We start from the raw sequence: 461373 nt of genomic DNA on the forward strand, positions 1-461373 counted from the left end.
AAATAACTAATATTTTGTACGCCGCTGATTTTATAAGTTAGCGTACTTTTAGTATTTAGAAAAGCACTCCTTTGTTTAAAAAAGGAGTGCTTTTTTTTATGCTACGCTTCTGCTCTACACACAAAACATCCCAAATCTGACTGCATTTTCCATAAATAGCAGCAGTCTTCAAAAACACCAACCCTATAAAACGACAGTAAACCAAGGGGTTAAATTTTATTATTTAGATTTATTATAAATAATTTGGCAGATTAAACATGCATAGATACATTTGTCGCAAATTAACTATTCATATCAAGTCTAAATAAATATAATGAAATATTTTGTAGCAACCTTAGCGTTAGTATTCCTGTCTCACGTTGGTTTTTCCCAAGAAGCGACCGTAACAGGAAAAGTAACGGATAACACCAAAATGCCCCTTTTTGGTGTAAACGTCCTCCTAAAAAATACGAGTACCGGAACCCAAACTAACGAAGCGGGTTCTTTTGAACTTAACCATCTTAGCAACGGCAACTATGTGTTGTCTCTCTCCTACCTCGGGTTCAAAACCAAGGAAATTCCATTCTCGGTTGCTAACAACCAAAATGTAACCTTACCCGAGATTGTACTTTACGAAGGAAATGAAATCCTGAACGAAGTAATCGTTGAAGCAGAACGACGGAACAAATTTTCTAGAAAGCAAACGGCCTATGTTTCTAAAATGCCCCTAAAGAACATAGAAAACCCCCAAGTTTACAACACCATTACGAATCAATTACTTATCTCCCAGTCCGTTAACACCTTCCAGGATGCATTAGTAAATGCTGCGGGTATTACGCAATTATGGTCCTCTACAGGTAGAAGTGGCGATGGTGCCGGGTATTATTCTAGCCGTGGTTTTGCAGTGCAACCACAATTGGTAAATGGCGTTGCCGGAATTACAAATGGGTTTATCAACCCTTCTAATGTAGAACGTGTGGAAGTTATAAAAGGTCCTTCTGGAACTTTATTTGGTAGCTCAGTTACCTCTTACGGCGGCTTGATTAATATTGTTACCAAAAAACCCTATAACAGCACTGGAGGAGAGGTAACGGTATCTGGCGGTTCTAATGATTTTGCAAAACTAAATGTAGATGTAAATATCTCTGATGGCGAAAAATTATCCTTCCGCTTAAATGGTGGTTTCCAAAAGGACAACAGCTTTCAAGATGCAGGTTTTAAGAAGTCGGTTTTTATAGCGCCATCGCTTTCGTATAAGGTTAACAACAACCTATCCTTGAACTTCTCCTATGAAGCATCAGGGAATGAGCAGACCAATGAAACGTTCCTATTCTTAAACAGATCTAGTCCCATAGCGTTTAATTCTATTGCCGATTTAAATTACGACACCAATTTATCCTTTACCAACAATGATGTTACCATAGATAATATCACCCAGAATTACAGGGGAGAAATTGCTTGGAAAATAACGGATAACTGGTCTTCTCAAACCTTAATAGCAGGCGGATTGGCTAAATCTTTAGGTTACTATACCTATTTATGGAACACGGCAGATTATACAGACCCGGCAGCTCCCATAGGTACAGAAAACTTTAGCTTGTATGCACAAGACACGGATTCTAGAACAAAGACCTTAAACCTGCAGCAAAACTTTAATGGAACCTTTCATTTAGGAGATTTGGAAAATAAGTTATTAGTTGGTTTAGATTACTTGGATTCTAAAACAATAGACAATAGCTCTAATTGGGGATACCTGCATTCTATAAATCTACAGGGCGATTTAATATATGGTGAGCCAGCAATTAATGCCCAGAATTTAAGTACTGCATTAACAGGCTTAGGGAATCTAGATTCTGATGTGCGCCAAAATGTATTTGGAGCCTATATCTCAGATGTTATCCACATTATACCTTCTTTATCCGTAATGGCGAGTGTACGTTATGACCGGTTTGATTATGAAGGTGATGTAAATACCGTAGCTGATGATGATTCCGAATATACTGAATCTACTTTCTCTCCAAAATTTGGTATCGTTTTTCAGCCTATTATAGATCAATTGTCCGTTTTTGCGAATTATCAGAATGGATTTTCATATGTAAATCCGCAATACATCACCGACTTTTCTTCAGGTGAAACCGTATTACAATCCTATGATGTTGAAGAAGCAAATCAATTTGAAGTGGGGATGAAATCTAATCTATTCCACAATAAATTAGAAGCTACATTAAGCTATTACAACATAAACGTAGACAACAAATATTACTGGGCGACAAAAACACAGGATTTAGAAATAAACAGCCAGGGTATTGAGCTTGAAGTAAACGCCAACCCAATTGAAGGGTTACACATACATACCGGTTTTAGTTACAACGATTCTGAAATTACGGATTCTCCTTCTGCCATGGAATTAGTAGGTAATAGGTATGGCGAATCTGGTCCAGATATAACCTATAACTTTTGGACCGATTATAAGTTTCTAAAAAACTTTGGAGTTGGAGCCGGTTTTAACGGTGCTTCGGAATATGATACCATGGTTGACTATAAAGCAACCACCGGAAGTTTTTACATTCCTTCTTATACCGTTTTTAACGCTTCTGTCTATTATGAAACAGACAAGTACAGGTTTAGTATTAAAGGGAATAACCTAGCGGATAAATCCTATTATTCTGGATGGAGTACGGTAACTCCACAGCAAAGAAGAGCACTTCTGGGCACCTTCAGTTTTAAATTTTAAAATATAATCCATAAAGGCAACTCATACAGGTTGCCTTATTCTTTGTATCCTATGGCACTAAAAAAACATATTCTTACCCTACACAAAATCTTAGGTCTAGCTACCGGAATTGTAGTTTTTATTGTATCCGTTACCGGTTGTTGTTGGGCATTTAGAGAAGAGATTGAAAGTACCTATGATCAATACAAAAAAGTGGTTCCCCAGGACCAACCTATTTTAACGCCAACACAAGCAAAGGAACTTGCTAAAGAAATTTTTCCTGATAACCATGTTCACGGTACGCTATTTAAGAAAGCCGATGATGCCATAGAGGTTATTTTTTATGATGCGGAACCTGAGTTTTATCAAAGTGTATTTTTAAATCCCTATTCCGGAGAGGTTATTCAAGTTGATAACCACCTTACCGGTTTTTTTGCTTTTATCCTTAAAGGTCATATGCGGTTATGGTTGCCCAAAGACATTGGCGAACAGGTGGTAGGTGTTTCCATTCTCCTTTTTATTTTTATTATTATTTCCGGCTTTATTCTGTGGTTACCTAAAAAACGGAAGAATCTAAAACAACGCCTAAAATTTGACTGGAAGAAAACTACCCGCTGGAAACGTAAAAACTTTGACTTGCATTCCATTGTTGGCTTCTACGTCTGTTCCCTTGCTTTAATATTAGCTTTCACAGGTTCTATGATGTCTTATAAATGGCTAATGTATGGCGTTTACGTAGCAACTGGCGGTAAAAAGGAAGCTGCATTTAATATCCCAAAAAATAATAGTGAAACCCCAGAGGATACTACTGCAAAACCATGGGATAATCTAATTGTAAAATTAATGAAGGAATCCCCAGAAGCAGAAGCCTACGAACTACACTACCCTACTACAGCAGATGAAAGCGTTTATGTAGAAGTTTCCAATAGTAAGGGTCTTTTTTATGATTCCGATTTTCGGTTTTTTGACCAAAACACACTTGAAGAAATAGAAACAGAAAGTGTTTACGGCAAATATAAAAATGCCCAAATACCGGATAAGATTGTTCGGATGACCTATGACATTCACATTGGGTCTATAGGAGGTCTTCCCGGAAAAATCATTGCTTTTCTGGTAAGCCTACTTACCGCTAGTTTACCAGTTACAGGTATTTTATTGTGGTATGGACGTAAGTATAAAAAGAAAGAAACCCCGTCTGTTCGTACTCGGGAGTTGGTTGATTAAGAGTGCTATTTTCAATTACTTTTTATTCTTTCGTAGGTATCATTTTCAAAACTGATTTTATAATCCGATTTAAAAAATGTACTGGGGAGATAGTAATCTGTCGTGATTACCTGCGCACCAGATGCCTTGGCTTTTTCAAACCTACTATAATCATTTGTTCTTGCTTCTTTGGTATCTGCATCTGCACGTGTACGGACCATGTATCCTAAAGCTACGAGATTTTTAATTTTCTCAAAATCCACTACTGGGTCGTTTATAACCCTAAAAGCTGAATTTGGATTTCCTTCTTCTTTATTTACGAATAATGCCGCTCCTTTTGAATTTGAAAAATTGGATAAGTAGGCATCTGTTTTTTCTTCTCCCTCATCCAAAACAAATAAAAACTTGTTTTTCACCTTAGTCAATTCTGGCCAACCTTTATCTAAAATCGCTTTCTCTAAAGTATCATAATCGCCCTTTACAAAATCAGGTGTAATTAAGTTTTCTTCAGAAAATATGTCTCGTATTTCTGTATTCAAATTTTGTAACGCCTGAGCATCAAAAGGTAACGGTTTTCTTGTCTCTGGTACTTCGTTATCCTTGGTATTGATGGTGATGATAATTGGAGTGTGTCCCAAATTAGCATTGGACCACGCTTTTAATTCCATCAAAGCCTCTTTAAATAGTAATTGATGGCTTCTAAAATCTACTTCCTGAACATGAAATATTTTAAGACCTGGTGTTTTCAACTTTTGTTCCACATCAAAAGGTCTTGGCTCCAGCCCCATAGATTTAATGATTTCCAAACCTTTAGGGTTTGAAAAATGACCTCCTTCTGGATCATGAAAAACATCGAGCTCCAAATTACGAAGTCCTAAATCTAATTGCGCAGATAACGGAATATGGTCATATTCCAAACTACTTAATTTAGGTTCCTTTTTCAGCAAATACTCAAATAGCGGTTTCTCAATTGCCACCTTATAGCTATTATGGCTACCAATAATTTGAATATCATTTAACCTTGCCTCTTTTGGGCTTTTATTGTCTACAGAATTATTAAAGAACAAGACAGATGTAATCAGTACTACTAAGGTGTAAGCTATTTTCATAAAGCAGAGATTAGCGCGTAATTTAACTCTTTTAATTTATGGTTTATTAGTATCCATTTTATCCATCCAAGAATCTTCGTCTTCGTTAAAACTATGCCTTACCGTTCAAAGCCTTCCATTCTTCAAAACTAGTTTTGTATGCTTCATTTGTTAGTGGATAAAGTCCTACTATGGATGTTCCACTTTCAACTTCGCCCATCACATACTCTTCAAAAAGTGTCATTGTAGTACATTCATCAGCAACCTCATCTGCAATGCCAGCTGGTATGACCATAATACCATCATCATCACCTACAATAAAATCCCCTGGAAATACAGCTACATCACCACAACCAATAGGCTCATTAATAGCAATAGCCTGGTGCAGGGTTAGATTGGTAGGAGCTGTAGGTCTGTTGTGATAAGATGCAAAATTAAGATTGGCAATTTCAGCCGAATCACGGAACCCGCCATCCGTAACTATACCTTCTACCCCACGCACCATTAATCGTGTAGCCAAGATAGAACCTGCAGAAGCGGCACGGGCATCTTTTCTACTATCTATAACCATTACATACCCTTTTGGGCATTCTTCTACGGCAACACGCTGTAAATGCTTAGGGTCTCTAAACACCTCTATAGGATTCAAATCTTCCCGAGCAGGAATATAACGCAACGTATAGGCCTTACCTACCATGGTGGGCTTGCCATTTTTTAACGGCTTAACATCCTGTATAAATTGATTTTTTAAGCCTTTTTTAAATAGACAAGTGGCAATAGTTGCCGTACTGACCTTTCTTAGTTTTTCTGTTGTGGTTGCTACTTTTGCTGTCATACTGTGCTTCAGTTATTTTTTATTATTCCGCTTTGTTCCAAGTATCTTTTAGGAAAGTCAAATCTTTTTTCATTTTGGCAAAAACCTCATCTTTATCTATGGTAATTTCCGTAGCGCCATGCTCGGCACCGCCAAGGTCATATTCTAAATGTAGAGATATAGGTACGTTAATTTTGTATTTTTTCAGCAATGAAAAGTAACGTCCAAAATCTATCATTCCCTCTCCTAGAGGGGTGTTGATTGGTTTCCACTTACCTTCTTCCATTCCCCATTTAAAATCCTTTATAACAATACTTCTTATGTAGGGTGCGATATAGCGTAAGTCTAATTCCCAACTCATACCGCCTTCCACTACAGCATGCCGTATATCATACTGGCTACCCAAATGTTTGCTATCCGGAGATGGTAATATAGGAGGTAAATCCCAAATAGGTGCGCCAACATGATTACCAGCATGATTTTGGTAACAGCCTATTAATCCCAATTCTTTATTGGCTGTTTCCAGTTCTTTAAAAAGTTCACGATACTTTTCCTGACTTTCCTGAATACTTAGCTCTTCTGGATAGGTAAGCCATCCGGTTCTATAATGTGTAATTCCTAATTTACTAGCCGTTTCCAAAACCTGCCTGTCCAAATCTTCATTTGCATTCAGCACATTGGTTGTCATCATTTTTGACTTTAAACCATATTTCTTCATGGCTTCCATAGCCTTTGGTAAATCGCGTTCAACATTTTCTGGCAAGACATGTCCTTTTGGTCTTACCGTTAAATCCAATCCATCAAAACCGATTTCGGCGGCAGCCTTAGCCATATCATCAAATCCCAAAAATTGTAAGTGTTTTGAAAAAAGATGTACCTGAAGCCCTTCATTAAAAAAGTTAGTAGCTAAAGAAAATGGGTCTGAAAGTGGAAATAATGGAACTGCCAGCGCTGCAGAACTAGATTTCTTAATAAAATTTCTACGACTGACTTGAGGTTTGTAAATGGCCATAATTGGATGGTTTTAAAAATGGTTTTAACACTTGAAATTTTGATAACAGTCAAATATAACTATATTTGGTAAACCAATTTGGTAAACCAATTATTTAACAGATGAGTAAAAAAGATAATTTTATAGTTGTTTTAGTGGGCGTTTGCGGAACCGGTAAAAGTGTTGTTGGTGAGAAGGTAGCTAAAAAATTAGACATCCCATTTTTTGATGCAGATGCACTATTCAATGAACAGCTAATTGCCGATAAGGAAAATACCAATACGGAATCTAACACATGGTTACCAGCTATTACAAGCTTAATTAGTGAGCAATTCAATAAAGATGGTTGTGTAGTTTCTTGTTCTATTTTAAAAAAAGAGCAACGTTTAGAGCTGGCTAAAAATCTAGATTTAAATATTGACTGGGTTTTTATGAACGGTACTTATGACGAGGTTAACCAACGTCTAGACAAAGGGCACTCAAACAACCAAACTGAGTCTTCCCTAGAATCGGACTTTGAGCTACTAGAAATTCCTAAAAGGGCACTAACTGTAGATATTACCCATCCGGAACAAGAAATAGTGGACACCATTTTAAAGTACTTAGCTAGAAAATATGGTTGATACGTGTTTTTTTTGACACGTTTACACCTTAAATTCAGCATATAGGCTCCCTATAATTTGTTCGGTTAAAAAATATTTCTATTTTTGGTAAACCAAATTGGTTAACCAATTGAATTGTTCAACGTTCAAATCATAGTCTGCCATTTTACTTTATGGTTTACATTATATAGATACAACAGACAATATATTTAAAGATAGCAGAGCCATTAACATGCAGTTGGTCGTCGGTGAGCCAATTTTGAAAAACAGGAATAAACCCCTGAGTACTTCAGAAAAACAGAGATGATCGGCGACCAAAATTATCGTGTTAAAAACCAAATAGAACGGCCCTATTTTACTGGTGATTCAGATTACAACTTAAATGCCTATTCTACTTTCAACGTAATAAGCACTAACTAATACAATTTAGGCATACTACATAACTCAATTCAAATATGACCAAACATATAAGAGTATTACAAATTTTTATCTGCGTATTGTTAATCTCCTTTAGTGGACATTCACAAGACCATCCCAGCTTAATTTTAACCAAAGAAGGCGTTCAAAAGATAAGAGCAGAATTAGGTAACGTTCCTCTTTTTGATGCTACTTTAGAAAAAGTAAAAGCCGAGGTAGATGCCGAAATAGCATTGGGAATTGAAACCCCAATACCTAAAGATTTTTCTGGTGGATATACACACTCTCGTCACAAACTTAATTTTCAGACGCTTCAAAAAGCCGGTGTATTGTATCAGATTTTAGACGATGAAAAATATGCCATATATATTAAAGACATGTTATTTCAATATGAAAGCATGTATAAAGATTTACCGGTACACCCGCAAACGCGTTCATACGCTAGAGGAAAGTTATTCTGGCAGTGCCTTAATGATTCCAATTGGTTGGTTTATGTAAGTCAGGCTTATGACTGTGTTTATGACTACCTATCTAAAAAAGAACGCAAGCAACTTGAAAAAAATCTTTTCAGACCTTTTGCAGATTTCATATCTATAGAAAACCCTCAATTCTACAACCGTGTTCACAACCATAGTACATGGGGTAATGCTGCCGTTGGTATGATCGGGTTGGTAATGAATGATGATGAATTAATCCAAAGAGCATTATACGGGATAGAAGACGACGGATTACCTGTTGGAGCTAAAGACAATGATGGTGGGTTTATAAAAATAGAAGGCCAAGAGGTTGGCTTTCTTGCCAATGTAGATGAGCCATTTTCTCCTGATGGTTATTATACCGAAGGACCTTACTACCAAAGATATGCTATGTATCCTTTCTTAATTTTTGCCGAGGCATTGCACAATGTGAAGCCCGAGCAAAAGATTTTTGAACATAAGGATAGCGTGTTGCTAAAGTCAGTAAACATACTCGTAAATCTTTCTGATGCGGACGGGGATTTTTTCCCTCTGAACGATGCTCAGAAAGGAATGTCGTACAAATCACCTGACGTAGTCACTGCTCTTGATATTGCATATCATTATGGAGGACACAATCCACAATTATTGAGTATTGCAGAAGAGCAAGGTAAAGTTTTATTGGATGATTCAGGTCTTGCCGTTGCTATAGGCATTAGAGATGGGAAGGCTGAACCTTTTCAAAAAAAATCAATAAACCTAACTGATGGCACCAAGGGCGACGAAGGCGGTGTTGGTATACTTAGGTATGGTAATGAAGATATGACCTTGGTTTTTAAATATGCCGCGCAAGGTTTAAGCCACGGACATTATGATAAGCTGTCATTTTCGCTTTACGAAAAAGGCACGGAGATATTACAAGACTACGGACTAGCTCGCTTTGTAAATATTGAGCAAAAAGGTGGTGGTAATTATTTAAAAGAAAATAAGACCTGGGCCAAACAAACAATAGCTCACAATACACTTGTACAAAATGAAACTTCTCATTTTGGCGGTAAATATGAAGTAGGTAGCAAATTCCATTCAGAGCTTTACTTTTTTGACACTTCCAATCCAGAAGTACAAGTAGTAAGTGCTAAAGAAAAGAACGCATATCCCGGTACGGAAATGCAAAGAACCATGGCACTAATAAAAGCTGATGGTTTTGAAAAACCTTTTTTACTGGATATTTTAAAAGTGGTTTCTACTACTAAAAATAAATATGACCTTCCCTTCTACTTTAAAGGCCAGGTTATGAAAACTAATTTTGATTTCTCCACACCTAAAAGTTTAGAGACATTGGGTTCTGAACATGGATACCAACATCTTTGGGCAGAAGGCACGGGGCAACCTAAAGAAGATAACTCAAAGTTAAGCTGGTTAGAAAACGGGCATTTTTATACATTAACCACTGCTAGCTTAAAAGATGACCAATTACAATTTGTGCGCATTGGCGCTAACGATCCGGAATTTAACTTAAGAAGAGATGCCGGTCTTGTCATCCGTAGAAAAAATACACAGAACACAACATTCGTTTCGGTCGTGGAATCACACGGGCAGTACAGTCCGGTTTCTGAGTTTTCAGTAAACTCTAACAGTGCAATTTCCAAAATAGAACTTATGGAAGATAACAAAGAGTATACAGCGGTAGTCGTTGAAACAAAGGCTAATGGTAGTCAACTAATGTTGCTGTTGGCCAACGAAGACAAACAAAAAAATAAAGAACACACCTTAACAATAAAAAATAAGGAGTATAGCTGGACGGGTCCTTATGAATTCGTTAAGATTAACTAAAAGTAAGCGTATAAAAAGTCTTGGCGTGCTATCAATAATTTTTATAGAAAACGATATTTGGTTTACCTATGATTAATGGTAGGCGCAAGAAGACTAATTTCTAGAGTAAAACCAAACCTATATACCTATAACTTTGTTGGCTTCTAGAACTTTTGAAACTCTAATTTATTCCTTTCAATTCATTCTATAATTTGATTTTCAAATATTTTCCAATTCAGGACATGAAAACCAAATTATAGAATTTTATTAGTTACTTCTCTAAGTATTATATACCAAAGCAATATAATTGAGAAAACTATTTTTAACCTCCCGTTATAAGCTAAGAGAAGTTTTTTTATACTTACTTTTTATCACCAAAATAAGATGGGCCTTCGCCAGTTAAGAAATCTTCTCTTACTGGGCTAAATGTATCAATTAGCTCTCCTTCTTCTAAGCAAACTGCACTATGCAATAAGTTAGGCTCAATATACACACCGTCTCCTGCTTCAACAATTTGTTTTACTCCATCAATTTCAAATTCAAATTTACCTGAAACACAGTAGGTAGCTTGTGTGTGAAAATGTTGATGTGGAGCACCTAAAGCACCACTGTCAAATTTCACTCTTACCATCATGATTTGATTATCGTAGCCTAAGAATTTTCTTGACACTCCTCCACCAAGCACTTCCCATTCCATGTCTTTTGTGGTGATGTACTTTTCACTAAATCGTTTCATTTTTTGTTTTTAGTTTATAAAAATAATTACCTAAGCAATATAATTTATTTCAAATAATTAGAGAGCTAAAAATTAGAAAATTTACGATTTTAATGCATATGTTTTGTTATTTTTTTAGGTTGACAGCCAACGGTTTATCTATTTATCTGTGATTAGTAAAGGAGAGTGTATTATATCCATAAAAAGCGTACATAAAACTATCATAATTCTACTCTTTTTTGTCATTAAACTACGTCTGAAAAACCTTAGATAAGAATCTACCAATTTAAAATACGGGGAATTTAAAATGACAATTTCCGACGCAATAAAAATGCTAAAAAGAGGTAATTAATTTTGTATACCACCATACGAAACTCATGGAATTTCTCAGAAAAAATGAAAACCTTTCTAATGGTGTTTTTAGTGTTTTCAGATAAGATTTTATCGCTAAGAAATTAATTAAATTCTAATTATAATAGCCATGCCAATAGCTCCATTTCTTTCTGAGCTAACAACAAAAAAATTTCTTTTTTGCTAATAAAATACGATGTAACCACAATTACTTTAACAATTCATTCACAACCCACTAAGCGTATAAAAAGTAGCTAATGTATGCTCACTCTGCAGAGAAGAAAACAAAAGAAATCATCAAGACAATAATATGACCAACTTCTAAAAACCCCAATATAATACAGGGACAGCGTAGTTATTAAAACCAAAATAGCTATCTCTTAAACTTCGGTACTCTACAATTATCATTTTAGCAAATTGAGTCTCTTCAAAATATTATATGCGCAATAATCAATACCAATTTTCTTAATATTATTTTTTTTTAACAAAGTATTAAGTTATATTTGGTAAACCAATTTGGTAAACCAGTATGGGTAACCAATTGAAAAAGAGAATTACTAGCTAATATTAATTTAAGAAATATTTGATGAAAATATAAAGTACTTAAATAAAAAAAGGACGGGCGCACACCCATCCTTTTTAACTAAAATTACTTCATTCTGAAGGGAAGTAACACAACGAACACGTACACTTTACTATACACGCTCATTACAAAAATACAAAATTCAAAAACGTTAATGAGTTACGTGCTATAGTAAGTTGATGATTAAATGGAATTCTCGCACAGTTTCATTTAGGCGTCGGGCCTTAAACCGATGAACATTACTAACTTAACTTTAACACAAATGAATTTTAAAAACAAATTAGCACTAATACTTGCGCTGTTTATAAACGCCGCAATATTTGCTCAAGACGCGTCTACTATATCGGGTACGATTGTAGATGACGCTAACGTACCAATTCCTGGCGTAAATGTCGTTATTTCCGGTACCACAACAGGTACTGCAACAGATTTTGACGGACTTTATACTATAGACGCTAATAGTGGCGACGTTCTTCAATTTTCCTATATCGGTTATGTAACTCAAAGTATAACTGTAGGAGACCAAGAGACTATTAATGTTGTAATGACCGAAGATGCTGCATTACTTGATGAAGTTGTCGTAGTAGGTTATGGAACACAAAAAAAATCACACCTAACAGGTTCTATTTCAAAAGTTGTCAATGATGATTTAGGTCAGATAGCTGTATCTAGGGTTGATGAGGCTTTAGTAGGTCAGGTATCGGGGGTAAATATTCAAGCTACTGATGGTGAAGCCGGTGCTGCACCAACAATTAACATTAGAGGTGTTGGCTCTATGGCAGGTGACTCCACTCCATTGGTTGTAGTAGATGGTGTGATTGTAAATGCTGATTTCTTAGGGTCCTTAAATATGAATGATGTAGAATCTTTTGAAATTTTAAAAGATGCTGCTTCATCTGCAATATATGGTTCTAAAGGTGCTAACGGCATCATTATGATCTCAATGAAAGCTGGAGTTGAAGGAAAGACTAAATTCAACTATAGCACTTTTACTGGTTTTAAAGAGGCAAGACATAGTGATTCATATACTTTTTCAATTGAAGACACTGCTGCTGCAGAATTAGCAGCTACTGGTTCTATTTCTGACCGAACTGCTTACAAGCAATTAATAGGTATAGATCGTTCTTGGCAAGATGAAATTTTTGATGGAGGTACAATAACCAGTCATTCATTAAGCGCAAGAGGTGGTAATTCAAACACTAAATTTAGTACTGCAATTAACTTCTCAAATGATGAAGGTGTACTGTTAACTGATAATTTTAAGAAGTATGGCTTAAGATTAAAAGTAGATACTAAGGTTAATGAAAAATTCTCTTTTGGTGCTAGTTTAACTCCTTCATATACTAACAGAAGACGTTTTGATGGTTCTACACATGATATTTTAAGACAAACGAACTGGTTACCTGTGTATCATGATACAAATACTATCCAGTATGTGGATAGAGGGGTTTATCCAGATGTTGTTGTGGGAGATTATGCTCTTCAAAGACATTTTGATAACTATGACTTATATGGTGATGGCAGTGCTTTAGTAGATATTAGTAATACATCAAACACAAATCCTGCTGCTAAAATTCTAGAAAGAGAGCGTAGTGACAAAAAATTTAAACTTTTTGGAAGTGTTTATGGTAATTATAATATTACTAAAAACTTAAGTTTTAGAACTACTTTATCTGGATCATATCAAGATACGAAAAGAACAAGATGGCAAGGAGTTCTGTCTAACAGAAATGGTGCTTCCGCAGCCTCCATGAATGAAATTACGCAAAGAGAAACATATCTTTTAACAGATAACTTCTTTTCTTACAACAACGAGTTTGGAAAGCATGAGATTGGAGTTATTCTAGGGGTAACAGGAGAAAGTAAGAAATCTTTTTATTCTAGTATTTCAGGTACTGGCTACACATCAGATGCTGTTAAACAAATTACAAATGCCACTGTAATTTCTGGCGCTGATGCGTTTGAATGGGAGAAAAATGGATTGTCTTATGTTACTAGGCTAAACTATGCGTATGACAATAAATACCTAGCTTCTTTTAGCTATAGAAGAGATGGTAGTTCTATTTTCGGTAATGAATTTAAGTACGGTAACTTTATGGCAGCTTCTGTTGGTTGGAATGTTGCCGAAGAAGCTTTTTTAAGAGATAGCGATATTGTAAATAAACTTAAGTTTAGAGCTAGTTACGGTGTTACTGGTAACGATTTATTAAATGTAGGTAGTGTTAATCCTGATACCAGTAGTAGTACTAGTTCTTTAAGTACTGGTAACTTACTTGTAGATAACTATCCTTATCTAGCATTATTAGGCTCTACTACAGCAGTTGTTGATGGAGGTTTAGAAGCTGGTTTTAATCCATTAAATATTGCTAACCCTGATTTGAAATGGGAGCGTTTGGTAGAATTTAACCCTGGTATTGATTTTGGATTCTTTAATAATATACTGTCTGGTTCTGTAGATTATTATCAAAGAACTAGTGACCAATTACTTTTGAATAACCCTATTTCGGTTACAACTGGTTTTAATAGTGCTTTAGTAAACTTAGGTGAAGTTAAAAATGAAGGTTTCGAAGTTGAGTTAAGAACTAAAAATATTAATAAAGAAAATCTTAGATGGAGTTCTTCATTTATTTTTAGTACCAATAAAAACACTTTAGTAGATTTTGCTGATTCTGATGGGCAAATTCAAAATGTTGATAGTAAAAGAGCTGCAGAATGGGTTAACTTAGAAGGGCAACCTATATCAACTTTTTATGGTTGGGTTGTAGATGAAGATATTCCTTTGGAATACATAAACAATCCATATCACCCAATTGGAGGAGAAGCACAAGATGTTTATGTGAAAGATTTAAATGGTGATGGCATTATTGATGACGAAGACAAAGCTGCATTAGGAGATCCTTATCCAGATTTTGTATGGAGTTTCACAAATGATTTTAAGTTTGGCAATATCGATTTCAGTTTTATGTTCCAAGGTTCTCACGGTGCGGAAGTTCGTAATATGGGTGACCAATATATCTTTAATCAGTTTAATGGAGGTCAAGATTTCAACCCAGATACTACACCTAATCAAGGTTTTATTAAGGAAAAAATATTTACTAATGATATTATTCAAGATGCTTCTTATATAGCACTTCGTAATGTAAATATTGGTTATAATTTTGATAAAGACCTTTTATCTAAATACGGTGTTTCTGGATTAAGACTTTATGCTGCAGGACAGAACTTAATGTATAAAACAGCAGATGATTACACTGGTTTCAACCCAGAATCTATTGACCGTACCAGTCCTACTACTTATGGATACCAACGTGCGGGTTCTCCAATTTTCAGAACAATATCTGTAGGTTTAAATCTTGATTTCTAATTAGAAAATAACATAAAACAATATAAATCATGAAACAATATAAATATATAACCTTGCTTTTAATAGTAGCTGTATTAGCTTCTTGTCAAAGTGACTTTTTAGAACCAGCACCTTCATCTGGAGTAACTTCTGCAAATTATTACACAAATGCAGCAGAAGTTGAGACTGCAGTAGTTAATATGTACGATGGTATACAGGGTGTTAATAGCACCAGTTCAGGTGTTAATCATGGTGTTATGTACGAATTTTACTTAACTGAAATGCGTAGTGACAACACTAGAACAAAAAGCCAAGAAGGTGAAGCTGCTCAATTTGAATCTTACACAATTCAAGCTACTAACGGTATTGTAGCAGATTATTATTCAAGTTTTTACAATGTAATATTTAGAGCTAATGTAGTTTTGGACAATTTAAGCGTAGTGGAAGATGCTTCCAAAGCTGTTTCTTTTGAAGCTGAAGCCAAATTTGTAAGAGCTTATGCGTATTTTAACTTAGTACGTTTGTTTGGAGATATACCATTAATTGATGGTGTAATTACTCCATTGGAAACTGAAGTTCAATTTAAGAGAGTTTCAAGCGCGCAAATTTATGATTTAATAGAAAGCGATTTAACTACTGCTATAGCAGGTTTGGATAATAGCTTTAAAACAAGAGGTTCTAAGGCAGCAGCACAAGCGTTGTTAGCCAAAGCATATCTTACGCAAGGTGAAAATTATGCTGATGCTCAGGGTTTGTGTGAAGATATAATGGCATCTGGTTTTGCATTAGAGCCTGATTTTAGTGATGTTTTTTACCAAGAGTTAAATGACGAGATTATTTTTGCTGTTGGTTATGCTTCTGCATTATCTAGTGACAGCCAACTATTTTCAGCAGAATGGATGAATGGTGTTGGTAGAAGTAGTGGTGTAAATTATGTTACCGCAGATGCGGTTGCTGCTTTAGATGTTTCTGGAGGAGATAGAACACAATTTTCGTATAGAATAGACCCTAGTCAAACTACACAAAATCAAGTTACTAAGTATTTACCAAATGGCGAAGACGGTGGAGCTGATGGTAAAACATTTTTATCAGATGCTACTTTAGCTGGAAACGATTGGATTGTACTGCGTTACGCAGATGTTTTATTAATGCATGTTGAGGCTATTATGGCTGGTGGTGCAGAGACTTCTAGTTCTCCTGCAGTTGCTTCATTTCAAGCAATTAGAGATAGAGCTGGTTTAACAACTCCTGTTACTACTCCTATTACTAAAGCTGATTTACTTTTAGAAAGAAGAATGGAACTTGCATTTGAAAACCATAGATTTTTTGATTTAGTACGTTTAGGGGCTGCAGAATCTACTTTGTCTGCATTTTCAGCAACTAACGGTTTAGGGTATTCAACTTCAGATTTGCTATTACCATTTCCTCAAAGTGAAATAAATTTAAGTAATGGGATATTAACTCAAAATCCAGGGTACTAAATCATTCCCAAATTAATAAATAAAAAAGTTAAAAATGGAAAATATAAAATCAATAAATAAACTTATAGCATCGCTATCTCTGTTGGCAATTGTGTCTTCATGCGACCCGACAATTGACAGTTTAAGTTACGATTTACCAGAAGCTAATTCAAAGGCTGATGAAACACCTCCAAGTGCTAGTTTTTCCGCAACGGAAACAGAAGATTATTTAACATATACTTTTGGTAACACTTCTTCTAGTGCTACAGCTTATACATGGAGTTATGGAGATGGTAACGCCTCAGGTGGTGTTGATGGAATGAATACATATTCAACCGTAGGAACTTATATTGTTACGTTAACCGCTTCGGATAATTTAGGAGTAACGAGTACTTCTACTTTGGAAATTGAAGTTGTTGAGCCAGAAGAACCTGCAGCGATTATACCAGAAATTTTGAATGGAGATTTTGCAAATGGACAGGATGATTGGAAGATTGCAGATTTTACTGGAGGAACAAGAGATCCTTTTAATGGTAGTAGTGATGGTTCTTTCTTTAATTATGACGGTTCGGATAATGGTTCTAAAACTGCTGGTGCAAAATGGACACAAGGAACTTCAGCTGGCGAATGGGTAAGTGCTAGTACTAGATATGCATACCAAGCATTAACTGTTACTCCTAATACAGAATATATTTTAGAATATGAATATGCCATAAAAGATGACACGGCTACTGATCCAACAGGAGGAAGAAGAATAGTTGGTGAAATATTGGATGGTCATTTTGCTGATGGTGTTGATGCTGTTGCTAGTTCTGAGGCAGGTGCACGTGCAAGTCATGTTGGAACCAATGCTGGTGGAAAAACATCTTTTACTTTAGTAAAAGAACAATTCACATCTAATGCTTCTGGTGAAATTTCAATTTGGATATATGGGGTTACACCTGTTGATGCTTATGTAGATAATGTTAAAGTTTACCCAGTAGATTAATTTTAGAAATGACTAGTTTTCTAAAATATAAATTATCTGTCATAGTAATTATACTTGTATCTGTGAACGTGTCTTGTCAAACGACAAGGCACGGAACAGATACAAAAATTAAAAAAGAAAAGTCTAAAAAAAAGAAGGTTAAACTTTCTAAAATAGATCTTAGTTATTGGAAAGTTACCATACCAGAGGGTACAGGAAAAGGAGGAGCAATTAGTGTTGAGCCACCAGAGATTTTAAATTATGCTACAAATAAGACTTTAAAACCTTATATGTATAATGACTCTACAAAAGGAGCGCTAACATTTTATGCCTACCCTACCTCAGCTACTACAGCCAATACAAAATATTCCAGATCAGAACTTAGAGAACAAATGGTTCCAGGTGACGATAATACAAATTGGACTTTTAAACAAGGAGGATCATTAAAAGCAAAACTTGCTGTTGATGAAGTTTCTCGTGATGAAAATGGTAAATATCATAAAATTATCATTTTGCAAATACATGGACGTCTAACAAATGAACAACGAGATTTAATTGGCCAGAAAGACAATAACGCCCCTCCAGTATTAAAGATTTACTGGCAGAATGGTAAGGTTAGAGTTAAGACCAAAAAACTAAAATACGCAGGTGCAAATTCAATAGGAATATTACATGAAGAGGCTTGGACAGATGATGAAGGATTCAATTTTGAAGAAGAAGTAGGTTTTAGAAAATTTCAGATTGAAGTGAAAGTTTCCGATGGAAAAATGGTGGTTTCATTAAACAAAACTGAATTCGCCGTTTATGATGATTTCAATATGAAACGTTGGGGCATTTTCGAAAATTACTTCAAAGCAGGTAATTATTTTCAAAGCAGGGATGAAGGTTCTTTTGCTAAAGTTAGTTTTTATGAACTTGAAGTAAACCATTAATAACAATACTTATGAATTTCAACAGTGTTCAATATTTTTTTAAACAAGCAATTATTAAAAATTGCTTGTTTCTTATTGTACTGTTCAGTTTATGGAGTTGCGACAATTCTTCTGATGCTATTGAAAAAGAGGTTGAAGAGGAAATGGTTGAACAAGAAGAGATTCAAGAAGAAGTTGAAATTATAGAAGAGACACCTGAAGAGGTTGTTGAAGAAACATTTTTATTACCAAATATTGATTTAAGTAATTGGAAAGTTACCCTCCCAACTGGTAGTCCAGATGAAGTAGAGCCACCAGAAATATCTGACTACGCTACTGATGATCGCTTACTACCATATATGTATAATGACTCAACAGATGGAGCACTGGTTTTTTATACATCGCCAGGTTCATCAACCAACAATTCTTCTTACTCGCGAACAGAGCTGAGAGAGCAACTCGTTCCAGGAAGTAATAGCACAAACTGGACTTTTACCGAAGGTGGAACTATGAAAGGAACTTTGGCCGTTGATGAAATTTCAAAAGATGCTGAAGGTAAATATCACCGTACCATAATTATGCAAATACACGGTAGACTTACTAATGCCCAGCGAGATTTAATAGAAGAAGATGATAATAATGCGCCACCAATTTTAAAAATTTATTGGCAGAATGGAAAAATCAGGGTATTAACCAAAGTGCTTAATGACCTCACTGCATCTGATGAAGAAATACTACATACGGATGCCTGGAGTGATAATGACGGCTATACTTTTTCAGAAGAAATTGGAACTAACAAATTCATTTTAGAAATAATTGCTTCAGAAGGTAGACTGGAAATCATTTTGAATGAAACAGAGTCCATTATTTACGAAGATATTCATATGGAAAAATGGGGCGTTTTCGAAAATTACTTTAAAGCAGGAAACTATCTACAAACTAAAGATGAAGGTAGTTTCGCAAGAGTTAAGTTTTACAACTTAGAAGTTACACATTAGATAGTTTTATAATACAATACAGGTTAAAGCATAGAAATTGAGTTGTTTTGAGTTAGTTGAGAGTAATTTTGCTGGCCCGCTCACCACGGGTCGGTAAAATTTCAAAAACATCAAAACGCTATAAAAACTACACTTACATAGTTTATTCTTTATTATTCTATTAGACCTAATAATTTTTTGAACTGCACACGCGATATGAAGTTAGAAATACTAACAAAACAAGAAAATAGGGAAATCCAAAATGGGATTATCTCAAAAATTCGTGACCTCATTAATTACAAAAATCTTGAGCCAGGTGATAAATTACCTGCTGAAAGAGTACTATCCGAAAAATTTGATGTCAGTAGAACTAGCGTACGTGAAGCCATTCAGAAACTTGAATTTTATGGGATTTTAAATTCCAAACCGCAAAGCGGAACTTTCATTTCTAACATTGGTCAGATTGCCATGAACGGCATGATCGATGATATTACAAGTTTAGAAGAACAAGACTTTGTTTCTTTAGTAGAGACCCGAATTCTACTTGAACTTAAAACAGTAAAATTAGCGGCCATCAGAAGAACTGATGAAGATTTAGAACGCATTAAGTTTGCTTTGGATGCGTACAATAAGAAGATGCTATCTGGTGAGGATTGCCTAGAAGAAGATTTGCTATTTCACTTAGCCGTAGCTTCTGCGAGTAAGAATAGCACCATAAACACACTCATGTTACTTATCACTCCAGAGATTATCGTTGCTTATGACAAGGACCGTGTCTGTGAAGGAGACGTTGCCTTATCTGAAATTAAAAAGCATGAAGACATTTATTCGGCCATCTTAAACCAAGACCCAAAATTAGCTAAAGAAAAGATGAAAGCACACTTTAGTAAACTATACGATTACATCTATGGAAAGGACCGAGATATTAAGTTAAAAAGAAAATAAGGTTCCATAAATACTTCAAATTATTTGCCTAATATAACGGAAGATACCTAGAGACACTCACTATCTTACTCATGGTCTAGAGCGAATGAAAATTAAATAATGAAAGTCAAATTATTAATACTAGGTATTACTCTTCTACTCTTTTCTTGTGGAGAAAATTCAAACCTTCAAAACGTCTATGTAAGAGACATCCCGGAATTGCAAGGAGCACTCAACAAAGCTATGCCAGGAGATAATATTGTAATGGCCAATGGAGTTTGGAAAGATGTTCCAATCATATTTTTTGGGAAAGGCACAAAAGAACAACCCATCAACTTACGAGCAGAAACTCCGGGTAAAGTTTTTATTGAGGGAGAGTCCTATCTTCATCTGGGAGGCGAACATTTAATAATTGACGGACTATACTTCAGAAACGGGTATTCACCCAAAAATTCTATTATTCGCTATATGATAAGCGAGGATAGTATTGCCTTTAACTGTAGGGTTACCAATACTGTTATTGAAGATTTTACAAAACCAAATAGGTTAACAAATGATCGCTGGGTTGAATTTTACGGCAAACACAACCAGCTAGATCATTCTTATCTCTCAGGAAAATCTAACGACGGCGAAACGGTAAGAGTATTTTTTACCGGTAATGAGCATATTAATAATCACCACCAAATCGTAAATAACTACTTTGGTCCACGTCCTAGAAAAGGAGGTCCTAGAGCCGAAACTATACGGATTGGAGATAGTAAAACAAGAGTCTCCCCTAGTTTTACGAACGTGTCTGATAATTATTTCGAAGCTTGTAATGGCGAGGTTGAGATTATCTCCGACAAGACAAATTTTAATACATTCAAGAATAATATTTTCTATAAGTGCGAAGGTTCCCTAGTATTAAGACATGGGAGCTACGCCACTGTAGATGCAAACATTTTTATTGGCGGCGATGAATCTGACTTTTATGGAGGAATCCGAATAGTGAACACCGGGCACTGGATTACCAATAATTATTTCTACAAAATTAAAGGAAAGCAATTCAGAAGTCCACTTGCTATTATGAATGGTATTCCAATGACACCTTTAAACCGGTACTTACAAGTTAGTGATGTTGTTGTGGCCTATAATACTTGGATAGATTGTAAATCTCCATGGCAAATTGGGGTTGGTCAGAATCTTGAAAGTGCCGATGTACTCCCTCCAAGTGAAATTCGTTCGGCGCCACCTATACGAACTATTGTAGCCAATAATATCATTTATAATACGAAAATAGATGAAACTCCAGTAATAAACCATAGTACCATGGAAGGAGTTCTATTTAAGAATAACATCATAGATAATGCTAGTGAAGATTATTCTGAATATGATGTTCTACAAGATGGAGCTATAAAAATGAATAAGATTAACGAGTGGCTATATGCTCCGGCTGATTCCGAAAACAAAATTATGGAGGATGTTTATACTGGCTACGATTTTGCTAAAATTAACCACGATATTTTTGGAGCATCAAGAACGGAAAAGAATAGCATTGGTGCAATTAACCAAACCGCAACAGCTGAAAAATTTAAAATTGACAAGAAGAAATATGGACCAAAGTGGTTTTCAACCGAAAAAATAAATATTGAGCCAAAAATATTGACCGCTTCATCTGCGGTTGGCCAGCTTGCCGAAAAAATTAGCGAAGCGGCTTCAGGAGATATTATTGAGTTAAGTGATGCATTATATACCCTCCCCTCTTCACTTAAAATAGATAAGGAAATTACGCTTCGTTCTAAAGATTCTAAAAATAGAGCAGAACTGGTATTCACAGGAATGAAAGATTCTGTAGCTTTTGAAATGAAGCCTAAAGGAACCATCAGGTTAGAAAGTCTCATACTAAAAGGTGAACAAAGCAAGTATGCCTTTGCTCCTTTAAAGATAAATATGGCTTCGGCTTATAACTTGTATGTTGAGAATTGTGTGATCGAGGATTTTGGTTACGTTCTAAGAGCTTATAAAGGGTCTTTTGCTGACACTATCAATTTTAAGAAAACGATAATCAAAAATTGCCAAAACGGGATTGAATTAGCCGCTGAGGACAAAGGCGATTATAATGCCGAAATGGTATCTGTTGACCACTGTATATTTGAAAATGTGCAAAGCAATATCATTAATTTCTATCGGGGAGGTTATGATGAATCAACCATAGGTGGATTTTTATCTGTCACAAATAGCACCTTCACAGATAGTGGTAAAAATGAAAAAAACGACATCTTAATAAAAACCAGAGGTATTATCAATGTGACCATTAAAAACAATACCTTCAAAAATAACCCTGTTGAACTTGTTGCGCTACTATGGGGAGAAAAGAACAATCATCACTTGAACAATACTTTAACAAATTCTGGAAAAATCAAGGTTGAAGAGCAGCAAAAACTTAAGATACTATATTAATAAATTGATTACAAAATAAAGACAACTACGGAGTGGAGTTGCCAAATCATACGCCAATCATCTTATCAAAAAATTAAACAATGGAAAACCAAATCGCTAAAACATCATTCATTAAAAAAATTCTTGCTTTAGTCCTAGCTTTTGGCCCAGGAATTTTCGCTATTGGTTACACCATTGGCACTGGTAGTGTAACTTCTATGATTGTTGCCGGTAGTACGTATGGCATGCAATTATTATGGGTTTTGGTTTTGAGTTGTATATTTTCGGGCATGCTCATGTATGCCTATGGCAATTATGCTTTGGTGACCGGCGAAACTGCACTATACGCTTTTAAAAAACACATTAAATGGGGCAAGCCAATTGCTATTCTCATAATTTTGGGTGTATCATTTGGCCAATGGAACTCACTAATGGGTATTCTAGGAATTTCGGCTAATATCATTTTTGAGATATTCGTTATATATTTTCCTTCTTTAGTTGATCACAAATATGAATTGGTTCTTACAATTGCCATTGTGGTAATTGCTATTATGTATCGTTTTCTACTGATAGGGAAGTATGTTTTCTTTGAAAAAATACTAGTGATTTTCGTAACCATTATGGGACTTTCTTTCTTCATATCTCTCTTTATGGTTTTCCCTTTGCCTATAGAAATTGCCCAAGGTCTTATACCTTCTGTGCCCAAAGTACAAGGTGGTAGTATGATGGTAGCGGCCTTTGTTGGAACTACCATGGCAGCAGCCACATTTCTTTCTCGCCCTCTATTTGTAAAAGGGAAGGGATGGACTATGAAAAATCTTAAACAACAAAAGAAAGATGCTATTATAGCGGCCTCTTTGGTTTTTATAATTAGTGCTTCTGTGATGGCTGTGGCTTGTGGAGCATTGTTCCATGAAGGACAACCTGTCACCCAAGTATTGGATATGGTAAATACACTTGAGCCGGTAGCTGGTAAATTTGCCCTTACACTTTTCTTTTTCGGAACGCTAAGTGCTGGACTTTCTTCTATTTTCCCATGCTTATTAATTGCCCCTATTTTACTCTCGGATTATCAATCTGGTGAGTTGGATACTACTTCAAAGCAGTTTAAAATCATAACAGGAATAGCTTGTTTGTTCGCTTTAATAGTTCCTGCTTTTGGAGCTAACCCAATAGAAATGCAAATTCTTTCTCAGGTTTTTAATGTCTTTGTACTTCCATTGGTGATACTTGGTATTATTCTACTCATCAATAATGCAAAGCTTATGAAAGAACATAAAGCCAAGCTTCCATTGAACATAGGATTATTCGCTGCTTTATTTTTCTCTTGTGTTATTTCATACAATGGTGTTATAGCACTAGTAGAATATTTCTAAAAGAAATAACACCTTTCCGTATATGCACTTCTAAAAAGTGCAGAATCGAATCTAAAGTGAGTCATTCTTAAATCTGCTAGCTGAAAATAAATGCTATCAAACGTTAACTACAGCTAGCTCAGAAAATAACCTGCAGGAAACCGTTAGTAATGGCGCCCGCATCCTACAATTCCACTTACAAAAAAAATTGAGCTTATTATATAAGTAAAAATTCGAACCATAACATCTATTCTGGTCCAAGAACAACTATAATCCTTATATTTTGTCTCAGGATGTCAGCTGATATAAATGGGGTTCTTTTCTTAATGGAACTTGTAAAAGATTCTAAAACTACCAAAGAAATAGTCTGGGCAAAATTCAAAAGCAATCCGTTTATGTAAATTTTAGTAAATTAATATAAACTTTAATTAGTCCTAATCCCGTACAACCAACTCCGTTTGTCATACACACGCTCCGTACTAACAGGAGCTAGGTATAGAAAAATAGTAACTTCCCACATTAAGGATAGAAGTGAGGGCAAAAAATTACCCATACCCTACCCTAACTAGCATCTATAGATATCACTTTCCACTAGCACCAATTCAAATAAAAGCTAAAGAATTTCTTTTGTTATACCTCAGCAACAGATAATTGCCAATTTAGCATATAGCAGTTCTTTATAATGTCAACTAGATAATGTACACTACCAAATTTCTTGATATTAATTTTTGTTTAACAAAGTATTAAGTTATATTTGGTAAACCAATTTGGTAAACCAGTATGGAAAACCAATTGAATTTAACAATTTTTGACTAATATTTATCAAAAAGACACTTTATGAAACTGTAACGAACTGAAATGAAAAAAGGATGGGTCTAACCCATAATTTTTACTAAAATCACTTCTTTATGAAGGAAAGTAACACTTAGAACATGTACTTTTTACTACGCACGCTCATTGTAAGATTATAAATAATTCAGAGACATTAATGAGTACTGCACTTAGTGAATTGAAGATTAAACAAGACTCTCATTTAGGCGCTTGGCCTAAAACTAATTAACATTACTAACTTAACATTAAACAAATGAATTTTAAATCTCAACTAACACTTATAGCGTTATTGTGTTTCAATATCTCGCTATTTGCACAAGACGGTTACACTTTGACCGGTACCGTATCTGATGATACGAATGTACCTGTTCCTGGGGCTAGTGTAATTATTCAAAACACAACAACAGGAACATCTACCGATTTTGACGGTAATTATTCTATTGAAGTTACCAATGGCGATGTATTGGAAATTTCATCCTTAGGCTTTTCCACTAAAACAGTAACTGTGGATGGTCAAGAAACTCTTAATGTTATTCTTGCTACAGACGCAAGCCTTCTTGAAGAGGTTGTCGTAGTAGGTTATGGTGCTCGAAAAAAGAGCGACATAACAGGTTCTGTATCTTCAGTTAAGTCTGAAGAATTAAATGCATTTCCTGTATTGGATGCTGCCCAAGCACTTCAAGGTCGTGCCGCTGGTGTGGTTGTGCAATCAAATAACGGTGGTGAGCCAGGGGCTCCTATCAGTATAAAGATTAGAGGTAACACTTCAATTAGTGCAAATAGTTCTCCGCTTATCGTTGTAGATGGTTTCGTAGGAGCAACAATGCCTCAACCAAGTGACATTCAATCCTTAGAAGTTTTAAAAGATGCTTCTGCAACTGCTATATATGGTTCTAGAGGTTCAAACGGTGTTGTTTTAGTAACTACTAAAAAAGGTAGAAGTGGCAAACTAACTGTTGAACTAAATTCTACTTACGCTATTCAAAATACGGCTAATAGATTGGATTTATTAAATGCAGGTGAATTTGCAACATATCAACAACAAGTAAATAATAACCGTGCCCTAACAGAAGGAGAAGCTCCTGCCATATACACGCAGCAATCAGCAAATACAGATTGGCAAGACTTAATTTATACAACTGGTAGTACTTCTAATCACCAACTTTCTTTTTCTGGTGGTACAGAAAAAATGAACTTCTATGCTTCTGGCAACTATTTTAAACAGGATGGTATTCTTGTTAATTCAGGTTTTGAAAGAGCCACATTTTTAACAAACTTAGATGCTCAAGTAACTGATAAATTAAAATTAGGCCTTAATCTTTTTGGAAGTAGAGGTACTAAAAATGGAGTTGCTACACAATCAAATGGTTCTGTTACCGTAGGTGGAGATGATGTAATTTCTTTAGCAATGCGTTTTGCACCAGATAAAGGAATCTATAATGAAGACGGTACTTTTACAACAAATGATAAGGTAGGTGATGAAGTAGATAATCCATATGCTGTTGCTACAGTAAGGGACGACGAAACTGTTACAGATAACTTTAGAGCAAATTTCTACGCCAATTATGATATCTTAAAAAACCTAGCGTTTAAAACAACCTTTGGCCTAAGTACTCAAAACCAAACTAGAGGTATATACCAACCATCTACGTTAACAATCACCGCAGGTGGTGTAGGCGGAAGAGCTAGCTTTACAAATGGTACAGAAACAAATCTTTTAAGTGAAAATTATTTGACTTACAAAAATGAAATTGGAAAAGGAAGTTTAACCTTGTTAGCTGGTTATTCTTATCAAAAAACAAAAACAAATGAGTCTTTTGTTGCTGGTACAGGTATCATTTCAGATGCTTTTTCTTACTACGGTTTAGGTACTGTTTTAAACACATTACAGCCTGATGCATATTTGGAAGAAACAGAAATTCAATCTCAGTTTGGTAGAGTGAATTATGATTATGACGACAAATATTTATTAACTGCAACAGTAAGAAGAGATGGTGCTTCTAACTTTTCTGAAAATGAAAAATATGCTATTTTCCCATCTGCAGCCTTAGGTTGGAAAATTTCTAACGAGAACTTCTTAAAGGATAGTGAAACTGTTTCTAACTTAAAGTTAAGAGCAAGTTACGGTGTTACAGGTAACCCGTCAATTAGCCCTTACCAATCATTAGCAAAGATTCAAAGTATTTATGCTTCTAGTAATGGGCAAACGGTACATGCTATTACACCAGAGCAACCTGCTAACTCAGATTTAAAATGGGAATCATCTTACCAAACTAATTTTGGTTTAGACGTTGGTTTATTCAGTAATAAAGTTTCGTTATCATTAGATTACTATAACATAGATACTAAAGATTTAATTTTGGGAAATAACAGTATCCCTGAATATTTTGGCTTCTCAAATAATGAGATTTTAACAAACTTAGGAGAAATTAATAATAAAGGATTTGAAATTTCTATAAGCACAAGAAACGTTTCTAACGATAATTTTAGCTGGACTACAGATTTTAACTTGTCCGCTAATAAGAATGAAGTATCCGCTTTAATAAACGATGCTGATTTATTCTTTGATGCCGCTCCAAGTTACTTTAGTAATGACAGGAGTTATGTCTTAAGAGTAGGAGAAGAAGTTGGTCTTTTTTGGGGCTATGAGTATGCAGGTGTATACCAAGGAGGTGCTTTACCAGCAGGAACATCTACTTTATCTGGTGGTATAGCAGGTGACCCATTGTTTGCAGATTTAGATAATAGTGGAGATATTTCAGAAGATGATAGAACAACAATAGGTAATCCTAACCCTGACTACACTTTTGGTTTCACCAATAACTTCAGTTACAAAAATCTTGATTTAAGTATCTTCTTCCAAGGTTCACAGGGTGGTGATATTTTCAACATGACCAATGTACAGTTGAACAATGGGGATGCTAATACTACTAGAGATTATTTTAATAATGCTTGGACAAGTTCAAATACTAACACGAACCAACCTCGCGTAGGAAATAACAGTAACAGAGAAATTTCTTCTCGTTTTGTAGAAGATGGTAGCTATATAAGATTAAAGAACATTGCATTAGGATATAATATACCTTCTGATGTTATAGAAAAATTTGGTCTTGAGAATCTTAGAATAGCTGTTAGCGCTCAGAACTTACTGACATTTACAAATTACTCTGGCTTAGACCCTGAAGTAAACTATTCTGGATCTAATGGTGACAATAACGTATCTAGCAATACAGCTCAAGGATTCGATTTTGGAAACTATCCAACTGTAAGAACAGTTAACATAAGCCTTAACTTAAAATTTTAAAAAATACATTTATGAAAGCATATAAATATTTATTCTTATTGATAGGATTATCAATAGTAGGATGTTCAGATTTAGAAGAAGAGCCTGTAGGTGTATTGTCTCCAGATGGTTTCTTTCAATCTACTAAAGAGATACAAACTTCCGCAAATGGTGCTTTTACAGCAGCTATCAATGAAAAGTTCTGGGGAAGGAAGCTTTCCGTAGCCCTAATGTTACGTTCAGATATGGTTGGTCTTGCCTCTAATGAAACAAGACGTGTAGAACAAGATGAACTAACTACGTTAGCAAGTAACGGAATGATTAGTGAGTTTTGGCCTAAAACTTATGAGGGAATCGCTGCCGCTAACTTAACAATTGCGGGGGCTGAAGAGGTAGATTTACCTGATGAATCTAAAAACCCGGTAACTGCCCAAGCTTATTTTGCAAGAGCATTCTATTATTTTCATTTGGTAAGACAATTTGGAGATGTTCCTTATATCGACGAGCCAATAACACCTGAAAATACCGTAGAAATTTCTACTCTAGCTAAAACTCCGGCATCAGAGGTTTATGAAAATATTATTTCAGATTTAGAATTTGCTAAAGCTTGGTTGCCAGACACACAGGTTTCAAGAGCTATACCAGCAAAATCAGCAGCAAGTTCTTATTTAGCTTTAGTGTATTTAACTATGGGCGAATGGCAAAATGCTTTTGATGAAGCTAAAGAAGTTATTGATAATGCAGGAGCTTATGGATTAGCTTTAGATCCTGATTTTCAAAATCTGTTTAACGCAGAGAAAATAGATGCATCTTTAGAACCAATATTTGCTTTAGACTACAACAATGTTGAAGCTCCTAATAATGCTTATGATCAAATAGCACCAATGACAGGTATCAGAGGAGACGACAGAAATTCCGGTGGTGGATGGTCAGTTGCCGTTCCTGCTTTAGCCGTTTATGAAACTTGGGACCCAGCAGATTACAGAAGAGCGGTAAGCATGGATGATGGAGCCTTTATTGATGGCAACTTAGAACCTTATACCAATTTTATTGTTAGCGGTCACCAATTCGCTAAAAACCAGCCTTACGTTGCTAAATACACTCGTTTTCCTGGACCTTTTGCTAGAGGAAATGCAAGAGCAACAAGTCATAACTATTCTATGATACGTTATGCGGAAGTATTGTTAATTGCTTCAGAAGCAGCCGTAGAATTAGGAGATAACGCATCTGCTCTTATGTACATTAATGAAGTAAGAGCTAGAGCTAGAATGGGTGGTGATACTCAAAGTGGCGGCGTTGCAGTTTCTATAGCTCCAAGTGCTGAACCTGCAGACCTTACTGGAACGGTAACTGTAGAAGATGTATTAGAAGAACGTAGATTAGAGTTTGCCTTTGAAGGTATTAGATGGTATGACATTGCAAGAAGAAAAATTGGTGCACAAGCATTTGGTCCTTCAGGATTAGAAGGCGAAAAGCCATTCTTTACCGCAGATGATTACTTAATGCCATTACCTGAAGATGAGTTAGAAAGAAATCCAAACTTAACACAAAATCCAGGATACTAATACCCTTGATTAATAATATAAATATAAAGACTAATTATAATAGATACCCGTAAAGGGAAATAAAGAATACGAAGAATGTTGTTTTGAGTTAGATTGAGAGTAATTTTGCCGACTCGCTCACCACGAGTCGGTAAAATTTTTAAAATCTCCAGACCCTGTAGAAACCGAACTCTTTAAAGCAAAAAATACTTTTTTAGTACATTTGTTTTAATTATTTTTAACAAACCAATCTGGTTAACCAATTTTCAACATACTGTCCCCTATGAAATTAGAAATCCTGACTAAGCACGAAAACAGAGAAATACAAAATAATATCATTTCAAAAATTCGTGATCTCATTAACTATAAAAATCTTGAACCAGGTGATAAGTTACCTGCTGAGAGAGTACTATCTGAGAAATTTGAAGTCAGCAGAAGTAGTGTTCGTGAAGCAATCCAAAAACTGGAGTTTTATGGAATATTAAATTCCAAACCGCAAAGCGGAACTTTTATTTCAAATATCGGTCAAATTGCCATGAATGGTATGATCGATGATATTCTAAGTTTAGAAGAACAAGATTTTAAATCACTGGTAGAGACCCGTATTTTACTTGAACTAAAAACGGTAAAATTAGCGGCCATTAGAAGAACAGATGAGGATTTAGAAAGAATTAAGTCTGCTTTGAATGCCTATAAAATAAAGATGATTGCTGGTGAGGATTGTCTAGAAGAAGATTTGCTTTTTCATTTAGCAGTAGCAGCTGCAAGTAAGAACAGTACCATGAACACACTCATGCTACTTATAACGCCAGAGATTATAGTTGCTTATGCTAAAGACCCTGTCTGTAAAGGTGATGTAGCCTTATCAGAAGTCAAAAAGCACGAAGACATATACATGGCTATCTTAAATCAAGATCCAAAATTAGCCAAAGAGACGATGAAAGTACACTTTAGTAAATTGTACGATTACATCTACGGTGAAGACCGAAAAATAAAATTAAAGAAAGGATAAAAGTGCACAATTTGTCCTTTTAATACATACTGAAGGAAAACTAATACTTAAAAACTACTTATTTAATGAAGGTAAACGGTTAAAGCCGTACACATCTTATCCTAATTATTTACAAAGTATTTAAGTTATTTAAATACAGTCATTTAGAATCGCTCACCTCCTATTTTCAAAAATCAGGCTAGCTATTCCTATGCCTGAATACTAAGAACAATTTAAAAGAACGAAGATGAAAATCAAAAGTTTAAGATGGTGGGTTATAGCTTTAATTGCTTTGGCTACCGTTATCAATTACATTGATAGACAAGCATTACCCGTTCTATGGCCAGACATTGCTGAGGATTTATATCCAGATAAAACGCCTGACGAACGAAAAGAAATTTATGCATTTATCTCCACACTGTTCATCTTTTCTTACGCATTTGGTCAATCCATTTTCGGAAAGATATTTGACAAATATGGAACAAGAATAGGGTTTACGCTGTCAATTGGATTTTGGTCCATTGCAACAGCATTACATGCTTTTGCAAGAGGAATTTTCACGCTTAGTATTTTCCGCTCTTTATTAGGAGTTTCAGAAGCTGGAAACTGGCCAGGGGCAGCTAAAGCAAATGCAGAATGGTTTCCAACAAAGGAAAGAGCATTTGCACAAGGTCTCTTTAATTCAGGTGCTGCTATTGGAGGAATCATAGCCTTCCCCACAATTGGATTACTATCTGTCTATTTTAGCTGGAATTGGATTTTTATATTGGTTGGTATAACAGGTTTGCTATGGCTTATTCCGTGGTGGATTTTAGTAAAATCTCCGCCTAAAAATCACCCATGGATAACAGATGAAGAACGCACGTACATCTTAACGGGACAGAAGAACCAAGATGAGGATGAGGATGGAGAATTTGACGACGGTTACAACCCTGATACCGGTCAAATCCTAAAGCACAAGGAAAGCTGGGGAGTAATTCTAGCATCTGCTGCCCTTGACCCAATTTGGTGGTTATTTATTTTTTGGATACCCATTTACCTGCACGAAGTATATGGCATGGATGTAAAATCAATCGGATTTTATGCTTGGGTCCCTTATGTGGGCGCTATGCTTGGAGCATGGTTTGGCGGGCTATTAGCTCAAAATCGTATTAAAGTAGGTTGGACAGTAAATAAAACACGAAAGTTTGTAATTACCCTTGGATGTGTAATTATGCTACCTTTCTTACTGTTAATGGCTAATCCTGGTGGACCAGAAACAGCCGTGATATATATGGCACTTATTTTATTTGGTTTTCAAACAGCTATTGGAAATGTTCAAACCTTACCTAGTGATTTATTTGGCGGAAAAACAGTAGGTACACTTTCTGGTTTTGCTGGTACGGCTGCTAAATTAGGAGCATTTGGATTGACAGCATTAGTACCTTGGCTTACGTCAGGAGGTAACTATACGCCAGCGTTTGTAATTGGTGCTGCGTTAGCTATAATTACAATGGCAAGTGTTTGGTTTTTAATTCCAAATATTGCGCCACTTAAAAGTAAAAATTAAAACAAATTAACTAACACTAATTAATAGTAATTTACACAAAGATGAAAGGAAAAGTAGCAGTAATAACAGGAGCAACAGGAGGAATTGGATTTGCAGTTGCAAAAAGATTAGGACAAGATGGTTTCACCGTTATTTTGAACGGTATAGAGGATGAAGCTGGTGCTCAAAGAGTTAAAGAGCTTACCGCTGAAGGTATCACTGCCGAGTATTATGGTTTTGATGTTACAAAAGAAGAAGAAGTAACAGCTAACATAAAAGCAATTGGTGAGAAGTACGGAAAAATCGATACACTTGTAAACAATGCCGGTGGTTTAGGTGGAAGATCAAGATTTGAAGAAATGACTACAGAATTCTACAGATCTGTAATGGCTTTAAACCTTGACTCAACATTCTTTGCATCTAGAGCAGCAATTCCTTACCTTAAAAAAGGAGAAGATGCCTCTATCATTAACTATACTTCTAACGCAGCTTGGACAGCTGGTGGACCAGGTGCAGGAATCTACGGAACATCTAAAGCTGGTGTTAATGCTATCACTAAAGCATTAGCAAAAGATTTAGCAGAATATGGTATTAGAGTAAATGCGGTGTCTCCAGGTACTATAGACACTCCGTTTCATGCACAGATCAAAGCAACAAAACCAGAAGTTTTTGCTTCTTGGGCAAACAGCATTATGTTAGGTAGATTGGGTCAGCCAGAAGATGTAGCTGGTGTTGTATCTTTCTTAGCTAGCAAAGATGCTAAATTCATTACAGCTGAAACTATCCAAATTGGTGGTGGGCAAGCTTTAGGAATCTAGATAATTCATTTTATAATACTAAAAGCCTTTCTTTTAATTAAGAAAGGCTTTTTTATTTGAAGAATCCCTGACAATCAACTCGGCATCTAGAATTTTTTTATTCAAAGACTGCTTTATATCAGGTGAGCTAACATGTTCTAAAAATGTTTGTGCGGCCAACCTTCCTATTTCAGCACTGTGCTGTTCAATACTTGTAATTGGCGGAGAAACCATTGCAGTAAAAGGTTCGTTGCCAAAGCCTACCAATGCTATTTCGTTAGGAACGTCAATAGCATTCTCTTTTAAAACCTGTAGCGCTCCTAAAGCAGCATAATCGCCAGCAATATATACCGCATCCGGTCTCGTCTTTAACGCAAGCAACTGCTCCATTTTTATACGACCATCCTCCTGTGTAAGACTACTTTCCAGTAAAAGTTCGCTATCTAATGGTAAACCATGTTTTTCAATAGCGTCCTTATACCCTCTAATTCTATTATTGAATATTCTGGTACGCTGGTAGCCCCCAATATGTGCTATTCTTTTGCAACCCTGTTCAACTAGATGTTCAACAATCATATGGCTGCTGGCATAATCATCAATACCAATATAATCTACGTTCAAATCATTCTCTCCACGATCAAACAATATTAATGGTATACCTCTGGATTTGATTTTTTCATAATAATCTAGGTCCGTAGTTTCATTGGCCATAGAGGCAATAATACCATCCACTTGCGTAAACAGTAATGTATCTATGCTATCACATTCCTTTTTATATGATTCGTTAGATTGTGTGATGATAATATTATAGCCCGCCTTATTTAAAACCTCCTCCATATTTTGCACTACGGAAGAAAAGAAATTACTATTTGTTCTAGGCACAATAACACCTACTAGGTTACTCTTTCCTTTACGCAATGCGCTTGCCAAATGATTTGGCTGATAATTCAAGTCTTTGGCTACTTTCTTAACAGCCTCTTTGGTTTTTGAGCTAATTCTAGAGTCGTCCTGCAAGGCCTTTGAAACGGCAGCGGTAGATATTTCCAAGATATTTGCGATATCTTTTAATGTGGTCTTTTTTTTATTCGACAAGTTTTTCTATATTTGTTTAATCGATTAAGCAAAGATATATTTTTAAAATCGCCAATCAAAACTCACACGTTTTGATTTATTTTTAAAAATCAGGTTAATCGATTAAGCAAATAAGTAGATTCAATTTAAAATAACACCATTACAAATGAAAAAAGTAGTAACCTTTGGAGAAATAATGTTGCGTTTAGCACCTCCTGGATTTTTGAGATTTTCACAGACTAATACTTTTGATGTTGTTTACGGCGGCGGTGAGTCCAACGTAGCAGTATCTTTAGCAAATTACGGCGTTCCCGTAGATTTCGTAACTCGTTTACCAAAGAATGATATTGGTGACTGTGCGTTAATGGAAATGCGTAAAAGAGGCGTAGGAACAGACAAAATAGTTTATGGTGGTGACCGTCTAGGTATTTATTTTCTAGAAACTGGTGCTGTCTCTCGTGGATCTAAAGTTGTTTATGACCGTGCACATTCTGCTATTGCAGAAATTGAATCGGGAATGATCGATTGGGATGCTGTTTTTGAAGGTGTAGAATGGTTTCATTGGACGGGTATTACTCCTGCCATCTCTCAAGGTGCTGCAGATGTTTGTTTGGAAGCTGTTAAAGCTGCCAGCGCAAAAGGTATTACTATTTCAACAGATTTAAATTACAGAGCTAAGCTTTGGAATTACGGTGGAGATAGAGAAACTATTATGACTGAGCTTACTTCTTATTGTGATATCATCTTAGGGAACGAAGAAGATGCTGAAAAGCACTTTGGTATTCACCCAGAAGGTTTAGATGTTCATAAAGATGGGCATGATGTTAAGGCAGAAGCTTTCTTATCTGTATGTAAGCAGATGATGAAGAAATTCCCTAAAGCTAAAAAAGTAATTACAACCTTAAGAGGTTCTATTTCTGCTTCGCACAACACTTGGGCTGGAGTATTATGGGATGGTTCTAAAATGTTCGAAACACGTCAATATCAAATTACAGATATCGTGGATCGTGTTGGTGGTGGTGATTCTTTCATGGGTGGATTAATCTACGGATTATTGAAATACCCAGAAGATGATCAAAACGCATTGGATTTTGCTGTAGCTGCATCTTGTTTGAAACACACTATAAAAGGTGATGCCAACTTGGCAACGGTTAGCGAGGTAGAAAAACTAATGGGCGGTGACGCTTCTGGAAGAGTAGCTCGTTAATTTTTAAAACCAAAAAAAAGATGGCTCCTAAAAAATCGATATTACTTTTTTGTGGTGGTGGTCCCGCACCGGGTATCAACGCTGTTATTAGTACGGTAGCAAAAATCTTTCTTAAAGATGGCTATCGTGTACTTGGCCTTCATGAAGGGTTCAAAGGTATTTTCTCTGAAGAACCACAAATAAAGGAATTCGATTTTGCACATGCCGATCGTATTTTTAGTCGTGGTGGATCTACTCTAATTATGAGTAGGTTTAAACCAAAGGATGAAAAAATAAATACGAAACTTTTTTCCGATAATAATGTAAAACTATTAGTCAGTATAGGCGGTGATGACACCGCCTCTACGGCTAACAGGATTACTGGGTATTTAACCAAGGAGAATATTTTTATTTCAAATATTCACGTTCCAAAAACTATAGATAACGATTTGCCCCTACCCGACCGAAACCCAACTTTTGGATTTCATTCGGCAAAGGACGAAGGCGTGCGTATTGGTAATACCACATACGAAGACGCCCGCACCAGCCAAAACTGGTTCGTCATGTCTACTATGGGACGCTCTGCGGGTCATTTGGCATTTGGTATTGCTACCAGTTGTCATTTCCCTATGGTGGTCATTCCCGAAATGTTCAACAACACCGCTATCACTTTTGATAAGGTAGTGCGGTTGATTATTTCATCCATCGTAAAAAGAAAAATAGAAAATATAAATTATGGTGTGGCGCTCGTAAGCGAAGGTGTTTTTCATATTATGCCAGATAGCGAGCTTGACCATTGTGGTATTAATTTTACCTATGATGACCATGGCCACCCAGAATTGGGTAATGTGAGTAAATCTCATATTTTTAATATGTTGGTCCAGTCCAAACTAAAAGAATTGGGCATTAATATAAAAAGTAGACCGGTAGAGCTGGGTTATGAACTCAGATGTTGCAGGCCTATTGGTTTTGACTTGACCCTTTGTACCCTTTTAGGACTTGGTGTTAAAAAACTATTTGACCAAGGTATTAGTGGTTGTATCGTTACGGCAAATTCCCGTGGTGAAGTAACTCCATTGTTTTTAGAGGATATACAAGGAGAGGATGGCAAGATAGCCCCTCGCCTAGTAAATATAGACTCTGAATTCGCTAAACTTTTCTTTCAGAATATGCACTATATTCAGGAAAGCGATTACGAAGCAGCAAAAGCATATCTTCCGGATCCGGAAAGATATGATTTCAATAAAATTTTATCAGAACAATAAAAACATTATGGCACAGTATTCAAGAATAGAAGTAGCAAACGTAATGAAGGAAAACGGTATGGTTCCTTTGTTTTATCACCCAGACGTTGAATTGGGTAAAAAAATCTTACAAGCCTGTTATGATGGTGGTTCCAGATTAATGGAGTTTACAGCTCGTGGCGATTTCGCTTTCGAAGTTTTTTCTGAATTGAATAAATACGCAATCAAAAACCTTCCAGGTATGATTATGGGTGTAGGTTCTATTACAGATGCTGCAGCTGCTTCATTTTACATGCAGATGGGTGCCAATTTTATCGTGACTCCTTCTTTAAGAGAAGATATCGCAGTGGTTTGTAACCGTAGAAAAGTATTATGGTCACCTGGGTGTGGATCTTTAACCGAAATCAACAATGCTGAAGAGCTAGGATGTGAAATCGTGAAGTTGTTTCCTGGAGATCTTTACGGACCTGGTTTCGTAAAAGGAATTAAAGGACCTCAACCTTGGACAAGTATTATGCCTACAGGTGGTGTTAGTACAGATGAGGCTAACCTAAAAGGTTGGTTTGATGCTGGTGTAACATGTGTTGGAATGGGTTCTAAACTTATTAGCAAAGAAATTTTAGCCAACAAAGATTACGCTGGATTAGAAACTAAAGTTCGTGAGACTTTAGCTTTAATCAAGAGATTAAGAAGCTAAGACATCTTTGTCACCAACCAGTGGCGTATATATAATATTTACTAGCCGCCTACTTAGGTCTATCCCAAGTAGGCGGCTTTTTTATTTCCTGACGTTACAGATTACAAGAGCACAAAAGCTGTAATTAGCTCTTTTCCTTCGAGATAAAACACCCCTTTTTTACTATTCTTTCTTCTATCCTAAATTGGTGTATTACTTACTAAAACACTTCTCCCCCTTGCTATAACGGCATTTTTAAATTTAATGGAGTTAAGCTTATCAACTGATTTTCCAGACCTTTATATTAAATGATACAAATAGAGTATTGTATCAAGAACAATCTAATATTAATTATAAAAACCATAGAAATATGTTACGCTGGACAGTTATATTTATCGTATTAGCCATCATCGCAGGAATCTTCGGATTTGGAGGAATTGCTGCTGGGGCCGCTAGTATTGCAAAAATCTTATTCTTTATTTTCATTGTACTTTTCATAATCAGTTTGATTATGGGACGCAAGAAAATTTAAGGCCGATTATCATATAAATTTTACAGTTACAAAGGATGGCAGAAACGCCATCCCTTTTTTTTCACACTAAAAATATACACTTATGAACGATGCATATGCCAAGCATGAAAAAGATGCTATAGATGAATTTGAAAAAAAAGGATACATAGCCAGATATCGATACGAAAATGACCTATTAATTAATCTGGAAACACATAAAAACTATAAACCTGCAGATATTACAATTGTAAAAGAATTCAGGTACGAAGGTATGAGCAATCCCGATGACCTTTCTATTCTATACATAATTGAAACTAATGACGGCTCAAAAGGCACCTTTCTAATGGCCTATGGACCGTCTGCTGATACAGACACTGCTTTGTTCTTTAAGAACGTACCGGATGAAAATTATCATAGAAAATAACAACAAAAAAGCCCGAACATTACTGCTCGGGCTTTTTGTTTAGATTGGTATTGATTTTATTCTACCAGCTTGCAATTTCTTCTTGCAATTCTTCTTTTCCCTTACCGACTTTTTCTTGTACTCTACCCATCATCTCATCAAACTTTCCTTCCGTGTAGGTTACATCATCATCTGTTAAATTTCCGTATTTCTGTTTAAGTTTACCTTTTACTTGGTTCCACTTACCTTCTAATTGTTCCTGATTCATTTTATTTATTTTTGTGATTAAACATCTTTTTATCAATACTTAAAATTAAGAATGAATTACCCCACTCTTTAATCTTAAAAAATAGATTTTTGCTCTTAAAAATTAATTGTATGGTTTCTCGATTCCAGCACTATCGTCATCCATGAATTTTACAAAATCAGACGGATTTTGAATAGGAATAAATCGGTCTCCTTTTATAACAACAGGGAAAGCTAAGGTTGAAGGCGATTTCTCTAAAACTCGCAACCAATCATGTTCGTCTAAGTCTACTTTCTTATTTCCGTATATCTCCTTAAAAACGGGATGGTCTTGATTTACCAGACTTCCTATAGACCCGTTCATGCCTTGAGCTATCTCCGCCCATTGTGTGCCCGTTACTTTTGTTTTTGATATATCTATTGCCAGAACAGCTTCATCGGCAGCCTCAACGTAAGCATACGTTTGCTTACCTATTGAATTCTCCGAATTGTAGTATAATGTTATTTTCTTTTTATCTTTTGATATAACTCCCATATTCTTAAATTTTAGTTCATGTATTACTATAATGAAACTAAGCGTTATACCGGAGATTCATTACCTCTAAAAAATTAATTTTTACTCTTTACTTCTTTCCGTTTCCTATAATGGTAGAAGTTAAACCATCGCCTACATTTAGCCAGAGGTAATTAAAAAATGATTTTGTTGGGTCTCTTTCAGCTTTAATACCTCCATAGCGGTATCCATTTTCATCGGTATTAGAACCATCGTTTACAAACAAACTTCCAATGGCGGTCAAAAGCTTATTAATGCGTAAACGGTCTTTCTTTAAAACTGAAAATTTAAAATCTTCATATTTCATTTTCATATCTCCGGAAGAGGATATGGAATTACCGCTTATCGTAAAATAGAGCTCCTGTATTTCGCCTTTTGCCCGCACCCTTAAATTGGATTCAAGAAAAGAGTTTATGTTTTTAGAATGAAAGTTCTTAACAGTTCCCGAAGCGGTAAACGCATCTGATTCCTTTTTAGCATTAAAAGACCAGTTCAACGTTATGGGAGCTTCCCCCATTAATAGCGCCTTTGCTGTAACCGATGTTTTTTCATTCTTTTCTGGTACATTCTGAATCTCAAGAATTTCAGCATGAACATCATCAAAAATAATTTTACCAGGTGATGTTTCTCTATTTACCCGTTCACTATAAGCAATATAACTATCGCTAATCTCTACTTTGGGTATATCTAATTGTATGGGCAGTTTACGAAGTGCTTCACTATATAATTTCTTCCTTTCCGTATCATCCGGTAATAGTTTATCTCGGTACATTTCAAGTGTAGCACCTTTGATCTTTCCTGTTCCCGTACTTACCCATAGTTTTTTTTGAATGATACCGAAGTCTATATGTTCAAAACTGACTTCCGGGATTTGTAAATCTATATAATCACGCTCTTTGTGTAGATGCCAAGATAATTTGGTCTTACTGTATTTTGATTTTATTTTTAAGTCTGAAATAGTAATATCGCCTTCATCAACTTTCACTTTACCAGCTTTCAGGGATTCATACGGACCTAAATCTGCATAAAGAGAAGTTCCCTCAAACTTGAAGGAACCATAAGCAACCGGAATTTTTGAATTGATGAGTGAATCATTAGTGGTAACATTATCTATTTTAATATTCACGGAATCTAACTTCATGGCCAGACTATCATTATCACCTTTTAAAAGGGTTACATCACCGTTTGCCACATTTATCTCATCAATATAAATTTGCTTTAAAAGGCCAATCTTATTACTATCTGTTTGAGAAGTATCAGTCTGTTTTTCTTTCAAATAAGACTTTAATATTGGCTTTTCTATATTTAAACTTTTTAATGCTATTTTCTTATTGAAAAGAAACTGCCAATACCCCAAACCAATCACTTCCAAAGAGCCTATTTGCAATCTTGTTACTTGCTTTAAGGAGTCTACTGCTCGCACTCTGAAATCTATAGTTTTGAACTTCGCAGTTCCGGTCAAGACGTTCACGTCAATAAGTTTATACTCCAGTTGCATATGAGACGGTAATTTGGTTTCCACAAAATTGGCTATGGACTTTTTAGCCATTAACTGGACACTAAGCATTAATAGTGCTGCAACGATTAGCAGCCCCAAAAAAACTCTGAAAATAATTTTTCCTATTCTCTGTAAATGCATTGTTTGTATTTATCTTTAAGGAACGGTAACTACATGCTACCCTTAATATTTAAAATTGGCCCTTTAAACCCTAAAATAGGTGTGTTTTCCAATTTATATTTGACCGGTTAAGAAAAACGGTTTTCAGGAACCAAAGTGTTTTATAACTTATCCTCGCAATACTATTGCCAATGCCCATTACTTCAATTTTAAATCGTCTTAAACTATTCATATTCTTTATGGCACTAGCACAACTAAATGCCCAACATACAGTTCCAGAAACTATTTTAGAAGAAGCTAAAACGGCACTATCTCACTATCCGGAATTAAAGGATACACCTATAACTTTTAAAATCATAAAGAATATAAAACAATCTACGATGAGGGCCCAGCCTGTAATAGGCACCCTTTTTAAATCGAAGAAAAAGCGGGCATATGTAATTTTAATAAGTGAAAAAATAAAGATTTCAGATGAAGTGTTTTTGACCAAAGACGTACCAAAAGGTATTATGATCGGTTGGCTTGGTCATGAGCTAGGCCACGTAATAGATTATAGCCACAGGAGCTCATTAAACCTCATTTGGTTTGGAATGAAATACTATTTTTCTGGATCATATATTAAAGAAGCGGAGCGTGCAGCAGATACCTACGCCGTAACCCATGGCATGCACGATTACATTTTGCAGACCAAGCGCTTTATTTTGGACCATGCCAAAATAGATGAGAAATACAAAGAACGTATCCGTCGTTATTACCTTTCTCCGGAAGAGATTATGGATGTTGTTAAGCAGCATGAAACAACTAACAAAAAATAGATAGGTTTAATTAAAAATGAGAATCAGGCCTTTACTCATTTACAAAGGCTTCCCATTCCTTAAACTTCTCTTCTCCCATTACACGTTCCATTTTTACCTGTCCGCCTTTTTTCTTATTCTTACCGTTCCAGTCATGAAATACAGAAGGTAATACAGAAACGACTTTCACTCCCTTTAACGCTTTTGAACGGGCTACTTTATAGTTTTTATTAGCATTCTTAAGAGATTCATCTAACGCTTTGGCTAGTTCCTCATCATCTATTTTGTCTTCCGTACCTAAATACCAACAGTGATAAAACTCTCCGTCAATTCTCTTGGCACACAAGGTATATTCAGGAATACGGATACCAAATTTCTCTTCTAGTTCCTGTACGCCATCATCCAATTTATTTACCGAAAGCTGAGAACCTACGGTATTCAAAAAGAATTTGGTTCTTCCTGTAATTTTTATTTCGGCGCGTTTTACATCGGTAAATTCAATGGTATCACCAATAAGGTAACGCCAAGCTCCTGAGACCGTACTTATGATAAGCACATAATCTTGCCCTTCTTTTACTTCAGACAGTTTTAGAGCGGGTGCATCATCACTTAGTGAACCATCTTGCTGTATATACTCTGGTTCAAAAGGAACAAATTCAAAATAGATACCTGAATCTGTTGAAAGCTGCATAGCATCTGTTTCTGGTCTGGCTTGAAATGCTACAAACCCCTCAGATGCCAAATAGGTATCTATAACCGTAATTGGTTTACCTAATAAGGCATTAAAACTCTTTTTATAAGGGCCAAAAGCCACTCCTCCAGAAGTGTACACCTGTAAATTGGGCCAAATCTCATGAATGTTTTTAAGACCGTGATACTCAATTACCTTTTGCAACATTAGCTCAATCCAAGAAGGTATTCCGCTCAAAGCACCTATATCCCAATTGGCCGCTTCCTCGGCTATTTTCTGTACACGTTCATCCCAATCATCAATTTCTGCTATTTCTTCTCCGGGTTTATAATATCCCCTAAACCAGTTGGGAATATTACTAGCGCTTATACCACTAATCTCACCTTCCTCATGACCTTCCACTTTATTTAAATCCGTAGAACTGCCCAGCATTAAAATACCAAGCTCAAAGAAATCTGGCGGTAAATCAAAATTGCTTAATGCAAACACCTGCTCAACTCCTGTTTTCCGGATGGCATCTATCATATCATCCGTTACAGGAATACGCTTACTAGTTTTGCCCGTAGTACCAGAACTTAACGCAAAATAATCTGGGGTGCCCGGCCATGTAACATCCTCTTCACCTTCATGCAATTTCTGCCACCACTCCTCATTAATCCGGTTATAGTCAAAATAAGGAATAGCCTTTGCAAAGGCATCCGCAGGACTTTCAGAATCTAGAATGTTCTTAAATTTATAATGTTTCCCAAAAGCGGTATTCTTTGCCTTTTTCAACAATTTCTCAAGTACCTCTTCCTGTTCCTTAACTGGGTTTTTATCTCCGGTTAACTTATCCCTGACATCTATAAATCCCTTTATGATATGTCCTATAATCGGCGTGTGTTTCATAGTAACAAATATAATCCTTAAGTCAATAATTTCTGCACTTTATGGAAGGATTGGTTAACCCAAAACAGATTTTTTTAGACTCATAAAAAGGAGGGTTAAAGCGCAAGTCTTGTCATAACGTTAAACTTTTTAATGTCCATCTTAGTTTGCTTAATTTTGCAGTTCAATCCCTCCACATTCGCATTTGTATAGCATAGTAGACATAGAAACTACCGGCAACGGTATTAAGGGTAATAAAATTACCGAAATTTCCATATTCATATATGACGGTTATGAGATTGTGGACGAGTTCACTTCTCTTGTAAATCCTGAGTGTGAAATTCCTTATTTCATTACGGGCCTAACCGGCATTGATAATGATATGGTCCGTGACGCTCCAAAACTGGAGGAAATTGTAGATGATATTCTTAAAATTACGGAGAACACTATTTTTGTAGCCCACAGTGTAAACTTTGATTACAATGTAATTAAAAACGAGCTACAGCTTTTGGGTCTTGATTTTATTCGAAAAAAGCTTTGTACGGTCCGCTTATCGCGTAAGTTGTTACCCGGCTACCATTCCTATAGTTTAGGGAAATTATGCTCTTCATTAGGCATACCGTTAACGGACAGGCACCGCGCTAGAGGCGATGCGCATGCTACCACCCTACTTTTTAAAAAATTATTACGTGCAGATGGTGCCGACGAGGTTTTTAAGTCCTTCTTAAACTCCCGTTCCCAAGAAGCTACCTTACCTTCTTCTTTGCCTAGGGAGGCTTTTGAAAAGTTGCCCACAGCTCCTGGCGTTTATTATTTTAAGGATGGAAAAGGAAAAATCATCTATGTAGGGAAGGCCATTAATATTAAGAAGCGGGTACTAAGTCATTTTTACGATAAGAAAACCAAAGAAATTCAGCTTTGCCAAGTAACGGCAGATATAGACTTTGAACTTTCCGGAAGCGAACTTTTGGCTTTGTTAATGGAATCTAATGCGATAAAACATCATTACCCAGAATTTAACCGTGCGCAGAAAAGAAAGATTCAGCCGTACGGAATATTCAGTTATGAAGACCGTAACGGTATTATGCACTTAGCTTTTAATAAGTTAAAAATGGCACCAAATTCTGTACTGACTTTGTATAGCCCAACGGATTGTAGATTATTTATTGAAGAGGTCTGCAAAAGCTTTAGGCTGTGCCCTAAGTACTGCCATTTACAAGAGAATGTAAAAACCTGTTCTCATTACCGCATAGAAACTTGTGATGGTATCTGCAGGGAAGAAGAGGACCTTGCCTTATATAACGAAAAGGTACAACTGGCTTTAAAGCATATTAGGGCTCAGAAAGAAGACTTTGTAATTAGAGAAAAAGGTAGAAATGCAGAAGAGCAGTCTTTTGTATTGGTGAAAAATAGCGCTTATGTTGGTTATGGCTTTATAAACCAAGAAAATACTTTTACTGCAGACCATGAATTAGAAACTTTTCTGGTGCCACAAAATAACACTTTGGAGACCGAAAGTATCATTAAGTCCTACATGAGTAAAAATCCTGGAAAAGCGTTACTTCTAGAAAGTAAATGTGAAGATTAATAACGGTACAGTTACTTATTCAATTTCTTGTACATAAGGATTACGAACAATAACCATACGCTAAATATTAAGGCAACAACAGCGGTATATATCCATATAGCATCCATAAGTTTGGTTTCAGGTTGTACAAAGATTTGGTGGTTTTAGTCGAACTATAAATACTGACAAACAAAGCTATTTGTCAATTTGTAATCCGATTCTTATTAAAGATAACCAAAAATTAGAGAAAACAGCCCGTACGAATTAAGATTGTTTTAACATTTACAAAAATGTTAAAAAAAACGCCTAAACGATGTCTTATTCGCAATAAAAATTAACTTAAATGCAGAAAATCAAGTAGATACAACTATTTTTTCTTTCCGCTATTCATCAAAAGTAGCACGGTTACTACTAATGCTACGCAAACACATGCGAATACAGCAATCATAATAATGCCATTGCCGTAGTTAACGAGAGGTAAATTCTGAGAGATCATAGGTTGGTGATTTATATTTAGACAAATTTATGCCAAAGCCACAATTCAAAATATGATAATTATCAGTATTACAGAATTTTAGCGAACGTAATATCATGGTATATTAAAGTTGTCAGAAACTCAATTCCCTTATGCCTACCCTACCGTTTAGAAATACAAGCATTTGTTTTCATCGTTACAAACTGGATTAAAGAATCCAAATCCTTATAAGAAGGAAAACAATACTTTCAAAAACCCTTTCTAAATACCAAAATGCATCTTAGTCTAACATTTATGGTCATGTTGCCCAAAAATTACTGAGCTTATTACGAAACCTATGAACATAAAACCAAGTACCATAATAATTACGCTGGTAATGTTTACATCAAACGAGGAAAAAACTTGAGAGATCATAACTTTGATTTTTAAATTAATACTTAAAGTTAAGATGAAATGGTATCAGAAAATATGATAATTATCAGCATCGCATTTTTTTTATACTATAAATTCTACAGGTTTTTAAGGTGATATAAATTTCTAAAAACTTTCGTGTTGGAACTCAAACTGGGTAGATATTACTATATTCATCCAACCTTAATCAACCACAAAAATCGAAACACTAAAACACATTTTAAACCAGATTCTTCCTATTGAAGAACAGGATTGGGAGGTTATAAAACCACATCTCACCGTTACCAAATTCCAAGAAGAAGAACAGTTACTCTCCCCTCCTAACATCTGCAATTTTATTGCCTTTATAAAATCTGGCTCCATACGGTCATACCACACAGACGACAATCTGGTTGAAACCAACCTTCTCTTACGGTCCGAAAATGAATTCATTACAGATTACGAAAGTTTTATAAGCCAAGAACCGTCCACATTGTGGATTAAGGCTATTGATAAGGGCGAAGTCATTTATTTAGACAGAACGGGCCTGCATACCCTTTACGACACTTCTTTCTATTGGAATAAGTTTGGCAGAATTATTAGTGAACAGATTTTTCTGAACAGTAAACGTAGAACAGCACAAATGTTATTTTTGACCCCCACAGAGCGGTATGTACTGCTATTGGAAACCCAACCCTATTTTTTTCAGAAATATTCCTTAAAACATATTGCCAGTTATTTAGGAATAACTCCACAATCATTAAGTAGAATTAGAAACCAACTTTCTAAGCATTAGTTACCCAAAGTTAAGTGATGACTCCACTGCATTTCTAGAGATTTGTTTAAACAAAAAAACGAATCATGAAAAGTATCACATTTGAAAAAATTGGAGGCATAACTATGCTAATTACAGGTTTAGGACATACTACAACCCATTTTATTTTAGAAAACTCCACACATCCACATCCGGAATTAAAGCATGCCATGAAAAATACTCTTATAAAAATTGGGTCTGAAGTTTCCGTATTGGATTTCCATAACGGATTTAGTTTAGCCATGGGCCTACTATTAATAAGTTTTGGGGTTTCCATTCTAAGAAACAAAGACAAAACAGGACTGTTTATTAACCTAGTTGTAGCCGGTTTAATGGTTCTAATATCTGCACTTTACTTTCCTGTTTTTGTACTGGTATTAACCTCCATCTCTTTTACCTCTCTCCTTATAAGAACATTAAAATATGAAGATTGATAGTAACAACATTCATCCATCTGGCATAGTAATTTAGTAAAGGCGTAAAACATAAAAACCTCACAATTCCCAAATCTTTCCAATATCTTAAACTAAATTTATGGCGTGAAAATTTTAGCCATAGAAGACGAGCCCCAGTTACTCAGTAACATTAAAGAATCACTTGAAAAAGAGAATTTTCTTGTTGAAACGGCCTCCGATTACCATAGCGCCATAGACAAGATTTTTATTTATGAGTACGATTGTATTCTCTTAGATATTATGCTGCCTAATGGGAATGGATTGGAGATTCTAGCCGAACTTAAAAAAGCGGGTAAAAACGAAAACGTAATTATCATCTCTGCCAAAGATTCTTTGGACGACAAACTTAAAGGGCTGGAACTTGGAGCGGATGATTATCTTACCAAGCCCTTTCACCTGGCTGAACTTAACGCGAGAGTTAAAGCTGTTCTGCGAAGACAAAAATTAGACGGAAAAAACACTATTGAAATTGCCAACAGTGTTCTAGACCTAAAAGAAAGGACGTTTATGGTTGACCATAAGAATATTCCACTTAATAGAAAGGAGTTTGACATTCTAAATTACTTCTTGCTCAACAAAAACCGATTGGTTACAAAATCTGCGTTGGCGGAACACGTCTGGGGCGATAATTCTGATGAAGCCGATAATTTTGACTTTGTCTATTATCAAATTAAAAACCTGAGAAAAAAATTACAATCTGCCTGTGCGGATATAGAAATAGAATCCGTTTACGGAATTGGATACAAACTGGTTGAAAAATGAAACTACTCAACCAATCCATAAAATACCTATCGCTTTCAATTCTGGCGATTGTTACGGTTTGGTCCGTGATTTTTTACTTCAACCTACTCAATGAAATTAAGAGTAGTATAGACGAAGGATTGGAAAATTACAAGCGCCTCATCATCCTAAATGCGCAACAAGATTCTACGCTTTTAACCAAAGATTATTTTGATGAAAGTTTCTTCGCCATTCGGCAAATAGACAAACAACAGGCCCTTTCGGTTAAGGACAATTATCTTGATACTACGCTGTATATGCAAGATGCCGATGATGAAGAAATGGAACCCGAACCCGTGCGAATGCTCGTTACCGCTTTTGAGCTTAATGGTCAATACTATGAGCTAAAAGTGGCCAATTCCATGGTAGAAGAAGATGATTTAGTAAAGGAACTTCTTTCTGATGTAATTTGGTTGTACCTAACGTTAATCATCAGCATTGTGGTCATCAACAACTTTGCGCTCAAAAAACTCTGGAAACCATTTTATGAGTTCTTGAACCAGTTAAAGGAATTCCGCTTGGAAAAAAACCAAGTACTTCCCCAAGTAAAAACTGAGACCAAGGAATTTACAGATTTACAAAATGCAGTAAACTCCCTATTACAGCACGCTACCCAAACCTACGAACACCAAAAAGAATTTATAGGCAACGCCTCGCACGAGCTGCAAACGCCTTTGGCCATAGCCACCAATAAACTAGAACTGCTAATTGAAAACGGAAACCTACAAAACGAGCAGGCCGAAAATATTGCGGAGGTCATGCAGATTATTGAACGCCTGGTTCGCCTAAACAAATCATTATTGCTTTTGACCAAAATAGAGAACAAGCAGTTTTTAGATAATCAGACCGTTTCCCTCAACCAAGTTGTGGGCAATTGTGTAAACGATTTAGAGGAAATAGCATCCTTTAAAACGGTGAACATATCCATAAACGAAAGTGCAGAATTAGATTCGAAAATGGATGCTTCCCTCGCTAATGTTATGATTTCTAATTTACTCAGGAATGCTATTTTCCATAACATTCCCAACGGAAATGTCTCTATAGAAATAACTAAAAAAGCTGTCAACATAAGTAATACCGGTCATCCCCAGAAACTAGATGAAAATCTAATTTTTACGCGTTTCTACAAACCCAATTCTAATTCTAAGGGAACAGGACTGGGGCTCGCCATTGTAAAAGCTATTTCTGTGCTATACGATTTTCAGGTTTCCTATGCTTTCCGCGATGGTTTGCATAATTTTAAAATAGATTTTCCTTCGGCATAAATTCCTTTCCCAAGTCTTTCCAAATTCGGGTGTTTCTTTTGTCTTATAATCTAAAAAATCATATAAGATGAACAAACAAATTTTAAGTATCGGGGTAGCATTACTAATAGGCTCAATTGCACAAGCTCAAGACATTCCACAGAGTCAAGTTCCATCCATCATTGTAAACAAATTCAACAAAGAATTTCCAAAAGCATCGGATATAGAATGGGAAATGGACGGAAACCTGTACAATGTTGATTTTGAAATGGGCTGGAACAAAGACCATGATGTATGGTACAATGCCGAAGGTGATGTCGTAAAACACAAAGAGGAAATTGCCAAAAGTGAATTACCAAAAGCTGTTAAGGATAGAATAAAAACAGATTTTAAAGGCTACTCCGTAGACGATTTGGAACGCATTACAGATAACGATAAAGTGGTCTATAAATTAGAACTAGATGCCCTTACGCAACAAGATTGGGATGCTATTATTGATGCTGATGGTAACCTGATTAGTAAAATAGAAGACTAAAGTCATTCAGAAATGGTAAAAACTTGGTCAGCTATCCTATTAGGAACGATTATAAATGTAAACTGCCTTGCCCAATTTTCCCCTCCGGGATTGGGCGAGGCCAATACCGCCTCTTGGTTTGCCATTGGTATGAAGCAACACCTCAATGAAACAAAAACCGTTACCTCCGCTACCCATTTGGGTCTAGGGCGCATTAGCAATCCTGATGCCTACAACCCGTTTGAGAAATCCTCTATTTATGTTGTAAATGAAGAAGTAACGCACCAGTTTAGAAAAAACTGGAAGTACTCCGCTGCCCTAAGCTATCGTTGGCAAAACAAATACAAAGACACCCCACCTTATGATCTGGACACACCAAATGCACGTCAAGAATTAAGGATTTACAGTAGGTTTTCATACTTAAATTCCCTGAATAAGATGGACTATTCATTTAGCTATCGTCCGGAACTCCGGTTTTTCTACGACCCAGATTTTAGCGCCGCTACAAAAAACACCCAGTTTCGTTCTCGCTTTCGGGCAAAAGCCGCTTTTAACCTTAATGCATTAGAAACGCACAAAATTTCAACAACGGCAGAAGCTATGTTTTCCACCACCCGAACCAATAGCTGGAGTACATTTGAATATCAGGAAATCCGGTTTTGTCTGTATTACTCCATAACATTTCCAAAACAAAAACTCACGTTTAACTTGGGCTATATGAACGACCTTATTGGAAAAGACTCCATCACAGATGTACATTATTTTGCGTTTGATATTATGATTAACCACCCGTTCAGCATTTAAAACCAATATTATTGGTATTTAATTCAACCTGTTTTTCTTGTATTTCTGTATAAGCTTCCTTGCTCCGTTTAACATAATCATATGTGAACTGGGATTAATTGAAGGTACACTTTTATCATCTGGGAAAATGGACTCTTGGTTGGGGAGTGTTTTTCCGTATACTTGAGATGAGGAGATAAGTTCTCCCGTATTCAAATCATAGATTGCTACGGATACCGAAGCTCTGTTGCTTGAAGTCTCACCTTCAAAGCCTATTGAGCCGGCACCATCACTAATTACATTGCCTCCTATGTTAATAATGTAATCGCAATCTGTAGCTTTCTTTAATTCCTTTAGCTCTAAGTCCGATAAGTTGAACTTAATTTCAGGAGCTATCAATTTTGATGCTCTTAGCGTATGTATCTCAACTAATGAATCACCTAGTATTTTTTTAAAATCTTCTAATGAATTGTAATACAATTTGGTATCAAACTTTTTAGAGTTAGATACGGTTCTATTCATAATCCATTTTCCCGTACTGAAATCCAACTCCTTTCCTGTATCAAAAAAATAATCGTATTTGGCGCTGCCACAAGAAAAAAAAGTACAAATAATGAATATTAAAGCTAGTTTCTTCATGTAAGATTTTACGTTAAAAACAAAGTAAATGTAATTATTAATTCCATTCAAAATCATAAATAAAAACAGTAAAAAATACAGGTTGACTGTAACCCTAAAACCTTAAAATAGTCTCAATCCAGTGAAGAAAACGGAATAAGAAATACACCTTAGCTATTCAATCACCTTGGTCAGGTTTTATCTGTTCCTAGAATAATTCCTTGCCTTGGTGAAGTTGTCAGAAATTTCTAGTACTTTTCGTTTAGGAAACTAAAACATCTCTAAACATTAAATATGTTTTAAATCCTTACGATGGAGTTCTGCAACAAACGAAATGAATAAAGAAATTAAATTAGGAACAAAGGAGTATTTGGATGTTGCACAGCAAACGTTGGACAAGTCAATTAGATTAATCGCTAAATCAATCGACAAAGGATTAGCAGACACAAACGATGATATTGCAATGTCTTTTTCACTAATGACTGGACCAATTCTTGATACTAGTCATTCATTACTTGTGTTATCTTCTATGGGAAAAATGCGAGACTGCTATTCTTTATCTCGAATTGTTTTTGACCATGTTTTAAACTTGGGATATTTCGGAGCAAAAGGAGAAGAGACCGTAAAAAAAGCATTACAACATTATCACCAAAAAGCATTTCGTGATTTAGACAGAAAAATTGAGATAAAAGATTTAGCTTTTGGTATTGGGCTAAAAGACATAGACAAAGCACCAATTTCCGATAAGCTAAAAGAAGCTTTGAATTACTTCACTTCTAAAAAAGGATTTGAAATTAGGTCTTGGACGGGAGATAACGTATTCAAAAAGGTTGAAATCATTCGTGATTATTATGGAAAAGAAATCGGAATGATGTTAGTGATAAATTTATTTTTCATTTACCGACATTCATCTGAAATTATGCACGGAACTTTATTCGGAAGTCTATTTGCTCGTGGCATGACAAAACCGGAAAGCGAGCAACCTAATGATGAAAAGGAATTAAAAAAATTCCATAGAACAAGAATAAGTTTTATTTTAATATGTTCAATTCTCTTAAACTATGTCACTTTATATATTATCAATAGACATTACCCAAGACAAAAGGAAATGGAAGAATTAGCTGAGTTGATTAAAGACTTTAGAATTACAATGTATGAATAAGAGATTGCATAAATAAAGTAATCGTTCTAAAAGTCATTAATTCAACACAAAATCAACTCATATAAGCCTCGATCTAGTCGAGTTAGTAATAAAATCTAACATTAAAATGAAACACCTCATCCTAATCGCCTTTCTAATTCTGACCAGCTGCAAAGGCGAAACCAAAACGGAACAAGAGGTTGCTATAGACCCATCCGTTCAGGAAATGTGGGAGAGCTTTACCCAATCTAATGTAGAGTTCAAAGAAGAGGAACAACCAGAGTCTTGGTTTTTTCATGATAATGAGGAAGATGCCAACCGTTTAGCGGAATTGGTCTTAAAAGGAAAAAAGCAAGCGGGTTCCGGATTATATTCTTGGTATGCAGAAGCTAATGCAGATTTACCATCCGTAGGCACAAAACACATTATCACAGATTTTGATGGAACCGCACGAGCTATCATTCAAATCAAAAAAGTAGACACCATTCCTTTTAATGAAATATCAGAAGCTTACGCTGCTCTGGATATGGGAACAACCGTTGAACCCTTACAGAAATGGAAAAAAGCCCATTGGGATTTCTTTGCAAGTACCATGAAAGAAAGCGAGCAAGAGCCTACTGAGGATATGCTTGTGGTTTGTGAATATTTTGAAACCGTATGGCCTAAGAACTAAATCGCCAAACAATTGCTAAATGGAAGAACAAGCCGAAATCACAAAATTCTTAACCGATGAGCGATTTCAATACGGTCGATTAACAGTAAAAGAAAAACTGATTCAACAAAAAGAGAAAGGATCTATTGACGAGGAACAATTTGACAAAATACAAGACGAGGATATTCTTTTGAAAGTGAAGTACACGACTTATAAAAAGTGCGTAAAACAAATTATCATTGCATTGGGTCTCACACTAATTGGGTTCATCCTAATTAACGGTTCTCCTTTAGGCAGTTTATTTATAATTATTGGATTTATTCTTGCGATAAGTTCCTTCTTCAGTATTACATCAAATAGATTGACAAAAATCCAAAAGGTTTATTTAAAAAACTAAAACCTGTAGTAGCACTAAGCAAGACTTCGCTATTGCGTGTTTTATAAAACAAAACCCCCATTGCTCCTCTAAACAATGGGGGTTTTTAAACGTCTGTACGTACTTATAAAGTAGTAGGGCAAACATAGTCGGAGGAAGGAACTTCGGCCTTTTTAAGGGCTCCAAAACCGCCTCCTATATCTATAAAGTTGTGTATGCCTCTGCTCTTCAAAATAGATTCTGCTATAACCGAACGATAGCCACCTGCACAATGTACCAAGAAGGTTTTGTCTTTTGGAAATTCGCTCAGATAATCATTCAAACCATCTAATGGCGTATTAACAGCGCCAAGAACATGCTCAGAAAGAAATTCGCTCTCTTTACGCACATCAAAAACCTCAGCTTCTTTATTTTCAATTTTCGATTTTGCCTCTTCTGCAGAAATCGAAGTAATCGTATCATAATCTTTACCGGCTTTCTTCCAAGCTTCAAATCCACCTTTTAGAACCCCAATAGTGGCATCAAAACCAACACGGGACAAACGGGTTACCGCCTCTTCTTCCATGCCTTCTGGTGTCACCAATAAAAGGGGCTGCTTTGTATCTGCAATAAGCGCACCTACCCACGGAGCAAAATCGCCATTAAGACCAATAAAAATAGATCTTGGAATATGACCTGTTATAAAATCTTTCTGAGGTCTAACATCTAGTACTACTGCACCTGTTTCGTTTGCTATTAATTCAAAAGCATCCGGATTCAATTCTGTTGTACCGCGATCTAAGACATCGGCAATATCTTCATACCCTTCTTTGTTCATCTTAACATTCAAAGGGAAGTATTTTGGTGGAGGAAGCAAACCATCGGTAACTTCTTCAACAAACTCTTCTTTGGTCATATCTGCACGTAACGCGTAGTTCATTTTCTTTTGGTTGCCCAACGTATCTACCGTTTCTTTCATCATATTTTTACCACAAGCGGAACCTGCACCATGCGCCGGGTAAACAATGATATCATCTGACAACGGCATGATTTTGTTTCTTAAACTATCGAACAAAATACCCGCCAAATCTTCTTGGGTCATAGTTGCAGCTTTTTGAGCCAAATCCGGTCTCCCTACATCACCTAAAAACAACGTATCCCCAGAGAAAATAGCATGGTCTTTTCCATTTTCGTCTTTCAACAAATACGTAGTACTTTCCATGGTATGCCCAGGTGTATGCAACGCTTTTATGGTAATATCCCCAATTTTAAATTCTTGTCCATCTTTGGCTATAATGGCTTCAAACGTAGGGTCTGCATTGGGCCCGTAAACAATAGGTGCTCCGGTTTCTTTTGAAAGAGTAACATGGCCGCTCACAAAATCTGCATGAAAGTGAGTCTCAAAAATATACTTGATTTTAGCCTTGTCCTTTTCGGCTCTTTCTATATAAGGGTGTACTTCACGTAGTGGGTCAATAATGGCCACTTCACCTTTACTTTCTATATAATATGCGCCCTGTGCCAGGCATCCGGTATATATCTGTTCTATCTTCATAATCTTTTGTCTTTTTATTTCCCGTTAGGGAAAATTATACGCTTTACCTACTACTGTATCTAAAGCCTTACTTCACTGCTCTTTACAAAAATACCTCTATTCATTAAATTAGAAAGTAACATTAGTTACGGTCCCGACGGCTCTGGTGAGCTACTTGTGAACTCAATACGGATAAAGGTGTCATATTATCAAAATAATCTACCGCCTCTTTGGTCTGGACAAATAGGTATTGTTTATGCAGCACCTCTATAATACCACTACTAAAAATGGTATCCCGCGTTGGACCTGTAGCTCCTGAAATATAAAACTGAAGTCCTCTTTCATGCAGTTCTTCAATAACTCGTATAAGCATTTGCGCTGCGCTGGAATCTATATAACTTATGGCCTCTGCATTTAGAATAACTCCTTTGAGTTTACCTCCTTTGGCCGCTACATTTTTCAAAAGCTGCTTCTTAAAAAAGTTCTTATTCCCAAAATACAATTGGGAATCAAACCTTACGATAAGCAAATCATCACGAACCAAAACGTTCTCTCCAAACCTATCTACATTCTTATAATAATCCGAGCCTTCTATCTTTCCTAAAACTGCAAAATGAGGCTTTGAACTCTTGTACACCATTAACAACAAGGACAACAATACGCCCGCTAAAATACCTTCTGATATCCCTGCAAAAAGTGTTATCAAAAATGTGGTAATCAGCACAAAAAGTTCATCTTTCCGGTATTCCCAAAGACTCTTTGGATACGCAACATCAATAAGACCAAATACGGACACCATTATAATACTTGCTAAAACGGCATTGGGTAAATAATAGAATAAAGGCGTTAAAAACAACAGTGTTATAGCCACGGCAATAGCACTAAAAATTAAGGCCATAGGTGTTTTTGCTCCTGCCTGACCATTGATTGCCGAGCGCGAAAAGCTACCTGTTACTACATAAGATTGAAATAAAGAGCCTAGCATATTGGAGCTTCCCAAAGCAATAAGTTCCTTGTTGGCATCTATAGTATCTTCACCTGTTTGTTCCTCCATGGATTTACCGATGGATATAGCTTCTAAATACCCAATAAGTGCAAGTGTTACAGCTATTGGCGCCAATTCTATAATGGTATCCATTTTGAATTTCGGTAACTGAAAAGAGGGTAACCCCGTAGGAATCTCACCCACAATATTGACTCCAAAAACAGCTAGATTTAAAAAGTAAACTACCAAAATTCCTAGAATAACTACAAATAGAATTCCAGGTATTCTCTTATCAAATTTCTTTAAAGCTACAATGATAATTATACCGACTAAACCTATAGCAAAATCATATAAGTTGGTATCCGGTATCCTTTCAAAAGCATTCATTATTAAAACATCAAACCGATTACTACGGGTGATGTCAACCCCTAAAAGGTGCTTTAATTGACTGAACATTATAATTAACGCTGCCGCGGATGTAAAACCACTTATGACGGGTTTGGATAGAAAATTCACCAAAAAGCCCATCCGTAGAACACCCAACGTTAATTGTACGGCTCCAACACAAAAGGCCAAAAGCAAGGCCATGGCAATATAATCGTCCGTAGAAGTGATAGCTAAAGTACCCAGACCTGCTGCCAGCAAAAGAGAATCCATTGCTACAGGGCCTACGGCAAGCTGTCTAGATGTACCAAAAAATGCATACACAATCATGGGCACTAACGAAGCGTAGAGTCCGTATACAGGAGGTAAACCGGCAATCATAGCATATGCCATTCCCTGTGGGATCAATATGATACCCACGGTTAGACCCGCTATTAAATCTTTGGAAAACCAGCCTTTGTTATAGTCCGTAATCCACTCCAAAAAAGGGAGAATTCTTCGCATAAGACAAATGTACCACTTAATCTAAAATCCCTGTGTTACCTGTGTTACATCAACACAAAGAAACTAAGACTAAAACTGTTATAATTATTGAATATTGCCACCCACGGCCAGACCGCTTGGTACGCGTTCTGGTATGGTTTTATCAAAATCAGTATCATTAAGGGTATTCAAAAACGAAATAATCTGGGACATTTCCTTAACCGACAGATCTAGTTCCCTAACAAAAGGATCATACTTCTGAACGGATACATGTTCGTTACGCTCTTTTCCGTTGGCAATGTCTTCATAGAATTCCAACACTTTTTTAAGGCTGGACAAACTACCGTTGTGCATATAAGGTGGTGTAAAACGTAAATTCCTAAGTGTGGGCGTACGAAAGGCGAAAGTATCTTTAAAACCAGCATCTGGTTGCTCTAATTTGTCATTGATAGGTGTGCCCAGAACGTGCATCTTATAATCCGAAAACATAGGGCCGTTATGACAGTTGACACATCCTACCGATTTGAAAAGCTCAAAACCCTCTTTCTCTGAAATTAAGATAGCCTCTTGGTCTCCTCTCATATATTGGTCAAATCGAGAATTATTGGTTACCAATGAGCGTTCAAAAGCAGCAATGGCCTTTGCTAAATTAATTACCGAAACGGCATCTGGCTCATTAAATGCCGAAGCAAACAACTTTTGATACTCCGGTATGTCTTTTACCCGATCTACCACAATTTGCAAAATGCTATCCTCAGCAAAACCGTGACCACGCATTTCCTCAAAAGCCTTTATAGGTTCCAGTGCTTGTTTTTCGAGACTTTTTACGCGATCATCCCAGAACATAGTTGCTTCAGAAGGTTCATAATTCCCAAAGGCATCCATGCCATTATACGCTGAATTGATAATAGTTTGCGCGTTTCTTTTTACAAAGGGAATATCATTGAACGCATTGAATTTTCTTCGCGTACCTAGACCAGTGGCATTAGGACCAATGCTAATATCTAAAAACTCCGCATAACCATTGTCTGGATGATGACAAGTGGCGCAGGCTACATCTTTGTTTCCAGAAAGAATGGGGTCGTAAAAAAGTAACTTTCCAAGCGCTTCCTTTTCAGGTGTAGCGGGATTATCTGCTGGAGATTTTACCGTTCTTGGCAATGCCGTATACGTGGTTACGACCCTAATTTTATTTTGGGTCTTTTCCTGCTTTTTTCCATCACCTCCGCAACCAATGAGAAACATCAGTAGCATGCTCGGTAACAGAATTTTTCCTATTCTAGACATAAATTAACTACACGACAGAACAGTAAAAATAAACAATAAAAGACAAATATAATATGACATTTGTCAGCTAGGCAACTGAAAATCAGCCTAGCTGACAATCAACAATTTTTATAAAAACTTAGCTTTTACTTGGTTCACCAATTTAGTGCCATCAGGATCCGCTTTTGTTTTTAATTCACATAACTCTTCTCCCCATTCAGAGGTACGAGTACGCATAGGCGGATGCTCATTTTCTGCAACCTCAAGAACAACCTCAGCTACTTCGGTTCCTGTTTGGAAAACGATTTCAGCACTTTCACTTGATCTACTTACACTTTTATCCATGTACTGTTGAAAAATTGGCAGATACTCACCTGATGCCATTTGTCCTTCAACTACTGTTTTTCCAACTGCAGAAGTCATGAATTCCGTAGAAATTCCTCCTGGCTCAACACAACTGAAATTAATATTGAAAGCATCGGTTACATAACTTGCCAAACCTTCCATATATCCTTCTACAGCAAATTTAGCGCCACAGTATAGTTCATTAAAAGGTTGTCCAACCAAACCTCCAACAGAAGTAACAGAAATAATCTGACCTGATCTTTGCTTACGCATATAGGGCAAAACCGCTTGCGTACAGAAAACAACACCATGATAATTTACATCCGTAACCCATCTAATTTCCTCTTCGCTAGATTGCTCCGTAGTTTTGGCAAAACCTGCTCCAGCATTGTTTACCAAAACGTCTATTTTACCGTCCTTCTCAACAATAGTTTCTACGGCCTTTTTAATAGAATCTATTTTGGTAACATCTAGTTCTACTATTTCAATATCTAAGTTGCCTTCTTTTATTTTCTCTTTAAGTGCGGTTGCTTTTGCTAGGTTTCTCATGCTTGCATAAACCTTGTATCCTTTTGATGCAAAAAGTAATGAAGCCTCTAACCCTACTCCCGATGATGTTCCTGTAATTAAAACGTTTCTTTTCATTTCTATTGATTTACAATGTCACTATTTTGGAATGAACGTTCACTCCATTATATACTTAAATTTTTTTTACTCTTTTATAGCATCCCAAGTCATATTCACTTGATTTTGAATAGAACTTGAATTTGAGTTTGTATGCTCTTGCGTATGGTACCATCTTAAATATGAAACCACTGCCCCACCCATAAACTGAATGAGCTCATCTGTCTCTATGTCCTTTATAATACGCTCATCCTTGCCTTTATTGATCAAATCATAAACCGGCAGTACCGTTGCAATCCCCACTTTCTTGCTTTCTTCCGTAATAATTGGTGAAGCTCTAACTTGCTCCATAAACATGAAATACTGGGCATTATCAATAAAAAACAGGATAATATCTCTTAAATACGCTTCAAATTGAGTTTTAATTGGACGTGTTGCATCAAAGTCAGGAAACGCAGTGTCTTCTTGTTTTTTAATGTTAACATACAACTCATTTATCAAGACATCTTTAGTGGGAAAGTAATTATATATCGTTCCCATACCAGTTCCTGCATTTTTGGCAATAGCAGACATAGGTGTATTGTGCACTCCCTTTTCAACTAAAAGTTCTAAAGCAGACTGTAAGATGCTATCTTTCTTATTCACGAGGCAAATGTATATAATTTGGAACAATCATTCCAATTATTTAACTTAATTTTAAATCTTCTGTAGAAACGTTTCTTTTAAAAAGTGGATAACTATTATAAATCGATTACTTTAATTCTATTGCGCTGCATCTCTATTTTCCCTTCTTTCTCCAGTTTTTTAAGTAACCTTGAAATAACTACTCGTGAGGTGTTTAAATCGTAAGCAATATCTTGATGCGTGGTCTGAACGTATTCATCATGGTTAACCATAGCTTTATCTTGCAGATGTTTCAGCAACCTCTCATCCATCCGCAAAAAAGCTATTGTATCTACCGTTTCAAGTAACTCCGTCATCCGGGTGTGGTAACTATCTAAAATAAACTGGCGCCATGTTGTATACTTTGCCATCCATGCTTCCATCTTTTCTACGGGAATCATGATTAGTTCCGTATCACTTTCGGCTACCGCACGTATCTCACTTTTATGCGTACCTACACAACATGAAAATGTCATGGCGCAGGTATCTCCCCTTTCTAAGAAATAGAGAATAAGTTCATCTCCACTTTCATCTTCACGTAAAATCTTTATAGCGCCGTTCAGCAATAGCGGCATATGAGATATGGTCTCTCCTATGTCCATAATAACAGTACCCTGCGAAAACTTTTTGACCACACCTACTTCTTGCATTTCTGCTAAGAGTGCTTCTTCAAAAAGATATCCGTAATTCTGCAAAAGACCTTCTTCCATGTTTATTTTTTAATTTATTGCACTAATGAAGACTCTATACTGCGCATCTTCATCCTTTAAATAATCAAAACCTTCATGAAGCTTGGTTTGCGCTACAGCATAGGGGTAAAAAGTAATAGGTTCTATGCAAACCATATTGGGTACCTCTGTCCATAACATAAAATTACCAAAGCCTTCCGTCCGAATACGTAGTTCTTTCTGGTCCTTAAGCACAACCTCCGTACAACCCGGAACTTGAAAGGCTCGATTACCTACAGCCATGATTTCTGCTAACGTGATTTCCTTTTCGCCTGCCACCACAACTGGTCTTTCCGCATATAGTTTGAATGCAGGATGATATCCTAACATAAAAGGCATATCTCGTTCACCAGAAATCGTAAAGTTTACCTCAAGTCCATCTTGCGACAAACGGAATGTTTTCTTAAAGTTGAAATCGTATGTCCAGAACAACCATTCCTTATTAGACTTATTAGGGAATTTTGAGTTTTTTATTCGAGTACCTGTTGTATATTTTTTTTTCAATACTGCTTCAGCGTCTGTTGTAGAGACAACCTCATACGCCATTTCACGAAGAAGACCGTGCTGATCTTGAATAGCAATATCTCTTGGAGTCTGTACTTGAAACTTGGCATCGGCCGTAGGGCCAATAATCGGAAACATCTCTGTATCCGAACTACGCCAACCCGGACTACCCTTTTGATGAATATACTCGTAACCATCTACGGTATAACTCACCAATTCGCCAGCATCTATATGTACTTTTTGATTTTCAAATTTAAGTTCTATCATGGCACTATATTTTATAGCTATTTACAAGAAGTCGTTTTTCTTATGTGGTCTTACAAAGCTAATCTAAAAACCCTTTTTCGCGCATCCAATCATCATTAAACATCTTGCCAACATAGCGGCTTCCATGATCATGAAAAAGGACTACTACTATGTCGTCTTTTGTAAAATGTTCTTTCAGCTGTAGCACTCCTTTTATAGCGGCACCGGCAGAATTACCCAAAAACATAGCCTCTTCTTTTGCCAAACGCTGCGTGTAAATTGCTGCATCTTTATCGGTCACTTTGGTAAAGCCATCAATAACATCAAAATCTACATTTTTCGGCAGAATATCTTCCCCTATACCTTCTGTGATATACGGATAGATTTCCTTTTCATCAAAAATACCGGTCTCATGATATTTCTTAAAAACCGAGCCATAGGTGTCCACACCCCAAATTTTAATATCCGGATTCTTCTCTTTCAAAAATTTCCCGACTCCGGAAATGGTTCCTCCTGTTCCTACACCAACAACAAAATGTGTAATTTTACCATTTGTCTGTTCCCAGATTTCGGGTCCCGTACTTTCATAATGTGCTTTTGCATTGCTTGGGTTATCGTATTGGTTTACATACCAGGCGTTAGGGATTTCCGTAGCCAAACGTTTAGCTGTAGAATAATAACTTCTTGGATCGCTAGGCTCAACATCCGTAGGGCAAACATGTACTTCACTGCCCATTGCCCTTAAAATATCTACTTTTTCTTTTGATTGCTTATCGCTAATGACGCAAATTAACTTATAGCCCTTTATGGTAGCTGCTAATGCCAAACCCATACCTGTATTACCAGAAGTACCCTCTACGATAGTACCGCCGGGCTTTAATACACCAGAAGCTTCGGCATCTTCTATCATTTGTAAAGCCATGCGGTCTTTTACCGAGTTACCAGGATTAAAGGTTTCATACTTAGCCAAAACCAAACAAGGTAAATCAGCAGTAAGCTTGTTAACTTTTACTAATGGCGTGTTGCCAATAGTTCCCAGTATATTTTCTGCGTATTTCATAAATGAACTGTTGCTTATTTTATATGAAGGGTAAAATACAAAGAACGTAACACATAAAAAAAGTGACGTTCTTCTTCCTTTCTATTCGAACTTGATTGCCTTTACGGGAGTAATTTTTGTAATGATGTAAGAGGGCACCAAAAGCATAACGATGCAGAGAACCAATACACCAATATTTAGGATTAGTACGGTAACAAAATCTATATGAACCGGCACATAATCTATGTAGTATTCTTTTGGATTTGGAAATTTTAGTATTTGGAATTTATCTTGAAGGTAGATGGCACCGAGTCCTATAATATTCCCCCAGAAAAGGCCCACACCAATAAGGTAGCTAGCGTTGTACAAAAAGACTTTACGAATGCTCCAATTGGCAGATCCTAAAGCTTTAAGAATGCCTATCATTTGCGTTCGTTCTAGAATAAGAACCAACAAAGCGGTAATCATATTAAACCCACTTACAATGATAACAATGCCTATAATTAGAATGATGTTAAAATCGAAAAGGCTGATCCATTCAAAAATCTTGTAATACTTATTTATTATGGTCTGCGTATCTAAAGTAGATAGGGTTTTACCATAGATTTCTTTACTTTTTTCGTCTATGTCATCAAAATTATTTAGGAAGACCTCAAAATTACCAACTTGGTCATCTTCCCATTTGTTCATGTGTTGAATGTGACGTATATCCGTAAACAGATAAAGCCCATCAAACTCTTCAAAACCACTATCGTAAAGTCCGGTAATCTTAAATTTTCGCTGGTTGGGTAATTTTGAAACATCACCATCTTTAAGAAAAAATGAATAAAAGGTGTCACCAGTTTTTAAAGCGAGACGATTTGCCATAAGCTCTGACATTAATACCTCTTCATTTAAATCGCCAGAATAATCGGGAAGCTTCCCATCTACCAGATACTCCTCAAAAACAGACCAGTTGTAGTCACTACCAACACCTTTTGCTATGACACCTTCAAAAGTAGTCTCAGTCCTAATAATCCCAGCTTTACTGGCAACGGCCTGCACATGGTCAATACCATCAACATCTTTAAATTCTGGATAAAAATCTTGATTTAACGAAACCGGCATCACCGAAACATCAGATGCATTATTGTCGTAACTAGATATCTGAATGTGACCATTAAAGGCTGCTACTTTCTCCCGAATCTTATATTTAAGACCTATTCCTGTAGAGATAGTTATCAGCATCATAACGACCCCCAATGCAATAGCTGCAATTGCTATTTTTATTATTGGAGCGGAAATGCTAATTTTATGCGCTTCGCCCTTAATAAGCCGCTTGGCCAAAAAATATTCAAAATTCAATATATGGCATTTTTAAACTGTCTCAAAAGTACATTTTTCATTTGGTTTTTGCTTGTTGTGGCATGCGGAAACCCGACTAAAACAGAGAAATCTACTTATGAACCCACTTTGGTCCTCACAGATACTATTGTTGAGAAGCCTATTATTGTTGCCGCCAACAGAACTAACGCCTATTTACCTTTACTAAAAGGCAAACGAGTAGGTATTGTTGGTAATCAGACTACCATTATTTTCAAACCCTCTAAGGATAGTATAAATACACCTACTCCATATATTCATTTGGTAGACTCCTTACTCTCCTTACAGGTAGATGTTAAGAAAGTATTTGCTCCTGAACATGGATTTAGAGGTGTTGTAGACGCCGGAGAAAAAGTAAAAGATGGTGTTGATAGCAAAACGGGGCTCCCTCTTATTTCTTTATATGGAAAAAACAGAAAACCTTCTGCGGAACAATTGAAAGATATTGATGTTGTCCTTTTTGACATTCAAGATGTGGGTGTTCGTTTCTACACCTATATTGCCACCCTGCAATTGGTTATGGAAGCTTGTGCAGCACATGACATTCCTTTAATTGTATTAGATCGCCCAAATCCTAATGCGCACTATATAGATGGCCCAACAATGGAAAAAGCACATACCGGTTTTCTAGGTATGACGGAAATACCTTTAGTTTATGGGATGACTATTGGCGAATATGCTCAAATGATCAATGGAGAAAAATGGATTGAAGGCGAGAAGAAAGCAGACCTTACCGTAATACACTTAGAGAACTGGACTCACGAAACAGAGTATAGTTTACCTGTTCGTCCTTCTCCAAATTTACCGAACGATATTGCCATTAACCTCTACCCTAGTTTAGGTCTTTTTGAAGGGACGAACGTAAATGCCGGAAGAGGAACGGAATTACAGTTTCAATGTTATGGGGCTTCTTTTTTAGACAGTACGCAATACAGTTTTAGGTATACCCCTATGCCTAATTTTGGTTCAAAATCACCAAAAGAAAATGGAAAGATTTGCTTTGGCAAGGATTTATCAGAATTTCCAAGAATGAGTGAAGTATCCGTTCAATGGCTTATAGATGCGAATATAAATTCAGAAGACAAAACCAAGGTCTTCAACAAAAGTGGTTTTACCAAACATGCGGGCACAGAGAAACTACAAGAACAAATAGAAAAAGGAGAACTTGAAGAAACCATCAAAGAAAGCTGGCAAGCAGATTTGACTAAATTCAAGAAAATCAGAAATAAATACTTGTTGTATCTATAACCAAAATGAGGCTATAAAACTTCGCTGGTTTCTGACGTTGTTGGTTTTCTAGATTTATGAAAAGGTTGTTTTAGCAATCCTTTTATGCTTGCATTTTCTACCTCATCAGGAAAAGTATCTACGCCGTAAACAATATTGTCCCTATCAAACTTCATGAAAGTTCCAAACAGACGGTCCCATATAGAAAATATATTTCCGTAATTACTATCTGTATAAGGAAGCTTATAATGATGATGCACTTTATGCATGTCTGGAGAAATAATCACCCAACTAAGAACCTCATCTAGCTTTCTAGGCATCTTTATATTGGCATGGTTAAACTGTGTGGCTATCAATGAAAGCGACTGGTACAACATAACAATTCCTATTGGTGTTCCCACTATCAAAACTCCGAACAAAGTAAAGACAAAACGAATCATACTTTCCAAAGGATGGTGACGGTTTGCCGTAGTAGTATCTACATTATGATCGGTATGGTGCACTAAATGAACCCTCCATAGAAGTTTTACCTTGTGCTCTACCAAATGTGCTAGATAGGCACCTATTAAATCTAAAAGAAGCAACCCTACAATTACGTAAAGCCATAACGGCATTTCAGGTAGCCAATTAATAATACCGAACTTTTCTACGACCGTAAAATCGGCAGTTTTCAATAATAGAAAGGCTAATGCAAAGTTTACGATTATAGTGGTAAACGTAAAAAATAGATTGGGTAAAGCATGCTTCCATTTCTTATAGGTAAAACCAAAAAGCGGTACGATGCCCTCTAAAATCCAAAAGAAAGTAATACCGCCCACAAGAATAAGTGAACGGTGCAAAGAAGGTATTGTTTCAAAATAGTTAATTACGAATTCCATATTCTAAAGATAGAAAAATTAACCAATTCTGAAATAATAAGCAGATTTTTGCTAATTATTTTAATTGTATGGGAATCCAAACTTCTTCTTCAGAATCAGGATGATTGTTTTTGTACTTCTCTCCTAAAACTTCAAATTGTGGTCTATGATCTAATTGATAATCTGAAGCTGGCATCCATTCCAAAAAGATATAATCCATAGTTTTCTTGAAATCACTGGACAGCCCCTTATGAATGAAAACGGCATACATTCCTCCTTTTAAATCCAGTGTCTTAAAATCGGCAGCATACTCAGTATACTCACTCACTTCAACGGTTGCCCACTTCTCAAACTCCGTATTCGGGTTGAAACTTTCAGCATCAGGAAACTTCTCATACACTTGAACAGAATACAATTCTGACCCCACTGCATTTGTAATGTGCCTCTTAAGGGGCATAAACCAACTCCACAAATCGAATGTGCGATTATTGGCCAATGACATTTTTAAAGAATGCCCTACCAACTTTTTCTCAGATAACTCTACTATTCTAGGCTCCATTAGTCTAAAGGTTGAACAATTTAATTACCAATAGCTTTCTTCATTTTCTTAACAATATTAAAAGCAGCAGGACAAATGGCTACGTTCTTTAAAGTTAAGTTAGAAATCTGTTGAAATTTTTTACGGTCTGTATGTGGAAATTCTCGGCATGCTTTTGGCCGCACATCATAAATAGAACAATAATTATCAGCTCCTAAAAAAGTGCACGGCACTTCTTGAAGTACATAATCATTCTCATCATCTATTCGTAAATATTGCTCTATGAACTTTTGAGGCTTAAGCCGGAAATGTTTGGAAATACGTTCAACATCGGCCTTTGTAAACAATGGCCCCGTAGTTTTACAACAATTAGCACACTCTAAACAATCTGTACGCTGAAACTCTTCATCATGTAATTCTTGCATTACATAATCCAAATTTTTAGGCGGTCGCTTTTTAAGTTTAGCAAAAAACTTGCGATTCTCATTGTGCTTTTCCTGTGCTTTTTTAGGAAGTTCTTTTAAAATTTGCTCCATTCATCTAAAAATCTGCCCAAAACTAAACAAGAAATACTTAAAATGTCCAATTTTGCCAAACAAACCACTTGCTATATGAAAGACGTTTTTGGAAAGGCCATATTAGATTTTCAAGAAGGCAACTATACGGAAGATATAATTACGTTTTCATCTCTAGACGAAGAAGATACAATTCCCGTACCCTACCTCTTTAGGGTTTTTAAAGAAATGCCCAAATTAGAACAGGAAGCATTAAAACTCTGTAAGGGTACTATTCTGGATATTGGCTGTGGAGCTGGTAGCCATAGTTTGTATCTACAAGAAAAAGGACATTCGGTAACTGCTTTGGATTATTCAAAAAGAGCCATAGAAACTTGCAGCTTAAGAGGTATTAAGAATGTAGTTTATACTGATATATATAGTTTTAAAAATCAAAAATTTGATACTCTATTGCTATTGATGAACGGCATTGGCATTGTTGGAAAATTGAATAACATGTCCAAATTCTTTGATCATATAAAAACATTGATGAACCCTGGCGCACAAATTCTATTGGACTCCAGTGACATCATTTACATGTTTGAAGAAGATGAAGATGGTGGGGTTTGGGTACCGGATACAGGTTCATATTATGGCGAGATTGAATTCCAAATGGAGTACAAAAAAGAAAAAAGTGATTCCTTTTTCTGGTTATACCTAGATTACAAGACCTTAGAAATGGCCGCAGAATCAAACGGATTTAACTGCGAAATTGTAAGAAACGGCGAACATTACGACTATTTGGCTAAATTATGGCTTAAATAACATCATTTTTCGCCATTTTTGTATTCTTGCTTCCTAGCAATAAACTTCCCTATGAAAAACATACACACACTTTTATTGGTTTTGCTTTTTGGCCTTTTTACAGGATGTTCAAAAGATGAAGACGACCAAGTAGCAAACGAAAGCAAAACATTGGACAAGACTGCCAACTTGCAAGGCACTGGAGATTCTGCCAATGATATATTATCTAATGATAAATTTACCAAGCTTCTTATTGAAATTGCATATGTAGATGGTTTTAAACCTACCGAAGAAGCCATGGAGGGTTTTGTTAATTATCTAAAGGAAAGAACGTTTAAAGAAGACATCGAACTTAAGTATACAAAACTTGAGTCTCCTGACGAAGAAAGTTTGACACTTGAAGAAATTGCTGATTTAGAATCAGAAAACAGAACAGTTTATAATGATGGTGAAACCTTGGCGGTGTACATCTATTTTTCAGATGCTCCAGCAGATGGCGATGATGAAGAAGAAGGTCTAGTAACTTTAGGCGCCGTATTCCGTAACACTTCTATGATTATTCATGAAGCCACAGTTCGTAAATTGGCTGCCCAAAGACTCTTTGTTACGGATGCTGATGTAGAGAGCTCTACCTTAAATCACGAATTCGGGCATTTGTTCGGGCTCGTTAATTTAGGAACTACACCTGTAAATGACCATGAAGACATACAAGTAGACGAAGATGGCAAACCTGTTTTAGACTCAGCAGGCAATACTATTGGCAACAGTCATTGTGATGTTGAAGGTTGTCTTATGCTTGCAGAATTGCAATTTGACGGTGGGTTTACAGGCAAAAGCGCTTCGCTTACCGCAAAAGATAATAACACCATTACCTCTGCATGTTCTTTAAGCGGTAAAAGTGTTCTTAAACTATTAGATAGCAAAACTGCAAAAAACGGAATACCAGAACCTCCTAGCTTAGACAGCGAATGTCTTTTAGACCTTAAAAACAATGGAGGCCGTTAAGTATATCTTTCCTTATGGTATATTTAAATACTTATGCGTCTGTAGTGAGACTTTCCATTTAGGGTTTTTCATAACATAATCCACGATCATAGGAACTACTTTGTCCCGTACACTCCATTCTGGTTGTAAATAGAGAATACAGTCTTTGTTGGTTTTTGCAGCCTCTTGTTCAGCAAAAATTAAATCATGCTTATTAAATACTATGACCTTTAACTCATGGGCCTCATCATAAATTCTGCCTTCAGGTAATTTGTTCTTCTTTGGAGACAGGCAAATCCAATCCCAAGTACCCGTTAGAGGATATGCTCCAGAAGTTTCAATATGAATTTTAAGATTTTTCGCTTTTAAGGCATCGGTTAAAGGTTGCATGTTCCAAGTAAGCGGCTCTCCCCCAGTAATTACAATGGTATCGGAATATTTAGCTGCATTCTCGGTAATCTTTTCTATAGCCGTTGGCGGATGAGTTTCCGCATTCCAGCTTTCTTTAACATCACACCAGTGACATCCAACATCACATCCTCCAACTCTAATAAAATAAGCTGCTGTACCTTTATGGAAACCTTCGCCTTGTATGGTGTAGAATTCTTCCATTAAGGGCAACATGTTCCCCTTATCAACTTCCTTTAAAACTTCATCTTTTACCATCGCGCAAAGATACGTCTTGCAAATTCCAAAACCCAAATTCTAATTCTTAAATTAAAGTGCTCATCTTTAATCCATCAGACTAGTAATTTTAACTACTTCATTCCAGCCTACTTAGTGCAGTTGATTTTGCCCAAAGCTAAACTTCTCTAAAAGTGAATGTAAAACATCAAAAATTCCCTTATTTTTACTCAAAACACAACCAATGGCTATTAAAGACGAATTCTTAAAACATATTGAGAGCGGTTACGCTACCAAAGGCGATTATATTGTAATGGGAGCAGCAATGCTAGATGAAGAAGCCATTACCAACGCACATGTAAAGATTCCTTTAAAGACCTTGAACCGTCACGGACTTATTGCCGGAGCAACGGGAACGGGTAAAACCAAAACACTTCAGGTACTAGCTGAAAATCTATCCGACAAAGGAATTCCTGTATTATTGATGGATTTAAAAGGAGATTTAAGTGGTTTAGCACAACCTAGTCCCGGTCATCCAAAAATAGATGAACGCCATGCTAAGATTGGCCTTCCTTTTGAAGCTAAAGCTTTTCCGGTAGAAATCCTTTCGCTTTCTGAACAAGACGGCGTTAAGCTTAGAGCTACGGTATCCGAATTTGGCCCAGTACTTTTATCTCGTATTCTAGACCTTACCGAAACTCAAGAAGGTATTGTTTCCGTTGTCTTTAAATATTGCGATGACAATAAACTTCCGCTTTTAGATTTAAAAGATTTCAAAAAAGTACTACAATACGCTACCGGTACCGGCAAAGCAGAATTCACAAAACACTATGGTAGAATTTCTACCAGTTCTACGGGAACCATTCTAAGAAAAATAATAGAACTTGAACAACAAGGAGCCGATTTATTTTTTGGTGAAAAATCGTTTGATGTAGAGGATTTAACCAGAATTGATGAGAATGGAAAAGGATATATCAATATTTTAAGATTGACCGATATCCAAGACCGTCCAAAACTCTTTTCTACATTTATGTTAAGCCTATTGGCGGAGATATACAGTACTTTTCCTGAGCAAGGCGATAGTGATAGACCTGAATTAATTCTATTTATAGACGAAGCTCACCTTATTTTTAACGAAGCTTCAAAAGCATTGTTAGACCAAATTGAAAGTATTGTAAAGTTGATACGTTCAAAAGGTATTGGTATTTATTTTGTTACTCAAAACCCTGCCGATGTGCCTAACGCCGTACTTTCTCAATTAGGTCTTAAAGTACAACACGCGCTTCGTGCTTTTACCGCAAGAGATCGAAAAGCAATAAAACTTACAGCTGAAAATTATCCTATTTCTGAATACTATGATACCAAAGAAGTATTAACTTCCTTAGGTATTGGCGAAGCTCTTATTTCTGCTTTAGATGAAAAAGGACGCCCCACGCCGTTAGCTGCTACTTTGTTACGTGCACCTATGAGCCGAATGGATGTTTTGACAGATAGCGAGTTAAAGTCCGTGATAAAAAACTCTAGTTTAGTTAAGAAGTACGGTGAGGTTATAGACCGCGAAAGTGCCTATGAAATTCTAAACGAGAAAATAGAAAAGGCTGAAACCGCAGCTGCAAAAGAAAAGGACAAACCTAAAACTACATCCAGAAGGAGAAGCACCAGTACTAGACAAAACCCCATTATAAAAGTATTGACCAGTGCCACTTTTATTCGTGGTGTTTTAGGAGTTCTAAAAAAAGTAATGCGATAAATTAAAAAACGTAGTTTTCAGATTAAAACAAATAATTTACAAAAGTACATGAAAAGTATACTAGTTAGTATTTGCCTAATCGTTTGCCTCGCAAGTTGTAATGAAGAAAAAGACACCTCTTTTTCTATTATCAAAGATCGTGTAGGTAAATTGGACCGCATTAGTTTGGTGCGTGACCTAAAGATTATTTACGAAAACGATTCTATTGTAAAGGACAGCACCAGCACCAACAGTGCTAACAATAGTAAAAAAGTAAAAGTTTTTGAAAAAGGAGGGAAAGCGCTATTGACCCTTACCCCAAATTCAGATAGTATACCAACTATTGAGAATATTCGTATTGAAGACACTCGCTTTACTACAGAAAAAGGAGTTGGTTTGGGTAGCACATTTAAAGATATAAAAGACAATTACACCATTAGGAAAGTAATTACTTCAATGAACAATGTGGTAATTCTTTTAAAAGATAGTGATGTTTATTTTACCATCAGCAAAGAACAGCTTCCCTCTAGTTTACGTTACGCAACAAGTGTAAATATTGAAGCGGTTCAGATTCCCGATGATGCTAAAATTAAATATATGATGGTAGCTTGGGATTAAACTCCTTTGTAATTACTGATAGCCAAATTTGAAACCGTACCATGAATACACTTCTGCAATACATCTTGGTACAACGGGCTAAAGCCAAGCTTAAAGGCAAAAAAGCAATTGCCAAAAGGCAGCTGGTTAAAGAAGTTAGATACGGACAAGTAGAATTTGTCCATGCTATCAAAGAGATACTTTTTATAGCCATTGGTGTTGGTGCGGCAGGATTTGGCCTCAAAGGCTTTTTATTACCCAATCATTTTATTGACGGCGGAGCAACAGGTGTATCGTTATTGATTCAGGTAAAATCGAATATACCCTTGGGTGTTTTACTCTTATTGGTAAATATTCCTTTTGTACTTCTCGGGGCCAAAACCATCAGTAAGAAATTTGCTTTAAAGAGCATTTTTGCCATTGTAGCACTAGCCATTGTAGTCCATTTTGTCCCCTACCCTATTATCACAAGTGACAAGCTTTTGATAGCCGTTTTTGGCGGATTCTTTTTAGGTCTCGGTATTGGTATGGCCATGCGTGGTGGTAGTGTTATAGATGGCACAGAAGTCTTAGCTATTTACCTCAGCAGAAAATGGCACTTGACCATTGGAGATGTACTTCTTCTCATTAATATTGTGATTTTTTCAGCTGGTGCTTATCTATTAAGTATAGAAACTGCCCTATATGCCATCCTCACATATCTAGTGGCTGCTAAAACGGTGAACTACGTGGTTGATGGCGTGGAAGAATATATTGGTGTGACCGTAATTTCACCCAAAAATGAAGAAATACGCATCATGCTTACCGAAAAAATGGGCCGAGCTTGTACGGTTTACAATGGTAAAGGAGGATATGCTAAAGATGGAATTGCCCGTATTACAACAGACATTATTTACACTGTAATGACTCGTTTGGAATTGGCCAGATTAAGCACCGAAATTGATAAGATAGATAAAAACGCCTTTATTGTTATGGGCGTTGTTAAAGATATTAAAGGAGGGATGATCAAAAAGAAGCCCTTAAAATAGTTCAGTAAAACTTATGCGTAAATCAATTAACAAATTACTTCCTAAAGTCTTTGGACGATATTTTAATATGTTGGCTAGGGTATCTAAAAAAAAGGCGGCAAAAAAAGCTTTTTATGTTTTCTGTACGGTGAGAAAAGGAAAAGTTCTTCCCAACCAAAAAGAATACCTGGACAAAGCTAAAAACGGAACTATTGAAGTTAAAGAGCATACTTTACAAACCTACCATTGGCCGGGCAGTAAAGAGACTGTACTCCTAGTTCACGGGTGGGAAAGCAATACTTTCAGGTGGCGCAACCTAATTACCAAACTTCAGGAGGCGGATTATAATATTATAGCTTTTGATGCTCCTGCCCATGGGTATTCTTCTGGTAAATACTTAAACGTTCCCTTATATTCAGATGGTGTACAAGCAATGATTGATAAGAATGCCCCAAAGTATTTGATTGGGCATTCCGTGGGGGGTATGACATTAATGTACAACGAGTTTTATCATAAAAATGAAGGCGTTGAAAAAATGGTAACTATTGGTTCTCCTTCAGAATTTTATGAAATAATGGACCACTACCAGAGACTGCTTGATTTTAATGATACGGTTCGTGAGGCACTCGAAGCCTTTGTCCTAAATCGTTTTGGCTTTACAGTCAAAGAATTTTCATCCTCTCGCTTTGCGAAAACAAATACAAAGAAAGGATTACTGTTTCATGATGAGTTAGATAAGTTAGCTCCTTTTCATGCCTCGGAAGCTGTTCATTCTTATTGGAATGACAGCACATTTATTCGCACTAAAGGTCTTGGACACTCTATGCATCAAGAACATATAAATGATCAAATTGTAGATTTTTTGAACAACTAAAATAGAAATTATGCAAGCCGTTACCCCCTTTCATATCGCCATACCCGTTCATAACTTAGACGAATGCCGCACATTCTATAGAGAAATATTAAACTGTGAAGAAGGCCGAAGTAGTGACCATTGGGTAGACTTTAATTTATTCGGACACCAATTGGTTATTCACTACAAACCTAAAACACAAACTGAAGACCTCCATAGCAATCCGGTAGACGGAAAAAATGTTCCCGTACCGCATTATGGTGTTGTTTTACCTTGGGATGTATTTGATTCTTTTTTCAAAGAGCTTAAAAATAAAGGTGTAGCGTTCGTAATAGAGCCCTACGTAAGGTTTGCAGGTCAAACCGGTGAACAAGCAACTATGTTCTTTTTGGACCCAGCAGGTAACGCCTTAGAGTTTAAGGCATTTAAAGACATGGGGCAATTGTTTGCCAAGTAGCAATCAATTCTATCGATTTAAAAAACTAGTCGCTCTTCGACTGCGCTCAGAGCGACTAGTTTTTTATTATTTCTTATTGTGACCACTCCGTAGGCTTTCTTACCCAACGGTGCTTTTGTAATTCCTCAACTAACTCTTTTGGCAATATTTTTCCATCGCTTGTAGAGGTATTGGCTAAAACATTACGCTCCTTTCGCATGCCAGGAATAGTCGTACCAACGGTCTTGTTCTCTAAAATAAAACGCAATGCCATCTCTGCCATAGTCATACCTTCTGGAATTAAGGGTCGCAAGGCATCAGCATGATCCACACTAGAGTTTAGGTTTTCAGGTACAAAATATGTACCACGCCAATCTCCTTCAGGAAATGTTGTTTCTTTAGTTAAATTGCCCGTCAATGTTCCTTCATCAAAAGGTACCCGCGCAATTACGGCAATATCCAACTCCTCACATAAAGGAAAAAGTACGTCTGTAGGGTTCTGGTCAAAAACATTATAAATAACCTGTACCGCATCTATCAAGCCTGTTTTGAGAGCTTCAATACCATTTTCAGGTTCCCAGCGATTAACACTGATACCCATGGCGCCAATTTTTCCTGCTTTCTTTAAATCCTCAATAGCACGTTGCCATTCTTCACGTCTGGACCAACCGTCATCCCATGTATGAAACTGCATCAAATCGATACGTTCCATACCCAAATTGGTCAACGTTTTTTCAGTGTATTCTATGATATGATTTGTTGGGTAGGAATCCTCAAATTTGTATTCCGGCTTTGCTGGCCAGTTAAAATTTTTAGGTGGAATCTTACTTGCTGAGTAGAGTTTTGTTTTAGGGTGCCTACGGATGAGTTCTCCTAATAATTCTTCACTATGCCCTTCTCCATAACCCCAAGCGGTATCAAAAAAATTGACTCCGTTTTCAACGGCCAGGTCAAGCGACTTTGCAGACTGCTTATCGTCAGACTCTGTCCAACCGGCCATTCCCCACATTCCATAGCCTACCTCACTTACTTGCCAACCCGTTCTTCCGAATTTTCTATATATCATTTTACTATAATTTTTGTGGAAATCTAATGTGGTTTACAAAACACATCTTCGTTTTAAAGCAAAAGGACTGTATAGTGAATTTCGTTTCTAGATAATTTATCCAGTTTCAAAAAATACGATACAGACCTAGCTTTTGTACTTATAACTTTCTAGAAATCGCGATAATCACCACCTAAGAACTGATTAGCTTCCTCTTCGGTAAACTTGGCAGTTTCGGCATTGTAATGCAATGTTTTATTTGGAAAACGACCAGCAATGACACCCAATAGAATAGTTTCGGTCAAGCGTCCCGCATAGGAGAAAGGAGCTGTAGTCTGTCCCTTTCCTAAACAAGCATCCACAAATTGATGGTAATGTTTTGGACCTTCCGAGTCATAATTACGAATAGGTTCTCCCAAGTTATTAGCCTTGGAAACCTCAGCTATTTCTTTGGAAATATCTACATACTTACCTTTTACAATTTTCTGCGGTAATTGCATGAAATGCGGCAAAAGCAAACGACCTTTCTTACCAATAAACATAGCTCCTTGACTAGGTAATTCCCCAGCTCCCGCCATTCCGGCATCAAGAGATATTTTATCTTTTACACTACCGTCTTTATCCTGCTTTCCACCCGAAGTCTTTCCTCCAGGTAAGATTAAGTCTTCATGTTTTGGTGGCATTCCCGGACCATCGTACCAAACCCACTTAAGGTTTTTAGTGGTGAATTCCGTTCCTGGAAACTCATAGGTTACGGTATTATTTTCAGGAAATCCAAATCCGTTAGACTTGCGACAGTCATTTTTAATAGTCAATGGAACGTCTAAGTTTAGTGCATTATAAGGAGTGTCAAAAATATGCACGCCCATGTCCCCTAAAGTACCACAACCGTAATCCATAACTTTTCTCCAATTTCCGGGATGGTAATATCCCTCTTTATAAGGGCGCTCCTTAGATGTACCCAACCAAAGATTCCAATCTAATTGATCAGGCACTGGGTCTTCTCCTTGAGGCTCTTCTCCATTATATCCCCAAGATTTTGGTGACCAAGCATGTACTGTATGTACTTTACCAATAATACCAGATTGAATTAAAAGTGTAGCTAAACGATAATCATAGAACGAATGAACTTGAATACCCATTTGAGTCACCAAATTCTTTTCTTTGGCAACCTTCATCATTTTTCGAGATTCATCAACGTAATGCGTCAATGGTTTTTGGCAATAAACCGGTTTGTTCATCTCCATAGCCATTAAAGACGCTGGTGCGTGTGTATGATCAGGCGTCGAAACTATTACTGCATCTATTTCATCTCCCATTTCATTAAGCATGGTGCGATAATCAAAGAACACTCTTGCTCCCGGGTGTAATTTATGTGCTTTTGATAAGTTGACGGAATCAACATCGCATAACGCAACAACATCTACGGCGTTGTGAGAAGAAATAGCACTAAGATCTTCCGCTCCCATATTACCTACACCTATATGCGCCGTACGAAGCTTTTTTCCTTTTTGAAAAGCCCATGCCGCATTAGGCAATAAGGCAAATGACGATACAGCCGCAGCACTTTTTAGAAATTCTCTTTTATTCATTTTTCAAGTAGTTTGGATTATTGCTGTTGTTCTAAATTTTTATAATTGTTTGATTTTCACATTCTTTAGCCAAATTGGACTATCATGATCTTGAAAACCGATATATCCCTTTTTAAAAAAGCCGTACTTAGGAGAATCTTTCCACTTTCCTTTGCTTTTTCGTTCTTCCCAATCTTCTGACCATGGAACGAAAGACAATAGTTTTTTTCCGTTGAGCCAGTGCTCTACATTTTCTGGAGTAAAGATGATGCGAGACGTATTCCACTCTCCTGCTGGCTTCACTATCTTTTGGCTTATATCTGGCAAATGCATGGCGTAATCTGCACCTGTTTTCTGCCATTCCTTTAATTTGGCATTATTTATTTCTTCCCATTTCAGGTCGTCTAACATCTGGTATTCAGGTGAAATTTCAGGAATTCCCCAGTCACCTTCCTGAATATGATACAACAGACCACTATTACCTCCTTCTGGAATTTTCCATTCCCAAGCCAATTCAAAATTGTCAAATTCTTGTGCAGCGTAAATAATATCTTTTCCGCCTTTACGGTTTTCCTCAGTTCTTTTCTCGGTATCAAATGTCAAAACTCCATCCTCAATTACCCATTGCGGCGGTAAGTCATCTCCATTATAAGCTCTCCAGCCTTCAGTAGTTGTCCCATCAAAAAGATAAATCCATTCTTCATTGGCTTCATCATTACTAGTAGCCTCAGCATTTACTTTAGCTATTTCTTTTTGTTTGGTTTCATTTTTACATGAAATTAAGGCTACCGAGATGGATAGGATTAAGGCTAGTTTTTTCATTAAAAGCTGTTAATTTAAGTTCTAGTATTACTGCACTATCTAAGCCTAACATGATTTTAATTAGGGAACGAAACATGCCCTTTCCTTACTTCGCCGTAAGGCATAAGCGCTATTTTTTCAACTCCTCAAAAAAAATACTAGCAGACAAATTGTAAACGAATGGAGAAGGTAGCCAATTTACATGAGTTGACCAAGCGTATTTATTGCGGGTTATTCGCTCGAATAGAAGCAATAGACAGGAACAACAAAAATACCAACCCTAAATAACCGAGCAGTCTATACGACCCAAAAGTGCTAAAGCAAAGACTAAAAATAGGCGGTGCGAGTGCACTGGCCAATATTAAAAATGACATAACCTTACCTGTAATGGCTCCTAGGTGGGTACGTCCAAAAAAACGAGGCCAAACAATAGCGTTAAGAACTGCAAAAAAGCCTCCTAGAACACCAAAACCTCCAATTAATAAAGGAATACCGAAAGAAGATGATAAAAATAAAAATCCGACTGAAGCCATAATTCCACCTAAAATCATCAAATATAAATAGAGCTTCAAATGTAAGTAATCACTCAAAAAATTGAAAATTAATGAAATTGTTACTGCAACAACCGATGCTGGCAAAAAAATTGAAATAGCATCATCTTTAGAAAAGCCTTCACTAGCAAAAACGGAAACCACGTGAAAAGTAAGACCGGTAATAAAAAAGCTATTAAAAGCTAGTATGAGTCCGTACATCCAAAAAGCTCTAGTTTCTCTTGCTTCTTTGGCCGTGTATTGCTTTGCTACGGGATTTTTAATGGATTCTTCTTCATCCTCTAAAACTTCGCCATCCGGCAACAGACCATGTTCTTCTGGCTTATTCTTATAGAATTGCAAGATAAATAAAGAGAAAATCACTAATGCAACCGCCAAAATTTGCCAGGTAACTTGCCAACTATATCCTTCTATTAAAGCATTAACCCAAAGTGGTGAAGACGAAAAACCAAATGAAATAGCTACACTACTAATGGCATTTACTTTCCCTCGGTTTTTATCGAACCAAATCATAATAACATTTCTGGACGCCATAGTAAGCACCCCTTGACCCGAAAACCTAAGTACAAAAAAAAGAGCCGCCATTATCACAAAAGGAATAAGCCATGTATCCAAGTTCAGCATGGTTTTTACAAACTCACTCATTTGCACGGACCAAGAACACAACATAAGCGCTACCGACAGTGTAATTGCCGCAAAAAATGCCACGTACCGTGCTCCATATTTATCAAACCAAACTCCTGCGCGACCAATAACCAATGAACTGCAGATCGTACCGATCATATAGGCATTGCTGAACTGGTTTCGGCTTAAGCCAAGTGCATCTTTTACCGGGTCGGTGAATACGGACACTCCTATAGTTTGTCCCGGAATACTGAAATAAATACCAATGGTACCAACTACAAGAATTACATAGCCATAAAAAACTGGACTTTTGGCAGGATCTACGAAGGAAAATCGGTTATTGCTTGACATCTATGAAAGGAAAGCTGCAAAAATACCAGTTTTGCCAGAGCCACTGTATTTTTAAAGGTAAAGATTATAAGAAATCTATACGGAAGTGCAGTTTTGAACGTTATTGGTAAACTAAATCTTTTAGAAATTTACATATGAGAAAATTCGCAGCCGTACTGTTCGTCCTCACTGTAATCATAATTTTGAGCAGCTGTAGTATTGATGATAGCAATGATATAGAAGTTATAAAACCTGGAGATACCGTAATTACAGGACAAGTTTTACAAAAGCAATTCCTGAAGTAAAATACGGTTTTCGTCTGCTGTAACTAATCACCAAATATAATGGTGAAAGTACTTCCTTCATTAACTTTACTGGTTACGTTTATAGTACCACCAAGGCTTGTAACGTGACTATGCACTAAATACAATCCAACTCCTTTACTGTCTTTGGTACCATGGAATCTTTGATTTAAATTGAAGATAAGATGCCCTACCTTTTCCATATCAAAGCCTAATCCGTTGTCCGTAAACGTAAACGTTTTTTTACCGTTTGTTTCACCCGAGGTAATTTGTATCTCAGGAAAAACATCTGGTCTAGCGTATTTGATTGAGTTGGTTATGAGGTTAAGAAAAATACTCTCCATGTAGGTGGAATTAAACCGAACACTTTCCATAGCTGAAAAGTCCAAAGAAAATTTAACTTGGGAATCTTTAATCAAGGAGCTTATAGAACCATTTATTTTTTCAAAAACTTCCTTAAAGAATACCTCTTCTACCCCAACACTATCGCCCTCATTTTCTTTTAAAGCATCTACATAAGAATTTAAAGAAGTTTTAAGTCCTTCCGCAGACAGTTTTATATACTCTAGTATTTTTTCATTCTCTTCTTCACCGTTGTCTTTATTACCCAAAATATCTGCTAGATATAGTAAATTATTCACAGGAGACCTTAAATCATGAGAGGTGGTATAATTCAGCTGTTTAAGCTGTTCATTTATTTTAGAAAGCTGAGCTACATGTGAAACACGTTCGGACTCCAGGTTCTTTTTATGAGTAATATTCTTTGCAATAGCATATATCAATTGTTTATCCGGCATAGGAATAGACGTCCAATGCAGCCACACCAACTCTCCGGATTTACAGACATACCTATTTTCAAAGTCCAACAAAGGCTTACTATTAATTAGACTTTTTCTGTGAGAAGCTGTCAGACAACGGTCTTCTTCATAAATAAAATCACAGATAAGTGTGGAAAAAAGCTCCTCCTTTGAGTACCCTAATAGTTTTACAAATGCTGGATTAATTTTACGGAAGTAGCCATCATACCCTGCGACACATAAATAATCCATTGAAAGATCGAAGAATGGATCTAATTGAATATTCGTCGGAACGAGTGCTTCCTGCTGCATATGGTGTAGGTTGGTTACAAAATCTAACGCAGAATAACGTGATATTGTTGTGCTCCAAATGAAGTAAATGATTACAAATCAAAAGTCTATAAAAAATAGCCTTAGAAAGAATCAATTATCAAACACAAAAGCCTACTATAAGCTAATAAAATTACTTGGAATTACTATTTCTCTCCCTAGCTAAAAGTGTATTTTTCAACAACATAGCAATAGTCATTGGACCAACACCACCGGGAACTGGAGTAATAAATGAAGCTTTCTTGCTAACAGACTCAAAATCAACATCACCAGTAATATAATAACCTTTTGCTTTAGTTTCATCAGAAACCCTGGTAATACCTACATCAATAATAACAGCACCTTCTTTGACCATATCGGCCTTTAAAAATTCAGGCACTCCTAATGCAGATACAATAATATCTGCCTGTAAGGTAAGCTCTTTAATATTTTTTGTCCTACTGTGCGCAAGAGTAACGGTACAGTTTGCCGCTTCTCCCTTCTGGCTCAATAAAATACTTATTGGTCTACCTACAATATGGCTACGACCTATAACCACGGCATGTTTACCTTGCGTATCTACTTTATAACGCTTTAAAAGCTCCATAATACCAAATGGCGTAGCAGAGATGAATGTCTCCATATCCAACGCCATTTTCCCAAAGTTAGCTGGATGGAATCCGTCTACATCTTTATCTGGGTCAACGGCCATTAAGACCTTTTCCTCATCAATATGTTTTGGCAATGGAAGTTGCACGATATAACCGTCAATATCTGCATCTGCATTAAGTTCGTGAACTTTTTTCAGCAGTTCTTCTTCAGTAGTTTCACTAGGTAAGTGAATCAAAGTAGATTCAAAACCTATTTTCTTACAAGAACGTACTTTACTGCCAACATAAGTTAAACTAGCACCGTCATTACCAACGAGAACAGCTGCAAGGTGAGGAACTTTCTCCCCTCGTTCTTTCATGTTAGCTACCTCAATAGTAATTTCGTCCTTTATCTCGTTGGAAACTTTTTTTCCGTCTAGTAGTATCATAGTATTCGGTTACGGTCTAATCTGGTCTTGTAATTCTCTTTGTAATTCCGGCTTTATTTCATGCCTTTCATGTTCCCCATCATCTGCATCATCTTTTTACCGCCGCCGCCTTGCATCATCTTCATCATCTTGCTCATTTGGTCAAACTGCTTCATAAGCTGATTCACTTCCTGCACTTCTCTACCACTTCCTTTAGCTATTCGCTTTTTACGGCTCACATTCAATTTAGAAGGGTTTGAGCGCTCATCTGGCGTCATACTATGAATTATAGCTTCAATATGTTTGAAAGCATCATCATCAATATCCAAACCTTTTAGCGCTTTTCCGGCGCCAGGTATCATCCCCATCAAATCTTTGATGTTACCCATCTTTTTGATTTGTTGTATCTGAGAAAGAAAATCATCAAAACCGAATTTATTCTTGGCTATTTTCTTTTGGATCTTACGAGCTTCCTCTTCATCAAACTGCTCTTGGGCTCTTTCCACTAAAGAGATAACATCACCCATGCCCAAAATACGTTCAGCCATACGTGAAGGATGGAAAACGTCTATAGCTTCCATCTTTTCACCTGTACCGATGAACTTGATAGGCTTATCTACTACCGATTTAATTGAAATGGCAGCTCCACCACGGGTATCACCGTCTAATTTGGTAAGTACAACCCCGTCAAAATTTAAAATATCATTAAAGGCTTTAGCTGTATTAACAGCATCTTGACCCGTCATTGAATCTACTACGAAAAGTGTTTCTTGAGGTTGGATGACTTTATGAATCTCAGAGATTTCATTCATCATCTCCGTATCAACAGCCAAACGACCCGCGGTATCTATAATAACCACGTTGTACCCTTCTGCTTTTGCTTTGGCAACACCAGCTTGAGCAATCTTTACAGGATTCTTCTCGTCCCGGTCAGAATATACCTCAACACCAATCTGCTCACCAACTACGTGCAACTGATCTATTGCCGCAGGACGATACACATCACAAGCTACTAGTAAAGGTTTCTTTGATTTTTTTGTCTTAAGAAAGTTGGCCAATTTACCTGAAAAGGTAGTTTTACCCGAACCTTGAAGACCTGACATTAAAATTATAGAAGGAGTTCCAGAGAGGTTAATACCTTCTGTCTCGCCACCCATAAGCTCCGTAAGCTCATCTTTGACAATCTTTACCATCAACTGGCCCGGTTGCAATGCAGTCAATACATCCTGACCCAAAGCTTTTTCCTTAACCCTGTTGGTAAACTCTTTTGCTATTCTGAAGTTAACATCGGCATCCAATAAAGCCCTACGAACTTCTTTGGTAGTCTCAGCAACGTTAATTTCCGTTATCTGCCCTTGTCCCCGTAGGGTATGGAGGGCTTTATCTAGCTTTTCACTTAAATTATCAAACATCGTCTTAATTGCTTTTGAAGAAAGGCAAATTTAATAATAACTGAGGGAAAGAACGGGGCGTAAAGAAAAAAATATAATATCACAAAAAAAGCACCCATCTTTCGATGGGTGCTCTTAAAAAATCTGTGGGGCAAAATAGGTATCTGGTTACACTAAACTTCAGTTTTCAAAAGCTAATTGCAAACCTTAGTTAAAACAACAACTTCTTCATTTCTTTTTATTTTCATGTCTTCTTCTCCACATTCAAGGACCTGCCATTCGCCAATATAATTAGCTAGACTTCTATTAAGGCCGCTGAATGTTAACATATTTTCTTCTATTGTCCAACTTCCCTCATCAACCACTTTTCCTTTGGAATCATAAACGAGCAGACGTTTTTCTGCAAATTCTACTAATAAGTCTTCAAAGAATTCTCCTTTTTCATCGGACATTCTCCAACTGCAAACACTTAATCTATTTTCAATAATTTCTGCATCGCATACGATTGGTTGGTAATCACAATCTTTTTCCAACACCATAGAATTATCCTCTACGAACATTTTAATCTTACCTTCTTTTATTTCATAGACCTTCCAGGTGTCATTAAACTCAACAGCAACTTCAAAATCTAATTTTAACACAACTCTATAATCTTCAATAGCCGTACTCCACTTACCTTCTGTGTTATACCCGTTTCTACCGTAAGAAGTAACTTTTCCACCTTCCTCAAAAGAAAGTGCGTACGTATCATAATACTCAGATTGATCTGTGCTTTGCATTTGTACTTTCACAAGATCCCATGGGCATTGTACTAAAACGCTATCTAATTCTTCTTGTGTAAAATCGTCATCATTATAGTCGTTATCATCATCCTCATCACAGGCATCCTTCGCTTGACTCAAAATATCGGAAAGCTCAGTATTCGTGTTCGCAATAACCTCTGTACTATCTTTATATTTTAGGGTAATAGGAAAATCAAAACTTACAAGATCACTCTCTTCAAGACCTGCAAAGAATCTTCTCAACTCTACATCATGCTCTACTAATACAGATGCCGTTTGCTGAAAGTTAGGATTATAGGTAAACACGGTTGCAGGATATACGACATCAATACATTCTATATCTGCATCAATACCACCTTCAACACATTCTAAAGCTGTTTTTTGTAAATCTTCTTTAGTACTAATAGTAACCTCAGTATAATCTGCCATGGTCACTGTAACAGGAAAAACAATATCCATAGTACTCTCAAAATCTTCTACATCATCTAAAATCTCTTCTAAAACCTGCAGGCCATCCATAGAATCTATAGTTAACTCTACGCCATTTGCCACAACTTTATATGGAAACTGAATATCAAAACAACTTGCGCCATCTACAATATTATCATAAGAACCATCATTGGATACCGTTTCTTTCATTAGTTCCAAAGCAGTAGAATCAAAAGATAAAGTTTGCTCCTCATCTATTGTTTCTACAAACGGCTCTTCGTCCTGACACGAGGTCAATGCCATTAGCAAGGCCAGTAGGAAAGCCACCAATGAAAATTTAAAACACTTCTTCATACCGATTTGGAATTTATGGATACTTCAAACCTGAAACAACCAATAATTAAAATACCCTACTTGCCCAGATTCGATTTTTTCAAATACCTTTGAAAAAAATCACCTAATTGGAAACCAAAAATACAGGCAATGTTTGCGAAGAGCAAGTCTTTGATACTATTTTCAAAGCTAATTCTAAAACGGTTTTCAACTATATATATTATAAGTTCGGGAATGAGGAGAAAGCCCATGACGCTGTTCAAGAGGCTTTTGTTAAACTTTGGGAGAATTGTGCCAAGGTTTCACCTCCAAAAGCCAAATCATACGTATACACGGTTGCCAATAATTTGTACTTAAATGTGATAAAAGCAGAAAAAGTACGTTTAAAGTATGCAGATAAGACCCTGAAGGTCACCCATGAGTCCCCAGATTTCATAATGGAAGAGGAAGAGTTCAAACAAAAATTGAACCGAGCCCTAGATAGTTTACCTGAAAACCAACGGACCACTTTTCTATTGAATCGTATTGATGGAAAAAAATATGCCGAGATAGCCGAAATGGAAGAGGTTAGTGTAAAAGCTATTGAAAAAAGAATGCACTTAGCCTTGAAATCGCTCAGGGAAAAGATTGAAGGAATTTAATAAGTATTAGCCGGGTTAATCAGTTTTAACTGATCCACTTTAATATCTATTGTACAAAAAGTAGGGTATTTACGTAATGAATTGTTACTAAGGCATAAAGGTAGAATTGATGCAAGAAAATCACTTAGCAAAATGGCTAAATAATAACCTCACCGAGGCTGAGCTCGCAGAATTTAAAAAATCTGATGAGTATGCTTCCTATGAGCGTATTATTGCCGCTTCAGACCAGCTTAAAGCACCTGACTTTAATGCGGATGAAGCTCTTACAGCTATAAAGAACCAACGCACCCTGCAAGATACCAAGGTTGTGCAATTGCATCCTTTCAAGAAATTTATCCGAATTGCAGCGGCAGCAGCCGTAATTATATTCGGCTCTTATTTTTACCTGAATAATTTAGACGAAAATATAGTTACTGAATACGCCGAAAGTAAAGAAGTAATTCTTCCTGATAATTCAAAAGTACGCTTGAATGCTGATTCTAAACTTTCTTATAGCGAACGAAAGTGGAGTAAGGAACGTAACGTAGAACTAAAAGGTGAAGCCTTTTTTAAAGTAGCCAAAGGCAAGCGTTTTACTGTTGCTACAGATGCTGGCAAGGTTGCCGTTCTGGGTACACAATTTAATGTAGAAAACAGAAAAGGATTTTTTGAAGTCACCTGTTTTGAAGGTTTGGTAAGCGTTACTTTTAACGGTAAAGAAACTAAACTACCAGCTGGCACTTCTTTTATAGTTATAGACGGTAAAATTACAGAAGCACCGGCACCTCAAACTCAGCAACCATCTTGGTTAAATAACGAAAGTACATTTAAAAGTGTGCCTCTAAAATATGTTCTTGCTGAACTAGAAAGACAACACAATATTACTGTAGAAACGCAAGACATAGACACAGAACAATTATTTACAGGAACTTTTAGTAATACGGATAGGGATATTGCGTTAAAGAGCATAAGTGCCCCTTCGCAAATAAAGTTTAAATTTGAGGGCAGCAAAGTGCTCTTCTATGGCGATAAAAATCCGTAAACTTCTTTTTTTTATTGCTGGCTTTACGTGTTTTCTAACTTCACATGATGCCATGGCGCAAACTGGCGAAAAGATAGCTCTGTCTACTTTTTTACAACAGCTTGAACAGGAATTTGACATCAAATTCTCATATGCAGATGATGAAATACAAGGCCTGGAAATTTACAGCCCACAGGAGACTTCATTATCAAATATCTTAGATGATATTGAGAACCAAACCCAAGTTGAGTTAGAAAAACTCAATGAGCGGTACTATACCCTTACCAAAAGTAATTTCGTATCTATTTGCGCAACGGTTCTAGATAACTTTAAGATGAACACGTTATATGGTGCTAGTGTAAAAATCTTGGGAACCAACTTAGCTACAATTATTGATGAAAATGGCACATTTTCACTAAGCAATGTCCCTAGAAATGCCTCCATACAAATTAAACATTTAGGTTATAAAACCTTATTCATAAGTGCAGACGAGCTTATTAAAAAAGAGCCGTGTACAACCCTTTTACTTGCTCAGTTTTACCAGCAATTAGAAGAGGTAGTTGTTTACGAATTCTTGACCAAAGGATTAATAAAACAATTAGACGGTAGTATTGAAATGAACAGTGAAGAATTTGGTATTTTACCCGGCTTAATAGAGCCCGATGTACTACAGACCGTTCAGGCGTTACCCGGTATAGAAAGTACGGACGAAACCGTTTCCAATATAAATATTCGTGGAGGAAGCAATGACCAGAACCTCATCTTATGGGATGGCATAAAAATGTATCAATCTGGACACTTTTTTGGTTTAATTTCTGCTTTTAACCCTTACTTGACGGACAAGGTAACTTTGATAAAAAATGGCACAGGAAGTCAATATGGCGATGGCGTTAGTGGCGTAATAGATATGCATACCAAGGATGATATTGCAGATACTTTTTTTGCCGGCGCAGGCTTCAACCTTATTGGTGGTGACGTTTATGGACATCTACCGGTTACTGATAAAATCGGTGTTCAATTTTCGGCTAGGCGCTCTCTTACCGACTTAATTGACACTCCTACTTACGACAAGTTCTTTACCCGTGTTTTTGACGATAGCCAAGTAGCACAAGAAGGAAATTTCTATTTCTACGATTTTACAGGAAAGCTGTTATATGATATCAATGAAAAACAAAAATTTCGCTTCAGTTTTATCAACATCAATAACCTATTGGATTACACAGAGCGGGATATGGATGACAATAGCGAAATACAAAGTGCTTTAAACCAAACGAACCTATCTTTTGGCACCAGTCTAAAAAGCAACTGGACTAAAAAATTCACTACTTTTCTAAATCTGTACCACACCCAGTATAAATTAGATGCCCAGAATACTTCTGGTAATGCAGAACAAATTCTATTTCAGAATAATGAAGTTCAAGAAACAGCTCTAAAACTGAATACCAATTACATACCAAACGACAATTTTAACTGGCTTAACGGGTATCAATTTACGGATACGGGTATTGCCAATGAAACATCTGTAACACAACCTCCTTTTGAGAGCAATGCAAGGAACGTTATTAAAAGTCACGCTCTTTTCTCTGAGCTTACTTTTACGTCAACTAATAAAAAAGTTTATGCCAGAGGCGGTCTACGTTTAAATTATTTAGAAAACCCGGGTACGTTTAGAGAGTATATTTTAGAGCCTAGATTGAGTTTCAACTACGCCTTTACAAGACATTTAAAAATTCAGGCATTGGGTGAATTTAAAAGTCAAGCTACCAATCAAGTAATTGATTTGGAACAGAATTTTTTGGGTATTGAAAAACGACGTTGGATAGTATCGGACGGTGAGAACTTGCCTATTACCAAGAGCAAACAAGGCTCAATAGGCATCAACTATGACCACCAAAACTTTTATATAGGCCTAGAAGCTTTTTATAAAGAAGTAGATGGCATTAGCACTTCTACCCAAGGCTTTCAGAATCAGAATCAGTTTAATGGTGAAATTGGAAAGTACGATGTAAAAGGTGTTGAATTTTTAATCAATAAAAAGACAGAGGATTATAGTATTTGGGCCAGCTACACTTACAACTTAAACAATTACAATTTCTCTGAAGTTGTGCCACCTAATTTCCCGAACAACTTAGATATAAGGCATGCCGCTACGTTTGCAGGAACCTATACTTTGGAAAATATTAAATTTGGAATTGGCCTCAACTATCGCGCAGGAAAACCTTATACGGAGCCTCAAACAGACGAGCCATTAAACACAACCTTTTTTCCAAATAGAATAAACTACCAAGAGCCTAATAGTAGTCGATTACCGGAATATTTAAGAGCCGATGCTTCCGCAATCTACAATTTCAACATTAACGAAAAATTGAAGGCGTCTGCAGGTATTTCTGTTTTGAATTTTACAAGTCGAAAAAATATTCTAAACAGTTATTATCGACTGAATGAAAGTAATGAGATAGAAAAAGTAGAAACTATTTCTTTAGGCCTCACTCCTAACTTAAGTTTCAGAGTTCGATTTTAAAGAGAATATGTTAGAACAGCCCCAGAAATTATAATTAATTTTATGCGGATTCATTATTCTTTTTAATCTGACAAGCCCTTCGACCATGCCTACAATAGAAGATATTAAAAAAGCCCGAAAACGTATTGACTCTTTCGTTCACGAAACTCCGATTCTTACATCCTCACTTTTAAATGAATGGCTAGGACATGAAATTTATTTTAAAGCTGAATGCCTACAAAAAATAGGGGCATTTAAGGCTAGAGGCGCTTGTAATACGTTGGCTTGGCTCATAGAAAATAATGAAAAACCTAAACATGTAATAGCCAACAGCTCCGGTAATCACTCGCAAGCGGTGGCATGGGCAGCAAGGCAATTTAATATTCCGGCTACCATTTATATGCCAGTCTATGCCTCTAAGATAAAAATACAGGCTACCAAATCGTACGGAGCCCACGTTGAACTCTGCGAGAACCGAAATATTGCCGACGAGCTTGTTCTTGAAGCTTTCAAAGAAGAAGGAACCTACTGGATACCACCATTTAACCATCACCAAGTAATTGCAGGCCAAGGAACAGCTATCTGCGAGGCACTTGAGCAAGTAACGGACATAGATGCCGTTTTTGCACCCTGTGGTGGCGGTGGGCTTTTATCCGGTACAGTTATCGCTACCAACGCTTTGTCACCCAAAACCAAGGTTTTTGGTGTTGAACCTTTAAATGCTAACGATGCCGCCGAATCATTACGCACAAATCAAATCCAGAGGTTAGCTTCAACCCCTGATACTCTTGCAGATGGCGCTATGACCATGTCCGTAGGTGACATTACTTTTGAGTACTTGAAAACGTTGGATGCCATGTATGAGGCCGAAGAATCAAAATTGATATACTGGACACAATGGCTAACCCATTTACTAAAATTACACGTTGAGCCTACCAGCGCCATGGCCATGGAAGGTGTTGTGCAATGGCTTAAAAATAGTACTAGTAAAAAACGTGTTATGGTAATTTTGTCTGGAGGAAACATAGACCATACAAACCAATTAAAGATTTGGAATACGAACCATTTAGATTCTAGGCCCGGCTTAAATCTTTAAAGGGCTACATTAAGATTCCACGGCTACTTCTCCCAGAAACTCTTCAGGAAGCACCTGAAAATCAAAACTCAACATTTTTTGAATAATAGCATATAGTTCTGGAAAATCTGCTAGAAATACTTCTGGAGTTTCGGCATAATTCTCTACCGCTACGGAAAAAAACTCCTGTAGGTTGGTCATCCCGTATTCTCTAAAATAATTTGAATCCGATAGCTTTTGAGCATAACCTTCCCTTAGAAAAAGTTCTTTAATTTTCTTAAGCCCTACTCTAAATTTACGTGCTTCCCATGAGCCTTTTCTAATCATTTCAAAACTGAGGGCGTGGGCAAATTCGTGAAAAGCAAGATTTACGTTATCATCAGAAATCCGGAATCCTTCCCAAATAGTATCCGCAGAAAAAATAACGGTTTTAAAACGGGGGTTATACTCCCCTAAATGATGTCTTCGGCTAATTCGGGAATAATATTTTGAGGGATAAATAACGATTCGCAATAAGGAACGAGTCATTGTATAATTCTTTAAGCCCAATGTCATTAGTATAACAGAAGTACTCAAAAGCAATTTCAATTCTTCTTTCTGGTTTACTTCGCCATAAAAAATAAACTTCTTTTTACTTCTAAACCATACGATACGTTTATCGCATTTTTCTTTTAAAGACGCAGGTAACTTTGAGTAAACAGGGAAATTATCTGTAATTAGTTTTTTATCTCCAGCAGAAAGAGCCTTTAATTTTACAAAAGGATTCAAAGAGTACAACCCAAACGTATAATACACGATGTACAACACCTGAAAGCCAAGGAATGCCAGTGCTAAAATCTTGAAGTTGTACTCTGTAAGCATACTGCTTACAACTCCAAAAATAAATTTAAATTGTATAAGCAAGTCTGCGTTTACATACGTTCTGGAACGTCAATACCTAAAAGTTTAAAAGCCGATGCTACTACCTCGCTTACTTTCTGAGAAAGCTGCACACGTAGTATTTTTTTCTGGTCATCGGTTTCACCTAAAATTGATACTTGTTGATAGAACGAATTAAATTCCTTTACCAAATCATAAGTATAGTTAGCAATCAGAGCTGGACTATAGTTATCTGCCGCTAGTTGAATTAGTTCAGGATATAACTGTAGCTGCTTTATAAGTTCTTTTTCTTTGATATGTAATTCTCCAATAGCGCTAATCTCTACATCTGCGCTAGTGTCAAAATCAGCCTTTCTTAGGATAGACTGGATACGTGCATAGGTATATTGTATAAACGGACCAGTATTTCCTTGGAAATCCACAGATTCTTCAGGGTCAAAAAGAATACGTTTTTTAGGGTCTACTTTTAGAATGTAATATTTAAGCGCTCCAAGACCAATCAACTTATAAAGTACATTTTTCTCGTCATCAGAGTAACCTTCCAACTTACCTAAATCTTCGGATATTTGAGCTGCAGTGCTCGTCATATCGTTCATTAAGTCATCTGCATCTACAACGGTCCCTTCCCTACTCTTCATTTTACCACTTGGTAAATCCACCATTCCATAACTTAAATGGTGTAAGTTTTCTGACCAAGAGAAACCTAATTTTTTCAAAATCAAGAACAACACTTTAAAGTGATAATCTTGCTCATTACCCACGGTATATACCATACCACCAACATCTGGATAATCTTTTACCCTTTGTATTGCCGTACCAATATCTTGGGTCATGTAAACCGCTGTACCATCTGACCGGAGTACTATTTTCTCGTCAAGACCTTCTTCAGTAAGATCAATCCAAACGCTACCATCTTCTTTTTTATAGAAAATACCTTTTTCAAGTCCGCCAGCAACTACATCCTTACCTAACAAATAAGTATCGCTTTCATAGTAAAGTGTATCGAAATCTACTCCAAGGTTCTTATAGGTAACATCAAAACCTTTGTAAACCCAACCATTCATTTCTTTCCAAAGCGAAACTACTTCCTCATCACCAGCTTCCCATTTCAGAAGCATTTCTTGAGCTTCCACAAGAATAGGAGCTTCTTTTTCGGCTACCTTTTTATCGGTTCCGTTAGCTACCATCTCTGCTATTTCTACTTTGTAAGCCTTGTCAAAAGCAACGTAATAGTTACCAACAAGCTTATCTCCTTTTAAACCTGTACTTTCTGGAGTTTCACCATTACCAAAACGCTGCCACGCCAACATACTTTTACAAATATGAATACCACGGTCGTTAATGATTTGGGTCTTATAAACTTTCTTTCCAGAGGCTTTCAAAATCTCGGCAACAGAATATCCTAAGAGGTTATTTCTTATATGCCCTAAATGCAAAGGTTTATTGGTATTTGGCGAAGAATATTCAACCATTACGGCATTGTTGTCCTCTTGAGGCACAAAACCATAAGTATCATTATTTTTTATATCATTAAAGAAATCAAGATAAAAAGTATCTCCAATAACTATGTTTAAAAAACCTTTAACCACATTGAAACCGGTAACCTCAGCTACTTCTTTTTCTAAATAAGCGCCTATTTGTTCACCTATCTGAACCGGATTTCCTTTCACAAAACGAAGCATAGGAAATACCACAACAGTGATATCACCTTCAAAATCCTTCCTGGTCGGTTGAAATTCTACCGATGGTAATTCTATTTTAAAAATAGCTTCAACAGCTTCTTTAACCTTGGCTTCTAAAATTGCTTGGATACCCATAAAATCTTTCGTTTCAGGCTGCAAAACTAATCATTTTTTACGCTTTTACCGTAAGACGGGCTGTAATGGCTTCGCTTTTCTTTAACTTTATGAAAATGTAGCCCTACGGGCAATTAGTTTTGAAAAAAGACCCCACATGCTTTTAAACGTATCATACACAGACAAACAGGTTACTAAAAAGATAGACGAAGCTGTAGGTAAGCCCTTTAAGCTGAGAGAACGTTGGGATATGGGAGGCATTGGTTCGCCTAGATTGTTCATTACTGAAACCAGTGTTGAAATTAGAAATTTGCTAATTTTAGATAATAACCGTGACCAGTGCAATATAGAGCTCAGGCCTAAAGGAATTATTGTTCGCTTTAGGTCATTATTGGAAACCTTTGCTTTGGTTATTCCATTTTACAAACTCACTTTGTACAAAGGCGATATTGGTATTTATTCCATATATCGCGATCATTATTTTATTAAAGTAAAGGCCGATACTAAAGCGATTCAGAAATTTTTTATCAAAATTCAAAATTACAAGGCAGATAATGCGCCTACCTCAATCGAAGATTTATAACACGTAACAGAACATGAAAATACTCTTAACAGGTGCCAACGGTTATATTGGTATGCGATTACTACCACAGTTGTTAGAAATGGGCCATGAAGTTGTTTGTACTGTGCGTGACGAAGCGCGGTTCTCTATTGATAAAGAAACACGGGCACAGATTGAAGTCCTTGAAGTAGATTTTTTAAAAGAGGTAGAACCTTTTAAAATTCCTAAAGACATTGATGTTGCCTATTTCTTGATTCACTCTATGAGCTCCTCAATACAGGATTTTGACACCCTAGAAGCAAAGACGGCAGAAAATTTCAATGCCTATCTAAGTGAAACAGAAGTAAAGCAAGTTATTTATTTGAGTGGTATTGTTAATGAAGAAAATCTCTCCAAACATCTTTGGTCTAGAAAAAATGTGGAGCGCATACTTTATGAGGGCTCTTTTCAACTTACGGTTTTAAGAGCTGGTATTATTGTGGGTTCTGGTAGTTCATCTTTTGAAATCATACGTGACCTCTGCGAGAAACTACCTTTTATGATAACGCCTAAATGGGTTTTAACCAAAACTCAACCTATTGCTATACGTGACATTCTTGCCTTTTTGACCGGTGTTCTTGGCAACGAAAAAACCTATAACGATTCTTTTGATATTGCTGGGCCAGATGTTCTAACCTATAAACAAATGTTAGAACAGTATGCAGAGGTGCGTGGTTTCAAGAACTATATTTTAACGGTTCCCGTAATGACGCCCAAATTATCTAGTTATTGGTTATATTTTGTTACCTCAACTTCCTATAAGCTGGCATTGAATCTTGTAGACAGCATGAAAATTGAGGTCATTGCCAAAGACCAGAGGTTACAGAAACTGCTAGATATTAAACCTCACACTTACAAAGAGGCTATTGACTTGGCCTTTAAAAAAATAGAACAAAACTTGGTAGTCAGCAGCTGGAAAGACAGTATGGTAAGCGGCCGCTTTAAAAAGAATTTGGAGAAATATATTCAGGTTCCCAAATATGGAGTTCTTAAAGACGTGAAGAAAATAAAGGTTGATAATCCAGAACAGGTCCTGAAGAATATTTGGAAAATTGGCGGAAATACAGGTTGGTACTACGGCAACTGGCTATGGAAAATTAGAGGGATTATCGATAAATTTTCTGGCGGCGTTGGGCTACGTCGTGGTAGAACGCACCCAGATAAAATTTATGCCGGTGATTCATTAGATTTTTGGCGTGTACTCTTAGCTGATAAAAAAGCGAAACGTTTATTACTTTTTGCTGAAATGAAACTACCGGGAGAAGCTTGGCTAGAGTTTAAAATTGATGAAAACAATGTGCTTCACCAAACTGCAACTTTTAGACCTAGAGGTTTAAAAGGGCGATTGTACTGGTATAGTATTGTACCTTTTCATTACTTTATTTTTGGTGGAATGATCCGTAATATCGCTAAAGCAAAATGAAGATAAAACTAGCACTTTTTTTCCTAATCAGTCTGGCAACCCTAACATTTACGTATGGGCAGACCTCCGGATTAAGTAAATTGGAAATTCCAAAAACGGCTCCTTCTGGCTTTGAATCCGTTATTACAACAAAACTCAACAAGCCTCTACAACCTGGAGCAGCTTATGAAATTGGTTTTTGGATTTTTGGTAGGCAACTGCCGAATCAAAGTTACTCGTATCCCATAGCCGTATTCCCATCTAGTAAAACAATTGTTAACGACGGTATTTCAAGTATTGTAGAATCTGTTCAGCCTTCACCTAAACTAGAAGTAAATCCTCCGCCTAGCTTTGCTACCCGTGGTCATTTTACATTTATTGTTAGGCCCGATCAAGTTTATGACCATTTAACCGTAGCTCTTGAAAATGAAAATGGCAAACCGTCACCTATCGACTTTAAAAAAGATATTACGGTTATAGGTGTTTTTGCAAAACCTCTTCCTACCGGACCAAAAAACAAATCTGTTCAATTTAAAAAAGCTGGTATCAATAAAACAGCAATACCAGCCAAAATAGCCGAACGTACATTAATAGACAGTAAAAAGAGTTACACCGTCTCAGAGAATAAAATCCAGTTGGGTCTTTATGATCATCGCAGAATAGATAATGACATTGTTACCATTTATCTAAACGGAGAAATTGCTGTTGAGCATGTTCAACTGAAAAGCAAAAAGCAATTTTTTGACCTCACATTACAACCGGGGCAAAACATAATAACCCTGCATGCCGAAAATTTAGGAGAGGTTGCCCCTAACACAGCTGCCATTCTAATTAAAACAGAAACGGAAGAATTCATGGCGGTATTGGAATCTGATTTAGGGCAAAGTTCTTATATTAAACTCCTCTATGAGAAGTAATGGATAGGTTAGATACTAAATGCGACTAATGCGCAAAACTACCTCCAAAACCGAATGGACATTTCATGAAACACCTAAAGAATCCCTTACTTTCTGTCTCTATTGGCATTATCTTATTTTTCACTTTGGTAGTGTTCTTTGCCACAGAAGCAAGCTATGAAGCTATTGAAATGGCATCAATGTGGGTTCGTAACTATTTTGGTTTCTTCTACCTTTATTTAGGTCTGGGCTGTGTATTGTTCTTATTGGCGATAGCATTTTCGCCCTTTGGAAAAATTAAACTTGGCAAGAAAGATTCAAAACCCGAATATTCTCTTTGGGCGTGGACGGCCATGCTTTACAGCGCAGGAATGGGGTCCGGTATTTTATTGCGTGCTGTTCAAGAGCCTGTTTTCATGCAACAACATCCGCCTTATCAATCAAGTTTGCAACCAGAAATATTAGCACTGGAATTCACTTTTTATCAATGGGGGTTTACAGCTTGGGCCTTTTACGGGCTTTTTGCCATGGTTGTAGGCTACGCACTTTTCGTTAGAAAAAAGAAAGTACGGGTAAGCTCTACTATAGAAGACAGTATTTCTAATCCCATTGCAAAAAGTGGAATTGACATTATGACCATTGTCACTACGGTTTTTGGTCTTATCGCTGCCATTGGTTTAGGCACCACACAAATAAACGGAGGCCTTAACCATGTTTTTACAACTAATTTTGGAGTAACGACTACCCTACTTCTAGCCTCTCTAATTTCTGCAATTGCATTTTATTCTGCATGGCAAGGTGTAAATAAGGGAATCCAAATTATTTCAAAAGTTAATATTATTATTACAACGCTTCTATTGCTTTTCGTTTTTCTGATGAGTGATATTACCGAAATACTAATTGCCTTTGGTACAGCCACCCTGAACTACCTTATTGACTTTGTTCCTATGAGTTTAGCTTACGGAAGTTATCACCCAGGAATGACTTTCTTAACTGATTGGACTTTCTATTACTGGGCTTTTTGGCTTGCATGGGCTCCGTTTACAGGTATCTTCATTGCCAGAATTTCTAAAGGGCGTACTTTGAGACAGCTCCTGTTGGGTGTATTAATCATTCCTTCTTTAGGAACATTTTTTTGGTTCTCGGTTTTTGGAACCTCAGCTTTTGAACTTATTGAATCATGGGGTTCTTATAATAATGAGTTTGGAAATGTCTTCTCATCCATTTTTGTATTTTTTGGAAACTACCCTATAGCCACCCTTTTGAATTTTACAACCATCTTTCTACTTATCAGTTTTTTGGTAACCTCAGTAGATTCTGCCGTATTTGTGTTGAGTATGTTTACGGACCATGGTAAAAAAGACCCTAGCAAAAAACATAGGCTTATTTGGGCCGTTTTTATTTTGATGGCTACCATGTCTTTACTTCTTCTAGGGAATGCAAAACCTGATATAGATGTACTCACCGCCGTACAAAAGCTTTTAATTGTAACCTCTTTACCATTTGCACTCTTTATGGTGTACATGGCAGGAGCTTTTGTGTGGGAACTTATGAATAGAAAAGAAAAGCTGGCTTAAAACTAAGGTTTTTATTGCCAAACCTTATTATTCTACAAATTTATTGGCCTTTACCCTAAATTTTGCGATGCTCAGAAATCCCTTTGAAAACAAGGTTCTCGATGAAGTGTTTCAAATCTCCGATAAGCCAAAATGCTATTCAACAAAAAATTAAACTTTGACATCGGAAAAATGTCATTTGGCAACAAACGCGTTTTTTGAGTTAATAGTCGCCGTAAATTAGCTTCAGAAATAAAAACCCCCACCGTCATGAACAAGAAATTAAAAAGCCTACTTTACTTAGCCAGCTTTGTTACAGCAGTAATTATTTATAATAATGAGAACAAGAGTCAACAAACAGAGCATGCGGTGGCAGACGTTACTATAGAACAAGTTTCAACCCAACACGGATTGAACTAAAAAATATTATGAAGACTATTTAGGTTTCCCAAAAGCCTAAATGTTTTCACCTCGAACATTCCTACTTAAAATGCGAAAAGGACCTAGATACATCTAGGTCCTTTTTTTATTATTATTTCTGTACTGGTTGCACTTCAGATACAAGGATTTAGAACAATTCCTGTTTTACTGCATCAAAATATTGAGCGCTAACGGGTATTTCCTTATCGCCTATATAAATATCTCGCCCTTTTAAAGCAGTTACCTTGTTTCGGTTTATAATATATGAACGATGAACGCGCATAAACTGGTCTTCTGGTAATATATCCAATAGCTTTTTTAGCGACTGCAAACTCATCAACTTTTTATCGCCTAAATAAAAATTTACATATTCACTATCACTTTCTATATACAGAATGTCTTCATACTTAATTTTATGAAGATCATAGCCAGATTTTACGGTAATACTATCTTTGCCCGATGAAGCCTTCTCAGGACTAACATCTTCGTATTTAGGTTTTGCCTTATTTACAGCTGCCAAAAAGCGTTCAAAAGTGATGGGCTTTAAAAGATAATCAAGTGCGTTAAGTTCAAAACCTTCCAATGCATATTCAGAATATGCCGTGGTGAATATAACTTGGGTATGCTCAGGAACTAATTTTGCAAAATCAGTACCTTTTATTTCAGGCATCTGAATATCAAGAAAAAGTACATCTATCCTTTCCTCTTTCATAATTTGCAGTGCATCCAGAGGATTTGCGACCTCAGCTATTAGCGTTAAAAAATCTAACCTATTGATATAAGCTTTTAAAAGGCCTCGTGCCAATTCTTCATCATCTACAACAATACATTTAATTGGCTCCATTTAAACTTATGCTAAGGTTTACGGTATAACTTTCTGGGGTTTGTACAATACTTAATTCATGTTTATTTGGGTACAATATTTCCAAACGCTTCTTCACATTTTCTAATCCAATACCACCTACAGCATCTTTCTGAGCAGGCCTCTCAGAAACACTATTGGCCACATAAAAATTAATTTTCTTATCATCAGAATGTACTTTTATCTCTAGGTAACCATCTGCCACGTGATCTATATTACCATGTTTGAGGGCATTCTCTACATAGGGAATAAATATCATGGGAGCTATCATAGCGCCAGAATTAGAAACTTGAAAATCTGTCTTAATAGGAAACGGTTTACTACTTTTTAAACGAAATAAATTTAAGTAATTACTAATATACGCAATCTCCTTTTTAATAGGAACCGTAGGCTGTTCACATTCATACAACACATACCTTAACATATCTGACAAAGTTCCAATACTCTCCTGTGTTTTATTGGAATCAATTACGGATAATGCATAAATATTGTTTAGAGAATTGAACAGAAAATGTGGATTAATCTGCGATTTTAAGAACTTCAATTCCATCTGAAGATTTTCATTCTTATTCCTGATAGTCTCCTCCTCTTTCTTTTGAGCGAATAAAAAAGTCTCTACAAAAGTAGCTAGTACATAGGCAATGGATAGTATTAAAAACTGAATCAATATTTGAGGCGGCCCCATTGGTGGACCTCCTCTATGTTCGCCCCTCATTGGCGGTGGAATACCGCGTTCTGGCAACCCCATACTTTCTGATATTAAAAAGGAGCAAAGAATAATAAGGGCTACCGAGACAACCCCGAACAAGAGATACTTTTTCTTGAACAATAGTGTTGGTGCCGTTATATAAATTAGAACAGCAATAACAACAATCTGCATTAAGAACGAAGGGGCATTTTTATCTAAAAAAATACTGTTTTCATTAAGCAACAGCCAAGCCATTAGCCATACTGCTAGCCATAAGAAAACATGAAAAAGAAAGCGATACGTTTGTTTCATACTACAAATTAAAGTAATTATTTCTCAGCAAAACCCAAAAAAGATCACTCAAAACCCTTTAAATAATGGGCTTTACTGAGCAGAACATGGCATTCACTTAAAAGCTCTCGTCACTTACCAATTGGCGTCATACTGTATATAACCTTTGCCCACCTTTGTAATCACAAATAGAAACAATTAAAAATAAATATTATGAAAAAGAAGTCATTTTACACAGCAATTGCAACAGTAGCTCTTACCATTATTTCTATCCAAACTACGTCTGCACAAGAAAAGCGAGGACAGGAACCACCATCTGCTACAGAATTAATTAAACAGATGGATGCTGATGAAGACGGAAAACTATCTGAGAAAGAAGTAAAGGGGCCAATAAAAAACGATTTTTCAAAAATAGATACAGATGAAGATGGGTATCTAACACTTGAGGAATTGAAAAATGCTCCAAAGCCTAAGAGAGGTAAAAAGTAATACGAGAAAAAATCTCAAACAATCAATGACCTGTTACGCTATGGAAGGGTTTCCTTAGTTTAAATTATTGAGCGAAAATGAAAAGGAGAAACCAGGTTACCCTTACCATGTTGCCGCTACTGGAAAACAACTTTATAGGTTGTTTTCCTTAAGCACAGAGATTTTTGAAATTAAATAAAACATGATAGCATTAAAATAAAATTAGACATCATGAAAAAAATAATCATTGGCATTTTAATAGGGTTCTACTCGTTATGCGTTAGTGCCCATAGTTCACAAATTTCTACTATGACTTTGGCGCAGGACCAACAAAATAATTGGACGCTACACGTAAGCTCCTCTTTTGACGGTTTTAGAGAACAATTGATTCAGAATTTTCCTGAAATTAAAATTGATGAATTATCTGCCGATGAATTTCAAAAACTGGTAATAGGCTACACAAAGGATAATATTCTATTGAATGCCAACACTAATTTCATAGGAGAACTTAGAGAAGGCTCCATAAAAATGGAAGATCAAACAGACCTGGAATTTAGAGTTACCGGTCTACCCAATGAGATAAACAACTTACGTGTTCAGTTAAAAGGATTTAATGAAACATCGGACCAAATCACTGTTTTTAAAATTATTGATGCATCGGAATCCTCAAAAAATTTCGAGATTAAAAAAGATAATCAGTTTATGGTTTCCATTGACAAGGTAAATGGAAGATATCAACTAAATGGCGATGAATCCAATTTAATAGCACCCTTTATTGCTCTAACATTACTAGTTCTCTTTTCTGTGTTTATCATTTCTAAAATATTTACAAGAGAAGAAGTCGTACTTAAAGCAGTTTGATGATTTGCTTTACTGAATCATTCCGCATGTTTGCTGAAAGTTAAGGCTCACTTACTGATTGCTCCATTTTGGTATCTAATTATTTACGTAATTCGAGCGATATAAAATACTAATAATCAGTTATCTAAAATAAATAAAATGAACAAAAAAAACCTAAACAAAGCTTTTCCATTTGGGATTGCCTTAGCTATTATTTCCTTTAATCTTATAGCCTGTAGTACGGATAGCACGGACGATAGTGTTATTGATGAAGACAGCGAAGAAGAAACTGTAACCGAACTGCACGCTGCCTATGCTGCTTTTAACAGTGACGCTACCACAATTTATTTAGATGGTTCTGAAGTTGTTATTGAAACCACAGGACTACCTAATCATGAAACTGTTTATTGGGGCGAAAACAGTGATTTATATAGAGAAGAGCCAGATGTAGCGGTGACACCTAGTATAATGACCAGCAACAATAATGCTACTACAATTAGAGTAGATGCCACCCCAGACCTTACCGGAAATACTGTAGATACAGATTTTAACACTATTGGTATTGCAGTAAGTGGCTCATCACTATTTAATGATCAAGAAGGAGCCGGTGCATTAGACCAAGCAGCTGCCAGCTTAGATTGGACCGGTGCCCATATTGGTCCTGGTGTATACCATTACCATTTAGAGCCAATAGCATTTACTAACGATGATGATAAACTTGTAGGTATCTTGCTAGACGGAGTTTTTCTTTATGGAAGAAAATGTAACTCAACAGAGGCGTACCCAACAGACCTTGATTCATCAGGAGGTCATGTTTCAACTACACAATACACAGATGGTGCAGAAGAATACCACTATCATATTATAAACGAAATATATTCTACTACAGGATCATACCTTGCTTTTGCCGGTCCTTACCAAGGTTATTAAAAAACATTATGAAATTATTCTACTTTATGTTATTTCTTATGCTCTCTCTTGCCAGTTGCAAAGAGAGCAAGGAAGTAGAACCAAAGGTTGAAGAAACCATTGTCATCAATAACCTTGAGGTTCTAAAAAAGGATTTGACACTAAATCAAATTGAAGGTAGATGGTACTATAAAAATGAGCCGTTTAATGGGTACTCGGTAAAATTTCATGCCAATGGAGCATTGGGTGAACGCTTAGGTTATGTAGACGGAAAAAGGGAAGGAATTTTCAAACAATGGTCTAATAACAATGTACAGCGCATTCAATCATATTACAAACACAATCGTTTAGACGGCTTATATAAAACCTGGTGGGAGAACGGTTCGCTTTCAGAAGAATCTCATTATGTTGATGGTGTTCTACATGGAGTGCAAAAACACTGGTATGATACAGGTGAGATTGCAAAAGAGAGAAATTTAGTAGAGGGCAAAGAGCAGGGAATGCAAAAAGCCTGGCTCAAAAACGGTAAACTGTATGTAAACTACGAAGCCAAAAACGGTCGTATTTTTGGAATGAGAAGAGCTAATTCATGTTATAAATTAAAAGATGAAGTTGTCATCAGGGATAAAAAAATATAGTTTTTTACTTTTGCTTTCGGTTTTAATCGGATGTAATCAAACAGTAAAAAAGGAGAATCAAGAGAAAGAGGTTTCCAGCAGAGTTGAACACCTGCCTTACTTTGGCGACGAATCTTTTACACCACATTGGTTAGAACCAGGTTCTCAAGAAGAAAAGGCGTTTCATAAGATTCCGGATTACGAGCTTTTAAATCAATTGGGAGATACCATAACTCCTGAAACTTTTGATGATAAAATCTACGTAACTGATTTCTTTTTTACCAGCTGCCCTGGCATTTGTCTTAAGATGATGGGTAACATGCAAAAAGTACAAGAGGCTTTTAAGGAAGACCCTAGTGTTTTAATACTTTCACATTCTGTGACACCTACAATAGATTCTATTCCCGTACTAAAAACCTATGCCGATAAAAATGGAATTATCGCTAACAAATGGCACTTGGTAACAGGTGATAAGCAGGAAATATATAATCTAGGACGAAACCAATATTTTGTTGAAAACGATTTAGGTGTTCCAAAAGACATAAACGATTTCTTGCACACAGAGAACTTCTTACTGATTGATAAAAATAAACACATAAGAGGTATATACAACGGTTTAAACCGTTCTTCAGTTGCCCAATTGATTACTGACATTAAGGCCTTAAAAAAGGAATAACTACTCATGACAGTATTTAGAAAAATCCGTAAAAAATTACTGGATTCAGGAAAATTAAAAAGTTATTTGGCTTATGCCTTTGGCGAAATTCTTCTCATTGCCATAGGTATATTAATTGCCTGGAAAATAAATGACTTGAACGAGATTCGTAAAAACAGAATCGTAGAGCTTAAAATATACGAGAGCTTATATGATGAACTTAATACAAATCTAAAAATTCTAAACACCTCAATAGACCGCTACTCAGAATCTTCAAAAAGGTTGGAAGGTACCATGAACTATATTGGGCTTCCTCCCGAAGAAATTACAGAAGGAGCAAAAGATACTATTGTACATATTAACTACTCTGAAATTAACCTTTTGGAAGGCGCTCTAAACTCTGTAATCAGTACCACCAAGTTTGAACTTATTGAAAGTGACTCCCTAAAGAGCTTAATCACCAATTACCCTGCAGAAATACAGAAACTAAAATCTATAGACTCCAAAATTAAAGAGATTGTTTTAGACAGATTGCAACCCTCATTGGAGAAGCACTTAGCGTTGAAGGATATACTATCCAAAGACAATCCTAAATACATGAGGATACAAGAATTTGGAGAACAATCTAATTATAATGATTTATTACATAGTAAAGACTATCAAAACAGTTTGGTGGACCGTTTTCTACAAACAGAAAATTTACTTACCAGCGCTAAAAAGTTAAGAAATAGAACGCAAGTAATGTCTTTAAAATTAAGAAAGGAATTAGGCTATTCACTTTAGCCCCTAGAGTTTCAATTCTTTAGAATTGATAACAACACAGCTCTTTTAAGTTTAAGCTAAAAAGACCTTTTACTAAAGTCCCAACATAGAGAAAAACTGTGTCTTATGGCTTTCGCCTATAGGTATACGAATATCATCAATTACAATTCTGTTCCGCTGTATAGTTTTTATAAAATCTACGTTTACAACAAAAGATTTATGAACTCTAACAAATTGATTTTGAGGAAGTTTTTCTAATATATCCTTAAAACTAAGAAGCGTTAAAATTGCTTTATTACTCCCTACCACATGAATCTTTAAATAATCCTTTAGCCCTTGTACGTACTGTATATCGTCTAAATTAATTTTCACACTTTCATGTTCTGATTTCACAAAAATAAATTTCTGACTTTCATTGGCATCGCCATTTGACGGAAACACATTGGCAGCTGTTGCTGGCAAATCTTTACGCGTCAAAATCTCTTTTGCCCTTAAAACAGCTTTAATAAAACGTTGGTACGGAATTGGTTTCACCAAGTAGTCTACCGCATTAAGTTCAAAACCTTCCACAGCATATTGAGAATAGGCAGTAGTAAAAATAAAAAGTGGTCTATTATTTAACGCGCTAATAAAATCCAATCCGTTAATTTGGGGCATTTCAATATCACAAAAAATAAGATCTACCTTCTTTTCGTTTATCGTTGCAATAGCCTCTAAGGGATTTGTAAAGGTACCTATGACCTCAATAAAACCTATTTTCTTACAGTAGTCTACCAATATCTCAATAGCCAACGGTTCATCATCAATGAGTATGCAGTTCATATTTTATAGGTTTAAAATTAAATTAACTTCATAAGTATCTCCATCATCCTTTATATCCAATTCATGGGAATTGGGATATAAAAAGTTCAACCTATTCTTTACGTTCTGAAGACCAACCCCACTACTCTCTGATTTTGCCTGGTGCTTTCCTATTTTATTAACAACGTATAGATGTATAGACTTCTCTTTGATCAAAAGGTTTATTTTAACACTGGTCTTTCCATCATAGTCCGTGCCGTATTTAAAAGCGTTTTCTATGAATGAAATAAATAGCAGTGCCGGTATTATCTTTCCTGTATCATCACCAGAAATTTTCAAATACACATTTTCACTATTTGCCAATCGTAACCTTTGCAAGGCTACATAACTTTTAATATACTCTATTTCTTTGTTTAACGGTACAAGGTCTTTATCTGCCTCATATATCATATAACGCATTAATTCCGATAAGTTTATAATTGCCTCAGATGTATCCGGAGACTTTTTGACCGATAAAGAGTAAATGGTATTAAGCGAGTTAAAAAGAAAATGAGGGTTTAACTGCGTTTTTAGGAATTGTAATTCCGATTGCACCTTTTCTTTTTCTACAGATCTCCGAAGGTCCTCGTTCTTTTGTAACTCATTATAAACGCGGAGCATTATGGCAAAAATATAAGGTATCCCAAAAGTTACAAATGGCATTAACGAAAACCGAATAGGCATCCTAGACCCCCTTCGTTCTTTCATATATTCTGTAATGGGGCCAAAGTCTTTTGGTCCTTCAAAAGGAAATAGATTATGAGCTCCGTAACCCACAGCTAATATTAAGACTATTGAAATACCAATGTAGGTTTTCATTTTATCCTTCAGCAGGAAGTTCGGAACCAGGTAGTAATAATTGAAGTAAAATAATACCGCTGCCATTACCAATTTAATACCAATATGAGGTGGTATGGATCTTGACTCAAGCAAAAACGGATAAATTAAAACGCCAAAAAGTGCACACCACAAGAAGGCATGTACAAACCATTGTGGCAAGTATTTTTTTTTGGAGGCGTTCATTTTATTAATCTAAAATAGATATTTGTAAATCCTTAAGTTCAGAAATAGAGATGTAGGGGTCTTCTCCTTTTTCTATCTTTCTCAGGACCATATTTCCAACCAGCATAGCCTCTTTTTCTGATTCAAAAGATTTCTTTCCTTGAATTGCAGGTATAAAATCTTGTTTTACCAATACCTTGTCATCATATAAAATTTTATACCCATATCCTTCATTCACCTGTAAAACCTCTGTATGAAGTCCTGTGGTATCTTGTTTTACTTCATTATATCTAAATGCAATATAAACAAGAGCAACGAGCAAAGCCGATAAGAAAAAATATGTTTTTTTTGTTTTCATATGTACCCAATTAAAAAATGGGGCAGCCCTCAAAGTACTGCCCCATAACTCACTCAAATAATCAACTAGTCTTCATCATCATACTCATCAAAAGGTAAAAATTCGTATAGGTCATCTAAATAAAGACTTCCCGTTTTCCCCAAGCCCACAACAGCTTTAGTTCCGTTAGAGAAGGCCACCCCGTCTTGTCTTGTAGTACCTTCAAAACTTGTTTTTAATTCCCAATCATCTGTGCTTGGATCGTACTGCCAAACAGTACCTAACGTGCCACTAGATACTCCGGTAGCTATATAACCATACCCATTTAGAGTAAAGCCAACCGCATTACTTCTTGTAATGGAATAATCATCTTCTTCATCTAGGTCTAGTTTTTTGGTCCAAGTTTCGGTAGCTGCATCAAATGCCCAGAAATCATCAATATAAATTCCGTTAGATACTCCCGTTCCTAAATAAACTTTATCTCCAATCGTGAAAGTTGTAGCTGCTCTTCTTTTATCACCGCCAAAACCAACTAGTTCGGACCATGAGTCCGTAGCTGGGTTGTACTTCCAAAAATCTTTACGATCATTCTCGCCATCATAACCCGTTCCAAAATAACCAAGTCCGTTCATACCAAATGCAACAGCACTACGTCTTCCCGTTGTTGGTAAAGCAGCAATTTCTTGCCATGAGTTGGAACCTGCATTATAAGCATAAAAATCGGCCAGCTCATCTAATCCATCATATCCTGAACCGATGTAACCCGTTCCGTCAATTTCGAAACCCACGGCTGCATTTCTAGCGCTTCCTATAAAGTCAGCTTTTTGAGACCAAAAATCTCCATCCATGTCATAAGACCAAAAAGAAGTAAGGTAATCATCACCGTCATAACCCACTCCCGTATACCCTGTATTACCAATAGTAAAGCTTGCTGTTCCACTACGCGGACTACCATCAAAAACGGACCTATCTACCCAGTTCCCTAGGTAATCATCGTCATCATCATCGTTTGAACAACTTACCAGGGAACAGATTACTGTGCTGAAAATTGTTATCGTTCCTATATAGTACTTGAATCCTTTCATGTGCTTTTCTATTTTGTTAGCCGGTTAATTTTTACCAAAACTAGGACACAGTTTTCACCCTTGAAACCTAAATAGATGAAGCCCTGTATTTAACACATGAACAGGTCTATTTAATCTACCAAAACGATTTCTTGTTTAATAGCCAAAACTCAGGGTTTGGTCTTATAACTATGAGCATTGGTCTATTCCTGTTTTTAGGCACTACGGCGTACAATACATTTACGCTCAAATAAGATGTATATGAAAAACGCCCTAGTCATTTTTACCTGCTTACTAATCCTAATTTCATGCAGTACCGATGCCATAAACAGTTCCGATTTTGAGGCGGGCGACACCTTTACCGACAGTGATATACGCGTTGTGCAGTTAGATACGATGACCGTAGATTTTTCTACTATGAAGTTTGATAGCATAGATACCTCACAATCTGCCCGCATGCTTGTTGGAAAATATAGTGATCCGGTTTTTGGAGCAGTAAAAACGGCTAGTTATATGGAATTGATTCCAAGCTCTTATTACATAGATGCAGATGCCGAATATGATAGTATAACCTTCCTACTTAGACCAGATAATTACTACTACAATGACACACTACAGTTAAATACAATACACATAAGACAATTGACCGAAAGCCTAAAGCCTGCCGATGGTATTAATTTCTATAATACCAGCACTATAGGTTTTGAGAATGAAGATTTGGGCACTCTAGATTATTACCCTAGACCCTTAGGTACAGATTCTCTAGAAATTAAACTGACGGACACTCTAGGGCAAGAACTTTTTGATGATTTACAGCAGAAGAAAATAACAACTTATGATGAGTTCAAAAATTACTTTTATGGCATTTCTGTTCAATCTGGTGAGGATGATAATGGTTCCGTAATTGGTTTTTCCTTGACCTCTAATATGCGTCTATATTATAGTATAGCCGGCGAAAATGAGCATGTTCAATACTCAACGGATTTCACCATAAATACCAGTAGTTCTCCCCTGCCGTTTTTTAACCAAATCTCTGCAGACGAACCCAATGAATATTTAAAGACATTAACTGATCAGGAAATTAACCTCTCTAGCTCTGAAACGGATAACCTAAGTTTTATTCAGTCTGGAATTGGTATAGCAACCAGACTTGAATTTCCTAATATAAAAACGGTGTTTGATATTCAAGGACAGGGAACGCTATTAGATGCTTCCCTTAAAATTGCACCTGCCATAAGCTCATATAATGATGCATTGGCCTTAAGAGATACCTTATCCATCTTTATCGTTGATCAAAACAATGAACTAACCAGTCAATTGATTTCAACAGATGGTTCTGCAGCACAGGCTATTTTAAACCGAGACAATCAAGAGTTTAATGATGTTTATTACGAATTACCCTTAAGTGGATATTTGGAAGGGTTACTGTCCGTAGACCAAGAATCTTCTGATGCCCTAATTCTTTTGCCCAGCAATTACAACTCGACAGTGGACCGTTTTGTACTCAATACAGATATAAATACTCAAGGCACCACTCTTGAACTTACTTATGCTATTTATGATGAAGATGAATAAAGTCGCACTCTTTTCCACTTTTGTATTATTCTTAAACTTCTGTTCAGTACGGGCGCAATCAGAAGGTTTAACTAGTTCCCCCTATTCATTATATGGTCTAGGTACCATAAATCAATCTAGCATTGGGCGAACCAACGGAATGGGTTATACAGGAATAGGCCTCAAGACCTCAAATCAAATTAATAATTTAAACCCTGCTAACTATGCATTAATTCCAGAAGGTTCATTTTTTTATGATATTGGAATAAAGGGGGAATACAACCAGTATAGCAACAAAGCTGATAGTGAAACAAAAACCACCATAAACTTCTCGAATATAGCACTTGCCTTTAGAGTAGCAGAAGGGCTTGGTGCAGGTATATCTCTTGTTCCTTACAGCGAAGTGGGTTATTCTTTAATTGGAATTAATACGAACATTGAGGGAACTGATGAAACGTTTGAAAGTAATGTAAACGGAATTGGTGGTTTAAGTGAACTCAAATTCAATTTAGGATATAGTGTTTTACCTAATTTAAGGCTTGGCGCTAACGCATCTATCTTATTCGGAAACATTGAAGAAAATGAAGCTTTTGTAATTAACCAGAGTGCCTTTAGCTCAGAAGAAACCACCAACTATTCCGGTATTCGTTTGGGGCTTGGTATGCACTTTGATGTTTCCGAGAATTTTACAATTGGTAGTACTGTTCAACTACCTACTAGCTTAAAAGGAAATATAAAACGTTCCATAACTAAAAGCTTAGATGGCACGGAAATTACCGTAGAAGATGGAGAAAGTGATACTTCTGCAGACTTTAATATGCCACTTGAAGTGGGTATAGGAATGAGCGCAAATATTCTTGAGTCGTTCACTGTAAGTGCTGATTATAAAAAGAACTATTGGGATGCTACAGGGCAGACAGAAAGCCTTGGCAGCTATGCCGATCAAGACATTTTTGGAATTGGCCTTGAGTATGTAAAAGACCCTACAAGTTATAAATACACAGACCGTATTCGCTACAGAACCGGTTTTAATTATGACAACGGATATCTTTCTATAAACGGAAAAAAAGTAGATGGATATAATATTACTGCAGGTATTGGTATACCCGTAGGTCAAGGACAAAAATCTATGATGAACCTTTCCTATAGCTATGGTTCAAAAGGGCAAATTCAAAACATACTGATAAAAGAAAACTTTCATCTGTTAACCTTGAATTTAAGCCTAGAAGATCTTTGGTTTCAGAAACGAAAAATTAACTAGGCCTATAAATTATATTATTTAGAATGTGGTAGAAAAACCTCAGCCATCATGCAGCGAGCGCTACCGCCTCCACAAGTTTCAATGGTTTCTAAAGAGCTATGAATAATTTCACAGTACTTTTCAATAGCTTCAATTTGCTTTGAAGTTAAGCTGTTGTACGCAGATGAGCTCATCACCAAGTACCTCTTATCATCGCCTCCTAAAACTTGAAGCATATTACCGGCAAAGTGATGCATTTGCTGTTCGGTAATTTTAATGATTTCCTTACCATCTTGCTTCAGATGATCAATTACATTTTTGCGTTCTTTTTTATCGTCTATAGTATCAAGACAGATAACCGAAAAGTTTTCGGCCAAGCACATCATAACATTCGTGTGATAAATAGCCATTCTCTTACCGTCTACAGATTGGTTTGCGGTAAAAATCACTGGAGAATATTCAAAATCTTCGCAGAACTCTATGAATAACTCTTCATCTGCCCTTCCAGAAAGTGCACAGTATGCTTTTTTGTTTACCCTGTCCAAAGCTATACTACCTGTAGCTTCAAGAAAAACACCTTCCGCTTCTGCAGAAGTGTAATCAATTATGTTTTCAATTTGCAAACCCTTTTCTTCAAGGATTTCCAAAATATCTTCACGTCTTTCATTACGTCTATTTTCTGCGAACATAGGATACAGACCTACCGTACCATTAGCATGAAACGAAATCCAATTATTAGGGAATAGAGAATCGGGAGTATCTGGTTCCTTAGTGTCTTCCACCACAATTACGTTCACGCCTTTTGAGCGTAAAACATCTACAAAAGCATCAAATTCTTGTTGTGCTTTTGCATTGATTGTCGAATTCTGAACATCTAAATCTTCTTGAAAATAATTATTGACCGCAGTCTGCTCGTTCATCCTAAAATTGACCGGACGAATCATTAGTATATTGTTGGTAATCTGCATAAAAATTCAATTAATTTTGCGCGAAATTAGCGCTTATAAACCTGTATAAACTAGTATAGATAGAAAAATCAAGCTTGGAGAAACGATATAAAAAAATGAAGTTTCTCTAACTTAATAATATTGTTTCTTGTAGCTAAAACGAATATTATTCCCGTACCAAAGGCAACGTACTGCAACGTAAAAGACCTTCTTGCTTGGCAATTTCTGAATAAGGAATCTCTTCTACTGTAAAACCTTGCTCGCGTAACCAATTATTAAGACGCGTAAAGCTCTTTTCCGAGACCACTACTTCTGGTGAAATAGAAAATACATTACTAAACATTTGATACATTTCATCAGAGGAAATTTCAAATACATTTCCTTTTCCGAAAAAGTCTACCAACCATTGGTATTCTTCTTCTACCAAGAATCCGTTTTTATGCAAAATGGCCTTTCCTTTTCCCAAAGGCTGAAAACAACAATCTAAATGCAAGGCGTTCTGTTTTGCATCAGTATTAGATTTTCGTAACTGAAATGACTTTATTTTTTTAGAAGGAAACTGCTCCGTTATATAATCTATTGCAGCTTGGTTTGTTCTTGCCGTAATGTAACTTGGGTAATCATCTGCGGTATACGTACCAATGAAAATATACTCTCCCCATGGCATAACATCGCCTCCTTCTACATGAGCTTCTGCAGGTGGGTGAAGAATATTAGCATCATCAATCTTATCTAAAACGTGAAGAATAGCCTCTACTTCCTTCTCTCTTTCCGGTAGAATATTGGCTATAATAAGTTTGTCTTCTATTACGAAAGCAATATCCCTAGAAAAAATCTGATTACAATCTGTTAAGACTTCCGGCCTGTAAACCTGAACATCATACTTCTGCAATACATTAGCAAAAGCTTCCATCTCAGGAACCATGTCTTCTTCTTTAGGATATGTACCTGCTAAAATATTCTCTAGTGATTTAGGGTCATACGCCTCTTCTGGCTTAGGGGTAGGACCACTACTGTTAGCCGTACCTAAAACCAAAACTTTTAATTTCGAAATCTCATCGGTAACGTTAAGCTTAAGCATATACTTTTTGCTGGTAAAGATAAGAGAACCTAATGGTGAACAATAATAATTTGAAGAATAAAAAAATGTCCCTTTTTGAGATTCTCAAAAAGGGACATTTATATAAATTAGTACTGATGCTTATCTCTTATTCACCTCTACAAAAGGACGAAGATTAGCTCCAATATAAACTTGTCTTGGTCTTCCTATTGGTTCACCTCTTAAACGCATCTCTCTCCATTGCGCTATCCAACCAGGTAAACGACCCAATGCGAACATAACAGTAAACATTTCCGTAGGTATTCCCAATGCACGATATATAATACCGGAGTAGAAATCTACATTAGGATACAATTTTCTATCTACAAAGTATTGATCTTCTAAGGCTTCTTTTTCTAAACCTTTGGCAATTGCCAAAATAGGATCATCTATTCCTAAGTTTGCTAAAACATCATCTGCTGCTTTCTTGATGATTTTTGCTCTTGGATCAAAGTTTTTATAAACTCTGTGACCAAAGCCCATTAATCTAAAAGGATCAGATTTATCTTTAGCTTTTGCCATATATTTTTTAGTGTCACCACCATCTTTCTCAATAGCTTCAAGCATTTCTAATACTGCTTGATTTGCACCACCGTGTAATGGCCCCCACAAAGCAGATATACCCGCAGATAGAGAAGCGAAAAGACCAGCATGTGATGAACCTACTATTCTTACCGTAGAGGTAGAACAGTTCTGCTCATGATCCGCATGTAGAATCAACAACTTATCTAATGCATCAATAACCAAATCATCTTTACAATACATTTGGTTCGGCTTTTTGAACATCATCTTGTGTATGTTCTCTACATAGCCTAAACTATCATCACCATAATCTAACGGTAGACCTTTTTTCTTTCTAAGCGTCCAAGCAACAAGCACTGGAAATTTAGCCAAAATACGAACTATAGCGTGGTACATGTCCTTTTCTGAAGAAACATCTACCGTAGTTGGGTTAAAGGCAATTAATGCACTTGTAAGCGAAGATAACACACCCATTGGATGCGCTGACTTTGGAAATCCGTCCAAAATCTTTTTCATCTCCTCATCAACTTGAGATTCTTCCTTTATATCCGTGTGAAATTTTTCTAACTCAACTTCATTAGGTAATTCACCAAATATCAAAAGATAGGCAACCTCTAAAAAGTCTGCTTTTTCTGCTAATTCTTCTATAGAATAACCACGATATCTCAAAATTCCTTTTTCACCATCTAAAAAAGTTATGGCACTTTCACAAGAACCCGTGTTTTTATAGCCGGGATCTATGGTTATCATACCGTTTGTGGCGGAGCGCAAAGTTTTGATATCTATTGCGAGTTCATCCTCCGTACCCTTTATTACCGGGAAATCGTATTTCTTACCGTTGTACTCTAAAGTAGCTTTATCTGACATTTTTGAATTTTACTTAAAATTGAAGTGGACGTAAATTTACGGAAAATGTAACATCTTAACAAGAGATGTTTTTTCGTTTAATTAATAATTAACAATGATTTGATTTCTTGTTGTAGAACAATTAATAAATACTACAAAACATATAATTTCTCATAGTATTCATCCAATGATTTCTCCCAAGTGAACCGAACCTTCTCAGCATTGCTTTTTATTTTATTCCATTTAGGCTTATCATTCTCCCAAACGTCAATGGCCTCATCAAAATTCTTGACCATATTCTTAATTTGTTCGTCATAGGTTTTTCCCTCAAAAGCAAAACCTGTTACATTATGCTCAACAGTGTCTTTTAGACCACCGGTATGATGAACAAAGCATGGATTGCCGTTACGCATAGCCAACATTTGACTAATACCACAAGGTTCAAAAAGACTAGGCATACAATAGAGATCAGATTCTAAATAAATTGAATCTATTAAATCCTCCGATTGACCGTTCGTAAATATGAAATTTTCATGCTTATAACTCATACTACGGAAAAACTCTTCGTAATCCGGATCTCCCGTTCCTAAAAGCATAAAAATACCATCTACTTTCCGTAGCCTTTCTAGCATTTTTTCAAATGCCTCAGGCGACCTTTTAAAGAAGTAAAATTTTTGCTCGGTTAACCTAGCTACACTAGAAGCAATAAACTTGGGCTTATCTCCTGCATGTTGCATTATTTTTTCACCAGTATGGGCCAAGAAATCTGATTTATACTTTTTTGACTCATCTTGTAACCATCCAAAAAGTGCTTTTACGGTATTCCTATAAAGCAACCCTTTTTTGGCCTCTCTAATGTTATTGTAATTGGAGGCGTTTAGAATTCCTACTAATCGACCTTCATTATTGGCTTGTTGCAAATCTTTCTCCAAACCTTCTCCACCTACAAATTCTGGACGTGCACTAGGCAGCATAACATCTTCTTTGTAAGATGGTGATACCGTGTGAACTGAATCTGCTAAACGAATACCAACGGCCATAAGATTGATACAATCTTGATAGCGCGGGTCTTTTAAGGTATCATGATCTAACTGTAATTCAGGAAACCAATTATGTACTGACGCATAATTATCATAAAATGGACGTATACCTTGTATAGCCAAATTATGAATACTATATACATAGCGCATCTTCTTTAACTCTTTATAGCTTGGATGATATGTTTTTAAGAACAATAGAGCACTGGCATGCCAATCGTGCATATGAACCACATCTAATTGCCCAAAAGCACCCATTTTTATAGCCTCTGCAACAGCGGTACAAAAAATCATGTACTTTATAAAATCAGTAAAAAACGGCTCCGTTGGATCATCATGATATATATGTGCTATTCCACCCTCCTGAATTTCAGGGTGATGAATAACGTAATGCACTATATTCGGGAATTCTTTTTTCCCAGCTACCTCATAAAGTTCGGCCCTATAATTAGTTCCTCTTAAATGAAAATCTAGATTGGTCTTAAAAGTGCCATTAAGATGAAGTCTGGAATAGGCAGGCACCACCACATGGGCTTTATCACCCCGTTTAGAGATGTGCCTTGGTACATCCCGAACAACGTCACCCATGCCCCCTGCTTTACAGTTGGGTATCCCATCGTTTTCTGCGGCGACAAAAAGAAAATTGTTCATGTGAGGCGTTGGTTAGAAGTTTGTTAAAAAGGTAGGCAAACTTTGTCATTAGTGCAAAAAAAAAGCCCTTCTGATTCGAAAAATATCGAAAGAAAGGCTTCTTTTTAAATTGCTCATTTAAGCGCTAAATGATTATTTAATGTTAAATGCTTTATTTTGAGGATAGTACGCCATTTCACCCAATTCTTCTTCAATACGAAGTAATTGATTGTACTTAGCCATACGGTCTGATCTTGAAGCAGAACCAGTTTTAATTTGACCAGTATTTAACGCTACTGCTAAATCTGCAATGGTATTATCTTCTGTTTCACCTGATCTATGGCTCATTACAGAAGTGTATCCTGCATTTTTAGCCATATTAACTGCTGCTATAGTTTCGGTAAGTGTTCCAATCTGGTTTACCTTAATTAAAATAGAGTTTGCAATACCATTCTCTATTCCTTTTGATAAACGCTCTACGTTAGTAACAAAAAGATCATCACCAACTAACTGTACTTTATCACCTATTTTTTCGGTCAAAGATTTCCAACCGTCCCAGTCATTTTCGTCCATACCATCTTCAATTGATATGATAGGATATTTAGCACTTAAGTCTGCCAAGTATTGAGCTTGCTCTTCAGAAGTTCTTATTACTCCTTTATCACCTTCAAATTTAGTATAGTCATATTTTCCATCTACGAAAAATTCAGCTGCAGCACAATCTAAGGCAATCATTATCTCATCACCTAATTTATAACCTGCATTCTCTACTGCTTTGGCGATAGTCTCAAGAGCATCTTCAGTACCACCTGCCAAGTTTGGAGCAAATCCACCTTCGTCACCTACTGCTGTACTCAAACCTCTGTCATGTAAAACCTTTTTCAAGTGATGAAAGATTTCAGTTCCCATTTGCATGGCATGTGAAAAAGTTTTTGCCTTAACCGGCATTACCATAAATTCTTGAAAAGCGATAGGAGCATCTGAATGCGAACCACCGTTAATGATATTCATCATAGGTACAGGCAAAGTATTTGCGCTAACACCACCTACATAACGGAACAAAGACAAACCTAACTCATTAGCTGCCGCTTTAGCTGCTGCTAATGAAACACCCAAAATAGCGTTAGCCCCTAATTTTGATTTATTTGGCGTACCATCTAAGTCGATCATTACTTGGTCAAGAAGATTTTGCTCAAAAACGGACATTCCCAAAACCTCTTCGGCAATTATCGTATTAACGTTTTCTACTGCTTTAAGAACTCCTTTTCCCATAAAGGCTTTACCTCCATCACGAAGTTCTACTGCTTCATGCTCACCTGTTGATGCTCCAGAAGGAACTGCTGCGCGGCCTAAAACTCCGTTTTCAGTAATTACGTCTACCTCTACTGTTGGGTTTCCTCTTGAATCTAAAATCTGACGTGCGTGTACACTTAGTATGATACTCATAAATATTATTTTAAGTTTGGAATTCTCTTAAATTTAACCAGCTGCAAATATACAAAACCGTGTAGGTAAAGCATTGCACAGCATAACTATATTACTGTATTTATAACAATTACTTAACGTTAAGCCATAGCTATTGAATTTTTCTCAATCAATTCATAAAACTGATCAAACAAATATTCTGCATCATGTGGACCTGCACTTGCTTCCGGATGGTACTGTACTGAAAAAACATCTTTACCTTTCATACGTATACCTGCCACAGTTTTATCATTTAGATGCACATGCGTGATTTCTAAATTCTCATTTGCCTCAGTCTCTTCTCTATTTACAGCAAAACCATGATTTTGAGATGTAATCTCTCCTTTTCCTGTAAGCAGATTTAAAATAGGATGATTTAGACCTCTATGCCCATTATGCATCTTGTAAGTAGATACACCGTTGGCCAACGCAATAACTTGATGCCCCAAACAAATACCAAATACTGGTTTTCCACTTGCAATCATCCCTTTTGCAGTTTTTATTGCATCTGATAAAGGTTCTGGGTCTCCAGGTCCGTTAGAAATGAAATATCCATCCGCACCCCAAGCTTCCATTTCTTCGAATGAAGAGTTGTATGGAAATACTTTTATGTATCCACCTCGTTTTGCTAGGTTTCTTAAAATATTTTTTTTGATTCCTATATCTAGAGCAGCAATTTTCAAAGGTGCATTTTCATCACCATAAAAATAAGGCTCAGAAGTAGAAACGCTAGACGCAAGCTCTAGTCCTTCCATAGAAGGAACATCTGCTAACTTGGCTTTCAATTCCTCTAGATTATCTACATCTGTAGATATTACCGCATTCATAGCTCCATTATCACGAATATAACCAACCAATGCACGTGTATCTACATCTGATATTGCGAAAAGTTCGTTCTCATTCAAAAAAGTCTCAAGACTTTTGTCTGCTCTTGGTCTAGAATAGTTGTAACTGAAATTTCTACAAACCAGGCCAGATATCTTAACTGAATCTGATTCTACTTCTTCGTCTACAGTACCGTAATTACCTATATGGGCATTTGTAGTAACCATAATTTGACCAAAATAAGAAGGGTCAGTAAAGATTTCCTGGTATCCAGTCATTCCTGTATTAAAACAAACCTCTCCAAATGCAGTTCCATCTTTATCTCCAACGGACTTGCCATAAAATATGGTGCCATCGGCTAACAATAACAATGCTTTTTTTCGGGATTGATACTTCATACGTTTGTTCTTTTTTTAATTTCACAAATAAACATAAAAAAAAGGATAAACTATTAAGTTTATCCTTTCCCAAATATTATTAAATCTCAACATCTTATTCTTCTGAATCGTCCGCTTTCGTTTCAACATCTTTTTTAGACTCTTTTGCAGAATCCTCAGCTACTGGTGGAGTTTTAGTTTCCTTTCCTTCTACCTTAGCAGCTTCTTCATCGCTTTTACCACCTCTTCTACTTCTTCTAGTAGTTTTGGTTTTGGCTTTACCAGCGTTGTATAGTTCGTTAAAATCAACCAACTCTATCATTGCCATATCAGCGTTATCACCCAAACGATTACCAAGCTTAATAATTCTTGTATAACCCCCTGGTCTATCAGCAACCTTTTCTGCTACAGTACTGAACAATTCAGTAACTGCATACTTGTCTCTAAGGTTTTTGAAAACGATACGTCTGTTGTGCGTCCCTTTTTCAGCACTAACATTGTTTTCTGCTTTTGATTTTGTAATCAAAGGCTCAACAAATTGTTTTAACGCTTTAGCTTTTGCTACAGTCGTGTTAATTCTTTTGTGCTCGATCAAGGAACATGCCATGTTGGCCAACATCGCTTTTCTGTGCGCTGTCTTACGTCCTAAATGATTGACTTTTTTACCGTGTCTCATTTTTTTGTTCTAATGTATTTCTCCAATCCCAGGGAATTTCCCTTCGTGTAAGAAATATCGATTAATCTTTATCTAATTTATATTTCGAAAGGTCCATTCCGAAGCTAAGCCCCTTATTGATAACCAATTCTTCTAATTCTGTTAATGACTTCTTACCGAAATTTCTAAATTTCATCAAGTCATTTTTATTGAAAGAAACTAAATCTCCCAAAGTATCTACTTCCGCAGCTTTCAAACAATTCAAGGCACGTACAGAAAGATCCATATCTACCAATTTCGTTTTCAACAACTGACGCATGTGAAGTGACTCTTCATCGTAAGTTTCAGTTTGAGCTATTTCATCAGCCTCTAAAGTAATACGCTCATCAGAGAATAACATAAAGTGATGTATCAAAACCTTTGCACCTTCAGTCAAAGCATCTTTTGGATGAATTGAACCGTCAGTAACGATTTCAAAAACCAATTTTTCGTAATCCGTCTTTTGCTCTACACGAAAGTTTTCAATACTATATTTTACATTCTTAATAGGTGTAAAAATAGAATCGATAGCTATCGTACCTAGAGCCGCATTAGATTTTTTGTTTTCATCTGCAGGAACATAGCCACGACCTTTGTCAATCACTATCTCCATGTTGATGCTCACTTTAGAATCCATATTACAGATTACTAAATCTGGATTCAACACTTGGTAACCAGAAATAAATTTCTGAAAATCACCAGCAGTCAATTGTTCTTTTCCGCTTACCGAAATTGAAACTACTTCTGCTTCAGAATCTTCTATTTGCTTCTTAAAACGTACTTGCTTAAGATTCAATATAATTTCTGTAACATCTTCTACGATGCCAGATACAACAGAAAACTCATGTTCTACACCATCCATTCTCAAAGATGTAATCGCATGGCCTTCCAAAGACGCAAGCAACACTCTTCTTAGTGCGTTCCCAACAGTCAATCCATAACCGGGCTCTAAAGGACGAAATTCGAACTTCCCTTCGAAATCCGAAGAATCGATCATTATTACTTTATCGGGTTTCTGAAAATTAAATAATGCCATATGACTTAGTGTTCTTTATTATTTAGAGTAAAGCTCAACTATTAATTGTTCTTTGATATTCTCTGGAATTTGAAGTCTTTCAGGAACGGTAACAAAAGCACCTTCACTCTTAGCTGTATTCCAAGTTATCCATTCGTACACTTTGCTATTACTAGAAAGTGAATCTTGGATAGACTGTAAAGATTTAGATTTTTCACGCACACCTACAACATCACCAGCTTTTAAAGAATAAGATGGTATGTTAACCAACTCTCCGTTAACTGTAATGTGTCTATGAGATACTAATTGTCTTGCACCTCTTCTTGAAGGGGAGATACCCATACGGAATACAACGTTATCTAAACGAGATTCACATAATTGAAGTAATACTTCACCAGTAACACCTTGTTTTTTCTTAGCAGTAGCAAAAGTGTTTCTAAATTGCTTTTCTAAAATACCGTAAGTATATTTAGCTTTTTGCTTCTCCATCAACTGTACCGCGTATTCAGACTTCTTACCTCTACGTCTTGCGTTACCATGTTGTCCTGGAGGATAATTCTTTTTTTCGAATGATTTATCATCTCCGAAAATCGCTTCGCCAAACTTACGGGCGATTTTACTTTTTGGTCCTGTATATCTTGCCATTTTCTTAAGTTTAGAAGTGTGATTATGAATTAAGGCTTATCCTTCGATAATCGTTAACAACACTTCTGTGAAATAATAGTAATTAATTAAACTCTTCTTCTCTTTGGTGGACGACAACCGTTGTGCGGCATCGGCGTAACATCAATAATTTCGGTAACTTCTATACCAGAATTATGTACAGCACGAATTGCAGATTCTCTTCCGTTACCAGGTCCCTTTACGTAAACCTTTACTTTTCTCAAACCAGCTTCATGCGCAGTTTTAGAGCACTCTTCAGCAGCAACTTGTGCAGCATATGGAGTGTTTTTCTTAGAACCTCTAAAACCCATTTTTCCAGCAGATGACCAAGAAATGACATCTCCTTTTTTATTGGTAAGAGAAATTATAATATTATTAAAAGATGCAGTTACGTGCGCTTCTCCAACCGAATCAACGATTACTTTACGCTTCTTTGCCGCTTTTGCACCTGTTTTGGTAGTTGCCTTTGCCATAATAACCTACTTATTATTTAGTTGCCTTCTTCTTGTTGGCGACCGTTTTTCTTTTTCCTTTTCTCGTCCTAGAGTTATTCTTGGTACGTTGTCCTCGAAGAGGAAGACCTGATCTGTGACGAATACCACGGTAACAACCTATATCCATCAAACGTTTGATGTTAAGTTGTGTTTCCGAACGTAACTCACCTTCTATAGTAAAGGAAGAAACAGCATCCCTGATACGACCTATCTCATCATCGTTCCATTCAGACACTTTTGTATCTTCACTCACTTGGGCTTTCTCTAAAATCTCTTTAGCCCTACTTCTACCGACACCAAAAATATAGGTCAATGCAATTATGCCCCTTTTCTGTTTTGGTATGTCTATACCTGCAATTCTTGCCATAACTATCCTTGTCTTTGTTTAAATCTAGGATTCTTTTTGTTGATTACGTACAACCTGCCTTTTCTGCGCACTATCTTGCAGTCGGCACTTCTCTTTTTAACTGATGCTCTAACTTTCATCGTTCTTATTCTTCTATCGTATTACTAATATCTATATGTAATTCTAGCTTTGGATAAGTCATAAGGACTCATTTCCAATTTCACCTTATCTCCAGGAAGTAATTTAATGTAATGCATACGCATCTTTCCTGAAATGTGAGCCGTAACTACATGACCATTTTCTAATTCCACCCTGAACATTGCATTTGACAATGCTTCTATTATAGACCCGTCTTGTTCTATTGCTGCCTGTTTAGCCATAATTATGCGACTTTTCTATTTTTACCAGATTTCATCAACCCGTCGTAATGTCTATTTAATAAATATGCATTTACCTGTTGCACAGTATCTATTGCCACACCAACCATAATAAGTAGTGATGTACCACCGTAGAACATTGCCCAACCTGCTTGAATATCCATTAATTTCACAACTATTGCAGGAAGTACTGCTAAAAGCGCCAAAAATACGGATCCTGGCAATGTAATCAAAGACATAATTTTATCTAAGAAATCTCCAGTCTCTTTTCCTGGTCTAATACCCGGTATAAAACCTCCACTTCTCTTCAAATCATCTGCCATTTTGTTCGTAGGAACAGTAATAGCCGTATAGAAATATGTGAAAATAATTATCAATAAACCAAACAATACATTGTAAGCCAGACCAAATATATCTTGAAACTGAACTTCCATCCACTGACCAGCAGCGCTATTATTGAATGTTTTTCCTATTAAACTAGGAGCAAACATAATTGCCTGAGCAAAAATAATAGGCATAACTCCAGAAGCATTAAGCTTTAAAGGAATGTATTGCCTAGAACCCATTATGTTCTTTTCATACCCGCCAGATGCTGTTCTTCTTGCATATTGTACCGGTATTTGACGCGTAGCCATAACCAAAAGTATACTGGCCAAGATTACCAAGAACCAAAGTATAATTTCAACAAGAATAAACATCAAACCACCATTGTTATCAACCGTTCTGGAAATAAATTCCTGGACAAATGATTGAGGTAACGTAGCAATAATACCAATCATGATCAATAATGAAATACCATTACCAATTCCTTTATCGGTAATTTTCTCACCTAACCACATGGCAAATACACAACCTGTAACCAGAATGATAACTGCAGGAACCATAAAATCCAATCCTTTACCTAAAACAAAGGCACTATCTTGAACTCCAAAAGCTTCCAAACCATATAAGTATGCTGGAGCTTGAACCACACAGATACCTATAGTTAACCAACGTGTAATCTGATTCTTCGTTTTTCTACCACTCTCACCTTCTTTATCTAACTTCTGTAAATAAGGAATGGCAATGCTCATAAGCTGAACAACAATAGATGCCGATATATAGGGCATAATACCCAAGGCAAAAATTGATGCATTAGCAAAAGCACCACCGGTAAAAGCGTTCAACAATCCAAAAATACCAGAATCAGTACTTGATGCTAGCTGTGATAATTGTGTAGAATCAATTCCCGGAAGAACTATTTGACAACCAAAACGGTATACCAACAACAAACCAAGGGTTAGTAAAATTCTATTCCTTAGTTCGTCAATCTTCCAAATATTGGATATGGTCTCGAAAAATTTCTTCATGGTCAGTTTTTGCTTATAAATTTATTGCTTCTCCACCAGCAGCTTCTATGGCCGCTTTGGCACTTGCCGTAAATTTATGCGCTGAAATTTTTAGTGAGGCTTTTAATTCACCACCTCCTAATATTTTCACAAGGTCTTTACTTTTGGCTAAACCATTTTCAACTAAAGTTTCAAAAGTAATAGTGTCTTTAACTTTTTTGCTATCGACTAACTCTTGTAACCTTTCAACGTTGATACCTTGATATTCAACTCGGTTTATGTTTGTAAAACCAAATTTAGGTACACGTCTCTGTAATGGCATCTGACCACCTTCGAAACCAAGCTTCTTGGAGTAACCAGATCTTGATTTAGCACCATTGTGACCTCTTGCAGCAGTACCGCCTTTTCCAGACCCTTGACCTCTACCTATTCTTTTGCCAGCTCTATTGGTAGAACCATCAGCAGGCTTTAGATTACTTAAATTCATTATAATATGCTATTTAAGCTTCCTCAGTGGAAACCAAATGTTCAACTTTAGCTATCATACCGAGTATATTCGGCGTGGCATCGTGCTCTACTACTTGACCAATTTTCTTAAGACCCAAAGCAACTAACGTACGCTTTTGGTTCTGTGGTCTTTTAATGCCGCTCTTCAACTGTTTTACCAGAATTTTCTTTGCCATAATATTTCTACTTATCCTTTAAAAACTTTTTCAAGAGAAACTCCTCTTTGACCTGCAACCGTTCTAGCATCTCTCAATTGCAAAAGCGCATCAAAAGTAGCCTTTACAACATTGTGAGGGTTAGAAGAACCTTGAGACTTAGAAAGTACATCTTGTACTCCTACTGCCTCCAATACTGCTCTTACAGCACCACCAGCGATAACTCCGGTACCATGCGATGCAGGCTGGATATAAACTCTAGCTCCACCGTATTTACCTTTTTGTTCGTGAGGTAATGTTCCTTTATTTAAAGGAATACGAATTAAGTTCTTTTTAGCGTCTTCAATAGACTTAGCGATAGCAGTTGCCACCTCTTTAGATTTTCCTAAACCGTGACCAACAACTCCACTTTCATCACCTACAACAACTATAGCTGAAAAACCGAATGCTCTACCACCTTTAGTTACTTTGGTAACACGTTGTATGCCTACCAATCTATCTTTAAGATCCAATCCACCGGGTTTTACGGTCTCTGCGTTTTTATATTTCTGGTACATACTCTTATTTAAAAATTAAGTCCTGCTTCCCTTGCGCCATCAGCCAAAGATTTCACTCTTCCGTGGTAAAGGTTACCACCTCTATCAAAAGCAACTTTTTCAATACCTGCTTCTTTGCACTTAGCAGCGATAGCTTTACCTACAAGGTTTGCAATCTCTATCTTAGTACCCTTTTCCTTTGCCAAGTCTTTATCTTTAGAAGATACAGAAGCCAATGTAGCCCCTTGTTTATCATCTATAACTTGAGCATAAATTTCTTTATTACTTCTAAAAACGGACAATCTAGGTCTTTCCGCTGTTCCAGTGGAAACCTTTCTGATTCTTCTCCGTATTCTCTGTTTTCTTTCGCTTGTTGATAATCCCATGATATACTATTAAGCTGATTTACCTGCTTTTCTTCTTAACTGCTCGCCAACAAACTTAACACCTTTACCTTTGTAAGGCTCAGGCTTACGCCATCCTCGTATTTTGGCGGCAATCTGACCTACTAATTGTTTGTCGAACGATGTCAATTTAATGATTGGGTTTTTCCCTTTTTCAGATATAGTCTCTACTTTACACTCTGGAGCTAAATCTAAAACTATATTGTGTGAAAATCCTAAAGCAACATCTAACTTCTGACCTTGGTTGCTAGCACGATAACCAACACCTACAAGTTCTAATTCTTTTGTCCAACCTTTAGAAACACCTTCAATCATGTTCTTTACTAAAGCACGATATAAACCATGCTTAGCTTTGTGATCTTTTGAATCTGACGGTCTGGTTACCCAAACTTGACTATCTTCAATTTTTATTTCGACGGCAGAAAACTCTTGAGTAAGTTCACCCAACTTGCCTTTAACGACAACCTCGTTACCTTTTACCTCAACAGTAACCCCTTCAGGAATAGCTACCGGATTATTACCAATTCTTGACATTTCTTCCTTTTTATCCTATTAATATACGTAGCAAAGCACTTCGCCACCTACATTCTCATTTTTTGCCTGCTTGCTCGTCATTACCCCGTGAGAGGTAGATACTATCGCTATCCCTAAGCCATTTAAGACTCTAGGTAGATTTTCAGCACCTGTATACTTACGTAAACCTGGCTTACTGATTCTCTGAATTTTTTTGATAACAGGCTCTTTTGTTGCCTTGTCGTATTTCAAGGCGATCTTAATAGAACCTTGAACTTTATCTTCTTCGAATTTATAACTCAAAATATAGCCCTGATCGAACAATATTTTAGTCATTTCTTTCTTCACTTTAGAAGAAGGTATCTCTACCACTCTGTGACCAGCGCTGCTGGCATTTCTAACTCTCGTTAGATAATCTGCTATAGTATCTGTAACCATATATATATAATTCGGTAACGGTTTTCGTCTTTATTAACGAACCTGAAACCAGTTATTCACTAATTTTTACCAGCTTGCTTTCTTAACACCCGGTATAAGACCTTGGTTAGCCATTTCTCTGAACATAACCCTAGAAACACCAAAAGTTCTCATGTAACCTTTTGGTCTACCTGTTAACTTGCAACGATTGTGCATACGTACAGGTGATGCATTTCTTGGCAACTTTTGCAATGCTTCGTAATCTCCAGCTTCTTTCAAAGCTTTTCTTTTCTCAGCATATTTAGCAACAGTTCTTTCCCTTTTGCGCTCACGGGCTTTCATTGATTCTTTAGCCATACTAGTTCTTTTTAAAAGGTAAACCTAATTCTGTTAATAATGATTTTGCTTCTTTATCCGTTTCAGCAGAAGTTACAAAGGTAATATCCATTCCGTCAATTCTATTGATTTTATCAATATTGATTTCAGGAAAAATTATTTGCTCTGTTACACCAAGACTATAATTTCCACGACCATCAAAGCCAGTAGCCTTAATCCCTTGAAAATCACGAACTCGCGGTAACGCACTTGTAACCAAACGGTCTAAAAATTCGTACATACGTTCACCTCGCAAAGTCACTTTAGCGCCAATTGGCATGCCTTTTCGCAACTTAAACGCAGCAACATCCTTCTTAGATAGTGTTGCAACAGCTCTTTGACCAGTAATATTAGTCAATTCGTCTACCGCATGATCGATAAGTTTTTTATCTGCAACAGCGGCACCAACACCTCTACTAACAACTATCTTTTGAAGCTTGGGTACTTGCATTACATTCTTGTAACCAAACTCTTCTTTAAGCGCACCTACTATACGCTCACCATATTCTTTCTTTAACCTTGAAACGTAAGCCATAACTTATATTACTTCATTGGATTTCTTAGAAAACCGGACTTTCTTTCCGTCTCTTACCTCGTACCCTACTCTTGTTGTCTTACCAGATTTAGCATCTATTAATGACAAATTAGAAATATTGATAGGAGATTCTTTTTTAACGATTCCGCCTTGAGGATTCTGCGCACTAGGTTTCTGATGTTTAGAAACCATGTTAGCACCTTCTACGATCGCTTTGTTCTTCTCACGGTTTACAGTCATAACCTTGCCTTCAGTACCTTTATGGTCTCCTGCAATGATACGAACTGTATCTCCCGTTTTAATTTTCAACTTTTTCATGCTTGTTCTATATTAAAGTACCTCAGGGGCCAATGAAACAATTTTCATGAATTGCTTATCGCGTAATTCGCGGGCAACCGGACCGAAAACACGGGTTCCTCTCATTTCTCCTGTTGGATTTAACAATACACAAGCATTGTCATCGAAACGAATATATGAACCATCAGGTCTCCTGACTTCTTTCTTAGTTCTTACAACTACAGCCGTAGATACAGCACCTTTTTTGATACCTCCGTTAGGTGTAGCCTCTTTTACAGTAACAACTATCTTATCTCCAATAGATGCGTATCTCCTCTTGGTTCCTCCAAGTACACGAATGGTCAAAACTTCTTTTGCCCCTGTGTTGTCCGCTACCTTTAATCTTGATTCTTGCTGTAACATATTATTTAGCTCTTTCTAAGATTTCTACTAAACGCCAAGTTTTAGTCTTGCTTAACGGGCGTGTCTCCATTATCTTAACGGTATCACCTTCCTTGCAATCGTTTTTCTCGTCGTGTGCAACGTACTTTTTCGTTTTCAAAACGAACTTACCGTACATAGGGTGCTTTACTTTTCTAACCTCTGCTACAACAATAGATTTCTCCATTTTGTTACTGGTTACAACCCCTATTCTCTCTTTTCTTAAGTTTCTTTTTTCTTCCATAAAGCAGAACCAGTTATTGGTTTTCCCTATTAGTTAATTCCGTTGCTAATCTAGCTACCGTTCTTCTTGCCTTTCTAATCTGAAGCGGATTCTCAAGTGGCGTTACAAAATGCGCTATTTTGAGGTTAGCTTGCTGCGTTTTAAATTCAGCTAGCTTCTGCTTAAGCTCTTCTACAGACAATTCTTTAATTTCTTTGTTTTTCATGGTACAACTTAGATTAAATCTTGATCAACGTAGTCACGAGCAACAACAAATTTTGTCTTTACCGGTAACTTTTGAGCTGCCAACCTTAATGCTTCCTTAGCAACATCCATAGGTACACCAGCAACTTCAAATAAAACTCTTCCAGGCTTAACGACCGCTACAAAATATTCTGGAGCACCCTTACCTTTACCCATACGAACCTCAAGAGGTTTTTTGGTAATAGGCTTGTCCGGAAATATCTTAATCCATAACTGGCCTTGCCTTTTCATATATCTAGTAGCCGCGATACGAGCTGCCTCGATTTGGCGCGACGTAATAAATTTTGTATCCAAAGTTTTGATGCCGAACATTCCATTTGATAACTGGAACCCTCTACCCGCATTGCCTTTCATGCGGCCTTTTTGCATCTTACGAAACTTGGTTCTTTTAGGTTGTAACATTGTTTACTTCTTTAAAAAATTACTTTCTACGACGTTGCTTTCTTCCGCCATCACGTTTATCACCACCTTTTGAAGATTGACCTTTAGTCATACCTACCAACGGAGATAATTCACGCTTGCCGTACACTTCACCTTTCATGATCCAAACCTTAATACCCAACTTACCGTATGTCGTCTGAGCTTCATGTAAAGCATAATCGATATCTGCACGAAAAGTAGACAATGGAATACGACCATCTTTATAAGATTCTGAACGTGCCATTTCCGCACCATTCAAACGACCTGAAATTTGAATCTTAATTCCTTCAGCATTCATTCTCATTGCCGCAGCAATAGCCATCTTAATAGCTCTTCTAAATGAAATTCTGCTTTCAATTTGACGAGCAACACTAGCTGCTACCAAATTTGCATCAAGTTCCGGTCTTTTGATCTCATAAATATTGATCTGAACCTCTTTATTAGTGATTTTCTTAAGCTCCTCTTTAAGCTTATCCACCTCTTGACCACCTTTACCTATAATAATACCAGGTCTTGCAGTAGTCACAGTAATTGTAATCAACTTTAAGGTACGCTCTATAATTACTCTAGACACGCTAGCTTTCGCTAAACGAGCATGAATATACTTACGTATCTTATTGTCTTCAGCTAGTTTATCTCCATAATCGTTACCACCATACCAGTTAGATTCCCATCCTCTGATAATTCCTAGACGATTTCCTATCGGATTTGTTTTCTGTCCCATTCTAGCTTTCTATATTATTATTAGACCCCAAAACCAATGTAACATGGTTGGAACGTTTTCTAATTCTATGCGCTCTACCCTGTGGAGCTGGACGCAATCTTTTCAACATACTACCACCGTCAACACGAATTTCTTTTACAAAAAGATCCGCATCTTCAACGCTAGCATCCTCATTTTTTGCCTGCCAGTTTGCCAAAGCAGAAAGCAACAATTTCTCCAATTTACGAGAAGCCTCTTTTGGGTTAAAACGAAGAATAGCTAATGCTTTTTCTACTTTTACTCCTCTAACAAGGTCTGCTACTAAACGCATTTTTCTAGGCGATGTAGGACAGTTGTTCAACTTAGCGAACGCTATCTGTTTTTTCTCGGCCTTGATTCTTTCGGCCATCTGTTTTTTTCGAACTCCCATAGCTTACTTTTTACCTTTGTTCTTGGCTCCTGCATGACCTCTAAAAGATCTTGTTGGAGAAAATTCGCCTAATTTGTGACCTACCATATTCTCCGTAACGAATACAGGAACAAACTGTCTTCCGTTATGAACAGCTATAGTCTGACCTACAAAATCAGGTGTTATCATCGATGCTCTTGACCACGTTTTTATAACGCTCTTCTTTCCAGAAGAAGCGCTTTGCTGGATTTTTTTCTCCAAGCTATAGTGAACGTAAGGTCCTTTTTTTAACGATCGTGCCATTGTTTCTTACTTTATTATTTCTTTCTACGTTCTAGAATATACTTATTCGTCTTCTTGGTCCTAGTACGCGTTCTATAACCTTTAGCCGGGATTCCGTTTCTTGATCTTGGATGACCACCTGAAGCTCTACCTTCACCACCACCCATTGGGTGATCGACAGGATTCATTGCTACTGGTCTAGTCCTTGGTCTTCTACCTAACCATCTACTTCTACCTGCTTTACCAGATACTAATAACTGGTGATCAGAGTTAGATATAGCTCCAATTGTAGCCATACATGTAGATAATATTAGTCTAGTTTCACCTGAAGGCATCTTAACCGTAACGAACTTACCATCTTTTGCCATTAACTGAGCAAAAGTACCTGCGCTTCTAGCCATAACAGCTCCTTGACCAGGACGTAATTCTATACAAGAAATAATAGTACCTAATGGTATTTCACTTATTGGCAATGCATTTCCTATTTCAGGAGCCACATTACTACCAGAATTAAGCTCTTGCCCTACCTCTAATCCGTTTTGCGCAATGATGTATCTCTTCTCACCATCTGCATACTTCAATAAAGCAATAAAACCCGTTCTGTTAGGATCGTACTGAATTGACTCCACAACAGCAGAAACTCCCTGCTTGTCTCTTTTGAAATCAATAACACGATACCTTCTCTTATGCCCACCACCTCTTTGGCGAATGGTCATTTTTCCTTGACTGTTTCTTCCTCCCGATTTTTTTAACGGAGCGAGTAAACTCTTCTCCGGCTTATCAGTAGTAATGGCGTCAAAACCATTTACTACTCTAAAACGCTGCCCGGGGGTTACTGGTTTTAATTTTCTAACTGACATTTCTTGTCTTTATAGATTACTGTAAAAATCAATGATATCACCTTCTACCACATCAACTATTGCCTTCTTAATTGCATTAGTTTTACCATGCTGTACTCCAGTTTTGGTGAAACGTGTTTTTCTAGATGGACCATAATTCATGGTTCTAACTTTCTTTACTGAAACACCGTAAGTAGCTTCTACCGCATCTTTAATTTGGATCTTGTTGGCCCTTGGGTCAACAACGAAACCATAACGATTATACAACTCGCTATCAGCGGTCATTTTTTCCGTTATTATTGGTTTTATCAACACACTCATGGTTTTCTATTTTGTTAAGTTTGACTCCAATCCTTCTAAAGCACTCTCCAATAACACAATACTACTTGCGTTAAGAATTTTATAAGTACTTATTTCTGAGGAAGTTACAACTTCGGAACCTTTCAAATTTCGCGAAGACAAATATACGCTATTATTTGAATCACCCAAGACAAACAATGATTTTTTGTTTTCAAGCCCTAATGACTTCAAAACTCCTTTAAAATCTTTTGTCTTTGGCGCATCAAAATTAAAGTCTTCAACAACCAAAATTGCTTGTTCTTTAGATTTGATACTAAGTGCAGATTTACGAGCCAAACGCTTAACGTTCTTATTCAACTTCTGAGTATAATCTTTAGGTCTAGGACCAAAAACTCTACCACCACCTCTAAAAATAGGAGATTTAATACTACCGGCACGTGCTGTACCAGTTCCTTTTTGCTTCTTGATCTTACGAGTACTTCCCGAAATTTCCGCACGCTCTTTAGCTTTGTGCGTTCCTTGTCTTTGGTGTGCTAAATATTGCTTAACATCCAAGTACACGGCGTGATCATTTGGCTCTATTCCAAAAACAGCATCAGAAAGGTCTGCCTTTCTACCTGTTTCTTTTCCTTTAATATCTAAAACTGCTACCTTCATTACTTCTCGATAGTTACGTAAGCGTTCTTATGACCTGGAACAGCACCTTTTACAACTAAAAGATTCTTTTCTGGAACAACCTTTAAAACTTTAAGATTCTGAACGGTAACTCTATCACCACCCATTCTACCGGCCATTTTCATTCCTTTAAAAACTCTTGCAGGATAAGATGCAGCACCAATGGAACCAGGAGCTCTCAAACGGTTATGCTGACCGTGGGTCGCTTGACCTACACCGGCAAATCCATGACGTTTTACAACACCTTGAAATCCTTTTCCCTTAGACGTACCAATAACATCTACAAATTCTCCTTCTACAAACACATCAACACCTACGGTGTCTCCTAATTTGTAATCCTCACCAAAACCTTTAAATTCAACGACTTTCTTCTTGGGAGATGAACCTGCTTTTTTGAAATGACCTGCTTCGGCCTTATTAGCACGCTTATCTGCCTTGTCATCGAAACCAAGCTGAAGAGCTTTATACCCATCAACTTCTTCGGTTCTGACTTGGGTAACCACACATGGCCCCGCTTCAATAACTGTACAAGGAATATTCTTCCCGTTCTCGTCAAAGATGCTGGTCATGCCTACTTTTTTTCCAATTAACCCAGACATACTGATTTTAGATTATAGAATTCAGATTTAAAATAAACCCGTTTTCCGTTTATATATACTTATTTAATATTCACTAACTATCGGACAAAAAAACAGGGTCAAAACAATTCAACCCTGATTGTTTTTATCCGTTTTTCCCTCGCACGCAGCTCGGGACATGTCACCTATCCAATAAAGGACAGGTAGTAAACTATACTTTTATCTCCACTTCAACACCACTTGGAAGCTCAAGCTTCATAAGCGCGTCAATAGTTTTAGATGAAGAGCTATAAATATCCAACAACCTCTTGTAAGAACTAAGTTGAAACTGCTCTCTAGACTTCTTATTTACGTGCGGCGAACGCAAAACTGTAAATATTTTTTTGTGCGTAGGTAACGGAATTGGTCCTGTTACCACAGCTCCGGTAGTCTTTACCGTTTTAACGATTTTTTCAGCAGACTTGTCTACCAAGTTATAATCGTAAGATTTTAATTTAATCCGTATTTTTTGGCTCATGTCTTAAATTTATGCTGTTATACCTTTAGACTTCTTAATTACCTCTTCAGAGATATTAGAAGGTGTTTGGGCATAATGTGAAAACTCCATTGTTGATGTTGCTCTACCGGATGAAAGTGTTCTAAGAGATGTTACATATCCGAACATTTCAGACAATGGAACAGTACCTTTTACAACCTTAGCACCAGCACGGTCACTCATATTCGTAATTGTTCCCCTTCTACGGTTCAAATCACCTACGATATCACCCATGTTTTCTTCAGGAGTAATAACCTCTATTTTCATAATTGGCTCCATAACTACGGCACCTGCAGCTTTACCCGCTGCTTTGTACCCCATTTTCGCAGCTAATTCGAAAGAAAGCGCATCAGAATCCACAGGGTGGAAAGATCCATCTTTCAATACTACTTTCATAGAATCCATCTCAAATCCAGCCAAAGGTCCGTTTTGCATTGCTGCTGTAAAACCTTTTTCTACAGATGGTATAAATTCCTTAGGAATACGACCACCTTTGATTTGATCAACGAATTGAAGTCCTTCTCCTTCGAAATCCTCATCAGCAGGACTCATTTCAAAAGATATATCACCAAATTTACCACGACCACCAGATTGCTTCTTATAAGTTTCTCTGTGTGAAGCCGTTTTAGTAAGTGCTTCTTTATATTCAACTTGTGGCTCACCTTGGTTCACCTCAACTTTAAATTCTCGTCTTAAACGATCTACAATAATATCTAAGTGAAGCTCGCCCATACCAGAAATAATGGTCTGACCTGACGCTTCATCTGTTTTAACCTGAAAAGTAGGATCTTCTTCAGCTAATTTAGCCAAAGCCATACCTAACTTATCCACATCAACCTTTGTTTTTGGCTCAACAGCGATACCAATTACTGGATCAGGAAAATCCATACTCTCTAATACAATAGGGTGTTTTTCATCAGACATGGTATCACCAGTCTTAATATCTTTAAACCCAACTGCAGCACCAATATCTCCTGCTTCGATATAATCGATAGCATTTTGCTTATTAGAGTGCATTTGATAGATACGAGAGATACGTTCTTTTTTACCTGAACGGTTGTTCAATATATATGAACCAGCATCCAAACGACCAGAATATGTTCTAAAGAAAGCTAACCTTCCCACAAAAGGATCGGTAGCAATTTTAAAAGCTAAAGCTGCAAACGGCTCCTTAACACTAGGCTTACGCTTTTCAACTTCTCCTGTATCAGGATTAGTTCCTTCAATATCTTCCTTATCCATTGGAGATGGAAGGTATCTACATACGGCATCCAATAAAAACTGAACACCCTTATTTTTGAAAGACGAACCACAAATCATAGGAATGATTGCTCTATCCATAACCGCAGCCCTTAAAGCAGCATGTACTTCTTCTTCCGTAATAGAATCTTCATCTTCGAAGAATTTCTCCATTAAGTTCTCATCATACTCCGCAACAGCTTCAATTAAGGCAGCTCTATACTCCTTAACTTCCGCTTTCATATCTTCCGGAATATCAACAACATCAAAAGTAGCTCCAAAGCCCTCTTCATGCCAAACTATTGCTCTGTTTTTAGCTAAATCAACGATTCCTCTAAAATCCCCTTCTTCACCAATTGGCAAAACAATTGGAACTGCCTTAGAACCTAACATTTCAATAACCTGCTTACAGACCATTAAGAAGTTAGAACCTTGACGGTCCATTTTGTTCACAAAACCAATTCTTGGAACCTTGTAGTTATCAGCTAATCTCCAGTTAGTCTCAGATTGAGGCTCAACACCATCAACTGCACTAAAAAGAAAAACCAAACCATCTAAAACACGAAGTGAACGGTTAACTTCAACCGTAAAATCTACGTGTCCCGGTGTATCTATTATATTAAAGTGATAATCTTTAGTATTATCAAGCTCCTTTGCATTCTCTAAAGGAAACTTCCATGTACAAGTAGTAGCAGCAGAAGTAATGGTAATACCACGCTCTTGCTCCTGCTCCATCCAGTCCATAGTAGCAGCACCATCGTGCACCTCACCTATTTTATGACTAACACCAGTATAAAAAAGTATACGCTCTGTTGTTGTTGTTTTACCAGCATCAATATGAGCAGCAATACCTATATTTCTTGTATATTTTAAATCTCTTGCCATTTCCGATTAGAATCTAAAGTGTGAAAAAGCTTTGTTAGCCTCCGCCATTTTATGCGTATCTACTCTTTTCTTAACAGCTGCACCTTCTTCTTTCGAAGCGGCAAGAACCTCAGCTGCTAATTTTTGTGCCATTCCTTTTTCATTACGCTTTCTTGCGAAACTAATTAGCCACTTCATCGCAGTAGAAATCTTACGATCCGGTCTAATTTGCATAGGAATTTGAAATGTAGCACCACCTACTCTTCTACTTCTAACCTCAACGTGAGGCATAACATTCGAAAGGGCATCCTTCCAAAGCTCTAAAGCAGTCTTCTCCTCATCGGTCTTTTTTTCTTCTACGATATCCATTGCATCGTAGAAAACACTAAAAGCGATAGACTTCTTACCGTCCCACATCATCATGTTAACGAAACGTGTCACCAACTGATCGTTAAATCTTGGATCTGGTAAAAGTGGTCTTTTCTTTGCCTGTTTTTTTCTCATTACTTAATAGTTTAGAATTTTAAACTACAATTGAAACTTTGACATCTCAACCTTTACTTAATATTCTTTGTTCATTTACTTCTTAGGGCGTTTTGCACCGTACTTAGACCTACGTTGAGTTCTTCCTGCAACACCTGCAGTATCCAAAGCCCCTCTAACGATGTGATATCTAACTCCTGGCAAATCCTTTACCCTTCCGCCCCTTACTAATACTATCGAGTGCTCTTGGAGGTTATGTCCTTCTCCGGGTATGTAAGCGTTTACTTCCTTACCGTTTGTCAACCTTACTCTCGCTACTTTTCTCATAGCTGAGTTTGGTTTCTTCGGTGTAGTCGTATAAACACGAGTACAAACACCTCTTCTTTGAGGACACGAATCCAAAGCCGCCGATTTACTCTTCTTAGTAATCGTGGACCTTCCTTTTCGTACTAATTGTGAAATTGTTGGCATACTAACTTATATATGAATAAATAACCCCTTGTTTAAGGGTCGGCAAATGTAAGACTATTTCGCAGAAATTCAAATGGTTTCGAGTTTATTTTCAAAGAAATTTATTTTGAAGCATATTAGGCTATGCACTCACCCAAGTAATCATAAGACAGAAAACACTTCAAATCAAACAGCAGAAGCAATTAATACATACCCTAGATTACCTCGAAAAAACAAATCTTACTAACCTCATATATATAAAAGCCAAATCACTCTATTTTCTTCTCCAACGAACTGCTACTATTAAATGTCCAGAATAGGATATTATAGACAAACTGACATAAAAAGTGTCTCAAAAATAAATTTAACAAGATTTATCCTATTAATTACAGTAACTAAACCTGTTAAATAGCTAATATGTCTAATATTTGCAGATAATTGAATAATTCAGAATTTTTTAACATAAACCGACCTCCTTTTTCATAATACAAATTGAAAAATCGCTTTTTCTATAACTTTAAGCCAATTTAATGTGTGATTTTCTTAAAAATCTATTCAAGAACACCATTTTATCACACCCAAAACCTATGCACGCATAATTTAAAGTTAAAAATAATTGGATTATTAACGTGAATTTATGACTTTTGGCGCTAGCTAATTCAAATAATTATAAAATGAGAGCAAAACAAAAAGGATTGTTAACGCTGTTTTTGGCGTTAATCGTGCAGATTTCATTTGCGCAAGACAAATCGATTACCGGAGCGGTATCAGACCAAGATGGTCTACCATTACCGGGAGTTAATATTGTTGTGCAAGGTACCACAAACGGTACACAAACAGATTTTGACGGAAACTATGCTATTCAAGCAAGCGAAGGTCAATCATTAGTATTCTCTTACATCGGGTATAAAAACGAGACCCGTCCTGTTGGAGCATCAAACACAGTAAACCTTCAAATGACTGAGGATGCTCAGGCTTTAGATGAGGTTGTAGTAACTGCTTTAGGTATCAAAAGAGAGAAGCAAGCTCTTGGTTATGCTACTACAGAGGTCAAAGGTGACCAAGTAAACACTGCTAAAGAAACTAACTTTATGAACTCCTTATCCGGTAAAGTAGCGGGTCTGGACATTAAGAAAAGTAGTTCTTTGGGTGGTTCATCAAACGTTGTTTTAAGGGGTTACAGTTCTATTACTGGTAATAACCAACCTCTTTTTGTTATTGATGGTACACCTATTGGTAATAATAGTAACTCAAGTTCTGGTTCGTCTGATACCGCGACAAATCAAACAACAGGACAAGGTGGTTATGACTATGGTAATGCCGCAATGGACATTAACCCAGAAGACATAGAATCTGTAAATGTTTTAAAAGGTGCAGCAGCATCTAACCTATACGGATCCAGAGCTGCTAACGGTGTTATAATCATAACTACCAAGAAAGGTAAAAAAGGTCAAGGACTTGGCGTAACAGTGAATTCCGGCGTATCTTTTGCTCAATATGACAAAGATACTTTTCCTAAATTCCAAGACGGATACGGAGCTGGTTATGGAGCATATTATGATGGTCCTGGAGGATACTTCTTTGAACAAGATATTGACGGAGACGGTGTTGATGATTTAACTACTCCATTTACTGAAGATGCTTCTTTTGGTGCAGCATTCAACCCTAACACATTAGTTTACCAATGGGATGCATTCTATCCAGAATCTCCTAACTACCTTCAAGCTACTCCTTACGTTGCTGGTGCAAATGGTCCAGAGGCAATTTTCAATACAGGGGTTACACTTAATAATAGTATTTCTATTTCTGCAGGAAGTGACACTGGATCTTTTAGATTGGGTTATACAAACCTTGATCAAACGGGTATAGTTCCAAACAGTAGTATTAAAAGAAATACAGTTGATTTTAATGGTACGCAGGAACTTTCTGAGAAACTTAAAGCGGGTGTTAAAGTTACTTTTACCAAAACTGACGGAAATGGTCGTTACGGTACGGGTTACGACGCGAACAATGTAATGCAAAGCTTTAGACAATGGCATCAAACCAATGTTGACTATAAGGCTCAAGAAGAAGCCTATTTAACAACAGGTAGAAACATTACTTGGAACTACGCAGGGGATCCTCTAACCCTAGACGGGGTTAAACCAATATTTTTTGACAACCCATTTTGGACTCGTTATGAAAACTACCAAAGTGATACAAGAAATAGAATTTTCGGTAATTTTAACCTTACTTATGATGCAGCAGATTGGTTAAGTATAACTGGTAGAACTTCTCTTGACACATATTCTGAATTTAGAGAAGAAAGAACTGCTGTAGGTAGTGTAAATTCTCCTAGTAAATATAATAGATTTAACCAATCGTTTACAGAGATAAACTATGACCTGTTACTTAACTACAACTTTGACCTGTCAGAAAAATTATCACTTGACGGTGTTGTAGGTGCTACTGCTAGACAGTCTAGAACTGAATGGGTTGACGCATCAACTAGTGGTGGTCTTGTTGTTCCTAAGTTATATTCTTTAAGCAACTCAACGAACTTGCTAGAACCATCAACTGAATACTTGGGTAAATTAAAGCAGTATGGCTTTTTCGCTAATGCTTCGTTTAACTATGATCGCCTAGTGTATTTAGATTTATCTGGACGATATGATTTTTCATCTACATTGCCTGATGATAACAATGGTTTCTTTTACCCAGCGATATCTACATCTTTTGTATTCTCTAAATTAGTTGATGCAGACTGGTTAAGTTTCGGTAAATTCCGTGCAAACTATGCCGAAGTAGGTAATAGTACAGTACCTCAAAGGGTTTATAATTCTTACTTTAGCCCAACGAATTTCTCAGTGCCCCTATTTAGTGTAGATGGACAAAGAAACAACAGCGATTTGGTAAACGAATTAACCAAGTCTTATGAGGTTGGTTTAGAAATGAGTTTTGCAAACAAAAGAGCTGGTTTGGATTTATCTCTTTACAAAACAAACACAACAGATCAAATTTTCCCTGTTGAAGTTAGTAGAGCAACTGGTTACAGTTCAAAAGTTGTTAATTCAGGAGACATTGAAAACAAAGGTATTGAAGTTGCGTTATTTGTAACACCAGTTAAAACTGATAATTTTGATTGGACTATTAATGGTACTTGGGCTAAAAACGAAAGTGAAGTAATTAGCTTATTTGACGGTGTGGATAACCTTGAAATGGACAGCTACCAAGGTGGTGTAACCATAAACGCAACGGTTGGACAACCCTACGGAAGTTTATGGGGTGGTAATTTCACTTTTTTAAATGGTGAAAGAGTTATTGACGCAGATACTGGCCGTTATGTTGTTGATGCAACCCCACAACCAATAGGAGATATGAATCCAGACTGGAAAGGTGGTATAACAAACTCTTTAAGATATAAGAATCTTTCTATGAGCTTCTTAATAGATATCCAAAAAGGTGGAGATTTCTTTTCATTAGATACTTGGTACGGTTTTGCTACTGGTGTTTATGATGTTACTGCTGGTGATAACGAATTGGGTAACCCAAAACGTGATCCTATCGCAGATGGCGGTGGTATCTTATTAGAAGGAGTTAATCCTGATGGAAGTGCTAACACTACTCGTACTTCAATGGGAGATTACGCAAATGCGTTAGGTTATGTTAGAGCTCCTCAGGCCTTACATATTTACGATGCAAGTTATGTTAAACTTAGAGAGGTTACTTTGTCATACAAAATACCTAGCAAGATGTTGCAGAACATGCCACTTAACAACATAACTTTCTCACTTGTAGGAAGAAACCTTTGGATTATTGACAAGAATGCTCCATATACTGACCCTGAGGCAGGTTTAAGTGCAGGTAATTCTCAAGGATATCAGTCAAGCCCGTATCCTACATCTAAAGAATATGGCTTTAACGTTAGATTTGACTTTTAAACAAAATTTACTATGAAAAAATATTTAATAATATTTGCAACAATGGCATTTGTCTCCTGCTCAGATTTTGGAGATATTAATGTCGATACTAAATCTGCAACCGCTGTTCCTGCTGAAACAGTTTTTGCCAATGCAACCAGAAATTTGGTTGATCAGATGACTGAAAGTAGCGTTAATGCTAATATTTTCAGACACTTTAGTCAAGCTTGGGCTCAAACCACATATCAAGATGAGACCAACTATAACTTAATAAATAGAGATCAACCAGGAGCACATTGGGCATTTCTTTATAGAGATGTACTGAAAGATCTTGATGAAGCTAAAGTTATCATTAACGATACGGACAACTCAACAGTTTCTGCTGAATTGGTTACGAACCAACTTGCTACTATTAGCATTTTGGAAGTCTATACTTATCATGTATTAGTTGATTCTTTTGGAGATGTTCCATTCACCGAAGCATTAGATATTGACAATGTGTTGCCAGCTTATGATGATGACGCAGCAATATATGCGGCAATAATTACGCAACTTGATGTGGCCATCGCTTCAATTACTGTATCGGAAGGATCATTTGGCGGCTCTGATTTAATTTATGCTGGTGATATGGCTAAGTGGAAAAAATTCGCTAATTCACTTAAATTAAGAATGGCTGTTAGAATTGAGTCTGTTGATGCAGGTAAAGCTGCTACTATGGCATCAGAAGCTGTTGCTAGTGGTGTATTTACATCAAATGATGATAATGCAACTTTTGCATATTTAGATGGTTCTCCAAATACCAATCCGGTTTGGACTGATTTAGTTGAGAGCGGAAGACAGGATTTTATTGGCTCAAATACTATAATTGACATCATGAATGACTTGGAGGATCCAAGAAGAGCTGTGTATTTTGCAGACAACTTACAAGAGGACGGATCATCTGACACTTATGTTGGCGGACCTTATGGAGTAAACGCACCTTACGGAGACTATAGCCACATAGGTGATCTTTTTCACCAACCAGATACTCCTGGTGACATTCTTGATTATGCAGAGGTTGAGTTTCTACTTGCCGAAGCAGCAGAATTAGGCTTAGTAGGTTCTCCTGCTGACGCTCCAGCTCATTACGAGGCTGCAATTACAGCATCCTTTGATTTTTGGTCTGTTGACGATGTTGCCACTTATTTAGCCAACCCAGCCGTAGCCTATGCTACAGCAGCAAGTACTTGGCAAGAGAAAATTGCCGTACAAAAATGGTTACACTTATTCAACAGAGGTTTTGAAGCCTGGAGCACTTATAGAAAGTATGATTTCCCAATGATGAACATACCTCCTACTTCAGGAGAAGATGTTCCTCGTAGGTATACTTATCCTGTAAATGAACCAACTAGAAATGGCGCCAGTTACTCAGCAGCTTCAGCAGCTATGGGCGGTGACACAAAAGCATCTACTGTTTTTTGGGACGTTAACTAAGTTCTATCAAATACGATAAAATGATTAAAGAGCCACTGGGAAACCAGTGGCTCTTTTTTATTGTAAGGACTTCTGTTTTTCGGGGACTAATTAAGTATATTCAACTATAAACCATGTTACAAACATTAAAAAATAGCCTTGTAATTTTATTAGGCATTGTTATCTGGTCATGTGAATCGTCCGAAACGGTTCAAAACAGAGAGACCATTTCTAATGAACAGATTACCCATGAGCCTGCTTGGTCTATATCTGAATCAAAAGTATTAGGGCCATATAACCCTTTTCCTTTAGTTACTACCGCTTCATTTACTCCTATTAATACGGTTTCCTATCAAGACAATCACCCAACAACTTTAATAAGTTTGGGGCCTACTGAATTAAGAGCATATCCAAATTCTTTCATCGGACTTTATGAAATAATCAATAACGAGTACGAGAATAAAAAATACGCCATAACACATTGCCCTCAAACATCCAGTACTATAGCTTGGGACAGAACTATAAATAACAATGTAGTTACCCTAAAAGCATCTGGTTATTTATTCAATGATAACCTTATGCCAATAGATATAGAAACTAACTCCATATGGTCTCAAATGTTAATTAGAGGGGTACGAGGCCAATATGATTATGTAAGTCCAAATACTTTTAACGTTGTTGAAACAGATTGGAAAACTGTAAAAGAAAAGTTCCCAACTGCTAAAGTTTATAATGAACAAGTGAATAATGAAGTAGTAGAGAATATCTCAAGCCCAGGAACCACAAATCGTGATTATTTTAGATATGGAATAATTTCAGGAATAGCCAATGTTAAAATCCATATTTTCAAGTACGATTTATTTCAAGAGCCGGGTCTAACATTACTCAACACCACAATAACTGGAAAAAAAGTACTCGTCCTAGGAAATGAGGAGAGGAACTTCGTAAGCTCTTATTATGTTGATAGTAAAAGAATATACAGTGTATCTGATGAAGACTCTTTTCTTTTCAAAGATAATTTAGGAAACGTTTACAATGCTATGGGTTTAGTAGTTGATGGTCCTGAAAAAAATATGCAATTAGACTCTCCAAAAGCTTATACTGCAGCTTGGCAATCTTGGCAAGATTTTTATGATGATTTTGTTTTCTTTGAATAGCAGAACCCATATTTTTTTTACTTCAAAAATATAATTAATACCATTTCCTAACTTAAGTATCAAGATTAATGATGAAGAGTACATATCTTGGACGAACTACATAATGTACCGATGGATTAAGTATGATAATAACTAATTTTTAGTTATTTTTAATAATTAATTCAATCACAATGTTTCCAAGGAAATTCTTAAAATACTTTTTACTATTTTTCTTTGTTATTATGCAGCACGCATATTCCCAAAGGGAAGCTAGTAGGTGGTATTTTGGAAACAATGCAGGTCTTGATTTCAACAGTGGTACTCCTACACCATTACTTAATGGAAAACTAGAAACTCATGAAGGTTGTTCAACCATATCAGATCAGAATGGAAATTTATTGTTTTATTCAGACGGATTAAATGTATGGGACAAATTACATAGATTAATGCCAAACGGAACGGGATTGTTCGGGCATGAATCTAGTACTCAGTCCTCTATAATTATACCCAAAAACATAGAAAGAACTCAGTACTACATTTTTACAGTTGGCGAACCAGACCCCGACGGAAATGAGAATAAAGGTTTGAATTATACTTTAATTGATTTGACTTTAAATAATGGGTTTGGAGATGTAGTTACATCAGAAAAAAACATACATCTTATTACTTACAACCAAAACAATTCAGACGAACTACGTTTAAAATGTTCTGAAAAAGTATCTGCTGTACAGCATGAAGACGGAACATCTACTTGGGTAATCACCCATTTCACAGATTCCTTTTACGCGTTTAAAGTTGATAAAAACGGAGTAAATACCACCCCTGTAATTAGCCCCAGTAATACAGATGTACCTACAGGTGGTTATAAACAAAATGCTATAGGTTATCTAAAAGTTTCACCAGACGGTAAAAAGTTGGCCATTGCCCATAGCCAGGTTAGCAATAGCAATGTGTCAGGCCCAAAAACGCAAAGCAGACAGTCAGGTAAAGTTTTGCTGTATAATTTTGATGCCAACACGGGAAGTGTTTCCAATGAACAGGTACTTCTAAGTAGCAAAATACCGTACGGGATTGAATTTTCTCCAAAGTCAACTAAATTATATACTACCGTCAATAATTATAAAGACGATGGAAGTCCTTTGGGAAGTTCACTATATCAATTTGATTTGACATCGAGTAATATAAAGGAATCCATACAGGATATAAACTCTTCTACAAACGTTGCTGGAGCACTCCAGTTAGCTATTGATGGAAAAATTTATCGTGCAGGTTATTCCATAAATAATTCCGGCACCAATATATCAGTCATCAATAATCCTGAAACTTTAGGTATTGGATGCAATTACGTAGCAAACACTATTTCTTTGGGCGGAAGATTCTCAGAATTAGGCCTCCCACCCTACGTTCAATCCTTATTTCTTTTAAAATTTGAATTTCAAAATGTTTGTCTAGGAGATGAAACCGAATTTGAAATACAGGGTGACGCTCCTTTTGATTCAGTAACATGGGATTTTGATGATGGCGCTACTTCCAATGAAATATCTCCAAAACATATATACTCTGCTCCTGGAGAATATACAGTTTCTCTAACTAAAACTATTGGTAGCACAGTAAGTGACCCTATTACAAAAACTGTTATTATTTTTGACACTCCAAAGACACCTTCGGATATAGTTGAATATTATCAATGTACCAATACACCCAATAGTAATGGACTAGAGAAATTCAACCTCGCTAATATAAATTCTTCAGTCAGTTTAGATACTAATCAAATTATAAACGTATTTTATTATAATGATTTGCCTAGTGCAGAGTTGGATACAACCAACGTAAATGCACTACCAATGGAGTATAAAAACGTCGTACCAGATGAAATACTTGTAGCCAAAGTATTAAACCCAATTAGTTTATGCTATAGCTATGCAGAGGTAAAATTAAAAGTAAAACAAACCTTGACCTTAAACATCCCTAATCTTAAAGGATGCGCATTAGATGATGGTACGGGTGAGTTTCGTCTTGATTTAAAAAGACAGGCTATTCGTAATGACTTGAATTTAACTGAAAACAGCACCATTCAATTTTATCTATCAGAGAACAAAGCACTTTTAGGATCCGGAGATTATTTACCTGACACCTTCACATCAAGCACTAATACAATATTTGTTAGAGTAGAAAATGAAAATATCTGTTATGGTTCGGGTACATTCGATATCGAAATTGAACAATTCGAAATAGAACCTAACCAAGACGTATTGCTCTGTGGTACTGATCAAGAAGGCACGACCTTAACATCTGGTATTAAAAATGAATCTAATACCAGCTACACCTACCTCTGGTCAACCGGTGAGATGACATCCACAATAAACACGACTCAGGAAGGAATCTATTTTGTAACTGTTACCAATGACACCGGGTGTTCCGCTACTAGCACTATTTCAGTCGAAAAAACCGAGCTACCCAGTATTAAAAACATCAAGGTCTCAAATGATATTGTTGAAGTCATAATGAATAGTAATAGATTGTTTGAATACAGTTTAGAATATGATGGTAACTATCAGCAAAGCAATATCTTCAAGAATGTTGCTACGGGCACCCATATCTTTTATGTTCGAAATATAGATAGATGTGGAATTACTTCGCAAGAAGTTTCTGTTTTAGCATATCCAAAATTCTTTACACCCAATGGCGACCAAAGTAATGACTATTGGCAAATAGAGGGATTCAGCTCTGAGAATCAAATAAGAGCTCGTATTTCTATTTTTGATAGATTCGGAAGCCTTCTAGCGCAAATAGACCCCACTTCAAGAGGTTGGGACGGCAATTTCAACGGTCAACCTCTGCAATCTTCAGATTACTGGTTCAGCGTATCATTAGCCAATGGAAGCCTGCTACGAGGCCATTTTACGTTAAAACGATAATATACATTATGAAAACAATTAAGCTATTTATAATTTCAATTATTTCAGTATCTACCATTCTCATTTCTTCATGCACTTCTGACTCTGCAGATGAGGAAGTAAAAGTAGTAGATATTACATTTGAAGACGTAGACAAAAATTTTTCTGAACTGGTTGTTAACGAAGGTAATAACGATTACACCTTGGAAGTTCCAGACGGACTTTCTTGGAATTTTAGAGTAACTGCCCCCGAAACTTCAAGTGAAAAGAAACCTCTTTTTATTAATCTTCATGGCGCTGCCGGGGGGAGTCCAGATGCGCATAAAAATACATCTTGTTATTTAGAAACAGCTACAGCTTCAATTAATGCCTATATAATAAGTCCGAACGGTGGAACAGATCTATGGTTTGAACCTATAAACCAATCCCAAGTTATGGGACTAACTACACTTGCCCTAAAATACTGGAATATTGACCCGGAGAAAGTAGTGGTAACAGGTTATAGCAATGGAGGCATTGGAAGCTGGTTCTTTGCAGAAACGCAACCTGATGTTTTTAGCGCAGGTATACCAATGGCTAGTTCTTACAATACTACAAACACAAATGGAGACGCTAGAAAAATTTCTACTCCATTATATGTGATTCATGGAGAGAATGACGAACTCTTTCCCTTATCCGAAACCCAAGCATGGGTAGACCAATCGATTGAAGCGGGAAGTACAATTGAATTTGTAGTAGCAGACGGTTTAACGCACACGGAACTTTGTGAATACGCATCCTATTTTGAAGATGCTGTTGATTGGCTAACTACCTCCATCTGGGAATAGCCAAAGTATTGTCGGTGTTTTTCTGAATAAAGCCACTTATTCTTATAACAGAATCCAATAATTTAATTCTGTAATAACCTATATTTGCGCCATGGACAAAACAACTCAGATTTACGGTATACGTGCGGTCATAGAAGCTATAAATGCTAATGAACCTATAGACAAGGTCTTTGTCCAAAAAGGTCTTAAAGGCGATCTATCGCGTGAACTTGAAGGGATAATCCGTAAAAACGGAATTAACACCTCTTATGTACCTATTGAAAAACTGAATAGGTTAACGCAAAACAACCACCAAGGTGTTGTTGCCAATATTTCTCCTATTACTTTTTACGAACTTGAAGAACTTGTTGAATCTGTCATAGCAGATAAGAAAGCCCCTTTATTTCTACTATTAGACCAACTTTCTGATGTTCGTAATTTTGGGGCTATTATAAGAACAGCGGAATGTACCGGAGTTGATGGTATTATTATTCAGAAAAAAGGTGCTGCTCCCGTAACTGCAGATACCATTAAGACTTCTGCCGGTGCCGCTTTTAAAGTGCCTATTGCAAAAGTAGACCACATTAAAGATGCCGTTTATTACTTACAGGCAAGTGGTATAAGCGTGGTTGGTGCTACCGAGAAAACGGAAACCTCCGTTTATGATGTTAACTTTACAGGACCATCGGCTATTATAATGGGTTCTGAAGATAGAGGCATCTCCCCCTCTACTCTAAAGGCTGCGGACCATCTTGCTAAGTTGCCTTTATTGGGTGAAATTGAGTCTTTGAATGTTTCTGTTGCTTGTGCCGTATTTTTATATGAAGCGGTTAGACAAAGAACTGTAGCTAAGTCTTAATCTTAAGCAACTTTATAAAATATAGTTTACTCCTATTCTAGAGAATCGTTCTCTTTATTCTCTTTATAGTGGTATGTAATTTGGATTCCCTCGTTTGGAATGACTTCTTTGGGTGGTAATTCTATAAAATTCCCATTTTCATCAAACTGTCTCAGAAACGCATCTGCTTCTTCATCGTAATCCTCTTTTTCCCAATCGTATTTTTTTACGGGCGGTACTTCGGTTTTCAACGTAAATGCTAATAGAAGTCCTCCAAGAAACCCTCCTAAATGACCTTCCCAAGAAATTCCATCTTCAACCGGAAAAATATACCACAGCATACTTCCGTAAATAAAAACTACAATTAAGGACAATGCTACTAACCGATAGTGCTTAGTGAAAATTCCCTTAAAAAATATAAAACTTGCTAAAAGGTAAATAACACCACTGGCACCAATATGATATGAAGGTCTGCCCATTGCCCAAGTAAACAAACCGGAAATTAAAATACCGATTAAAAGTACTCTCAGCGCGATACTTCTATAGAAATAAAACAACGATGCAGTCAAAATGGCCAACGGAATAGTATTATTATAGAGATGTTCTAGCGAACCATGAATAAACGGACTAAAAATAATGCCTTTTAAGCCCGAAACTCGCTGTGGGTATATGCCATAGTCATTTAGGTTAATTTTGAAGCGTAATTCAACCCAAAACACAGCCCATATAGCAATCACTGCCAACAAAGGGGCAATAATGACACTATTGGTAAATTTAAAATAGGTGTTTTCAGACATAGATTCTAAAATTAGCAATAAGTTGGCCAACTCTTACCGGACTGCTAAATAGTCACGTATTGAAGACAAGCGCCCAACTTGTAAAAAAGCACGTTTGCCTTTCTATATGAAACAATCTTCTGCCAACTTTATTATACTTTTGCACTATGAACGAACCTTTAGCTGAACGCATTCGCCCTAAAACCTTAGAGGACTATATTAGCCAGAACCATTTGGTGGGTAAAGAAGGCTCTTTAACAAACCAAATCAAAAGAGGCATTATCCCTTCCCTGATTCTCTGGGGACCTCCTGGGACGGGTAAAACCACTTTGGCCAATATTATCGCAACAGAAAGTCAGCGCCCTTTCTACGTGCTGAGCGCAATTAATAGCGGAGTTAAAGATATTCGTGAAGTAATAGAGAAGGCAAAGAAAAGTGGAGGGTTATTCACAGCAAAAAACCCAATTTTATTTATTGATGAGATACATCGTTTTAGTAAATCACAACAAGATTCGCTTTTAGCAGCTGTAGAAAAAGGTTGGGTAACATTGATTGGTGCCACTACTGAGAACCCCAGTTTTGAAGTCATTCCGGCACTCCTATCGCGTTGTCAAGTTTATATTTTGAATGCCTTTGGAAAAGATGACTTAGAAAATCTTATTAAAAGGGCCATTAAAGAGGATAAATACCTTCAGTCAAAAAAAATAAATTTAAAAGAGACCGAGGCTCTTATGAGACTCTCTGGTGGTGATGGACGAAAATTACTGAATATTTTTGAGCTCGTGGTAAATTCCGAACCCGGAGATACTATAGTAATTACTGACAAGCTCGTTATGAGCAAGGTTCAAAAGAATACGGTACTCTATGATAAAACGGGGGAACAACACTACGATATTGTTTCAGCTTTTATAAAATCTATTCGTGGAAGTGATCCTAATGGTGCCGTTTATTGGCTGGCTAGAATGATTGAAGGTGGGGAAGACATAAAATTCATTGCCAGAAGGCTTCTTATTTCAGCTTCTGAAGATATTGGCCTTGCCAACCCTACTGCTTTGGTTATTGCCAATAATGCTTTTCAAGCGGTTACTACAATAGGATATCCCGAGGCTAGTATTATTTTAAGTCAGTGTGCAGTATACCTAGCGACGTCTCCAAAAAGTAATGCCAGTTATATGGCAATTAAAAAGGCACAGCAAAAAGTTAGAGAAACCGGAGACCTTTCTGTACCTCTACCCTTGCGAAATGCGCCTACCAAATTAATGAAAGATTTAGGCTATGGTGCCGAATATCAATACGCCCATGATTACGAAAACAACTTCGTAAATGCAGAGTTTCTTCCTGAGGAAATATCGGGAACACCATTTTATCAGCCCGGAAATAACTCCCGCGAAAATGCGATTAAAGAATTTTTAAAGAATAGATGGAAAGGTAAGTATGACCATTAAAACTTAACGGTCAATTCTTCTGTTTTTAGTTTTCCATCAACATATTGCTCAAAAAACCATTTTCCGCCTTGCTCATAAACTACTCCATTTTCACTATCGCCCTCGGCTATAAAGTGATTTGGCAAAGAAGTCTTGAATATTTTTAATTGAATTTTTGGCGTACTATCTACCAACTGAAATCCGTTTGGGATTTCTTGTGCGTAAAGTGCACCCTTCGCAGATTTTTCTGCGTTAATCACAACACTAGATGCAGTTGGAACCGCAGATGGCGCTTGAACAGAACTATTTAAGTTAGAAGGCTTCGGTCTGTTATCTTTATAGCTTTGATTTTCTCTTGTAGCTTCTTGCTGAACCATAGGCTGTTTATTTTTTGGCTCGTAAGATTCTGGCTTTTCTTCTATCTGCTTTACATCGTTTTGCATGCTTACGCTTACGGGCTCAGTTTTATCGGCCTTACCATTATAACTATAGCTAACAGTATTTAATGACTTAAAGGCATTTCTTAAAGCCTCTCCGTATGCGGACTTATAGTCCTTTTCCTTACTCTTGCCTATAGCAGTTGCGTAAACTTCCTCTCCTTTACAATTCTCTAGGACAACACTTGTTTTAGTAGAAAACATTGACGAATCATCTATGAGATTTGCCGTTAACCCTAAACACCTATTATTGTTTAATTCGCTTGGTAATTCATCCTCATAAACCGTCTGAAACCCTTCTTCGGTAAATAGATATTTCACCAAAGTACTGGTCTGGTATTGATTAACCTTTTTGAAGCCGTCAAACTTCTTAGGAACAATAATATACTTGTAATCATTAAGTTGCTCTTGGGCCATACCAATTAGGCTTACCATGAAAAAACAGGTTAGGAATATATGCTTCACAATCTTTGTATTTAATATTTGTAATTAGGAAGATGAAAAAAGCGTGCCAAACCTTGAAGTTGTTCGTTAATTGGCACTACAATATCATTTCTTGCCCCAAGATATGATATTTAATCCTAACTGAAAAGAAGCATAATTACTATCTGCTAAATTGCCGTACGATAGTAAATTATCGGCCATAGCATAAATATTTACAGGTCCTGCTTGTAGAGAAAGCCCTAAGCCTACATTAGAATAGGAGAACTTGTCTATAGTGTAAGTAGTTTTAATACTCATAAAGTTACCAAAGCGTCTTTGATAAAAACCGGTTAAAGCCACTTGTGGTCCTCTTGGTCTATTAATAACATACAACTGTCCACCAACACTATTCACATATTTGGCTCGCGCTCGGTTGCTTGAAGCATTTACACCACAAGCACAATTTGCTCTGTTATCTACATGCTCTCCAAAATTATAACGCAAAGAGCTATATAATTTTGTGGGCCTAAAAGCTATATAACTATCGGCATTGTCCTCAAATGGCACAAAACCTTCAACATCATCAACAAGATCCTGCCAAAAATCTGCATTGGGATCCGCTGCGGCATCTGGCAAAATAATTTCTATTCCCTCTATTGTAGCCTTTCCGTTTAAAGTGTAGTTTTTTATATCCTTTGAATGATAAATAAAGCCTAAGTCTAAAAGACTACCTGTAAAGACAAGCTGATCACTTAGTTGATATGTAAACCCTAAATCAACCCCTACACCTAGGTTTCCTCCAAAAAATGCTCTTTTTGTAATCGTGCTTCCAAGCGTTCCATCATCTGAAGCATCTTTTAATCCGTTAAGTCCTGAAGTACGTAATTGCATGTCCGCTTCAATAGTACTGGAGTAGATATTGTTTACGCCTTCTTTAGTAATAAAAGTACCTTGGTTCTTTGTTGAGTTGAAATCAAAAATGCTAGAGTAGATTTTACCTCTTACTCCTATAGTGAGTTCATTATCTATTTTTTTATTTAGACCAATATGAAATACATTCATCATCTCGCCTCTTGTTTTAAGGTGACCTAAATCAAAAGGTTGATTAAGCTTATCCGCATTACCATCAAAAGCCAAAATGGCATAATCTTGAAACCAATAACCAATGGCATCGCCTTCAATATACATTCCTCCAGTATAGAAGTTATCAGGATTTTTACCTCGAAAGCCAAAATTCAGAAGTTCAATTTGAAATGTACCACTTAGTTCATCGCGCGCATTCATACCATAAATAGCGCGATCTCTTATTTTATCGTTAATATCCAGGCCATCATTGGCAAAAATATCATTAACAGAAAGTCCACTTGAACCCGCTTGAAGTGACATCCCTGATAATAATGGAACTCCGGCATACCACTGAAAATCTGTATCAACACCCGGATTAATCATTGCCGATTGAGGAATCTCAACAAAATCATACAGCAACTGCTTGTTCTGTCCGAACATAGCAAAGCATGTCCAGAAAAGGACTATAGAAAGTATTTTAGAGGCTCTCATTGAATAATTTCCAATCTAAATTTTCCGCTGGACTTTAAGATAACCTTAGGTTCGGCCAAAGTTGAAGTACTTTGAGTCCCACTTACGTTAGTAGCCTCTACGCGTATACTTGAAGTATTTTTAATAATGTCTATACTACGGCCTGAATTACCGTAAGCAATATCTATTTGCTGCATTTCCATTGGAGCAGGCGCTACAGGAATGATTACTGTATCAAGAACATTGCCGTCTAAATCCAATAATTCTATGGAAACACTTAATTCTGATTCGGTAGTATTCTCTACTATATAGGTGATTGTTCCATCAAGAACACGTTTTGAGAAAACATCTGAACTAAAAGCATCAAAATTAAACTCCTGGTTAATTACATTAGTTTGTGTTGAAGCGTTTACCAAAGATTCCGGGGCTTCTACATAAAGAATGCTCGCTTCAATTGTTGGTGTTACTCCTATCTCATCAAATTGATTAAAATCCTGATCCTCAATACACGAAAAAAGTGTGAGGCAGGATAACATGCAAAGCAAAATGGATTTTATAAATCTTATCATGGCAAAACCATACACTGGCCTTAGTTGGCGCAAATGTGGTGTTACTTATAATAACTCTATAAAAACGATTTTATTTCGTCTAAATCATCAATGATTTGACAAAAATCGTGTTTTGGGCCCTGATGTGCATTAAAGTGCAGGGCGTGGTAACCTGCGGCTTGTGCTCCTAAAATATCGGCCTCAAGATTATCACCTATCATTAGAGATGTTTCCGGCCTTGCATTTGCCCTATTCAGAGCCAAATTAAAAATAATAGGATCAGGTTTTTTAACACCTGCCATTTCGGAATCTATGACCTGGTCAAAATAGCCATGAATATTAGAATTTTTCAGCTTTTTCCCTTGAACTTCTTGAAATCCGTTGGTAATAATATGAAGTTTATAGTTTGGTTTTAAGTAGTCTAAAATAGAAATAGCATTTGGAAACAAATGATTGAAAGAGGACAAATGGGTAATATAATCTTCCGATAAAGTATGAATAGTTTCATCGGAAACCTGATATTTTAAGTCATCAAAAACCGACTTCAAACGCTCATACCTTAGTGCTTCCTTGGTTATCTTTCCCTCCCTAAACAGCTTCCAAAAGGCAAAATTTGCAGGAATATAAACTTCTAGAAAATCCGGAAGAGCGATCCCTATATTATTATCCTGAAAAATTTTATCAAAAGTAAGGGCAGAGTTCTTTTCAAAATCCCAAAGGGTGTGGTCCAAATCAAAAAAAACATCGGTAATTATATCCCTAAACATGGCATTGCTTTAAAACGGTTTCGTAAAACTTCTTCCAATCTATCTTTTCTTCCCCACCCAAAAGTTCATTAGAAAAAACTGATACGAACTCTCCATTTACAGCTTTTACTTCATCACAAATATTACGAACCTGACTCATTATGGCCACATCGTTTTCGCTATTTAAAAAACCATAATCATGAAAGGCAAACGAATGGATTCTAATGGGTTGTTGTACTTCTAAATTAATGTCATAAAAATAAAAGGGAGTACAAGTACTGGCCCTAAAACCAATTTCATGGGTGTAGCCCATAGTATAGTCATCTGCAAATTCCGCTTCTACTAGATTCCTATAAGTGTGTGGTAAATCTACCCTGTTGTACCGTAAACGAGAACAATTTATGGGCTTATTGATAACACCTGTCAACTTTTTCTTTTCTTTCTTTAACAGGTCAATATCATTAAAAGAACTATAAGATGCCGCTAGAGCCACCTTACCATAATCCGCTATGGATTTTATAAGAAAGCGGAATTTATTATTATCCGGCGAAACATTCTTATCAAAAGTAGAATAGTCTGCAAACTGAAAAAAGAATATGCCTTTTACCCCATATTTTTTATGCAAATCAACCAACATTGTAAAGTTGTCGTAAGGATCTTCTTGTGAGTTGAACCACACTTTAGAGCGCTGCGCAACCCTTTTGAATTTTAATGAACCTAAGTCATAAAAGAAACCAGCAACGCTCCTAATAATTCCCCTATGTGCAAAGCAATGAGACGTAGTAACATCTATAGCAGAAACATAACGGTATTTCTTTGGCTTATACTCCAGTTCTGGAAACTTAAGCTTTAGTTCTTCTAAAAGTCTGTATGCCCATATATCTACTACTGGAGACCTTAAGAACTTATTTTTATAGGCTATACTGTCCTTAACAGGAAACCTTTCATGAATATCTTTTACATGGGGCAAGTATTCTTCATATCGACTCAACAAATAAAAACTTGCCGAAAATATATCAAAAGGGAGGTTACTGCGTTCGCCAGCACTAAAAAAGCACGGAACGCCTTCCCAATCGCGAACGGTTATCTGCAAGTCGTTTATACCTTGTTCAAAAAGAAGATCATTGCTGCGAATAAAAAATTCGTTCTGCAAAGGTTGTTTGGTATAGGTAATCTTTGCACCTGAATGTTTTATAAAATCCTCAACCTTAGTAGTAAACGAAATTTCAATACCCAATATACGCGTAAAGACTTGCTTCATGGTATACCTGAAACGCGGTGTAATCTTATGGGTATAAATGAGTAACATAGTCTGCTAAAAATTCAAGTTTCAACTAGTAATTGGTAACCTACCTTTCGTGAGGTCCGGAATACTCCAGACAACAAAGTTAAAGAATACCTTCATCAGCAAAACTATAATAATCATTTTGGGTAATTATCAAATGATCCAAAACTTTTATATCAAGTGCCGCAGCGGCCCTTTTTAATTTTTGTGTCACCTTGCGATCTTCCTCACTAGGCCTTAGTGTTCCAGATGGGTGATTATGCGATAAGATTAGGCCGACAGCCCCTTGTTCCAGGGCTTGGCGCATAACAATCCGGACATCTACCAAAGTACCGGTAAGGCCGCCTTTACTTAACTGTGCACTGTACAGAACTTTATTTGCATTACTGAGATACAAAATCCAGAATTCTTCATGTTGCAACTCTCCAATACGAGGTTGCAATAAATCAAAAGCATCTTTACTACTACTGATTTTACTTATTTTCTGAGCTTCCTCTCCTCTCCTTCTTCTGCCCATTTCCAAAGCAGCAGCAATGGTTACTGCTTTTGCCTCTCCAATACCTTTGAATGTCATGAGCTGTTTAATGGAAAGTTTACCCAATTCATTAAGGTTGTTATTGGCCGAAGCTAAAATACGCTTGCCCAGTTCAACAGCGCTTTCATCTCTGCTACCTGATCCAATTAGAATTGCAATCAATTCGGCATCCGATAAAACAGACCGTCCTTTATGGACTAATTTTTCTCTGGGCTTATCATCATCCGACCAATTTTTAATTGAGAATGAATTTGATTTTTCATGCATGTTTTAAATATAATAAACTCTAATTCCTTGTGAGCCCTACCACCGATGAAATGGACAAACCACTCGCCAAGAGCCATTTATCTAAAACCTAACCTCAGCCAAATATTATATTATTTAGAAAACTTCTCTTTCAGTTTAACTAAATCCAAACCGCCATAATTACCGGAACTCATTAAAAGCAACACGGAGTTGTCATAATTTTGACTAAAGACAAAATCTTTAAAACTCTGCGCATTAGTGTAAATATTAAGGTCCTTACGTTCAAAAGCTTCCGAAATTTGTTCGGGTGTAACTTCCTTTAATTTTTTAATGGCAACAGACTCTGGCAAATAGAAAATTACCGCTTCGTCCGCAGCATCCAATGCTCCTTTATATTCCTTTAAAAATTCAGGATTAAAACTACTGTACGTATGCAATTCCAAACAGGCAATTAGTTTCCTGTTCACATATTGTTCCTTCACTGCTTTTGTAGTTGCAGCTACTTTACTTGGTGAGTGTGCAAAATCTTTATACGCTACGGAAGTTTTTCCTTCTGCAATTTTCTCTAGGCGCTTTGAGGCTCCTGAAAATGTGGCGATAGCCTCGTAGAAATCGTCTTCATCTACACCCATGTTCTGGCATATCCATTTAGCACCTGCCAAATTGCTCAAATTATGTTTTCCAAAAACTTCAATAGGCATAGGACCTTCTGGAGTTTCTAAAAGTGTCGTACCGTCTTCAATTGTATATTCTGGCGTTGTATAAGGAAGTTTACGAATGGCATTTTCCGAAGCTTCAACCACTTTTTTGACTTCCGGATCTTCTTCGTTATAAGTTATGCTTCCGCCTTTAACAATGCTATCCACAAAGATCTGGAACTGCTCAACATAAAACTCAAATGTTGGAAATACATTAATATGATCCCAAGCTATTCCGCTTAAAAGAGCAATATTAGGCTTATACAGGTGGAATTTTGGTCTTCGGTCTATTGGAGACGAGAGGTACTCATCTCCTTCTAAAATCATAAAATCATTATCCTCGGTAAGATGCACCATGCGCTCAAAACCTTCTAACTGGGCACCCACCATAAAATCTACTTCCTTTTCATGATAGTTCAACACATGAAGAATCATAGAGGTAATCGTAGTTTTTCCATGACTACCACCTATAACCACACGGGTCTTATCTTTTGCGTGCTCATATAGAAACTCTGGGTAGGAATATATTTTTATACCTAGCTCTTGGGCCTTTAGCAATTCAGGATTATCCGCCTTTGCGTGCATACCAAGAATTACAGCATCTAAACTTTCATTTATCTTTTCTGGATACCAGCCAAAACTTTCTGGTAGAAGTCCTTTTTTCTCTAACCTAGATTTAGAAGGCTCAAAAATAACATCGTCACTTCCTGTTACGACATCACCTTTATGTGCTAAGGCTAAAGCTAAGTTGTGCATGGCACTACCACCAATTGCAATAAAATGAATCTGCATAAACGCTTTATTTATGGCAAATATAGGCATTGATTTCACGAAAAAAAATATCAAAACAGCTTCCGACCAACTACACAAATTGCCGTCAAAAGTTTAAAAACATCGACAAAATGCACTATTTCTATCCACTCATGCTACGTTTTTAATAGGATTCACCCTTCAAACCCTCACTTTGACAACATTTATTCACTCACACCTAATACCCAAGTTACATTTGCTTTGGGACAAGATGCATCCTGTCTCCTAACATTACAAAATGACCAACCAAAATTACATGAGAACCATTCTTAAATGGGCTCTACCTTTTTGCTTGCTTCTCTTTTCCGCAAATGCAGTGGCGCAATGTGCAGGTACAGATAATACGGTAACCATATGTACTAAAGATGCCGATGAGGCCAATAAGACTTTTGACCTTTTTACGCAATTGGGTGATAATCCTACTCTTGGTGGTTCTTGGTCTACCAACGACCCCGCAAATTTTTACGCACTTGATCGTGATACGGGTATCGTTAACCTTTGGGACGTAAAAAATTCAGGATTTCATGAATTTACCTATACCAATGACTGTGGCGCCTCTACCGAAACCGCAACAATAACCATAATCCTAGGCGGATATCCGGGAGAAGATAATATAGACGGTTCTGCAGATGCCTGCGGCGACAACAATAGCGTAAACCTCCATGGTTATATCGGAGACGAAACGGACGGCAAGTTCCAAGATTTTAATGGCGTTTGGGAAGCTATTACCCCAGAGGCAGCACCATTTCTTTTACTAAACTATTTTGATGCCGAATCTGCTGGAACGGGAACGTATGAATTTACACACACAGTACCTGCAGTTGGCTCTTGCCCCAGTAGACTGGTAACATTATTACTGGAAGTCCAAAGACCAGCGAATCCTGGAATAGGCTCTAATTTAACTTTATGCACCACAGATGACCTATCTGGCTATACCAATTACGATTTAAATAGCCTCCTAGAAGACGAAGATATAAATGGCACTTGGTCAGAGGGCCTTGATACTGACCAACTATCTGATCTTACGGACCATCTTATAGATATTGAAGCTATTAGAGACCGTCATACCTATGGCACCTTCTCCTTTACTTATACCGTATACCCATCTCATGCGGTTTGTGACATTAATAGAACAAAAGTAGAAATAACTATTCTTCCCACATTTAGGGGAACAATTACAGCTCCTAACTTTTGTGTAGACCCTGATAAATACTTAGTAGAGATAAGCGATTACGACGATACATTGATCCCGCCCGACACCTATTCCGTAACATACCTATTGACCTCTTCGAACGGGAACTCAGGAGAAACTACCTCACTACTGCTTAATCCAGACCGTACTGGTTCATTTGAAATTGATGCCAATTTGGTTCAAAAGAACGTAACCACAACCTTATCCATAACTTCATTAGGAGACAAAGTTTGTCCCGATATTCAGGTATCTCCAATTCAGTTTATTGCAACAGACCCTATAGCCAAAGTAACGGACACCTGTGAAGGCGAAGAAGTTTCGGTAAGCTTAAGTGATATTTTTGACCCTTCTTTCACCCGTGCAAACGGAATTTATGATGTTAATTATACCATTACCGCTCCAAGTAATACAGAAACAACACACACCGCCAGTGCTATTAATTTTACCGCTGGCAGCGCAACTTTTACCATACCAACCGAGCAAATTACCGAAACAGGTGAATACACCTTTGATTTTGAAGTAGATAATGGATTCCCAATGGAATGCGATATTTCAGATACTGCAATAATCACGGCTATACCGGAAGCTATTCAACTTGACATATCGGTAAACAATTCATGTAACGCTACTGAAATTGATGTAAATGTAAACGCCCCTGCACTATCCGATGGAGAATATATAGTGACTTATGAAGTAGTTTCTCAAGAAACCAATGCCGTATTAATTGATAATACAATTATCTTTATTGGTGGTACGGCAAACTATCAAATTGATGTGGCTACGCTTGAACAGGGTAATTATACGATTACCGTAAAAAGTACGCAGGATGATACTACACCATGCCGACTACTATTCAACTTTGAGGTAAATGAGAACTTTGCCGTTGAAGGGGTTCCCGCTTTACCGGAAGCCGAAGCTGTCCAAACTATTTGCCTTGCCGCTTTTCCCTCATCAGTACCAACCTTGCAAGATATTGAGGTAAGCGCCACTGGCGAGATGATGTTTTATGACACGGCAACAGATATGGACATTCTTCCTATAGACACAGAACTTATTGACGGTGAGGATTATTTTATATCTAACATAGACCCGTTAAACAATTGTGAAGGTTCAGATAGAATTCAGGTTACGGTAATCCTTTCGGATCCGGAAATGCCAATGTTATTCAACGGAAACCCCACATTTTGTGGTTCAGAAGACCCATCCATAAATAACCTAAGTTCTAGTGTAGCAAGTAGCAACACCATTCTTTGGTTTGAAACGGCAACCGGTGGAACTGTACTAGATAATACTACCGCATTAACTAACGGAAAGAGTTATTATGCCGGAACAGAGGTTGATGGAAAATGCCAAAGTTCTCAACGAATTGAAATTATCCCCATAGTATATCAACTTGAGCCAGCTACTTTAGAATTTTCCACACTGGCACTTTGCGGATTGGATAATCCTACGGTACAAAATCTAAGGGATGCAGAAAACAATTCCTCTTACGATGTGCTTTGGTACGACACTCCCGCAAACGGTATTCCTCTAGAAGAAGATGTTTTATTAATTGCCGGGACTACCTACTATGCAGAAAGTTTCAACCCAGATACCGGTTGTATGAATCCTGAACGAATGGCTATCACTATTGATCTTACAAATTGCGAACCAGAAGAATATGGTTTCTTTATTCCTGATGGATTTTCACCTAACGGAGATGGTAAAAATGACACCTTCTTTATACCTAACATAGAAATTATCTTTCCTGAATTTACCTTGGAAATTTTAAATAGATACGGAACAAGCCTATTTAAAGGCGACCAAAATAACCCCGCTTGGAACGGAAATAATGGAAATAGCACTGCCCCCAATGGCGTCTACTTCTACATTATAGAATATAACAAGGAAGGTCACAACCCAGTACAGGGCAGATTGTACCTCAACCGCTAAACCATGAAAGAAATAAAACGATATTTTATTTTTCTGATGTTGGTGTGTGCTGCGGCCCATGGGCAACAAGACCCTCAATACACCCAGTATACGTACAACATGAGCGTTGTAAACCCAGCCTATACTACAAATGAGCTAGGTATGCTCAATTTTGGTGCGCTATATCGCTCTCAATGGAAAAATGCAGTAGGCAGCCCTAAGACACTAACTTTCTTTGCTCATGCTCCCATGAGCGATAAAATTGAAGTGGGGCTTTCTTTCATTACAGATAATATTGGTGATGGCGCGTTAAAAGAAAACAACATCTATGCTGACTTTGCCTATATCCTGAAGTTAGACGATAAGAGCAATCTCTCATTAGGACTTAAAGGTGGCTTCACCACTTTTGAAACCAACTTTAATGGCTTTATGCTTCCTGAATTTCAAGATGACCCTGCTTTTAACGAAAACCTGAACAGTACGTTCCCCAATGTTGGTGTTGGTGCTTTTTATCACCGTCAGAATTTTTATGCAGGAGTTTCTGCCCCGAACCTACTGACAACAAAACATCTTGAAAACAAAGATGGAATTAATAGAGTTGGTTCTGAGAACATACATCTTTTTCTAACCTCAGGATATGTTTATGAACTAAACTCGGACCTAAAACTAAAACCTTCCGTTCTAGCTAAAATGGTGCAAGGTGCTCCTTTTACGATGGATGTATCACTGAACGCTCTTTTTCTAAATAGATTTGAAGGCGGATTGTCCTATCGTTTGGAAGATTCGGTAAGTGCTATGTTTAATATCGCGGCCACACCAGCTTTACGAATAGGCTACGCTTACGATTACACCTTATCAAACCTAAGCACCTACAGTTCTGGTTCCCACGAAATATTTGTTCTTTTTAATCTCGATTTACTGGGCCTCGGCAAAGGGTACGACAAATCACCTAGATTCTACTAAACATGAAAAAATTACTCTTCATATGGTTTATTCTGGGTATTGCGGTATCAACCTTTGCCCAACAAGAACTGAAACGAGCTGATACCTATTTTGAGCGTGCGTATTACAGTGATGCTATTCCGCTGTACGAGCAAATGTTACCACGTAACAAGAGTTCAAAACTTATAAAAAACCTTGCCGATTCTTATTACCACACTTTTGATATGAAGGCAGCCGCACGTTGGTACGGCTATTTGATTTCTAATAATGGCGAAAATACAGATGAAAGCTATTATTTTAAATTAAATCAATCCTTAAAAGCTATTGGTGAATACGAAAAAGCACAAAAAATACTTATTGATTTTTATGTTGAAAAAGACCAGAACGATAAAGTGATTCAGACTGAAAAGGATTTCAAGTATATTAAAAATGTAAGTGCCATTGGTGAACGTTTTAAAATTGAAAACCTGAACATAAATACCACTACGTCCGAATTTGGCGCGGCCAGAATAGACTCTAACCTGGTGTATAGCGCTTCCCGAAAAAAAACCAAAACTTTACCCAAGCTTTATAGATGGAACAATGAGAATTACCTTGACCTATATTCTCACCCTATTGACAAAATAACACAGGGCGATAGCCTTAGCATGCCATTAAGCAGTGCTATTAATTCAAAAATGCACGAGGGTACTTTTACCATTACCAAAGACCGGAAGACAATCTATTTCACGAGAAATAGTAAAAAGAAAACCGAGAAAGATAAAATCAGTAATCTAAAAATCTATCGTGCCGAATATGTAGATGGTGCTTGGAAAAACATAATTCCCCTACCCTTTAACAGTGATGATTTTTCTACGGAACACCCAGCTTTAAGTCCTGACGAAACAAAACTTTATTTTGCATCAGATCGCGAAGGTGGCTTTGGTTCTTTTGACCTCTATGTTGTAAATATTCAAAAAGACGGTTTCTTTGGAAACCCTGTAAACTTAGGAAAGGAAATAAATACGGATAAGAAAGAGCAATTCCCGTTTCTTGACGAAGATGGCAACTTATACTTTGCCTCCAACGGTCACGCTGGTTTTGGGTTATTAGACCTATTTCTTTCAAAAACAGAAAATGGAAAATTTAAATCCCCAGACAACCTTGGGTTACCTGTAAATGGCGGCTATGACGATTTTTCTTTGTCACTAGACTCTAATACCAATTCAGGTTATTTTTCATCAAATCGCCCTGGTGGAAAGGGTAGTGATGACATTTATTCGCTCTTGGAAACCAAACCACTTCTTATTGAAGACTGCAAGCAGTTAATTGCGGGAATTCTAACGGATAAAACTACCAAACTTCCTTTAGCCAATGCTACAATAGAAATTCTGGATGCCAGTGGAAAAATGATTGAAAAAATCACCACTTCTGCCAATGCTTCTTATAAATTTCAAATCGCTTGTTCAAACCAATATAAAATCCAAGCTCACAAAGAAGGTTACGAGGATAATTCAAAAATTATTATTTCAGACACCGAAAGAAATGCGACAATAGACGGTTCCTTAACTCTGTACTCCGCACAAGAAAGAGAAGCTTTAAAAGCCAAAGAAGCTCTAGCTAAGAAAGAAGAGAAAGAAAAATTAGCTCATGCCGAAGCCGAAAAGCGAAAAGAGTTAGAGAAAGCAAACGAAATAGAACGTTTACAAAACGAAAAACAGGTTGCTATAAAGCAAAAAGCCGACCTAGAGAAAAAAGAGCGTGAACATATTGAAAAAATTGAGGAAGTCATTGCCAATGAAGAGGCCATCGTTAAAGAAAACGAACGCATCATTATAAAAACCGAAGAAATACATTTTGATTACAGTCTTTGGTACGTTAGACGTGAAGCTAGAGAACGCTTAGGAAAAGTTGTTGCTATCATGAAGCAGAACCCAGGTATGATTATTGAAATTGGTACGCATACAGATATCCGAGGTAATGAAGAATATAATCGTGACCTCTCTCAAAAACGTGCGAATTCCGCTAAAGAATTCATGGTCAAAAATGGTATTACGGAAGACCGCATTATTGCTAAAGGATACGGAGAATCCCAACCCATAGTAAAATGTGAAACCGAAGAAAGTTGTTCAGAGGAAGACCATGAATGGAATAGAAGATGTGAAATGGTAGTTGTAAAGTGGCAGTAAGTCTTCTTAAATAACAAAAGCACATAGATTCTAATAAACATTAACAACCCAAACCAAGCTTGGCCCCAAATCATAAATTATGGTTTGGGGCTTTTTCATTTCTCTCGCTATTCTTTCTATCTTCGTTATATAAAATCTACATAATGAACCTATCCAACATTACATCCAAAGAAATCATGCCAGGCTACCACGGAAAACTGGTACATTCCGAAAAAATGTCGCTTGCTTTTTGGACAGTAGAAGAAGGTGCCATTGTACCCGAACATTCCCACATGAACGAGCAAATAATGCAAGTGTTGGAAGGGCGTTTTGAATTTACACTTAATGGGGATACAAAGGTTTACGAAGTAAATGATATTGTTATCATTCCACCACATAGTCCGCATGGCGGCAAAGCACTTACTCCATGTAAACTAATGGATGCTTTTAGTCCGGCTCGTGAAGAGTACAAATAGAAAACAGAGTTAAACATTCCCCATAAATCTTATATTATGAACATATCATTAAAAGGCAAAAAAGTACTAGTTGGCGGTAGCTCAGGAGGAATAGGAAAAGCCATAGCACAACAATTAGCTGAAAGCGGAGCCAGTGTAACGCTCATGTCCCGTAGTGAGGAGAAACTTAAGAAGATAGTAGCAGAACTATCTACTGACCAAGGTCAGAAACATGATTACCTAGTAGTTGATTTTGCAGATTTTCATGACTACCGCGAGAAAATTTACAACTATTTCGTTACTAACACGGTAGACATCCTTGTCAATAACACTCAAGGTCCTGCTGCAGGAAGTGCTCTAGAAAAGCAGACTGTAGATTACCAAGAAGCTTTTAATTTACTTTTCAAGACTGTATCCTACACCACGGAACTCGCCCTAAAACATATGAAAGCCAATAAATGGGGCAGAATCATAAATATAGCTTCTGTATCCGTTAAAGAGCCTCTTTCTTATTTGGCGCTTTCAAATACCATAAGGGCAGCCGTAGTTACTTGGGGTAAATCATTGGCCAATGATGTTGGACAATATCAAATAACGGTGAACAGTATCCTAACTGGTTATTTTGATACTGATCGCATCGCGCAACTAAACTCCAAAAAAGCAGAGCAGTTGGGAATCTCAGAAGATGAGGTTCTTGCAGACATGGAGTCTAGAGTTCCTGTTAAACGCATAGGAGACCCAAAAGAATATGGCTATCTAGTTACCTTTTTAGCTTCAGAAAATGCAGCCTATATTACAGGTACTCAAATACCAATTGACGGCGGACTTTTAAAAAGCTTATAGTTACTTATTTACGGTAATTCAGAAATCCTGTTTCCTAACCGAGTAGGACCGCTCACTCATTTATAGTTTTTATTGGCATCCATTTTGCTCAGTTTTGTTCTATAATTTTATACTATGAAAAGATTATCCCTCATATTCACTGTAATCCTTTTTTCGCAAATGTTACCCGCACAGGATAGCGGAGACTCCTATAAAGCACTTTGGAAAAAGGTACAAAAATTAGAGAGCGAAGAATTGACTAAATCAGCTTTAGAACTGGTGGAGACCATTTCAGCAAAAGCGGAAAAAGAGAACAATTCTGAACAGGTTGTAAAAGCGTTACTATTTGTTTCAAAATATGCGATAATCTTGGAGGAAGATGCGCAATTGAACATTATTAATCGGTTTAAATCAGAAATAGAAAAAGCAGGATTTCCAACAAAAAATATTTTAGAAAGTTATTTAGCCAATCTCCACTGGCAATATTTTCAGCAAAATAGATATCAGTTTTATAACCGGTCTACCACAGAATCTAAAGTAGACAGTGTTGATTTTAGAACTTGGGACCTTACTACATTATTTCATGAAATAGACACCCATTTTCAGGCATCCTTAGAAAACAAAAAAGAGCTTCAGCAAACTAATTTACAAGGGTTAGAAGAATTATTAAACCAACAAAAAGGCTCAGAGACCTTCCGCCCTACTCTTTATGACATACTCGCCCACACGGCACTTCAGTTTTATAAAACCAACGAAACCGCTATTACGCGCCCAGCCGATAAATATGAAATAAGCGATCCTGAGACCATCTGCGAAGCCTATCAATTTGCGCATCATGACTTAAGTACCAATGATGATACTTCTCTACAAGCCAAAGCACTTAATGTATACCAAGGGCTAATTCAATTTCATTTTGATGAACCTAAGTTAGAACCTTTGGTAATGGCCGATATTGAACGATTAAACTTCGTTTACCAAAATGCCACTTTTGAAAACAAAGAAACGTATTACGAGGAAACCTTAAAGAATTCTGCCGAACATCTAAAGCACAACCAGATTTCTGCTTTGTATAGTTATGAATTGGCACAACTATACCATGCACAAGGGCAAACGTACCAACCTGACACGAAAGAAGAGACACGTTGGAAAAGTAAAGAAGCCCTAGCATTATGTGATGAGGTAATTGCCAGATTCCCTGACAGTATGGGAGCGGAAAAATGTAAATCACTCCGTCTACAAATCCTTACGCCTAGTCTTTCCATAATTACGGAACAACACATTGCCGTGAATCAGCCGTCAAAACTGTTGGTAAACTACAAAAATCAATCCTCATTACAACTGACTGCATATGCTGTCAATAGCAATGAAATTAAAGAATTAGAACGTCTCTACCCTCCAGAAAAGCAATTAACTTTTATAGAAAAACTGAAACAAGTTAAAAGTTGGTCGGCTTCGCTTAAAAACGAAAAAGATTATCAACAACATGGTATTGAGGTACTTCTTCCGGCTTTAGAAAATGGACAATATATTATCTTGGCTTCCCCTGAAAAGGGTAATAAAGAAAGCTTTGCCTTTAGTCAGATTCAAGTAACTGACATGGCCTTGGTAGAAACCAATGGCAACTCAGAACAACGATACCAAATCATTAACAGAACCACAGGAAAACCTATTTCCGGGGCCGATTTGACCTTTACTTATCTAAAAAACTATAACAAACCCTATCTGACTAAAAAAGAGCGTACAGACAAAATGGGGTTTGTAACCATACCGCTAACAACTGAGAATTGGAACGATGTAAAAATTGAGGTTAATCATAATGGCGAGAAAGCTTTCTTTGGAGAGTATTATGTAAACGGAAGACGAGAGACAAACAGGCTTAATACCATTTCAAACCAACTTTTCCTGTTTACTGACCGAAGTATTTACAGACCTGGTCAACCGGTATACTTTAAAGGAATCCTCATGGAAACTTTTGAAGAAAAGTCTAAGGTAGTGGCCGATGAATCTGTATCCGCTGCTCTTTATGATGTGAATGGCCAAGAAATAACTGAACTTGAATTTACCACAAATGAATTTGGTTCTTTTAACGGGGAGTTTATATTACCAAGTTCTGGACTTACTGGAGAATTTTTTATTGAAGTAGATGCATTATCAGGGACTGCCAATAAAACGCAGTATATCTCTGTTGAGGAATACAAACGCCCTAAATTCGAAACCTCTTTTGAACCTGTAAACGAAACGTATAAAGTAAATGATAGCATTACCGTAACAGGCATTGCTTCGGCTTATGCCGGAAGTAAAATTACCGATGCCAAAGTGAGCTACCGTGTAAAAAGAGCCGTCTACTTCCCCCGTTGGTACTACTGGCGCATGCCCTATTATAATCAGACTCCTCAAGAAATAGCCCATGGAGAAACCACCACGGACGCTTCGGGTAATTATAACATCTCTTTTAAGGCTTTACCAGATACTAGTCTATCTAAAGAAAACCTACCAACTTTCAACTATGAAGTTACGGCAGATGTAACCGACATCAACGGAGAAACCCATAGTACCACTACTTTTGTATCCGTAGGTTATCATTCCGTCATTGCCAATATATCAGTTTCTGAGCAATGGAACAAAGACAAGAATGAGGATAAAATACAAATTTCCACTACCAATCTTAATGGACAGTCTGTGCCTTCTAAAGGGACATTGAAAATGTACAAATTACAGGCTCCAAAACAAGTTCTGCGACAAAGAGCATGGCCCGCGCCAGATTACAAAAATTGGAACCAAGAAGAATACAGTAACCTATTTCCCCATGAAGCATATAACAAAGAAGATAATGCTGTTAATTGGGAGAAAGGCAAATTGGTCTGGCAGACGAATTTTGATACGGAAAAGTCTAAAAAATTCAACCCAAAAAACCTTAAAAACTGGGTGTCAGGAAAATATATAATAGAACTCGAGACCAAAGATAAGTTTGGACAAGCGGTCACAGAAAAAGCTATAACCACGCTTATTAGTGACAACGATAAGAAATTGCCGGACAACCGCTTGTTTGAAGTCAAAACAAACAAAACCGAGTATAGTGTTGGAGACAAAGTAGAAGTTACTTTTTACTCAAACTCAGAAGACCTTACCGTGACAGTCTTTATTGAAAAGGAGCAAGAAATTATAGACATACATAAAATACATCTAAATCAAAATTCAAAATCTTTTACGGTTCCGGTAACCGAAAATGATTTGGGTGGTTTTGCCATTAACTACACCTATTCTGCCTATAATTCATTTGATTCAGGAACGATTTCTATTTCCGTTCCCTATCCTGAAACCCAGCTCGAAATTGAAACCACCACTTTTAGAGACAAATTACAACCAGGAACCGATGAGACTTGGTCGTTTAAAATAAAAGGACCACAAGGTGAAAAGGCTTCGGCAGAGTTATTGGCCAGCATGTACGATGCCTCTCTGGACTCTTTTAAACCACACTATTGGAATTTTTATCCGCTTGCACGAAGTTCCTATTACTCCTCCATTTACGCTAGTGCACGCACTAGTTTTGGAACAAATTCATTTAGAACGCATCTTAGCAAAGAGAACTATAATTATACACCACAAGGGTATGACTCGTTCAACTGGTTTGGACTGCATTTTGGTTACATCAATAATTACAGAAATAGCCTAAAAAGAATGGCCAAAAACGGAGCAGCTCCTATGAGCATGATGGAAAATGATGGCGCTAGTCTGGATGAAGTCGTAATTACATCTTCTAATGTTTCTGAAGAAAGGGAGATGGCCCCTATAAATCCTGCTGAAGACAAATCTAACAGTGAGAATGACCCCGAAACTGTACAAATTCGTAAAAACCTTCAAGAAACCGCATTTTTCTTTCCTGAATTAAGAACAGATAAAGAGGGTAACGTTTCTTTTAACTTCACTACTCCAGAAGCGCTTACAAAATGGAAATTGCAATTACTAGCTCATACAAAATCTTCGCAAAGTTCCGTAAGACCCCTTGGAACCGTAACACAAAAAGAATTAATGGTGATGCCCAACGCACCTCGTTTTCTTCGTGAAGGAGATGAAATAACCATTAGCACTAAAATTGCCAACCTCACGGATAAACAATTATCCGGACAAGCTAAACTTATTCTTGTTGATGTTATTTCTGGGAAGGATATTTCAGAACAATTAATTGATTCAAAAAAGCAAAATTCGTTTACAGTAGATTCTTTAAGAAATACCCAAGTTTCGTGGCAATTGAAGATACCTGAAAATTTACAAGCCGTTCAATATACGGTAACAGCAAAAGCAGGGGATTTCAGTGATGGCGAACAAAACGTGCTACCTGTCTTGACTAACCGCATGTTGGTGACAGAAACCCTACCCATGTGGGTGCGGAGTAACCAGACCAAAACATTTGTTCTGGATAAATTAAAAGATAACACCTCAACTACGCTAAAAAATCATAAGCTAACTTTAGAGATTACTTCAAATCCTGCATGGTATGCTGTACAGGCACTCCCCTATCTTATGGAGTATCCTTATGATTGTAATGAGCAAACGTTTTCCCGATACTACGCCAACAGCTTGGCAAGTCATATTGCAAATTCAAATGAAAGAATAAAAGCTGTATTTGACCAATGGGCTAACTCGGATGCTTTGCTTAGTAATCTTGAAAAGAACGAAGAACTAAAGTCGCTATTAATTCAGGAAACTCCTTGGCTCAGAGATGCACAATCTGAAACCGAACAGAAAAAACGAATTGCCCTGTTGTTTGACTTAAATAAAATGAAAAACGAGGAAACTCGCGCACTTAATAAGCTAAAGAACAACCAGAAAAACTCAGGTGCATGGGCTTGGTTCAACGGAGGACCTGACAACAGATTCATCACCCAACATATTACAACTGGCATAGGGCACCTAAAACAATTGAACGTGTCCTCTGTAACTATAGAAAGTAAATCCTCTATCAAAATAATAACCGAAAAAGCTATTGCGTATTTAGACGCGGAGTTTGTTGAGGAATACAAGCAAATGAAGAAGCACGCTTCAAACCTTAATAATGACCATTTGAGCCAAATGCAAATTCATTATTTATATATGCGGAGTTTCTTCAAGGATATAAAAACCTCAAAGGAAGTCGATAAAATTACGGATTACTATCTTGGTCAAGCTAAAAAATACTGGACTAAGAAAGGACTCTATACCAAAGGTATGTTGGCTTTAACCTTAAACAGAACGGGAGATACTTCAACTTCTAAGAAAATTTTAAAGTCTTTAAAAGAGAATAGTATCGTTTCTGAAGAACTGGGCATGTACTGGAAAGAAAATACAGCTTCATGGTATTGGTATCAGGCACCTATTGAAACACAAGCGCTTTTAATAGAAGCTTTTGGGGAAATAGAAAACGACACTAAAACCGTTGATAATCTTAAAATTTGGCTCTTAAAGCATAAGCAGACCAACCAATGGTCTACCACAAAATCTACATCTGAAGCAGTATACGCTTTGTTATTGCAAGGTAGCGATTGGCTTTCAGTGACCGATGCCGTAAACGTCACTTTAGGAGGTGCTGAAATAAACCCTGAGAAGCTAGAAAATGTAAAAACTGAAGCAGGAACAGGTTATTTCAAAACTTCATGGAATACCTATGAAATAAAGCCGAATATGGCAGAGGTTCAACTGAGCAAAAAAGGTAATGGTATTGCCTGGGGAGCTCTTTACTGGCAATATTTTGAGGATTTAGATAAAATAACATCGGCAAAGACACCTCTTCAACTCAAGAAAAGTTTGTTCTTAAAAAAGAATACGGATACCGGTGAGAAAATTTCTGAAGTCACTAACGCAACACCATTAAAAGTAGGCGACTTAATTCGGGTCCGCATAGAACTCCGTTCCGACCGTGATATGGAATTTGTTCATATGAAAGATATGCGAGCAGCTGGTTTTGAACCCGTAAATGTAATTTCCAATTACAAATGGCAAGATGGTTTGGGTTACTATGAAAGTACAAAGGATGCCAGCACCAACTTCTTTTTTGACTATCTACCTAAAGGAGTCTATGTCTTTGAATATGCCTTAAGGGTAAACAACGCTGGTGAATTCAGTAATGGTATTACCACAATACAGAGCATGTATGCACCAGAGTTTTCAAGTCATTCTGAAGGTGTTCGGGTGAAGGTTGGTGATTAGGATGTATTTTGTAGAAAGGAGCGTCTACAAACTAACTGTGGGCCAAATTAATTTGTAGATAATAACACCCAAAATAAAACCGGTGCCTAGACCACAAAGAATAACGATTAAAATCATCTGATTAGAAGATTTCTGTGATAAAATATTAACCAAAGAGATAGGCGAACCATTTTTACGGATTTCAAACCTGTTAAGCTTCTCGCCTTTAGAAACCTCACGTTGCGCGATCCAATATCTATTTTCACCAATAGTGAAGGTGTGTTCTGAACCAACTTCAGTTAATTTTTTAGAAACAGTTCTACCATCCAATAGAATTTTTTCTTTTCCAAAGAATGTGTGAACCACTTCAATTTTATGGTTATCAATATAATAAAGCGCTAGCTTTAGCATTGGGGACATTTGCGTTAAAGTTCAAGATCGGGGGTAGAAAAATATCCTTTATAACATGGGCTCTAACCAGTCTATATGAAGAATAGATAAGGCCTAATGGTTTTTAAAGAATGTTCGAAAATATGGAATAATATAGTATCTACACAGGAAAGTTTCAAATACTACTAAGCCATACCTTCTAAAACAAAGAGATAAACTATCTGCTGTACTATTTTTTAGGAGGATATTTAGAGAAAACCTTTGCAGCTAGTGCATGTAATTTTTCCTCGCGTGCTTCAGGGGAAACATTTTCTTTGAAATTGCTTTGCCCTTGACCTTGCCAAAAGAGTTCATCCTTTTTGGCATCAACAAAATCAAACCGGATTTCGCGTTCCAGTTTTGGTTGCCCTACTGGTATACCTACGGAAACTCCTCCCCCTACACTACGTCCAGTTCCACCAAGGCCAAGGCCAACGGTATTATTGCTAGCGACTTCAAAAGACTCACTATCTATATTGATAAAAAAATCAGGATCTTCAGAAAAACGAATACCTTTTGCTTGCATTTCAGCATTAACGGCATGCAACAAACGTTTGGTATCAAGCTCACTAAGGCCTGTATTCATATCAGGGTAATAATTGTAAGTACTGTAATTGGTGAAATCGGTTCCCTTATCATAATCATAGTTCACCCTAATCGTATTGCACGAGGCCAAACACAAAACCAACACCAAAGTAAATACATTCTTCATAGTCTCGTTTTAAAGTAAATTTAAGGAATTATAATCGGGCCGAATTTAACAACCAACCAGTCCCTCCTAACTATTCAACATAGCCCAGAGCTTATCTTTCAATTCCATGATACCTTGTTGCGCTACAGAAGAAATAAATATATACGGCGTGCTATCCAAATCTTTGTCTAGTTCTATGCGCATTTCATCCATAAGCTCCTGATCTAACATATCGCTTTTAGAAATGGCTATTAAACGTTCCTTGTCCAACAATTCAGGGTTGTACCTTCTTAGCTCACCAAGTAAAATTTGGTACTCTTTACCAATGTCCTTACTATCCGCAGGTATTAAAAATAAGAGAGTAGAATTACGCTCTATATGTCTTAAAAAGTAATGACCTAACCCTTTTCCTTCTGCAGCACCTTCTATAATTCCAGGAATATCTGCCATTACGAAACTCTGAAAGTTCCGATGTTCTACAATTCCCAAGTTAGGTTTCAGGGTTGTAAATTCGTAAGCCGCAATTTTTGGTTTTGCTGATGTAATAACTGATAATAAAGTAGATTTACCAGCATTAGGAAAGCCTACAAGACCAACATCTGCCAATAATTTTAATTCAAGAACCACTTCTACTTCCGCTCCAGGCATACCAGGTTGCGCGTATCTTGGAGTTTGATTGGTACTGGTCTTAAAATGCCAGTTACCTCTACCACCCATTCCGCCTTCTGCCAAAACCCGCTCTTCTCCATGTTCCGTAATTTCGAACAACACTTCTGCTGTTTCAGAATCTTTTACCACAGTACCTAATGGAACATCTAAATATACATCTTCGCCATCTGCACCAGAACTACGGGATTTACTACCGTGTCCGCCGTGACCTGACTTAAAATGCTTTTTGAACTTAAAGGTTACAAGCGTCCATAAATTATTATTTCCACGTAAGATAATATGACCTCCACGACCGCCATCTCCACCATCGGGACCACCTTTGGTAATGAACTTTTCCCTATGCAAATGCACAGAGCCTTTTCCTCCTTTACCAGATTCCGCATTAATCCTAACGTAGTCTACAAAATTACCCTCAGTCATAAAATATTCTCAATTATACATTGACGACAGTCAACATTTGCGCAAAAATACGCATTTCGCATGAAGCTTAAACAAGCTATGCATTTAGAAGTTAGCCTTATAAAGCCAAAAAGAGAGTTGAAACATGCCTAATCATCTGTTTAGACCTGTTCAACTCTCCTTAATATACTATTAGAAACCGAAAGAGAACTAAAGCTCCTCGATAACCTTAGCCAAACGATGTGTTATTTCATCTATGGCGCCAATACCATTTACACTATGGAATTTATTCTGAGCCTCATAAAAATCTTTTAAAGGCGCTGTTTTCTCATTATACTCATCAAAACGATTACGTATCTTAGATTCGTCTTGATCATCGCTACGGCCACTTACCTTGCCTCTTTCTAACAAACGCTGAATAAGAACTTCGTCATTTGCTTCTAAAGCGATAGTTGCATCTATTTTCATCTCTTTTGTGGTCAAGAAAGCATCTAAAGCTTTTGCTTGAGCAGTTGTACGAGGAAAACCGTCAAAAATGAATCCGCTTGCATCTGGGTTTTTCTCAACCGCATCTTGCAACATCTTTATAGTTACTTCATCAGGAACCAAATCGCCACGATCAATGTATGATTTAGCCAATTGTCCCAGTTCAGTATCGTTTTTCATGTTATAACGAAAAAGATCTCCGGTAGAAATGTGTTTCAGGTTGTACTTATCCTTTAAAAAATCAGCTTGGGTTCCTTTTCCGGCACCCGGTTTCCCGAAAAGCACGAGATTAATCATATGTTTTTGGTTTAATTGGTAAACTTCCTTAAGGTTTCGGCCTAACTCATTATAATCCAGACCGTATCCCACAATAAATTTATCAGGTATATCAATACCTACGTAATCAATGGTATACTCACCATTGTATATTTCAGACTTATAAAAAAGACTTGCAACCTTAAATTCCTTAACGTTAGCCTTTGAAAAAAGATGTATTAATTTTTTGAGCGTACGGCCCGTATCTATGATATCTTCAAGAATAATAACACTACGGCCTTCTATATCCTCAGAAACATCTAAGAGAGTTTCTACTATACCTGTAGAAGTCAAACCTTGATAGGAACTTAATTTCACAAAAGAAACTTCGCAAGGGTGTTGATATTCCTTCAGAAAATCTGATACGAACATAAACGACCCATTAAGAACCCCCACAAAAATTGGTGTTTCATCCTTATAATCAGCGGCAACTTGATCGGCAACTTTTTTTACGGCTGCTTTTATTTGCGCTTCGCTCAAGAACGGCTTAAAATGTTTATCGTGTAGCTTTATCACATCGCATTTTTAAAGAACGGCTAATATACCACTTTGATTTTGCTTTTTTAAGCACACGCCTTGCGTTTTAAGAATTCGATGTATTTTTGCATCAGTTCAAAATCAATTGCATGTCTACAGATAATTCATCGGAGTACTTTTCTTCACAGTTTAAATTGGGAATTTTAGGCGGTGGCCAGCTTGGTAAAATGCTCCTTTACGAAACTCGTAAATTTGATATTCACACCGTAGTTATGGACTCTTCGCCAGAAGCTCCTTCAAAAATAGCCTGCAATGAATTTATATTGGGAGACCTGATGGATTTTGATGCCGTATACAATTTTGGGAAGCAAGTAGATGTGCTTACCATTGAAATTGAAAACGTAAATGTGGATGCCTTAGAAAAACTGGAAGATGAAGGTCTAATGGTTTTTCCACAAACCAAAGCTCTTAGAATCATCCAGAACAAAGCAAAACAGAAGCTTTTTTATGTGGATAACAACATACCAACGGCAGATTTTCAGCGATTTGCCTATAAAAGTGAAATAAAAGATAGTATCTCTAACGGAGCTTTAGATTTCCCTTTTATTTGGAAAGCAGCACAATTTGGTTATGACGGACAAGGAGTTAAAGTTGTTCGTAAGATTGAAGATTTAAACGAACTTCCTGCAGGTGAATGTATTGCAGAAAAGATGATCGACTTTAAAAATGAACTTGCCGTTATCGTTACCCGCAGTGTAAGTGGTGAAGTGAAAACTTATCCCGTGGTAGAAATGGAATTTCACCCGGAAGCCAATCAAGTAGAATATGTTATCTGTCCTGCTAGAATTAGTGATGCCGTTGCCCAAAAAGCACAAGAAATAGCTTTGAAGGTTTCAGAGAAAATACAGCATGTTGGCCTTTTGGCCGTAGAACTTTTCCAGACTAAAGATGATCAAATCATAGTTAACGAAGTTGCTCCAAGACCCCACAACAGTGGCCATTATAGTATTGAAGCAAGTTACACCAACCAGTTTGAGCAACATCTTCGTGCCATTTTAGACCTTCCATTAGGTGATACTAAAAGTAAGGTTGCCGGTATTATGGTAAATTTAGTGGGTGCCGAAGGTTATACAGGAGAGGTTATCTATGAAAATATGTCCGAAATTTTAGGAATGGAAGGAGTAACTCCTCATATTTACGGCAAAAAACAAACCCGTCCTTTTAGAAAAATGGGTCATGTAACTATAGTAAACGAATCTATTTCCGAAGCTCGCAAAATTGCGCAGCAAGTAAAGGAAACTATTAAAGTGATAAGCAAATAATCATATGAGTAAAGTAGCAGTAGTAATGGGCAGCACTAGTGATATGCCCGTAATGCAAGACGCCATAGACATTTTAAAGGGATTTGATATTGAAGTTGATGTAGATATCGTATCAGCTCACAGAACTCCTGAAAAACTTTTTGATTTTAGTAAAAATGCACATACCAATGGTTATACCGTTATTATTGCCGGTGCCGGTGGCGCAGCTCACCTTCCTGGAATGGTAGCATCTATGTCTCCTTTACCAGTAATTGGTGTTCCCGTAAAAAGTAGCAATTCTATAGATGGTTGGGATTCTATCTTATCCATTCTTCAAATGCCCGGTGGCGTTCCCGTAGCTACGGTAGCCCTGAACGGAGCAAAAAATGCCGGTATATTGGCGGCACAGATTATAGGAAGCTCGGACAAATGTGTTCTTGATAAAATTATTCTATATAAAGAAGGCCTAAAACAAAAAGTAATAGAGGGTGCAAAATCCGTCAGTGGCAAGAAGTAATATATAGGTCATCAAAAATTACAATTCATGAATTACCCTTCACTTATAGGTTTTATAATTGGTGTATTGGCTATTATTGTTTTAGCTTTTATTGAGCGAAGAATCAATAATCCTTATTTAAAAAGTCTCTGGAGAAGCGCTTTATTCTTCTTCTCTATGTATGTGTTGATACTTGTTCTGGTTTTCTTTCGTTGGAAATACTATGAAATGCAACTAAGCACTTTTGACCTTAATGCAGATGGCAGCATAGGCCTTAAGGAATATACAGACCAATACAGATTTGTTAGAGATAAAGTAATGAGCGGAGCCGATCGGAACTTTGCTTTTGTAACCGGAGCTGCATTATCTTTTCTTTTAGCTGGCCTTGCACTCATACTAGACCTTATTAATACTTGGATAAAGTCTAAGAACAACCCCATACAATCTTAAACCTAAAAAAACTTACGTCATATGAATCCATTATTGACACCTTTTGATACTGCTCCATTTTCTAAAATAGAAAATGCACATTTTAAGCCTGCTTTTTTACAAGCTATGAAAGATGCAAGAGCAGAAATAGACCAAATAACGGCTAACAAGGCAGAGCCTTCTTTTGAGAACACCATTGAAGCATTGGAATTTACAGGTCAGCAGTTGGACCGAATTTCCAGTGTTTTCTTTAATCTAAATTCTGCCGAAACCAATGAAGAAATTCAAAAGATAGCTCAGGAAATTTCCCCTTTGCTTTCTGAATTCAGTAATGATATTACGCTAAACGAAGCTTTATTCAAACGCATAAAAACCGTTTATGACCAAAAAGATTCTTTAGACCTTACCATAGAGCAACACACTTTGCTTGACAAGAAATACAAGAGTTTCAGTAGAAACGGTGCTAATCTAAACGATGACAAGAAGAAACGTCTTCGTGAAATTGATTCAGAGCTTTCAAAATTAAAATTGAACTTTGGCGAAAATACACTAGCTGAAACCAACAAGTACGAAAAGCACTTGACCAATGAAAGTGATTTAGATGGTCTACCTGAAGGAGAGAAAGAGGCAGCTGCTCAAATGGCAAAATCAAAAGAGAAAGAGGGCTGGGTTATAACTTTAGACTACCCGAGTTACATACCCTTTATGAAATATGCCAAAAACCGCGAACTGCGTAAGGAGTTGTCTTTAGCTTTTGGCAGCAAGGCTTTTCATAATGATGAGCTTGACAACCAAGAAAACGTACTTAAAATTGCCAATTTACGCTTTGAACGTGCTAATTTATTGGGCTATAAGACCCATGCACACTTTGTTCTAGAAGAGCGCATGGCAGAAACTCCAGAAAAGGTACACAAGTTTCTAAATGAGTTATTAGAAAAAGCAAAGCCTGCTGCAGGAAAAGAATTTGCCCAACTTGAAGATTTTGCAAAAGAATTAGACCATATAGACCGATTAGAAAAATGGGACGGTAGTTATTATTCTGAAAAACTGAAACAAAAACTGTTCAATTTAGATGACGAGAAACTAAAACCTTATTTTAAACTAGAGAATGTAATTTCAGGTGTTTTCAAAATAGCTGAGAAATTATTCGACCTTCGTTTTGAAGAAGTTACGGATATAGATAAATATAATGAAGAAGTAAAAACGTATAAGGTTTACGATACTTCCAACAACTTCATCTCTGTTTTCTATGCAGATTTTCACCCTAGAAAAGGAAAACGTGGTGGTGCTTGGATGACTTCCTACAAATCTCAATACCAACGTAACGGAGAAAATGTACGTCCGCACATATCCAATGTTTGTAATTTTACCCGTTCTACACCTAGTAAGCCTTCTCTTTTAACTTTTAACGAGGTAACTACCCTATTTCATGAATTTGGACATGGATTGCATGGTATGCTGGCTAACACCACCTACCCTAGCCTTTCAGGAACTTCTGTTTTTTGGGATTTTGTAGAGCTACCGAGCCAAGTAATGGAAAACTGGTGTTATGAAAAAGAAGCACTAGAACTTTTTGCTACTCATTACGAGACTGGAAAAGTGATTCCGATGGAATTAGTTCAGAAAATTAAAGAATCTGCTACTTTTCAAGAAGGCATGCAGACGCTACGCCAACTGAGTTTTGGTCTTTTAGATATGTCTTGGCACGGAATTGACCCAACAAGCATTAAGAACGTAAAACAGCACGAAACCGAAGCTTTCAAAGGCACGACTCTATATCCTGATACACCAGAAACTTGTATGAGTACCGCTTTTGCCCATATTTTTCAAGGTGGGTATTCTTCTGGATACTACAGCTACAAATGGGCTGAAGTTTTAGATGCGGATGCTTTCGCATATTTTAAAGAAAAGGGTATTTTTAATAAAGAAGTTGCTACTAAGTTCAAAGATAATGTGCTTTCAAAAGGTGGTACAGAAAATCCAATGGTTCTTTACAAGCGTTTTAGAGGTGCTGAACCTAAGGTAGAAGCCTTATTAGAAAGGGCCGGCTTATTGAATTAAAACCTTCAAAATATAATTCATAGAAAAAAATTAAAAAAATATACCAAGATTATGTTTTTGTAAGTTATTTCTTATATATTTACGTAACATAAGTAGGTTGAAAAGGTTATATCAATAATTTTTTTAACGGTTTAAAAGAGGGTGTGGGGACGCCCTCTTTTTTTATTCCCTAAAGCCAAAAGACTACTTATAGGTTAAATTGTTACTATTTTTTCCGTTTGCATTAATCATCTCACTTGGTTTTCTGAACTTTGCAAAAAAAAAATAAATCATGGTTATATTTGTAGATATGGACGAGGTGATTGCAGACACCTACGGAGAACATATAGAAATTTATAATAAGGACTACAACGAACAACTTACACTAGATTTTTTTCATGGTAGTGAAGTTTGGCATAAAGTTCCTGTGGACAGACAACAGAGTGTTCGTGATCATGCACGAAATAAAGGTTTCTTTCGTAACCTCAAACCCATTGCAGATGGCCAAGCCGTACTTAAGAAATTAAGCGAGAAACACGAAGTATATATTGCAAGTGCCGCAATGCAGTTTCCAAACTCACTTGAAGAAAAATCTGAGTGGCTAGATGAACATTTTTCATTTATACCATGGCAAAACCGCATACTATGCGGAAACAAGCACATCTTACGTGGAGATATTTTAATTGACGATCGTAGTTATAATCTTGAAACTTTTGAAGGTAGGTCACTATTATTTACATCACCCCATAACGTAAACACAACCGGTTTTGAACGGGTAAACAATTGGTTAGAAATAGCAGAAAAATTACTCTAATTCTTTTTATTTGCCACAAAGGCATCGTAGCCACCTTCCAAATTAACCACCTTACTAAAACCAAGAGAATCTAACACATGCGCCGCTTTGGCACTACGCCCGCCCATTTTACAATACACATAGACAGGTCTTGCCCTGTCTATAGTATCAACACTTTTAATAAAATCCGTATCGAACCAATTAATATTCAATGCATTATCTAAATGACCGGCACTGAACTCTTCTGGAGTACGCACATCGACTAAAATCCCTGAATCTATATCATTCTGTGAAAATTCTGTGATATGTTTTCCTTTACTTTGAACACAACCTAAGTTTACAACAAACAAGGTAACAAGCAAATAGTAAAATTTCATAGGTCTTAAGTTTAATCAAAAATACTAATTATGGCTGCGTTAAATTATATTACGGGGAATGAAAAAAAATTAAAGGTCATTAAATCTAATTCCATTACTTTTGATAACGACAAAAAACGTATGCCAGAACACCAACTAATGCCCGATAAATGGGTAGACTTATACGCAGATTACCTTTTTAACTACGCAATAGGCCGTATTAGCGATGCTGAAGTAGCAAAAGACCTTGTTCAAGAAACTTTTATGGCGGGTTTAAAATCTGCCAAAAATTACAAGGGAGATGCTGCCGAACGTACGTGGTTAATCGCTATTTTAAAGCGAAAAGTAATTGACCATTACAGAAAAACCAACTCTAAAAAAGGAAAAGCAGAAGTGCGAATGAACTATAGTTCGCAAACTGATGCCGAAGGTGATTGGTTAGAAGAACAGGTTGCCGACCCTTTTAGTTCCTTCGAAAACAGCGATATAGAAAACGAAGAACTGGGACTTGCTATTCAATCTTGTATTGCCAAACTACCTAAAAAACAAGCTTTGGTCTTTACTATGAAAACTATTCAAGGAGTTAGTACGGAAGATATTTGTAATGAGCTCGATATTAATCCGTCTAACCTGTGGGTAATGATACATAGAGCTAGAACAGCTTTAATGGATTGCCTTAATCAAAATTGGTTTTAAACTATGATTTCTTGCGACAAAGCCGCCATAATTTGCAACAAAGCCCAATACAGGGAAGCAACTTTTACGGAAAAACTAAAATTGCGTTTTCACTTATTCATGTGTAAAACTTGTTCTAAAGCAACTAAAGAGAACACTCAATTAACGACCCTATGCCAAAAGGCAGATCTTCACAGCTTAACCGAACAGGAAAAGTTGAAAATGAAGCAAATTTTAGATAAAATGAATTAAAAGAATTTTCCAAAGACAAATAATAATGTCCACCAGAAAATAGAAATTCCTTCCACCCAAAAAGAGGCAAAATATCTATTTTGCTGACGTTTTGTAACGAACATCAAAGCTCCCAAGGTCAAAAACATAATACCTCCAGCAATAGCTTCATACATAGAAATAGTGTCTTTCATAAAAATTAGAAAGAAAAATGGGAGTGTACAAAACGATCCGAATATTTTAGTATTAGCAATCCCATAACGTTGCGGCAAAGTCTTTAATTCCGGACTGTCATAAGCCAAGTCACGAATCTCAAAGGGAATCAGTAAAATCAGCACGAACAAAAAGCGCTGTACGCATTCTATCCAAACATCTTTCTCCATAGGTCCTACTTCCGATAATACAGGAAGAATGACGGTAGCCCCTGCCCATACCAATGCAACAATGAAAATTTTCAATCCTCCCCAACTCCTAAGGTTTTTTGCGTGAGGTAATAACGGCACAGCATACAGCCCTGTAAGACCTACAAGCCCACCAACACCCATCCATACTTCTAGCTTAAGAAAACAACCATGATATAAAGCAATGGCCAAGGCTATAAAGCTTACAAATTGAATGTTCTTTTGATATTTATTGGCTACTAGAATATACTTCTTTGCCTCTACCCCATATTTTACAAAATTGTAACAGGCAATAGATCCAAAAAAAAGAAACCAAGCTAGATGTTGGTCTACACCGTATCCCAATGTAATATCAGTTACATGTACAAGTGCATAAACGGCAAAAGCAACATGTATAGAGGCATCAAGGTAAAAATCAAAAACACGGTTAATAGCCTTCATCCTACAAAACTAACGAAACTGTTCATAAACACCGTTTTTAGTTAAAAACTTTCATCCTACGGAACAATTATGTGATAATTTTAAGGGATAAAATGTCTAATTTTACGGCACTTATTTTTAAGCTATGAAGACAGACGTATTTGCTTTGCGCCATATAGGCGTCAGGGAAGAAAATCAAGAGCATATGCTCAAAACTGTAGGAACAGACTCCTTGGAGCAGCTCATTTATGAGACCATTCCAAACGATATTCGCCTAAAACAACCATTGCAGCTTAATGCCGCTATGAGCGAACATAAATTTCTGGCCCACATTCAAGAACTTTCAGAAGAAAATGAAGTTTTTCACACATATATTGGTCTTGGATATCATGAAAGCTTGACACCTTCTGTGATCAAAAGAAATATACTAGAGAACCCAGGTTGGTACACCGCATATACTCCTTATCAAGCTGAAATTGCCCAAGGAAGACTAGAAGCCCTTTTGAATTTTCAAACTGTTATAGCTGACCTAACGGGAATGGAATTGGCAAATGCTTCGCTTTTAGATGAAAGTACAGCTGCCGCAGAAGCCATGACCATGTTGTTTGATGTTCGTAGCCGCGAACAAAAGAAAAACGGTATTCTAAAGTTCTTCGTTTCCGAAGAAGTACTACCACAAACACTGTCTCTTTTAAAGACACGTTCAACGCCACTAGGTATTGAGTTAGTTATAGGAAACCATGAAGAATTCTCTTTCACCCAAGATTTTTACGGAGCTTTATTGCAATACCCAGGAAAATATGGTCAAGTAAACGACTATGCAGATTTTGTTTCCAAAGCCAAAGAAAATGATATTAAAGTAGCTGTTGCAGCAGACATACTAAGTTTAGTACTTCTTACTCCTCCGGGAGAATTTGGTGTTGATGTTGTTGTAGGTACTACACAGCGCTTTGGTATTCCTCTAGGTTATGGAGGTCCTCATGCTGCATTTTTCGCAACAAAAGAAGCGTACAAAAGAAATATTCCCGGTCGGATTATTGGCGTCACTAAAGATACTGATGGCAAAACTGCCCTTAGAATGGCACTCCAGACTAGAGAACAACATATTAAAAGAGATAAGGCTACCTCAAACATCTGTACAGCCCAAGTGCTATTGGCCGTCATGGCGGGTATGTATGCCGTATATCATGGGCCAGAAGGCTTAAAGTATATAGCAAATAAGGTACACCGTACCGCAGTAACCTTAGCTGATGCGCTAGAAAAATTGGGCTTATATCAAACCAATTCTTCTTATTTTGACACAATTACCGTGAAAGCGGATGCTGGTAGCGTTCGGAAAGTAGCAGAGAAAAACAGAGTTAACTTCCTTTATATTGACAATGAAACTATTTCCATTGCTGTAAATGAAGCTACATCGCTACAAGACCTTAACCAAATTGTCTCTATTTTCACAGAGGCCCTTGGAAAAGAAACTAAAGAAACAGAAAGTCTCTTATCTAAATCTGCAATAACTCCAAGCATACAGCGACACTCTTCTTTTTTACAGAATGAAGTATTTAACATGTACCATTCAGAAACAGAACTGATGCGTTACATTAAGAAACTAGAGCGCAAAGACCTTTCATTGAACCATTCTATGATTTCATTAGGTTCATGTACAATGAAATTGAATGCCGCTTCAGAGATGCTACCATTGAGTATGGCGCGTTGGGCTAACATTCATCCGTTTGTACCTATTGAACAAGCTAAAGGATATCAGTTTGTGTTGAAAGAATTGGCCAAAGATTTATCAACAATAACAGGTTTTGCTGCAACATCATTGCAACCCAATTCGGGCGCACAAGGTGAGTACGCAGGCCTTATGGTAATTAGAGCATACCACGAATCCCGAAATGAAGGACACAGAGATGTGTGCATCATTCCAGCTTCGGCACACGGTACCAATCCTGCCTCTGCTGTAATGGCCGGCATGAAAGTAGTCGTAACCAAGACCGATGAAAAAGGAAATATAGACGTATCCGATTTAGAAGAAAAAGTTTTAAAGCATTCAGAAAATCTTGCTGCTTTAATGGTTACTTACCCTTCTACGCACGGTGTTTTTGAGTCTTCAATTAAACACATAACAAAACTGATTCATGATAACGGCGGCCAAGTATATATGGACGGCGCTAACATGAACGCACAAGTAGGTCTTACAAATCCTGCAATTATTGGTGCCGACGTTTGCCACTTAAACCTTCATAAAACGTTTGCCATACCACACGGTGGTGGCGGCCCTGGTGTAGGTCCAATTTGTGTTGCAGAGCAATTAGTTCCATTTCTTCCAGGTAACCCTGTCATTGAAACAGGTGGTGATGAAGCCATTACTGCAATTTCTGCGGCACCATGGGGAAGTTCCTTGGTTTGCTTAATCTCTTATGGCTATATAAAAATGCTTGGAGAACAAGGTTTGAGACACTCCACCGAAATAGCGATATTGAATGCGAATTATATCAAACACAAATTAAGCGGAGCCTACGATGTTCTTTATACAGGTGAAAAAGGACGTGCAGCACACGAGATGATTATTGATTGTAGACCTTTTAAAAAGAATGGTATTGAAGTTACTGATATAGCAAAAAGGTTAATGGACTATGGTTTTCACGCACCAACGGTTTCTTTTCCAGTAGCAGGAACCTTAATGATCGAACCTACGGAAAGTGAAAGTTTGACCGAATTAGACCGTTTTTGTGATGCTATGTTATCCATCAGAGCAGAAATTAACGATGCATCTACAGAAGACAATAATAATGTGCTTAAAAATTCACCACATACCCTAGAAATGTTAACTGCAGATGAATGGAATTTCCCATATAGCAGACAAAAAGCAGCATTTCCGCTTTCGTACATTCAAGAAAACAAATTTTGGCCTTCAGTTAGACGAGTTGATGACGCCTATGGAGACCGTAATTTAATATGTACCTGCGCACCAATTGAAGCCTACGCAGAGGCAGAATAATTACCGACAACACCAATGAATACGGGCCTTTTCATTCAAATGTAAAGGCCCGTATTCTTTTCACTTAATTTTGATAAAGGTCTTGAACATCGTAAAAGTTGTTATGCATGCATAACATTCAATTAGTTATGCATTACCTTGCAAAGTGATAAAATAAATTACAATATGTCAATTGCAATTACAGGAACAGGAAGTTACATACCATCGCTAGTCGTTCCTAACGACGAATTTGAAGGTCATAATTTTTTAAATGCAGACGGATCACCATTTGCCCATGACAACGCCGTTATCATCCAGAAATTCAAAGGAATTACGGGAATTGAAGAACGACGTTATGTTGAAAAAAATCTGAATACCTCTGACATTGGCTTTCTTGCTGCAGAAAAAGCAATTACCGATGCAGGAATAGATAAAGAGACCATAGATTACATCATTTTTGCTCATAATTTTGGAGACGTTTCTCCTAATAATATTCAAGGAGACAGCCTACCTAGCTTAGCTACAAGGGTAAAGCAACATTTACGCATAAAAAATCCCACTTGTGTCGCCTATGATTTAATTTTCGGATGTCCGGGATGGATTCAAGGAGCTATACAGGCAAATGCTTTCATTAAAAGCGGTATTGCAAAAAGGTGTCTTGTTATTGGCGCAGAAACTTTATCTCGTATTGTAGACCCACATGACAGGGATTCTATGATTTACTCAGATGGTGCTGGTGCAGCTATAATTGAAGAAACTGACGGTGCTGGTGAAATACTTTCACATGCAAGTGCAACACACGCTTACGAAGAAGCTTATTTTTTATTCTTCGGTAAATCTTACAATAAAGAAAAAGACGATACCAAGTACATAAAAATGTACGGTCGTAAAATTTACGAGTTTGCCGTTACCCACGTACCACAAGCTATGAAAGATTGTCTGGACGAAAGTGGAGTTGCGATAAAGGACCTCAAAAAAATCTTCATTCACCAAGCGAATGAGAAGATGGACGAAGCCATTGTAAAACGTTTCTACGGTCTTTACAACCATGAAATTCCGGAGAATATCATGCCTATGAGCATTGGTAAATTAGGTAACAGCTCAGTAGCTACAGTACCTACTCTTTTCGATTTGGTACTTAACGGAAAAATAGAAAATCAAGACGTTCAAAAGGGAGATGTTGTTATCTTTGCAAGTGTTGGTGCGGGTATGAACATTAATGCCATGGTATACAGGGTATAATTCAATCCGTAACAGCGCAGACAATCAAACTTGCAACCTGTTCAAATGTACGAGAAGACCTATCCGAGTAAACGTTTTCAGCATACCCTAGATTTTCTAAAGAAACATATTACTCCCGAAGAAACTATTTTAGACCTCGGTGTAGAGAATCCGTTTTCTAAAATCATGAAAGAACAGGGGTATTCCGTAGAGAATACTAAAGGTGAAGATTTGGATATTGACTACTCTTCCTTAACCAGCTCAAACGCAAAAGTAGTTACTGCATTTGAAATTTTTGAACACTTACTAGCTCCTTTTAACCCCCTTAGGGAAATAAAAGCAGACAAGATAGTTGCAAGCATTCCTCTAAAATTATGGTTTGCCCCTGCCTACCGCAGTAAAACCGACCCATGGGACCGTCATTATCATGAATTTGAAGATTGGCAGTTTGACTGGCTTTTAGAAAAAGCTGGTTGGGAAATAAAGGATAGAGCAAAATGGACCAACCCTGTTAAAAAGCTAGGCATACGCCCCCTATTGCGCAGTTTTACCCCACGGTACTATATTATCTATGCGGTAAGGAAACAAGAACAATAAACACACAATATTATTTCAATTTCATAGCTTTTGCCCTATTAACGTTTTATGGCCATGCACTATTATGTAATCGTTCCCGCTCATAACGAAGAAGGCTTTTTGGCCGACACCTTAAACTCTATCTTAAGGCAGTCCCTACAACCCAAAAGAGTCGTTGTAGTGAACGATAATTCTACTGACAACACAGAAGTCATCATAGACCAGTTTGCAGCACTCAGTCCCATTTTTGAAAAGCTAAACACAACATCTTCTACCGAACATATGCCCGGTAGTAAAGTGATTAACGCATTTAACAAAGGATTACAGCTTCTTGATGAGAATTACGATTTTATTGTAAAGCTAGACGCAGATGTAATTCTTCCCGATAATTACTTTGAGAAAATTGTTTATATTTTTAGAGGACAACCCAAAGTAGGTATTGCCGGAGGTTTCATTTACGAACAGGTTGAAGATGGGCAGTGGAAATTAAACCACCCTATGGATAAAAACCATGTTCGTGGTGCTTTCAAAGCATACACCAAAAAATGTTTCAAAGCTATTGGAGGATTACGGAACGCTATGGGATGGGATACTGTAGACGAATTGCTTGCCCAATACCATGGTCATGAGATCTATACTGACGATGCTTTAAAAGTAAAACACCTTAGACCTACGGGAAACGCCTATAACAAAAAAGCTAAACTTCTTCAAGGAAAAGCGATGTACACCATGCGATATGGATTATTAATAACTATAATCGCTTCGTTGAAAATGGCTGTGAAGCAACAAAAACCGCAAGCTTTTTCAGATAATATGCACGGCTATCTAGAAGCTAAAAAAGAGAAAGAGCCTTTCTTGGTCACAAAAGCCGAGGGTGACTTTATCAGAAAACTACGCTGGAGAAATATTAAAAGAAAGCTTTTATAATCAAACCAAAATCTTGTAAACAAAAAATGCCCGCTTTAATAGCGGGCATTTTTTATATATGTTAATCAGGTGTATTATATACCTAACTCTTTTTTTACATCTACTAATAGATTCTTACCATTGGCTACAATAAGTCCACCACCGGCTTGAGCATCTATTACATAATCGTATCCTTGTGCTGCAGCTACTTTTTCAATAGCAGCTTTAGCTTTATCAGATATAGGAGCAAAAAGCTCTCCTTGCTTCTTCTGAAGCTCTCTTTGTGCGGCTTGTTGTGCTTCACCTATGTTCTTTTGAACACCTTGAAGCTCTATTGCTCTTTTTTCGTTCTCTTCTTTTGATTTTGAAGGAGCCTCATTTTGGTACAAAGTAGCTTTGTTCTGAAATTCGGTCATTGAACTTTCAATATCAGCATTGTAAGTTTCAGATAATTTTTTAAGTTCTGCTTCTGCAGTTTTCATCTCTGGCATTGCACTTAATAATTGGGTAACATCTATGTGTGCTACTTTACTCTGTGCGTTAACAAAACCTGTAGCGGCTACAAACAATACTAAGGCTACTGCTATTTTCTTTAAGTGTTTCATGATAATTCTAGTTAAAATAATTGAGTGTTAATTTCTGGTTAATGTATTTTTCTCGTTTCACATTTGCTAAGCAAATCGCCGCAATGTATTAAAATTATGTCTATTTAGCAGATGATTGCGAGACTTTGTTCAGTAAACCGTCTTACTCTTCAGTTTCTCCTTCATCCTGCTCGTCATCTTGACGTTCTTCTAGCTTCTCTTTTCTCTTTGCTTCACGCTCTTCTAACAGCTTTTTTCTTCGGGCTTCATACGCTTTCTTACGCTCTTCCCTCAATTTCAACTGTTCAGCACGCTTCTCTTCTACTGTTTTCTCTCTTGCTTCTTGTGCTTTCTCCGCGTTCTCTTTTCTTTCTTTTAGAGCATCGCTCATCTCATCTTCTGCCTCTTCATCATCAAACTTATCTCTGCTGTCTTTCTTAGGTTTGCTTATTTTACGAGTCCTAGAAATTCCTCTGAGTACTAAATCACTAATGTCATGCCTATTTTCGGCGTACAACATAACAACATCAGCAGATTTATCAAAAATAAAATCGTACTTCTTATTTGTTCCTATTTTCTGTACCTCATTAAATACTTGATCCTGTATTGGTTGAATCAGACGTCGCTTTTGCAAAACTAAATCGCCCTGCGGTCCAAAACGGTCTTGTTGATATTCTACCATTTCTTTTTCAAGAATCTGGATATCTTCTTCCCGCTCGGCAATCAACTCATCGGTCAAAAGCACACGCTCGGCCATTAAGTCTTTCTTTACTTGCTCAAGCTGACTTTGCTTTTGCTCAATATCTATCTTCCATTTCTGGACCTTATCAGCAAGCTGCTTGTTAGCATCTCTATATTCGTCTACATTCTCTAAGATATATTCCATATCTACGTAAGCAATACGAACACCGCGCTGAGCAAAGGTGTAGGCAGAACACAAGGTTAACACCAGTACAAAAAGAACGTTTGATTTTGTTTTCATTTCATTATCGTTTTATCCAATAGAAAATATCGTGCCAAAATTACTAAAGCTTTAAAAATAAGCGATTTAGCATAAAGGACGATTCCTTAAATTAAAACTGTTGGCCGATAATGAAGTGTGTTTGAAGTCCGCTAGGTCCGTTTCCGATAGATTGAGGCCTAAGATCTTCATCAAACCCATAACCGAAATCAATACCTAACAACCCGAATGCCGGCATGAAAATGCGCAGCCCCACTCCGGCCGATCGTTTTATCTCAAACGGATTAAATTCCTGAAAATTGTTGAAAGCATTACCACCTTCCATAAATGCAAGCATATAAATGGAAGCAGAAGGTTTTAAAGTTAAAGGATAGCGTAATTCCAATGAGAATTTATTGTAAACCAAACCACCTTCTTGTTGACCTGTTATTTCATCAATTGGCGTTAAAGATTGGTTTTCATACCCTCTTAACTGAACTACATCACGACCATCTAAAGTAAAGTTTCCTAAACCATCCCCACCTACGAAGAAACGTTCAAAAGGCACATCACCAACATCATTATTATAATTTCCCAAGAAACCAAACTCTGCGTTAGTACGCATTACCAAATCACCAACTAAGGTTGTATACCAGTCTCCTTTGAACTTCACTTTATAATACTCTAACCATCTAAAGCGTTGTTGATCGATGTCTTCTAGCTCTGCAGTTTCTGCAGCAGTAAGACCACCTTGTTGCACCTCTAAAAGCGACAACTCAGTACTACGATCCCGCAATGTTTCAAAATCTTTATTACTAAAGAGTGAATAAGGTGGCGTTAGTTTTGCCGTAACTTCAAAATTAGAACCTCCCCTCGGGAAAATACGACCACCAGAAGTAGCGTTTCTTGAAATACCTAAAGTATAAGCAAAAGAGTTAGACCTACCATTACCAAAATTAAACAACCCAATATCATAGTTATTGAACTCATAAACCTGATAACTTAAAGAATGAGATATTGTAAAGAAATCATCTGGCCATTGTACACGTTTTGCCAAACCTGCGGTTAAACCTGTAATTGAAAACCCACGATCTTTATCTACCTTTATAGTACTACTATTAGAGTTATTATAATCAACTCCAAACTGTTGTGTTCTGGATAGGTTTAAACTAAACTGAACTGGTTTTCTACCTCCTAACCAAGGCTCTGCAAAGTTAAGGCTGTATACCCTAAATGTTCTACTTGCCTGTATTCTCATGGCAAAAGTCTGACCATCACCCATAGGCACTGGCTTATACTCTTCGCCATTTAAAATATTCTTAATTGAGAAGTTATTGAAAGAAAGCCCCAAGGTTCCTATAAAACCACCACCTCCGTAACCACCTTGTAATTCTATCTGACTTGAGCCTGATTCTACCAAGTTGTACTTAATATCTACAGTACCTTCGTTAGGGTTAGGATTAAGAATATCCGGTTTAATCTGCTCTGCATCAAAATAACCTAACTGTTGGAGTTCACGGATTGTTCTGATGATATCACTCTTATTGTATTTTTGACCTGGACGTGTTCTTAGTTCACGATAAATTACGTGATCGTTTGTACGGTCATTACCAACGATATCTATATGATTAAGAAAAGTCTCTTTACCTTCTATTACACGAATCTCAAAATTAATAGTATCATTCTCTGCTGAAACCTCTACTGGGTTAATACTTGAAAATAAATACCCATTGTTTTGGTACAAACTAGTAACATCGTTAGGTTCAGGTTTAGAATCGTCTGCAATACGCTCTCTTAACAAAACACCATTATAGGTATCCCCTTTCTTTATACCCAACACCGAGGCCAATTGACGATCTGTATAGACACTGTTACCAACAAAATCTACATCACCAAAATAGTACTTATTACCTTCTTCTATTTGGTATTTTAAGATGATATTATTTTCATCTACCTTAATTACAGAATCAGAAATGATACGTGCATCACGGTAACCGTTCTCGGCATATTTATCGGACAACAGCTCTAAATCATTCTCGTAGTCTTCTTCAATAAATTTAGATTTCTTCCAAAAACGCCAAAAACGTTTTTCTTTGGTTTTCTTAAAGGCACCTTTTAGTTTTTTGTCGGATAACTGCTCGTTACCCTCAAAAACCATTTCCTTTATTTTTACCTTATCTCCTTTATTAATGTTAACCGCCATTTTCTGAGCATTGGTCTCAGAAGTATCTTTAGCTACAATAATAGATGTTTTGGCATTTAAGAAACCTTGTTTTTTATACTTATTATCAAGGTAGTTCTTTGTGTTAGCTATTAAACTCTCGGTAATTTTCTTTCCTTTCTTAAGGTCCGTATCCTTTAATATATCATCTACTTTCCTAGGTTTAACACCAGTTACAGTAACACTGGACAACGTTGGTCTTTCTATAATATTCAATTCAAGAAAGACTCTATCCCCTTCTATATTAGTAACATAGAAATCAATGTTCTTGAAAAGCTCAAGACCCCAAAGTTTGTTGATAATTCCGCTAATCTCGTCTCCAGGGAGAGTAATAGGTTGCCCTACACGTAATCCGGTATACGTTTTTACGGTCTGCTCGTTATAACTTTGCAGTCCGGTGACCTCTAGCCCACCTAAAATGTACTTTTTGCCGTCCTCAAAAGAAAGTTCTTGTGCGGAGCAAAATGTAGTTGCAAAAATTAATAGGAGTGTAATAAAAGGTTCGAAGGATATGAACCTTTTCATATCGCTAATTGAGTTGTTCGCTGGTTTTTCCAAATCTTCGTTCTCTGTTCTGATAACTTTTTATGGCTTCTGCCAAATGTTGACTACTAAAATCGGGCCAAAATACTTCAACGAAATACAATTCCGCATAGGCAATTTGCCATAGTAAAAAATTGCTGATACGATGCTCTCCACTAGTGCGGATAAGCAAATCTACATCAGGCAAATCGTGCGTGTAAAGATGGCTATTAATAATGGTTTCGTCAATGTTTTCAATTGAAATTATATTATTTTTAACTTTGGCACTTATTTGTTTTACTGCGTTTTTAATCTCTTCTCGCGCACCATAACTTAAAGCCAAAGTAAGGGTCATTCCTGTGTTTTCCCTTGTTTTCTCCATTACCTCCTTAAGTTCCTTATTGGCTTTTTTGGGCAATGACTCCAAATCTCCAATAGCATTTAACCTAATGTTGTTTTCTGAAAAAGTCTTCAGCTCTTTCTTTAATGAAGACACTAAAAGCCTCATTAAAGTATCGATTTCAATTTTAGGTCTTTTCCAATTTTCTGTGGAAAATGTATATAAGGTGAGGTACTCTAGTTTTATTTTAACGCAGTTTTCAACCGTCTCTCGTACAGTTTTAACTCCATTCTCATGTCCAAAAACGCGAAGTTTGCCTTTTTGCTTTGCCCAACGCCCGTTTCCATCCATAATTATGGCTACATGGCGCGGCATTTTCTTTTTATCTAATTCTTCTAGGTCAACCATAAGGAACTGATCATACTGCTCTAATAAATATTCTCTTGATTGGATGAATTTTACGTCACCAACCTATAAGCCTACGCGTTTTGAGCGTATGACAAAAATAGCCTATAAAAATGAATTATGCATAGTTAAGGCCTGTTCAAGAAAAGAAAAGAAGATTTTTTTAGGAATGCTAGTTACTCAAAACATTCATTACAAGGCTTTCTACCAAAGGTATAAGTTAGTGTTAATCCGGAGAATACATACCAGTCATTATTAAACACATTACCAAACCGAAGATCATCTAATTGACGACTAACATTAAGCTTTTCAGGGTAGCTACCATCTAAATTATCAGTAAAAGTGTACCGAGCGCCTACCTCAGCCCCTAAAATTAAGAATTGGTTTAAACGGATTTTTGCACCAACAGTCATAGGTATAGCTAAAGCTCCGTCTCTTTGAGAAACCCCTAAGAATTGTCCCGCATCAAAATAATTATAATCGTATCTAACATAAGTAATACCCGTATATAAATAAGGTGTAAAAGCAGGGCCCATCTTATGTAGATTATATTCTACGAAATTAAATTCTAGTCCCGCAGAAGCTTCCAGTAAAGAATTATCCATCTGGTAACCTCGTTGTTGACGAGAAGGGTCGTTAGATTTGGTATCATCTGCCTGAAATTTAGCATAAATAACACTGGCACGCCAGGCATAGCGCTTAGCTATGTTCCATTTAAAAATACCGCCAATTGCAACATCAGATGGTGAAATATATGTGGTACGCCCTACATCTCCAATAAGATTGGCTCCTCCGGCAAATATACCGGCCTCATAGGTTTGTGCTCCTATACTGCCAAAAGTGCATAGTAGAACTATGACAATGAAATGCTTCATAAATCGTATTAGTTTGCGAATATAACAATTGCACCCAACTATTATATTAGTGTTCTCAAATGATAAACAGGATTTGCGGATTTTTATTGTCCGCTAAAGATTCAATTACGGCTATCTTCTCCCCATAACAGTTTATTCCGAAGGGTTTTCAAAAAACTCTCTGATGCATATTCTATCATTTTAATAACGAAGTCCGCCTTTTTGATGCGAATTTCCTTTCCGTTCTCTACCGATGCTATTCTAGAATCTAATGAAATAAGATGGTTATCTTCCCTACCGGAAACCTTTAACCGTATCTCTGTGTCATCTGAAATAACTAAAGGCCTTGCATTTAAATTATGAGGTGCTATCGGCGTTAATACCAACGATTTTGCTGTTGGCTCTATTACCGGACCACCACAACTTAAGGAATATCCTGTTGAACCTGTAGGAGTAGAAATAATCAGACCATCTGCCCAGTAAGATGTAAGGTACTCATTGTTTAAATACGTTTCTACCGTAATCATAGAGGTCGTATCCTTTCTACTTACCGTAATCTCGTTCAAAGCAAAATGCAATCCGTTTAACTCCGGAATATCTGCCCCTTTATCAACCTCAACCAAACTTCGTTCTACAATAGTATATGAACCCTTTTTAAATTCTTGCACTACTTTACGAACCTCTTCCTTACTAAATGTAGAAAGAAACCCTAGTCGACCAGTGTTTACACCAACAATAGGTATACCGGAATCCTTAACAAAAGTGGTTGCCCTTAGAATAGTACCGTCACCACCAAAACTAACGAACATATCAAAAGAGCTATCTAACCCTTTTGCATCTGTGAATGTGGAATAATTTGCGGAACTATGTGTTTCAGAAAGAAAATCGTGGAATTCCTTTTCAATAGCTATTACGGCATGCTCTTTTTCAAGCTCATCAAGCAACTCCATTACATACTGCAATGTGTCTTCTTGATACATTTGACTGTAAACGGCAACTTTCATTCCTTAGTCTTTATCGTGATTACTAAAACCATTTGGCCTTATGCGACAAAAATAAGGATTGTACCCTTGACTGATTCCCCTTTTTGAAGAATATCGCAAGAAATTCTAAACGTTAAGATATTTGTCTAGATAATCTGATCGCTCCTTTAAATCTTCCAAGAACTGATCATCTGTGTTACCGAACAATACATTATAATTATATCGCCGGAACGTCTGAAGAATATCGTTTATATTAGAAGAAGCTACTTTTATAGTTATTTGAACGACATCATTTTTAGAATCGGTGATAAAGCCACCAATTAGCTTGGTATTGTTACTTTCAACAATTTGGGCAATCTCACTAAACGAATAATCCTTAATGCCTTTTGCTACAACAATAATACCACCTGGTTCTGTAAAGAACGGGGTATCTATAAAGACACTTACAATATCAGTAAGATCATAATAACCATCTATTCTTCCCTTTTCATCCAGAATAGGCACAAGATTGGCCTCATTTCTAGCAAAAACTTCAAGAACATCTAACCAACTGGTCTCTTTTCTCACGAAAAAGGTTTCCAAATCATAACGATATTGCTCTATCTTTTCCTTGATGTCAAAATTCTCCAGGTCATTTTCGCTAAGCAAACCTAAGTATGCCCCGTTCTCTGTCACAGCTACGTGAGAGTACGTGGTATCCTTAAAAAAGGTTATTACCTTAGCTAATGAACTTCCTATTTTAAAGGACGGAATGTCTGTTACTATTTGGTCTTGAATGTGCATAACTCTTTCTACTAAACGCAAAATACTAATTAAAAATATCAAAAGGTATGCCTAATTTGTATTTTTGTACCAAATGGTTAATTCTATCGGTAAATGACAAAATTAAGTGTAAACATCAACAAAATTGCAACCTTAAGAAACGCCAGAGGTGGCAATATGCCCGATTTATTGAAAACTGCAGCAGATATTGAGTCTTTTGGAGCACAAGGTATTACTATACACCCTAGACCTGACGAGAGACATGTTCGATATCAAGATGCGAGGGATTTAAAAAATCTAGTCACTACAGAATATAACATTGAAGGAAACCCTGTTGAAAAATTCATAGAACTTGTCCTTGAAGTAAAGCCTACACAAGTAACTTTGGTACCAGATGCTGTGGATGCGATTACATCTAATGCAGGCTGGGACACCGTAAAACATAAGGACTTTTTAAAAGACGTTATCCAAACTTTTAAAAATGCAGGTATACGCACTTCTATTTTTGTTGATGCCGAAGCTAAAATGATAGAGGGTGCTGCGGAAACGGGAACGGACCGTATTGAACTTTACACAGAGAGTTATGCTGAACAATACACCAAAGGCAACCACAGCCAAGCTGTCAAACCTTTTACAGAAGCTGCCAAAATTGCATACAAATGTGGTTTAGGCATTAATGCCGGACATGATTTAAGTTTAGACAACATTAAATATTTTAAAGAGAACGTTCCTCATTTATTAGAAGTTTCTATTGGTCACGCCCTAATTTGCGAATCACTATACCTAGGCTTGGATAACGTTGTAAATATGTATCTGAATAAATTAAAATGACAGAAACCTTACACTCTAAAATACTTGGAACCGGCACTCCCCTATTAGTCTTACATGGTTTTTTAGGAATGTCCGATAATTGGAAAACTTTAGGCAACCAGTACGCAGAAGAAGGCTTTGAAGTACACCTCATAGATCAGCGTAACCATGGTAAAAGTTTTTGGTCCGATGATTTTGATTATGATTTACTGAGCGAAGACCTCAAAAATTATATGGAAGCCCATCACTTAGAAAACGCCATGATTATTGGGCATTCTATGGGCGGAAAAACAGCTATGCAATTTGCTTGCAGTTATCCAGATTTGGTAACAAAAATGATTATTGCAGATATTGGCCCAAAATTCTATCCACCGCATCACCAACCAATTATTAATGGTTTGAACGCCCTGAATTTAGATATCATTACATCTAGAAACCAAGCAGATTCTGAACTAGGTAAGCAAATTACTGATTTTGGCACAAGACAGTTTTTGCTCAAGAATCTGTACTGGGTAGAAAAAGGTCAATTAGGTTTTCGTTTTAATCTCAAAGTTTTAAGTGAAAAAATGAATGAGATAGGAGAAAATATTGGAGCCACGGACGTTTATAACGGCCCCGTTCTTTTCCTTCGCGGTGACCGATCGGAATACATAATGCCTAACGAAATTTCTGAATTCAGAAAACACTTTCCGGCAGCGGAAATGGACACTATAGACAATGCCGGGCATTGGTTACATGCAGAAAACCCGAAACAGTTTTTTGAAAAATCGATGGTATTCCTAAAATCATAACAAATCTTTATCTTTAAGGGTGGCGAAATTGTTCACCACACAACAAACATCTTTAACTTATGAAACTTATTTTACGTGTTCTATTAAGCGCCCTGGCCGTAGTTATACTTTCAAAAATATTACCACATGTTTTTGTAGACAGCTATATGACCGCTATTATAGTAGCTATAGTACTTAGTCTCTTGAACTTCATAGTGAAACCTATTCTTGTTATACTCACTTTACCTGTAACCATTTTAACCTTAGGTCTTTTCCTATTAATTATCAATGCTATTATCATTTTATTGGCAGATAACCTTATTGATGGATTTAGGGTAGACGGTGTTTTATGGGCCATACTTTTTAGTCTCTTATTATCCTTTCTCCAATCTATATTGTTTTCCCTTTTGAAAGATGATGAAAAATCGTAACGATTGTTTGAACCACAACGACTTAAAAACTTGCTAGCGTACATTAATTACACTACTTTTGCATCCCATTTTATGGAAACAAAAAAGAAGATTTAGATGAATATTACAAAAGAGCAGATCGACGATCTAAATGCCATCGTTAAAGTGGCTATCACTAAAGAAGATTATCAAGATAAGGTAGACCATATCCTAAGTGACTATAGAAAGTCTGCCAATGTACCTGGCTTTAGAAAAGGCCATGTACCAATGGGCTTGATAAAAAAGCAATACGGAAAGGCTGTTTTAGTAGATGAGGTAAACAAACTTCTTCAAGACAATCTTAACAAATACCTTACCGAGGAGAAATTAGATGTTCTTGGAAATCCACTTCCTAAACAACAAGATAATTTTGATTGGGACAATGAAGAACTTGCTTTTGAATTTGAATTGGGTCTTGCTCCTGATTTTGAAGTTCCGTTAAAAACAAAAAAACCGATTACACATTATAAAATCGTTGCCGACGACAAAATGGTTAACGAACAAGTTGACCGTATTCTTAAACAACACGGGAAACTTATCAACAAGGATGCTGTAGAAAAAGACAACGAAGTAAGCGGTACTTTCAAGAACGAAGAAGAAGAAATAGACAATAAAGCCACTTTAGAACTTGATAAGATCAAGAGTAAAAAAGCTTTGGACGCCCTAAAAGGTAAAAAAGTAGGTGATGTTGTTACATTGAAATCTAAAGGTCTTTTTAAAGAAGAATATTTACTTTCAAGCGTTTTTGGTGTTTCTCAAGAAAAAGCAGCAGACCTAGATGTTGAAGCTACTTTTACTATTGAGGAAATCAATGAAAGAGAGCCTGCTAAATTAGACCAAGAGCTTTTTGACAAGCTTTTTGGTAAGGACGAAGTTAAATCTGAAAAAGACTTGAAGCAACGTATCAAGGATGATTCAGAAAAACAATTCGAGCAGCAGTCAGATCAAAAATTATTGAATGACATTACCGAATATTTCATTGAAAACACAAAATTCGAACTTCCTTCAGAGTTTTTAACCAAGTGGATTCAAACTACTGGCGAAAACCCATTAACTGAAGAAGAAGCCAATGAAGAGTACGAAAAATCCGAAAAAGGACTTCGCTACCAACTTATAGAAGGTAAGGTTATTAAGGAAAATGACATTCAACTTCAGTTTGAAGAACTTAAAGAATTTGCAAAAGGCTTTATTAAGCAGCAAATGGCACAGTTTGGTCAATTAAATCCTCAAGAAGAAGAGTTAGACAATATTGCGGCACGTGTATTGGGCAATCAAGACGAAGTAAAGCGTTTGTCCGAACAGTTAATGAGCCAAAAACTACTTACCCTTTACAAAGAGAAAGTAAACCTTAAGACAAAAGAGGTTACTTACGAAAACTTTGTCAAGGAGGTTTACGGGTAACATTTCCAAAAAATTATAAGTATCTTTACGGTGCCGAAAATAATATTTTCGGCACCTTTTTTATTTCATACCCCCAGGTAATTTAAACATCGAACAAAAAAATATGGATTACGGAAAAGAATTCAAGAACTACGCTATAAATCACCAAGGTATTAGCAGTACCTATTATGATTCGATCTTAACGAGCATGTACCCAGTTGGTCTTACACCCAACATTATTGAAGAACGTCAGATGAACGCTGTTGCCATGGACGTATTTTCTAGATTAATGATGGACCGTATTATCTTCTTAGGAACAGGCATTAATGATCAAGTAGCGAATATCGTACAGGCACAATTATTATTTTTAGCCAGTACAGATGCAAAAAAAGATATTCAGATATACATTAATTCTCCAGGAGGAAGCGTTTATGCCGGTTTAGGCATCTATGATACTATGCAGTTCATTTCTCCGGACGTTGCTACTATTTGTACTGGAATGGCGGCCTCTATGGGCGCTGTACTTCTTTGTGCAGGTGAAAAAGGAAAACGTAGCGGATTAACGCACTCTAGAGTAATGATTCACCAACCTATGGGTGGAGCGCAAGGACAAGCTAGCGATATTGAAATTACCGCTCGTGAAATTTTGAAATTGAAATCAGAATTGTATGAAATCATTGCCAAGCACTCTGGCCAAACAATGGATAAAGTTACTGATGACAGTGATCGTGACTATTGGATGAAAGCCGAAGAAGCCCAGACTTATGGCATGATTGATGAAATTTTGGTAAGGGGTAAAGAATAATTTCGACCAAATGCGTACTATTAATTGGTTTTTCGACTAACTCGATGAACCAAAACGCATTTATTTGCGTTTATTTTTTCAAAGAAAGTATACTTTAATATGGCTAAAGAAAATTTAGAATGTTCGTTTTGTGGCAGAAAGAAGCCTGAGACCAATCTTTTGATTGCAGGTCTTGATGCACACATATGCGATCGATGTATAGAGCAAGCCCACGGTATAGTTACCGAAGAATCTAAACAAACTAAGACCAATGACCTTTCTTCAGAACTTACCCTGAAGAAACCTCTTGATATTAAAACGTTTTTAGATACTTACGTTATCGGACAAGAACGCACCAAGAAAGTAATGTCTGTTGCGGTTTACAATCACTATAAAAGGCTTTTACAGCCCAAGTCCAAAGAAGACGATATAGAGATTCAAAAAAGTAATATCATAATGGTAGGCCAAACGGGTACAGGTAAGACCCTTATTGCCAAAACCATTGCCAAGATGCTTAATGTACCTTTGGCTATTGTTGATGCTACAGTTTTGACCGAAGCTGGTTATGTGGGTGAAGATGTAGAAAGTATTCTTACTCGTTTACTACAAGCTGCAGATTACAATCTTGAAAAAGCAGAACGTGGTATTGTTTTTATAGATGAGATTGATAAAATAGCACGTAAAAGCGATAACCCTTCTATTACTAGAGATGTATCAGGTGAAGGTGTTCAGCAAGGACTTCTTAAGTTACTTGAAGGTACGGTTGTAAATGTTCCACCAAAAGGAGGAAGAAAACATCCAGACCAAAAGTTCATTGAGGTAAATACGGAAAACATCCTATTTATTGCAGGAGGTGCTTTTGACGGAATTGAACGTGCCATAACCAAAAGGCTGAATATGCAGGCTATTGGATATAGTGCCGCAAAAACTGATGACGTTTTAGACTTAGACAACATTCTTCAATATATAATCCCTAAGGATTTAAAAGAATTTGGTCTAATTCCTGAAATCATTGGAAGGCTTCCGGTACTAACACACATGAACCCATTAGACGAGAAAACGCTAAGGGCTATTCTTACGGAACCTAAAAATGCGATTATAAAGCAGTATGAAAAGCTGTTCGCGATGGATGATATTACTTTCACCATTACCGATCAGGCTTTGGATTATATCGTTAAAAAGGCAATTGAGTACAAATTAGGAGCTAGAGGCTTAAGGTCTTTATGTGAAGCAATTTTTACCGATGCCATGTTCGAGATGCCGAGTAATGACGAAACAGAATTTAAGGTTACCAAAGCTTACGCCGAAGGTAAACTGTCTTATGAGACCGTTAAAAAACTGAAAGCAGTTTCTTAAATCCTCAGACATAAATAAATAAAAAAGCGGAATCACTAAAAGTGATTCCGCTTTTTTATTTCCTTGAGTGTTAGTTTAAAACCCTTGGATTATCAAATAGCTTTTTGCTTGTCTGTTTTCACAGATTTTTGGGTAACCGTATTCAACAAGTCAAGACAAACTTTTTTAATTATTTTCTCATCGGTATACATGTCATGGCTAAAACCATTGACCAGCTCACCTTCTACACCTATTTCTTTATACCAAGATGCTTTTGGTCTATATACATCACTATCTCCAAATAAAAGTCGGATTGGACAATCTGGTTTTTTAACTTCCGAGCGAACTCTTGTAGAAGAGACTGCGTATAAGGATTTCATGGGCAAACCTGAAAGTGCTGCTTTCCATGCTATGGCTCCACCTACGCTAAAACATAGATAATGTGCTGGTTCTTCTTCTTTTTTAAGGAGATGCGCTACAGCAGTTTCAATTCCGCCATCAACAAAAGCCTGATGAACATTTTCTTCTGAATTTACTTTTACATCTATATTCCCCAATTGCTGGCAATCATAAAAAGTAATATTAAAATGCTGTTGAAGGTACCCGAGGTACGATGTTATCCAGAGCCCTTTTTTAGCTCCCCACATATCGGATAAGATTACTAGTCTTTCTGCCATAATATTAAATTTAATTTGCCTTTAGGTTAGGTTTGGGAATCAATTTCAATATTAAACGGGCAAATCTCCCTTTTATTTGTTCATGTGAAGCAATTCTTCGACATAGTCCCTTTTGTTGGATAATCTAGGTATTTTATGCTGCCCACCTAACTTATCTTTTGACTTCAACCAATCATAAAAAAGATTCTCTCTAGCAATATGAACTATGGGCATATTTAAAGTAATGTTGTTATAACGTTTGGCTTCATAATCAGAATTCAATGATTTTAGCGCATTATCCAAATACTCCGTAAACACATCTATATCTTCGGGCTGGTTTCTAAACTCAATAAGCCACTCATGCGCTCCCTTTTCCTTACCCTCCATAAAAACAGGTCCGGCCGTATAATCTTTGATTTCCGCTCCGGTTTTAGCGCAAATGGTCTTTAGGGCTTCTTCCGCATTTTCTATAATCAGCTCTTCTCCAAAAACGTTTATATGGTGTTTAGTACGCCCTGTTACTTTAATACGGTACGGACTGGTAGATGTAAATTTAATAGTATCTCCAATCTTATAACGCCAGAGCCCAGAATTGGTAGTAATTATAATTGCATAATTCGTGTTCTTTTTGACTTCCCAAAGCGGAATGGCCATTTGACCTTCCGTGCCATATTCGCTCATAGGAACAAACTCATAGAATATGCCGTAATCTAACATTAACAATAAATCATCTGCATTATTACGATCCTGAATTGCAAAAAATCCTTCCGAAGCATTATAAATCTCATAATACTTAAAGCTTTTGCGCGGCAACAAGTTTTTGTACTGCTCTTCATAAGGGTTAAAACTTACCCCTCCATGAAAATACACCTCAAGGTTATCCCATATTTGAAAAAGGTTGTCCTTACCGGTTTCCTGCACTACGTTATTCAGAAGCACCAACATCCAAGAAGGCACACCCGCTAAACTCGTTACATTTTCTTGTGTACTTTCTTTTATAATAGCCTTGAGCTTACTCTCCCACTCGCTCATTAACGAGACCTTACTACTTGGTGTACTACTATATTCTGCCCACAAAGGCATGTTATCTATAAGAATGGCAGACAGGTCTCCAAAATACGAGCCATTATCCTCGTACAGCTCTTTACTCCCACCAAGACGTAGACTTTTACCCGTAAACAATTGGGAATTCTCATTATTGTTCAAGTACAGGCAAAGCAAATCTTTACCAGATTTATAATGGCAATCTTCCAAGGCCTCTTCACTTACTGGAATAAATTTACTCTTGGCATTGGTTGTACCGCTACTCTTGGCGAACAACTTTATAGAGGTTGGCCAAAATATATTCTGTTCTCCACGACGCGTACGTTCTATTATAGGTTCAATTTCTTCATATGAAGAAATAGGAACACGTTCTCTAAAAGTTTCATAATTGTTGATGGACTCAAATCCATATTTCCTGCCGATTTCTGTGTCTTCGGCTATTTCTATAAGTTGATGAAGTACTTCTTCTTGAACCTCTTCTGGGTATTTCAAAAAAAGTTCAATCTGGTGATATCGCTTTTTTAGCAACCACGAGGCAATAGAATTGAATAAGGTAATCGGCATTTTTGGGTATCTTTGAATTCGCTAAATTTAAGTTTAATACTTATCATTTTCAAATTCATTTTAAATCACACTTTTTTATGCAGTACGAAGGCGTTCTAAGAAAAATGCAGACCGAAATAGGAAACCCCATTCAATACTATATGGTCTTTGAAAATGATTTTTTGAACGTGAATCAAATTCTGGATAAAGAGCTAGAAATCAGTTTTATAAAATTTCAGTGTTTGAATTGTGGTAGAGATCGTCCTATCTTTCGTCAAGGTTTTTGCAAGACCTGTTTCTACGAAATTCCTTCTGCAGGGGATTGGATTATGCGACCAGAATTAAGTACTGCCCATTTAGGAAAAGAAGATCGTGACCTAGAATATGAGAAAAAAGCACAACTACAGCCCCATATTGTTTATTTAGCGAACTCTAGCAACATAAAAGTTGGTGTAACCCGAAAATCACAAATTCCAACACGGTGGATAGATCAAGGTGCACATGAGGCTATAGAAATAGTTGAAACCCCAAACAGATATTTGGCTGGCATAACAGAAGTAGCGCTAAAAGACCATATTGGAGACAAGACCAACTGGCGTAAAATGCTCACCAATAATGTCGATGATGAAAACTTAGAGGAATGGCGCAATAAATTGAAACAATACATTCCCGATGAAGCCCAGCAATACTACATTACCGATAATTCAGAAACCATCCTTGAGTTTCCAGTGCTACAGTATCCAGAAAAAGTAAAAAGTCTCAACCTGGTCAAAACTCCGAACTATAAAGGAGTTTTAAAAGGCGTAAAAGGACAGTATTTAATTTTTGAGGACCAGACAGTATTTAATATTCGTAGTAACGAAGGGTACTATGTATCACTTCAAATCAGCTAGTAATCTCATAGACTGCAAAATTAAATTTCCATAAGCACACCGTTTTATTTTAGAACCAAAAATAGAACGTTTCGGATTACTCTTCTTTAACAAACTCAGCTACCTTTTTGCCGAATAAAAAAGTAGAGCGGATGTCCAAAGGAGAATCAACTAAAAATAGAAATAAGAGCAAATGGCCAGCATTCCTATCTGTTATGATAGCTGTATTACTTGCTATAGGTTATTTCACTATTCCATCAATTGAGTCGTTTTTTAATGAAGCTTGGCAAGTATTGACAAGTGGTAATCAAAAAGAAGTAGAAAACTGGGTGGCGCAGTTTGGAGCATGGGGCCCGATTATTTTAATTATCGCCATGATTGCACAGATGTTTTTGATTATCGTACCCTCCGTTATGTTAATGGTTGCTTCAATTTTGGCTTATGGCCCTATATGGGGGAGTATCATTATTTTAATTGCTGTATTTTTAGCTTCTTCAGTAGGTTATGCCATTGGCAAGCTTTTAGGTCGAGACCAGGTACAGCGTATTATTGGAAAAAAGACAGAGAAAAAAGTAAGCGGCTTCCTAGAAGATTATGGTTTTTGGGCAGTTATAATTACCCGCCTTAATCCCTTTTTATCTAATGATGCCATTAGCTTTGTGGGTGGTATATTAAGAATGGGGTACTGGAAATTTATTGGGGCAACGCTAATTGGCATCACCCCTCTTATTCTTTTTATTGCTATACTTGGTAAAAGCACCAATAGTATGAAAACAGGTCTACTTTGGGGCTCATTAATAAGCCTAGCTATTTTCTTGCTATATGTTTGGTATGACAAAAAGCATCATAAGCAAATAGGATAATCCTATTTGCTAATTACTTTTTTTACCTAAAAGTCCACCTAAAATATTCTTAGCTTTCTCTTTTACGACATCCTCTTTTTTCTCAGGTGCAGCAGTATCTGTTTTTACTGTAGTCGTATCTTTCTTACTTCCTCCTAACAAGCCACCCAAAACTTCTTTTACATCGTCTTTAGTAGATTTGGTTTCACCTTCTGTTTCAGATTTACTTCCACCTAAAACATCACCTAATAAATCTTTAGCTTTATCCTTTCCTTTGTTAATTAGCTTTTGCTTTTGAATTTCTACTAATTGACTCGTTAAGGTTTTAACACCAGACCCAAGGTCTGTGCTCACTTTAGGATTATCATAACTACCTCCTATATTAGCCACCACAGGAATCTTTAAATCTTCTAGGTCATTCTCTCCTATTTGCGCAATTAACTTACTCACATCACTCCCTAGGTACTTAGCAGGAACCTCCATTGTAGCCGTATACTTCATTTCTTTATTAAAAGTATGCGTACCGCCAACGTCAATGGCTATGTCTTTATATTTTACTGTAAATGGTTTTACGTTCACTACCCCATTTTCAAAAGTAAGCTTGGTTTTTAAATCATCAAGATTTAATTGCTTCATGTCTATGAAATTCAGCTTACTGTTAAGGGACGTTAACATTGGAGCACTTTCTGCATCAACTTCCTTTGTCATGATATCGGCAAAAATATCTCCGGTCAAAGTCAGTAAATCTGGCACTAAATCATCCGTAAGACTACCTGAAAGCTTAATATCGGTATCCATAGTCCCCTTTAGAATTTGTGCAATTGGAGCAACAGCCTTAAGAAGGTCTAGCGATTTAAAAGTTTCGCTTATACCCAATTGCTTCATATCTAAATTCATGGCAAAAGTTGGTGTTTCTTCCTTGGTAGAAACCTCTCCATTAAATGCCATTTTACCATTAAAAATAGAAGATGTCATATTAGTAAGTGTCGCCTTCTCATCTTTAATTTTCAGATTACCTTTTACATCTTTCAATGTAAGGTTATCATAAAGCACGGTATTGGCAGATGCATTAATATTCGCATCTAAAAATGATGGTATCTTAATTTTTTCTTCTGCAACACCTTCTGTCTTTTCTCCTTCAGTTTTACCTTCACTTGGTCCTGCGGGTGTTTCTTCCACCATAAAGTCACTTAAAGCAAAAGTATTGGAAGAAAGGTCAAAATCACCTTCTACCTTTTCATCGTTAAACATAAAGCCCAATAGGTTCTTAATAGTTCCTTTGGCATTAAAGTCCGTTTTACCAGTAGTACCGCTAAGCTCATTCAACGTTACCGTAGAAGGATTGAAAGTTAATTTAGTGCTCTTAAGTTTTACAGGGTTTGGTATCTCATCTGAGTTGTATTCAAAATCACTTAAACTAACCTTACCATCTGTGGTTGTTTTCTCATATTGCTCCTTTTCTATGGAAGCCATATCAAATGCGGTCTTTACATCAACATCTAAAAGTCCCTTTAAATCTAGGTCTGCAGGAACCGGATATGCTTTTTTAAGATTAGCCAAATTCATTTTACCATCTATATGGGCATCCACTTTGGTATTACCCATTAGTTCTTTGATGTGTGCAGTCATATCAAACTTATCCTCATCAATCATAAAGGACAGTTTATCTATATCTACATACGTATCTTCTGCAATACCCGTGGTGTTATTGATTTTAGTGTCAATAAAAACGTTACGAACTCCCTTAGGCAAGTCCGGATATTTAAAAGAAGCATTATCAGAATAAATTTTGATATTGAATTTAGGAATATGCTCCTCGTCTACAACACCATTAAATTTACCTTCAAGCATAAAATTCCCAGTGGTCTTTACATCTTCTATATTCTTAGAATATTCCTCAGGTATTACTGCCAAGAAGTTTTTAAAATCAGAAGAAGGTGTTTTAAAAGTGATGTCTATTTCTTGACTATTCTCATTAATTTTAATAAAGCCGTCAAAAACCAAAGCCAGCTGATTAATTAGCGCTTCGTTCTTTAAAAAAGTGTATTTATTTTCTTTTAAATCAATGCCAATAACAGCGTCTAACTCAATTTTATTCTTATTCAAGTAATTTGTACTGTCCATTTCAAAAGAAACCAACGCTTCAGTAAACGTATCCAGTTCTGATTTTTCTGCAGAAAGATCACCTTTTCCACTGTGTTGCATATCTGAAATCACCAAACGCATTCCAGTAGACTGATCGTCATAAACAATATTGGTATTGGTTATGGAATATGATTGTAGATCAAGATTAAAACCATCACCAGAAGCATCGGCAGGAGCACTTGGCTCGTCAGATGGCACTGCAATATCAAAACTGGCATTCTCTTCCTTATCTATTGTTACATTTACCGATGCTCCATCTACCGTAAGACTTTTTATTCCTATTGGCTCATCTTGTCCTTTAAACAACTCACCTATGCCCATGGCAAGAGCTACTTTTTTGGAAGCAAAAAGTGTATCGCCTTCAAATGGTGCTTTATTTAATAGCACTACATCTTCCAAACTAACCTCAGCATTCGGGAAATTACTGAATAGACTCAAATCAGCTTTAGAAAAATCAAGCGTTGCGTTCACATTATTGTTCACGTTATTCTTTATAATATCGCCAATTTTAGACTCAAGGAAAAAGGGCGCAGCTACTAGCACAGCTACAATAAGTAGCACTATGACTCCTAAACCCCAAAATATTTTCTTTTTCATATTTCTAATTCAAATACTGATTTATACAACTTAATGGAATAAAAAGAAAAGCATTTGCTCAAACATTGATGTCCATTTTAAAATTGGGCACAAACTAATGAAAGAAGCTCGGTCTTCTTAACTCCTATATTAAGATTCTTAACCCTAACGGTACAACTCCAAAAAGTACTGAATATTATACCTCTAGCACTATTTCTTCTCCCACGGCTAATTTGAACCGCTTTCTCATTATATATACGAACAAATACAAGAAAGGAGTGTCTAAGAGTGCTATTAAAATTTTAAAAACAAATCCACTCACGACCAACCCAAAGAAAAGGTCCCACGGAAGAATACCAAATACACAGAGAAGCCCTACTACGGTGAAGGTATCTACAAACTGAGAAAGAAAGGTGGAGAAGTTATTACGTATCCATAAATACTTGCCTTTGGTCAGTTTTTTCCAGAAATGATAAATGGCAATATCAATATACTGCGCAAAGAGATAGGCTATCATAGAAGCCAAAACAGCTATTGGAGAAAGAGCAAATACTTGTGTAAACGTTGCATCATCTATTGGAGAAGAAGGAATAGCAGGTGCCCCTTCTGCCAAAAGAATTATAGCCATAGAAAATAGACTGGCAAAAATACCTGCTGTAACAATCTGATTAGCCTTCTTTCTACCATAAATTTCAGAGATTAAATCTGTAATTAAAAAGGTGATAGGGTAAGGCAAAATTCCTACCGATATTTCAAAAAGTGACACTCCAAAAATAGTGAAATCACCAAAAGGGTTCCAATAAAAGAACTTCTGAAAAATAAGATTGGAAACCACCAAAGAGGTGATGAAAAGCGCTCCCAAATAAAGATATATCTGATATGCCAAACGGCTATCTTTTAAATTCATAAGTATTTTCTTATTAAAGTGATCGATGAACAGTACAATTTCAACGATGCTTGTTCGTTAAAACAAGACTCTCAAAACAAAATCAAAAATAGCTTAAAAAACACCAAGCATGAAAAAAACCATAGTTACATCATTACTAGTATTGGGCACACTTAGTGCTAAAGCCCAATCCTATGTCGGATTTCTGACGGATAATTACAGTGGGGTCAACAGCTTAATTGCCAACCCTGCAAACATCACAGATTCTAGATTTAAAACAGATATTAATATTGTAGGTGCAAGCACATTCTTTAGTAATGATTATTACGGATTAAAGCTAGGCGATGTCATTACATCAGATTTTGATTTTGATACCGATGGCAAAAAGTATCCTAAAGACAGTAATAATTTCTTTGGCAATGCAGATGTTTTGGGACCCGCTTTTATGTTCAATCTTACACCCACAAGCTCACTAGCCATATTTACAAGAGGTAGAGTCGGTTATAATGTAAACAAGATTAATGGAAACACTTTTGAAAGCCTTTCCAATGGTTTTGATGAGAACGATGACCTTATGATAGATGAAGAAGATGTCTATCTTACCGCTAATGCATGGGCTGAAATTGGTGTTACCTATGCACAAGTTTTGATGAACAAAGACCAACACTTCCTTAAAGGTGGTATCTCTCTAAAATATCTACAAGGAATGGGGAATGCATACGCTAGTGGAAAAAATATCACCATAGATTATGATGCTGACGGTACTCCTTTACCAGGCGGGCAAACTACAGGAAGTATTGCTTCTGTTGGTGAAGTTAACTATGGCCACAGTGACAATATAGACGATAATTTTGAAGACTTTGAAGTTGAAATTGTAGATGGCGCAACGGGCTTTGGTGTAGATTTAGGGGCTGTTTACGAATGGAGACCAGATTACGCATCCTATGCTTCAACCGATGGTTCAAACTCATTTCAACATTTAAATAAGTACAAATTAAAATTTGCTCTTTCTATAAGTGACATCGGGTCCATTAATTATAAAAATGGTACTCAGAACACCTATGACATAACAGCAACGGTAAATGAAGATGATTTTGATAATGAAGACAATTTAGAAGATATCTTAAATAATCTATATACGCAGACATCAGTTGATGCTATAGAAAAGTTTGCCTTACCAACAGCTCTTCATTTTAATGTAGACTACAGCCTAAACAATCGATTTTACTTAAATCTAAACACAGATTTTTCTTTACGTTCTAATTCCAAAGTGAATACAAATAGAGTGCCTACAATGGTTTCTTTTACACCTCGCTTTGAAAGCAAATGGTTTAGCTTCTATATGCCGGTGAGTCTTACACAAGGTTCTGGAGCGCAATGGGGAGCTGGTTTTAGAGCGGGACCCCTATATATTGGCTCTGGTTCTGTTATGACCTTACTATTGAGCGACAACTCAAAAGCTGCCGACGTTTATGCGGGATTGAAAATACCGGTTTACCAAGGAAAACCTAAAGACAGAGATGGTGATGGAATAGTAAATAGAAAAGATGATTGTCCTGATGAATTTGGTCCAATTGAAAACAATGGTTGCCCATGGCCTGATACTGATGGTGACAAGGTTACTGATAAAGATGATAAGTGTCCAGAAGAAGCAGGCGAAGTATTGAACGATGGTTGCCCATTAGTTGATTCTGATGGTGATGATGTACTTGATGAAGATGATAAATGCCCTAACGAACCTGGAGCTGCAGAAAACCAAGGATGCCCTTGGCCAGATACAGATGGTGATGGTGTTTTGGATAAAAACGACCAATGTCCTAATGAAATGGGAACTGTTGCAAACAATGGTTGTCCAGAAGCTGCTGAGGTTACCGAAGAAGTTCAAAAACAACTGAACGATTACGCTAAAACTATTCTTTTTAACTCTGGAAAAGCTAGCATAAAAGCAGAATCTACAAGTGTTTTGGTAGACATTATGAGTATCCTAAAAGAATATCCCGAAGCTAAATTTACAGTAGAGGGTCATACGGACAGCGTAGGTAGTAAAACTACAAATCAAAAGCTATCTGAATCTAGAGCTATTTCGGTAAAGGATTTTTTAATAGAAAAAGGAATTGACAGCTCTCGCTTAACAGCTGTTGGTCATGGAGAAGACAAACCTATTGCCTCCAACATGTACAAAGATGGTCGTGCTCAAAACCGAAGGGTAGAAATTAACCTAGTAAAGTAGAATAACAAATCTATATACCAAAAGAGCCAGCTTATAGCTGGCTCTTTTTATTTTTGATAAGGTTGTATACTGAATTATTTAATATCAAGTACAAAAGGCATGCGTGCTTGCACTCCTTCCTGCTCCATGGCAGATTTTACTTGTTTTAATATAGAATACGCTTCAGAACCTATTTCTTCTTCTATAAACTCTTGCTTCACTTTGGCACTGGCTCCGCCTAAATCTTCCATTAAACGTTCTATACCAGTTTTATATTTTGGAAATTTCTTGATACCGTAATCATTCAATTCAGCCATTTTCGCAGCTTCTGCAATGGCATCTTCTAAATTACCCAATTCGTCTATAAGACCAACACGTTTTGCATCTACCCCACTCCATACGCGACCTTGCGCTAGACTGTCTGCTTCCGCCATACTAATATTACGCCCTTGAGAAACCCGCTGTAAAAAAGTATCATAAGTACTTTCAATACCTTCCTGAACGTAACCTCTGAATTCGCTAGACATGGGTTCAAAAACGGAATATTCTACTGAGTTTTTATTCGTACCCACTTGTTCTGCATTAATACCTATATCTGCAGCAAGCTCGGTCATGTTAGGCACTGTTCCAAAAACACCTATAGAACCGGTAACGGTAGTAGGTTCCGCAAATATCTTATCTGCACCAACAGCTATATAATATCCTCCAGAAGCTGCCACGTTACCCATGGAAACTACTACAGGTTTTTTCTCTTTTGCCAATACAATCTCTCTCCAAATTATATCAGAAGTTAAAGCACTACCTCCAGGCGAGTTTACGCGAAGTACAATTGCTTTTACATCATTATCCTCTTTTGCTTTAATAATGGCTTCATTGATTATACCTTGACCAATAACGTCTGGACCACCTTCGCCATATAATATTTCGCCTTGGGCAAAAACAACAGCTATCTTATCTTTTCCGCTTTTAATTACTTTTTTGTTCGAACGGATTACATAATCCTGTAACTCTATGAGATTTAAATCATCGTCCTTTCCAAGACTTAAAGCATTTCTAAGTTTCTGTTCGTATTGATCAAAGAAAATAACACCATCTAAAAGTCCCGTTTCTTTGGCAAATTCAGGAGTTCTACCTCCTAAGGTATCTGCAATAATATTTAAATCGGCAGAAGAAATACCTCTTCCCTTAGAAATATCATCAACCATAGAATTCCACAACGAACCAATTAATTCCTTTATTTGGGTACGGTTAGCCTCGCTCATCTCGTTAGCTATAAAAGGCTCAACAGCACTCTTATACTTTCCGTGGCGTATGACTTCCATCTTTATACCTGTTTTCTCCTGTAAATCTTTAAAGAATAATACTTCTGAAGACAACCCTCTAAAATCCAATCCTCCCACTGGGTTTATAAATACAGAATCGGCAACACTGGCCAAGTAGTAATCTTTCTGCATATAAAAATCTCCATACGTGTAGATGAACTTGCCATTTTCTTTAAAACTTTCTAATGCTTTTCTAATTGCTTGCGTTTGGGCAAGACCGGCCATCATAAAGTTATTGTTGATGCTTATGCCTTTGATGTCATCATCATCTTTTGCAACAGAAATAGCTTGTAGAATCTCATCTAGACCTTGCGATTGCTCCATGAAGGCTCCGGTAAACGGATCCATACCATTATCGCCTACATAATCACTAATAGGTAATTTTAGTTGTAGCTCTAAAATGGAGTTTTTCTTTATGGAAACCGACTCTTCAGAACTGCCTACAATACCGGCAAAAATAACGATCATTATTAAAATAACTCCAAAAGCAATAAGGCAGCCGATGATGGCCGCCAAAAGATTTCTTAAAAAATTCATGAAAATTGAGTTAGTATTTTCACCCAAAGATAATGAACTCACCTCTACTTTTTGTTTCTTTGTTATATATTATGAGCAACCCCAAAACAGTATACCTATCACTTGGAAGTAATCTAGGTGACACTTTGAACAACTTACAGGACGCATTGTTTGCCATAAACAATGCTGCCGGAGAAGTGCAAAAGATATCCCATGTGTATCAAACAAGCGCCTGGGGTTTTGAGTCTAACGACTTCATGAACATTTGCATATCGCTCAAAACAATTATGCCTCCGCAAGAACTTTTGCGAACCCTTTTGGATATTGAAACTAAGCTGGGCAGGATAAGATCAGGAGAGGATGGGTACCACCCTAGATTGATTGATATAGATATTTTGTATTATGAAAGGGAAGTTTTCATTTCTGAAAACTTAATTATTCCACACCCTGAGCTCACTTACCGCAAATTTGTATTAAAGCCATTAGGCGATATTGCACCACAGTTCTATCATCCTATATTGAATAAAGATACTCGGAACCTCGTGCAAGAATGTCGCGATAAAGGGAAGTTGGAACGCACGCCTTTTAAATTACATAGAAATAGAGCTGACCTGTTTGCCCATATAAATTTTGTTGCTATTGAAGGGAACATTGGTGCTGGTAAAACCACTTTGGCAAATAAGATATCGGAAGATTTTAATGGCAAACTGGTATTGGAGCGTTTTGCAGACAATGCATTTCTTCCAAAATTTTACGAAGACCAACACCGTTACGCTTTTCCTTTGGAGATGTCTTTCTTAGCAGATAGATATCAGCAGTTTACAGATGACACTTCTCAATATGACCTATTTAAGAAGTTCATGGTGAGTGATTATGATATTTATAAATCCCTCATATTTGCCCGTATTACATTACAGGCAGAGGAATTTGAACTCTACCGGAAACTATTTTACCTTATGTACAAAGAGGTGAAAAAGCCCAAAGTATACGTATACCTTTACCAAACAACTGAGCGTTTGTTAGAAAACATCAAGGAAAGAGGTAGAGACTATGAAAAAAAGATTGCTCCTGATTACCTTCAAAAGATTAACCAAGGGTATTTTGATTTCATCAAAGGATATCCTGAACAGAACAACCTAATTATTGAAATGGGCGACCTTGATTTTGTTGGAAACAAAGACGATTACGATACCATTATTGATAAGATAACCAAATTTGCCATTCATTTACCCAACTAGGCTTTTAATGTATTCATTTTAGACCATACATCCCAAATGACCACACCTGCGCTTACAGAAATATTCAATGAGTGTTTGGTACCATATTGCGGAATCTCTATGACACTGTGACTGGCATCTACTACTTCTTGTGACACCCCTTTTACCTCATTACCAAAAACCAAAGCGTACTTTTTAGTAGCATCTATTTCAAGATTATTGAGCATTATGGCATTTTCTGCTTGCTCAATGGCCAATATGGTATACCCATCTACAGTCAACGATTTTACCAAATCAACCGTACTTTCATTATATTCCCACGCTACGCTTTCCGTAGCGCCCAAAGCTGTTTTTCTAATGTCTTTATGCGGTGGTTGCGCTGTAATGCCACAGAGGTATATTTTTTCGATTAAAAAAGCATCGGAAGTTCTAAAAACTGAACCTATATTATTCAAGCTTCTAATATTATCCAACACGATAACAATGGGTGATTTATCAGCCTCTTTAAAAGCTTCAACATCTATTCGGTTTAGTTCTTCGTTCTTAAGTTTACGCATGCTATAATTTCCCCTAGAGGAGTTCTTTTTAATGTTACTAATGAGGTAAAACGCTGAAGATAAACTTATCCTCAAATATCAACAATGGTTTATCTTCCCTTGAAAAAATAGTACTTTCGTTTTACAGACTTTCGTCGTAAAATTAAACTATTCTTATCGCTTTGGGAAAACCAGAAAAAACAAAAAAGGTAACGCCTTTAATGAAACAGTACAATACCATCAAGACCAAGTATCCTGATGCTTTATTATTGTTTCGTGTAGGCGATTTTTATGAAACTTTTGGGGAAGATGCCGTAAGAGCTTCAAAAATTTTAGGGATTATACTCACCCACCGTAATAATGGCGGCGAGCGCACTGAATTGGCGGGTTTTCCTCACCATTCAGTCAATACCTATCTACCCAAATTGGTAAAAGCTGGGGAGCGGGTTGCTATTTGCGACCAGTTGGAGGACCCAAAAATGACGAAAACCATCGTAAAACGTGGTGTTACGGAACTGGTTACTCCTGGCGTTGCTATGAACGACGATATTCTAAATGCCAAAACCAATAACTTTCTTTGTGCCGTTCATTTTGGAAGAAAATTGCTTGGTGTTTCGTTCGTAGATATCTCTACAGGTGAGTTTCTCACTTCTGAAGGTACCGAAGAACAAATTGATAAACTCCTTCAAAACTTTGCTCCCAACGAAGTTTTGGTTTCAAAAAAACATAAAAAAGAATTTCTAGATGTTTTCGGAAAGCAGTTCCATACCTTTTATATGGAGGATTGGGTTTTTCAAAACGATTATGCCCTAGAAACCCTTACCAACCATTTTAAGACCAGCACCCTAAAAGGTTTTGGCGTTGACCATCTAAGTCATGGCGTTATTGCATCTGGTGTGGTTTTGCATTACCTATCGGAAACACAGCACAGACAGCTGCAACACATTAACAGCCTAAAACGTATTGCCGAAGAGGAACACATCTGGATGGACCGTTTTACCATCAGAAACTTAGAACTTTACCATTCTAATAACCAAAATGCCGTAACACTTTTAAGCATCATAGATAAGACCTTATCTCCTATGGGCGGGCGTATGCTTAAGCGATGGTTGGCACTTCCATTAAAAAACACCGAAAAAATAAGCCGGCGTCATCAGGTAGTTTCCTATTTGCGCGAACATGATGATACTTTGTTAAAAATTCAGCAACGTATTAAACAAATGGGCGATTTGGAACGTCTTATATCCAAAGTGGCAACTGGAAAAGTGAATCCAAAAGAGATTGTACAGCTCAAAAATTCACTGGAAGCCATTATTCCTATAAAACAACTCACTGCACAAAGTAAAGATGAGTCTTTACAACTGATATCTGATCAATTGCATGCTTGTGACATGTTACGCAGTAAGATCAAGGAAATGATTAATGAGGAGGCTCCAGTTCATATTCCAAAAGGCAAAACTATTGCAGATGGCTACTCCGATGAACTAGACGAACTTCGCGGATTGGCTTTTTCAGGTAAAGACTATTTAGACAAAATGCTGACTCGCGAAACTGAGCGTACAGGCATTACTTCTCTTAAAATAGCTTCTAACAATGTTTTTGGTTATTACATTGAAGTCCGCAATACGCATAAAGACAAAGTGCCCGAAGAATGGATTCGTAAGCAAACCTTAGTTAACGCAGAACGCTACATTACAGAGGAACTTAAAGAATATGAAGCCAAAATTTTAGGGGCAGAAGAACGTATTCTTAATCTTGAGCAACAACTGTTTTCTCAATTGGTAGTTTGGGCGCAAGAGTATATTGCTCCAGTCCAAAACAATGCTCAGCAGATAGCTCAGCTAGATTGTCTTTGTGGTTTTGCTCAACTTGCAAAAGAGAACAACTATTCAAAACCAACAATAAACGACTCTACCGAAATTAATATCAAAAACGGTAGACATCCTGTTATAGAAAAGCAGTTACCATTGGGCGAGGCCTACATTGCCAATGATGTAATTCTAAACCGAGACGAGCAACAAATTATAATGATTACCGGACCTAACATGAGTGGTAAATCTGCCATACTTAGGCAAACAGCTCTAATTGTACTTCTGGCTCAAATGGGTTCTTTTGTACCTGCAGAAGCTGCTGAAATAGGCTATGTAGACAAAATTTTTACCCGTGTTGGCGCAAGTGATAATATTTCTATGGGCGAATCTACCTTTATGGTAGAAATGAACGAGACGGCATCTATTTTGAACAACCTCTCTGAACGCAGTTTGGTACTGCTAGATGAGATTGGAAGAGGAACCAGTACTTATGATGGTATTTCTATTGCATGGGCTATTAGCGAGTATCTTCATGAGCATCTAGCTCGTGCAAAGACGCTTTTTGCTACGCATTACCATGAGCTTAATGAGATGTGCAATACCTTTGACCGTATTAAAAACTATAATGTTTCGGTAAAGGAATTGAAAGACAATGTACTTTTTCTTCGAAAATTAACCGAAGGTGGAAGCGAACATAGTTTTGGTATTCATGTGGCAAAAATGGCGGGAATGCCCTCCCAAGTAATCCACAAAGCGAATAAAATTCTCAAAAAACTTGAAAAGTCTCACTCAAGTGAAGAGCTTACAGACAAATTACAAAGCGCCCAAGATGAGATGCAACTGAGCTTCTTTAATCTAGACGACCCGTTGCTCTTGCAGATAAAAGAAGAAATCACCTATCTAGATATCAACACCTTAACACCCGTTGAAGCGCTTATGAAATTGAATGAAATAAAGCGATTATTGACTAAAAACAAGAAGGCAACCTCATAATTTTTGAGCAACAAAAAGCGCTGTTTTTTTATTTTCAAGATTTCATATAAATATTCTTTGAGTTTTAGAGAATTGTATTAAATTTGCATCCGCATCTGTGAAAGATGTCACGTTCATTACCTTATTACAATATGCGAAAATAGCTCAGCTGGTAGAGCGCCACCTTGCCAAGGTGGAGGTCGCGGGTTCGAATCCCGTTTTTCGCTCAAAGAGCACTTTTACGCTCAACATTATAAACGCTACTTAAAGGCGTTTTTTTGTTAAAGACTTTACCAATAGCGGCTCGAGTGGTGGAATTGGTAGACACGTTGGACTTAAAATCCAATGGACATTAGTCCGTACGGGTTCAAGTCCCGTCTCGAGTACTTAAACCCTTGTTAATCTTCTGATTTTCAAGGGTTTTTTGTTTTTAAATAATTTTATCCAATTAACTTCTATCTAAGCATTTCCTCTTACCATCTTAACAAGATACATCTCACCAATTGTTTCATGAAATATAAATTTGAGGACAGCTTATTCAGCAACAATCTTAAATTTTGTAAGATTTTATCTTACAAGAAACTACCACTCTAGAATTTTATATTTTTCACGAAATTCCCGTATTCATTATACTACCTATTATTTTTTTTAATAGTATTCCTCTATAAAACAACTACATACATGTTAAAATGACCTACACATTAAGTAAGATAGTATCCCTAAAAGACTACAATAACAAAACCTTAACATCATATTCTTGTGATAGCTATGTTTTAGAGTATGTTACCCTCTAAATAAATTTTATGAGGTTATTATATATCAAAAGAAATACAACAACAGAAAAGCACTATAGCTCTAAAATGGGACCGCTAACCACAAGGGTAACCTCCATTAGGCGCTACTTTTTAGGGTTACCTGTCAATACCCTACAGAAATACCGTAAGACCTATTACGGAAAAATAAAGAACTATGATGATTGTCAACTCTTTGTCTAAAACAAACCACAAGACTTTACTTTAGAAATTCATAAGTAACCCTTTAAAAATAAATTCATGAAAGTATTAGTAATCGGAGCCGGAAATATGGGATTAACCTATGCAGAAGGCATGTCTAAATCAAAATTGCTCAAGAAAAAGAACATTATGGTATTAGACAGTTCCGAAGAGAAACTGAAAGAACTGAATGAAATAGCACATTTTGATACATTTGACAAACTGGAAGAATGTGTTCCACAAGCTGATATTATTTTTATTGCAGTAAAACCCTACCATTCTGCTAAGGTGTTTGAGACTATTAAATCTTTAGTAAATCCTGAGCAAATCTTAATTTCAATCATGGCGGGTATTACCATAGAGACTATGAAAGAACAGTCTGGCCTGAGTAAAATTGTTCGTGCCATGCCTAACTTGCCTGCAAAAATCGGTAAGGGACTTACTTCTTACACAGCATCTAGTGAGGTTTCAAGAATTGAATTATTGACTGTAGAAAGTTTATTGGACACCACTGGAAAATCTATTAGAGTACGAGACGAAAACTTTATAGATGCCTCTACTGGTATTTCGGGTAGTGGTCCTGCTTATGTGTTTTATTTTATGCAAAGCATGATGGAGGCTGCCCTGCAAATGGGCTTCTCTAAAAAGGTATCTAGCGTTCTGGTAAGCGAAACTTTTACAGGTGCTATTGAACTTTTCAATCAAAATAACCTGAGCCCCAACTCTTGGATGGACCGCGTAGCTAGTAAAGGCGGTACTACACAAGCTGCTCTAGATTCTATGGATGACAATAATGTAAGCGAACTGATTAAAGAAGCAGCTTTTGCTGCCTTTGACCGTGCAGTTGAACTTGGTAAAGAAGAGCAGAATGCATAAAGAACTAATTGTAATAAAGGTTGGCACTAACGTGATGACCAATAAAGACAACCGAATTGTACGTCCGGTATTGCGCAGACTGGTAGAACAGATTGCAGAACTTTACGAGCGCGGCATTCAAACTATTTTAGTATCCTCTGGTTCAGTAATTGCCGGTAAAGAGGTTTTGGGTAACTCTACTATTGAAAATGACACGCAAAGAAGGCAGGTGTATTCTGCTATTGGACAACCGCGAATGATGCGTTTGTATTATAATATTTTTCATGATTACGGCTTAAAATGTGCTCAGGTACTACCCACTAAACGTGATTTTAGTCCTGGTGTGCATCGTGAAAACATGATCAAATGTTGTGAAGGATTACTTGCCGAAGGTGTCGTTCCAATTGCTAATGAAGATGATGCCGTTTCGGTCACCATGTCCATGTTTTCGGACAATGATGAGTTGGCTAGCCTAATCGCGCAGTTAATGAATGCGGACAAGCTTATAATTCTAACGGATATTGATGGCCTTTATACAGGAAATCCGAATTCTAAGACCAGTGATCTTGTGGAACACGTAAACCCTGAAGAAAACCTTGATAAGTACATTCAAGATAACAATAAACAAGCCGGCGAAGGTAGAGGAGGCATGGGCTCTAAACTAGATTATGCTCAACAAGCAGCGGCCAACAGCATACTAACTTATATTGCTAATGGCAAAAAAGACCGTACGATAATAGATATTATAGACGGAAAAAATGTGGGTACCCGAGTAGCCCTAGAAAAACAAGAAGTATAAATGAAGTTAATTACAACTGACATAAAGAACAAGGTACTAGAATCTATGGCCCGTATTCTGGACGACAACCGCACAGAACTACTGGAAGCCAATAAAAAGGATTTAGACCTTTTCAACAAAGATGATCATGCCCTCTATGAACGATTAATCGTAGACGACAAGAAAATTGAAGAAATGATTGGGGCTGTGAAAAAAGTACACTCCCAAGAAGATCCAGTGGGTAAAGAAATTTCTAACGAAGATTTACCGAACGGCTTAAAAGTATTAAACAAAACAGCTCCTTTCGGGACTATTATGATTATTTATGAGTCCCGCCCTGATGTTACCGTTGAGGCTGCCGTACTAGCCTTTAAGGCTAATAATAAAATCCTTTTAAAAGGAGGAAAAGAAGCACTGCATAGCAACACGGCCCTTGTCGATTTTTGGCACCGTGCCCTTAAAGAAAATGGACTTTCAACAGATTACATTCAATTGTTGAATATGAACCGTCAAGAAACCCAAGCGTTCTTAAAAAATCCTGGTCAGAAATTAGATTTAATAGTCCCCAGAGGTGGCGAACGACTAATAGCTTTCGTAAAAGAGCATGCCAAATGCGCTGTACTAGTTAGTGGCAGAGGAAATAATTTTTTATACGTCGATAAACAGTCAAATTGGGAAATGAGCCTAAAAGTCATTCTAAATGCAAAGACTACAAAAATATCCGCATGCAACGCTTTAGACAAAATCCTTATTCATATAGACCTTGATGATTATCATCAAAAAATGGTAGATCTCGCAAATATGCTGAAAGCTAATGGAGTAAGCCTTTTGGTTGATGAAGAAGCGAAAAGAGTTCTTCAGGACGAGCCTCTAATTCCAGCAGCCTCGGTTTGGAAAGAAGAATTTCTCGCTTTGAAGTGCTGCATTGGTACCGTAAGCAAAACCGAAGAGGCCATTGAAACCATCAATGAACATTCAGGGGGACATTCTGCCACCATCATGACCAAAAACAAAGAGACGGCAAAATTGTTTATGGAGCAAGTAGACTGCGCAGCCGTATATCAAAATGCATCCACCCGCTTTACTGATGGCGGTCAAATGGGTGTTGGAGCAGAATTGGCAATCAGCACAGATAAATTGCACCACCGAGGTCCGTTGGGCCTCAATGAACTGGTCACCAATAAGTATTATATTTTTGGCGAAGGCCAAATAAGGGAATAAGCGATATTCTTATTATTTTTCAGTTTGAAAAATATTGAAAAAACACTTTAATTCCAACAAACCTAGTTTTCTAAATGCCCTCTTTGGCGCAAACGCTAAAGGGGGCTCTTTTTTTACTTTATTAACCATATTGCATACTTAACAAAAGACAGGGTGACCAGAAATTTCTTACATTTTATCGAAAAAATCAGTGTATTTTATATTTTAAACCGTTCTTGTTTGTATACCAAAGCAAAAAATTAACCACGAGAAGCTCCCAAAAATGGGACCTCGCCCTTAATTAAAGCAATATGGCTTCAAATTCTACAGAAACACCAAATCAAGTTAAAAAATCAAAACCCACTAATTCTACAGATAAATTAGTGGAGAAACTTTACTTATTAAAACAAAAGTTTCAATCCTCTTATTATGGTAACTCAGACGGGAGAAAATATGAGAAAGCTCGCAATTTCAATATTAGATTAAGCAATATCTTATTTGAAGCCAATCAAATGGCCACAAAACTGGAGCTAATTCCAAGCAACAGCCATCTTACCATCAATTCAGAAATTCAAAAGCTAGAAAAAGAGTTGAACGAGCTTATCTAATAGAAGATACTCATAGACTTTCTTTTACCTATATTTATAGCTTACTTAAAAATTATATGAGAAAAAGGTACTATAAGATTGGTGGAGTCCTTGTGCTTGCCCTTTTTCTTTTTATTCTATTGTGTGATTTCATCATAAGCTCATCTGCAAAAGGCAAAACCTTTTCAGATCCAAATGAAATCCCTAAAAATAGAGTGGGCTTGGTACTTGGAACTTCAAAAAAATTAATTGGAGGACTTCCAAACCCTTACTATACTTATCGTATTAATGCTACCATAGAACTTTACAAATCTAAGAAAATAGACTTTGTATTGGTTAGTGGTGACAATGGCACACGTTATTATAACGAACCCAATACTTTTAAAAAGGACTTAATATCCAAAGGCATTCCATCTGAAAAAATCTTTTTAGATTTTGCTGGTTTTAGAACCTTAGACTCCATGGTGCGGGCCAAAGAAGTTTTTGGACTAAATAATGTTACTGTAATTTCTCAAGAATTCCATAATCAGAGGGCTATCTATCTAGCTGAAAAAAAGGGCTTAAACGCTATTGGTTATAATGCTAAGAGCATAATAGGCACCCAAGGTCTTAAAGTACATTTACGCGAATATTTAGCAAGAGTAAAAGTTTTCATTGACTTGGTACTCAACATTCAACCCAAGTTTTTTGGTGAGCGGGTTGAAATAAAATAGCATCTCTTTTCCATTTAAAAGACTTATTTTGGCTTCCTTAATTTGTCTTACGTGTCAAAACTAAAAATCCTTTTAAAAAATCTTGGACCAGGTCTATTGTTCGCCAGTATGGCAATAGGTACATCTCACTTGGTGCTTTCTACAAAAGCAGGGGCACAATATGGTTGGTTAATGGCTATACCTATTATTTTAGCTAACATTTTTAAGTATCCATTTTTTGAGTTTGGCGTGAGATATACCAACGTAACTGGAAAGACCCTCATAGAAGGCTATCTTAATCGCGGTAAAGGTTATCTGTGGTTCTACGGACTAATTACCCTTGTAACTATTTTTACCATCTTAGCGGCCTTGTACACTGTAACGGCTGGGCTATTCATTAATCTTTTTCAGATACCGGAAGTTTACATCAACTATATTTCTCTGGCTCTTTTCGCTTTTATAAGTCTCTTATTGATTATTGGTAAATACAAATTTATGGAAGTCTCTTTAAAATTTGTTGTTACCGTATTATTCTTAGCCCTTCTTATTACAACTGTGGTAGTTATATTTAAAGGACCAGTAGATAAAGTTCCCAATTTTACGCCACCCCAAATTTTTAACAACATGGGAATTCTTTTTCTCATTAGTTTAATGGGATGGATGCCTACAACTGTTGAAGCTTCTAGCTGGGTGAGCTTATGGAGCGTTGAAAAATGGAAGACACAACCCAAGCCTTCTCTCCGTGAATCTTTACAAGAATTTAAAGTTGGTTATTTTACGACTTCCCTATTAGCGTTATTCTTTCTAACCATTGGCTGCATGACACTATATGGTACGAACACTGCATTAAGCGGAAATGCCGTAACCTTTGCTGATCAGATTGTGCAATTGTTTACAACCCATATAGGTCCATGGGCCTACATTCTTATAGCTATTGCTGCTTTTGCCACGATGTTCAGTACTTGTATGACCGCACATGATGCGCTGGCTAGAGTTAGTATAGATATTACGGGCCTTTTGTTTTCGGACTTAAAACTATCGGGAAACAAACAAATTTTCGCTGTAGGTGTACTTCTTTTAGCCTGTATAAACTTTACAGTGGTAAGCGTTTTTAAATCTAATATGGGGCAATTAGTAGCACTAGCTACTTTTGTTTCTTTTGTAGTTGCACCTATCGTAGGGTATATGAACCTAAAAAATGTAATGAGCGAAGAAATACCTATTGCAGACAGACCAAAAAAACCGCTACAAATACTGACGTATTTAGGTATACTATTCCTATCGTTATTTTCTATCTACTATTTTTGGATAGTCATCTTTGAATAAAAAAACCTCAAAAAACCAATACTTAGGTTATTGACTAATAGCATCATAATTATCAATTACAAAAAGTGTTCTAAGATTTTGCTTGTGAAGAAAATCTAAGCAATACACCCCATTAGTACAGTTATTGATAATTTTTTCCTCTCCGTAACCAACTGCCTTAGTTATGTTCTCACTTGACACACCATTTGACAATAGATAAGCTTTAATAGCCTGAGATCGTTTTTCGGATATTCGTTTGTTAGAACTACTTCCACCTTTACTATCTGTGTGGGTCTCTATTGAAATTCTAAGTTCAGGGAATTTTTTAATAGCATCTACAACCTTATCCAACTCTGCGGTCATTGCTATATTAACGTTACTCTTACCTGTTTCAAAAAAGAAATTGTTAACATTATTCAATACCTTTTTCCCTTCTTTCTCTTTTACAATATCACTTAGGGAAGCCAATTGCACCTGTAATGGTGCTTTCTGCAACTCCTCTAATTCTTTAGGATTGTATGTTTCTCTAAAAGTCGAATACCCATCTTTGATCATCTCCATAGAAACTATATCCGTATAAGGTATTTCCACTTGATATGTACCGTCTTCCTTGGTAAACATTTGACTAAGAAGACCTCCATTATTATCAAGAACTTTTACTTCAACTCCGGCAATAGGTTCATCATATTGAGGCTTCACAACTTTACCTTTGAAGATAAGAGTACGTGGACCTGGTTTGGCAGCAACTTTAAAACCATAGATATCATCATTACCTTTACCACCTGGTCTATTAGACGAAAAATAACCCATTAGCTCATGACCCTCTCCTGGGCGTATGACAAAACCAAATTCGTCGTATTTTGAGTTTATCCCTTCGCCTAAGTTTACAGGAATACTAAAAGTATTATCTGGCTGTATATTACTACGATATACATCCATACCTCCAACACCATAGAAAACATCAGATGAAAAGAAGAGACTATTATCGTAAACAAAAGGCGCTATCTCATTCCCTGGTGTATTGATTCTTGGCCCCATATTAATAGGTTCTGACATTACCTGACCATTGTTGGTCACTACATAATACAGGTCAGTTCCGCCATAACTATCTTCAAAATTAGCTGCGAAATATAATCTTTCATTTTCATCATCGTAGAACGGATAATAAAAAGAAGTGCTCAAATCTTTCAATAAAAATCTAAAAAGACCTCCTTCATACGCCATACCAATAGCCAATGCATTCTTTCCTTTTTCATCAAAAGCTAGGTTCTTACCCTTGGCATTAGACAACACATAATAGGTACCTCCCGTTGTACTGGAATAGAAAGGTGTAGATTTATGAAAAGGAGAATCAGGTACCCCTTTATAAACACTTACGTTTCCTATGTTACCACCTTTTTCAATATCTGCTTCGTAAATATCTAAATACGATTCCCCGGAAGGACCATAAATACGTTTTGACTTGTTTTTTCGCCCACTACTAAACAATAGTTTATCATCATGAAATGCAGGAGAGAAATCAGAAAACTCGCTATTACCAGTTAAGGTGAAAATAAAAAATCCAGCGGATTCCGTTTCTTTTTTATCAAACAATAGGTAGTTAAATTCCGCATTTTGTACCAATTCACTCTCAAGTGAATTGCTCTTAGATTTTAAAAATGCCTTAACTCTTTCTTGCTCGGAAATTTTAGCCAAACTCTGTAACATCTTATTAAAGCGATGTGCAGACATTATAGTATCATTCTTGTTAATGTCAAGATATAATTTCGAGGCCTTATTGTACTCTCCCGTTTGAAAATAGGAATCGGCTAAGTTCAAAAGCTGATTGTTAGTAATGAACTTACCTTGTTGCATTTGTTTGTTATACTCAATAATAGCATCATCATAGGCATAACTATAAAAATAATTATCGGCCTTAGATGTCACTTCTTGTCCATAAGAAAACCCTACGGCCAATGCAAAAAATAATATGAAGATTCTGAATTTCATAGTCTAATATTAGAAAAATCTAGGCGTATCAATTTGTTTTGGCTTCCCTTTCAAGCTCTTGCTACTTCCGCCAGAACCATCTCCTCTACCTAAATAAAACTTAAGAATTATTTCATGTGAACCACTACTGAACTCACCTAATGGGCTCGTGTTGTAATCGTACGAATACCCAATATAACTACCGTTGGTTATCTGAAACCCTACAAGGCCACTAACTGCACTTCCCACCCGGTAAGATGCTCCCATGGTAAACTTATCATTATACATAAAGTTAGCACTAAGATTGGTATTTAAAGGTGCTCCGTTAATATAGTTTAATAAAAACGCAGGTTTGAATTTCAACATTTCGGAAACATCAAAGACGTAACCCCCTATAAAGTTGAACTGCATTTTATCTTCTATAATCGTGGCTACATCATCATTATATATACCATCCGTTAAGAAGTTAGGTATAGAAGCTCCTAGATACCATATATCATCTTCATACAAAAAGAAACCTGCTCCTATTGTAGGGTAGAATTTTGAAATAGTTTCACGCCCTAAAATTGGTTCTCCCGGGTTTTCGAACGTACCTTTTGAAAAGTCTACATTCAAGAAAGAACCTCCTGCATCCATACCAAAAGAAAGTTTTGCTTTATCCGAAACGTTAAACTGGTACGAATAAGCTACTTCTACATAAGTCTGAGTAGATGGCCCCAATTGATCGCTTATGATGTTAAGACCAAGTCCCGTTTTTTCATTAGCGAAAGGTACATTAGTCCCCAAACGAATGGTTCTGGGTGTACCTTCAATATCGACCCATTGTGCTCTATAACTCGCGGCTATTTCAGGGTTCTGAACCGAACCCACATAGCCAGGGTTAAAGCTACCTATGTTATACATATACTGCGTATACTGAGGTTCCTTTTGAGCAAAACTGTTTGCCGAAATGAACAATACACCTATAGCAAAGCAGATGTAACCGTAAAAGGATTTTAGTGTTCTATACTGCATTATCCTATTTATCTTATGAGCTGAATCCAGCCTTTTTTAGTGGTATTGGTATCGAAACCTTCTACTTCTTCTTGTAGCATTACATTCAGGATATAAAAATAAGTGCCGTCAGGTGATTCTTTACCCTCCCACATTCCATCCCAAATAACTTCATCGGTCATCTGATCACCTTCAACAATTAGTTTTCCGTATCTATTGAAAATTTTGATATCATAAACCAAATCTACCGTAGTGGCCCCAAATTGCTTATTTATTTTGAGCACATCATTAGTCCCATCATTATTTGGAGAGAACTGATTGTAAATAATTCCTAATTCAGCTTCGGTCCTTGCTGAAACATTTACGATAGCCGTGTCTGTATTATTAGCATATTTGTCTTCACTATCAACCGGAGAGGACCGTATAATTTCAGCACTATTCTCAAAAGTACCCTCTATTGGAAGTCCTACTCTTATTTCAAGAATAGCAACTTCATTTCTAATCAATTCCGGTATGACCCAGATTCCGGTCTCAGATGAGTACTCCCCTTTATCTGCTGTGCTGCTTATATAAACAAAGCCACTATCTCCTCTTGTAGAAATAGTATCTCGTACTTGGACATTAGAAATAGCATCTTCATTAGAATTATTCGTTACCCTAATTGTAAAAATTACTTCTTGACCTACTAACGGGTTAACTCTATCTGAGTTTTCATATGGTTGTCGGATACTTAATGTATCTCCTTCTTTAACAATGCGCGCAAATTTCTCTAAAACTAAATCAATACCTTCTGGAAGATCAATGTTTAAAGTTATTTCAGAACTATCATTTGCGGGATTACTATCTACTGGGAACGATTGTAAAAGTTCAGCTACGTTGGTGTACGGACCACCATCCAACACATCAACAGTGATAGTTAAAGTAGTTGTACCGTTTGCCGGAATCTCAGCAATTGTCCATTCGCCGGCAGCTAAATCATAGCTACCATCTGCAGCGCTGTGTGATTTATATTCAAAACCTGTTTCCAGCATCTCTCCTACCGTAACGTTTCGAGCAACACGATCAGATAAATTATTCACTGTTAGTGTAAAAACCACCTCATCTCCCGCAACAGCTTCTTCCTTGTCAACCGTCTTTACAACTTCTAGGTCTATAGGTGTCGGGTCACAATTTGCATTATTGACGTCAGGGTCGCAAGCATCTAATGGATTAGTACCATCTGCTTCTTCTTGCCCGTCAGTAATACCATCTTCATCGGTATCACAAAGTCCATTTGAGTTATCCGGTATACATGCATTTCTGTTACCAGGATCCAATTGATCCATAACGCCATCACTATCCGTATCCAAAACATTGGACTCTAAAGCGTCAATTATTCCGTCTCCGTCAGTATCCAAAGGATTGGCAGTATCATCACCAACTTCAACACCATCATCTACTCCATCACCATCAGAATCCGCATTATTAGGATCAGTACCAAGGCTAGATTCTAATCCGCCAAACAATCCATCACCATCATCATCGGTATCACAACTACTAACAGAAATACTAACCTCAGCTACATCGTTTTCACAAGGAGCTACAGCACCTGTGGTTGTATAAGCAAAAACATATGTACCGTTTGCCAAGCCTTGAAAATCTACCACATTTTCACCATTAGGAGTAACATTGGCAGGTCCTGAAGACCAAGCCCATGTACCTGCACTTGCTGTTGTAGCAAAAGTGGTATCTAAATCTAGTGTCGTAGTTCCAAATGCAGCATCATTACATGACGACGCATTTTCCGGAGCACCTGTATTTACCGGTGGTAAAATAACCGCATCTACTTTGATACGTGGAGACTTACAGGTATTAGCTTCTGCCTCTACATAATAAGATGTTGTGCTTATTAAATTATTCACCGTAAAACTTAGCCCTGTTCCCACTGGAGCTCCGCCTGTTTCCCGATCATACCAATTAATTGTTGCTTCAAGACTTGCGGAAGCAGTAAGAACTACAACACCTGGTCCACATCTACTATCTCCAGATGGAGTCCCAAGAATTTCAGGTGTTGAATTTTGAACCAATGTTAATGTTAATGTAGGCCCCTCACATTTCTCCACTGTATCATAGTAAAATGCATAATAAGTCCCTGGTAAAGGATCATTAATCCGATTGTTAGTAACAGGGCTTCCTATAAGATTATCTAAGTTCAACGCCCATCTTAACACGGTACCGGCTGGGGCATCACCCACAATATAATCATTTAATGAAGTTGTAATGTCATCACAAAAATTACGCGTTACTGTTGTATCTAAAGTAGGAGGTACTTTGGCTGCACAATTATCACAGTCTTCAACTTTAATAGTGACCGACTTGGAATCATCAATACAGGGATTAACCGCCCCTGTGGTAGTATAGGTAAAAACATAATCCCCAACCGCTTGACCTTCAAAAGTGACAACATTACCCGCACCTATGGTTGGTGTAGTTCCACCAGGAACTGTTCCAACCGTCCAAGCACCTGCCGTTTGACCTGAAATTATTGTATCAAGGTCTAAACTATTTGCGCCTAAATTGGGATCTGCATTATTACACAACGGGTTAGCGGGTGCAGTTATAGCGCCAGCAGATGGCGAAATACTTTGTGTTATAGTTAAAGTTGCAAAGTTTTCACTAGCACAATTGTTAGGTTCATCCCAGAAAAAAGCATAGTAAGTTCCTGGTTCACTTACAGGGCTATCATCTATTCTAGAAGTCCAATCTGACTGAAGTAGTAAATCTGTATTGTTGGTAGTCCATATTAAGAATGCACCTGTAGGTCTAGCCCCATCGTAATAGCTATCTAATCCTATAGTAAATTCATCACAAAAAGCTGCTGTAGTAGCATTTAATACTGGAGCAGCATCGCCAGCAGCACAATCATTATCTATAATCGTTACCGTTCGTTGGGGGACAGCCCTTTGTGTATAAGAAAACTTGGCATTATCGCTTGGGTTGCCCAATGTTAGGATAATCGTTTCATCGGACTCTGGGGTCGTGTCAGGGGTAGGATTTACAACTATTGTCTGGGTCGCATTCCCTCCATTAGGAAAAACAAATGAACCACTTGCAGGACCAGGGGCTGTATAATCGGTGCCATAAGTTGCTGTACCCAGATTTGCACCTATAGCGTTAAAATTATATGGAACGGTTACAGCCGCTCCAGTAGCATTTACCTTATCAAGAGTAAGCGTATACCTTGCATTTGGAGCACCATCTTCTGCAAGGGTTGCAGGTGTTCTACTTAATGTAAATATACCTATGTCATTATCGGCTATAGTATAATCAACTTCTCCCGCCCCAGCCACTACTGTTCCTCCATTTGTAATATTAGTAATGCTAATATTAAAAGCTTCATCAACCTCAACCAACTCATCATCAGTAACATCAATAACGACCGTAATTACCCTATTTACACTGTTTAATGTGTAGGAAGTTTCAATAGCATTACCAGTTGCAGCGTCAGTAAAATCAACACCATTAACTGCCGATCCAGAGAATGCTATTGTAACCACATTACCGACACTTAACAGCGGAGCGGTTCTCGTAAGTGTAAACGAGGTGCCAGCTCCCCCCTCAGGAGAAGCTCCAGGCGCACGAGTAATAGAGATTGTTTGTGCATTAGCAGCAAAGCCAACACACAAAAACAAAAATAATATTAGAATACCTTTTCCCTGTGTTCTTAAACTATGGGCTAAGCAAGCTTTTTTCTTTTTCAATTTCATAACTGTCCTTTGAACAAAGATTCAATTCACAGCAAATAAAGTAGGTCGTGGCTAAATGGGCGTCAATATTACTAAAAAAAATGTCCACTACCGTAATTTTGGGGTTAAATCAAGGTTTTATGGACGAACTACATCATATACGGATGAAACATCAACTTGGGATATCTGCCGACTGACTTTTTGCATCAGGAGCTATTTTTCTAACTAGGCCTTGCAACACTTTCCCAGGACCAACCTCTATAAACAGGGAAGCTCCGTCTTTTACCATATTTTCCACACTTTGCGTCCATTTTACAGGCGCAGTCAATTGAGAAATTAGATTTTTCTGAATTTCAACAGCATCACTAACCGCAACAGTCGTCACATTTTGGTAAACTGGACACTTAGGTGTTGCAAAAGTTGTATTCTCTATTGCTGCCGCCAACTCTTCACGAGCAGGCTCCATTAAAGGCGAATGAAATGCACCACCTACAGGAAGTACCAAAGCTCTTCTAGCGCCTGCTTCTTTCATTTTAACACAAGCTGCATCTATAGCTTCTACCTCTCCTGAAATTACTAATTGTCCAGGACAGTTATAATTTGCTGCTACCACAATACCTGGGGTTTCCTCACATATCTTCTCTACTATAGCATCTTCTAGTCCTAAAACCGCTGCCATTGTACTTGGCTGAAGCTCACATGCTTTCTGCATAGCCAAAGCGCGTTGAGAAACCAATTTTAATCCATCTTCAAAACCTAAGGAGCCATTAGCTACTAAGGCAGAAAACTCACCTAATGAATGGCCTGCAACCATATCTGGCTTAAAACTATCGCCCATTACCTTACTCAAAATAACCGAATGTAAAAAAATGGCCGGCTGGGTAACCTTAGTTTGCTTTAAGTCTTCGGGCGTACCTTCAAACATAATATCTGTAATAGCAAAACCAAGAATCTCATTTGCCTGCTCAAAAAGCTGTTGTGCCAATGGGTATTTTTCATAGAGGTCTAGACCCATACCAACAAATTGCGCCCCTTGTCCGGGAAATATATATGCATTCATTATTTTTCGTTTTTTGGTGCGTGCAAAAATAGCAAATTAAGTTCAAGTCTCAAGTACCGTTTCCTACTCTTTAAACCAACTGGAGTACATTACGTAATTGTTGGCTATACGATCAATTTCTCCTGAACTGAGTTCCGGACTAATATCTTTTATTTTCTTAGCTGGTGTCCCCGCAAATATACTTCCTGCCGGCACATGGGTTCCTTTTGTTACTACAGCACCAGCTGCAATGATACTATTACTTTCCACAATACAATCATCCATAATTATACTCCCCATACCTACGAGCACATTATCTTTTAAAGTACACCCATGAACAATAGCATTGTGTCCTATGGAAACATTATTGCCAATGGTAGTTGGCGATTTCTGGTACGTACAATGTACTATGGCACCGTCTTGCACATTTACTTTATTGCCCATTTTAATGAAATGCACATCTCCTCTAAGTACGGCATTATACCAGATACTACATTGGTCGCCCATCGTTACCTCTCCTACAATCGTAGCATTTTCTGCAATGAAACAATCGTCACCAAATTGTGGTGATTTTCCGTTAATCGTTTTTATCATTTTAATTCTTTTTATCTTAATTCAGAGCTTTTAAAAATACGCTAAAAAGTCTTTCTTCTTTGAAGCCGAGACCAGTAACTCTTTTCCGTTAGAGACTACCACACTCCCTCCCTTTCCTTTTCTGTATTTTACTACTTCGTTCACATTTACCAAGTATGATTTATGAATACGGGCAAACGAAAAACCGGCAAGCGCGTCTTCAAAATACTTTAAAGTTTTACTCACTAGAATCTTTTTATTTTCTAGATAAATCTCGGTGTAATTATCATCGGCCTTGCAATAGAGTATATCCGCAACATTAAGCACCTGAAAACCATCTTGCTGTGGCAAAGTTATTTTCCCTTCTACCGATTTTAGTTTTGGCTGCAATACCGTATCTGCCAATTCATTTTCTTTTTGCTTTATCTCCTGCACATAACTAACGGCCTTAATCAATTCATCAATATTTATAGGCTTCATAAGGTAATACGCAGCATGGCTGTTTAAAGCATCCATAGCATATTGATTATAAGCCGTTACAAAAACCGTCTCAAAGGTACGGTCAGGTAACTGGTCCAATAAATCAAAGGCATTCCCAAAAGGCATCTCTACATCTAAAAACACTAAGTCCAAATCGTGCTTTTGAATAAGCTCAAGCCCTTCTTGAATTGATGCCGCCTCTCCTACCAAATTTACATCCGCACAGTATTTACCTAAATAGTTTCGTAATATTTCACGGCTATTAGCTTCGTCTTCTACAATTATGGCATTCAATTTCATGGCAAGTTTTTAAATAGAATAGAATCTTATTAGTCTTTATGAAGAACGAACAGCACTTTTGTTCCAGAACCATCTACAGTAAGGTCAGAAATAGTAACATCTACCTTATTCTTATACATATCATTTAGAATGGCAATTCGTTTTTTGATATTCCCCATACCCTTTGATTTCTGTTTCTTTTGGTTCTGAGTTTTTAGTTCTGCGGATTTTTTTCTCCCGATACCGTCATCGGTAATGGTTATTTCTAAGGATGTTGTTCCTTTTGGTTTTACATCGATTTTCAAGAGGCCTTTTTCTTCTTTATATCTTAGCCCATGCCAAATAGCATTTTCTATATAAGGCTGAAGTAGCATAGGCGGGATTTCAAAAGTTGAAACATCTATGCTTTTATCTACATTCAATTCATAATCAAACTTATCAGGAAAACGCGAATGCTCTAACTTCACATACAACTCCAACAAATCTAATTCTTTAGCAAGCGGAATAAAATCTTCCTCAGAATTCTCCAACACCGATCGCATTAAGGTTGAAAACTCACTCAAAAACCGATTAGCACTGCGCTCATCACTCTTGGCGATGTAATTATTTACCGAATTAAGAGCATTAAAAATAAAATGCGGATTCATTTGCGAACGCAAAGATTTTAAAGCCAAAAGATTGTTCGCCAATTTTTGCTGCTGATTGCTACGGTAAAAGAAAAATGCCGCCAGCCCCAGCAATATCATACCAAAAATAAGGGAGTAGATAATCCATTTTTGGCGTTTGTTATTCTCTTGTATCAATTCCTGTTCCGTCAATGCCAAGTCATACTTGCTTTGGGACAACTCTCTTTCTTGCTCAAGACCAGAAATTCGGTTCTGTTTAGAAGAAATCTCTCGGTTAAATCTGGCTGCCCTAGATATTTCTTGTTCTTTTCGCACATACAAAGTATCTACCAAAGACACGTAATTTCTATAACTCTCAAAAGCCTTTGGGTAGTCTCCTTTATATTCAAAAACCTCCGAAAGTTTACGCGTTGCATCTTTTTGCACCACCAAATCGTTTTCAGAACCTGCTTCTTCTATACTCTCTTTCAAATACGGAATAGCCTCGTCATACTTGTCCTGAGCTATATAGGCATTGGCAATTTTGTAGTTGATACGCTGAGAAGTAATGGAGTCAAAATCTCCTCGCGCTTCTCGTTTGGTCGTTCTTCCTTTTGGAAGAGTTTTTAGCTCATTAAGACTTTTTTTACGCAGTTCAATTTCAGCTCCGTATTGGCTTTTCTGATTATAGAAATCGGCAACTTTCTCTTTTTCTTGTACGGCACGCTTAGGCTCTAAACCTTCTGTTAGCTGAAGAGAACTATTATAATAGGCACCTGCCTCAACTAATTTATCGTCTTGGGCATAGGTATCGGCAATCTTGGAATTTAAATCGGCAAGCTTAGGAGTTATTTGATTCTTTCTTGCAACTACAAGTCCTTCTTCATAAAATGCCACCGCTTTTTCAACTAGTCCCAATCCTCTATATGCATCTCCCAAGTTCTCATTTAAACTTACTTTCTGAGAAGGCTTAAGACCTTCAATTTTTAATAAAGGCTGAAGTTCTTTTTCGGCTTCTGAAAACTGTTTATTTAGAATATAAGCTTCAGCTAGCAGCAAAGTTGTCCGGGTGGCCTTATATGCTTCTAATGCATCTTTATAGTTGGTGATTGCTAAATCATATTGATTGTGGTATCGATATACCTCACCCAAGGCCACCAAAGATTCCGCAAGCGACTTTTTATCCGCCCGTTTCCCAAGAACTGCTATTGAATTGGTGATATAATCAATACTCTTTTCAATATCACTTTGTTTATAGGTATTGGCCGAATCTAAATATACTTGATGCAGGTTATTTTGAGGCATGGCCATTTTACTACGCCCCGCCTCTCTTTGCGCCCAAGAGTTCATTGTGGAGCATCCTATAAAAAGGAAAAACAATATGTAGCGAATTGATTGCATCTAATTATTTGTACAACGTAAACTTAGTTGAATTATGCGGCACTAAAAAACGCCCTTTACACCTAATCCCTTAAAAAATTCCCCTTTCTAAAGGCTTCACGCATTCAAAAGGAACGTTCCCTCTTTTAAAACACCACTTCCCTCAAAATAGGTTTTACAGCAAATAAGTTGCCTCTACTTTTACCTCATCAATAGCGATAAACACAAACAAATTAATCACCTCTAAATAGAGCATCAAAAAAAATAATTATGAAAAACACACGACAAATTCTTGGATTAGCTTTTATGTCATTCGCCTTAACTGGTATGTACGGCTGTGAGCTAAAACCTAAAAAAGCAACTACAGAACCAGTACTGGCCCAATCATTTACAACAGCAAATGACGAAAAACCAAAAACCAACACAGTAAAGATTGCCTTGCTACTAGATACCAGTAATAGTATGGATGGCCTTATCAACCAGGCCAAATCGCAGCTTTGGGATATCGTAAACAAGTTTACCTATGCTAAATGCGGCAATGAGCAACGGCCGGAACTACAAATTGCACTTTACCAATATGGTAACGACAATTTATCTTCAAGAGAAGGATATATTCAACAGGTTTTAAACTTTAGCGGAGACTTAGACGAAATATCTGAGAAACTGTTCTCATTAACCACGAATGGTGGAGAGGAGTATTGCGGCGAGGTTATCCATACCTCATTAAAACAATTGAATTGGGGAGAAAACCCAGATAACCTTAAAATGATTTTTATTGCAGGCAATGAACCTTTTACACAAGGCAAGTTAAATTACAAGGATGCAGTTACCAATGCCAAAGAAAAAGACATTGTAGTTAACACTATTTACTGCGGAAACTATGAGCAAGGAATTAGTTCTGATTGGAAAAATGGTGCTACACTAACCGGAGGCGAGTACATTGCTATTGACCATAATAGAAAGGTAGTTCATATTGATACGCCTTATGATGATGTCATCATACAACTAAACTCAAAATTGAACAAAACGTACATTTCATACGGAGCAATGGGAAGTGCCAAAATGGAAAAACAATCCACCCAAGACAGCAATGCCTATGAATTAGAAGAAGCAGTTGCGGTAAAACGGGCGGTGAGCAAAAGCTCTAGACTTTATAAAAATAAAAATTGGGATTTGGTTGATGCCTCTGATGATGAATCTTTTGACATTACCAAGGTAAAACAAGACGAACTACCCAAAGAATTAAAAGGAAAATCGAAGGCTGAAATAGAGTCTTACGTTCAAGAAAAAAAATCTGACCGAATCAAAATACAGAAAGAGATTCAAACACTAAATGCCAAACGTGAAAAATTCATTGCCGAACAACAGAAAGAAGGAGGAAAAGGAGAACTAGAAAATGCTATGTTGGAAGCAATTAAAAAACAAGCTGCAAAAAAAGATTATAAGTGGGAAGAATAGTCACCACTTTACTTCAAACAAAAAAGCATCCCGAAATTTCGGGATGCTTTTTTGTTTGTTTGTATTTTCAAATACCTATTGCGCCGAAGGACAATAGCAATCATATCTACGTTCTTTTTGACCAAAATCGTAACCCAATGTTATTTGGTGAAATCCACCGCTATCAAAACGAATATCGCCTGACTGATAAGAATAATTATACGAAACCATGAAGTTTCCAACATTGGCTCCTACTATAGGAGTAATCAATTGCAAGCGTTGTTCTCCAAAGCTATCTGCTGTTGCAAATTGCCCACCTTCAAAACTTCTTCTATATGACAATCCTCCCCAAATGCGTCCAAAATCTACGTCTTTGTAGACTTTTGCATTTAAATCGATTGTTTTTTCTTTTGTAAACTCACTCATCTGAAACAAAACAGAAGGCTCTAATTGCCATTCCTGTTTACCAAAAACATAACCTACCGAAAACAAATATCTCCTTAGGTTATCAATTACAGGGATTTGGTCATTTCCTTTCCCATAGCGATACAGACTACGCTCACTACCTAATAGATTGGTTACCGCCACATGAGCATAAAATTCCATTAAATTATATGAAAAACCTAAGTCTACATTAAAATAACCCTCGCTCAATTTTATACCAGAAATAGCATCATCAAGCACATCTGAACGAAATTCAGACTCATCTAAACTACTCTGTAAATATGTAGGACTTAAACCAAATGAAAGTTGATTTAAGTTTCGACCGTCGCCACCCAATTTTAAATGATGGGCATATGTAACCTTTACTCCAGTTTGTGAATGGTAACCGTTAGCATCATTAAAAATGATGACTCCTACTCCACTATTACTTTCTCCGATTCTAAAATTGGCGTTTATGGTTTGTAAATTTGGAGCATCATCTACATCAAACCATTGCATTCTTGCAGTAGCCCTTATTTTTCCTCCTTCACTAATACCGGCCATTGATGGATAAACCAAATAGTAATTATCCGATAAGTAATCAAAATATACAGGTATCCCTTCTTGTGCGGTAGATTGAAATGCAAAAGAAAGAGATGCAAGCAATAGCAGTAAACGGTATTTCATCTGTTGGATATAGAGGATGATTATTTTATCGACTAAATATAAGGTATAACGGTTGAAACGCAACATTATTATATAGACAAATCAATACGGACTGTTCAAAAATAGGTTGTATTTTTACAAAAATTTTGACACCATGAAGGAGTATACAATTACGGTTGTTAAAACCAACAACCCTGCGATTCTAAAATTTGAGACGAATCACTTTTTAACGAAAAACAAGAACTACGAGTTCAAAAATATAGACGAAGCCAAAAAATCACCTTTGGCCCAGCAACTTTTTTACCTTCCGTTTATCAAGACGGTATATATCTCTGGTAACTTTATTGGACTTGAGCGTTTTGATATTGTTGAATGGGATGATGTAAAAGACGAAGTTGCCCAACAGTTGGTTGAGTACTTAAATGCTGATGAACCTATTGTAAACGAAGAAGATGAAACTTCCAAAAAAGTTGCCATTACAGTTTACGCAGAGGTTACCCCTAACCCGTCAGTAATGAAATTTGTAGCGAACAAACCTATTGTTCCTGGCGCTTTTGAGTTTAAGAATATAGATGAGGCCAAAAATTCTGAATTAGCTAAACAGTTATTTAGTTTTCCGTTTGTTAAAGAAGTTTTCTTTGATCTTAATTATGTTTCTGTTAGCAAGTATGACGTTGCTGAGTGGGAAGACGTTACCATGCCGTTACGCGAACACATACGTGAATACCTTGCCGATGGTAATGAAGCTGTTTCGGAAAGTGCAATAGCTAAAACAAAGGAAGAAGCTCAAGATAGTTCTGTTCCAAGTCAACCAGTTGCAGAATTAGACGATACTTCTCAACAAATTGTAGATATTCTTGAGGAATACGTAAAGCCTGCAGTTGCAAGTGACGGTGGGAATATTCTCTTTCAATCGTACGAAGAAGAAAGTAAGACTGTAAACGTTATTTTACAAGGCGCATGTAGCGGCTGCCCTTCTTCTACCTTCACTTTAAAGAATGGTATTGAGACCATGTTAAAGAATATGATGGGAGACAAAGTAAACGAAGTAGTTGCCGTAAATGGCTAGTAGTCTAATTTTTATAGGCTTATAAGTAACAAACCTGTCCAATATTTTTGTAATTTCAAGGAAACTATAAAAATAAATTATTATGGCAGTTTTAAAAGTAATAGAAGTTTTAGCAAATTCTGACAAAGGCTGGGAAGATGCAGCTAAACAAGCAGTAGCTCAAGCTTCTAAATCAGTAAAGAATATAAAGTCGGTTTACATCAACGAGCAAAGTGCTACCGTAAAAGATGGGAAAATGGACAATTATCGTGTGAACGTCAAAATTACTTTTGAAATCAAGTAAACACGAAAAACAGTTTAGTAGAGAGCGCCGCAATATATTGCGGCGCTTTTTTTTACCTCTAAAATGATTAAAAAAAGCATCTAGTACCTACAACAATTATTGGGTGCACATTGCGTTTTGAACACATATAAACAAAGTGTTGACTCATTCGATTTATACAGGCTCCATTAACAATAGTTTAATGATTTGAGCTTGATTGAGGCCCCTGTATTTAGTATGTTGCCCACATAAATAAAAAATAAATGGAAGAATTCGCAAATTATCAAGAACATATAGACAAGGCAATAGAATGGGCATGGAAGGTTTTGCCCGATTTAATTATGGCAATTATCATTTTAGTCGTTGGCCTTTGGATAGTTGGCTTTCTAAATAAAATGGTCCGTAAATTCTTTGAAAAGAAAGATTACGATTTAGCCTTAGAAAGCTTTTTACAAAGTTTTATAAATATAGCTCTTAAGGTTTTACTTTTTGTTTTGGTGATTACCCAGTTGGGCGTTAAATCATCATCACTTATCGCTATAATAGGTGCTGCCGGTTTGGCTATTGGTTTAGCACTACAGGGATCACTTTCCAATTTTGCCGGAGGTGTTCTTATACTATTATTCAAACCGTTTAAAATAGGTGACTTTATATCAGCACAAAGTGTAGATGGAACTGTAAAGGAAATTACTATTTTCTATACTAAACTCTCTACATTCGGTAATCAATTGGCAATTATACCCAACGGACAATTATCAAACAATAATGTCGTGAACTATAGTGCTATGCCTACAAGAAGAGATAATATTAAAGTTGGTATAGGATATAGCTCTAATATTAAGGCTGCCAAAGATATCATGCTTGATATCTGTCAGAAAAACGAGAATGTACTTAAAGATCCCAAACCAGAGGTTTATGTTGATGCATTAGGCGATAGTTCAGTAAACCTGAGCCTACGGTTTTGGGCAGAGAATTCCGTTTTCTGGGCTGCTCACTTTTTTATACTAGAGGAAATTAAAAGAAGATTTGATGAAGAAGGTATTGAAATACCATTCCCACAACGCGATGTACATGTAAAGGGTCAGCCTCTAAAGGCATAGACTAGGACATAAACAGAATTACTTTTTTTTCTTCTGTTGTAGCATAAAGTCTTTTAAATAATAAGGTTCAAAGTAGGCGACATCTTCAAATTCGCCTGCTTTGAATTTTTTATAGGATAGTTGAACCATTTCATTCGCCGAAGGCACAATGGTTGTGTTATAACTAAGATTAGCATGAGATAGCATTGTTTTACACTTTTCTGCACCACTACCTACCAAAATCACTTTTCCCTTTTCTAAATATTCAGAGAAAGAATTCTCTTCTATTATTTCTGCTTCTGTAGCTCTTACCTCATTTTTATCTTTATCAAATACAACTGAATACACTTCCATACGGCGTGCATCTAAAACAGGAATGATATAATCAATATCTATTGATACCACTTGGGCAGCCATACTACTCAGCGTTGCAATTGAAATTAAAGGTATATCTAAAGCAAAACATAATCCTTTAGCTGCGGAAACGCCAATACGGAGACCTGTATACGAGCCTGGACCTTTACTAACTGCAATAGCATCCAACTCAGAAGCATCTATATTTACTTCCTTAAGCACTTCTTGAATGAAGATATGCAATTGCTCGGAATGGGAATAATTAGGCGTATCATGCTCTTTAATTGCCAAAATCCTTCCTTCTTTGGCAATACTTACCGAACAATTGGTAGTTGCCGTTTCTAAGTTTAATATTATGCTCATACGATTGCAAAGATACACGAGAAGGTTTAAATTACATATAAAAAAAGACCTGCTCGGCATTACACCAAACAGGTCGTATATTATATACTGCAATCTTCTTATTTCATCTCTAAAGGCAAGCCAAAATAGAATTCTAGCACCTTAAGTCTAAAAATATAATCGTATTTAGTTCTAATCAAATCTGCCTCTGCATTGTCTACTCTAGATTGCGCCTGGCTAAAATCAAAAGCATTCATAAGACCTACGTCATAACGTTCTTTAGAGTAATCATATGCCAAACGTCTTGCATCCAAAGTTTTTTGGGCGGCATCGTATGCTTTTGAAAAGCTTGTTACATCTACATATGCTTGATTGATATTGGTTTCCAAATTCAATTTTTCTTGCTCTAACTGTAGTTTTGCTTTCTCAACATTAATTTTAGACCTTTTAATGTTGTTCTTCACTGCAAAGCCATTGAAAATTGGAATATCTAACCGTGCACCATAAGAAATACCGTCATTGATCCATAACTGATTTGAAAAACTTTCAGCAGGTACTAAACTACCCGTAGAACTATCAAAACCGCCTTGATCAGAATACCTAGTATTGTAATTAAAGAAAGCTCCCAAAGAAGGATAAACAGCACCTTTGGCGATATCCAAATCTTTATTAGCCAAATCTATTCCTGATTGAGAAAACTTAATATCGTTCCTAAAAGTTAAGGCTTCAGCAAAAATTTCCTTTGGAGCCTTCGTAAGAACCTCAGAAGGAGGTACCTGAAAATCGCCTTCCAAAACATCAAAATTTTCGTAATCCGTAATTTGAAGCAACTGCGCCAAGTTGATACGGGAAATTAGCACTTGGTTCTGAGTGTTTACAATCTGTTGTTCCAGATTTGCCAATGTAGCTTCTATTTCCAGTAAATCGCCATTAGGCAGTACCCCTGCATCTACCAATTCCTTTGACCGTTTTAAATCCTGTTCCGATACGGCAAATTGAGCCTCAAATACTTTTAAAGTTTCCTTATTAGATAGTATTTGCAAATAAGAATTAGCTACGTTTAAACGAATATCATCTTTAAGGTCATCTAAGCGATATTGATTGGATATCGCATTCAGCTTGGCACGATTCAAACGATGAAGGTTTCGCAACCCATCAAAAAGTGTCAACGAAGAAGTTATCCCACCACTAGCCGATAAAATTGTTGTAGTAACCGGCTGATTGGTTGTCGGGTCAAATGAAAGACCCGTACTACCCGTAACACTTGAAGAAGCGTTTACCGCAGGTAACATTGCACCCACTGCATCAGATTTATCAATTTGTGCATTCTGCAAATCTAATTCATACTGTTCTACGGAGAGATTGTGTTCTACCGCATACTCTACGCATTCCTGCAGCGTCCAATTTTTCTGCTGTGCGCTAACCGCTCCAATAGAAAATAAGAGCAGTAATGCTGTTAGTTTAAAATTCATGTTTTGATTTTTTGATTATGATTGATGATTGTTACTCTTCACTTTCTGCCTCTTCCTTTTCCTCTTCGTCCTCTCCTTTTTTAATAGGCTCTGTCTTACTCCAAACTTTAACTTTATCAGATTCCGTTAGGCCGGAAACGATTTCAACGTTTACGCCATCTGAAATCCCTATTTCAACATCCTTTCTTTCGAACTCCTGATCACCAGTTTCAATTTCAACATAAGGCTCGTCTGTTTTTTTATCAAACTGCAATAAAGCTTCAGGTATAACTAAAACATCATCTTTTTTCTCTAGAACCAATGAAGCATTGGCGCTATATCCTGCTCTAAGAAAAATATCTTCCTTAACCTCTACATCACCTTCAATCTTAAATTGTACGGCTCCCGTTTCTTCTATTCCTTTAGGTGCAATGAATCGCAATTTCGCATCCAGTTCAGCACCTTCTACCGCACCTAGACTAATTTTTAAGGGTGTACCTATTTCAAGTTTGGCCACTTCGCCTTCATCTACCTTACCTTCAAAAATCATCTTGCTTAAATCTGCAATTGAAGCAATAGTAGTACCGTCATTAAAATTATTACTCTCAATAACCTGATCACCCTCTTCTACCGGTATTTCTAAAATAGTACCGTCTACGGTAGCACGTATGTTAGTATTGGCACTTGTAGAACCTCCTGCAGAACCTTGGCGAATGATTTGATAATCTGCTCTCGCATTTTCAAGTTCTTGCTGGCCTTGATCGTATTGTAACTGTAAAGTATTAAAGTCTTGACTTGAGATGACCCCTTTATCAAATAACGATTTGTTTCTGTTGTACTCTATCTTCACGTTGTTCAGAGCCAATTCGGCATTTCTTACTCTACCTCTAGACTGATTCAAAGCTTGCTCGTTTGGCACAACCTTAATAGTTGCAATCAAATCACCAGACTTGACTTTTTGACCTTCTTCCATGAAAATCTTTTGAATAATACCCGAAATCTGAGGCTTAATTTCTACTTCATCCTCAGGAACTACCTTACCTGTGGCCACCGTTTTCTTTTCTATATTAGTGATAAATGGTGTTTCTGTTTCGTAAGTAACTGCATCTTTACTATTCGATTTTATAAAAAAAGCCGCGGCCCATAAAGCGCCTAGCACCAAAATACCAATTAAGATATATTTTACGATCTTGTTCATTTTTTCAGGTGTATTTGTTGTCTATTGGTTTTGTTGTTTTCCGTTTTGTTACAAAATTTCTTATTATTCCTCCCTAAGGGCATCAATTGGTTTTATACTCACGGCTCTTTGAGCAGGTATAAGGCCTATTAAAGTTCCTAGCACTACCATTATGACCAATGCGCCAATTACGTAAGGTATAGGCACTGTTGGGTTGGTGTATGGAAAGTCTATGTCTTGAGTAGCACTATTAATTCCAGCCAATGCAAGTGCTCCAAGAATAATACCCATGATTCCCGCAATAACGGTCAAGAATACCGATTCTAAGATAATCTGATTGCGCACCTCAGCAGGTGTAGCTCCTAAGGCTCTACGCACACCAAGTTCTTTGGTTCGTTCTTTTACCGAAATCAATAGAATATTCCCGATACCGATTACGCCCGCAAATATTGTGGCAATACCCACTATCAATGACAAAAAGGTAATACCATCTGCAAAGCCTACAATTTTATTGAACTGCTCTCCTAGGTTGAAAGAACCAAAAGCACGATCATCATCTGGATGCACGTGATGAATATTCTTCAATAAATTTTTAATGTTTTCTTCAACTTTGACTACATCAACATTGTCATAAGCTGCAATAGAAAACCACCCCACGTCATCACCTGTATTATATAATTTTTTAAAGGTCGAAAAAGGGATAAAAATGTCACCATCTCCTCCAAAGCCACCACTTTGTTCAAACTTATGAACTCCTACTACCTGAAAAAAGACATCATCTATTTTAAAATAACCTCCAATTGGGTTTTCATCCTTATCAAAAAGTTCCTTTTGAGTACGCTCTCCTATTACGGCCACCTTTCTAGACATCTCAATATCTTTATCGTTGATAAAACGACCACCATCATAAATTTTCTTAGGTGCAATTTTTGTGAACTCAGGAAAATCACCAAAAAGCGAATAACTGCCTGTTTTGTTGTTACGACCAATATTTGCGGGAGCAGAACCAAAAAAGCCCCGTACGTTACGTGGTGCTATATACTCTACTTCGGGAATGCGATTTTGTATCATTACCGCATCATCTAGTTTCAACTGCATCTGCCGCCCTGTTTTGTATCCTTCGTTAGGCATACTTGTGTTTTGCGCCCAAACGAACATACTATTTCTGGCAATAGTCTCGAACATACTCTCAAAACCATTGTCCATACCCTTGGCCGCACCGGAGAGTGCTATATAAATAAAGATTCCCCAGAGAACACCCACCACGGTAATCACGGTTCGCATCTTGTTCTTACTGATGGAACCAAAAATTTCTTGCCAAGTATTTCTATCGAATATAAATCGCATATTATTCGTCTCTTAAGGCTACAATAGGTTTAATACGGGCTGCACGTCTTGCCGGAACATAACCAGCAATAGCTCCAAAAATTATAAGAACAAATGTGGCCGAAATTGCAACGCTCGTATCTATATATGGGTTGGTAATGAAAAAATCTTTTAGCTTGTCGCCCAAGGAACTTAAAATCACAATTCCAATGAGCATACCTATAAAACCGGAAACCGTTGTAATAAACACGGACTCTAATAAAATGGTTCCTATAACTGCTTTGGGGGTTGCCCCAAGTGCTTTTCGAATACCAAGTTCCTTTGTTCGTTCCTTCACTACAAAAACCATAATATTACTGATACCAATAATACCAGCTATGATGGTTCCGAAGGCTACAAAACCTACAATTATCTGTAAAACGCGAGCAAACTGTTGGTTCTGCTTCAACTGGTCTGCTACATTCCTTATGAAAACTCCGTTTTGATCTTTAGGATTAATAAATTTTTTGGACCGTATAAACTGATCAAGACTCTTATCAAAAGCCATTGCACCTGCATATCCTATTTGCGGTTTAAAACCAACAACGATTTGGCCAATTTTATCCGTGTTTTTTTCAATCAGTTGTTGTGTAGTATAAGGAATATAGACAATGCGTTCTTCATTATCACCACCATCATCTTGAAACACCCCTACAACCTTGAAGGAACTTCCGCCCACATCAATATACTTTCCAAGAGAATTTTTGGCGCCAAACAAATCTTCTTCTACCAACCTACCAATAACAGCATACTTAGTCTTGTTCTTGATATCTTGATTATTCAAATAACGACCTTTCATTATAATGGTCATTTCACTGAATTGATGAGCTGGCCCTACCCCAAGTGTTCTATAACTATTTGACTCATTCAAGTAACTTACGGTATCTTGCCTTGTTATCCTTGGACTAATATATTCTAGAAATAAAGGGAAATTTTTTTCAATATCGGCTAAATCACTGTTATCAAACTCTATAACTCTGTTTGACTTATAGCCCTTATAAGGCATTGTTGTTCTACCAGGAAAGACATAAAATACATTAGTAGCATCGTTCCCAAAAAAATCATCGAAAGTATTGATCAAACCATTACCAAAACCGAAGAGTACAACAAAAATTAGAATCCCCAAAGCAACAGTAAACCCCGACAAAAATGTACGAAGTTTGTTCTTCTGAATAGTCTCGAATATTTCTTTCCAGTTGTCTCTATTTAACATACTGAGCGGCCCTAACCTGTTCTACTTTTTTATCTTCGACAATGACACCATCTTTTAAATGTACAATACGTTTGCACATATGGGCTATGTCTTCTTCATGCGTTACTACAAGAATGGTATTACCTTTATCATTAATATTCTGAATAAGGTCCATTACCTCATAAGAAGTTTTACTATCTAACGCACCTGTTGGCTCATCTGCCAGCAATACCTTTGGCTCTGCCGCCATTGCACGGGCAATAGCCACACGTTGCTTTTGACCACCAGAAAGTTCGTTTGGCAAATGCGTAGCCCATTCCTTAAGACCAACCTGCGCTAAATATTTTAAAGCTTTCTCTTCCCTTTCTTTTCTTGGTACTTTTTGATAATATAAAGGCAAGGCTACATTTTCCATGGCGCTTTTATAGTTGATAAGATTAAAAGATTGGAATACAAAACCCAAGAATTTGTTACGGTACTTGGCCGCTTTGGTTTCATTTAAATCTTTTATAGGAACCCCGTCTAAAGTATATGATCCAGAATCGGCTTCATCTAGCATTCCCAAGATATTCAAAAGGGTTGATTTACCAGATCCAGATGAACCCATGATAGCCACAAGTTCTCCCTCGTCAATACTAAAATTTAATCCTTTTAAGACATGTAATGAGTTGCTACCCATTTTGTAGGACTTGTGAAGATCTTTAATTTCAATCATGGTAGTTTTGTTAATTATGTTGGAATTTTCAAAACAATATGGCAATATGACATGTAAGTTGCCGAATTGTTACAAGATGGACTCCAAATTTTCTGTTAAATATTAAATTATCCTTCTTCTTCCTCTTTTTCGATGGCATTCCAGACCTTAATCTTGTCTGTTTCAGTTATTCCGGATTTTATTTCCACATCAATTCCATCACTAATACCCAATTCTATATCTCTTCGTTCAAACTTCTGATCCCCGTTTTCTATTTCAACAAAAGGTTCTTTTGTTATATCATCAAACTGTATCAAAGCTTCTTTTATAGATAATACGCTATCTGCCCTACCTAAAATTACCGATGCATTTGCACTTAGTCCAGCGCGAATAAATACGGAATCCTGTTTTTTCATGGTGCCTTTTATTTCAAATTGAATAGCTCCATTTTCTTCTTTTCCCTTTGGGGCAATGTAATCTAAAACCGCATCAAACGTTTTTCCTTCTAAAGCCCCAATTGTAATTTCCAACGGTAGATTTTCTTTGATTTTCCCTACTTCGCTTTCATCTACCTTTCCTTCAAAGATCATTTTATCTACATCGGCAATAGCAGCAATGGTTGTTCCTTCATTAAAATTATTGCTTTCAATAACCTGATTACCCACTTCCACAGGAACCTCTAGAACCATACCGCTAACGGTAGCTCTAATCTGTGTATTGGCAGCATTACCAAAGCCTTTGGTTGTACCGGTCTTAACAATGTCATAGCGTTTATTGGCTGCAGCATAGGATTGCTTAGCCTGATTGTACGTTACCTCCGCACGTTCTAAATCTACTTTAGAGATTACGCCCTTGCCAAAAAGACCCTTTTGACGCTCCAAATTGCGAAGCTGATCGTCCAAATTTATTTTTGACTCATCAATAATATTTCTGGCGTCGTTAAGAGCGTTGAGATTTGGCACTACTTTTATTCTACAAAGTAAATCACCGGACTTTACAAAATCTCCACCTTCAACAAATACCTCTTCTATTACTCCAGAAATATTAGGTTTAATAAGTACTTCTTCCAACGGAAGTATACTTCCGGTAGCTACTGTTTTCTTTACAATGGTCTTTTTGGAAGCTTGCTCCGTTTCGTAAACGACTGGGTCTTCAGCATTCTTTTGATATAGATAATACATTGATCCGCCAAAGGCGACGACTATGAACAAAAGAACGATTCTGGTTACTGATTTTTTCATTTTTATGATTGATTGATGTTATTCTATACGTTTTTATTTCTATTCAATACTAGGGCTATAATCATTCAGTTCTAAGAGCATCTATAGGTCTCACCTTAATAGCACTTTGCGCAGGAATGAAACCTGCCAAAAGACCAGAAAAAATGAGGATTAGCAAAGCACCAACTACCACTCCTAAACTTACACTAGGGTTCATAAACATATCTACAGGACCGTTCATATCCAACAGCGCATTAACACCATAAATAAAAAGTGCACCTAAAGTAATACCCGCCATACCCGAGATAATAGTTAAGAAAATAGACTCCATTAGAATTTGCAGTTTAATAGACCAAGGGTCCTCTCCCAAGGCCCTACGTATGCCAATTTCTTTAGTTCGTTCTTTTACCACAATGAGCATAATATTACTTACCCCAATTATACCCGATAGTAAAACCAAAATCCCAACGAAATAAGCTATAAAACGTAATGCTCCAAACAAACTCTGAACCCTCTGGAATTGTTCGTAGAGGTCAAAATGGCCTACGGCACGCTGATCATCTGGGTGTACTTTATGTTTTTCTTTGACAACGCCCATTATCTTATCCTTTAGACTTGTAATGGAAGTACCGTCATTTGCAGTAATGGCCATCCAACCCACGTCATTACCACGGTTGAAAGCTTGGGAAAATGTAGTAAATGGCACAAAAATCTGTTTCTGACCTTCCTCTCCATCGCCATCATTACTTTTCTTTTTATACGTACCGACTACCATAAAATTGACACCCTGTATTTTTATAAACGTACCAAGCACATCTTCGTCCTTGTCATAGAGTCCGTTTCGCACGCCTTCTCCTATAATTGCTATTTTTCGTTTTTCCTTGATATCATTATAATTCAAGAACCGACCAGAAGTCATAGTCATAGGGTCTTGTTTGCTGATTTCAGGATAATCTCCATACACATCGTACCCACCGGTCTTGATTCCGCGGACGACATTATTGGCGCCGTTAAAACCACCTAGCTCATTTCTTGGAGAAATAAACTTTAATTCAGGCACATTATCTCTTATCGCTTGGACATCTTCAACCTTAAAGAGAAAACTTCTTCCCTTAGGGAGGCCCTTATAAGACTTGGTTGTACTTCTAGACCACATGAACATTGTATTGGTAGAAATATCACCAAAGTCTTGCATGATACCGTTCTCCAATCCCTTTCCAGCAGAAAGCAATAATATTAAAATGAATATACCCCAGAACACACCAAAGGCGGTCAAGACGGTTCTGAACCAATTACTGGTCAGTACTTCCAAAATTTCTTTCCAACGATCTCTATTGAACATGATTTATAAAGTCAAGTTAGTTCAGTTATATTTTTATTCGTCCCGTAATGCATCAATAGTATGAATATTAGCTGCACGCCATGCCGGAAAAAATCCCGCTACGGCACCGGCCAATACCAATACAAAAACTGTTGAAATGGCAACAGTAAAGTTCACGGATGGGTTCATGATATAATCTACTTCTATATGAGGCCCTACAAACTCCAGCAAACCCATGCTAAAAATGAGTCCTGCAAAGCCAGAAATAGAGGTAATAAATATAGACTCGTGTAAAATCATACCTACAATAGACCACGGCTTGGCACCAAGTGCTTTTCGTATACCTATCTCCTTGGTGCGCTCACGCACAACAATTAGCATAATATTGCTAACACCTACCACACCTGCTATTATAGTACAAATACCAACAAACCAGAAGAACAGTGCAATGTTATCCGTAAGACTATAATACCGCTTAGCTTCTTCCATGGCACTCCATACAAAGATGGCATTGGTATCATCCGGAGCAACAGTATGAGCTTGTTGTAAATACGACTGAAGACTGTTCTTAAATTTAATGGATTTAGCGACTACCTCTTCAAAATTATCTGAAGGAGGAAGCGTGAACCCTAAATTATTTACCTTATCACCACCATTGAAAGTACTTTGTGCAGTTGTTACCGGTATATAGATACGTTCTTCTTCGCGATCTTCAGTCTCATTGAAAACTCCGATTATTTTAAAGGGAAGTCCAGATATTTTAATGAATTCGCCTACTGGGTTGTCGATGTCAGTGAAAACATCATCAGCAATTTTTTTTCCAATTACGGCAACTTTGGCTCTGTTTGTTTCATCTTGGTGATTCAAGAACCGTCCTTTGGACATTCTTGCATTCTCTATAAACTGGAACTGAGAGGAAATACCTTGAACTTGATAAACGAGTGCCTCATTGCCATAGGTAACTGAAACATCGCGGACAAAAATTCTAGGTGATTTAAATTGAATATCATCCTCAAGCAGTTTAGAAGCGAACTCATAGTTTACGTTCGTTAACTGAATATTTCTGCCCGGATTAAGACCTTTGTATTTTTTGGTAGTCGCACCTGGCCATACCCAAACACTGGTTGCGGCATCTTGCTCAAATTCATGAGCGATACCATTGCGAAAGCCTTCGCCAAAACCTAATAAAATAACAAGGATAAATATTCCTGAAGCTACGGATAACCCGGTAAGAAACGTCCGCAACTTATTTTTGCGAATAGTATCGAAAATTTCCTGCCACCTTTCGATGTCGAACATGTAGTTGATTTTGATTGATTGATGAGCGCGATTGGGGATATCGCACAACTACAAGACTAATGTAAAAAGGTTTTGTTACACTAGAACAGAAAAAAAAGTGTTAAACTTCTTCTGGAGACCTGTTTTTCATCTTCTTATAGACAAAATAAAAGAGCCCTCCAACAAGTATATACGGTAACGCCATTAAGTACACAATGCCATTGTTTATGCCCTCTGCGGCCTTTACATCACCACTACTTTCAAGAGAAGCGCGGCACATGGCACATTGTGCTTCCATATTTTGAGGCAAAAATAAAATAACTAAAATAAGTATTGCAAATAAGGTCTTTTTCATTCTACTTCATTCAAAAACTAAACTTCTTATCACCTTCTTTTACCTAACGTAATAAGGTGAAATCATAAGGTACACCACAACGCCGGTAACCGCTACATAAAACCAAATAGGGAATGTGATTTTCGCCCACTTCCTATGACTTTCAAATTTCTTAAGATACGCAAAGGCATATGTTTTGAGCACCAAAGGTATAATAGCAATAGAAAGAATTATATGGGTAATTAAAATAAAGAAATAGACATAACGTACTGCTCCTTCACCACCGTAGGTAGTAGATTCACAAGTCATATGATAGCCAATATACATCAGCAAAAATAAAAGAGACAGGCCAATACAGCTTGTCATTATATTCTGATGTAATTCTTTTTTTCCATTTTTTATGGCCCATACGGCAACAAGTAACAAAATAGCGGTTAGCCCATTTATAGAAGCATAGATTGGAGGTAAAAAACCAAGTCTTTCTACATTTGGTATTTTCACTCCAAACAATATGGCCACTACTACTGGTACCACAATAGATACTACTGTGATTAACTTATTAAACTTCTTTTCTTTAGCTAACGTGTCCTCCATCTATTCTGCCAATAATCGCTTAATATCTTCTTTTAGGATTGAAATCTGTTCTGTTTCACCATGGTCATTTTCACCTTGTTTCTCAGTAATGGCACCACGATAATAAATTATTGGGTTTCCGAACTCATCAACTCTTGACCTTAAATACCCTTTCTTATCAACCAATGCAAACAATCCTGAATGTTCAAAACCTCCCGGTGAATCAGGCATTTCTGCGGCAAAAATATTAAAACCGTTATTAGCTAAATCATAGACTTGCTCCTTATCACCAGTCATTAGGTGCCAATCTAAATCTGATATACCATGCTTTTCAGCATATGCTTTTAAAACCGTTGGTGTATCAAAATCTGGTGTTATTGAGAAAGAAGCTATTCCAAAGTCTTCATTATCTTTAAATTCATCTTGAATAGTCACAAGATTTTCGGTCATTACCGGACAAATGGAAGGGCAGCTAGTGAAGAAAAATTCTACGACAAACACCTTGCCGTTATAGTCTTCATTAGATATCGTTAAGCTATCTTGATTAATTAGGTTAAATGAAGGAACACGTTTTTGCTCGCCATTTAAAGTTATATAGGACAATGTACTTTTTGCATGCTCAATATTCAACCGATCGTTCTCTACCACTGTTCCGCTAGATATACGATCCACGATTTTCGGGACAAAAATAATTCCGAAGACTAGTATCACCAAAGACACCCAAACGTATGTATACTTTTTCATTTCAGTTTACAAATCAAAAACCGTTATTACTTTTGCCTGTCGGCACTGTTCTTTTTTAGCGCTAATCTATATTCTGCTAATATGATCTTTACATCATCTACCATCTTATTGTTAAGCTCGGATACAGATGTAGCGTTAAAACCATAAAGAGTAGCCTCTTCTTCATCTTCTGACCTACCTCTAAGACTTAAGTCTTTATCTATAATAAATGCATAGGGAGTGCTTAAATCATCTTCTAACTGAATGTCAGTTTTTAAAGAGTTGAAAAAACCATTGATTTGGTTTTCATCGCCAAAAACAAAATTCCACTTGCTCATATCTACCAATAAACCCAACTCCTTTTTCAGCTCTGCAGCGTCCTCTTCCATTCCCTTTGGCATAACCATTACGAACTGAAAATCTTTAAAAGCATAAAATCGTTTGTAGATTTTCTGATTAAGGTTGAAAGCGTTACCATTTGTGTTATTAGGATTATCTCCTAAAAAACCAAGAATGGTAATATTGTCCTTAAAAGTAACATCGCCATCCATGTTAGTAACATCATCAACACCACTGGTCAATATAGCAAGCTTCCCAAAGTTGGTTATACCAGAAGCAAAAAATAGATATGCCACTATGGGCAAAATGAACAATGTAACTAAGACTAAATATTTTTTCACCTTCATAAGAAAGAAGTGCTAAACACCAAATTTACGACAACTACAAAAATAAAAAAGACGGTTGTGAAACCGTCTTAGTATGCTGTTAATTTATTAAGATAATATTACTTAGAAATTCCACTGTATGAAACCATCTTTGTAAACATTATATATATAGTCTGCTTCAAAAAGAAGGATGAACAATAAATAGGCTACAAGAAAAATTGGAGTCCATACTATTGCTCTTCTTAAAGAGCTTTTTTCATCACGTAAGTGCATGAAATCCCAAGCAATGTAATAAGCCTTAACCAAGGTAAGGATAATAAACACCCAGTTTATCAACTTCATTCCCACAAAATGAGAATGTGTTAATGCTCTAGGTTTTGCGATACCCAATACTACCTCTACAGCTGTAATAACAGACAAAAATATAAGTACTCCCCAGATTTTTTGGGTATTGGACTTAAATTTCAATAGTCCTCTAAAAATCTCTAGTTTGTGTGCGTGTGCCATATTATAATAATCTCAAATGCGTTATATATCGTTTTTCCCGAAAAATAAGAGTTATACAAGATAGAAGAAGGTGAATACAAATACCCACACTAAATCTACAAAGTGCCAATACAGCCCTACTTTTTCAACCATTTCATAATGGCCTCTTTTTTCGTAGGTGCCCAAAATCACATTAAAAAATATGATTACGTTGATGACAACTCCAGAGAAAACGTGAAAACCGTGAAAACCTGTTATAAAGAAGAAGAAATCTGCGAACAAACGACTTCCGTATTCGTTACGAATTAAGTTAGCTCCTTCAACCACTAATCTACCATCCTTGATTTTCTTCAAAGACTCTTCTCTATTAAGTAATGTTTTTTCTCCCTCTTTTTCTCCTTCTTGAACAATTTGTTCGGTTCGGATAAGAATACTAGGATTAGCTTTAAAACCTTCTACAACCTCGTTAAAAGAATAAGTAGGCAAGTAAGCTTCATCATAAAACCAAACACCCTTACTATTCTCGTGAGCAACACGGTCACCAGGTATAGTCTTAGCAAAATCACGAATTGCAGCGCGCTCGCCAGTTTCAGCATTTACAAATTGTAAAATTCTTCCACCTTTAGTTTCTACGGCACCGTAATCTCCTTTTATAAAAGTTCCCCATTCCCAAGCCTGAGAGCCAACGAAAATTGCACCACCAATGATGGTAAAGAACATATACCAGATAACGGAATTTTTCTTCATTTTATGTCCTGCATCTACAGCTAACACCATAGTTACCGAAGACATAATAAGAATGAATGTCATGAAGGCCACATATATCATGGGATAATTACCATGAAAGAAAGGAACGTGGGTAAAAACCTCATCCGCAATCGGCCATATTTCTATAAACTTGAATCTTGAAAAGCCGTAAGCCGCTAAAAAGCCTGAAAAGGTTAATGCATCGGAAACGATAAAGAACCACATCATCATTTTACCATATGATGCTCCTAGGGGGCTATTTCCGCCTCCCCAAACGTTTTCTTCCGCCGTACCAGTTGTTACCGTTGAATCCATATATTTTGTAGTATGGTTAGATTTTGCACAAATTTATAGTTTTCATGTGTATTGTGAAAGCACTATACACATGAAAAACCAACTTTCTTTAATTTTATTACCCTACGAAGTACATAAATGCCAGTAAATAAACCCATAAGAGGTCTAAAAAATGCCAAAATGTAGCTCCTAGTTCTACTCCTAAATATTCCTGAGCAGAGTATTTACCCTTAATTTGCTTATACAAAACCACCAGTAAGGATATAATACCAGCGCAAACGTGCACAATATGCACCATTGCGATCAAGAAAACGTAAGATAGTTTAATATTACTTGTTGGCCCTGTAAAATAGTAGCCTGTAGCTATCATTTGAGAGAAACCATTAAATTGAAATGCTATAAAAGCAATACCTAGACCCAAAGTAGCCAACAGCCAGTTGGTACCCATGGTAGAATTACCATTTTTAATAGCCGTTTTAGCCATTATATAAGTAATACTACTAATAATTATCAAGGCAGTACTTATGAAGAAAGAACTAGGCAAAAGTAATTCACTAATCCAATCTTCACGTGAGCTACTTACAATATAGGCACTTGTCCATCCTGCAAAACCCATAATAAGGCTTACAATAGCGAACCAGAGCATCATTTTTTTAGCTCTATCGTTCTTTTCTTTCCCCGTTCCTCTTGTTAAATCCATGATTATATTTAAATAAACTTATCTACTACATAAACCACTTGCATTAGCGTTATATAGCTAACACTTGCCAACATTAATTTTCGAGCAGTAACATTATCGCGCTTTTCATATAACAGAAAAGCGAAAATCAACATAACCATACCCATCAAAAATATAATAACCGCTGCAGGAATCGAAAGTTGCAACCTACCTGTGATACCAAAAGCTGGAATTACAGAGATAACCAACATCCAAATAGTATACATTATAATCTGTAGTGCAGTACCCTTGTCTTTTTTCCCTGTAGGCAACATCTTAAAACCACCTCTTTTATAGTCATCATCCAACATCCAACCTAAAGCCCAGAAATGCGGAAACTGCCAAAAGAACTGTATCATAAACAATGTACCCGGTTCAATACCAAATTCATTTGTAGCAGCCACCCACCCCAACATAAAAGGAATGGCACCAGGAATAGCCCCAACAAAAACAGCTAAAGGTGTTTTTGTCTTCAAAGGGGTGTAACAACTTGTATAAAGAAATATAGAAATTGCCCCGAACATGGCGGTCTTAGGGTTCAAGATATATAAAGACACGATACCCAACACGGTAAGCAAAATAGCTATGATCAGTGCTTTATTAACAGACATTCTACCAGAAGGTATAGGTCTGTTTTCTGTACGTTTCATTAACGCATCTAAATCTTTCTCGATAATTTGATTGTAGACATTAGAAGCCCCAACCATGCAATAACCACCAAAAGCCAACAATAATAAAGAAACAACCTCAATCTGAGGTGCGCCCAATAAATAACCAGCCAAAGAAGAAAAAACCACACTAATAGCTAGTCTAGCTTTTGTAATCTCTTTAAAATCGGCCATTGCCAGCGCCAAAGTTGGAGCTGTTGCCGTATTCACCGCAGTCTTCATGCATCTTTTTTCGAACCGCAAAGATAGCTTTCAACCTCTATTTCTGCAACCAATTGGACATCTTTATATTATACACGCTAAACACCTCAAAATCATTACAAATCACACCAAACTATACGGCACAAAAAAACCCGTCTACTAAGTAGACGGGTTTTATATATTGTAATAGCTACAGCTTACTGCAACTTAAATGTAATAGGAATACTAAATGGAACTCTTACCGCTCTACCACGTTGCTTACCTGGTGTCATTTTAGGAAGCTTAGCTATAATACGAGCAGCTTCTTTCTCTAGGTTTTTGTCTGGTCCACGCATTCTAACGTTACCAATGCTACCATCTTTTTGGATAGTAAACATTACACTAACCCTACCTTGAACACCCATTTCCTGAGCAATTTCTGGGTATCTAAAGTTTTTACCAATGTGTTTCTGCATCATTTTCTGAAAACAAGCTCTTTTATCAGACTCGCTTTCACAACCTGGAAAAATTGGTACATCTTCAATAACTGCAAATGGCACATCTACATCTTCTACTTCTTCCTCAACAAGTACATCTTCTACTTCGATGATTTCTTCTTCTTGACTGGTCTCTGTAGATTCGATTACGGTTTCTTCAACTTCTTCTTCATCTTCAACAACCTCAATAATTTCAGGAGCCGCTGGTGGCGGTGGTGGCGGTGGCGTCTTAATCTGCTCCGTCATAGGAACCTCTTCGTCCAAATCATCATCAACATTCATTGAAATATCGTAATCATTGGTCTTATCATACGTTTTCCACTCCAATGCAGTATACACTAATCCCATTGTAACTGCTAGGCCAATAACAAAATAAAGTCCACTACTGCGGCCTACATCTGCTTTCGGGTTCTTTTTCGGTTCCATAATTTTGTATTTTAATGTGTGCTAATTTAATTAAATAATTCTTTAACAAGCAACTAATTCCTCCATTTTAACCACCTTTCCTTAGAAAAAAAGGATTTTACGACTAATGAACCTATGATTGCACCCACACTATTTGCTAATGCATCAAAGATATCGCCATGGCGATCTGTTGTTAAACTATACTGTAATACCTCAATAACTATACCATAACAAACAGCTCCAATCAAGGCAAATAAAACCGCCTTACGCAGTGCCATACTTCCATTCGTCACTTCTCTAATAAAAAACACAGCTAAGAAGGCCGCACCGAAGTAAAAGGAAAAGTGAACTACCTTATCTAGGTTTGGAATATCTATGTTTGCTGCATCAGTACCCGAGAAAGAAACTAAGCTAGAAAATGTTACAAACACCATCCAGCCAATAAATGCAATCGTGTACTTATGGTTTTTAAGCACCAATAAGTGATTTATAAGCATCAGCAGATAAAAGACCGTCTACTTCAGAAGCGTCGCTAATCTTAATCTTAACCATCCAACCATCTCCGTAAGGGTCAGAATTTACACTTTCAGGAGCGTCTTCCAATTTTGAATTGAACTCAATGATTTCTCCACTTAGAGGCTGAAATAAATCTGAAACCGTTTTCACTGCTTCAACTGTTCCAAAAACTTCTTCTTTATCCAAAGTTTCATCTACAGTCTCCACTTCAACATAAACGATATCACCCAACTCACTTTGAGCAAAATCGGTAATGCCTACTGTAGCTATATCACCGTCTATTTTAATCCACTCGTGGTCCTTAGTATATTTTAATTCTGCAGGTATATTCATGGTCTTATTTTTATAAAAACAAATGTATTGTTTTCTGAAGGAGTATTCAAAAAAACAAGACCAAGTTGACGAGTAAATGAAAAAAAAATATCCTACCTCTATATGCAGAACCTGCCGTAAAGCAATCCTACTAATGATTCTTCTAAATTTTGAGAAGTAAATTAATTACCAAAATTGTATCTGATAGTAAAGCCTGTATTGATTGTAGTCTGCGGAAAGGCAGTAGATACTGCAAATTGAGAGAACGAATGATCATAGAAGAACAAGGCGTTCAAGTTTTTACTTAGCGCATAATCTGCAGTAAACTTAATAGACAGTAAATTTTGACCAGAAGTAATCTGATTGTTATCTATATCTAGGTTTCTAATAATGGTAATATTATCCCTTAACGTTACATCTGCTTTTAAGTTCAAGTCTCCTTTTAAACGGGTCTTGTTTCCACCAATATTGGTAACAAACTTCACGTCTTTAAAACGGTAACCCAAACCAACGGTATATTCCTTACCGTTCATTTCGGTCATAAGATTGTTGTCAAAACTAAGCGCCAAGGTTCTGCTGGTTCTCATCTCTGCTAAAATGCTTACCGAGTTTTTCATTTCAAAATCAAGACGAACCAAAGGATTAAACTCATCGTTTAAAACAACGTTATTTAAGATAAGATCGGACATTTGATCACCTGTATCCGCATCTAAGGTAGATTCCCCCTCATTTTCTAACTGTACTTTCTCAAGATTAGTCTGAAAAGAGTTAATACTGTAAGCCGCACGGTATCCATGGCTCAGAGAAAAACGCTGAAACCTTTTCTTAAACCACTTGTTACGCATTAGACCTGTAAACTTTAAATTCCAGTTCGGAATAGGTATCTGACGGAAAGCATCTAAATTTACGCGCTCTGCATCTTGCCCAGTATACGCCGCAAAGAAGGCAGGAAGCAACACGTCTTGTTGTGTTTTACCGTATTTTTCAGGAAAACCAGTATCAAGATCTAAATTTAAAGTCTCGCCCCTATCAGCAACTAAGCGCTTAGCTATAATAAGACGGTTCTGTTTGAACTGCTCAAAAGTCTCCGAATCAAACTCACTACTCTTATTAAAAACTGTACCTATCATAACCGTAGATATACTAAAATTACCATAGTTGTTCCCTAAAAGGTTGTTATACTCTAATGAGCCGTCTACATTACGTATTACACTAAAATTCTCTTGATAGCTATTAGAGTATTGTCTGTCCGCAGATAAATCTATGGTCAAATCCTTGGTTGGTTGTGCCGTTGCTGTAATATTTAGCTGTCTGTTTACATTCTGAATATACTGCTCATTGAATTCTTCAAAACCAGTCAACCATCCTTTTCTTGCCGCATTAAAACGTACATCTGCCTGACTACCGAATACAAAACCTACCGATGGCTTTAACGAACCTACAAAACCAACGGATTGTGTATATCCTGGCAATACTTTACCTCTACTCTCATTATAGTTTACGTTCACACGCTTTACCATCGTAAGCACGTCTACTGCTGTATTGAAAAGACCACCACTTTTCTTTTTAGTCTTCTCTTCTCCTGATGCCGGGTTTCCTGCTTTATCTTTCCTTATTGGTCCTTTAGGTGCAGCTGATTTACCACTGCGTTTTTTAAGTCCTATCAAGTCATAGAACTTCTGCATGGTTAGATTGGCCGTAATATTATGTGTACTGGCATTCTGAACCGTATTGATATCTTCTAATGCCACTTCCCTAAGGGCATCACCACCACGTTGCCAGTCAAAATTACTAGTATAGCTATATTGTGAATTTATAAAATCGAGAAACGGAATCTTGCTAAACGGAAGTTCATAGTTTAACTCTAACTGTTGCGCATGCCTGTTTGGCTCTCCCAAATCCCAGAAACCGTCCCATAAACCCAACGTCTGATCAATTGCGGAATCGGGGTCTGAAGGGTCTTCAAAATAATTACGAACAATATGATTATTACTTGCCGTCATATTTAAACGCAGTGACTTGGTAAGACTATAGTTTACCGCATACTGCCAATTAAACTGATAATTTCTCTGGCGTAATGTGGGTAAATCTAATTTATCCACACCTTCTTCTACAACATCTCTAAAACGTTGTTGACTAAATTGTCTTTCTATATTAGAGTTAACAGATACACTTGTAGGCAATAAACTAAGATTCAATTCTTTTAACCATCTCCAATAGCTACTGGTAAACAAAGAATCGTTTTTAGCAAAAGGAGCTACCTCAACAGGTTTAAAATTGTGATTGTATACAAAACCTGTTGCAACGTTCTGGTCTTCTAAAGAAGCAATTTCAAAATCTCTATGATTGGTTTCGTTATACGAATAATTAAAAGTGAAATTTTCTACATCATAAAAATTAGCATCAGCCTCTTCTCCTCTATCCTTACGGACACCAATAAAGTTAATACTCGTTCGCTTAGTGTAATCCTCAGCTTGTTCCTCAATAGCTTTTGCGTCGTCAGGATTATCTGCTGCATCAATTCTATCTTGTAGTTTTAAATCATCATAAACGGGGTCAAACTCTGGGGTTATCATTTGTTCAGATATACCATAGTTAAACGGAAGCTGAATTCCCCATTTATTAGGAAGCAATTGTCCTAGGTTCACATTTGTGACGACATCGTACGAAAGCGCATCTTCACGAGCACGTTCATTAGGCATTTGATCAATAGCACCAAAACCAGAGGTACTAGTACTACCCGTTGCCGAAACATTTGCAAAATCTGCAAAATTAGCATCTACAGCAGCTAAAGCTGCCCATCCGCCTTCATTATCCAAACCGGCCAAACGTAATTCATTAAACCAGACTTCACCTCTTGCGGGAGTCCTACTAACATTTTTTACACCCACCATCATACTGCGGATGCTTCCCAAAGACGGGTTACCTTTTATACCTATACGCAATCTACCCGGAGTTCTTGCCGCAAGTGGGTCTTCCACCAATTCTGCCTCACCATCTATAACTTCAAAATATCTAATCTCACTTAAGTCCGTTCCTGAAATCCAAACCGATTTCACTTTATTAAGATCCGCCAGTACAATCTCCATTTGATTATTATCCGGCCAAACTGCTTCTTCTGAACTTGAGCCAAAAGGTGTGAACTCCAAAGGAATCTCTAATTGATAAAAGTTTTCCGTAAAATCCGTACCTATTCTAAGGAAACCAATTAACGGTTGATCTACATCATAATTATCAGTCTCTAAAATTTTCTCGGCATGTATGAACATTTTCAATTTCTCATACTGACGCACATCTATCTCAAGATTTTTAAAAACACCTCTTGAATCTTGCGACTCTAAATTTTCCACTACCAATGATAGTGATTGCTCATTCTGTTGAATTATTGTATTGTTATTATTCAATTGTTCTCTAAGAACACCTGGTGGCAGAACGTAAGGAATTGGTGTTCTACTTTCATTTTCTTGAATGTTTACAGCGTTTACATCTAAAGTAGTAGCGTCACCTACTGGATCACCATTATCTATGTCAAGTGTCTTAGTATAAGTTCTCCAATCACCTCGTACTAAATCAAGGGTGGCAAAACGTAAAAGCACATCGCTAGAAAAGCCCGTCATGTACATACGCAAAGAGCTTACCGAACGGAAATCTGTGATACCTCCTACTGCATCAGTAAAATCACTTAATGGAATTTTATACTGGATCCATCGCGTACGCACCGTACTTTCATTTGGAATTCTCGTTCCTGAAAGCACCAGTGAATCACGTATATCTGTTACATATTTATCGTTAATAGTAGTGTTAGGCTTAATAGGAATTCTATATTCATAATAACTATTTACCGTATTCATGGTAAGGTCACGATCAATATCCTCAACATCTGGTAATGTTGTAGACCCTCTATTATCATTAGTTACTTCTACCGGAGAGTTCCCTTGTGGGTTGTTAAAATTCAAGTAACGCTCTAAAATACCGCCTTCTCTTTGCAAGAAATACTCATAGTTATCCAAAGCTGGATCTTCAGGATTGTCATTACCATAAATAGCCGCTTCAGCTGCATCATCTAAACCATCAAAACCAATATCTTGTTGGGCACGACTGTTTTCATCTACATCAAAAGCATATACTAATGCTTGTGTTGCTGGAACAGGTCCCCAGATTGGATCTTCCGGCTTAATACTCCCTTGACCATCAATAGGCAATCCGTTTTCATATTGTTTAAGACCATCAGATAAAATATCTTCGGAAATATTACCTAGGTTAAAAACTAATTCACCTTGGCTTGTAGCGGTTCCTTCCAAATAAGGATCCATCACCCAAAATTGTACAAACTCTACATTGGCTTGCTCAAAGTTAGTACTGCTCAACGAACGCATAATACCACCCCATTTCTGATTTGGCACTTCTGTATTAAAATTAGCATTTGCATTATACGGCCCTTTCATTTGAGGATAGTACGCCAAATCTAATGTAGTCTGCTGACGAGTCTGTCCTTGTGCCACTTCAACTTGCGGAAAAACCTCATCTATGAATATTCTCCTTGTTGCGTTTGTTGAAATATCGTTATCACTTATACTAGAAGGTCTTTGGTTGGTATAAAAAACGGGATCTATACTATACCAGGCCGTTTTAGCTCTACCAAAACCAGTTTCCAATCCCTTTTGCGTGGGTGCATCTAAAAATTCCACAGGAGTACTTGCTAATGCCCAGCCCAAAGAAGAACGAATATCTATTAACGCTTGTGCTCCTTCAAAATCATCTAAATAGGTCGTTGTTTCTCCTTGGAAATCTGCATTTTTAGGTGAATTAGGTTTTAACCACGCTACTTCACCACGAACCGAAAGCATAGACGGCACGTCCGTATCTATATTAGGAAGCTTATTTACCAATCTTGTGAAAAATGGAACTTCTGTTGAAAAATTTCCATTGAAACCAAATACGGTGTTGTTTACCGGCTCCACTCCAAAATTGGACTTTTGCGTTAGCGGTCTTTCATTCAAATTCAACAAAGTAGCTCCCAAAACAAAATTCTTATTGAACTGATGTTCTACGTTCACGCCAGTAAAACGACGTGTTTGCTGACCAAATACGGCATTATTTTCTACTGAAATATTAATTGGAGTGTTCGAAGCTTCTAAGCTTGGATCAAGAATCTGAACTGTACCCGCCTGATAATTTACCGTGTAATCAATACCCTCTTGTAATTGTCTTCCTCCAGCGGTAACACGAACCGACCCTCTTGGCACGTTAAAAGCACCTATAGGAATACCATTACTTCCTTCTGACTTATAAGTTCCTTTAAGTAAAAACTTATCTTTTTCAGGATCTTGTAAAGCAGCTGATTTTGTCTGCACATACATATCTCTAAATACGTACTTCTTTTGGTTAGCGTTATAAGTACTTTCCGTTTGATAATCTTCAATATCACCTAAACGGTTAAATAAATACTCGCCAAAAGGCTCAACTTTGGTAAAAATAATCTGTCCATTTTGCGTATCTACGGTAATACCAGGTACAAAATCAAAAAATCCATCACCACCAGATTGCACATCATTATAGGCATTCAATCTATCAAAATTAAAGACATTAAGCAGTATACGCTCCTGAAGAGGCTTACCGCCATCTGTTTGGGTTGGAAAATCTTCTACGGGCGTAATATAGTTTCTTGGTGTTGGGTTAGAATAAAGAATATTCATCTTAAAATCATCTTCACTCAACCTAAAAGCACCTGTAGCATAAATATTCTTCATCATCAAATCCCAGATAGGATCAGATACGTTGGTTATATTACTTTTCAGCAATTTAAGAATCAGCGTGTTGTTTTCAATTATAGGATTATCAATAGCTCCTGAAACCGTAGTGGCATCTAGCCCTCCATTGGCAAATTCACCTACTTGATAAACTTTACCGTTGTAGGTATATTGAAATGCAACAGCCAAAACCTCATCATTACTTAAACGCTGGTTCAATGAGATATAACCTAATTGCGAGTTAAATTGAAAATCTCTACTCTGTTCTAATTTTCTAGCATTCTCTAAATAGGCATAATCAAAACCCTGATTAGGTAGATAACCTCCTACGCTAAAACCCTGTTCTATAGTGGCTACATCACGAATACTGGTCGTTAGCGCTCCACCTTTACCAATTAAAGCTGGATCATAGTTGTTTGCGTTATTTCGTGGCAATTGATTTGGTTGCCCTGTATTAGCTTTAAAAAATGATGCAGGAGCATTTTGGCCAATTCTAGTGGTTTCATCTCCCGCAACCAAGGGATCATACTCACCTAAATCCTGTATACCTACAATATTACGAACGTTTAAAGTTTGTTGACTACGGTTAGTAACCCAAACTTCTATACGGGTAATTTGAACTTGACTTCTTATATAAGGGTAGTTGACTAAAGCCGCATCGTAATTATCCCTAAAGTATTGTGATAAGAAGAAATGCTTGTCTTCATCATACTGAAGCGCTGAAACAGAAAAATCGTTAACCGTACCACCACCTTGCGCAACAACCGTGTTGTTTTGCGAACGTTGCTCAGAAAACACTGCTGTAACTGTAGTTTTACCAAATTGAAGCTGGGTTTTAACTCCAAAAAGACTTTGCGCCCCAGTTATTAAAGAACTGTTAAGCGGCATATTTACGTTACCTACTTCAATAGACTGAATGATATCATCCTCTGTAGGCGTATAATCTAATTTTACAATATTCTGAAAATCAAAAGTGGCTTCTGTATCATAGTTTGCGGTTACCTGCAAACGTTCACCAATTTTACCTAGCATACTTAAACTAATGCGCTGATCAAAATCAAAAGAAAGATTGGTACGGTTTCTTGGAGATAAAGAAGGGTTGTCATTTTTCTGCCAAATAACACCTAAATCCATTGCAACAGAACCTTGCGGTATAACTTCTATAGTATTACCTCCAAAAATGGATTGAAAGAAGCTGTTATTTACATAAAAGTTAGGGAGTAAATTTTTTCGAGCTTCTTCGCTACCTTCTTTCTTACCCGAGTAAGCATCTGATTTTTCTTTAAAGTAACCCTTTATTCCTTCTTCTTGTACCAGTTTGTAATATTGCTCTGGCGTTAGAATTACAGGATACCCAATATCAAAATCACCTACCTTCTCAGAATAGATGTACATGTTAAGATTTGTGTCGTAGTCGTATTTAGAAACAATACTTTCCGGATTTTCCATTTTGAGTTTACCCAAAGAAAAACCAGTCTTTACGGAATCCACTTCTTGCTCTTCACTACCTTCATTTTCGGTTTCTTGAGCATACGATATACTCGACGAAACAATCAAAAATAAAAATAGGAGTGTAAGCTTAAATGGTGATTTAAGAAATAGTTTGGCCCCTGTTTTCAAACTTGTTATAAATTTTTAAGCGCAAGTTTAATTATGTTCTCTACGCTGAGCGAGGGATCTTGGGTGAGTACTTTATCAACTACCTTTTCAGCTTGTCTTCTTACAAAGCCAAGAACCTCTAAAGCAGATAACGCTTCTTCTTTATTAGTATTGTTCGCAAGTGCGGAAACTTCGCCTATATCGTAAACTTTTAAAATCTTGTCACGAAGGTCTAGGATTACTCTTTGGGCTGTTTTGGCTCCTATGCCTTTGATAGATTGAATTGTAGGCACGTCCCCATTTGCAATAGCATCTCTAATTTGAGCAGGTTCCAATGAAGAAAGCATGGTTCTTGCCGTACTTGAACCTATACCGGAAACCGATAATAAAAGACGAAAAATTTCACGTTCCGACCTTTCAGCAAAACCAAATAACGTGTGTGAATCTTCCTTCACCTGAAGATGGGTGAACAAACTAATACTTTCTGAATCTCCTATTTTAGAAAAAGTATTCAAAGAAATATTTACAAAATACCCCACTCCACCACATTCTATTACTACATATGTTGGATTCTTTTCTACAAGTTTGCCTTTAAGATGGGTTATCATGTCCGGTGTGGTTTTGGGGGTTATTTTGTCCGGCCATTACAGCCGGACAATTACTTTTATTTAGCCTGTGTTGATTTGGCTTTTTTTCTTTTTTCTCTTTCTTGGGCATCTATAACCGCAACTGCCGTCATATTTACCATTTCATCTACACTTGCTCCTAACTGAAGAATATGAACTGATCTTCTTAGACCAACCATGATTGGACCAATACTATCTGCTTGGTTTAATTCTTTTAATAGTTTGTAAGTGATGTTCGCTGCCTCTAGGTTAGGGAAAATCAAGGTATTGACTTTTTTACCTGCAAGTTTAGAAAAAGGAAACTGACTCTGTAGTAACTCCTTATTCAATGCAAAATCCGTTTGGATCTCTCCATCAACGACTAAATCAGGATTTCTTTCATGTAAAATCCGAACCGCCTCTCTTACCTTTTTAGCATGAGGATGGCTAGATGAACCAAAGTTTGCATAAGACAACAAAGCCAATACAGGTTCAAAACCAAAAGTAGACGCAACATTAGCTGCATTCTGTGCTATTTCGGCAATCTCTTCTGCGCTTGGATCAATGTTTATAGAAGTATCGGATAAGAATAAAGGTCCTTTATCGGTAATCATGATGTTTACCGTAGATACCTTCTTAACGTTAGAAGCTCTACCAATAACCTCAAGAATAGGTTTCACTACTGTTGGATAAGCTCTTGAGTAACCAGAAATCATTCCATCTGCATCTCCTTCAAGCACCATCATAGCACCAAAGTAGTTACGTTGTCTCATTCTTATTTTAGCGCTATAAAGCGTAGTGCCACTTCTTTTTCTACTTTCCCAAAACTTGGTCGCGTAACGTATGTGTTTTTCATCAAACTCCTTAGAAGTCGGATCTAAAATCTCTATATCAGCATCAAAATCTATCTCCTTTTTTAGCTCTAGAATAACTTCTTTTCGCCCTAAAAGAATAGGTTCTGCAATACCTTCTTCATAAACAATCTGTGCTGTCTTAAGTACATCCAAATGATCGGCCTCAGCAAAAACAATACGCTTTTTATTCATTTTGGCTCGGTTATGCAATAAACGCACCACCTTATTGTCGTTACCAGAACGTTGCAATAACTCTTCCTTGTACCGACCCCAATCTTCAATAGGATTCTTAGCCACACCACTATCCATTGCAGCTTTAGCTACGGCTGGTGGAATTTCAGCTATCAAACGTTGATCAAAAGGTTTTGGAATTATATATTCTTTACCAAAAGTCAACCTTGTCTCTCCATAAGCAATATTTACTTGCTCTGGAACAGGCTGCTTGGTAAGATCGGCCAATGCTTTAACAGCGGCCATTTTCATCTCTTCGTTAATAGTTGTAGCACGAACATCTAAAGCTCCTCTAAAAATAAAAGGAAAACCTAGTACGTTGTTCACCTGGTTAGGATGATCTGAGCGTCCCGTAGCCATAATAATGTCTTTACGAGTCTTTACAGCCAAATCATAACTTACCTCTGGATCAGGATTGGCCATTGCAAACACAATGGGATTTTTAGCCATTGACATTAACATGTCTGCAGTTACAATATTAGCAATAGATAATCCTACAAATACATCTGCATCTACCATTGCTTCAGAAAGCGTATCTATTTTTCTATCTGTAGCAAATTCTTTTTTAGAGGCAGATAAATTTTCTGCATCTTTTCTAATAACCCCCTTACTGTCTAACATGACAATATTTTCGGCTTTAGCACCAAAAGCTTTATACAATTTTGTACAAGATACAGCTGCAGCACCAGCGCCACTTATTACAATCCGTGCCTCACTCATTTTCTTTTCAGATAATTCAAGGGCATTTAGTAATGCTGCGGCAGAAATAATTGCAGTTCCATGCTGATCATCATGCATCACCGGAATATCAAGCTCTTCTTTTAGCCTTCTTTCTATTTCAAAAGCTTCCGGGGCTTTTATATCTTCTAAATTGATTCCTCCAAAAGTAGGAGCGATCATTTTTACAGTCTCAACAAATTTATCTACATCTTCAGTATCAACCTCTATATCTATTCCATCTATATCAGCAAAAATCTTGAACAACAAACCTTTACCTTCCATAACAGGTTTAGAGGCTTCTGGACCAATATTCCCCAGACCCAAAACAGCGGTTCCGTTAGATATAATCGCAACAAGATTACCTTTAGAGGTATACTTATATACATTTTCTTTATCCTTCGCAATTTCAAGACAAGGTTCTGCCACACCTGGCGAATAGGCCAAAGCCAAATCGCGTTGTGTAGAATACGGTTTTGTAGGAACGATTTTTATTTTCCCAGGCTGCGGTTTAGCATGATATATCAATGCTTCCCTTCTCAGTTTTTCATTGCCCATAAGTCCATTAGATTTTAGAAAACAAATTTAAGGGTATTCAACGGATAAGTGTAGTAAGTGAACCGTATAAATTTCCAAGATACCGATCCGCTGCACTACAAAATCAGGTTTTAAACAATTTACGCCTCCTTATCAGCTTTTACGTTTAACCGTAAGGAAAATACGCTGGCGAGAATAAAAAATGTACCTGCAAATAGAATAGCGTTCACTGCATTACCTCCAAGAAGGTTTTTAAAGATAGGCCCAAAAGTCACAGTTTCTATACCCATAGGAATAACAATCATCATATTTAAAATACCCATATATACTCCTCTCCTGTCTTGTGGAACAATCTTGGCCACCATAGTATAAGGTATACCCATCATGGCCGCCCAACCTATACCAAAGAGCACCATTGGAAAAAGTACATAGATTGAATCAGAAATATACGGAATAGCAAAAAGTGCAAGACCGGTTCCCAACAAGCTTGTCGCATAGATTTTTTTACTTCCATATTTAAGAGCCAATGGAACCAAAGCCAGCGCCACAATCATAGTTGTAATATTGTAGGTAGTACTCATTTTTGCAGATTGAGCAGCCGCTTCCGAAAGGTTAAAACCCATTGTACTCATAAACAAAGGTGTTATGAACTGCCAATACACAAAAAGGGCGTACCATTGAAAAAGATAAACTACCGAAAGTTTCCACATAAAAGAAGGCATTTCTTTAATTGCTCTTGTTATCTCTACAAACGGCATATTGAATCGTTGACCAGATGACATGGCCTTATGCGCCTTTATCTCTTCAAATTCTTCTTCTGATGGTGGAATTTCAGGTGTTTTCAATACCGACCAAAGAATGGTAGCTACTGATAAGAAGGCACCAATGAAAAAGGAATAGTACAGCCATTTTGGAATGGAACCTGCCACATCAACAACATCTTCTACACTGAACCAATCTTGAAATAAGAAAATTGAGGCGTTAGCCAAAACGATACCCGCACCCACAAATAAACTTTGCATTTGATACCCAAGACTCAATTGCTTTTCAGGCAATTTATCTCCCACAAACGCACGATAAGGCTCCATGGCCATATTGTTCCCCACATCTAAAATCCACAGTAGACCTACGGCGAACCATAAAGCTGGACTTAATGGAAATGCGAATAAACAAAGACTTCCTATAATGGCCCCAATTAAGAAAAACGGCTTACGCCTACCAAAGCGAGGTGACCAGGTCTTATCTGATATAGCTCCTATTATAGGTTGAATTATTAATCCCGTTACCGGTCCAGCTATATTTAAAATAGGCAGCATATCTTCTGAAGCACCTAAAAACAAGAAAACAGGATTGATTGCGGTTTGCTGAAGTCCAAAACTAAACTGAATGCCAAGAAAGCCTACATTCATATTGAAAATCTGCCAAAAACTTAAGCTAGGTTTTTTAATAAAGTTCATTCTAAGTTGGTTTTGGTCTAAAAACTACCTAACAAGATAGGATAATAAATCCTCCACTGGAAAGAACTTAACAGTAAAATCTAAAAGTTGACGAACTCTAACGTTTTCGTTGGATGAACAGTTATTTTAAAAACTTGATGTTTCGCTGCAAACCAGAGAATTTTGTTCGTTTTACGGCAGATTTTTGAAAAACCTTTCTAAACACATCCTCGGTAATTTCTTCCCAATCTTTTTTAGACATTGACAATAGTTCGGGGTGAGGATTGAACAATGGTTCTTTATGAGGTTTAGAAAAACGATTCCACGGACACACATCTTGACATACATCGCAACCAAATGCCCAATCATCAAACTTGCCTTCAAATTCCGTAGGAATCTCGTTTTTAAGCTCTATCGTAAAGTATGAAATACATTTACTACCATCAACCACATACGGCTCAACAATGGCCTCCGTTGGGCAAGAATCTATACAGGCGGTGCATGTACCACAATGGTCCGTAACGCGAGTATCATATTCTAAATCCAAATCAACAATAAGTTCGGCAATAAAATAAAAGGAGCCTACCTGCTGAGTGAGTAGATTACTGTGTTTACCTATCCAACCCAATCCACTTTTTGCAGCCCATGCTTTATCCAGTACGGGAGCGGAATCTACAAAAGCCCTACCTTCTACCTCGCCTATATTTTCAGAGATGAAATTTTGAAGTTCACGCAATTTTGATTTAATAACGTGGTGGTAATCGTGGCCATAAGCATACTTAGATATTTTATACGTGTCGTCTTCTTGTGTTTCTTCAGGATAATAATTGAGTAACAAAGAAATAACGGACTTAGCGCCATCCACCAATAAACGCGGGTCTAGTCGTTTATCAAAATGATTGGCCATGTACGACATTTCGCCATGCATGTTATTATTTAGCCATTTTTCAAGTCGAGGAGCTTCCTCTTCTAAAAAATCGGCTTTGGAAATACCACAGGACAAAAAACCGAGGCGTTTGGCTTCGGTTTTAATAAGTTCTGAGTATTTCTCTTTGGAGTTCATATTAAAACAACCCAGGTTGCACTCCACCCTTGAGCCTTCCTAAGTGTTTATAGGCCAAATCAGTTACTTCACGTCCACGTGGCGTTCGCATGATAAAACCTTGTTGAATCAAAAAGGGTTCATACACCTCTTCTATAGTTTCGGCACTTTCAGAAACTGCCGTTGCCAACGTAGTTATACCCACTGGTCCTCCTTTAAATTTATCTATTATTGTTGTTAGAATCTTATTATCCATCTCATCCAAACCATGTGCATCAACATTCAATGCTTTCAGGCTGTACTTTGAGATTTCCATATCTATATTTCCGTTACCCTTAATTTGAGCAAAATCACGCACTCTTCTTAATAAGGCATTACAGATTCTTGGTGTTCCCCTACTTCTACCTGCAATCTCAATAGCCGCATCTTGAGTAATCTCTACTTTCAATATTTCTGCACTACGTTCAACAATTGTTGAAAGCAACTCAGTAGAATAATATTGTAAACGGCTTTGGATACCAAATCGTGCACGCATGGGCGCCGTTAGCAATCCTGATCGTGTAGTAGCTCCTATAAGCGTAAATGGATTAAGGTTTATCTGTACTGACCGGGCATTAGGACCCGACTCAATCATAATATCAATTTTATAATCTTCCATGGCCGAATACAGATACTCTTCTACAATTGGGCTCAACCGATGGATCTCATCAATAAAAAGGACATCGCGTTCATCTAGATTCGTAAGAAGACCTGCTAGGTCTCCTGGTTTGTCCAAAACGGGACCAGAAGTAATTTTGATTCCCACTCCTAATTCACTCGCCAGAATATGTGCCAAAGTGGTCTTACCTAAGCCAGGAGGCCCATGAAACAAGGTATGATCTAGCGCTTCGCCCCTTTGGTTGGCCGCTTCCACAAAAACCTTTAAATTCTCCAACACTTGCTCTTGACCCGTAAAGTCATCAAAACTTATGGGGCGTAAAGCTCTTTCTATATCAAATTCCTCAGGTGTGAAATTCTCCCCTTCGGCGTCTAAGTACTCGTTCATATCAAAACAAAGATAGCAGAAAAAGAAACAAGCCCACTATACTTCATGACCCTAATCTATCGTTTCCTATATGGGTAGAAACCTACTTTTTGTGAAAATAATTTTCGTAATTTCATTCCATGCAAGACTCCACTTACGCTTCAGAAATACTTCAGTACATTCCTTTTTACTATGTCATCTGGTCTGACGACCTGCTTACGGCATCAGAAATCAATGTCGTACAAAATGCTATAGATGCAGACAAAACCCTATCTGAGAAAAGTAGGGCACAATTGCTTTCATGGCTTAATACGAATAATCCACCTGCAAATTCAGAATTAAAAAAATGGAAACAAACGATTTCTAACTCGGCTGTAAAATTGGTTGAAAGTGAAACGTATCCTTTAGCTACGTTCAGTCAAAAAGTAGTTTCCCACTATGAAGGCGACTGTCCATTTAACGAACAATTGAAACATATTGAAATACAGTTAGGCATTCAACCTAATCACTACAACCATCTTTTTGATGTGGAAGTAGCCCATGAAGCTACCTCCGACTTTTATAATGCAAATGAAATTGATACTATTTTAAAAGGAAAGCATGCAAAAGTGATTGATGATTTTAGAGAGGTACTTGCAGACCCTATTTTTAAATGGGACGTTCATAGAAACAAAGAAGACTTCAGAGAGGTTGTTCTGAACCAAGTAAAGTTTTTAGCCAATAAAGGTTATGGTGCCATGGCGTACCCAGAAGCATACGGCGGAGCCAATGATATGGAAGGCTATGCCTATATGTTCGAAAATATGATGTTTGCCGATGGTAGCCTGTCTATAAAATTCGGCGTTCAATTTGGACTCTTTGGCGGAAGCATACAAAAGTTAGGAACCAAAAAACACCACGACCAGCATTTATCAAAAACAGGCAAGACAGAAATTTTAGGTTGCTTTGCCATGACCGAAACAGGCCACGGTTCCAATGTGCGTGGCATTAAAACAACTGCAACTTACGACAACAAGACAAACAAAATCGTTATTCATACCCCAGGAAAAAACGACAACAAAGAATATATTGGTAATGCATTACATTCTAAGATGGCCTCCGTATTCGCCCAACTTATTGTTAACGGAAAAAACGAAGGCGTACACGCTATTCTCGTTCCACTTAGAAATGAGACACATGAGCTTTTGCCTGGTGTAATCGTAGAAGACAATGGCTACAAATTGGGTCTTAACGGAGTTGATAATGGTAAAATATGGTTTAACCAAGTAGCTGTACCTAGAGAAAATCTATTGAATAAATATGGGGACATCAAAGAAGATGGCACCTACTATTCGGACATTAAAAACCCTAACAAGCGTTTCTTTACCATGCTGGGAACTTTGGTCGGCGGAAGAATTTGTGTTGCAAGAGCAGGCCTAGGAGGCGCTAAATTCGCTTTAGCCGTTGCTATTAAACATGCACTCAAGCGAAGACAGTTTAATGACAGCATAAAAGTGCAAGAAGACCTTCTAATGGACTACCCTACGCATCAATTACGCCTCACACCTTTAGTAGCTAGCGCCTATGTGTACCATGTTACTCTGGATAAGATGATGCAACAGTATTGCGATCCGTCTCAACCAGATAAGCGAAAAGTAGAAACTCAAGTAGCTGGATTAAAGTCGATAATTACCTGGTACGCGAATGATACTATTCAAGAATGTCGTGAAGCTTGTGGCGGAAAAGGATACCTTTTAGAAAACCGAATAGCAGACCTAAAGGGAGATGTAGACATCTTCACCACTTTTGAAGGTGATAATACCGTATTACTATTATTGGCTGCTAAAGGAGTCCTATCTGACTTTAAATCGGAGTTTAATAGCGCTGGGTTCTCTGCCGTATTGAAGATACTAGGTATACAAATAAATGATAAGTTAACGACTATTAACCCTATCTACACAAACAAGATCGATAAGGACCATTTGTACAATCCTAAATTTCATAAACATGCTTTTGATTATCATACGAGACGCCTCACCTATTCATTAGCAATGCGCATTAGAGATTATATCAAAAAAGGAGTGCCCTCATACCAAGCCTTTTTAAAAGTACAAAGCCATTTAGTTGCCTTGGGAAAAGCCTACAGTAACGAATTGGCCTATTCTACCTACTGTGACTTTGTAAAAACTATAGAGGACGATAAGAACCGTGCTTTGTTCCAGAAGTTGGGTACACTTCATGCATTACGTACTATACGACAAGATGCAGAGTGGTATCTAGAACAAGGTTATATTGGCGGAACCAAATCAAAGGCTATACGCCAACGCGTAGAACGCTTATGTACCGAACTAAGACCTCATATAGAAGTCTTAGTAGATGGTTTTGGTATTCCAGAGCACTGCATGAGTGCGCCTATTGCAAAGTAGAGTAAAAGCTGTTCTACTATTTTTCTTTAAGCAATGCAGAAGTATCAAGAAAATCTATTATCTCTATCTTACCTTCACCAAATAAATGGGTTTTAGCACTACCGCTAGAAGTAAGTTGTATGGTTTTGGTTGGACGAACATCCGCACTTGCAGATTCTTCTATAGTAAGGTAAATTGCTTCTGCTTCTAGCTTTTCACCTTTCATCTTTGAATTCTCTAGAAGGTTGGCATATAACTCGTAGGTAGTTCCTTCTAGTATGGCCGTTGCGTTTTTGTACATCTTAACATTACTCAAATCGCTATTCGAAAATATTTTAACGTCTATTCTATCTTTAAGTACCAAGTTGACTTCTTGCCCTTTTAAGTTAAATTCACCTGAACTGTTGCCTTCCATATTAATATTGAAAACTTCGGCATCTGCATTCAAGTTCAACTTAGATGATTCATGCATATCCACATAAAGATCTTTTGAAGTAATAGCCCCATCCATATCTATCTCACCATCATACATGGTAATAGATTCTAAGTAGATGTAATTGACAGTGATTTCTAACTTCTTCTTTCGAGTGATATTATAAAACGAGCTTATTTGCAAAACACTATCCTCAACTTTAAATCTAAGTACATCAATAAGATTATCATCTGCAGTAATAGCTATACCTTCTTCTGTTGAATCGTGTAATCTTATTTCAAGGTCATCCCTTAATTCAATTGCATGAAAAGGAGGTAATTCCTGGTATACATCTACTACTTCTTTATTCCCTTTTATTTTTGGTTTACGTTGAGAAAAGGCTTGAAACGAAATTAATAAAGCAAATAGAAAAACTGATATTCTCATGGTATAGTGTCTTTGTTACAAGTTGGTTAGGTTAATATCTAATAATCTGCGAATGTATCTTTTATTGTTCTTATCTGGAAAGGATCTTAAATAAATGTATCAAAAAAAATGCCTAACTATAATAGTTAGGCATTTTTATTTGAGTTAATCTATATTTTAATGTTGAAGCTCTTCTTCATCTTTCTGTAAAGGCACTGTCTGAGGGACAAAATCTTGTCCTGGGATAATGTATTCATCATTCTCATCTACCTTACTATAATCATAAGCCCAACGGTGAACTTCAGGAATAGCACCAGGCCAGTTACCATGTATATGCTCTTGTGGAGTAGTCCATTCCAAAGTATTCGCTTTCCATGGGTTTCTAGGACCTACCTTACCATAGAAAATACTTCTTACAAAGTTGAATACAAATATAAGTTGAGCACCAGCTGTAATGATTGCAAACACAGTCATCAATACCTGAATGTCTGTCAATTCATCAAACATTGGGAACGCTGTATTCTCATAGTAACGTCTTGGTACACCTGCCATACCCACAAAGTGCATTGGAAAGAAAATACCATATGAACCAACAGCTGTTATCCAAAAATGAATATACCCTAAGTTCTTGTTCATCATTTTACCTTCGAACATAGTAGGGAACCAGTGGTAAATACCAGCAAACATCCCATATAGTGCAGATATACCCATTACCAAGTGGAAGTGAGCAATCACAAAATACGTATCATGAACGTTAATATCTAGTGTACTATCACCTAAAACAATACCCGTAAGACCACCGGTAATGAAAGTAGAAACCATACCTATTGAAAACAGCATGGCCGGATTCAATTGTAGGTTACCTTTCCAAAGTGTAGTAATCCAGTTAAAGGCTTTTACCGCTGATGGTATAGCAATCAACAGAGTTGTAAATGTAAATACGGATCCCAAAAATGGGTTCATACCAGAGATAAACATATGGTGACCCCAAACGATAGTCGATAAGAATGCTATTGCTAAAATAGAAGCAATCATTGCACGGTATCCAAAAATAGGTTTTCTAGCATTTACTGCCATTACCTCAGATACAATACCCATTGCTGGTAAGATTACAATATAAACCTCAGGGTGACCCAAGAACCAGAAAAGGTGTTCGTATAATACAGGAGAACCACCTTGATAATGTAACACTTCACCTTGTATGAATATATCAGACAAAAAGAAAGATGTTCCGAAACTTCTATCCATTATCAACAATAATGCTGCTGACAACAATACAGGAAACGATATAATACCAATAATAGCAGTTACAAAAAATGCCCAAATAGTTAAAGGTAATCTTGTCATAGACATCCCCTTCGTACGAAGGTTAATTACCGTTACTACATAATTTAATGATCCAATAAGTGAAGAAGCGACAAATATTGCCATTGCAACTAACCAAAGCGTCATACCCATACCAGAACCTGGTTGAGCCATAGGCAAAGCGCTTAAAGGAGGATAAATTGTCCATCCTGCTGCTGCTGGTCCTGCTTCCAAAAACAAGGAAGATAACATTATGATACATGAAACGAAAAACATCCAAAAGGATAGCATATTCATGAAACCAGATGCCATATCTCTTGCACCAATCTGCAATGGAATAAGCAGGTTACTAAACGTACCACTTAAGCCCTGAGTTAATACAAAAAACACCATGATAGTACCATGTATAGTAACTAAAGCTAGATATACATCTGCATCCATAACACCTTCAGGTGCCCATTTTCCTAATAAAGCTTCAAAGACAGAAAAAGATTCTCCTGGCCAAGCCAATTGCATTCGAAACAAAAGAGACATTGCAATACCAATTGCCCCCATAACGAATACACCAAGAATCAAATATTGTTTAGAGATCATTTTATGATCTTGACTAAATATATATTTGGTTACAAAGGTTTGTTTGTGGTGATGCTCATGATCGTCATGTGCATGATCATCAACCTGTGCATTTGCAGTAACAGACATATTTGTTATTCTTTAATTTTAAAATTTTCTTTCAAAGCTCTTCCCGACAACCTATTACTAATACGTTAGTGCGTATTAATTAACAGCAGTAGCGGACTCAATATTATTGAATTCATCTGTTGATGCTTGCCCCATTACACTCTGCCCGAAGGTTTTCTGTTCGGCTATCCAAGCATCATACTCCTCTTGTGTCTCTACAATAATCTTCATTTGCATGTTGTAGTGAGACTTTCCACATATTTTATTACAAAGCAAAATATAATCAAATTCCCAAGGATCAGAATTATCCTCTCCATTAGCGGCTCTTTCAGCTCTGATTACATTTGTACGCTTTACCTTATCTACTACATCCGGATTCTGTCTCATCTCTTCCGTAGTGTATATAGGTGTAAAAGAAAACTGCGTAATCATACCTGGAACACAATTCATCTGAGCTCTAAAGTGAGGCATATATGCAGAGTGCAATACGTCTTGAGAACGCATTTTAAAGTTTACTTTTCTACCAACTGGTAAGTGAAGTTCTTTAACAATAATATCATCAGCAGCATACGTATCAGATTCATCTAAACCAAGAACATTGGCTTTGTCTATATCAATCATTCTAACGTTAGCCATACCAAGAACGTTATCTTCCCCGCCATATCTAGCAGTCCAGTTAAACTGTTGGGCGTAAAGTTCAACAATTAAAGGATCATCGTCATCGTTGATGTCCATTATGGTTGTCCAAGTATATAATCCCCAAAGGATAAGACCTGATAAAACTATAACTGGAATAATAGTCCATATAAATTCTAGACGATCACTATCCGCAAAGAAAAGAGCTCTATTACCCTTAACGCCACGATACTTGTAACCAAAGTAATGCAATAGTCCCTGCGTAAGTGTTTGAACCATAAAGATGATTACAAAGGACACCAACATTAAGGAATCATACTCGGCTCCATGTGCAGAACCTGCTTCAGGAAGCAAAAATTTAGAATATTTCCAGAAACTGAAAATTGTAATTCCGTAGATGAAGATAAGAAAGGCGAACAGAAGGTATCCGTTCGTTTTGTTATCCGAATCGTTGGCTATTTGAGAATTTTCGGCCTTGAGCTGCGACAATTCGAAAATCTTCGTCATCTGCCAAATCGCTATCGCCACAAGGGCCAAAACCACTAAAGTCAATAATGTAGTCATCGTATGTTCTACTATTATACGTTAAAAATACTAATAATGAAAATGTCTGCTTTCCTCAATAAACGGATTACGTTTAGGCTGTAAAGGCGCGGTTGTCAAAGCACGGAACACCCAGAAAATAAATAAACCTGCAAAGAAAAGCACAGCACCTATTTCAGGAATACCTATAAACCATTGATCACCTACAGTTGATGGCATAATCATATTGAAAATATCCATGTAATGTCCTCCAAGAATAACAACACCAGCCATAATAACAAACCAGTTAAGACGCTTGTAATCGCTATTCATTAAAAGTAATACAGGGAACAAAAAGTTCATTGCAACCATTCCAAAGAATGGTAATCTATAATCTTCAATTCTTGTTATGAAATATGTAATCTCTTCAGGAATGTTAGAATACCAAATCAACATGAATTGCGAAAACCAAAGGTACGTCCAAAAAATACTGATACCGAACATGAATTTAGCTAAATCGTGTATATGACTATCATTTACATCTGGCAAATAACCTCTAGACTTTAAGTATATCGTTACCATAGCAATTACAGTAATTCCAGATACAAACATACTAGCAAACACATACCATCCGAATAGTGTACTGAACCAGTGAGGATCAACACTCATAATCCAGTCCCAAGACATAATTGATTCTGAAATCAAATAAAACACTAGGAAACCAGCAGATATTCTAAAGTTTAATTTAAAGTTGGAGTTGTCATCAGACTCATCTTGTTTTAATGATAATTTTCTAGAGTATTCTCTATAAAATATCCATCCTCCTAAAAATATAGCTGCCCGAATCAAAAAGAATGTAGGATTTAAGTAACCAGCCTTCCCTTGCAATAGGTGGTCATTTGCAACAACATCAGCATCTGCCCAAACAAACAGGTGATTCATGTGAAACATAGATAAAGCTAATATCACGAATACAATAATACCACCAGGTACCAAATAAGAGGTTATACCTTCCATTACCCTAAAAAGTAATGGAGACCAACCCGCTTGGGCCGCTCTCTGTATTGCGTAAAAAGCCAATACACCTAAAGCAATCATAAAGAAAAAGAATGCTGCTACATATAATGCTGCCCATGGCTTGTTCTGTAATTGATGTAAAAGGTGTTCATCATGAGAAGAGTCGTGAGACTCTCCATGTGCTTCGGCAGCTTCACCGTGAGTTTCAGCAGAAACTTCGTGACCGGTTACCTCATGAGCATCAACTGCACCATGAGCATCTCCGTGACCATCACCATGACTGGCAACTATAGCTTTTGCCTCCTCGATTGTACTAGGTGCCGATATGAATCCGATAGCAATACCTAGTATCCCAAGAGCCATTAAAATAAAGGAACCGATCTTTAATTTGTTTGAAAACGTATACATATCCCTTTTCTAAGTATTATTTAGTTAAGTCTTGTTTCAATTTCATCACGTACTCCGAAACTTGCCACATCTCTTTTGTATTCATCTGAGATGCATAAGAACCCATAGAGTTCAATCCGTAATGAATAGTATGGTAAGTAGTACCAATTGTAATATTTCTAGCTGGGTCCGAGTATTTTGGTACTCCCAAAATCTTCTCTCTTTTAACTAGTGTACCTTGCCCATCTCCTTTATCACCGTGACAAATAGCACAATATATGGTATACAACTGACCACCAACGGCCAAATCTTCCTCCATACTCAAAGAATCTAACGGACTTTTTTGAATTCTTGCCAACTCTTTACCTTCAGGTGTATTCTCATACCCATAAGGTATCCATCCACGTGAAATTGTATTTGCCGGTGGAGCCATAGCTTCCTGACGGTTCGGAAGGAAATCTACCTCTCCGTAAGCCTCGTAACCTACCGGTTCGTACATGTTAGGCATATATTGATAGTTGGGACTGTTCTTATCGGCGCAAGCCGTAACACACAGTAGCAACCCAAAAACGATTCCTATTTTGCTAAAACTGTTCATATTTAATGACTGGTTTTTTCAACTATGTTTATCTCTACTGCCCCTGTATCCAACAACAGATCCTTCAATTCTTTCTCGTTATCGTGAATATCGATTTCCATTAAAAAATGGTCATCAGTAGTACGAACATCTGGATTCTCAGCTTCTTTAAAAGGCCACAAACGACTTCTCATATAAAAGGTTATCACCATTAAGTGAGCCGCAAAGAAAACCGTAAGTTCGAACATAATTGGAACGAAAGAAGGCATATTCTCTATGTAGCTAAAACTTGGCTTACCACCAATATCCTGAGGCCAATCCTCTATCATAATGTAATTCATCATAACAGTAGCTACAGTAAGACCAATACAGCCGTAAATGAAGGATGTAATGGCAATACGCGTAGGAGCCAGACCCATGGCTTTGTCCAAACCGTGAACAGGAAATGGACAATATACTTCTTCGATGTGATGCTTGGCTGCCTTTACCCTTTTAACGGCAAGCATTAGCACGTCATCATCATCATAATATGCATGTATCGCTTTAGATGCCATAGCTATTGTTTCTTATTGTTTAATAATCTTGCTTGACCTGCCCAATCATCTCTTTGTGCCCTACCTGGGAACGATTCGGTAATTGAATCTAACAAATCATACTCTTTATTGGTCATTCTACCTACTTGGGCAAAAGTGAAAATTCCAATTCCATTAAGAGTTGCTTCCATCTGCGGTCCAACACCTTTAATTTCTTTAAGGTTATCTGCCGTTTCTTTAGTAGCATCAAATTTACCGATAGTACTCAAAAGCTCCGATACACTCTCGCTAGTATCTTGCTGAGGAACTACTTCTCCCATCAAAACATCATCAGTAATAATTTCTTCTTTCACAGCCGTATCAGTCAATTTAGTGATTTGATATAGTGGCTGACCCGCATCTCTCAATTTCTTATACTTGCTTCCTGATGCTTTTAAGATAGATTTAACCTCTGCTTGAGCAATTACGGGGAACGTTCTAGCATATAGTAAGAACAACACAAAGAAGAACCCAATAGTACCTATAAAGATTCCTATATCTACAAACGTTGGAGAGAACATAGTCCATGAAGACGGAAGGTAATCACGGTGAAGCGAAGTAACAATAATTACAAAACGCTCAAACCACATACCAATGTTCACTACAATAGATATTGCAAATGAGAACATGATACTTGTACGCAACTTTTTAAACCACATAAACTGTGGAGAGAAAACATTACAAGTCATCATTGACCAATAAGCCCACCAGTAAGGTCCGGTTGCCCTGTTCAAGAATGCATATTGTTCGTATTCAACACCAGAATACCAAGCCATAAACAGCTCTGTTATGTAAGCACAACCTACAATAGAACCCGTTAACATGATAACAATGTTCATTAACTCAATATGTTGAACAGTAATGTAATCTTCTAAGTGACATACTTTACGCATGATAATCAAAAGCGTATTAACCATTGCAAATCCAGAGAAAATTGCACCTGCAACAAAGTAAGGAGGGAATATAGTTGTATGCCATCCTGGAATTACCGCCGTTGCAAAGTCAAATGATACAATGGTATGCACAGAAAGTACAAGTGGTGTAGCCAAACCGGCCAAAACCAATGATACTTCTTCAAAACGCTGCCAATCTTTAGCTCTACCACTCCACCCAAAACTTAAAAGACCATATATCTTCTTTTGGAAAGGAAGTACCGCTCTATCACGAATCATCGCAAAATCCGGAAGTAAACCTGTCCACCAGAAAACCAATGATACAGATAGATACGTTGAAATTGCAAATACATCCCAAAGCAACGGTGAGTTAAAGTTTACCCAAAGCGAACCAAATTGGTTAGGAATAGGTAATACCCAGTAAGCCAACCAAGGACGACCCATGTGAATAATTGGGAACAAACCCGCCTGGATAACAGAGAAAATAGTCATAGCCTCTGCTGAACGGTTAATAGCCATTCTCCATTTTTGACGGAACAATAATAGTACCGCGGATATTAAGGTACCCGCGTGACCGATACCTACCCACCAAACAAAGTTAGTAATATCCCAAGCCCAGTTAACGGTCTTGTTCAAACCCCATGTTCCAATACCGGTAGAGACTGTATAAATAATACAACCAACACCCCAAAGAAATGCCACTAAGGCAATGGAAAACACAATCCACCAATGCTTATTGGCCCTACCCTCAACCGGAGCGGCAATATCCACACTAACATCGTGGTAGCCTTTATCCCCGACAACTAAGGGCTTTCGTATAGGTGCTTCGTAATGCGACGCCATATAATTCTATTATAGTTGTTTACTTAAATACGGTTTTATGCTTCGATCGTGTTCCTAACCTTAACATGATAGAACACATTTGGCTTGGTTCCCACATGCTCCAATAAATGGTACATACGGTTACTCTCTACCAATTCGGAAACTTCACTTTCCTTATCATTAACATCTCCAAAGACTATAGCTCCTGTACCACATGCAGACGAACACGCTGTCTGAAACTCTTCATCTTTAACAAGACGTCCATCTCTTTTAGCATCTAAGATAGACTTTTGAGTCTTCTGAATACACATAGAACATTTTTCTATAACCCCTCTTGAACGAACGTTTACATCAGGATTCAATACCATCTTGCCCAAGTCATTGTTCATGTGGTAATCAAACTCGTCATTGTTGTTATACAAGAACCAGTTAAACCTACGAACTTTGTACGGACAGTTGTTAGCACAGTATCTTGTACCTACACAACGGTTATAAGCCATATGGTTCTGACCTTGACGGCTATGTGATGTTGCCGCAACAGGACAAACCGTTTCACATGGTGCGTGATTACAGTGCTGACACATTACAGGCTGAAAAGCTACTTGAGGATTAGCTGCTGGATGCTCCAACTCACCAAAACCACTTAAAGAACCTTTATCACCAGTTAAACCATCAAATTCATCCTTCTTGATATTATCACCTTCAAATGTATCTTCTGAAGAATAATATCTATCAATACGCAACCAGTGCATATCTCTACTCTTTCTAACTTCTTCCTTACCTACTACCGGAACGTTGTTCTCAGCATGACAAGCAATAACACAAGCACCACAACCGGTACAAGCATTTAAGTCTATTGACATGTTGAAGTGATGACCGATAGTACGATCAAAACTATCCCATAAATCTACAGAAGTAGCAGGTACTTCTTGATGATCCAATGAAACCATCGGCACTTCATTCCACTCAGAATGATCTTTTGTATTGAAAATCTCTAAGGTAGTCTCCTTAATGATATCTCCTCTACCCATTAAAGTCTTATGCAACTGAATACATGCAAATTCATGCATTCCAGAAGCCTTCTCTATAGTAGCAGCTTGCACACTATTAAAGTCTTGATATAAAGGATAAGCATTTACACCAGTCTGCATCTCAGTTTTCATACCTACTTTTCTTCCGTAACCGAAAGAAAGACCGATAGAACCAATAGCTTGACCTGGCTGGATGATTACAGGAATATTATTTACTACAACACCATTTACAGTAACGTTAGCATAACTACCATCTAAACCGCCGTTAGCTACATGCTCATTTACAAAACCTAAACGTTCTGCATCAGCTTTAGAAACGGTAACATAGTTATCCCAAGACACTCTAGTAATAGGATCAGGGAATTCTTGTAACCAAGGGTTATTTGCTTGTTGTCCAGCACCCATACCCGTTTTAGAGTACAAAGTAAGCTCAACACCACCACCGCTTGTAGCGTTAACCAAGCTATTAATTGCCGTTGCAATAGGAATTCCTGATTGCGCAACAACTTCCTCTACAACATCAACAGCTTCTTTATCTACTTCAGCAGAAACCGTATTCTCAGGATCAGCATCAGCACTAGAAGCTAAAGTCATACCTGCAGCAGAATAAACACCATCATGAAGTGCTTTGTTCCAATCGTTACCAACCAAAATTGACTGAGTCCAAGTTTCCTTTACGTATTCGTAGTATGATTTATCGCTACCTAACCAAGTTAATAAAGCTGTTTGAAACTGTCTTGTATCAAAAAGCTCCTTAATAGTTGGCTGAACCAAACTGTATTGCCCTTTCTTGATTTGAGTATCACCCCATGATTCTAAGAAGTGGTTAGCAGATGCGGTATACTGAGCAACTTCTGTAGTTTCATTCCAGTTATTAGAAAACACAACCGAAAGACCTACTTTCTCAACACCCTCTTTAAAATCTGCCGCATTTGGCAAAGTGTACATAGGGTTAACACCATCTACTAGTAACGCACCAACTTTGCCCGCTTTCATATCAGAGATCAACTTCTGTACCGCCTTAACATTACCTTGTCTAACATAACGAGGAGAAGCAGCATCAAATGCTTTACTTCCCAACATTTCGTTTATTGCAAGCACAACCGTTTGGGCGTTTATATCATCTAGACCTGTAACAATTACAGCTCCACTTTTATTCTTTCGTATTTCAGCAGCAACGTCGTCAATAGTCTTTTGAACATTCTCAGAAAGTTCACCACCAACACTTGTTCCGTTTAACTTAGCATACAACTGAGCCAAAGCTATTTTCTGTTGCATTGGAGTTAAAGGCACACGCTTATCAGCATTAGCACCACTCAAACTCATATTCGCCTCAAACTGTACGTGACGAGACATTTTACCGTTCTTAGGCACTCTACCTTTTGCATAACCACCATCATAGCCACCACCTTGCCAATCCCCTAAGAAATCCGCTCCGAAAGAAACTATAAGTTCAGCTTTTTCAAAATCGTAATCTGCCAATGCACGCTCACCGTATTTTGCTTCATAAGCACTAGCGGCTGCATCTTCTGAAATAGCATCATAAACCACATGGTTTACATTACTATATTCAGCCTTTAAATCACCAATTAGTCTATCTGTAGAAGGACTAGCATAAGTTTGAGTCAACAATGCAATTTGCTGACCTGAGCCTTTAAGACTTCCCAACTTTGCCTTAACCGCTGCATCTAAAACAGACCATTCAGTAGGCTCACCATTTGCCATGGGACCCTGTAAGCGCGTACTATCATATAATGAAAGTACAGATGCCTGAACTCTAGCATTTGCAGAACCCGCTACTTTAGCATCTTTATTGTTTTCAACCTTAATTGGACGACCTTCTCTTGTCTTTATAAGAATACTTGCAAAGTCAAAACCGTTTGCTATAGTAGTCGCATAAAAATTTGCAACACCAGGAATAATATTTTCTGGCTGAACAACATAAGGAATAGATTTATGCACAGGTCCTTCACAGGCAGCCAATGAAGCGGCTGCTGTACTAAAACCTACGTACTTGAGGAAATCTCTTCTGTTAGTAGATGTAGCGGATAGACTTTCTTTATCACCCAAAAAATCATCTACAGGAATCGGTTCAACAAATTCGTTCTGCTTTAGCGTCTCAACAATGGAATCGTTCGGATTTAATTCCGCCTCGTTCTTCCAATATTTTTTGTTTGATGCCATACGTTTTTATGTAATTAGCTACTTTCTAGTTCGATTAATAATGACACTTTCCACATTCCAGACCACCCATTTGTGCGGCCGTCAACTTTTCAACACCATATTTCTTGGAAAGCTCGGTATGAATTTTATCGTAGTATGCGTTACCCTCAACTTTAATTTCAGTCTCTCGGTGACAGTTAATACACCAACCCATAGTTAAAGGAGCAAATTGATACATAATCTCCATTTCCTCTACAGGACCATGACACTGCTGACATTCAATTCCAGCAACACTTACGTGCTGAGAGTGATTGAAATATGCAAAATCTGGCAAGTTATGAATACGCACCCATTCTACTGGCTGACTTTCACCTGTGTATTTTTGATTTTCCTCATCCCAACCTACAGCGGCGTATAACTTCTTAATCTCTTTGTTATAATCAACACCATACTCACGCTTACCTTCTTCTAAGGTCTCATCAGCAACTTGGTAAATTGACTTATGACAGTTCATACACACATTAAGCGCAGGAATACCAGAAGTTTTAGACACACGTGCAGAAGAATGACAATACTTACATTCTATTTTATTATCTCCAGCATGGATACGGTGAGAATAATGAATTGGCTGAATTGGCTGATAACCTTGATCAACACCAACCTGCATCATCCAACCATATGCAAAATAAGCACTACCTAACAACAAGAAAACAACAGTTACCAAAACCAAGAACTGGTTTTTAGCAAAAGCTTTCCATAAAGGCAATCGTTTTGGAGACGCATCATCTTCCAAAACAACTCCGTTTGCCTCAGCAATTCTTCTAAGAGTCTTATTCACCAAGAACAACATCCCAACTAAAAGAGCAAAGACAAGCGCAAGAGCACCCAATATAATTTCATTAGATATACCTCCCGCAGCAGAAGCCCCTGAAGTACCAGCAGCAGCATCTGCACCTGCAGCAGCCGGAGCAGCTGTTTTTGGCGGAGCAGCCGTATAGGCTAAAATATTATCTATATCCTCATTCGAAAATGTTGGAAAAGGAGTCATTGCCGCCTGATTATACTCAGCATACACCTTTTTGGCGTAAGAGTCTCCAGAAGCAATTAAACCTGGACTATTTTTAATCCACTTATACAACCACTCACGATCTAACCCTTCGTCCTCAGACAATCTAGTCTCTACGTTAGCTAGAGCTGGACCAGTCATCTTACGATTTAAAGCGTGACAAGCAGCACAGTTTTGATTAAATAGTGCTTTCCCTTTTGCAGGATCTCCCGCCGTATCACCAGCACCAGCAGCCTCAGTAGCAGCTTCGTCTGCAGCACCGTCTTCTTGAGCAGATATAGAAACGGAAAATAACAGGAAAACAAATAGAGTTACACCTAAAACCTTAGAAATCGAATGGCGGTACGGAACCTTTTTCATATGAATCTTATTTCTATCGACATCTTGGCACGATAATTTCATTTTGAGAAATACTTAGATTGTTATTATCAGTGCTAAAATCGAAGGCAAAAATAAGCATTAGACTTTATTTTGAAAATGTTAACGGATCTATAATGCGCAATTTATAATTATTCTAAATAAAACGCGACCCTATTGAATACTTACGAATAAACTACTTTTACATAAAATATTAAAACCCAATTATTTCACTACAATGAAGACAATTTTTGTACTTAGTTTCACCATGGCGTCTTTAACATTTAGTTATGCCCAACAAGGCCAAATTAACATTGAACAAGACGAAAAGATCACAGATTTAATCGAAATATACAAGACTTCAAACGAAAGTTCGGATTATTATCGCATTCAAGTCGGCTTTGGTTCTTATAGCAAAGCACAGAATCTCCAGAATAATGTGGAACAGGATTTTCCTGACCTTCCTTCTAAAATTGATTTTGACTCCCCCACATACCGAGTTAGAGTTGGCAGATTTCAGAACAAGTTAGATGCCGAGAGAAAATTTAAAGAAGTCCGGAAAAAATATCCAGATGCCATGTTATTAAAACCAAAAAAATCGACCCGTTAAGGTCGATTTTTTTTTGCATTTTATTATTTAATAAGCTTTCAATCTTACTCTAAACCTAGGTTTATTTAGACTTCAACTTCTTCTTAACTTCTACCTCTCTGAAGGTCTCTACAATATCTCCCTCCATTATCTCATTGAAGTTCTTCACCTGAAGACCACAATCATAACCTTTAGCTACTTCCTTAACATCATCCTTGAAACGTTTCAAAGAAGATAGCTCACCAGTATGAACAACAACGCCATCTCTTATAAGACGCATCCCTGCAGTTCTGTATATCTTACCTGTTGTAACCATACAACCAGCAATTGTACCAACTTTTGATATCTTAAAGGTCTCTCTAATCTCTGCGGTACCAGTAATCTCCTCTTTGATTTCCGGAGAAAGCATTCCCTCCATAGCATCTTTAAGATCATTAATAGCATCATAGATAATAGAGTACATTCTGATATCAATTTCCTCTTTCTCTGCTACATCTCTAGCATTACCCATTGGCCTTACATTAAACCCAATAATAATTGCGTCAGACGCAGAAGCTAGCAACACATCAGATTCGGTAATCGCACCAACACCTTTATGTATAATATTAACTTGAATTTCTTCAGTAGACAATTTCTGGAACGAATCAGTCAATGCTTCAACAGACCCATCAACATCACCTTTTAAGATAATGTTCAGTTCTTTAAAGTCACCTAAAGCAATTCTTCTTCCAATTTCGTCTAGAGTAATATGACGTTGAGTTCTAACTGACTGCTCACGCTGCAATTGCGAACGCTTGGTAGCAATCTGCTTAGCCTCTCTTTCATCCTCTAGTACGTGAAACTTATCACCTGCTTGTGGCGCACCATCAAGACCTAAAATAGATATTGGTGTAGCCGGACCAGCTTCCTTAACGATGTTTCCACGTTCATCCTGCATGGCCTTAACCTTCCCACTATTGGTACCCGCCAAAACGTAATCACCAATTTTAAGGGTTCCCCCTTGAACTAATATAGTAGAAACGTAACCACGTCCTTTATCTAAAAATGCTTCAACAACAGTACCGTTAGCTCTCTTATCTGGATTAGATTTAAGCTCTAACAATTCTGCTTCTAGCAATACTTTTTCAAGTAATTCTTTTACACCTTCACCTGTTTTTGCTGAAATATCCTGTGATTGTATTTTACCACCCCAGTCTTCTACCAACAAATTCATTTGAGCCAAGCTATCCTTAATTTTCTCAGGATTTGCTGCTGGTCTATCTATTTTGTTTATTGCAAATACAATTGGCACACCCGCTGCTTGCGCATGGCTTATTGCTTCTTTGGTCTGTGGCATGATTGAATCATCCGCAGCAATTACAATAACTGCAATATCTGTAACCTGAGCACCCCTTGCCCGCATCGCGGTAAAGGCTTCGTGACCCGGTGTATCCAAAAATGTGATTTTCTGACCACCTTCTAGTGTAACACCATAAGCACCAATGTGCTGTGTAATTCCACCACTTTCACCTGCAATTACATTAGCTTGTCTAACATAATCCAATAACGATGTTTTACCGTGATCCACATGCCCCATTACTGTAACGATAGGTGCACGTGATTTTAAATCTTCCGGAGCATCTGCTTCAACTTCTATAGACTCTTCAAGGTCTGCTGTAACAAATTCAACTTCAAAACCAAACTCTTCCGCAACTATAGATAGAGTTTCAGCATCTAGACGTTGGTTCATCGTAACCATAATACCAAGAGACATACATGCCGAAATAATTTCGGTAGTAGAAACTTCCATCATGGTAGCAACTTCACCAACAGTTACAAACTCTGTAACCTTCAATACTTTGCTCTCTAATTCTTGCTGTTCAAGATCTTTTTCCGTTTGTTGACGGTGTTGATCTCTTTTATCTCTTCTGTATTTGGCTCCTTTACCTTTTTTAGATTTACCCTGTAATTTCTCAAGAGTCTCTCTAATCTGTTTTTGTACATCTACTTCAGTAGGCTCCACCTTAGGAGCTCCAAAACGTGAATTTCCTCCACCTGGACTTTTCCTAGCTGCTGGACCAGTACCACGAGGTCTTGGTGCATTAGGCTTGGTATTACTTCCTGGGCTACTTACTATACGTCTTCTTCTCTTCTTACGATCAGCATTAGAATCAGAACCTGCTTTAGCATCTTCTTTCTTCTTCTTAGGCTTATTAAACTGAGAAAGGTCAATTTTAGCCGTAATTTTAGGACCGGTAAGTTTCTTGTATTTGGTAGTTAAGACGCCATCATCCTTCTTCTCTTCAGAAGCTTCTTCCGTTGACCCTTCTGCTACTGGAGCAGGAGCTTCAGCTTTAACCTCCTCTACTTTCTTTTCTTCAGGAGCTTTAGCTTTTTCCACAACAGGAGCTGGCTTAGCTTTTGGCTTCTTAACAGCATCAAGATCAATTTTTGCAATGACCTTAGGCTTTTCAACTATATTTTTTGCAGGCTTCTCTTCAACAACAGGTTGTTTCTCTTCTACCTTCTTTGGCTGCTCTACCTCTTTTGGTTTTTCAACCTCGGCGACAACCTCTTTTTCTATCTTCTCTACTTTTTCTACTTTTTCCTCAACAGGAGCGGGAGTAGGTGCCGGAGCAGCTTTAGGCTTCTTATCAGCATCCAGATCAATCTTACCGACTGTCTTAGGGCCTTGAAGTTCAACTTTGCCTACCAGAGTTTTCTCTGCCTCAGCAGCACGTTTTTCTCTAGCCGTACGTCTGTCTTCTTGCTCTTGCTCTAACTGCAATCGCAAAGCCTCTTTTTCCTTACGCTTTTCTTCACCTACTTCTTTGGAGGCGACTTTCTTGCTCTTATCGGTCTGAAATTCTCCTTGAAGTACTTCGTAAACCTTATCGGAAATCTTTGTAGTAGGTCGCGCATCGATATCATGCCCCTTTGAGGCAAGAAAATCAACCGCCCTATCCAAAGAAATATTAAACTCTTTGAGGACCTTATTAAGCCTAATTTTTGCAATGTCTGCCATAAATACTTTCTCCTAATTCTCTTTAATCCTTGCTAATATACAGAACTCCAATGCGGTTTCACAATCCAACACATTAGCAGAATTTTCCGCTAAAGTATTAAAACCCATGACGAGTTCATAGCTAATCTTCTAATTCTTCTTTCAGAATACGCACAACTTCTGAAATAGTTTCCTCTTCCAAGTCGGTACGTTTTACTAAATCAGCTACATCTTGCTCTAAAATACTACGAGCTGTATCTAATCCTATTTTCTTGAATTCTTCAATAATCCAAGCATCAATTTCATCTCTAAACTCTGTCAACTCTACATCTTCTTCAACACCTTCTCTAAACACATCTATCTCATAACCAGTTAACTGACCAGCTAATCGAATGTTGTGCCCACCACGACCAATAGCTTTAGAAACTTCTTCCGGTCTTAGGTAAACTTGCGCCGTCATCTTCTCGTCATTCAACTTCACTGAAGATACTCTTGCAGGACTCAACGCCCTTGTTACCATTAACTGCGGGTTGGCCGTCCAATTGATAACATCAATATTTTCGTTACCCAATTCACGAACAATACCGTGAATTCTAGAGCCTTTCATACCTACACAGGCTCCTACCGGATCAATACGGTCATCATATGAATCAACAGCAACTTTTGCTTTTTCTCCTGGTATACGTACAACCTTTTTAACTGTAATAAGACCGTCGTAAACTTCTGGAATTTCTTGAAAAAATAATTGTTCCAAAAATTTAGGGGAGCTCCTAGACATAATAATCGTTGGTTTGCTACCCTTTAACTCTACACTCTCTATTACACCACGAACATTATCTCCTTTTCTAAAGAAGTCAGATGGTATCTGTCTATCTTTTGGTAAAATAATCTCATTGCCTTCGTCATCTAGCAAAATAATTGCTTTATGACGAATATGATGCACCTCTGCAGTATAAATCTCACCTTCAAGCTCCTTAAAGTGCTTGTAAATGGTTGTATTGTCGTGCTCGTGAATTTTAGAAATCAAGTTTTGACGAAGTGCCAAAATAGCTCTTCTTCCCAAATCTATAAGCTTCACTTCTTCAGAAACATCTTCACCAACTTCAAAATCCGGCTCAATTTTACGTGCTTCCGTAAGCGATATCTCTTCGTTTGGTTCTTCTACCTCACCATCTTCTACAACTATACGGTTTCTCCAAATTTCTAAATCACCTTTATCAGGGTTGATAATGATGTCAAAATTATCATCAGAACCAAATTTCTTCTTAAGAGCACTTCGGAAAACATCTTCCAAAATGGCCATTAAGGTTACTCTATCTATGTATTTGTCGTCTTTAAATTCCGAAAAAGACTCAATCAGTGCAATATTTTCCATTATGCTACTATTACCTTTAAAATTTTAAAATGACTTTTGCTTCTTTAATATCAGAAAAATTGATTTGCTCTTTTTTCTGAACTGTAACTTTACCTTTTCCAATAGGTTTGGGTTCCCGTGCCTTCCATTCCAGCACAATACCCTCCTCGTTAGTTCCGATTAAATTCCCTTCAAACTCACCCCCTGGCGTTCTCACCGCAAGCTTTCGACCAATATTCTTTACATACTGCCTAGGCATTACTAGCGGGGATGCCGCTCCTGAAGAAGTAACCTCTAACGAAAAATCATACTCCTCACTATCTAATTCATTCTCGATTGCGCGACTAATTCTCACACAGTCTTGTACTGTAACCCCTTCATCACCATCCAAAACCACTCTTATGGTGTTGTCTGCTAATATCGAAAAATCGATTAAAAACAATGAGCCATCTTCTTCTAGGGCATCATTTAAAAGGGCTTCAACCTTACTCTTCAACATAACATTTAGAAATAAAAAAGAGGACTAAATTGTCCCCTCATGAATACTTTTATATCCTTTCAGTCCTGCAAATATACAATTTTTTTGTTTCCCGCAATATCCGATTCACCTAAAGAGTTCTATATCATATCAATTCATATTAAATTAACTATTTAATATTACTTTTAAACACCTCAATCAAACCAACAACCATGGAAATACTCTCATCTTACAATATGATTATTGGCGCTTCTGCCATAGTTATTATCTCGTTTTGGTTCAACGGCATCTCAAAAAAGACCAATATCCCATCTGTACTTATGCTTATCGTTCTGGGCGTTGCTCTACAATTTGGTCTTAAATATGTACTGGGTACCGAAATAGATTTCGAAAAAAATCTTCGTGGCACTTTAGAGATAATAGGAACAGTTGGATTAATAATGATTGTACTTGAAGCTGCTCTAGAACTTGAGCTAAAACGCGAAAAACTAGTACCCATTCTTAAATCTATGGCTATTGCACTCATTGGGCTTGTTGCCTCTGCATGGGTAGCCGCCCTTGTACTTTATCAGTTTATTGACGGCATGACCATGCAGTCTGCATGGCTATACGCCACTCCCCTTTCCATACTATCGAGCGCTATAATCATACCAAGCGTAAGCAGCCTAAAAGAAGAAAAGAAAGAATTCCATATTTACGAAAGTACCTTTTCGGACATCATGGGTATTATGATGTTCTACTTCCTTACTGGAGGGCTAGACCCAGAAACTGACTCTGGACCCGTTGCTTTTGCAGGAAACATTGTCTTAACCATAGTCATTGCCATAATTGCCAGTTACGCGCTAGTTCTAATTTTTCAGAAAATTAAAAGTCAGGCCAAACAATTTTTATTGATAGCCGTACTACTTCTATTATACGCTATTGGAAAAAAAATGCACCTTTCCTCACTTATCATAATTTTAATATTCGGCTTGGTGATTGCGAACGTAAAACTGTTCTTTCCCGGTAAGACTGCCATTTTTCTTGAAAAGGAAAAGATGCAACAAGTTTTTCACGAACTACACATCATCACCCTAGAAACAGCTTTTGTTGTCCGTACTTTTTTCTTCGTAATTTTTGGAGTTACCATTGTACTTGCCTCACTTATGAGCCTTAATGTTGCTATGGTCAGTATTCTAATCATTGCATCTATTTACGTTATTCGCTTCCTTATTTTACGGGTCTTCATTGGAAAAGATATTTTACCACAAGCCTTTATAGCCCCAAGAGGACTGATTACCATACTATTGTTTTACGCTATTCCGGTAGAAGCTGAAGTTGCAGGCTTTGAATCTGGAATCTTGTTGTTTGTTATTATTGCCACTAGTTTGATTATGACCTGGGCCATGATACGGGACAAAAAGAAAATGGGCACGATGTTAGACGAGATTGATGAAGAAATTTTAGCCCGTAACGAAGCTGAAGACCAACTTAACGAACATAACTCCGAAATACTAAAAACAGAAACAAACAAAGAAGTCACAAAAAACGAAGAAGATACTTCCGGAGAGACAGAAGACACAGGCCTGGACCACACTACTATCTAGGATAAAAATAAAAAAACCCGATACTTTGCAGTATCGGGTTTTTAAATTTCTGTTGGCCTACTAGGACTCGAACCTAGAACGACTGTACCAAAAACAGCTGTGTTGCCAATTACACCATAGGCCATTACCGTAAATATCGCTGAAACAAGTTCAGCATTTGAGCGTGCAAATTTAAAACAAAGTTTCGTTTACACAAACATTTTTTACAACAAAAATTTAAAATCTCCACAACTCACAGATTTTCAGCATTATAAAATTAATAAAAAATTACATTTCTATCGCACAAGACCCACTCACAAGGCGGTAAGTGCAGGTAAAGCTAAATTCGTCTTACAAAGAGCTTGTTAAAGGTTTATCAAAAATGACCATCCATATCTATATAAATTAGTAAATTCGCCGCATTGGTAAAACCTCATAGTACATGTTTTCAAAGAACTTCGAAAAATGGGACAATCTTCTTGGATGGTCCGTCTTTTTTATAGCCCTAATTACTTATGCAATTACCGTTGAACCCACGAACAGCTTTTGGGATGCCGGTGAATACATTGCCACATCTGCAAAACTTCAAGTAGGTCATCCACCCGGAGCACCACTGCTCCAGATGATTGGTGCCTTTTTTGCAATGTTCGCTATTGAGCAGGATCAAGTGGCGAGAATGGTGAATTACGTATCAGGTGTATCAAGTGCATTCACTATTCTTTTCATGTTTTGGACGATTACTAATCTTACCCAAAAACTTATAAAGCGTAAAGATGATATTATTACCAACAGTAAGGCCATTGCCATTTTTGGTAGCGGTATTGTTGGCTCTCTTGCTTTCACATTTTCTGATAGCTTTTGGTTTAATGCAGTTGAGACCGAAGTGTATTCTACGGCCAGTTTCTTAATGGCGCTGTTACTTTGGCTAGGTCTAAAATGGACAGATGATCTTGATAATCCAAGAGGAAATAAATGGATCGTTCTTATTTCTTATGTAGTCGGGCTTACTTTTGGTGTTCAGTTTATGGGCTTTTTAGCCATACCATCAATTGGATTACTTTTCTATTTCAAAAAGTATGAAACAACAACCGTAAAGAACTTTCTTCTTGCAAACATTGCCGTAATTGCGGTATTGATGTTGGTTTACAAATTCTCCCTAACCTATGTCTTAAACCTTTTTGGCTGGGCAGAAGTCTTCTTTATCAACAATATTGGTCTTCCTTTTAACTCAGGAACCATCATTATGGGGCTCATATTTATTGCCACATTCTATTTTGGATTAAACTACACCCGTAAGAATAATTTTAAAATAGCAAACACCATTGTTCTTTGTTTGATGTTTCTATTCTTAGGCTTCTCTTCTTGGATGATGCTTCCTATTCGTGCAAACGCAAGAGTGGTAATCAACGAAAACAACCCAGAAGACGCACGTGCTTTGCTAGCCTATTACAATCGTGAACAATACCCAGGTGTTGATAGTCCTGTTTACGGAACCTACTACTCCAATACTTTTGGAGCAGGTGGCGAAGACAAGGATGAGGCCCCTAAATATGAAAAAGACGAAAAAACAGGTAAATACGTAATCGTAAATTACTACAAAGGTGCTGTCCCGGGAGACGACCCTAAACATATTGGCTTTCTACCACGTATGTGGAGTGGTCAAAATGCTGAAAATTACATGCGTTATTTTGGCCCATTAGATTTTAAGATGACCCAATCTAATGAAGAGTTAAGAAAAGCGGTATCACAAGTAAAGGATGGTTTTGCCAATGGCGAAATAGATGCTGAACAATATATTAGCTTTCTAAGAAGGTTTAGCGATTATATTGAAGTACAGCCGCCATCAGTTTGGCAGAACGTGAAGTATATGGTACAATTTCAGTTTGGATACATGTACTGGCGTTATTTTATGTGGAATTTTACCGGGAAAAATAATGACGTTCAAGGCCGATACAACGGAAACGGAGAATGGCTTAGTGGTATTGACTTAGTTGACAGTCCACGTTTAGGAAGTCAAGACAACCTACCCGATGAAGTCAAGAACAACAAAGCCAGAAATACGTATTTCTTTTTACCCCTAATACTTGGTATTGTGGGGATTTTGTTCCAAATAAGCAAAAACCCAAAACAGTTTTGGGTACTTTTAATATTCTTTTTATTCACCGGTCTGGCTATACAGTTCTATACCAATCCATACATCTTTCAACCACGTGAGCGAGATTACTCACTTGTAGGTTCTTTTTATGTCTTTGGAATATGGATAGGTCTTGGGGTTTACGGTCTTTTTGACGAACTTAAAAAGTACCTCACTCCAAAAATACTGGCACCAGCTGTAACTATAGTATGTCTTTTGGCCGTTCCTACGGTAATGGCAATACAGAATTGGGACGACCATGATAGATCTAATCGTTTTACCGCTAATTCATCGGCTAAAGCCTACTTAGATTCTTGTCAAGAAGATACTGGCGCCATACTCTTTACTATTGGAGATAACGACACCTTCCCACTCTGGTACGCTCAAGAAATTGAAGGTTACCGAACAGATGTGCGTATTATCTGTACCAGTCTTTTTGAAACCGATTGGTATATTGACCAGATGAAGAGAAAGGCCTACGAAAGTGAAGCTATACCTTCACAAATTGCACATGATAAGTACCGTTGGGGATCTCGTGACGTATTATACTTCCAAACGGTAGATCCACTTTTCAACAAAAAAATATCTGAAAGCCGTTGGTCTATTCAAGACTTCATAAAGTGGGTAGATAGCGATAATCCGCAAACTAAATTGAAGTACATTTTAGAAAGGCAAGAAAATATTGATTTAGATGCGTATTCTGAAAGTAGTCAAAACATTGTTTATTACCCTACGAATCTGCTTCGTATACCAGTAAACAAAAAGAATGTTCTAGAAAGTGGACTGGTAAAAGAAAAGGATTCAGCGTTAATAGTTGACTATATAGATATTGATTTACCTAAAAGTGCCATTACCAAAAAGAGTATGATGATGTTAGACATCATTGCTAATAACGATTGGAAACGCCCTATTTACTTCTCTGGAGGTAGTTTTGATGATGCCGAATTTATTTGGATGAAAGACTATTTACAACTGGATGGAATGGCCTACAAATTAGTACCCATTAAGACAGAACGAAGAAATTCTTTTGAAATGGGACGTATAGATTCTGACCTTATGTACGATGTAGTTACCAATTGGGATTGGGGCAACTCCGGCGAAGACATCTACCATGATCCGCAAACTCGTATTCAAGGGCTGTCTTACCGTAGTAACTTAGCTAGACTACTTGAGCAACTACTGAAAGAAGATGACATAGAGAGAGCTAAGAACATCATAGACATCTCTATTAAAAACCTTCCAGTAGAAGATTTTGGATACTATACATTTGTTGAACCTTTTGTTGACGGTTATTATAAAGTTGGTGAAACCACCAAAGCAAGAGAGCTTTTTGGTAAATTGAAATATATCTACCAAGATCGTCTGGATTACTACTCAGGTATACCTTTGGAAGAGCAGTATGAGAAAATAGACGAAATCATAGCCGACATGGAAGGATATAGAAGAAACATAGATATTCTAATAGGCAATAATGATCGTGACATGGCCGAAAAAGAAACCTTGATATTCAATGAATATATAGACAAGTTTCAGCATTTCTATAAAGATAATATCCTAAAAGAAGACGATATGGAGCCTAGTCAGAATCCAGATTTAGAAGATGGTGTTTCTATTTCAGATACCACTGCGATAGATGCAGCAACTACAGAGGAAAAGACATTGGACACGGCTCTAGTGCCCAGTGCCAATTAAGTTCATCGCATTTAAGCGAACTAAAAAACGCCGCTACATTCAATATGTAGCGGCGTTTTTTTTTATTTTAATATGAAGAGGATAAAATCACCCTGAGACTTCATGAGAAAAAATATTTGTAAAGACTATAGGTATTCGTTTAGAATTCCAATAAGCGTATTAGCATCTTGTTCTCCACTCTGGCGCCATACCATTTCACCTTTCTTGTAAATCATTAAAGTAGGCAACCCTTTAACACGAAGTGCCTGAGCAAGCTCTTTATTCTTATCTACATCAATCTTTATTACCTTGCCTTTATCACCTAAGGCAGCAGCTACATCGCGCAAAACGGCATGCATTGCATTAGATTGCTCGTTCCAATCTGCATAAAAATCCAAAAGAACAGGAATTTTTAAATCTATTAGTTCACCAAACTTTGACATAAGTAGTTATTGGGTTAAGAGCCAAAAGTAAGAAAAATTGTTAAATTGCCACCTATAGCCCCAATTTTATAGACTTTTGGAGGCGTTAAAATCGTGTTAAGCTTTCTTTTTAAGCGTAATTACAGTTATCTCAGGCCAAATACCAACTCTACCCGGATACCCTAAAAAACCAAAACCTCTGTTTACATTTATATACTGACCAAGCTCTTTATAAATACCCGCCCAATACCTGTAACGCCATTTTACAGGACTCCATTTTATCCAACCGGGTATTTCTATACCAAACTGCATACCATGTGTATGACCGCTTAATGTAAGGTGATAATGATAATCATCATGCAACACCACATCTTCCCAATGAGATGGGTCATGACTCATAAGTATTTTAAAATCGTCTTTATCAATATTGGCAACTGCCTTTTTGAGATCACCTGCTTTTTTGAAGCCGCCTCTACCCCAGTTTTCAACACCTACCAAAGCAATCTTATCATTGCCTCTCTGTAAATATCTGTTTTCATTCAATAAAAGATCAAAACCTATATTATGCTGAAGAGTTTTCAAATCCTCTAAATTCTGATGCTTAGCTTCTTCTGTATCCCAATCTACATAGTCTCCATAATCATGGTTCCCTAAAATGGAAAACTTACCATCTTTAGCGTCAAGAGTTGCAAAAAGGTCAGCCCAAGGCTCCATTTCGGTAGCCATATTGTTTACTAAATCACCAGTAAAAAGAATAACATCACTTTTTTGTTTATTAATAAGATCAATGGCGTATTCAATCTTTTTTCTATTATCAAAACTACCACTATGCACATCGGATATTTGGGTGATTTGATAACCATCAAAACCATCGGGCAAATCATCAAACTCCAAATTATATTTAAGAACTTTAAAATTATATTTCCCTTTATACATTCCATAAAGCAATGCACCAAAAGGAATTGAAGCTAAACCAAGACCAATTATACTCAAAAATTTGCGACGTTCCGGCAAAGTAAATTGCTTTGATTCTCCCGAAAATTTAAAGTAAACACTAGACAAAAACCGAAAGATATCTTCAGAAAACAGGAACAATATAGTCACCAACTCAAAAGACAGAACGGTTAGCAAAAACCCGAAAGCATAACTTTTTGGCCTACTAAGCACCCTTCCTTCTTCCTCCCCAAATGTAAATTGATAGATAAAATTCCCTAACACCATAACAGCTACCGTAATAAAAAGGTAGTATACCCAAGGGTACCTGGTTACAGTTTTTAAAGCCTGCAAAGTATAGAGGCCCATTACAACATAAGCGATAATAAATATAATCCAACGTAGCATAACCACAAAGGTATTTTAATCTAGCTTTAGGATCGCCCCAATTAGATTTTATTTAACCCTATTTACTATATCTATGATTGTTTCTGAGTCAGTTACAGCAATTTCTGTATCTCGTAAAAAGGAAGGGGAATTCATGGAAACCTTATCAGTATCGGGCAAGGTTCTTAAAAATTTTGCTCCCGATAGATGAACAGCGTTAAAACCTCCGTTTTTAAAATCCATAACATTTGCTGACCGCACCCCTCCCCCAGGCATTATAGAACAAGTTGAAGCTTTCTCATGAAGACTTTTCAAAAGACCCAATCCTTCAGGAGCGGATTTCTGCTGGCCTGATGTTAATATATAATCAACATTTAATGCTTCTAATTGTGACAAAGCTTCAAAAGGATCTTCCACCCAATCAAATGCTCGGTGAAAAGTAAACTTCAAACTTCCTGAAGCTTCAATCAGTTCCCTGGTTCGATTAGTATCTACCGAAAAATCCGCTTTTAAAACACCTGAAACAATACCTTCAAAACCAAGTTTGGCACAAAGGGCTATGTTTTCCTTCATAATTTCAAATTCATCCATAGTATATGAAAAATCACCACTCCTGGGACGAATCAATACATGAACCGGAATAGAAATTCGCTCACGAACGCTTTTTAATAAACCATAGGATGGCGTAATCCCACCCACGGCAAGTTCAGAACAAAGCTCTATACGGTGGGCACCAGCCTTTTGGGCATTTAATGCAGATTGCAAGGAATTGGCACAGACTTCTACTAGCATTTTACTTATATTTAATGCCCAAGTGGCATTTTAAAACTACGCCTAAAATAGAAATCTCAAGACCATGCAAAGAAGAAAGTTCTTAAAAAATTCGACTGCCGCAACGGCCGGTTTAATTTCAGCTCCTTTATTGGCGGCCCAAACCAAAATATCTCCTGATCAAATCACGAACAATATAGCTGCGGCAAAACCCATTGTAATATGTACTTGGGATTTTTTTAATGCCTCTTCAAAAGCATGGGACGTATTAAAAGAAGGCGGCTCTTCATTAGATGCCGTAACTGAAGGTGTCATGGTAGAAGAGAATGATGTAGATAACCAAACCGTTGGTGTTGGCGGCAGACCTGATCGCGATGGCAATGTTACTTTGGATTCCTGTATTATGGATAAAGATGGCAATTGTGGTGCCGTACTGGCCATGCAAAATATAGCCAATCCTATTTTAGTTGCCCGGAAGGTCATGGAAGAAACCCCGCATGTTATGCTTGCCGGAAAAGGGGCTGAACAATTTGCTTATGAAATGGGGTTCAAGAAAACCAACCTCCTTACCGAGAAATCAAAACAAGAATGGATTGAATGGAAAAAGACCTCAAAATACAAGCCCATTATAAACATTGAAAATCATGACACTATAGGCATGCTTGCCATAGATGCCAATGGCGATATTTCTGGTGCTTGCACTACTAGCGGCATGGGATATAAAATGGCTGGCCGTGTAGGCGACTCTCCAATTATAGGAGCTGGACTTTTTGTTGATAATGAGATTGGTGGCGCTACGGCAACAGGTGTGGGCGAAGAAGTGGTCCGCACCGTTGGTAGTTTTCTTATTGTAGAATTAATGCGACAAGGAAAATCACCTCAAGAAGCCTGTAAAGAAGGTGTAGAACGAATTATGGCAAAAAATAAAGGTCGAAATGATTTCCAAATCGGGTTTATAGCCATCAACAAAAAAGGAGAAACAGGGAGCTATTGCATCCACCCTGGTTTCACTTTTCGGTCGTATTCTGAAGAGGGACACGTAAATAATCCTTCTAAAAGTTATATCAAATCTTAAAACACTAAAAAGAATTCAAAAACTTAACTAGCTTTGGAACCTTTTGAAAAACTATAAAATGCCAGAACAGAAAAGACTCTTTTTACTAGACGCCTACGCACTTATTTTTCGTGGTTATTATGCCCTTATAAAAAACCCAAGAATAAATTCTAAGGGTATGGATACTTCAGCCATTATGGGTTTTATGAATTCACTTTTTGATGTCATTAAACGTGAAAAACCAGATCATTTGGCCGTATGTTTCGATAAAGGAGGAAGCGCCGAGCGTACCGAATTATTTCCAGAATACAAGGCAAACCGAAATGAGACTCCTGATGCTATAAAAATTGCGATACCTTATATACAAGATATACTTAAGGCAATGCATATTCCATCAGTCGTTCTGGAAGGATGGGAAGCAGATGACATTATTGGTACTTTGGCAAAACAGGCCGAAAAAGAAGATTATAAAGTTTTTATGGTTACTCCTGACAAAGATTTTGGTCAGTTGGTTTCGGAGAACATATTTATGTATCGCCCTGCTAGAATGGGTAATGGCATAGAAATATGGGGTATTCCAGAAATACAGAAACGTTTTGGCGTAGAGCGCCCCGAACAAGTAATTGATTACTTGGGCATGATGGGTGATGCTAGTGACAATATACCTGGATTACCAGGAGTTGGTGACAAAACCGCTAAGAAATTTATTGAGCAATTTGGCTCTATGGAAGGTCTTTTAGCTAATACCGATAAGCTGAAAGGCAAAATGAAAGAAAAAGTAGAAGACAATAAAGAACTTGGTCTTCTTTCTAAGAAGCTAGCTACTATTTGTCTTGAATGCGATGTTACCTTCAATGCAGAAGATTACGAAATGTCTGTTCCCGACAGCGAAAAAGTACAAGTCATTTTTGAAGAACTTGAATTTAGACGGTTAAAAGATCAGTTCATTAAAATATTTTCAGGAGAAGTAGAACCTCAAACACAAGTCGCAAGTACTGATACGGCAAAAAAAGAAGCATCAACATCATCATCTGCCGGCAGCGGACAATTCTCTCTTTTTGGAGGCGATGGCGCAAGTGCTGCTACAATAACAGACAGCTCTAGTAGAAAAACGATTAAAGACATATCTCACGTTTACCAAAGTGTGGCTCCTGGTATGGCCATGAAACTATTTGTTCAAAATCTAATGAAACAGACTTCTGTTTGTTTTGATACGGAAACCACTTCGTTAAATCCATTAGAGGCTCAACTTGTAGGTATTGCTTTTTCTTGGGAGGCCACAAAAGGATATTATATTCCATTTCCAGAAGACAAGGAAGAGGCCCAAGAACTTATAGAGATTTTACGTCCTTTCTTTGAGGCAGAAAACATTGAGAAAATAGGCCAGAACCTTAAATATGACATCAAGGTTTTAGATAAGTATGCTATTAAGGTAAAAGGCATGTTCTTTGATACTATGTTGGCGCACTACCTTATCAACCCTGATATGCGCCATAATATGGATGTACTTTCAGAAACATATTTAAACTACACCCCTATTTCAATAACCGAACTTATTGGAAAAAAAGGAAAGAACCAATTGAACATGCGTGATGTTCCTTTGGAAAAGCAAACGGAATATGCAGTAGAAGATGCCGACATCACTTTTCAATTAGCGGAACATTTTAGACCAGAACTTGCAGAGGCAAAGACTGACATTCTTTTTAAAGATATTGAAATTCCATTGCTACATGTTCTAGCGGATATGGAACTAGAAGGCATCAATCTAGATGAGAAATTCTTGAATTCCCTTTCCGAAGACCTTAACAATGATATTAAAAATCTGGAAGAAAAAATCTATGAAGCAGCTGGTGAAGAGTTTAATATAGCATCACCAAAGCAACTAGGCGAAATTCTCTTCAGCAAAATGAAATTGGTAGACAAACCCAAAAAGACCAAAACAGGTCAGTTTTCTACAGCCGAGGATGTGCTTTCTTATTTAGCCAAAGACCATGAAATCATTAAAAATGTACTGGATTACCGTGGGCTAGCTAAGCTAAAAAGCACCTACGTAGATGCATTACCAGAACAAGTAGAACCAACAACTGGAAGAGTACATACAGATTATATGCAAACCGTTGCCGCTACCGGCCGTTTGAGTAGTAACAACCCAAACCTACAAAATATTCCTATCCGTACCGAAAGAGGTCGCCAAGTTCGTAAAGCCTTTGTCCCTCGCGATGAAAACTACATTTTATTAGCTGCGGATTATTCTCAAATTGAATTACGTATTATTGCTGCATTGAGTGAAGAGACTACCATGATTGAAGCTTTCAAGAATGGAGAAGATATTCATTCTTCTACTGCTTCAAAAGTATTTAATGTACCTATTGAAGAGGTAACTCGCGAACAAAGAAGTAATGCCAAAACGGTAAACTTCGGAATCATTTATGGAGTTTCAGCATTCGGATTGAGCAATCAAACTGACTTATCTCGTGCGGAAGCCAAAGAATTAATTGAGACGTATTACAAAACCTATCCAAAGCTTCGGAGCTATATGAGCGATCAAATAAATTTTGCTCGTGATAATGGATATGTCCAAACTGTTCTAGGCAGAAGACGTTATTTAAAAGATATTAACGGAAGTAATGCCATAGTTCGTGGTGCTGCGGAACGTAATGCCGTAAACGCCCCTATTCAAGGTAGTGCTGCTGACATTATTAAGATAGCAATGATTAACATCCATAAAAAACTTGACGAAGGCAACTACAAATCCAAAATGCTTTTACAAGTACATGATGAATTGGTTTTCGACATCTTCAAACCCGAGCTGGAAGAATTAAAAATTCTCATCAAATCGGAAATGGAAAATGCTTACACATTATCGGTTCCATTAGATGTTGAAGTTGGTATTGGGCAAGATTGGCTAGAGGCGCATTGAGCCTAATTTTGAGGAAGATACGATAATTACAAAGGGTGTTTCGTCGAAAAAATTGTGGTTACCAGAATATTAGGGTTTATCTTACGTTAGTTTTTCTTTAACATATCTCAACCCCATGATCAAAAGTTCCCTCGCGCTTCTAATAGTATTTTTTTGGTCAGTTTTTTCTTTTTCACAAACTAATCTATTTGAAAATGGCAGTTTAGAAAATTGGTCTGGTTCTCCAGAGAAACCATCTAATTGGGATATATTAACTGCTCCAAGCTTTTCCAAAACTACTGATGCAAATGATGGCGGTTTTGCTATTAAAATTCCTTTAACAGAACGTTCCGGACCTTATAAGGCTAGTTTTGAGACTATAGGCACTAACAACATTGACCTTTTAGCAAATACTACCTATACATTTTCCGTAGATTATAAGGTAACGAGCACAGCAACGGTACAAGGCATTACCGCTTACATTTTACGGGATGGAGGTATTCAAGTAAAAACAGAGTCACAAAACCCACCAGAGGATGGTGCTTGGCATACGCTCACTTTTGACTTCACAACTTCTTTTGCAACAGAACATTCTGTAGATATAGAGCTTACAGCAAATGGTGTTGGAGCAGAGATAATATTAGATAATCTCAAATTACTGGGCGAAGCAACTAATCCTGACAGGGAAGCTTTAATCGCAATATATAATTCTACAGATGGAGCCAATTGGGATACCACCTGGGATTTAAACGATGAAAACATTGACAATTGGCATGGTGTTACACTTAGTTCTGGCAGAGTTCTTTGGCTTAACCTTAGGGCCAATAATCTTCAAGGTCCAATTCCAAATGAAATCGGTGATTTAACAGAGGCTACAAGAATAACTTTTGATAATAATAAGATTACGGGAAATATTCCAGAAAGCCTGGAAAACCTCAGTAAACTGGAATCTTTTAGAGCCGGTGGAGAAAGGTCTTTTGAAGGTTTTACCGGAAGTATTCCCGAAGGACTAGTAAATTTACCCTCCCTAACAACTTTAGACTTAAGTACTAATAGTTTATCTGGTGAAGTTCCTGTGTTTAATTCTACAACCCTAACAACAATTTCTATCCGCAATAATGCTTTTATATTTGAAGATTTGCAAAATACTCTTCAAAATAGTGCCAATCCAAGTATTATCAATTATGACAACCAGCGTAAAATTGACACAGAACTTGATATCCCTGTGAATGTCGATGCTGGAGAAAGTGTTACGTTATCAGTGACAGAAACTTCCAGCGCTAACAATTCTTATCAATGGCAAAGAAACAATATAGATATAGCTGGCGCAAATAGCTCCACTTATACCATAAATAACATCGCTACATCTGATGCGGATGGTCAAATTTACGACTGTGAAATAACAAATTCAATAGCAACAGATTTAACATTATCAAGAAATGGAATTCGACTTATTAAGAATGATGACACAGACAATGATGGTGTAACAAACATAAATGATGATTGTCCAAATACACCAACAGGTCAAACTGTTAGTTCTAGAGGGTGTTCGCAAAGTCAATTAGATGATGACAATGACGGAGTAACCAATAACAATGACAACTGTGCAAACACACCGATCGGAGAAACAGTAGATACAAACGGGTGTTCCTCTTCTCAATCCGATGATGACAATGACGGAATAACCGACAACTCTGATAATTGCCCAAACACACCAACAGGAGAAACAGTAAATGCAAATGGGTGCTCAGAAAGTCAGCTGGATGATGATAATGATGGAGTAACTAACAATCTAGACAATTGCGCCAACACACCTGCAAATACCACGGTAGATGCGAACGGTTGTCCGATAGTGGTTAATAATGATGCAGATGATGACGGTGTTACAGATGATAATGACCAATGCCCTAACACCCCAACAGGAGAAACAGTAAACGCAAATGGGTGCTCTCAAAGCCAATTAGATGACGACAATGATGGAGTAACTAACGACCTGGACAATTGCGCAAATACACCTGCGAATACTGCAGTAGATGCTAATGGTTGTCCCATAGTGGTTAATAATGACGCAGATGATGACGGTGTTACAGATGATAATGACCAATGCCCTAACACCCCAACAGATGAAACAGTAAATGCAAATGGATGTTCCGAAAGTCAGCTGGATGATGATAATGATGGAGTAACTAACAACCTTGACAATTGCGCCAACACACCTGCAAATACCACGGTAGATACGAACGGTTGTCCCGTAGTAACAAACAATGATGCAGATAACGATGGCGTAGAAGATGCAAATGATAACTGCCCTAACACTCCAACAGGTGAAACGGTAGACACAAATGGATGTACCATTGTAAATAATACAGGTCAGGTCAATTATTTACAAAATTTTAGTTTTGAAAATTGGTCAGGCTCACCTATAACTCCAGATAAATGGACAATAACCAATTTTAATAGTATTATTAGAAATACCGAAGCTACAGATGGCGACTATTCTTTGGAACTTGATCTAGACAATTCTTTACAATTTAAAACAGAACTACAAAATACCACTCCTATACAATTGGCAACAACCACGTCATATGCATATAGTTTTGATTATAAAATAAAAAGAGGAGACAATGTTAGTGCAGAGCTTCAGGTTACAAAAGATGGAAACTCTTTTGGAATTCGGATAGCCCAAGAGTATTTTAGTTTTGTAAGTGATAATACTTGGCATACAGTATCGTTCCAGTTTGACACCAACGATGTTGACGAAGAGCATATTTTTAAACTTCTTTTTAGGTCAAACACTACAATTACAGGAATTATTCAGGTTGACAATATGCGAGTACTTGGAGAGGCATTGGCAGACACCGATAATGATGGTGTCTTAGATGCTAATGATTTATGCCCGAACACACCAACAGGAGAAACAGTAAATGCAAATGGATGTTCCGAAAGTCAATTAGATGATGATAATGACGGAGTGACCAACGACCTTGACAATTGTCCCGACACGCCTGCGAATATTACAGCAGATGCGAACGGTTGTCCGGTAGTGGTTAATAATGATGCAGATAATGATGATGTTACAGATGCAAATGATAATTGTCCTAACACACCAACAGGAGAAACAGTAAATGCAAATGGATGTTCTGAAAGTCAATTAGATGATGATAATGACGGAGTGACCAACGACCTTGACAATTGTCCCGACACGCCTACAAATATTACAGTAGATGCGAACGGTTGTCCGGTAGACGTAAACAATGATGCGGATGACGACGGTGTCACAGACGATAATGACCAATGCCCTAACACGACAACAGGAGAAATTGTAGATACAAATGGTTGTACCTTGACATCACCTTCTGAACCTAATATACCTAATGAAAGTATTCAGGTAAAAGTTTCCAGTATAACTTGTCAAAATTCTGAAAATGGTGAAATTTCAGTAAGTTTTGACGAAGATTATTTATATACAGTTCAGATAACTGCCAGTCTACTGGATAACACCTTTGACAATATCAGTAGATCAACTGGGCTGGTTCGTTCTGACTTACCTGCTGACTCCTACAATGTTTGTGTTACCATACCCGAATTTCCAACTTTCGAAAGATGTTACACGGTCCAAGTTGAAACCCCAGAAGATTTTAAATCTGGCAAAATCAATATAGATAATGGCAAAAAAACAGGTAAACTAGTAGTCTCAGGAAGCAAAAACTATTCCCTTAAGGTTAATCAAAAAGAGTTTAATTATACCTTCGGAAATACGGGAAACCAAGAATTATCGTTTAAACTAGAAGATGGCTTAAATACTATAGTAGCAATAACCGACAAAGAATGTCAAGGGAAATATGTTGAAAACGTTCTCCTAAATACAGTTCGGACTTTTCCAAATCCAACTACTGACAGTGCAACAATTACAGGTGTTGAAAATACTGAAAAAGCTACTATTACAATCTATACCTTTAACGGAAAAATGCTCAAAAAAATTGAACAAAAAATCAATAACTCTTCCGTTACTGTATCACTAGCTAACTTGCCCATTGGCACTTATATAGTACGCATTCTTTCAGATAGCCAAGACGTTCAAACTAAAATTGTAAGAAAATGAAAAACCTACTAAAGTTTACGTGTTGCCTATTTTTGCTTGCTGCATGCAAAGGGAATAAAGAAGATTTAATTGATCAAATTTTACCTGCAATTCCTGAAACAGAACTTGGCGCCTTTAATCTGGTGTTTCCCGACAACAACCTAATTTGTACAGAAGGAGAAGACCAGATAAACGATGAATTAGCCATAGAGTTTCTATGGTCAAAATCAACCAGTGCCTCTTCTTATAAATTAGATATAACAAATCAAAATACAGGAAAAGTGATTTCTACAACCTCAAATACGGAGTCAAAATCTGTTACACTACCCAAAGACACACAATTCTCTTGGAGTGTTACTGCGGTGTTAGAGGATCAAGAAGAAAAAAGCACGGCCTGGAGCTTCTATTCGGAAGGAATCGCGGAAGACAATTTTGCGCCATTTCCTGCCGAAATAAGTATAACCGACAATACTGACGGCACAGTTAAAATAGATTGGCCCAGTACAGATTTAGATAATGATATAGTTAGTTATGATTTTTACTGGGGCAAAACAGCAGCACCAGAAATATTGCTCTCTCAAACGAACCTTGTTAGTATTTCTGCCCAATCAATAGAATACGGCACTACCTATTACATAAGGGTTGTAACAGTAGATAGCCGTGGTAATTCATCTACAAGTAATACCGAATTCAATTTTTAAGTATAAAAGTGAATTGAATTATAACCCTCGTAAAATTGCAATCCTTCCTTCTCGCTTTATAAAAACGGAAATCTTTTTACGTTAACAAACTCTAACACTTTTTACATACAAAAGCCGCCGTTTCACAACAATTATTCGTTGAACGGGCTTTTCATTTTTACTTTTACACCCCTATTCGAAACAGAATTGGGGTATAGTAAAGTTGAAATGAAAACATTAGCATCACTTTTTATCATTCTTTTTTTCGTCTGTAACAGCCAAGCACAGGATGGTACGGAACGTAGTATTGGTCACAATACAACTGTGTCTTCAGAAAAAAAAGTAAAGGTATTCCCTAACCCTGCTAGTAATGTGGTAAATCTTCTAGGCCTAAAAAACACAGCCAAAGCAGATATATCTATAATGGATATTTACGGTAATACGGTACTTTCGCATTCTTGGGAGATTCGTAGAAACGCAATAAGCATACCTGTGTCTTCTCTTGATTCTGGAGTATATATCATTACCATACATTCTAATGAACAAAAAGTTCATACCAAGTTCTACAAACAATAAAGCTTTATTTTCCTTTTAATTTTTTGAGGCACCTTATATATTAAGGTCTATTCCTAATTGGATTTAAAATACCACTACTCACTCCTAGTCTCTCAAATAATTTTCATTTACCAAGAAACATTCGTTCTAAGTCTTGGTTTTTGTCTAAATTCGCCCAAGAAATTGAACAAGAGCGTTTTTAACTAAAAATAATAGTGAAACACCACTTGTTTTTCAATAGAATTAGTGTACATTTGCAGCCCGTTTAACGGGATTGAAGTGTTTAATTAAAAAGTAACCGTAGTGGATACATTAAGTTATAAGACCGTTTCTGCCAATAAAGCAACCGTTGATAAGCAATGGCTATTAGTTGATGCAGAAGGAGAGACTTTAGGCCGCATGGCTTCTAAAGTCGCCAAAATGCTTAGAGGAAAACATAAGCCAAATTTCACCCCTCATGTTGATTGTGGTGATAATGTGATTGTTATCAATGCTGAGAAAATCAATTTGACCGGAAACAAGTGGGATGATAAAACCTATTTGCGTTACACAGGTTACCCTGGTGGCCAACGTGCTACTTCTGTGAAAGAGCTTTTGGCTAAGAAACCTGAGCAAATCGTAGAAAAAGCGGTTAAAGGTATGCTTCCAAAAAACAGATTAGGTGCTGAACTTTTCAGAAACCTTAAAGTTTTTGTTGGAACTGCTCATGATCATGAAGCACAAAAACCACAGGTTATCAATTTAAAAGAATTTAAGTAATGGAGATCATTCATAAAATCGGCAGAAGAAAAACAGCGGTTGCTCGTGTGTATGTTTCAGAAGGTAAAGGAAACATTACCGTAAACCAGAGAGATCTTAACGATTATTTCCCAACGGCTACTCTTCAGTACAAGGTTAAACAACCTTTTGCTCTTACCGAAAACGAAGAAACTTACGACGTAAGTGTAAACGTATACGGTGGTGGTATTACTGGTCAAGCAGAAGCTATACGCTTAGCTCTTTCTAGAGTTATGTGTGAGATTGACGAGGAGCACAGATTAGTTCTTAAACCAGAAGGTTTATTAACTCGTGATCCTAGAATGGTAGAACGTAAGAAATTCGGACAGAAGAAAGCTCGTAAGAAATTCCAGTTCTCTAAACGTTAATATTACAATACGATTATATCGATACCCGCCCTTTGGTGGGTATCATTTTTTATATTTTTTAATCAAAGTTCATTGAAAGTTCGCTCTAAGCGGATAAATTAAATACTATTTTCTTTTAGAGAATAGTTATTCGGGAGACCTGAGAACATCTCATGTTTAAAGGCACCGATAGTTTAGCATCTAAATGCTTGAGGCTTTCCTTTTTTAAAGGAATACCACTTAGGCATTGCCAATTCATAAGAACGTAAACTAAATTCAAATGGCGAAAGTCGAAGTAAAACAGTTATTAGAAGCAGGTGTACATTTTGGTCACCTTACACGAAAGTGGAACCCTAACATGGCGCCCTACATCTACATGGAGCGTAACGGTATTCACGTTATCAATCTTTACAAAACAGTTGCAAAATTAGACGAGGCTAATGAGGCTCTTCAAAAAATTGCTGCATCTGGAAGAAAAATTCTTTTCGTAGCTACGAAAAAACAAGCAAAAGATATCGTTGCTGAGAAAGTAGCAAACGTAAACATGCCTTACATCACAGAAAGATGGCCTGGTGGTATGTTGACCAATTTCGTTACCATTCGTAAAGCGGTAAAGAAAATGGCAACTATTGACCGTATGAAAAAAGACGGTACGTTCATGACTTTGTCTAAAAAAGAACGTCTACAAGTTGATCGTCTTCGTGCTAAATTAGAAAAAAACTTAGGTTCTATTTCTGAAATGACACGTCTACCTGGCGCTTTGTTCATTGTTGATACTATGCGTGAGCACATTGCTGTTAAGGAAGCTCAAAAATTGAACATTCCTATTTTTGCAATGGTAGATACTAACTCTGACCCAAGAGATGTTGATTATTTGATTCCATCTAACGATGATGCTTCAAAATCAATCGATATTATCATGACAGAAGTAACCAATGCAATTGCAGAAGGTCTTGCTGAGCGTAAATCTGAAAAACAATCAGGTAAAGAAGGTTCTGATGAGCCTAAAGCTGACAAAAAAGAAAAATCTGCTGCTAAACCTACTCCTGAAGCAGTAGATACTAAAGCTGCGCCAGTTGTTGCTAAAACACCTGAACCTACAGTAAACGTTGAAGCTACTAAAGAAGCAGTTGCTAAAGATAGCGCACCTGTTGATCTTACTAAAGTAGAAGGTATTGGTCCAAAAGCCGCTGAAGCATTAGTTAATGCCGGTTTTGATTCTTACGCTAAATTAGCTGAAGGTAATCCAGAAAAAATTAAAGAAATCCTTACTGAGGCAAGTTCTAGAATGGCACACCTTGATCCAACTTCATGGCCAAAGCAAGCTAAAATGGCTGCCGATGGTAAATGGGACGAGCTTAAAGTATGGCAAGACAATACTAAAGGAGGCGTAGAATAATTTCTATTTTACCTTATAGTAAATAAAATAATAACATAACATTTGTTTTAAGATAGAGCTGAGAATTCACTCTATCTTAGAGCAAATTGAAAAATAGGACACAAGATGGCAAAAATTACAGCCGCAGAAGTAAACAAATTAAGACAAGCTACTGGCGCAGGAATGATGGACTGCAAAAATGCTTTAGTTGAAGCTGAAGGAGATTTTGACAAAGCGATTGAAGTTCTTCGTAAAAAAGGACAGAAAGTAGCTGCAAAAAGAGCCGACAGAGATTCATCTGAAGGTGCTGCAGTTTCAAAATTGAATGCTGACCAAACAGTTGGTGTTGCAATCGTATTAGGTTGTGAAACTGATTTTGTTGGAAAAAACGAAAACTTCTTAGCATTAGCAAATCAAATTGCTGATATAGCTTTGAACTGTGATTCTAAAGAAGCTCTTTTAGATGCTGATTTTGGAGGAATGACTGTTGCTGAAAAATTAATTGAGCAAACAGGAGTTATTGGTGAGAAATTAGAAATCACTGCTTTCGAAAAACTAGAAGCTCCATATGTTGGAACTTATGTTCATATTAATAAGATTGCTGCTTTAGTTGGCTTATCATCTAAGGTAGATTCTGCTGAAGTTTTAGGAAAAGATGTTTCTATGCAAGTAGCTTCAATGGGTGCAACAACTTTGTCTTACAAAGATTTTGACCCTGCGTTCGTTGCTGCTGAAACAGAAGCTAGAATTGCTGTTATTGAAAAAGACAACGAAGAACTTGGTCGTTTAGGAAAAACGCTTAAAAACGTTCCTAAATATATTTCAATGGCTCAATTAACTGACGAAGTTATGGCTCAAGCTCAAGAAGACGCGAAAGCACAATTGAAAGCTGAAGGCAAGCCAGAGCAAATCTGGGATAAAATTGTTCCTGGTAAAATAGAAAGATTCGTTTCTGATAACACTACTTTGGATCAAGAACAATGTTTATTGGACCAAAATTTCATCAAAGACGAGAAAATCAATGTTGCAAAATACGTTGCATCTTACGGAGATGTTTCTGTTACAGGCTTTAAGCGTGCGACAGTAGGATAATCCTATAGCAAACTAATTCAAGAAAAACCGCACTAGCTTAATGTTAGTGCGGTTTTCTTTTTTATTATATACTCTTTTTGAGTATTTCAAATAAAAAACCGCCATACTTTTAGTATCACGGTTTTGTTTTCAATCTTTTATATTTTCTTTTCTCCACTACCCTTTCATCCAGACTTCTCTCAATTTTATTATTTCAGCGCTAGCATTTTTATCTGCAGTTATAGTCTCTACTTTTAGAGTTGGACTACCTACTTTTCCTTCTAGCTCAATCTCTTCATCACCACGCTTAACCGTCATCTTAATATCAGTATCAGGAGACCAACCAAAACTCTTACCAATAATAGGTCGTATAGATTCTAATGTTACAGGCTCATCATTAATACTTTTTATAACATCACCACCTACAGCCCCCAAATCTTTAAAGAAGCTATTCAGCTCAATTCCTTCTCGAATAAAGACAATGCTTTCATCACCTTGCTCAACATCTATAAAAGGATCTTCTCCATTTAAGAAATAACCAGTCTCCTGTTCTACCAAATCAGCTTTCAAACCTACTTTAGACAAATAGTCATTATAATTAATAGGTGTATTACCAATAACATAGATATCAAAAAAACCACGAATCTCAGGGTAAGTCATAGACACAATTTCATCAATCAACTTATCATCTTCAAAAGGAGTATTATTACCATACTTTTTGGTTAGCTCCTTCATTAACCAAAGCACTCCTTTTTCGCCATTACTCAATTCACGCAACTGAATATCCAACACCATATTAATAAGAGCTCCTTTTTCATAGACATTGGCATAGTTCTTTTTATAAGGCTCTACTAAGATATTTTTACTCATCTCAGTGAAAGACATTGCATCATCATATAACTTTGCATTATTGACCTTATCCATCATCCGTTGATAAAACTCAGCTTCATCAATAAGACCTTGTTGAATTTGAAAAAGATTAGCAAAGTATTCTGTTGTTCCTTCATACATCCATAAATGTTGAGACATTTTAGGATCATTAAAATCAAAATATTGAACTTCTTTAGAGTGTACACTCAACGGAGTAACAATATGAAAGAACTCATGAGAAACCACATCTACCATAGCTTGCTCCAACCTTTCCTTTGGCATTGCCTCGGGCAATACAACTACAGTAGAAGTATGATGTTCTAAAGCACCAAAACCAGAAGCATCATCTGCCTCCATAGTAGATAAGTACAATAAAATATTATATATTTTGGTGCCATTTATATCACCTAGAAAAGTCTTCTGAGCACCCATCATCTTTTCCATTCGATCTTTTAAACTTAAAGCCGAATAAATTCCAGTTGGCGAATACACGCTTAATGTTACGGTAATTCCATTTATCTCAAAGGTCTCCGTGTTTGGTTTCGCATAAAGAATTGGATTATCGATTACATCAAAATACCTGTTCGCCGTAAAAATATCAACATTAGCTACTGATGTTTCTAACTTTTTAGGAGCCAACGATGTTGAAGCTAGCAAATCTGCCGGTCTGGTAATAGACAATTCATAAGGCACTTCCTTTAACGTATTAAAATACCCTACAAAACCATGTAGATTAAGCATAAAAGTCTTTCCGGCATTTATATTGGTTCCTGATGGAGAAAAAACCTTGCTCTTTACTTCGCCTTCCGTATCATACGTATCATTCACAAAATAAGTAACCTTATCCAGATTTTTTCCATTGGAGATTTTCCAAGTATTGTCATCTGTTTTAGAAAAAGCTAGTTCTTTTCCGTCATAATCAAAAGCTTTGAACCCTTCTATATACTGCCCATAATTATCTGTACTGTACGTACCAGGTACAGTTTTAGGTATATAAAATAAAACTTCATCTGTTGTAAAAGTACCAGGATCAACCGTTACAGAAACCTTATCATCAACTACATTTTTCAAATCCAAAGTAGCCAAGACTGGTGTTTTATCAGCTGTTAAAGCAGTTTTTGTTGCTCCACAACTGGCTAATAGCACAGCAAAGGCAAGTAAGCTTAATTTTCTCATTGTATATATTTTAATATTTTATTGTAAGTAATTCCCTAGTTTTTGAAGGGGTTGCAAGATTATAAAATTTAACAGAATACCACATCATTATTAGGAAATAATTAAGGTTAACTTTATCTGCGGTTTCAAAAACAAACCCTAAGATTTTTTGATTATTTTTGCCACAACGAAATACTAGCCATGCAATATAAAAGAATTCTCTTAAAACTAAGCGGTGAAGCCTTAATGGGTGAAAAGCAATACGGAATAGACTCCAAACGCCTTGCGGAATATGCCGAAGAAATTAAAGATGTAGCAGCAAAAGGTGTTGAAGTAGCCATAGTTATAGGCGGCGGAAATATTTTTAGAGGCCTTACAGGGGCCGCTACTGGTATGGACCGCGTACAAGGAGACCATATGGGTATGCTTGCTACGGTTATAAACGGTCTTGCCCTACAAAGTGCTCTTGAAATGCAAGGTGTACAAACAAGATTGCAATCTGCAATTCAAATCAATGAGGTAGCCGAACCTTTTATTAGAAGACGTGCCATGCGTCATTTAGAAAAAGGCCGAGTAGTCATTTTTGGAGGAGGAACAGGAAACCCTTACTTCACAACTGATTCTGCAGCCGTTTTACGCGCCATAGAAATTGAAGCAGATGTAATTCTTAAAGGAACTCGTGTAGATGGCATCTATACTTCAGACCCTGAAAAGGATAAGAATGCTACCAAATTTGATACTATCTCTTTTGCAGATGTACTTTTAAAAGGTTTAAAAGTAATGGACACCACTGCTTTTACCTTGAGCCAAGAGAATGAACTACCTATTGTAGTTTTTGACATGAACAAAACAGGTAACTTAATGAAGTTAGTAGAAGGTGAAAATATTGGCACAGTCGTAAATATTTAACCTTAATTTAGTTTTATTTGCATATTATATTTGAATTATGAACGAAGATATACAGTTTATACTTGATTCCTCTAAGGAAAGCATGGATGCTGCAATGAGGCATTTAGAAAAAGAATTTGTTAAAATACGTGCTGGAAAAGCAAGCCCTGCGATGCTTTCTTCCGTTATGGTGGAATACTACGGATCACAGACGCCCTTATCTCAGGTAGCGAATATTAACACCCCTGACGGTCGTACTATTTCCGTGCAACCTTGGGAGAAGAACATGTTGCATGAAATTGAAAAGGCAATCATGAATTCTAACTTAGGTTTCAACCCTATGAACAATGGTGATTTTGTAATCATTAATGTACCACCGTTGACAGAGGAAAGAAGGATTCAGCTTACAAAACAAGCTAAAGCTGAAGCTGAAGATGCCAAAGTAGGTATCCGTAGCGCTCGTCAAGATGCCAACAAAGAAATTCGTGACCTTGAAGACGTTTCAGAAGATTTACAAAAAAATGCAGAATTTGATATTCAAGCACTTACAGATAAATATATCAAGAAAATAGACGCCTTCTTGGTTGTCAAAGAAGCAGAGATAATGAAAATCTAGTTTTGGACTTTCTCTAAAAATAAAAAAGCAGCCTACATGGCTGCTTTTTTATTTAGGATCCATAAGTTAATTAAATATCACATTTTAGGAACACACCTAATCATTATATACCTTTGCCCTCGGAAAAATTGAAGGATGGCAGCCAAACTTAAACAAGGTTTTTGGGAGAAAACAGCAAGCATAATTCTCCGTAACCGCATATTGATACTTATTTTAATTCTTGCATTCACAGTTTTCCTGGGTATGCAATGGAAAAATATGCGTTTCAGCAATACTCAGGCAAACCTATTGCCGGATGACCACCCTGTAAACCTAGAATATCGTAATTTCTTAGAGCAGTTTGGCGAAGAAGGTAATGCTATTGTATTTGCAATTCATGATTCTACACTCTTCACGCCTACCAATATTAACAGATGGAACAAATTCAGTAAGCAACTCGCTGCTTTTCCGGAAGTAGATTTTGTTCTCTCTTTAGATAATCTTCAAGAACTTAAAAAGGACAACGTAAATCAAAAGTTCATTCTTGAACCTCTCATTAGTTCCGAAATAAAGACCAAGAAAGAAATAGATAGTATAAAAAACCATCTATTTAACGACCTACCCTTTTACGACAACCTCCTTTTTAATAAGGAAACCGGGACGGTTAGGACCATAGCAAATATGGATGGAGACATTATCAACACCAGTGTCCGTAAAGATTTTATCCTAGAAGACCTTAACCATCTTATTGATAATTTTGAAGCGGAAACGGGTTTAGACGTGCGAGTATCCGGTATGCCTTACATACGAACAATGAACTCCCAAAACATCATAGATGAAATAGGAAAGTTCATTTTGGCAGCTCTTGGAGTTACCTCTCTAATTTTCTTTTTCTTCTTTAGAAGTTTCCGAGCCACACTTATATCAATGTGTGTTGTAATTATTGGAGTAATGTGGGCTTTTGGTATTCTAGGCCTCTTACAATATGAGATAACAGTACTTACTGCTTTGATTCCACCTCTGATTATTGTTATAGGTATCCCCAACTGTATTTTTCTGATTAACAAATATCAGCAAGAAGTTAAAAAACACGGGAATCAGGCACTTTCTTTACAACGTGTAATATCTAAAATTGGTAACGCCACCCTGATGACAAACATGACTACAGCGTCTGGTTTTGCCACTTTTATTATCACGGATAGTAAGTTACTTAAGGAATTTGGTATAGTAGCCTCTATTAACATTATTGGTATTTTCATACTATCTCTTTTGATAATACCTATTATCTATAGCTTTTTATCCCTTCCAAAAACAAGACATTTAAAACACCTTAACAAACGCTGGATAGATGCTTTTGTCAATAAGATGGAACATATTGTTAGACACCGCAGGATTGCAGTCTACATTGTTTCTTTGATTCTTCTTATCACCAGTATTATTGGTATTTACCAAATAGAAATTTCCGGAAGTCCTATTGAAGACATGCCCAAGAACGCCCAATTCTTTAAAGACATTCGTTTTTTCGAAAAAGAATTTGATGGCATTATGCCTATTGAAATTGTTGTAGACACCAAGAAACCAAAGGGTGTTTTAAAACCTGCCAACTTAAAACGCTTAGACCAATTAAGCGAGGTGGTTACGGATATACCGGAACTTTCAAAACCTATTTCGGTCGTCAACTTAGTTAAGTATTCAAAGCAGGCCTTTTATAACGGCATACCCAAATATTATCAATTACCCACTGCCCAAGAAAACAACTTTATAATGAAAGTTGCCCAAAATTCTGATGGAAACGGCAACCTGCTTAAAAACTTTGTAGATAGTACTGGCCAGACTGCCCGAATTACCACTTTTATGCAAGACGTGAAAACGGATCGCATGGAACAAATTGAGGAAAGGCTTAATGAAAATATAAACAAAATATTCCCTCCAGATCGCTACAATGTATATATGACGGGAAGTGCACTTCTATTTCTAAAAGGCACAAAATATCTAGTAAAAAATCTGATTCTCTCATTGGCTTTTGCCATCTTCCTAATCGCGCTATTTATGGCCTATCTTTTTAGGTCGTTTAGAATGATTATAATTTCATTGATTCCAAACTTGCTCCCTCTGGTCATAACTGCAGGTATTATGGGCTTTGTAGGCGTACCTATTAAACCTTCTACTATTTTGGTATTTAGTATTGCTTTTGGAATTTCGGTAGATGATACTATTCACTTTTTGGCAAAATACAGGCAAGAACTTATTGCAAACAAATGGCAGATTAAGAAGTCTGTTTACGCTTCGCTTCGTGAAACAGGGGTAAGTATGTTCTATACTTCAATTGTTCTTTTCTTTGGTTTCTCCGTTTTCATCATTTCAAACTTTGGAGGTACTGTAGCACTTGGCGCACTAGTTTCGGCCACATTAATGTTTGCTATGTTGGCTAATCTTATTCTTTTACCATCGTTATTACTATCCCTGGAAAGGAATATTGCAAGTAAAAAAATATTAAAAAAACCGCAAATAGACATTCTTCCGCAAGGCGAAGACGAAGTAGGAGAAAATTGAGGTTGATTTAACCAGTCATAAGCATTGATTCTTTTTATCAAAAACTTATCTTTGGCAATCAATTTTCAAGTGACTACAATGAACTCTTACAGCGTAAAAGAACTACTTTCAGAAAACCTCTTATTACAAGAAGTAACCATAAATGGATGGGTAAAAACATTCAGAAGCAATCGTTTTATAGCTCTAAACGATGGGTCAACTATTAACAACATACAGTGTGTTGTAGATTTTGAGTCATTTGACGAGGATGTTCTAAAACAGGTAAATACGGGTGCCGCTGTAAAAATTACCGGAACTTTGGTAGAGAGCCAAGGCAAGGGTCAAAAAGTAGAAATCCAAGTAACCGGTCTTATGATTCATGGCGGTGCTGATCCGGAAACGTACCCAATTCAACCTAAAAAGCACTCATTAGAGTTTTTAAGAGAGAAAGCACATTTACGCATACGCACCAACACATTTGCTGCAATAATGCGTGTCCGTTCCGCATTATCTTTTGGAGTTCACCAATATTTTCAACAAAACGGCTTCAACTATTTTCATGCTCCTATCATTACCGGTTCTGATGCCGAAGGTGCTGGAGAGATGTTTAAAGTAAGTACGCTAGATAGCAAAAACCCTCCCTTAACTGAGGATGGAAATATTGATTATAAGGAAGATTTTTTCGGAAAGGAAACCAATCTGACCGTTTCTGGTCAATTGGAAGCTGAAACCTATGCTATGGCATTAGGTAAGGTTTATACTTTTGGACCAACGTTTCGTGCGGAAAACAGTAATACCTCTAGACACTTAGCTGAATTCTGGATGATAGAACCAGAAATGGCCTTCTTTGACCTTAATGACAACATGGATCTTGCAGAAGATTTTATCAAAAACGTCATTAAGTATGTTTTAGAGAACTGCCAAGACGACCTTCGATTTCTAGAAAAACGCCTTTTAGACGAAGAGAAAACAAAACCTCAAGCTGAACGAAGCGAAATGCCGTTAATCGAAAAGCTCAAGTTTGTTTCGGAAAACAGTTTTAAAAGAGTTACCTATACAGAAGCTATTGACATTTTAAGAAATAGCAAACCCAATAAAAAGAAAAAATTCAAATACCCTATTAATGAATGGGGAGCGGATTTACAAAGTGAACACGAACGCTTTTTAGTTGAAAAACACTTTAAGTGTCCTGTTATTTTGTTTGACTATCCAGCAACGATAAAAGCGTTCTACATGCGTCTTAACGAAGACGGAAAGACCGTTCGCGCTATGGACATTCTTTTCCCAGGTATTGGAGAAATAGTAGGAGGCTCACAGCGTGAAGAACGTTTAGACGTCTTAAAAGAAAAAATGGCCGCATTAGGTATTGACGAGGAAGAACTTTGGTGGTACCTAGACCTTAGAAAGTTTGGTAGCGCTGTTCATAGTGGTTTTGGACTTGGTTTTGAGCGTTTAGTACTTTTTGCCACTGGCATGGGTAATATTCGCGATGTCATCCCATTCCCACGAACACCTCAAAATGCAGAATTTTAGCTAGAATTCGTTAACTTAGAAGGCAAGCTATATTAGATCTCAATGCTAAAACAACACTTACAGTTTAAATTATCACAAAAGCTATCTCCACAGCAGATACAGCTTATGAAGTTGATTCAATTGCCCACACAGGCATTTGAGCAACGACTTAAGCAAGAACTGGAAGAGAATCCAGCATTGGAAGGCGGGAAAGAGGAGTCAGACTCAATTGATGATGAGTTTGAGGACAGATATGATGAGAACGACGAATCTGATAGCGAGATTATTGCTACCGATGATATAAACATTGACGACTATCTAAGTGACGATGAAATTCCCGATTACCGCACCAAAGCTAATAATTACAGTGCAGACGATGAGGAAAAGAATGTACCATATGCGGCAGGAACTTCATTCAATCAATATTTATTAAACCAACTTAACACGGTTTATTTAAATGATGAAGAATGGAGCATTGCAGAGTTTCTAGTAGGAAGTGTTGACGAAAGTGGCTACATCCGAAGACCTATTGCAGATATTACTGATGACCTTGCTTTTACCCAAAATATTTATACAGAAGAAAAAACCATTGAAAAGGTTTTGAAATTAGTTCAAAAGTTGGACCCTCCCGGTGTTGCTGCACGCTCATTGGAAGAGTGCCTAATAATTCAACTAAAACGGAAAGAAGCAACTCCGAATATTGAACTAGCGATTACTATTCTTGAGAAATCTTTTGAGCAGTTTACAAAAAAGCATTATAAGAAACTTATTCAGAAATACAATATTTCAGAGGAACAGCTAAGAAATGCCATCTCTGAAATTGAAAAATTAAACCCAAAACCAGGAGGCTCCTATTCCGGAAATAACCGTATGGTAGAGCATGTAGTTCCTGATTTTTCTATTCGTATTGTAGACGGAGAACTAGAACTTACCTTAAATGGAAGAAATGCTCCAGAATTGCATGTATCTAGGGAATACAACAATATGCTAAAAGGGTACAAGGACGCTAAGAAAAAATCAAAATCACAGAAAGACACCGTACTTTTCATTAAGCAGAAATTAGATGCTGCAAAATGGTTTATAGACGCTATTAGACAGCGACAGCAGACTTTATTCATTACTATGAATTCCATTATGCATTATCAGTCCGAATATTTTCTTACTGGTGACGAGCGTAATCTTCGCCCAATGATCTTAAAAGACATTGCAGATGAAATCCAGATGGATGTTTCAACAGTGTCTCGAGTTGCTAACAGCAAATATGTTGATACGCCTTACGGCACCAAATTAATTAAGGAATTCTTCTCAGAATCAATGAAAAACGACCAGGGAGAAGACGTATCCACAAAAGAGATTAAGAAAATTCTTGAAACTGTAATTGGTGAAGAGTCTAAGAAAAAACCACTTACAGACGATAAATTAGCAGCTATACTTAAAGAAAAAGGATATCCCATAGCACGAAGAACCGTCGCAAAATACAGGGAGCAACTAGACATTCCCGTAGCAAGATTGCGCAAACAAATTTAATGAAGGTTTTCTTAAAGGTTATATCCTATATTTTCCACCCTTTATTCATCCCGATAGCAGGTACACTAGCCTACTTTCTAATTACACCTAAATATAGCCCTATAGCCATTCAAGGCACTACTATCCTGCCTACTTTTATACTTACTGTAATCATTCCAATAATTGCTTATTTTATACTAAGGAATTTAGGTATGGCCCAGAGTGTCTTTATGTCCACGGTTAAAGAACGCAGATACCCGTTATATATTCATATTATACTACTCCTCTTTGTAATCTATAAAGTAATACCTAATTCCAATATTGTTGAGCTTCATTTCTACTTTATTGGCCTAATCATATCAGCATTAACAACACTGCTACTTTTAGTATTGAAGTTTAAAGTAAGTATGCATTTAATGGGTATGGGAAGTCTTCTTATGTTCTTAGTAGCATTGAGTATTCACTTTGAAGTTAACATCACTTTAGGCTTAAGCATTTTCACACTACTAACAGGATTAGTAGCTACTTCTAGACTATATCTAAAATCACATACTCCAATAGAAATAGTTATTGGGCTCTTTATTGGTCTCCTCTCCCAACTACTTACTGTTCGCTTCTGGCTGTAGATTGTGATCTTGCTCAGATTCCACTACAAAATATAGAAAATGAGCCCAATTCTGAGGGCTTTCGTATTCAGACTTTCTGACCCGACCACAACATTATCATTAAAAAGGTTAGTTAACGAATAATACGCGTGAAGATTAAAAGTATTATATCCAAAATTTAAGGTCAATCCATATTGAAAACTTCTAATGTCCTCATTGTAAAATGACACTTTTCCAGTATCAGTAGGCACCAGCTTTGATCGCCCTCCAAATACATAACCCAATTTCATACCTGCATACAGCCTCCAAAATTTATACTCAGAAGCAGTAGAGTTTCTCCAACGTACTTCAAAAGGAACTTCTAACATATGTGTCTCCACCTTATTCCTATTAAAATCATCATCTTCCAAAATACTATATAAGTTACCAGAAAAAGTCTCCTCTGCCATAAGATTGGAATAATAAGAGTACACTCCATAACCTACTCCAATACCGATAGCAGTAGTACGGCTTTGATTTAATGGAATATCTTTTATAAAACCTGCCTGTAGACCATAGGAAAGATTTCGTTGGCTTACACCATCTGGTTGACCTAAGAGAAAGTTATAGGTAATACCTATGTAGAATTGGTCCTCCAAGTACTTAGAATCAACATTAGTTGAATCAATACCAGTCTGAGCAACTGCACCTGTACAGCACAAAAAAAGCAACCCAAATAAATAACGCATCATAAAGTCAAAATTAAGCAAATAAAAAGCGCCTCGGAAAAAATTCCGAGGCGCTTGTACTTATAAGTTTATGAAATACTACTTCAAGTTGTTAAAAGCATTACCTTCAAAAGTAGTATAATTCACTTTAAGTGCATTCACTTCTCTTAACTGCAATTTAATATCGGATATCAAACCCATATTAGCATTTCTATCAACTTTTAAAGCTGTAGTCAAAACATTTTGAATTTCCTGCGGCTTTTTTGCTCTTTCAGACAATATGTAATCACCCACTTCATTAGGCGATGAAAACTTGTCGTTCAGTTGAATCCTAGCTTCTTCTCCAAATTGAGCTTTATACTGTGAAGTTGGTTGCCCAACATAAATGTATATTACTCTATCCTTCTTTTCCAATTTCTTGGTCTCACTAGCATTAGGCAAAGTATTCTCTACTTTCAAAGAGCTATCTTTCATAACCGTAACGGTCATAAAGAAGAATAAAAGCATAAATACAATATCAGGTAACGATGCAGTGTTCACAGCTGGTAAACCGGCATCCTTTTTCTTTGCAAACTTTGACATATTATATTCTGTTTTAGCTCTTATTAATTACTTGTACCTGTCTCAGCTTCTGACAACTTCTGTGGAAACAACTCTTGAATCCGCTTAACCTTTTCTTTGAGATCCTCTTTTCTACTAGCATCGGTCTCAGGATTAAGATATTCTGCTTCCATATCAGTAAAGTCTCTCTTATACAAACGCTGTGCTTCACGATTTCTTAGATCGTTGTAGGCACCTACCAATTCATTCTGAACTGTAATGTAAGTACTATACTTTGTTTCACGATCGTTCTTCAAAGATATAATAGCCTTTGCTGGATTGTCAGATGACTCGGACAGTCTTTTACCTTTACAGTAGCTACAGTAATCTGCAGAACCCGATGGGGCTCCTCCGTTATCCAAGAAAGCCATAGCTTTCTCTCGTAACTTTTTGATATCGATAAGCTCGTCTTCAACTAACAACTGACCATTACGGTTAATATTTACCGTAAAAATATTCTTCTCCTTAATTATTGGTGGCTTTTCCGTAGGCGGCTCAATAGGCGGCAACATACGATCTAAACCTGCATCAGTCTCAATGGTTGTAGTAACCAAGAAAAATATAAGTAGCAAGAATGCTATGTCTGCCATTGATCCGGCGTTTACCTCTGCTGGTCCTCCTCTTCTAGACATAATTTAGTTCTTTAGTTATTTTATCATTTTTTTCACACCACCCGCAAGCATAGCTCCTACAGCTACAAGAGTCAATATGAAAAATACATTTAGACCAGCACCGATTTTCTTAATTTCAGATTCATCAGTTTCTATGCCTCTTTTTGCCATTTCTTCGATACTAACATCTGTACCGCTAGCCATAACAAAGCCAATTCCAACTACTAAAAGAAAACCAACTAGTATAAAAAGGCTTTTCTTTAAATTCGCAGGATTTGATAAAAGGTTCTTAAGGGCAAATGCCACACTAAAAACTACAGCTACGCCTAAAAGCAACCATGTAATAGCGAACATTGCATTAAGAGCCCCGTTATTAGCTGCCTCAGCAGCCGGCATTTCAGCCTCTGGAAGCATGAACCACAAGGCAGCGCCTATTAAGCCCACAACAACCAAAACAATCTTTACAATTTTGTGCATAATTTAAGGTATTATGTGTGCGACTTATTTTTTGTGATCCACCAACATATCTATCAAAACGATAGAAGAGTCTTCCATATCATTAACAATGCTATCAATTTTAGCAATGATGTAATTATAAAAGATTTGAAGGATAATAGCAGTAATAAGACCAAACACAGTTGTTAATAATGCAACCTGGATATCACCTGCAATAAGAGATGCACTTAAGTTACCAACAGCACTAATCTTTTGGAAGGCCTGAATCATACCAATTACCGTACCCATGAAACCAAGCATAGGAGCAACAGCAATAAATAAGCCCAACCAAGAAACGTTCTTCTCTAATTGACCCATTTGAACACCACCATAAGCTACAACAGCTTTCTCAGCAGATTCGATACTTTCTCCTGCTCTATCCAAACCTTGATAGTATATAGAAGCAACAGGACCTTTTGTATTTCTACAAACTTCTTTAGCAGCTTCAACACCACCAGAGGCCAATGCATCTTCTACTTGTTGTTTTAGCTTACCAGTATTAGTGGTTGCCATATTTAAATAAATAATTCTTTCAATTGCAACTGCCAAACCAAGAATCAAACACAAAAGAACAATACCCATAAAGCCGGCACCACCTTGTATAAACATTTCTTTCAACATCTGTGTAAAACCTACTTCGGCTTCAGCAGGTGCATCTTGCATCATTGTTGCTGTAGTTGCCATTGCGTTAACAGTATTTGTACTCATTACAAACAACCCGCCCACGGCTAGGATAGAGGATAATTTTTTCATTTGTTCAAACTTAAATTAGTTATTTAATAGGGTTAAAGATAAAAAAAAATCACAATAAAAAAAGTAAAACTTCGTTGCATCGGAGAAGTGGGGCCCAAATAGGGGTCATGACATCGAAACGGGTTGTTACACCAGTGCCTCTGCCTGACATAATCAAGCACAGACTTCCATTTTGCATATAAAAACTAAACTTACAAATATTTCCAGTCTAAACTAATTAATACTGAAAAATCTTTTTGTTCTGCAGAGAGGAAGGGATTCGAACCCTCGATACACTTTTGGTGTATACACACTTTCCAGGCGTGCGCCTTCGACCACTCGGCCACCTCTCTAAATTCTACTTATCCTTTTGTTTTTAATAAAAACAGACCAGACAAGATCACCTTTTTTACGGGGTGGCCAAATAACAAAAAAAATGTTAGTTGATGAAATTAAAACTGCTAATTTTCTTGAATTTCACCACGTAGTGAAGTCTCAAATATACTTTTGAACAATTTGAACGAAACATTATTACCCAAAAGATACATTAGCTTAGCAACAGCAGCCTCCGTCGTAATGTCTTTACCATTAATTACTTGCAATTCTTCTAACTGCTTACTGGTTTCATAACGACCCATTGAAACGCTGCCCCCGGAACATTGTGTAACATTAATAATATGGATGTTATTTTCTTTTGCCTTTCTTAGAATATTGATCATCCAAGGCTCATTTGGAGCATTTCCAGCACCATAAGTTTCCAAAATCAGCCCTTTTAAACCCGGAATACCAACCACACCTTCCAAAACAGCCGGACCAATACCAGGAAACAACTTAAGGATAGCCACATTGGTATCCATATGTTTATGGACTTTGAACTTTTTACGCTTTACATAAGGTAGCAAATATTCTTCACTAACCTTTAAGTGTACCCCTGACTCTATCAATTCAGGATAATTTAGTGAAGAAAATGCCTGAAAGTGTTCTGCATTGATTTTTGTAGTACGATTGGCACGATATAATTTATATTCAAAATACAATCCCACCTCTTGCACTACAGGTTTTTTATTATGTCGTAAAGCAGCTATCTGAATTGAGGTAATCAAGTTTTCCTTTGCATCTGTACGCAAATCTCCAATAGGCAATTGAGAGCCGGTAAAAATGACGGGTTTACCTAAATTTTCTAACATAAAACTCAAAGCTGATCCCGTATAACTCATAGTATCACTACCATGTAACACAACAAAACCATCATGAGAATCATAATTTTCTTCAATAATAGTTGCTATTTCAGCCCAATGCGCTGGATTCATATTGGATGAATCTATTGGTACATCAAAAGAAATTGAATTAATACGACAGTCCAACAGCTTAAGCTCTGGTATATTCTTTAGCAGCTTATCAAAATTAAATGCCTTTAATGCACCGGACTCATAATCTTTGACCATACCTATAGTACCGCCCGTATATATTAAAAGGATGTTACTTTTATCTGTCAAACCGAGAATATTTAAATTTTATTGAAAAACTGTACACTGATAAATATATTTAAATGCCGAATACTTGCTTTGAATTCTCCGTAGTGCTATTTGCAATAGCCTCGGTAGAGATACCATAAACATCAGCAAGCTTCTCAGCAACATTCATAAGGTATGCACTTTCATTACGTTTTCCACGAAAAGGAACCGGAGCCAAATAAGGTGAATCTGTCTCAAGAACGATATTATCTAATGGAATTTCTGCTAAGAATTTATCTATTTTTCCATTTTTAAATGTAACAACTCCACCAATACCAAGCTTCATATTATATGATATTGCTTTATTCGCTTGTTCAATATCACCAGTAAAACAATGAAAAATACCGAACAAATCAGTCCCTTTTTCACTTTCCAACACCTCAAACACTTCATCAAAAGCATCACGACAATGGATAACTATGGGCAATTTGTATTTTTTAGCTAACTGTATCTGCGCGCGAAAAGCCTCTTGTTGCTCCTTTAGAAATGTTTTGTCCCAAAACAAATCAATGCCAATTTCTCCAACAGCATAAAATTTTCTTTTCTCAAGCATCTCTTCTACATGCTTCAATTCTTCCTTAAAATTTTCTTTTACATGGGTAGGATGCAAACCCATCATTAAAAAAACATTGTCTGGATAAGACTTCTCAAGATCAAACATAGATTCCGTATAAGTTGAATCTATTGCCGGTATAAAAAACCGCTCAACTCCAAGAGCAATCGCCCTCTCAATGGCAGCTCCCCTATCTTCATCAAAGGCTTCGCTATATAAATGTGTATGGGTATCTGTTAATATCATGCTGCAAAAATAGCCTTATCTTTGATAAAAAGAATACATGTCTTCTCTGAAAAAATTTCTTTGGAAAAAAAAATACACCCAAATACCCCTAAAACTTACCCAAACAGATCACTTTGAAATATCAGCCAAAATAAATGGAATTTCTGGGCGGTTTATTCTAGATACTGGAGCATCTAACACCTGTATTGGAATTGATAAAATAGAACAATTTGGACTGACCTCAGAGGTTTCCGAAATAAAAGCTGCCGGAGCAGGAGCCACTGACATGGAAACCCTAATATCCACAAAAAACAAAATTAAAATTGGTAATTGGAAGAAAAAAAAATTGAAAATAGTACTTTTTGATCTTGTTCACGTAAACCAAGCCCTTACCGCACATAACACTTTACCTGTTGATGGCATTATAGGTGCCGATGTCCTAAAAAAAGGAAAAGCAATTATTGATTATAATAAATATTGCGTTTACCTTAAAATGTAGTTTGTATAGAGCAAATAGACACCTAGTAATATAACGCATAAAAAAGCCCCAAAGATTTCAGTGCTATTACACTAAAAATCTTTGGGGCGTATTTTTAAAGAGTTGTAATTCTACATCTCTAAAGCTCTCTTTATATTACCATCCATCAATAATTCTTCTGGATTTTCTAATGCTTCTTTTATAGCCACTAAGAACCCTACAGATTCTTTACCATCAATAATACGGTGGTCGTAAGACACAGCAACATACATAATAGGTGCAATAGCGATAGCGCCATCTCTTGCGATAGGTCTTTCTACTATATTGTGCATACCTAAAATAGCACTTTGAGGCGGATTGATAATTGGCGTGGATAACATAGATCCAAAAACACCACCGTTGGTAATCGTAAACGTGCCTCCGGTCATTTCATCAACAGTAATTTCACCTTCACGAGCACGAATAGCTAATCTCTTCACTTCTGCTTCAACACCTCTGAAGGTCAAGTTTTCAGCATTTCTAATAACAGGCACCATTAATCCTTTTGGTCCAGAAACAGCAATACTGATATCACAGAAATCATAAGAAATCATTTCCTTACCATCTATCATAGAGTTCACAGATGGATACATTTCTAATGCACGCACTACAGCTCTAGTAAAAAAGGACATAAAACCTAAACCAACACCATGTTTAGCTTTAAAGTCTTCTTTATATTTATTTCTAAGTTCAAAAATAGCAGACATATCAACTTCGTTAAAAGTTGTAAGCATAGCCGTTTCATTCTTAGCGGACACCAAACGTTCTGCAACTTTTCTACGTAACATAGATAATTTTGAACGAGACTCTCCTCTATTTCCTCCTGTAGGAGTACCCATAGAAGGAACAGCATTTACTGCATCGTTCTTAGTGATACGACCGTCTTTTCCACTTCCTTTTACAGCAGTAGAATCGATACCCTTCTCACTTAGTATCTTTTTAGCAGCAGGAGAAGCTACACCAGAAGCGTAAGTTTCTTTTGCTTGAACAGGTTGTGGCGCTTTAGCCTCTTCTTTCTTAGACTCACTTTTCTTCTGTTCTGCTAAATCTTTTTCAGCACTGTCACCAGCAGGTTTAGCTGCATCAGTATCAATTAAACAAACCACGGCACCAACGGCAACAGCATCACCTACCTCTGCTTTTAGTGTAATTATTCCGCTTTCTTCAGCAGGAAGTTCTAATGTAGCCTTATCTGAATCCACCTCGGCAATTGCCTGGTCTTTTTCAACGTAATCACCATCCTCAACTAACCAATCCGCAATTTCTACTTCGGTGATAGATTCGCCCGGAGATGGGACTTTCATTTCTAATATCATGCTATACTTATTTGCTGTGTTATCTTAACTATTTGAACGACCAATTCTTAACCTTTACTTGGTTTAGTCATTGGTTTTGACATATTATCCTTAGTCTTATCGAATACATAATCAATTACTTGCTGATGTCTATTTTTTGAACGAACAGAACTACCGGCAGCTGGAGAAGCATAAAACCTTCTTGAAGCTACCCTAAATTTATTCGCATCACTAAAATGCATCATCATATGACTCCAAGCACCCATATTTCTTGGTTCTTCTTGAGCCCAGACCAAATCATCGGCCTTTTTATATTTTGCAATAACTGCTTTCATCTTTTCAGAAGGAACCGGGAACAATTGCTCTACACGAACCAAAGCCACATCATCCCTTTTCTGCTCTTCTTTTACCGCCAGTAAATCATAATAAAATTTACCTGTACAGAATACAACAGATTTTACTTTGCTTACCGTAACAGAAGTATCATCAATAACTTCTTGGAAACCACCAGAAGCTAATTCATCTACCGTAGACATCGCTTTTGGATGTCTTAATAAACTTTTTGGCGTGAATATAATTAACGGCTTTTTGAAATTGACTTTCATTTGCCTTCTAAGAATATGGTACATCTGCGCTGGCGTAGAAACATCTGCAATATACATATTGTCTCTAGCACAAAGTTGCAAGTATCTTTCCATACGAGCAGAAGAATGCTCTGCTCCTTGTCCTTCATATCCATGTGGAAGCAACATTACCAAACCATTTTGTAATTTCCACTTATCCTCAGCAGCCGAAATATACTGATCAATCATAATCTGAGCACCATTACTAAAATCACCAAACTGGGCTTCCCAGATTGTTAACGTATTAGGGCTTGCCATGGCATAACCATAATCAAAACCTACTACGCCGTATTCCGACAATAATGAATTATATATCTGAAATTTAGCTTGCTTATCATTAAGGTGATTTAACAAGATCACTTCTTCTTCACTTTCTTCAACTTTCATTACAGCATGTCTGTGCGAAAACGTACCACGCTCAACATCCTGGCCTGACATACGTACCGGATAACCTTCATGCAATAGTGTACCGTAAGCAAGTAACTCACCCATAGCCCAATCTAACTTCTCAGTCTCAAAGAACATGTTTTTACGGTCCTTCACCAGTTTCTCTACCTTACGCAAGAACTTCTTATCTGCTGGAAGTTGCGTAATTACTTTAGCTATCTTGGTAAGTTCTTTTTTATCGAAAGTAGTATCTACCTTCTCCATCATTTCCCACTCACGAACGTTAGCAAAACCTTTCCACTCGTCTGCCATAAACGGAGTTATTTCCGTTTTATCCTCTTTACGAGAATCTACAAGCTCTTCTTCCAAAGAAGCTTTATACTCTTCCTCTAGACCTTTTACATAGTCCTTTTCAATAACTCCTTCCGCCAACAATCTTTCCGCATAAATATCACGCGGATTTTGATGTTTAGCTATAGCCTTATACAATTTTGGTTGCGTAAAACGAGGTTCATCACCTTCGTTATGACCATACTTTCTATATCCTAATAAATCTATAAATACATCTCTATTGAAACGCATGCGATACTCCAAAGCAAAAAGCGATGCATGTACCACAGCTTCCACGTCATCAGAATTTACGTGTAATACCGGACTCAAAGTTACTTTTCCAACATCTGTACAATAGGTAGATGTACGAGCATCTAAATAGTTTGTAGTAAAACCAATTTGGTTATTTACTACTATATGTATAGTTCCATTTGTTTTGTAACCGTCCAGATTGGCCATCTGCACCAACTCATACACAAGACCTTGACCAGCAATAGCCGCATCCCCATGTACAATAATAGGAAGCACTTTTGAAAAATCATCTGGAAAATGAGCATCTTGTTTAGCGCGGGCTATACCTTCTACTACTCCACCAACCGTTTCTAAATGCGAAGGGTTAGGAGCAATATTCATTTTAATTTTTTTACCATTGTCAGTTTTACGCTCAGACGTCCAACCTAAATGATATTTTACATCTCCATCAAAAATCTCCTGTTCGTAGTCTTTACCATCAAACTCATTAAAGATATCTTTTGCCGCTTTTCCAAAAATATTGGTTAGCACATTAAGTCTTCCTCTATGCGCCATACCCATCACAAACTGCTCTACACCTAGTTCGGCAGCACGTTCTACAACAGCATCTAACGCAGGAATCAATGATTCGTTTCCTTCTAAAGAAAATCGTTTCTGACCTACGTACTTGGTATGCAAAAAGCCTTCAAACGAAACTGCTTGGTTCAACTTTCTAAGAATACGTCTTTTATGTTCGGAGTCAAATTTAGGGTGGTTATCATTAACATTTAACCAATTCTGAATCCATTCTACACGTTCCGGCTTACGGATGTACATGTATTCTACACCAATAGCATCACAATAAATGTGTTGCAAATGATCTATAATTTCTTTTAGGGTGCTTACTCCAATGCCAATGATTTCACCTGCATTAAAAACAGTTCCCATGTCTCCTTGTGAGAGTCCAAAGTTCTCAATATCTAATGATGGCTCGTATTTTCTACGCTCGCGAACAGGGTTTGTTTTTGTAAACAAATGACCTCTACTGCGATAACCATCAATAAGCCGAATAACCTGAAACTCCTTTTGGAGTGACTCCGGCATCTGCTGACCCATAGAATTTTGAGTGCCGTTTTGAGCTACGAAATCCTCAACATCCAACTCATCAAGAGCGGTCTCGGTTCCGAAATCATAACCTTGAAAAAAGGCGCGCCAACTAGGCTCTACACTATCGGGGTTAATAAGATATTTGTCGTATAGCTCTGAAAAAAAAGAGGTATGAGCGGTATTTAGAAAAGAATATTTATCCATAGAAAATTCTCTGTCATGCAAATAAATGGGTACAAAAATACAATAATTCCCATTTCTGAGACGTATCTTAGTATGCAATATTGAAAAAATAAAGATAATGATTAAAAAACTTTATAAGATCTCGAAAAGCACTTTTTTAGCGTTATTTCTTATCGTTTTTGCATTAAATTGTTCCGCACAAAACACTTCTACCCCTTCAGATTTCTGGAATAATGTACGATTTGGTGGGGGATTAGGCTTTGGACTCAATAATGGCGGCTTCAACGCTTCAGTCTCTCCAAGTGCTATTTATCAATTCAATGAGCAATTTTCAAGTGGTATAAGTCTCACTTTTAATTATGCCAAATATGATGACAGTAAACGTTATGCCTATGGTGGAAGTATTATTTCTCTCTACAACCCCATACATTTTTTACAAATTTCTGCGGAATTAGAACAATTACGCATCAATCAAACTCTTAGTTTTAATGATTCATCTACAATTGAAGATAATTACTGGTCGCCCTCTCTATTTTTAGGTTTAGGGTATACAGACCGAAATTTCACTGTTGGTATTCGCTACAATGTTCTTTATGATGATAGCAAAAGCATCTACCTTGATGCATGGATGCCTTTCGTAAGAGTTTATTTTTAGGAGTATTTAGCTTTCAACCAAACTTTTTGAAGCTCTCTTTTTAACACCAGAAAGGTAACCTGATCCGCTACCTCTACAACATCGGTTACTGTAATTTCCTTAAATGCTTTCTCCGGAACATCTATGATATAGAGTAAATTCAGGTATTCTGAAAAGCGCTCCATAATTAAACGATATATTTTCTCCCTTAAAACACTTTTAAGTTCTTCGGGAAGAATTTCCAAATTGAGGTCTATATAAATATTGGCTAAACCAAAATCTTTTATCAGCTGAGCTACTAATTTATTATAAAGCTCAGCTTTTTCTGCATTTGCAAGCAAATCTGTACTATCGGAAAAATTCAAAACCATAAATTATCTACGTTTCTGATTCAAAGTTGGTTTTGCTTGATAAAAAATTAATTCTAGATAATGAACAGCAAAGTCTATGTATTAAGGTTACGCCCTAACTTTCTGCTCCCACTCCCAAGCAGATTTCATTGCCTCGTCCAAAGTATATTGAGATTTCCAACCTAAAACATCATTCGCCTTTTTAGTATCTGCATAAGCAGAAACAATATCACCAGCTCTTCTATCTACAATTTTATAATTTAGTTTTTTACCTGAAACTCTTTCAAAACTATGAATAACCTCAAGTACGGAACTTCCTTTTCCTGTACCTAAATTAAACACCTCATAGTTGTCTTGGTTCTTTCCTCCTAGTAAACGTTGCAATGCCTTTACATGAGCCTTGGCCAAATCTACTACGTAAATGTAATCACGAACACAAGTACCATCTTCTGTAGGATAATCATCACCAAAAACAGACAGCTCCTCTCTTAACCCCATACCTGTTTGAGTAATAAAAGGCACCAAGTTCTGTGGTACACCAATAGGCAACTCTCCTATATTACCACTAGGATGAGCACCCATAGGATTAAAATAACGCAATGCAATTGCTTTCAATTTTGGATTTATAGCACATGTGTCACGAATAATCTCTTCGCCCATTTGCTTGGTATTCCCATACGGAGATTCTGCTGGTTTTACCGGTGCCTTTTCACTAATAGGCATTTCATCTGCCTGACCATAAACGGTACAAGAAGAACTGAATATAAAACTAGCGTTCTCTTTCTTAGAAAGTTCTTTTAAAAGATAGACCAATGTACCTATGTTATTTTCATAATACAAAAGTGGTTTTTGAACACTTTCACCAACGGCCTTTGAGGCTGCAAAATGAATCACTCCCTGAACGTCTTGATGTCTTTTGAAAAAGTCTTCAACTTTAGCTCTTTCCTTTAAATCTATCTTTTCAAAAAGTGGCATTTTACCAGAAATTGAAGAAATACCCTCCAATACTTTTTCAGATGAATTAGAACAATCATCAATTATCACAACCTCATAACCTTCGTTTTGAAGTTCTACAACTGTATGTGACCCAATAAATCCTAATCCGCCGGTTACTAATATTTTCATAATCTATTTTTTAAAAACCCACTCGAAAAACGAGTAGGTTTCTTTGCTTTATTTATAGTCAGTTTTTGTTTCAAAAGTAGTAGATAAGGCTAATTGCCACTACCCGTTTACAAAATCCACTACTGTTTTTGTAATAAAATCTATTTGCTCATCATCCAACTCCGTATGCATTGGTAATGAAATAACTTCTTTCACCAATTGGTTCGTTACCGGAAAATCAGCTTCGTTATATCGTTCATCAACATATGCTTTTTGCTTATGCAAAGGAATAGGATAGTATACACCGCATGGAATATCTTTTTCTGCCAAATGCTTTACTAGAGCATCTCTTTTTCCATTGGTAATTCTTAAAGTATATTGATGGAACACGTGACATGTACATGTATCACAAATTTCCTGTCCACACTGAGTTGTTCTAGGCGTAATAATATTAGCTTGCCCTCTAAAGGCACTATTATAACTTCTGGCAGCTTGCCTTCTTCTATTACAATACTGGTCTAATTTTGGCAATTTTGCACGTAAAACCGCTGCCTGAATAGAATCTAATCTAGAATTCACTCCCACCACATCATGATGGTATCTCTCATACATACCGTGATTCACAACACCTCTTAAGGTGTGTGCCAACTCATCATCATTAGTAAAAATTGCACCACCATCACCGTAAGCACCTAAATTCTTTGACGGAAAAAAAGACGTTGCACCTACATGACCTATTGTACCTGCTTTTTGCTTCTTACCGTTATTAAAAGTATAATCTGCTCCAATAGCCTGTGCATTATCCTCTATTACATAAAGATTATGCTGATCGGCCAATTGCATAATAGCATCCATATTGGCACATTGTCCAAACAAATGAACAGGAACTATGGCTTTTGTTTTAGGCGTTATAGCTTTTTCAACGGCTGCAATATCTATATTAAAAGTATCTGGTTCTACATCTACAAGAACGGGAGTCAATTGCAAAAGAGCAATTACCTCTACTGTAGCCGCAAATGTAAAATCTGCCGTTATTACCTCATCACCAGGCTGAAGACCCAACCCCATCATAGCAATCTGCAAAGCATCTGTACCATTAGCACAAGGTATTACGTGTTTTACGCCCAAGTAGGCTTCTAATTCGCTTTGAAAAGATTTTACCTCAGGTCCATTTATGAAAGCCGAAGTTTCCATAATAGTAGCTATAGCAGAATTCACTTGTTCTTTTATTCCTTCGTACTGGCCACCTAGGTCGACCATTTGAATTTTTTTCATCGTCATGAATTATATAAATCGAAACAAAAATACGAAACCATGCAGTACAATTTTATGTAAAGAAGTGTAATTTAGCCCAAAATATGAATCAGTGCACAGCATCTATAATGTGATTGTTCAGATTTCTTGGTTCTTCCTGAAAATTCTGGCTCTTTTTAATTCTAAACTAAAGCTGTTCGTTAACGGCCGAAAGCATTCCTTCTACCTACTTGATAATGCCATTTCCAAAGATGACAAAACTCTTTGGGTTCATGCCGCATCATTAGGCGAGTTTGAACAGGGACTTCCCATTATTGAAAAACTTAAGAACGAATACCCTGCCCATAAAATTGTACTTACCTTCTTCTCCCCATCCGGATATGAAGTGAAAAAAAATACTTCTGCGGCAGATGTAGTTGCCTACCTTCCTATGGACACGAAGAAGAATGCCGCTCATTTTGTAAAAACGGTACATCCTGATATTGCCATTTTTGTTAAATATGAAATTTGGCCCAACTACATGAAAGCGTTGGAAAAGAATAAAGTTCCATCTATTTTAATTTCCGCCATCTTTAATAAAAGCCAGGTGTATTTTAAAGCCTACGGCGGATTTATGAGAAGTACACTTCGTAAATTCTCGAACTATTTCGTTCAAGATGAGAATTCAAAAAAATTGTTAGAATCCATAGGCATAAAGAATGCACAGGTAAGCGGAGATACTCGCCTAGATCGTGTTTCTGAAATCCTAGACCGAGATAACAGCTTAGATTTCATGGAAGCTTTTAAAAATGATAAACTTTGTTTTGTTGCAGGAAGCACATGGCCTGAGGATGAAGCTATATTAATAGACCATATTAATCATGCTCCTAAGAATTTAAAATATGTACTGGCACCACATACCATTAAAAAAGATAAAATTTTAGGGCTTGCAGGGGCATTTACCAAAAGGACCACACTTTACTCAAAAATTGATAGTAATAATTTGCGCGATTATGATGTTTTGATAATTGATACTATTGGTCTTTTGACAAAAATTTATAGCTACGCAGATATAGCGTATGTAGGCGGTGGGTTTTCCACAGGACTACATAACACCTTAGAACCTGCCGTTTTTGGCATTCCCGTTATTATAGGACCAAACTATGACGGTTTTAAAGAAGCGGAGGATTTAGTGAAACAAAAAGGTATCTCTCCAATAAAAGATCAATGGACTTTTGGTGAGCTTTTAAAGAAATTTCTAGATAGTCCAGACTATAGAAAAAAGACTGGTGAAATAAATGCTACGTATATTTCCAAAAACAAAGGTGCTAGCCAAGAAATAATGAACCACATTAAAGAGCTCATCCAAAAATCTTAACAAAAGGTTGTTTTCTAAAATCAGTATTTTTCTACTGAATGCAAATTACACTTCATCGTTTTTTTGAACAGTTCAACTGATGAATATACTAAACATGAGATAGTTAAGTCAATTATTTAGCAAAAATTAAGGTTTGTATTTATTAATTTCTTAAATTTAAGGAAACCTAATACAAATGGAACAACAACTAAGTGGCGGAGTAAAAATACTCAATGGATTTCTTCGACTTATGATTGCCTGCCTGGTATTTATTCTATTAGCAGTACCGGTAGCTCTCGTTTTAGATTTAATCGGGATTTTGTAACTCCATGAAAAAATTTAATTGACCAAGCATAAAAAAGGCCCTCATAGAGGGCCTTTTAATTTATTACAAAGTAGCTATTATTCCTTTAATGTAGCCAATTGATTCCATCATACCAGGTAAAGGGTCATCCCCTTCTGCTTCATATTCCAAAGCTAAAGTTCCTTTGTAGTTTAACTTTGAAACTGTTTTTAGAAAAGCAGGAAAGTCTATAACACCACGACCAATAATACAGGTTTGTCCATCTAGCTCTGAAGCCGTTACATCTTTTAAATGAATATCAAAGACCCTATCAAAGAACTGGGTCACATCCTGGGAAGGATCTCTTTTTATACGTTGCGTATGCCCTATATCTACACATAGCCCCATTCGCTTATCCCTATCTTTAATTTTTACATAAGCACTTTCTGCACTTGGGTATACCTTATCTCCTGGTCCATGATTATGAATGGCAAGTTTAATATCATATGATTTTACCTTTTTCTCTACATAATCTAGAAGGTTATGACTAGGCACACCAACAATCATATCAAGCTCCGCCATTTTAGCATATTCAAAAGCTTGGTCTACCTCTTCTTCAGTTGTCATATAGATGACACCAGCTCCATAAAAATCAACTCCTTTTTCTTTACATTCTGCAACGGCACTTTTTATCGTGTGCGCACCCGAATCTAGCGGTAAATGCATGCTCTTGAATGTAATCCGATTTAAACCGCACCTCAGCGTCATATCCAAGGCCTTTTCACGTGTAAATTCCCGAAGGGTATATGAAGCAACCCCAAGCTTCAAATCGGATTTTAGGGTATTACTATTTTCTTTCAAAGTTGCAGCGTTTGCGGCTATAGGAAAGGAAAGAGCCCCCATACCCAATACACCAGCAGATGTGCGCTTAATAAAATTTCTTCTGTTTGCTTTCATATGTTTTGTTTGTATTTTGGTTTTTAGTCGATTTTGGTCTTAAGATTATGATCTGCTATTGAACTTCTTTTGATTTTGTTATCCATAAATAAAATTACCTAGTGGGATTGTTCTTAAAATGATAAACAAATTCACTTTAACTGTCTATTTACAAACACCTTAAAGCGATTTTTTACATCTTTCAGAAATTACGAAATAATCATAATAAGGTCATTAAATATATAACACTTTTAAACTTTCTGCAATTAGATAGGGAATACCTTAACATAACTCCTAGTTTCAATACGAAATCCCAAACATCCAAACTAGCTTATTATTCGTATTTTAAATGACCAACAACAGTACAAAATGAAATATATTGACTTGAATCACCTTATTCCGCAGTTAGCAGAAAAAGGTACATGGATAGGCAGGTGCATGGTTCCTGCAAAAAAAGCGCATAACGGCATAGCCGGACCTCATGTAGTCTTGGCTACCAAAGGAAAAGTTTACGACCTTTCTGCGCATTACAATTCCACTAGCGAATTAATAAATAGTAAGAATCCGGTTGCTACTTTAAAAGCTCTAAAGGATTTACCTAAACTTGGTAACCTAGCAGACATATTGAAAAACTCTTTATATTTCAATCAAAATCCAAATCTTCCTTATTTAATCGCTCCAAATGATATTCAGGCTATTAAAGCATGTGGAGTAACCTTCGTTAAAAGTTTACTGGAAAGGGTCATTGAAGAACAAGCTAAAGGAGATGCTAGTGCAGCCAAGGAAATACGTAAAACCATATCTACTTCGTTAGGTAAGGATTTAAGCAAGGTGGTACCGGGTTCTCCAGAGACCAAAAAATTGAAGAAAGAATTACAAAAAAAGGGACTATGGTCTCAATACCTTGAAGTGGGCATTGGAAAAGATGCCGAAATTTTCACTAAGGCCCAACCTTTATCCGCTGTAGGATTTGGAGCTGAGATAGGGGTTTTAAAAAGTTCGAAATGGAATAATCCTGAACCAGAAATTGTGCTGGCCGTAGCATCTTCTGGTAAAATAATCGGAGCCACCTTGGGCAACGATGTAAATCTTCGTGATTATGAAGGCCGGAGCGCATTACTCCTAGGCGAAGCAAAAGATCAGAATGGTTCTTGCGCCATTGGACCTATGTTTCGTTTATTCGATGAGAAGTTTACACTAGATGATATAAAAAAATCTAATGTGCAATTTTCCATGGAAGGAAAGGATGGTTTCACTACATCTGGAAGCAATAACATGAAGGAAATAAGCCGTGCTCCAGAAGACTTAGTAGCACAGGTAATTGGCAAAAACCATCAATACCCAGACGGATTTGTGCTTTTCTTAGGCACCATGTTCGTACCTACCGCAGACCGTAATAAAAAAGGATTAGGCTTTACTCATAAAAAGGGTGACCAAATAACTATTTCAGCATCGCATTTAGGCACACTTACGAACTGGTCCAATACTTGCGATAACATACCAAAATGGAAATTTGGCATTGGTTCTTTCACCAACTATATCTTAAAAAGAAATTCTAAGAAATTTTAGACTAGGTAAGTTGAAAATAGAAGTGCAGAGTTAGTTTAAGTAGCTGCCCATTACTTCATTAAGTTTATCTCCGCAATGCTTTTAATTCTATTGCGCTCTAAGAAGGCATCAATAGTTTCAAAATGTTCAATTACCCTCTGGTTCTTAAACTCAAATACCTTTTCAGATAGTCCTTGTAGAAAATCACGATCGTGAGACACCAAAATTAAAGTCCCATCATAGGTTGATAATGCTTCCTTTAAAACATCTTTTGATTTTAAATCCAAATGATTGGTAGGCTCATCTAATATTAAAAGATTCACTGGTTCTAATAACAACTTAACCATAGCTAGTCTAGTTTTTTCTCCACCAGAAAGCATACTTACTTTTTTATCGATATCATCACCACTAAACATGAACCTGCCTAAAATGTTCTTTATCTGGTTACGGATATCACCAAAAGCAACCTCATCTACAGTTTGAAAAATGGTCAATTCCGGGTCTAATAAAGAAGCTTGGTTTTGAGCAAAATATCCAACTTTAACATTATGCCCTAATTGACAGGTACCTTCTACAGGAATCTCACCCAAGATAGCTTTGATCATTGTTGATTTACCTTCTCCATTTCTACCAACAAAAGAAACTTTTTCTCCTCTAGCGATAGACATATTGGCGTCCTTGAAAACAATATGATTTTCATAGGATTTAGAAACAGCTTCAACGGTTACGGGGTAATCTCCAGAACGCGGTGAAGGTGGAAAACTCAATCTCAAGGATGACGTATCTACTTCATCAATTTCAATAATCTTCAATTTCTCCAGCATTCGCTCACGCGACGTAACCTGATTGGTTTTTGAATACGTGCCTTTAAATCGTTCAATAAAGGCCATATTATCAGCTATATATTTCTGTTGTTCTTGATAAGCTTTAATTTGATGAGACCTACGATCTTCCCGTAATTGTAGGTAATGGGAGTAGTTGGCTTTATAATCATAAATCCTACCCATTGTTACCTCTATAGTACGATTGGTAATATTATCGATAAAGGCTCTATCATGAGAAATTACCATAACCGCATCTGCTTTGTTCAATAAAAAATCTTCTAACCAAATAACCGATTCAATATCAATATGGTTAGTAGGTTCATCTAGCAAAATAAGGTCTGGCTTTTGCAACAGGATTTTAGCCAATTCTATACGCATTCGCCAACCACCACTAAATTCATTTGTTTGTCTTGTAAAATCTTCTTGCCTAAAACCCAATCCTTTTAAAGCCTTTTCTACTTCAGAATCATAGTTAATATCTTCTAAGGCATAATATTTTTCACCTAAATCAGAAACCTTTTCTATGATAGACATGTATGCATCACTCTCATAATCGGTTCTGGTTTCCAGTTCTTTATTGAGTCTTTCCATTTCATCACGCATGGTAAAAACGTGCTTAAAAGCTTTAGCCGCTTCCTCAAAAACGGTGCAATCATCTTCAGTTAATAAGTGCTGTGGAAGATATGCAATAACGGCATCTTTTGGGACGCGAACATTACCACGTGTACCTTTTTGCTCTCCAGCTATAATTTTCATCATTGTAGATTTCCCAGCTCCATTCTTACCCATAAGGGCAATCTTATCGGTAGGGTTAATTACAAAAGAAACATCACTGAACAAGGTAGTACCACTAAATTCTACCGCTAAATTATCTACTGAAATCATGTTGCTGAATTTAAAAATGCAAAACTAGCAATAAGAAATGGTTAGTTTCCTTTTACCAGTTCAAAAAGTTCTTTATCCAACTGTGGTTTTACAACACTGGTAGTATTAAAATGCATTGTAGCTGTATTAGTAGTATTGTAGGCTGGCCAATCAGGTAGTCCAGAATGATTGGGATTTCCGTTTTTGGCAAAATTTATCCAAGCTTGACTCATTTTACCCGCTAAGACATGGGCTTCTTGTCCACCACCTGTCATCTGATTTGCAAGAATAATGTTGTCAAATACAAACGGAAGTTCCATACAATGTAATGCTTTATATTTCCCATCAAAAACGGGAGACTGCCATGTGAAGAGGTACATAAATACGGGCGCACCATCTTTTAAGCTGGATTTAGAATTAGCCTCAGCCACAGCTCCCGGCCTGAACATGGTATCTACATCCAGCAAATCTTTAGCCGCTGTATCTTCTGGATATGCTTTTTTAACCGCTTTAATATAATCCTCAGCCTTTTCCTTGTACGTCTCCTTAATATGATTGATTATAGTTTCATCGGAAGCTCCTACGAAACGCATATTGGCAAAAGGTGCAAATTCATTTTTAGCAGTTCCGATTAATAAGGGAATATCTTTTGAAAGTGCCAACGCCTCTGAAGAATTTACCTGATATGGTAAAACAATGCCGTCTTTACTTGGGGCCCAATTCAACCCAAAACCAATAATAGTTTTTCCTTCCGCTTTCATTTTCCCTTCCACTACTTTTAAAGCCTTACTACTAGCGTCTGCCAAGGTCTGAAAAGGAATGTTTTGAATACTATCTATAGTTGCAGCATTCAACCCTAAAATAGAAATAGTCTCTTTAGCTATATTCTGAGTAACCTCTTTCTCTAATAACGCTGTTCTAAAGGAACCACTTTGATTGACTGCTTTATGAAACAAACCATTAGCTTTAGGCATTGCCATGAGGGTATTTACCTTTGCGCCGCCTCCAGATTGTCCAAAAATGGTTACATTATTTGGGTCACCCCCAAAGTTTGAAATATTATCCCGTACCCATTCCAACGCAATAACCATATCAGAAATACTATTATTAGCCGAATGCTTGTATTTTTCGCCGTAGGCGGATAAATCTAAAAAGCCTAAAACATTCAACCTGTGATTAATAGACACCACAACAACATCACCCTTTTTACTCAAATTAGCGCCATCATAAGAAGGTAACTCATGGCTAGACCCGGCAGTAAACCCACCGCCGTGAATCCAAAACAGGACCGGTCTCTTTTTGCCGTCATCAATACCAGGTGTCCAAACATTTAAATTCAAACAATCTTCATTGGTATAGCTCCAGTCATGATCAAAAACAAATTCAGCTTCATCCTGTACCGATGTTGTTGGTGTCAACAATGGCGCCACAGGACCGTACATGGTTGAACTTCTTACACCTTCCCAAGATTCTGGTTTTTGGGCGACTTCAAATCGTTTTGCCTGAGCATAGGGTATTCCCTTATAAGTAAAAACCCCTTTTTCTATATATCCACGGACTTTTCCTGAATTGGTATTTGTTACGGCCATATTTTCCCCTGTCCGTATTTCTGACTGAGCACTCAGTAAGTTTGTGAAAAGGATAATTCCAAAAGAGACCAAAGTGATGCTAATTTTTTTCATTTTGCTGAGTGTATGTTGAGTTGCTATTCTTGTGCTCCGTAATTATAAATTCCAATTATGTCCAATGTAAGGAAAAAACAAATTTCCTCTTCAATGCGCCTCCTCATTTTGAGTATAGAACCTATATTTTTCTATTCAAATTTCAATGCTTTTCCAGATAAAAAAGAACAAGCGAAAAAGGTAACAATAAACCTCATTAATTAGCTGAATTTATACGATTCAAAATTGATAAACGACCAAATTTCCATCTGATTTTTAATAAAAATAATGTTAAATTATTAAAAAGGACTTAACTTGTAAATTATGGCAAATGAACTTTAAAATAGCTGTATTTACCCTTATATTAAACGCTTTGCGGCAATTTCAATGACAAAAATCATATTATTAATAAACAATTAAAGTTATGACAAAAGCACTTTATGTTGCTGCTTTAGAATCTCATAGTGGTAAGTCAATAGTTGTACTTGGTTTGATGCAACTTTTACTTGGAAAAATGGCAAAAGTTGGCTATTTCAGACCTGTAATTAGTGATGTTCAAGAAGGCGAAATTGACAACCATATAAACACGGTACTTTCTCATTTTGATTTGGATATTCCGGTAGAAGATGCTTACGCTCTTACCCAAAGTCAGATGGTTGAAATGTTCAACGATGGGAGAAAAGGAGACATTCTTGACTCTATTATATCTAAGTACAAAGAACTTGAGCAACGGTTTGATTTTATCCTTGTAGAAGGAAGTGATTTCTCTAGTGATGGAAGCGTAATTGAATTTGATTTAAACATAGACATTGCCAAAAATCTTGGTATCCCCGTTATTCTAATAGATAATGCCAAAGGCAATAGCCTAGAGGAATTTTGCGGTAACCTTGGTTCTGCCGTTAACACTTATATCAAAAAAGATATTGAACTCATTGGCGTGGTAGCAAATAAGCTCCGACCAGAGAATATAGACATTGTAAACAAGAGGCTGAATCTTGAACTTAAAGATAAAACAGTTGTATTTGCAGTTCCTAGAGTTTCAAATCTATCTCACCCAACCATTCGTGAAATTTTGAAAGCTCTTAATGGAGAGGTTTTATTTGGCGCAGAAAGCTTAAATAACCAAACCGGAAGTTTTGGTGTGGGCGCTATGCAATTACACAATTACCTAAATCACTTGCATGAGAATAGCCTGGTCATTACCCCAGGAGACCGCTCAGACATTATATTAGGTGCTTTGCACGCCAACCTTTCTGACAACTACCCAACTATTTCAGGGATTGTATTGACCGGAGGAATTATTCCTGAACCCTCCATTTTAAAGCTATTGGAAGGTTTTGAAACCCATGTACCTATAATTTCTGTAAAACAAGGCACGTTTGACACTACCAATGCCGTAGGTAATATTAAATCTAGGATTTACCCGGAAAGCAAGCAAAAAATCGCGACATCAATTTCACTTTTCAACTCTTATATTGATGGTGAATTATTATTAGAGCGATTAAAAACTTATGAACCAAAAGGGACTACGCCAAGAATGTTTCAGTATAACTTGGTACAGCGCGCCAAAACTTCTAAAAAGCACATTGTTCTTCCAGAAGGGGAAGATGCTAGAATTATTGAAGCTGCTAGCGAGTTGAGTACTTTGGGTATTGTTAAAATAACTCTTTTAGGAAATAAAGAAAAGATTGAAAAGAAGGCTATGCAGTTAGGTTTTGACCTTTCTCATCTATCTATCCTTGACCCAGGAACCGCACCAAATTTTGAAAGCTATGCCAACACTTTTTATGAATTAAGAAAGCATAAAGGTGTAAATATGGATATTGCAAGAGATTCTATGTTAGACGTTTCTTACTTTGGCACCATGATGGTATACCAAGGAGATGCAGACGGTATGGTTTCAGGAGCCGTCCACACCACCCAACATACCATACGCCCAGCATTACAGTTCGTAAAAACCAAGCCAGGTATAAAAGTAGTATCCTCGGTATTTTTTATGTGTTTAGAAAATAGAGTTTCCGTGTTTGGTGATTGCGCCATTAACCCTAATCCAACAGCAGAACAATTGGCAGAGATTGCTATCTCGTCCGCAGCGTCCGCTGAGGCTTTTGGAATTAAAGCTAAAATTGCCATGTTATCTTATTCTTCTGGTAGTTCAGGAAAAGGAGATGATGTAGACAAGGTGAGATTGGCAACTGAACTCGTAAAAAAATCAAATCCTGAATTACAGATTGAAGGCCCGATACAATATGATGCGGCCGTAGACCCGTTAATCGGTAAAAGTAAACTCCCTAATTCTGAGGTTGCGGGACAAGCTTCCGTCTTAATATTCCCAGATTTAAATACAGGAAACAACACCTATAAAGCGGTACAAAGAGAAACCGGAGCCGTAGCAATCGGTCCAATGTTACAGGGGCTTAATAAACCCGTAAACGATTTAAGTAGAGGTTGTACGGTAGAAGATGTTTTTAATACAGTAATCGTAACTGCTATTCAAGCACAAGAAAAATAATAATTATGCAGATTTTGATTGTCAATTCAGGGAGTTCCTCAATAAAATTTCAAGTAATTGAAATGCCTTCCGAAGAAATTATTTGTAAAGGTTTGGTGGAGCGTATCGGACTTGATAACGGTAAAGTACATTATACTGCCAAAGAAAAATCTCATGTGGAGTCATTGACCCTTGCAGACCATAAAGAAGGTTTACGGGCAATCACCAATTTATTGATGCATGATATTCATGGTATCCTGAAGCATCCAGATGAAATTGATGTTGTTGCACATCGTGTAGTGCATGGTGGGAGTAAGTTTGATCAACCCACCAAAATTGATGAAAGCGTAGTAGCAGAGATAGAAAGACTGGCTTCTATAGCTCCGCTCCATAACCCTGCTAACGCAACCGGAATTAGAGTAGCCATAGATATGTTTAAAAATGCAGGACAGGTTGCTATTTTTGATACGGCCTATCATCAAACCATGCCTGAAAAAGCATATCGCTATGCAATTCCTAAAAATCTTGCGGATGAAAACCGTATTCGCGTATATGGCTTTCATGGTACTAGTCACAAATATGTTTCGGAACAGGCTATTGCCTATTTAAAAAAACCAGCGAACAAAATTATAAGTATCCACCTAGGTAATGGTTGTAGTGCTACAGCTATAAAAGACGGTAAAAGTATAGACCATTCCCTTGGCTTTAGCCCTACGAACGGACTCATTATGGGTACGCGTAGTGGAGATATTGATCATTCCGTAATTTTTCATCTTATGAATAGTTTAAAAATGACTTCTGAAGAGGTCAACTATTTGTTACAGAAACAAAGCGGACTTTTAGGCCTTACTGGATATTCCGATTTACGCGAAATACAAAATGGCGCAGAAGAAGGAAATAAAGATTGTCAATTAGCATTAGCCATGACCGCCTATCGTATTAAAAAGTTTATTGGTACTTATATTGCCGTGCTTAACGGTGTAGATGCTATACTCTTTACTGGAGGTATAGGAGAAAACTCAAATGTACTTAGAGAAATGGCCTGTAAAGACATGGAAGCATTAGGACTTCACATAGATGATCAAAAAAACAATCAAAGAAGTTCCTCTATTTTTGAGATTCAGAAAGATGAATCTGAAGTTAAAATTCTTGTTGTCCCTACTAATGAGGAATTAGAAATAGCTAGACAAACTTATGCGTTGGGGGCGTAAGCACTAACTTTTGTGGAAAACAAGGCTTGTGTTTGCACAGATTATAGAAAATATTATTTCTTTCAAAATAACAAAACCCTTTCAGTGTTCTGAGAGGGTTTTATCGTTATACTGGTTGAGAGACTTCTCATCTCCCCTTATTAGTTCTAATATTTAAAAACACTCCATAAAAAAAAGCCTCTCAGTTTCCTGAAAGGCTTCTCGTTGTACAGGCGGAGAGACTCGAACTCTCACACCTTGCGGCACTAGATCCTAAGTCTAGCGTGTCTACCAATTCCACCACGCCTGCATTTCCAATATCAAATTGGGATGCAAATATAATGCAAATTTTCAATTCTCTAAACTTTCCGTCATTTAAAAACGTTCTTTTTTGTATTTTTAAAATACACCCTAAATTTGCTCCATGCAAAACGTACAAGATTACATTTCAAAAAACAAAGAAAGGTTCTTAGATGAACTCATACAATTATTGCGTATTCCTTCTGTAAGTGCCGACTCCGCCTTCTCTCAAGACGTAATCGACACCTCAGAAGCAGTAAAGACTGCGCTAGAAAATGCAGGTTGCGACACGGTCGAAATTTGCGAGACAGAAGGTTACCCAATTGTCTACGGCGAAAAAATAATTGATCCTGCCCTACCTACAGTTCTGGTATATGGTCATTATGACGTTCAACCGGCTGATCCAATAGACCTTTGGAACTCGCCTCCGTTCGAGCCTGTTATCAAAAAAACAGATACACATCCTGAAGGTGCCATATTTGCACGCGGTGCTTGTGATGACAAAGGCCAGATGTATATGCACGTAAAGGCATTGGAATTCATGGTGAAAACCGACCAATTGCCTTGTAACGTAAAGTTCATGATTGAAGGCGAAGAGGAAGTTGGCAGTAACAACCTAGCCGTTTTTGTTGCCAATAACCACGAAAAACTAGCTAATGATATCATTCTAATTTCTGATACCGGTATGATTGCGAACGATGTTCCTTCAATAACTACCGGCTTAAGAGGCCTTAGCTATGTAGAGGTAGAGGTTACTGGTCCAAATAGGGATTTACACTCCGGACTTTATGGTGGTGCCGTAGCGAATCCTATAAACGCTTTAACCAAAATGATTGCTTCGCTTCATGATGAAAACAATCATATTACCATTCCTGGTTTTTATGACAAAGTAGAAGACCTCTCTAAAGATGAACGCGCAGAAATGGCAAAAGCACCCTTTAGCCTAGACGCATATCAAAAAGCACTGAACATTACATCCGTAGATGGTGAAAATGGATATAGTACCAATGAACGTAATAGCATACGCCCTACGCTAGATGTAAACGGAATTTGGGGCGGTTACATAGGCGAAGGCGCAAAAACCGTAATAGCCAGTAAGGCCTATGCAAAAATATCTATGCGTTTGGTTCCTAACCAAGATTGGCAAGACATCACCCAATTGTTCAAAACTCATTTTGAAAGTATAGCACCTAAAGGAGTTACCGTAAAAGTAACACCTCATCATGGCGGACAAGGGTATGTTACACCTATTGACACCATTGGTTACAAAGCTGCTTCCAAAGCATACGAAACTACTTTTGGTAAAAAACCTATTCCACAACGTAGTGGCGGTAGTATTCCTATTGTAGCATTATTCGAAAAAGAATTGAACAGTAAGACTATTCTAATGGGCTTTGGCTTAGATAGCGATGCTATTCACTCACCAAATGAGCATTTTGGAGTTTGGAACTACTTAAAAGGTATTGAGACCATACCTTATTTCTATCAACACTTTACAGAAATGAGCAAGTAAAATAAAAAGGGGAATCAACTAAAACTGATTCCCCTTTTTATTTATATTTTTTTAACGTACTTGGTAATTATAACCGTCATAGTTGGTCCTACTTTACCTTCTATATATTCTGCATTCTCACGGTCTAAAGAAATTCTACGTACCGCAGTACCTTGCTTGGCAACTTGGCTAGACCCTTTAATTTTTAAGTCTTTTACTAAAACAACGCTATCTCCGTTTTCTAGAATTACGCCATTTACATCTCTATGAATAATCTTATCAGCCTCTGCTAAACCTTCTCCTGTTGCTTTTGCCCAGTCCAAAACTTCTGGCTCTAAATACATCATTTCTAAAAGATCCTTAGGCCAACCTTCAGACTTTAATCTAGATAACATTCTCCAAGCTACAACTTTCACAGAGTCATACTCGCTCCACATGCTATCATTAAGACATCGCCAATGATTGGCATCCATTTGTTCCGGATCCTCAATTTGAGTACGACAAGTTTCACATGCTAAAATACTTGAATCTACTCCACTTATAGAAACTGGTTCCACTTCAAAAATTTCTAAGTTATTGGTTCCTGTACAAAGTTCGCATGTGGAGCCACTACGTACTTCCAAATCAGCTAATACACTCATTATTGGTTGTTTTAAAAACAAATTTACATCTTTTTGATGGGGTGGTCAGGCTTTTCCAAAAGAAACAGGATTGAGCTATACGATACATGTACGCTTTGCAAGAAAACAAACATTCACTTTTCGCTGCTATCCCTAACGCATCAAGAGGTAATCTGTTCTAGAAATAGTGTTAAACCATAAACTAGAGGCTAACATTCTGTAACAAAAAAAGTTAACTTACGTCATATTCATCATCAATCAGCCCAGTAATGGGTATCATCAAAAAAAATCGGACATCATGGTACAGCAATTTTTTATCCTCTGCTCGGGGGCGGACACCTTCATTCTAAAAACCTGTTCACAAGGGGAACAGAACAAGTACGCCGGTATTGGTGCGACCGTATTCTTTACGGCACTCATGGCCTTTATTGCCAGTAGTTATGCGCTTTATACTGTTTTTGACAATGTATACACGGCTACTTTCTTTGGTCTCATTTGGGGACTTTTAATTTTTAACCTAGACCGCTTTATTGTCTCCACCATAAAAAAACGAAACAACTTTGGCAATGAGCTTTTACAGGCGGCACCCCGTCTTGTATTGGCCATCATCATTGCTGTGGTCATCTCTAAACCTTTGGAAATGAAAATTTTCGAAAAGGAAATCAATCAAGTTCTATTGGAGCAAAAAAATGAAATGACATTGACGAATAAAAACCAGTTGGCTTTACAGTACACTCCAAACATAGAAAAGCTGAATACAGCTATTGGTGTTTTAAAAAGTGAAATCACTTTCAAAGAAGCAGAAACCAATGCACTCTACACCACTTACATTACAGAAGCCGAAGGTACTTCTGGCACTCTAAAGTTAGGCAAAGGACCTGTGTATGAAGAAAAACGCGAGAAGCACGATGCCGCTTTAGCCGAGCTTCAGCAATTAAAAGAGAGCAATAGTGAAAAAATAATCGCCATCGAAAATCAGATTTCTACTTTAAATGCGGAGTATTCTGATGTGGTTAAAGATTCACAACCCGTAATAGATGGTTTTGATGGACTTATGGCACGCATCAATGCATTGAACGAGCTACCTTGGTGGCCTTCGTTCTTTATATTTCTATTGTTTTTGGCAATTGAAACCTCCCCTATCATCGCTAAACTATTATCACCAAAAGGTACTTATGACATTAAGCTAGACGAAGAGGAAAGTATGGTCAATACTTGGGCACGACAAAAAATACAGCAACGCGAACAAATGCTGTTAGCAGACACGGCATTGAACGAAAAGATTTATAATGAGATCAAGAGAGAAGAAGAGGTATACGCCTACAAAAAGAAAAAAGCAGAGGAACTATTAAAACTACAAGCCGATGCTTTTAAGGGTATTCAAGTAAAGCAATTGTAAAGTATTAATCTAGTAGGTCAAGAAAGACATTTATCCTTTTTAAAATCTTTTTAAAGTCTTCGTCAAGACTGGCATCTCCTGCATGTAAACGTTCTTTATGCTCTTCTGCAAAAATGAATGTTTTTTGCATGCCCAGGACACTGATCTTATATTTTAATTTGTGAACGATTTCTGCTGCAGCTCGGGGTTCGTCCAATTTTATATGATAGAGATATTTACCAAGATCCCAAGAAAATTCGGATTTTAAAAGGGTTACAAACTTTTGTTCGAATTCAGCATCACGAACCCCTACGAGGTTTTCCACGTAGTTTAAGCTTGGCCTTTCTCCTTTATAGCTATCAAAATCCTTCATAAAAATCCGCCTCTATTTAAGCTTACCCGTTCGTAATTCAGAGTAAATAAAGGTAAGAATTATAGTACGGTTATTTTTTTGTTTGTTGTGAAACAGTCAAAAGAATACATCATCAGCTAATTAAAAGATGTTTGTTTTTAAAAAAGCTTTGAATTATTATCAAAGTATCAGATTAGGTGTGTATTAATCTAGCGCTTTATCAGAACAATCCAGTCTTGTTCTTTGTCCTTAGGAGGTGTGCCCAAATCTACTTTACTACCCCCTTGTAATTTTAAAACGGAACCCAGCTGTAAACTTCCACCATTGAGAGGGTCAAACCAACTTACTTCAAAATCACCTTCGGTTTCACTCAAATCTACACTATAGTTACCTTTCTTAGGTAAATAAACCGCATAGATCTCTCCTTCTTTCCGGTAACAGTAGGCCTCTTTAGAATTGATTAAACTATGTTGGGCCTGCATTTCCCAATAAGGTAAATTCTCCTGAAAAAAGTCTAGGGCATGTTTGGTCACTTCCCATAAGCGGTCTCTGGTACGCCAATCTTCGGTATTAAGATCATGGTATGTATTATTAGCTCCAAAATACCACTCCACACCTGCAGCACCGGACAACAAAGTTCCCCAGAGCACATAACGACGCAATGAATCATGATTACCATCTAATGAATCTGAACGCGCGCCGGTATGCCACATACCTATCTCATCCATAGTAATCATCCAATCATGACCTGCTTCGCGTGCTTTTGTTTTCCAAGTTTCCACTACTTCCGCAGCACCTTCTCGTTTGTCTACCTGTAAAGAAATACCATCCAAATCCTTAAAACCGACTATTGAATCCAAAATGTTTGCACGGGCCGGTTCATGGCTATGGGTATGTAAAAGTACAGGATGGTTATAGGGGTCTATTTCTTTGAGAAAAGAGGTCATAGCTCTACGTTGTGCATCGTTCTGTGAGACAGGTGTAAACTCAGCATAACCATTCTCTTCTCCTAAATTAAAATTCATGGCCAAATGGTGTCCAAAACGTGCCATAAGCTCACGAAGATACAATTGGCGCATAGGACCTGTATTACCCTTATCTAACATGGTTTCGTTCTCCGTTTCCTGCAACACCATATGTAACAATATGCCCTTTGCCTGCATATGTTTGAAGACTATTTCCCATTGCTCTAATTTACTAACGTCAAAACGGGTAAAATCATCAGGGTTGACATAAGGCCATACATCTTTTCCATCCCCAAGAATGTTTAAGGTTAAGAAATATGCTACGTTCATTCCCTTTGAAGACAAATAGTTCAATGCCCCAATAAGCGCCTTGCCTTTGCCTTCTTTCCACGTTGGGTCACCATTATTCCAATCTTGTAAATGGGGCGTGTAACGATGTAGCTGTTCATTTGTCTTGGCTTCTCCTTTACTCTCCGAACTTTGCATACGGTAGGTGCCATCAAAATCTTCATATCCTAAAAGATTTTCAGGGCTATCTGCACCTCCTTTAATCCAATATTCACCAGAATCCTGAAATCGGAAATACCCTTTTGAATTCACCAACCGCCCTTTTGACCTAAAATCTGGACTTTTCTTATCTGATGCCACTACATTAAACTTGCCCATAGCATTGGTCAAACTTATCTCTTCACCCTGTAACTTATCATTAGAAAGCGCAATGGAATCTCCATGTTGTAAAGTTGCGGAATAGCTCCACTCCCCCATTTCACTTGGAGAAAAACGCGCTTGCCAAATCTTACCCGCTTCAGCACTACTCTCTGCTGCATCACCGTCTGCAGCATAAAAACCACGAACCTCATACCTTTTATCACCATTAGCAAACTCAACGTTTAAACGATAATTTAAAAACGGATTATCATCTGCTTTTTCTGAAGTTTCAGGACCTTCAAAAGATAAAGTGATTGTATGCCATCTTTGGTACTCCGTTAGCTTTTCCTCCTTCTCTTTTTCTGTACATGAAACAAAAAGAAAAGTGGATGCAATTAGGTATAGAAGTTTTTTCAAGTTGAAGCGGTTTTAATGAATTAATACTTAAAAATAGTCAAATGGAGAACAGTTCTAACACGTAGATTACAATTTAACTAGTTGCCCCATATCCGAAGCCACAGTGCATTTAGTAACCGTTTGGCATCTACTCGGGTTTTTGGCATTTCATGAACTGCAAGTCCGTTTTCAGTTGGCTCAAGTTCATAAGTAAAGGCGAATTGTGTCTCTTTTGGGTCTAAACTTATAAGCCCAAAACGAAGGTCGTTAAAGAAAAGCTTGCCGTCCTTTTCAGATATGGTATACCAACCTTCCGTTATGCCAATGAGCCGCTTTACCTTATCATCAGATTTTAAATCACCCAAAAGTTGATGGTTTTTAGGATAGGATGTAAACTTGATATCCTCGGTATCAAAAAAAGAATAATCTCCTATTAAATACGCATCGCCAGCATCTACATTAGCAGTCCACAAAATAGTATTGAAAGGTGCGGGGCGGGTATCTACACTTTCATAGGTTACCCCATGTATTTCTAAACTATGCACAAACTCTCCGTATGCAAACCACTTTAGAATTAAAGAAGTTACTAAATATGCTGTACTAACCGTCAACCCTAATCTATTGTATCTTTTTCGTTTTGGCGATGTTTTAGGTTGGCGCATGGCCATAATCACAAAAACAATAAAAGGTACGGTGTACAGAGGGTCTATGACAAAAATATTCTGAAATGCCAATCGGATTTTAAGAGGCCAAAACAATTGAGTGCCCCAGGTGGTAAACGTATCTAGAACGGGGTGCGTAAAAAGCCCCCAAAACATTAACCAAGACCAATCCTTAAAAGTAGCCTCACTCTTCCGTTCTATTTTGGAAATTAGCCAACCAAATATTGGCGCAAAGAGTATGGAAAAGAAAATAGAGTGACTAAAACCCCGATGCATTTCCGTTGCGGTAACGGTATCAAAAAAGAAGCGCGCAATAACATCCAAATCAGGAATGGTACCTGCAATAGCCCCATACAGCATGGCTTTGTTACCTACCTTCTTTCCTAAAACGGCTTCACCGACAGCAGCACCTAATACTATTTGAGTTAATGAATCCATTTATTGACTATCGTTTAAACTATTCTTATTCTACAATTTGCATCTTCTTCAATAAGAACGATGCATTCATATTCTGACAGATGCCATCTTTAAACTTATAATCAAAATGAAGCTCATCATCAATGATTTCTGCATCAAAATAATGGTTCTCTACTTGTGGTAAAGTATTGGCCACTTCACATAAACTTAAATCGTGAGTAGCAATAATCCCTGTAGATTTAGAAGCAACCAATCGCTCAACAAACTTGCGGCTTCCTTCTGCCTTATCTGTACTATTGGTTCCTTTTAGGATTTCATCTAAAACAATAAAATAACGGTCTTCTTGAATTTCATCAACAATGAATTTCAATCGTTTTAATTCTGAAAAGAAGTATGATTCGTCATCCGTTAATGAATCCGTCGTACGCATACTTGTAATCAATTTTATAGGCGAATAGTCTACCTTCTTGGCACAAAGTGGAAGTCCCATATTAGCCATAACAATTTGTAATGAAACCGTCCGTAAGAACGTACTCTTACCAGCCATATTGGCTCCGGTAACAATAAAAAACTGTTCGCGGTCTATTACAAAATCATTCAAAACACTCTTTTCTGGATTCAACAAAGGGTGACCTGCTCCAATGGATTTAAGAACTGCTGCGTCATTATTGATATTCGGGAAATTGTACTCTGGATGATTAAAAGTAAAATTACCCAAGCTATTGTAGGCATCAAAAAACGCGATGGTATCAAACCATTTTTCTACAAAAGCCCCGTGTTTGGCAATCCATTTTTCTATCTCGTAGCAATGCGTTAATGTTCGTAGAAAAAAGCCATTACCAAAAAAGAGATAAATAATGTTATTATTCTTATCTAAACTGTTCAATTGCTTTGAAAATTGGGCTATGATTAAAGACGTTTTTTCTTTATCTCTAAGCACATTACCTCGTAATTCTTTTAAATAATCCGAAGTAAATTCAGTTTCCTCTATTAAGTTCAACAACTTATTATACTGCTGAAAAGTGCTCTGCACTTTTGAAGCATCACCACCCAAATTAGTGATTTTCTTCATATACATTCCGGTAACACCCATACCCACCACAAGCCAAACCACCAAAGCCGACTCTGGTGCCAGATCTAGAAAATAAAGTGCAAACAAAATCACGGAGATTGCTGAAAAAACGAGAGGTAGATAACGCATTATTTTAGGTACGAAAGGAACGTAGTTCGTTAGCCAATTTACAATAGTATCCGTCTTGCCTTCTGCTTGCGTTAAAGATGCTATTGCAGAAAAATTCTGCCGCCACTCGGGCATTTCCCCTAATTCTTTAATAGCTTCCTGTTTCTCTACAATCCCATCTATGGTATTCGCTTTAAACAAACCAGCAAAAGTCTCAGCTCCCTGTTTTAAGGCTGTACGGTTGGCATACTGAAAAAATGACCCTCTACCAAAAAGGTCTATATCTTGACTGAAATAATGTAAGGGGTCTTTAAACTCATCGCCTTCTGGTAAATCGTGAAAGTCACGATCTAATACTTTCAGTTCCGTTTGGTTAATATCTAGCAAAGCCAATAACCTATCTCGTTTGTACTGGAGCGTTGCATGTCTCGTTACTAAAAAGAGAAAAAGCACAACGGTGACCAATATTACGCCCATAACCCATTTGGCATCACCAAAAAACCAATATATAGCAAAGCCTGCCACACCAAAGATGGCTAAACGCAACATGCTTGAGGCAAAGAGCTGTTTCTTTATTTGGGATAATTCTTTGGTGTATTTTTCAATTTCACCACTATAAAAAGATTTTAATTGCTGCATAATACCCGACAAGAATTTTAAATAAAAATACTACGAAATGATTCACGAAAGTGCATCATACTCCGCTTTAAGCTTTTTAGTGAATTTGGAAATAACTAAATCATAAGAATGGTCTATGAGTTCAGTGATTAGTTTAGGTGGCAGACTGTCTAACAGAAGCGTATTCCAGTGTACTTTGCTCATATGATAGCCCGGTATGATGTTGCCATCAAACTCTTCACGAAGTTCAATAGCCCTCTCCGGATCACATTTAAGATTTACTTGAGAAGGAAGACGCTCTAACGCACAAAGGGAAAACATCTTGCCCATGACTTTAAACACCAAGGTTTTCTCATCAAAAGGAAACTCTTCGGTTACTCCTTTTTTGGCAATGCAATACTCACGAAAAAGCTCAACGTTCATCATTTTAAATCGTTCTTTTACTTGTTAGTCCTTATCAACTTCTCCATTGATGACCAATAGTATCTAACTTTCAAAATTGGTTTATCGCCTATATCAGTACCTTCTACAGTCTCTAGTCTTTCACCGCCACAAGAATCATAAAATCCTTGTGCTGCCTTGTTGTTCTCCAGCACCCACAAATACATACCTAAGCTGGATGGGTTCTTCAACACCTCTTTAGCAACCAAAGACATTAAGTGTCTACCGACACCCATGCCCTGTACATCTTTTGAAACATGAAGATTATCTAACAAGGTACCATAGACTGCATGATCTGATATGAAAATACAGGCAAAACCTACAATGATACCATTGCTATCCGCAACGACTACCCGTTGTTCAGATATAGGGTTCTCAAGTCTTTTATGCCAAACTTGCTGACGCTCAGAAAGAGCTAAATCATCTAAGTAAACGTCGCTGAATGCTCCGCGATAGTTTTCTTGCCAACTCTTAGCGTGTAATTGAGCAATTGCCATGGCATCTGCTAATACAGCAGACCTGTATGCAATCATAAGCTTATTGTACCCCTTTTGAATCGTAAACGATTACTTTGTCCCATAAAGCACTAGACTCTTCAATAAACACTTTATGAGGTGCTTCATCTTGGTAGTTCTTTTGTGCTTCTGCAGATTCAAAAGTTACGATTAGAGAGTAGGTAAACGACCCATCTACCACATCACGACTAGCCTTTGGTGGCATACCAATAAAGCTTGTTTTAGCGTATTGCGAGTTATCCAAAAACTTCTGAAGCGACTTTTCAAACGTAGCACGATCTGCCTTGTTATCAGGATTTTTAAACCAGAAAAATACGGTATGGGCAAAATGGGGATCAAATTCTCTCATGTCATTCTTTGTTTGGCCATTAGCGGTAATGGCAAGTGTTAAAAATAATATTGCAAGGGTAAGTGTTCTCATAATTATGGTTTGAATCGTATAAATGAATTAATCTTCCAGCATTTCTTTTTGCTTCTCCGTAATCTCTAAAGCAGTATAATCTAATTTCCAACCAATGGTCTCCACTATTTTTTCAATGAGTAGAACCGCTTGAATAGCCTCCTTTTTGGCTGTTTCCATCAATCCGCTTTGAGGAATTTTTTCACGAATATGTTGTTTAGCCTCTTTATTGAGTAACGTTAAATCTTCCGAAGAAAAGAAGTTGAACATGCCACTCTGAATATCATAAAACTGAATATCTGGTTCTATGGATAAAATTTCAGGTTCTGGAAAATGAGTTAGAATAATTCTTTTGTTCTCATTGTCCGCCTTTATTTTTACCTTTTTAAGGTCATAACCAATATGGGCTTTGGCATTGATGACTAATAAGGCTTTTTTCTTACTGCTCACCAAACTCATGAACCGCTCCTTAATATTCTCATAGCGGTAGATTTCTGCAAAATCTCCTTCTACAGAAACCAATTTGCATACACTCTGTATTTTATCTACAAGTACCGTAGATTGGTGTTTGGTCAATTCTTTATTTTGCCTTTGTCTAAAAAGAGAATACACCCAATACATAAGGATAGCACCTAAAATCAGACCCAAAAAAGTATCGAAGATATTATCCATTTTTATTTTCCTATTTCCCCTAAGTGGGTAAATTTAAATCCTTTGTCATATTTAAGGCCATAACCAAAAACACGATCCATTGCAGCATGCGAAAATAAAACAATCCCAACTAACTGCAATACAGGTTCCGAAAGATACGCCCCAATTAAATAGATGACAAGAGCAATGCCTTTATGATGAAAAACATTGTAAAATATAGCTCCCGCCTTATTCCCTAAAAGATATCCTAACATGCCTATATCTGGCGTTAATAGTAATAGCAAAAACCACCACCATGCATAAGGTAAAAGACTAAAAAGATACATCCCAAAAAAGAACATAACCAACTCCTCAACCTTTAGCAACTTTATCATTTAGGAGTGACTTTATTTTGAATAACCCTATAAAGCACAGGCCTACTGGGACTAGCATCATTTTCAAAAGGAGCCACCTGCAGGTTTAGAATATAGGTTCCGTCCTCAATAGAGTTTGCCACATAAATAAATTCCGTTATTGTAGCGTTCTTACGAAGTTTACCATTAAAGTTCCAAAATGCCTTGTGAGCTACTAACGCTCCATTATCTTTTTCTTTATCTACAGAAGGAAGATCTACAAGTAAGTGATTCACTCCTTTTTCCACCAAAAACTCAGCTGCTTCTTGCGTTAGATAAGGAGGATTTGAATGCGAGTATTGTCTTGACTTTTTTTGCTTCATGTTAGGCAACGTACGGATAACGACCGCTTCCCGTTTTTTGTTCCCCAAAGCGTACTTCAGTTGTTTCTTTGATATAATAAGGTCCTCATCAAACATTTCCGGAGCTACGGTAATCACTTCCGAGAGAAAGAAATATTGCTTTAGATTTTTATTGACCGAGTGAAATTCTTCGGTAATATGCCCAACACATTCCGTATGTGTACCATGAGCATGCGGATTGAATGAAATATCATTAAAATTGATGGAAGCTCCTTCGGACACTTTACCTACAAAACCTGATTCTTCGTGAGCCTCAATTTTAGGAGGCGCAACATACCATGCATTTACATTTTCCTCTCCACCTTTAATAGCTACTGAAATATCTAAAGGTTTAGAAAGGTCTATTGGGTAATTTTTTGTCCTATGTTTTATAGTGGCAATCATAAAAATGTATTCTATTTTTAAAAACGACTTTGGCTCGTAGATAATAAAAAGCCAGATGACCGTATTCGGCGACTAACGCTTGAGCCTATTTTCACTTCTATTTCTACTTCAAATTTACCATAAAAAGGTCGGATGCGAGACCGTCAGCTAAAAAACGCCCCTTTTTAGTGGTCAGTAGCGTATCATCTTTAATATGCAACAATTCATCTTTCAGGTGCTTCTCTGCCTGCATTAAAGCATATTCATGATATTTCTCACCAAAATCAGATGTAATTCTAGAAAGCGATACCCCCCAGATGGTACGAAGGCCAGTCATCACATATTCATTATACGTATCGGTAACGGATAGTGTTTCAGTCTCTATTGGAAGCTCTCCTTTTTCTATCGACTTCAAATACTTTGGGTTATTATTAATGTTCCATCCTCTACGCACACCATCATACGAGTGTGCAGACGGACCTATACCCAAATACTTTTTCTGTTGCCAGTAAGCTGTATTGTTTCTTGAAAAATAACCTGATTTTCCAAAATTAGAGATCTCGTAGCTTTCAAAACCAGCTGCTTCCAAAGTTTCGGATAGAATATGAAAGTGCGCTTGGGCCACCTCATCATCTACATTTTTGACCAAGCCTTTTTTAATAAAACTTGCGAGTGCCGTATGCGGCTCAACAGTGAGGGCATAACTGGAAATATGAGGTATCCCAAAAGAAAGCGCTTTGTCTATATTTTCTTTCCAGCGCTCGTTTGTCATGTCCGGCACGCCGTAAATTAAATCGATAGAAATATTATCAAAATAAGCGGTTGCCTCCCTTATACAGTTTTCCGCTTCAGTAGCGTTATGTGCACGATTCATCAACTTCAAATCTTCTTCAAAGAAAGATTGAATACCAATACTTAAACGATTAACGAGGCTCTTAGAAAGGGCAATTATTTTCTCCGTTGATAAATCATCTGGATTGGCCTCCAAGGTAATTTCAGGATTTTCAGAAACGTCATAATTCTCATAAACCGAATCAATAATAGATTGTATTTCCTTAGTTTCCAGCACACTGGGCGTTCCTCCTCCAAAATATATAGTTTCTACCACCTCATCCTTAAACTCGTCTTTACGTAATAAGAGTTCCTTCTGCAAAGCAGCAACCATTGCCTCTTTCTTCCCCATTGAAGTAGAGAAATGAAAATCGCAATAATGACATGCCTGTTTGCAAAAAGGGATGTGAATGTAGATGCCGCTCATTTTTCAGTGTTCAGTGTTCAGTGTTCTATTTTGCTCCAAAATTGGCTGGGTTTCGCATCATATATTGAATTAATTTCCCAACTTCATCACTTTGCGCTACACACTCACTAAAAGTTTTCTCATCTATATATTTACATGCTAAAGAAAATTCTAGCCATGTTTGTGTTTCCGAATTTTCCGCATCACTATCAGTTAACTTACTAATAAAATGTTTAGGATAAAGTCGCTTACGATAAGCTTCTGCAATATTGGCACTAACACTTCGTGAAGACCTTCTAATTTGATCGGTCAAAGAATATGTCTCGGTTTTAGGAAATGTTTTCGATATCTCAAAAATCCGCATTGCTAAAGCAAAGGACTTTTTATAAGCCAATAAATCTTGAAACCTCATATAATTCTATTCTACAAACCAATTACTGCCTACTGAATACTGCTCACCAACCACAAAACCAGCATCCTACTTCTTCACTCTTGAACTATTCTGCTTTACAAAAGCATCCCAACCAGAATACCCTTTACCAACATCTATTCTACCCGAGTTATAGAAATGACAAACAGCGGCAGCAAGACCATCTGTACTATCTAAATTTTTAGGTAGCGTTTTTAGTCCCAGTACACTTTGAAGCATTTTGGCTACTTGTTCTTTACTGGCATTACCATTACCTGTTACCGCCATTTTTATTTTCTTTGGCAAATATTCCGTTATGGGAATTTCACGCGAGAGTCCTGCTGCCATGGCCACACCTTGGGCACGACCTAGTTTAAGCATAGATTGTACGTTCTTGCCAAAGAATGGGGCCTCAATAGCTATTTCATCAGGGTGATACGTATCAATAAGTTCTATGGTGCGTTCAAAAATGAGCTTTAGTTTTACGTAGTGGTCGCTGTATTTTTTGAGCATCAGTTCGTTCATTTGAACGAACTCCATTTTTTTACCTACCACTTTTATGACACCGAAGCCCATAATGGTAGTACCTGGATCAATACCGAGTATAATTTTTTCCGTTGCCAAATGATTTGTTTTATTGCAGTACTATAGGAATTCTAAATTTTGCCCTAACGGGAATGCCTCTTTTTAATGCGGGTTCAATCTTGGGTAAACCGTTTAGGCAATTTTCAATCTGCTTGTCAAAACCAAGAAGTTGAGTTTCTGTTATATCTCCTTTATCAATATTTAAAAGAGAGATTGCTCCTGAAGCCTCCATTAAAAAGTCGACAAAAATAGTGTCTTTTACTGCTTCTTGCACCACAAAATCCGATTCTTCTAGTGTTTTGGAAAAGTGCTTCAACAGCGTTGCCATAAAGCATTGTTTCTGCTCTTGTTTAGAGGCAGTTTCATCGCAATCGGCAAAAAGAGGATATTGATCAACATCTTCCCAATCAATACTTAGTATTTCTTTGTTGACCAATTCTTGAGTTTTCTTTTCCCTTGAAGCCGACCAATTACATGCCGTAAGCAGGAACAAAAAACATAAAATTGTGAGGTTTCGCATTGCCCTTAATTGTAGGCTGAAATTACAATTTTTTGTGGAGGTTTGTGCTATGAATCCTTATTCACAAAGGGAAAATACCTCAAAAGAGCTATTTTTTATCAAAAAAGGCGAATTTGAAAACAGAGACGAATTATTTTACATCATAATGAATTTCCTCCTTTAATTCGGAAATCCGTTTGCTTACAATCTTTGCCATGTAGTCATTTTTCTTACCGAATCGCTCGTTAAATTTTTCGTAGTACGTTAATTTAATTTTGGGGTCTTTGTAATACCGATCGGCCACCGTACATACATTATGATAAACCAGTGCATCATCTGGATCTTCTTGGTGAGCCAGTTTATAGTATTTTAAAGCCGTTTTAATATCATCTTTATCTCTGGCGATTCCTGCTAAAGCGACATATTCCCTTAACAGAAAAGGCTTTTGAATTACAATAGATTCTTTAATATAATATTGGGCACTATCTATTTGTCTGTCCTTCCAAAACACCTGACCTAAATTAAAATAGGCATTGGCATTTTCATTGTTCAATTCCAAGACTTTTCTATAGTTTGTTTCTGCCTTTTCAAACTCCCAATCTTTAAAGAAGCAATAGGCTAGTTTTTCATAGACATATTCTTTATGCTCGCCCAATTCTATTAGCTTTTCAAAATAAGGAAGCGCTTTAACATACTCATCGTTGTTATAATAGGCCAGTGCTTTTAAGTTTATTAATGCTACATCATTTTCATAGAAGCGAAGTCCTTTGTCAATGAAAGTTAGTGCCGAATCCTTTTCACGCTGTCCAACATAGTACTTCCCCAATTGAAACAAACTTCTCAAATGAGTACTATCTATTGCTACAGCAGTTTTATAGGACGCCAAACTATGCTCACTCTCCTTTTGCTCACGAAAAGTCTCACCCAAATAAAAATGATACTCAGCATTGTCATTTGTAACATTGGTAAGATCTACAAAAAGTTTTTCTGCACTTTTAAAGTCTTTGGTTTTTAGATAGAGCTTCCCCAATTCAAACCTTGCTATTTGAAGCAATGCATCCTGAGACAACACACTTTCATACTGTGCTATGGCTTTTTCATAATTACCAATGGCGTTATAGGCCCTTGCAATTTGCAAAGCAGAAGTAATAGAACCAACCCCAGCATACTGGTTTATGGCTTTCGTATAATTACCTGTAGCATATAGACTATCCGCTAATGCCGAAGTCGTAGCTTGACCTTCTGCCGTAATACAAAAAGTAAGCAAAGAAATATAAATTAGGGTTTTCAAATCTTATCTAAGTTTAAAGGTAATAGGTATAGAATAAGGTACGTTTACCTCTTTTCCATTGTTTTTACCTGGGGTCATTTTAGGTAATTTAGAAATAATGCGTTCTGCTTCTTTCTCCAAAGATTCATCAGGCCCTCTGGTTGAGATATGGGTAACATTACCATCTGTATCCATTAAAAAAATAACGTTCACCCTGCCCTGAATGCCTCTTTTCTGAGCGTCTTGAGGAAACCTGAAATTTTCAGATATATGTTGATACATACTTTTTTTAAAGCAATCTAGCTTATCATCTGAATCTTCACAACCCGGAAAGACAGGTGGGTTTTCAACATTTCTAAATGCCACGGAATTTCCATAAGCCATTTGTGCCTCAGCAGACAATTTGGCTATTTGCTCCTGTTGCATCTGCACATAGTCCGCGTCTGCTGCAAATGGATTGAAGCCTGCTTGTTCTAATCTAAAAGATATAGGAATTGAAAATGGGACATTCACGGTTTTACCATTATAAGAACCCGGTGTCATACGTGGCAATTTTTCAATAATACGAACCGCTTCATTTTCTAATAATTCATGAGGCCCCCTTTTGCGAATATTAGTAATTGAACCATCTTCATCAATGGTAAACATAATACTCACCCTACCTTGAATACCTTGTCTCTGAGCCTCATCCGGATATTTAAAATACTTTCCTATATGTTCCTGCATATTTTGCTGAAAACAAGCTTTTAAATCAATTTCATTTTCACAACCCGGAAAAATTGGTGCTTTATCAATATATTTAAATGGCACTAAATTATCTTCTTTGTAGGCTTTCTTCCAATCGTTAGGTTCTCCTGCAGAAGGCATAAAGTTTTTTAATGATTTTGACCGACCATTTGTATTGGTTATGGTCATTTTAGCCTGAATTGGTTCATTGTTAATTCCCGAAACAAAAACTTTTTCAGTAGTACTTTCAAATTTTATCGAGTTTTCTAAGTCTTCTACCTTTAGAGTCCATGCCTCTTCTGAATTTGTTAAAGCTTTTAATCTTGTATACACTTTGGCTTCCTCTTCTTCAGATAGATTTTCAACGCTACTAACCGTTATGACATCTTCATTTGTAACCTCAGCTACTTTATTGTTATTCTCACATGAAGCATAAAATAACATGCCTAGCACCAAGGGCAACAATGCTAAATACTTTAATTTGAAAACCGATTTTGACTGTGATTTTTGTAACATGACGATTCGTTTTTTGATTAATGATGATTTAAAAAAGTGATTGATGAATGATATATTTTGAGTTTGGAATACTTGGGAAAGCAACAATTGATATTGTTCATTTTTATTCCGTTTAGCCACTTTTGCATCGGCGATGAACTCGTGTAATTCTGAAATTCTACTTTGATAGACGTAAACCAATGGATTAAACCAACCTACAATACGCATGAGCTCAAAGAAGAGCAAGTCCCAAGTATGACCTTGCTTTATATGAACCAGCTCATGGGCTATAATATTGGTATAATCCGTTTTTGAAACCTTATCCCCTATAAAAATAGACTTGAAAAAAGAAAAAGCCATATTACTATTAGGCACCAATATTTGGGTGAATTCCTTAAAACTAATCTTGTCACCTTTTGCCCTTAAAAGATATAATTGGCGCAGCTTGTACACCAACAGCAATGTAGAAACCAATGCTCCTAATACAAATAAGACCATTTGCCATGAAATATCTAATCCCGTAGGCTCTTGAGCACCTACAACAACAGCAGTGTTTACTCCCCACAGAGACTCTCCATATTCAATATAAGGCTGATCCACCGTAGTTTTGAACGCTTCAATCTTTACCGAAGGCAACACCAGTGATACAATGAATGTGGTTAAAAGATAAAAGCGATTCCATTGAAAAAAGGTTTCTCGTTTTAAGAAAAAATCATAAATAACAAGAAAAACCAGTTGAAAAGCGATGCACTCCAGGATATACTGTATCATCAAAATCTGTTTTAATAATTCTTTTAATTTACTCTTCCGGCTCAGCAGGTTTTTTAATATCTTGTAAAATAGATTCTAATTCAGTAAGGCTCATATCGTTCTTCTTCATAAAGAAAGAGACCATGCTTTTAAAAGATCCTTGAAAATATCCGTCTACCAGCTTATTAATGCTCTGATTGCTGTAATCAGATTTCTTCACAAGCGGAAAATAGAGATACCCCTTACCCTCCTTCTCATGATTTACAAAACCCTTGCTTTCTAAAATTCTAACGATTGTTGAAACCGTGTTGTAAGCTGGTTTTGGCTCTGGCAACTGTTCTATTATTGTTGCCACATTACATTTTTCTAGCAGCCATAATTGCTGCATTACTTCTTCCTCTGCCTTTGTCAACTGCTTCATTTAACTAAGTATTTAGTTCATTCTCAAAACAAATATAACTAAAACATTAGTTTAAACTAATGTTTTAGTTCAAAAAAATAAAAATAGTATACTCTTTTCATCAATATTACTAATACCCTAACAGTCAGATTACAATTCAAAAACAACCAGATAGCAGACCAGAAAGATGTAACAAAATGTACTTATCTTCGTCAAACAGGAAATTGACTAAATGGATATTGTATTACTTATTTTGGGTTTCATTTTTATGCTCGTCGGAATTTTAGGCAGCTTCTTGCCCATACTCCCCGGACCACCTATTAGCTGGGTTGGTCTTTTATTATTACACCTCACAAAGGCAATACCACCAGACAGTTGGTTTTTAGGAATTACTGCCGCTTTGGCTCTTGTTGTTTTTGGATTAGATTATGTAATTCCTGCTATGGGAACAAAGAAATTTGGTGGAACAAAATATGGAGTTATCGGCACCACTCTAGGACTGTTGGTTGCCCTATTCTTTCCTATTTTAGGTCCGTTTGGTATTATAGTTTGGCCTTTTGTTGGTGCATTGGTAGGGGAATTATTGAATAAAGCCGATGGAAAAACAGCCACAAAAGCCGCTTTCGGATCGTTTCTGGGCTTCTTGACCGGTACTTTTATGAAGTTCCTGATTGCTATAATTTATTTCGGTCTTTTTATTTCTAAGGCTTGGAATTATCGACTTGAATTGTTTCCATTTTTAAGCTAATACATATAAAATAGAACAAAAAAACCTTGCTCCAAGAGCAAGGTTTTTTTGTTTTTAAGTAGTAAGCTGAATAAATTCTAATCAATTTCTAGTCCATCCAAACTACTTTATCTTCTATTGGCGTTCTTACGCCTTCAGGAATTTCTTCATCAGAATATCCCATGTAAAAAAAGCCTAGACAGGCTTCACCATCGTTCATTTCAAAAAAATCATTCATGTGTTTTACCAATCCCGGTGAGCTCCAATAAGAACCGATGCCCATTTCTGTACAGCATAACCACATATTCTGAACAGCCATAGCTGTAGCGGCCACTTCTTCCCATTCAGGAATACTTTGCACTGGATCTCTTTGCATACAAATGGCAATAATAGCCCCTGCACGTTTTGGATTTTCAATCAGTTTTTTAGCTTTGAACTCCTTTGGATTCGGTTCATTTTCTAAGTACTTTAAAGAAAGAAACAATCCTAATTTCTCTTGAGACTCCCCTTGTAAAACTCTAAACCTCCATGGTTCGGTTTTCTTATGCGTAGGTGCCCAATTAGCAGCTTCTAATATTTTTTCAATATCTGCTTTAGCTATAGGCTTATCATTATACTGGGCCGGAAAAACCGATCGTCTATTTTTTATAAGGTCAAAAATCACTTATTCTATTTTGTTTAATTTCTAATTCAGTTTCAAGTAAAAATAATTTACTCTAACCAGCTTTTATAATACTTACCATCATCAATATCCATTGCCTGTTGGGTTAATTTCAACGGCTTAAAGGTATCAATCATTACAGCTAGTTCTTCAGTTTTAGTTTTACCTATACTAGCTTCGTATGTTCCTGGGTGCGGACCATGAGGAATACCAGCAGGATGTAAAGAAATACTCCCTTCATCAACACCTTTTCGACTCATAAAATCTCCATCTACGTAATAGAGTACCTCGTCAGAATCTATGTTAGAATGATTGTAAGGTGCAGGAATAGCCTGCGGATGGTAATCATACAATCTGGGACAGAACGAACACACCACAAAGGCACTAGTTTCAAACGTCTGGTGCACTGGTGGCGGTTGATGAACACGCCCCGTTATGGGTTCAAAATTATGAATAGAAAAGCCATAAGGAAAATTGTATCCATCCCAACCAACAATATCAAAAGGATGCGTGGCATAAGTCATATGATGCAGTTGTCCTTGCTTCTTTACTTTGATTAAAAACTCGCCTTTTTCATCATGAGTCTGTAGATTTTGTGGCAATTTAAAATCTCGCTCACAAAATGGTGAATGCTCCAAATGTTGACCAAAATAGTTACGGTATCTCTTTGGCGTATATATAGGATGATAGCTTTCGGTAATCAATAAACGATTGTCTTCTGTATCAAATTCAATCTGATATATTATCCCTCTAGGAATTACCAAATAATCTCCATATTCAAAAGAAATCTCACCTAAAATGGTCTTTAACGTACCAGAACCTTTGTGAACAAACAAAAGCTCATCTGCATCTGTATTTTTATAAAAATAATCTGTTAGGGATTTCCTTGGAGCAGCGAGCCCTACATGCACATCATTATTGAAAAGCATGGTTTTACGGCTTTCCAAATAATCATCTTCAGGCTTTACTTGAAAACCTTGAAGTAACCTAGATTTTATATTGTATTCCACAGCGGCCCTAGGCGCAACATCTAACGTCTTACCCACTTCTTTTACTTGCGTAGGCCTATGTAAATGATAGAGCAAAGAAGACATTCCATCAAAACCAATAGTACCGAACAATTGTTCATAATGTAAGGTGCCATCTTCCTTTTTGAAAGTGGTATGTCTCTTTTGTGGAAATTTTCCCAGCTTGTGATATAAAGGCATGTAATTTTCTTTAAAAATCTTGTTTAAAATTACGGTTTTTTTATCGATATCGCATATTTCACCCTTTTTATAAACGGATGAAATCATCCCAAGAACGCAAATTTCTTAAAATGAAAAAAACGTTATAGTAACGCATTTGATCGATGAAAAGAAATCTATTTGATGTAAGTTTGTACTGTCGTTAAGTTTATGAAAATGAGCGACATAAAACTGGACATCCGTAAAACTCATGACCAGTTCTAAAATAATATTGAAAGTGTAAATTAATACCTTGTATCATGAATAGAACACATCATCAGGTAAAAGCAGAGAAAGCTAAAAAGGCATGGATGTCAATCCAAGACAGAAGAACACCGGAACACAACAAACCAAGTTCCGTTGATCGTCAACTTCAAAAAGTATAGTCCAGAATTTAGTTTAAGGTGATGTAATTACGTTACGACAAATCGTAACAAAGCCTACAATTACATCCTTCCCTATACGATGCGACATTCTTGGTTTTTACAGCCTTGCAGAAACAATTGGGTATAAAAAAAGCCTTCCAACATGGAAAGCCTTTCATTGGCCCAAACCTATACAGGTTTTGGGTTACAACACAACAGGACAAATATACTAAAGGATTTTAAATAATTGCTATCTCTATGGCTAAACTATGCCTTTGGATTAAACCTTCTTAAAATAAGGCGAGCCGCTTTATCGTAATTGATATAATTGTATGCCCAGTTAAAAAATACAATGACCTTATTTCTAAACCCTACCAGCGCCATTAAGTGAACGAACATCCAGATAAACCAAGCAAAGAAACCTCCAAATTGTAATTTTTTAATATCCGCAACAGCTTTGTTTCTTCCTATGGTAGCCATGGTTCCCTTATCTACATAAGTAAAAGGTTTCATTTCTTTACCCTCCAATAACTTTTCTAAATTTTTGGCCAATAACTCTCCTTGCTGAATTGCCGGTTGCGCAACTTGTGGATGTCCTTTGGGGAAATCTTCAGTTTCCATATAAGAAATATCCCCAATGGCAAAAACCGAGTCATAACCTTCTACCTGACTAAAACGGTTTACTTTATAACGGTTTAAACGTTCTACCAAAATATGGGGTGCAAAACCCTCTATGGCCGCACCGGTAACTCCTGCAGTCCAAATAAAATTTTTAGTGCGTATGGTGGTTCCATCTTTTAAGGTTACCTGTTCCCCATCATAATTACTGGCAATGGCGTTAAGATGAACGCGTACCCCTAATTCTTCCAAAAATCCCATGGCTTTCTTAGTTGCATGCTCACTCATTGGCGGCAATACTTTTGGGCCACCCTCATACAAGTTGATTTCCATTTCATCTATATTCAGATGTCGGTAATCTTCAGGGAAAACGTTATTCTTAAGTTCTGCAAATGCCCCAGCAAGCTCTACACCTGTTGGCCCCGCTCCAATAATACAGAAATTAAGTAATGCCTTACGCTCTTCTGGATCCTGGCAGTCGTCTGCTTTTTCAAAATTTTGTAACATTAAACTTCTAATGTCCAGTGCTTGCGGCACACTTTTCATAGACATGGCATGTTGCGCAATCTCTTTATTCCCAAAAAAGTTAGTTTTTGTACCCGTGGCCAAAACCAAATAATCATATTCCAGGTTTCCCGTGTCCGTTATAATTACCTTCTGTTCCGGTTCAATACGCTCAACATTAGCTAGCCTAAAATAGAAATTCTCCAAATGCCTTAACACCTTACGTATAGGGTATGCAATGGAGTCCGGTTCTAAGCCGCTAGTAGAAACCTGATAAAGGAGTGGTTGAAAGGTATGGTAGTTATGCTTGTCCAGTAATACGACTTGTAAATCTATTTTACTGAGTTTTTTGGCTAGTGATATTCCGGCAAAACCGCCACCAATAATCACTATTCTTTTCTGACCTGTCTTGGGAAGGTTCATAACTTAATTTTCCACAAAATTAAGAAGATCTAGCGCAGTATATTTTTAATCTTTAGAAATATCACATTTAATATTGCCGCAATAAAAAAACTAGAAAAACACCTTCTTCTATTTAGAAGAACCTGCACTATTCAGAAGCCGAAAGACTCTGCTCTTTTTTACTATGTGAAGAACCACTCATGCCCAATTCTGGAATAACCAATAAAGGAATTTGTGTATGAAAAGCTATACGTTTCACCACTGCCTCACGAGTTAGGTTTTCCATATAACTATGTTGGTAATGTAACATAGCTAACAAATGAATATCTAATTCATTGCTAAAAATCTCTAAGGTTTTAGAAATGGAATTTAATTCCGAAACCGTATGAACGTAATGCTCTACATCTTTTAAATATTTACGAAGCATACTTAAATTAAACTTCTGAAGCTCCGTTAATGCAGTGATTTTCTGCTGCACATGTACTATTCTTATAACCGCATTAAAGGTCTTGGCCATATCCAATAATGGTCTCAATTCAGACTGCGTATAAAATCTGTTGAAATCTGTGGCAAAAGCTACTTCGTCCGGTGTTTTAAACTTAAAATTCTGAGGAACGGCAAGTACAGGGCATTTCTTTACCGTTTTTATAATTCGCACTGTATTGCTACCCATGAAAACCTCATCTATTGCCGAGGCTCCTTTTGTTCCAGTGATAACCAAATCTATTGCATACTCATCTATTACTGCTTTTACCTCATCTACAAGCATAGAAAAAGAAGATACCGCAGTAAATCTATGTTGTGGATTGTTGAATTCCGTGTGCATGCGTGAAATGAGATTGGCAAGACCTGCTTCGGATTGGGTTCGAGCAGCATCCTCCATCATATCGCCACTCACGTTTGTAGCCATAAAACGGCTATGTGCAATGTGGGGCGTATAAGTATTCAATACGTAAAAAGTACAGGTTTCGTTCTTGAAAAGTTCTACAGCATAGCTTGCAGCGTTCCATGCATTTTCGGAAAAGTCGGTAGGTAATAGTATATTTTTCATCTACTTTTTTTATTGAAATCTTCAATGTAAAAGTAGAACCAACACTATGGTGAAACTATGATAAATATCAGTTTTTGAAAAGAGAAAGGTTAAAATCCATCAATCAAATCTAAAAGCTTACGCTCATCAGCAATACCAATTTTCTTTCCGGAAGTTTTAATAAATCCTTTTTTCTTGAATTCAGAAATAATCCTAATACAAGATTCAGTAGCCGTACCTACTACGTTAGAATAGTCTTCTCTAGATAAGGAAAGCGTCAAGAAACCATCTTCGTCCTCGCCATAATTCTTTCTAAGGTATAAAAAAGCTTCTGCCATTCTTTGTTTCACCGTCTTTTGAGACATGTTCACAATAACGTCGTCTGCTTCTCTTAGGTCATGCGCCATATGACGTAAAACTTCAACAGCAAAATTAGGATTCGTATCTAGGGTATTAGAAATAATTTCTTTTGGTATAAAACAAACCTCCATGTCACTTACTGCAATTGCACTTAAGTTGGTAGACTCTTCGGCAATTACGGCTCGTTGGCCCATAACCTCGCCTTTACTGGCCAATCTTACGATTTGGTTTTTACCATTCTCACTAAGTTTAGACAGTTTTGAGACACCATCTCTAACACAAAAAACGCCATCTAGCTTTTCACCTTCTTTGAAGATAGCTTCGCCTTTTTTAAGTTTTTTAGAAATTTTGGAATCGGAGACCTTCTTCAATTCTTCCTTACTCATAGCTCGTAAAGAATTGAATTGCCTTATTATGCAATTTTCACACCTGCTGCTCATATCCTATTATTTATACCTGACCGTACAAAGGTACCGTTCCCTAATTATAATAAACCTGACAATTGTCATATATTTAAACTCTAATATCCTGCACCTTTGTGCAAGGTATAGCAAATGATTAAATGAACTCTAACAATTGTTTTCATTGTGGTGATGACTGTGGCAAAAAAGCCATAGTTCTAGATGACAAAAATTTTTGTTGCAATGGTTGTAAAACCGTTTATGAAATTTTTTCCGGTAATGACCTTGATTACTACTACGACATTCAGTCTGCTGCCGGCGCAACTCCAAAAACTCTTGATGGAAGATACGATTTTTTAGATTCAACGCCAATTGCCGAAAAATTAATAGAATTCAATGACGGGGACTTACAGATTGTAAATCTTTATATACCCCATATTCACTGTAGCTCTTGCATATGGGTACTAGAAAATCTGAACAAGTTAAACCCATCTATTAAGAGTGGTCAAGTAGATTTTCCAAAGAAAACAGTACGTATTACTTACAGCAGTGCAGCCATTTCTTTAAAAGAAGTGGTTTTGCTACTGGCGAGAATAGGTTATGAGCCTTATATATCCCTTGATGATTTTGACAATAAAAAGAAAAGTGTAGACCGCAGCCTAATTTACAAACTTGGCGTAGCTGGTTTTGCTTTTGGCAATGTCATGTTCCTTTCGTTTCCAGATTATTTTGACCTCTCTACTAGCGATGCATCGGGGGGCGAGTTCTGGCTCAACAAATATGAACCAGTCTTTCATTGGCTTATGTTTCTGTTTTCATTGCCTGTAATTTTTTATGCCGGCAGAGATTATTTCATATCTGCCTATAAAGGACTTCGTAGTAAAATATTAAATATTGATGTGCCAATTGCTCTGGGGATTTTTGTGCTATTTGTACGTAGTACACTAGAAATTACTTTTGATTGGGGAAGTGGCTTTTTCGACTCCTTAACAGGATTGGTGTTCTTTTTGCTTTTAGGAAAGTTCTTTCAGCAAAAAACCTATTCCTTTCTTTCGTTTGAACGAGACTACAAATCATATTTCCCGATTGCCATAACTAGAATATCAAAAGAAGGGAAAGAAGAAACTACACAAGTACACGATATAAAAAGAGGAGACCGTTTACTCATTAGAAATGAAGAATTGATTCCTGTTGATGGTATTCTTATAAACGGACAAGCACGTATTGATTATAGTTTTGTTACAGGCGAATCCGAACCAGTAAAAAAAGAATCCGGAGAGAAAGTCTTTGCCGGCGGAAAACAACTACAAGGTGCCATAGAAATGGAAGCCTTAAAATCGGTTTCACAGAGTTACCTTACCCAATTATGGGGAAACAGTATTTTTCAAGAAGACAAAGCCAGTAAGTTCCAAACCCTGACCGATAGTATTGGCCGGAGATTTACGATTGCCGTGCTCAGTATTGCTTTCTTATCGGCCGCATTTTGGCTTTATTATGACCCTAGCAAAGTCATGAACGTATTTACGGCAGTATTAATAATTGCCTGCCCCTGTGCCATTGCTTTAGCATCTCCCTTTACTTTGGGTAACATGTTACGCATTTTTGGGCGAAAGAAGTTTTACTTAAAGGACACCCGCACCATAGAACAACTTGCGCAAATAGACACCGCTATTTTTGACAAAACAGGTACCATTACCACATCAAAAAAGAGTACTGCCACCTATGAAGGTATGCCCCTTACGGAAGCTGAAGCTTCTTTGCTAAAAAATACGCTACGTGGCTCTAACCACCCATTAAGTAGAACGCTTTACAGTCTTTTGTCCGAACAAAATATTATTACGCTAGACGAATACGAAGAACATATTGGCAAAGGTATAGAGGGGTCAAAAGATGACGAACATATAAAAGCCGGTTCAGCATCTTTTGTAGGTAATGACCAAGTCTCAGATGCACTTAACACATCGGTACATATTAGCAGTAACGACTCCTATAAGGGTAAGTATATTTTTCATAATGAATACCGAGATGGCGTTTCCGAAGTATTTAAGGATATGTCCAAAAATTTTGACGTAGCCATTTTATCGGGAGACAACGAAGGAGAGAAGTCTCGCTTAGAAAAATTGTTACCCAAACTCACTCCGTTGTACTTCAATCAAAAACCACAGCATAAACTGGAGTTTATAAAGGCTTTACAAGAACAAGGCAAAAAGGTACTTATGGTGGGTGATGGTCTTAACGATGCCGGAGCTTTGGCGCAGGCAGAAGTGGGCATTGCCATATCTGAAAATATTAATGTGTTCTCGCCTGCTAGCGATGGTATTATGGACGCCTCTAAATTTCAACAGCTAAACAACTATATCCTGGCCTCTAAGAAAGCGATGAAGATTATAAAACTCAGTTTTCTGTTATCCTTGACTTACAACGTCATAGGTCTCTATTTTGCGGTTACCGGACAACTTGAACCTGTTATTGCTGCAATCTTAATGCCCTTGAGTTCTATAAGCGTGGTTGCCTTTGCTACCATCTCTACCAACTTCATAGGAAGAAATATTGACTAAGTCTGTAAGACACTACGCTCAAGACCAAAAGTTAACAGTTAAAAAACGGATTCAGTACGTTTAAAAAGTTACGTTTGTAAAACCAACAACTCACTAATTACCTCTCAAGTAAAATGCCAGCTTTCAGTCTCTCATCGATTTCAGCACATTTCAAAAAAATTTCCTTTTTACAAATCTCAATAGCTATTGTCTATCTCTGGTTTGGCGCACTTAAATTTTTTAATGATGTTAGTCCGGCCGAAGAATTGGCAAAAGAAACCATCACCTCACTCACTTTTGGTTTAATTCCTCCTAATATTTCTATTTTTATGCTTGCCGTTTTAGAGGTAGGTATTGGTATTTTTCTTTTATTCGACCTATTTAGAAAACAAACTATTATTGTAACTTTATTGCATATGGTCTGTACTTTTTCTTCCTTACTTCTCCTTAATGAAGCCTCTTTTACCTACAGCCCTTTTGCACCAACCCTTCTAGGTCAGTACGTTATAAAAAATCTAATTATAATTGCCGCTTTAATTTCTATTTACCAGAACACAAAAAAGGCAGAAAAGACAGCATACAACAGCTCTTCCACAGATTAAAAAAATACAATTTTTAACTTTTTCCTGCTTAAAATAATAATAGCATATATATTTACACACCAGACGGTTGTGATAAAAAATTAAGAAAGTTTTAGATATTTATCAAAACCTGACAAAAGTCATATTAAATAGCAAGTACACACCGTAGTTTTACGGCATAATTCAGGTAGGTATGAGTGTCATTTTTGTATTATTGGCCATAAGTATTCTTATTGCGGTCATATTTTTTATCGCTTTCATCGTTTCGGTGAAAAGCGGTCAATACGATGATTCGTATACTCCATCTGTACGCATGCTTTTTGACGACGAACTGGTTAAGACTAAAAAAACCAGCGCCAAAGAGTTTGAAAAAGAGAAAATCCAACTAAATAAACAAGTATAATTATGGAAGTACAGCAGTTTTATTACGATAACAAAATCGTGAAAAATTTCCTCTATGCAACCATGTTCTGGGGTATTGTGGGTATGTCTGTAGGCTTACTATTAGCCTTAATGTTCATGTTCCCCAACTTAACCGATGGAATATCATGGTTAAGTTTTGGTCGTTTACGCCCATTGCATACCAATGCGGTGATTTTTGCATTTGTAGGAAATGCTATTTACGCAGGGGTTTACTACTCCACGCAACGTTTGCTAAAAGCGCGTATGTATAGCGATTTTCTTAGTAAGTTCAACTTTTGGGGTTGGCAGGCAATTATTGTCTCGGCAGCTATTACCCTTCCATTAGGGTATACCAGTACTAAAGAATATGCAGAGCTTGAATGGCCTATAGATATAGCCATTGCTGTGGTTTGGGTTGCTTTTGGTGCCAACCTCATCGGCACCATGATAAAAAGGAGACAGCGTCACCTTTACGTTGCCATCTGGTTTTACTTGGCTACTTTTGTTACGGTAGCAGTGCTTCACATCTTCAACAACTTGGAGCTTCCTGTTAGCGCATTAAAAAGTTACTCTATTTACGCTGGTGTTCAAGATGCATTAGTACAGTGGTGGTACGGGCACAATGCGGTTGCATTTTTCTTGACTACCCCGTTCTTGGGACTTATGTACTACTTTGTACCTAAAGCAGCAAACAGACCGGTTTATTCTTATAGACTATCTATAGTTCACTTCTGGTCTTTGATTTTTATTTATATCTGGGCTGGACCTCACCACTTGTTATACTCCGCTTTACCGGATTGGGCTCAAAACTTAGGTGTAGCATTTTCAATTATGCTTTTAGCTCCTTCTTGGGGTGGTATGATAAACGGACTTCTTACGTTACGTGGTGCATGGGATAAAGTTCGTACAGACCCTGTTTTAAAATTTATGGTAGTTGCAATTACCGGTTACGGTATGGCAACTTTTGAAGGTCCTTTACTTTCGCTTAAGAACGTAAATGCTATTGCCCACTTTAGTGACTGGATTATTGCTCACGTACATGTAGGTGCTTTAGCCTGGAACGGTTTCTTAACATTTGGTATGATTTATTGGTTGGTACCTAGAATGACCAAAAATAAATTGTTCTCTATAGGCTTGGCAAACTTCCATTTCTGGATCGGTACTTTAGGTATTATTCTGTATACGTTACCAATGTACGTTGCTGGATTTACCCAAGCATTAATGTGGAAAGAATTTAACCCAGACGGTACATTGGTTTATGGTAACTTCTTAGAAACCGTACACGAAATTATGCCTATGTACTGGATGCGTGCCATTGGTGGAAGCCTTTACATTGTTGGTGCCATGGTTATGATCTACAACGTAGTTCGTACCATACGTTCCGGTAGCACAATAGAAGATGAATTGGCAGAAGCTGCTGCTCTTACTCGTGTTTCAAAACACAGAACAGCTGGCGAAACTTTCCATACTTGGTTAGAGCGTAAGCCTATTCAATTGACCATCTTAGCTACTGTAGCTATATTAATTGGAGGTCTTATACAGATTGTACCAACCCTTTTGGTAAAATCTAACATACCTACCATTTCTAGTGTTAAGCCTTATACTCCGTTAGAACTAGAAGGCCGTGACCTTTACATTCGTGAAGGTTGTGTTAGCTGTCACTCGCAAATGGTTCGTCCGTTTAGAAGTGAAGTAGAACGTTATGGTGAGTATGCCAAAGCTGGTGAATTCGTTTACGACCACCCATTCCTATGGGGAAGTAAGCGTACTGGACCAGATTTACTTAGGGTTGGCGGAAAGTATTCTGACAACTGGCACTTGAACCACATGTATGACCCTCAGAGTACATCATCCGGTTCTATTATGCCTTCATATTCTTGGATGGTACGTGACAAGCATGACCGTAGCAACATTAAGACAAAAATGGAAGCTATGGTAACCTTGGGAGTACCGTACACTGAAGAGGAGATTGCTAATGCCGATGCTCTTATGGATGCTCAGGCTACAAAAATCGAGAAGAACTTATATTCAGATCCCGATTTTGCTAAAAACTATGAAGCTGACAAAACCTATGCCGCTGAAAATGGTGAAGAGTTCGTAGAAATGAGAGACCGAGAAATCGTATCCTTAATTTCATACCTACAACGTTTAGGTACGGATATCAAGATTAAAGAGACCGGCGAAATAATATCTGAAAAATAAAAAATAAATATCATGTTCAAATTTGTAAAAGGTTACATGGAAACTATTGATGGCGTAGCAACCTACCCCATGATATCACTACTTATCTTCTTTGTGTTTTTCATATTGTTATTCTGGTGGGTTTTTACTGCCTCAAAAACATACATAAAAGAAGTGAGCGAATTACCTTTTGAAGAAGATAACCAACAAAACCTAGAACTATGAAAAACACATCAACTTGGTGGTTCAAAATACCACTTGTTTTCTTTTTAATATTCGGCTTAACGGAGTTTGTTGTTGATTCAGGAGACTTACCCGCGTTTATTAAATTCCCAATGGTGCAAGTATTCCTTGTATTCGTTCTATTCTTGCTTATCGTAATTGCGATAATTACAAGAGCCATAGAAAATGTAATGTATCAAACTCTTTCAAAAGAAGCGCAAGAGCGTTATCTAGCTGCAAAGAACAAATCTTTACATTGGAAATGGGGCGAAGAAACTTACCAAAGAATGCTTGGTTCTAAACCCATGGAAAAAGAAGGCGAGATTATTCTTGACCATGACTATGATGGTATTCGCGAGTTAGACAACAATCTACCGCCATGGTGGGTATACTTATTCTATGCCTCTATTGTGTTCGCTGTAGTTTACCTAGTTCGTTTTGAGATATATAATGATTATAACCAAGACCAAGAATACGAGCAAGAAGTAGCTGCCGCTCAATTAGAGATTGAAGAGTATAAAAAGACCGCAAAAGGCCTTGTTGATGCCAATACGGTAGAATTACTTACCGATGCGGGAGACCTTAAAGCTGGCCAGACCATTTTTGAAAGTAACTGTGTTGCCTGTCATATGGTAGATGGTGGCGGTGGTATTGGACCTAACCTTACAGACCAAAATTGGATTTTAGGTGGAGGCATCAAAAATGTTTTCCATACGATTTCTGAAGGTGGTCGTGATGGTAAAGGTATGATTGCTTGGAAACAGAGTTTAAAGCCTGCAGAAATTGCTCAGGTTGCTAGTTACGTCTTGAGTTTTCAAGGTACTACACCAGCCAATCCAAAAGCTCCGGACGGTGATCTTTGGTTAGACCCAGATGCACCTGCCCAGGCAGTTCCTGCAATAGAATCTAGTACCGAACAGGAAGTAGATTCTACATCGGTTACTATGAACTGAATTAAACGGGACATGTTTGCCCTGTTAGCTGATAAAGCATAATAAAATGGCACAAGATCAAGAAAATTTTAGGGATTCCATAGGCACCATAAAGGAAGACGGAAAACGGGCATGGGTATATCCCAAAAAGCCTAGTGGTAAACTTTATGAGTATCGCAAATACGTAAGTTACGTTCTTCTTACCTTCTTGATTGCGTCTCCTTTTATTAAGATTAACGGCAACCAATTTTTGATGTTCAATGTCTTAGAAAGACGTTTTAACATCTTTAGTTTTCCGTTTTATCCGCAAGATTTTCACCTCTTCGTTATTTCAATGATTATTGGGGTGGTTTTCATTGCTCTTTTTACTGTTGCATTTGGACGTATTTTCTGCGGATGGATGTGCCCGCAAACCATTTTCTTGGAAATGGTTTTTAGAAGAATAGAATATTGGATAGATGGTGACCGTGGCGCTCAAATGCGACTGGATAGACAAGCTTGGGATTCTGAAAAGATTCGTAAACGTGTGTTGAAATGGATAATCTTTTTTATCATATCGTTTATCATAGCTAATGTTTTCTTGGCTTACTTGATTGGTAGCGACCGCTTGATTCAGTATGTTACAGATGGTCCTAGCCAACACTTAAGCACCATGTTATCTCTATTGATATTTACAGGGGTGTTTTATTTTATATTCGCCTGGTTTAGAGAACAGGTGTGTATTATTGCCTGTCCTTACGGACGTATGCAAGGTGTGCTATTAGACAACCAGTCTATTATTGTTGCTTACGACCACGTAAGAGGTGAAGCTGAAAATGGAAGAAAAAAGTGGCGTAAAAATGAAGACCGAGAGGAATTAGGCAATGGCGATTGTATTGACTGCAACCAATGTGTAAACGTTTGCCCTACAGGAATTGATATTAGAAACGGAACGCAGTTAGAATGTGTAAACTGTACCGCCTGTATAGATGAGTGCGATTCCATAATGGAAAAAGTAGATCTTCCAAAAGGATTGATTCGCTATGCCAGTGAAGATGAAATTACCAAGAAAGAGAAGTTTAAATTTACACCTCGTTTAAAAGGATATACTGCGGTATTGGTAATTTTAACTGGTGTACTTGTAGGTATGATGTTCTTAAGAAACGACCTTGAAGCCAATATTTTGAGGTTACCAGGCCAACTTTACGAACACAAAGAAGGCAACATTATTAGTAATGTCTTCACTTACAAATTATTGAACAAAACCACTAAGCCTGTAGAGAACGTTCATTTTGAGTTGATGTCTCCTAAAGGGGAAATTAAATTAGTACGAAACAATAATTTTGATGTACAACCGGAAGCGTTGGCAGAAGGAACCTTGTTTATAGAAATTAATGCTTCGGCCTTGAGTGGTGATAAGAACAACTTAAAAATTGGTGTCTACAGTAATGACAAATTAATAGAGACCACCACGGCGCGCTTTTTGGCACCGCGTAGTTATAAATAGTAATTAAGTAAAAGATCATGAAAATAAATTGGGGTACAGGTATCGTAATTGCTTTTGGAATTTTCATCAGTTTTATACTGTTCTTCGTGATACGAATGACTACAAGCCATGATGCCAATCATGATTTGGTTACTGAAGAGTATTACAAGGCAGAACTTGGCTATCAAAAAGAAATAGATGCAGAGCAAAACGCTGTTAACTCCAATGAAAAAATAGAATTAGAAAAAACACCTGAAGGATTACTAGTAATCTTTCCTAAAGGATACGCAGACACAAATGTATCAGGCATTGTATCCCTATACAGACCGTCCAATAAGCACTTGGATTTTGACTTACCTATAAGTCTATCCGATTCACATTTGCTCATACCTGACAAACGCTTGTTGGATGGTCGTTGGGATATAAAAATAACTTGGAAACACCAAGGGAAGGATTTTCAGCATAGAGAAAGTATAACCCTTTAAGAGAAACATGATTCTATCTGCCGTCATACTAGGCTTAATGGGAAGCTTGCACTGCGTTGGCATGTGTGGCCCTATTGCCTTTATGCTTCCGGTAGACCATTCTAACAATGTCAAAAAATTTGGTCAGATATTCATTTATCACTTTGGCCGGTTAATGGCATATGGTATCATTGGACTCATTTTTGGCTTTCTAGGAAAAGGATTATCCATTTTTGGTGCACAACAAAAACTCTCCATAGCTATTGGAGTTTTGATGATTCTAGTTGTATTAATTCCTCATAAAACATTCAGCAAATACAACCTATCAAAACCCATTTACAAAGTCATATCTAAAGTTAAGAACCAACTAGGTAAAGAATTGAAGAAAAAATCTCCGGATACCTTTTTAACGATTGGTTTCCTAAACGGATTTCTACCTTGCGGTTTGGTTTATATGGCACTTTTTGGAGCCGTTGCCATGGGCAATGCTTTACAAGGCAGCCTGTATATGATGTTATTTGGTTTAGGAACTGTGCCTTTAATGACGGTTGCTATTTATTTTAGTGGTTTATTAAAAGGTGGTATACGTCAAAAAGTACAAAAAGCTATTCCCGTTTTTGTAGTGATTATAGGTTTGCTTTTTGTCCTTAGAGGTCTTGGGTTGGGTATTCCTTACGTATCACCAGCACCTGTTACACAAATAGCTTCAAGCGCTATAGAATGCCATAATTAACGGCTACGGCCACCAAACAATTTTCTTATGAAACCGTTACCTAACGAAATTGTACTTCGCCCAAGGTTTCAATTGGATATTGCCGGAACCAGTGAAAGCATTCTTAAAAAGTTTGAAACTGCTGGTTACGCTCCTTTTTTGGTAAAAAGATTAGATGAACATGTCTTTCTTAAATTCGACGATAAAAACAACCATTTCTGGTCGCCTCAACTCCACTTGCAGATAGATGAACTAGATGCTTCCAACTGCCGTTTACATGGCATATTTGGACCTAACCCTACCCTATGGACCTTCTTTATGTTCGTACATTTTGCGGTAGCATGCCTATTCATCATCATAGGAATTTGGGCGTATTCAAGCGCGTCCCTAAATAAACCTTATCACTTGCAACTAGGACTAATGGGTATGATAGTAGTGGTATGGTTTGTACTTTACTTTTTTGGACGAAGCGGTAAACAAAAAGGAAAGCCACAAATGGAAGAATTATATGGGTTTATGATGAAAGTTCTTACGTAAGAAATTTCAAAGGTTTTAATGTCTTTCTTATATTTGAAAGTTACCAACAACTTAATAACCAATTACATGAAACGTATTATTGTACTAACCCTTATGATGGGGTTATTATCTTCCGGCGCATCTTTCGCCCAAGAAAAACAAGAAGAACCAAGAGGAGTTGAAAATATTGCCTATAAGTGGGGAAAAATGGCGTTGGATGCCACAGCATCGGATACCGAACAATTCAAGCCTAGACCCACAATAACCTCACGTTACCTTGGCCTAATTTTTATCTCAATTTTTGATGCATGGTCCGTTTATGATGAGACTGCTATACCAGTTTATTTAAAAGGTGTAGACCGAAAACCTGCGAGTGAACAGAATCTTAAAAATAAAGAAATTGCGATTAGCTATGCTGCTTTTGGTGCGATGAAGGAATACTACTATTCCAATACTGAAATGTTCAGAAAATTTATGACGGACTTAGGTCTTGACCCAGACAATACATCAACGGACCCGAACACGCCGGAAGGTGTGGGCAACCTAGCTGCCATGGCTACTATAGAAGCTAGAAAAAACGATGGTAGCAATCAATATGGGGAGGTTGAAGGTTCTAACGGAGAAGCATATTTTGATTATACCAACTACAGTCCGGTAAACTCAGCAGATGAGAATACGGACATCAATAGGTGGCAACCAAAGTATTTTTCAGATGGCAAAGGTGGCCAATATGCTCCTGGTTGTCTTACCCCTTACTGGCAAAAAGTAGCTCCTATTACATTAACCACGGCAGACCAATTTAGACCAGGGCCTCCGCCGTTGGTAGGTTCAGAGCAATTAAAAAAAGAAGTTCAAGAGGTGGTTGATTTGCAGGCCAACCTATCTGATGAAGAAATAGCTTTGGTAGAATTCATGCGAGACGGACCGCAATCTGTACAGCAAGCTGGCCACTGGTTAAAGTTCGCACAAGACGTTTCCCGCAGAGATAACCATACGTTAGACGAAGATGTAAAAATGTATTTCTTAACGGAAATAACTGCAATGGATGCTTTTATTGCTTCATGGGATTCTAAGATGTTCTATGATTATGCCCGTCCTTATGCACTGGTTCACGAATATTACAAAGATAAAACTATAAAGGCGTGGGCAGGTCCTGGCAAAGGTATTGTTGAAATGAAAGGGCAAGAATGGCGCCCTTATTCGCCAGATATTTTTCTATGTCCTCCATTCCCGAGCTACACCTCTGGTCACAGCACTATTAGTGGGGCTTGTGCAGAAGTGCTTCGTCTTTTTACCGGTGATGAGTATTTTGGAGAATCCATAGAACTTATACCGGGTTCCCTTACAGAATATGACAGCATTCATTTTGGAAAACCGGTAATTATAAACTTCCCTACTTTTACTGAAACTGCTAATATGGCGGGTATGTCTAGGGTAATGGGTGGTTACCACATACAGGCCGACAATATAGCTGGCCTGCAATTAGGTAGAGATGTGGCTACCCAAGCATGGGAATTTTACAACGACCATTTAGCAAAATAGAAACATCATGTCTAATTAAAAAGAGGAAAGGAAATCAGTTTGATTCTCTTTCCACTTTTTTTATACCAATAATTGGCAAAACATGATATTGTTCATATTCTAAAGCTCCTCTATTATAGATATTTGCAGCACAAACCGAGCACTTCAAAAACTAATGCCAATAGTGTACTTTTGATACGATGGAAAAAAAAGAAATTGAAACCCGAGATGACGTACAGCTGCTTGTTGAAACCTTCTATGGAAAAATAAGAGAGGATAAAATTCTTGGTCCTATTTTTAATGGAATTATTACCGACTGGGAAGCACACCTAAAATTATTAACGGATTTCTGGGAAACTCAGCTTTTTTTAAAACGAATATATCAAGGCAACCCCGTAACGGCGCACCAAGAAGTAGATGACAAAACCAATCATAGTATTACCTCCGAACATTTTGGCCTTTGGCTTAATCATTGGTTTGCAACCATAGATGAACTCTTTGAAGGCGACAAAGCTTGGATTGCCAAGAATAGGGCACAAAAAATGAGTACAATGCTTTTTATGCAGATGTTCCAACATAGAAGTAGAACTTCCTAATACAAAAAAATAAAATTTAACTCGGATACATTTGTCCTAGTTAAAAAACATCATATCTTTGTAACGTAAAACAAAACTATCTGAATGTTTTCAAAAGCATGTGAATACGGAATAAGAGCATCAACCTACATAGCGTTAAAATCGCTTGAAGGTACTAGAGTGAGCTTGAAAGAGATTGCTGAAAAGATAGATTCTCCCGTTGCTTTTACGGCCAAAGTTTTGCAGCAATTATCTAAGAATCACATTGTAGATTCAGTAAAAGGTGCATCTGGCGGCTTTCAGATAACAAAGGCAAACATAAACCAGATAAAACTTGCCCAAATAGTATTTGCCATAGATGGCAACAACGTATATGAGGGTTGTGGACTTGGTCTAAAAAAATGTAATGCTAATGAACCCTGCCCTGTTCACGATAAATTTGTTCAGATACGGAGTGATTTGAAAAACATGTTAGAAAATACCAGCCTTTATGATATGACCATTGGTCTAGAGGAAGGACTTACATCTTTGAGAAGGTAAAAAAATTTGAATATAAATAGGACAATTTTATCCTATTTAATAAAATAACTATAAAAAAGAAATTATGACACAAACAGTAGGCGAAATTGTAGCAAAAGATTACCGAACCGCACAAGTTTTTAAAAACCATAAAATTGACTTTTGTTGCCGAGGAAACCGTTCACTTGAAGAGGTTGCCCTTAAAAATAATTTAAGTGTTGATGTGCTTTTCTCAGAACTAAAAGCGGTAACAGAACAAACCAGTGGTGATAACATTGATTTTAAATCTTGGCCATTGGACCTTCTTGTTGATTATATTGAAAAAAAGCACCATAGATATGTTGAGAAACAAAGTACTGTATTGAAACAATACCTTGACAAACTATGCCGCGTACATGGCGAAAAACATCCTGAGCTTTTTGAAATCAAAGAACTTTTTAATGCATCTGCAGGAGAATTAGCTTCGCACATGAAAAAAGAAGAATTGATACTCTTCCCTTTTGTTAGAAAGATGGTTGAATCACAACAGACCGGAAAAGATTTGAGTGCTCCTGGTTTCGGCTCCGTAGCAAATCCAATTTGTACTATGATGGACGAACATGATAATGAAGGGGTTCGTTTTAGAACCATTGCCAAACTGAGCAATGACTACACGCCACCTGCTGACGCCTGTTCTACTTACAAGGTTACGTATTCGCTATTGCAAGAATTTGAAGACGACCTGCACCGTCACATTCACTTAGAGAACAACATTCTCTTTACCAAGGCCAGTGCGTTAGAAAAAGAATTAACTGCAGTTGCGTAAAGTGTAATTCGCACTTACTAAATCTGCTTATAAAAGTTCAATTATAAATTTCTAAAATTGATTCTCATGAGGACACCATCGTTACCTTTAAGTTATTCTGAAAAACAACAGAGAAGTACTGGTATAGCCAAAGTATACAACAATCTACTTAGTGAGTTTACCAGACAACAGACCGGTTATTCCACTATTGCTATAATAGCGCAAAGCTGCATAGGTTCTGCTGCTGCAATGGTGTTATTGATGAGTAACCTACATGACCTTTCAAAAATGGTATTGCTCTTTTTTGTAACCATTTTATGTATGGGATACAATGCTGCAGTACTTGCGCAATTGAAATCTAAAATAACTTTTAATATGCTATTAGTAAGTTTGCTCTTTAGTTGCTCTATTATTATTGCGAACATTCTTTAGCATTCATCCATTATAAAACCTGAACTATATCTGTGGAGAACCTAAGCCTTACTTATATTGACGAGTATGGCGAAAAATGCCACGCTAACTTCGTGACCAATGAATACCATAGTCTTATGGAACTACTGTTTGATAAGTATATGGAAGATTGGGGCGATTGTAAAGGCAGAGCCTGGTGTGGGACCTGTCATATAAAAATCCATAGCGAATTCACTTTGGATAAAATGGATATAACAGAAAGGAATACGCTTTCTACTATTCTTAATGCTGATAAAACAAGCCGTTTGGCTTGTCAAATTCCCCTAAATTCAAATTTAAACGGTGTCGTTTTTAGTATACTAAAAGACGATGCCGTTTAAGTTTTTATGACTGAGGCACATTCTTCTCTCTCGATAGTAAAAGACCTAAAAGGGCCAATAGCAGTACCAAACTTGCCACCGCCAAAATAAGATAGTAGGCAGAAAACAATGTGGCTGATTGCCATGCTACGATTGCCTTATAAAAAATTAAGGCTTCCGTGAGTACAAAACCTAGTGTATATAGTAAGAAGGTTTGTTTGCCAAGCTGTAGTAACTTAAAGTAGTCTAGGAACAAGAATAGGCTTATAGTCACCACTCCCAAGAATGTCCAGTGTAAATAACCGATGGTAAAGTCTAAATAGGTCACGGCTAAATTTGCAAAATAAGGTATTGCGCTAAGTGTTTGCAATATCATTTTACTACCCAATAGCACGCCTATTATTTTCAATATATTCTGATGAAACGTTGAAAACAAGCTATTCAATTTAGACTTAACCTCTAATAAGAATATCCATAAAACATAAAACGCATACAACTGCAAAACGGCCCCTACTCCACCAAATATATAGTAAACTATAGATGGATGCGAAAACAACGTAGACAGAAAAAAAGAAAGGACAATACCAAGGTTCAATCCCCAAAAGAACCTTTTAAAATTCCTTTGTGGTAGGACAATCTGTTGTTTCTCCAAAATATATAGAAATACAGCTACGAGCGCCATTATCATCCATCCGTTATAAAGGAAATGGAGATAGAAATAAATAGCCAAACGATACCAAATGGAGTCTCCGCCAAGGGTATTCATTATTCCTCCTAATGCCCAAGGACCAACACTTGAAATCAGCAAATACAAAATAGCAGCTTTTGCACACTGTAATGATTGAGTCTTCTTGTATGCAACAGGAACGTTCTTAAAAAAGAACCAAGAAAACCAATAAGATGCCAACAAGAACAGGGTAGAAAAGACAATTGAAAACACAGCATACCCTTGAAACGGAAAAGTCAACAACATACCAATTAAAGTGAGCTGGGTAAACCAAAATATTCTACTGTATTTCTCACCAACTGCTGACTTGCTTAAGTAAAGTTTATACAGTAAGCTAGTGAGCGCTAAATATACCCAGCCCAATAACGCTATATGTGAATGGGCATGAACAATATACTTGTAGGTTATAGGAATATCAAGTACTCTAAAAAACCGTAGTACACACCCTAAAAGAGCCGCCAAGACAAAATACACTAAAGCTATTTTAGTATGCTTTTTAAGATTTATCATTTGTCTTGCCATATCATTGGCCCTAAATTAAAAATCTTTTTTCTTGGATACGTATACCAATCGCCAAATAGGTAGAACAGTCCATAAAATAAGCATCAACATAGAAACAAAAAGACCTTGATCCGTTCCAAAGAACTTTTTGAATACAGCACCAGTATAACCCAAAAGAGCAGAAATATCCAATTTTAAAAGAATTAAGGTCCGTGACAAATCTATAGGATTAAACATGGTAGCGCTAAGGGAAAAAGCATCTAAAGGATACTCCTTAAAAATAATTAGAGACATCAGAAACAACCCATCATAAATAACTGCCATAAACAACCACAACAATACGGCATACCCAAAACCTTTAATCTTGTTTTCGTTAGACAGGGCTATATTAAAAGCCAATACGGTAAAAATTAAAGTTAGAAAAGCACCTGTAACCAGGAGTAATGAAAAGTCAAAAATAGCATCACTTTTGAATAGACCATAGAGCACAAAAGGAATTCCAAGACCTAACACTAAGCTTAATGTTAAAGAACCCGCTACACCCAAATATTGACCTAAGAAAATAGAGGACCGTTTAATGGGTTGCGCCAGTAGCAGTTCCGTAAACTCTTTTGAGTTGTAGAAATACATTATTCCAAAAATAGTACTGATCAACGGCACAAGAATAATTATAACATTCATAAGGGTTATAATGGCCTTTGAAACATCATTGTTCAAAAACAACAATACAAAACCTAACAAGAGGTAAAATAGAAAGTATACGTAGCTCCAGCGGCTACGGATTAGGTCGTAAAAACTATATTTTAGTATCTTAAGCATGAGTGGGTGCTGTTGCTATGGCCGCTATGGCGTGTTCTAAATCCGTTTGTCCTGTCTTAGTTTTCAGTTCTCCTATACTACCTTTAAAGTAAATATTACCTTCTAACAAGTAGACGATTACATCAGAAATTTCTGCAACAAACTGCATAATATGAGATGTGATCAACACCGTTTTCTTTAGGTCTCTTTGTTCTCTGATAAGATTTTTTAAATGAATTAAAGATGCTGGATCAAGACCTGTTGTTGGTTCATCTAGAATTAACAAAGGACTATCGAACATAAACGCCAAAACAATGTTTACCTTTTGTTTGGTGCCTCCTGAAAGGGTTGAAAGTTTCTTATCTAAAAAAGGTTCTAGTTTAAAAAGCTCAATCAATCTTTCTTCATCACTTGGGCTTTGCCTAAGATCCTTTATCATCCGGATAAGCTCGTAAACTTTTAAGTTTCCGGGGAAATTAGCTATCTGAGGTAGGTAGTCTATTTCTTTACGGTACTTCCAATTCTTTTTAATGGGTTCTCCCATCACAGAAATGCTTCCCTTATCCGGCACGACCATACCCAAAATACTCTTGATCAAAGTAGTTTTTCCCGAACCATTAGGTCCTAAGATGGCAAAAACGCCACCTTTCTCTATGGTAAGGTTTAAGCCCGAAAGTACTTCGTTCTTTCCAAATTTCTTCTGTAAACCTTCTATCTGAATCATTGTACTTTGGTCATTAGGGGATTAATATCCAATAAATTGTCTGGTGTAAATACGGGAGAAACTTTTTCGGAAAAATCAATGATATCCATAAAAAGACTTCGCAATAAAACAATAGCCTCCGGTGTTTTGTTTACGATATAAGAAAACAATTTTACGGGGCGGTACGGCACATCGCCAATACCGTTCTTATCTAAATCGTAACCAGTATAACCACTCCAGTAATTACCATCAAACACATTATCGTTCAGCTTACTGTCATACGATATATCAAAACTGTTGTAAAGGAAATTATTACCCGTAAAAGCATTGGCGTAACAGGCTCCAAGAACTTTAATTCCCCACCCATTATTTATAAAATTGTTTCCTTTATAATTAATTCGGTTAGACCCTTCTATGTTAATGCCAATTGTATTTTCCTCAAAGGTATTGTTACTTATTTCTGCATCATTAATTTCTTTCAACAATACACCAAAAGAAGCTGTTCCCCAGTTTTTCCTAAAGGTATTGCCCTTCATTATAATTCCTTTGGAAAACATAACTGCAACTCCGGCTCCGTTATTTTCAAAAAGATTATTGGTGTAAACGTCATCATCAGAAAACATAAAATGTAAACCATATCTTAAGTTATTTGTGCTTTTGTTATTGTCTATTGTAATGTTATCCGAGAACTCCAAATAAATACCATCTCTTGCGCCTTGAACAATATTATTACTTACCTCAACATGGTGTGAATACCAAAGTTGGATTCCATTTCCGGAATTATACTCGTCCTTGGCATCGCCTATAATCTTATTGTGATAGACTTTTCCATAATTCGATTTTTCTAGATAAATCCCGAAAAACAATTTTTCTAAAACTACATTCTGAATTAGAAAATTTTCGCTTTTTACTACTCTAATGGCAGCATAATCTGTGGTATAGCTAGTGCCCACATTAATGATGAAAAAACCATCTATTGTTACACCATCCGATACGATCCGCATGATTTCACCTTTCTTTTCTCCATCTATTATTGGGTAACCTTCCCCAATTAAGGTTAGTGGTTTATCAACAAGAATATTGAATTCCTTATAGGTGCCCTTTTTAACTATTAGGGTGTCAAAATCTATGGCTCGGTCAATTCCCTCAGAAATAGATTTTATTTCGCAACTCTCACAGATAACTATAGGTTTGGCCCATAGGTGCGCGGTAACAAAAAGTAAAAAAGTAAAATTTAATAAACTTTGGTATCGCATCATCTTAATATGAGAAATTTAGAATTCTCGTTTGTTCTTTTCCTAGATCAGTTTTTCCATAACAAGACCACCAAGGATTACTCTTGGATAAATGCAGCTGGTCTTACACTGCTTTTCAATACTTTTCTTTGATTTAAAATCCTAGGTTGTTTACTCTCTATATTTACCTACGATATCAGAAATGTGAATACGATAAACAATTGGACTTGCTTCCTTTTCCATTTTACTGGAAAAATCTCTTATAAATTCAAGTTTCTCCCCTTTCGTTCTAAAAATGGTCTCCTTAACTCCTTCTGTAAAGGTACGTAGGCATTTTTTTGCCGTACTACCCTTTAGTTCTTCAAAAGTGCCATTAACCAATACAGAACGCCATGTAAACATAGAGGCAACGTCCTCTACTTGTAAGGATACATGCCCGTATGTTCTCATAGATACTATTTTATGACCTGGAGCAGAATAACTAATTATGCTTTTATTCTCCTCATCAAAGAAGTATGTTACTGGTACAATAAATGGGCTTCTACCCCCTATATACGCCAAATGACCCACATAATTATCACTTAAAAGCGACATACATTCTGAAATTTCCAAGTCTTTTACCATAGTTTCCAAAGATTTAAAAAGGATTATCTTTTTCGAATTTTTCCTCTAATTCGGTCCACGTATACAATGTTCCAGAATTACTCACCTGCGCTCTATTTGCTTCATCTTCATTTGCAAAAGCAGTTAAAAACGCACCCATTGGACTAGGAATATTCTCGCTGATCAAATAAGTTGCTGTTGTTGCATCAACAAAAACCCCTGGATCAGTATAATTATTTACACGATACATTGCAACCGTTTCCGGTTCTACATCACGCAGGTAATTTATCATACATTCAGTTGCATCAAAAGCATAACTTCTCCCTTTTTTAGTCATAAACTGTGCAGCATGTTGCTTATCTACAATGGTCATACTACAAAAATGGCATCCTTCCGAACCATATTCTATGGGTTTTGGCTCACGGTTACATGAAGACAATACCAGAATACATATTACTCCAAAAATTGTTAGACTCTTCATGATGTAGCTAATTTATGAGTTTGATGAGATGAGTGAGAACCGGTACTTTTCCAGCCTACTATAAAAGCAACTACTGTAAGTGCCATTCCAACGAACATTAACCATGCACCCGTAGCCGGTATTGAACTTACATCAAAATTCAATAATTTTTTATAACCAAAAAGTGGTGGTTTATAGGTCATTGGTGTCCCATCTTCATTAATCACCTTAATTATGGCATGTGGATCTAGGTTAGAACCGTAGTCCGTTAACCAGAGATTAAAATCATACATACCCATGATACCTAAGATAGACATTAGTAAGAACCAACCCAAAAAATATCGGTAATCAATTTTACCTATATACCCTAAAATACCTAATAGCACTCCTAAAAGTACCATACCAATGATTACGATAGGAAAAACATTAAACTCCCACATCTCATCAGCTTTAGGAATGGTCTTCATACCTATGTAGTGGTTAAGACCGTCTATATTTTGTAAATCGAATTCAGAAACGCCTTGTATGCCCGTAATATGAATATTCATACCCAACGGATCTGGGTATTGCGGAGCTCCTAACATTATATTCCAAAGCGGAAATGCAAACAACCCTAATAAACATAAAGAACCGACTATCATTATTATACTTGCCCTTTTCATCTTACATCATCTTAAAAAATTAAATCCATCAATCATCTTGGCTTTCAAATAAAAAAGCAGGTCGGTCTTGGTACGCGACCTGCTTTTTGTTTGAATAATTAAACTACTTTCCGCTGAACTTACTCACCCAAAGACCAAGAAAGGTCAATATTGGATTTAGCAGGCGAAACTCTTATGTAACCTTGCATCTCTTGGTGCAAAGCAGAACAGAAATCTGTACAGTAAAATGGCCATACACCTTCTTTTTTAGGCTCCCAAACCGATGTTTTGGTTTGTCCTGGCATTATTAGTAAACCAGAATTCTTTTGTCCGATCATCATAAAGCCATGCGGTACATCAAAATCTTGTTCATGGTTTGTAATATGGAAGTACACCTTATCACCAACTTTAACACCCTCTATATTATCTGGAGTAAAGTGACTACGTATCATTGCCATATAGACATGTACTTCATTACCATCACGAACTACTCTTGCATCTGAAACATTTTTTGTTGCAAATGGATGTTCGTTTTCTGCCAGTTTATAAATTTTCTGCGATTTAGGTGCTAGTATAGATGCTGGAATAGCTGCTGCGTAATGTGGCTCACCATGTGTTGGGAAATCATAAATAAGCTCCATTTTATCTCCAGAAATATCATATAACTGTGCAGAGTGTTCTAACTCAGGACCAGTTGGCAGGTATCTATCTTTGGTAATCTTGTTCATGGATACCAGATATTTACCAAAAGGTTTTCTAGAGTTTCCACCAGGAATCATACAGTGGCCAACAGAATAAAAAGTTGGTTTTCTATCAATAACCTCCCATGTACCTACTTTCCATTTAACAACTTCCGAAGAAATAAAGAACGTGGTATACGCATTACCCTTACCATCAAACTCGGTATGCAATGGACCTAATCCTCCACTTTTTACTTGACCAGCCAACACGTCTTCGAATTTTAGAATAGGAAGACCATAAGCTTCACCATCATACTTTTTACCGTCAATTGCTGCAATCATTTTATCAAACGAGAATACCGTAAGATCTGCAGAAAGCTTTCCGTTTCCAACAATATAATCTCCTGTTGGATTTACATCTACCCCGTGTGGAGATTTTGGTGTTGGCATAAAGAATACAGCACCAGGTACTTTTGTAGGATCTACAGTAAGTACTTCTTTTTTCATGGTTGAAGTAGCACTATGTGTCTCATCGCTATACACGTTATGTGTATAATTTGCAGGTACCATTGTACCTCCTCCATTTTCTACATACTCTTCAATTTTCTTCCAGTTTACAGCTGCAATAAAATCTTTATCATTTTGAGAAGCGTTAACCTCTAGAAGCGAATTAGCTTCCTCTGTGTTATACGTAGTAAAGAAAAACCATCCGTGAGATTTACCTCTACCAGGGTGTGATAAATCATAATTAAAACCAGGCATGATCAACTGGAATTTTATATCCATTCTACCAGTTTCAGGTTCTACACTTATAAAAGACAAGGCACCTTTAAAGTTTCCTTTGTAGTCTTTTATAGGCATATCTCTCTGTGGAATTGGAACTGAAAAACGAGTTCCTGCCACTACGTACTCTGAATTCTCTGTGATGTATGATGAACTGTGATTACCTGCACTATTTGGAACTTCTATAATCTCAGCAGTTTCAAATGTTTTTAGGTCAATTCTTGCTATACGTGGTGTGTTGTTACCATTTATGAATAGCCATCTACCATCTAATTCTCCATTAGTCTGAGAAATATCTGGGTGGTGAGAATCATCTGCAGGCACAAAACCAAAAGAAGTTTCTAACATAGGTTTTGTTTCTTCTGAATACCCATATCCATTAGTTGGGAATTGAGAAAAAACAGGAATCTCTTTGAACATACGTCCTGAAGGAAGACCATAAACGGCTACGTTACCGCTATATCCACCAGACATAAAGGCGTAAAATTCATCGTGCTCGCCAGGAGCTACATATACTTTCTCTGCATTATTGGAAGCAAGCGCTCCATTTGATGAATCGTTGCCGTTTTGATTACCGCAACCTGAAAGAAACAGGACCGATCCTAGAACTGCTACTAGGTATAATGAATACTTTTTCATTTGTATTGTATTTGTGGTTATTTTATTAAAGCCCCCAAGGGCTTTAAATCTTATTTATATACTATTCTAATGTTCTAAAATATTCGAGTATACTACGAGCTTGATCTTCGTTCAACCCTTGGTTAGCCATTGGAGCACCATTAAATTCTGCCATAAGCTCTTTTGCCAAAGCATCTTCTTTAACCATAACTTCAGGATTAAGAATCATGTTCATTACCCATTCTGGGCTACGTCTTTTTAAAACACCCGTTGGAGCTGGGCCAATGAATTTTTTATCCACTCTGTGGCAAGCCATACACATTTGGCTGTATACCTCTTCACCTTTTTTTGCCAAAGCTTGATCAATGTCTGGGGACAAAGTCACCGATTTTATTGGGCCTACTCCTTTATTTTCTAGGTCCACACGTTCAGATGGTGAAACTGTACTAGTAGCTGCAACTGCTTCTACTGGTTTCTCAGTTTTAGTTTTTTCACGATCTACGCTAAATCCTTCTTTCTTTTTTTCTTCTTTACCCCCACAGGCCATAAGTAAGAGTGAAAAAAATATCACGGTACTTCTTATTACAATCTTCATTTTAAGTAGTTTATAGATTAATTTATTGAGCAAATGTATGGGGAATGAATAATCAAAAACATGATATATATCAGTAAATGACATAAAAAGGATAAAAATGTCCTTTATTTTTATTTTTTAACTGAAACAGGGTTTACCAGAAAATTGTAAATTCATGAGTTGACCGAACAAAACCCTAATTTATTACATGAAACAAGACAACTCACGAAGGTATTTTCTTAAAAAAGCTGCTCTAGGTTCCGCGGCAGTAACTTCCGCCCCCTTTATTTTATCCGCATCAAAAAATGAAAGCATTCTTATGCAACGGGAATACGAAACCAACGTATTCTCTTCTAATGACCATATAAATCTGGCGCTTATTGGAACAGGTATTCAAGGTATTTTTGACACCCAAGCCGCACTAACCGTTTCAGGCATACAATTAGTTGCCGCCTGTGATCTTTATACAGGTAGATTGGAAAGGGCAAAAGAACTATGGGGCGATGCTATTTTCACTACTCGTGATTATAGAGAAATTCTAAATAGAAAAGATATTGATGCCGTTATCATTGCTACTCCCGATCATTGGCACAAGAAAATAGTTATAGATGCCCTTAAGGCCTGCAAGCATGTATATTGTGAAAAACCTATGGTACAACAATGGGAAGATGGCCAAGCCATTATTTCTGCGCAAAAAGCTTCCGGGAAAATATGCCAAGTAGGTAGCCAGGGCATGTCGTCATTAGGAAACGAAAAAGCCAAACAATTATATTTAGATGGTGCCATTGGAGATATTGTAATGCTAGATTTCTATAACGATCGTTACTCCGCAGAAGGTGCTTGGCAGTATCCCATTCCACCCGACGCAAGTAACGAAACGGTTGATTTTGATACTTTTTTAGGCAAAGCTCCTAAGGTTCCTTTTGAGTCCGAACGATTTTTTAGATGGAGAAATTATAGAGATTATGGTACCGGTGTTGCCGGAGACCTTTTTGTTCATGCCTTTTCTACGCTAAACCATGTGATTGATTCCCATGGACCAAACAGAGCTATGGCTACCGGTGGACTACGCTATTGGAAAGATGGCAGAGATGTCCCCGATGTTAGCATTACTCTTTACGACTATCCTAAAACAGAAACCCACGCAGCATTTAACGCTGCTTTTCGTATAAATTTCATTGCCGGAAGTGGCGGTGGTAGTGGCTTTAAATTAGTGGGTACCGAAGGTGAAATGGAAATTGGACAAAATTCTGTTTCCCTTACACGTTCAAAACTTAGCTTGGTGCCCAGTGGTTATTCTATGATTTCCTTTCCTGAAGCCATGCAAGAAAAGATAAAAGAAGGGTATGTCCAGCAAAATCTGGAAACCCGGGCATCTGCTTTAAAAACAGGAACTAGTAAATGGGAAGCACCAAAAGATTATAAAGGCGGGCATCATGACCATTTTTACAATTTCTTTACGGCCATACGCGAGAACGGAAAAGTAATTCAGGACCCAACATTTGGACTTAGAGCAGCAGGAGCGGCCCTATTGGCCAATGAAAGCTACTATAAAAAAGAGCCTGTAAATTGGAATCCTACAGAAATGAAAATGATTTAACAAAAAAGGGCGGCCCGTGTAAAACGTTCCGCCCTTATAGTTGCGTAGTTTAAGTGCATCTATATTTTAAAGGTCACCACCGGTATTTTAGAGTGATTAACCACATCTTCGCCAATACTTCCCATAAAAAAATGAGATAAGCCTTTACGACCATGGGTAGAGATACCAATGGCATCGGCACTGTTATTTTCACTATAGTTTAGAACACCTCGTTCTACGCTATAATCATTATATATTTCAACTTGCAAAGCTTCATTTACTTTACCAATAAAATTATTTATACGTGTATATATATCACCTGAACTTAAGAAATCATCACCTGGTGTGTTGATGTAAACCAAATCCAAATTAGCCTTTAACATCTCTGCAAATGCTTTTGCTTTTTGAAAGGCAGCAGTACTTTCTTCCCTAAAATCGGATGCAAATACAAAACGGTCAATTTTAAAATCAGGTATTTCATTTTTGATGACCAATACAGGAATCTCTGCATTACGTACTACTTTCTCGGCATTAGAACCAATAAAGATTTCCTCAAGACCATCAGACCCATGAGAACCCATTACTATTAGCTCCGCATTATGCTCGGCAGCAATTTCATTCACCTCGCTAAACACCTTGTAATGCTTAATAATAGGTGTAACCTTAATCCCTTTTAAGTAAGGTTTTTGCAAAAATTCATTAAATCTCTTCTCTGCTAGCTTAATTAAAAAAACAGTTTGTTCAGGATGAAAACCTTCTGAAGAAGTTATCATAGCTTGATTAAGTTCTAACATATGCAATGCCAGTATTTCCGAACCATGCTTTTCAGCTAAGGATACAGCAACTTTAAGGGCATTTTCAGATTGTTCAGAGAAATCTAGAGGTACTATAATTTTTTTCATAATATTTCTATTTTATAAGATTAGGGGATATATTAAACTGTCATTGAAAATAGTCTTTTTTCTGGTTCTTTCTTGTGTAAAAGCACATCAAATGCCATACAAATATTCCGAATGAACGGACGGCCTTTTTCGGTCACCTCTACGCCATCATCTGTCATAACAAGCAAACTATCTTGTTCCATTTCCCGTAACCTATCTTTTACATCTTCGGTGCTTTCAAAACGAAGATTTTCAGTGGCCCAAGAAGTTTTAAAACCGCACATTAAATTTAAGATGTGCTTTCTTATTGCTCGGTCTTCATTGGTTAAGATATGACCTCTATAAACAGGAATAACGTTGTTTTCTACCAAATGTTGGTATTCCTCAATACCTTTTACATTTTGGGCAAAACCATACCAGCTATCGCTTATACTAGATGCACCCAAACCAATCATAGCTTGCGTTTTTGATGCGGTATACCCCATAAAGTTACGGTGCAAACTACCTGTCTCCATAGATTCGTAAAGCGAATCTGTTGAAAGGGCAAAATGGTCCATACCAATTTCATGATAGCCTACTTCTGCCAATAATGCCTTACCGGTTTCGTATTGTTGTCTTTTTTCATCTGCAGTAGGTAAATCTGCATCCTTATAACCTCTTTGACCATTTCCTTTTAACCATGGCACATGGGCATAACTGTAAAACGCCAATCTATCTGGTCGCAACTCTTTAGTTCGCAAAATAGTTTCGCGAACATGCTCTTCTTTTTGAAAAGGAAGACCAAAAATAATATCGTGACCTATTGATGTGTAGCCAATTTCCCTTGCCCATTCCGTTACGTTTTTGACGTTCGCAAAAGGTTGTATACGGTGTATGGCCTGCTGTACTTTTACATTATAATCTTGCACACCAAAACTAACGCGTCTAAAACCTACATCGTATAAAGCTTGCAAATGTTCTTTAGTAGTATTATTGGGGTGACCTTCAAAGCTAAATTCATAATCTTCCGCTCTTTTTGCCATGCTAAAAATACCTTTAATCAGGTTTTCTAGATTTTGAGGCGTAAAAAAAGTTGGCGTACCACCACCTAGATGTAGCTCTTTTATAATTGGACGTTCAGAGAATAAATCGCAATACAGTTTCCATTCTTTTAATACAGATCGTATGTACGGTTCTTCTACTTCGTGCCTTTGAGTAATACGTTTATGACAACCACAAAACGTACACATACTCTCGCAGAAAGGTAGATGTATATAGAGGCTTATGCCTTCTGTTGCATTGCTCTCATCAAAACTTTGAACTAAGCTAGATTGCCATTTTTTACTAGAAAAAGTGTCCATATTCCAATAAGGAACAGTAGGGTAACTAGTATACCTTGGGCCTGCAACATTATATTTCTGAATTAAACTGCACATAGATCGTATCTTGATTTGATACAAATCTAGCCTTGTTCAGCTTTTTAAAACATGATAATTGTCAGGTATGGATAATTAACGTATTCATTCAACAGCTTAAAGCTCTTCGCAGACGAAGCCTTGTTTTTCCAAAAGTGAAGTTACAATAGAAGAACATTTACGGGTTTCAACCCGGAGGATTTTATCGCAATCCTCCAAGTCAAAATTCCATTTTCCTTCTGGCTCTACTACCCCGTTCAATAGCGGTTTCAATCTTTTTATATGTTTACTTTTTAAGACCGATGTTTTAAAAACCAATACTACCATCTTCTGTAGATTAAAGTTCGTTCCTTTCCCAAAACATAGGCGGCTCAATGCCTAACGAACGTAAATACACGTATCCTTGGCCTCTATGATGTATTTCATTATCAATAAAATAAAGAATAGCAGATTGAACCGTGCCTTCATATTGGCCAAAAAGCTTGATGATTTCATGGAATTTATCAACCCCTATTTTAGTCCAATTGGCATAGATTTTTTCAGTGGTTTCGTCCCAAAGCTCCAATACTTTGCTTTTACTGTTTCCATGATAAACCTCTTCCGTAAAGGCAGCCTGCTGACCTGTAACTATTTCTTGAATCCCAGGCCCAGCTATACTCAATAGTTCATCTACCATTTTTGAAAAGGGCCGCATACCACCAATGGAATATTCAAAGAAATCTTTCTCCGGAAATGCTTCAATTACCTTTCTGGTTAAAGTTCTATGCCCTTGCCAATGGGCCAATAGTTCGGCAGGAAGAATTACTTGGGCTACTTGTTCGTTAGGAGAAATTGCTGTGCTCATAATTTACATTTTTTAGGTTCGTACTATTTATAGGAACAAATGTAAAAGTGACTAGTGACAGCAGTTTGTCAGTAGTGAAATTATAAAGTGATATTTTTTTATTCGACTAACTAAAAATCCTTATTACAAGTTGATTTTAAGACGATTATAATAAAGCTATTATATCAACTTGGCAAAATTATAACTGGCATTTACCAAATTGGTATAGCTAGAAGCCATAGCTTCTGGCAGAGTAGAGATTCCCTTTACGATTGAATTCACATAATCCAAACCAAAATTTTCTTGCTGTTCAATGGATATAGAAACCGAACCACATAAGGCTGCTACAGGTATTTTATGCTTCTGAGCAGAAGTAACTACCCCATTTATAGTTTTCCCAGAAAGTGTTTGTTCATCTAACTGACCTTCGCCAGTAATAATCCAATCGGCATCTGCAATTGCCTCATCAAAATGAGCCAGTTCTTTTACCAAATCTATACCGGAAGTCAGCTCTCCCCTTAAAAATATGATGGCTCCACCACCTATTCCACCAGCGGCACCAGCACCTTTTATTTTCTGAAGATTTATATCATAGGTATCCAAAGCTACTTTAGCAAAATTCTTCAGCCCTTTATCCAAAATTTCAATCTCCTCTGTGGAGGCTCCTTTTTGCGCACCATATATCTTGGCAGCACCATTTTCGCCATAGAACGGATTGGAAACATCACAAGCTATTTTAAACTTTGCATTGGCCAACAACGGATGAACTTCTGAAGCATCTATACTTTTAACTTTATCTAAGCTGCTTCCTATTGGCTCCAAATCTTTACTGAAATCACCTTTAAATCGGTATCCCAAGGCATTGGCCATACCCATACCACCATCATTCGTTGCGCTTCCTCCTATGCCCAGAATAATCTCTTGAGCACCTCTTTCAAGAGCATCAGCAATAAGTTCACCTGTGCCAAAGGTGGTGGTGTTCATGCAGTTCCTATCTGCATCATCTAATAATTTAAGTCCCGATGCCTCAGCCATTTCTATATAGGCAATATGAGTTTCAGTGGCATATAAGTATGAAGCGCTTATTGGCCTGAACAACGGATCGTTTACGGTAATGGTAATTTTATCGCCATGTATGTAATGTTTGACCACATCTATAGTTCCGTCGCCGCCATCCGCTAAAGGCATCTTTACGATTTTGGCTTCGTTAAAAACATGCTTTAGGCCTTCCTCTACAGCATCGCAGAACTCAAATCCAGAGAGGGAACCTTTAAATTTATCTGGAGCGATTACAATTTTCATAGCGCTTATTTTAGTTCAAAATATTAGGCAAAGAAATACTAAATAATACTATAGCAACAAAATAGGCCAGTAAGATAGCAACCTCTTTTTTACCTGAATAATATACAACCTCTAGACCCTCATTAACTTCTCTTTTTACAGTATAACTAACCGCAAGAGCTACCACAATAGTAACTACACAACCCAACGCGTTCCACCAGAACCAAAAGATTTGCGGTACATATAACCAAAGGTAAATATTAAACAATACCCCAACTACGATTCCAATATTGGCACCAAGCGCATGTGTTCTCTTAGTAAGAATTGCCAGAATAAAGGCAGCCAAAATTGGGCCGTAGAAAACAGAGCTTATTTTATTGATAACCTCTATAACCGTACCTTCTATATTTCCAGCAAAAAAAGCAAAGAATAAACATACAAGACCCCAAAAGATAGATAACAGTTTTGAGTACGTCATGTACTTTTTATCCGGCATATTAGGATGAAACCGCTTTACAAAGTCCTCCATAGTAACTGCTGAAAGTGAATTAACCGTAGAACTTAATGTGGACATAGCTGCAGACATAATTGCAACAATCAATATACCAATAACGCCATTTGGCAAGTATTTGATAATGAAGACAGGCACCATTAAATCAGCCTTTTTTCCCTCTAAAGAAGAAATATTGGCTTGATAAACTAAGTCCATCTGCTCTTGAAAACTAGCATCTTGAACTAGAAGCGTACCCAAAACAAGTCCCATAATACAATAGGTTAAGGTAAAGGGGAACCTAAGTAGGCCGTTGGCCATCATTAATTTTTTAAGATTGGGCATGCTACTAGAAGATAGCAACCGTTGTGACTGCGTCTGGTCTGTTCCGTAGTAAGAAGCATATAGAAAAAAGCCCCCTATAACCATTGGCCAAAAACCAAATTCATCATTACCATCTGCATTATTAAAACCCCATTTACTGAAATCTACAGCGGTAATCCTGTCTCTGTCTACATGAGTAAGAAAATTGTCTATACCGCCTAATTCACTAAAACCGTAAAAAAGACAAATGATAATACCGATAAAGAGAATACTCATCTGAATTACATCGCCCCAAATAACGGCTTTCATTCCTCCTTGGTAGGAATAAACCATGGTTATAAGGCCGATAATCAAAATGGATATCCAAAAATCCATCTGAATAGTAGCTTGAAGAATCAATGCCATGGTATACACCATTACACCGGTAGCTACCGATCTACTTATCTGAAAAACGAAGCTGATCAGTAATCTAGATGAAGCATCAAAACGTGTTTCTAGATATTCATAAACACTAACAATTCCGGATTTATATAGAGTAGGTAGTACAGCAATTAATAAAAAAGCCATTGCCAAAGGCACACCTAATTCATAGGTAAGCCATTGCATACCTCCACCGGCTTTGAGGCCTACAAAGGCTGGTGCCGAAATAAAACTGATAGCAGAAAGTTGTGTTGCCATTGCCGAAAGGCTCAAAGGCAACCATGACGTTTTTCTGCCTCCCAGAAAATAATCTCCTCCGGTATTGTTGTCTTTGAACAAAAAACCCAATCCCAAGAAACCGACTAGGTAAACGACGATTATGATATAATCTATATAATTCATGAGTAATTTTTCTTTTGGTTTGGTCTCCTATTTTATTCCTTGTTCTATGAACAGAATATGGTATATACCTGCTATGTAATTACCTTAAAAATTAAAATATAGCAGAAATATCTTACACTTCATTAAAGATAGACTCTCCACGGCGGAAATTGAACAACACATTACAATTTACCGCCATTTTGAGTCAAATGAGAACAGAATAGCTCAACAACTAGCAACTAATTAACGTGAACCAAACAAGTTGGCTGCACGAACACTTAGACTTTCTTGTTCTCAAAAAAATTCTTAATACCTTAACTTTTAAGAAGGTCTATTACCAGCGCGGCAGTCCAAGAGAAATTATCGCCACCGTAACCTTTTCTAGCCTCTTCGCCAGTATCTTTTCTACAGTCAAAATATTCAAAAAAGCCATCGCGCTCAACAAGTTCAATTGAATCGTTTTTAACCCGCGCGGCAATTTCCCTATACCCGTACTCTTTCAATCCACGGTATAGCATCCAATTCATATTAATCCAAACGGGACCTCTCCAATATTTTCTAGGATTGAAACGATCATCTGTAGGATCAAACGATGCACATAAATACTTATCATCACCTCCAAAGCGGTCCATCATAGTATTTACTAGTACCTCAGCTCTTTCTTTATTTGGAATACCGGCAAATAAAGGGGAAAATGAAGAAGAAGAAACATGGCGGATAGGCTTATCATTTCGCATATCATAATGAACATACGCACCCAATTCCTTATCCCATAGTTTCTGGTTGAAAGCAGCAATACTTCTTTCTTGATTCTTTCTCAGATATGCTATTTTATCTTCATTGCCACCAAACAATTCGTAAAGCTCCATCAAAGCTTTATTAGATTTAATGAGCATGGCATTAAATAAAGGATCTTGCACTAAGAATGGGGACAACTCCGCTATTTTAGCATCATCGTAGTTATTTTGTTTTGCAATATCTATAATGTATAGATAGTGGTCATACTCTCTTTTTGATGGGCGTTGAGAAGCATCTACATGGGTTGTATCTTTTCGCTCAAAAGTATATTCTGGTGGATTCATTGTATCCCAAATATCATCCCATACAGGAGAATTATCGGTACCTGATTCCCAGTTGTGATAGATGTATACTAAACCTTCATTTTGTGGATCACGGTTTTCGTAAAAATATACATGGTTATCATACACCTTATCTATCTGCCCTTTTATAAAATTGAGCATATCTTCTTTATCATCTACAATGCGTAGCATATCTTGGAGAACAAACCCAGTAACAGGGGGCTGGGTCATTCCTGTAGACTTATATTTTTTTGACGAAAGCGGATGCAAGTCTGACCTGTGAAAATCATGACCTGGAAAATAAGAATCATCATCTGTATGAAAAACAATGTGTGGTATAAAACCATTATCCCATTGCGCATTCAACAAAGTCTCTATTTCTTTTTTTGCGTGATCTATATTGTAATGGGCTAGGCCTACTGCAATAAAACCGCTATCCCATTTCCATTGAAACGGATAAAGTCCTTTACTAGGGATAGTAAAACCGCCTTTTTGAAAATTGGCGTCTAAAACGTTAATTGCCCTATTTATTATATTTTCTTTCATAACGTACATAAGGATAAAACACATTGGCGGTAAGCCACCACCAATGTGTCTTTGATTTAAAAACTAACTAAACTCGCACTAACTCAAACCGTTTTTAGAAATTGAAAGTCGCTGTCAAGAAGAATCTTCTTGGAAGAATAGGACGACCAACAAAGAAGTCAGTTTCGCTTTGTCCGGCAGCACCCGCTCTTGGGTTACCTTCTGTAATACCATCACTATCAAAAAGGTTGAAGATGGAGAAACCTAAACGAACTGTTTGGTTTTCTTCTGGCTTACCAAAAGTATAACCTGCACCCAATCTACCGATTGGAATAGCGTCTAATTCTATATCATTAACATCAGAAGCATATTTCTTACCCGTATAGTTTACACCAAAGTTGGCATCAAACTTACTGTTGTCATAATAAGCTCCAAGAGAACCTAATAAGTTAGGCTGTCTTGCTAATTTATTACCCACATTTGCTTCTGTAGACGTACCATTAACTAAGTCAAAATCTGTGTTTTTAGTAATTTCGTGACCTTGGTATGTTAGGTTTCCACGAAGGTTAAAATTGCTAGCAATTTCATAATCTGCAGTAGCTTCTACACCAATTGTTCTAGTATCTTGCTCAGAACGTGTCTCATCAATTAACTGCCCTCCAACAATAGCTTGTTGTATTTTTATTCTGTCTTTTAAAGCTACATAGTAAGCAGCAACAGAACCAGAGAATTTAGAAGTACCAAATTTAGCACCTGCTTCAAACTGAATGATATTTTCTGGATCGTAAGCGTTTTCAGAAATACCAGCTACCGGAGCAAAACCTCTTATTTGCGGAAAGAAATATCCTTTAGAAAAGTTAGCATACAAGTTTGTTGCATCGGTCAATTCATAAAGACCGGCAAAAGATACTGCCCAACCTGAAGCTTCTATAGAAGATCTGATAAAGCTTCCATCAGCTGTTTGCACATCGCTTAATGCTGTAGTCAACTCAGGATTATCATAAACTGTTGCACTTGTTATTCCACCTTTGGCATTTTCACCATCTGTATGCTCATATCTAAAACCAACATCAAAACGCCATCTGTCAAAAATCATCTCATCCGTTAGGTAAAATGCCAATCTGTTTTGAGATAAAAAGTTATTTGCCGTCTGACCGATACGGTTATACAAACCACCTTCTGAATAAACTACATTACCACCAACTGCATCAGCATAGTTTAAGTTTACCAATCTAGGAGCGTTATTGAATTCCGATAAAACACGGTACTGGTAGTTTACATCTTCTGCTTCTGTACGAGCTATAAATGTACCTAAGGTTACGTTATGACTTCCTCCATTTGAGGCTTCAATTGTTTTAGTCAAAGAGGCTTCCCCAGAATAATCTGTCATTGGTCTCAAACGGTCTACATGAAGGTTATCAATAACCAAATCCGAACCATTTATTTGTGAATTAGGATTACCACTTTGGTAACGTGCCGTGTATCCTTGATTATCAGGAGCAATACTAGCTACGTAGTTATCTAAAGTAATTGGGTTTCCATTGTCTCCATTTCCACCAACGTACAAGGCAAAATTATGCTTATAATTTGCATATTTTACTTTTGATTTGAATCTTAAATCATCTTGAAATCTGTAATCAAAATCAGCTAAAAGATATCCACCAGTTGTAGAAACACCATCAGCAATTGGACTATTATATGTTCCTCCTGGCGTAATGAAAGAAGTGTTAGCCAATTCCCCTGTTAATAATTGCTCTACAGCTTCTCCGTCATTTCCTGCCAAACGCTCTCTACTTCCACCTGATAAAGGTAATGGAAGGTAGAACTGTGCTTTATCATTTATGAATTGACCATGTACCGTAAACGAACCTTTGTCAAATTTCTTTTTAATGTTAGCTCTAAACTGAACCCCTTTTGTTGGCAAACCTGTATCTATAGGCCCACGATCGTGTCTTACAAATCCAGTAAAAGCATAGTAGGTATTAGAATCTTCACCACCCAATTGGCCACCGCTGTAAAAGTCGGTTTTTAACCGTCCCATATTGGCAACTTCCAGGTTTACAATGTTACCAGGATTGGTATCACCCGTTTTACTTGTATAGTTAATGATACCGGCCACAGAACCCGCACCATATAAGATAGCAGAACCACCACGTACAAATTCAACACCTTTAAAACCAATATCTGGTCTGGCATAAACATCATGCGCAGAAGAGTTTAAACCAAATGTGCTCATTAGTGGCATACCATCATACTGTAATGGATTAAACACATACTGACCTCCAGATGGTAAACCTCTAACGAACACGTTAGTTGCGGTTTCACCACCACCACCTTCAGCGGTGATACCAGGTACACTTCTCAAAATATCTGCCTGACTATTGGCCGATAGTTTGGTGATCTCTGCCATTTTTACAGAACTAATAGACAACGGCGCCTGCTTCTGAGACCTGAACGTACTAGAAGCGGTTAAAACCACCTCGTCCAATTGTTGACCACCTTCTTGTAACACAAAATTTACCGTTACATCTGCTCCAGTTAATTCTACTGGCTTATCTAGGGTAGTAAATCCTAAATATGAAGTTCTTAATACTTGACTGCCTTCTAGGTCTGTTGAGAATGTATAGTTACCATCAAAATCTGATGTTGTCCCAGAAGTACTACCTGCTATTATAATATTCGCTCCTGGGATAGGTTCCCCTGCACTGTCCGTAATAGTACCGGAAATTCCAGTCTGGGCAAATGCTCCAGTACCTAGAAGAAGACCGACTACCGCAAAAATTACTTTTTTCATAATTGTAGTTTTTTAAATTGAGTGAACTTGAGTTGTTATTAATTTGTTAATACAGGACCAAAACTATCGGAATATCATATTATTTCGACAAAAAAATTGCAAATTTGTTATGCAAACGTTACCGCAAACGTTTGCAATTCATAATTTTATCCTAAAAAAATTCGCATATCGCTGAAAATCAATACCCTTTTAAATTATGAGCAAGAGACATAACACTACTTTAAAGGAATTGGCCAAAGAACTAAACCTATCAATATCAACAGTTTCTAGAGCGCTTAACGATCATCCAGATATTAATGCAACAACAAAGCAAAATGTTAAGGACTTGGCCCGTAGAATGAATTATTCACCCAATCTGTTTGCCAGAAGCTTCCGGTCTCAGAAAACAAATATTATTGGAGTAGTGGTCCCTAATATTTCTCATTACTTCACTTCCACTATTCTAAAGGGCATTTTAGAAGAAGCCGAAATACAAGGATATCGTATTATTATTTCAGAATCCAACAATAATGAGGCAAAACAAACAGAGATGCTAAACACCATGACACAATTTGGTGTTGATGGTATTCTAATGTCTCTTTCTAGAAGAACAACTAAGGTAGATGATGTTCTCCAAACTTTAAATAGAGTGCCTATAGTACTGTTTGACAAAGTATCCCAAAAAATACCATGTACCCAGATAGTTATTGATGAAGAACAGGCTGCTTTTAACGCCGTGGAGCATCTTATAGAATTAGGCAAAGAGCGTATAGCTATTATTAAAGAAACGGAGAATTCATACAATTCCGAAAAGCGTTATGCGGGCTATCTTCGTGCTTTGGAACACCACGGAATTAAAATTAGGCAAAAGATAATCTTAAGTACAGAAGACATATCGCTTATACACGGTAGGCGCTTGACCAATATTCTTTTGAGTATGAAAAAACGGCCAGATGCCATTTTTGCAATTACAGATAACGCTGCTATTGGTGCCATAAAAGCGCTCAACAAGTTCAAAGTTAAAATACCTGAAGAGATAGCTGTAGTAGGGTTCAGTAATTCGGCAAACTCAAAAATTATTCAACCTGAACTAACTACCGTAGACCAGCCTGGCGACAAAATTGGTCGTACCTCCGTAAAATATCTCATAGAGGAAATTGAAAATCCTTCAAACGATGTCATCACTAAAACGGTTGAAATTAAAACCACGTTAGTGGTCAGAGATTCATCTTTAAGAGCTTAATATTAGAAATATCTATTGACAGGCTGTTGTCACCACTTGCTCTTTTCTTTGTATTTGAAAAAGATACATTAACAGCTAAAAAATGAAATTCCGATATTATTCAGGTCAATCTCTGAAGTTTTATCTTTGGAATATATACCGCACTCTTATGGGCTTGGACACCATTAATAGATTTGACCGCATAGTAGCTATATTAATTCAACTGCAATCAAAACGTATAGTAAAAGCGCAAGAATTGGCTGATCGTTTTAATGTAAGCTTACGCACCATCTATAGAGATATCCGCTCATTGGAAGCATCGGGCGTACCTATTTCCAGCGAAGCCGGCGTTGGGTATTCTATTATGGAAGGATATCGTTTACCCCCCGTAATGTTTACCCGTGAAGAGGCTGGGAGTTTTGTGGCGGCTGAAAAATTGATGGAAAAATTCACCGACACTTCTTTAGGTTCTCATCATAAATCCGCCATGTACAAGGTAAAGTCGGTTTTAAGAGGAAAGGAAAAAGATTGGATTTCAACTCTAGAAGCACAAGTACTGATTGATCCGTCTCAAACACCTTTTGATGAAAACATACCCAATGCCCTAGAAATTCTATTTGAAAGTATTGCAGATAAAACGCAGGTCTTCTTAAAGTATCAATCCCTTAATTCAGAAAAACCATCCGACCGCTTTATTGAACCTGTAGGACTTTTTCATGAGAATAACTTTTGGTATGTACTTGGCTATTGTCACTTCAGACAAGATTATAGACAGTTTAGAACGGATAGAATGTTACGAATTTCTAGAACAGAGAAAATCTTCACACTAGAACACGGAATGTTAGATGACCACTTGAACAAACAGCCGGAAAGAGAAAAAACCAAGATTACAATTTCTGTTGACAAAAGTATTGCCCGTTACATTTCCGCAGGAAGAAAACAATATGGGTTCGTTTCCGAAGAAATCAAAAAAGACAAGGTTCTCATGAACTTTATGACTTCAGATTTGGTTCATGGCTTTCCTAGATGGTATTTAATGTTTGGGGATTATGCTGAAATTATTGAGCCTCAAAGTCTAAAACAAAGGGTAATTGAAATTCTCAAAGAAACTCAAAACCGACTTATAAATTAATTCCAACACAGCCGAAAATTACTTTCTTAGTCAATGTTATTTTAGATTCACACTCCATTACTTTTAATAGTATTTAAACTTTCCATACCCTCTCTAATCCCAATTTTAGCACAAAAACCACCATTTCTTATCTCAAGACGTACGTTTACCTTGCAATCAACAAGATGTCAATAAATTGTTATGTAAATAGAAATGACCTACAAGTTTTCATGTTAAAACCTTATTTTAGCGCCACTCTTAAAAACTTAAAGACATGACCTTATTATTAATGGCCGCTGGTAGCGGTAGCCGATACGGAAAATTGAAACAATTTGACGATTTAGGCCCTAAAGGCGAATTCTTAATGGAGTTCGGTATTTACGATGCCCTGAAAAATGGTTTTGACCATATTGTTCTTATTACTAAAAAGGAAAATGTTTCTTTGGCAGAAGACCATTTGAGACCAAGAATACCTGCGAACATCAAGTTAGATGTTTTGGCACAAGAAATTACAGATTTACCAGAAGGATGTTCTTTTTCAGGCGAACGTAAAAAACCTTGGGGTACAGCACATGCAGTTTGGACAGCTAGAAACGTAATTAATGGTCCTTTTGCAGTATTGAATGCTGATGATTTCTACGGACAATCTGCTTATGCAAATGCTGCTGATTTTGCACGTGAGCATAATAACGATGATACTTTTGCCCTTGTTGGGTATACTTTAAAAAACACCTTGTCAGAACATGGTTCTGTGTCAAGAGGGGTTTGCCAGGTAGACGGAGATGATTTAGTTTCTGTTGATGAGCGTCTAAAACTTGAACCAAAAGACGGTAAAGTATTAGACCTTGATTCTGGTAACGAATATACAGGTGAAGAGCAGGTAAGCATGAACTTCTGGGTATGCCAACCTTCTATTTTTGATAAAATTGAAAGTGAGTTTAGAAAATTTCTAGCTGACGATAACTTAGCCGTAACAAGTGAACTTTACATTCCAAAAATGGTTCAAGAAATGTTACAGGCCAAAGAAATAAAAGTAAAAGTTGTACCATCAGGTGGCGATTGGTTTGGAGTAACTTACGCCAGCGATAGAGAAAAAGCCGTAGCTGACTTGCAAGGAAAAACCGATGCAGGTAAATACCCTTCTCCTCTTTGGCCATAAAATAATGAGTAGTTATTCAAACGAACAACTTAATCAACTATTAGGGCATTTTTCTGTGCCCCAAATAAAGTACTTGATCAAACCGTTAACAGACGGTTTGATCAATGATACTTTTTTGATATACGATGGTTCTACTCCACTATATATATTGCAGCGTGTAAATCACCTTGTTTTTACAGATGTAAAAGGGTTGATGAACAACATACAACAAGCTTTTAAATATTTAGAGGACACCGATTATAGTAAAATAACTCTAGTATCTCCTAAAAGCGGAGACAGCCATTACATTTCCCCTACCGGAAACCATTGGCGTCTTATGACTTTTATTGATGGGAGCACGGCATACAATACCACTGAGGACACCAGTATTGCTTTTGAAGCAGGTAGAATCATTGCCAAATTCAATTCTCTTTTACAACAAGCTGACCTAGATGATTACGTGGATACTATTCCTCGTTTTCATGATATAACGCTACGCCAAGACCAATTTAAATCTGCCCTTAAAACTGCGCCTCCGGAGAAATTAGAAATTGCAGAGAAAGCGATTGTTTTTACCAATGAGGTTTTAGAAAAGCTTACTGCTCTAAATTTCAAAGAATTACCTGTTAGAGTTTGTCATAACGACACCAAATTGAATAACATTCTCTTCTCAAAAGAGACCAATAAGGCACTTTGCTTAATTGATTTGGACACGCTTATGAAAGGCTATTTTCTTTATGATTTTGGTGATGCCGTACGCACTATAGCCAACACCGCTGCCGAAGATGAACAGGACCACAGTAAAATTATTTTTGATAAAGATTTGTTTGAAGGTTTTATAGATGGTTTGGCAATTAACAGTTCTTTCTTGACCAAGGCTGAAATTGAAACCTTGCCATGGGGTGCCGTTCTTATGCCTTTTCTACATGGCATACGTGCTTTAACGGATTACCTAAACAACAATGTCTATTATAAAGTTGCCTACGAAAACCAAAATTTAGATCGTAGCCTCAGTCTTTATAATTTTACTCAAAAAGCATTAAACCATATGGATTATATGGAAAATGTGCTAAAAGAAAAGTTATCCTAAATTACTTACTTTAATCAACTTAACACCATGGAAATCAAACATAAAGCTGATTTTCAATAAAACAAAAACACAGCAATACTTCTAATTTTAGCTAAAACTAACCTAGAATAAAGAGCGGGTCAAACATCAACTATAGTTTTTTTACTACCTTGAAAATCTATTTCAAATATACCCATAGGTACTAAATCCGTTTCTGATTTCATGTCCAAAAAAGTTTACATAACAATTTCATGTATCTTCTTCTTTCTCTGCACTTTTGCTCAAGAAAGCGACCTTGAGTTTTCTCAAAACTATACGATTTCTAATGGTTTGGCACACAATGGGGTCACCGCCATTCTTGAAGATTCAAGAGGCTACATTTGGGTAGGTACTTTTGAAGGTCTGAACCGTTACGATGGATATGAATTTAAAACCATCAAAAACACCCTGAGCGATGCTGTTTTTGTAAGTAACCGTATTAGATCGCTCAAAGAAGATTCCAAAGGAAACATTTGGATCGGTACCGATGAGGGGATATCCTTGTACAACTACAACTTGGAGAAATTTATTAACATTTACTCTAATCAACTTGCCAAAAAAGGAGTTAAAGGACCTGTGGTTAGAGATATTATCATCAATGAAAAAGAAGGAATAATTCTCTGCGCTACAGAAAAGTATGGGATTTTAGTTTTTAACGATGACTATACTTTGCAGGGAGAATATTCACCCACTGCCTTTTATAGTAACGGTGCCGTTGAATTTTATAAATCAATGATTATAGACAACAGCACTTATCTTTATGCTACGTCCGTAGGTCTGCTTTCTTTCAATCTAAAAAACCACCAATTCACTAAAATAGTTTCTAATGACATAAGCAACTGCCAGTCTATTATGCGTATTGATGAAACTACGTTTCTGGTTACATTAAAAAAAGGGGCTGCCATTCTATCTTACTCTAAATTGGGTGACGGCTACGATTACCAAATAGTAAAAACCGATCTTCTACCCTCACAAAATTTCAATAGCTCAGGTTTTGACCACCATAATAATCTTTGGCTGGGAACATTGAATAAGGGTGCAATTCGCATTAATGATATTAAAAGCCTTACTGAAGGTTCAGACATAGATTATTCAATATTTAAATTTCAAAATAAACAACTGCGCATTAGCTGTTTTCAAAGAACATCCAATAATAGATTTTGGGTTGGTTCGTATGATAAAGGTCTATTTAGATTTGACCTCAAAAAAAATCCATTTAAAGAATTTAAAGGTGAAAGTCCATTTGAATTTGGCGTAAGCGATAGGCATTTAATTCAAATTTCGCCTTTAGATGACCAGAACGTATACCTGACAAAAAATCAAGGAGGGCTTGCACTTTTTAATACAAACGAAGGTAGATTTGAACCTCTACCTTTTACATTTGATGAAAACTATAAGGCTAGAATTTCTTCAGTTTATGTAGACTCTCATAAGAGAACATGGATGAAAGTGGCCAAAGTGGGTTACTTTAGGTTAAATCCTAATGAAGATAAACCCCAACTAATTGATACAAGTTCCTTACCCGAATTTTCGCAAGTAGAATCTTATAAGATTACAGAAGACAAAAAGGGCAACATTTGGCTAGGCACAAGAGTGGGTGTTTACAAATTATCTGTAGATGGGCAAGGCGATGTCACTAAAATAGAGGCACTAAACGATAATCCGTATTTTGAAAATTTCAAAATGACCCTCGCTCGTTTTGTATATGTAGACCCGGAGCAAGATTTTATATGGGTGGGCACAGCAGAAGATGGTCTTTTTAGGATATCAATTAAAGATGACCCTTTATTAAAAAATGCAAAAATCAAGCATCTTAGGAGAGATAAGAAAGAAGGTGGTTTACCCAATAACTTCGTTTCGGCCATAACAAGAACACCAAACGGCAATCTATGGATAGGTACAGAAGGTGCCGGAATCTGTAAGGTAGAAAATAGCGAAAAAGAACCCGTATTCATTCCATTTACCGAAAAAGACGGTTTATCCAATAACGTAGTAAAAAGTATAAATGTAGACAACGCCGGCAACCTATGGATTGCTACCAATGTTGATTTAAACAAATTCTATCCTAAAGAAAAAAAGTTTCGGAAGTTCGGAAAAGAAGACGGTCTGCCATTTGAAGATTTCTGGTATGCATCAGCCTATTTAAACAATGGCACTTTAGTATTGGCAGGGCTTGAAGGCTTCTCCTATTTTATGCCCCACATCATTAAGGATACGGAAACCTTACCTCGCTTACATTTTGGTGACTTTAAGGTTTTCAATAAAACCGTACTCCCACAAGACACTTTAAACAAAAGAGTTTTACTTTCTGAACGGCTTCATAGTGGTCAGACCTTAAATCTAAAATACAACGAGAATGTTTTTACGGTTGAGGCTACTTCGCTACACTTTGCATCACCTGAAAATCATTTTTTAAAATACAGGTTGTTACCTATAGACCTGGATTGGCTGCAGACTACGTCTGACCAACGAATGATAAACTATAATGGGCTGCAATCAGGAAAATATTCGCTTGAAGTGGCCGCATCAAATTCCATTGGTGAGTGGACTACAACCAAAACCCTAGATATTATTATTTCACCTCCATTTTGGAAAACCCCTTTGGCATATGTTATCTATGCCCTACTTACTATTTTGGTACTAGGTACTGTTCTATTCTATATCATAAAGAACCAGTCTTTGCGCTACAATATTCAATTAGAGCAAATAGAAAAAGATAAAGTAAAGGAAGTGAATGCAGCTAAACTTCGCTTTTTCGCTAATATATCTCATGAACTAAAAACACCGCTCAACCTGATATCTAGTCCGGTAAAGCTCTTATCTGAACGCTATAAGGATAATATTGATTCTCAAGAAAAACTGAATATTGTTGCTAGACAGTCTAAAAAAATAGGCCGCCTTATAGACCAGATTCATGATTTTGAGCGTGTGGATGCCAATTTAATGGAAATGGATTATTCCAGATTCTATTTTAATGAATTTATAGAAACTATTGTACCTGATTTTCATTACTTGGCCTATAATAGTCATAAGAGATTACAAGTTATTTCTGACGACACCAACATTGTTGTATCTGCAGATCGCGATAAGCTGGAAAAAATATTCAACAACTTATTAAGTAATGCGTTTAAATATACGGGCGCCAATGATGTTATTACTATAAAGTTTATTAGTGAAGATAAAGACCTTCTTGTATCCGTTACCGATACCGGAAGAGGAATTGATGATGATGACCTACCGCATATTTTTGAAAGGTTCTACCAGTCCCGAAAAAGGGAAAGTGTACATTCTACGGGCTCGGGTATAGGTCTTGCTTTTTCTAAAAAACTGGTAGAAATGCATTACGGTTATTTAGAAGCCTTTAGCGAAATAGGCGTGGGCACCACTATTAGTGTTCGTCTTCCTGTAGTTAAAAAGGAATCTATAGATGACCAAGCAACAAAGGAAAAAACACTAATAACTGCGGAAAATGAGGTTTCTGATGCTGAAACGACAATAGCAAAAACCGAAGTCTCTAAAATAAAGACAAGCGGAGACTACTCCGATAAGTTGATTTTTTATGTAGAAGATGTACTAGATATGCGTCTTTATGTATCAAAAGTATTATCTAAATTTTTTAAAGTAAAAACTTTTACGAATGGTAGGGAATGCTTGGATGCTATGGAAGACCAATGGCCAGATTTGGTTATAAGTGATATTCAAATGCCAATCATGAACGGTCTTGAACTTTGCAAACGTATTAAGGCTGATATAAAAACGAGTCATATTCCAGTAATTCTACTTACTGCGTTGGACGATATAGAAAATCAGATTCAAGGGATTAAAGACGGAGCTGATGCATACATCAAAAAACCATTTGACGCACGCCAATTGGTTGCACGTACCGAAGCTTTGTTGGAGAACAAAAAGCGACTGCGGGAGCGTTTCAAGATTGGTATTCCGCTTACGAAGGATAACAACCTTAATATTAGAAATGATAATGCATTTCTTGAAAAGCTTTATCACCTTATGGCTCAAAATTTAGATAATCAAAATCTAGATATGGACCAATTTGCACGTCAACTTTATCTTAATCGCACTCATTTCTACCAAAAAGTAAAGGCACTAACGGATAAAACTCCGTTTGAGATGCTAAAAATGTACCGTTTAAAAAAGGCGGCAGAACTGCTGGTAGAACAACCGGAATTATCCGTCAATGAAGTGTATACGATGACCGGTTTTAAAAGCCGAACGCATTTTAGCAAACTCTTTAAAGAAATGTATCATACCACACCTGGTAAATACTCGGCTAAAAGTAAGGACAGTAATATTTCATAGGGAACTTCTTACTAGCTCTTACCATATTCGGTAATATGCATTTGTGCTCACTTGCGAATTGAAGAATACATATTTTGTACGCATAGATACATCATTCTCATCCTGAAAAATACCTTTGAACTTAGTGACAAAAGGCATAACTTAATTTTCACCAAAAGTTATAACTAAAAAAATCAGGTCACTAGTATCAAAAAATCAGGATTATGATAACATATACCATCCAAATGTTAGGCTTTATTCTCAAATTTAGTCTTGCCGGAGTACTTGCTCTAACAACAAACCCAGCGGACCAAAAGCCTATTGCAAAAGCAGAGCGTCCAAACATTCTTTTCTGTATTGCAGATGATGCCTCTATGAAAAGTTTTGGCGCCTATGGTGATACGTTTATCAACACACCGGCAATAGACAATTTGGCTAAAGAAGGCGTCGTGTTTCAAAATGCTTACAACGGGAACCCCAAATGCTCTCCAGCACGTGCCTGTATTTTAACGGGCAAGTATAGTTGGCAACTTAAGGAAGCGGCAGACCATAACGGTCGCTTTCCGCTAGAATTCAAAACCTATCCGCAGTTATTGGCTAAAAAGGGCTATCGCGTAGGTTATACGGGTAAAGGATGGGGACCTGGAGTATATGACACCAAAGACAATCCTGCAGGCCCAGAGCACAATGCTATTAAGGTTAAACCACCATACAAAGGCATTTCCGATATTGATTATGCTGCAAATTTTGAGGTTTTCTTGAACGATAATCCTAAAGGCACTCCATTTTGTTTTTGGTTGGGAGCAAAAGAACCGCATCGATTTTATGAGTTAGATTCATGGAAAAAAGCAGGACGAAGGCTAGAAGAAGCTAATGTTCCTCCATTTTATCCAGATAATGAAGTTGTTCGTGGTGACTTATTGGACTATGCCAATGAAGTGGAATGGTTCGATACCCATGTGGGCAAAGCAATTAAAGCTCTTGAGAAAAAAGGATTATTAAAAAACACCTTGGTAATTATAACTTCTGATCATGGTATGCCTTTCCCAAGGGTAAAAGGTCAGATTTATGAAGAAGGTTTTCATATACCCCTTATTGCGTATTGGAAAGGAAAGATTACTTCTGGGCGAACCGTGAGCGATTTCGTTAGCTTTTCTGATTTTGCCCCCACGTTTATGGAAGTAGCTGGAGAAATTCCTCATCAACAAATGACGGGAAGCAGTATCACAAAGCAACTTTTTACTGCAGAATCAGGTAGGATTGATGCGGCCCGAGACCATGTCCTTTTGGGTAAGGAACGTCACGATGTTGGCAGATCTAACGAAGATGGAATTGACCTTGCTTATCCCGTTAGGGCCATTAGAAATGATTCCCTCCTATATGTCCATAATATACAACCTGAAAGATGGCCTGTTGGCAATCCGGAATATGGCTTTATGAATACGGATGGTTCTCCTACAAAAAGTTACATCACCTCCATAAATCCAGATGATGAAGAATACCATTTCTTTGAGATGAATTTTGATAAGAAACCGGAAAACGAACTTTACAACATTCAAAAGGACCCCCACTGCATCTATAATTTAGCTACTAAACCTGAATACAGTAGTAGCATTGCAAAGCTTCGTACCCAAATGGAAACGGAACTCATTGCGCAGGGCGATCCTAGAACATTAGGCAAAGGAGAGGTTTTTGATAACTATATCTATTATGGAAAGCGATTAGATTACAAAACGGGTAAACGTATAACACCTATTAAGTACACTAAAAAAACGGAATAAATGCTAGGTTCAAAATTTCCAAAAAAATGTTCTGTATACTTTCTTACTTTTTTGATGAGTCCCTTATTCCACTGGGCACAAGAAAAGCAGCCCAATATCATTTTTGTTCTTGTGGACGACCTCGGCTATGCCGATGTTGGTTTTAACGGTTCAACATATTTTGAGACACCGGCATTAGATGCTTTGGCCAAAGAGAGCTTGGTATTTAACAATGCCTACATGTATCCCACATGCTCACCTTCCAGAGCTGCTCTTTTTACTGGAAAACAATCTTTCCGAACTGGTGTTTACACTGTTCCCGTACTAGAGAGAGGTGATGATCAAGAGAACATATTCTCTAGGTGGACGGTTGGTAAAGAACATCCTATTTATGCCGAACCTCTGGCAACTGCTGGTTATAAATCCATTCACTTAGGCAAATGGCATATTGTGGGACCATATCCAGAAAAAGAACTGGCAATGGACTGGCCCATCCAACAAAAATTGAATCAACCTCAACCCGGAGATTTCACTTGGGTAGAAAACCATAAGACGCCAGCCGTAAAACAGTATTACCCGGAAGGGAGGGGCTTTATTAAAAATGTTGGCGGCACGTTTCGCGGAGACCCAGCTTTAGAAGAAGGTGGTTACAAAAGCGAACGTGGAGGATATCGCGCACCGTTTAGCAATCCATTCATTTCACCTAAACCTGATGACGAATGGCTTACGGACCGACTTGCCAGCGACGCTATTGAGTTTATGGATGACCATAAAAATGCCCCGTTCTTGGTCAACCTTCATTTCTATGAGGTACATCGTCCTATAAAAAATAGAAACGACGAGCTCTTTGATAAATACATGGAAAAACCAGGTGACCCCATAACAGGACAAGGCATAGGTGAAAACAAAGAACGCATGGCCAGTTACGCTACCATGGTACAGTCTATGGACGAGAATATTGGTAGAATCATGACATACCTCAAAAAGAATAATTTAGAAGAAAATACATTGATTATCATTACTTCTGATAATGGCTATCATGGTATTGCTTCTGAGAATTTAAACTTAAGAGGCTCCAAGGGCGAAATTTATGAAGGCGGAATAAAAGTTCCTGCTTTAATCCATTGGTCCGGCAAGGTAAAAGCCCGAAGAACGAAGATTCCAATTTCCGTTACCGATTATTTTCCAACATTAATGGATGCAGCCAACATTGATTACAAAGGGCAGCTTGATGGAAAATCGCTTATTCCCCTATTTCAAAAAGACAAAAACAGTTTTAAAGAACGTCCCTTATTCTGGCATTTGGCCAGCCAATACAAAAACGGCACCTGTTCCGTAATCCGAAAAGGAGATTATAAACTAATCCAATTTTTAGCTGATGGAAAACTGGAACTTTACAACTTAAAGAGCGACCCAAAGGAGACTAAGAACTTGGCCCAAGAGGATTCAAAAACAGCTCAAAACCTACTTGACGAACTAGTAACTTGGCGAACAATGAATGAAGTACCTCTGCCTCCAAATTCCATGCTCTCAAAATAGTCTAAAACCAATAAATCAGCAATATTCAATGTGCTACTCAAAAAAATTTCTGGTTAATATCATTCTAATTCTTTTAAGCCTACCTAATTCTTGGGCCCAGAAAAAAGAGGTTCAAAAACCAAATATTATTCTTATTTATGCGGATGACATGGGGCGCGGCATGCTCGGCACTTACGGACAAAACATGCTAACTACTCCTAATATTGACAAGCTGGCTTCAGAAGGCTTGCAGTTTGAAAGAGCTTATGGCGCTATGTATTGTGCTCCGGCAAGGGCCAGCCTATTAACCGGAATGCACGACTGCCACGGAGGTGATGCCATGACCATTGTAAAAGCTGGTATTTATAAGGAATTGGATAACGGACTTACCCTAGACGAAATCAAGGCTAAAATACACGAGGTGGCACTTCCTGCCGAAAAGGACGAAGTATTCTTGGGTGAAATTGCCCAAAAAGCAGGATATACCACAGGACAGTTTGGAAAATTAGAATGGGGGTTCGCTACTACTCCTGAACGTATGGAACGCCATGGTTGGGACCATCATTTTGGGTATTATGACCATCTCCGCTGTCATGGATTTTATCCTCCGTTTCTTTTTGAAGATGGTAAAAAAGTAGACATCCCAGGGAATACACATGTAGATTGTGCCAAAACCACGGAATACGACTCTCCCGAAAACTTTAAGAATCGGTGGAATATGGAAGGAAAAGCCGTCTATTCCGAGCATATTATCATGAACAAAATGTTGGGTTTTATGGATGCCAATCATCCTAAAAAAACAGACAAACCTTTCTTTCTCTATTTTCCCACTCAGTTGCCGCACGGTCCTACTATGGTTCCTGAGGTACATCCTGAATTACAGAACAACCCAAACTTAACGCAATGGGAAAAAGAATATGCTTCTATGGTAAAAATGTTGGATGACGATGTGGGTAGAATTTATGCCAAACTAGAAGAAATGGGAATCTTGGATAATACTATCATCGTTTTTACTTCGGATAATGGACATGAAATCTATTATCCGGAAAAAGGGCGTACCTCAAAAAACAACGTCAATGTAAAAGGAGAAGAATTTGATAATATCACTACTCGCTTTAACAGTAGGGTTGCAGGAGATATTTTTGATGGAAACGACGGTATGTCCGGAAAAAAGCGTGATAATTGGGAAGGTGGTGTACGTGTTCCCCTTTTCTGGTATTGGAAAAACAAAATAAAGGCTGGCACGGTAAGCGAACAAATGGTCAGTAATTATGATTTCCTAAATACCCTTGCCGAGATTGTAGGAACTCCACAGAGAAAGGAAAAAGATGGCATTTCTTATGCAAAAACTCTTTTTGGAGGCAAGCCCAAATTGCGCAACTATACTGTTTATTCTTCAAAAATGGGTCCCGCTTTGGTCACCCAAGAAGGTTGGAAGCTCAGATACTATCTTAAGGAAGATATTTTTCAACTCTATTATTTACCTGATGATTATGGAGAGGTAAATGATTTAGCCAAAGGGCATCCTGAAAAAACCGAAAAACTGAAAGCGATACTTTTTAAGGAATGCAGTGAAAACTGGGAAAATGGTATTGGCCCGATTCAAAAGAAAGTCTAAACCAAGTTGAACTATCATGGTTAAAAAAATTAAATTAAGTCACGCCCTACTCCTTTTATCTACATGTATACTTATATCATGCGCTAGCGCCAAACTTAGCTCACCAAAGGAAAACCCTGCAGCGCAATCCGTTCAACTAGAAGGTGAATGGTGGAACCAACGACATGAGACTATTAAAAGTCGACTTAAATCTGACCCTGAACTGATTTTAGTGGGTAACTCTATTTTTCACACTTTGGAAGAAGAGGACCGAAAAGAGGTTTGGACCAAGTACCTAGACCAGTACCGCACCGTAGATATGGGCATTAGTGGTGATCGCACCGAGAATGTTATATGGCGTATTGAAAATGGAACCTTAGAAGGTATAAATCCCAAAGTTGCAGTTATACTCATAGGTACAAATAACACGGACGGCAACCATTATTTAAACATAAGCACCCCAGAAGAACTGGCCGATGGTATTTACAAAATATGCAGCCTGTTAAATCAAAAACTACCGAATACCGAAATTCTCCTCATGGGTATTCTTCCTTATGGTTATAAACCCAATCACAGAGATAATATCAACAAGGCAACGAACAAATTGCTTTCTTCCTTCCCAAAAAAGAATTCAAAAATCCATTATATAGACATCAGCTCAGAATATGTTGATGAAAATGGAAAGGTTAACAAAGAACTTATGCCCGATTACCTGCACCCCAATGCAGAAGGCCATTTGCTAATGTTCAAAGCATTTGATGCCGATATCCAAAAATTGATTACAGAATAGAACCACTTTTAAAATGAAACTGAACTACCTTTTTCTTGTCCTAGCCTTTCTCAATCTCTCATCAATTCAATCTCAGCAAAAAACTGAATCGGAGAAGCAAAAAAAGAAAGCCAGTGAAATGGTGGTAGAAAGAGAACGACCCAAAGAATGGAACAACCTTGTTCTGGTGGTCGTTTCATGGACCATTGGAATATGGAAGGTAAAGCTGTCTATTCCGAGCATATTATCATGAAAAGATATCACAGAAGAAAAATACCTACAGCATTTAGAAATGTTCAAATCGAAAATAGGATACTCTCTAGTTTCCGTGCTTCCGGATCATATTAGTCAAAAATGTGTTGACGTAACCGGTGATTATCTATGGGATTATCAAAAAGGGGCTAGAAATATTATTTCAGACTTTTATAATGAGTAATTCTAAAGCAGGTTCCCAATTTACAGAGAGAGACAACACATAAACAGACACATACACAGCTTTACTGCATTTAGGTTTTATTTGATATCAGATATAATTCACAACCTTTATGATTCTGTCGGTTAAAAATTTTGGTCTCCCGTTATTATGTATTTGCTCTCTTATATTCTCCTCCTGTGGAGATAGCTCTAAAAAAGCGAAAACAGAAACAGTTGACAGCCGCCCAAATATCCTATGGATTACCATCGAAGACTGGAGTCCAGATTTATCCTGCTACGGCACAAAAGGTATCTCCACCCCACATGTAGACCAATTGGCTTCAGAGGGTATTCGTTATAACAAAGCTTTTACAACTTCACCCGTTTGTTCAACCTCTCGTTCTGCAATGATGACAGGTTTCCATCAAAACTACATTGGAGCAAACCAGCATCGTGAGCACAACAAACAGGCATTACCCTATGGCATAAAACCCATTCCAAAATTATTTGAAGAAGCTGGGTATTTTACCACTTTGATGAGCTGGAAGACCGATATGAATTTTTTTCCCGACACCAAAGAAGAACTTTTTATGAACACCAATGACTGGGCAGACCGCGAACCCGGCCAACCTTTCTTTGCCAGGATTACTTTTGGAGGTACCCACCGGTCTTGGAACCGTGACCCAGAAAGGCCTATTGATATAAAAGATGTTGAACTTCCACCCTACTATGCCGACACTCCTTTTATTCGCCGTGATTGGGCCAACGGCCTTGAACAAATGCAATTGGTGGACCGAGAAGTAGGTGCTTTGTTAAAACGACTTAAAGATGAAGGTCTTGCCGATAATACTATTGTCTTTTTTATTGGCGACCATGGCCGTTGCCATATTAGAGGTAAACAATTCTTATATGACGGTGGCACCAGAATACCCATGATTTTGCGGTGGCCTGAAAAAGTGAAACCCGGTCAAGTAAATGAAGATTTAGTTATGTCTTTGGATATTGATGCCACTATACTTTCCGCAGCCAACATCATCCCTCCAGTACCTTTACATGGAAAAAATCTTTTAGGTGATGAGATAAAAAATAGGAAATACACTTTTGCAGCTCGTGATAAGATGGACGAAACCCATGATGCCATGCGTTCCATACGTTCAAAAGATTACAAACTCATTCTAAACTTAATGCCCGAAAGGCCGTATTTACAATACAACCAATACAAGGAAAACGCCTATCCCGTACTAACCGAAATGAGTATCATGTACCTCAAAGGAGAACTTACTGCCGAGCAAGCTGCCTTCTTTGCCCCAATAAAACCCAAAATTGAGCTATATGACCTACAAAAAGACACATTTGAGGTAGACAATGTAGCCGATAACCCCGAATATAGCTCTGTGAAAAAAGAGCTGCTGGCCGAACTTCAAAACTGGCGCACCAATGTCATCAAAGACCAAGGTGTAAGTGAAGAGTTTAGAGCAATTGGCGTTTTTCCAGATAAAAACCCTTTTTCAACGGTCGATGAATGGGTAGCCAAAAATCAAAAAAATTACGATTTTAACCGTACAGGCTGGCCTTCATGGTATCCTACAAAAACACTTCAAGAATGGCAAAAGGCCCAAAAAAAATGGGAACCTTACGTTATGAGAGGAGCTTCAGAAGATATACCTCGTCCTGAAATTGGCATTATCAAAAAGAAGAAAAAAGCAAAGAAGAATTAAATTCAAATAAGGAAAACAATCCAAACCTATTTTCAAAATATAAAAAATGAGCAAATTTTATTTTAACGAAGAGCAAAGTTCCTATGATGCCATTGTCGTAGGTACTGGTGTCAGCGGAGGCTGGGCTGCCAAAGAACTGTGCGAAAATGGATTAAAAACCTTGATGCTAGAACGTGGCAGAATGGTGGAGCACATTAAAGACTATACTACAGCCCATATGGACGATTGGGACTTTGAACACGGCCTTGAACTGTCTATTGAAGAGAAAGCAAAAAGACCCAAACAAAGTAGAACAAACAAAGGAAAAAGTGCGGATTCTTATAAGTGGTTCGTGAATGACCTAGAACACCCGTATAATGAGACCAAGCCCTTTAACTGGATGCGAGGTTACCATGTTGGCGGGCGTTCCATAACTTGGGGCCGTCATAGTTACCGTTGGAGTGAAATTGACTTTGAAGCCAATAAAAATGATGGTCACGGTGTTGATTGGCCCGTTCGCTACAAGGACATTGCTCCTTGGTATGATAAGGTAGAAAGTTATATTGGAGTTTCCGGTGAAAAAATGGGACTGAGCCAATTACCAGATGGACAGTTTTTACCCATGATGGATTTGAACTGTGTAGAACAACATTTTAGAGATCAGGTTTACGAAAATTTAGATGGCAGAGTAGTTACTTCAGGCCGAATTGCTCACATAACGGGTGACAAAGAGTTTGAAGGACGTACCAAATGTCAGTTTAGGAATAGGTGTTCCAGAGGATGTCCTTTTGGTGGTTACTTCAGTAGTAATTCATCTACACTTCCTGCCGCAGAACGCACAGGTAATCTTACCCTAAGACCAGATTCTATTGTAACCGAGGTCATTTATGACCCTGATACCAAAAAAGCAACTGGTGTTAAGGTTATTGACCATTTAACAAAAGAAGAGTTTGTATTTAAGGCGAAGGTCATTTTCTTATGTGCATCCGCAATTGCATCGGCTTCTATTCTTATGCAATCCAAATCTGAACGTTTTCCGAACGGAATGGGTAATGATTCTGACCAACTGGGGAGAAACATTATGGACCATCATTTAGGCGCAGGAGCCAACGGAAAATTTGATGGTTTTGATGATAAATATTATAAAGGTAGAAGACCAGGTGGCGTGTATATTCCACGTTTTAAGAATATCGACATCAAATCAAAAAGTAAAGACTATTTACGAGGATTTGGATACCAAGGAGGCGCAAGTCGAAAAAATTGGAAAGATTCTGTTGCAGAACTTGCCATGGGAGCCGAGCTTAAAGAGGCTATTCTAAAACCTGGTGGCTGGACGATGGGCGTAGGTGGTTTTGGAGAAATCCTACCGTACCAAGACAATCGTATGACGCTAGACTATGATAATTTAGATGGCTGGGGATTACCCACCGTAACTTTTGATGCCGAAATACGTGACAACGAGTTTAAAATGCGTGAAGACATTGTAGTTCAAGCAGCAGAAATGTTGAAAAAAGCAGGAGCAAGAGATATCAAAACCAACAACAGCTCTTACAACATTGGTCATGGTATTCACGAAATGGGAACTGCTCGTATGGGTAGAGACCCAAAAACTTCGGTCTTGAACGGTCATAATCAAGTACATGAAGTACCTAATGTTTATGTTACCGATGGTGCCTTTATGGCTTCATCAAGTTGTGTAAATCCATCATTGACTTACATGGCATTTTCGGCAAGAGCCGCCAATCACGCAGTAGAAGAACTTAAAAAAGGAAATATATAATCATGGATAGAAGAAAAGCATTGATGCAAATAGGAATGTCAATGGGTTACGTAGTAGCCGCACCGACATTCATGAGCGTTTTACAAAGTTGTAATGACACCAAAGCTGCAGCGTGGACACCACAGTTTCTTGACAAAAACCAAGGTACGGTTCTCATAGGCGTAATAGACAGCCTACTCCCTAAAACTGATACGTTATCAGCATCGGAAGTTAATGTTCACGTTTTTCTGGACAGTTTTGCGAACGAGGTGATGCCTCCCAATCAGCAAGATCAGTTCAAAGCTACGCTTGACCAGTTGGCCGTAAACGCACTAGAAAGTTCAAAAAAAGAAAACATAAGTGACCTGACCGCAAAAGACATTGCTCCTGAAATGCTGAAGGCCTTAACCGATAAAAAGGCAAAAGGAGTTCCTTTTGCTAAAAAAATTCGCGACCTGACCATTTGGGGCTATAAATGCACAGAATATGTTGGCGAAAAAGTGCTTGCTTATGATTCTATTCCTGGACAATGGATTGCCTGTGGTGATTTAGATGAATTAACAGGAGGAAAAGCTTGGTCCATCTAAATAGGAATCCAACCAACAAAACCATTTTACCTAACACAAAGTACGTGCAATGAAGAGACGCAATTTTATACAAAAAACAGCTTTATCTACAGGAGCAATTTCAATGGGTTCGGGGCTATCGTATGCCTCGCCCTTCGCCTCACCAAAAGAGCCTTATAAATTCAACTTAAAATATGCTCCACATTTGGGCATGTTCGAAAGCCATGCGGGCAAAGACCCTATTGACCAACTCAATTTTATGGCAGACCAAGGTTTCACTGCTTTTGAGGATAATAAAATGCGCACCCGGGATGTAGCCGTACAGGAAAAAATGGCTCAAACCATGGAAAAAAGGGGCATTGAAATGGGTGTGTTCGTTGCCGTATTCTTAAAAGAAGGTCATGTAGCTTCAGGAGATTCAGAAAACAGAAAAGCCTTTCTAGCGCATTGCAAAGAATCGGTTGAAGTAGCAAAACGGGTAAACGCAAAATGGATGACCGTTGTACCAGGTAATGTAGCCCCGAAAATAAAAGAAGGCTACCAACGAGCGAATGTTATTGAAACGCTTAAACAGGCTTCGGCTGTTTTTGAACCTCACAACCTAACAATGGTGCTTGAGCCCTTAAACTTTTTCAATCATCCAGGAGCTTTCTTAACAGACTCACCACAAGCCTATGAAATCTGTAAAGCGGTAAATTCTCCTTCTTGTAAAATTCTTTTCGACATATATCATCAACAAATCCAAGAAGGTAATCTCATACCGAACATGGAAGCTTGTTGGGATGAAATCGCTTATATACAAATTGGTGATAATCCTGGCAGAAATGAACCTACTACAGGAGAAATTAACTTTTGGAATGTACTAAAATTCATTAAAGAAAAAGGCTACAATGGTGTTTTAGGTATGGAACACGGCAACTCAAGACCTGACAAAGAAGGGGAGCAAGCAGTCATACAAGCTTATAAAAATATAGATAGTTTTTCTCACTAAACTTCACCCTATCTAACAATAACAGAACTAGACTAAATTTTATATCTAGAACACTCTTAATTGTGCTACTGGACGGAGAAATACACCCTATTTACTGAGGGAGACATCATAGCTAAAACCATAGCTCAGTTTTGAAAAACCTAGTCATTTAAATAGACAGATAAATGGATAACACCTAACAAAAGGCAGACCTAACATCTATTTTTATTTGATCATTTGTTTCCTTATTGAAACCATTTGTTATACTTTAACCCTAACTCTAAAGCTACATTAGCTTTTCTTAACTTAAAACTCTCAAATGACCTTATGAAACACAAAAAACAATCCACCAAAAAACCTTTTTTGCTGCGGCTGGGACTCTCCTTTTTAGGGCTTCTACTAGCTACAGTTCAATTACACGCTCAAGATGGTACAATTAACGGTACCGTTTCAGATGACGCAGGAATGCCCTTACCAGGTGCGAACGTTCTAGTTAAAGGAACAACCACTGGTACACAAACAGATTTTGATGGGAATTATTCTATTTCCGCTACTAGCGATGCCACTTTGGTTTTCAGCTATATTGGTTTTTCTACTCAAGAAGTTCCTGTAAACGGACAATCTACAATTACAGTTTCCCTTGCCGAAGACGCAAGTAAACTGGAAGAAGTGGTTGTAGTAGGTTACGGCCAACAAAAAAGAGTGAACTTAACCGGCTCAGTAACCGCCGTAGATGAAGAGGCTCTGGAAGACAGAAACGTTCAAAATGCGTTCCAAGCATTACAAGGACAGGCTGCCGGTCTACAAATTTCACAGAACAGTGGTGCTCCAGGTAATGAAGGCTTGAACATTAAGATTCGTGGTCTTAACTCTTTTGGAAGTAACAACTCTCCTTTAGTATTAATTGATGGTGTAGAAGGTAACCTACAGGATTTAGATCCTTCGGTAATTGGTTCCATTTCTGTATTAAAAGATGCTTCTTCTGCAGCCATTTATGGTTCTAGAGCAGCAAATGGTGTAATATTAGTTACTACCAAAACTGGTGGCAATAACAGTTTTAAAATTGAATATAACGGTAGTGTATCAACAGAAACCTTTACTAAGGTTCCTCAAATGATATCAAATTCTGCAGATTATATGACGCTGATGAATCAAGCGTTGATAAATACACCTGGTGCTTCTGCAAATCCATATCCGCAAAATTTGATAGATGCTTATAGAAACAATCAAGGCAATCCTGCATTTCCTAATACCAATTGGTTTGACGAAGCTTCTAGAACACCAATTGTACAACGCCATGTTGTAACGGCTAGTGGGGCTATTGATGGTACCAGCTATAACATTTCTGTGGGTAACTGGGATCAGCCTGGAATCATTCGTTCTTCCGGATTTAAGAAGAATAACTTCTTTATGAGTGTAAAATCAGATATAGGCGAGAAACTTACCGTAGGTGGTACCGTATCTGGTGTTGCCTCTAAAACTAGTGGCCCTCAACAAGCTGGTACAGAATCTGGTTTATTCAATTTATTTAGAGTTAGGCCAACTTGGGGTGTATATACCTTAGATGGCACAGGACATTATTCCGGCAAAGCTTTCTCTGGTACGGACACAGAGTTCCCAGGTTTTGATGAAGGTTTTACCAGAAACAACCCTATTGCAGAACTGGAGGTTCAGGACGGTGAAGTTTTAAACCAATATAACTTTAACGGGAACCTATTTTTTGACGTTAAGCTTTCAGATGATTTAGTTTGGAGTACAAAGGGTGCTTATAAGTTTGACTATGACTACTACAAAAACCAACGTATTCAATATGATGAGTACAACTATAGAACAGGCGAATACCTTAGAACTACTCGTGACCAATCTCAATTAACCGTTGATAATACTTGGAGCAAGCAAACTACGTTGTTCTCCACACTTACGTATTCAAAATTGATTGGCGACCATGACTTTAAAGTTTTAGGTGGGTATAGTCAAGAAGGTTTTGACCGTAATTTCACAAGGTCACAGAGAACAGGTATTCCAAACAGACAAATCACGGATTTAGAAGGTGTAAATTCTGAAAACCAGTTTACTACAGGCTTTTCTGAAAGCTGGGCTATTCAGAGTTTCTTTGGTAGAGCCAATTATAACTATAAAGAGAAATACCTTATTGAAGCTAACGTAAGGGGCGATATTAGCTCTCGTTTTGCCAAAGGCAACAGACTGGGTGTTTTCCCATCAGTATCTGCTGGTTGGAGATTGGACAAAGAAGACCTATTTCAAGATATTGACGCTGTAAGCGAACTAAAACTTAGAGGTTCTTGGGGTCAATTAGGTAACCAAAACATTGGTATAGATGTACAGGATGATGAATTAAACTCAGGTATATACCCTTACCAATCTACTTTATCTTTCGATCAATTCGGATATCCTTTTGGAAGCAGCGTTCTTGCCGGAGTTGGTCTAAGAAGTTTGGTTGATTCAGATATTACTTGGGAAACTACGACAGTAACTGACTTTGGAGTAGATTTCAGCCTATTCAACAGAAAACTATATGGTTCTGCTGATTACTACGTAAAAGAAACTGTAGATATTTTAAGACAATTACAAGTTGATGAAAGTAGTGGCCTAGATGCTCCTGTAGTCAACCAAGGTGCCATGACCAACAAAGGTTGGGATATTGTACTAGGCCATGACAATAGTATAAATGATGACTTACGTTACAGTGTAAACGGAAACGTATCTTGGTTTAAAAACAGCTTAAAAACTTTTGGGGACCAGGAGATACAAGACAGAAACATTAATCAAGAAGGTTATGCCTTTGAAGATTGGTACATGTGGGAGTCTGATGGGTATTTCCAAGATGAGGCCGAAATAGCAAGTTCAGCTGTGCAGCCTCAACCAGGTAAGGTAGGTTTCATTAAATTGAAAGATCAAAACGATGATGGTGTTATTGATGGTGATGATCGTATTCATATAGATGGTAGATACCCTGCTTTTGTATACGGACTTAATCTTTCTGTAAATTACAAAAATCTAGACTTTAGAATGTTTTGGGAAGGCGTAGAAGGAACTAAAAACTATATTGCCCGTGACCCGTTTAGACAAGATGGTGGTACAGACAAAGCATGGTTAACCGAAGCATGGACACCTGAAAACAGAAATTCTAGATTACCAGCCGTTTATTACGAAACTGCTGAAACACGTAGATCTACCGTATACAACAATTCTTTCTGGTTATGGGACACGTCATACCTTAGATTAAGAAACGTTACTTTGGGGTATTCACTACCTACAGATGTATTGGACAAAACACCGTTCAACAAGTTAAGGTTCTATTTTGCAGCTGAAAATTACCTTACTTTCCAAAAAGACTTCCCTATTGATGTAGATCCAGAGGCTAATGGTGTAGATGCCTACCCATTTAGAAAAACATTAACCCTAGGTGTAAACATGACATTTTAGTCAATCAAAAAATAATATATAATGAAAAAGACAATCATATTACTCGCACTATCCTTTCTGGGGATTACGATAAGTTCGTGCGAAGACGACTTTTTAGACAAGCAGCCTTCTTCTCAATTACCTTCCGACACTTTTTGGAAGACTGAGCAGGATGCACAACTGGCATTGACCGGTGTATACAGTAATTTACAACAAAACATGCTGGCTATTCGTGCCGATGGCGGATGGCCTCCAACCATTAAACCAAACTGGGATGCTCTTACAGATGATTGTTACCAAACATTCAACTATGGCTTTAGAGAGCTTATTGATGGTACAGCTTCAGCTACCTCTGGTGGAAATAATGGTGCAATTGCTCAACTTTACACCGTATGTTATAAAGGAATTCAAACTTGTAATTTCTTTTTAGCCAACATAGACCAAGTTGAGAATATCGAAGCAGATAAACTAAATGACTGGAAAGCTCAGGCAAGTACTTTACGTGCTTTTTTCTACTACAATCTGGTTACTACTTATGGTGAAGTGCCTCTTAGAATAGAACCAACTACTTTAGAGAATCAGGATTTACCTAAAAACCCTGAATCAGAAATTTTTGCTCAAATTGAAAAAGACCTTGTATTTGCAGCTGCAAATTTATCAGAAGCTCCATATAATGATGGTTATGTTGTTAAAGGTTCCGCAAATGCTTTATTGGCGAGAACGTACTTGTACCAAGGTAAATTTGCCGAAGCAGCAGTAGCGGCAAAAGCCGTAATGGACGGTGGTAGTTTTTCCCTTTCCACTAATTACGAAGACCTTTTTATTGACGCTGGACAGGCTGATAATCCAGAAATTATATTCTCTACCAAATACTCAAGTGCTCCTGGAGAATTCCAAGACAGAGGTAGTGAAATCATGATTGGCTTTTGGGGAACTTTAAAACCAACGAAAGATTTTGTAGATTCTTTTGAAGCTACTGATGGTTTACCTATAGATGAATCTCCGCTATATGACGCAACCACCCCATTAGAAAATCGTGATCCTAGACTAAGTAAAATAGTACTAGAAGGCGAGTGGAATCCAGAAGTTGAGCAAAAAACATTGTCTGGTTTTGGGTTGTTAAAATGGATTTCTCCTCAAACTAGAGCTTCATTCGTACAGAACTTTACAGAAGGTACAGATTACATTCATATCCGTTACGCAGACGTACTTTTAATGTATGCTGAAGGTAAAATAGAATCCGGTAGTATTGACACTTCCGTATTGGATGCCATTAACCAAGTAAGAGCAAGAGCATATGGCGTAGCATTAGGCGATACAGGCTCCTATCCTGCAATTACTACTACAGACCCAGGCGAACTTCGCGAAGTTGTTCGTAATGAGCGTAGATATGAACTAGGATTTGAAGGTTTACGTTACTTTGACCTTAAACGTTGGGGTATAGCAGAAGAAGTACTTAATGGTTTTTACGATTCTCACGTAGATGCTAACAGGATATTCCTACCTAAGCATTATAAATGGCCATTGCCACAAAGTGCAATAGACAAGAATGAAGCACTAGAGCAAAATCCGGATTATTAATCCGCATTAAAAACATGAGAACAGTAACATATCTGTTTTTGTTAAAATGTTGAGTTAGTTTTTCTTAAAAGCCAGTTGACCTTGTTGTCTGCTGGCTTTTTTCTTAAGTCTTTACCATAAATTAATAGTATTTTCAACCTCCATTTTTAAAGTCAGCATATGAGAATTTTAAAGAGAAGATTAATTTTGCTCACCACACTCTATACTTTGGTGGCCATTACCCAGACCTATTCTCAACAACCCAATATTGTTATAATCTATGCAGATGATATGGGTTATGGAGATCTACAGTGCCAAAACAAAGACTCTAAAATACCCACTCCTTACCTTAACAAATTAGCATCAGAGGGTATGCGCTTTACAGACGCCCATAGTTCTTCGGGTATTTGCTCGCCAAGTAGATATGCATTGCTTACCGGCACATATCACTGGAGAAGACAACACGATATTGTAAATTCTTTTGGACCTCCGTTCTTTAATGAATCGGATGTTACGCTTCCGGAAATACTGAAAAATAACGGCTACAAAACTGCAGCTATCGGAAAATGGCATTTAGGTTGGAACTGGAAATTCAAGAATGAACCTTCTGGCGAGGTTTTTCAGTGGAACAAAAAACGTAAGTTCTACAAGCCAGAAGATATTGATTGGAGCGGTCCCCTTACGGGCGGACCATTAGATCAAGGTTTTGACTATTATTTTGGTGATGGAACCATTAACTTTCCTCCATACGCATGGATTGAAAACGACCAATTTATTGAACTTCCAAAAGCAGTTATGGACGTTCATAATGTAGGTTTTAATGTTAATGAAGGGGAATGGGAGTTTAGGCCCGGCCCAAAAGTTGAGGGTTGGAACCCGTATGAGGTACTTCCTGCCCTTACCAAAAAAACAGTAGCCTACATCAACCAACAAGAAGCAGATAAACCGTTCTTCCTTTATATGGCTCTACCCTCCCCCCATGCACCAATAATTCCTAACAAAGAATTTGTTGGCAAATCTGAAGCAGGCCCATATGGCGATTATATGTTCCAAACAGATTGGGTTGCGGGTCAAGTTATGAAAGCTTTAAAAGAAAAAGGGCTAGACAAAAACACTATCGTAATTTTCACAGCGGATAACGGCCCGGAAAAATATGCTTTTGAACGTGCGGAAAAATACGAACATTTTAGTATGGGAGATTTTAGAGGTCTAAAACGTGATGTTTGGGAAGGTGGCCATCATGTACCTTTTATAATCAAATGGCCTGACCACATAAAGGCTGGGACTATTTCCGAAGAAGTTATTTCCCAAGTAGACATTATGGCTACTTTAGCTGAAATCACAAAGACATCAATTCCAGCAAATGCAGCACCAGACAGCTATAACCTGTTACCCCTCATAAACGGAAAAAAATATAAGAACCCTCTCCGCGAAGCTACAGTCCATAATACTTACGATGGTATTTGGGGTCTACGAAAAGGAAAGTGGCTATATATTAACAAGCCTTCTGGCGAACACTCAAAAATGCCAGATTCTTTTAAAAAGCTAAAAGGGTACGAAGATTTCAATACACCTGCTCTACTTTTTGATATGAACAAGGATGCTGAGCAAAGAAATAATATTTTTGAGGCACATCCTGATGTAATACAAGAAATGAGTACTATTTTAGAGGCTTATCGCGAACAAGGGTATTCTGTAAAACGATAAAAAAGTACTCTTATAAATCAAACACATGCCCCTACTTTTTTTTGGACGTCGTTTTTCTTTTTTACCAATTAGGGCAAAGGTATTTGCTTTGATCATGGTGTTATTGGCTTCTTGTCAAGTGAATAAGGAGCCAGAAGCTCCAATTGTTGAAAGCACTCTTTTTCAAGAAGTTCCCAGTGCAACCACAGGCATAGATTTCAGCAATTCTGTAGAAGCTTCCAAAAAGCTGAACCTATTCTCCTACATGTATTTCTACAATGGAGCGGGGGTTGCCGCAGGTGATTTGAACGGCGATGGTCTTGACGATATTTATTTTACAGGTAATCAGGTCGAAAACAAACTATACCTCAACAAAGGAAATTTTGAGTTTAATGACATTACTGAAAATAGCGGTACCAGTGGTGATGCAAACGCCTGGTATACGGGAGCAAGTATTGCCGACGTCAACGGAGACGGCAAATTGGATATCTATGTAAGTCAGATTGGAGAGATTTTAGGGAACAACGGACACAACCTTCTTTTTATCAACCTAGGAAATGATAAGAACGGCTCCCCTATCTTTAAGGAAAGCGCTAACGAATTAGGCCTAACCGTAAAAGGTGCCACTACGCAAACTGCATTTTTTGATTATGATTTAGATGGCGACCTTGATGCGTACATTATGACGCATTCCAATTTTAACGACGGTGTTCTTCCTCGTGCTGAAAAGCGTTTGATTTCTAGCCCCTATGGAGATAAGTTATTTAGAAATGACGGCGATAAATTTACTGACGTCACCAAAGAATCCGGCATTTACAGTAGTCCTTTAGGGTTTGGATTAGGTATTAGCACGGCCGATATCAACAAAGATGGTTATCCTGATATTTATATTGGCAATGATTTCTATGAAGACGATTATCTCTATATCAATAATGGAGATGGTACGTTTACAGAAGATTTAGAGTCCCACATAAAACATACCAGTCGGTTTTCTATGGGTAATGATATTGCCGATTTAAACAACGATGCCCTACCGGATATTTTGTCTTTGGACATGCAGGCTTATGAGCCCGAAATCCTAAAAGCATCTCATGGCGAAGACTCGTATGCTATTTTTAATTATAAACTATCTTTTGGTTACCAACATCAATATGCTCACAACACTTTTCAACTGAATAGAGATGGAACACACTTTAGTGAAATCGCAAGACTATCAGGTATTGAAGCTACAGATTGGAGCTGGTCTGTCCTAGCTAATGACTTTGATCTGGATGGTCAAAAAGATTTGTTCATTACCAACGGTATTTTCCGAAGAAGTAATGATATGGACTATATGCAGTTCCTTTCCGGCGAAGAGGTTCAGAACCAATTACGCTCTGGAAATTACGATTATAGCGAAGCCTTGACAGATAAAATGCCCAGCTATCCTTTGCAGAATTTTTTCTTCAAAAACAATAATGACCTCACCTTTTCAAATACATCTACCGAATGGGGCGGTAGCAAAAAAGGTTTTTCAAACGGTGCTACATATACCGACTTAGATAATGATGGCGACCTAGATTTGGTTATCAGTAACCTGAATGCAAAAGCATCCATTTTAAAAAACACAACTATAGAGAACGATAGTACAGATAAAGGTTACCTAAGAATAAAGCTAAAGGGCCAATCTGCAAACACTTTTGGTATTGGCACTAAAATCACCTTAATAAATAAGGGTCAACAACAGTATCAAGAATTATTAAACGTAAGGGGATACCTATCTTCTCCCCCGCCGTACCTGAATTTTGCAGTAATTAAAAACACTACTATTGATACCGTTTTGGTAGAATGGCCAAACAAAGAACAAACTCTTCTAACCAAGGTTGCATCAGGGCAAGAATTGACCATTGCCCAAGAAAGTTCATCAGCTGTTGAACCGGAAACCCAAAACACACCAAAGACCTTATTTTCATTATTAAAAAGTAGCGCCTTAGGCGTTAACTACAAACACGATGAAAATCAGTTTTATGAATTCAATAGAGAACATTTAATTCCTCATATGAACTCAACTTGGGGTCCACCTATTGCTATTGCCGATTTGAACAATGATGGCTTGGATGACTTTTTTGTTGGTGGAGCGCTAAATCAATCTTCTGAAATCTATTTGCAACGATCCAATGGCAAATTTGTTCACTCAAACTCAAAAACACTAAGAACAGATTCCGCTTCTGAAGATACCGCTGCAGAATTTGTAGATGTTAATGGAGATGGTTATTTGGATTTAATAGTTGGTAGCGGCAGTAACCAAGAAATAAAACCCGATCCTAAAAGTCTCACTCGGCTTTATTTAAACGACGGAAAAGGCAACTTTACAAAGCAAGGTAGTTTTCCTGAAATATATACGACTGTTTCGGACTTGGCAATAGCCGACTTTGATAAAGATGAAGATAGTGATGTTTTCATATCCTCACGCTCCGTTCCCGGAAAATACGGTTCTTCACCAGATTCATATCTACTCAAAAATGATGGAAAAGGTAATTTTACGATAGATGCTCCATCCCAAAAACTTTTTGATAAATGCGGAATGGTTACTTCTGCACAATGGGTTGATTTAAATGGAGACGATTGGCAGGACCTTGTTTTAGTGGGTGAATGGATGCCTGTGAAGATATATTATAACTCAAACGGAAGTCTCAGCCAAGCTGACCCAGAGGCGAATTCCTTACAGCTTTCAAATGGTTGGTGGAATACCGTCGAGTACGGAGATTTTGATAATGATGGTGACATTGATTTAGTAGCCGGAAATCTTGGACTGAATTCAAAATTGAGGGCAACTGAAAAAGAACCTGTACAGATGTATTATGCCGATTTTGACAAAAATGGTTGGCCAGAAGGAGTTACTACGCATTTTATCGAAGAAAAAGAACATGTTTTTTCTTCAAAAAGTCTCCTGGAGAAACAAATGGTATATCTCCGCAAAAAATTCTCTACATATAGCGCTTTTGCCCAAGCCGACTTCAAAGAAATATTTACACCTGAAGAGCTGAACAATGCCCAAACCTTAAAAGTCTACGAATTCCAGAGTTGTTTCATTGAAAATCTTGGAAACAAGAAATTCAAGCTTACTCCTCTACCTACTGTTGCGCAATTCTCTACGGTAAATGCCATTCATAAATTAGATTTTGATCAAGACGGGAAGTTAGACTTACTACTTGGAGAAAATTTCTATGACACCAATACCGAACTAGGACGTTACGACGCTGGTTATGGAACGCTTCTAAGAAATATGGGAGGTGGTAATTTTAAAGAAACACCTATTACCCAATCAGGATTGATGCTAGATAAGCAGACCAGGCATATTAAGACTTTGACCAGCAAAAAGTACGGGAAGTTATTGGTCATAAGTAACAACAATGACAGTCTGCAGTTTTACAAAACTAAGTTTTAGTAAAAACATTCCCTTTCCTACTCTATAAGCGACCAAAACCACAGTTTTCTTTTCACTACGGCTTAAATAAGGCGGTAATATATTATGCTTATTATGAATACATTACAAATAAACTTAGTCTTCCAAAGTTCAATTTACCCCCTCAAAAAAACCTTAAATTCTCCTTTAATATTTCGGTAACTAAGTAGATTTACTGAGAGATACAAAAAATAAACTCAGAAATACAACAGCCATTCCTCTTAAGAATATATTTATTTTTTCACATATATTTAACTTTTAATTATATAATAATTAACAAATAGCTTCGAAATTAATTTATTTCGCAAAAACTTAACAAGGCTATATCGCTTACACCAAAACCAAACCAATCACTCACTTTAATTATCAACGCTCAAAAATCAAACTAAAAAGTTCACTTATGAAGAAAGATCAACTATTTATTAACTGGAAAAATACGTTTAGAATAGGCGTACTATTCTTGATGTTGCTTCTTGCAACATCTACTATTTACGCGCAAGGAACAACTATAGCCGGATCTATTGTTGACGAATCTGGTGTACCCTTGCCTGGAGCCAACATTTTAGAAAAAGGAACATCAAATGGTGTAACAGCAGATTTTGATGGTAATTTCTCTATAAACGTGCAAAACACGAATACTACATTATCAGTGTCTTATATCGGCTTTTCATCGCAACAAGTTACAACCAAGGGAAAAAGCAATCTTAAAATAGTCATGCAAGAAAACGCTGCAGGCTTAGATGAAGTTGTGGTAGTAGGTTACGGAACACAAAAGAAAAGTGACCTGACTGGGTCCGTCGCTTCTATTTCTGCTAAAGATTTACTGAAAGCTCCTATCACTAAAATTGGAGCTGGATTACAAGGTAAAATTAGTGGGGTAAATATTCAACAAACTACTGGGGCTCCTGGTCAAAAAATGAAAATACGTATTAGAGGTGGTAGTTCTATAAACTATGGGAACGAACCTTTATATGTAATAGATGGTTTTATTGGAGCAGATATTTCAACTATTAACCCAAATGACATAGCCACGATAAACTTTTTAAAAGATGCATCTGCAACCGCCGTATATGGGTCAAGAGGTGCAAATGGAGTTGTTTTAATTTCTACCGTTGCTCCAAAAGAAGGAGCCTTGAAAGTTACTTTTGACACCAATATAGGAATGAGTAACATGGTCAACCAATATGATATTCTATCTACCGATGAAATGGCCATCCTAATGAACGAGCAGCAAGCATCTTTAAACAAAGACCCTTACTTCTCACCGACTGACATTGCCGGTTTTAAGTCAAAAGGCGGAACGGATTGGGTAGATCTAATTACCAGACAAGGTTATAGACAAAACTATTCTTTGAATCTAACAGGTGGGTCAGAAAATTTAAAATACTTCTTCTCTGCCAATCATCTAAACGATGAAGGGGTAATAAAGAATTCATTTTACAGAAGAACATCTATTCGTTCTAATATATCAGGAAATATAGGCGAACGCATCAAATTTAAATTCAACACTTATGGGACCCATATAGAATCACAAGCCAACGGCCGCGGTTCGGGAGGTACTGGAAACCCTATTGGTAACGCAGTTATTTTTCCACAAATGTGGGATTCTCGTGATGCGAATGGTGAATTCATAGATGGGACTACCTACAACGGGTACAACGGTGCTTTTCTTGTAGGAAGACTTGTAAACCCAGAAATGCAGATTAGACAAAATCAGGAGAATCTTAATGATAAAATCACTTCCAATATTGATTTAAACATTGATTTAGCAGACCACCTAACCCTATCTTTAAGTGCTGCCGGAAGTCTCTCTATGAACTATAGAGGCCAGCGTACGTTACCTGACTTTATTAATATAAGTAGAGAAAATGTTACTGCTCAGCAAGCATACAACAGAGGTAATAGTTGGTTAGCAAATAGTATTCTTACTTATGAAAATGATTTTGGAGAACACAATCTAAAAATATCAGGGGTATACGAATTTTCAAAATCGGTTAGTCGAAACAATTCTGCAACTGTAGGAGAGCTTTCAACTTTAGCTAACGAATGGAACCTATTGGCCAATGGGGTAGCATCATCCGTTAATTCAGGTTATGGAACGGGCAAACTGCGTTCTTACATGGGACGTTTAAATTATAGCTTTAAAGACAGATATTTACTAACAGCATCCATGCGTTCAGATGGTTCGTCAAGATTTAACTCAGACAATAGGTGGGGTTATTTCCCTTCCGCTGCCTTTGCTTGGAGAGCTTCTGAAGAAAATTTTATTCAAAATTCCAGTTGGTTAAGCAATTTAAAGTTAAGAGTAGGTTTTGGTTCTGTGGGTAATCAAGCTGTGGGTTATGGAACTATTCAACAAACCTTTGCTGCATCAGATAGTGGAGACGGTCGTAATTATGGATATTATCAGTTAGATAATGGAGTAACTGTTCAAGGAGTTGTACCAGGTTCTATCACCAATAACGATTTAAAATGGGAGACAACAACTTCCTATAATGCAGGTATCGATTTCGGTATTTTAGATAATAAGCTTTCCGGGACAATAGATGTTTACTCTAAACAAGCAACCGATGTCATTATCGCAAAATCTATTCCTAGGTATACAGGACAGTCTGCAATTACCAACAACTTTGCAGATATAGACAATAATGGTGTAGAAGTAGGCATAAACTGGAACATCATGAACAAAGAAGATTTTACATGGAGTGCTTATGCTAATTTTTCAAAAAATAAAAATATTATTCAAGATTTAGGCGAATCTGGAGGCGAACCTGTTGAAGAAATTTTTATTGCTAACGAAGAACCTATTGGAATTTGGAGCCTTGTTGGCGGCAACAATAAATTTATTGTTAGAAAAGGTGAATCTATGGGTTCCCTTTACGGTTTAAAAGCAATTGGCATCTGGCAAGAAAATGAAGCTGTAGAAGCTGATTCTTATAGCTCAAGACCTGGTGAGGTAAAGTATGAAGATGCAGACGGAGATGGAGTTATTTCAGCAGAAGATCGCCAAATTGTGGGTAACGCCGCTCCAGATTTCACTTACGGACTTGGCACAAGCATGGCCTACAAAGGATTTGATCTTTCTATACAATGTATTGGTACGGTTGGTAATGACATTTATAACTGGACAGATAATAGGTTAAACTATGGTATTCTTTCTACCGACTATAGAGATAGATGGTCACCAACAAACACTACATCTACACAACAGGTAATGCCTTATGGAACTGATTACTCCCTAACCTACGTAGTAAGTCAATATATAGAGAAAGGCTCTTTCTTTAAAATCAGCAATATGACTCTTGGATATAATATTCCTGATAACACAACAGATGCTCTAGGGTTAAGTAGTATGAGATTATATGCAAGTGCAGATAACGTCCTAACAATAACCGACTATTCGGGACTAGACCCAGAAGGTTCAAGTACGGCATTAACAAGTGACTCTCAATCAGGTATCGATGCTTTTTCGTATCCGCTAACAAGAACAATTTCTCTTGGACTTAAAGTAAGCTTTTAATCAAAAAAGAAAGAAAATGAAACGAATCTATAAAATATATAAAACACTTTTTGCCGCAGCCATTCTTCTAGGAATAGGAAGTTGTGAAAAGTTAGACGAAGGATCAGATGGAGTTGTTGCTTCCGCTACCTTTTATTCAGACGAAAACACATTAGATGCTGGCATAATAGGTATCTATGGAACTTTACGTAGAAATACATGGGGATTAGACAATTATTCACATTTTACAGGAGCAGATGATTTAACGTCAAGATTGGGTAGTAACAAATGGGTTGTACTAGAATCTGACCAATTTGCAAGAACTGCCGGTAACTCATGGGCCACCAATGATTACAATGGCAATTACCAAACCATTCTTGCCTGCAATAGTTACATTGCAGATGCTCATCCAGAAGGTGTAGAAGAATCGGTAATAAACGCAGCACACGCAAATGCATATTTTGTACGCGGGCTATGCTATTTTAGGCTTGCTACCAGCTTTGGAGATGTACCTATGCCTTTGGATCCAATTCCAGATTTAGAACTTCCCTTAACACCCAAAAGGGACGTTATGGCTCAAGCCATCAAAGATTTTGAATTTGCTATTGAATGGGCCGTTAATGACAGAGACAATAATCCAACCGTTTCTAATGGAAGAGTTTCAAAAACAGCTGCAAAAGCCTTTTTAGCAAAAACGTATATGCAGTTGACTGGTTACCCGTATAATGAAGCAGATAAATGGGCTCAAGTTGAAAAATTGACAGGTGAAATTATCGCAGATGGAATATACTCTTTAACCGATGATTTTGCCCATAACTTCCAAGACCCACATCAAATTAATAAGGAAGTTATTTATGCGCATATAATGTCTAGAGAATCTTGGCCAATAATTACTCAAAACCGAGTTTATGGTTTCAGATGGGCCAACTGGATGGATTTATATATGGAATGGACCTATTTCAACAATTTTCCAGAAGGTTACAGAAAAGAATTTTCTACTGCTACAGAAGGAAATCAATTCTTTGAGGAATTCAAAAACCCTATAGTTACCAAATATACCTGGGGCACAAAAGCACCTAATTCAACTGACCCTATAGATCATGTTTTTGAACACACATGGCAAACATCTAATGACCGTATTGCAATGCGATATGCAGAAGTTTTACTAATGCATGCCGAAGCCTCCGCAAATACAGGAGATTTAGCTACGGCCTTAGAAGAATTGAACATGGTTAAAAGGAGAGCATATGCCATGGGTGCAACTAAGCAAGCAGACGTTGCTGTTTTGGACCCAGGCTTTTGGATGATTCCAGACCCAGAAGTTGATTACACTCTTGCCGAAACCTCAACACCGGATTTGATGATTGATGCGATTGTTAACGAACGGGCATATGAATTCTTAGGAGAAATTAGTGGTAATCGTTGGTTAGACCTAGTTCGGTTGGACAAGGTAGCCGAAGTCAATGCTAATCGTGATAATAAAGAAGCACCACTAATTGGTGACCCAGCTGACAAAAATCTATGGTTTACGCCTATACCAGCTACTGAAACTACTCTGAATCCTAATTTGAATTAGTAGTGATAAAAAATTAAATTTATTGAGTTAGTTTGTTGGGCTGTTCTTTAACCGGAGCAGCCTTTTTTTTTGTCATAAAATTACATTTTGTACTAGCACATACATTTCATAAACCCTAGGGCACATCAGTAAGTCTAATAAATCACTACTTTGTATTCCATATTTCTACAAATAGAAAAGTAAGCCGCATGAAAACAATTTTAAAGTATAATTTTTCCTTTTTGTTATTACTAATTACACTTGTAAGCTGCTCTACTGAGGAAAAAAAATCCCAAACAAAAGCAGACACAAGGGTAAATAATGCCCCAAACATCATTCTATTTGTTTCCGATGACCACGGTACAGATGCTATTGGCGCCTATGGGAATAAAGTCATAAAAACACCAAATCTAGATCAACTTGCTGCGGAAGGTGTCCGTTTTGAAAATGCCTATTGTACCAGTGCCAGTTGTGCTGCAAGTAGGTCCGTTATACTTACAGGTCTTTATGGTCACGCTACCGGTTCTTATGGTCACGTTCATGACTACCATCACTTTAGCAGTTACGACAACATAAAATCCTTACCCGTTCTTCTTGAAAATTCAGGTTACGAAACGGCTAGGATAGGTAAATATCACGTTGCGCCAGAATCAGTTTATCATTTTCAAAAAGTTCTAGAAGCGGACCCTAGAAATACGGTAGAAATGGCGGAGCAGTGTAAAGATGTCCTTAATTCTGACAAACCTTTCTTTCTCTATTTCTGCACGGATGACCCACACCGTGGCGCTCCATTTGAGTCAGACCCATGGAACCTACCAAATAGCTTTGGCAATAAAAAAGAAGGTTACAACGGCGTTGAAACGGTTACGTACGACCCAAAAGATGTTGTGGTCCCAAGTTTTCTACCGGATAGCCAAGAAAGTCGTGAAGAAATTGCACAATACTACCAGAGTATTTCAAGAATAGACCAAGGTTTTGGTAAGCTCATGAAAATGCTGAAAGATACGGGCAAAGACAAAAACACCATCGTCATTTATATTTCGGATAACGGAATGGCTTTTCCGGGTGCAAAGACCACAGTTTACGAGCCAGGTATTAAATTACCTTGTATCATTAAAGATCCGTTGGCTAACATAAAAGGAGGTTCTGTTAACAATGCTCTAATATCATGGACAGACCTTACCCCTACTATTTTGGACATGGCGGACATCTCCTATGATTCCAATGATTTTCATGGCAAATCTTTCAAAAAAATAATGGGAGAGGAAAATCCTAAAGGATGGGATGAAGTATATGCTTCTCATACCTTTCATGAGATTACCATGTATTACCCTATGCGGGTAGTGAGGGATAAAAATTACAAGCTTATCCGCAATATTGCTTGGCGGCAAGAATATCCATTTGCCTCAGACCTTTGGGCTGCATCTACTTGGCAAGAGGTATACCGAAGCGAAAAAGAATACTTTGGAAAACGCAAAGTTAAAGATTACCTCTTCAGGCCTGAATTTGAACTATTCGATCTATCTAAAGACCCAGATGAAAGTAACAACTTGGCCAATGATGCAAATTATACAGACGTTCTAGAGGCTTTAAAAACAAAAATGAAAGCCTTTCAAAAAGAAACCAAAGACCCATGGCTCATTACATGGGACCATGATAATTCCTTACAAGGTACTGGTGTTAATCTTTAAATATTGAAAATGAAGAATTTCAACTCTATAAAAACATTTTACTTGTTTGCTATCTTGGCTTTCGGGGCATTTACTCTTACGGCACAGCAAACAATTCATATAAAACCTGAAGCAGAGGACATGACTCCTTTGGTTCGTAAGGCTATTGAGAATGCCACTGATAAAAATCTGAAATTGGTTTTTGAGAAAGGTATTTATAAATTTTTACCTGATTATGCCACTCAGCGCTACTCCTACATTACCAATCATGGCAACGGACTCAAGAACATCATTTTTCTGTTAGAAGATTTTGATTCTGTAACGATAGAGGGTAATGGCGCCGAATTTCTTTTTCATGGTCAGGTTGCCCCTTTCCAAATTAGAAATTGCAAAAAACTTACCGTCAAGAATTTAAAAATGGACTGGGATATTCCCTTTTTATTCCAGGGCAAAGTGCTTGCTGTAGATGAAACCGAAGGTTGGCGAGACATCGAGCCTTTTACTGAAGGGTTTTCTTGGGAGCTGAAGAACGAACGTATACTCTTTCCAAATATAGATGGTTTTGTATTTCCTGAATTAGGGAGTACGTTAGCCTTTAATGCAGAACACAAACGGGTTTCCCATGGCGCATGGGACATGAGCAGTAGACCACGCTGGGTAGAAAAACGCCCCAATGGTGTGCTTCGTTTTCATGAACATTTAAAGCAATACCCAACGGTAGGTTCAATTTTAAACTCAAAAGGAGACCATGACCACAATCGCTATGCTCCCGCATTTCAAATTACTTCTTCAAAAGATATTTACTTAGAGGATATAACTATTCATCACGCCTTGGGAATGGGTTTTCTATTCGAACGAACGGAAAATATTACCATCAATAGTTGCGGTATTTATGTTCATGAAGATTCAAATCGGGTGGTTTCGACCATTGCTGACGCCACTCATTTTGCCAATTGCAAAGGTGACATCCTTATAGAGGATTCCACTTTTAAAAATATGTTAGATGATGGCACCAATGTACATGGCACCTATGTTGTTATAGATAAAATTTTGGATAACCGTACGGTACGGGTATCCCTTCAGCATTTTGAACAAATGGGGTTTAAATTTGCCGCTTCAGGCGATGAGATATGGTTCATTCAAAATCCTAGTCCCAAAAGAGCTTCGGAAAATGTGGTTGCTAGTGTTTCTGTTGTTAACGACAAATACTCGGATATCACTTTCAAAAATGAACTTCCTGCTGATTTAGCCAAGGGAGATATTCTGGAAAACAAAACATGGAACCCCACTTTTACTATGCGAGGGTGTACAATAAAAGACCATAGAGCAAGGAATATTGTTCTAAAAACACCTTTAAAAACTGTCATAGAGAACAATAATTTTTCCTCTATGATGTCCTCTATATTCTTTAGGGGCGAAACCTATTTTTGGTATGAATCCGGCGCGGTAGAAGATGTCCTGATTCAGAATAATAATTTTGAATATTGCGCTTACAGCGGAATGGAGCATGCTATTTTAAATATCACACCACGCCTAGGAAAGACTTTTAACCAGACCGAAATATACGACCGCAACATAAGGTTCATCAATAATAACATTAAAACTTTTGACAACCGGATTGTTTGGGCGGACCGCGTAGACGGACTCACCATTTCTGGAAATACAATTCAGCAGACGAATACTGCTCCTTCACTTCATCCCAACGGGCACCAATTCGATTTTAAGAATTGTGACCATGTAGAGATTTACAACAATACCTACACAGGAGATACGGAGAAGGTTCTTTTATCAGATGAGACATCCGCTAAAAACTTGAAGTTCAAGCGAAATAAAGGATTTGCAAAACTTAAGAAATAACAGCCTGTCTTCAATTCAATTGTTAGTTTTTGGTTCATTTAGACTGATAAACCGGAGTTTGAATGAGCGCAGACATAATATTTACCCTTAACGACAAATAAAATCTAATGAACCCATAATTTGGCTTGTATTAAACGACCTCGTTAAACTTTAGACACCTTATGCAGAAAATTATAGCCTGTTGGTCCATTCTTATATTAGTCATTATTTCAACAAATGTTATCGCTCAAAACAAAGATGGTGAGAGCGTACTTTTCACTACTTCTATTTCTGAGGATGCAACGCCAGCAGTTTTAGCACGAATAATGAATGCCGATAAAGAACCTATTTCAGTAATAAAATTTGAGAAAGGCACTTATCATTTTTATCCAGATAAGGCATACGAACGCTTCACCCGTATTTCTAATCACGATGATGTTATGGCTAAAACAGCCTTGCCTCTTCTAGGTTTTAAAAACCTGACTATTGACGGCCAAGGTTCCACCTTTATCTACCATGGTAGAATGATTCCTTTTCTCATTGAAGGCTCAGAGAATATTACCGTACAGAATGTAACCATAGACTGGGCAATGCCCTTTCATAGCGAAGGAACCATTGTGAGCAACGATGAAAAAAATAACACGTTTGACATTCACTTCTCTGATGAGTATCCCTACGAAATCAGGAATGAACAGTTAATTTTTATAAAAGAGTATTACGAGCACGATTTAGGACAGTCAATCCTCTTTGACCCAGCTCGAGAAGCAATTGCTTTTAATACGGAAGCTTATACATCCATTGCCACCGTTCGCAACTTAAAAGTGCAGCATAACGTAAACAAAATAAAGTACAAGTATAAAATTGACCCACGTTCTAAGGTGGAAAAAATTAGGGGCAAAGAAGATAATTTAAGGGTTGAAGAAATAGAGCCTGGAACGGTTCGTATTTATAACCATAAGAAAAAACTACCCCCAGTAGGCATGATTTTGGTGTGCAAAGGAGACCAAAGTCTAAACCGATTGGCCCCAGCATTTCGTATCACTGGCACAGATGGTTTCAATGCAAATAATGTAACCGTGCACCACGCTGGCGGTATGGGTTTGATTGCTGAAAATTCTGCTGACCTTATTTTAGATGGTTTTCATGTAAAACCTTCTCATGGCAGAATGGTGTCAACTTCTGCTGATGCCACTCATTTTGTAGGATGCAGGGGTAAAGTTGTTCTTAAAAATTGCACATTTAACAATCAGTTGGACGATGCCACTAACGTTCACGGCACATACCAAGAGGTAATTGATATTTTAGGTGATAACAGCATTGGGGTACGTATGGGGCATGCCCAACAACAAGGTTTTGCCATAGGAAAGACAAACGACACTATTGGGTTGGTAGATCTTGAGAAATCTTTTTTTGGCTACGACCATCTTACTTTAAAGAACATTACCCCTATAAATGGCAGGTATCAGATTATTACGTTCAATGAAAACCTACCTTCAACTTTAAAAGTTGGAGACCTTGTTGAAAATTTGGAAGGTTATCCTGATCTACTGGTTCAAAACTGTAATATAAGTCGGAATAGGGCTCGTGGCTTATTGATATCCAATCCTAAAAAAACCTTGATTGAAAATAATTTCTTCAGTACAGAAATGGAAGCTATCTTAGTACCTGTAGAGAGTAGCCATTGGTTTGAGTCAGGTAATGCAGCCAATCTTATTATTAGAAATAACACGTTTCAAGACAGTCAACATAGCGGATTTAATAGAGGGGTAATTCGTTTTATTACCGATGATGATAACAACAACATCGCCTTTAAAAATATTCAGATAATTGATAACGAATTCAATCAGTTTGACAATATGATATTGGAAATCTCAAATGTTGATGGGTTGTTGTTTGAAGGGAATAAAATTACCAATTCAGGAACTTTTCCAATGCTATATCCTGATAACCCAGCTATTAGGGTAAAGGCCTCAAAAAACATAGTTTTCAAGAAAAATGAATACAAGGGAAAGGCAAAAAACATTCTAGAGACCGATGATTCCATGCCTAAACTAAAATTCCGATAACACCAACGTTCCAGTAAACAGAAATAAATACCATGTCGCATTTAAAAACTTCATTACATTTTTTAACCATCATTTTATTTAGTACCGTCTTTTGTTCCTTCGCTCAACAAGAACCAAAACCAACTAAAACTGATGAGGCAACAAAGAAACCTAACATCATTTATATTCTTACGGATGATTTAGGCTATGGAGACATTGGCGCTTTTTTTCAAAACCAAAGAAAAGAAACAGATGACCGTAGTGAGCCTTATGCATTAACTCCACAGTTAGACAAAATGGCTTCGGAAGGTGCTATGCTTACCAATCATTACACGGCGGCACCGGTTTGCGCGCCATCACGCTCATCTGTCCTATTAGGAGTTAGCCAGGGGCACGCTAATGTTCGCGATGGCCAGTTTGATAAAGCTTTGGCAGACAACAACACACTTGGTAACGTAATGCAACGCGCAGGTTACAAAACGGCCGCAATTGGTAAATGGGGTTTACAAGGCGCTAGTAAATGGTCAGAAAATGGTGATTCATGGCCGGCACACCCAAACAATAGAGGCTTTGAATATTACTATGGCTATATGCGCCACAGTGATGGTCATGAACATTATCCTGTTGAAGGTGTATATCGCGGAAAAAAAGAAGTTTACGAAAACAAAAATGAGGTAAGTAAAGGGCTGGACAAGTGTTATACAGGGGATTTATGGACAGCCGTTGCTAAAAAATGGATTGTAGAACAGGTAAAAGATAAAAAAGAAAGCGAACCTTTCTTTATGTACTTGGCCTTTGATACGCCCCATGCTGTTTTAGAACTCGCAACACAAGCCTACCCCGAAGGTGGAGGTTTGAATGGCGGATTGCAATGGGTTGGAAAACCAGGAAATATGATTAACACAGCCTCTGGCGAAGTTGATTCGTTCATTCACCCAGATTACGCCAATGTTACTTACGACCATGATAAAGACCCAAGTACTCCAGAGGTTGCTTGGCCTGATGTTTACAAACGTTACGCGAGTAGTACAAGACGAATTGACAATGAAGTGGGCGATTTACTTCAGTTGTTGAAAGACCTTAATATAGACGAAAATACATTGGTTATTTTCAATTCTGATAACGGTCCTTCTATGGAGTCCTATTTAGAGGAAAAATACGCCGCTGATTTCTTTAATAGTTTCGGACCTTTTGACGGTATCAAAAGAGATGTGCTCGAAGGTGGTGAACGTACACCATTAATTGCGCGCTGGCCTAACAAGATCCCAGCTAACCTAGTTATAGAATCACCAAGTATTTCTTATGACTGGCTTCCGACTTTTACCGAAGCTGCAGGGTACACAGCTCCAGCAAATAGCGATGGAGTTTCTCTTCTACCAAGTTTAACAGGCAAGGGCAAGCAACAGGAAAGCCTTATTTATGTAGAGTACAATCAAGGAGGAAAGACTCCTGAATACGAAGAGTTTTCACCAAACAACCGCGGTAGACTTCGAAAGCAGATGCAAATGATGCGCGAAGGTGATATTGTTGGGTTACGTTACAATATACAAGGCGCAGATGACGATTTTGAATTCTACAATGTTGTGGAAGACAATCATCAAACTTTAAACTTGGCAACTTTACCAAATATGGAGGCACTTCAAGTACAAATGAAAGAACGTGTACTTCAGGTACGTATGCCAGACAAAAATGCTGCAAGGCCTTATGACAATGCCTCTGTTTCTGCAGTTTCCCCACATAATCTATCTAGTGGCTTAAAATGGACCGCTTTTGAAAATAGCGCTCCATGGTTACCAAAAGTCGATAACTTGACTCCTATAGCTAACGGAAAATTGAAAACACCAACATTGAAAGAAATTGAAACAAAAGGTGATGTTTTTCTTTTTGAAGGTTTTATTAAAGTTCCTACGGAGGGTAGTTATACCTTTTCCTTAAGCTCTTCTAGCAATGCCTTTGTTCGTATTCACGAAGCAAGTGTTATTGATGCTGATTATGGTTACGAAGCTGGCTCTGTAAAAGAAGGCACCATGAAGCTAAAAGCAGGTTATCACCCTATTCGGATTTATTCTAAAAAGAAAACAGGAGTACAAAACACTCTAGACTTACAGTGGAGTGGCCCATCCATTGAGAAAGGTAACATTCCTGAATCTGCATTTTACTCTAAAAATTAAAAGGACCGTAGCAACATGAAAAACACCTTTCTTTTAGCAGCCCTATTTATCGGCATATTTAAAGGCATAGCTCAAGAACAACCCAACATTGTATTACTTTTTGTTGATGATTACGGTTGGGCAGATGTAGGTTTCAGAAATTCTAAATTCCACACACCCAATATTGACCAACTTAAAAAAGACGGCTTCAATTTTAACCGTGCCTATATTGCTACACCTACCTGTAGTCCAAGTAGAGCATCGCTTTTAACAGGTAAAGAACCGGTGCGTTTTCAAATGCCCCGTCATATTATCGACAGCAAGGAAAAAGCAGCAAAAAATAACGTAGCCGGAGGTGAGTTTAATTTATGGCCCACGGATCCGGTACAAATGCCCTCCAGAAACTGGTTGCCATTAGAGGAAGTTACCTATGCTGAGCGACTCAAAGAATTTGGCTATTACAATATGTTCATTGGTAAATGGCACTTAGGCAGCGAAAAATACCATCCGGTACATCAAGGTTTTGATGCCCAATATGGTACCGGAGACCACGGTCATCCTGGAAATTACTATGCGCCGTTCTTTAAAACAGGTAATCCGTTACCGGATTCACCAGAAGGAACTTACTTAACTGATGTTCTAACCGATGGAGCTGAGAAGTTCATTGGGGATTATGACAAAGAACAGCCCTTTATGTTATCGCTTTGGTATTACAATGTACATGGTCCACACATTGGCCGTACTGATTGGGTTGAGCGCTATAAAAAGGAAGGTTTAACAGGCAAAGACGCAGAATATGCAGCCATGGTCAGCGCTATGGATGAATCCGTAGGAAAGGTTAGAAAGGCACTAGATAAAAAAGGCATAGCGGAGAACACGGTAGTTATTCTTCTATCCGACCAAGGAGGCTATTTCAGCAACGCTCCCCTATCCGGAGGAAAAACAGGCGGTAACACCTTAGGTGAAGGTGGCGCAAGAGTTCCGTTTATCATTAGTTATCCTGGGGTTACTATGCCTGGGATTTCATGTGATATTCCTGTACAATCTATAGATCTTTTTCCAACTTTAGTAGAGATTGCTTCTGGTAAAAAACCAAAAACAAAAGACATTCAAGGCAAGAGCTTAATGCCTTTGCTTCATGGAAAGAAATTCAAGGAACGTAACCTATTTTTCTTCCGAAGCTATGAAGACCAATATACTGCCATTATGAACGGTGATTGGAAGATGGTTAAATACCACAGCGGCAGACATGACCTATTTAATATAAAAAACGATAAGAGCGAATCTAAAAACCTCATCGACATAGAAGTTGACCAAGCAAAGAAAATGAAGAAACAGCTTGCGAAATGGGAAAAAGAAGCTGTTCCAGAGTTTTAGACTAGATATACAACGAGACACATAGAAAATCAAAAACAAACGAATGAAACAAATAATAACGACTGGTATTTATTTATTATTTACCTGTTTGACTTTTGCCCAAGAACAACCAAATATTATCTGGCTCATGGCCGAAGATATGAGTATTGACCTTGAGTGCTACGGCATGAAAGGTGTCAAAACTCCCAATTTGAACAAGATGGCAAAGGAAGGCGTTAAATTTGAAAACTGCTTTGTAACCAACCCTATTTGCTCGCCTAGTCGTTCTGCTATGCTAACGGGAACACATCAAGTTAAAATAAATGCGCATCACCACCGTAGCAATAGAGATGTGCCGTTGGATGAACAGTTTAAACCTTTTACTTATTGGTTAAGAGAAGCCGGTTATACTACTATTTTAGGACATCACGGTGTAATGGGGCAAGGTCGTAAAATAGATGCTAATTTTAAACATGAACCTATAGGTCCTTGGGATGGAAAGACCCAATTTGGGATTTTTGATAAGTACGATACATTTGAGAAAGAAGACCAACCATTTTTTGCGCAAATTCAATTAGTTGCTAGTCACAGAGGTGATTGGTGGGACGAGGTTCGCGAAAACTCAAAACACCCTGTAGACCCTGCAGATGTGGAATTGCCTGAATTTATGGCTGATGACCCAGTAATTCGTTTGGATTGGGCTAAATATCTTGACCAGATAGAGTTTTTAGACAATGAAGTAGGAATGATTTTTCAAGAATTGGAAGATAAAGGAATGGCCGATAATACCGTTGTTATTTTTATTGGCGATAATGGCCGGTGCAACATACGTGGCAAAGGATATCTTCAAGACCCAGGATTACATATTCCTTTTATTGTTTACTATCCTAAGGGTTTAAAAGCAGGACAGATTAGAAAAGATGTGGTTTCCGCTACTGATATTACCGCAACGGTATTGGACTTCGCCAATGTAGAAGTTCCTGAATACATGACCGGAAAACCTGTATTCGAAAAGGGTTTTAAACGTGAGTTTGTCTACGGAGCACGTGACCTTTGGGACGAGATAGAAGAAAAATCCCGCGCCATTACTTCGGGAGAGTGGAAATACATTCGCAATGACAAGCCCGAGGTTCCTTTTGATGCAGAACAAGCTTATTTAGAGTTTTATCGCCCTGCGGTGCACCGAATGCGTGCCTTAAAGGCCGAAGGCAAACTTAATGAAAGTCAGAAACTGTTCTTCGCACCCAATAAAGACAAAGAAGAATTATATGATCTTAAAAACGATCCACAAGAACTGCACAATTTAGCAGAGAATCCAAAGTACCTAGATGTACTTCAGAAAATGCGAGCCAAGACCTTGGCCTATGATAAAGAAATGAAACCAGTAAATACCATATACCATCCTGAGCATGCTATTTCTGTAGATGCCCTAAAATGGGTAAAAGAAGAAAGACCAGAAGAATACCAGAGGATGGTAGACGGTGAAGAAATAGGCTTCAAAAAGGCCGTTCAAGGGTATAAGGAAAGTCTTAAATAAGGATTTAAACGTTGTTTGTTAGTTAGTGTAGTAAAAGTCCCCATTGCATATGCTTTTGGGGATTTTTTTATTTATTACGCCTACCCTTTTCTTGGTCTGCTATTAAGCTTATGCATATAACTAACTATAAAATAACGCCCCAAACTCTCAGACGTAGTTTCTTCAAAATAGTTGGTAGTACTACGCCTATAAATGTCTATGTTCTTATCAAGCAAATCAATAAACAATAACTTTACAACATGGCTATTCTGTTTTGAGAAGGCATACGATACTGTAGCATTCCATAAGGGGATGTTTTCACTTGAAGCAAAAGCATTATCGGTATAAATAAAATAGTCAAACTGGGTATTGAAATTCACTTTCTTAGATAAATCACAATCCAACATTGAAAAATACTGCTGTTTGGTATACTTCCGGTCCAAATCTCGCTCTATTGAAAAAGAGGTGTTATTTACGCTATAAGTTGCCCCTGCTTTTAAATCTATGACGCTTTTATTATTGTTCTCTAGCGTTGCGCTGATTAGAAAATCTTTTGAAGTAACTTCATTAAGCTGAAAATTGATAATCGCATTATTTGTATTGAAGAAATTTCGGTTTCGAACAGAGTAGCGTAGCCCCAAACTTTTTATTTTCTGACTAAAACCTATTGTAGTATTCAGTCTACGTTTGATTCCGTTATTCTGATAGCTCAAGGTTCTAACATAATCCTCATCCACATCAACACTTTTGATGATGGCGTCTTTTGTATATTGAAATTGTACTCGTGTATTAAAACTAAAAGACGATTTAAAATCGTGAACAACGGCAGATAAAGTCAACGCATCTATCTTTTCCGAAACCAAATTTGGATTCCCCTTTCGGATGGAAAACGGATTTAAATCATTAACCACCGTAGAACTCTCATTTGGTCGTGGCGTACGAATGTTCTTTTTATAACTTAATCTATACTTACGCCCTCTTTTAGGAATGTATTGTACCGTAGCCATAGGATTAACGAATAACCTATCCGTTACCGTAACTGCTTCATCTACAACACCAAAAGAACGTACAATATCTTGCAGTTCCATTGCTGCATACGTATTAATTTTCCCTGCGGTATAACTATGGGCCAATCTGGTTTGATAATTATTTTCGTTGTGGTCGTAATCGTACTTTAAAATCTCTTCTTTATTCTTTGCGGCTACAGTTATCTTATTCTGATAGACATTTTCCTTATCAATTTTATTTCCCATGTATGACTCCAACTTCACATAATGGTTGCCTCCTAAGGGTTCAGTATATTTGAAATTAAAATTGACTGCCGCAGTATTCAGTTTTTGATCACGGATGGTATTCAGCTCTTTCACAGATTCTTTTGGAGTATTTATCCGCCTAGTGATTAAAGTATTTTGATCGTTCTTCATAGTAGACCGATTAAAATTAGTTTTCAGTCCAGTAGCTAGACTTCTACCCTTTTTTCTCAACTTTTGATAAAAGTTAATACCCAAATTGGCTCTTTTTCTATCTCTATCTACAGTAGATAGGTTGTCATTCTTAGTACTTAGTTCTACCTCTTTAAAATAGCGCCCCATGCGATTAGAGTAGCTATTAATAGCATCAGACATTAATTGTCCTTTAATAATTAAACTATTGTTAGGGTTGGACTTGTTCTTGTAATCTAAATTAAGATTGTGATCATTCTTAGTGTTCACATATTCATTTTCGGCTACATAATCAAAGTTATTGGCATTGGAAAAAGTGATGCGTTTTGACACAGAAGAACCATCGTTCTTAGAATAGTTATAGAAATAATCTCCGTTTAAAGATTCCTTTTCTTTAAACTCGTGCCCCACATTTACCCCTGCCACACCTGTATTTAAATACCCACTTAGGCTTTTCGTTTTTTGTGCGGAGTTCTGCTCTTCTTCCTCATCGTCTCCATCACCATCAACACCATCTGCATTCTTTAAAAAATCTTGAATGTTTGAACCCGTTATATTGATGTTATTAATTTTACCAATGACAGAAAACTGAGTCTTAGAAGAGAATTTATTATAATTAAGATTACCAAAATACCGGTTATCCAATCCGCCTCCTGCAGAAACCTTTCCAAAACCATTGTTCTTTCGGGATTTCTTCAACGTAAAATTAATGACCACTTCCTTGTTTCCGTCCGCCACACCGGTAAGCTCAGACTCATCACTCTTTTTATCTATAATCTCTACATTGGCAATGGCATCTGCAGATAAGTTTTTTAGTACTATGGATGGATCGCCTCCAAAAAACTCTTTTCCATCGATCATAATTTTGGTTACCTCGTTACCTTGAGCATTCACCTTCCCATCAGAATCTATTTCCAACCCTGGAATTTTATTTAACAATACCTCTAAATTATCATCTGGATCCACTTTAAAAGAATTGGTATTAAAAGCTATAGTATCCTGTTTGATTTGTACAGGCACCACTGCTGTTAATGTAACCCCTTCCAATTCATAGGTATCCTCCACTAGTGTAAGGTTTCCAAACGTAAGAGCTTCACCCGTGCAGGTAATGTTCTTGTACAAGGAGATATATCCTAAGGAAGAAATATTCAAAATATAATCTCCTTTCTGAGCTTCAGATATTTTAAACTCACCATTTACATCAGTAATCGTATAATCTACATACGTAGAATCCTTAACACTTAGTAAAACCACGGCAACTGCTTCCAGAGGCTCCTGGCCCTCAGAGAGTACTTTCCCAGAAATAGTTTCCGAAGATTGTGCCTGTGTAGATGTAAAAAATATAAAGAAGAGGAAAAGCAGAAAACCATTTCCTTTTTGAAAATTCATCATTAAATTTTTATTGAATTAGAACTCATAAGGAGCAATCCTTAAAGGTAAAATGATGCAAAAGAACAGATGTACATAAGAGTACACGAAATGTATTGTGGAGTACATAATCTACAAATGATATGATCAATTTGCTTTAAGTATGCAACAGATGATCAAAGGCATAAACTATAAGATGTAAAATAAGTACATTGCTCAGTGCTTTATCTTAAAGGCTATTAACCAAATAGTGCAGTCATTTTAAATAGCTGTCAAGCCCAAAAATTGATTCTGTCAATTTTAACAATTAAGCCATATTACTATGAGATTACGTTTTCACCCTTACTTAACATTCTTTTTTACCGCTTCTATGCTTTTAAGCTTGGGGTCCTGCAAAGAAGAAGCGAAAATTGTAAACGAAACAGCTTTACCAGAAAAAGAAAAGCAACCCAATATCATTTATATTTTAGCCGATGATCTTGGTTATGGCGACTTAAGTTCATACGGACAAGAAAAATTTGAAACTCCCCGTATTGATAAACTTGCTTCTAGAGGTATAAAATTCACACAACATTACAGTGGGGCTCCAGTTTGTGCCCCAGCACGTTCATCTTTAATGACAGGACAACATACAGGCCACACACCTATTAGGGGAAACAAAGAGCTTGAAGGAGAAGGGCAAACACCATTACCCGCAAATTCCGTAACCATTGCCGAGCTAATGAAAAAAGCGGGCTATATCACAGGAGCTTTTGGAAAATGGGGATTAGGTTTTATTGGAACTGAGGGCGACCCCGTTGCTCAAGGTTTTGATGAGTTTTATGGGTACAATTGCCAGCGTATGGCTCACAGGTACTATCCTTCTCACTTATGGCACAATGAAGAAAAGGTTTTACTTGATGGTAACGACTGGACAAAGACCGAAACTTACGCTCCAGATAAAATTCAGGAAGCAACTTTGGCTTTTATCGAAGCTAATAAAGAAAAGCCATTTTTTGCTTATGTTCCTTTTGTTCTACCTCATGCAGAACTGATTTCACCCAAGGACTCCATATTTGACAAGTTTAAGGACCAATTTCAAGAAACACCTTATACGACAGAGAATGACTTTACATCGGACTACGGCCCTGATATTGTTCAAATGGAATATGCTTCACAGCTAAAGCCACATGCCGCCTTTGCCTCTATGGTGTACCGTATGGATGTTTATGTTGGACAGATTTTAGATAAACTAGATGAACTGGGCATTACGGACAACACCATTGTCATGTTTGCAAGTGATAACGGCCCTCATGCCGAAGGCGGTGCTGACCCTGAATTCTTTAATAGCGCAGGAGGCTTAAGAGGAATTAAAAGAGACCTGTATGAAGGTGGTGTCCGTTCACCTTTCCTGGTAGTCTGGCCCGATAAAATTAAAGCTAGATCAACTTCTGACCATGTTTCTGCATTTTGGGATGTTATGCCAACATTAGGTGAAATTACCAATATAGATGTTCCGGCAACTAGCGATGGTATTTCTTTTCTACCAACACTCTTAGGCAAAGAAGGTCAAAAACAACATGAATATCTGTACTGGGAATTTCCTATTCAAAAAGGACGTAAAGCAATTAGAAAAGGGGATTGGAAAGGTGTCATTTACAATTTCAACAAAAACCCACAAGGCCAATTTGAACTTTATAATTTGGCTAATGACCCGTCTGAAACCAACAATGTTGCCAATGAACATCCAGAAATAGAAAAAGAAATAAGGCAAATCATGGAAAGCGCAAGTGAAAAATCTGAACTTTTCCCTTTCGAGTAGCTATTAATTTTTAAACCAACCAATAATTAAACCATTGCATACCCTATGAAAACCATTTATTTTCTTCTAAGCCTCTTCTTATCGGTTTCCTGTTACGCCCAAAAAGCGAACAAAAGCAACTCAGAAAAACGCCCGAACGTAATCCTGATCATGGTTGATGACTTAGGGTACGAAGGAATTGGCAGTTATGGAGGCACATCTTATGACACTCCAAATATTGACAAGCTTGCCGCAACTGGCATGCAGTTCAATCAGGCCTATGCACAGCCGTTATGTACTCCCACTCGCGTAAAACTTATGACTGGGCAGTACAATTTTAGGAATTGGGAAGCTTTTGGAGTTTTAAATCCAAAACAAAAAACGTTTGGCCATATCATGCAAGACGCTGGTTACGCTACCTGTATGGTGGGTAAATGGCAACTACAGAGTTATGACCCACCGGGATATCCTGGAGGCGAACATAGAAGAGGTATTGGTATGAAAGTAGAGGATGCTGGTTTTGATGAATACAGCATGTTTCACGCGTTTCATACAGAGGATAAAGGCTCCCGTTTTGCCAATCCAACTATTTATCAAAATGGAGAGTTTCTAAAAAGAACTGATGGCAAATACGGTCCAGACATTTTCTCTCAATATTTAAACGATTTTGTTGACCGTCAAGCGGATAAACCGTTTTTCGTGTATTACCCTATGGCATTGACACATGGTCCGTTTAACCCAACACCGAACAGCGGCGATTGGAAACATGCCGAAAAAAGATTGAATGACGAAACCATATACTTCAAGGATATGGTGGAATATTTAGATAAAATTATTGGAGATATTGTAGCTAATCTTGAAAAGAAAGGACTTCGTGAAGACACACTTTTGATGTTGTATTCCGATAATGGTACACACCAAACCATTTTCTCCAAGATGGGAGATCGGACGGTTCAAGGTGGTAAAGGCCTAACGACCGAAGCTGGTATTAAAGTTCCTTTTATTGCCAACTGGCCTAGTCATATTAAAGAAGGTACTGCATCAAACGAGTTCATTGATGCTATAGATTTTATGCCCACTATTCTTGAAGCTACAAACACTCCAACTCCTTCCGGTTTTGAACCAGATGGGGAAAGTTTTCTGCCAGTTTTGAAAGGGAAGCCTGTAGAACGTAGAGACTGGGTATTTATGAGTTACGACCCTAAACCGGGTTGGGACAAAAAACAATTCGCACCAGCAGAATTCGTACTAAATGAAAACTATAAACTTTACGGAGACGGTAGATTCTATAACACCAAAAAAGATGTTCTGGAAAACGATTCGTTGCCATCTAACAAACTATCTTCTAAAGAAAAACAGCTCAAGAAAATATTTAAAACGGTTTTGGATTCGTTGAGAAAATATCCAACGTATGGCTGGATTGAACGTTTGGCACCTGAGTTTGATTCGTTGGTATCAAAACATGCCCGTATAGAATTAGTTGCAGAAGGCTTCAATTGGTCAGAAGGTCCGGTATGGCTTCCTAAAGAGCAAAAACTTATTTTCTCCGATGTTCCCGAGAACAAAATTTACCAATGGCATAATTTAGACGGACTAAGCCTATACATGGCTCCTTCTGGAGGCACTGGAATCGCAAATGGCAATACAGGAAAGGGTTCTAACGGACTTATTCTTGATCCGCAGGGAGATTTAGTGATTTGCCAAGTCGGCGATCGTAGAATCAGTAAGCTTACGAGCTTGCAAGATTCGCTTCATCCTAAATTCACTCCAATAATAACCGATTACAAAGGGAAGATATTCAATTCTCCCAATGACCTAGATTATGATACTAACGGAAACCTTTATTTTACAGACCCTGCTTTTGGGTTAGGTGATGGAAAAAGCGCTATTGGTTTTAACGGTGTTTATTTCTTGAGCAAGAATAAGGAGTTGATTCTTTTGGATGATTCTATAGAAGCTCCAAATGGCATTGCAGTCTCCAATGACAACAAAATCTTATATGTTGCCGATTCTTTTAAAAAGCAACCAAAAATCCTAGCTTACGATATTGTGGGTGATGGAAAAGTAACCAATAAAAGAATATTTTTTGATGCTACCGAACTGCACGAAGCAAGTATTAGCAAACAATCTCCCGATGGAATGAAGATTGATGAAAAAGGAAATATTTTCTTAGCAGGACCTGATGGCGTTTTGGTAATTTCTCCCTCAGGAAAGCATTTGGGAACCATCAGAACCGATAAAAACACGGGTAACTGTGAATTTAGCGATGATGGAAGGTATTTATTCATAACTGCAGATGATTACCTTTTAAGAGTAAACCTAAGACCCTATTCTAAATAAAACCACCATGTACAAAAACTACACTTTATCTATTCTTTCTATAGGTCTTTTACTTCTCTCTTCCTGTGCCGAAAAGAAAAAAGAAGAAGCAAAAGTAACGGAAGAACGCCCTAATATTGTTCTTATTATTGCCGATGATATGGCTTGGGACGATAGTGGTGCCTATGGACATCAAAACATCAAAACCCCTAATATAGACCAACTGGCCAAAGACGGTATGCGTTTTGACAATGCCTTCTTGACCGCCAGTTCGTGTAGCCCTAGCAGAACAAGTATTATAACTGGCCTATACCCACACAATACAGACGCAGAGCAACTACACTGGCCGTTACCTTCTGACAGGATAACTTTTGTAGAAGAGCTTAAAAAATCTGGATACTGGACCGCACAAGCGGGAAAATGGCATTTGGGGGACTCTATTAAAAACCGTTTTGACCTCGTAAAGGATGTTGGCACACACGGTTTTCAGTTATCGCCTACTGGCGAAAAAACAAAACAAACGGGTAACGGCAGTGGTTGCGAAGAATGGATACCTGTCCTCAAACAAAGACCACAAGACCAACCTTTCTTTTTATGGTTAGCCGCAGTTGACCCACATAGACCATACACAGAAGATATTATTGACAACCCACATGCGTTGAAAGATGTGGTACTTCCGCCTTATTTTCCAGACACTAAAGAAGTACGTGAAGACTTTACGCACTATTACAATGAAATTACCCGCCTAGATAATTATGTAGGTGAAGTAGTAGCGGAACTAGATAGACAAGGGGTTTCAGACAATACTATGATTTTGTTTATTAGTGATAACGGTAGACCTTTTCCGCGTGATAAGACCACACTTTATGATGGGGGTATAAAAACACCATGGATTGTAAAATGGCCAAATGAAGTAGAATCCAATTCGGTTAACACCAACTTGGTAAGCTCAATAGACATAGCTCCAACATTCTTAAAACTTGCGAATTTAGAAACGTTACCAAGTTTTGAAGGTGAAGATTTCTCTCCATTACTAGAAGACACAAAAGCAAAAACCAGAGATATAATTTATGCCGAAGACCACTGGCATGATTACGAAGATTACACCCGAGCCGTACGTACAGAAGATTTTAAATACATACGTAACTTCTATACGGATTTACCCAATACTCCTTCTGCGGATGCATTCATTGGTGGAACATTTAAATCTATGCAGGAGCTAAAGAAAAAAGGCGAGCTTAACGAGGCACAATTGGCCTGTTTCATTACACCAAGACTAGAAGAAGAATTATACGATGTGGTCAATGATCCATATGAGCTTAAAAACTTGGCGTTAGACCCTGAGCATAGTAAAAAGTTAGTAGAGTTACGAACTGAAATGAATAGCATTAGAAAAGCCTCAAAAGATAGCTTACCAGCGTTTAGAACACCAGATGAGTTTGATCGTGAGACGGGAAAATCTAATTCATTCAGAAAAAGACCTCGTCCTTCAAAAGTTGAGATGGAGAAAATTATAAGAGCTATGAGTAAATAAAACTCAGTTAACTGTTTAAAAACCGACCACCATTTCAAGTTTTAAATCGGTGTCAACCCTATTCTGACCTTTAACTTTGAATAGTGCTGTAAAGTATTTGTGGTCCTTCAGATATTTCTCTTCAAATTTCTGAAGGTTGTCGTTATTCGTAAAGTATTCAACCGTTGCACTTACGCCTATATCGTGTTGTGAAAAGAATACAAAATGTTCTGAATTACCAATACTAGGGTACTTTGCTACAATAGCATATTCTTGGTCCACCAAAGAAGTGCCAAAGGTAAATAAGCTATCCTTTAGTGTTGGATGACCAGATAGTTCTAAGGTTTTTCCCGAAAGATTAAAATACGGATTAGCATCATTAAAAAAGCCGATAAATTGATTTTCATTTTTTATCGGGCCCGCATAAATGGCATTACCTTCCTTAATTTCAGGCAGCGTAGTTTGGGTAGAAAATCGAATAGAAAACTGCTTATCATTTGCTTGAAAAAACTGTTGAAACTGCTGGGTTGCCATAGCCGCCATACGAGTGGTATAGCTATAATTTGCGGGATGAAGCACGCCTTGTAATTCGGGTTTTACCTCGAGTAATTCATAAAATTCATCAACGCTATTTATCTCAAAATCTCTAGTCCACCCCCTACCTCCGGTCATTGTTTCTCCCATGGCGCCAAAATGGTCTCCTAGAATAAGGTTGGTAGATTTATCGGAATCTAAAAACGACTTCCATAACAATGGTGTTTTTGATGGCATGTTGGTTACCACCAACATTACCAGAGCAATAAACAATAAAACATAAGGAAGAATTTGTGACCAAGTTACCTTTTGCATCCAACTTGCTGGAGCTTGTCTTTTTACAAATCGAACTTTATACTGACCCTTATCTATTTTTAATTGCCAGCTATCTGTACTACCCTCCGTTTCGTAATATGCCGTCAGCTTTTTTCTAAGGTTGTAAATATTAACCCTTACCCTAGGATTGTTCTTGTCTTGGTTCTCATCATTTTTAAAAAATTCCAATTCTATTACAGCCTCCTTTAGATGCTCTCCCCTCTTCGTGGCTTCATAGAGATATTGCAACAATCCTCTGCTTGTTGGCGCATTTTTAAAGGTCTCACTATCCTTTATCTTAGAAACTACCTGTTGTTCTATCTTTTCCATCAGTTGCATGGGGAATATCGTAAAATAAGCAGCTACAGACCAAGTTTAACCGTTATAGCTACCGTTAAAGTGGGGTTAAAATACTAATAATAAAGTGTGAAACATACATTTGTTACGATCATTTTAATTCCCTTTTTAGAATTACAACACTATTACAAAAGTTTCTTTTAAGCATATAGGAAAGGCCGGACACTATCAAATTAAAAATTGAACTCATGAAAACCACCACTACTTTTATACTACTATGGCTATCTTTTTTTGGAGTAAATGCCATGCAGTCCAAAACAGAACCAGCGGACATTGAAACGCAAGAAGTCTACCTCTCTGGCACGGGCAAAGATGATATGGTAGACTGGGATTTCTTTTGTTCCGATGGAATGAACAGTGGCAAATGGTCCACCATAGGAGTACCTTCTTGTTGGGAACTGCAGAGCTTTGGAAACTACAACTATGGTAAAGATGATTTTAAGATACGTAAGAACGAATACGGGCTTTACAAGCATCAATTTAATGTTCCAGAAAATTGGGATGAGAAAGAAGTGAAAATCGTTTTTGAAGGCGTTATGACAGATGCCGAGGTAAAAATTAATGGAAAACTGGCTGGCGAAATACACCAAGGAGCTTTTTATGAATTCAAGTATGAGATTTCTAAACTCTTGAAATACGGCGAAAAAAACTTGCTAGAAGTCAAAGTAAACAAAGCCTCTTCCAACACCTCTATCAATCATGCTGAAAGGGAAGCGGATTTTTGGATTTTTGGTGGAATTTTTAGACCTGTTTATTTACAGGCTTCCCCTAAAGAAAATATTGAGCGGGTTGCCATCAATGCTAAAGCAGATGGAAGCTTAGAAGCTGATATTTACACTGCATCTACAAAAGCTAAATCTCTTCGCCTTTCGCTATCAGATATCAATCACAAAAAGATAGAAGATTTAGCCGCTACTGACATCAGTAAAGAAAATGGTAAATGGCATGTTACCTCAAAAGCAAACGACATAAAATCATGGAATCCGGAATCGCCTCAACTATACTTCTTGAACATTGAACTTCTGGACAAAAAAGATGAAGTGCTACATACAACTACGCAACGTATCGGTTTTAGAACTGTTGAAGTTCTTGAGGGTGATGGAATCTACGTTAACGGACAACGAATAAAATTTAAAGGGGTTAATCGTCATTCCTTTTATCCTTCCTCGGGAAGAACTACATCAAAAGAACTAAGTATTGAGCATATAAAAATGATGAAAGATATGAACATGAATGCCGTTCGTATGTCTCATTATCCTCCGGACAAGCACTTTTTAAATGTTGCGGATTCGCTGGGGCTTTTTGTTATAGACGAAGTCTGTACCTGGCACTCACCGTATTTAGACACGAAAGTAGGCCGTAAAATAGTTGAAGAAACCGTGGTTCGTGATGTAAACCACCCCTCTATTCTCCTTTGGGCAAATGGAAACGAAACAGGTTGGAATACAGAGTTAGATGGTGACTATGCCAAATGGGACATTCAAAAAAGAGAAGTCATTCACCCTTGGAATATCTTTAATAAAACGAATACCATGCACTATCCTAGCTATCATGTCTTTGCCTATGACACCTATGCTAAGGATAAAATATATTTCCCAACCGAGTTTTTACATGGTCTATATGATGGTGGGCATGGTGCCGGACTAGATGATTATTGGAAACAGATGTGGAATATGCCTTTAGCTGCCGGAGGTTTCTTATGGGATTTTGCAGATGAAGCCGTGGTTCGAACAGATAAAAAAGGGGTGCTAGACACAGACGGTAATCATGCAGCCGATGGTATCGTGGGGCCTTATGGTGAGAAAGAAGCTAGTTACTTCAGTATTAAAGAAATTTGGTCTCCGGTTTACATAGAAGACCGTTATATAAAATCAGATTTTAATGGTGTTTTCAGGGTTGAAAATAGATATCATTTTTCCAATTTAAATGAGATTAAAATGGTTGCCAAATGGGTACAGTTTGATGGGCCAAAAGGGACGGACAAAGTTAAAGTGCTTTCTGAGAGTACTGTTCCATTACCAGACTTAAAACCAGAAACCAAAGGAGCGTTCAACGTAGATTTACCTAAAAACTGGCAATCTGCAGATGCTTTGTTTTTAACAGCTACAGACCACAATGGGTTAGAAATATTTACATGGAGCTACCCTATTAAAGTCCCAAAGGACACAAATAAAAGTAATATTATAAGTGCAGGACAAGGAGCGGTTACAACTCATGTTGATGGGGGACTTATAAAAGTTGAAGCAAACGGAATCCAATATACCTTTTCAGAGGAAACCAGCTTATTGCAAGAGGTTAAAAAAGGGAACAATAGTATTCCCTTTACTAATGGCCCCGTCATTTTTGACCATAAAGACAAGATAGAATCTACAAATGTAAATAAGCTTAAAAACAAAGTAGAGATTATTACTGTTTTTGAAAAGACGGATAAATCTCCCGGCTGGGCCAGTCATAAAGAGTATAGCTCCGATGTTATAAAATGGACCATACACTCCAACGGTCTGTTGGACCTACATGTTGAAATTAAGGGCAAAAAAATAGTGAAAGGATTTAAAGGTATTACGTTCTCGTTTCCGGAATCTGAAGTTAGTGGTATGAAATGGCTAGGAGACGGACCCTACCGTGTATGGCGGAACAGAATGAAAGGTACTAAATTTCAAGTTTGGGAAAATGATTACAACAATACCGTTACTGGAGAATCCGGTTTTGAATATCCAGAATTTAAAGGGTTTTTCTCTAGTCTGTACTGGGCGAGGATAAAAGGGAAAAACAACAACGGTTTTACGGTGTATTGTAATTCCGAAAACACCTTTTTACGGATGCTTACCCCTCAGCAACCAAAAGAAGACCCTAATCATAGGGTTTCTGTAGACTTCCCTGAAGGTGATATTTCCTTTGTTAAAAATATACCTGCAATAGGAACCAAGTTTCAAACAGGAGATAAAATGGGGCCTCAGGGTAATTCAGAAAACTACTTTGGTAACGATGATGAACCTATCAGTATAGATTTAACTTTTGAGTTTTAAAATGTAGATCAGTAGTAACGAAATACTGTAAACTAAAAAGAGTCTTATCGGTTTCGATAAGACTCTTTTACGAGAACACTATATGAAAATGAAAAATTTTATTTCTTGTTGATTAACACTGTAAACTTACGGCGGCAGTGTTCATTTTGAAAAAAAATGATGTGAACTAGCCGATTTCTGTTGTGAAAACGCATTTTATCGATTTTTGAACTCAGAAATAGCACTATTAGCGTATATCTTAACATCTTTTTAGCCGTTCCTTATTTGCAGAAAATCCGAAAAAATATCATTTCGGTTGATTTGGAAGAAAATTGATTAGTCGTTATGACCAAGGGAGTACTTTTAAATAGTATGAATACTAGAAGTCTGTATCATCTATTTATTTCTTATTGATTTTTGCTTTTAATGCCAGATACACTCCGTTACTCCATCCAAAACCATCTTGCACCGGATATTCTCCTCCACCAGCATCTAAGCTCATGTCCTCCACATTATACTTTTCAACGAATTTTCCTGTATTGGCATATACTTTTTCATTGAGTTTTACCCAACGTTGAGCAATGGTATTTGCGAGTTCTTCATGACCATAATTTTCCAAGCCAACAATGGTCATCCATTGCAATGGCGCCCAACCGTTAGGAGCGTCCCATTGCTCACCTGTGTTTTTTAAAGTAGTAACTACACCACCTGGTTTCAGAAAATTGTTTTTTATGTATTCTGCAATGCTATCTGCCTGTTCCTGTGATGCCATATTGAAAAACAAGGGAAAGGTCATAGCCAATGAAGGCTCGCCAGTTTGTTTTTCCTTGACCCAATTAAAATCTTCATACATACCTTCAGAGGCATTCCAACAAAATTCATTTAGAAATTTCTTTCTGTTCGCCATACTTTCCTCAAGTATCTTTTTGAGTTCTATATCTTCAGGATAGCATTTTAGCAACACGGTTTCTAAGCCGTAAAGAAGTGCATTAAGATCAACAGGGATGATATCTGTAGTAATAATGGTTTCTATTGATTTACCATTAGCAAACCACCTTGAAGAATAGTCCCAACCGGATTCCGCTCCAGAACGCAGGTCACTATACATTTTTTCGCCTCCATTTACTTTTTGAACCTGATTGTAATCTTCACGATACGATTCTTCTCTAGGTGAAGTACCGCGGTCAAAATAACGATTCATTATCCCTAAAGGAGTAGCAACGCAGTGGTAAACAGGCGTGTTGGTGGTTTCCTTTCCATCCATCCAAAAATCATACTCTTTTCTTAGTGCTACCCTATACTTTGTATAGATTGAATCACCTCTGCTTTCTGCTAATAAAGCAACCATCTGTGAAAAGAAAGGGGGTTGAGATCTTGTGATATAATACGTTCGATTTCCGTTGGGGATATGACCTACAGTTTCTATTAAATGCGCAAAATTTTCAAGCATGTCATCAATAAGCTCAAACTCACCACTTTCAGCTAAGCCTAACATGGTAAAAT

At 37.2% G+C, this 461373-nt stretch carries 393 protein-coding genes, 5 tRNA genes and 1 pseudogene (2 of these 399 cut by a window edge); 183 read left to right on the plus strand and 216 right to left on the minus strand.

From position 1 onward, the window contains the following. The 3 genes from HW347_RS13440 to HW347_RS13450 all read left to right on the plus strand — a co-directional run. Positions 1 to 10 carry the 3' portion of a glycoside hydrolase family 2 protein gene (locus HW347_RS13440; protein ID WP_214612332.1) on the plus strand. 1796 nt of this gene lie to the left of the window's left edge, so 10 of the gene's 1806 nt are visible here — the last part of the coding sequence; its start codon lies beyond the left edge, outside the window; its stop codon occupies positions 8 to 10. A gap of 303 nt (positions 11 to 313) precedes the next feature. Continuing rightward, positions 314 to 2713: a TonB-dependent receptor gene (locus tag HW347_RS13445; RefSeq protein ID WP_214612333.1), complete on the plus strand. Its 2400-nt coding sequence runs from the start codon at positions 314 to 316 to the stop codon at positions 2711 to 2713. A 51-nt stretch (positions 2714 to 2764) separates the two neighbouring features. Then, positions 2765 to 3916, plus strand: a complete 1152-nt coding sequence (locus HW347_RS13450) for a PepSY-associated TM helix domain-containing protein (RefSeq protein ID WP_214612334.1) — start codon at positions 2765 to 2767, stop codon at positions 3914 to 3916. Positions 3917 to 3927: 11 nt separating this feature from the next. Here the strand turns inward: HW347_RS13450 and HW347_RS13455 are convergent, their stop codons facing one another. From HW347_RS13455 to HW347_RS13465, 3 genes are all read right to left on the minus strand, one after another. Then, the gene (locus HW347_RS13455; RefSeq protein ID WP_214612335.1) at positions 3928 to 5004 is read right to left on the minus strand and encodes a phosphatidylinositol-specific phospholipase C1-like protein; all 1077 of its coding nucleotides are present in this window, start codon (positions 5002 to 5004) and stop codon (positions 3928 to 3930) included. Positions 5005 to 5095: 91 nt separating this feature from the next. Continuing rightward, positions 5096 to 5818, minus strand: a complete 723-nt coding sequence (locus tag HW347_RS13460; protein WP_214612336.1) for a ribonuclease activity regulator RraA — start codon at positions 5816 to 5818, stop codon at positions 5096 to 5098. 22 nt (positions 5819 to 5840) lie between these two features. Further along, positions 5841 to 6809: a sugar phosphate isomerase/epimerase family protein gene (locus tag HW347_RS13465; RefSeq protein WP_214612337.1), complete on the minus strand. Its 969-nt coding sequence runs from the start codon at positions 6807 to 6809 to the stop codon at positions 5841 to 5843. Positions 6810 to 6910: 101 nt separating this feature from the next. On the opposite strand from HW347_RS13465, the gene HW347_RS13470 reads away from it, so the two are divergent. After that, the gene (locus tag HW347_RS13470; RefSeq protein WP_214612338.1) at positions 6911 to 7411 is read left to right on the plus strand and encodes a shikimate kinase; all 501 of its coding nucleotides are present in this window, start codon (positions 6911 to 6913) and stop codon (positions 7409 to 7411) included. Positions 7412 to 7845: 434 nt separating this feature from the next. Further along, positions 7846 to 10095 (plus strand): alginate lyase family protein, encoded by a 2250-nt coding sequence (locus HW347_RS13475; protein ID WP_214612339.1) that lies wholly within the window; start codon positions 7846 to 7848, stop codon positions 10093 to 10095. Between the two features lie 340 nt (positions 10096 to 10435). Here HW347_RS13475 and HW347_RS13480 read toward each other — a convergent pair whose 3' ends face one another. After that, positions 10436 to 10810 carry a cupin domain-containing protein gene (locus tag HW347_RS13480; RefSeq protein WP_214612340.1) on the minus strand — a complete coding sequence of 125 codons (375 nt, stop codon included), beginning with the start codon at positions 10808 to 10810 and terminating at the stop codon, positions 10436 to 10438. 1175 nt (positions 10811 to 11985) lie between these two features. Between HW347_RS13480 and HW347_RS13485 the strand changes: the two genes are divergently transcribed. The 13 genes from HW347_RS13485 (at position 11986) to HW347_RS13545 (ending at position 33073) form a co-directional block, all read left to right on the plus strand. Beyond that, a complete protein-coding gene (locus HW347_RS13485) occupies positions 11986 to 15087 on the plus strand; it encodes a SusC/RagA family TonB-linked outer membrane protein (protein ID WP_214612341.1) in 3102 nt (1033 codons plus the stop codon). A gap of 29 nt (positions 15088 to 15116) precedes the next feature. Beyond that, complete coding sequence (locus HW347_RS13490; protein WP_214612342.1) at positions 15117 to 16547, plus strand: RagB/SusD family nutrient uptake outer membrane protein; 1431 nt, start codon at positions 15117 to 15119, stop codon at positions 16545 to 16547. Between the two features lie 34 nt (positions 16548 to 16581). Beyond that, on the plus strand, positions 16582 to 17514 hold the full coding sequence (locus HW347_RS13495; protein WP_214612343.1) for a PKD domain-containing protein: 933 nt from the start codon (positions 16582 to 16584) through the stop codon (positions 17512 to 17514). 8 nt (positions 17515 to 17522) lie between these two features. Continuing rightward, entirely contained in the window at positions 17523 to 18425 is a 903-nt protein-coding gene (locus HW347_RS13500; protein ID WP_214612344.1) for a polysaccharide lyase family 7 protein, read from the plus strand. 11 nt (positions 18426 to 18436) lie between these two features. Then, entirely contained in the window at positions 18437 to 19402 is a 966-nt protein-coding gene (locus tag HW347_RS13505; protein WP_225901930.1) for a polysaccharide lyase family 7 protein, read from the plus strand. A 195-nt stretch (positions 19403 to 19597) separates the two neighbouring features. After that, positions 19598 to 20326, plus strand: coding sequence for a FadR/GntR family transcriptional regulator (locus HW347_RS13510; protein ID WP_214612345.1), 729 nt, complete (start codon positions 19598 to 19600; stop codon positions 20324 to 20326). Positions 20327 to 20425: 99 nt separating this feature from the next. Continuing rightward, positions 20426 to 22744, plus strand: a complete 2319-nt coding sequence (locus HW347_RS13515; RefSeq protein WP_214612346.1) for a chondroitinase-B domain-containing protein — start codon at positions 20426 to 20428, stop codon at positions 22742 to 22744. Between the two features lie 80 nt (positions 22745 to 22824). Next, the gene (locus tag HW347_RS13520; protein WP_214612347.1) at positions 22825 to 24099 is read left to right on the plus strand and encodes an Nramp family divalent metal transporter; all 1275 of its coding nucleotides are present in this window, start codon (positions 22825 to 22827) and stop codon (positions 24097 to 24099) included. 1063 nt (positions 24100 to 25162) lie between these two features. Next, the gene (locus HW347_RS13525; protein ID WP_214612348.1) at positions 25163 to 28213 is read left to right on the plus strand and encodes a SusC/RagA family TonB-linked outer membrane protein; all 3051 of its coding nucleotides are present in this window, start codon (positions 25163 to 25165) and stop codon (positions 28211 to 28213) included. A gap of 11 nt (positions 28214 to 28224) precedes the next feature. Then, complete coding sequence (locus tag HW347_RS13530) at positions 28225 to 29757, plus strand: RagB/SusD family nutrient uptake outer membrane protein (RefSeq protein WP_214612349.1); 1533 nt, start codon at positions 28225 to 28227, stop codon at positions 29755 to 29757. A gap of 262 nt (positions 29758 to 30019) precedes the next feature. Further along, entirely contained in the window at positions 30020 to 30748 is a 729-nt protein-coding gene (locus HW347_RS13535; RefSeq protein WP_214612350.1) for a FadR/GntR family transcriptional regulator, read from the plus strand. Between the two features lie 226 nt (positions 30749 to 30974). Continuing rightward, positions 30975 to 32276, plus strand: a complete 1302-nt coding sequence (locus HW347_RS13540) for an MFS transporter (RefSeq protein WP_214612351.1) — start codon at positions 30975 to 30977, stop codon at positions 32274 to 32276. A gap of 41 nt (positions 32277 to 32317) precedes the next feature. Beyond that, positions 32318 to 33073 carry an SDR family NAD(P)-dependent oxidoreductase gene (locus HW347_RS13545; protein ID WP_214612352.1) on the plus strand — a complete coding sequence of 252 codons (756 nt, stop codon included), beginning with the start codon at positions 32318 to 32320 and terminating at the stop codon, positions 33071 to 33073. A 33-nt stretch (positions 33074 to 33106) separates the two neighbouring features. On the opposite strand, the gene HW347_RS13550 is transcribed toward HW347_RS13545, so the two are convergent. Continuing rightward, positions 33107 to 34144: a LacI family DNA-binding transcriptional regulator gene (locus HW347_RS13550; protein WP_214612353.1), complete on the minus strand. Its 1038-nt coding sequence runs from the start codon at positions 34142 to 34144 to the stop codon at positions 33107 to 33109. Between the two features lie 145 nt (positions 34145 to 34289). Here HW347_RS13550 and HW347_RS13555 point away from each other — a divergent pair, with 145 nt between their 5' ends. The 5 genes from HW347_RS13555 (at position 34290) to HW347_RS13575 (ending at position 38164) form a co-directional block, all read left to right on the plus strand. Continuing rightward, complete coding sequence (locus HW347_RS13555; RefSeq protein WP_214612354.1) at positions 34290 to 35330, plus strand: sugar kinase; 1041 nt, start codon at positions 34290 to 34292, stop codon at positions 35328 to 35330. 20 nt (positions 35331 to 35350) lie between these two features. After that, entirely contained in the window at positions 35351 to 36574 is a 1224-nt protein-coding gene (locus HW347_RS13560; RefSeq protein WP_214612355.1) for a 6-phosphofructokinase, read from the plus strand. A 7-nt stretch (positions 36575 to 36581) separates the two neighbouring features. Beyond that, complete coding sequence (locus HW347_RS13565) at positions 36582 to 37250, plus strand: bifunctional 4-hydroxy-2-oxoglutarate aldolase/2-dehydro-3-deoxy-phosphogluconate aldolase (protein ID WP_214612356.1); 669 nt, start codon at positions 36582 to 36584, stop codon at positions 37248 to 37250. Between the two features lie 349 nt (positions 37251 to 37599). Further along, positions 37600 to 37761: a DUF1328 family protein gene (locus HW347_RS13570; RefSeq protein ID WP_155594597.1), complete on the plus strand. Its 162-nt coding sequence runs from the start codon at positions 37600 to 37602 to the stop codon at positions 37759 to 37761. A gap of 82 nt (positions 37762 to 37843) precedes the next feature. Next, positions 37844 to 38164 (plus strand): hypothetical protein, encoded by a 321-nt coding sequence (locus tag HW347_RS13575; protein ID WP_214612357.1) that lies wholly within the window; start codon positions 37844 to 37846, stop codon positions 38162 to 38164. A 61-nt stretch (positions 38165 to 38225) separates the two neighbouring features. Here HW347_RS13575 and HW347_RS13580 read toward each other — a convergent pair whose 3' ends face one another. From HW347_RS13580 to HW347_RS13590, 3 genes are all read right to left on the minus strand, one after another. After that, positions 38226 to 38411, minus strand: a complete 186-nt coding sequence (locus HW347_RS13580) for a CsbD family protein (RefSeq protein WP_155594599.1) — start codon at positions 38409 to 38411, stop codon at positions 38226 to 38228. Positions 38412 to 38513: 102 nt separating this feature from the next. Next, complete coding sequence (locus HW347_RS13585; RefSeq protein WP_214612358.1) at positions 38514 to 38924, minus strand: arsenate reductase family protein; 411 nt, start codon at positions 38922 to 38924, stop codon at positions 38514 to 38516. Between the two features lie 88 nt (positions 38925 to 39012). After that, entirely contained in the window at positions 39013 to 40581 is a 1569-nt protein-coding gene (locus tag HW347_RS13590; RefSeq protein WP_214612359.1) for an AsmA family protein, read from the minus strand. 218 nt (positions 40582 to 40799) lie between these two features. Between HW347_RS13590 and HW347_RS13595 the strand changes: the two genes are divergently transcribed. Then, positions 40800 to 41375, plus strand: coding sequence for a M48 family metalloprotease (locus HW347_RS13595; RefSeq protein WP_214612360.1), 576 nt, complete (start codon positions 40800 to 40802; stop codon positions 41373 to 41375). A 31-nt stretch (positions 41376 to 41406) separates the two neighbouring features. Here the strand turns inward: HW347_RS13595 and HW347_RS13600 are convergent, their stop codons facing one another. Beyond that, positions 41407 to 42933 (minus strand): GH3 family domain-containing protein, encoded by a 1527-nt coding sequence (locus HW347_RS13600; protein WP_214612361.1) that lies wholly within the window; start codon positions 42931 to 42933, stop codon positions 41407 to 41409. A 184-nt stretch (positions 42934 to 43117) separates the two neighbouring features. On the opposite strand from HW347_RS13600, the gene HW347_RS13605 reads away from it, so the two are divergent. Further along, positions 43118 to 44500 carry an exonuclease domain-containing protein gene (locus HW347_RS13605; RefSeq protein ID WP_214612362.1) on the plus strand — a complete coding sequence of 461 codons (1383 nt, stop codon included), beginning with the start codon at positions 43118 to 43120 and terminating at the stop codon, positions 44498 to 44500. A gap of 1048 nt (positions 44501 to 45548) precedes the next feature. Here HW347_RS13605 and HW347_RS13610 read toward each other — a convergent pair. Next, positions 45549 to 45797 (minus strand): hypothetical protein, encoded by a 249-nt coding sequence (locus HW347_RS13610; RefSeq protein ID WP_214612363.1) that lies wholly within the window; start codon positions 45795 to 45797, stop codon positions 45549 to 45551. 408 nt (positions 45798 to 46205) lie between these two features. Between HW347_RS13610 and HW347_RS13615 the strand changes: the two genes are divergently transcribed. From HW347_RS13615 to HW347_RS13635, 5 genes are all read left to right on the plus strand, one after another. Then, complete coding sequence (locus HW347_RS13615) at positions 46206 to 46592, plus strand: LIC_13387 family protein (protein ID WP_214612364.1); 387 nt, start codon at positions 46206 to 46208, stop codon at positions 46590 to 46592. A gap of 105 nt (positions 46593 to 46697) precedes the next feature. Beyond that, positions 46698 to 47375, plus strand: a complete 678-nt coding sequence (locus HW347_RS13620; RefSeq protein ID WP_214612365.1) for a response regulator transcription factor — start codon at positions 46698 to 46700, stop codon at positions 47373 to 47375. After that, on the plus strand, positions 47372 to 48658 hold the full coding sequence (locus HW347_RS13625) for a sensor histidine kinase (protein WP_214612366.1): 1287 nt from the start codon (positions 47372 to 47374) through the stop codon (positions 48656 to 48658). The genes HW347_RS13620 and HW347_RS13625 overlap by 4 nt, the downstream gene beginning before the upstream one ends. Positions 48659 to 48725: 67 nt before the next feature. After that, on the plus strand, positions 48726 to 49172 hold the full coding sequence (locus HW347_RS13630) for a PepSY-like domain-containing protein (RefSeq protein ID WP_214612367.1): 447 nt from the start codon (positions 48726 to 48728) through the stop codon (positions 49170 to 49172). Positions 49173 to 49184: 12 nt separating this feature from the next. Next, positions 49185 to 49955: a DUF2490 domain-containing protein gene (locus HW347_RS13635; protein ID WP_214612368.1), complete on the plus strand. Its 771-nt coding sequence runs from the start codon at positions 49185 to 49187 to the stop codon at positions 49953 to 49955. Between the two features lie 18 nt (positions 49956 to 49973). On the opposite strand, the gene HW347_RS13640 is transcribed toward HW347_RS13635, so the two are convergent. After that, on the minus strand, positions 49974 to 50573 hold the full coding sequence (locus HW347_RS13640) for a hypothetical protein (protein ID WP_214612369.1): 600 nt from the start codon (positions 50571 to 50573) through the stop codon (positions 49974 to 49976). A gap of 313 nt (positions 50574 to 50886) precedes the next feature. On the opposite strand from HW347_RS13640, the gene HW347_RS13645 reads away from it, so the two are divergent. From HW347_RS13645 to HW347_RS13655, 3 genes are all read left to right on the plus strand, one after another. Further along, positions 50887 to 51714 carry a DUF5677 domain-containing protein gene (locus HW347_RS13645; protein ID WP_214612370.1) on the plus strand — a complete coding sequence of 276 codons (828 nt, stop codon included), beginning with the start codon at positions 50887 to 50889 and terminating at the stop codon, positions 51712 to 51714. Positions 51715 to 51820: 106 nt separating this feature from the next. Then, positions 51821 to 52366 (plus strand): ASCH domain-containing protein, encoded by a 546-nt coding sequence (locus HW347_RS13650; RefSeq protein WP_214612371.1) that lies wholly within the window; start codon positions 51821 to 51823, stop codon positions 52364 to 52366. Positions 52367 to 52385: 19 nt separating this feature from the next. Further along, a complete protein-coding gene (locus tag HW347_RS13655; protein ID WP_214612372.1) occupies positions 52386 to 52742 on the plus strand; it encodes a hypothetical protein in 357 nt (118 codons plus the stop codon). 103 nt (positions 52743 to 52845) lie between these two features. Here HW347_RS13655 and HW347_RS13660 read toward each other — a convergent pair whose 3' ends face one another. From HW347_RS13660 to HW347_RS13700, 9 genes are all read right to left on the minus strand, one after another. Continuing rightward, on the minus strand, positions 52846 to 54255 hold the full coding sequence (locus tag HW347_RS13660; RefSeq protein WP_214612373.1) for an MBL fold metallo-hydrolase: 1410 nt from the start codon (positions 54253 to 54255) through the stop codon (positions 52846 to 52848). Positions 54256 to 54376: 121 nt separating this feature from the next. Further along, entirely contained in the window at positions 54377 to 56107 is a 1731-nt protein-coding gene (locus HW347_RS13665) for a SulP family inorganic anion transporter (RefSeq protein ID WP_214612374.1), read from the minus strand. An 84-nt stretch (positions 56108 to 56191) separates the two neighbouring features. Continuing rightward, entirely contained in the window at positions 56192 to 57373 is a 1182-nt protein-coding gene (locus HW347_RS13670; protein WP_225901931.1) for a cytochrome-c peroxidase, read from the minus strand. 108 nt (positions 57374 to 57481) lie between these two features. Further along, on the minus strand, positions 57482 to 58342 hold the full coding sequence (locus HW347_RS13675; protein ID WP_155594615.1) for an SDR family oxidoreductase: 861 nt from the start codon (positions 58340 to 58342) through the stop codon (positions 57482 to 57484). Between the two features lie 66 nt (positions 58343 to 58408). Next, positions 58409 to 58966, minus strand: a complete 558-nt coding sequence (locus tag HW347_RS13680) for a TetR/AcrR family transcriptional regulator (protein ID WP_214612375.1) — start codon at positions 58964 to 58966, stop codon at positions 58409 to 58411. Positions 58967 to 59061: 95 nt separating this feature from the next. Further along, complete coding sequence (locus tag HW347_RS13685; RefSeq protein WP_214612376.1) at positions 59062 to 59694, minus strand: Crp/Fnr family transcriptional regulator; 633 nt, start codon at positions 59692 to 59694, stop codon at positions 59062 to 59064. 9 nt (positions 59695 to 59703) lie between these two features. After that, the gene (locus HW347_RS13690; protein ID WP_214612377.1) at positions 59704 to 60483 is read right to left on the minus strand and encodes an aldose 1-epimerase; all 780 of its coding nucleotides are present in this window, start codon (positions 60481 to 60483) and stop codon (positions 59704 to 59706) included. A gap of 58 nt (positions 60484 to 60541) precedes the next feature. Beyond that, positions 60542 to 61522 (minus strand): PLP-dependent cysteine synthase family protein, encoded by a 981-nt coding sequence (locus HW347_RS13695; RefSeq protein WP_214612378.1) that lies wholly within the window; start codon positions 61520 to 61522, stop codon positions 60542 to 60544. Positions 61523 to 61603: 81 nt separating this feature from the next. Continuing rightward, positions 61604 to 62845, minus strand: a complete 1242-nt coding sequence (locus HW347_RS13700) for an ABC transporter permease (RefSeq protein WP_214612379.1) — start codon at positions 62843 to 62845, stop codon at positions 61604 to 61606. Between the two features lie 3 nt (positions 62846 to 62848). Here HW347_RS13700 and HW347_RS13705 point away from each other — a divergent pair, with 3 nt between their 5' ends. Beyond that, a complete protein-coding gene (locus HW347_RS13705) occupies positions 62849 to 64111 on the plus strand; it encodes an exo-beta-N-acetylmuramidase NamZ family protein (RefSeq protein ID WP_214612380.1) in 1263 nt (420 codons plus the stop codon). Positions 64112 to 64122: 11 nt separating this feature from the next. Here the strand turns inward: HW347_RS13705 and HW347_RS13710 are convergent, their stop codons facing one another. The 3 genes from HW347_RS13710 to HW347_RS13720 are packed head-to-tail and all read right to left on the minus strand — an operon-like array spanning position 64123 to position 66021. Beyond that, positions 64123 to 64968: a sterol desaturase family protein gene (locus tag HW347_RS13710; RefSeq protein ID WP_214612381.1), complete on the minus strand. Its 846-nt coding sequence runs from the start codon at positions 64966 to 64968 to the stop codon at positions 64123 to 64125. 55 nt (positions 64969 to 65023) lie between these two features. Continuing rightward, entirely contained in the window at positions 65024 to 65506 is a 483-nt protein-coding gene (locus HW347_RS13715) for a GyrI-like domain-containing protein (RefSeq protein ID WP_214612382.1), read from the minus strand. A gap of 20 nt (positions 65507 to 65526) precedes the next feature. Continuing rightward, positions 65527 to 66021 (minus strand): YkgJ family cysteine cluster protein, encoded by a 495-nt coding sequence (locus HW347_RS13720; protein WP_214612383.1) that lies wholly within the window; start codon positions 66019 to 66021, stop codon positions 65527 to 65529. A gap of 75 nt (positions 66022 to 66096) precedes the next feature. Here HW347_RS13720 and HW347_RS13725 point away from each other — a divergent pair, with 75 nt between their 5' ends. Both HW347_RS13725 and HW347_RS13730 read left to right on the plus strand, forming a co-directional pair. After that, entirely contained in the window at positions 66097 to 66804 is a 708-nt protein-coding gene (locus HW347_RS13725; RefSeq protein ID WP_214612384.1) for a class I SAM-dependent methyltransferase, read from the plus strand. Positions 66805 to 66855: 51 nt separating this feature from the next. Next, complete coding sequence (locus HW347_RS13730; protein WP_214612385.1) at positions 66856 to 67788, plus strand: hypothetical protein; 933 nt, start codon at positions 66856 to 66858, stop codon at positions 67786 to 67788. 12 nt (positions 67789 to 67800) lie between these two features. Here the strand turns inward: HW347_RS13730 and HW347_RS13735 are convergent, their stop codons facing one another. Further along, the gene (locus tag HW347_RS13735) at positions 67801 to 68433 is read right to left on the minus strand and encodes a 7-carboxy-7-deazaguanine synthase QueE (RefSeq protein WP_214612386.1); all 633 of its coding nucleotides are present in this window, start codon (positions 68431 to 68433) and stop codon (positions 67801 to 67803) included. A 202-nt stretch (positions 68434 to 68635) separates the two neighbouring features. Here HW347_RS13735 and HW347_RS13740 point away from each other — a divergent pair, with 202 nt between their 5' ends. Genes HW347_RS13740 through HW347_RS13760 form a run of 5 tightly spaced genes read left to right on the plus strand, consistent with a single transcriptional unit; the run spans position 68636 to position 73034 of the window. After that, on the plus strand, positions 68636 to 70141 hold the full coding sequence (locus HW347_RS13740; RefSeq protein ID WP_155594627.1) for a helicase HerA-like domain-containing protein: 1506 nt from the start codon (positions 68636 to 68638) through the stop codon (positions 70139 to 70141). Positions 70142 to 70189: 48 nt separating this feature from the next. Beyond that, positions 70190 to 70738: a hypothetical protein gene (locus HW347_RS13745; RefSeq protein WP_214612387.1), complete on the plus strand. Its 549-nt coding sequence runs from the start codon at positions 70190 to 70192 to the stop codon at positions 70736 to 70738. 41 nt (positions 70739 to 70779) lie between these two features. Further along, positions 70780 to 71745: a YitT family protein gene (locus HW347_RS13750; RefSeq protein WP_214612388.1), complete on the plus strand. Its 966-nt coding sequence runs from the start codon at positions 70780 to 70782 to the stop codon at positions 71743 to 71745. A gap of 13 nt (positions 71746 to 71758) precedes the next feature. Continuing rightward, positions 71759 to 72598: an alpha/beta fold hydrolase gene (locus HW347_RS13755; protein WP_214612389.1), complete on the plus strand. Its 840-nt coding sequence runs from the start codon at positions 71759 to 71761 to the stop codon at positions 72596 to 72598. A gap of 10 nt (positions 72599 to 72608) precedes the next feature. Next, the gene (locus HW347_RS13760; RefSeq protein WP_214612390.1) at positions 72609 to 73034 is read left to right on the plus strand and encodes a VOC family protein; all 426 of its coding nucleotides are present in this window, start codon (positions 72609 to 72611) and stop codon (positions 73032 to 73034) included. Between the two features lie 73 nt (positions 73035 to 73107). Here the strand turns inward: HW347_RS13760 and HW347_RS13765 are convergent, their stop codons facing one another. The 4 genes from HW347_RS13765 to HW347_RS13780 form a co-directional block, all read right to left on the minus strand. Beyond that, positions 73108 to 74079: an aldo/keto reductase gene (locus HW347_RS13765; RefSeq protein WP_214612391.1), complete on the minus strand. Its 972-nt coding sequence runs from the start codon at positions 74077 to 74079 to the stop codon at positions 73108 to 73110. A 149-nt stretch (positions 74080 to 74228) separates the two neighbouring features. Beyond that, on the minus strand, positions 74229 to 75650 hold the full coding sequence (locus HW347_RS13770; RefSeq protein ID WP_214612392.1) for a Gfo/Idh/MocA family protein: 1422 nt from the start codon (positions 75648 to 75650) through the stop codon (positions 74229 to 74231). A gap of 39 nt (positions 75651 to 75689) precedes the next feature. Then, positions 75690 to 76451 (minus strand): 3-keto-disaccharide hydrolase, encoded by a 762-nt coding sequence (locus HW347_RS13775; RefSeq protein ID WP_214612393.1) that lies wholly within the window; start codon positions 76449 to 76451, stop codon positions 75690 to 75692. A 200-nt stretch (positions 76452 to 76651) separates the two neighbouring features. Further along, on the minus strand, positions 76652 to 77956 hold the full coding sequence (locus HW347_RS13780; RefSeq protein WP_214612394.1) for an MFS transporter: 1305 nt from the start codon (positions 77954 to 77956) through the stop codon (positions 76652 to 76654). A gap of 134 nt (positions 77957 to 78090) precedes the next feature. On the opposite strand from HW347_RS13780, the gene HW347_RS13785 reads away from it, so the two are divergent. Beyond that, positions 78091 to 78240 carry a hypothetical protein gene (locus HW347_RS13785; RefSeq protein WP_155594636.1) on the plus strand — a complete coding sequence of 50 codons (150 nt, stop codon included), beginning with the start codon at positions 78091 to 78093 and terminating at the stop codon, positions 78238 to 78240. 23 nt (positions 78241 to 78263) lie between these two features. Here the strand turns inward: HW347_RS13785 and HW347_RS13790 are convergent, their stop codons facing one another. The 4 genes from HW347_RS13790 to HW347_RS13805 form a co-directional block, all read right to left on the minus strand. After that, positions 78264 to 79346: a PAS domain-containing sensor histidine kinase gene (locus HW347_RS13790; protein ID WP_214612395.1), complete on the minus strand. Its 1083-nt coding sequence runs from the start codon at positions 79344 to 79346 to the stop codon at positions 78264 to 78266. Between the two features lie 151 nt (positions 79347 to 79497). Beyond that, positions 79498 to 80382, minus strand: coding sequence for a bifunctional methylenetetrahydrofolate dehydrogenase/methenyltetrahydrofolate cyclohydrolase FolD (gene folD, locus HW347_RS13795; RefSeq protein ID WP_155594638.1), 885 nt, complete (start codon positions 80380 to 80382; stop codon positions 79498 to 79500). 53 nt (positions 80383 to 80435) lie between these two features. After that, complete coding sequence (gene ffh, locus HW347_RS13800) at positions 80436 to 81773, minus strand: signal recognition particle protein (protein WP_214612396.1); 1338 nt, start codon at positions 81771 to 81773, stop codon at positions 80436 to 80438. A gap of 173 nt (positions 81774 to 81946) precedes the next feature. Beyond that, the gene (locus HW347_RS13805; RefSeq protein WP_214612397.1) at positions 81947 to 83317 is read right to left on the minus strand and encodes a hypothetical protein; all 1371 of its coding nucleotides are present in this window, start codon (positions 83315 to 83317) and stop codon (positions 81947 to 81949) included. Between the two features lie 107 nt (positions 83318 to 83424). Between HW347_RS13805 and HW347_RS13810 the strand changes: the two genes are divergently transcribed. The 4 genes from HW347_RS13810 (at position 83425) to HW347_RS13825 (ending at position 88533) form a co-directional block, all read left to right on the plus strand. Next, positions 83425 to 83937 (plus strand): RNA polymerase sigma factor, encoded by a 513-nt coding sequence (locus tag HW347_RS13810; protein ID WP_214612398.1) that lies wholly within the window; start codon positions 83425 to 83427, stop codon positions 83935 to 83937. A gap of 109 nt (positions 83938 to 84046) precedes the next feature. After that, a complete protein-coding gene (locus HW347_RS13815; protein ID WP_214612399.1) occupies positions 84047 to 84958 on the plus strand; it encodes a FecR family protein in 912 nt (303 codons plus the stop codon). Next, entirely contained in the window at positions 84939 to 87458 is a 2520-nt protein-coding gene (locus HW347_RS13820) for a TonB-dependent receptor (RefSeq protein WP_214612400.1), read from the plus strand. The genes HW347_RS13815 and HW347_RS13820 overlap by 20 nt, the downstream gene beginning before the upstream one ends. A gap of 85 nt (positions 87459 to 87543) precedes the next feature. Next, a complete protein-coding gene (locus HW347_RS13825) occupies positions 87544 to 88533 on the plus strand; it encodes a serine/threonine dehydratase (RefSeq protein WP_225901933.1) in 990 nt (329 codons plus the stop codon). A 9-nt stretch (positions 88534 to 88542) separates the two neighbouring features. On the opposite strand, the gene HW347_RS13830 is transcribed toward HW347_RS13825, so the two are convergent. Together HW347_RS13830 and argS are read right to left on the minus strand one after the other, a co-directional pair. Then, positions 88543 to 89373 carry a zinc-dependent peptidase gene (locus HW347_RS13830; protein ID WP_214612401.1) on the minus strand — a complete coding sequence of 277 codons (831 nt, stop codon included), beginning with the start codon at positions 89371 to 89373 and terminating at the stop codon, positions 88543 to 88545. 50 nt (positions 89374 to 89423) lie between these two features. Beyond that, positions 89424 to 91208: an arginine--tRNA ligase gene (gene argS, locus HW347_RS13835; RefSeq protein WP_214612774.1), complete on the minus strand. Its 1785-nt coding sequence runs from the start codon at positions 91206 to 91208 to the stop codon at positions 89424 to 89426. 136 nt (positions 91209 to 91344) lie between these two features. On the opposite strand from argS, the gene HW347_RS13840 reads away from it, so the two are divergent. The 5 genes from HW347_RS13840 (at position 91345) to HW347_RS13860 (ending at position 96062) form a co-directional block, all read left to right on the plus strand. After that, positions 91345 to 91770 (plus strand): hypothetical protein, encoded by a 426-nt coding sequence (locus HW347_RS13840; protein ID WP_155594646.1) that lies wholly within the window; start codon positions 91345 to 91347, stop codon positions 91768 to 91770. Positions 91771 to 91783: 13 nt separating this feature from the next. Further along, the gene (locus HW347_RS13845) at positions 91784 to 93211 is read left to right on the plus strand and encodes an SDR family oxidoreductase (protein WP_214612402.1); all 1428 of its coding nucleotides are present in this window, start codon (positions 91784 to 91786) and stop codon (positions 93209 to 93211) included. Further along, positions 93208 to 94107 (plus strand): hypothetical protein, encoded by a 900-nt coding sequence (locus tag HW347_RS13850; protein ID WP_214612403.1) that lies wholly within the window; start codon positions 93208 to 93210, stop codon positions 94105 to 94107. Before HW347_RS13845 ends, HW347_RS13850 begins: the two co-directional genes overlap by 4 nt. Before the next feature lie 65 nt (positions 94108 to 94172). Beyond that, on the plus strand, positions 94173 to 95663 hold the full coding sequence (locus HW347_RS13855) for a BCCT family transporter (RefSeq protein ID WP_214612404.1): 1491 nt from the start codon (positions 94173 to 94175) through the stop codon (positions 95661 to 95663). Between the two features lie 249 nt (positions 95664 to 95912). Next, positions 95913 to 96062 (plus strand): hypothetical protein, encoded by a 150-nt coding sequence (locus HW347_RS13860; RefSeq protein ID WP_155594650.1) that lies wholly within the window; start codon positions 95913 to 95915, stop codon positions 96060 to 96062. Positions 96063 to 96210: 148 nt separating this feature from the next. Here the strand turns inward: HW347_RS13860 and HW347_RS13865 are convergent, their stop codons facing one another. Together HW347_RS13865 and HW347_RS13870 are read right to left on the minus strand one after the other, a co-directional pair. Continuing rightward, positions 96211 to 96906, minus strand: coding sequence for a LytR/AlgR family response regulator transcription factor (locus tag HW347_RS13865; RefSeq protein WP_214612405.1), 696 nt, complete (start codon positions 96904 to 96906; stop codon positions 96211 to 96213). Beyond that, positions 96893 to 97924 (minus strand): sensor histidine kinase, encoded by a 1032-nt coding sequence (locus tag HW347_RS13870; protein WP_214612406.1) that lies wholly within the window; start codon positions 97922 to 97924, stop codon positions 96893 to 96895. Before HW347_RS13870 ends, HW347_RS13865 begins: the two co-directional genes overlap by 14 nt. 192 nt (positions 97925 to 98116) lie before the next feature. On the opposite strand from HW347_RS13870, the gene HW347_RS13875 reads away from it, so the two are divergent. The 6 genes from HW347_RS13875 (at position 98117) to HW347_RS13900 (ending at position 102175) form a co-directional block, all read left to right on the plus strand. Next, complete coding sequence (locus tag HW347_RS13875) at positions 98117 to 98392, plus strand: EF-hand domain-containing protein (RefSeq protein WP_155594653.1); 276 nt, start codon at positions 98117 to 98119, stop codon at positions 98390 to 98392. A 210-nt stretch (positions 98393 to 98602) separates the two neighbouring features. Next, positions 98603 to 99232, plus strand: a complete 630-nt coding sequence (locus tag HW347_RS13880) for a hypothetical protein (RefSeq protein ID WP_214612407.1) — start codon at positions 98603 to 98605, stop codon at positions 99230 to 99232. A gap of 138 nt (positions 99233 to 99370) precedes the next feature. Continuing rightward, positions 99371 to 100141 (plus strand): YHYH protein, encoded by a 771-nt coding sequence (locus HW347_RS13885; protein WP_214612408.1) that lies wholly within the window; start codon positions 99371 to 99373, stop codon positions 100139 to 100141. Positions 100142 to 100149: 8 nt separating this feature from the next. Further along, positions 100150 to 100758: a toxin-antitoxin system YwqK family antitoxin gene (locus tag HW347_RS13890; protein WP_214612409.1), complete on the plus strand. Its 609-nt coding sequence runs from the start codon at positions 100150 to 100152 to the stop codon at positions 100756 to 100758. Then, complete coding sequence (locus HW347_RS13895) at positions 100727 to 101413, plus strand: SCO family protein (RefSeq protein ID WP_214612410.1); 687 nt, start codon at positions 100727 to 100729, stop codon at positions 101411 to 101413. The genes HW347_RS13890 and HW347_RS13895 overlap by 32 nt, the downstream gene beginning before the upstream one ends. Before the next feature lie 6 nt (positions 101414 to 101419). Then, positions 101420 to 102175, plus strand: a complete 756-nt coding sequence (locus HW347_RS13900) for a hypothetical protein (protein ID WP_214612411.1) — start codon at positions 101420 to 101422, stop codon at positions 102173 to 102175. A 72-nt stretch (positions 102176 to 102247) separates the two neighbouring features. Here the strand turns inward: HW347_RS13900 and HW347_RS13905 are convergent, their stop codons facing one another. From HW347_RS13905 to HW347_RS13920, 4 genes are all read right to left on the minus strand, one after another. After that, positions 102248 to 102976 carry a LytR/AlgR family response regulator transcription factor gene (locus tag HW347_RS13905; protein ID WP_214612412.1) on the minus strand — a complete coding sequence of 243 codons (729 nt, stop codon included), beginning with the start codon at positions 102974 to 102976 and terminating at the stop codon, positions 102248 to 102250. Positions 102977 to 102979: 3 nt separating this feature from the next. Further along, positions 102980 to 104017 carry a sensor histidine kinase gene (locus tag HW347_RS13910; protein WP_214612413.1) on the minus strand — a complete coding sequence of 346 codons (1038 nt, stop codon included), beginning with the start codon at positions 104015 to 104017 and terminating at the stop codon, positions 102980 to 102982. 4 nt (positions 104018 to 104021) lie between these two features. After that, positions 104022 to 104354, minus strand: coding sequence for a DUF4907 domain-containing protein (locus HW347_RS13915; RefSeq protein WP_214612414.1), 333 nt, complete (start codon positions 104352 to 104354; stop codon positions 104022 to 104024). A gap of 65 nt (positions 104355 to 104419) precedes the next feature. Continuing rightward, positions 104420 to 105418 carry a Kelch repeat-containing protein gene (locus HW347_RS13920; protein ID WP_214612415.1) on the minus strand — a complete coding sequence of 333 codons (999 nt, stop codon included), beginning with the start codon at positions 105416 to 105418 and terminating at the stop codon, positions 104420 to 104422. A gap of 240 nt (positions 105419 to 105658) precedes the next feature. On the opposite strand from HW347_RS13920, the gene HW347_RS13925 reads away from it, so the two are divergent. Both HW347_RS13925 and HW347_RS13930 read left to right on the plus strand, forming a co-directional pair. After that, positions 105659 to 106972 carry a DUF4270 family protein gene (locus HW347_RS13925; RefSeq protein WP_214612416.1) on the plus strand — a complete coding sequence of 438 codons (1314 nt, stop codon included), beginning with the start codon at positions 105659 to 105661 and terminating at the stop codon, positions 106970 to 106972. Beyond that, positions 106965 to 108212 (plus strand): OmpP1/FadL family transporter, encoded by a 1248-nt coding sequence (locus HW347_RS13930; protein WP_225901934.1) that lies wholly within the window; start codon positions 106965 to 106967, stop codon positions 108210 to 108212. Before HW347_RS13925 ends, HW347_RS13930 begins: the two co-directional genes overlap by 8 nt. Positions 108213 to 108226: 14 nt before the next feature. Here the strand turns inward: HW347_RS13930 and ctlX are convergent, their stop codons facing one another. From ctlX to rpsL, 38 genes are all read right to left on the minus strand, one after another. Beyond that, positions 108227 to 109159, minus strand: a complete 933-nt coding sequence (gene ctlX, locus HW347_RS13935; RefSeq protein ID WP_214612418.1) for a citrulline utilization hydrolase CtlX — start codon at positions 109157 to 109159, stop codon at positions 108227 to 108229. 145 nt (positions 109160 to 109304) lie between these two features. Next, on the minus strand, positions 109305 to 110219 hold the full coding sequence (locus HW347_RS13940) for a dimethylarginine dimethylaminohydrolase family protein (RefSeq protein ID WP_214612419.1): 915 nt from the start codon (positions 110217 to 110219) through the stop codon (positions 109305 to 109307). A gap of 120 nt (positions 110220 to 110339) precedes the next feature. Beyond that, the gene (locus HW347_RS13945; RefSeq protein WP_214612420.1) at positions 110340 to 111626 is read right to left on the minus strand and encodes a citrate synthase; all 1287 of its coding nucleotides are present in this window, start codon (positions 111624 to 111626) and stop codon (positions 110340 to 110342) included. 131 nt (positions 111627 to 111757) lie between these two features. Then, the gene (locus HW347_RS13950; protein ID WP_214612421.1) at positions 111758 to 113293 is read right to left on the minus strand and encodes a glycogen synthase; all 1536 of its coding nucleotides are present in this window, start codon (positions 113291 to 113293) and stop codon (positions 111758 to 111760) included. 132 nt (positions 113294 to 113425) lie between these two features. Next, complete coding sequence (gene eno, locus HW347_RS13955) at positions 113426 to 114718, minus strand: phosphopyruvate hydratase (RefSeq protein WP_214612422.1); 1293 nt, start codon at positions 114716 to 114718, stop codon at positions 113426 to 113428. Between the two features lie 119 nt (positions 114719 to 114837). Beyond that, complete coding sequence (gene carA / locus HW347_RS13960) at positions 114838 to 115959, minus strand: glutamine-hydrolyzing carbamoyl-phosphate synthase small subunit (RefSeq protein WP_214612423.1); 1122 nt, start codon at positions 115957 to 115959, stop codon at positions 114838 to 114840. A gap of 94 nt (positions 115960 to 116053) precedes the next feature. Next, the gene (rplQ, locus tag HW347_RS13965) at positions 116054 to 116614 is read right to left on the minus strand and encodes a 50S ribosomal protein L17 (RefSeq protein ID WP_225901935.1); all 561 of its coding nucleotides are present in this window, start codon (positions 116612 to 116614) and stop codon (positions 116054 to 116056) included. A 61-nt stretch (positions 116615 to 116675) separates the two neighbouring features. Continuing rightward, positions 116676 to 117668, minus strand: coding sequence for a DNA-directed RNA polymerase subunit alpha (locus HW347_RS13970; protein ID WP_214612424.1), 993 nt, complete (start codon positions 117666 to 117668; stop codon positions 116676 to 116678). Between the two features lie 18 nt (positions 117669 to 117686). Beyond that, a complete protein-coding gene (rpsD, locus tag HW347_RS13975) occupies positions 117687 to 118292 on the minus strand; it encodes a 30S ribosomal protein S4 (protein ID WP_214612425.1) in 606 nt (201 codons plus the stop codon). 86 nt (positions 118293 to 118378) lie between these two features. Beyond that, positions 118379 to 118783, minus strand: coding sequence for a 30S ribosomal protein S11 (gene rpsK / locus HW347_RS13980; protein ID WP_155594673.1), 405 nt, complete (start codon positions 118781 to 118783; stop codon positions 118379 to 118381). A 13-nt stretch (positions 118784 to 118796) separates the two neighbouring features. Then, entirely contained in the window at positions 118797 to 119171 is a 375-nt protein-coding gene (gene rpsM, locus HW347_RS13985) for a 30S ribosomal protein S13 (RefSeq protein WP_214612426.1), read from the minus strand. 2 nt (positions 119172 to 119173) lie between these two features. Next, on the minus strand, positions 119174 to 119290 hold the full coding sequence (gene ykgO / locus HW347_RS13990; protein WP_013305171.1) for a type B 50S ribosomal protein L36: 117 nt from the start codon (positions 119288 to 119290) through the stop codon (positions 119174 to 119176). A gap of 24 nt (positions 119291 to 119314) precedes the next feature. Then, positions 119315 to 119530, minus strand: a complete 216-nt coding sequence (gene infA / locus HW347_RS13995; RefSeq protein ID WP_013751343.1) for a translation initiation factor IF-1 — start codon at positions 119528 to 119530, stop codon at positions 119315 to 119317. Between the two features lie 2 nt (positions 119531 to 119532). After that, the gene (gene secY, locus HW347_RS14000; RefSeq protein WP_214612427.1) at positions 119533 to 120876 is read right to left on the minus strand and encodes a preprotein translocase subunit SecY; all 1344 of its coding nucleotides are present in this window, start codon (positions 120874 to 120876) and stop codon (positions 119533 to 119535) included. Between the two features lie 13 nt (positions 120877 to 120889). Further along, positions 120890 to 121342: a 50S ribosomal protein L15 gene (rplO, locus tag HW347_RS14005; protein WP_155594676.1), complete on the minus strand. Its 453-nt coding sequence runs from the start codon at positions 121340 to 121342 to the stop codon at positions 120890 to 120892. 13 nt (positions 121343 to 121355) lie between these two features. Next, positions 121356 to 121538 (minus strand): 50S ribosomal protein L30, encoded by a 183-nt coding sequence (gene rpmD / locus HW347_RS14010; protein ID WP_155594677.1) that lies wholly within the window; start codon positions 121536 to 121538, stop codon positions 121356 to 121358. Between the two features lie 11 nt (positions 121539 to 121549). After that, a complete protein-coding gene (gene rpsE, locus HW347_RS14015; protein ID WP_155594678.1) occupies positions 121550 to 122074 on the minus strand; it encodes a 30S ribosomal protein S5 in 525 nt (174 codons plus the stop codon). An 8-nt stretch (positions 122075 to 122082) separates the two neighbouring features. Next, positions 122083 to 122439 (minus strand): 50S ribosomal protein L18, encoded by a 357-nt coding sequence (gene rplR, locus HW347_RS14020; protein ID WP_194532496.1) that lies wholly within the window; start codon positions 122437 to 122439, stop codon positions 122083 to 122085. A 9-nt stretch (positions 122440 to 122448) separates the two neighbouring features. Continuing rightward, complete coding sequence (rplF, locus tag HW347_RS14025; RefSeq protein ID WP_155594680.1) at positions 122449 to 122991, minus strand: 50S ribosomal protein L6; 543 nt, start codon at positions 122989 to 122991, stop codon at positions 122449 to 122451. An 18-nt stretch (positions 122992 to 123009) separates the two neighbouring features. Then, the gene (gene rpsH, locus HW347_RS14030) at positions 123010 to 123408 is read right to left on the minus strand and encodes a 30S ribosomal protein S8 (RefSeq protein WP_155594681.1); all 399 of its coding nucleotides are present in this window, start codon (positions 123406 to 123408) and stop codon (positions 123010 to 123012) included. Positions 123409 to 123474: 66 nt separating this feature from the next. After that, the gene (rpsN, locus tag HW347_RS14035) at positions 123475 to 123744 is read right to left on the minus strand and encodes a 30S ribosomal protein S14 (RefSeq protein WP_214612428.1); all 270 of its coding nucleotides are present in this window, start codon (positions 123742 to 123744) and stop codon (positions 123475 to 123477) included. A 1-nt stretch (position 123745) separates the two neighbouring features. Continuing rightward, a complete protein-coding gene (gene rplE / locus HW347_RS14040) occupies positions 123746 to 124297 on the minus strand; it encodes a 50S ribosomal protein L5 (RefSeq protein WP_155594683.1) in 552 nt (183 codons plus the stop codon). A gap of 3 nt (positions 124298 to 124300) precedes the next feature. Continuing rightward, on the minus strand, positions 124301 to 124615 hold the full coding sequence (gene rplX / locus HW347_RS14045; RefSeq protein ID WP_155594684.1) for a 50S ribosomal protein L24: 315 nt from the start codon (positions 124613 to 124615) through the stop codon (positions 124301 to 124303). A 12-nt stretch (positions 124616 to 124627) separates the two neighbouring features. Continuing rightward, positions 124628 to 124996 (minus strand): 50S ribosomal protein L14, encoded by a 369-nt coding sequence (rplN, locus tag HW347_RS14050; protein WP_013993867.1) that lies wholly within the window; start codon positions 124994 to 124996, stop codon positions 124628 to 124630. A gap of 1 nt (position 124997) precedes the next feature. Continuing rightward, on the minus strand, positions 124998 to 125258 hold the full coding sequence (gene rpsQ / locus HW347_RS14055; RefSeq protein WP_155594685.1) for a 30S ribosomal protein S17: 261 nt from the start codon (positions 125256 to 125258) through the stop codon (positions 124998 to 125000). A gap of 13 nt (positions 125259 to 125271) precedes the next feature. Beyond that, the gene (gene rpmC, locus HW347_RS14060) at positions 125272 to 125463 is read right to left on the minus strand and encodes a 50S ribosomal protein L29 (RefSeq protein ID WP_155594686.1); all 192 of its coding nucleotides are present in this window, start codon (positions 125461 to 125463) and stop codon (positions 125272 to 125274) included. A gap of 8 nt (positions 125464 to 125471) precedes the next feature. Further along, complete coding sequence (gene rplP / locus HW347_RS14065; RefSeq protein WP_155594687.1) at positions 125472 to 125903, minus strand: 50S ribosomal protein L16; 432 nt, start codon at positions 125901 to 125903, stop codon at positions 125472 to 125474. Positions 125904 to 125922: 19 nt separating this feature from the next. Beyond that, positions 125923 to 126645, minus strand: a complete 723-nt coding sequence (gene rpsC / locus HW347_RS14070) for a 30S ribosomal protein S3 (protein WP_155594688.1) — start codon at positions 126643 to 126645, stop codon at positions 125923 to 125925. 1 nt (position 126646) lies between these two features. Then, complete coding sequence (gene rplV, locus HW347_RS14075; RefSeq protein WP_155594689.1) at positions 126647 to 127054, minus strand: 50S ribosomal protein L22; 408 nt, start codon at positions 127052 to 127054, stop codon at positions 126647 to 126649. Positions 127055 to 127057: 3 nt separating this feature from the next. Further along, a complete protein-coding gene (gene rpsS, locus HW347_RS14080) occupies positions 127058 to 127336 on the minus strand; it encodes a 30S ribosomal protein S19 (protein WP_013993861.1) in 279 nt (92 codons plus the stop codon). Between the two features lie 14 nt (positions 127337 to 127350). Beyond that, positions 127351 to 128175 carry a 50S ribosomal protein L2 gene (gene rplB / locus HW347_RS14085; RefSeq protein WP_214612429.1) on the minus strand — a complete coding sequence of 275 codons (825 nt, stop codon included), beginning with the start codon at positions 128173 to 128175 and terminating at the stop codon, positions 127351 to 127353. Positions 128176 to 128184: 9 nt separating this feature from the next. After that, positions 128185 to 128475: a 50S ribosomal protein L23 gene (gene rplW, locus HW347_RS14090; RefSeq protein ID WP_038238154.1), complete on the minus strand. Its 291-nt coding sequence runs from the start codon at positions 128473 to 128475 to the stop codon at positions 128185 to 128187. A gap of 6 nt (positions 128476 to 128481) precedes the next feature. Then, positions 128482 to 129111 (minus strand): 50S ribosomal protein L4, encoded by a 630-nt coding sequence (gene rplD / locus HW347_RS14095; protein ID WP_214612430.1) that lies wholly within the window; start codon positions 129109 to 129111, stop codon positions 128482 to 128484. After that, a complete protein-coding gene (gene rplC, locus HW347_RS14100) occupies positions 129111 to 129728 on the minus strand; it encodes a 50S ribosomal protein L3 (RefSeq protein ID WP_155594692.1) in 618 nt (205 codons plus the stop codon). The genes rplD and rplC overlap by 1 nt, the downstream gene beginning before the upstream one ends. Positions 129729 to 129918: 190 nt before the next feature. Beyond that, complete coding sequence (gene rpsJ, locus HW347_RS14105) at positions 129919 to 130224, minus strand: 30S ribosomal protein S10 (protein ID WP_008613600.1); 306 nt, start codon at positions 130222 to 130224, stop codon at positions 129919 to 129921. A gap of 9 nt (positions 130225 to 130233) precedes the next feature. Further along, a complete protein-coding gene (gene fusA / locus HW347_RS14110; RefSeq protein ID WP_214612431.1) occupies positions 130234 to 132366 on the minus strand; it encodes an elongation factor G in 2133 nt (710 codons plus the stop codon). 6 nt (positions 132367 to 132372) lie between these two features. Continuing rightward, entirely contained in the window at positions 132373 to 132849 is a 477-nt protein-coding gene (gene rpsG, locus HW347_RS14115; protein WP_194532505.1) for a 30S ribosomal protein S7, read from the minus strand. 75 nt (positions 132850 to 132924) lie between these two features. Beyond that, positions 132925 to 133299 (minus strand): 30S ribosomal protein S12, encoded by a 375-nt coding sequence (gene rpsL, locus HW347_RS14120; protein ID WP_010519393.1) that lies wholly within the window; start codon positions 133297 to 133299, stop codon positions 132925 to 132927. A 653-nt stretch (positions 133300 to 133952) separates the two neighbouring features. Between rpsL and HW347_RS14125 the strand changes: the two genes are divergently transcribed. The 6 genes from HW347_RS14125 to rlmB all read left to right on the plus strand — a co-directional run bounded on the left by HW347_RS14125 (position 133953) and on the right by rlmB (position 144327). Further along, positions 133953 to 137198: a SusC/RagA family TonB-linked outer membrane protein gene (locus HW347_RS14125; RefSeq protein ID WP_214612432.1), complete on the plus strand. Its 3246-nt coding sequence runs from the start codon at positions 133953 to 133955 to the stop codon at positions 137196 to 137198. Between the two features lie 12 nt (positions 137199 to 137210). Continuing rightward, a complete protein-coding gene (locus HW347_RS14130) occupies positions 137211 to 138650 on the plus strand; it encodes a SusD/RagB family nutrient-binding outer membrane lipoprotein (RefSeq protein WP_214612433.1) in 1440 nt (479 codons plus the stop codon). Between the two features lie 113 nt (positions 138651 to 138763). Then, positions 138764 to 139786, plus strand: a complete 1023-nt coding sequence (locus HW347_RS14135) for a DUF3179 domain-containing (seleno)protein (RefSeq protein ID WP_214612434.1) — start codon at positions 138764 to 138766, stop codon at positions 139784 to 139786. Between the two features lie 221 nt (positions 139787 to 140007). Next, on the plus strand, positions 140008 to 142683 hold the full coding sequence (locus HW347_RS14140) for a T9SS type B sorting domain-containing protein (protein ID WP_214612435.1): 2676 nt from the start codon (positions 140008 to 140010) through the stop codon (positions 142681 to 142683). Positions 142684 to 142691: 8 nt separating this feature from the next. Further along, a complete protein-coding gene (locus HW347_RS14145) occupies positions 142692 to 143489 on the plus strand; it encodes a prolyl oligopeptidase family serine peptidase (RefSeq protein WP_214612436.1) in 798 nt (265 codons plus the stop codon). 91 nt (positions 143490 to 143580) lie between these two features. Beyond that, the gene (rlmB, locus tag HW347_RS14150; RefSeq protein WP_214612437.1) at positions 143581 to 144327 is read left to right on the plus strand and encodes a 23S rRNA (guanosine(2251)-2'-O)-methyltransferase RlmB; all 747 of its coding nucleotides are present in this window, start codon (positions 143581 to 143583) and stop codon (positions 144325 to 144327) included. Between the two features lie 32 nt (positions 144328 to 144359). On the opposite strand, the gene HW347_RS14155 is transcribed toward rlmB, so the two are convergent. After that, a complete protein-coding gene (locus tag HW347_RS14155; protein WP_214612438.1) occupies positions 144360 to 145103 on the minus strand; it encodes a rhomboid family intramembrane serine protease in 744 nt (247 codons plus the stop codon). A 146-nt stretch (positions 145104 to 145249) separates the two neighbouring features. Between HW347_RS14155 and HW347_RS14160 the strand changes: the two genes are divergently transcribed. Next, positions 145250 to 146527, plus strand: a complete 1278-nt coding sequence (locus HW347_RS14160; RefSeq protein ID WP_214612439.1) for a replication-associated recombination protein A — start codon at positions 145250 to 145252, stop codon at positions 146525 to 146527. Here the strand turns inward: HW347_RS14160 and HW347_RS14165 are convergent. From HW347_RS14165 to HW347_RS14195, 7 genes are all read right to left on the minus strand, one after another. Further along, on the minus strand, positions 146524 to 147378 hold the full coding sequence (locus HW347_RS14165; protein WP_214612440.1) for a hypothetical protein: 855 nt from the start codon (positions 147376 to 147378) through the stop codon (positions 146524 to 146526). The genes HW347_RS14160 and HW347_RS14165 overlap by 4 nt on opposite strands. 114 nt (positions 147379 to 147492) lie before the next feature. Then, positions 147493 to 148923: a DUF5723 family protein gene (locus HW347_RS14170; protein WP_214612441.1), complete on the minus strand. Its 1431-nt coding sequence runs from the start codon at positions 148921 to 148923 to the stop codon at positions 147493 to 147495. Next, positions 148920 to 149438 (minus strand): hypothetical protein, encoded by a 519-nt coding sequence (locus HW347_RS14175; RefSeq protein ID WP_225901936.1) that lies wholly within the window; start codon positions 149436 to 149438, stop codon positions 148920 to 148922. Before HW347_RS14175 ends, HW347_RS14170 begins: the two co-directional genes overlap by 4 nt. Positions 149439 to 149527: 89 nt before the next feature. Continuing rightward, complete coding sequence (locus tag HW347_RS14180) at positions 149528 to 150217, minus strand: YjjG family noncanonical pyrimidine nucleotidase (protein ID WP_214612442.1); 690 nt, start codon at positions 150215 to 150217, stop codon at positions 149528 to 149530. Then, positions 150210 to 151505: a polysaccharide deacetylase family protein gene (locus HW347_RS14185; protein WP_214612443.1), complete on the minus strand. Its 1296-nt coding sequence runs from the start codon at positions 151503 to 151505 to the stop codon at positions 150210 to 150212. Before HW347_RS14185 ends, HW347_RS14180 begins: the two co-directional genes overlap by 8 nt. Positions 151506 to 151584: 79 nt before the next feature. Beyond that, the gene (gene radC / locus HW347_RS14190) at positions 151585 to 152283 is read right to left on the minus strand and encodes a RadC family protein (RefSeq protein WP_214612444.1); all 699 of its coding nucleotides are present in this window, start codon (positions 152281 to 152283) and stop codon (positions 151585 to 151587) included. A 110-nt stretch (positions 152284 to 152393) separates the two neighbouring features. Further along, positions 152394 to 153752 carry a UDP-N-acetylmuramate--L-alanine ligase gene (locus tag HW347_RS14195; RefSeq protein ID WP_214612445.1) on the minus strand — a complete coding sequence of 453 codons (1359 nt, stop codon included), beginning with the start codon at positions 153750 to 153752 and terminating at the stop codon, positions 152394 to 152396. A 274-nt stretch (positions 153753 to 154026) separates the two neighbouring features. Here HW347_RS14195 and HW347_RS14200 point away from each other — a divergent pair, with 274 nt between their 5' ends. The 6 genes from HW347_RS14200 (at position 154027) to HW347_RS14225 (ending at position 167422) form a co-directional block, all read left to right on the plus strand. Next, on the plus strand, positions 154027 to 156894 hold the full coding sequence (locus tag HW347_RS14200) for a gliding motility-associated C-terminal domain-containing protein (RefSeq protein ID WP_214612446.1): 2868 nt from the start codon (positions 154027 to 154029) through the stop codon (positions 156892 to 156894). A 3-nt stretch (positions 156895 to 156897) separates the two neighbouring features. Further along, positions 156898 to 157836: a PorP/SprF family type IX secretion system membrane protein gene (locus tag HW347_RS14205; protein WP_214612447.1), complete on the plus strand. Its 939-nt coding sequence runs from the start codon at positions 156898 to 156900 to the stop codon at positions 157834 to 157836. 2 nt (positions 157837 to 157838) lie between these two features. After that, entirely contained in the window at positions 157839 to 159983 is a 2145-nt protein-coding gene (locus HW347_RS14210; RefSeq protein ID WP_214612448.1) for an OmpA family protein, read from the plus strand. Positions 159984 to 160126: 143 nt separating this feature from the next. Then, positions 160127 to 160438, plus strand: a complete 312-nt coding sequence (locus HW347_RS14215) for a cupin domain-containing protein (protein WP_214612449.1) — start codon at positions 160127 to 160129, stop codon at positions 160436 to 160438. 36 nt (positions 160439 to 160474) lie between these two features. Further along, on the plus strand, positions 160475 to 161260 hold the full coding sequence (locus HW347_RS14220) for an SDR family oxidoreductase (RefSeq protein WP_214612450.1): 786 nt from the start codon (positions 160475 to 160477) through the stop codon (positions 161258 to 161260). 114 nt (positions 161261 to 161374) lie between these two features. Then, a complete protein-coding gene (locus HW347_RS14225; RefSeq protein ID WP_214612451.1) occupies positions 161375 to 167422 on the plus strand; it encodes an alpha-2-macroglobulin family protein in 6048 nt (2015 codons plus the stop codon). Between the two features lie 24 nt (positions 167423 to 167446). Here the strand turns inward: HW347_RS14225 and HW347_RS14230 are convergent, their stop codons facing one another. From HW347_RS14230 to HW347_RS14245, 4 genes are all read right to left on the minus strand, one after another. Continuing rightward, complete coding sequence (locus HW347_RS14230) at positions 167447 to 167821, minus strand: hypothetical protein (RefSeq protein WP_214612452.1); 375 nt, start codon at positions 167819 to 167821, stop codon at positions 167447 to 167449. A 199-nt stretch (positions 167822 to 168020) separates the two neighbouring features. Further along, positions 168021 to 168542 (minus strand): DUF4136 domain-containing protein, encoded by a 522-nt coding sequence (locus HW347_RS14235; protein WP_214612453.1) that lies wholly within the window; start codon positions 168540 to 168542, stop codon positions 168021 to 168023. 66 nt (positions 168543 to 168608) lie between these two features. Beyond that, entirely contained in the window at positions 168609 to 169610 is a 1002-nt protein-coding gene (gene obgE, locus HW347_RS14240; protein ID WP_214612454.1) for a GTPase ObgE, read from the minus strand. 189 nt (positions 169611 to 169799) lie between these two features. Further along, a complete protein-coding gene (locus HW347_RS14245; protein ID WP_214612455.1) occupies positions 169800 to 170906 on the minus strand; it encodes an adenylate kinase in 1107 nt (368 codons plus the stop codon). Between the two features lie 110 nt (positions 170907 to 171016). Between HW347_RS14245 and HW347_RS14250 the strand changes: the two genes are divergently transcribed. The 5 genes from HW347_RS14250 (at position 171017) to HW347_RS14270 (ending at position 175947) form a co-directional block, all read left to right on the plus strand. Next, positions 171017 to 172189: a 5-(carboxyamino)imidazole ribonucleotide synthase gene (locus HW347_RS14250; RefSeq protein ID WP_214612456.1), complete on the plus strand. Its 1173-nt coding sequence runs from the start codon at positions 171017 to 171019 to the stop codon at positions 172187 to 172189. Between the two features lie 4 nt (positions 172190 to 172193). Further along, positions 172194 to 172685 (plus strand): 5-(carboxyamino)imidazole ribonucleotide mutase, encoded by a 492-nt coding sequence (gene purE / locus HW347_RS14255; RefSeq protein WP_214612457.1) that lies wholly within the window; start codon positions 172194 to 172196, stop codon positions 172683 to 172685. Positions 172686 to 172712: 27 nt separating this feature from the next. Then, entirely contained in the window at positions 172713 to 173114 is a 402-nt protein-coding gene (locus HW347_RS14260) for a hypothetical protein (protein WP_155594728.1), read from the plus strand. A gap of 21 nt (positions 173115 to 173135) precedes the next feature. Next, entirely contained in the window at positions 173136 to 175154 is a 2019-nt protein-coding gene (locus HW347_RS14265) for a M3 family metallopeptidase (protein WP_214612458.1), read from the plus strand. Positions 175155 to 175425: 271 nt separating this feature from the next. Beyond that, the gene (locus tag HW347_RS14270; protein WP_214612459.1) at positions 175426 to 175947 is read left to right on the plus strand and encodes a 5' nucleotidase, NT5C type; all 522 of its coding nucleotides are present in this window, start codon (positions 175426 to 175428) and stop codon (positions 175945 to 175947) included. On the opposite strand, the gene HW347_RS14275 is transcribed toward HW347_RS14270, so the two are convergent. Further along, positions 175944 to 176303: a rhodanese-like domain-containing protein gene (locus HW347_RS14275; protein WP_214612460.1), complete on the minus strand. Its 360-nt coding sequence runs from the start codon at positions 176301 to 176303 to the stop codon at positions 175944 to 175946. The two genes, HW347_RS14270 and HW347_RS14275, sit on opposite strands and share 4 nt — an antisense overlap. A 120-nt stretch (positions 176304 to 176423) precedes the next feature. Here HW347_RS14275 and HW347_RS14280 point away from each other — a divergent pair, with 120 nt between their 5' ends. Next, entirely contained in the window at positions 176424 to 176978 is a 555-nt protein-coding gene (locus HW347_RS14280; protein ID WP_155595533.1) for a sigma-70 family RNA polymerase sigma factor, read from the plus strand. Positions 176979 to 177205: 227 nt separating this feature from the next. Here the strand turns inward: HW347_RS14280 and HW347_RS14285 are convergent, their stop codons facing one another. After that, the gene (locus HW347_RS14285) at positions 177206 to 178030 is read right to left on the minus strand and encodes a UbiA prenyltransferase family protein (protein ID WP_214612461.1); all 825 of its coding nucleotides are present in this window, start codon (positions 178028 to 178030) and stop codon (positions 177206 to 177208) included. Between the two features lie 124 nt (positions 178031 to 178154). Between HW347_RS14285 and gcvP the strand changes: the two genes are divergently transcribed. The 4 genes from gcvP (at position 178155) to HW347_RS14305 (ending at position 183710) form a co-directional block, all read left to right on the plus strand. Then, entirely contained in the window at positions 178155 to 181007 is a 2853-nt protein-coding gene (gene gcvP / locus HW347_RS14290; protein WP_214612462.1) for an aminomethyl-transferring glycine dehydrogenase, read from the plus strand. A gap of 165 nt (positions 181008 to 181172) precedes the next feature. Next, a complete protein-coding gene (locus tag HW347_RS14295; protein WP_214612463.1) occupies positions 181173 to 182228 on the plus strand; it encodes a 3-oxoacyl-ACP synthase III family protein in 1056 nt (351 codons plus the stop codon). A gap of 45 nt (positions 182229 to 182273) precedes the next feature. Beyond that, positions 182274 to 182804 (plus strand): methyltransferase, encoded by a 531-nt coding sequence (locus tag HW347_RS14300; RefSeq protein ID WP_214612464.1) that lies wholly within the window; start codon positions 182274 to 182276, stop codon positions 182802 to 182804. 54 nt (positions 182805 to 182858) lie between these two features. Further along, entirely contained in the window at positions 182859 to 183710 is an 852-nt protein-coding gene (locus HW347_RS14305) for a glycosyltransferase (RefSeq protein ID WP_214612465.1), read from the plus strand. Positions 183711 to 183784: 74 nt separating this feature from the next. On the opposite strand, the gene HW347_RS14310 is transcribed toward HW347_RS14305, so the two are convergent. The 7 genes from HW347_RS14310 to HW347_RS14340 all read right to left on the minus strand — a co-directional run bounded on the left by HW347_RS14310 (position 183785) and on the right by HW347_RS14340 (position 191342). Beyond that, entirely contained in the window at positions 183785 to 184294 is a 510-nt protein-coding gene (locus HW347_RS14310) for an OmpH family outer membrane protein (protein ID WP_214612466.1), read from the minus strand. A gap of 142 nt (positions 184295 to 184436) precedes the next feature. Then, the gene (locus HW347_RS14315) at positions 184437 to 185255 is read right to left on the minus strand and encodes an OmpH family outer membrane protein (protein WP_214612467.1); all 819 of its coding nucleotides are present in this window, start codon (positions 185253 to 185255) and stop codon (positions 184437 to 184439) included. A gap of 91 nt (positions 185256 to 185346) precedes the next feature. Beyond that, positions 185347 to 187959 (minus strand): BamA/OMP85 family outer membrane protein, encoded by a 2613-nt coding sequence (locus tag HW347_RS14320; RefSeq protein ID WP_214612468.1) that lies wholly within the window; start codon positions 187957 to 187959, stop codon positions 185347 to 185349. A gap of 4 nt (positions 187960 to 187963) precedes the next feature. Further along, complete coding sequence (locus HW347_RS14325) at positions 187964 to 188704, minus strand: isoprenyl transferase (RefSeq protein ID WP_214612469.1); 741 nt, start codon at positions 188702 to 188704, stop codon at positions 187964 to 187966. 173 nt (positions 188705 to 188877) lie between these two features. Further along, positions 188878 to 189576, minus strand: coding sequence for a type IX secretion system protein PorG (gene porG, locus HW347_RS14330; protein ID WP_214612470.1), 699 nt, complete (start codon positions 189574 to 189576; stop codon positions 188878 to 188880). Between the two features lie 101 nt (positions 189577 to 189677). Next, positions 189678 to 190559 (minus strand): NAD kinase, encoded by an 882-nt coding sequence (locus tag HW347_RS14335; protein WP_214612471.1) that lies wholly within the window; start codon positions 190557 to 190559, stop codon positions 189678 to 189680. A gap of 105 nt (positions 190560 to 190664) precedes the next feature. Continuing rightward, entirely contained in the window at positions 190665 to 191342 is a 678-nt protein-coding gene (locus HW347_RS14340; RefSeq protein ID WP_317171944.1) for a CBS domain-containing protein, read from the minus strand. 72 nt (positions 191343 to 191414) lie between these two features. Between HW347_RS14340 and HW347_RS14345 the strand changes: the two genes are divergently transcribed. The 6 genes from HW347_RS14345 to clpX all read left to right on the plus strand — a co-directional run bounded on the left by HW347_RS14345 (position 191415) and on the right by clpX (position 196849). Further along, positions 191415 to 192131: a pyridoxine 5'-phosphate synthase gene (locus HW347_RS14345; protein ID WP_214612472.1), complete on the plus strand. Its 717-nt coding sequence runs from the start codon at positions 191415 to 191417 to the stop codon at positions 192129 to 192131. Continuing rightward, positions 192128 to 192901 (plus strand): alpha/beta fold hydrolase, encoded by a 774-nt coding sequence (locus HW347_RS14350; protein WP_214612473.1) that lies wholly within the window; start codon positions 192128 to 192130, stop codon positions 192899 to 192901. The genes HW347_RS14345 and HW347_RS14350 overlap by 4 nt, the downstream gene beginning before the upstream one ends. A 59-nt stretch (positions 192902 to 192960) precedes the next feature. Beyond that, a complete protein-coding gene (locus tag HW347_RS14355) occupies positions 192961 to 193311 on the plus strand; it encodes a phage holin family protein (RefSeq protein WP_194532551.1) in 351 nt (116 codons plus the stop codon). A gap of 96 nt (positions 193312 to 193407) precedes the next feature. Further along, a complete protein-coding gene (gene tig / locus HW347_RS14360) occupies positions 193408 to 194730 on the plus strand; it encodes a trigger factor (protein ID WP_214612474.1) in 1323 nt (440 codons plus the stop codon). Positions 194731 to 194833: 103 nt separating this feature from the next. Then, positions 194834 to 195514: an ATP-dependent Clp endopeptidase proteolytic subunit ClpP gene (gene clpP / locus HW347_RS14365; RefSeq protein WP_155594747.1), complete on the plus strand. Its 681-nt coding sequence runs from the start codon at positions 194834 to 194836 to the stop codon at positions 195512 to 195514. A gap of 99 nt (positions 195515 to 195613) precedes the next feature. Continuing rightward, complete coding sequence (gene clpX / locus HW347_RS14370) at positions 195614 to 196849, plus strand: ATP-dependent Clp protease ATP-binding subunit ClpX (RefSeq protein WP_214612475.1); 1236 nt, start codon at positions 195614 to 195616, stop codon at positions 196847 to 196849. 92 nt (positions 196850 to 196941) lie between these two features. On the opposite strand, the gene HW347_RS14375 is transcribed toward clpX, so the two are convergent. Then, the gene (locus HW347_RS14375) at positions 196942 to 197505 is read right to left on the minus strand and encodes an alpha/beta fold hydrolase (protein ID WP_214612476.1); all 564 of its coding nucleotides are present in this window, start codon (positions 197503 to 197505) and stop codon (positions 196942 to 196944) included. Between the two features lie 72 nt (positions 197506 to 197577). Continuing rightward, positions 197578 to 199092, minus strand: a complete 1515-nt coding sequence (locus tag HW347_RS14380) for a GH3 auxin-responsive promoter family protein (RefSeq protein WP_214612477.1) — start codon at positions 199090 to 199092, stop codon at positions 197578 to 197580. Positions 199093 to 199169: 77 nt separating this feature from the next. Here HW347_RS14380 and HW347_RS14385 point away from each other — a divergent pair, with 77 nt between their 5' ends. Next, entirely contained in the window at positions 199170 to 199964 is a 795-nt protein-coding gene (locus tag HW347_RS14385; protein WP_214612478.1) for a DUF2797 domain-containing protein, read from the plus strand. Positions 199965 to 200095: 131 nt separating this feature from the next. Continuing rightward, positions 200096 to 200806: a TVP38/TMEM64 family protein gene (locus HW347_RS14390; RefSeq protein ID WP_214612479.1), complete on the plus strand. Its 711-nt coding sequence runs from the start codon at positions 200096 to 200098 to the stop codon at positions 200804 to 200806. A 9-nt stretch (positions 200807 to 200815) separates the two neighbouring features. Here HW347_RS14390 and HW347_RS14395 read toward each other — a convergent pair whose 3' ends face one another. Together HW347_RS14395 and HW347_RS14400 are read right to left on the minus strand one after the other, a co-directional pair. Then, positions 200816 to 203527: an AsmA family protein gene (locus HW347_RS14395; RefSeq protein WP_214612480.1), complete on the minus strand. Its 2712-nt coding sequence runs from the start codon at positions 203525 to 203527 to the stop codon at positions 200816 to 200818. Between the two features lie 175 nt (positions 203528 to 203702). Then, positions 203703 to 204413: a queuosine precursor transporter gene (locus HW347_RS14400; protein WP_214612481.1), complete on the minus strand. Its 711-nt coding sequence runs from the start codon at positions 204411 to 204413 to the stop codon at positions 203703 to 203705. Between the two features lie 109 nt (positions 204414 to 204522). Between HW347_RS14400 and HW347_RS14405 the strand changes: the two genes are divergently transcribed. Further along, positions 204523 to 206622, plus strand: coding sequence for an OmpA family protein (locus HW347_RS14405; protein WP_214612482.1), 2100 nt, complete (start codon positions 204523 to 204525; stop codon positions 206620 to 206622). Between the two features lie 74 nt (positions 206623 to 206696). On the opposite strand, the gene sppA is transcribed toward HW347_RS14405, so the two are convergent. Next, positions 206697 to 208460 carry a signal peptide peptidase SppA gene (gene sppA, locus HW347_RS14410; RefSeq protein ID WP_214612483.1) on the minus strand — a complete coding sequence of 588 codons (1764 nt, stop codon included), beginning with the start codon at positions 208458 to 208460 and terminating at the stop codon, positions 206697 to 206699. A 71-nt stretch (positions 208461 to 208531) separates the two neighbouring features. Between sppA and folK the strand changes: the two genes are divergently transcribed. Then, a complete protein-coding gene (folK, locus tag HW347_RS14415) occupies positions 208532 to 209677 on the plus strand; it encodes a 2-amino-4-hydroxy-6-hydroxymethyldihydropteridine diphosphokinase (protein WP_214612484.1) in 1146 nt (381 codons plus the stop codon). Here the strand turns inward: folK and HW347_RS14420 are convergent. Continuing rightward, complete coding sequence (locus tag HW347_RS14420; protein ID WP_214612485.1) at positions 209674 to 210213, minus strand: RNA methyltransferase; 540 nt, start codon at positions 210211 to 210213, stop codon at positions 209674 to 209676. The two genes, folK and HW347_RS14420, sit on opposite strands and share 4 nt — an antisense overlap. Positions 210214 to 210413: 200 nt before the next feature. Between HW347_RS14420 and mutS the strand changes: the two genes are divergently transcribed. The 10 genes from mutS (at position 210414) to HW347_RS14470 (ending at position 219405) form a co-directional block, all read left to right on the plus strand. Beyond that, positions 210414 to 212996 (plus strand): DNA mismatch repair protein MutS, encoded by a 2583-nt coding sequence (gene mutS / locus HW347_RS14425; protein WP_214612486.1) that lies wholly within the window; start codon positions 210414 to 210416, stop codon positions 212994 to 212996. Positions 212997 to 213129: 133 nt separating this feature from the next. After that, positions 213130 to 213202 (plus strand) — tRNA-Gly (locus HW347_RS14430). A 75-nt stretch (positions 213203 to 213277) separates the two neighbouring features. Next, positions 213278 to 213361, plus strand: a tRNA-Leu gene (locus HW347_RS14435). 417 nt (positions 213362 to 213778) lie between these two features. Continuing rightward, positions 213779 to 213970, plus strand: a complete 192-nt coding sequence (locus HW347_RS14440) for a hypothetical protein (RefSeq protein WP_214612487.1) — start codon at positions 213779 to 213781, stop codon at positions 213968 to 213970. Positions 213971 to 214027: 57 nt separating this feature from the next. Then, positions 214028 to 214843 (plus strand): pyrroline-5-carboxylate reductase, encoded by an 816-nt coding sequence (gene proC / locus HW347_RS14445; protein WP_214612488.1) that lies wholly within the window; start codon positions 214028 to 214030, stop codon positions 214841 to 214843. Then, positions 214836 to 215621 carry a glutamate 5-kinase gene (gene proB / locus HW347_RS14450; RefSeq protein WP_214612489.1) on the plus strand — a complete coding sequence of 262 codons (786 nt, stop codon included), beginning with the start codon at positions 214836 to 214838 and terminating at the stop codon, positions 215619 to 215621. Before proC ends, proB begins: the two co-directional genes overlap by 8 nt. After that, complete coding sequence (locus tag HW347_RS14455) at positions 215622 to 216821, plus strand: glutamate-5-semialdehyde dehydrogenase (protein WP_214612490.1); 1200 nt, start codon at positions 215622 to 215624, stop codon at positions 216819 to 216821. It abuts the gene before it with no gap. Between the two features lie 290 nt (positions 216822 to 217111). Beyond that, entirely contained in the window at positions 217112 to 217408 is a 297-nt protein-coding gene (locus HW347_RS14460; RefSeq protein ID WP_214612491.1) for a hypothetical protein, read from the plus strand. Positions 217409 to 217464: 56 nt separating this feature from the next. Further along, positions 217465 to 218100, plus strand: coding sequence for a SanA/YdcF family protein (locus HW347_RS14465; RefSeq protein WP_214612492.1), 636 nt, complete (start codon positions 217465 to 217467; stop codon positions 218098 to 218100). Between the two features lie 51 nt (positions 218101 to 218151). Beyond that, positions 218152 to 219405 (plus strand): NRAMP family divalent metal transporter, encoded by a 1254-nt coding sequence (locus tag HW347_RS14470; protein WP_214612493.1) that lies wholly within the window; start codon positions 218152 to 218154, stop codon positions 219403 to 219405. 27 nt (positions 219406 to 219432) lie between these two features. Here the strand turns inward: HW347_RS14470 and HW347_RS14475 are convergent, their stop codons facing one another. From HW347_RS14475 to HW347_RS14505, 7 genes are all read right to left on the minus strand, one after another. Then, positions 219433 to 221373: an OmpA family protein gene (locus HW347_RS14475; protein ID WP_214612494.1), complete on the minus strand. Its 1941-nt coding sequence runs from the start codon at positions 221371 to 221373 to the stop codon at positions 219433 to 219435. Between the two features lie 9 nt (positions 221374 to 221382). Further along, positions 221383 to 222366 carry a PorP/SprF family type IX secretion system membrane protein gene (locus HW347_RS14480; protein WP_214612495.1) on the minus strand — a complete coding sequence of 328 codons (984 nt, stop codon included), beginning with the start codon at positions 222364 to 222366 and terminating at the stop codon, positions 221383 to 221385. Between the two features lie 8 nt (positions 222367 to 222374). Next, positions 222375 to 226091: a T9SS type B sorting domain-containing protein gene (locus tag HW347_RS14485; RefSeq protein WP_214612496.1), complete on the minus strand. Its 3717-nt coding sequence runs from the start codon at positions 226089 to 226091 to the stop codon at positions 222375 to 222377. Positions 226092 to 226242: 151 nt separating this feature from the next. Further along, entirely contained in the window at positions 226243 to 227130 is an 888-nt protein-coding gene (gene fabD, locus HW347_RS14490) for an ACP S-malonyltransferase (protein ID WP_214612497.1), read from the minus strand. A gap of 63 nt (positions 227131 to 227193) precedes the next feature. Further along, positions 227194 to 227703, minus strand: a complete 510-nt coding sequence (locus tag HW347_RS14495; RefSeq protein WP_214612498.1) for a gamma carbonic anhydrase family protein — start codon at positions 227701 to 227703, stop codon at positions 227194 to 227196. A gap of 30 nt (positions 227704 to 227733) precedes the next feature. After that, entirely contained in the window at positions 227734 to 228462 is a 729-nt protein-coding gene (locus HW347_RS14500; protein WP_214612499.1) for a LytR/AlgR family response regulator transcription factor, read from the minus strand. Between the two features lie 29 nt (positions 228463 to 228491). Continuing rightward, complete coding sequence (locus HW347_RS14505) at positions 228492 to 230447, minus strand: histidine kinase (protein ID WP_214612500.1); 1956 nt, start codon at positions 230445 to 230447, stop codon at positions 228492 to 228494. Between the two features lie 249 nt (positions 230448 to 230696). Here HW347_RS14505 and HW347_RS14510 point away from each other — a divergent pair, with 249 nt between their 5' ends. Further along, on the plus strand, positions 230697 to 231884 hold the full coding sequence (locus HW347_RS14510; protein ID WP_214612501.1) for a vWA domain-containing protein: 1188 nt from the start codon (positions 230697 to 230699) through the stop codon (positions 231882 to 231884). Positions 231885 to 231959: 75 nt separating this feature from the next. Here the strand turns inward: HW347_RS14510 and HW347_RS14515 are convergent, their stop codons facing one another. Continuing rightward, positions 231960 to 232973, minus strand: a complete 1014-nt coding sequence (locus HW347_RS14515; RefSeq protein WP_214612502.1) for a PorP/SprF family type IX secretion system membrane protein — start codon at positions 232971 to 232973, stop codon at positions 231960 to 231962. Between the two features lie 133 nt (positions 232974 to 233106). Between HW347_RS14515 and HW347_RS14520 the strand changes: the two genes are divergently transcribed. The 3 genes from HW347_RS14520 (at position 233107) to HW347_RS14530 (ending at position 235383) form a co-directional block, all read left to right on the plus strand. Beyond that, the gene (locus tag HW347_RS14520; RefSeq protein ID WP_214612503.1) at positions 233107 to 234021 is read left to right on the plus strand and encodes a NifU family protein; all 915 of its coding nucleotides are present in this window, start codon (positions 233107 to 233109) and stop codon (positions 234019 to 234021) included. An 82-nt stretch (positions 234022 to 234103) separates the two neighbouring features. After that, positions 234104 to 234304 carry a dodecin family protein gene (locus HW347_RS14525; RefSeq protein ID WP_155594773.1) on the plus strand — a complete coding sequence of 67 codons (201 nt, stop codon included), beginning with the start codon at positions 234104 to 234106 and terminating at the stop codon, positions 234302 to 234304. Positions 234305 to 234546: 242 nt separating this feature from the next. After that, a complete protein-coding gene (locus HW347_RS14530) occupies positions 234547 to 235383 on the plus strand; it encodes a mechanosensitive ion channel family protein (protein WP_155594774.1) in 837 nt (278 codons plus the stop codon). A gap of 18 nt (positions 235384 to 235401) precedes the next feature. Here HW347_RS14530 and tsaB read toward each other — a convergent pair whose 3' ends face one another. The 26 genes from tsaB to ruvB form a co-directional block, all read right to left on the minus strand. After that, on the minus strand, positions 235402 to 236079 hold the full coding sequence (gene tsaB, locus HW347_RS14535) for a tRNA (adenosine(37)-N6)-threonylcarbamoyltransferase complex dimerization subunit type 1 TsaB (RefSeq protein WP_214612504.1): 678 nt from the start codon (positions 236077 to 236079) through the stop codon (positions 235402 to 235404). A 98-nt stretch (positions 236080 to 236177) separates the two neighbouring features. Beyond that, a complete protein-coding gene (locus tag HW347_RS14540) occupies positions 236178 to 237530 on the minus strand; it encodes a TolC family protein (protein WP_214612505.1) in 1353 nt (450 codons plus the stop codon). A 31-nt stretch (positions 237531 to 237561) separates the two neighbouring features. Beyond that, positions 237562 to 238707 (minus strand): efflux RND transporter periplasmic adaptor subunit, encoded by a 1146-nt coding sequence (locus HW347_RS14545; RefSeq protein ID WP_155594777.1) that lies wholly within the window; start codon positions 238705 to 238707, stop codon positions 237562 to 237564. Between the two features lie 63 nt (positions 238708 to 238770). After that, a complete protein-coding gene (locus tag HW347_RS14550) occupies positions 238771 to 240033 on the minus strand; it encodes an ABC transporter permease (protein WP_214612506.1) in 1263 nt (420 codons plus the stop codon). Between the two features lies 1 nt (position 240034). Next, complete coding sequence (locus HW347_RS14555; RefSeq protein ID WP_214612507.1) at positions 240035 to 241264, minus strand: ABC transporter permease; 1230 nt, start codon at positions 241262 to 241264, stop codon at positions 240035 to 240037. Next, on the minus strand, positions 241254 to 241958 hold the full coding sequence (locus tag HW347_RS14560) for an ABC transporter ATP-binding protein (RefSeq protein ID WP_155594780.1): 705 nt from the start codon (positions 241956 to 241958) through the stop codon (positions 241254 to 241256). The genes HW347_RS14555 and HW347_RS14560 overlap by 11 nt, the downstream gene beginning before the upstream one ends. A gap of 107 nt (positions 241959 to 242065) precedes the next feature. Then, positions 242066 to 243178 carry an efflux RND transporter periplasmic adaptor subunit gene (locus tag HW347_RS14565; RefSeq protein ID WP_214612508.1) on the minus strand — a complete coding sequence of 371 codons (1113 nt, stop codon included), beginning with the start codon at positions 243176 to 243178 and terminating at the stop codon, positions 242066 to 242068. A 61-nt stretch (positions 243179 to 243239) separates the two neighbouring features. Continuing rightward, the gene (locus HW347_RS14570) at positions 243240 to 244499 is read right to left on the minus strand and encodes an ABC transporter permease (protein WP_155594782.1); all 1260 of its coding nucleotides are present in this window, start codon (positions 244497 to 244499) and stop codon (positions 243240 to 243242) included. A gap of 33 nt (positions 244500 to 244532) precedes the next feature. Next, the gene (locus HW347_RS14575; protein WP_214612509.1) at positions 244533 to 245777 is read right to left on the minus strand and encodes an ABC transporter permease; all 1245 of its coding nucleotides are present in this window, start codon (positions 245775 to 245777) and stop codon (positions 244533 to 244535) included. Between the two features lie 100 nt (positions 245778 to 245877). After that, a complete protein-coding gene (locus HW347_RS14580) occupies positions 245878 to 246111 on the minus strand; it encodes a hypothetical protein (RefSeq protein ID WP_214612510.1) in 234 nt (77 codons plus the stop codon). Positions 246112 to 246150: 39 nt separating this feature from the next. After that, the gene (locus tag HW347_RS14585) at positions 246151 to 246684 is read right to left on the minus strand and encodes a DUF420 domain-containing protein (RefSeq protein WP_214612511.1); all 534 of its coding nucleotides are present in this window, start codon (positions 246682 to 246684) and stop codon (positions 246151 to 246153) included. Further along, entirely contained in the window at positions 246685 to 247407 is a 723-nt protein-coding gene (locus HW347_RS14590) for an SCO family protein (RefSeq protein ID WP_214612512.1), read from the minus strand. It abuts the gene before it with no gap. A gap of 26 nt (positions 247408 to 247433) precedes the next feature. Next, complete coding sequence (locus tag HW347_RS14595; RefSeq protein WP_214612776.1) at positions 247434 to 248066, minus strand: hypothetical protein; 633 nt, start codon at positions 248064 to 248066, stop codon at positions 247434 to 247436. 108 nt (positions 248067 to 248174) lie between these two features. Further along, entirely contained in the window at positions 248175 to 248558 is a 384-nt protein-coding gene (locus HW347_RS14600) for a cytochrome C oxidase subunit IV family protein (RefSeq protein ID WP_214612513.1), read from the minus strand. Between the two features lie 51 nt (positions 248559 to 248609). Next, complete coding sequence (locus HW347_RS14605; RefSeq protein WP_214612514.1) at positions 248610 to 249599, minus strand: cytochrome c oxidase subunit 3; 990 nt, start codon at positions 249597 to 249599, stop codon at positions 248610 to 248612. Positions 249600 to 249696: 97 nt separating this feature from the next. Next, positions 249697 to 250278, minus strand: a complete 582-nt coding sequence (locus HW347_RS14610; protein WP_214612515.1) for a cytochrome c oxidase subunit 3 — start codon at positions 250276 to 250278, stop codon at positions 249697 to 249699. Positions 250279 to 250286: 8 nt separating this feature from the next. Further along, entirely contained in the window at positions 250287 to 251186 is a 900-nt protein-coding gene (cyoE, locus tag HW347_RS14615) for a heme o synthase (protein ID WP_214612516.1), read from the minus strand. 176 nt (positions 251187 to 251362) lie between these two features. After that, positions 251363 to 252067, minus strand: a complete 705-nt coding sequence (locus tag HW347_RS14620; RefSeq protein ID WP_214612517.1) for an energy transducer TonB — start codon at positions 252065 to 252067, stop codon at positions 251363 to 251365. A gap of 53 nt (positions 252068 to 252120) precedes the next feature. After that, positions 252121 to 252522 carry a VanZ family protein gene (locus HW347_RS14625; protein WP_214612518.1) on the minus strand — a complete coding sequence of 134 codons (402 nt, stop codon included), beginning with the start codon at positions 252520 to 252522 and terminating at the stop codon, positions 252121 to 252123. Beyond that, positions 252515 to 252895 carry a glycine cleavage system protein GcvH gene (gcvH, locus tag HW347_RS14630; RefSeq protein WP_214612519.1) on the minus strand — a complete coding sequence of 127 codons (381 nt, stop codon included), beginning with the start codon at positions 252893 to 252895 and terminating at the stop codon, positions 252515 to 252517. Before gcvH ends, HW347_RS14625 begins: the two co-directional genes overlap by 8 nt. 161 nt (positions 252896 to 253056) lie before the next feature. Beyond that, positions 253057 to 260244 carry a T9SS outer membrane translocon Sov/SprA gene (gene sov / locus HW347_RS14635; RefSeq protein WP_214612520.1) on the minus strand — a complete coding sequence of 2396 codons (7188 nt, stop codon included), beginning with the start codon at positions 260242 to 260244 and terminating at the stop codon, positions 253057 to 253059. 5 nt (positions 260245 to 260249) lie between these two features. Next, the gene (ruvA, locus tag HW347_RS14640; RefSeq protein WP_214612521.1) at positions 260250 to 260831 is read right to left on the minus strand and encodes a Holliday junction branch migration protein RuvA; all 582 of its coding nucleotides are present in this window, start codon (positions 260829 to 260831) and stop codon (positions 260250 to 260252) included. A 56-nt stretch (positions 260832 to 260887) separates the two neighbouring features. Further along, entirely contained in the window at positions 260888 to 263188 is a 2301-nt protein-coding gene (locus HW347_RS14645) for an NADP-dependent malic enzyme (RefSeq protein ID WP_214612522.1), read from the minus strand. A 119-nt stretch (positions 263189 to 263307) separates the two neighbouring features. Continuing rightward, positions 263308 to 264624, minus strand: coding sequence for an MFS transporter (locus tag HW347_RS14650; protein WP_214612523.1), 1317 nt, complete (start codon positions 264622 to 264624; stop codon positions 263308 to 263310). A 121-nt stretch (positions 264625 to 264745) separates the two neighbouring features. Beyond that, positions 264746 to 265666 (minus strand): tRNA epoxyqueuosine(34) reductase QueG, encoded by a 921-nt coding sequence (gene queG / locus HW347_RS14655; RefSeq protein WP_214612524.1) that lies wholly within the window; start codon positions 265664 to 265666, stop codon positions 264746 to 264748. Position 265667: 1 nt separating this feature from the next. Beyond that, on the minus strand, positions 265668 to 266690 hold the full coding sequence (gene ruvB / locus HW347_RS14660) for a Holliday junction branch migration DNA helicase RuvB (protein ID WP_214612525.1): 1023 nt from the start codon (positions 266688 to 266690) through the stop codon (positions 265668 to 265670). Positions 266691 to 266809: 119 nt separating this feature from the next. Between ruvB and HW347_RS14665 the strand changes: the two genes are divergently transcribed. Further along, positions 266810 to 269074: an acyl-CoA dehydrogenase family protein gene (locus HW347_RS14665; protein ID WP_214612526.1), complete on the plus strand. Its 2265-nt coding sequence runs from the start codon at positions 266810 to 266812 to the stop codon at positions 269072 to 269074. Between the two features lie 16 nt (positions 269075 to 269090). Here the strand turns inward: HW347_RS14665 and HW347_RS14670 are convergent, their stop codons facing one another. The 9 genes from HW347_RS14670 to HW347_RS14710 form a co-directional block, all read right to left on the minus strand. After that, positions 269091 to 269912 carry a GIN domain-containing protein gene (locus HW347_RS14670; protein WP_214612527.1) on the minus strand — a complete coding sequence of 274 codons (822 nt, stop codon included), beginning with the start codon at positions 269910 to 269912 and terminating at the stop codon, positions 269091 to 269093. A 156-nt stretch (positions 269913 to 270068) separates the two neighbouring features. Beyond that, positions 270069 to 271898, minus strand: coding sequence for a cytochrome c oxidase subunit I (locus HW347_RS14675; RefSeq protein ID WP_214612528.1), 1830 nt, complete (start codon positions 271896 to 271898; stop codon positions 270069 to 270071). A gap of 75 nt (positions 271899 to 271973) precedes the next feature. Beyond that, the gene (locus HW347_RS14680; protein WP_214612529.1) at positions 271974 to 273077 is read right to left on the minus strand and encodes a cytochrome c oxidase subunit II; all 1104 of its coding nucleotides are present in this window, start codon (positions 273075 to 273077) and stop codon (positions 271974 to 271976) included. A 30-nt stretch (positions 273078 to 273107) separates the two neighbouring features. Then, the gene (locus HW347_RS14685) at positions 273108 to 274460 is read right to left on the minus strand and encodes a quinol:cytochrome C oxidoreductase (protein WP_214612530.1); all 1353 of its coding nucleotides are present in this window, start codon (positions 274458 to 274460) and stop codon (positions 273108 to 273110) included. 16 nt (positions 274461 to 274476) lie between these two features. Then, a complete protein-coding gene (locus HW347_RS14690; RefSeq protein ID WP_214612531.1) occupies positions 274477 to 275037 on the minus strand; it encodes a c-type cytochrome in 561 nt (186 codons plus the stop codon). A gap of 2 nt (positions 275038 to 275039) precedes the next feature. Further along, positions 275040 to 275570 (minus strand): DUF3341 domain-containing protein, encoded by a 531-nt coding sequence (locus HW347_RS14695; RefSeq protein WP_214612532.1) that lies wholly within the window; start codon positions 275568 to 275570, stop codon positions 275040 to 275042. A 2-nt stretch (positions 275571 to 275572) separates the two neighbouring features. Further along, positions 275573 to 277324 (minus strand): NrfD/PsrC family molybdoenzyme membrane anchor subunit, encoded by a 1752-nt coding sequence (nrfD, locus tag HW347_RS14700; RefSeq protein WP_214612533.1) that lies wholly within the window; start codon positions 277322 to 277324, stop codon positions 275573 to 275575. Positions 277325 to 277359: 35 nt separating this feature from the next. Continuing rightward, positions 277360 to 280518: a TAT-variant-translocated molybdopterin oxidoreductase gene (locus HW347_RS14705; RefSeq protein WP_214612534.1), complete on the minus strand. Its 3159-nt coding sequence runs from the start codon at positions 280516 to 280518 to the stop codon at positions 277360 to 277362. A gap of 34 nt (positions 280519 to 280552) precedes the next feature. Continuing rightward, positions 280553 to 281923 (minus strand): c-type cytochrome, encoded by a 1371-nt coding sequence (locus HW347_RS14710; RefSeq protein ID WP_214612777.1) that lies wholly within the window; start codon positions 281921 to 281923, stop codon positions 280553 to 280555. A 235-nt stretch (positions 281924 to 282158) separates the two neighbouring features. Between HW347_RS14710 and HW347_RS14715 the strand changes: the two genes are divergently transcribed. Then, positions 282159 to 282530, plus strand: coding sequence for an SPOR domain-containing protein (locus HW347_RS14715; protein WP_155594813.1), 372 nt, complete (start codon positions 282159 to 282161; stop codon positions 282528 to 282530). A 61-nt stretch (positions 282531 to 282591) separates the two neighbouring features. Here the strand turns inward: HW347_RS14715 and infB are convergent, their stop codons facing one another. The 3 genes from infB to rimP all read right to left on the minus strand — a co-directional run bounded on the left by infB (position 282592) and on the right by rimP (position 287345). Then, the gene (gene infB / locus HW347_RS14720) at positions 282592 to 285513 is read right to left on the minus strand and encodes a translation initiation factor IF-2 (RefSeq protein WP_214612535.1); all 2922 of its coding nucleotides are present in this window, start codon (positions 285511 to 285513) and stop codon (positions 282592 to 282594) included. Between the two features lie 121 nt (positions 285514 to 285634). After that, positions 285635 to 286867 carry a transcription termination factor NusA gene (nusA, locus tag HW347_RS14725; protein ID WP_155594815.1) on the minus strand — a complete coding sequence of 411 codons (1233 nt, stop codon included), beginning with the start codon at positions 286865 to 286867 and terminating at the stop codon, positions 285635 to 285637. Between the two features lie 16 nt (positions 286868 to 286883). Beyond that, entirely contained in the window at positions 286884 to 287345 is a 462-nt protein-coding gene (rimP, locus tag HW347_RS14730; protein WP_214612536.1) for a ribosome assembly cofactor RimP, read from the minus strand. 191 nt (positions 287346 to 287536) lie between these two features. Between rimP and HW347_RS14735 the strand changes: the two genes are divergently transcribed. Continuing rightward, a complete protein-coding gene (locus HW347_RS14735; RefSeq protein ID WP_214612537.1) occupies positions 287537 to 288910 on the plus strand; it encodes a cation:proton antiporter domain-containing protein in 1374 nt (457 codons plus the stop codon). Between the two features lie 52 nt (positions 288911 to 288962). Here HW347_RS14735 and HW347_RS14740 read toward each other — a convergent pair. Further along, positions 288963 to 289034 (minus strand) — tRNA-Gln (locus tag HW347_RS14740). A 297-nt stretch (positions 289035 to 289331) separates the two neighbouring features. On the opposite strand from HW347_RS14740, the gene HW347_RS14745 reads away from it, so the two are divergent. Then, the gene (locus HW347_RS14745) at positions 289332 to 292715 is read left to right on the plus strand and encodes a glycosyltransferase family 117 protein (protein WP_214612538.1); all 3384 of its coding nucleotides are present in this window, start codon (positions 289332 to 289334) and stop codon (positions 292713 to 292715) included. Between the two features lie 125 nt (positions 292716 to 292840). Here the strand turns inward: HW347_RS14745 and HW347_RS14750 are convergent, their stop codons facing one another. The 3 genes from HW347_RS14750 to HW347_RS14760 form a co-directional block, all read right to left on the minus strand. Continuing rightward, entirely contained in the window at positions 292841 to 293137 is a 297-nt protein-coding gene (locus HW347_RS14750) for a thioredoxin family protein (protein WP_155594819.1), read from the minus strand. Positions 293138 to 293233: 96 nt separating this feature from the next. After that, positions 293234 to 294457, minus strand: a complete 1224-nt coding sequence (locus HW347_RS14755; protein WP_155594820.1) for a metallophosphoesterase — start codon at positions 294455 to 294457, stop codon at positions 293234 to 293236. 48 nt (positions 294458 to 294505) lie between these two features. Beyond that, a complete protein-coding gene (locus HW347_RS14760; protein WP_214612539.1) occupies positions 294506 to 295228 on the minus strand; it encodes a copper homeostasis protein CutC in 723 nt (240 codons plus the stop codon). A gap of 64 nt (positions 295229 to 295292) precedes the next feature. Here HW347_RS14760 and HW347_RS14765 point away from each other — a divergent pair, with 64 nt between their 5' ends. From HW347_RS14765 to tsf, 9 genes are all read left to right on the plus strand, one after another. Further along, positions 295293 to 296282, plus strand: coding sequence for an isoaspartyl peptidase/L-asparaginase family protein (locus HW347_RS14765; protein ID WP_214612540.1), 990 nt, complete (start codon positions 295293 to 295295; stop codon positions 296280 to 296282). A gap of 58 nt (positions 296283 to 296340) precedes the next feature. Then, positions 296341 to 299181, plus strand: a complete 2841-nt coding sequence (polA, locus tag HW347_RS14770; RefSeq protein WP_214612541.1) for a DNA polymerase I — start codon at positions 296341 to 296343, stop codon at positions 299179 to 299181. Between the two features lie 115 nt (positions 299182 to 299296). Continuing rightward, on the plus strand, positions 299297 to 303262 hold the full coding sequence (locus HW347_RS20790; protein ID WP_317195322.1) for a thrombospondin type 3 repeat-containing protein: 3966 nt from the start codon (positions 299297 to 299299) through the stop codon (positions 303260 to 303262). Next, positions 303259 to 303942, plus strand: coding sequence for a fibronectin type III domain-containing protein (locus HW347_RS14805; RefSeq protein WP_214612542.1), 684 nt, complete (start codon positions 303259 to 303261; stop codon positions 303940 to 303942). Before HW347_RS20790 ends, HW347_RS14805 begins: the two co-directional genes overlap by 4 nt. Positions 303943 to 304149: 207 nt before the next feature. Beyond that, a complete protein-coding gene (locus tag HW347_RS14810) occupies positions 304150 to 304497 on the plus strand; it encodes a T9SS type A sorting domain-containing protein (protein ID WP_214612543.1) in 348 nt (115 codons plus the stop codon). A 282-nt stretch (positions 304498 to 304779) separates the two neighbouring features. After that, positions 304780 to 305235, plus strand: a complete 456-nt coding sequence (rplM, locus tag HW347_RS14815; RefSeq protein WP_162524431.1) for a 50S ribosomal protein L13 — start codon at positions 304780 to 304782, stop codon at positions 305233 to 305235. Then, complete coding sequence (gene rpsI / locus HW347_RS14820) at positions 305235 to 305621, plus strand: 30S ribosomal protein S9 (RefSeq protein ID WP_214612544.1); 387 nt, start codon at positions 305235 to 305237, stop codon at positions 305619 to 305621. The genes rplM and rpsI overlap by 1 nt, the downstream gene beginning before the upstream one ends. 259 nt (positions 305622 to 305880) lie before the next feature. After that, positions 305881 to 306999, plus strand: a complete 1119-nt coding sequence (gene rpsB / locus HW347_RS14825) for a 30S ribosomal protein S2 (protein ID WP_214612545.1) — start codon at positions 305881 to 305883, stop codon at positions 306997 to 306999. A gap of 105 nt (positions 307000 to 307104) precedes the next feature. Further along, on the plus strand, positions 307105 to 308070 hold the full coding sequence (tsf, locus tag HW347_RS14830; protein ID WP_214612546.1) for a translation elongation factor Ts: 966 nt from the start codon (positions 307105 to 307107) through the stop codon (positions 308068 to 308070). 156 nt (positions 308071 to 308226) lie between these two features. Here tsf and HW347_RS14835 read toward each other — a convergent pair whose 3' ends face one another. Continuing rightward, complete coding sequence (locus HW347_RS14835) at positions 308227 to 310095, minus strand: M61 family metallopeptidase (RefSeq protein WP_214612547.1); 1869 nt, start codon at positions 310093 to 310095, stop codon at positions 308227 to 308229. 180 nt (positions 310096 to 310275) lie between these two features. On the opposite strand from HW347_RS14835, the gene pyrH reads away from it, so the two are divergent. The 6 genes from pyrH to HW347_RS14865 all read left to right on the plus strand — a co-directional run bounded on the left by pyrH (position 310276) and on the right by HW347_RS14865 (position 317733). Further along, positions 310276 to 310983, plus strand: coding sequence for a UMP kinase (pyrH, locus tag HW347_RS14840; RefSeq protein WP_214612548.1), 708 nt, complete (start codon positions 310276 to 310278; stop codon positions 310981 to 310983). Positions 310984 to 311020: 37 nt separating this feature from the next. Continuing rightward, positions 311021 to 311578 carry a ribosome recycling factor gene (gene frr, locus HW347_RS14845; RefSeq protein WP_214612549.1) on the plus strand — a complete coding sequence of 186 codons (558 nt, stop codon included), beginning with the start codon at positions 311021 to 311023 and terminating at the stop codon, positions 311576 to 311578. A gap of 135 nt (positions 311579 to 311713) precedes the next feature. Next, positions 311714 to 314110: an efflux RND transporter permease subunit gene (locus HW347_RS14850; protein ID WP_214612550.1), complete on the plus strand. Its 2397-nt coding sequence runs from the start codon at positions 311714 to 311716 to the stop codon at positions 314108 to 314110. Between the two features lie 78 nt (positions 314111 to 314188). Then, complete coding sequence (gene asnS, locus HW347_RS14855) at positions 314189 to 315622, plus strand: asparagine--tRNA ligase (RefSeq protein ID WP_214612779.1); 1434 nt, start codon at positions 314189 to 314191, stop codon at positions 315620 to 315622. Positions 315623 to 315664: 42 nt separating this feature from the next. Continuing rightward, on the plus strand, positions 315665 to 317128 hold the full coding sequence (gene rpoN, locus HW347_RS14860; RefSeq protein WP_214612551.1) for an RNA polymerase factor sigma-54: 1464 nt from the start codon (positions 315665 to 315667) through the stop codon (positions 317126 to 317128). Further along, positions 317128 to 317733: a phosphatase PAP2 family protein gene (locus HW347_RS14865; protein ID WP_214612552.1), complete on the plus strand. Its 606-nt coding sequence runs from the start codon at positions 317128 to 317130 to the stop codon at positions 317731 to 317733. The genes rpoN and HW347_RS14865 overlap by 1 nt, the downstream gene beginning before the upstream one ends. A 23-nt stretch (positions 317734 to 317756) precedes the next feature. Here HW347_RS14865 and HW347_RS14870 read toward each other — a convergent pair whose 3' ends face one another. From HW347_RS14870 to HW347_RS14905, 8 genes are all read right to left on the minus strand, one after another. Then, on the minus strand, positions 317757 to 318443 hold the full coding sequence (locus HW347_RS14870) for a porin family protein (RefSeq protein WP_214612553.1): 687 nt from the start codon (positions 318441 to 318443) through the stop codon (positions 317757 to 317759). A gap of 75 nt (positions 318444 to 318518) precedes the next feature. Next, positions 318519 to 319001 carry an ExbD/TolR family protein gene (locus HW347_RS14875; RefSeq protein ID WP_214612554.1) on the minus strand — a complete coding sequence of 161 codons (483 nt, stop codon included), beginning with the start codon at positions 318999 to 319001 and terminating at the stop codon, positions 318519 to 318521. Between the two features lie 23 nt (positions 319002 to 319024). After that, the gene (locus HW347_RS14880; RefSeq protein WP_214612555.1) at positions 319025 to 319651 is read right to left on the minus strand and encodes an ExbD/TolR family protein; all 627 of its coding nucleotides are present in this window, start codon (positions 319649 to 319651) and stop codon (positions 319025 to 319027) included. A gap of 15 nt (positions 319652 to 319666) precedes the next feature. Further along, complete coding sequence (locus tag HW347_RS14885; RefSeq protein WP_214612556.1) at positions 319667 to 320107, minus strand: hypothetical protein; 441 nt, start codon at positions 320105 to 320107, stop codon at positions 319667 to 319669. A gap of 24 nt (positions 320108 to 320131) precedes the next feature. Continuing rightward, positions 320132 to 320878: a MotA/TolQ/ExbB proton channel family protein gene (locus tag HW347_RS14890; protein WP_194532636.1), complete on the minus strand. Its 747-nt coding sequence runs from the start codon at positions 320876 to 320878 to the stop codon at positions 320132 to 320134. A gap of 244 nt (positions 320879 to 321122) precedes the next feature. Next, positions 321123 to 321210, minus strand: a tRNA-Ser gene (locus HW347_RS14895). A 108-nt stretch (positions 321211 to 321318) separates the two neighbouring features. Then, positions 321319 to 322353 (minus strand): asparaginase, encoded by a 1035-nt coding sequence (locus HW347_RS14900; RefSeq protein ID WP_214612557.1) that lies wholly within the window; start codon positions 322351 to 322353, stop codon positions 321319 to 321321. 49 nt (positions 322354 to 322402) lie between these two features. Further along, on the minus strand, positions 322403 to 323170 hold the full coding sequence (locus HW347_RS14905; RefSeq protein ID WP_214612558.1) for a TatD family hydrolase: 768 nt from the start codon (positions 323168 to 323170) through the stop codon (positions 322403 to 322405). Between the two features lie 37 nt (positions 323171 to 323207). On the opposite strand from HW347_RS14905, the gene HW347_RS14910 reads away from it, so the two are divergent. Further along, on the plus strand, positions 323208 to 323648 hold the full coding sequence (locus HW347_RS14910; RefSeq protein ID WP_155594840.1) for a retropepsin-like aspartic protease family protein: 441 nt from the start codon (positions 323208 to 323210) through the stop codon (positions 323646 to 323648). 110 nt (positions 323649 to 323758) lie between these two features. On the opposite strand, the gene odhB is transcribed toward HW347_RS14910, so the two are convergent. Together odhB and HW347_RS14920 are read right to left on the minus strand one after the other, a co-directional pair. Next, positions 323759 to 324982, minus strand: coding sequence for a 2-oxoglutarate dehydrogenase complex dihydrolipoyllysine-residue succinyltransferase (odhB, locus tag HW347_RS14915; RefSeq protein WP_214612559.1), 1224 nt, complete (start codon positions 324980 to 324982; stop codon positions 323759 to 323761). 47 nt (positions 324983 to 325029) lie between these two features. After that, positions 325030 to 327843 carry a 2-oxoglutarate dehydrogenase E1 component gene (locus HW347_RS14920; RefSeq protein ID WP_214612560.1) on the minus strand — a complete coding sequence of 938 codons (2814 nt, stop codon included), beginning with the start codon at positions 327841 to 327843 and terminating at the stop codon, positions 325030 to 325032. A 97-nt stretch (positions 327844 to 327940) separates the two neighbouring features. Between HW347_RS14920 and HW347_RS14925 the strand changes: the two genes are divergently transcribed. Further along, complete coding sequence (locus HW347_RS14925; protein ID WP_214612561.1) at positions 327941 to 328477, plus strand: alpha-ketoglutarate decarboxylase; 537 nt, start codon at positions 327941 to 327943, stop codon at positions 328475 to 328477. On the opposite strand, the gene HW347_RS14930 is transcribed toward HW347_RS14925, so the two are convergent. The 3 genes from HW347_RS14930 to HW347_RS14940 form a co-directional block, all read right to left on the minus strand. Then, positions 328474 to 328827, minus strand: coding sequence for a hypothetical protein (locus HW347_RS14930; RefSeq protein WP_214612562.1), 354 nt, complete (start codon positions 328825 to 328827; stop codon positions 328474 to 328476). The two genes, HW347_RS14925 and HW347_RS14930, sit on opposite strands and share 4 nt — an antisense overlap. An 87-nt stretch (positions 328828 to 328914) precedes the next feature. Then, positions 328915 to 329931: a UDP-glucose 4-epimerase GalE gene (gene galE / locus HW347_RS14935; protein WP_214612563.1), complete on the minus strand. Its 1017-nt coding sequence runs from the start codon at positions 329929 to 329931 to the stop codon at positions 328915 to 328917. 99 nt (positions 329932 to 330030) lie between these two features. After that, entirely contained in the window at positions 330031 to 331185 is a 1155-nt protein-coding gene (locus HW347_RS14940; RefSeq protein WP_214612564.1) for a DegT/DnrJ/EryC1/StrS family aminotransferase, read from the minus strand. A 91-nt stretch (positions 331186 to 331276) separates the two neighbouring features. Between HW347_RS14940 and HW347_RS14945 the strand changes: the two genes are divergently transcribed. Then, entirely contained in the window at positions 331277 to 332521 is a 1245-nt protein-coding gene (locus tag HW347_RS14945) for a 3-deoxy-D-manno-octulosonic acid transferase (RefSeq protein WP_162524432.1), read from the plus strand. Between the two features lie 367 nt (positions 332522 to 332888). Here the strand turns inward: HW347_RS14945 and HW347_RS14950 are convergent, their stop codons facing one another. Next, positions 332889 to 333740 (minus strand): sugar phosphate isomerase/epimerase family protein, encoded by an 852-nt coding sequence (locus HW347_RS14950; protein WP_214612780.1) that lies wholly within the window; start codon positions 333738 to 333740, stop codon positions 332889 to 332891. Between the two features lie 348 nt (positions 333741 to 334088). On the opposite strand from HW347_RS14950, the gene HW347_RS14955 reads away from it, so the two are divergent. Then, the gene (locus HW347_RS14955; RefSeq protein WP_214612565.1) at positions 334089 to 335288 is read left to right on the plus strand and encodes a fumarylacetoacetate hydrolase family protein; all 1200 of its coding nucleotides are present in this window, start codon (positions 334089 to 334091) and stop codon (positions 335286 to 335288) included. A 329-nt stretch (positions 335289 to 335617) separates the two neighbouring features. Here HW347_RS14955 and HW347_RS14960 read toward each other — a convergent pair. After that, a pseudogene (locus HW347_RS14960) lies at positions 335618 to 336976 on the minus strand (ABC-F family ATP-binding cassette domain-containing protein); the annotation flags it as partial. A gap of 41 nt (positions 336977 to 337017) precedes the next feature. Continuing rightward, a complete protein-coding gene (locus HW347_RS14965; RefSeq protein ID WP_214612567.1) occupies positions 337018 to 338637 on the minus strand; it encodes a carboxylesterase/lipase family protein in 1620 nt (539 codons plus the stop codon). 403 nt (positions 338638 to 339040) lie between these two features. Here HW347_RS14965 and pta point away from each other — a divergent pair, with 403 nt between their 5' ends. Continuing rightward, a complete protein-coding gene (gene pta / locus HW347_RS14970; RefSeq protein WP_214612568.1) occupies positions 339041 to 341128 on the plus strand; it encodes a phosphate acetyltransferase in 2088 nt (695 codons plus the stop codon). A gap of 5 nt (positions 341129 to 341133) precedes the next feature. Continuing rightward, a complete protein-coding gene (locus tag HW347_RS14975) occupies positions 341134 to 342318 on the plus strand; it encodes an acetate/propionate family kinase (RefSeq protein ID WP_214612569.1) in 1185 nt (394 codons plus the stop codon). Positions 342319 to 342525: 207 nt separating this feature from the next. Here HW347_RS14975 and HW347_RS14980 read toward each other — a convergent pair. Further along, positions 342526 to 342607: transfer RNA gene (locus tag HW347_RS14980), tRNA-Leu, on the minus strand. Between the two features lie 114 nt (positions 342608 to 342721). Here HW347_RS14980 and HW347_RS14985 point away from each other — a divergent pair. Then, entirely contained in the window at positions 342722 to 344110 is a 1389-nt protein-coding gene (locus tag HW347_RS14985) for a dipeptidase (protein WP_214612570.1), read from the plus strand. Between the two features lie 41 nt (positions 344111 to 344151). Here HW347_RS14985 and HW347_RS14990 read toward each other — a convergent pair whose 3' ends face one another. After that, complete coding sequence (locus HW347_RS14990; RefSeq protein WP_214612571.1) at positions 344152 to 344730, minus strand: PhnA domain-containing protein; 579 nt, start codon at positions 344728 to 344730, stop codon at positions 344152 to 344154. Between the two features lie 277 nt (positions 344731 to 345007). Between HW347_RS14990 and HW347_RS14995 the strand changes: the two genes are divergently transcribed. Beyond that, entirely contained in the window at positions 345008 to 346108 is a 1101-nt protein-coding gene (locus tag HW347_RS14995) for a DUF4407 domain-containing protein (RefSeq protein ID WP_214612572.1), read from the plus strand. Positions 346109 to 346112: 4 nt separating this feature from the next. Here the strand turns inward: HW347_RS14995 and HW347_RS15000 are convergent, their stop codons facing one another. From HW347_RS15000 to HW347_RS15080, 17 genes are all read right to left on the minus strand, one after another. Next, complete coding sequence (locus HW347_RS15000; protein WP_214612573.1) at positions 346113 to 346460, minus strand: Hpt domain-containing protein; 348 nt, start codon at positions 346458 to 346460, stop codon at positions 346113 to 346115. 188 nt (positions 346461 to 346648) lie between these two features. Beyond that, positions 346649 to 348469, minus strand: coding sequence for a DUF5060 domain-containing protein (locus HW347_RS15005; protein WP_214612574.1), 1821 nt, complete (start codon positions 348467 to 348469; stop codon positions 346649 to 346651). Between the two features lie 77 nt (positions 348470 to 348546). Next, positions 348547 to 349548: a metal-dependent hydrolase gene (locus HW347_RS15010; RefSeq protein ID WP_214612575.1), complete on the minus strand. Its 1002-nt coding sequence runs from the start codon at positions 349546 to 349548 to the stop codon at positions 348547 to 348549. Positions 349549 to 349573: 25 nt separating this feature from the next. Beyond that, positions 349574 to 351346, minus strand: coding sequence for a MutS-related protein (locus tag HW347_RS15015; protein ID WP_214612576.1), 1773 nt, complete (start codon positions 351344 to 351346; stop codon positions 349574 to 349576). A 42-nt stretch (positions 351347 to 351388) separates the two neighbouring features. After that, on the minus strand, positions 351389 to 351748 hold the full coding sequence (locus HW347_RS15020) for an MmcQ/YjbR family DNA-binding protein (protein WP_155595539.1): 360 nt from the start codon (positions 351746 to 351748) through the stop codon (positions 351389 to 351391). Positions 351749 to 351765: 17 nt separating this feature from the next. Beyond that, positions 351766 to 352299 carry a GNAT family N-acetyltransferase gene (locus HW347_RS15025; protein WP_214612577.1) on the minus strand — a complete coding sequence of 178 codons (534 nt, stop codon included), beginning with the start codon at positions 352297 to 352299 and terminating at the stop codon, positions 351766 to 351768. Positions 352300 to 352303: 4 nt separating this feature from the next. Then, the gene (locus tag HW347_RS15030) at positions 352304 to 352702 is read right to left on the minus strand and encodes a Dabb family protein (RefSeq protein WP_214612578.1); all 399 of its coding nucleotides are present in this window, start codon (positions 352700 to 352702) and stop codon (positions 352304 to 352306) included. Positions 352703 to 352729: 27 nt separating this feature from the next. Beyond that, the gene (locus HW347_RS15035) at positions 352730 to 353353 is read right to left on the minus strand and encodes a DUF4230 domain-containing protein (RefSeq protein ID WP_214612579.1); all 624 of its coding nucleotides are present in this window, start codon (positions 353351 to 353353) and stop codon (positions 352730 to 352732) included. 2 nt (positions 353354 to 353355) lie between these two features. Next, a complete protein-coding gene (locus tag HW347_RS15040) occupies positions 353356 to 353706 on the minus strand; it encodes a DUF4260 domain-containing protein (protein WP_214612580.1) in 351 nt (116 codons plus the stop codon). Continuing rightward, positions 353703 to 354470: a cyclase family protein gene (locus HW347_RS15045; protein ID WP_214612581.1), complete on the minus strand. Its 768-nt coding sequence runs from the start codon at positions 354468 to 354470 to the stop codon at positions 353703 to 353705. Before HW347_RS15045 ends, HW347_RS15040 begins: the two co-directional genes overlap by 4 nt. 103 nt (positions 354471 to 354573) lie before the next feature. After that, positions 354574 to 355707, minus strand: a complete 1134-nt coding sequence (hemW, locus tag HW347_RS15050; protein WP_214612582.1) for a radical SAM family heme chaperone HemW — start codon at positions 355705 to 355707, stop codon at positions 354574 to 354576. 25 nt (positions 355708 to 355732) lie between these two features. After that, positions 355733 to 356098, minus strand: a complete 366-nt coding sequence (locus HW347_RS15055) for a four helix bundle protein (protein WP_155594871.1) — start codon at positions 356096 to 356098, stop codon at positions 355733 to 355735. A 66-nt stretch (positions 356099 to 356164) separates the two neighbouring features. Further along, complete coding sequence (ruvC, locus tag HW347_RS15060) at positions 356165 to 356719, minus strand: crossover junction endodeoxyribonuclease RuvC (protein WP_214612583.1); 555 nt, start codon at positions 356717 to 356719, stop codon at positions 356165 to 356167. Positions 356720 to 356729: 10 nt separating this feature from the next. After that, positions 356730 to 357200: a hypothetical protein gene (locus tag HW347_RS15065; protein ID WP_214612584.1), complete on the minus strand. Its 471-nt coding sequence runs from the start codon at positions 357198 to 357200 to the stop codon at positions 356730 to 356732. Positions 357201 to 357330: 130 nt separating this feature from the next. Continuing rightward, on the minus strand, positions 357331 to 358470 hold the full coding sequence (locus tag HW347_RS15070) for a tetratricopeptide repeat protein (RefSeq protein WP_214612585.1): 1140 nt from the start codon (positions 358468 to 358470) through the stop codon (positions 357331 to 357333). A gap of 3 nt (positions 358471 to 358473) precedes the next feature. Then, entirely contained in the window at positions 358474 to 360441 is a 1968-nt protein-coding gene (locus HW347_RS15075) for a M56 family metallopeptidase (protein WP_225901938.1), read from the minus strand. A gap of 28 nt (positions 360442 to 360469) precedes the next feature. Beyond that, positions 360470 to 360841: a BlaI/MecI/CopY family transcriptional regulator gene (locus HW347_RS15080; protein ID WP_214612586.1), complete on the minus strand. Its 372-nt coding sequence runs from the start codon at positions 360839 to 360841 to the stop codon at positions 360470 to 360472. Positions 360842 to 361052: 211 nt separating this feature from the next. Between HW347_RS15080 and HW347_RS15085 the strand changes: the two genes are divergently transcribed. Continuing rightward, positions 361053 to 361568 carry a DUF456 domain-containing protein gene (locus tag HW347_RS15085; RefSeq protein WP_214612587.1) on the plus strand — a complete coding sequence of 172 codons (516 nt, stop codon included), beginning with the start codon at positions 361053 to 361055 and terminating at the stop codon, positions 361566 to 361568. A gap of 88 nt (positions 361569 to 361656) precedes the next feature. Here HW347_RS15085 and HW347_RS15090 read toward each other — a convergent pair whose 3' ends face one another. Beyond that, positions 361657 to 362211: a nitroreductase family protein gene (locus HW347_RS15090; protein ID WP_214612588.1), complete on the minus strand. Its 555-nt coding sequence runs from the start codon at positions 362209 to 362211 to the stop codon at positions 361657 to 361659. A gap of 47 nt (positions 362212 to 362258) precedes the next feature. Beyond that, positions 362259 to 363416 carry a homogentisate 1,2-dioxygenase gene (locus HW347_RS15095; RefSeq protein WP_214612589.1) on the minus strand — a complete coding sequence of 386 codons (1158 nt, stop codon included), beginning with the start codon at positions 363414 to 363416 and terminating at the stop codon, positions 362259 to 362261. A 278-nt stretch (positions 363417 to 363694) separates the two neighbouring features. Here HW347_RS15095 and HW347_RS20760 point away from each other — a divergent pair, with 278 nt between their 5' ends. Next, positions 363695 to 363820, plus strand: a complete 126-nt coding sequence (locus tag HW347_RS20760) for a hypothetical protein (RefSeq protein WP_262897685.1) — start codon at positions 363695 to 363697, stop codon at positions 363818 to 363820. Positions 363821 to 364066: 246 nt separating this feature from the next. Here HW347_RS20760 and HW347_RS15100 read toward each other — a convergent pair whose 3' ends face one another. The 3 genes from HW347_RS15100 to HW347_RS15110 form a co-directional block, all read right to left on the minus strand. Continuing rightward, positions 364067 to 365344 (minus strand): NAD(P)/FAD-dependent oxidoreductase, encoded by a 1278-nt coding sequence (locus HW347_RS15100; protein WP_214612590.1) that lies wholly within the window; start codon positions 365342 to 365344, stop codon positions 364067 to 364069. 127 nt (positions 365345 to 365471) lie between these two features. Then, positions 365472 to 366374: a universal stress protein gene (locus tag HW347_RS15105; protein WP_214612591.1), complete on the minus strand. Its 903-nt coding sequence runs from the start codon at positions 366372 to 366374 to the stop codon at positions 365472 to 365474. Between the two features lie 89 nt (positions 366375 to 366463). After that, on the minus strand, positions 366464 to 367099 hold the full coding sequence (locus HW347_RS15110; RefSeq protein WP_225901939.1) for a Crp/Fnr family transcriptional regulator: 636 nt from the start codon (positions 367097 to 367099) through the stop codon (positions 366464 to 366466). A gap of 176 nt (positions 367100 to 367275) precedes the next feature. Here HW347_RS15110 and HW347_RS15115 point away from each other — a divergent pair, with 176 nt between their 5' ends. The 16 genes from HW347_RS15115 (at position 367276) to HW347_RS15190 (ending at position 381316) form a co-directional block, all read left to right on the plus strand. Further along, positions 367276 to 369672: a heavy metal translocating P-type ATPase gene (locus HW347_RS15115; protein WP_214612593.1), complete on the plus strand. Its 2397-nt coding sequence runs from the start codon at positions 367276 to 367278 to the stop codon at positions 369670 to 369672. Between the two features lie 113 nt (positions 369673 to 369785). Next, on the plus strand, positions 369786 to 370253 hold the full coding sequence (locus HW347_RS15120) for a DoxX family membrane protein (protein WP_214612594.1): 468 nt from the start codon (positions 369786 to 369788) through the stop codon (positions 370251 to 370253). 172 nt (positions 370254 to 370425) lie between these two features. Beyond that, positions 370426 to 370635: a cbb3-type cytochrome oxidase assembly protein CcoS gene (ccoS, locus tag HW347_RS15125; protein ID WP_214612595.1), complete on the plus strand. Its 210-nt coding sequence runs from the start codon at positions 370426 to 370428 to the stop codon at positions 370633 to 370635. Between the two features lie 2 nt (positions 370636 to 370637). After that, positions 370638 to 372836, plus strand: coding sequence for a cytochrome-c oxidase, cbb3-type subunit I (gene ccoN / locus HW347_RS15130; protein WP_214612596.1), 2199 nt, complete (start codon positions 370638 to 370640; stop codon positions 372834 to 372836). Positions 372837 to 372848: 12 nt separating this feature from the next. Further along, positions 372849 to 373040: a CcoQ/FixQ family Cbb3-type cytochrome c oxidase assembly chaperone gene (locus HW347_RS15135; protein ID WP_155594883.1), complete on the plus strand. Its 192-nt coding sequence runs from the start codon at positions 372849 to 372851 to the stop codon at positions 373038 to 373040. Beyond that, positions 373037 to 373990, plus strand: a complete 954-nt coding sequence (locus HW347_RS15140; RefSeq protein WP_214612597.1) for a cbb3-type cytochrome c oxidase N-terminal domain-containing protein — start codon at positions 373037 to 373039, stop codon at positions 373988 to 373990. The genes HW347_RS15135 and HW347_RS15140 overlap by 4 nt, the downstream gene beginning before the upstream one ends. 46 nt (positions 373991 to 374036) lie before the next feature. After that, positions 374037 to 375455, plus strand: a complete 1419-nt coding sequence (gene ccoG, locus HW347_RS15145) for a cytochrome c oxidase accessory protein CcoG (protein ID WP_214612598.1) — start codon at positions 374037 to 374039, stop codon at positions 375453 to 375455. Positions 375456 to 375472: 17 nt separating this feature from the next. Further along, a complete protein-coding gene (locus HW347_RS15150; protein WP_214612599.1) occupies positions 375473 to 375919 on the plus strand; it encodes a FixH family protein in 447 nt (148 codons plus the stop codon). Between the two features lie 7 nt (positions 375920 to 375926). Beyond that, entirely contained in the window at positions 375927 to 376631 is a 705-nt protein-coding gene (locus HW347_RS15155; RefSeq protein ID WP_214612600.1) for a sulfite exporter TauE/SafE family protein, read from the plus strand. A gap of 27 nt (positions 376632 to 376658) precedes the next feature. Continuing rightward, a complete protein-coding gene (locus HW347_RS15160) occupies positions 376659 to 377147 on the plus strand; it encodes a GTP-binding protein (protein WP_214612601.1) in 489 nt (162 codons plus the stop codon). A gap of 66 nt (positions 377148 to 377213) precedes the next feature. Further along, a complete protein-coding gene (locus tag HW347_RS15165) occupies positions 377214 to 378668 on the plus strand; it encodes a vanadium-dependent haloperoxidase (RefSeq protein WP_214612602.1) in 1455 nt (484 codons plus the stop codon). A gap of 179 nt (positions 378669 to 378847) precedes the next feature. Continuing rightward, positions 378848 to 379243 (plus strand): group III truncated hemoglobin, encoded by a 396-nt coding sequence (locus HW347_RS15170; protein ID WP_214612603.1) that lies wholly within the window; start codon positions 378848 to 378850, stop codon positions 379241 to 379243. 84 nt (positions 379244 to 379327) lie between these two features. Continuing rightward, positions 379328 to 379762 (plus strand): RrF2 family transcriptional regulator, encoded by a 435-nt coding sequence (locus tag HW347_RS15175; protein ID WP_214612604.1) that lies wholly within the window; start codon positions 379328 to 379330, stop codon positions 379760 to 379762. Positions 379763 to 379826: 64 nt separating this feature from the next. Beyond that, positions 379827 to 380546 carry an iron-sulfur cluster repair di-iron protein gene (ric, locus tag HW347_RS15180; RefSeq protein ID WP_214612605.1) on the plus strand — a complete coding sequence of 240 codons (720 nt, stop codon included), beginning with the start codon at positions 379827 to 379829 and terminating at the stop codon, positions 380544 to 380546. A gap of 66 nt (positions 380547 to 380612) precedes the next feature. After that, positions 380613 to 380957, plus strand: a complete 345-nt coding sequence (locus HW347_RS15185; RefSeq protein ID WP_225901940.1) for a hypothetical protein — start codon at positions 380613 to 380615, stop codon at positions 380955 to 380957. A 32-nt stretch (positions 380958 to 380989) separates the two neighbouring features. After that, positions 380990 to 381316: a 2Fe-2S iron-sulfur cluster-binding family protein gene (locus tag HW347_RS15190; RefSeq protein WP_214612606.1), complete on the plus strand. Its 327-nt coding sequence runs from the start codon at positions 380990 to 380992 to the stop codon at positions 381314 to 381316. Positions 381317 to 381320: 4 nt separating this feature from the next. Here HW347_RS15190 and HW347_RS15195 read toward each other — a convergent pair whose 3' ends face one another. From HW347_RS15195 to HW347_RS15235, 9 genes are all read right to left on the minus strand, one after another. After that, positions 381321 to 382532 carry a hypothetical protein gene (locus HW347_RS15195; RefSeq protein WP_214612607.1) on the minus strand — a complete coding sequence of 404 codons (1212 nt, stop codon included), beginning with the start codon at positions 382530 to 382532 and terminating at the stop codon, positions 381321 to 381323. Between the two features lie 27 nt (positions 382533 to 382559). Continuing rightward, positions 382560 to 383342 (minus strand): ABC transporter permease, encoded by a 783-nt coding sequence (locus HW347_RS15200; protein ID WP_214612608.1) that lies wholly within the window; start codon positions 383340 to 383342, stop codon positions 382560 to 382562. Beyond that, the gene (locus HW347_RS15205; RefSeq protein ID WP_155594895.1) at positions 383335 to 384045 is read right to left on the minus strand and encodes an ABC transporter ATP-binding protein; all 711 of its coding nucleotides are present in this window, start codon (positions 384043 to 384045) and stop codon (positions 383335 to 383337) included. Before HW347_RS15205 ends, HW347_RS15200 begins: the two co-directional genes overlap by 8 nt. Further along, the gene (locus HW347_RS15210) at positions 384042 to 385280 is read right to left on the minus strand and encodes a nitrous oxide reductase family maturation protein NosD (protein WP_214612782.1); all 1239 of its coding nucleotides are present in this window, start codon (positions 385278 to 385280) and stop codon (positions 384042 to 384044) included. The genes HW347_RS15205 and HW347_RS15210 overlap by 4 nt, the downstream gene beginning before the upstream one ends. Before the next feature lie 150 nt (positions 385281 to 385430). Further along, positions 385431 to 385883: a pyridoxamine 5'-phosphate oxidase family protein gene (locus tag HW347_RS15215; RefSeq protein WP_214612609.1), complete on the minus strand. Its 453-nt coding sequence runs from the start codon at positions 385881 to 385883 to the stop codon at positions 385431 to 385433. A 13-nt stretch (positions 385884 to 385896) separates the two neighbouring features. Beyond that, complete coding sequence (locus HW347_RS15220) at positions 385897 to 386343, minus strand: nitrous oxide reductase accessory protein NosL (protein WP_214612610.1); 447 nt, start codon at positions 386341 to 386343, stop codon at positions 385897 to 385899. After that, the gene (locus HW347_RS15225) at positions 386340 to 386984 is read right to left on the minus strand and encodes a hypothetical protein (RefSeq protein WP_214612611.1); all 645 of its coding nucleotides are present in this window, start codon (positions 386982 to 386984) and stop codon (positions 386340 to 386342) included. The genes HW347_RS15220 and HW347_RS15225 overlap by 4 nt, the downstream gene beginning before the upstream one ends. 119 nt (positions 386985 to 387103) lie before the next feature. Then, the gene (nosZ, locus tag HW347_RS15230) at positions 387104 to 389065 is read right to left on the minus strand and encodes a Sec-dependent nitrous-oxide reductase (protein WP_214612612.1); all 1962 of its coding nucleotides are present in this window, start codon (positions 389063 to 389065) and stop codon (positions 387104 to 387106) included. Positions 389066 to 389126: 61 nt separating this feature from the next. Next, positions 389127 to 389639: a c-type cytochrome gene (locus HW347_RS15235; protein ID WP_214612613.1), complete on the minus strand. Its 513-nt coding sequence runs from the start codon at positions 389637 to 389639 to the stop codon at positions 389127 to 389129. Between the two features lie 187 nt (positions 389640 to 389826). On the opposite strand from HW347_RS15235, the gene HW347_RS15240 reads away from it, so the two are divergent. Next, positions 389827 to 391218, plus strand: a complete 1392-nt coding sequence (locus HW347_RS15240; protein ID WP_214612614.1) for a Gfo/Idh/MocA family protein — start codon at positions 389827 to 389829, stop codon at positions 391216 to 391218. 59 nt (positions 391219 to 391277) lie between these two features. Here HW347_RS15240 and HW347_RS15245 read toward each other — a convergent pair whose 3' ends face one another. The 8 genes from HW347_RS15245 to HW347_RS15280 form a co-directional block, all read right to left on the minus strand. Continuing rightward, entirely contained in the window at positions 391278 to 392099 is an 822-nt protein-coding gene (locus tag HW347_RS15245) for a universal stress protein (protein ID WP_214612615.1), read from the minus strand. 32 nt (positions 392100 to 392131) lie between these two features. Next, on the minus strand, positions 392132 to 393493 hold the full coding sequence (gene hemN / locus HW347_RS15250; RefSeq protein ID WP_214612616.1) for an oxygen-independent coproporphyrinogen III oxidase: 1362 nt from the start codon (positions 393491 to 393493) through the stop codon (positions 392132 to 392134). Positions 393494 to 393589: 96 nt separating this feature from the next. Further along, complete coding sequence (locus tag HW347_RS15255; protein ID WP_214612617.1) at positions 393590 to 393799, minus strand: hypothetical protein; 210 nt, start codon at positions 393797 to 393799, stop codon at positions 393590 to 393592. 10 nt (positions 393800 to 393809) lie between these two features. Then, on the minus strand, positions 393810 to 394316 hold the full coding sequence (locus tag HW347_RS15260) for a DinB family protein (RefSeq protein WP_214612618.1): 507 nt from the start codon (positions 394314 to 394316) through the stop codon (positions 393810 to 393812). Positions 394317 to 394475: 159 nt separating this feature from the next. Next, positions 394476 to 395597: a glycerate kinase gene (locus HW347_RS15265; RefSeq protein WP_214612619.1), complete on the minus strand. Its 1122-nt coding sequence runs from the start codon at positions 395595 to 395597 to the stop codon at positions 394476 to 394478. A gap of 10 nt (positions 395598 to 395607) precedes the next feature. Continuing rightward, on the minus strand, positions 395608 to 397212 hold the full coding sequence (locus HW347_RS15270) for a sodium:solute symporter (protein WP_214612620.1): 1605 nt from the start codon (positions 397210 to 397212) through the stop codon (positions 395608 to 395610). A gap of 293 nt (positions 397213 to 397505) precedes the next feature. After that, positions 397506 to 398816 (minus strand): amylo-alpha-1,6-glucosidase, encoded by a 1311-nt coding sequence (locus tag HW347_RS15275; protein WP_214612621.1) that lies wholly within the window; start codon positions 398814 to 398816, stop codon positions 397506 to 397508. A gap of 94 nt (positions 398817 to 398910) precedes the next feature. Continuing rightward, positions 398911 to 401589 carry a TonB-dependent receptor gene (locus HW347_RS15280; RefSeq protein WP_214612622.1) on the minus strand — a complete coding sequence of 893 codons (2679 nt, stop codon included), beginning with the start codon at positions 401587 to 401589 and terminating at the stop codon, positions 398911 to 398913. 196 nt (positions 401590 to 401785) lie between these two features. Between HW347_RS15280 and HW347_RS15285 the strand changes: the two genes are divergently transcribed. The 27 genes from HW347_RS15285 (at position 401786) to HW347_RS15415 (ending at position 447258) form a co-directional block, all read left to right on the plus strand. After that, positions 401786 to 402811 (plus strand): LacI family DNA-binding transcriptional regulator, encoded by a 1026-nt coding sequence (locus HW347_RS15285; protein WP_214612623.1) that lies wholly within the window; start codon positions 401786 to 401788, stop codon positions 402809 to 402811. 148 nt (positions 402812 to 402959) lie between these two features. Beyond that, on the plus strand, positions 402960 to 403922 hold the full coding sequence (locus HW347_RS15290; RefSeq protein ID WP_214612783.1) for a helix-turn-helix transcriptional regulator: 963 nt from the start codon (positions 402960 to 402962) through the stop codon (positions 403920 to 403922). A gap of 253 nt (positions 403923 to 404175) precedes the next feature. Next, complete coding sequence (locus tag HW347_RS15295; RefSeq protein ID WP_214612624.1) at positions 404176 to 405060, plus strand: nucleotidyltransferase family protein; 885 nt, start codon at positions 404176 to 404178, stop codon at positions 405058 to 405060. 4 nt (positions 405061 to 405064) lie between these two features. After that, complete coding sequence (locus HW347_RS15300; protein ID WP_214612625.1) at positions 405065 to 406129, plus strand: phosphotransferase enzyme family protein; 1065 nt, start codon at positions 405065 to 405067, stop codon at positions 406127 to 406129. A 201-nt stretch (positions 406130 to 406330) separates the two neighbouring features. Then, positions 406331 to 410464: a hybrid sensor histidine kinase/response regulator transcription factor gene (locus HW347_RS15305; protein ID WP_214612626.1), complete on the plus strand. Its 4134-nt coding sequence runs from the start codon at positions 406331 to 406333 to the stop codon at positions 410462 to 410464. Between the two features lie 203 nt (positions 410465 to 410667). After that, complete coding sequence (locus HW347_RS15310) at positions 410668 to 412224, plus strand: sulfatase family protein (protein WP_225901941.1); 1557 nt, start codon at positions 410668 to 410670, stop codon at positions 412222 to 412224. Then, complete coding sequence (locus HW347_RS15315) at positions 412225 to 413742, plus strand: sulfatase (protein WP_225901942.1); 1518 nt, start codon at positions 412225 to 412227, stop codon at positions 413740 to 413742. Positions 413743 to 413770: 28 nt separating this feature from the next. Further along, complete coding sequence (locus tag HW347_RS15320; RefSeq protein WP_214612627.1) at positions 413771 to 415339, plus strand: arylsulfatase; 1569 nt, start codon at positions 413771 to 413773, stop codon at positions 415337 to 415339. Between the two features lie 16 nt (positions 415340 to 415355). After that, on the plus strand, positions 415356 to 416108 hold the full coding sequence (locus HW347_RS15325) for a GDSL-type esterase/lipase family protein (RefSeq protein WP_214612628.1): 753 nt from the start codon (positions 415356 to 415358) through the stop codon (positions 416106 to 416108). A 13-nt stretch (positions 416109 to 416121) separates the two neighbouring features. Further along, complete coding sequence (locus HW347_RS15330; RefSeq protein WP_214612629.1) at positions 416122 to 416340, plus strand: hypothetical protein; 219 nt, start codon at positions 416122 to 416124, stop codon at positions 416338 to 416340. 39 nt (positions 416341 to 416379) lie between these two features. Continuing rightward, a complete protein-coding gene (locus HW347_RS15335; protein WP_214612630.1) occupies positions 416380 to 416523 on the plus strand; it encodes a hypothetical protein in 144 nt (47 codons plus the stop codon). A gap of 109 nt (positions 416524 to 416632) precedes the next feature. Further along, positions 416633 to 418219 carry a sulfatase family protein gene (locus HW347_RS15340; protein WP_214612631.1) on the plus strand — a complete coding sequence of 529 codons (1587 nt, stop codon included), beginning with the start codon at positions 416633 to 416635 and terminating at the stop codon, positions 418217 to 418219. Positions 418220 to 418265: 46 nt separating this feature from the next. Continuing rightward, positions 418266 to 419978 carry a GMC oxidoreductase gene (locus HW347_RS15345; protein WP_214612632.1) on the plus strand — a complete coding sequence of 571 codons (1713 nt, stop codon included), beginning with the start codon at positions 418266 to 418268 and terminating at the stop codon, positions 419976 to 419978. A gap of 2 nt (positions 419979 to 419980) precedes the next feature. Then, positions 419981 to 420544, plus strand: coding sequence for a gluconate 2-dehydrogenase subunit 3 family protein (locus HW347_RS15350; RefSeq protein ID WP_214612633.1), 564 nt, complete (start codon positions 419981 to 419983; stop codon positions 420542 to 420544). 49 nt (positions 420545 to 420593) lie between these two features. Further along, on the plus strand, positions 420594 to 421514 hold the full coding sequence (locus HW347_RS15355; RefSeq protein WP_214612634.1) for a hydroxypyruvate isomerase family protein: 921 nt from the start codon (positions 420594 to 420596) through the stop codon (positions 421512 to 421514). A 306-nt stretch (positions 421515 to 421820) separates the two neighbouring features. Then, the gene (locus HW347_RS15360) at positions 421821 to 424940 is read left to right on the plus strand and encodes a SusC/RagA family TonB-linked outer membrane protein (protein ID WP_214612635.1); all 3120 of its coding nucleotides are present in this window, start codon (positions 421821 to 421823) and stop codon (positions 424938 to 424940) included. 21 nt (positions 424941 to 424961) lie between these two features. Continuing rightward, positions 424962 to 426500: a RagB/SusD family nutrient uptake outer membrane protein gene (locus tag HW347_RS15365; RefSeq protein WP_214612636.1), complete on the plus strand. Its 1539-nt coding sequence runs from the start codon at positions 424962 to 424964 to the stop codon at positions 426498 to 426500. A gap of 159 nt (positions 426501 to 426659) precedes the next feature. After that, complete coding sequence (locus tag HW347_RS15370) at positions 426660 to 428186, plus strand: sulfatase family protein (protein ID WP_214612637.1); 1527 nt, start codon at positions 426660 to 426662, stop codon at positions 428184 to 428186. A gap of 25 nt (positions 428187 to 428211) precedes the next feature. After that, complete coding sequence (locus tag HW347_RS15375; protein ID WP_214612638.1) at positions 428212 to 431592, plus strand: VCBS repeat-containing protein; 3381 nt, start codon at positions 428212 to 428214, stop codon at positions 431590 to 431592. A 418-nt stretch (positions 431593 to 432010) separates the two neighbouring features. Next, positions 432011 to 435130, plus strand: coding sequence for a SusC/RagA family TonB-linked outer membrane protein (locus HW347_RS15380; RefSeq protein ID WP_214612639.1), 3120 nt, complete (start codon positions 432011 to 432013; stop codon positions 435128 to 435130). Between the two features lie 16 nt (positions 435131 to 435146). After that, complete coding sequence (locus HW347_RS15385) at positions 435147 to 436685, plus strand: RagB/SusD family nutrient uptake outer membrane protein (protein ID WP_214612640.1); 1539 nt, start codon at positions 435147 to 435149, stop codon at positions 436683 to 436685. 188 nt (positions 436686 to 436873) lie between these two features. Further along, entirely contained in the window at positions 436874 to 438355 is a 1482-nt protein-coding gene (locus HW347_RS15390; protein ID WP_214612641.1) for a sulfatase family protein, read from the plus strand. A gap of 9 nt (positions 438356 to 438364) precedes the next feature. Then, a complete protein-coding gene (locus HW347_RS15395; RefSeq protein WP_214612642.1) occupies positions 438365 to 440191 on the plus strand; it encodes an alpha-1,3-galactosidase-related protein in 1827 nt (608 codons plus the stop codon). A 161-nt stretch (positions 440192 to 440352) separates the two neighbouring features. Next, positions 440353 to 442236, plus strand: a complete 1884-nt coding sequence (locus HW347_RS15400) for an alpha-1,3-galactosidase-related protein (RefSeq protein WP_214612643.1) — start codon at positions 440353 to 440355, stop codon at positions 442234 to 442236. A gap of 32 nt (positions 442237 to 442268) precedes the next feature. Continuing rightward, on the plus strand, positions 442269 to 444386 hold the full coding sequence (locus tag HW347_RS15405) for a sulfatase-like hydrolase/transferase (RefSeq protein WP_214612644.1): 2118 nt from the start codon (positions 442269 to 442271) through the stop codon (positions 444384 to 444386). Positions 444387 to 444401: 15 nt separating this feature from the next. Then, a complete protein-coding gene (locus HW347_RS15410) occupies positions 444402 to 445742 on the plus strand; it encodes a sulfatase (protein WP_214612645.1) in 1341 nt (446 codons plus the stop codon). A 43-nt stretch (positions 445743 to 445785) separates the two neighbouring features. Further along, positions 445786 to 447258: a sulfatase family protein gene (locus HW347_RS15415; protein WP_214612646.1), complete on the plus strand. Its 1473-nt coding sequence runs from the start codon at positions 445786 to 445788 to the stop codon at positions 447256 to 447258. Positions 447259 to 447338: 80 nt separating this feature from the next. On the opposite strand, the gene HW347_RS15420 is transcribed toward HW347_RS15415, so the two are convergent. Beyond that, positions 447339 to 450071 carry an outer membrane beta-barrel protein gene (locus HW347_RS15420; protein ID WP_214612647.1) on the minus strand — a complete coding sequence of 911 codons (2733 nt, stop codon included), beginning with the start codon at positions 450069 to 450071 and terminating at the stop codon, positions 447339 to 447341. A gap of 298 nt (positions 450072 to 450369) precedes the next feature. On the opposite strand from HW347_RS15420, the gene HW347_RS15425 reads away from it, so the two are divergent. The 3 genes from HW347_RS15425 to HW347_RS15435 are packed head-to-tail and all read left to right on the plus strand — an operon-like array spanning position 450370 to position 455680. Next, complete coding sequence (locus tag HW347_RS15425) at positions 450370 to 451848, plus strand: arylsulfatase (RefSeq protein ID WP_225901943.1); 1479 nt, start codon at positions 450370 to 450372, stop codon at positions 451846 to 451848. A gap of 45 nt (positions 451849 to 451893) precedes the next feature. Continuing rightward, positions 451894 to 454167: a sulfatase-like hydrolase/transferase gene (locus HW347_RS15430; RefSeq protein ID WP_214612648.1), complete on the plus strand. Its 2274-nt coding sequence runs from the start codon at positions 451894 to 451896 to the stop codon at positions 454165 to 454167. A 7-nt stretch (positions 454168 to 454174) separates the two neighbouring features. Next, entirely contained in the window at positions 454175 to 455680 is a 1506-nt protein-coding gene (locus HW347_RS15435) for a sulfatase family protein (protein WP_214612649.1), read from the plus strand. 15 nt (positions 455681 to 455695) lie between these two features. Here HW347_RS15435 and HW347_RS15440 read toward each other — a convergent pair whose 3' ends face one another. Then, complete coding sequence (locus tag HW347_RS15440; RefSeq protein WP_214612650.1) at positions 455696 to 456838, minus strand: hypothetical protein; 1143 nt, start codon at positions 456836 to 456838, stop codon at positions 455696 to 455698. Between the two features lie 215 nt (positions 456839 to 457053). Between HW347_RS15440 and HW347_RS15445 the strand changes: the two genes are divergently transcribed. Next, positions 457054 to 459891 (plus strand): glycoside hydrolase family 2 protein, encoded by a 2838-nt coding sequence (locus HW347_RS15445; RefSeq protein ID WP_214612651.1) that lies wholly within the window; start codon positions 457054 to 457056, stop codon positions 459889 to 459891. A 379-nt stretch (positions 459892 to 460270) separates the two neighbouring features. On the opposite strand, the gene treF is transcribed toward HW347_RS15445, so the two are convergent. Further along, positions 460271 to 461373: the 3' portion of an alpha,alpha-trehalase TreF gene (gene treF / locus HW347_RS15450; RefSeq protein WP_214612652.1), read on the minus strand. The gene runs 496 nt beyond the window's last position; only the last 1103 of its 1599 coding nucleotides appear in the window; the start codon falls outside the window, past its right edge; the stop codon is at positions 460271 to 460273.

This window comes from Zobellia barbeyronii (assembly GCF_018603515.1).
GTDB classification, from domain to species: Bacteria; Bacteroidota; Bacteroidia; order Flavobacteriales; family Flavobacteriaceae; genus Zobellia; species Zobellia barbeyronii.

Coding starts and splice junctions, on each gene's coding strand:
- rplE (WP_155594683.1), bottom strand. CDS start 124,297: ATGGCTTACGTTTCAAGGTTAAAGAAAGAATATGGTGAGCGTATAGTA.
- HW347_RS13455 (WP_214612335.1), bottom strand. CDS start 5,004: ATGAAAATAGCTTACACCTTAGTAGTACTGATTACATCTGTCTTGTTC.
- HW347_RS14680 (WP_214612529.1), bottom strand. CDS start 273,077: ATGACTACATTATTGACTTTAGTGGTTTTGGCCCTTGTGGCGATAGCG.
- nosZ (WP_214612612.1), bottom strand. CDS start 389,065: ATGAAAAAGTATTCATTATACCTAGTAGCAGTTCTAGGATCGGTCCTG.
- HW347_RS15315 (WP_225901942.1), top strand. CDS start 412,225: ATGCTAGGTTCAAAATTTCCAAAAAAATGTTCTGTATACTTTCTTACT.
- HW347_RS14515 (WP_214612502.1), bottom strand. CDS start 232,973: ATGAAATACCGTTTACTGCTATTGCTTGCATCTCTTTCTTTTGCATTT.
- polA (WP_214612541.1), top strand. CDS start 296,341: ATGCCAGAACAGAAAAGACTCTTTTTACTAGACGCCTACGCACTTATT.
- HW347_RS14890 (WP_194532636.1), bottom strand. CDS start 320,878: ATGAAAAAATTATCCTCTATCCTAGCCGTGGGCGGGTTGTTTGTAATG.
- HW347_RS15095 (WP_214612589.1), bottom strand. CDS start 363,416: ATGCCTTTATATCACAAGCTGGGAAAATTTCCACAAAAGAGACATACC.
- HW347_RS15020 (WP_155595539.1), bottom strand. CDS start 351,748: ATGAACGTTGAGCTTTTTCGTGAGTATTGCATTGCCAAAAAAGGAGTA.
- HW347_RS14555 (WP_214612507.1), bottom strand. CDS start 241,264: ATGTTAAATAGAGACAACTGGAAAGAAATATTCGAGACTATTCAGAAG.
- HW347_RS13515 (WP_214612346.1), top strand. CDS start 20,426: ATGAAAGTCAAATTATTAATACTAGGTATTACTCTTCTACTCTTTTCT.
- HW347_RS14710 (WP_214612777.1), bottom strand. CDS start 281,923: ATGAAAAAGGTTCCGTACCGCCATTCGATTTCTAAGGTTTTAGGTGTA.
- ykgO (WP_013305171.1), bottom strand. CDS start 119,290: ATGAAAGTTAGAGCATCAGTTAAAAAGAGAAGTGCCGACTGCAAGATA.
- HW347_RS15425 (WP_225901943.1), top strand. CDS start 450,370: ATGAGATTACGTTTTCACCCTTACTTAACATTCTTTTTTACCGCTTCT.
- HW347_RS13900 (WP_214612411.1), top strand. CDS start 101,420: ATGACAGTATTTAGAAAAATCCGTAAAAAATTACTGGATTCAGGAAAA.
- HW347_RS14505 (WP_214612500.1), bottom strand. CDS start 230,447: ATGCAATCAATTCGCTACATATTGTTTTTCCTTTTTATAGGATGCTCC.
- rpsL (WP_010519393.1), bottom strand. CDS start 133,299: ATGCCAACAATTTCACAATTAGTACGAAAAGGAAGGTCCACGATTACT.
- HW347_RS15120 (WP_214612594.1), top strand. CDS start 369,786: ATGCCAGCTTTCAGTCTCTCATCGATTTCAGCACATTTCAAAAAAATT.
- HW347_RS13650 (WP_214612371.1), top strand. CDS start 51,821: ATGAAACACCTCATCCTAATCGCCTTTCTAATTCTGACCAGCTGCAAA.
- galE (WP_214612563.1), bottom strand. CDS start 329,931: ATGAAAATATTAGTAACCGGCGGATTAGGATTTATTGGGTCACATACA.
- HW347_RS14305 (WP_214612465.1), top strand. CDS start 182,859: ATGCACTATTATGTAATCGTTCCCGCTCATAACGAAGAAGGCTTTTTG.
- rplX (WP_155594684.1), bottom strand. CDS start 124,615: ATGAAAAAGTTGAAAATTAAAACGGGAGATACAGTTCGTATCATTGCA.
- HW347_RS13735 (WP_214612386.1), bottom strand. CDS start 68,433: ATGGTAAAAGATGAAGTTTTAAAGGAAGTTGATAAGGGGAACATGTTG.
- infB (WP_214612535.1), bottom strand. CDS start 285,513: ATGGCAGACATTGCAAAAATTAGGCTTAATAAGGTCCTCAAAGAGTTT.
- HW347_RS13825 (WP_225901933.1), top strand. CDS start 87,544: ATGCCTACAATAGAAGATATTAAAAAAGCCCGAAAACGTATTGACTCT.
- HW347_RS15370 (WP_214612637.1), top strand. CDS start 426,660: ATGAGAATTTTAAAGAGAAGATTAATTTTGCTCACCACACTCTATACT.
- HW347_RS13790 (WP_214612395.1), bottom strand. CDS start 79,346: ATGCAGCAGGAAGCACTCGTTCCGACGAATATTCAATTAGATCCATTC.
- HW347_RS14185 (WP_214612443.1), bottom strand. CDS start 151,505: ATGTTACTCATTTATACCCATAAGATTACACCGCGTTTCAGGTATACC.
- rpsI (WP_214612544.1), top strand. CDS start 305,235: ATGGAGATCATTCATAAAATCGGCAGAAGAAAAACAGCGGTTGCTCGT.
- HW347_RS13970 (WP_214612424.1), bottom strand. CDS start 117,668: ATGGCATTATTTAATTTTCAGAAACCCGATAAAGTAATAATGATCGAT.
- HW347_RS13645 (WP_214612370.1), top strand. CDS start 50,887: ATGAATAAAGAAATTAAATTAGGAACAAAGGAGTATTTGGATGTTGCA.
- HW347_RS13720 (WP_214612383.1), bottom strand. CDS start 66,021: ATGGAGCAAATTTTAAAAGAACTTCCTAAAAAAGCACAGGAAAAGCAC.
- HW347_RS14210 (WP_214612448.1), top strand. CDS start 157,839: ATGAAAAAATTACTCTTCATATGGTTTATTCTGGGTATTGCGGTATCA.
- HW347_RS13625 (WP_214612366.1), top strand. CDS start 47,372: ATGAAACTACTCAACCAATCCATAAAATACCTATCGCTTTCAATTCTG.
- sppA (WP_214612483.1), bottom strand. CDS start 208,460: ATGAATTTTTTAAGAAATCTTTTGGCGGCCATCATCGGCTGCCTTATT.
- HW347_RS14160 (WP_214612439.1), top strand. CDS start 145,250: ATGAACGAACCTTTAGCTGAACGCATTCGCCCTAAAACCTTAGAGGAC.
- HW347_RS13940 (WP_214612419.1), bottom strand. CDS start 110,219: ATGCTTAAGCTTAACGTTACCGATGAGATTTCGAAATTAAAAGTTTTG.
- ruvA (WP_214612521.1), bottom strand. CDS start 260,831: ATGATAACCCATCTTAAAGGCAAACTTGTAGAAAAGAATCCAACATAT.
- HW347_RS13525 (WP_214612348.1), top strand. CDS start 25,163: ATGAATTTTAAATCTCAACTAACACTTATAGCGTTATTGTGTTTCAAT.
- HW347_RS14650 (WP_214612523.1), bottom strand. CDS start 264,624: ATGAACTTTATTAAAAAACCTAGCTTAAGTTTTTGGCAGATTTTCAAT.
- HW347_RS15030 (WP_214612578.1), bottom strand. CDS start 352,702: ATGAGAACACTTACCCTTGCAATATTATTTTTAACACTTGCCATTACC.
- HW347_RS15170 (WP_214612603.1), top strand. CDS start 378,848: ATGGAAAAAAAAGAAATTGAAACCCGAGATGACGTACAGCTGCTTGTT.
- HW347_RS15155 (WP_214612600.1), top strand. CDS start 375,927: ATGATTCTATCTGCCGTCATACTAGGCTTAATGGGAAGCTTGCACTGC.
- HW347_RS13815 (WP_214612399.1), top strand. CDS start 84,047: ATGCAAGAAAATCACTTAGCAAAATGGCTAAATAATAACCTCACCGAG.
- HW347_RS14225 (WP_214612451.1), top strand. CDS start 161,375: ATGAAAAGATTATCCCTCATATTCACTGTAATCCTTTTTTCGCAAATG.
- HW347_RS15360 (WP_214612635.1), top strand. CDS start 421,821: ATGAAACACAAAAAACAATCCACCAAAAAACCTTTTTTGCTGCGGCTG.
- nusA (WP_155594815.1), bottom strand. CDS start 286,867: ATGGAAAATATTGCACTGATTGAGTCTTTTTCGGAATTTAAAGACGAC.
- proB (WP_214612489.1), top strand. CDS start 214,836: ATGCATAAAGAACTAATTGTAATAAAGGTTGGCACTAACGTGATGACC.
- HW347_RS13830 (WP_214612401.1), bottom strand. CDS start 89,373: ATGCTTACAGAGTACAACTTCAAGATTTTAGCACTGGCATTCCTTGGC.
- HW347_RS13950 (WP_214612421.1), bottom strand. CDS start 113,293: ATGAACAATTTTCTTTTTGTCGCCGCAGAAAACGATGGGATACCCAAC.
- HW347_RS15115 (WP_214612593.1), top strand. CDS start 367,276: ATGAACTCTAACAATTGTTTTCATTGTGGTGATGACTGTGGCAAAAAA.
- HW347_RS14805 (WP_214612542.1), top strand. CDS start 303,259: ATGAAAAACCTACTAAAGTTTACGTGTTGCCTATTTTTGCTTGCTGCA.
- rplO (WP_155594676.1), bottom strand. CDS start 121,342: ATGAATTTAAGTAATCTAAAGCCTGCTGATGGTTCTACCAATAGAGCT.
- rimP (WP_214612536.1), bottom strand. CDS start 287,345: ATGTTGAAGAGTAAGGTTGAAGCCCTTTTAAATGATGCCCTAGAAGAA.
- argS (WP_214612774.1), bottom strand. CDS start 91,208: ATGGGTATCCAAGCAATTTTAGAAGCCAAGGTTAAAGAAGCTGTTGAA.
- gcvH (WP_214612519.1), bottom strand. CDS start 252,895: ATGAATATACCTGCAGAATTAAAATATACTAAGGACCACGAGTGGATT.
- HW347_RS13530 (WP_214612349.1), top strand. CDS start 28,225: ATGAAAGCATATAAATATTTATTCTTATTGATAGGATTATCAATAGTA.
- HW347_RS13535 (WP_214612350.1), top strand. CDS start 30,020: ATGAAATTAGAAATCCTGACTAAGCACGAAAACAGAGAAATACAAAAT.
- HW347_RS13840 (WP_155594646.1), top strand. CDS start 91,345: ATGCTTTTAAACGTATCATACACAGACAAACAGGTTACTAAAAAGATA.
- HW347_RS14985 (WP_214612570.1), top strand. CDS start 342,722: ATGCAAAACGTACAAGATTACATTTCAAAAAACAAAGAAAGGTTCTTA.
- rpsK (WP_155594673.1), bottom strand. CDS start 118,783: ATGGCAAAGGCAACTACCAAAACAGGTGCAAAAGCGGCAAAGAAGCGT.
- HW347_RS13945 (WP_214612420.1), bottom strand. CDS start 111,626: ATGTCAGATAAAGCTACTTTAGAGTACAACGGTAAGAAATACGATTTC.
- clpP (WP_155594747.1), top strand. CDS start 194,834: ATGGATTACGGAAAAGAATTCAAGAACTACGCTATAAATCACCAAGGT.
- HW347_RS13590 (WP_214612359.1), bottom strand. CDS start 40,581: ATGCATTTACAGAGAATAGGAAAAATTATTTTCAGAGTTTTTTTGGGG.
- HW347_RS14735 (WP_214612537.1), top strand. CDS start 287,537: ATGGAAATACTCTCATCTTACAATATGATTATTGGCGCTTCTGCCATA.
- HW347_RS13660 (WP_214612373.1), bottom strand. CDS start 54,255: ATGAAGATAGAACAGATATATACCGGATGCCTGGCACAGGGCGCATAT.
- HW347_RS15140 (WP_214612597.1), top strand. CDS start 373,037: ATGAAAAACACATCAACTTGGTGGTTCAAAATACCACTTGTTTTCTTT.
- HW347_RS15385 (WP_214612640.1), top strand. CDS start 435,147: ATGAAACGAATCTATAAAATATATAAAACACTTTTTGCCGCAGCCATT.
- hemW (WP_214612582.1), bottom strand. CDS start 355,707: ATGAGCGGCATCTACATTCACATCCCTTTTTGCAAACAGGCATGTCAT.
- mutS (WP_214612486.1), top strand. CDS start 210,414: ATGAAACAGTACAATACCATCAAGACCAAGTATCCTGATGCTTTATTA.
- HW347_RS15435 (WP_214612649.1), top strand. CDS start 454,175: ATGTACAAAAACTACACTTTATCTATTCTTTCTATAGGTCTTTTACTT.
- HW347_RS13635 (WP_214612368.1), top strand. CDS start 49,185: ATGGTAAAAACTTGGTCAGCTATCCTATTAGGAACGATTATAAATGTA.
- HW347_RS14325 (WP_214612469.1), bottom strand. CDS start 188,704: ATGGTTGACCTAGAAGAATTAGATAAAAAGAAAATGCCGCGCCATGTA.
- HW347_RS13925 (WP_214612416.1), top strand. CDS start 105,659: ATGAAAAACGCCCTAGTCATTTTTACCTGCTTACTAATCCTAATTTCA.
- odhB (WP_214612559.1), bottom strand. CDS start 324,982: ATGATATTAGAAATGAAAGTCCCATCTCCGGGCGAATCTATCACCGAA.
- HW347_RS13470 (WP_214612338.1), top strand. CDS start 6,911: ATGAGTAAAAAAGATAATTTTATAGTTGTTTTAGTGGGCGTTTGCGGA.
- HW347_RS14665 (WP_214612526.1), top strand. CDS start 266,810: ATGCAAGACTCCACTTACGCTTCAGAAATACTTCAGTACATTCCTTTT.
- HW347_RS14520 (WP_214612503.1), top strand. CDS start 233,107: ATGAAGGAGTATACAATTACGGTTGTTAAAACCAACAACCCTGCGATT.
- HW347_RS13760 (WP_214612390.1), top strand. CDS start 72,609: ATGCAAGCCGTTACCCCCTTTCATATCGCCATACCCGTTCATAACTTA.
- HW347_RS14480 (WP_214612495.1), bottom strand. CDS start 222,366: ATGCAGTATAGAACACTAAAATCCTTTTACGGTTACATCTGCTTTGCT.
- HW347_RS13695 (WP_214612378.1), bottom strand. CDS start 61,522: ATGAAATACGCAGAAAATATACTGGGAACTATTGGCAACACGCCATTA.
- rplB (WP_214612429.1), bottom strand. CDS start 128,175: ATGTCAGTTAGAAAATTAAAACCAGTAACCCCCGGGCAGCGTTTTAGA.
- HW347_RS13895 (WP_214612410.1), top strand. CDS start 100,727: ATGAAGTTGTCATCAGGGATAAAAAAATATAGTTTTTTACTTTTGCTT.
- HW347_RS14250 (WP_214612456.1), top strand. CDS start 171,017: ATGTCTACAGATAATTCATCGGAGTACTTTTCTTCACAGTTTAAATTG.
- rpsN (WP_214612428.1), bottom strand. CDS start 123,744: ATGGCTAAAGAATCAATGAAAGCCCGTGAGCGCAAAAGGGAAAGAACT.
- rplV (WP_155594689.1), bottom strand. CDS start 127,054: ATGGGAGTTCGAAAAAAACAGATGGCCGAAAGAATCAAGGCCGAGAAA.
- rplR (WP_194532496.1), bottom strand. CDS start 122,439: ATGGGATTATCAACAAGCGAAAGAAAACAGAGAATACGGAGAAGAATC.
- HW347_RS14920 (WP_214612560.1), bottom strand. CDS start 327,843: ATGGATAAATATTCTTTTCTAAATACCGCTCATACCTCTTTTTTTTCA.
- HW347_RS15325 (WP_214612628.1), top strand. CDS start 415,356: ATGGTTAAAAAAATTAAATTAAGTCACGCCCTACTCCTTTTATCTACA.
- HW347_RS13490 (WP_214612342.1), top strand. CDS start 15,117: ATGAAACAATATAAATATATAACCTTGCTTTTAATAGTAGCTGTATTA.
- HW347_RS14765 (WP_214612540.1), top strand. CDS start 295,293: ATGCAAAGAAGAAAGTTCTTAAAAAATTCGACTGCCGCAACGGCCGGT.
- HW347_RS15105 (WP_214612591.1), bottom strand. CDS start 366,374: ATGAAAAATATACTATTACCTACCGACTTTTCCGAAAATGCATGGAAC.
- HW347_RS13595 (WP_214612360.1), top strand. CDS start 40,800: ATGGCACTAGCACAACTAAATGCCCAACATACAGTTCCAGAAACTATT.
- HW347_RS15235 (WP_214612613.1), bottom strand. CDS start 389,639: ATGAAGATTGTAATAAGAAGTACCGTGATATTTTTTTCACTCTTACTT.
- HW347_RS14705 (WP_214612534.1), bottom strand. CDS start 280,518: ATGGCATCAAACAAAAAATATTGGAAGAACGAGGCGGAATTAAATCCG.
- rpsD (WP_214612425.1), bottom strand. CDS start 118,292: ATGGCAAGATATACAGGACCAAAAAGTAAAATCGCCCGTAAGTTTGGC.
- rpmC (WP_155594686.1), bottom strand. CDS start 125,463: ATGAAAAACAAAGAAATTAAAGAATTGTCTGTAGAAGAGCTTAAGCAG.
- ccoG (WP_214612598.1), top strand. CDS start 374,037: ATGGCACAAGATCAAGAAAATTTTAGGGATTCCATAGGCACCATAAAG.
- rplF (WP_155594680.1), bottom strand. CDS start 122,991: ATGTCAAGAATTGGTAATAATCCGGTAGCTATTCCTGAAGGGGTTACT.
- HW347_RS13460 (WP_214612336.1), bottom strand. CDS start 5,818: ATGACAGCAAAAGTAGCAACCACAACAGAAAAACTAAGAAAGGTCAGT.
- HW347_RS13670 (WP_225901931.1), bottom strand. CDS start 57,373: ATGTCTAGAATAGGAAAAATTCTGTTACCGAGCATGCTACTGATGTTT.
- HW347_RS14575 (WP_214612509.1), bottom strand. CDS start 245,777: ATGTTCGACATCGAAAGGTGGCAGGAAATTTTCGATACTATTCGCAAA.
- HW347_RS15010 (WP_214612575.1), bottom strand. CDS start 349,548: ATGGATTCATTAACTCAAATAGTATTAGGTGCTGCTGTCGGTGAAGCC.
- HW347_RS13575 (WP_214612357.1), top strand. CDS start 37,844: ATGAACGATGCATATGCCAAGCATGAAAAAGATGCTATAGATGAATTT.
- HW347_RS15285 (WP_214612623.1), top strand. CDS start 401,786: ATGAGCAAGAGACATAACACTACTTTAAAGGAATTGGCCAAAGAACTA.
- HW347_RS14275 (WP_214612460.1), bottom strand. CDS start 176,303: ATGAAATTTTACTATTTGCTTGTTACCTTGTTTGTTGTAAACTTAGGT.
- HW347_RS15175 (WP_214612604.1), top strand. CDS start 379,328: ATGTTTTCAAAAGCATGTGAATACGGAATAAGAGCATCAACCTACATA.
- HW347_RS14865 (WP_214612552.1), top strand. CDS start 317,128: ATGAAGGTTTTCTTAAAGGTTATATCCTATATTTTCCACCCTTTATTC.
- HW347_RS15375 (WP_214612638.1), top strand. CDS start 428,212: ATGCCCCTACTTTTTTTTGGACGTCGTTTTTCTTTTTTACCAATTAGG.
- HW347_RS13850 (WP_214612403.1), top strand. CDS start 93,208: ATGAAGATAAAACTAGCACTTTTTTTCCTAATCAGTCTGGCAACCCTA.
- HW347_RS15025 (WP_214612577.1), bottom strand. CDS start 352,299: ATGATTGCATACAGGTCTGCTGTATTAGCAGATGCCATGGCAATTGCT.
- HW347_RS14540 (WP_214612505.1), bottom strand. CDS start 237,530: ATGAATTTTAAACTAACAGCATTACTGCTCTTATTTTCTATTGGAGCG.
- HW347_RS14345 (WP_214612472.1), top strand. CDS start 191,415: ATGACAAAATTAAGTGTAAACATCAACAAAATTGCAACCTTAAGAAAC.
- HW347_RS14620 (WP_214612517.1), bottom strand. CDS start 252,067: ATGGAACCGAAAAAGAACCCGAAAGCAGATGTAGGCCGCAGTAGTGGA.
- HW347_RS14155 (WP_214612438.1), bottom strand. CDS start 145,103: ATGTCTGAAAACACCTATTTTAAATTTACCAATAGTGTCATTATTGCC.
- HW347_RS15275 (WP_214612621.1), bottom strand. CDS start 398,816: ATGAAAGAAAATATAATAAATAGGGCAATTAACGTTTTAGACGCCAAT.
- HW347_RS13860 (WP_155594650.1), top strand. CDS start 95,913: ATGAACAAGAAATTAAAAAGCCTACTTTACTTAGCCAGCTTTGTTACA.
- HW347_RS14875 (WP_214612554.1), bottom strand. CDS start 319,001: ATGTCAAAGTTTGCAAAGAAAAAGGATGCCGGTTTACCAGCTGTGAAC.
- HW347_RS13730 (WP_214612385.1), top strand. CDS start 66,856: ATGAAAAACATACACACACTTTTATTGGTTTTGCTTTTTGGCCTTTTT.
- HW347_RS13705 (WP_214612380.1), top strand. CDS start 62,849: ATGGCATTTTTAAACTGTCTCAAAAGTACATTTTTCATTTGGTTTTTG.
- eno (WP_214612422.1), bottom strand. CDS start 114,718: ATGAGTATCATACTAAGTGTACACGCACGTCAGATTTTAGATTCAAGA.
- HW347_RS15430 (WP_214612648.1), top strand. CDS start 451,894: ATGAAAACCATTTATTTTCTTCTAAGCCTCTTCTTATCGGTTTCCTGT.
- HW347_RS14355 (WP_194532551.1), top strand. CDS start 192,961: ATGAAACTTATTTTACGTGTTCTATTAAGCGCCCTGGCCGTAGTTATA.
- HW347_RS13920 (WP_214612415.1), bottom strand. CDS start 105,418: ATGAAAGGATTCAAGTACTATATAGGAACGATAACAATTTTCAGCACA.
- HW347_RS14375 (WP_214612476.1), bottom strand. CDS start 197,505: ATGGCAGAAAGACTAGTAATCTTATCCGATATGTGGGGAGCTAAAAAA.
- HW347_RS14585 (WP_214612511.1), bottom strand. CDS start 246,684: ATGGAGGACACGTTAGCTAAAGAAAAGAAGTTTAATAAGTTAATCACA.
- tig (WP_214612474.1), top strand. CDS start 193,408: ATGAATATTACAAAAGAGCAGATCGACGATCTAAATGCCATCGTTAAA.
- HW347_RS13600 (WP_214612361.1), bottom strand. CDS start 42,933: ATGAAACACACGCCGATTATAGGACATATCATAAAGGGATTTATAGAT.
- HW347_RS14205 (WP_214612447.1), top strand. CDS start 156,898: ATGAAAGAAATAAAACGATATTTTATTTTTCTGATGTTGGTGTGTGCT.
- HW347_RS14140 (WP_214612435.1), top strand. CDS start 140,008: ATGCAGCACGCATATTCCCAAAGGGAAGCTAGTAGGTGGTATTTTGGA.
- HW347_RS15310 (WP_225901941.1), top strand. CDS start 410,668: ATGATAACATATACCATCCAAATGTTAGGCTTTATTCTCAAATTTAGT.
- HW347_RS15220 (WP_214612610.1), bottom strand. CDS start 386,343: ATGAAGAGTCTAACAATTTTTGGAGTAATATGTATTCTGGTATTGTCT.
- HW347_RS13510 (WP_214612345.1), top strand. CDS start 19,598: ATGAAGTTAGAAATACTAACAAAACAAGAAAATAGGGAAATCCAAAAT.
- HW347_RS14990 (WP_214612571.1), bottom strand. CDS start 344,730: ATGAGTGTATTAGCTGATTTGGAAGTACGTAGTGGCTCCACATGCGAA.
- HW347_RS13750 (WP_214612388.1), top strand. CDS start 70,780: ATGAATACACTTCTGCAATACATCTTGGTACAACGGGCTAAAGCCAAG.
- infA (WP_013751343.1), bottom strand. CDS start 119,530: ATGGCTAAACAGGCAGCAATAGAACAAGACGGGTCTATAATAGAAGCA.
- HW347_RS14760 (WP_214612539.1), bottom strand. CDS start 295,228: ATGCTAGTAGAAGTCTGTGCCAATTCCTTGCAATCTGCATTAAATGCC.
- HW347_RS14550 (WP_214612506.1), bottom strand. CDS start 240,033: ATGCGATTTATATTCGATAGAAATACTTGGCAAGAAATTTTTGGTTCC.
- fusA (WP_214612431.1), bottom strand. CDS start 132,366: ATGGCAAGAGATTTAAAATATACAAGAAATATAGGTATTGCTGCTCAT.
- HW347_RS14525 (WP_155594773.1), top strand. CDS start 234,104: ATGGCAGTTTTAAAAGTAATAGAAGTTTTAGCAAATTCTGACAAAGGC.
- HW347_RS15355 (WP_214612634.1), top strand. CDS start 420,594: ATGAAGAGACGCAATTTTATACAAAAAACAGCTTTATCTACAGGAGCA.
- HW347_RS13480 (WP_214612340.1), bottom strand. CDS start 10,810: ATGAAACGATTTAGTGAAAAGTACATCACCACAAAAGACATGGAATGG.
- HW347_RS13905 (WP_214612412.1), bottom strand. CDS start 102,976: ATGAACTGCATACTCATTGATGATGAACCGTTGGCTATTGAGATATTG.
- ric (WP_214612605.1), top strand. CDS start 379,827: ATGACACAAACAGTAGGCGAAATTGTAGCAAAAGATTACCGAACCGCA.
- HW347_RS14460 (WP_214612491.1), top strand. CDS start 217,112: ATGGCTTCAAATTCTACAGAAACACCAAATCAAGTTAAAAAATCAAAA.
- HW347_RS15265 (WP_214612619.1), bottom strand. CDS start 395,597: ATGAAAATTGTAATCGCTCCAGATAAATTTAAAGGTTCCCTCTCTGGA.
- HW347_RS14380 (WP_214612477.1), bottom strand. CDS start 199,092: ATGCCGATTACCTTATTCAATTCTATTGCCTCGTGGTTGCTAAAAAAG.
- HW347_RS13685 (WP_214612376.1), bottom strand. CDS start 59,694: ATGGAAGAAGGTCTTTTGCAGAATTACGGATATCTTTTTGAAGAAGCA.
- HW347_RS15270 (WP_214612620.1), bottom strand. CDS start 397,212: ATGAATTATATAGATTATATCATAATCGTCGTTTACCTAGTCGGTTTC.
- HW347_RS15300 (WP_214612625.1), top strand. CDS start 405,065: ATGAGTAGTTATTCAAACGAACAACTTAATCAACTATTAGGGCATTTT.
- folK (WP_214612484.1), top strand. CDS start 208,532: ATGAGCAACCCCAAAACAGTATACCTATCACTTGGAAGTAATCTAGGT.
- HW347_RS13820 (WP_214612400.1), top strand. CDS start 84,939: ATGGCGATAAAAATCCGTAAACTTCTTTTTTTTATTGCTGGCTTTACG.
- HW347_RS13500 (WP_214612344.1), top strand. CDS start 17,523: ATGACTAGTTTTCTAAAATATAAATTATCTGTCATAGTAATTATACTT.
- HW347_RS15195 (WP_214612607.1), bottom strand. CDS start 382,532: ATGATAAATCTTAAAAAGCATACTAAAATAGCTTTAGTGTATTTTGTC.
- HW347_RS13555 (WP_214612354.1), top strand. CDS start 34,290: ATGAAAAAAGTAGTAACCTTTGGAGAAATAATGTTGCGTTTAGCACCT.
- HW347_RS14600 (WP_214612513.1), bottom strand. CDS start 248,558: ATGGCACACGCACACAAACTAGAGATTTTTAGAGGACTATTGAAATTT.
- HW347_RS15345 (WP_214612632.1), top strand. CDS start 418,266: ATGAGCAAATTTTATTTTAACGAAGAGCAAAGTTCCTATGATGCCATT.
- HW347_RS13710 (WP_214612381.1), bottom strand. CDS start 64,968: ATGGAATTCGTAATTAACTATTTTGAAACAATACCTTCTTTGCACCGT.
- HW347_RS13865 (WP_214612405.1), bottom strand. CDS start 96,906: ATGGAGCCAATTAAATGTATTGTTGTAGATGATGAAGAATTGGCACGA.
- gcvP (WP_214612462.1), top strand. CDS start 178,155: ATGAAGACAGACGTATTTGCTTTGCGCCATATAGGCGTCAGGGAAGAA.
- HW347_RS14695 (WP_214612532.1), bottom strand. CDS start 275,570: ATGGCATCTAAAGCGATACATGCATATTATGATGATGATGACGTGCTA.
- HW347_RS13785 (WP_155594636.1), top strand. CDS start 78,091: ATGAGAAAATTCGCAGCCGTACTGTTCGTCCTCACTGTAATCATAATT.
- ccoN (WP_214612596.1), top strand. CDS start 370,638: ATGGAAGTACAGCAGTTTTATTACGATAACAAAATCGTGAAAAATTTC.
- HW347_RS13450 (WP_214612334.1), top strand. CDS start 2,765: ATGGCACTAAAAAAACATATTCTTACCCTACACAAAATCTTAGGTCTA.
- HW347_RS14850 (WP_214612550.1), top strand. CDS start 311,714: ATGGCAGCCAAACTTAAACAAGGTTTTTGGGAGAAAACAGCAAGCATA.
- HW347_RS14930 (WP_214612562.1), bottom strand. CDS start 328,827: ATGGTTTTGAATTTTTCCGATAGTACAGATTTGCTTGCAAATGCAGAA.
- ffh (WP_214612396.1), bottom strand. CDS start 81,773: ATGTTTGATAATTTAAGTGAAAAGCTAGATAAAGCCCTCCATACCCTA.
- rpsC (WP_155594688.1), bottom strand. CDS start 126,645: ATGGGACAGAAAACAAATCCGATAGGAAATCGTCTAGGAATTATCAGA.
- HW347_RS13675 (WP_155594615.1), bottom strand. CDS start 58,342: ATGAAAAGAAACGTTTTAATTACAGGAACATCATCGGGAGTAGGGTTA.
- radC (WP_214612444.1), bottom strand. CDS start 152,283: ATGCATGAAAAATCAAATTCATTCTCAATTAAAAATTGGTCGGATGAT.
- HW347_RS14260 (WP_155594728.1), top strand. CDS start 172,713: ATGAATTACCCTTCACTTATAGGTTTTATAATTGGTGTATTGGCTATT.
- HW347_RS15210 (WP_214612782.1), bottom strand. CDS start 385,280: ATGCGATACCAAAGTTTATTAAATTTTACTTTTTTACTTTTTGTTACC.
- rpsB (WP_214612545.1), top strand. CDS start 305,881: ATGGCGAAAGTCGAAGTAAAACAGTTATTAGAAGCAGGTGTACATTTT.
- HW347_RS14570 (WP_155594782.1), bottom strand. CDS start 244,499: ATGTTCAATAGAGATCGTTGGAAAGAAATTTTGGAAGTACTGACCAGT.
- rpsE (WP_155594678.1), bottom strand. CDS start 122,074: ATGTACCAGAAATATAAAAACGCAGAGACCGTAAAACCCGGTGGATTG.
- HW347_RS15295 (WP_214612624.1), top strand. CDS start 404,176: ATGACCTTATTATTAATGGCCGCTGGTAGCGGTAGCCGATACGGAAAA.
- HW347_RS13725 (WP_214612384.1), top strand. CDS start 66,097: ATGAAAGACGTTTTTGGAAAGGCCATATTAGATTTTCAAGAAGGCAAC.
- rpsH (WP_155594681.1), bottom strand. CDS start 123,408: ATGGTTACAGATACTATAGCAGATTATCTAACGAGAGTTAGAAATGCC.
- HW347_RS14135 (WP_214612434.1), top strand. CDS start 138,764: ATGTTACAAACATTAAAAAATAGCCTTGTAATTTTATTAGGCATTGTT.
- rplQ (WP_225901935.1), bottom strand. CDS start 116,614: ATGAGACACGGTAAAAAAGTCAATCATTTAGGACGTAAGACAGCGCAC.
- HW347_RS15330 (WP_214612629.1), top strand. CDS start 416,122: ATGAAACTGAACTACCTTTTTCTTGTCCTAGCCTTTCTCAATCTCTCA.
- HW347_RS14590 (WP_214612512.1), bottom strand. CDS start 247,407: ATGAAAAAGTATACATACGTTTGGGTGTCTTTGGTGATACTAGTCTTC.
- ccoS (WP_214612595.1), top strand. CDS start 370,426: ATGAGTGTCATTTTTGTATTATTGGCCATAAGTATTCTTATTGCGGTC.
- rpsG (WP_194532505.1), bottom strand. CDS start 132,849: ATGAGAAAAAAACAGGCAAAGAAAAGACCACTTTTACCAGATCCAAGA.
- HW347_RS14125 (WP_214612432.1), top strand. CDS start 133,953: ATGAGAGCAAAACAAAAAGGATTGTTAACGCTGTTTTTGGCGTTAATC.
- HW347_RS13580 (WP_155594599.1), bottom strand. CDS start 38,411: ATGAATCAGGAACAATTAGAAGGTAAGTGGAACCAAGTAAAAGGTAAA.
- nrfD (WP_214612533.1), bottom strand. CDS start 277,324: ATGGCGTCGCATTACGAAGCACCTATACGAAAGCCCTTAGTTGTCGGG.
- HW347_RS14455 (WP_214612490.1), top strand. CDS start 215,622: ATGAAGTTAATTACAACTGACATAAAGAACAAGGTACTAGAATCTATG.
- HW347_RS14910 (WP_155594840.1), top strand. CDS start 323,208: ATGTCTTCTCTGAAAAAATTTCTTTGGAAAAAAAAATACACCCAAATA.
- HW347_RS15215 (WP_214612609.1), bottom strand. CDS start 385,883: ATGGTAAAAGACTTGGAAATTTCAGAATGTATGTCGCTTTTAAGTGAT.
- carA (WP_214612423.1), bottom strand. CDS start 115,959: ATGAAGTATCAATCCCGAAAAAAAGCATTGTTATTGTTAGCCGATGGC.
- HW347_RS15255 (WP_214612617.1), bottom strand. CDS start 393,799: ATGGTAGTATTGGTTTTTAAAACATCGGTCTTAAAAAGTAAACATATA.
- HW347_RS14675 (WP_214612528.1), bottom strand. CDS start 271,898: ATGTCTGTTACTGCAAATGCACAGGTTGATGATCATGCACATGACGAT.
- rpsJ (WP_008613600.1), bottom strand. CDS start 130,224: ATGAGCCAAAAAATACGGATTAAATTAAAATCTTACGATTATAACTTG.
- HW347_RS14885 (WP_214612556.1), bottom strand. CDS start 320,107: ATGCACAAAATTGTAAAGATTGTTTTGGTTGTTGTGGGCTTAATAGGC.
- HW347_RS14170 (WP_214612441.1), bottom strand. CDS start 148,923: ATGAGAGCCTCTAAAATACTTTCTATAGTCCTTTTCTGGACATGCTTT.
- HW347_RS14810 (WP_214612543.1), top strand. CDS start 304,150: ATGAAAACATTAGCATCACTTTTTATCATTCTTTTTTTCGTCTGTAAC.
- HW347_RS14485 (WP_214612496.1), bottom strand. CDS start 226,091: ATGAAATTGAAAAAGAAAAAAGCTTGCTTAGCCCATAGTTTAAGAACA.
- HW347_RS14580 (WP_214612510.1), bottom strand. CDS start 246,111: ATGAAAAAGACCTTATTTGCAATACTTATTTTAGTTATTTTATTTTTG.
- HW347_RS13570 (WP_155594597.1), top strand. CDS start 37,600: ATGTTACGCTGGACAGTTATATTTATCGTATTAGCCATCATCGCAGGA.
- HW347_RS14350 (WP_214612473.1), top strand. CDS start 192,128: ATGACAGAAACCTTACACTCTAAAATACTTGGAACCGGCACTCCCCTA.
- HW347_RS20790 (WP_317195322.1), top strand. CDS start 299,297: ATGATCAAAAGTTCCCTCGCGCTTCTAATAGTATTTTTTTGGTCAGTT.
- HW347_RS15110 (WP_225901939.1), bottom strand. CDS start 367,099: ATGAGTAAGGAAGAATTGAAGAAGGTCTCCGATTCCAAAATTTCTAAA.
- HW347_RS13855 (WP_214612404.1), top strand. CDS start 94,173: ATGAAACACCTAAAGAATCCCTTACTTTCTGTCTCTATTGGCATTATC.
- HW347_RS14925 (WP_214612561.1), top strand. CDS start 327,941: ATGATTAAAAAACTTTATAAGATCTCGAAAAGCACTTTTTTAGCGTTA.
- HW347_RS15415 (WP_214612646.1), top strand. CDS start 445,786: ATGAAACAAATAATAACGACTGGTATTTATTTATTATTTACCTGTTTG.
- HW347_RS15445 (WP_214612651.1), top strand. CDS start 457,054: ATGAAAACCACCACTACTTTTATACTACTATGGCTATCTTTTTTTGGA.
- HW347_RS15405 (WP_214612644.1), top strand. CDS start 442,269: ATGTCGCATTTAAAAACTTCATTACATTTTTTAACCATCATTTTATTT.
- HW347_RS13775 (WP_214612393.1), bottom strand. CDS start 76,451: ATGAAAAAACTAGCCTTAATCCTATCCATCTCGGTAGCCTTAATTTCA.
- HW347_RS13505 (WP_225901930.1), top strand. CDS start 18,437: ATGAATTTCAACAGTGTTCAATATTTTTTTAAACAAGCAATTATTAAA.
- fabD (WP_214612497.1), bottom strand. CDS start 227,130: ATGAATGCATATATATTTCCCGGACAAGGGGCGCAATTTGTTGGTATG.
- HW347_RS13640 (WP_214612369.1), bottom strand. CDS start 50,573: ATGAAGAAACTAGCTTTAATATTCATTATTTGTACTTTTTTTTCTTGT.
- HW347_RS15075 (WP_225901938.1), bottom strand. CDS start 360,441: ATGATACAGTATATCCTGGAGTGCATCGCTTTTCAACTGGTTTTTCTT.
- HW347_RS13610 (WP_214612363.1), bottom strand. CDS start 45,797: ATGAATTCATTTTCGGACCGTAAGAGAAGGTTGGTTTCAACCAGATTG.
- HW347_RS15000 (WP_214612573.1), bottom strand. CDS start 346,460: ATGAAGGATTTTGATAGCTATAAAGGAGAAAGGCCAAGCTTAAACTAC.
- HW347_RS15350 (WP_214612633.1), top strand. CDS start 419,981: ATGGATAGAAGAAAAGCATTGATGCAAATAGGAATGTCAATGGGTTAC.
- HW347_RS13875 (WP_155594653.1), top strand. CDS start 98,117: ATGAAAAAGAAGTCATTTTACACAGCAATTGCAACAGTAGCTCTTACC.
- HW347_RS13890 (WP_214612409.1), top strand. CDS start 100,150: ATGAAATTATTCTACTTTATGTTATTTCTTATGCTCTCTCTTGCCAGT.
- HW347_RS14955 (WP_214612565.1), top strand. CDS start 334,089: ATGAAATATATTGACTTGAATCACCTTATTCCGCAGTTAGCAGAAAAA.
- HW347_RS14315 (WP_214612467.1), bottom strand. CDS start 185,255: ATGAAAACAAAATCAAACGTTCTTTTTGTACTGGTGTTAACCTTGTGT.
- HW347_RS13765 (WP_214612391.1), bottom strand. CDS start 74,079: ATGATATATAGAAAATTCGGAAGAACGGGTTGGCAAGTAAGTGAGGTA.
- HW347_RS15380 (WP_214612639.1), top strand. CDS start 432,011: ATGAAGAAAGATCAACTATTTATTAACTGGAAAAATACGTTTAGAATA.
- HW347_RS13445 (WP_214612333.1), top strand. CDS start 314: ATGAAATATTTTGTAGCAACCTTAGCGTTAGTATTCCTGTCTCACGTT.
- HW347_RS15320 (WP_214612627.1), top strand. CDS start 413,771: ATGTGCTACTCAAAAAAATTTCTGGTTAATATCATTCTAATTCTTTTA.
- rlmB (WP_214612437.1), top strand. CDS start 143,581: ATGGACAAAACAACTCAGATTTACGGTATACGTGCGGTCATAGAAGCT.
- HW347_RS14400 (WP_214612481.1), bottom strand. CDS start 204,413: ATGAATTTAAAAGATAGCCGTTTGGCATATCAGATATATCTTTATTTG.
- HW347_RS14975 (WP_214612569.1), top strand. CDS start 341,134: ATGCAGATTTTGATTGTCAATTCAGGGAGTTCCTCAATAAAATTTCAA.
- HW347_RS14545 (WP_155594777.1), bottom strand. CDS start 238,707: ATGAACAAGATCGTAAAATATATCTTAATTGGTATTTTGGTGCTAGGC.
- HW347_RS13495 (WP_214612343.1), top strand. CDS start 16,582: ATGGAAAATATAAAATCAATAAATAAACTTATAGCATCGCTATCTCTG.
- purE (WP_214612457.1), top strand. CDS start 172,194: ATGAGTAAAGTAGCAGTAGTAATGGGCAGCACTAGTGATATGCCCGTA.
- HW347_RS14905 (WP_214612558.1), bottom strand. CDS start 323,170: ATGATATTAACAGATACCCATACACATTTATATAGCGAAGCCTTTGAT.
- HW347_RS15100 (WP_214612590.1), bottom strand. CDS start 365,344: ATGAACCTTCCCAAGACAGGTCAGAAAAGAATAGTGATTATTGGTGGC.
- HW347_RS13665 (WP_214612374.1), bottom strand. CDS start 56,107: ATGCGAAGAATTCTCCCTTTTTTGGAGTGGATTACGGACTATAACAAA.
- HW347_RS14465 (WP_214612492.1), top strand. CDS start 217,465: ATGAGAAAAAGGTACTATAAGATTGGTGGAGTCCTTGTGCTTGCCCTT.
- porG (WP_214612470.1), bottom strand. CDS start 189,576: ATGAAGCATTTCATTGTCATAGTTCTACTATGCACTTTTGGCAGTATA.
- HW347_RS14220 (WP_214612450.1), top strand. CDS start 160,475: ATGAACATATCATTAAAAGGCAAAAAAGTACTAGTTGGCGGTAGCTCA.
- HW347_RS14280 (WP_155595533.1), top strand. CDS start 176,424: ATGCCAGAACACCAACTAATGCCCGATAAATGGGTAGACTTATACGCA.
- HW347_RS13485 (WP_214612341.1), top strand. CDS start 11,986: ATGAATTTTAAAAACAAATTAGCACTAATACTTGCGCTGTTTATAAAC.
- rpsS (WP_013993861.1), bottom strand. CDS start 127,336: ATGGCACGATCGTTAAAAAAAGGACCTTACGTTCACTATAGCTTGGAG.
- HW347_RS14320 (WP_214612468.1), bottom strand. CDS start 187,959: ATGAAAAGGTTCATATCCTTCGAACCTTTTATTACACTCCTATTAATT.
- HW347_RS15165 (WP_214612602.1), top strand. CDS start 377,214: ATGAAACGTATTATTGTACTAACCCTTATGATGGGGTTATTATCTTCC.
- HW347_RS15305 (WP_214612626.1), top strand. CDS start 406,331: ATGTCCAAAAAAGTTTACATAACAATTTCATGTATCTTCTTCTTTCTC.
- HW347_RS14965 (WP_214612567.1), bottom strand. CDS start 338,637: ATGAAAAAAATTAGCATCACTTTGGTCTCTTTTGGAATTATCCTTTTC.
- HW347_RS14385 (WP_214612478.1), top strand. CDS start 199,170: ATGCAGTACGAAGGCGTTCTAAGAAAAATGCAGACCGAAATAGGAAAC.
- HW347_RS14335 (WP_214612471.1), bottom strand. CDS start 190,559: ATGAAAGTTGCCGTTTACAGTCAAATGTATCAAGAAGACACATTGCAG.
- HW347_RS14235 (WP_214612453.1), bottom strand. CDS start 168,542: ATGAAGAATGTATTTACTTTGGTGTTGGTTTTGTGTTTGGCCTCGTGC.
- HW347_RS14530 (WP_155594774.1), top strand. CDS start 234,547: ATGGAAGAATTCGCAAATTATCAAGAACATATAGACAAGGCAATAGAA.
- HW347_RS13545 (WP_214612352.1), top strand. CDS start 32,318: ATGAAAGGAAAAGTAGCAGTAATAACAGGAGCAACAGGAGGAATTGGA.
- HW347_RS14295 (WP_214612463.1), top strand. CDS start 181,173: ATGTCAATTGCAATTACAGGAACAGGAAGTTACATACCATCGCTAGTC.
- secY (WP_214612427.1), bottom strand. CDS start 120,876: ATGAAGAAATTTTTCGAGACCATATCCAATATTTGGAAGATTGACGAA.
- HW347_RS15440 (WP_214612650.1), bottom strand. CDS start 456,838: ATGGAAAAGATAGAACAACAGGTAGTTTCTAAGATAAAGGATAGTGAG.
- HW347_RS14475 (WP_214612494.1), bottom strand. CDS start 221,373: ATGAAATTCAGAATCTTCATATTATTTTTTGCATTGGCCGTAGGGTTT.
- rpsQ (WP_155594685.1), bottom strand. CDS start 125,258: ATGGAAGAAAAAAGAAACTTAAGAAAAGAGAGAATAGGGGTTGTAACC.
- HW347_RS15150 (WP_214612599.1), top strand. CDS start 375,473: ATGAAAATAAATTGGGGTACAGGTATCGTAATTGCTTTTGGAATTTTC.
- cyoE (WP_214612516.1), bottom strand. CDS start 251,186: ATGAAGACTGCGGTGAATACGGCAACAGCTCCAACTTTGGCGCTGGCA.
- HW347_RS14300 (WP_214612464.1), top strand. CDS start 182,274: ATGTACGAGAAGACCTATCCGAGTAAACGTTTTCAGCATACCCTAGAT.
- HW347_RS15240 (WP_214612614.1), top strand. CDS start 389,827: ATGAAACAAGACAACTCACGAAGGTATTTTCTTAAAAAAGCTGCTCTA.
- HW347_RS15045 (WP_214612581.1), bottom strand. CDS start 354,470: ATGATTGCCACTATAAAACATAGGACAAAAAATTACCCAATAGACCTT.
- HW347_RS14610 (WP_214612515.1), bottom strand. CDS start 250,278: ATGGATTTAACAAGAGGAACGGGGAAAGAAAAGAACGATAGAGCTAAA.
- HW347_RS15135 (WP_155594883.1), top strand. CDS start 372,849: ATGTTCAAATTTGTAAAAGGTTACATGGAAACTATTGATGGCGTAGCA.
- HW347_RS14750 (WP_155594819.1), bottom strand. CDS start 293,137: ATGTCAAAGTTTGGTGAACTAATAGATTTAAAAATTCCTGTTCTTTTG.
- HW347_RS13885 (WP_214612408.1), top strand. CDS start 99,371: ATGAACAAAAAAAACCTAAACAAAGCTTTTCCATTTGGGATTGCCTTA.
- HW347_RS14395 (WP_214612480.1), bottom strand. CDS start 203,527: ATGAAAAAGAAAATATTTTGGGGTTTAGGAGTCATAGTGCTACTTATT.
- HW347_RS15200 (WP_214612608.1), bottom strand. CDS start 383,342: ATGCTTAAGATACTAAAATATAGTTTTTACGACCTAATCCGTAGCCGC.
- HW347_RS14560 (WP_155594780.1), bottom strand. CDS start 241,958: ATGATTGAAATTAAAGATCTTCACAAGTCCTACAAAATGGGTAGCAAC.
- proC (WP_214612488.1), top strand. CDS start 214,028: ATGAAAGTATTAGTAATCGGAGCCGGAAATATGGGATTAACCTATGCA.
- HW347_RS13630 (WP_214612367.1), top strand. CDS start 48,726: ATGAACAAACAAATTTTAAGTATCGGGGTAGCATTACTAATAGGCTCA.
- HW347_RS13740 (WP_155594627.1), top strand. CDS start 68,636: ATGGCTATTAAAGACGAATTCTTAAAACATATTGAGAGCGGTTACGCT.
- HW347_RS14745 (WP_214612538.1), top strand. CDS start 289,332: ATGTTTTCAAAGAACTTCGAAAAATGGGACAATCTTCTTGGATGGTCC.
- HW347_RS15040 (WP_214612580.1), bottom strand. CDS start 353,706: ATGATAAAGTTGCTAAAGGTTGAGGAGTTGGTTATGTTCTTTTTTGGG.
- HW347_RS14175 (WP_225901936.1), bottom strand. CDS start 149,438: ATGTTATCCTGCCTCACACTTTTTTCGTGTATTGAGGATCAGGATTTT.
- HW347_RS20760 (WP_262897685.1), top strand. CDS start 363,695: ATGAATAGAACACATCATCAGGTAAAAGCAGAGAAAGCTAAAAAGGCA.
- HW347_RS14835 (WP_214612547.1), bottom strand. CDS start 310,095: ATGAGAAAATTAAGCTTACTTGCCTTTGCTGTGCTATTAGCCAGTTGT.
- HW347_RS15335 (WP_214612630.1), top strand. CDS start 416,380: ATGTTCAAATCGAAAATAGGATACTCTCTAGTTTCCGTGCTTCCGGAT.
- HW347_RS15080 (WP_214612586.1), bottom strand. CDS start 360,841: ATGAAGCAGTTGACAAAGGCAGAGGAAGAAGTAATGCAGCAATTATGG.
- HW347_RS13615 (WP_214612364.1), top strand. CDS start 46,206: ATGAAAAGTATCACATTTGAAAAAATTGGAGGCATAACTATGCTAATT.
- HW347_RS15340 (WP_214612631.1), top strand. CDS start 416,633: ATGATTCTGTCGGTTAAAAATTTTGGTCTCCCGTTATTATGTATTTGC.
- HW347_RS14940 (WP_214612564.1), bottom strand. CDS start 331,185: ATGAAAAAAATTCAAATGGTCGACCTAGGTGGCCAGTACGAAGGAATA.
- tsaB (WP_214612504.1), bottom strand. CDS start 236,079: ATGAGCATAATATTAAACTTAGAAACGGCAACTACCAATTGTTCGGTA.
- HW347_RS14670 (WP_214612527.1), bottom strand. CDS start 269,912: ATGAGAATATCAGTTTTTCTATTTGCTTTATTAATTTCGTTTCAAGCC.
- HW347_RS14195 (WP_214612445.1), bottom strand. CDS start 153,752: ATGCAGATTCATTTTATTGCAATTGGTGGTAGTGCCATGCACAACTTA.
- HW347_RS15260 (WP_214612618.1), bottom strand. CDS start 394,316: ATGAGCACAGCAATTTCTCCTAACGAACAAGTAGCCCAAGTAATTCTT.
- HW347_RS14755 (WP_155594820.1), bottom strand. CDS start 294,457: ATGCTACGTTGGATTATATTTATTATCGCTTATGTTGTAATGGGCCTC.
- HW347_RS15035 (WP_214612579.1), bottom strand. CDS start 353,353: ATGGATAATATCTTCGATACTTTTTTGGGTCTGATTTTAGGTGCTATC.
- HW347_RS13770 (WP_214612392.1), bottom strand. CDS start 75,650: ATGAATAAAAGAGAATTTCTAAAAAGTGCTGCGGCTGTATCGTCATTT.
- rplD (WP_214612430.1), bottom strand. CDS start 129,111: ATGAAGGTAGCAGTTTTAGATATTAAAGGAAAAGAAACAGGTAGAAAG.
- HW347_RS13540 (WP_214612351.1), top strand. CDS start 30,975: ATGAAAATCAAAAGTTTAAGATGGTGGGTTATAGCTTTAATTGCTTTG.
- HW347_RS15400 (WP_214612643.1), top strand. CDS start 440,353: ATGCAGAAAATTATAGCCTGTTGGTCCATTCTTATATTAGTCATTATT.
- HW347_RS15410 (WP_214612645.1), top strand. CDS start 444,402: ATGAAAAACACCTTTCTTTTAGCAGCCCTATTTATCGGCATATTTAAA.
- HW347_RS13915 (WP_214612414.1), bottom strand. CDS start 104,354: ATGAAAACAAAAAAAACATATTTTTTCTTATCGGCTTTGCTCGTTGCT.
- clpX (WP_214612475.1), top strand. CDS start 195,614: ATGGCTAAAGAAAATTTAGAATGTTCGTTTTGTGGCAGAAAGAAGCCT.
- HW347_RS14605 (WP_214612514.1), bottom strand. CDS start 249,599: ATGGATTCAACGGTAACAACTGGTACGGCGGAAGAAAACGTTTGGGGA.
- queG (WP_214612524.1), bottom strand. CDS start 265,666: ATGAACTCCAAAGAGAAATACTCAGAACTTATTAAAACCGAAGCCAAA.
- HW347_RS13690 (WP_214612377.1), bottom strand. CDS start 60,483: ATGATAGAACTTAAATTTGAAAATCAAAAAGTACATATAGATGCTGGC.
- HW347_RS15395 (WP_214612642.1), top strand. CDS start 438,365: ATGAAGAATTTCAACTCTATAAAAACATTTTACTTGTTTGCTATCTTG.
- HW347_RS14390 (WP_214612479.1), top strand. CDS start 200,096: ATGTCCAAAGGAGAATCAACTAAAAATAGAAATAAGAGCAAATGGCCA.
- HW347_RS15015 (WP_214612576.1), bottom strand. CDS start 351,346: ATGCAGCAATTAAAATCTTTTTATAGTGGTGAAATTGAAAAATACACC.
- hemN (WP_214612616.1), bottom strand. CDS start 393,493: ATGTGCAGTTTAATTCAGAAATATAATGTTGCAGGCCCAAGGTATACT.
- rpoN (WP_214612551.1), top strand. CDS start 315,665: ATGCTAAAACAACACTTACAGTTTAAATTATCACAAAAGCTATCTCCA.
- ctlX (WP_214612418.1), bottom strand. CDS start 109,159: ATGCAGATTACCAACAATATACTAATGATTCGTCCGGTCAATTTTAGG.
- asnS (WP_214612779.1), top strand. CDS start 314,189: ATGAACTCTTACAGCGTAAAAGAACTACTTTCAGAAAACCTCTTATTA.
- HW347_RS14685 (WP_214612530.1), bottom strand. CDS start 274,460: ATGTATACGTTTTCAAACAAATTAAAGATCGGTTCCTTTATTTTAATG.
- HW347_RS14270 (WP_214612459.1), top strand. CDS start 175,426: ATGGTTATATTTGTAGATATGGACGAGGTGATTGCAGACACCTACGGA.
- HW347_RS14495 (WP_214612498.1), bottom strand. CDS start 227,703: ATGATAAAAACGATTAACGGAAAATCACCACAATTTGGTGACGATTGT.
- HW347_RS13655 (WP_214612372.1), top strand. CDS start 52,386: ATGGAAGAACAAGCCGAAATCACAAAATTCTTAACCGATGAGCGATTT.
- HW347_RS14500 (WP_214612499.1), bottom strand. CDS start 228,462: ATGAAATTGAATGCCATAATTGTAGAAGACGAAGCTAATAGCCGTGAA.
- HW347_RS13585 (WP_214612358.1), bottom strand. CDS start 38,924: ATGGGAGTTATATCAAAAGATAAAAAGAAAATAACATTATACTACAAT.
- HW347_RS14285 (WP_214612461.1), bottom strand. CDS start 178,030: ATGAAGGCTATTAACCGTGTTTTTGATTTTTACCTTGATGCCTCTATA.
- HW347_RS14565 (WP_214612508.1), bottom strand. CDS start 243,178: ATGAAAAAATCAGTAACCAGAATCGTTCTTTTGTTCATAGTCGTCGCC.
- HW347_RS15205 (WP_155594895.1), bottom strand. CDS start 384,045: ATGATTCAGATAGAAGGTTTACAGAAGAAATTTGGAAAGAACGAAGTA.
- HW347_RS13520 (WP_214612347.1), top strand. CDS start 22,825: ATGGAAAACCAAATCGCTAAAACATCATTCATTAAAAAAATTCTTGCT.
- HW347_RS14950 (WP_214612780.1), bottom strand. CDS start 333,740: ATGAAAGCAAACAGAAGAAATTTTATTAAGCGCACATCTGCTGGTGTA.
- obgE (WP_214612454.1), bottom strand. CDS start 169,610: ATGACTGAGGGTAATTTTGTAGACTACGTTAGGATTAATGCGGAATCT.
- HW347_RS13930 (WP_225901934.1), top strand. CDS start 106,965: ATGAATAAAGTCGCACTCTTTTCCACTTTTGTATTATTCTTAAACTTC.
- HW347_RS14200 (WP_214612446.1), top strand. CDS start 154,027: ATGAGAACCATTCTTAAATGGGCTCTACCTTTTTGCTTGCTTCTCTTT.
- HW347_RS14510 (WP_214612501.1), top strand. CDS start 230,697: ATGAAAAACACACGACAAATTCTTGGATTAGCTTTTATGTCATTCGCC.
- ruvB (WP_214612525.1), bottom strand. CDS start 266,690: ATGAACGAGTACTTAGACGCCGAAGGGGAGAATTTCACACCTGAGGAA.
- HW347_RS14420 (WP_214612485.1), bottom strand. CDS start 210,213: ATGCGTAAACTTAAGAACGAAGAACTAAACCGAATAGATGTTGAAGCT.
- rplW (WP_038238154.1), bottom strand. CDS start 128,475: ATGAGTGTGTTGATAAAACCAATAATAACGGAAAAAATGACCGCTGAT.
- HW347_RS15065 (WP_214612584.1), bottom strand. CDS start 357,200: ATGCGAAACCTCACAATTTTATGTTTTTTGTTCCTGCTTACGGCATGT.
- HW347_RS14440 (WP_214612487.1), top strand. CDS start 213,779: ATGAGGTTATTATATATCAAAAGAAATACAACAACAGAAAAGCACTAT.
- HW347_RS14165 (WP_214612440.1), bottom strand. CDS start 147,378: ATGGTAAGCCTAATTGGTATGGCCCAAGAGCAACTTAATGATTACAAG.
- HW347_RS13880 (WP_214612407.1), top strand. CDS start 98,603: ATGAAAAAAATAATCATTGGCATTTTAATAGGGTTCTACTCGTTATGC.
- HW347_RS14180 (WP_214612442.1), bottom strand. CDS start 150,217: ATGTTTAGGGATATAATTACCGATGTTTTTTTTGATTTGGACCACACC.
- HW347_RS13870 (WP_214612406.1), bottom strand. CDS start 97,924: ATGAAACAAACGTATCGCTTTCTTTTTCATGTTTTCTTATGGCTAGCA.
- HW347_RS15160 (WP_214612601.1), top strand. CDS start 376,659: ATGAAACCGTTACCTAACGAAATTGTACTTCGCCCAAGGTTTCAATTG.
- HW347_RS14870 (WP_214612553.1), bottom strand. CDS start 318,443: ATGATGCGTTATTTATTTGGGTTGCTTTTTTTGTGCTGTACAGGTGCA.
- HW347_RS13745 (WP_214612387.1), top strand. CDS start 70,190: ATGAAAAGTATACTAGTTAGTATTTGCCTAATCGTTTGCCTCGCAAGT.
- HW347_RS15420 (WP_214612647.1), bottom strand. CDS start 450,071: ATGATGAATTTTCAAAAAGGAAATGGTTTTCTGCTTTTCCTCTTCTTT.
- HW347_RS14265 (WP_214612458.1), top strand. CDS start 173,136: ATGAATCCATTATTGACACCTTTTGATACTGCTCCATTTTCTAAAATA.
- HW347_RS15185 (WP_225901940.1), top strand. CDS start 380,613: ATGAGGACACCATCGTTACCTTTAAGTTATTCTGAAAAACAACAGAGA.
- HW347_RS14715 (WP_155594813.1), top strand. CDS start 282,159: ATGAAGACAATTTTTGTACTTAGTTTCACCATGGCGTCTTTAACATTT.
- rpsM (WP_214612426.1), bottom strand. CDS start 119,171: ATGGCAAGAATTGCAGGTATAGACATACCAAAACAGAAAAGGGGCATA.
- HW347_RS15245 (WP_214612615.1), bottom strand. CDS start 392,099: ATGAAAAAAATTATAGTACCTCTAGATTTCTCTGAACAATCTGAAAAT.
- pyrH (WP_214612548.1), top strand. CDS start 310,276: ATGCAATATAAAAGAATTCTCTTAAAACTAAGCGGTGAAGCCTTAATG.
- HW347_RS13780 (WP_214612394.1), bottom strand. CDS start 77,956: ATGTCAAGCAATAACCGATTTTCCTTCGTAGATCCTGCCAAAAGTCCA.
- HW347_RS15365 (WP_214612636.1), top strand. CDS start 424,962: ATGAAAAAGACAATCATATTACTCGCACTATCCTTTCTGGGGATTACG.
- rpmD (WP_155594677.1), bottom strand. CDS start 121,538: ATGGCAAAGAAAATTCTGGTAAAACAGTTGAAGAGCGGCATTAAAAGA.
- HW347_RS14230 (WP_214612452.1), bottom strand. CDS start 167,821: ATGTCCCCAATGCTAAAGCTAGCGCTTTATTATATTGATAACCATAAA.
- HW347_RS13465 (WP_214612337.1), bottom strand. CDS start 6,809: ATGGCCATTTACAAACCTCAAGTCAGTCGTAGAAATTTTATTAAGAAA.
- rplN (WP_013993867.1), bottom strand. CDS start 124,996: ATGTTACAGCAAGAATCAAGATTAAAGGTAGCGGACAACACAGGGGCA.
- HW347_RS14995 (WP_214612572.1), top strand. CDS start 345,008: ATGGTACAGCAATTTTTTATCCTCTGCTCGGGGGCGGACACCTTCATT.
- HW347_RS14405 (WP_214612482.1), top strand. CDS start 204,523: ATGAAAAAAACCATAGTTACATCATTACTAGTATTGGGCACACTTAGT.
- HW347_RS14310 (WP_214612466.1), bottom strand. CDS start 184,294: ATGAAACACTTAAAGAAAATAGCAGTAGCCTTAGTATTGTTTGTAGCC.
- HW347_RS15290 (WP_214612783.1), top strand. CDS start 402,960: ATGGGCTTGGACACCATTAATAGATTTGACCGCATAGTAGCTATATTA.
- HW347_RS15055 (WP_155594871.1), bottom strand. CDS start 356,098: ATGAGGTTTCAAGATTTATTGGCTTATAAAAAGTCCTTTGCTTTAGCA.
- HW347_RS13475 (WP_214612339.1), top strand. CDS start 7,846: ATGACCAAACATATAAGAGTATTACAAATTTTTATCTGCGTATTGTTA.
- HW347_RS14690 (WP_214612531.1), bottom strand. CDS start 275,037: ATGAACAGTTTTAGCAAAATAGGAATCGTTTTTGGGTTGCTACTGTGT.
- HW347_RS14880 (WP_214612555.1), bottom strand. CDS start 319,651: ATGTCTAGAAGAGGAGGACCAGCAGAGGTAAACGCCGGATCAATGGCA.
- folD (WP_155594638.1), bottom strand. CDS start 80,382: ATGATACTACTAGACGGAAAAAAAGTTTCCAACGAGATAAAGGACGAA.
- HW347_RS15390 (WP_214612641.1), top strand. CDS start 436,874: ATGAAAACAATTTTAAAGTATAATTTTTCCTTTTTGTTATTACTAATT.
- HW347_RS13805 (WP_214612397.1), bottom strand. CDS start 83,317: ATGAAGAAGTGTTTTAAATTTTCATTGGTGGCTTTCCTACTGGCCTTG.
- HW347_RS13715 (WP_214612382.1), bottom strand. CDS start 65,506: ATGGAGCCTAGAATAGTAGAGTTATCTGAGAAAAAGTTGGTAGGGCAT.
- HW347_RS14215 (WP_214612449.1), top strand. CDS start 160,127: ATGAACCTATCCAACATTACATCCAAAGAAATCATGCCAGGCTACCAC.
- rplP (WP_155594687.1), bottom strand. CDS start 125,903: ATGTTACAACCTAAAAGAACCAAGTTTCGTAAGATGCAAAAAGGCCGC.
- pta (WP_214612568.1), top strand. CDS start 339,041: ATGACAAAAGCACTTTATGTTGCTGCTTTAGAATCTCATAGTGGTAAG.
- HW347_RS15280 (WP_214612622.1), bottom strand. CDS start 401,589: ATGAAAAAAGTAATTTTTGCGGTAGTCGGTCTTCTTCTAGGTACTGGA.
- tsf (WP_214612546.1), top strand. CDS start 307,105: ATGGCAAAAATTACAGCCGCAGAAGTAAACAAATTAAGACAAGCTACT.
- HW347_RS13755 (WP_214612389.1), top strand. CDS start 71,759: ATGCGTAAATCAATTAACAAATTACTTCCTAAAGTCTTTGGACGATAT.
- HW347_RS14130 (WP_214612433.1), top strand. CDS start 137,211: ATGAAAAAATATTTAATAATATTTGCAACAATGGCATTTGTCTCCTGC.
- HW347_RS13845 (WP_214612402.1), top strand. CDS start 91,784: ATGAAAATACTCTTAACAGGTGCCAACGGTTATATTGGTATGCGATTA.
- HW347_RS15085 (WP_214612587.1), top strand. CDS start 361,053: ATGGATATTGTATTACTTATTTTGGGTTTCATTTTTATGCTCGTCGGA.
- HW347_RS14645 (WP_214612522.1), bottom strand. CDS start 263,188: ATGGGCAATGAAAAACTGAGAAGGGAAGCATTGATATATCATGCTAAA.
- rplC (WP_155594692.1), bottom strand. CDS start 129,728: ATGTCTGGGTTAATTGGAAAAAAAGTAGGCATGACCAGCATCTTTGAC.
- frr (WP_214612549.1), top strand. CDS start 311,021: ATGAACGAAGATATACAGTTTATACTTGATTCCTCTAAGGAAAGCATG.
- HW347_RS13910 (WP_214612413.1), bottom strand. CDS start 104,017: ATGAACGCCTCCAAAAAAAAATACTTGCCACAATGGTTTGTACATGCC.
- HW347_RS14145 (WP_214612436.1), top strand. CDS start 142,692: ATGAAAACAATTAAGCTATTTATAATTTCAATTATTTCAGTATCTACC.
- HW347_RS13565 (WP_214612356.1), top strand. CDS start 36,582: ATGGCACAGTATTCAAGAATAGAAGTAGCAAACGTAATGAAGGAAAAC.
- HW347_RS13560 (WP_214612355.1), top strand. CDS start 35,351: ATGGCTCCTAAAAAATCGATATTACTTTTTTGTGGTGGTGGTCCCGCA.
- HW347_RS15225 (WP_214612611.1), bottom strand. CDS start 386,984: ATGAAAAGGGCAAGTATAATAATGATAGTCGGTTCTTTATGTTTATTA.